This is a genomic window from Streptosporangium sandarakinum (assembly GCF_013409935.1).
GTDB classification, from domain to species: Bacteria; Actinomycetota; Actinomycetes; order Streptosporangiales; family Streptosporangiaceae; genus Streptosporangium; species Streptosporangium nondiastaticum.
Window position 1 is genome coordinate 682,146 of record NZ_JACCCO010000002.1, and the last position, 461,373, is coordinate 1,143,518.

385 protein-coding genes, 5 tRNA genes, 3 rRNA genes, 2 pseudogenes and 1 riboswitch (1 of these 396 cut by a window edge) are annotated in these 461,373 nt (G+C 72.4%); of the genes and pseudogenes, 167 read left to right on the top strand and 228 right to left on the bottom strand.

What is annotated here, in order from left to right; genetic code table 11:
- The 4 genes from HDA43_RS21625 to HDA43_RS21640 all read right to left on the bottom strand — a co-directional run.
- On the bottom strand, positions 1-2,040 hold the 5' portion of the coding sequence (locus HDA43_RS21625; protein WP_218912350.1) for a class I SAM-dependent DNA methyltransferase. The gene continues 2,349 nt to the left of window position 1, outside the view; 2,040 of the gene's 4,389 nt are visible here — the first part of the coding sequence; its start codon is at positions 2,038-2,040; its stop codon lies beyond the left edge, outside the window.
- Entirely contained in the window at positions 2,037-4,871 is a 2,835-nt protein-coding gene (locus HDA43_RS21630; protein ID WP_179824569.1) for a DEAD/DEAH box helicase, read from the bottom strand. The genes HDA43_RS21625 and HDA43_RS21630 overlap by 4 nt, the downstream gene beginning before the upstream one ends.
- 118 nt (positions 4,872-4,989) lie before the next feature.
- Positions 4,990-5,997 carry a serine/threonine-protein kinase gene (locus HDA43_RS35245; RefSeq protein ID WP_246424480.1) on the bottom strand — a complete coding sequence of 336 codons (1,008 nt, stop codon included), beginning with the start codon at positions 5,995-5,997 and terminating at the stop codon, positions 4,990-4,992.
- Positions 5,998-6,333: 336 nt separating this feature from the next.
- Positions 6,334-6,504, bottom strand: coding sequence for a hypothetical protein (locus HDA43_RS21640; protein WP_179824573.1), 171 nt, complete (start codon positions 6,502-6,504; stop codon positions 6,334-6,336).
- 592 nt (positions 6,505-7,096) lie between these two features.
- On the opposite strand from HDA43_RS21640, the gene HDA43_RS21645 reads away from it, so the two are divergent.
- The 3 genes from HDA43_RS21645 to HDA43_RS21655 are packed head-to-tail and all read left to right on the top strand — an operon-like array spanning position 7,097 to position 11,062.
- The gene (locus HDA43_RS21645; protein WP_179824575.1) at positions 7,097-7,861 is read left to right on the top strand and encodes a DUF4352 domain-containing protein; all 765 of its coding nucleotides are present in this window, start codon (positions 7,097-7,099) and stop codon (positions 7,859-7,861) included.
- A 52-nt stretch (positions 7,862-7,913) separates the two neighbouring features.
- On the top strand, positions 7,914-8,330 hold the full coding sequence (locus HDA43_RS21650; RefSeq protein ID WP_179824577.1) for a hypothetical protein: 417 nt from the start codon (positions 7,914-7,916) through the stop codon (positions 8,328-8,330).
- A gap of 2 nt (positions 8,331-8,332) precedes the next feature.
- Positions 8,333-11,062: a MinD/ParA family ATP-binding protein gene (locus tag HDA43_RS21655; protein WP_246424608.1), complete on the top strand. Its 2,730-nt coding sequence runs from the start codon at positions 8,333-8,335 to the stop codon at positions 11,060-11,062.
- 45 nt (positions 11,063-11,107) lie between these two features.
- On the opposite strand, the gene HDA43_RS21660 is transcribed toward HDA43_RS21655, so the two are convergent.
- The 7 genes from HDA43_RS21660 to HDA43_RS21695 all read right to left on the bottom strand — a co-directional run bounded on the left by HDA43_RS21660 (position 11,108) and on the right by HDA43_RS21695 (position 20,834).
- The gene (locus HDA43_RS21660; RefSeq protein ID WP_218912351.1) at positions 11,108-12,487 is read right to left on the bottom strand and encodes an FAD-dependent monooxygenase; all 1,380 of its coding nucleotides are present in this window, start codon (positions 12,485-12,487) and stop codon (positions 11,108-11,110) included.
- Positions 12,488-12,642: 155 nt separating this feature from the next.
- Positions 12,643-13,233 carry a TetR/AcrR family transcriptional regulator gene (locus HDA43_RS21670; RefSeq protein ID WP_179824581.1) on the bottom strand — a complete coding sequence of 197 codons (591 nt, stop codon included), beginning with the start codon at positions 13,231-13,233 and terminating at the stop codon, positions 12,643-12,645.
- Between the two features lie 261 nt (positions 13,234-13,494).
- Positions 13,495-13,905, bottom strand: coding sequence for a YybH family protein (locus HDA43_RS21675; RefSeq protein ID WP_179824583.1), 411 nt, complete (start codon positions 13,903-13,905; stop codon positions 13,495-13,497).
- A gap of 278 nt (positions 13,906-14,183) precedes the next feature.
- Entirely contained in the window at positions 14,184-15,389 is a 1,206-nt protein-coding gene (locus tag HDA43_RS21680) for an ARPP-2 domain-containing protein (RefSeq protein WP_179824585.1), read from the bottom strand.
- Entirely contained in the window at positions 15,386-16,996 is a 1,611-nt protein-coding gene (locus tag HDA43_RS21685; RefSeq protein WP_218912352.1) for a hypothetical protein, read from the bottom strand. Before HDA43_RS21685 ends, HDA43_RS21680 begins: the two co-directional genes overlap by 4 nt.
- A 331-nt stretch (positions 16,997-17,327) precedes the next feature.
- A complete protein-coding gene (locus tag HDA43_RS21690; RefSeq protein ID WP_312873481.1) occupies positions 17,328-19,463 on the bottom strand; it encodes a protein kinase domain-containing protein in 2,136 nt (711 codons plus the stop codon).
- A 225-nt stretch (positions 19,464-19,688) separates the two neighbouring features.
- Positions 19,689-20,834, bottom strand: coding sequence for an ROK family transcriptional regulator (locus HDA43_RS21695; RefSeq protein ID WP_179824594.1), 1,146 nt, complete (start codon positions 20,832-20,834; stop codon positions 19,689-19,691).
- 71 nt (positions 20,835-20,905) lie between these two features.
- On the opposite strand from HDA43_RS21695, the gene HDA43_RS21700 reads away from it, so the two are divergent.
- Both HDA43_RS21700 and HDA43_RS21705 read left to right on the top strand, forming a co-directional pair.
- Positions 20,906-22,072: an MFS transporter gene (locus HDA43_RS21700; RefSeq protein WP_179824596.1), complete on the top strand. Its 1,167-nt coding sequence runs from the start codon at positions 20,906-20,908 to the stop codon at positions 22,070-22,072.
- Between the two features lie 146 nt (positions 22,073-22,218).
- Entirely contained in the window at positions 22,219-23,331 is a 1,113-nt protein-coding gene (locus HDA43_RS21705; RefSeq protein ID WP_179824598.1) for a YncE family protein, read from the top strand.
- Between the two features lie 118 nt (positions 23,332-23,449).
- Here HDA43_RS21705 and HDA43_RS21710 read toward each other — a convergent pair whose 3' ends face one another.
- The 3 genes from HDA43_RS21710 to pdxR form a co-directional block, all read right to left on the bottom strand.
- Positions 23,450-24,082 carry a class I SAM-dependent methyltransferase gene (locus tag HDA43_RS21710; protein WP_179824600.1) on the bottom strand — a complete coding sequence of 211 codons (633 nt, stop codon included), beginning with the start codon at positions 24,080-24,082 and terminating at the stop codon, positions 23,450-23,452.
- Between the two features lie 68 nt (positions 24,083-24,150).
- Positions 24,151-24,363, bottom strand: coding sequence for a hypothetical protein (locus HDA43_RS21715; protein ID WP_179824602.1), 213 nt, complete (start codon positions 24,361-24,363; stop codon positions 24,151-24,153).
- 168 nt (positions 24,364-24,531) lie between these two features.
- A complete protein-coding gene (gene pdxR, locus HDA43_RS21720; protein ID WP_179824604.1) occupies positions 24,532-26,052 on the bottom strand; it encodes a MocR-like pyridoxine biosynthesis transcription factor PdxR in 1,521 nt (506 codons plus the stop codon).
- Between the two features lie 81 nt (positions 26,053-26,133).
- Between pdxR and HDA43_RS21725 the strand changes: the two genes are divergently transcribed.
- Both HDA43_RS21725 and HDA43_RS21730 read left to right on the top strand, forming a co-directional pair.
- Positions 26,134-26,745: a LysE family translocator gene (locus tag HDA43_RS21725; protein WP_179824606.1), complete on the top strand. Its 612-nt coding sequence runs from the start codon at positions 26,134-26,136 to the stop codon at positions 26,743-26,745.
- 26 nt (positions 26,746-26,771) lie between these two features.
- A complete protein-coding gene (locus HDA43_RS21730) occupies positions 26,772-27,470 on the top strand; it encodes a B3/B4 domain-containing protein (protein ID WP_179824608.1) in 699 nt (232 codons plus the stop codon).
- On the opposite strand, the gene HDA43_RS21735 is transcribed toward HDA43_RS21730, so the two are convergent.
- From HDA43_RS21735 to HDA43_RS21760, 6 genes are all read right to left on the bottom strand, one after another.
- Positions 27,467-29,416, bottom strand: coding sequence for a hypothetical protein (locus tag HDA43_RS21735; protein WP_179824617.1), 1,950 nt, complete (start codon positions 29,414-29,416; stop codon positions 27,467-27,469). The genes HDA43_RS21730 and HDA43_RS21735 overlap by 4 nt on opposite strands.
- Before the next feature lie 120 nt (positions 29,417-29,536).
- Complete coding sequence (locus tag HDA43_RS21740; RefSeq protein WP_179824619.1) at positions 29,537-30,706, bottom strand: Gfo/Idh/MocA family protein; 1,170 nt, start codon at positions 30,704-30,706, stop codon at positions 29,537-29,539.
- A 72-nt stretch (positions 30,707-30,778) separates the two neighbouring features.
- Complete coding sequence (locus HDA43_RS21745; protein ID WP_179824621.1) at positions 30,779-32,404, bottom strand: type 2 periplasmic-binding domain-containing protein; 1,626 nt, start codon at positions 32,402-32,404, stop codon at positions 30,779-30,781.
- A 23-nt stretch (positions 32,405-32,427) separates the two neighbouring features.
- Entirely contained in the window at positions 32,428-33,294 is an 867-nt protein-coding gene (locus HDA43_RS21750; protein WP_179824622.1) for a carbohydrate ABC transporter permease, read from the bottom strand.
- A gap of 11 nt (positions 33,295-33,305) precedes the next feature.
- Positions 33,306-34,268: an ABC transporter permease gene (locus HDA43_RS21755; RefSeq protein ID WP_179824624.1), complete on the bottom strand. Its 963-nt coding sequence runs from the start codon at positions 34,266-34,268 to the stop codon at positions 33,306-33,308.
- A 206-nt stretch (positions 34,269-34,474) separates the two neighbouring features.
- Positions 34,475-35,620 carry an ROK family protein gene (locus tag HDA43_RS21760; RefSeq protein ID WP_179824626.1) on the bottom strand — a complete coding sequence of 382 codons (1,146 nt, stop codon included), beginning with the start codon at positions 35,618-35,620 and terminating at the stop codon, positions 34,475-34,477.
- Between the two features lie 494 nt (positions 35,621-36,114).
- Between HDA43_RS21760 and HDA43_RS21765 the strand changes: the two genes are divergently transcribed.
- Both HDA43_RS21765 and HDA43_RS21770 read left to right on the top strand, forming a co-directional pair.
- Complete coding sequence (locus HDA43_RS21765) at positions 36,115-36,543, top strand: ATP-binding protein (protein ID WP_179824628.1); 429 nt, start codon at positions 36,115-36,117, stop codon at positions 36,541-36,543.
- 57 nt (positions 36,544-36,600) lie between these two features.
- Positions 36,601-37,575, top strand: coding sequence for a D-isomer specific 2-hydroxyacid dehydrogenase family protein (locus tag HDA43_RS21770; RefSeq protein WP_179824630.1), 975 nt, complete (start codon positions 36,601-36,603; stop codon positions 37,573-37,575).
- Positions 37,576-37,651: 76 nt separating this feature from the next.
- On the opposite strand, the gene HDA43_RS21775 is transcribed toward HDA43_RS21770, so the two are convergent.
- On the bottom strand, positions 37,652-38,506 hold the full coding sequence (locus HDA43_RS21775) for a PHP domain-containing protein (protein ID WP_179824632.1): 855 nt from the start codon (positions 38,504-38,506) through the stop codon (positions 37,652-37,654).
- 350 nt (positions 38,507-38,856) lie between these two features.
- On the opposite strand from HDA43_RS21775, the gene HDA43_RS21780 reads away from it, so the two are divergent.
- Positions 38,857-41,289, top strand: coding sequence for a serine/threonine-protein kinase (locus HDA43_RS21780; RefSeq protein ID WP_179824640.1), 2,433 nt, complete (start codon positions 38,857-38,859; stop codon positions 41,287-41,289).
- A gap of 163 nt (positions 41,290-41,452) precedes the next feature.
- On the opposite strand, the gene HDA43_RS21785 is transcribed toward HDA43_RS21780, so the two are convergent.
- The 3 genes from HDA43_RS21785 to HDA43_RS21795 form a co-directional block, all read right to left on the bottom strand.
- A complete protein-coding gene (locus HDA43_RS21785) occupies positions 41,453-42,634 on the bottom strand; it encodes a M20 metallopeptidase family protein (protein ID WP_312873482.1) in 1,182 nt (393 codons plus the stop codon).
- A 185-nt stretch (positions 42,635-42,819) separates the two neighbouring features.
- A complete protein-coding gene (locus HDA43_RS21790) occupies positions 42,820-44,010 on the bottom strand; it encodes an amidohydrolase family protein (RefSeq protein WP_179824642.1) in 1,191 nt (396 codons plus the stop codon).
- A 151-nt stretch (positions 44,011-44,161) separates the two neighbouring features.
- A complete protein-coding gene (locus HDA43_RS21795) occupies positions 44,162-45,343 on the bottom strand; it encodes an FAD-dependent oxidoreductase (RefSeq protein ID WP_179824643.1) in 1,182 nt (393 codons plus the stop codon).
- Between the two features lie 62 nt (positions 45,344-45,405).
- On the opposite strand from HDA43_RS21795, the gene HDA43_RS21800 reads away from it, so the two are divergent.
- A complete protein-coding gene (locus HDA43_RS21800; RefSeq protein ID WP_246424481.1) occupies positions 45,406-45,978 on the top strand; it encodes a PadR family transcriptional regulator in 573 nt (190 codons plus the stop codon).
- Between the two features lie 40 nt (positions 45,979-46,018).
- Here the strand turns inward: HDA43_RS21800 and HDA43_RS21805 are convergent, their stop codons facing one another.
- The 3 genes from HDA43_RS21805 to HDA43_RS21815 form a co-directional block, all read right to left on the bottom strand.
- A complete protein-coding gene (locus HDA43_RS21805) occupies positions 46,019-46,477 on the bottom strand; it encodes a DNA-binding protein (RefSeq protein WP_179824645.1) in 459 nt (152 codons plus the stop codon).
- A 322-nt stretch (positions 46,478-46,799) separates the two neighbouring features.
- Positions 46,800-47,387, bottom strand: coding sequence for an ATP-binding protein (locus HDA43_RS35250; protein WP_179824647.1), 588 nt, complete (start codon positions 47,385-47,387; stop codon positions 46,800-46,802).
- 134 nt (positions 47,388-47,521) lie between these two features.
- Positions 47,522-48,478: a TIGR03885 family FMN-dependent LLM class oxidoreductase gene (locus tag HDA43_RS21815; RefSeq protein WP_179824649.1), complete on the bottom strand. Its 957-nt coding sequence runs from the start codon at positions 48,476-48,478 to the stop codon at positions 47,522-47,524.
- A 110-nt stretch (positions 48,479-48,588) separates the two neighbouring features.
- Between HDA43_RS21815 and HDA43_RS21820 the strand changes: the two genes are divergently transcribed.
- Positions 48,589-49,578, top strand: a complete 990-nt coding sequence (locus HDA43_RS21820; RefSeq protein WP_312873483.1) for an SCO6745 family protein — start codon at positions 48,589-48,591, stop codon at positions 49,576-49,578.
- A 48-nt stretch (positions 49,579-49,626) separates the two neighbouring features.
- Here HDA43_RS21820 and HDA43_RS21825 read toward each other — a convergent pair whose 3' ends face one another.
- Both HDA43_RS21825 and HDA43_RS36470 read right to left on the bottom strand, forming a co-directional pair.
- Positions 49,627-49,995, bottom strand: a complete 369-nt coding sequence (locus HDA43_RS21825) for an STAS domain-containing protein (protein ID WP_179824651.1) — start codon at positions 49,993-49,995, stop codon at positions 49,627-49,629.
- 370 nt (positions 49,996-50,365) lie between these two features.
- Positions 50,366-53,242, bottom strand: a complete 2,877-nt coding sequence (locus HDA43_RS36470; protein WP_312873484.1) for a glycosyl hydrolase — start codon at positions 53,240-53,242, stop codon at positions 50,366-50,368.
- A 496-nt stretch (positions 53,243-53,738) separates the two neighbouring features.
- Here HDA43_RS36470 and HDA43_RS21835 point away from each other — a divergent pair, with 496 nt between their 5' ends.
- The gene (locus HDA43_RS21835) at positions 53,739-54,104 is read left to right on the top strand and encodes a hypothetical protein (protein WP_179824655.1); all 366 of its coding nucleotides are present in this window, start codon (positions 53,739-53,741) and stop codon (positions 54,102-54,104) included.
- 125 nt (positions 54,105-54,229) lie between these two features.
- On the opposite strand, the gene HDA43_RS21840 is transcribed toward HDA43_RS21835, so the two are convergent.
- From HDA43_RS21840 to HDA43_RS21850, 3 genes are all read right to left on the bottom strand, one after another.
- Complete coding sequence (locus HDA43_RS21840) at positions 54,230-54,679, bottom strand: DUF6098 family protein (protein ID WP_179824665.1); 450 nt, start codon at positions 54,677-54,679, stop codon at positions 54,230-54,232.
- A gap of 209 nt (positions 54,680-54,888) precedes the next feature.
- Entirely contained in the window at positions 54,889-55,902 is a 1,014-nt protein-coding gene (locus HDA43_RS21845; protein WP_312873485.1) for a cytochrome d ubiquinol oxidase subunit II, read from the bottom strand.
- A 4-nt stretch (positions 55,903-55,906) separates the two neighbouring features.
- Positions 55,907-57,370 carry a cytochrome ubiquinol oxidase subunit I gene (locus HDA43_RS21850; RefSeq protein ID WP_312873486.1) on the bottom strand — a complete coding sequence of 488 codons (1,464 nt, stop codon included), beginning with the start codon at positions 57,368-57,370 and terminating at the stop codon, positions 55,907-55,909.
- 268 nt (positions 57,371-57,638) lie between these two features.
- Between HDA43_RS21850 and HDA43_RS21855 the strand changes: the two genes are divergently transcribed.
- Complete coding sequence (locus tag HDA43_RS21855) at positions 57,639-58,196, top strand: dihydrofolate reductase family protein (protein ID WP_179824667.1); 558 nt, start codon at positions 57,639-57,641, stop codon at positions 58,194-58,196.
- 15 nt (positions 58,197-58,211) lie between these two features.
- On the opposite strand, the gene HDA43_RS21860 is transcribed toward HDA43_RS21855, so the two are convergent.
- The 7 genes from HDA43_RS21860 to HDA43_RS21890 all read right to left on the bottom strand — a co-directional run bounded on the left by HDA43_RS21860 (position 58,212) and on the right by HDA43_RS21890 (position 67,758).
- Entirely contained in the window at positions 58,212-59,822 is a 1,611-nt protein-coding gene (locus HDA43_RS21860) for a beta-N-acetylhexosaminidase (RefSeq protein ID WP_179824669.1), read from the bottom strand.
- A gap of 159 nt (positions 59,823-59,981) precedes the next feature.
- Positions 59,982-61,547: an NEW3 domain-containing protein gene (locus HDA43_RS21865; RefSeq protein ID WP_179824671.1), complete on the bottom strand. Its 1,566-nt coding sequence runs from the start codon at positions 61,545-61,547 to the stop codon at positions 59,982-59,984.
- Between the two features lie 13 nt (positions 61,548-61,560).
- Positions 61,561-63,102: an alkaline phosphatase D family protein gene (locus HDA43_RS21870; RefSeq protein ID WP_179824672.1), complete on the bottom strand. Its 1,542-nt coding sequence runs from the start codon at positions 63,100-63,102 to the stop codon at positions 61,561-61,563.
- A 58-nt stretch (positions 63,103-63,160) separates the two neighbouring features.
- The gene (locus tag HDA43_RS21875) at positions 63,161-64,495 is read right to left on the bottom strand and encodes an ABC transporter substrate-binding protein (RefSeq protein WP_179824674.1); all 1,335 of its coding nucleotides are present in this window, start codon (positions 64,493-64,495) and stop codon (positions 63,161-63,163) included.
- 18 nt (positions 64,496-64,513) lie between these two features.
- Positions 64,514-65,395 carry a carbohydrate ABC transporter permease gene (locus tag HDA43_RS21880; RefSeq protein WP_218912354.1) on the bottom strand — a complete coding sequence of 294 codons (882 nt, stop codon included), beginning with the start codon at positions 65,393-65,395 and terminating at the stop codon, positions 64,514-64,516.
- A gap of 9 nt (positions 65,396-65,404) precedes the next feature.
- A complete protein-coding gene (locus HDA43_RS21885) occupies positions 65,405-66,427 on the bottom strand; it encodes a carbohydrate ABC transporter permease (protein ID WP_218912355.1) in 1,023 nt (340 codons plus the stop codon).
- A complete protein-coding gene (locus HDA43_RS21890; RefSeq protein WP_179824676.1) occupies positions 66,424-67,758 on the bottom strand; it encodes a glycoside hydrolase family 36 protein in 1,335 nt (444 codons plus the stop codon). Before HDA43_RS21890 ends, HDA43_RS21885 begins: the two co-directional genes overlap by 4 nt.
- A gap of 171 nt (positions 67,759-67,929) precedes the next feature.
- Here HDA43_RS21890 and HDA43_RS21895 point away from each other — a divergent pair, with 171 nt between their 5' ends.
- Entirely contained in the window at positions 67,930-69,105 is a 1,176-nt protein-coding gene (locus HDA43_RS21895) for an ROK family transcriptional regulator (protein ID WP_179824678.1), read from the top strand.
- Positions 69,106-69,233: 128 nt separating this feature from the next.
- Positions 69,234-70,082: an NAD(P)H-binding protein gene (locus HDA43_RS21900; protein WP_179824679.1), complete on the top strand. Its 849-nt coding sequence runs from the start codon at positions 69,234-69,236 to the stop codon at positions 70,080-70,082.
- Positions 70,083-70,197: 115 nt separating this feature from the next.
- Here the strand turns inward: HDA43_RS21900 and HDA43_RS21905 are convergent, their stop codons facing one another.
- Positions 70,198-71,439, bottom strand: coding sequence for an MFS transporter (locus HDA43_RS21905; RefSeq protein WP_179824680.1), 1,242 nt, complete (start codon positions 71,437-71,439; stop codon positions 70,198-70,200).
- Between the two features lie 80 nt (positions 71,440-71,519).
- On the opposite strand from HDA43_RS21905, the gene HDA43_RS21910 reads away from it, so the two are divergent.
- The 3 genes from HDA43_RS21910 (at position 71,520) to HDA43_RS21920 (ending at position 76,551) form a co-directional block, all read left to right on the top strand.
- Positions 71,520-72,581, top strand: a complete 1,062-nt coding sequence (locus HDA43_RS21910) for an ArsR/SmtB family transcription factor (protein WP_179824681.1) — start codon at positions 71,520-71,522, stop codon at positions 72,579-72,581.
- 512 nt (positions 72,582-73,093) lie between these two features.
- Positions 73,094-73,507, top strand: coding sequence for a hypothetical protein (locus HDA43_RS21915; RefSeq protein WP_218912356.1), 414 nt, complete (start codon positions 73,094-73,096; stop codon positions 73,505-73,507).
- A 41-nt stretch (positions 73,508-73,548) separates the two neighbouring features.
- A complete protein-coding gene (locus tag HDA43_RS21920) occupies positions 73,549-76,551 on the top strand; it encodes a WD40 repeat domain-containing protein (protein ID WP_179824682.1) in 3,003 nt (1,000 codons plus the stop codon).
- Here HDA43_RS21920 and HDA43_RS21925 read toward each other — a convergent pair.
- Positions 76,493-77,382: pseudogene (locus tag HDA43_RS21925) on the bottom strand (IS5 family transposase). The gene HDA43_RS21920 and the pseudogene HDA43_RS21925 sit on opposite strands and share 59 nt — an antisense overlap.
- Here HDA43_RS21925 and HDA43_RS36755 point away from each other — a divergent pair.
- Together HDA43_RS36755 and HDA43_RS34455 are read left to right on the top strand one after the other, a co-directional pair.
- Positions 77,290-77,544, top strand: a pseudogene (locus HDA43_RS36755) (hypothetical protein); the annotation flags it as partial. The pseudogenes HDA43_RS21925 and HDA43_RS36755 sit on opposite strands and share 93 nt — an antisense overlap.
- An 81-nt stretch (positions 77,545-77,625) precedes the next feature.
- Complete coding sequence (locus HDA43_RS34455) at positions 77,626-78,108, top strand: WD40 repeat domain-containing protein (RefSeq protein WP_312873487.1); 483 nt, start codon at positions 77,626-77,628, stop codon at positions 78,106-78,108.
- A gap of 166 nt (positions 78,109-78,274) precedes the next feature.
- Here the strand turns inward: HDA43_RS34455 and HDA43_RS21935 are convergent.
- Positions 78,275-78,351 (bottom strand) — tRNA-Lys (locus tag HDA43_RS21935).
- Positions 78,352-78,779: 428 nt separating this feature from the next.
- Between HDA43_RS21935 and HDA43_RS21940 the strand changes: the two genes are divergently transcribed.
- Positions 78,780-79,148 carry a PRC-barrel domain containing protein gene (locus HDA43_RS21940; protein WP_179824683.1) on the top strand — a complete coding sequence of 123 codons (369 nt, stop codon included), beginning with the start codon at positions 78,780-78,782 and terminating at the stop codon, positions 79,146-79,148.
- A gap of 87 nt (positions 79,149-79,235) precedes the next feature.
- On the opposite strand, the gene HDA43_RS21945 is transcribed toward HDA43_RS21940, so the two are convergent.
- Entirely contained in the window at positions 79,236-79,832 is a 597-nt protein-coding gene (locus tag HDA43_RS21945) for a nucleotidyltransferase (protein ID WP_179824684.1), read from the bottom strand.
- 66 nt (positions 79,833-79,898) lie between these two features.
- Between HDA43_RS21945 and HDA43_RS21950 the strand changes: the two genes are divergently transcribed.
- Complete coding sequence (locus tag HDA43_RS21950) at positions 79,899-80,414, top strand: DUF6328 family protein (RefSeq protein WP_179824686.1); 516 nt, start codon at positions 79,899-79,901, stop codon at positions 80,412-80,414.
- 22 nt (positions 80,415-80,436) lie between these two features.
- On the top strand, positions 80,437-80,586 hold the full coding sequence (locus tag HDA43_RS21955) for a GPGG-motif small membrane protein (protein ID WP_175593845.1): 150 nt from the start codon (positions 80,437-80,439) through the stop codon (positions 80,584-80,586).
- A gap of 243 nt (positions 80,587-80,829) precedes the next feature.
- On the opposite strand, the gene HDA43_RS21960 is transcribed toward HDA43_RS21955, so the two are convergent.
- Both HDA43_RS21960 and HDA43_RS21965 read right to left on the bottom strand, forming a co-directional pair.
- Complete coding sequence (locus tag HDA43_RS21960; protein WP_312873488.1) at positions 80,830-81,543, bottom strand: metallophosphoesterase family protein; 714 nt, start codon at positions 81,541-81,543, stop codon at positions 80,830-80,832.
- Positions 81,540-81,785, bottom strand: coding sequence for a BON domain-containing protein (locus HDA43_RS21965; RefSeq protein WP_179824688.1), 246 nt, complete (start codon positions 81,783-81,785; stop codon positions 81,540-81,542). Before HDA43_RS21965 ends, HDA43_RS21960 begins: the two co-directional genes overlap by 4 nt.
- Before the next feature lie 152 nt (positions 81,786-81,937).
- On the opposite strand from HDA43_RS21965, the gene HDA43_RS21970 reads away from it, so the two are divergent.
- The gene (locus tag HDA43_RS21970) at positions 81,938-83,158 is read left to right on the top strand and encodes a glycosyltransferase (protein ID WP_179824690.1); all 1,221 of its coding nucleotides are present in this window, start codon (positions 81,938-81,940) and stop codon (positions 83,156-83,158) included.
- Between the two features lie 189 nt (positions 83,159-83,347).
- Here HDA43_RS21970 and HDA43_RS21975 read toward each other — a convergent pair whose 3' ends face one another.
- Positions 83,348-83,599, bottom strand: coding sequence for a DUF4235 domain-containing protein (locus HDA43_RS21975; RefSeq protein ID WP_179824692.1), 252 nt, complete (start codon positions 83,597-83,599; stop codon positions 83,348-83,350).
- Positions 83,600-83,724: 125 nt separating this feature from the next.
- A complete protein-coding gene (locus tag HDA43_RS21980; RefSeq protein WP_179824694.1) occupies positions 83,725-83,988 on the bottom strand; it encodes a DUF6458 family protein in 264 nt (87 codons plus the stop codon).
- A gap of 76 nt (positions 83,989-84,064) precedes the next feature.
- Here HDA43_RS21980 and HDA43_RS21985 point away from each other — a divergent pair, with 76 nt between their 5' ends.
- Positions 84,065-84,583: a shikimate kinase gene (locus HDA43_RS21985; protein ID WP_312873489.1), complete on the top strand. Its 519-nt coding sequence runs from the start codon at positions 84,065-84,067 to the stop codon at positions 84,581-84,583.
- Between the two features lie 77 nt (positions 84,584-84,660).
- Here HDA43_RS21985 and HDA43_RS21990 read toward each other — a convergent pair whose 3' ends face one another.
- From HDA43_RS21990 to HDA43_RS22015, 6 genes are all read right to left on the bottom strand, one after another.
- A complete protein-coding gene (locus tag HDA43_RS21990) occupies positions 84,661-85,293 on the bottom strand; it encodes a DUF305 domain-containing protein (protein ID WP_179824696.1) in 633 nt (210 codons plus the stop codon).
- Between the two features lie 65 nt (positions 85,294-85,358).
- Entirely contained in the window at positions 85,359-86,234 is an 876-nt protein-coding gene (locus tag HDA43_RS21995) for a lytic polysaccharide monooxygenase (protein ID WP_218912359.1), read from the bottom strand.
- Positions 86,235-86,493: 259 nt separating this feature from the next.
- A tRNA-Lys gene (locus HDA43_RS22000) sits at positions 86,494-86,567 on the bottom strand.
- Between the two features lie 680 nt (positions 86,568-87,247).
- On the bottom strand, positions 87,248-87,646 hold the full coding sequence (locus HDA43_RS22005; protein ID WP_179824698.1) for an OsmC family protein: 399 nt from the start codon (positions 87,644-87,646) through the stop codon (positions 87,248-87,250).
- A 144-nt stretch (positions 87,647-87,790) separates the two neighbouring features.
- On the bottom strand, positions 87,791-88,066 hold the full coding sequence (locus HDA43_RS22010) for a hypothetical protein (RefSeq protein WP_179824700.1): 276 nt from the start codon (positions 88,064-88,066) through the stop codon (positions 87,791-87,793).
- A gap of 45 nt (positions 88,067-88,111) precedes the next feature.
- Positions 88,112-89,170 (bottom strand): NADP-dependent oxidoreductase, encoded by a 1,059-nt coding sequence (locus HDA43_RS22015; protein WP_179824703.1) that lies wholly within the window; start codon positions 89,168-89,170, stop codon positions 88,112-88,114.
- A 364-nt stretch (positions 89,171-89,534) separates the two neighbouring features.
- Between HDA43_RS22015 and HDA43_RS22020 the strand changes: the two genes are divergently transcribed.
- Positions 89,535-89,903, top strand: a complete 369-nt coding sequence (locus HDA43_RS22020) for a phage holin family protein (protein ID WP_179824705.1) — start codon at positions 89,535-89,537, stop codon at positions 89,901-89,903.
- Positions 89,904-89,927: 24 nt separating this feature from the next.
- Here HDA43_RS22020 and HDA43_RS22025 read toward each other — a convergent pair whose 3' ends face one another.
- The gene (locus HDA43_RS22025) at positions 89,928-90,881 is read right to left on the bottom strand and encodes a LacI family DNA-binding transcriptional regulator (RefSeq protein ID WP_312873490.1); all 954 of its coding nucleotides are present in this window, start codon (positions 90,879-90,881) and stop codon (positions 89,928-89,930) included.
- 280 nt (positions 90,882-91,161) lie between these two features.
- On the opposite strand from HDA43_RS22025, the gene HDA43_RS22030 reads away from it, so the two are divergent.
- Both HDA43_RS22030 and HDA43_RS22035 read left to right on the top strand, forming a co-directional pair.
- Positions 91,162-92,139, top strand: coding sequence for an amidohydrolase family protein (locus tag HDA43_RS22030; RefSeq protein ID WP_179824708.1), 978 nt, complete (start codon positions 91,162-91,164; stop codon positions 92,137-92,139).
- The gene (locus HDA43_RS22035) at positions 92,136-92,753 is read left to right on the top strand and encodes a cysteine dioxygenase (RefSeq protein ID WP_179824710.1); all 618 of its coding nucleotides are present in this window, start codon (positions 92,136-92,138) and stop codon (positions 92,751-92,753) included. The genes HDA43_RS22030 and HDA43_RS22035 overlap by 4 nt, the downstream gene beginning before the upstream one ends.
- Positions 92,754-92,834: 81 nt before the next feature.
- Here the strand turns inward: HDA43_RS22035 and qcrB are convergent, their stop codons facing one another.
- Positions 92,835-94,535 carry a cytochrome bc1 complex cytochrome b subunit gene (gene qcrB / locus HDA43_RS22040; RefSeq protein WP_376770518.1) on the bottom strand — a complete coding sequence of 567 codons (1,701 nt, stop codon included), beginning with the start codon at positions 94,533-94,535 and terminating at the stop codon, positions 92,835-92,837.
- 342 nt (positions 94,536-94,877) lie between these two features.
- On the opposite strand from qcrB, the gene HDA43_RS22045 reads away from it, so the two are divergent.
- Positions 94,878-95,897, top strand: coding sequence for a LacI family DNA-binding transcriptional regulator (locus HDA43_RS22045; RefSeq protein WP_376770519.1), 1,020 nt, complete (start codon positions 94,878-94,880; stop codon positions 95,895-95,897).
- Positions 95,898-96,005: 108 nt separating this feature from the next.
- On the opposite strand, the gene HDA43_RS36055 is transcribed toward HDA43_RS22045, so the two are convergent.
- Positions 96,006-97,274, bottom strand: coding sequence for an MFS transporter (locus tag HDA43_RS36055; protein ID WP_179824714.1), 1,269 nt, complete (start codon positions 97,272-97,274; stop codon positions 96,006-96,008).
- Positions 97,275-97,374: 100 nt separating this feature from the next.
- On the opposite strand from HDA43_RS36055, the gene HDA43_RS22055 reads away from it, so the two are divergent.
- Entirely contained in the window at positions 97,375-98,361 is a 987-nt protein-coding gene (locus HDA43_RS22055) for a helix-turn-helix domain-containing protein (RefSeq protein ID WP_218912360.1), read from the top strand.
- Here the strand turns inward: HDA43_RS22055 and HDA43_RS22060 are convergent.
- The 7 genes from HDA43_RS22060 to HDA43_RS22090 form a co-directional block, all read right to left on the bottom strand.
- A complete protein-coding gene (locus tag HDA43_RS22060) occupies positions 98,336-99,271 on the bottom strand; it encodes a carbohydrate ABC transporter permease (RefSeq protein WP_246424482.1) in 936 nt (311 codons plus the stop codon). The genes HDA43_RS22055 and HDA43_RS22060 overlap by 26 nt on opposite strands.
- Positions 99,268-100,155 (bottom strand): carbohydrate ABC transporter permease, encoded by an 888-nt coding sequence (locus HDA43_RS22065; RefSeq protein WP_179824716.1) that lies wholly within the window; start codon positions 100,153-100,155, stop codon positions 99,268-99,270. Before HDA43_RS22065 ends, HDA43_RS22060 begins: the two co-directional genes overlap by 4 nt.
- A gap of 61 nt (positions 100,156-100,216) precedes the next feature.
- Positions 100,217-101,509 carry an ABC transporter substrate-binding protein gene (locus HDA43_RS22070; protein ID WP_179824718.1) on the bottom strand — a complete coding sequence of 431 codons (1,293 nt, stop codon included), beginning with the start codon at positions 101,507-101,509 and terminating at the stop codon, positions 100,217-100,219.
- 235 nt (positions 101,510-101,744) lie between these two features.
- On the bottom strand, positions 101,745-102,524 hold the full coding sequence (locus tag HDA43_RS22075) for an AMP-binding protein (protein WP_179824720.1): 780 nt from the start codon (positions 102,522-102,524) through the stop codon (positions 101,745-101,747).
- Between the two features lie 447 nt (positions 102,525-102,971).
- Entirely contained in the window at positions 102,972-105,458 is a 2,487-nt protein-coding gene (locus HDA43_RS22080; protein ID WP_179824721.1) for an ATP-binding protein, read from the bottom strand.
- Positions 105,459-105,814: 356 nt separating this feature from the next.
- Positions 105,815-107,314 (bottom strand): peptidoglycan D,D-transpeptidase FtsI family protein, encoded by a 1,500-nt coding sequence (locus tag HDA43_RS22085; RefSeq protein WP_218912361.1) that lies wholly within the window; start codon positions 107,312-107,314, stop codon positions 105,815-105,817.
- A 157-nt stretch (positions 107,315-107,471) separates the two neighbouring features.
- A complete protein-coding gene (locus tag HDA43_RS22090; RefSeq protein WP_312873491.1) occupies positions 107,472-107,834 on the bottom strand; it encodes a MerR family transcriptional regulator in 363 nt (120 codons plus the stop codon).
- 91 nt (positions 107,835-107,925) lie between these two features.
- Here HDA43_RS22090 and HDA43_RS22095 point away from each other — a divergent pair, with 91 nt between their 5' ends.
- Positions 107,926-108,864, top strand: coding sequence for an aldo/keto reductase (locus tag HDA43_RS22095; RefSeq protein WP_179824733.1), 939 nt, complete (start codon positions 107,926-107,928; stop codon positions 108,862-108,864).
- A 93-nt stretch (positions 108,865-108,957) separates the two neighbouring features.
- Here HDA43_RS22095 and HDA43_RS22100 read toward each other — a convergent pair whose 3' ends face one another.
- Positions 108,958-109,614: a TetR/AcrR family transcriptional regulator gene (locus HDA43_RS22100; protein WP_179824735.1), complete on the bottom strand. Its 657-nt coding sequence runs from the start codon at positions 109,612-109,614 to the stop codon at positions 108,958-108,960.
- 71 nt (positions 109,615-109,685) lie between these two features.
- Here HDA43_RS22100 and HDA43_RS22105 point away from each other — a divergent pair, with 71 nt between their 5' ends.
- The 3 genes from HDA43_RS22105 (at position 109,686) to HDA43_RS22115 (ending at position 113,123) form a co-directional block, all read left to right on the top strand.
- Positions 109,686-111,017: a GH1 family beta-glucosidase gene (locus HDA43_RS22105; RefSeq protein WP_179824737.1), complete on the top strand. Its 1,332-nt coding sequence runs from the start codon at positions 109,686-109,688 to the stop codon at positions 111,015-111,017.
- Positions 111,018-111,311: 294 nt separating this feature from the next.
- Positions 111,312-111,710, top strand: a complete 399-nt coding sequence (locus HDA43_RS22110; RefSeq protein WP_179824740.1) for a hypothetical protein — start codon at positions 111,312-111,314, stop codon at positions 111,708-111,710.
- 9 nt (positions 111,711-111,719) lie between these two features.
- A complete protein-coding gene (locus tag HDA43_RS22115) occupies positions 111,720-113,123 on the top strand; it encodes a hypothetical protein (RefSeq protein ID WP_179824741.1) in 1,404 nt (467 codons plus the stop codon).
- A gap of 45 nt (positions 113,124-113,168) precedes the next feature.
- On the opposite strand, the gene HDA43_RS22120 is transcribed toward HDA43_RS22115, so the two are convergent.
- Positions 113,169-114,086: a coiled-coil domain-containing protein gene (locus HDA43_RS22120; RefSeq protein ID WP_179824743.1), complete on the bottom strand. Its 918-nt coding sequence runs from the start codon at positions 114,084-114,086 to the stop codon at positions 113,169-113,171.
- A 186-nt stretch (positions 114,087-114,272) separates the two neighbouring features.
- Between HDA43_RS22120 and HDA43_RS22125 the strand changes: the two genes are divergently transcribed.
- The gene (locus tag HDA43_RS22125; RefSeq protein WP_179824745.1) at positions 114,273-115,706 is read left to right on the top strand and encodes an aldehyde dehydrogenase; all 1,434 of its coding nucleotides are present in this window, start codon (positions 114,273-114,275) and stop codon (positions 115,704-115,706) included.
- Between the two features lie 203 nt (positions 115,707-115,909).
- Here HDA43_RS22125 and HDA43_RS22130 read toward each other — a convergent pair whose 3' ends face one another.
- The gene (locus HDA43_RS22130) at positions 115,910-116,704 is read right to left on the bottom strand and encodes a GbsR/MarR family transcriptional regulator (RefSeq protein ID WP_179824747.1); all 795 of its coding nucleotides are present in this window, start codon (positions 116,702-116,704) and stop codon (positions 115,910-115,912) included.
- Between the two features lie 261 nt (positions 116,705-116,965).
- Between HDA43_RS22130 and HDA43_RS22135 the strand changes: the two genes are divergently transcribed.
- Positions 116,966-117,628: a DUF4097 family beta strand repeat-containing protein gene (locus tag HDA43_RS22135; RefSeq protein WP_179824749.1), complete on the top strand. Its 663-nt coding sequence runs from the start codon at positions 116,966-116,968 to the stop codon at positions 117,626-117,628.
- Between the two features lie 76 nt (positions 117,629-117,704).
- Positions 117,705-118,850: a serine hydrolase domain-containing protein gene (locus tag HDA43_RS22140; protein ID WP_179824750.1), complete on the top strand. Its 1,146-nt coding sequence runs from the start codon at positions 117,705-117,707 to the stop codon at positions 118,848-118,850.
- A 110-nt stretch (positions 118,851-118,960) separates the two neighbouring features.
- On the opposite strand, the gene HDA43_RS22145 is transcribed toward HDA43_RS22140, so the two are convergent.
- The 4 genes from HDA43_RS22145 to HDA43_RS22160 all read right to left on the bottom strand — a co-directional run bounded on the left by HDA43_RS22145 (position 118,961) and on the right by HDA43_RS22160 (position 124,484).
- Positions 118,961-120,091, bottom strand: coding sequence for an acetate/propionate family kinase (locus HDA43_RS22145; RefSeq protein ID WP_179824751.1), 1,131 nt, complete (start codon positions 120,089-120,091; stop codon positions 118,961-118,963).
- A gap of 113 nt (positions 120,092-120,204) precedes the next feature.
- Positions 120,205-122,280 (bottom strand): phosphate acetyltransferase, encoded by a 2,076-nt coding sequence (gene pta, locus HDA43_RS22150; protein WP_179824752.1) that lies wholly within the window; start codon positions 122,278-122,280, stop codon positions 120,205-120,207.
- 106 nt (positions 122,281-122,386) lie between these two features.
- Positions 122,387-123,337 carry an alpha/beta hydrolase gene (locus tag HDA43_RS22155; protein ID WP_246424483.1) on the bottom strand — a complete coding sequence of 317 codons (951 nt, stop codon included), beginning with the start codon at positions 123,335-123,337 and terminating at the stop codon, positions 122,387-122,389.
- A gap of 199 nt (positions 123,338-123,536) precedes the next feature.
- Positions 123,537-124,484 carry an AMP-binding protein gene (locus tag HDA43_RS22160; protein ID WP_179824753.1) on the bottom strand — a complete coding sequence of 316 codons (948 nt, stop codon included), beginning with the start codon at positions 124,482-124,484 and terminating at the stop codon, positions 123,537-123,539.
- Positions 124,485-124,790: 306 nt separating this feature from the next.
- On the opposite strand from HDA43_RS22160, the gene typA reads away from it, so the two are divergent.
- Positions 124,791-126,644 (top strand): translational GTPase TypA, encoded by a 1,854-nt coding sequence (typA, locus tag HDA43_RS22165; protein WP_179824756.1) that lies wholly within the window; start codon positions 124,791-124,793, stop codon positions 126,642-126,644.
- Positions 126,645-126,787: 143 nt separating this feature from the next.
- Positions 126,788-127,435 (top strand): superoxide dismutase family protein, encoded by a 648-nt coding sequence (locus tag HDA43_RS22170; RefSeq protein WP_179824757.1) that lies wholly within the window; start codon positions 126,788-126,790, stop codon positions 127,433-127,435.
- Positions 127,436-127,556: 121 nt separating this feature from the next.
- Here the strand turns inward: HDA43_RS22170 and HDA43_RS22175 are convergent, their stop codons facing one another.
- Positions 127,557-128,390, bottom strand: a complete 834-nt coding sequence (locus tag HDA43_RS22175) for a polysaccharide deacetylase family protein (RefSeq protein ID WP_179824758.1) — start codon at positions 128,388-128,390, stop codon at positions 127,557-127,559.
- A gap of 307 nt (positions 128,391-128,697) precedes the next feature.
- Positions 128,698-129,273 (bottom strand): type II toxin-antitoxin system RelB family anti-toxin, encoded by a 576-nt coding sequence (relB, locus tag HDA43_RS22180; protein ID WP_179824759.1) that lies wholly within the window; start codon positions 129,271-129,273, stop codon positions 128,698-128,700.
- 85 nt (positions 129,274-129,358) lie between these two features.
- On the opposite strand from relB (HDA43_RS22180), the gene HDA43_RS22185 reads away from it, so the two are divergent.
- A complete protein-coding gene (locus HDA43_RS22185) occupies positions 129,359-130,207 on the top strand; it encodes an EamA family transporter (RefSeq protein WP_179824760.1) in 849 nt (282 codons plus the stop codon).
- Between the two features lie 94 nt (positions 130,208-130,301).
- Here HDA43_RS22185 and HDA43_RS22190 read toward each other — a convergent pair whose 3' ends face one another.
- Positions 130,302-130,889, bottom strand: a complete 588-nt coding sequence (locus HDA43_RS22190; RefSeq protein WP_179826336.1) for a sigma-70 family RNA polymerase sigma factor — start codon at positions 130,887-130,889, stop codon at positions 130,302-130,304.
- Between the two features lie 276 nt (positions 130,890-131,165).
- Here HDA43_RS22190 and cds1 point away from each other — a divergent pair, with 276 nt between their 5' ends.
- Complete coding sequence (gene cds1 / locus HDA43_RS22195) at positions 131,166-132,254, top strand: L-cysteine desulfhydrase Cds1 (protein WP_246424484.1); 1,089 nt, start codon at positions 131,166-131,168, stop codon at positions 132,252-132,254.
- A gap of 87 nt (positions 132,255-132,341) precedes the next feature.
- Here cds1 and HDA43_RS22200 read toward each other — a convergent pair whose 3' ends face one another.
- On the bottom strand, positions 132,342-133,370 hold the full coding sequence (locus HDA43_RS22200) for an ABC transporter substrate-binding protein (RefSeq protein ID WP_179824761.1): 1,029 nt from the start codon (positions 133,368-133,370) through the stop codon (positions 132,342-132,344).
- A gap of 97 nt (positions 133,371-133,467) precedes the next feature.
- Between HDA43_RS22200 and HDA43_RS22205 the strand changes: the two genes are divergently transcribed.
- From HDA43_RS22205 to HDA43_RS22215, 3 genes are all read left to right on the top strand, one after another.
- Entirely contained in the window at positions 133,468-134,523 is a 1,056-nt protein-coding gene (locus HDA43_RS22205) for a FecCD family ABC transporter permease (protein ID WP_179824763.1), read from the top strand.
- Between the two features lie 44 nt (positions 134,524-134,567).
- Positions 134,568-135,644 carry a FecCD family ABC transporter permease gene (locus HDA43_RS22210; protein WP_312873492.1) on the top strand — a complete coding sequence of 359 codons (1,077 nt, stop codon included), beginning with the start codon at positions 134,568-134,570 and terminating at the stop codon, positions 135,642-135,644.
- Between the two features lie 80 nt (positions 135,645-135,724).
- Entirely contained in the window at positions 135,725-136,507 is a 783-nt protein-coding gene (locus HDA43_RS22215; protein WP_179824767.1) for an ABC transporter ATP-binding protein, read from the top strand.
- 78 nt (positions 136,508-136,585) lie between these two features.
- Here the strand turns inward: HDA43_RS22215 and HDA43_RS22220 are convergent, their stop codons facing one another.
- Entirely contained in the window at positions 136,586-137,500 is a 915-nt protein-coding gene (locus tag HDA43_RS22220; protein ID WP_179824768.1) for a LysR family transcriptional regulator, read from the bottom strand.
- 171 nt (positions 137,501-137,671) lie between these two features.
- Here HDA43_RS22220 and HDA43_RS22225 point away from each other — a divergent pair, with 171 nt between their 5' ends.
- From HDA43_RS22225 to HDA43_RS22235, 3 genes are all read left to right on the top strand, one after another.
- Entirely contained in the window at positions 137,672-138,160 is a 489-nt protein-coding gene (locus HDA43_RS22225) for an alcohol dehydrogenase catalytic domain-containing protein (protein WP_218912362.1), read from the top strand.
- Positions 138,157-139,146 (top strand): alpha/beta hydrolase family protein, encoded by a 990-nt coding sequence (locus HDA43_RS22230; protein ID WP_179824771.1) that lies wholly within the window; start codon positions 138,157-138,159, stop codon positions 139,144-139,146. Before HDA43_RS22225 ends, HDA43_RS22230 begins: the two co-directional genes overlap by 4 nt.
- Positions 139,147-139,237: 91 nt before the next feature.
- Positions 139,238-142,465, top strand: a complete 3,228-nt coding sequence (locus tag HDA43_RS22235) for a penicillin acylase family protein (RefSeq protein WP_179824779.1) — start codon at positions 139,238-139,240, stop codon at positions 142,463-142,465.
- 103 nt (positions 142,466-142,568) lie between these two features.
- On the opposite strand, the gene ftsY is transcribed toward HDA43_RS22235, so the two are convergent.
- The 12 genes from ftsY to fakA form a co-directional block, all read right to left on the bottom strand.
- Positions 142,569-143,687: a signal recognition particle-docking protein FtsY gene (gene ftsY / locus HDA43_RS22240; RefSeq protein WP_246424621.1), complete on the bottom strand. Its 1,119-nt coding sequence runs from the start codon at positions 143,685-143,687 to the stop codon at positions 142,569-142,571.
- A 210-nt stretch (positions 143,688-143,897) separates the two neighbouring features.
- The gene (gene smc, locus HDA43_RS22245) at positions 143,898-147,614 is read right to left on the bottom strand and encodes a chromosome segregation protein SMC (protein ID WP_179824783.1); all 3,717 of its coding nucleotides are present in this window, start codon (positions 147,612-147,614) and stop codon (positions 143,898-143,900) included.
- A 437-nt stretch (positions 147,615-148,051) separates the two neighbouring features.
- Positions 148,052-148,243 carry a hypothetical protein gene (locus tag HDA43_RS22250; protein ID WP_179824786.1) on the bottom strand — a complete coding sequence of 64 codons (192 nt, stop codon included), beginning with the start codon at positions 148,241-148,243 and terminating at the stop codon, positions 148,052-148,054.
- 188 nt (positions 148,244-148,431) lie between these two features.
- Positions 148,432-148,707 carry an acylphosphatase gene (locus tag HDA43_RS22255; RefSeq protein ID WP_179824788.1) on the bottom strand — a complete coding sequence of 92 codons (276 nt, stop codon included), beginning with the start codon at positions 148,705-148,707 and terminating at the stop codon, positions 148,432-148,434.
- Positions 148,704-149,570 (bottom strand): bifunctional DNA-formamidopyrimidine glycosylase/DNA-(apurinic or apyrimidinic site) lyase, encoded by an 867-nt coding sequence (gene mutM, locus HDA43_RS22260; RefSeq protein WP_179824790.1) that lies wholly within the window; start codon positions 149,568-149,570, stop codon positions 148,704-148,706. The genes HDA43_RS22255 and mutM overlap by 4 nt, the downstream gene beginning before the upstream one ends.
- Positions 149,571-149,709: 139 nt before the next feature.
- Positions 149,710-150,429, bottom strand: a complete 720-nt coding sequence (gene rnc / locus HDA43_RS22265) for a ribonuclease III (RefSeq protein WP_179826338.1) — start codon at positions 150,427-150,429, stop codon at positions 149,710-149,712.
- Positions 150,430-150,658: 229 nt separating this feature from the next.
- Positions 150,659-150,838 (bottom strand): 50S ribosomal protein L32, encoded by a 180-nt coding sequence (gene rpmF, locus HDA43_RS22270; protein WP_179824792.1) that lies wholly within the window; start codon positions 150,836-150,838, stop codon positions 150,659-150,661.
- A 1-nt stretch (position 150,839) separates the two neighbouring features.
- Positions 150,840-151,394 carry a YceD family protein gene (locus HDA43_RS22275; RefSeq protein WP_179824794.1) on the bottom strand — a complete coding sequence of 185 codons (555 nt, stop codon included), beginning with the start codon at positions 151,392-151,394 and terminating at the stop codon, positions 150,840-150,842.
- Between the two features lie 65 nt (positions 151,395-151,459).
- Positions 151,460-151,936, bottom strand: a complete 477-nt coding sequence (gene coaD / locus HDA43_RS22280; RefSeq protein WP_179824796.1) for a pantetheine-phosphate adenylyltransferase — start codon at positions 151,934-151,936, stop codon at positions 151,460-151,462.
- Between the two features lie 16 nt (positions 151,937-151,952).
- Complete coding sequence (rsmD, locus tag HDA43_RS22285; RefSeq protein ID WP_179824798.1) at positions 151,953-152,522, bottom strand: 16S rRNA (guanine(966)-N(2))-methyltransferase RsmD; 570 nt, start codon at positions 152,520-152,522, stop codon at positions 151,953-151,955.
- 563 nt (positions 152,523-153,085) lie between these two features.
- Complete coding sequence (recG, locus tag HDA43_RS22290) at positions 153,086-155,257, bottom strand: ATP-dependent DNA helicase RecG (protein WP_179824800.1); 2,172 nt, start codon at positions 155,255-155,257, stop codon at positions 153,086-153,088.
- Positions 155,258-155,357: 100 nt separating this feature from the next.
- Positions 155,358-156,935 carry a fatty acid kinase ATP-binding subunit FakA gene (fakA, locus tag HDA43_RS22295; protein ID WP_179824802.1) on the bottom strand — a complete coding sequence of 526 codons (1,578 nt, stop codon included), beginning with the start codon at positions 156,933-156,935 and terminating at the stop codon, positions 155,358-155,360.
- 250 nt (positions 156,936-157,185) lie between these two features.
- Between fakA and rpmB the strand changes: the two genes are divergently transcribed.
- Positions 157,186-157,371: a 50S ribosomal protein L28 gene (gene rpmB, locus HDA43_RS22300; RefSeq protein WP_179824804.1), complete on the top strand. Its 186-nt coding sequence runs from the start codon at positions 157,186-157,188 to the stop codon at positions 157,369-157,371.
- A gap of 137 nt (positions 157,372-157,508) precedes the next feature.
- Here rpmB and thiD read toward each other — a convergent pair whose 3' ends face one another.
- From thiD to HDA43_RS22315, 3 genes are all read right to left on the bottom strand, one after another.
- Positions 157,509-158,303, bottom strand: a complete 795-nt coding sequence (gene thiD / locus HDA43_RS22305) for a bifunctional hydroxymethylpyrimidine kinase/phosphomethylpyrimidine kinase (protein WP_179824806.1) — start codon at positions 158,301-158,303, stop codon at positions 157,509-157,511.
- A gap of 28 nt (positions 158,304-158,331) precedes the next feature.
- Positions 158,332-159,294 (bottom strand): hypothetical protein, encoded by a 963-nt coding sequence (locus HDA43_RS22310; RefSeq protein WP_179824808.1) that lies wholly within the window; start codon positions 159,292-159,294, stop codon positions 158,332-158,334.
- 231 nt (positions 159,295-159,525) lie between these two features.
- Entirely contained in the window at positions 159,526-160,491 is a 966-nt protein-coding gene (locus HDA43_RS22315) for a thiamine-phosphate kinase (RefSeq protein ID WP_179824810.1), read from the bottom strand.
- A 51-nt stretch (positions 160,492-160,542) separates the two neighbouring features.
- Between HDA43_RS22315 and HDA43_RS22320 the strand changes: the two genes are divergently transcribed.
- The 3 genes from HDA43_RS22320 to HDA43_RS22330 all read left to right on the top strand — a co-directional run bounded on the left by HDA43_RS22320 (position 160,543) and on the right by HDA43_RS22330 (position 161,983).
- A complete protein-coding gene (locus HDA43_RS22320) occupies positions 160,543-160,776 on the top strand; it encodes an Lrp/AsnC family transcriptional regulator (protein WP_179824812.1) in 234 nt (77 codons plus the stop codon).
- A 58-nt stretch (positions 160,777-160,834) separates the two neighbouring features.
- Positions 160,835-161,350: a DUF3515 domain-containing protein gene (locus HDA43_RS22325; RefSeq protein WP_312873494.1), complete on the top strand. Its 516-nt coding sequence runs from the start codon at positions 160,835-160,837 to the stop codon at positions 161,348-161,350.
- A 120-nt stretch (positions 161,351-161,470) separates the two neighbouring features.
- Complete coding sequence (locus tag HDA43_RS22330) at positions 161,471-161,983, top strand: hypothetical protein (RefSeq protein WP_218912364.1); 513 nt, start codon at positions 161,471-161,473, stop codon at positions 161,981-161,983.
- 116 nt (positions 161,984-162,099) lie between these two features.
- Here the strand turns inward: HDA43_RS22330 and HDA43_RS22335 are convergent, their stop codons facing one another.
- The 3 genes from HDA43_RS22335 to HDA43_RS22345 all read right to left on the bottom strand — a co-directional run bounded on the left by HDA43_RS22335 (position 162,100) and on the right by HDA43_RS22345 (position 165,099).
- Complete coding sequence (locus HDA43_RS22335; protein WP_179824816.1) at positions 162,100-163,209, bottom strand: D-alanine--D-alanine ligase family protein; 1,110 nt, start codon at positions 163,207-163,209, stop codon at positions 162,100-162,102.
- 148 nt (positions 163,210-163,357) lie between these two features.
- Positions 163,358-164,365 carry an NAD(P)H-dependent glycerol-3-phosphate dehydrogenase gene (locus tag HDA43_RS22340; RefSeq protein WP_179824818.1) on the bottom strand — a complete coding sequence of 336 codons (1,008 nt, stop codon included), beginning with the start codon at positions 164,363-164,365 and terminating at the stop codon, positions 163,358-163,360.
- Positions 164,366-164,385: 20 nt separating this feature from the next.
- On the bottom strand, positions 164,386-165,099 hold the full coding sequence (locus tag HDA43_RS22345) for a lysophospholipid acyltransferase family protein (RefSeq protein ID WP_179824820.1): 714 nt from the start codon (positions 165,097-165,099) through the stop codon (positions 164,386-164,388).
- 79 nt (positions 165,100-165,178) lie between these two features.
- Between HDA43_RS22345 and cofC the strand changes: the two genes are divergently transcribed.
- Positions 165,179-165,883, top strand: a complete 705-nt coding sequence (cofC, locus tag HDA43_RS22350) for a 2-phospho-L-lactate guanylyltransferase (RefSeq protein ID WP_179824822.1) — start codon at positions 165,179-165,181, stop codon at positions 165,881-165,883.
- Between the two features lie 19 nt (positions 165,884-165,902).
- On the opposite strand, the gene HDA43_RS22355 is transcribed toward cofC, so the two are convergent.
- Entirely contained in the window at positions 165,903-167,357 is a 1,455-nt protein-coding gene (locus HDA43_RS22355) for an MFS transporter (protein ID WP_179824824.1), read from the bottom strand.
- 210 nt (positions 167,358-167,567) lie between these two features.
- Between HDA43_RS22355 and HDA43_RS22360 the strand changes: the two genes are divergently transcribed.
- On the top strand, positions 167,568-168,356 hold the full coding sequence (locus HDA43_RS22360; RefSeq protein ID WP_179824826.1) for a TetR/AcrR family transcriptional regulator: 789 nt from the start codon (positions 167,568-167,570) through the stop codon (positions 168,354-168,356).
- Positions 168,357-168,478: 122 nt separating this feature from the next.
- Positions 168,479-168,688 carry a hypothetical protein gene (locus HDA43_RS22365; protein WP_179824828.1) on the top strand — a complete coding sequence of 70 codons (210 nt, stop codon included), beginning with the start codon at positions 168,479-168,481 and terminating at the stop codon, positions 168,686-168,688.
- Positions 168,689-168,835: 147 nt separating this feature from the next.
- On the opposite strand, the gene HDA43_RS22370 is transcribed toward HDA43_RS22365, so the two are convergent.
- The 4 genes from HDA43_RS22370 to leuC form a co-directional block, all read right to left on the bottom strand.
- Positions 168,836-169,135: an HU family DNA-binding protein gene (locus HDA43_RS22370; protein WP_179824830.1), complete on the bottom strand. Its 300-nt coding sequence runs from the start codon at positions 169,133-169,135 to the stop codon at positions 168,836-168,838.
- 144 nt (positions 169,136-169,279) lie between these two features.
- Positions 169,280-169,534, bottom strand: coding sequence for an SCO5555 family protein (locus HDA43_RS22375; protein WP_179824832.1), 255 nt, complete (start codon positions 169,532-169,534; stop codon positions 169,280-169,282).
- Entirely contained in the window at positions 169,513-170,100 is a 588-nt protein-coding gene (gene leuD / locus HDA43_RS22380; protein ID WP_179824834.1) for a 3-isopropylmalate dehydratase small subunit, read from the bottom strand. The genes HDA43_RS22375 and leuD overlap by 22 nt, the downstream gene beginning before the upstream one ends.
- A 5-nt stretch (positions 170,101-170,105) precedes the next feature.
- The gene (gene leuC / locus HDA43_RS22385; protein ID WP_179824837.1) at positions 170,106-171,494 is read right to left on the bottom strand and encodes a 3-isopropylmalate dehydratase large subunit; all 1,389 of its coding nucleotides are present in this window, start codon (positions 171,492-171,494) and stop codon (positions 170,106-170,108) included.
- Positions 171,495-171,565: 71 nt separating this feature from the next.
- On the opposite strand from leuC, the gene HDA43_RS22390 reads away from it, so the two are divergent.
- A complete protein-coding gene (locus HDA43_RS22390; RefSeq protein ID WP_179824839.1) occupies positions 171,566-172,282 on the top strand; it encodes an IclR family transcriptional regulator in 717 nt (238 codons plus the stop codon).
- 223 nt (positions 172,283-172,505) lie between these two features.
- Positions 172,506-174,251 carry a hypothetical protein gene (locus tag HDA43_RS22395; RefSeq protein ID WP_179824841.1) on the top strand — a complete coding sequence of 582 codons (1,746 nt, stop codon included), beginning with the start codon at positions 172,506-172,508 and terminating at the stop codon, positions 174,249-174,251.
- A 120-nt stretch (positions 174,252-174,371) separates the two neighbouring features.
- Here the strand turns inward: HDA43_RS22395 and HDA43_RS22400 are convergent, their stop codons facing one another.
- The 5 genes from HDA43_RS22400 to HDA43_RS22420 all read right to left on the bottom strand — a co-directional run bounded on the left by HDA43_RS22400 (position 174,372) and on the right by HDA43_RS22420 (position 176,588).
- Positions 174,372-175,190: an SGNH/GDSL hydrolase family protein gene (locus tag HDA43_RS22400; RefSeq protein ID WP_218912365.1), complete on the bottom strand. Its 819-nt coding sequence runs from the start codon at positions 175,188-175,190 to the stop codon at positions 174,372-174,374.
- Entirely contained in the window at positions 175,187-176,158 is a 972-nt protein-coding gene (locus HDA43_RS22405; protein ID WP_246424485.1) for a TlpA disulfide reductase family protein, read from the bottom strand. The genes HDA43_RS22400 and HDA43_RS22405 overlap by 4 nt, the downstream gene beginning before the upstream one ends.
- 130 nt (positions 176,159-176,288) lie before the next feature.
- Positions 176,289-176,361 (bottom strand) — tRNA-Glu (locus HDA43_RS22410).
- A 17-nt stretch (positions 176,362-176,378) separates the two neighbouring features.
- Positions 176,379-176,454 (bottom strand) — tRNA-Glu (locus tag HDA43_RS22415).
- Between the two features lie 62 nt (positions 176,455-176,516).
- Positions 176,517-176,588, bottom strand: a tRNA-Gln gene (locus tag HDA43_RS22420).
- Between the two features lie 187 nt (positions 176,589-176,775).
- Here HDA43_RS22420 and HDA43_RS22425 point away from each other — a divergent pair.
- The gene (locus HDA43_RS22425) at positions 176,776-178,752 is read left to right on the top strand and encodes a M3 family metallopeptidase (RefSeq protein WP_179824843.1); all 1,977 of its coding nucleotides are present in this window, start codon (positions 176,776-176,778) and stop codon (positions 178,750-178,752) included.
- A 90-nt stretch (positions 178,753-178,842) separates the two neighbouring features.
- Here the strand turns inward: HDA43_RS22425 and HDA43_RS22430 are convergent, their stop codons facing one another.
- Positions 178,843-179,403 (bottom strand): PadR family transcriptional regulator, encoded by a 561-nt coding sequence (locus HDA43_RS22430; RefSeq protein WP_179824845.1) that lies wholly within the window; start codon positions 179,401-179,403, stop codon positions 178,843-178,845.
- 53 nt (positions 179,404-179,456) lie between these two features.
- Here HDA43_RS22430 and HDA43_RS22435 point away from each other — a divergent pair, with 53 nt between their 5' ends.
- From HDA43_RS22435 to HDA43_RS22445, 3 genes are all read left to right on the top strand, one after another.
- Positions 179,457-180,779, top strand: a complete 1,323-nt coding sequence (locus tag HDA43_RS22435; RefSeq protein WP_179824847.1) for an MATE family efflux transporter — start codon at positions 179,457-179,459, stop codon at positions 180,777-180,779.
- Positions 180,780-181,072: 293 nt separating this feature from the next.
- Positions 181,073-181,798, top strand: coding sequence for an ErmE/ErmH/ErmO/ErmR family 23S rRNA (adenine(2058)-N(6))-methyltransferase (gene erm / locus HDA43_RS22440; RefSeq protein ID WP_218912523.1), 726 nt, complete (start codon positions 181,073-181,075; stop codon positions 181,796-181,798).
- A 141-nt stretch (positions 181,799-181,939) separates the two neighbouring features.
- Positions 181,940-182,761, top strand: a complete 822-nt coding sequence (locus HDA43_RS22445) for a MerR family transcriptional regulator (protein ID WP_179824851.1) — start codon at positions 181,940-181,942, stop codon at positions 182,759-182,761.
- A 131-nt stretch (positions 182,762-182,892) separates the two neighbouring features.
- Here the strand turns inward: HDA43_RS22445 and gltX are convergent, their stop codons facing one another.
- Positions 182,893-184,224: a glutamate--tRNA ligase gene (gene gltX, locus HDA43_RS22450; RefSeq protein ID WP_218912524.1), complete on the bottom strand. Its 1,332-nt coding sequence runs from the start codon at positions 184,222-184,224 to the stop codon at positions 182,893-182,895.
- A 28-nt stretch (positions 184,225-184,252) separates the two neighbouring features.
- Positions 184,253-185,029 carry a fumarylacetoacetate hydrolase family protein gene (locus tag HDA43_RS22455; RefSeq protein WP_179824855.1) on the bottom strand — a complete coding sequence of 259 codons (777 nt, stop codon included), beginning with the start codon at positions 185,027-185,029 and terminating at the stop codon, positions 184,253-184,255.
- Between the two features lie 294 nt (positions 185,030-185,323).
- Between HDA43_RS22455 and HDA43_RS22460 the strand changes: the two genes are divergently transcribed.
- The 7 genes from HDA43_RS22460 to HDA43_RS22490 all read left to right on the top strand — a co-directional run bounded on the left by HDA43_RS22460 (position 185,324) and on the right by HDA43_RS22490 (position 188,567).
- Positions 185,324-185,821, top strand: coding sequence for an Asp23/Gls24 family envelope stress response protein (locus HDA43_RS22460; RefSeq protein WP_179824857.1), 498 nt, complete (start codon positions 185,324-185,326; stop codon positions 185,819-185,821).
- A complete protein-coding gene (locus tag HDA43_RS22465; RefSeq protein WP_179824859.1) occupies positions 185,818-186,084 on the top strand; it encodes an Asp23/Gls24 family envelope stress response protein in 267 nt (88 codons plus the stop codon). Before HDA43_RS22460 ends, HDA43_RS22465 begins: the two co-directional genes overlap by 4 nt.
- Positions 186,081-186,269, top strand: coding sequence for a hypothetical protein (locus HDA43_RS22470; RefSeq protein WP_179823443.1), 189 nt, complete (start codon positions 186,081-186,083; stop codon positions 186,267-186,269). The genes HDA43_RS22465 and HDA43_RS22470 overlap by 4 nt, the downstream gene beginning before the upstream one ends.
- On the top strand, positions 186,266-186,703 hold the full coding sequence (locus tag HDA43_RS22475) for an Asp23/Gls24 family envelope stress response protein (RefSeq protein ID WP_179824861.1): 438 nt from the start codon (positions 186,266-186,268) through the stop codon (positions 186,701-186,703). Before HDA43_RS22470 ends, HDA43_RS22475 begins: the two co-directional genes overlap by 4 nt.
- Positions 186,704-187,041: 338 nt before the next feature.
- The gene (locus HDA43_RS22480) at positions 187,042-187,518 is read left to right on the top strand and encodes a DUF6286 domain-containing protein (RefSeq protein ID WP_179824864.1); all 477 of its coding nucleotides are present in this window, start codon (positions 187,042-187,044) and stop codon (positions 187,516-187,518) included.
- A gap of 7 nt (positions 187,519-187,525) precedes the next feature.
- Positions 187,526-188,113: a hypothetical protein gene (locus HDA43_RS22485; RefSeq protein ID WP_179824866.1), complete on the top strand. Its 588-nt coding sequence runs from the start codon at positions 187,526-187,528 to the stop codon at positions 188,111-188,113.
- Positions 188,114-188,171: 58 nt separating this feature from the next.
- Positions 188,172-188,567 carry an antibiotic biosynthesis monooxygenase family protein gene (locus HDA43_RS22490; RefSeq protein ID WP_179824868.1) on the top strand — a complete coding sequence of 132 codons (396 nt, stop codon included), beginning with the start codon at positions 188,172-188,174 and terminating at the stop codon, positions 188,565-188,567.
- 75 nt (positions 188,568-188,642) lie between these two features.
- Here HDA43_RS22490 and HDA43_RS22495 read toward each other — a convergent pair whose 3' ends face one another.
- A complete protein-coding gene (locus HDA43_RS22495) occupies positions 188,643-189,239 on the bottom strand; it encodes an HD domain-containing protein (RefSeq protein WP_179824870.1) in 597 nt (198 codons plus the stop codon).
- Positions 189,240-189,528: 289 nt separating this feature from the next.
- On the opposite strand from HDA43_RS22495, the gene HDA43_RS22500 reads away from it, so the two are divergent.
- Positions 189,529-191,208, top strand: a complete 1,680-nt coding sequence (locus HDA43_RS22500; RefSeq protein WP_179824872.1) for a heparinase II/III domain-containing protein — start codon at positions 189,529-189,531, stop codon at positions 191,206-191,208.
- A 45-nt stretch (positions 191,209-191,253) separates the two neighbouring features.
- On the opposite strand, the gene cimA is transcribed toward HDA43_RS22500, so the two are convergent.
- Positions 191,254-192,831, bottom strand: a complete 1,578-nt coding sequence (cimA, locus tag HDA43_RS22505) for a citramalate synthase (RefSeq protein ID WP_179824874.1) — start codon at positions 192,829-192,831, stop codon at positions 191,254-191,256.
- A 295-nt stretch (positions 192,832-193,126) separates the two neighbouring features.
- Here cimA and HDA43_RS22510 point away from each other — a divergent pair, with 295 nt between their 5' ends.
- Entirely contained in the window at positions 193,127-193,780 is a 654-nt protein-coding gene (locus tag HDA43_RS22510; RefSeq protein ID WP_179824876.1) for an O-methyltransferase, read from the top strand.
- A 193-nt stretch (positions 193,781-193,973) separates the two neighbouring features.
- On the opposite strand, the gene HDA43_RS22515 is transcribed toward HDA43_RS22510, so the two are convergent.
- Positions 193,974-195,068 (bottom strand): branched-chain amino acid aminotransferase, encoded by a 1,095-nt coding sequence (locus tag HDA43_RS22515; protein ID WP_179824878.1) that lies wholly within the window; start codon positions 195,066-195,068, stop codon positions 193,974-193,976.
- 179 nt (positions 195,069-195,247) lie between these two features.
- Positions 195,248-196,294, bottom strand: a complete 1,047-nt coding sequence (locus HDA43_RS22520) for a 3-isopropylmalate dehydrogenase (RefSeq protein ID WP_179824880.1) — start codon at positions 196,292-196,294, stop codon at positions 195,248-195,250.
- A 142-nt stretch (positions 196,295-196,436) separates the two neighbouring features.
- Positions 196,437-196,673: riboswitch (cyclic di-AMP (ydaO/yuaA leader) on the top strand.
- Between HDA43_RS22520 and HDA43_RS22525 the strand changes: the two genes are divergently transcribed.
- Positions 196,661-197,383: a C40 family peptidase gene (locus tag HDA43_RS22525; protein ID WP_179824882.1), complete on the top strand. Its 723-nt coding sequence runs from the start codon at positions 196,661-196,663 to the stop codon at positions 197,381-197,383. It overlaps the preceding riboswitch by 13 nt.
- Before the next feature lie 57 nt (positions 197,384-197,440).
- On the opposite strand, the gene HDA43_RS36060 is transcribed toward HDA43_RS22525, so the two are convergent.
- Both HDA43_RS36060 and serA read right to left on the bottom strand, forming a co-directional pair.
- Positions 197,441-197,572 (bottom strand): hypothetical protein, encoded by a 132-nt coding sequence (locus tag HDA43_RS36060; protein WP_281395456.1) that lies wholly within the window; start codon positions 197,570-197,572, stop codon positions 197,441-197,443.
- Positions 197,573-197,902: 330 nt separating this feature from the next.
- Positions 197,903-199,492 carry a phosphoglycerate dehydrogenase gene (gene serA, locus HDA43_RS22530; protein ID WP_179824884.1) on the bottom strand — a complete coding sequence of 530 codons (1,590 nt, stop codon included), beginning with the start codon at positions 199,490-199,492 and terminating at the stop codon, positions 197,903-197,905.
- 213 nt (positions 199,493-199,705) lie between these two features.
- Between serA and HDA43_RS22535 the strand changes: the two genes are divergently transcribed.
- Positions 199,706-200,563 carry a hypothetical protein gene (locus HDA43_RS22535; protein ID WP_179824886.1) on the top strand — a complete coding sequence of 286 codons (858 nt, stop codon included), beginning with the start codon at positions 199,706-199,708 and terminating at the stop codon, positions 200,561-200,563.
- Positions 200,564-201,004: 441 nt separating this feature from the next.
- Here the strand turns inward: HDA43_RS22535 and HDA43_RS22540 are convergent, their stop codons facing one another.
- The 3 genes from HDA43_RS22540 to HDA43_RS22550 are packed head-to-tail and all read right to left on the bottom strand — an operon-like array spanning position 201,005 to position 204,827.
- Entirely contained in the window at positions 201,005-203,599 is a 2,595-nt protein-coding gene (locus tag HDA43_RS22540; protein ID WP_246424486.1) for an FtsX-like permease family protein, read from the bottom strand.
- Positions 203,596-204,303 carry an ABC transporter ATP-binding protein gene (locus HDA43_RS22545; protein WP_179824888.1) on the bottom strand — a complete coding sequence of 236 codons (708 nt, stop codon included), beginning with the start codon at positions 204,301-204,303 and terminating at the stop codon, positions 203,596-203,598. The genes HDA43_RS22540 and HDA43_RS22545 overlap by 4 nt, the downstream gene beginning before the upstream one ends.
- Complete coding sequence (locus HDA43_RS22550) at positions 204,300-204,827, bottom strand: PadR family transcriptional regulator (protein ID WP_179824890.1); 528 nt, start codon at positions 204,825-204,827, stop codon at positions 204,300-204,302. The genes HDA43_RS22545 and HDA43_RS22550 overlap by 4 nt, the downstream gene beginning before the upstream one ends.
- Before the next feature lie 88 nt (positions 204,828-204,915).
- On the opposite strand from HDA43_RS22550, the gene HDA43_RS22555 reads away from it, so the two are divergent.
- Complete coding sequence (locus tag HDA43_RS22555; RefSeq protein ID WP_179824892.1) at positions 204,916-205,461, top strand: FHA domain-containing protein; 546 nt, start codon at positions 204,916-204,918, stop codon at positions 205,459-205,461.
- A gap of 6 nt (positions 205,462-205,467) precedes the next feature.
- On the opposite strand, the gene HDA43_RS22560 is transcribed toward HDA43_RS22555, so the two are convergent.
- Positions 205,468-206,946, bottom strand: coding sequence for an MFS transporter (locus HDA43_RS22560; protein WP_218912367.1), 1,479 nt, complete (start codon positions 206,944-206,946; stop codon positions 205,468-205,470).
- A gap of 121 nt (positions 206,947-207,067) precedes the next feature.
- Between HDA43_RS22560 and dacB the strand changes: the two genes are divergently transcribed.
- Both dacB and HDA43_RS36065 read left to right on the top strand, forming a co-directional pair.
- Complete coding sequence (dacB, locus tag HDA43_RS22565; protein WP_179824894.1) at positions 207,068-208,633, top strand: D-alanyl-D-alanine carboxypeptidase/D-alanyl-D-alanine endopeptidase; 1,566 nt, start codon at positions 207,068-207,070, stop codon at positions 208,631-208,633.
- A gap of 372 nt (positions 208,634-209,005) precedes the next feature.
- Entirely contained in the window at positions 209,006-209,989 is a 984-nt protein-coding gene (locus tag HDA43_RS36065; RefSeq protein WP_281395457.1) for a CAP domain-containing protein, read from the top strand.
- Between the two features lie 360 nt (positions 209,990-210,349).
- Here HDA43_RS36065 and ilvC read toward each other — a convergent pair whose 3' ends face one another.
- The 5 genes from ilvC to HDA43_RS22595 all read right to left on the bottom strand — a co-directional run bounded on the left by ilvC (position 210,350) and on the right by HDA43_RS22595 (position 217,836).
- Entirely contained in the window at positions 210,350-211,339 is a 990-nt protein-coding gene (gene ilvC / locus HDA43_RS22575) for a ketol-acid reductoisomerase (RefSeq protein ID WP_514132221.1), read from the bottom strand.
- Positions 211,340-211,369: 30 nt separating this feature from the next.
- On the bottom strand, positions 211,370-211,894 hold the full coding sequence (ilvN, locus tag HDA43_RS22580) for an acetolactate synthase small subunit (protein ID WP_179824903.1): 525 nt from the start codon (positions 211,892-211,894) through the stop codon (positions 211,370-211,372).
- 58 nt (positions 211,895-211,952) lie between these two features.
- Positions 211,953-213,710, bottom strand: a complete 1,758-nt coding sequence (locus HDA43_RS22585; protein WP_281395549.1) for an acetolactate synthase large subunit — start codon at positions 213,708-213,710, stop codon at positions 211,953-211,955.
- Positions 213,711-213,988: 278 nt separating this feature from the next.
- Positions 213,989-216,664 (bottom strand): putative bifunctional diguanylate cyclase/phosphodiesterase, encoded by a 2,676-nt coding sequence (locus HDA43_RS22590; protein ID WP_246424487.1) that lies wholly within the window; start codon positions 216,662-216,664, stop codon positions 213,989-213,991.
- A 263-nt stretch (positions 216,665-216,927) separates the two neighbouring features.
- Positions 216,928-217,836, bottom strand: a complete 909-nt coding sequence (locus HDA43_RS22595; protein WP_179824907.1) for a 2-hydroxyacid dehydrogenase — start codon at positions 217,834-217,836, stop codon at positions 216,928-216,930.
- 71 nt (positions 217,837-217,907) lie between these two features.
- On the opposite strand from HDA43_RS22595, the gene HDA43_RS22600 reads away from it, so the two are divergent.
- Positions 217,908-219,071, top strand: coding sequence for a PQQ-dependent sugar dehydrogenase (locus tag HDA43_RS22600; RefSeq protein WP_179824909.1), 1,164 nt, complete (start codon positions 217,908-217,910; stop codon positions 219,069-219,071).
- Positions 219,072-219,534: 463 nt separating this feature from the next.
- Complete coding sequence (locus HDA43_RS22605; RefSeq protein WP_218912368.1) at positions 219,535-219,786, top strand: hypothetical protein; 252 nt, start codon at positions 219,535-219,537, stop codon at positions 219,784-219,786.
- A 165-nt stretch (positions 219,787-219,951) separates the two neighbouring features.
- Here the strand turns inward: HDA43_RS22605 and HDA43_RS22610 are convergent, their stop codons facing one another.
- The 10 genes from HDA43_RS22610 to HDA43_RS22655 all read right to left on the bottom strand — a co-directional run bounded on the left by HDA43_RS22610 (position 219,952) and on the right by HDA43_RS22655 (position 234,928).
- A complete protein-coding gene (locus HDA43_RS22610) occupies positions 219,952-220,761 on the bottom strand; it encodes a glycerophosphodiester phosphodiesterase family protein (protein ID WP_312873495.1) in 810 nt (269 codons plus the stop codon).
- An 831-nt stretch (positions 220,762-221,592) separates the two neighbouring features.
- On the bottom strand, positions 221,593-223,662 hold the full coding sequence (locus HDA43_RS22615; protein ID WP_179824911.1) for a VanW family protein: 2,070 nt from the start codon (positions 223,660-223,662) through the stop codon (positions 221,593-221,595).
- Positions 223,663-223,847: 185 nt separating this feature from the next.
- The gene (gene gatB, locus HDA43_RS22620; protein ID WP_246424628.1) at positions 223,848-225,335 is read right to left on the bottom strand and encodes an Asp-tRNA(Asn)/Glu-tRNA(Gln) amidotransferase subunit GatB; all 1,488 of its coding nucleotides are present in this window, start codon (positions 225,333-225,335) and stop codon (positions 223,848-223,850) included.
- 146 nt (positions 225,336-225,481) lie between these two features.
- Positions 225,482-226,063: a hypothetical protein gene (locus HDA43_RS22625; RefSeq protein ID WP_179824913.1), complete on the bottom strand. Its 582-nt coding sequence runs from the start codon at positions 226,061-226,063 to the stop codon at positions 225,482-225,484.
- On the bottom strand, positions 226,060-227,148 hold the full coding sequence (locus HDA43_RS22630; protein ID WP_179824914.1) for an AAA family ATPase: 1,089 nt from the start codon (positions 227,146-227,148) through the stop codon (positions 226,060-226,062). The genes HDA43_RS22625 and HDA43_RS22630 overlap by 4 nt, the downstream gene beginning before the upstream one ends.
- A gap of 49 nt (positions 227,149-227,197) precedes the next feature.
- Positions 227,198-228,688: an Asp-tRNA(Asn)/Glu-tRNA(Gln) amidotransferase subunit GatA gene (gene gatA, locus HDA43_RS22635; RefSeq protein WP_179824915.1), complete on the bottom strand. Its 1,491-nt coding sequence runs from the start codon at positions 228,686-228,688 to the stop codon at positions 227,198-227,200.
- A complete protein-coding gene (gatC, locus tag HDA43_RS22640) occupies positions 228,685-228,984 on the bottom strand; it encodes an Asp-tRNA(Asn)/Glu-tRNA(Gln) amidotransferase subunit GatC (protein WP_179824916.1) in 300 nt (99 codons plus the stop codon). Before gatC ends, gatA begins: the two co-directional genes overlap by 4 nt.
- Before the next feature lie 157 nt (positions 228,985-229,141).
- Positions 229,142-231,223, bottom strand: a complete 2,082-nt coding sequence (locus HDA43_RS22645; protein ID WP_179824918.1) for a putative bifunctional diguanylate cyclase/phosphodiesterase — start codon at positions 231,221-231,223, stop codon at positions 229,142-229,144.
- A 365-nt stretch (positions 231,224-231,588) separates the two neighbouring features.
- The gene (gene ligA, locus HDA43_RS22650) at positions 231,589-233,787 is read right to left on the bottom strand and encodes an NAD-dependent DNA ligase LigA (protein WP_179824919.1); all 2,199 of its coding nucleotides are present in this window, start codon (positions 233,785-233,787) and stop codon (positions 231,589-231,591) included.
- A 136-nt stretch (positions 233,788-233,923) separates the two neighbouring features.
- Positions 233,924-234,928: a methionine synthase gene (locus HDA43_RS22655; protein ID WP_179824921.1), complete on the bottom strand. Its 1,005-nt coding sequence runs from the start codon at positions 234,926-234,928 to the stop codon at positions 233,924-233,926.
- A 361-nt stretch (positions 234,929-235,289) separates the two neighbouring features.
- Here HDA43_RS22655 and mycP point away from each other — a divergent pair, with 361 nt between their 5' ends.
- Positions 235,290-236,495 carry a type VII secretion-associated serine protease mycosin gene (gene mycP, locus HDA43_RS22660; protein ID WP_179824923.1) on the top strand — a complete coding sequence of 402 codons (1,206 nt, stop codon included), beginning with the start codon at positions 235,290-235,292 and terminating at the stop codon, positions 236,493-236,495.
- Positions 236,496-236,596: 101 nt separating this feature from the next.
- Positions 236,597-238,936: a serine/threonine protein kinase gene (locus HDA43_RS22665; protein WP_179824924.1), complete on the top strand. Its 2,340-nt coding sequence runs from the start codon at positions 236,597-236,599 to the stop codon at positions 238,934-238,936.
- 190 nt (positions 238,937-239,126) lie between these two features.
- Here HDA43_RS22665 and HDA43_RS22670 read toward each other — a convergent pair whose 3' ends face one another.
- Genes HDA43_RS22670 through HDA43_RS22680 form a run of 3 tightly spaced genes read right to left on the bottom strand, consistent with a single transcriptional unit; the run spans position 239,127 to position 241,058 of the window.
- Positions 239,127-239,549: a YbaB/EbfC family nucleoid-associated protein gene (locus HDA43_RS22670; protein ID WP_179824927.1), complete on the bottom strand. Its 423-nt coding sequence runs from the start codon at positions 239,547-239,549 to the stop codon at positions 239,127-239,129.
- Positions 239,546-240,718: a hypothetical protein gene (locus tag HDA43_RS22675; protein ID WP_179824928.1), complete on the bottom strand. Its 1,173-nt coding sequence runs from the start codon at positions 240,716-240,718 to the stop codon at positions 239,546-239,548. Before HDA43_RS22675 ends, HDA43_RS22670 begins: the two co-directional genes overlap by 4 nt.
- A 13-nt stretch (positions 240,719-240,731) precedes the next feature.
- Entirely contained in the window at positions 240,732-241,058 is a 327-nt protein-coding gene (locus HDA43_RS22680; RefSeq protein WP_179824930.1) for a hypothetical protein, read from the bottom strand.
- A gap of 205 nt (positions 241,059-241,263) precedes the next feature.
- Here HDA43_RS22680 and eccB point away from each other — a divergent pair, with 205 nt between their 5' ends.
- Positions 241,264-242,712, top strand: coding sequence for a type VII secretion protein EccB (gene eccB / locus HDA43_RS22685; RefSeq protein WP_179824932.1), 1,449 nt, complete (start codon positions 241,264-241,266; stop codon positions 242,710-242,712).
- A gap of 174 nt (positions 242,713-242,886) precedes the next feature.
- Here the strand turns inward: eccB and HDA43_RS22690 are convergent, their stop codons facing one another.
- From HDA43_RS22690 to HDA43_RS22715, 6 genes are all read right to left on the bottom strand, one after another.
- Positions 242,887-243,603, bottom strand: a complete 717-nt coding sequence (locus HDA43_RS22690) for a hypothetical protein (RefSeq protein WP_179824934.1) — start codon at positions 243,601-243,603, stop codon at positions 242,887-242,889.
- Positions 243,604-243,636: 33 nt separating this feature from the next.
- Positions 243,637-244,836, bottom strand: coding sequence for a hypothetical protein (locus HDA43_RS22695; RefSeq protein WP_179824936.1), 1,200 nt, complete (start codon positions 244,834-244,836; stop codon positions 243,637-243,639).
- 201 nt (positions 244,837-245,037) lie between these two features.
- Entirely contained in the window at positions 245,038-246,564 is a 1,527-nt protein-coding gene (locus HDA43_RS22700) for a WXG100 family type VII secretion target (protein ID WP_179824938.1), read from the bottom strand.
- A gap of 38 nt (positions 246,565-246,602) precedes the next feature.
- Positions 246,603-247,019: a hypothetical protein gene (locus tag HDA43_RS22705; RefSeq protein WP_179824939.1), complete on the bottom strand. Its 417-nt coding sequence runs from the start codon at positions 247,017-247,019 to the stop codon at positions 246,603-246,605.
- Between the two features lie 112 nt (positions 247,020-247,131).
- Positions 247,132-247,446 (bottom strand): WXG100 family type VII secretion target, encoded by a 315-nt coding sequence (locus HDA43_RS22710; protein ID WP_179824947.1) that lies wholly within the window; start codon positions 247,444-247,446, stop codon positions 247,132-247,134.
- Between the two features lie 37 nt (positions 247,447-247,483).
- Positions 247,484-247,807 (bottom strand): WXG100 family type VII secretion target, encoded by a 324-nt coding sequence (locus HDA43_RS22715; RefSeq protein ID WP_179824950.1) that lies wholly within the window; start codon positions 247,805-247,807, stop codon positions 247,484-247,486.
- Between the two features lie 355 nt (positions 247,808-248,162).
- Between HDA43_RS22715 and HDA43_RS22720 the strand changes: the two genes are divergently transcribed.
- Positions 248,163-249,833 carry a cell envelope integrity TolA family protein gene (locus HDA43_RS22720; protein WP_179824952.1) on the top strand — a complete coding sequence of 557 codons (1,671 nt, stop codon included), beginning with the start codon at positions 248,163-248,165 and terminating at the stop codon, positions 249,831-249,833.
- Positions 249,834-249,839: 6 nt separating this feature from the next.
- Complete coding sequence (locus HDA43_RS22725) at positions 249,840-250,592, top strand: hypothetical protein (protein ID WP_179824954.1); 753 nt, start codon at positions 249,840-249,842, stop codon at positions 250,590-250,592.
- A 32-nt stretch (positions 250,593-250,624) separates the two neighbouring features.
- Here HDA43_RS22725 and HDA43_RS22730 read toward each other — a convergent pair whose 3' ends face one another.
- Positions 250,625-251,071 carry a YbaB/EbfC family nucleoid-associated protein gene (locus HDA43_RS22730; RefSeq protein ID WP_179824957.1) on the bottom strand — a complete coding sequence of 149 codons (447 nt, stop codon included), beginning with the start codon at positions 251,069-251,071 and terminating at the stop codon, positions 250,625-250,627.
- A 130-nt stretch (positions 251,072-251,201) separates the two neighbouring features.
- Complete coding sequence (eccD, locus tag HDA43_RS22735) at positions 251,202-252,647, bottom strand: type VII secretion integral membrane protein EccD (protein ID WP_179824958.1); 1,446 nt, start codon at positions 252,645-252,647, stop codon at positions 251,202-251,204.
- A gap of 155 nt (positions 252,648-252,802) precedes the next feature.
- On the opposite strand from eccD, the gene eccCa reads away from it, so the two are divergent.
- Both eccCa and HDA43_RS22745 read left to right on the top strand, forming a co-directional pair.
- Positions 252,803-256,807 carry a type VII secretion protein EccCa gene (eccCa, locus tag HDA43_RS22740; RefSeq protein ID WP_179824961.1) on the top strand — a complete coding sequence of 1,335 codons (4,005 nt, stop codon included), beginning with the start codon at positions 252,803-252,805 and terminating at the stop codon, positions 256,805-256,807.
- Between the two features lie 187 nt (positions 256,808-256,994).
- Positions 256,995-257,246, top strand: coding sequence for a hypothetical protein (locus HDA43_RS22745; protein ID WP_179824963.1), 252 nt, complete (start codon positions 256,995-256,997; stop codon positions 257,244-257,246).
- Between the two features lie 55 nt (positions 257,247-257,301).
- On the opposite strand, the gene HDA43_RS22750 is transcribed toward HDA43_RS22745, so the two are convergent.
- The 4 genes from HDA43_RS22750 to HDA43_RS22765 form a co-directional block, all read right to left on the bottom strand.
- Positions 257,302-267,720, bottom strand: coding sequence for a DUF8616 domain-containing protein (locus HDA43_RS22750; RefSeq protein ID WP_179824965.1), 10,419 nt, complete (start codon positions 267,718-267,720; stop codon positions 257,302-257,304).
- Between the two features lie 6 nt (positions 267,721-267,726).
- The gene (locus HDA43_RS22755) at positions 267,727-268,050 is read right to left on the bottom strand and encodes a hypothetical protein (protein ID WP_179824966.1); all 324 of its coding nucleotides are present in this window, start codon (positions 268,048-268,050) and stop codon (positions 267,727-267,729) included.
- A complete protein-coding gene (locus HDA43_RS22760) occupies positions 268,047-268,451 on the bottom strand; it encodes a YbaB/EbfC family nucleoid-associated protein (RefSeq protein WP_179824968.1) in 405 nt (134 codons plus the stop codon). Before HDA43_RS22760 ends, HDA43_RS22755 begins: the two co-directional genes overlap by 4 nt.
- A 191-nt stretch (positions 268,452-268,642) precedes the next feature.
- A complete protein-coding gene (locus HDA43_RS22765) occupies positions 268,643-269,203 on the bottom strand; it encodes a hypothetical protein (protein WP_179824973.1) in 561 nt (186 codons plus the stop codon).
- Between the two features lie 175 nt (positions 269,204-269,378).
- Between HDA43_RS22765 and HDA43_RS22770 the strand changes: the two genes are divergently transcribed.
- From HDA43_RS22770 to HDA43_RS22780, 3 genes are all read left to right on the top strand, one after another.
- The gene (locus tag HDA43_RS22770) at positions 269,379-269,672 is read left to right on the top strand and encodes a hypothetical protein (RefSeq protein ID WP_179824975.1); all 294 of its coding nucleotides are present in this window, start codon (positions 269,379-269,381) and stop codon (positions 269,670-269,672) included.
- The gene (locus HDA43_RS22775) at positions 269,672-270,790 is read left to right on the top strand and encodes a WXG100 family type VII secretion target (protein WP_218912369.1); all 1,119 of its coding nucleotides are present in this window, start codon (positions 269,672-269,674) and stop codon (positions 270,788-270,790) included. Before HDA43_RS22770 ends, HDA43_RS22775 begins: the two co-directional genes overlap by 1 nt.
- Positions 270,791-270,915: 125 nt before the next feature.
- Positions 270,916-271,557 (top strand): MBL fold metallo-hydrolase, encoded by a 642-nt coding sequence (locus HDA43_RS22780; protein WP_179824977.1) that lies wholly within the window; start codon positions 270,916-270,918, stop codon positions 271,555-271,557.
- 94 nt (positions 271,558-271,651) lie between these two features.
- Here the strand turns inward: HDA43_RS22780 and mnmA are convergent, their stop codons facing one another.
- Both mnmA and HDA43_RS22790 read right to left on the bottom strand, forming a co-directional pair.
- Positions 271,652-272,722 (bottom strand): tRNA 2-thiouridine(34) synthase MnmA, encoded by a 1,071-nt coding sequence (gene mnmA, locus HDA43_RS22785; RefSeq protein ID WP_179824979.1) that lies wholly within the window; start codon positions 272,720-272,722, stop codon positions 271,652-271,654.
- A gap of 138 nt (positions 272,723-272,860) precedes the next feature.
- Positions 272,861-274,024 carry a cysteine desulfurase family protein gene (locus HDA43_RS22790; RefSeq protein WP_179824981.1) on the bottom strand — a complete coding sequence of 388 codons (1,164 nt, stop codon included), beginning with the start codon at positions 274,022-274,024 and terminating at the stop codon, positions 272,861-272,863.
- A gap of 185 nt (positions 274,025-274,209) precedes the next feature.
- Between HDA43_RS22790 and HDA43_RS22795 the strand changes: the two genes are divergently transcribed.
- The 5 genes from HDA43_RS22795 to relB (HDA43_RS22810) all read left to right on the top strand — a co-directional run bounded on the left by HDA43_RS22795 (position 274,210) and on the right by relB (HDA43_RS22810) (position 276,885).
- Positions 274,210-274,716 carry a TetR/AcrR family transcriptional regulator gene (locus tag HDA43_RS22795; protein WP_179824983.1) on the top strand — a complete coding sequence of 169 codons (507 nt, stop codon included), beginning with the start codon at positions 274,210-274,212 and terminating at the stop codon, positions 274,714-274,716.
- A gap of 136 nt (positions 274,717-274,852) precedes the next feature.
- On the top strand, positions 274,853-276,049 hold the full coding sequence (locus HDA43_RS22800; RefSeq protein ID WP_179824985.1) for an MFS transporter: 1,197 nt from the start codon (positions 274,853-274,855) through the stop codon (positions 276,047-276,049).
- Between the two features lie 138 nt (positions 276,050-276,187).
- Positions 276,188-276,406 carry a hypothetical protein gene (locus HDA43_RS36475; protein ID WP_312873497.1) on the top strand — a complete coding sequence of 73 codons (219 nt, stop codon included), beginning with the start codon at positions 276,188-276,190 and terminating at the stop codon, positions 276,404-276,406.
- A 9-nt stretch (positions 276,407-276,415) separates the two neighbouring features.
- Positions 276,416-276,559: a type II toxin-antitoxin system RelE/ParE family toxin gene (locus tag HDA43_RS36480; protein ID WP_312873554.1), complete on the top strand. Its 144-nt coding sequence runs from the start codon at positions 276,416-276,418 to the stop codon at positions 276,557-276,559.
- Positions 276,556-276,885 (top strand): type II toxin-antitoxin system RelB family anti-toxin, encoded by a 330-nt coding sequence (relB, locus tag HDA43_RS22810; protein ID WP_179824987.1) that lies wholly within the window; start codon positions 276,556-276,558, stop codon positions 276,883-276,885. Before HDA43_RS36480 ends, relB (HDA43_RS22810) begins: the two co-directional genes overlap by 4 nt.
- A gap of 84 nt (positions 276,886-276,969) precedes the next feature.
- On the opposite strand, the gene HDA43_RS22815 is transcribed toward relB (HDA43_RS22810), so the two are convergent.
- From HDA43_RS22815 to HDA43_RS22865, 11 genes are all read right to left on the bottom strand, one after another.
- On the bottom strand, positions 276,970-277,923 hold the full coding sequence (locus HDA43_RS22815; protein WP_179824989.1) for an electron transfer flavoprotein subunit alpha/FixB family protein: 954 nt from the start codon (positions 277,921-277,923) through the stop codon (positions 276,970-276,972).
- 18 nt (positions 277,924-277,941) lie between these two features.
- Positions 277,942-278,721, bottom strand: coding sequence for an electron transfer flavoprotein subunit beta/FixA family protein (locus HDA43_RS22820; RefSeq protein ID WP_179824991.1), 780 nt, complete (start codon positions 278,719-278,721; stop codon positions 277,942-277,944).
- 345 nt (positions 278,722-279,066) lie between these two features.
- Complete coding sequence (locus tag HDA43_RS22825) at positions 279,067-280,437, bottom strand: serine/threonine-protein kinase (protein ID WP_179824993.1); 1,371 nt, start codon at positions 280,435-280,437, stop codon at positions 279,067-279,069.
- Between the two features lie 49 nt (positions 280,438-280,486).
- Positions 280,487-282,427, bottom strand: a complete 1,941-nt coding sequence (locus tag HDA43_RS22830) for a serine/threonine-protein kinase (protein ID WP_179824995.1) — start codon at positions 282,425-282,427, stop codon at positions 280,487-280,489.
- Positions 282,424-284,862: a serine/threonine-protein kinase gene (locus tag HDA43_RS34460; RefSeq protein WP_218912370.1), complete on the bottom strand. Its 2,439-nt coding sequence runs from the start codon at positions 284,860-284,862 to the stop codon at positions 282,424-282,426. Before HDA43_RS34460 ends, HDA43_RS22830 begins: the two co-directional genes overlap by 4 nt.
- A gap of 313 nt (positions 284,863-285,175) precedes the next feature.
- The gene (locus HDA43_RS22840; protein WP_179824997.1) at positions 285,176-285,697 is read right to left on the bottom strand and encodes a YbaK/EbsC family protein; all 522 of its coding nucleotides are present in this window, start codon (positions 285,695-285,697) and stop codon (positions 285,176-285,178) included.
- 152 nt (positions 285,698-285,849) lie between these two features.
- Positions 285,850-287,409 carry a flavin monoamine oxidase family protein gene (locus tag HDA43_RS22845; RefSeq protein ID WP_312873498.1) on the bottom strand — a complete coding sequence of 520 codons (1,560 nt, stop codon included), beginning with the start codon at positions 287,407-287,409 and terminating at the stop codon, positions 285,850-285,852.
- 163 nt (positions 287,410-287,572) lie between these two features.
- Positions 287,573-288,427, bottom strand: a complete 855-nt coding sequence (locus HDA43_RS22850) for a M55 family metallopeptidase (protein ID WP_218912371.1) — start codon at positions 288,425-288,427, stop codon at positions 287,573-287,575.
- Positions 288,412-289,635, bottom strand: a complete 1,224-nt coding sequence (locus HDA43_RS22855) for a DUF6395 domain-containing protein (RefSeq protein ID WP_179824999.1) — start codon at positions 289,633-289,635, stop codon at positions 288,412-288,414. Before HDA43_RS22855 ends, HDA43_RS22850 begins: the two co-directional genes overlap by 16 nt.
- On the bottom strand, positions 289,632-290,096 hold the full coding sequence (locus tag HDA43_RS22860) for a hypothetical protein (RefSeq protein WP_218912372.1): 465 nt from the start codon (positions 290,094-290,096) through the stop codon (positions 289,632-289,634). Before HDA43_RS22860 ends, HDA43_RS22855 begins: the two co-directional genes overlap by 4 nt.
- Positions 290,097-290,262: 166 nt before the next feature.
- Positions 290,263-290,859, bottom strand: coding sequence for a TetR/AcrR family transcriptional regulator (locus HDA43_RS22865; protein ID WP_179825001.1), 597 nt, complete (start codon positions 290,857-290,859; stop codon positions 290,263-290,265).
- A 95-nt stretch (positions 290,860-290,954) separates the two neighbouring features.
- Between HDA43_RS22865 and HDA43_RS22870 the strand changes: the two genes are divergently transcribed.
- The gene (locus HDA43_RS22870) at positions 290,955-292,331 is read left to right on the top strand and encodes an MFS transporter (protein ID WP_179825003.1); all 1,377 of its coding nucleotides are present in this window, start codon (positions 290,955-290,957) and stop codon (positions 292,329-292,331) included.
- Between the two features lie 109 nt (positions 292,332-292,440).
- Here HDA43_RS22870 and HDA43_RS22875 read toward each other — a convergent pair whose 3' ends face one another.
- The 3 genes from HDA43_RS22875 to HDA43_RS22885 form a co-directional block, all read right to left on the bottom strand.
- On the bottom strand, positions 292,441-293,214 hold the full coding sequence (locus HDA43_RS22875) for an enoyl-CoA hydratase/isomerase family protein (RefSeq protein WP_179825005.1): 774 nt from the start codon (positions 293,212-293,214) through the stop codon (positions 292,441-292,443).
- Positions 293,215-293,350: 136 nt separating this feature from the next.
- Positions 293,351-294,007: a TetR/AcrR family transcriptional regulator gene (locus HDA43_RS22880; RefSeq protein WP_218912373.1), complete on the bottom strand. Its 657-nt coding sequence runs from the start codon at positions 294,005-294,007 to the stop codon at positions 293,351-293,353.
- Positions 294,008-294,231: 224 nt separating this feature from the next.
- The gene (locus tag HDA43_RS22885) at positions 294,232-295,158 is read right to left on the bottom strand and encodes an NADP-dependent oxidoreductase (protein ID WP_179825007.1); all 927 of its coding nucleotides are present in this window, start codon (positions 295,156-295,158) and stop codon (positions 294,232-294,234) included.
- Positions 295,159-295,411: 253 nt separating this feature from the next.
- Between HDA43_RS22885 and HDA43_RS22890 the strand changes: the two genes are divergently transcribed.
- A complete protein-coding gene (locus HDA43_RS22890) occupies positions 295,412-296,068 on the top strand; it encodes an HNH endonuclease family protein (protein ID WP_179825009.1) in 657 nt (218 codons plus the stop codon).
- A 264-nt stretch (positions 296,069-296,332) separates the two neighbouring features.
- Positions 296,333-296,749: a peptidase inhibitor family I36 protein gene (locus HDA43_RS22895; protein ID WP_218912374.1), complete on the top strand. Its 417-nt coding sequence runs from the start codon at positions 296,333-296,335 to the stop codon at positions 296,747-296,749.
- A gap of 221 nt (positions 296,750-296,970) precedes the next feature.
- On the opposite strand, the gene HDA43_RS22900 is transcribed toward HDA43_RS22895, so the two are convergent.
- Together HDA43_RS22900 and HDA43_RS22905 are read right to left on the bottom strand one after the other, a co-directional pair.
- A complete protein-coding gene (locus HDA43_RS22900; protein WP_179825011.1) occupies positions 296,971-298,086 on the bottom strand; it encodes a glycosyltransferase family 4 protein in 1,116 nt (371 codons plus the stop codon).
- Positions 298,076-300,286, bottom strand: coding sequence for an amylo-alpha-1,6-glucosidase (locus tag HDA43_RS22905; RefSeq protein ID WP_179825013.1), 2,211 nt, complete (start codon positions 300,284-300,286; stop codon positions 298,076-298,078). The genes HDA43_RS22900 and HDA43_RS22905 overlap by 11 nt, the downstream gene beginning before the upstream one ends.
- 327 nt (positions 300,287-300,613) lie before the next feature.
- Between HDA43_RS22905 and HDA43_RS22910 the strand changes: the two genes are divergently transcribed.
- Positions 300,614-302,548 carry a peptidoglycan recognition protein family protein gene (locus HDA43_RS22910; RefSeq protein ID WP_179825015.1) on the top strand — a complete coding sequence of 645 codons (1,935 nt, stop codon included), beginning with the start codon at positions 300,614-300,616 and terminating at the stop codon, positions 302,546-302,548.
- 159 nt (positions 302,549-302,707) lie between these two features.
- Here the strand turns inward: HDA43_RS22910 and glgP are convergent, their stop codons facing one another.
- The gene (glgP, locus tag HDA43_RS22915; RefSeq protein WP_179825017.1) at positions 302,708-305,290 is read right to left on the bottom strand and encodes an alpha-glucan family phosphorylase; all 2,583 of its coding nucleotides are present in this window, start codon (positions 305,288-305,290) and stop codon (positions 302,708-302,710) included.
- Between the two features lie 356 nt (positions 305,291-305,646).
- Here glgP and HDA43_RS22920 point away from each other — a divergent pair, with 356 nt between their 5' ends.
- From HDA43_RS22920 to HDA43_RS22935, 4 genes are all read left to right on the top strand, one after another.
- Positions 305,647-307,767, top strand: a complete 2,121-nt coding sequence (locus tag HDA43_RS22920; RefSeq protein ID WP_179825019.1) for an alpha-1,4-glucan--maltose-1-phosphate maltosyltransferase — start codon at positions 305,647-305,649, stop codon at positions 307,765-307,767.
- A gap of 47 nt (positions 307,768-307,814) precedes the next feature.
- Positions 307,815-309,518 (top strand): maltose alpha-D-glucosyltransferase, encoded by a 1,704-nt coding sequence (gene treS / locus HDA43_RS22925; protein WP_179825021.1) that lies wholly within the window; start codon positions 307,815-307,817, stop codon positions 309,516-309,518.
- Between the two features lie 4 nt (positions 309,519-309,522).
- A complete protein-coding gene (locus HDA43_RS22930; protein WP_179825023.1) occupies positions 309,523-310,836 on the top strand; it encodes a maltokinase N-terminal cap-like domain-containing protein in 1,314 nt (437 codons plus the stop codon).
- 154 nt (positions 310,837-310,990) lie between these two features.
- Positions 310,991-311,551 (top strand): RICIN domain-containing protein, encoded by a 561-nt coding sequence (locus HDA43_RS22935; RefSeq protein WP_179825025.1) that lies wholly within the window; start codon positions 310,991-310,993, stop codon positions 311,549-311,551.
- 233 nt (positions 311,552-311,784) lie between these two features.
- Here the strand turns inward: HDA43_RS22935 and HDA43_RS22940 are convergent, their stop codons facing one another.
- From HDA43_RS22940 to HDA43_RS22950, 3 genes are all read right to left on the bottom strand, one after another.
- Positions 311,785-312,690 (bottom strand): MerR family transcriptional regulator, encoded by a 906-nt coding sequence (locus HDA43_RS22940; protein ID WP_179825027.1) that lies wholly within the window; start codon positions 312,688-312,690, stop codon positions 311,785-311,787.
- A 206-nt stretch (positions 312,691-312,896) separates the two neighbouring features.
- Entirely contained in the window at positions 312,897-313,127 is a 231-nt protein-coding gene (locus tag HDA43_RS22945) for a DUF2992 family protein (protein WP_179825029.1), read from the bottom strand.
- Positions 313,128-313,370: 243 nt separating this feature from the next.
- On the bottom strand, positions 313,371-314,252 hold the full coding sequence (locus HDA43_RS22950) for an NAD-dependent epimerase/dehydratase family protein (RefSeq protein ID WP_179825030.1): 882 nt from the start codon (positions 314,250-314,252) through the stop codon (positions 313,371-313,373).
- Positions 314,253-314,495: 243 nt separating this feature from the next.
- Here HDA43_RS22950 and HDA43_RS22955 point away from each other — a divergent pair, with 243 nt between their 5' ends.
- The 6 genes from HDA43_RS22955 to HDA43_RS22980 all read left to right on the top strand — a co-directional run bounded on the left by HDA43_RS22955 (position 314,496) and on the right by HDA43_RS22980 (position 320,259).
- A complete protein-coding gene (locus tag HDA43_RS22955; protein WP_179825031.1) occupies positions 314,496-314,942 on the top strand; it encodes a MarR family winged helix-turn-helix transcriptional regulator in 447 nt (148 codons plus the stop codon).
- 206 nt (positions 314,943-315,148) lie between these two features.
- Positions 315,149-316,087, top strand: a complete 939-nt coding sequence (locus HDA43_RS36070) for a DUF11 domain-containing protein (protein ID WP_179825032.1) — start codon at positions 315,149-315,151, stop codon at positions 316,085-316,087.
- 138 nt (positions 316,088-316,225) lie between these two features.
- Positions 316,226-317,764, top strand: coding sequence for an amidohydrolase family protein (locus tag HDA43_RS22965; protein WP_179825033.1), 1,539 nt, complete (start codon positions 316,226-316,228; stop codon positions 317,762-317,764).
- A gap of 470 nt (positions 317,765-318,234) precedes the next feature.
- Positions 318,235-318,558 carry a type II toxin-antitoxin system RelE/ParE family toxin gene (locus HDA43_RS22970; RefSeq protein ID WP_246424489.1) on the top strand — a complete coding sequence of 108 codons (324 nt, stop codon included), beginning with the start codon at positions 318,235-318,237 and terminating at the stop codon, positions 318,556-318,558.
- Positions 318,555-318,893, top strand: coding sequence for a type II toxin-antitoxin system RelB family anti-toxin (gene relB / locus HDA43_RS22975; protein WP_179825034.1), 339 nt, complete (start codon positions 318,555-318,557; stop codon positions 318,891-318,893). Before HDA43_RS22970 ends, relB (HDA43_RS22975) begins: the two co-directional genes overlap by 4 nt.
- 238 nt (positions 318,894-319,131) lie before the next feature.
- A complete protein-coding gene (locus HDA43_RS22980) occupies positions 319,132-320,259 on the top strand; it encodes a hypothetical protein (RefSeq protein ID WP_179825035.1) in 1,128 nt (375 codons plus the stop codon).
- A 132-nt stretch (positions 320,260-320,391) separates the two neighbouring features.
- On the opposite strand, the gene HDA43_RS22985 is transcribed toward HDA43_RS22980, so the two are convergent.
- From HDA43_RS22985 to HDA43_RS23005, 5 genes are all read right to left on the bottom strand, one after another.
- Positions 320,392-321,528, bottom strand: a complete 1,137-nt coding sequence (locus tag HDA43_RS22985; protein ID WP_179825037.1) for a serine hydrolase domain-containing protein — start codon at positions 321,526-321,528, stop codon at positions 320,392-320,394.
- 230 nt (positions 321,529-321,758) lie between these two features.
- The gene (locus HDA43_RS22990) at positions 321,759-322,451 is read right to left on the bottom strand and encodes a chitobiase/beta-hexosaminidase C-terminal domain-containing protein (RefSeq protein WP_179825038.1); all 693 of its coding nucleotides are present in this window, start codon (positions 322,449-322,451) and stop codon (positions 321,759-321,761) included.
- 154 nt (positions 322,452-322,605) lie between these two features.
- On the bottom strand, positions 322,606-322,986 hold the full coding sequence (locus HDA43_RS22995; protein WP_179825040.1) for a hypothetical protein: 381 nt from the start codon (positions 322,984-322,986) through the stop codon (positions 322,606-322,608).
- Positions 322,987-323,251: 265 nt separating this feature from the next.
- The gene (locus HDA43_RS23000) at positions 323,252-324,130 is read right to left on the bottom strand and encodes a hypothetical protein (protein ID WP_179825042.1); all 879 of its coding nucleotides are present in this window, start codon (positions 324,128-324,130) and stop codon (positions 323,252-323,254) included.
- Between the two features lie 219 nt (positions 324,131-324,349).
- Positions 324,350-325,096, bottom strand: coding sequence for a class I SAM-dependent methyltransferase (locus tag HDA43_RS23005; protein ID WP_179825044.1), 747 nt, complete (start codon positions 325,094-325,096; stop codon positions 324,350-324,352).
- A 347-nt stretch (positions 325,097-325,443) separates the two neighbouring features.
- On the opposite strand from HDA43_RS23005, the gene HDA43_RS23010 reads away from it, so the two are divergent.
- Both HDA43_RS23010 and HDA43_RS23015 read left to right on the top strand, forming a co-directional pair.
- Positions 325,444-326,124, top strand: a complete 681-nt coding sequence (locus HDA43_RS23010) for a hypothetical protein (protein WP_179825046.1) — start codon at positions 325,444-325,446, stop codon at positions 326,122-326,124.
- A gap of 155 nt (positions 326,125-326,279) precedes the next feature.
- Entirely contained in the window at positions 326,280-327,434 is a 1,155-nt protein-coding gene (locus HDA43_RS23015) for a copper amine oxidase (RefSeq protein ID WP_312873499.1), read from the top strand.
- 18 nt (positions 327,435-327,452) lie between these two features.
- Here the strand turns inward: HDA43_RS23015 and HDA43_RS23020 are convergent, their stop codons facing one another.
- The 4 genes from HDA43_RS23020 to HDA43_RS23035 all read right to left on the bottom strand — a co-directional run bounded on the left by HDA43_RS23020 (position 327,453) and on the right by HDA43_RS23035 (position 330,475).
- Positions 327,453-328,442, bottom strand: coding sequence for a pirin family protein (locus HDA43_RS23020; protein ID WP_179825048.1), 990 nt, complete (start codon positions 328,440-328,442; stop codon positions 327,453-327,455).
- Position 328,443: 1 nt separating this feature from the next.
- Positions 328,444-328,800 carry a GNAT family N-acetyltransferase gene (locus HDA43_RS23025; RefSeq protein WP_179825049.1) on the bottom strand — a complete coding sequence of 119 codons (357 nt, stop codon included), beginning with the start codon at positions 328,798-328,800 and terminating at the stop codon, positions 328,444-328,446.
- 171 nt (positions 328,801-328,971) lie between these two features.
- Complete coding sequence (locus HDA43_RS23030) at positions 328,972-329,739, bottom strand: pirin family protein (protein ID WP_179825054.1); 768 nt, start codon at positions 329,737-329,739, stop codon at positions 328,972-328,974.
- A gap of 175 nt (positions 329,740-329,914) precedes the next feature.
- Positions 329,915-330,475 (bottom strand): YceI family protein, encoded by a 561-nt coding sequence (locus tag HDA43_RS23035; protein ID WP_179825056.1) that lies wholly within the window; start codon positions 330,473-330,475, stop codon positions 329,915-329,917.
- Positions 330,476-330,601: 126 nt separating this feature from the next.
- Between HDA43_RS23035 and HDA43_RS23040 the strand changes: the two genes are divergently transcribed.
- The 3 genes from HDA43_RS23040 (at position 330,602) to HDA43_RS23050 (ending at position 335,763) form a co-directional block, all read left to right on the top strand.
- Positions 330,602-331,084, top strand: a complete 483-nt coding sequence (locus HDA43_RS23040) for a MarR family winged helix-turn-helix transcriptional regulator (RefSeq protein WP_179825058.1) — start codon at positions 330,602-330,604, stop codon at positions 331,082-331,084.
- Between the two features lie 358 nt (positions 331,085-331,442).
- The gene (gene glgB, locus HDA43_RS23045; protein WP_179825060.1) at positions 331,443-333,914 is read left to right on the top strand and encodes a 1,4-alpha-glucan branching protein GlgB; all 2,472 of its coding nucleotides are present in this window, start codon (positions 331,443-331,445) and stop codon (positions 333,912-333,914) included.
- 247 nt (positions 333,915-334,161) lie between these two features.
- Positions 334,162-335,763 carry a glycosyl hydrolase family 18 protein gene (locus tag HDA43_RS23050; protein ID WP_218912376.1) on the top strand — a complete coding sequence of 534 codons (1,602 nt, stop codon included), beginning with the start codon at positions 334,162-334,164 and terminating at the stop codon, positions 335,761-335,763.
- Between the two features lie 174 nt (positions 335,764-335,937).
- Here HDA43_RS23050 and HDA43_RS23055 read toward each other — a convergent pair whose 3' ends face one another.
- Positions 335,938-336,501 carry a MarR family winged helix-turn-helix transcriptional regulator gene (locus tag HDA43_RS23055; protein WP_179825062.1) on the bottom strand — a complete coding sequence of 188 codons (564 nt, stop codon included), beginning with the start codon at positions 336,499-336,501 and terminating at the stop codon, positions 335,938-335,940.
- 321 nt (positions 336,502-336,822) lie between these two features.
- On the opposite strand from HDA43_RS23055, the gene HDA43_RS23060 reads away from it, so the two are divergent.
- The gene (locus HDA43_RS23060) at positions 336,823-338,934 is read left to right on the top strand and encodes a S8 family peptidase (RefSeq protein ID WP_179825064.1); all 2,112 of its coding nucleotides are present in this window, start codon (positions 336,823-336,825) and stop codon (positions 338,932-338,934) included.
- Between the two features lie 30 nt (positions 338,935-338,964).
- Positions 338,965-340,665: a signal peptide peptidase SppA gene (gene sppA, locus HDA43_RS23065; RefSeq protein ID WP_179825066.1), complete on the top strand. Its 1,701-nt coding sequence runs from the start codon at positions 338,965-338,967 to the stop codon at positions 340,663-340,665.
- 18 nt (positions 340,666-340,683) lie between these two features.
- On the opposite strand, the gene HDA43_RS23070 is transcribed toward sppA, so the two are convergent.
- From HDA43_RS23070 to HDA43_RS23090, 5 genes are read right to left on the bottom strand one after another with little or no spacing between them, the layout of a single operon-like run.
- On the bottom strand, positions 340,684-341,178 hold the full coding sequence (locus HDA43_RS23070) for a flavin reductase family protein (protein ID WP_179825068.1): 495 nt from the start codon (positions 341,176-341,178) through the stop codon (positions 340,684-340,686).
- 60 nt (positions 341,179-341,238) lie between these two features.
- Positions 341,239-342,168, bottom strand: coding sequence for an ABC transporter substrate-binding protein (locus HDA43_RS23075; protein WP_179825070.1), 930 nt, complete (start codon positions 342,166-342,168; stop codon positions 341,239-341,241).
- A gap of 37 nt (positions 342,169-342,205) precedes the next feature.
- The gene (locus HDA43_RS23080) at positions 342,206-342,877 is read right to left on the bottom strand and encodes an ABC transporter permease (protein ID WP_179825072.1); all 672 of its coding nucleotides are present in this window, start codon (positions 342,875-342,877) and stop codon (positions 342,206-342,208) included.
- Positions 342,874-343,548: an ABC transporter permease gene (locus HDA43_RS23085; RefSeq protein WP_179825074.1), complete on the bottom strand. Its 675-nt coding sequence runs from the start codon at positions 343,546-343,548 to the stop codon at positions 342,874-342,876. Before HDA43_RS23085 ends, HDA43_RS23080 begins: the two co-directional genes overlap by 4 nt.
- Complete coding sequence (locus HDA43_RS23090; RefSeq protein WP_179825075.1) at positions 343,538-344,713, bottom strand: ABC transporter ATP-binding protein; 1,176 nt, start codon at positions 344,711-344,713, stop codon at positions 343,538-343,540. Before HDA43_RS23090 ends, HDA43_RS23085 begins: the two co-directional genes overlap by 11 nt.
- A 331-nt stretch (positions 344,714-345,044) precedes the next feature.
- On the opposite strand from HDA43_RS23090, the gene HDA43_RS23095 reads away from it, so the two are divergent.
- Complete coding sequence (locus HDA43_RS23095; protein ID WP_179825076.1) at positions 345,045-347,309, top strand: hypothetical protein; 2,265 nt, start codon at positions 345,045-345,047, stop codon at positions 347,307-347,309.
- A 58-nt stretch (positions 347,310-347,367) separates the two neighbouring features.
- Here HDA43_RS23095 and HDA43_RS23100 read toward each other — a convergent pair whose 3' ends face one another.
- The 5 genes from HDA43_RS23100 to HDA43_RS23120 are packed head-to-tail and all read right to left on the bottom strand — an operon-like array spanning position 347,368 to position 352,255.
- Complete coding sequence (locus HDA43_RS23100; protein ID WP_179825077.1) at positions 347,368-348,540, bottom strand: lipid-transfer protein; 1,173 nt, start codon at positions 348,538-348,540, stop codon at positions 347,368-347,370.
- Between the two features lie 22 nt (positions 348,541-348,562).
- On the bottom strand, positions 348,563-348,973 hold the full coding sequence (locus tag HDA43_RS23105) for a MaoC/PaaZ C-terminal domain-containing protein (protein WP_179825078.1): 411 nt from the start codon (positions 348,971-348,973) through the stop codon (positions 348,563-348,565).
- Positions 348,973-349,959 carry an OB-fold domain-containing protein gene (locus HDA43_RS23110; protein ID WP_179825084.1) on the bottom strand — a complete coding sequence of 329 codons (987 nt, stop codon included), beginning with the start codon at positions 349,957-349,959 and terminating at the stop codon, positions 348,973-348,975. Before HDA43_RS23110 ends, HDA43_RS23105 begins: the two co-directional genes overlap by 1 nt.
- Positions 349,956-351,110, bottom strand: coding sequence for an acyl-CoA dehydrogenase family protein (locus HDA43_RS23115; protein WP_179825086.1), 1,155 nt, complete (start codon positions 351,108-351,110; stop codon positions 349,956-349,958). The genes HDA43_RS23110 and HDA43_RS23115 overlap by 4 nt, the downstream gene beginning before the upstream one ends.
- Entirely contained in the window at positions 351,107-352,255 is a 1,149-nt protein-coding gene (locus HDA43_RS23120; RefSeq protein WP_179825088.1) for an acyl-CoA dehydrogenase family protein, read from the bottom strand. The genes HDA43_RS23115 and HDA43_RS23120 overlap by 4 nt, the downstream gene beginning before the upstream one ends.
- A gap of 425 nt (positions 352,256-352,680) precedes the next feature.
- On the opposite strand from HDA43_RS23120, the gene HDA43_RS23125 reads away from it, so the two are divergent.
- The 4 genes from HDA43_RS23125 (at position 352,681) to HDA43_RS23140 (ending at position 357,063) form a co-directional block, all read left to right on the top strand.
- Positions 352,681-353,220, top strand: coding sequence for a TetR family transcriptional regulator (locus HDA43_RS23125; protein WP_179826366.1), 540 nt, complete (start codon positions 352,681-352,683; stop codon positions 353,218-353,220).
- Positions 353,221-353,402: 182 nt separating this feature from the next.
- On the top strand, positions 353,403-354,560 hold the full coding sequence (locus HDA43_RS23130; protein ID WP_179825096.1) for a steroid 3-ketoacyl-CoA thiolase: 1,158 nt from the start codon (positions 353,403-353,405) through the stop codon (positions 354,558-354,560).
- Positions 354,561-354,671: 111 nt separating this feature from the next.
- Positions 354,672-355,706 (top strand): Lrp/AsnC family transcriptional regulator, encoded by a 1,035-nt coding sequence (locus HDA43_RS23135; RefSeq protein ID WP_179825098.1) that lies wholly within the window; start codon positions 354,672-354,674, stop codon positions 355,704-355,706.
- A 154-nt stretch (positions 355,707-355,860) separates the two neighbouring features.
- Positions 355,861-357,063: a cytochrome P450 gene (locus HDA43_RS23140; RefSeq protein WP_179825099.1), complete on the top strand. Its 1,203-nt coding sequence runs from the start codon at positions 355,861-355,863 to the stop codon at positions 357,061-357,063.
- A gap of 57 nt (positions 357,064-357,120) precedes the next feature.
- Here HDA43_RS23140 and HDA43_RS23145 read toward each other — a convergent pair whose 3' ends face one another.
- Entirely contained in the window at positions 357,121-358,101 is a 981-nt protein-coding gene (locus HDA43_RS23145; protein ID WP_179825101.1) for a polyprenyl synthetase family protein, read from the bottom strand.
- Positions 358,102-358,187: 86 nt separating this feature from the next.
- Positions 358,188-359,069: an NAD(P)-dependent oxidoreductase gene (locus tag HDA43_RS23150; protein WP_179825103.1), complete on the bottom strand. Its 882-nt coding sequence runs from the start codon at positions 359,067-359,069 to the stop codon at positions 358,188-358,190.
- Positions 359,070-359,156: 87 nt separating this feature from the next.
- Between HDA43_RS23150 and HDA43_RS23155 the strand changes: the two genes are divergently transcribed.
- Positions 359,157-359,786, top strand: coding sequence for a TetR/AcrR family transcriptional regulator (locus HDA43_RS23155; RefSeq protein ID WP_179825105.1), 630 nt, complete (start codon positions 359,157-359,159; stop codon positions 359,784-359,786).
- Between the two features lie 132 nt (positions 359,787-359,918).
- Here HDA43_RS23155 and HDA43_RS23160 read toward each other — a convergent pair whose 3' ends face one another.
- Positions 359,919-360,947, bottom strand: a complete 1,029-nt coding sequence (locus HDA43_RS23160) for a GDP-mannose 4,6-dehydratase (RefSeq protein ID WP_179825107.1) — start codon at positions 360,945-360,947, stop codon at positions 359,919-359,921.
- A gap of 289 nt (positions 360,948-361,236) precedes the next feature.
- Here HDA43_RS23160 and HDA43_RS23165 point away from each other — a divergent pair, with 289 nt between their 5' ends.
- The 6 genes from HDA43_RS23165 to HDA43_RS23190 all read left to right on the top strand — a co-directional run bounded on the left by HDA43_RS23165 (position 361,237) and on the right by HDA43_RS23190 (position 368,067).
- On the top strand, positions 361,237-362,481 hold the full coding sequence (locus HDA43_RS23165) for a glycosyltransferase family 4 protein (RefSeq protein ID WP_179825108.1): 1,245 nt from the start codon (positions 361,237-361,239) through the stop codon (positions 362,479-362,481).
- A 132-nt stretch (positions 362,482-362,613) separates the two neighbouring features.
- A complete protein-coding gene (locus HDA43_RS23170) occupies positions 362,614-363,327 on the top strand; it encodes a class I SAM-dependent methyltransferase (RefSeq protein ID WP_179825110.1) in 714 nt (237 codons plus the stop codon).
- Between the two features lie 62 nt (positions 363,328-363,389).
- Positions 363,390-364,430: a prenyltransferase gene (locus HDA43_RS23175; RefSeq protein WP_179826368.1), complete on the top strand. Its 1,041-nt coding sequence runs from the start codon at positions 363,390-363,392 to the stop codon at positions 364,428-364,430.
- 156 nt (positions 364,431-364,586) lie between these two features.
- Positions 364,587-365,987, top strand: a complete 1,401-nt coding sequence (locus HDA43_RS23180) for a DUF1702 family protein (protein ID WP_179825113.1) — start codon at positions 364,587-364,589, stop codon at positions 365,985-365,987.
- On the top strand, positions 365,984-367,039 hold the full coding sequence (locus tag HDA43_RS23185) for an enediyne biosynthesis protein UnbU (protein ID WP_179825115.1): 1,056 nt from the start codon (positions 365,984-365,986) through the stop codon (positions 367,037-367,039). Before HDA43_RS23180 ends, HDA43_RS23185 begins: the two co-directional genes overlap by 4 nt.
- Entirely contained in the window at positions 367,036-368,067 is a 1,032-nt protein-coding gene (locus tag HDA43_RS23190) for a polyketide synthase dehydratase domain-containing protein (protein WP_179825117.1), read from the top strand. Before HDA43_RS23185 ends, HDA43_RS23190 begins: the two co-directional genes overlap by 4 nt.
- Here the strand turns inward: HDA43_RS23190 and HDA43_RS23195 are convergent.
- Positions 367,974-368,621, bottom strand: a complete 648-nt coding sequence (locus HDA43_RS23195) for a class I SAM-dependent methyltransferase (RefSeq protein WP_246424490.1) — start codon at positions 368,619-368,621, stop codon at positions 367,974-367,976. The two genes, HDA43_RS23190 and HDA43_RS23195, sit on opposite strands and share 94 nt — an antisense overlap.
- Before the next feature lie 127 nt (positions 368,622-368,748).
- Here HDA43_RS23195 and HDA43_RS23200 point away from each other — a divergent pair, with 127 nt between their 5' ends.
- The 3 genes from HDA43_RS23200 to HDA43_RS23210 are packed head-to-tail and all read left to right on the top strand — an operon-like array spanning position 368,749 to position 370,515.
- Positions 368,749-369,213: a pyridoxamine 5'-phosphate oxidase family protein gene (locus tag HDA43_RS23200; protein WP_179825119.1), complete on the top strand. Its 465-nt coding sequence runs from the start codon at positions 368,749-368,751 to the stop codon at positions 369,211-369,213.
- Between the two features lie 10 nt (positions 369,214-369,223).
- Complete coding sequence (locus HDA43_RS23205; protein ID WP_179825122.1) at positions 369,224-369,418, top strand: ferredoxin; 195 nt, start codon at positions 369,224-369,226, stop codon at positions 369,416-369,418.
- An 11-nt stretch (positions 369,419-369,429) separates the two neighbouring features.
- On the top strand, positions 369,430-370,515 hold the full coding sequence (locus HDA43_RS23210) for a Zn-dependent alcohol dehydrogenase (RefSeq protein ID WP_179825125.1): 1,086 nt from the start codon (positions 369,430-369,432) through the stop codon (positions 370,513-370,515).
- An 18-nt stretch (positions 370,516-370,533) separates the two neighbouring features.
- Here HDA43_RS23210 and HDA43_RS35280 read toward each other — a convergent pair whose 3' ends face one another.
- Positions 370,534-370,860: a hypothetical protein gene (locus tag HDA43_RS35280; protein ID WP_246424491.1), complete on the bottom strand. Its 327-nt coding sequence runs from the start codon at positions 370,858-370,860 to the stop codon at positions 370,534-370,536.
- On the opposite strand from HDA43_RS35280, the gene HDA43_RS35285 reads away from it, so the two are divergent.
- Positions 370,781-371,194, top strand: coding sequence for an MmyB family transcriptional regulator (locus tag HDA43_RS35285; RefSeq protein ID WP_281395461.1), 414 nt, complete (start codon positions 370,781-370,783; stop codon positions 371,192-371,194). The two genes, HDA43_RS35280 and HDA43_RS35285, sit on opposite strands and share 80 nt — an antisense overlap.
- A 6-nt stretch (positions 371,195-371,200) precedes the next feature.
- On the opposite strand, the gene HDA43_RS23225 is transcribed toward HDA43_RS35285, so the two are convergent.
- The 7 genes from HDA43_RS23225 to HDA43_RS23255 form a co-directional block, all read right to left on the bottom strand.
- Positions 371,201-372,748 carry an OmpA family protein gene (locus tag HDA43_RS23225; RefSeq protein ID WP_179825127.1) on the bottom strand — a complete coding sequence of 516 codons (1,548 nt, stop codon included), beginning with the start codon at positions 372,746-372,748 and terminating at the stop codon, positions 371,201-371,203.
- Positions 372,749-372,984: 236 nt separating this feature from the next.
- The gene (locus HDA43_RS23230; RefSeq protein ID WP_179825129.1) at positions 372,985-373,992 is read right to left on the bottom strand and encodes a sugar phosphate isomerase/epimerase family protein; all 1,008 of its coding nucleotides are present in this window, start codon (positions 373,990-373,992) and stop codon (positions 372,985-372,987) included.
- On the bottom strand, positions 373,989-375,233 hold the full coding sequence (locus HDA43_RS23235) for a Gfo/Idh/MocA family protein (RefSeq protein ID WP_179825131.1): 1,245 nt from the start codon (positions 375,231-375,233) through the stop codon (positions 373,989-373,991). Before HDA43_RS23235 ends, HDA43_RS23230 begins: the two co-directional genes overlap by 4 nt.
- The gene (locus tag HDA43_RS23240; protein ID WP_179825133.1) at positions 375,233-376,291 is read right to left on the bottom strand and encodes an ABC transporter substrate-binding protein; all 1,059 of its coding nucleotides are present in this window, start codon (positions 376,289-376,291) and stop codon (positions 375,233-375,235) included. Before HDA43_RS23240 ends, HDA43_RS23235 begins: the two co-directional genes overlap by 1 nt.
- 117 nt (positions 376,292-376,408) lie before the next feature.
- Entirely contained in the window at positions 376,409-377,479 is a 1,071-nt protein-coding gene (locus HDA43_RS23245; RefSeq protein WP_179825135.1) for an ABC transporter permease, read from the bottom strand.
- Positions 377,476-378,990, bottom strand: a complete 1,515-nt coding sequence (locus HDA43_RS23250; RefSeq protein WP_179825137.1) for a sugar ABC transporter ATP-binding protein — start codon at positions 378,988-378,990, stop codon at positions 377,476-377,478. The genes HDA43_RS23245 and HDA43_RS23250 overlap by 4 nt, the downstream gene beginning before the upstream one ends.
- Before the next feature lie 240 nt (positions 378,991-379,230).
- Positions 379,231-380,127, bottom strand: a complete 897-nt coding sequence (locus HDA43_RS23255; RefSeq protein WP_179825139.1) for an SDR family oxidoreductase — start codon at positions 380,125-380,127, stop codon at positions 379,231-379,233.
- A gap of 338 nt (positions 380,128-380,465) precedes the next feature.
- Here HDA43_RS23255 and HDA43_RS23260 point away from each other — a divergent pair, with 338 nt between their 5' ends.
- Positions 380,466-381,527 (top strand): NAD(P)H-dependent amine dehydrogenase family protein, encoded by a 1,062-nt coding sequence (locus tag HDA43_RS23260; RefSeq protein ID WP_179825140.1) that lies wholly within the window; start codon positions 380,466-380,468, stop codon positions 381,525-381,527.
- A 302-nt stretch (positions 381,528-381,829) separates the two neighbouring features.
- On the opposite strand, the gene HDA43_RS23265 is transcribed toward HDA43_RS23260, so the two are convergent.
- The 3 genes from HDA43_RS23265 to HDA43_RS23275 all read right to left on the bottom strand — a co-directional run bounded on the left by HDA43_RS23265 (position 381,830) and on the right by HDA43_RS23275 (position 384,828).
- Complete coding sequence (locus HDA43_RS23265) at positions 381,830-382,837, bottom strand: hypothetical protein (RefSeq protein WP_179825142.1); 1,008 nt, start codon at positions 382,835-382,837, stop codon at positions 381,830-381,832.
- 190 nt (positions 382,838-383,027) lie between these two features.
- Positions 383,028-383,534: a flavin reductase family protein gene (locus tag HDA43_RS23270; protein ID WP_179825143.1), complete on the bottom strand. Its 507-nt coding sequence runs from the start codon at positions 383,532-383,534 to the stop codon at positions 383,028-383,030.
- A gap of 250 nt (positions 383,535-383,784) precedes the next feature.
- Positions 383,785-384,828 (bottom strand): MBL fold metallo-hydrolase, encoded by a 1,044-nt coding sequence (locus HDA43_RS23275; protein WP_312873500.1) that lies wholly within the window; start codon positions 384,826-384,828, stop codon positions 383,785-383,787.
- A 117-nt stretch (positions 384,829-384,945) separates the two neighbouring features.
- Here HDA43_RS23275 and HDA43_RS23280 point away from each other — a divergent pair, with 117 nt between their 5' ends.
- Positions 384,946-385,839: a glutathione S-transferase family protein gene (locus HDA43_RS23280; RefSeq protein ID WP_179825145.1), complete on the top strand. Its 894-nt coding sequence runs from the start codon at positions 384,946-384,948 to the stop codon at positions 385,837-385,839.
- Between the two features lie 153 nt (positions 385,840-385,992).
- On the top strand, positions 385,993-386,835 hold the full coding sequence (locus HDA43_RS23285; protein ID WP_179825146.1) for a hypothetical protein: 843 nt from the start codon (positions 385,993-385,995) through the stop codon (positions 386,833-386,835).
- Positions 386,836-386,907: 72 nt separating this feature from the next.
- On the opposite strand, the gene HDA43_RS35290 is transcribed toward HDA43_RS23285, so the two are convergent.
- Entirely contained in the window at positions 386,908-393,051 is a 6,144-nt protein-coding gene (locus HDA43_RS35290) for a nucleotidyl transferase AbiEii/AbiGii toxin family protein (RefSeq protein WP_179825147.1), read from the bottom strand.
- A 6-nt stretch (positions 393,052-393,057) separates the two neighbouring features.
- On the bottom strand, positions 393,058-393,363 hold the full coding sequence (locus tag HDA43_RS23295) for a hypothetical protein (protein WP_179825148.1): 306 nt from the start codon (positions 393,361-393,363) through the stop codon (positions 393,058-393,060).
- A gap of 454 nt (positions 393,364-393,817) precedes the next feature.
- On the opposite strand from HDA43_RS23295, the gene HDA43_RS23300 reads away from it, so the two are divergent.
- From HDA43_RS23300 to HDA43_RS23325, 6 genes are all read left to right on the top strand, one after another.
- On the top strand, positions 393,818-396,352 hold the full coding sequence (locus HDA43_RS23300; RefSeq protein ID WP_179825149.1) for a glycoside hydrolase family 9 protein: 2,535 nt from the start codon (positions 393,818-393,820) through the stop codon (positions 396,350-396,352).
- A gap of 168 nt (positions 396,353-396,520) precedes the next feature.
- Complete coding sequence (locus HDA43_RS23305; RefSeq protein WP_179825150.1) at positions 396,521-397,195, top strand: B3/B4 domain-containing protein; 675 nt, start codon at positions 396,521-396,523, stop codon at positions 397,193-397,195.
- Between the two features lie 179 nt (positions 397,196-397,374).
- A complete protein-coding gene (locus HDA43_RS23310; RefSeq protein WP_179825151.1) occupies positions 397,375-401,061 on the top strand; it encodes a multifunctional oxoglutarate decarboxylase/oxoglutarate dehydrogenase thiamine pyrophosphate-binding subunit/dihydrolipoyllysine-residue succinyltransferase subunit in 3,687 nt (1,228 codons plus the stop codon).
- 158 nt (positions 401,062-401,219) lie between these two features.
- Entirely contained in the window at positions 401,220-401,396 is a 177-nt protein-coding gene (locus HDA43_RS23315; RefSeq protein ID WP_179825154.1) for a DUF6104 family protein, read from the top strand.
- Positions 401,397-401,579: 183 nt separating this feature from the next.
- Entirely contained in the window at positions 401,580-402,377 is a 798-nt protein-coding gene (locus HDA43_RS23320) for a DUF4097 family beta strand repeat-containing protein (protein ID WP_179825155.1), read from the top strand.
- Positions 402,374-403,162, top strand: a complete 789-nt coding sequence (locus HDA43_RS23325; protein ID WP_179825157.1) for a PadR family transcriptional regulator — start codon at positions 402,374-402,376, stop codon at positions 403,160-403,162. The genes HDA43_RS23320 and HDA43_RS23325 overlap by 4 nt, the downstream gene beginning before the upstream one ends.
- A 42-nt stretch (positions 403,163-403,204) precedes the next feature.
- Here HDA43_RS23325 and HDA43_RS23330 read toward each other — a convergent pair whose 3' ends face one another.
- Positions 403,205-404,167: a zinc-binding dehydrogenase gene (locus tag HDA43_RS23330; RefSeq protein ID WP_179825159.1), complete on the bottom strand. Its 963-nt coding sequence runs from the start codon at positions 404,165-404,167 to the stop codon at positions 403,205-403,207.
- Between the two features lie 387 nt (positions 404,168-404,554).
- Between HDA43_RS23330 and HDA43_RS23335 the strand changes: the two genes are divergently transcribed.
- Positions 404,555-405,676, top strand: coding sequence for a trypsin-like serine peptidase (locus tag HDA43_RS23335; RefSeq protein WP_179825160.1), 1,122 nt, complete (start codon positions 404,555-404,557; stop codon positions 405,674-405,676).
- 276 nt (positions 405,677-405,952) lie between these two features.
- On the opposite strand, the gene HDA43_RS23340 is transcribed toward HDA43_RS23335, so the two are convergent.
- Entirely contained in the window at positions 405,953-406,687 is a 735-nt protein-coding gene (locus HDA43_RS23340; protein ID WP_179825162.1) for an SSI family serine proteinase inhibitor, read from the bottom strand.
- 416 nt (positions 406,688-407,103) lie between these two features.
- Between HDA43_RS23340 and HDA43_RS23345 the strand changes: the two genes are divergently transcribed.
- The 4 genes from HDA43_RS23345 (at position 407,104) to HDA43_RS23360 (ending at position 413,515) form a co-directional block, all read left to right on the top strand.
- A complete protein-coding gene (locus HDA43_RS23345; protein WP_246424492.1) occupies positions 407,104-408,663 on the top strand; it encodes a trypsin-like serine peptidase in 1,560 nt (519 codons plus the stop codon).
- A gap of 220 nt (positions 408,664-408,883) precedes the next feature.
- On the top strand, positions 408,884-410,095 hold the full coding sequence (locus HDA43_RS23350; RefSeq protein WP_179825167.1) for a hypothetical protein: 1,212 nt from the start codon (positions 408,884-408,886) through the stop codon (positions 410,093-410,095).
- A gap of 122 nt (positions 410,096-410,217) precedes the next feature.
- Entirely contained in the window at positions 410,218-411,378 is a 1,161-nt protein-coding gene (locus HDA43_RS23355; protein WP_179825169.1) for a trypsin-like serine peptidase, read from the top strand.
- Positions 411,379-412,003: 625 nt separating this feature from the next.
- Entirely contained in the window at positions 412,004-413,515 is a 1,512-nt protein-coding gene (locus HDA43_RS23360) for a trypsin-like serine peptidase (RefSeq protein WP_179825171.1), read from the top strand.
- Positions 413,516-413,606: 91 nt separating this feature from the next.
- On the opposite strand, the gene HDA43_RS23365 is transcribed toward HDA43_RS23360, so the two are convergent.
- Together HDA43_RS23365 and HDA43_RS23370 are read right to left on the bottom strand one after the other, a co-directional pair.
- Entirely contained in the window at positions 413,607-414,779 is a 1,173-nt protein-coding gene (locus HDA43_RS23365; protein WP_246424493.1) for an NsdA family TPR-like regulatory protein, read from the bottom strand.
- A 389-nt stretch (positions 414,780-415,168) separates the two neighbouring features.
- Entirely contained in the window at positions 415,169-416,368 is a 1,200-nt protein-coding gene (locus tag HDA43_RS23370) for an NAD(P)-dependent malic enzyme (RefSeq protein WP_179825173.1), read from the bottom strand.
- Positions 416,369-416,635: 267 nt separating this feature from the next.
- On the opposite strand from HDA43_RS23370, the gene HDA43_RS23375 reads away from it, so the two are divergent.
- Entirely contained in the window at positions 416,636-417,169 is a 534-nt protein-coding gene (locus HDA43_RS23375) for a CGNR zinc finger domain-containing protein (RefSeq protein ID WP_179825175.1), read from the top strand.
- Here HDA43_RS23375 and HDA43_RS23380 read toward each other — a convergent pair.
- Entirely contained in the window at positions 417,136-417,444 is a 309-nt protein-coding gene (locus HDA43_RS23380) for a S24/S26 family peptidase (RefSeq protein ID WP_179825177.1), read from the bottom strand. The two genes, HDA43_RS23375 and HDA43_RS23380, sit on opposite strands and share 34 nt — an antisense overlap.
- Positions 417,445-417,535: 91 nt before the next feature.
- Between HDA43_RS23380 and sodN the strand changes: the two genes are divergently transcribed.
- From sodN to HDA43_RS23395, 3 genes are all read left to right on the top strand, one after another.
- Positions 417,536-417,937: a superoxide dismutase, Ni gene (gene sodN, locus HDA43_RS23385; RefSeq protein WP_179825179.1), complete on the top strand. Its 402-nt coding sequence runs from the start codon at positions 417,536-417,538 to the stop codon at positions 417,935-417,937.
- A gap of 190 nt (positions 417,938-418,127) precedes the next feature.
- Entirely contained in the window at positions 418,128-418,553 is a 426-nt protein-coding gene (locus HDA43_RS23390; RefSeq protein ID WP_376770520.1) for an anti-sigma factor, read from the top strand.
- Between the two features lie 17 nt (positions 418,554-418,570).
- Positions 418,571-419,350: an RNA polymerase sigma factor SigF gene (locus HDA43_RS23395; RefSeq protein ID WP_218912380.1), complete on the top strand. Its 780-nt coding sequence runs from the start codon at positions 418,571-418,573 to the stop codon at positions 419,348-419,350.
- Positions 419,351-419,370: 20 nt separating this feature from the next.
- Here HDA43_RS23395 and HDA43_RS23400 read toward each other — a convergent pair whose 3' ends face one another.
- Positions 419,371-419,760 (bottom strand): hypothetical protein, encoded by a 390-nt coding sequence (locus tag HDA43_RS23400; RefSeq protein WP_179825183.1) that lies wholly within the window; start codon positions 419,758-419,760, stop codon positions 419,371-419,373.
- A gap of 77 nt (positions 419,761-419,837) precedes the next feature.
- On the opposite strand from HDA43_RS23400, the gene HDA43_RS23405 reads away from it, so the two are divergent.
- Positions 419,838-420,803: a diacylglycerol/lipid kinase family protein gene (locus tag HDA43_RS23405; RefSeq protein ID WP_179825185.1), complete on the top strand. Its 966-nt coding sequence runs from the start codon at positions 419,838-419,840 to the stop codon at positions 420,801-420,803.
- Positions 420,804-421,084: 281 nt separating this feature from the next.
- Positions 421,085-421,339 (top strand): WhiB family transcriptional regulator, encoded by a 255-nt coding sequence (locus HDA43_RS23410; protein ID WP_179825187.1) that lies wholly within the window; start codon positions 421,085-421,087, stop codon positions 421,337-421,339.
- 114 nt (positions 421,340-421,453) lie between these two features.
- On the opposite strand, the gene HDA43_RS23415 is transcribed toward HDA43_RS23410, so the two are convergent.
- Positions 421,454-422,917 (bottom strand): PAS domain-containing sensor histidine kinase, encoded by a 1,464-nt coding sequence (locus tag HDA43_RS23415; protein WP_179825188.1) that lies wholly within the window; start codon positions 422,915-422,917, stop codon positions 421,454-421,456.
- A 67-nt stretch (positions 422,918-422,984) separates the two neighbouring features.
- Between HDA43_RS23415 and HDA43_RS23420 the strand changes: the two genes are divergently transcribed.
- The 5 genes from HDA43_RS23420 to HDA43_RS23440 all read left to right on the top strand — a co-directional run bounded on the left by HDA43_RS23420 (position 422,985) and on the right by HDA43_RS23440 (position 429,993).
- Positions 422,985-424,157, top strand: a complete 1,173-nt coding sequence (locus tag HDA43_RS23420) for an 8-amino-7-oxononanoate synthase (protein WP_179825190.1) — start codon at positions 422,985-422,987, stop codon at positions 424,155-424,157.
- 76 nt (positions 424,158-424,233) lie between these two features.
- Positions 424,234-424,953: a GntR family transcriptional regulator gene (locus HDA43_RS23425; RefSeq protein ID WP_179825192.1), complete on the top strand. Its 720-nt coding sequence runs from the start codon at positions 424,234-424,236 to the stop codon at positions 424,951-424,953.
- 129 nt (positions 424,954-425,082) lie between these two features.
- Positions 425,083-425,805 carry a dethiobiotin synthase gene (bioD, locus tag HDA43_RS23430; RefSeq protein WP_179825194.1) on the top strand — a complete coding sequence of 241 codons (723 nt, stop codon included), beginning with the start codon at positions 425,083-425,085 and terminating at the stop codon, positions 425,803-425,805.
- Positions 425,806-425,942: 137 nt separating this feature from the next.
- Complete coding sequence (locus HDA43_RS23435) at positions 425,943-428,150, top strand: transglycosylase domain-containing protein (RefSeq protein WP_312873501.1); 2,208 nt, start codon at positions 425,943-425,945, stop codon at positions 428,148-428,150.
- Between the two features lie 190 nt (positions 428,151-428,340).
- Entirely contained in the window at positions 428,341-429,993 is a 1,653-nt protein-coding gene (locus HDA43_RS23440; RefSeq protein WP_179825196.1) for an acetolactate synthase, read from the top strand.
- Positions 429,994-430,083: 90 nt separating this feature from the next.
- Here HDA43_RS23440 and HDA43_RS23445 read toward each other — a convergent pair whose 3' ends face one another.
- The gene (locus HDA43_RS23445) at positions 430,084-431,808 is read right to left on the bottom strand and encodes a serine/threonine protein kinase (RefSeq protein WP_179825198.1); all 1,725 of its coding nucleotides are present in this window, start codon (positions 431,806-431,808) and stop codon (positions 430,084-430,086) included.
- Between the two features lie 261 nt (positions 431,809-432,069).
- On the opposite strand from HDA43_RS23445, the gene HDA43_RS23450 reads away from it, so the two are divergent.
- Positions 432,070-432,453: a thioesterase family protein gene (locus HDA43_RS23450; RefSeq protein ID WP_179825200.1), complete on the top strand. Its 384-nt coding sequence runs from the start codon at positions 432,070-432,072 to the stop codon at positions 432,451-432,453.
- A 99-nt stretch (positions 432,454-432,552) separates the two neighbouring features.
- Here the strand turns inward: HDA43_RS23450 and HDA43_RS35295 are convergent, their stop codons facing one another.
- From HDA43_RS35295 to HDA43_RS23485, 7 genes are all read right to left on the bottom strand, one after another.
- Positions 432,553-432,765: a biotin/lipoyl-binding carrier protein gene (locus HDA43_RS35295; protein ID WP_179825202.1), complete on the bottom strand. Its 213-nt coding sequence runs from the start codon at positions 432,763-432,765 to the stop codon at positions 432,553-432,555.
- 48 nt (positions 432,766-432,813) lie between these two features.
- Positions 432,814-434,145, bottom strand: coding sequence for an acetyl-CoA carboxylase biotin carboxylase subunit (locus HDA43_RS23460; protein WP_179825204.1), 1,332 nt, complete (start codon positions 434,143-434,145; stop codon positions 432,814-432,816).
- A gap of 110 nt (positions 434,146-434,255) precedes the next feature.
- Positions 434,256-435,509, bottom strand: a complete 1,254-nt coding sequence (locus HDA43_RS23465; RefSeq protein ID WP_218912556.1) for an HD-GYP domain-containing protein — start codon at positions 435,507-435,509, stop codon at positions 434,256-434,258.
- Positions 435,510-435,616: 107 nt separating this feature from the next.
- Positions 435,617-436,966 (bottom strand): HD-GYP domain-containing protein, encoded by a 1,350-nt coding sequence (locus tag HDA43_RS23470; protein ID WP_179825205.1) that lies wholly within the window; start codon positions 436,964-436,966, stop codon positions 435,617-435,619.
- 208 nt (positions 436,967-437,174) lie between these two features.
- Positions 437,175-438,119: an NAD-dependent epimerase/dehydratase family protein gene (locus tag HDA43_RS23475; protein WP_179825207.1), complete on the bottom strand. Its 945-nt coding sequence runs from the start codon at positions 438,117-438,119 to the stop codon at positions 437,175-437,177.
- Between the two features lie 49 nt (positions 438,120-438,168).
- Complete coding sequence (rsrA, locus tag HDA43_RS23480; protein WP_179825209.1) at positions 438,169-438,435, bottom strand: mycothiol system anti-sigma-R factor; 267 nt, start codon at positions 438,433-438,435, stop codon at positions 438,169-438,171.
- A gap of 102 nt (positions 438,436-438,537) precedes the next feature.
- Positions 438,538-439,143 carry a sigma-70 family RNA polymerase sigma factor gene (locus HDA43_RS23485; RefSeq protein WP_179825211.1) on the bottom strand — a complete coding sequence of 202 codons (606 nt, stop codon included), beginning with the start codon at positions 439,141-439,143 and terminating at the stop codon, positions 438,538-438,540.
- Between the two features lie 279 nt (positions 439,144-439,422).
- Here HDA43_RS23485 and HDA43_RS23490 point away from each other — a divergent pair, with 279 nt between their 5' ends.
- The gene (locus tag HDA43_RS23490; protein WP_179825213.1) at positions 439,423-440,163 is read left to right on the top strand and encodes a methyltransferase domain-containing protein; all 741 of its coding nucleotides are present in this window, start codon (positions 439,423-439,425) and stop codon (positions 440,161-440,163) included.
- Positions 440,164-440,242: 79 nt separating this feature from the next.
- Here the strand turns inward: HDA43_RS23490 and HDA43_RS23495 are convergent, their stop codons facing one another.
- A complete protein-coding gene (locus HDA43_RS23495; RefSeq protein WP_179825214.1) occupies positions 440,243-440,575 on the bottom strand; it encodes a TraR/DksA family transcriptional regulator in 333 nt (110 codons plus the stop codon).
- Between the two features lie 211 nt (positions 440,576-440,786).
- Positions 440,787-441,548, bottom strand: coding sequence for an SOS response-associated peptidase (locus tag HDA43_RS23500; protein ID WP_179825216.1), 762 nt, complete (start codon positions 441,546-441,548; stop codon positions 440,787-440,789).
- Positions 441,549-441,607: 59 nt separating this feature from the next.
- Between HDA43_RS23500 and aroA the strand changes: the two genes are divergently transcribed.
- The 4 genes from aroA to HDA43_RS23520 all read left to right on the top strand — a co-directional run bounded on the left by aroA (position 441,608) and on the right by HDA43_RS23520 (position 446,330).
- Positions 441,608-442,888 (top strand): 3-phosphoshikimate 1-carboxyvinyltransferase, encoded by a 1,281-nt coding sequence (aroA, locus tag HDA43_RS23505; RefSeq protein ID WP_179825218.1) that lies wholly within the window; start codon positions 441,608-441,610, stop codon positions 442,886-442,888.
- Positions 442,889-442,970: 82 nt separating this feature from the next.
- On the top strand, positions 442,971-444,032 hold the full coding sequence (gene rsgA, locus HDA43_RS23510) for a ribosome small subunit-dependent GTPase A (protein ID WP_376770525.1): 1,062 nt from the start codon (positions 442,971-442,973) through the stop codon (positions 444,030-444,032).
- A 221-nt stretch (positions 444,033-444,253) separates the two neighbouring features.
- Positions 444,254-445,372: an alkaline phosphatase PhoX gene (locus tag HDA43_RS23515; RefSeq protein WP_179825220.1), complete on the top strand. Its 1,119-nt coding sequence runs from the start codon at positions 444,254-444,256 to the stop codon at positions 445,370-445,372.
- Between the two features lie 100 nt (positions 445,373-445,472).
- The gene (locus HDA43_RS23520) at positions 445,473-446,330 is read left to right on the top strand and encodes an SGNH/GDSL hydrolase family protein (protein WP_312873502.1); all 858 of its coding nucleotides are present in this window, start codon (positions 445,473-445,475) and stop codon (positions 446,328-446,330) included.
- Here the strand turns inward: HDA43_RS23520 and HDA43_RS36485 are convergent.
- Both HDA43_RS36485 and HDA43_RS23530 read right to left on the bottom strand, forming a co-directional pair.
- Positions 446,317-447,516 (bottom strand): PucR family transcriptional regulator, encoded by a 1,200-nt coding sequence (locus tag HDA43_RS36485; protein ID WP_218912382.1) that lies wholly within the window; start codon positions 447,514-447,516, stop codon positions 446,317-446,319. The two genes, HDA43_RS23520 and HDA43_RS36485, sit on opposite strands and share 14 nt — an antisense overlap.
- A 145-nt stretch (positions 447,517-447,661) precedes the next feature.
- Positions 447,662-448,105: a DUF4442 domain-containing protein gene (locus HDA43_RS23530; protein WP_179825222.1), complete on the bottom strand. Its 444-nt coding sequence runs from the start codon at positions 448,103-448,105 to the stop codon at positions 447,662-447,664.
- Between the two features lie 142 nt (positions 448,106-448,247).
- Here HDA43_RS23530 and hisN point away from each other — a divergent pair, with 142 nt between their 5' ends.
- From hisN to HDA43_RS23560, 6 genes are all read left to right on the top strand, one after another.
- Positions 448,248-449,051, top strand: a complete 804-nt coding sequence (gene hisN / locus HDA43_RS23535; protein ID WP_179826393.1) for a histidinol-phosphatase — start codon at positions 448,248-448,250, stop codon at positions 449,049-449,051.
- Positions 449,052-449,249: 198 nt separating this feature from the next.
- On the top strand, positions 449,250-450,359 hold the full coding sequence (gene pstS, locus HDA43_RS23540; RefSeq protein ID WP_179825224.1) for a phosphate ABC transporter substrate-binding protein PstS: 1,110 nt from the start codon (positions 449,250-449,252) through the stop codon (positions 450,357-450,359).
- 4 nt (positions 450,360-450,363) lie between these two features.
- Positions 450,364-451,344 (top strand): phosphate ABC transporter permease subunit PstC, encoded by a 981-nt coding sequence (gene pstC / locus HDA43_RS23545; RefSeq protein WP_179825226.1) that lies wholly within the window; start codon positions 450,364-450,366, stop codon positions 451,342-451,344.
- Positions 451,341-452,222, top strand: a complete 882-nt coding sequence (gene pstA, locus HDA43_RS23550; protein ID WP_179825228.1) for a phosphate ABC transporter permease PstA — start codon at positions 451,341-451,343, stop codon at positions 452,220-452,222. Before pstC ends, pstA begins: the two co-directional genes overlap by 4 nt.
- Before the next feature lie 14 nt (positions 452,223-452,236).
- Positions 452,237-453,013, top strand: a complete 777-nt coding sequence (gene pstB / locus HDA43_RS23555) for a phosphate ABC transporter ATP-binding protein PstB (RefSeq protein ID WP_179825229.1) — start codon at positions 452,237-452,239, stop codon at positions 453,011-453,013.
- A gap of 67 nt (positions 453,014-453,080) precedes the next feature.
- Positions 453,081-453,824 (top strand): response regulator transcription factor, encoded by a 744-nt coding sequence (locus HDA43_RS23560; protein WP_179825231.1) that lies wholly within the window; start codon positions 453,081-453,083, stop codon positions 453,822-453,824.
- Between the two features lie 161 nt (positions 453,825-453,985).
- Here the strand turns inward: HDA43_RS23560 and HDA43_RS23565 are convergent, their stop codons facing one another.
- Positions 453,986-454,873, bottom strand: a complete 888-nt coding sequence (locus HDA43_RS23565) for a phenylalanine 4-monooxygenase (protein WP_179825233.1) — start codon at positions 454,871-454,873, stop codon at positions 453,986-453,988.
- A gap of 120 nt (positions 454,874-454,993) precedes the next feature.
- Between HDA43_RS23565 and HDA43_RS23570 the strand changes: the two genes are divergently transcribed.
- Positions 454,994-455,482, top strand: a complete 489-nt coding sequence (locus tag HDA43_RS23570) for an Lrp/AsnC family transcriptional regulator (RefSeq protein WP_179825235.1) — start codon at positions 454,994-454,996, stop codon at positions 455,480-455,482.
- 102 nt (positions 455,483-455,584) lie between these two features.
- Here HDA43_RS23570 and rrf read toward each other — a convergent pair.
- The 3 genes from rrf to HDA43_RS23585 all read right to left on the bottom strand — a co-directional run bounded on the left by rrf (position 455,585) and on the right by HDA43_RS23585 (position 460,938).
- Positions 455,585-455,701: ribosomal RNA gene (rrf, locus tag HDA43_RS23575) — 5S ribosomal RNA — on the bottom strand.
- Positions 455,702-455,873: 172 nt separating this feature from the next.
- A 23S ribosomal RNA gene (locus tag HDA43_RS23580) occupies positions 455,874-458,997 on the bottom strand.
- Positions 458,998-459,419: 422 nt separating this feature from the next.
- Positions 459,420-460,938 (bottom strand): 16S ribosomal RNA (locus HDA43_RS23585).
- Together the 16S, 23S and 5S rRNA genes form the textbook arrangement of a ribosomal RNA operon.
- Between the last annotated feature and the right edge of the window lie 435 nt (positions 460,939-461,373).

The following is a 461,373-nucleotide window of genomic DNA, read 5'->3' on the forward strand; positions in this document are numbered from 1 at the left end:
GACGCCGTAGGAGTTGTGCAGCGCGACGTACGCCTTGACCTTCTGCAGCTCGTCCTCGTAGCGGTCCGGGTCGATCCGGACGTCGAGCTCCTTCTGGCGGCGGCGGAGATACTCGGCGGCCACCTGGTTGACGGCCTCGTTGAGGAACGCGCCCGACCCCAGGGCGGGCTCGCAGATCTTCCACTCCAGGATCTCGCGCGCCGGGGTGACCGTACCGTCCTGGTCGAGGCGGTGCTGCAGGGCGAGCTGGACGGTGACCTTCGTCAGCGACTCGGGCGTGTAGTAGGAGGCGCTGGTCTCCCGGTCGCGGCCGGCGAGGCGGTAGACGAACGCGCCCTCCCGGTAGCGGACGTACTCGCCGGTCCGGTTGCCGTCCTCGTCGACGGCGGGCACGAACACGCTCTCGGGGTAGTCGTCCACCTTGGACGCGGGGATCATCCACGAGCCGTCCTTGGGGTCGCCGTTCTTGGCGACCTCGTACAGCTCCTCGGCGGCGATGAACCCGGTGTAGGACATCAGGCCCTCGTAGACCGCGCCGAGCTGGTTGATGCCGAGCTGGGCGTAGGAGATGAAGCCACCGCGCTCCTTGCGCCGGCCCCGGGTGAGCATGAGCAGCCGCAGCACCCGGTGCAGGGTCGCGTTGCGCAGCCGGGTGTCGATCCTCGGCGCGTCCGGGTCGTCCTCGTCGTATCCGGGCACGACCAGCGCCTCGCGGCCGATGAGCCCGGTGTGCCGGGAGTCGAACAGGTCGGCGCGCAGCGGCTCGAACCGGAGCCCCTCACCGCGTGATCCGTCGCCCTCCTTCCCGGCCACGGTCTCCGGCGCGTCCGGCGCGTCCGCCGTCTCGTCCCCGTCGTCGTCGCCGGTGTCCAGATCGCCGCCGTTGACCAGGCGGAACAGCAGGTCGAGCGACTCGTACAGGTGGAAGCCGTCGCGGGACTCCTCCCCGGTCAGGTCGCGCACCACGAGGTCGCCGAGCCGGGCGAGGCTGTAGCCCCGGCCGTAGTCCTCGTCGTCGGTCGGCAGGATGCCCAGCTCCGGCCGGGCCTCGGCGTACAGCAGGAACAGGATGCGGTAGAGGTAACGCAGCGCCTCGCGGCCCAGCTCCTTGGCGAGGGCGCCCGGCTCCATGACGTCCTCGGGGCGGACCTGTCGGACGGTGCCGTCGTCCAGCGGCATCTCGGCCTGGCGGATCCGGTCGAGCACCTCGTTGGCGATGAGTTCGACGGACTGCTGCAGCCCCTTGCGGAGCTCGGTGGAGACGCCGACCGCGTGGTTGCGGGAGTTGGTGAGCAGCTCGGCCAACGGCTCGGAGCCGCCCTCCTCGGGGGGCAGCAGGGAGTCGGCGCCGAACAGCGCGGCGACGACCTCCAGCTCGGCGGGGTTGTTGCGGCCCAGCGCCACATCGAGGCTGACCGCGAGGTAGCGGCCCTCGCCCCAGGTGGCCCGGTCGGCCAGGATGACCACACCGCCGGCGAGGATCAGCACGTATCGCGGCGGCTCGTCGCCCGCGAACAGCCAGGACGCCAATCTGGCGCCGGAGGTGATCCGTTCGTTCCCGTCGAGCTGAACAGGCTCCAGCAGCCGCCCGGCCAGGTCCTCGTCGAGGGCGGCGTCCACGTCGGCGGCCCAGCCGCACTCGACGGCGACCAGGTGCTGGTCGGCGCGGGCCACCGGGACGGTGTACTCCCGGCCCGCCCGCTCCACGGTCAGCTCGCGCGGTGTCTCGGCGAACCCGAGGGCTTTCAGCGTCTCGCCGTGCAGCTCGGTCAGCTTCTTGCGCCACTCGGCGCGCTCGTCGGGGTCGGCGGGCTCGCCCGCGCGCAGCCGGGCGTCGAAGTCGGCGAAGAGCGGCCGGTCTGCGAAGTACGGCCTGCCCAGCGCCCGCAGGCCCCGGCGCGGGGTGACCTCTCCCGCCTTCTCCCGCTCGTTCCAGCGGGAGAGCAGGCCGCCGGACCTCTTCAGGTCCTTGGGCAACACCTCCGCCAGGTAGTGGGCCGAGAAGTAGTCGCCGCGGTTGACGATGGAGTCGAAGCTCACCGGTGCCCGTCCTGCTGGGTCGTGCCGGAGTCCGGCGTGGCGGGGATCAGCACGGCGAGGATCCGCAGCAGCGGCTCGCCGGTGGTCTTAAGGGATTCGAGGAGCCGCCGCTGCTCGTCGGCGGTCTCGCGCACGCCGGCCTTCTTCCGGCCGACCTGGGAGACGTGCAGGCCGTCGAGGGTAAGCTGCTCCCAGTCGGCCAGCCGCTCGCGGTACTTCTCCAGCGGCGCGGTGACCTCGGCGTCGTAGTGGGCGCGGCTCTCCTCCAGGTGGGCGCGGGCGACGGCGACGGCGGGCCGTACCATCCGCTGGAGCGGTTCGAGGTCCGGCTTCAGGCCGGTGTTGACCATGCCGGGGCCGACCCCGGCCGCCGCGAGCACCTCGACCATCGACCGGTCCTGTACGGCGAGCGCCCCGGGCGGGCCGCTGACCGCCATCCACTCCACGACCGTGGGCCGGCCGCGGCGGTTGGAGTAGATCCCCTGGATCAGGAAGGTCGGCTCGGTCACGCCGGCGATGACGACGGGGGCCCGCTGGCGACCGAGCTGCACGAGGACCTTGTCGGTCAGCCACTCGACGAGGGGGTGCAGGTCGGACAGGTAGGTGATGTCGGGCCACATGGTCTTGGTCCGGCGGGCCTCGTCGAGCTTGCGCCGGGCCAGGGCGCGGTCGAAGGTGACCTTCATCCGCCTGCGGACGTCGTGGGTGCGCAGGTACGAGGACGGAAGCGCCGACAGGCGGTGCACGAGGTCCTTCGGCGGGTCGAAGGCGAGCATCTCGCCGTCGTCCTCCAGGCCGGGCAGGAGGCCCAGCGTGTCGATCGCCTCGCGGGCGAACGCCTCGGTGCCGGTGAAGAGCCGCGGCACGTCCGCCCGGGGCGGCTCGGCGGCCTGGTGGCCCCCCTGCTGACCGCCGGTGGGGTTGTCGCCGAGCAGGTCGGCGAGGAAGGGGTCTCCCGCCTGTGATTCGAGCGACTCCTCCACCGTCCGGCCGGCGAGGAGGTCCTGTACGAGGCGGCGCTCCTCGCGTTCGGCGCGGTACTCCCCGGTGACGGCCTCGGCGGTGCCGAAGTGCCGGTGGGCCGTGTCCTCCTTGTCCAGGAGCTTCTCGGCGACCGTACGGTCGTCCTTGGCGCCCTCGACCTCGGAGGTGAGGATCAGCGCGGTGAATCGGGGCTCGTGCTGCTGGCCGTAGCGGTCGATGCGGCCGTTGCGCTGCTCGATACGGATCAGGCTCCACGGCACGTCGTAGTGGATGAGCTGGTGGCATTGGCGGTGCAGGTTGACGCCCTCGGAGGCGACGTCACCGGTGAACAGGATCCGGATCTTGCTGTCGGCGAGCGAGAAGCGCTCGACGATCTCCTGCTGCTGGATGTCGGACAGCCCGCCGTGCATGATCTCCACGGCGTCGCCGGACAATCCGAGCCGCGCGGGCACGGTCCGCTTCAGCCACTTCAGGGTGGGGACGCTCTCGGAGAACACCACCACCCGGGTGTCGCCGCGCGGGCCGACGCCGATCTCCCCGAGCCGGGCGACCAGAGCGCGGAGCTTGGCGGAGTCGTCGTCGCCGACCCGCGCCGCCAGGTCCGCGAGGACCTTCAATCCCTCGATCTCACGGCTCTCCGTGGCCTTCTTCAATCTGTTGCCGACCGTGGCGGCCAGGGCGACGTGCGAGGAGAGGAACGACTTGAGCAGCGTGTAGGGGAAGAGCCGGTTCTTGGCGTCGACCACCGGGCCGCCCTCCCGGGCGTCGCCGGCCAGCCAGACCCGGGTCAGCTCCTCGAAGATCCTCTCCTCGGCTTCGGTCGCGGCGCAGTGCAGCGGGACGGAGGGTCCGCGGTCGGGCCATTTGCTCCCCATCTGGTCGCGGACCTCGGGGTTGACCTTCGTGCGGCGGATGTAGAGGTGGGCGATGTCCTCGGCCGAGTATCTGGTGTCGTCGGCGATCGCGGCCGGGTCGAGCATGCGGATCAGCTCGGCGAAGGACTTGCTCTCGCCGTTGTGCGGGGTGGCACTGGCCAGCAGCAGCGCGTCGGTGTTGCGGGCCAGCAGCCTGGCGAGGCGGTTGCGGAAGCTCTTCTCGCCGATGAGGTTGTGCGACTCGTCGATGACGACCGCGTCCCAGTGGATCTTCTCCAGGTGCTGGCCGTACTTGCCGACGTTCTTGAGGGTGTCGATCGAGACGATGACCCGCTTGTAGTAGGTGAACGGGTTGCGGCCCGCCGGGATCTCCCGCTGGATCCGCTCGATGCCGACCGAGTCGAGGCGGACCAGCGGGATGGAGAAGCGGGTCCACAGCTCGTGCTGGAACTGCTCCAGTACCTGCTGCGGGGTGACCACGAGGATCCGGTCGCCGCGGCCGCGGCGGATCAGCTCGGCCAGGATGAGGCCGATCTCCAGTGTCTTGCCCAGGCCGACGACGTCGGCGAGCAGGATGCGCGGGCGCAGGCCGTCGAGCGCCAGCTGGGCCGGCCGCCGCTGGTAGGGCAGCGGGTCCAGCAGGAAGCGGTCGGCCAGGGCGAGCCCCTTCTCCGTCTGCGGCAGCGGTGTCCTGCGCAGCACCGCTTCGAGGAAGAGGCGACTTTTGGCGAACCGGGAGGTGTCGTCGTGCTCCAGGACGGTGTCCTCGGGGCGCATCAGCGTGACGCGCTCGATCGCGGTGAAGAAGACCGCGTCCTCGTCGCGGACGAACTCCGAGGCGCCGACCGCGGTGATGCGGGTCCCGCCCGGTCTCCCCGGTCTGATGGGTTCGGCGGGACCGCAGGTGCGGACGATCCACTCCGCGTCGCGGACCTCGATCCGGGCACCGGGGGGGTACGGCGTCTGGGGCACGGTTCTCCTTGGGCGGGGAGCGCTTCGGGGGCGGGCGGCCCTACAGGGGCACCGCCCGGGGGTCTCGGGTTCATCGCGGGGAACGGGGTCGGGGGTCGCGGGCGGTTCTCGGCGGTCCTCAGAAGCGGGCGTTGGCGGCGTAGGCGTCGCGCAGCCGTTCGGCGAGGAGGGCGACGACGGAACCCGGGACGACGACGTCGGTGAGGTCACGCCGTTTCGGCAGGGACGGCTCGGGCTCGGCAGGGTCGGACTCGCGTTCGACGTAGGTGGCCACCGCCAGTCGCCGGGTGGCCACCGGCAGGGTGAGCCCGCCCGCGGTGGCGGGCCCGGTCAGCCAGGAGGTCACCTGGGCGAGCCCGGGGCGGGCGGCCGGGTCGTGGGCGAGCATCGCGGTGACGAATGGAACGAAGTCCTCGGGGAGACCGGCGAGGTCGGGGGCCTTCTCCGAGTTGATGATGTTCATCAGCAGCGCCGCGAGATTCGCCCCCTGGTAGGGGTAGTGGCCGGTCAGGGCGAACAGGAGCGTCGCGCCCAGCGCGTACACGTCGGTGGCGGCCGTCACGCTCCTGGGAGTGTTGGCCTGCTCGGGGGACATACAGGCGGGCGTGCCCAGCGTCGACCCCGAGGTGGTGAGGTCCGTCGGCCCTTCGGCGAAGGCCACCAGCCCGAGATCGATGACCTTGGGGCCATCCCGGCCCAGGAGGATGTTCCCCGGCTTGAGGTCGCGGTGGAGCAGCCCGGCCCGGTGGACGTCCTTGAGCGCGGCGGCGAGCAGAACGCCGAGGGTGGCCGCGTCGGCGGGCGCGAGCGGTCCGCGCAGCTCGACGAACTCCTTCAGGCTCAGTCCCCGGACGTACTCGACGGCGAGCCACGGCGGCTCCTCGTCCTCCTCGGACGCGTCGACGAGCCCGGCGACATGCGGTCCCTGGACGGTGCGCAGCGCGTCGACCTCCCTGGCGAACCGCGCCCGCACCTCGGCCCGGTCGGCCATCTCCTCGCGGATGACCTTGACGGCGACCGGTTCGTAGTCGGCCGTCAGGCCGTAGAAAACCCGGCCCATACCGCCCGAGCCGAGCCGGCCCCACAAGGCGATGCCCCCGATGATCTGGGGGTCGGAACGGTCCAAGGGCTCCATCCGCACCTGCCTCAAGGTCGCCTCGTGCCCCCGGCCGGGCGGATCCCCTGCTCAACCGCTCATGGCCGGCGGCGAGACGGGAAAATCGGCAGAGGAGGTCCTTTTCTTTACGCGCGCTTGAACACAGTAGCGATCACCAATGCCACTTTTCAAGTGAATCTGGTTCACAATGGAGCCGCGTATCGACAACCGGCGAGGTCTACGGAAGCGACGATCGGGCGATATCCCTTGCCACTCCCCGTCCGGCGCTCAACACGGACAGGGCAACCTCCGATTTAGTCAGATACCAGACTTTCTGGACATATTGTCTATTTGCCGCTGTAAGAGTCAATCATTCCGATAGGCGGCTTTTCTGCCGCCCATCATGTACGTGAGGCCGGAGTGGAGCAGGCTCGATCCTTCGGCGCAGACATCGTCGTAGAGGCCGAACTCCCCGATGGCGTCGCCGTAGGAGCCGTCGGGGTCGCGCCACACGGAGCCGTCGGCCAGGCACGGCATCGAGCCCCCTACCATCCAGCAGAAATGGGGATCGTCGATGCCGCTTCCCGGCCGGCTCCCAGGCCCGGCACCGGTTTTGAGCACCATGGCGTCAGGGCGGCAGGAAAACTCCCCGCGCCCGTCGATTCGATGCGGGCGAGGTCCTACGAGCATGCAGCCACCACCCTTTCGGCGGCGTCAGCGCGATTCCACCGAATGAGACGGCCTCACCGCCGGAACGCGGGGCCACCCCGGTCTTCTCCAGAGCCTTCTCCGTCTTTTCCGGCACCGGTGCGGGGGCCGGCGCCATGGGGCCCGAGACGGGCGCGGACCCGGTCAACAGCAGTGGCGGCACGCGGCCTCCGTGGGGGTTCGTTCGGCTTGGGCGGAGATTGAAGCAGATGGCGGGGAGATCCACCAGAGTAAGACGACATGCACCATACGCCTGAAACCAGATTTATCCTTGTTGACTCAGTTCACAGTATGGTTAACTCGTGGGACCGGGCGGCGTGCGAGCGCCGCCCGGTCCACCCACTCGCGCTCCCCGAGAGTCCACCTACTCGTGTCTCCCGAGAGTCCACCCACTCGCGTCCCCCGAAAGCGAGCCCTCGTCATGCACGGAAACGAGCAGCCCCCGCAGCCCGGCCACCCGCGGCAGCCCGGCCGGCCCCCGCACGGCCCGCAGCCGCAGGGTCAGCCGCCGCAATACGGCCCGCCGCCGCAGTACAGCTCACCCCCGCAGTACGGCCCGCCGCCGGTACACCCCCAGTTCGTGGCCGCGCCGAAGAAGAAGGGCGGCTGCCTGCGGGTGTTCGTCGTCGGCGTGGTCGTGCTGACCGGGCTGGTCCTGGTGGGCGTCGGCGTGCTCCTCAGCGGCGGGGGCGATGACTCCCCCCGCTCGGACACCGGCGCCTCCCCCGGTTCGGACGCCGGCACCTCCGCCCCCGCCGGGAAGACCGGGAAGGCCGGCAAGCGGGCCGCGGCCGGCATCGGCGACACGGTCGAGGACGGCAAGTTCTCCTTCAGGGTGACCAAGGTGGAGAAGGGCGTCGAGCGCGTCGGCGACCAGTACATCGGGTCGGACGCCCAGGGCCAGTACGTCCTCGTGCACGTCACCGTGAAGAACATCGGCGACGAGGCGCAGATGTTCCACGACTCGGCGCAGAAGCTCCTCGACACGGCCGGCCGCGAGTACGACGCCGACTCCGGGGCCGCCGTGCTCGGCCTGAGGAACTCCAACGCCTTCCTCAACAACATCAACCCCGGCAACAGCGTCAGCGGCATCCTGCTCTTCGACGTCCCCGACGACTTCAGGATCAAGGCGATCGAGTTGCACGACTCGCTCTTCTCCGACGGCACGCGGGTGGCGCTGCGGTGATGGGCCATCCATCGACCTCCTTTGGAACGTTCCCAATCCCTCAGGAGAAGACATGCCGATAGAAGTCGGCAGGAACCAGCTCCGTGCGAGTTTCGCCGCGCACCGGGACGCCTGGCGCGCCGTGGACGAGGGCGCTCCGGCGGCGCTGCTCCTCTTCTACGGCGCCGAGTGCGGCCTGAAGGCGGCACTTCTCGACCGGCAGGGGCTCAGGTCGACGTCCCAGTTGCCCGAGCACCTGAGAAACCATCATGACCTGCACCGTCTCGCGAAGGAACTACGTCTTCCCCTGCATCTGTGCAACCGGATGCGTGCCTGCGCGAGCCAGAGGGAGCAGGGGGAGCAGGTCGCCTTCGCCGACCTCCACCAGGCGTGGAGGTACGGCCACGCCCTCAGGAAGGACCACGAGGCACGCGCTCTTACCGTGTTGCGCGAGCTTCTCGGCTGGTGTCAGCGAGAATTGAGAGCGTGATCATGCCCGATCAGGAGATCAGGACCCCCGAGCACATCTATACCTGGGTCGATGTGGACGCCCACCTCGCGGCTCTGGCCGCGGACGGGCGGTGGCCCGGCTGGCTTCACGAGTGCGACGCCTTCTGGGACGGCCTGGAGGTCACAATCGCCCCTCAGGCATCCGCGCATGACGCGCTGTCGTGGCTGGGTGAGGTGTTCGGCGTGGGGTCGACGACGTCGCAGGAGGGGGAGACCCTCCTGCGACTCGACGACGTCCCGGGACGTCCCTCGGCCCGGCTGCTGCCGATCTCGGTACGCCGCCAGGAGTTCGAAGCCGCCCGTCGTGAGCCCCGCTGGCGTGAGCGGCGCATCGTACGCGGCCTCGGTGACCCCCTCCCCCGGCCCAGCGCCCACTTCCGGGGGAACGTACGGATCACGGCCATGCACTCTTTCAAAGGAGGTGTGGGGCGGACCCTTCACGGGGTGGCTCTCGCGGACGCCGTCGCCCGGCGCGGCGACCGGGTGCTCCTGGTGGACGCCGATCTGGAGGCGCCCGGGATCACCTGGATGTTCAACGCACACGGCAGACGGGTCGACTTCGGCTATGAGGACTTCCTCTCGCTGCTCCACTCCTCCGAGGACGGCCGCCCCGACGACGCGGTACGGCTGGGCGCGGCCTACCTGCCGAACCAGATGATCGGAAACGTGGTCGTCATGCCCACCCGTCGCTCGCTGCGAGACATCGCCCCGCCGCGGCTCCAGCCCACGGACCTGCTGACTCCCGACCGATCGCTGTACTACCTGACCGAATCCCTCGCCGAACTCGCCGACAGACTCGGAGCGCGGGCCGTCCTCATCGACCTGCGGGCGGGAAGCAGCGAGCTGTCGGCTCCCGTACTGCTCGACCCGCGTGTTCAGCGGATCTTCGTCACCACGATCAGCGACCAGTCTCTGTACGGCACCGTCCGCACCATCCAGGAGCTCGGCCGCCGCGCGCCGACGCGCGCCGACGATCCGGCGAGCGTGGCCGTCATCACCCAGTTCCGCCAGGAAGGGCATCGGGAGCTGGCGGCCTCGGCCGCCACCCTGCTCCGCGACGCGATCTCCGGAACGCTCGAACCGGCCCCCTCGGAGGGAGAGGACCGTACGGTCGACCGTGACGTGATGCTGGAGCCCGTCTTCAGCGTTTTCCAGGACCGGCTCCTGGCGCTGCCCGCGTCCTGGGAGGCCGTGGTGGAACTGGTCAGGCGGCAGCAGCTCGCGGAGACGCTCACGCCCCTCGTCGAAGGACTCACGCCGCCGGAGGAGCCGGCGCCCGCCGAGGGGGCTCCCCGCGCCGACGCGTTCTCCGCGTCGGCACCGCCCGGCGACCTGGCCCTCAGGCGCGTGGCGCTGAGCGAGTTCGCCGGGCGGCTGGCCTACGCCGAGACGGCGGACGACGCCGACTTCCTGCCGACCGAGTCTCTGCGCAACATGCTCGTCTCCCACCGGACCGAACCGCCGCTGTGCGTGGTCACCGGGGCCAAAGGGTCGGGTAAGACCTTCACCCAGCTGCAGATGTGTTTCCGGAAGACGTGGCGGGACTACGCGAGGGACGTCGGCGTCGAAGGGGTGGCCCTGGACGCCCCGCTGGCGCCGGTACTCGTCTCCAAGAACCTCAGCGACTCCGCGCGCGACCGGATCAGCGTGATCCAGCGAGAGGTCGCCGTCTCCCGGGACGTCGAGCCCGCGACACAACTCGAACTGCGCGACCTCATCGACGGCGCTCTGCGCTCCGAGCTGACCAACGTGCAGTGGCGGCGGATCTGGCTGACCTGCATGGCCCGCGCTGTGGGGATCGACGCCACGCCCGAGGACGTCGAGCAGAAGCTCGTCGACTTCGGCTCGGCCGAAACCCGGATCTTCCTCTTCGACGGGCTGGAGGACCTCCTCCAGGACCTCCTCGACAGCGACGTCCAGCGGCAGGCGCTCCGCGTGCTGCTCGTCGACTGTCTCGACTGGCTGCGCAGCCTTCGGGGACGGCCTCTCGGACTAGTGATATTCGTCCGGCGCGATCTCGTCCAGTCGGCCATCCGGCAGAACTACGGGCAGTTCTTCGCCCGCTACCGCGACTACGAGCTCAAGTGGAACCACTCCGAGGCGCTCCGGCTCGCCCTGTGGGTCGGACAGCGTTCGGGAGCCATGCGAGAGTTGACCTCCGAGGAGGTCTCGGCGGCGAAGGCCCAGGACCTCAGTGCGATGCTCCACCCGCTCTGGGGAGAGAAGATGGGATCTCCCAAGTCCCGCGAGGCCCGGTCGGACGGCTGGTTCCTGGCCGCGCTCTCCGACTTCAACGAGCAGATCCAAGCACGGGACATCGTGATCTTCATCAGGGAGTCGGCCGCCTTCTCGGTGGAGGACGGCCGCTGGCCGGCCCGGCTGCTCGCGCCCGCCGCGATGCGGAAGGCGCTCGTCCAGTGCAGCCTGGTGAAGATCCGCGCCATCACGGAGGAGAGCCCTCAGGTGGGAGATCTGCTCAACCACCTCGACGGTCTCCCCTCGGACAAGAAGCGGATTCCCTTCAGTCCCGAGACCGTCGACCTGTCGAGCCAGGATCTGGAGATCCTGGCCGCCAACGGGGTCGTGTTCCGGGAGGAGGACCAGTACTGGATTCCCGAGATCTTCCGGCACGGCCTGTCGTTCAAGGCGACCGGCCGACCGAAGATCCTGGCGATCGCCAACCTTGTACGCCAGCAGAACAACCTCGATTGACGCGCGAGCGCCCGGGAGCGGGCGCCGTTCCCGGGGCACAGCCGGTCAGCGGGTCCCGCTGAGGGACTCCAGGGTGACGGCGGACTTGCCGATCAGGGCCGTGCCGAAGTACCTGTCGGGGCCGGGGAGGTTCATCAGCCTCAGGGCGAGCCGGCGCAGCCGCAGCCGCGCCGGGGACGACGGCAGGAACCACTCCACCCCGCTCCGCCCGGCTTTCTGCTTCTCGGTGACCACCGGGCGCCACTGCTCCTGGTAGCGCGCCAGCGCCGACTCCACGGAGCCGGGGGAGGCCGCGGAGCTCGCCGGGTCGGCGGTCGCGAGCCGTTCGCCGAGGAGGTACGCGCCGGCGACGGCGAGCGAGGCGCCCTGCCCGGCCAGCAGCGACACCGCGCCGCAGGCGTCGCCGAGCAGCGTCACCCGGCCACGGCTCCACCGCGGCATCCCGATCTGGGCGACCTGGTCGTAGTAGACCTCCGACGGCTCGGGGCAGCGCTCCAGCGCCCGGGGGACGAGCCAGCCGAGGGTCGAGCACGCCCGCCGTACGGCCGCCCGGGGGTCCTCCGGGAGGGCGGGGTCGGTGGCGCGGTGGACGGTGAAGACCGCCACCCGGCCGCCGCGCAGGCCGTACAGGCCCATCTGCCGGCCCGCCGTGTCGGTGAGGCAGAAGCGGCCGTTCACCGCCTTGTAGACCTCGGGGTCGTCGAACACGTAGGCGGCGGTGTGGAAGCCGAGGTAGCGGAAGAACCGCTCCTCCTCGCCGAAGACCAGCCGCCGCACGGTCGAATGGATGCCGTCGGCGCCGATCAGCAGGTCGGCGTCGAGCGTCGTGCCGTCGGTGAGCGTCACCCGGACGCCACCCTTGCCGTGCCCGTCATTCCCGTCACGTCCGCTGTGGCCGTCATTCCCGTCACATCCGCCGTGCCCGTCGCGCCCGCCGTCCCTGTCGCGTCCACCGCCCCCGTCGCCACCGTCGCGTCCGCCGTGGCCGCCGTCTCCGTCGCGCCCTCCGTCTCCGCCGCCTTCGAGGTTCTCGACTCCGGTGACGCCGCAGCCATAGCGCAGGTCGACGCGGTCCGCCACCCGCTCGCGGAGCGCCAGCTCCAGGTCGGGGCGCATGATGCTCAGCAGCCGGCCGTCCAGCACGCGGTCGAAGCGCTCGTAGTCCAGGCGGGCACGGAGGCGGCCCGACTCGTCGAGGTAACGCACCTCGTCGAGCCGGTAGCCGAGCTCCTTCAGACGGGGCAGGACCCCCATCTTCCGGGCCGCGTCGTAGCCGAGCCCGAAGAAGTCGATCATGTATCCCTGGCGGCGCGGGCCGGGGGCCTTCTCGACCAGGACGACGTCCCAGCCGTGGGCGTCCAGGCGCTGGGCGGCGGCCAGACCGGCGATGCCCGCCCCGCAGATCACGGCTCTTCTCATCTTCATCCTTCCGGTTCCTTCCGGTGTGGGGGCCCGCGTCCCGGACGCGAGGACCGGCCCGGCGCACCCGGGCTTCCGGTACGGAGATCCGGTTCGGTGTGCTTCCGGCGCGAGTGGACCGGTCAGTGCTTCAGCTCCGGGGAGAGGGACCAGCCGGCGCCTCAGCCTCCGGCGCGGCGGTCGTCACCTCCGGGGCGGGTGAGGAGGCGGCGCAGGACGGGTGCGACGGCCGCCGACGTCAGCTCCGGGTTCAGCGGCCGGTGCAGCATCATCCCGTCGAGGGCGGCGGCCAGCACCGAGGCGGTCTCCTCCGGCGCCTCCTGACCGCGGGCCCGGAGCCAGCCGGCCAGTTCCCGGCGGAACCGGGTGACCAGGGCGGTGAGCTCGCGACGCAGGTCCTCGTCGCGGGCGGCGGCGAGGTAGGTCTCGGTGAACAGCACCGACACCGGGTCGCTCCCGGTGAAGGCGTCGAGCGCGCCGAGCATCCCCTCCAGCCCGTCGTCCAGGGTCTCGGCGCGCTCCAGCAGCGGACCGGTCTCCGCGACGACGCGGCCGATGACGTCGAGGGCCGCCTCGTTCAGCAGTGCCTGCAGGGACGGGAAGTGGTAGTGGACCAGGCCGGGCGCGACGCCCGCCCGCTCGGCCAGGATCCGCGTGCTGACCGCGGTCCACCCCCGCTCGGGGATGAGGTCGGCCGCGGCGTCCAGCAGCTTCCGCCGTACTTCCCGGCCGCGCTCCGCCGACGTCTTCACCCGCGTGCCGCCTCTCTGATCGGACGATCGCCTTGGTCGATCGACTTGGTCAATCGTCCAAGTAATAGCACGACGCGTCCCCCGACGCCAGCCGGCGATCGGTCATGCCGCCGACACCAGCCGGCGATTGGTCATGCCGCCGACGCCGACCGGTGCCGATCATGTTCCGACGCCGGTCGGTGACCGGTGATGCCGTCAACGCCGGTCGGTGTCAGCGGCATGCCGCCGGTCGCGCGGCCGAGCCGTTCCGGAAGAACCCGGTTACGGCGCGGGCCTGATCTCCGTGCCCTGGGCGGAGACCAGCCGCCAGCCTCCGGCCGGGTCGGCGGCGAAGACGTGGGTGTAGCGGCTGCCGGCCGTGAAGGCCGTCCCGTCGTCGCCGGTGAAGCTCATCTCGGTCCGCCCGACGACGATGCCGACGTCCCCGACACGGCGGACGACGGCCTCCTCCGGGAAGGACCGCACGGCCGGGAACCGGAGTTCTCCGGAGGACACCGCGCCGAGCAGGTCGGCCGCGGTGGCGACGGCGCCGTCGTTGACGGCGACGATGACGAAGTCGTCGCGCAGCAGGCCACCCAGTGCCGCGGTGTCGGCGGCGACCAGCGCGTCGAAGAAACGCCGGTCGTGGTCCAGCAGGGACGCACGGTCGCCGGAGTCAGTGGTGATGGTCATCGGTGGTGTCCGTTCCCTCGGTGTCGGTTCCTGGGCTTCGAAGGATCGCGATGCTAGACCGTGACGCCGGTGACAAGGTCAAGGGCGGGCTCGCGACCGGTTTTCGGGGACCGGAGCCGAGCGCCCGGTACGGCTCACCCTTCGGGACGCACGCCCGGTACGACGCACCCGCCCGGAACCCGCCCCGGACGGTGCCTCCGCCCGGGGCGCACCCGGTACGGCTCCCCGCTCCGGGACTCACGCCTGATACGGCCCATCCGCCCGGGACGCGGCCCAGGTCAGCGGGTGCGGCCCGAGCGGCGGGCGTGGGCGCGGTAGCGGTCGAGGACGTCCTGGCGCAGGAGGTGCCCGAAACCCGCGCCCTCGATGCGCAGGCCCAGCTCGGGCTCGGTCACGCCGAGCGCGGCGGCGGTGGCGGCCAGGTTCCAGTCGCACGCGGCCAGTTCGGTCAGCAGGTGGCCGCGCCGTACCTGGTTCTCCGACAGCCGGAACGTCTTGAGGTACGCCAGCCGTCCGTTCTCGTCCGTGATGAGCTCGCCGATGTGGTTCTCCCGGCGCCGCTCGAAGGGCGGCAGGAAGCGGGACAGCCGGTAGCGGCCCATCGTGTACACGCGCTGGTAGGTGTACTCCGGGCCCAGCAGCCCGGCCGCCATGAACCGGTCGTGGAAGGCCGCCCACTCCTCCGTCTGATGGCGGGCCGCCGCGCGCAGGTCGGCGAGCGAGCGCACCTCCGCGTCCGCGATGCGGGCCCGGAAGTCGGGCACCGGCATGGTGAGCGTCGCGTAGTGGTGGATCAGCTCGCCGTACAGGTCGTGGACCAGGGTGGCGTGCAGAGCACGGTAGTCGGCGGGGTGCGGCACCACGAACGCGGCGGCGAGCGCGTCCGCCGCGTAGACGACGACGCCGCACTGGCCGGGGTGGATCTCGAAAACACGCAGCGCGTCCGCCAGTCCCCGGACCTGGGTGCCGGTGTACGCCTCCTCGACGCGGGGCGAGAGCCCGCGGCTGATCGCGCGGTGCGACCACTCCTTCCAGGCGATCTCGGGCCCGCCGAAGTGCAGCGCCAGGTAGCCCTCCATCGCCAGGTGCTGGGGCATGAAGCGCAGCCGGTTCCGGTCCTCGCGGCGGGCCATGCGGCGATGGAAGCGCAGCGGCATCCGGCGGGGCGCGGGACCGTCCTTCGCCGCGTCCCGGAGCTGGGTGCCGTACGCCGCGGCGGGCGTGCCGTCGGACGTCCAGGTCGCCACGAACGCGTGCGGGATGTAGGAGATGTAGTGGTCCCGGCGCCCGATCTCGACGACGTCGAGGCCGGGGCCGTCGTAGTGGCCGCGGGGGTCCTCGTCGAGGCCGGGGTCGTCGTGGAGGCGGGCGTCGAGCCGCAGGTCCTCGATCGGCTCGTCGCGGACCAGCGGCACGAGCCGCACGCCACCCCAGGTCTGCGCCGGACGGGTGGAGAGCCCGGTGAGGGTGAGCTTCTCCGTCATGTGCCCTCTCCCGGGGTCCGCCGGGCATCCTCTCTTGGTGTCCGCCGGACGTCCTCCCCCGCCGCTCCGGCCGCCGGGTCACCCTCGTCCGCCACCCGGCCCGCCGTCTCCGGGGGCTCCGCGTCCAGGAAGTCCGTGACGCGGTGCGCGAGGTGGGCGCGCAGCTCCGGCAGCCCGGTACGGCCCTCCGCGAACCGGGCCAGCTCCACGAGGGCGACCAGGTTCTCGGCGTCGCGGATCCCGGCGGACGGCACGCCGGGCACCAGCCGCCGCACGTCGAAGGAGGCCGCGTCGTACACCGGGTTGAGGTGCACGACACCGCACGCGCCGTCCGGGTCGAGCCGGGTGCGCCAGATCCGCAGCACCTCCCCCGCCAGGCCCGGCGGCGCGTTGTCCCAGCCGTCGGAGACGATGACTAGGCGTTCGGGTCCGAGCTCCAGGGCGTCGAGGACGCGCTCGCCGAGCGGTGTCGCGCCGTACGGGCGGACGAGCAGCGCGTCCGAGCGGCCCGACAGCCACAGCGGCGTGTACCGCGAGGCCAGCGCCTCCAGCAGGAAGTGGCAGGCCAGCGCGACGGCGAGCGGGCGGCGGCGCTTCTGCGCCGAGCCGTACGCCGAGAAGCTGTCGTCGAGCACGGCGGCCACCCTCCCCCAGCGCCCGGCCTGCTCGCCCGCGGTACGGCGGGCCGCCGCGCGCAGCGCCTCCGTCAGCTCGGCGCGGCGGCGCACGCGGTCGTCCGGCGGGAGGCCGAGCACGTAGGACGCCAGCCGGGTCAGCGGCATCGCGGTGAGGTCGGCGCGCACCGCGTCGGCCTTGAGGGCGCGGGCCGACTCCTGCAGGCGCAGCCGTTCCAGGCGGGTGAGCCGGGGCGCGATGCGCTCCAGGAAGGCGGCGCGGGGGATGCCGTGCTTCGCCGCGAACCCCTCCGCCACCGTGTAGGGCAGGTCGTAGATCGCCTCCTGCCGGTAGTGGGCCTGACGCCAGCTCTCCAGGATCGGCGTGGCGTAGGCCGCCTTCCGGCGCGGGGCGAACAGGAACGTCCCCAGCTCACCTCGCGGCTCCAGGTGGGCGTGGCGGAAGGCGGTCTTGACGGCGCCGCGGTACTTCACCGCGTCGAACGCGAGGTCGGGCCGGGCGGCCAGCCAGTCCCGCATGATCGCCCTGGTGCGGCGGTTGTTGATCCTGGCGCGGCGCAGCTCGCGGAACAGCCGGTAGACCCGGGGCGGCGGCAGCAGGGCCAGCCTCCGGGCGATCAGACGCCCCTCGGCGCGACGCCGCTCCGGGTCCGCCTCGCCGGCGGTGACCAGCAGGTTCCGGATGATCAGGGCGGCGTTGTGGTCGTTGACGTCCAGGGCGAGGGTGGCCGCGTACAGGTCGCGGTAGTTGCCGAGCAGGTACTCGTGGAGGAAGCCCAGGGACAGGCCCTGCTCGTCCTCGCCGGAGTGGAACTCGCGCTGCCCGGTGGAGGTGATCGCGGCGTTCACGAACAGCAGGACGTCCTCGGCGGCGACCAGGTCCGCGAAGGTCTCCGTGCTCTCGGCGGTCACGGCGGTCGCCCTGCTCTCGGTGGTCGCGGAGGTACGGCGCCGGCCGGGGTGTGAGGGCACGAACTGCGAATCATCGCTTCACAGGCGGGTTCCGGAAGTCGCGCCGGAGTCCCGCGGCCGGCCCTGGAACGATAACACCGGTTTGTCCGCCTTTTCCCGGGGTTTTCGCCATCGCATGATCACCCGCACCGGCCGTCCCCGCCCCGCACGGGCACGGCCCGCCCCCGCACGGACATGGAACCGTCAGTGGCCGCTCCCGCCCCAACACAGGTACGGAACCGTCAATGGCCACTCCCACCTCCGCACAGGCACGGGACCGCCAATGGCCGCGATGGACACGTCCCACCGGATGGATCTTCCGGAGTGGGGGCCGATTCTCATCGGCCCGGCGTCAGCGGTCGCCGAGGTTCTCCAGGATGGCGCGGACCTTCCTGGCGTTGGCGTGGTGCGGGCCGTACCTGCGTTCCAGGTCGGACAGCAGGCGGCCCAGCGTGCGTCCGGCCCGTGTCGTACGGCCCGAGCCGAGTTCCACCAGGCCGATCTGGCAGCGGAGTTCGAGGAGGCGGTCCTCGTCGGTGCCGAACCGTCTCTCTTCGTCGAGGAGCCGGCGGAGATCGGACAGCGCGAGGTCCGTCTCGCCCACGGCCGCGTGGCAGTTGGCCTCCATCAGCCGGCAACGCAGGGCGAGGTTGCTGCCGGGGCCTTCCACGGCGGCGACGTCGACGGCCAGCCGGCGGAACTCCGGCGCCGCCCTGCGGTAGTCCCCGCCGAGGAAGAGGAGCTCGGCGAGTTCGATCCGCAGGCCGATGACCTCGGAGCTGGTCGGGCCGAACGACCCGACCGCGGGGCCCACCATCTCCGCCAGCGCGTCGGCCGCCTGGCCGAAACGGGACGCCGCCTTGAGCGCCTCGGCCTCCCGGCGGGCCCGTTCGATGTCCTCGTGTTCGATCTGCACCAGCCCGGCGGCGAACCGGAACCGCGCCGGCCGCACCGGGTGGGCGGGGCCCCGCCCGTACTCCGGTTGCCGTTCGTGGCCGGGGCGCCGTTCACGGCCCGGATCCCCCTCGTGGCCGGGGTGACGCTCGTGACCCGGCCGTTCATGGCCCGAGTGCCGCTCGTAGCCCGGCCGCTCGTGATCCGAGTGCCGCTCGTAGCCCGGCCGCTCGTAACCCGGATGCCGCTCATGACCCGGATGCCGTTCGTGACCCGAGTGCCGTTCGTGGCCCGGCCGGTGCTCGCCGTACGGTGGCCATTCGCGGCGCGGCGTCCGTTCACCGTCCGGCCGCCGTTCGCGGTGCTGCGGCCGTTCGGCGTGGGGGGCCTGTTCGATGTATGACGTCCGCTCGGTGTGCGGCCGTTCGACGTGTGGCGGCCGTTCGGCGTGTGACGTCCGCTCGGTGTGCGGCCGTTCGGCGTGTGGCGGCCGTTCGGCAGACGGCGTCCGTTCGGTGGGCGGCGGGGCGGTGATGCGGCCCACGACCGTGGCGTACATCCGTGCCGGGTGGGGCGTGTCCAGGTCGACGTAACCGGGGAAGGGCGGCAGCTCGCGGCAGAAGTCCAGCAGCCGGTCGTAGACGACGTCCGCGCTGCCCGGCCGGTCCTCCGGTTTCTTGGCCAGCAGCCACAGGACGAGGCGTTCCAGGCCCTCGGGGACGTCCGGCCGCCTGGCGCGCAGCGGCCGGGGCGGGACGTCGGTGTGGTTGCGCATCGTGGCCAGCGCCGTGGGGGCGGTGAACTGGTTGTCCCCGGCGAGCATCTCGTCGAGGATCACGCCGAGGGAGTACAGGTCGCTGCGCGGGCCGACGGTCCCGGTCATGGCCTGCTCGGGCGCCATGTACGCCGGGGTGCCGAGCACCTCGCCCGTCCTGGTGAGGCGGATCTCCCCACCGGCGGCGTCCGCCCCGGCGGAGGCGAGGGCGGCGGCGATGCCGAAGTCGAGGACCTTGACCGTGCCGTCGGGGCAGAGCATCAGGTTCCCGGGTTTCAGGTCCCGGTGCACCAGCGCCCCGGCGTGGGCCACGGCCAGCACGGAGCACACCTGCGCGGCGATGGCCGCGGCCCAGGCCACGGGGATCTCGGTCTCGTCGAGCAGCGCCGAGACCGGGTGGCCCCTGACGAGCTGCATGACCATGTAGAGGTCGTCGCCGTGCGGGCCGCAGTCGTAAACGGTGGGCACGCCGGGGTGTTCCAGTCTGGCCGTAATTCGTGATTCGCGCACGAAACGCCTGGCCAATTCCTTGTCCGGACGGCCGTCGGGAAATCGGGCGGTTTTAATGAATTTGACGGCGATCCGCCGGTCCAGACGGTTGTCGTAACCGAACCAGACCTCCCCCATTCCACCGGAACGGCGGGATGCTGGATCCAGCTCGTAACGCCCGCCGATGACGGTTCCTCTGCCCAAAACCCCGCCCCCAGAAAAGGCGTCGACTCGTCGGATAAATCGGAGAACCTTACAACGAGAAAATACAGGTTCGCGTGCCGTGCCGCCGAGGCGTCCCACCGCTGAGACGATCACAGCGTCCGTCATCCCGCCGACGGCCGTCCTCCTGCGGGCCGATCACCACTCCCGCCACCTCCATCGGGGCCGTTCCCCACGAGCCGATCACGCCTCCCGCCTCTCCCGCCGGCGGCCGTTCCCCACAGGCCGATCACGGCTCTCACTCCCCGCCGACGGCCGTTTCCCACGAGCCGATCACCGCTCCCCTCGCCTCACCGACCAGCGTTCTCCGGATGGTCTCCGTGGACGGCGGGATCAGCCGAAGACCCTGTCGCGCGTGAGATCCAGAGCGGTCAGGACCGCGCCCTGCAGGACGGCGTTGCCCTCCACCGTGCTCGCGCGGACCTCCGTCGGGGCCGGGGACAGGTCGCGCAGCCGCCCCTCGACCAGTTCCGCGAGGTCGTCGCCGCCCTCGCGGCCGATGCTCCCGCCGAGGATGACCAGGCCGGGATCGAGGATGGCGACGAGGGCGAAGGCGCAGGCGGCGATCCGCCCGGCCGCGTCGTCCCGGCTGAGATCGCGCAGGACGTCGGCCACCACGAGGTCGCAGAGCGATCCACCGGCCGTCCGGAGTATGCCGATCTCGCCCGCGCCGCCCGACGCGCCGCGCCGTACCCGGCCGTCCAGCACGAGCGCGGAGCCCAGGCCATCGTCCAGCCAGAGCAGCACGAAGTCGTCGCGTCCGGTGGCGGCTCCCGTGCGGTGCTCGGTGACGGCGGCGAGGTTGACCTCGTTCTCCATCGTCACCGGGACGTCCAGGTCACGCCGTATCTCCTGGAGCAGGCCGGGCTCCCAGCCGGGCACGTCGTTGGGGGCCACCAGGTCGCCGTGCCGCGGGTCCACCAGGCCGGGGGCGCCGAGCACGACGGTGTCCAGGGCCCGGCCCGCGGCGGCCTCGGCGACGGCGCTCCCGATGAGCGCGGACAGGCCCGGCGTCCCGCCGGAGCCGGGGGGCGCGGGAACGGCGCCGGTCCCGCCCGGTTCCGCCGTACCGGAGGAGCCGGAGGGCCCGCCCGGTCCCGCGTCACCGCCGGAGCCGGGGGCGGAACCGCTGCCGGACCCGGGGAGGTCGCGTACGGCGGAGCCGACCGTCCGGCCGGTGATGTCCGCGACCGTCACGTTGACCGCCGTGCGCCGCACGTCCACCCCGGCCACGTGGGCGCGGCCGGCCACGATCCCGAACAGCCGGGCGTTCGGCCCCCGCCGGTTCTCGCCGCACTCTCCGGCCACTTCGATCAGGCCGCCGTCCCGCAGCCGTTCGATCAGGTCGGACACGGTGGGCCTGGACAGGCCGGTGAGCTCGCGGAGCTGCGGTGCGGTCAGCGGACCGCGTTCGAGCAGCAGGTCGAGGACGAGCCGATCGTTGATCGCCCGGGCCGTGGCCGGGGTCGCGGTCTTCATCCCGCCATATTAGTCAGGGTTCCTGCCTGTTCATCTTTTCATCAGGAAGCCTGCCTGTTAGATTCTCCGTCATGAGCCCCCACCGTGCCATCGCCGCCGTCTTCGCCCTCCACGGCGCCGTCGCGGGCAGCCTGGCCACCCGCATCCCCTGGATCCAGGACCACCTCGGCCTCAGCCCGGCCACCCTCGGTTTCGTCCTGTTCTGCCCGTCGATCGGGGCCTTCGTGGGGATGCCGATGGCCGCCCGCCTAGCCCACCGCCTCGGCGGGACCATCGCCACCCGCCTCCTGATCACCCTGTGGTGCGCGGCCCTCGCGCTGCCCGCCCTCATGCCCGCGCCCGCCTGGCTGTTCCCCACGTTCCTGCTGTACGGCGCCGCCGCCGGCATGAGCGACGTGGTGATGAACTCCCACGCCGTGCTGGTCGAGCGGCACCTCGGGCGGTCCATCATGTCCGGGCTGCACGGTTTGTGGAGCGTGGGCAGCCTGGTCGCCGCCGGAGCCGGAGCCCTGGCCGCCCAGGCGGAGATCGACGCCCGCCTGCACCTCGGGGTGATCGCGCTCGTGCTGGTCGCCCTCGCCGCCGTCGCGGGGCGCGGCCTGCTGGCCGACGCCACTTCCGCCGACGCGCCGCCGCCGCGCCGCTTCGCCCTGCCCTCGCGGGCCATCGCGGTCATCGGGCTCCTCGGGTTCTGCGCCACCTTCGCCGAGGGGTCGAGCTCGAACTGGTCCGCCCTCTACCTGACCGAGGTGACCGACGCCGGGCCCGGCGTCGCCGCCGCCGGCTACACGGTCTTCATGTTCTGCATGGCGGGCACCCGCCTCGCCGGGGACCGGTTCGTCCGGCGCTTCGGACCGGTGGCGACCGTCAAGGCCGGCGGCGTCGTGGCCGCGATCGGCGGAGCCGTCGTGGTCACCTCCCGCGTGCCCGCCCTGGGCATCGCCGGATTCGCCCTGCTCGGGCTCGGCATCGCGGTGATCGTGCCGCTGGTGTTCGTCACGGCCGGCAACGTCGGCCCGACGCCGGGGGACGGTGTGGCGGGCGTCGCGACCATCACGTACCTGTCGGGACTGCTCGCCCCCGCCGTCACCGGCTGGATCGCGGACGGCCTGTCCTACCCGGCGGCGTTCGGAGTGATCACCGGTGTGATCGTGCTGGTGCCGCTCCTGGCCGCGGCCCTGCGCCCGCGCACCGCGACCTCCACCCCGGAACCGGCGGTCCCGGCGAGCCACGGATAGCGGCGGTCCTCGCGGACCGCCGTTCCCGGCACAGGAGTACGGACAGTTCCGGCTGAACCAGGGCTGATCCCATCGAACTTCTCCCCGAATCCGGGGGTCCAACCGGGTGAAGTCCATACGGGGGACTCGTCGACTGGGGAGGTCCGATGAGGACGAAGATCACAGCGGTCGCGGCGATCCTGGCCGCCGCGGCATTCGGGGGAATCCAGGCCGCGAACGCCGCGCCGGCACCGCAGGCGGGCACGGCGCCGCACACCGGAACCGCGCTCCACACGGGGGCGGCGCCGTACGGCGAAGCGGGACCTCATGCCGGCGCGGCGCCGTACACCGCGACCGCGCACAACATGGGCACGGAGCGTCATGCGGACGGGATGTCGCACTCGGCGGCGATCCGGTACGCCTCGGTGCGGGGCTGTGCCGACAAGGAAGGGACGCAGTACCCCTGCGGGAAGTGGCGCCTCGTCACCCACATGGGAGAGGTGCGGAAACTGGCGGACGCCCGCATCACGCCGTTGAGCGCCAAGGGCAGGCCGGAGAAGTACTCCGTCGCGCCGATCGAGGTCAGCGGCGACGGCCTGCACGTCGCCTACTTCAGGAAGTCCGACGGCCGGCTGGTCGTCCGGGAGATCGGCGGGAAGGTCCGCGCCATGGCCGACGCGCTGCCCGCCCGCGTCGGGATGGACGACGTCACCCTGATCCTGTCCCAGGACGGCACCCGCCTGGCGGTCGTCCTCCCCGAGGACCGGAAGCTGCCCACCCGGGTGTACGACACCGCGAGCGGCGCGCCGCTCTGGACCGTGCCGTGGAACCGGGTGCTTCTCGGGTTCAGCGCCGACGACGACGAACTTCTCACGTACGGCGAGACCACCGAGACGACCCTGCGCGTCCTCGGACCGTCCGGAGAACGGCTGCGCGGCCGGACCTTGGACGAGGAGGGCGTCTACGCCCCCTACGGCCTCGCCGCGGACGGCGCGACCGTGGTGACGGCGCAGGAGAAGCGCGGCCGGTGGGACGTCGTCGTCCACGACCTCGCGTCGGGCAGGGTGCTGACCCGGGTGCCGGTCGGCAGGAGCGCGCCCGAAACCCTGGCCTGGACGAGGCCGGAGCAGGTCACCGCCCACTTCGTCACGTACGACGGAAGCTCCCGGCCGGCCCGGGTGCGCGTCCTGCGGATCGACACGGCCACGAAGAAGACCAGGGTCCGGGAGTCCTACAAGGTGCTGTCCGACACGTTCGCGGTCGCCACCTGCGGCGGCTGACCGTACCCGGCCCGCGGGGCGTTCCGGCCCCGCGGACGGCGGACTCGCGGACGCCATGACCCGGGCGATGAAGCGGGCGTTCCGGCTCGGGCGGTGGCGGGTTCTCGGGTCCCGCGATTCAGGCCGCGGCGGGCTTGCGGGCGGCGAACCGCTCGATGACGCCGAGCTTAAGGCGTTCGTGGCGCTCGATCCCGAACCCCATCGCGCGCACCCCCGGCAGCGGCCGGCGACGGTAGTGCTCGCCCTGCAGCGGCACGGAGACGGCGTCGGCCAGCGCCTGCAGCGTCCGGACCGGCCAGGAGGTCGAGACCACGTGGTCGGCCAGGAGCAGCAGACCGCCCGGCCGCAGGACCCGCGCCATCTCGGCGAGCGCCGCCCCGTCGTCGGGGATGGCGCACAGCGAGAACGTGCAGACGACCGTGTCGAAGCGCCCGTCGGGGAATTCCAGCGCCCGCGCGTCGCCCTGCCGCAGGTCGGCCGCCAGGCCGAGGTCGCGGGCCCGGCGGCGGGCGACCGCGAGCATGGGGTCGCTCCGCTCCACCCCGGTCAGCCGGATGCCGGACGGGTAGTGGGAAAGGTTCAGGCCGGTGCCGGCGGCCACCTCCAGAACGTCGCCGGCCGCCTGCCGGCACAGCCACCGGCGGGTGTCGCCGAAGAACCTGCGTTCCACGGACGCCATCCGCCGGTCGTAGGAGCCGGCCTGCCGGTCCCAGTACCGGCTCAGCCGCTTCTCCCGGTCGCTCTCTTCCATCGGTCCGTGTCCCGCCGAGGAGTCCGCCACCGCTTCAGCGTAACTCCTCCCGAACCGGGTGTTCCGGGTCACGGCGAAGGCCACGTCCCCCGGCGCCAGGCGCCGGGCGTGCATCCGTGGAGCGGGCCGTAACGCTTCTGCGCGATCCGCATCAACTCGACCATGTCCTTGACTCCGTCGCGGCCCTTGGCGAACCGGGCGAAGTACATGGAAAGAAGACGATCGCTTCCCCCGCGCCGGAACCTCGCCATCACCTCGTACGGCTGTCCGGCGTAAGGCATGGATTTTGTAATGTCGAATCGCCGTATCGATGTACCGAAAAAATATGCCGCCGAAATCGGTGCGCCACGGTCGCCCCGGCGTACCCCATGGGTGGACGGCGGTGAACGGCCGGCCTTTGGGCGGACGGAGGGAACGGCCGGCCCTTGCGTCGTGCGCCGAGGCCCGGGTCACGTCAGGTGGCGTAGGGCGGCGCCGAGGGCCGCCACGCCCGCCGCGATATCGGCCGGCGTGCTGACCGCGTAGCCCAGGACGAGCCCGGGGCGGGAGGGACGCTGGCGGTGCCACGACAGCGGCTGGACCTTCACCCCGCGGGCGAGCGCGGCCGCGGCCAGGTCGGTGTCGGCGAAGTCCGCGTCGAAGGTGACCGTCACGTGCAGACCCGCCGCGGCGCCGTGCACGACGGCCCCCGGGAGGCGGGCCGCTATCGCCTCGACCATCGCGTCCCGGCGGCGGCGGTGGCGCCGCCGCAGGAAACGCAGGTGCCGTTCCATCTCCCCGGACTCCATCAGCCGTGCCAGCACCAGCTGCGGCAGTACGGCGTTGCCGAGGTCGGCGTACCGCTTGGCGTCCACGAGGGCGTCCCGGTACCGGTGGGGCGCGAGGACCCATCCCGTCCGCAACGCGGGGGCCAGGAGCTTGGACACGCTGCCCGCGTAGCAGACCCGCCCGGGGAGCATCGCCCGCAGGGCCGGGACCGGGGGCCGGTCATAGCGGTGCTCGGCGTCGTAGTCGTCCTCGACGACGAGCCCGCCGTCGGCGGCCCAGCGGACCAGCTCGCGGCGGCGCCCGCCGCCGAGCACGACCCCGGTGGGGAACTGGTGCGCCGGGGTGACCAGTACGGCGGGGGCGCCCGACGCCCGCAGCTCCCCGACGCGGATCCCCTCGTCGTCGACGGGGACCGGCGGGGTGTCCATCCCCCAGTGGCGCAGGTGCAGGCGGGCGCCGAGCGATCCCGGGTCCTCCATCGCGACCCGCCGGATCCCGTCGTCCCGGAGCACCCGCGCGAGCAGCGCGAGGGTCTGGGAGGTGCCGGAGACGACGAGCACCTCGTCGGGGTCCGCCCTGATGCCGCGGTTGCGGGCCAGCCAGTTGACCACGGCGAGACGCAGCTCCGGGGTCCCGCGCGGGTCACCGTACCCGAGTCCGGTCGCCGGGAGGCGTCCGAGCACCGCGCGCTCGGCGCGTAACCATGCCGACCGCGGGAACGCCGCGAGGTCGGGCACGCCCGGTGACAGGTCGATCCGGGCGGGGGCCGCGCGCAGCACGTCGAAGACGTCGTCGCCCGGCGGGGCGGCGAACGGCCCGTCCGTCACGGGGGCGGCGGGTACGGCGGGCCGCACCGGGAACGCGGACGGAGGAGCGTCCGCCGACGTGGGCGACGGCGCGGTCACCGGGGTCGCGACGACGACCGTGCCGGCCCGGCCGCGCCCGGCGACGTGCCCGTCCTCCCTCAGCCGCTGGTACGCCTCGGTGACGACGCCACGCGACACCCCCAGCTCGCCGGCCAGAACCCGGGTGGCCGGCAGCCGGCTGCCCACCGGCAGGCTGCCGTCCGCCATGGCGAGCCGGAGCCGCCGGGCCAGCCAGTCGGCCAGCCCGCCCGCCGGGGCGTCGTCGACGTTCAACTGGAGGAAGTCCGAGCCGGACCTTATGGACCTGTCCCAAGCGTCGTCATTGGACCTTTCCATCGGACCATTGTGGCGGCAGGGTGAACTCGCGAGCCGGGCGGTCCCCGCCCGGCGGGGACCGGACGACCTCGGAGGCGGGTAGTGAGCGTCGCATTCCTGGTGACCGCGCTCATCGTGGTCGCCACCCCCGGCACCGGCGTCGTCTACACGCTGTCGGCCGCCCTGTCCCAGGGGCGCCGCGCGAGCGTCGTCGCCGCGTTCGGCTGCACGCTGGGCGTCGCGCCGCACCTGGTGGCCACGGTCACCGGCCTGGCGGCGCTGCTGCACGCGAGCGCCGTGGCGTTCCAGGTCCTGAAGTACCTGGGGGTCGCCTACCTCCTGTACCTGGCGTGGGCCACGTTCAGGGACGGGGGCGCGGTCGTCGTGAGCGAGGACGCCGCTCCCCGCCCGGCCTCCGGGGTGATCCTCTACGGCGTGCTGGTCAACTTCCTCAACCCGAAGCTGACCATGTTCTTCCTGGCGTTCCTGCCGCAGTTCGTGAACACCGGCGACCCGGGCTCCACGGCCCGGATGCTGGAGCTGAGCGCGGTCTTCATGCTGATCACCTTCGCCGTCTTCGCCGTTTACGGAATCTTCGCCGCCTCGGTGCGCGATCAGGTCGTCTCCCGGCCGCGGGTGACGGCGTGGCTGGCGAGGGTCTTCGCCGCCTCCTTCGTCGCGCTCGGCATCCGGCTCGCCCTCACCGACCGTTGACCCGACCCACGACAGAGGTCCATCCCATGCATCTGCAGCACTCGCCCGAGGTCTGGGCGGAATACCCGGAGCTCGTCGCCGGTGCCGTGTTCGCCACCGGGATCACCGCGGACGTCTCCGCCGAGTCCCGGATCGCGGTGTACACCGCGATCGCCGAGTCCCGGCTCGCGGACGGCCCGGAGACCGGGTTCCCCGAGATACAGGCCTGGCGGCGCGCGTTCTCCCGGATGGGGCTCAAGCCGACCCAGTACCGATGCGCCTCGGAGGCGCTGCTGCGGCGGTTCAGGAAGGAGGGGGTGCTCCCGCGGATCCACCCCCTGATCGACCTGTGCAACGCGATCTCACTGGCGTTCGCGATCCCGGTGGCGGCGATCGACCTCTCCCGGGTCTCCAAGGGGCTCGACGTACGGCACGCGGACGGCACCGAGGTGTACCAGACCTTCTCCGGGGAGACGGAGCACCCCGACGCGGGCGAGGTGATCTTCGCCGACGCCGCGGGACGGGCGCACGCCCGGCGGTGGACCAACCGGCAGAGCGGCTACTCGGCCATCCGGGACACGACGGCCACCGTGCTGATCGTCGCGGAGGCGATGCACGACACCGCGTCCACGAACGTCCCGGACCTGGTGGCCGCGGTCACCGGCGAGCTGGACCGCGTGTGGGGTTCCACCCCGCAGAGCGCGATACTCAGCCGCTCCACCCCCCGCTTCGAGTCCCCGGCTTAATCTCCAACCCAATCCAGGATGAGGTACCCGCGGTGCGGCACCTCCGCGTCGATCAGTACGCGGTCGCCGTCCCGCCGCGCCGTGACCTCCCGCGGCTCGGCGAGCGGCTCCAGCAGGGTGGCGCGGAGTCCGGTCCCGGCGGGGACGCCGGTGACGACGGGCGCGGCGGGGTCGGCCGAGCCGTTGGCGACGGCCAGCCGCCACCGGTCGCCCACCCGCGCGTACTGCGGCATCAGGTACGGCCCGCCCGAGACCAGCGGCAACCCGGGCAATCCGCTGTCCGGTCCGCCCGGGACCGGCGGTGGTCCGCCGAGCCAGCGGACCGCCGCCTGCGCCAGGAGCCGCCCGTCGTCGCACCGGCCCAGCAGCTCCGGCGCGCACGCCGCCATGGTGAGGACGCGTCCGCCGAGGGTGTTGACGTGCGCCACCCGTCCGGCGCCCCAGTGCTCGCCGCGCGGGGTGAGCACGTCCGTCCACACCTCGGCGTCGTCCGCGGCCGTCAGCCGGGCCACCGTCGCCTGCACGTTGACGCTGAGCAGCGCGCCGCCGTCCCGGACACGCTCCACGGCGTACGGCCGCGGCGACGTCGTCTCGCGGGCGACGACCTCGGTCACCGACACTCCGAGCAGCTCGCCGTACCCGCGTTCGGTGAGGATCGCCGCGGCGGCGCCGTCCAGCAGCACCCCGCCACGCAGCAGTTCCGCCGGGTCCGGCACCGCCCAGGCCGTCGCGCCGAACAGCGCGGTGACCGGTGCGACGCCCGCCCGGACCGGGATGCCGTACGGGAGCAGGAACTCCGCGGCCCGCAGCGGGTCCGCCACGAGGCCGCCGAGCGTCCCGTCGCCGTGGACGCGGGCGGCGGTGTCCTCCCACCAGGGGACGCCGACGCCGAAGGTCTCCAACGCGCCGGTGACCGCGGCGTCCAGCGCCGGGCGGGACCGGGTGAGCATCCGCCCGACCCGGGGGTAGCGGCCGGGGTCGCCGGTGACGAACGGGAACACGTCGAGCAGCAGGGCGTCCGCGCCCGACAGGTGGGCGGCCACCATCTCCGACCACGTCTGGGTGTCGGACTTGCTCCACTCGGTGTGGGTCCAGTTCTCCACCTCGGGTGCGACCTCGACGCCCGCGGGGCGCAGCGGCCGTTGCAGTTCCAGCATCGCGATGGAGTAGGCGAGTCGACGGCCGGGCGCGTCGCCGTACGGGGCGAAGTGCGGGCGGTGCGCCTCCACCAGGTCGAAGAGCGCGCCCCACGACCTTCCCTCGGCCGAGGCGACGCCGAGGCCCGAGCTCATCAGTCCGAGCCGCGCGCGGCCGGCGACGGCCCGTCGTACCAGGGTGACGACTTCGAGCTGCGCCTCGCGCCAGGTCCGCTGGAGCAGTGCCCGCCACGGGTGCGGCTCGCCGGGCGCGGTGATCGCGGCGACGAGTTCCTCGCGGGTGGGCTCCTCCGCGGCGAGGCGGTGGAAACGTGCCAGCATCCCGGGTTCGAACCCGCCGCCCCAGGTCAGCGGCGCGTGGTTGTGGAAGCGGAAGTCGTCCTCCAGCCACATGACGCGGAAGCCGAGCCCGGCGAAGCGTCCGTAGTGCGCCGCCAGCCAGTCGCGCCAGATCGGGCAGGCGAGCGACGCGGCGGCCGTGGAGGTCTCGCCCGCGGGCGAGACCAGCGGCGCGAAGCCGAGGTCCTGGACCCGCCCGCGGTCGGCGTGGCCGACGGTGACCCAGGGGTTGAGGCTGACCTGGACGCCACGGGCGGACAGGGCGTCCCGAGCCGCGCGGACCGTCTCGAACCACAGGTCCTCGCCGTCGCCGGCCGGGTGCCCGGCGTGCAGTTCCTCGGCACCGGTCATCAGCACGACCTCCTCCACCCCGTGCGCGGCGCAGAAGTCCGCCAGCGGGCCGGGGTCGCGTCCGGGGAGGACCTGGTAGCGCAGGTGGTAACGGGTCATCGCCGGCCCCGCTTGAAGTAGACGGCCGTCTCCGGGGCCAGACGCAGGTGACAGCGGGTCATCACCGGCCCCACTCGAAATAGGCGATCGGCTCCGGGTCCAAGCGCAGGTGGCGGCGGGTCATCGCTGGCCGCGCTCGAAGTAGGCGGCCAGCTCCGGGTCCAGCGGCGGCACGTCGTACGGCGTGCCGCCGTCGCGCAGCGACATCGTGGCCATGTATCCGGCGGCGACGCTCATCCGGGCCGACACGGGCGAGGTGTCGGTGGCACCGCCCTCGCGCACGAAGCGGTTGAACTCCGCGATGATCCCGGTGTCGGCGCCGCCGTGCGAGCCGGCCGCCGCGGGCACCCGGTAGGCGATGTCGCAGTCGTCGCGGTAGCCGCTCGGTCCGGTGTTCCAGACCTTGACCGTGTCGCCGGGGCCGTCGCCGAAGTTCTCCAGCCGCCCCTCGGTGCCGATGACGGTGTAGTTGCGCACGTAGTCGGGGCTGAAGTGGCACTGCTGGTAGGCGGCGATGACGCCGTTGTCCAGGCGCATGTTCATCACCGAGACGTCCTCGACGTCCACGACGTGGTTCAGGTCGCCGCGCCGGGCGGGCGGCCACTCGAACTCCTTGAGCCAGTTCTCCGGCCGGGGGGTGTCGGGCGCGCGGCGCGGCAGGTCGCCGTAGAGCATCAGGTCGCCGAAGGCGTTGACGCGCGTGGTGTAGCCGCCGGCCAGCCAGTGGACGACGTCGAGGTCGTGGGCGGCCTTCTGCAGGAGCAGGCCCGTGGTGCGGGTGCGGTCGGCGTGCCAGTCCTTGAAGTAGTAGTCGCCGCCGTAGGAGACGAAGTGACGCACCCAGACGGTCTTCGGCTCACCGATGACGCCCTTGCGGATGATGTCGCGCATGGTCCGCACCACGCCCATGTGCCGCATGTTGTGCCCCACGTAGAGGCGGGTGCCGGTCTCCTTGGCGGTGCGCAGGATGTTGTCGCAGCCCTCCACGGTGATGTGCAGGGGCTTCTCCAGGTAGACGGCCTTTCCGGCGCGCAGGCAGTCGGTCGCGACGCGCTCGTGGGTGTCGTCGGGGGTCATGACGATGATCGCGTCGAGGTCGGAGCGGTCGAGCAGCTCGCGGTAGTCCTCGGTGAGGATGTCGGCGTCGAACCGCTCGGACTGCCGTTTGAGCACCGCCGGGTCGGAGTCGCACAGCGCCGCGACCACCGAGCCGCGGCCCGGCCGGTGGGCCGAGAGCGCCAGGCTGGTCCGCAGGCCGAGGCCGATGACTCCGATGCGCAGGTCTTCCACTTCTCATCCCTTCTCAGGCCGTACGGCCTCTCAGGCCGTACGGCGAAGCGTCCAAGGTCGTACGGCGGGGCGTCAGCCCCTGGCGATGGACGCCTCGTACTCGGCCTTCATCGCGGCGCCGCCGCGGTCCATCCACTTCTTCACGAAGCCCTGCCACGCGGAGAGCGGTTTGCGGCCGGTCACGACGTCGACCACCATGTCCGAGCCCATGGTGGAGAGCTCGCCGCCCTTGGTGGTGAAGGTGTCGGAGAAGTGGCCGGTGGTGACGCGCTCCTGGAGCATGGGCGCGACCTTCGTCTCGAAGTCGTGGATGAGCCGGGTCCCTTCGGGTTTGCCGGGCAGGTAGATCGCGGAGGGCGAGCCGATGACGAACGAGATCGGCTGCTGGGTGGCCGGGACCTCGGCGGCGCCCCGGTCGGTGAAGGTCAGCTCGCCGTCCTTCCGGGTGAAGTGGACGCCCTCGACGCCGTAGTTGACGAGCTGGTTCTCCTCGGTGCCGAACGGCGCGGCCATGAAGTTCAGCACGTTGAGGAGCATCTCGACCCGCTTGGGGTCGGCCTTCTTGCTGATGGCGGTGAAACCGACCGAGCCGAGGCCCGCGTTGTAGACGGGCTTGGCGTCCGGGGTGGCGGCGAAGGGGACGATGGCCCCCAGCTCGTACTTCTGCGTCCGCGCGTCGTTGTAGAAGCCGGGGAAGGACTCGACGTAGGCGCCGAGCTGGCCGTTGGCCACCTTCTCCTTGGTGGTGGCGAGCGTGGCGTCGGGCCAGAAGAGGCCGGCCTTGAAGCATTTGACGGCGAACTCCAGGGCGGCCTGGTACTCGGGCGTCTCGTACTGGTGGACCAGCTTGCCCCCCGTCAGCCGCCAGGTGTTCGGCGCGCCGTACCACTGGCTGAACATGTGGACGTGGTTGACGTAGGCGGGTTCGAGCACGTACCTGTTGCGCTTGGCGTCCAGGAGCTGGACGGACTTCTGGAAGAAGTCGTCGGCGCCCGTGAAGCCGATGCCGCCGACCGGCCGCCAGAAGTCCTGGTTGACCAGGTAGACCTGGCCGAAGCGGCTGTAGGAGACGGCCACACCGAAGATCTTGCCATTGGTGACGGCCGACTTCCAGGCGACGTCGCCCAGGTTCGCCAGGTTCGGGTACTTCTTGATCGCGTCGCCGGCGAGGTGAGGGGTGAGGTCGTGGAACTTCGCCTCCAGCAGTTCGGGCACGCGCTGCAGGCCCTGGTTCGGCGGGAACCACACCAGGTCGGGCAGGTCGTCGCTGGCGATGATGGCGTTGAACTTGTCGGGGTAGCCTTCGCCGACCACGATGTTCATGTCCCATTGAGCGTTGAGGCGCTTGCCGAGTTCCTGCAGGTAGGCGCTCTTGTCGGCGCCGGGCGGCGCCACGTCCCAGGTCTGGGTGAGGGCGGTGATCCGGCTGCCGTCGCCGGGCGGCGCCGGGACCGACCTGACGAGCTGCTCGGGGTACTTCAGGTACGACGGGTCCTGACCGGCGTCGATCGGCAGGTCGGGGGTGGGGATCTTCGCGGGGGTGTAGGTGGGCAGCCGGAGCTTCCTGGACAGGTCGGCGCCGCCCTTCCCGGCTCCGGCGGCGCCGCCGCCCTCGCCTCCGCAGGCGGCGAGCCCGGCGGCCGTGGCGCCGGCGAGTGCGAGTCCGAGGAAACCGCGGCGGGACATGCTCATGGACATGGGTCTCTCCTGGGGGGTGGTTCTCAGCCCTTGATGGCGCCGGTGAGGACGCCCTTGGTGAAGTACTTCTGGAGGAAGGGGTAGGCGAGGAGGATCGGCACCAGGGCGATGACGAGCACGGCCATCTGGACCGAGGCCGTGGGCAGGTCGCGGACGATCGCCACGTCGGTGCCCTGCGCGGCTCCGCCGCGGAAGATGTACTGGCGCAGGACGAGCTGGATCGGGTGCTTGTCGTGGTCGTCGATGTAGAGGAGCGCGCTGAACCAGCTGTTCCAGTAGCCGACGGCGTAGAAGAGGCCGACCACCGCGATCACCGCCTTGGACAGCGGGATCGCGATCCGCCACATCATCCGCCACTCGCCGGCGCCGTCCATGCGGGCCGCCTCGAACAGCTCGTCGGGCAACCCCTGGAAGAAGGCGCGGACCACGACCACGTTGAAGGCGTTCACCAGGACCGGCACGATCACCGACTGGTAGGTGTTCAGCATGCCCAGTTCTTTGACCATCAGGTAGGTCGGGATCATGCCGGGGGTGAACAGGAAGGTGGCCAGCACCATCATGAGGATCGGCCTGCCGCCGAGCATGCCCCGGCGCGACAGCGCGTAGCCGAGGAAGACCGTGCACAGCAGGCTCAGCGCGGTGCCGCAGAGGGTGATGCCGACGCTGGTCAGCACAGCCCGGGTCACCGCACCGCCGGACAGGATCAGCCGGTACGCCTCCAGCGTCGGGTGGGCGGGGAGGAGCACGTAGCCGCCGCCGTTGGCGACGCTCTCCGCGCGCCCGGTGAGGCTGGTGCCCACGGCCAGACCGAACGGGTACAGCACGGCCAGCACGATCGCGGTCAGCACGGCGGTCTTCAGCGCGCGGCCCGCGACGGTCGGGCGCTCCATCCACGGCGGCCTCATCGGTAGATCCCCTGCTCTCCGAAGCGGTGGGCGAGCTTGTTCGCGGCGTAGATCAGGGCGGCGCCGATGAGGCCCTTCATCAGGCCGGCGGCGGTGCTCATCCCCCAGTCGCCGTTGATGACGCCGTGGTAGTAGATGTAGGTGTCGATCACCTCGGACGCCTCGGCCCCGACGGCGTCACGCTGGAGCACCATCTGCTCGAAGCCGACCGACAGGATGTCGCCCAGCCGCAGGATCAGCAGCATGATGATCACGGGTCGGATGCCGGGCAGCGTCACGTGCCACAGCCGGCGCTTCCAGTCGGCCCCGTCGATCGCGGCTGCCTCGTACTGGCTCACGTCGATCGCGGTGATGGCGGCCAGGAAGATGATGGTCCCCCAGCCGGTGTCCTTCCAGATCACCTGCGCGGTGGCCATGAGCTTGAACAACTCCGGGTCGGCCATCAGGTTGCCGATGGTGACGTCATGCGCGGCCAGGAACGTGGTGATCGTGCCGGCGCCGCCGATGACCTGCTGGAACATCGCGACCACGACCACCCACGACAGGAAGTGCGGCAGGTAGACGACGGTCTGGACGAGGCGCTTGACCCGGTTGCCGACCAGGGAGTTCAGCAACAGCGCCAGGGCGATCGGGGCGGGGAAGTAGAGCAGGAGCTGGAGCGCGGTGATCTGCAGGGTGTTGCCCACGGCGGTCCAGAACTCCGGCTCCTCCAGGAGCATCACGAAGTTCTCCAGCCCCACCCATGGGCTTCCGTCGATCCCCAGGAACGGTGCGTAGTCCTTGAACGCGATCACGTTCCCGAGCAGGGGGACGTAGAAGAAGACGACGAAGTACAGCACGCCCGGCAGGCACAGGAGCAGCAGTGTCCAGTCGCGTCTCAGCCGATCGCGGAGGGTCCGGCGCTGGGGGCGGGCGCCCACCTGGACCTCCGTCGCGGGGGCCGCCGTGGATACGACCACGTCTCACCTCCAGGTCAGAACGAATTTCCAGGAGGCTAGCGCCCATTTATGCAAGCAACTAGAGTAAATAGCGCAGGAACGAGCAATCGATGCGCGGCGGCGATCCGGCCGTGACCCAAGAGTTACGGCGGCCCGGCCGCTCTCAGGCATGCCTGACCTAGGGGAACGGCATCACAGCTGGAGCGTCCCGGCCCTGGGTGAAATATTCAAGCCGGGAGTGTAAACAGCAGCCGCTCGGCGTGGTCGAGTGCCAGCCGTACGGCGCCCACGGCGATGCACTCGCCGCCGAGCCCGGAGACGACGGCCCGCGGCGGGTACAGGCAGTGCTCGTCCAGCACCTCCTGGATCGGCTCCACCAGCAGGTCACCCACGGAGGAGAGGTCACCCCCGATGATCACCATCTCCGGGTCGAGCGGGTTGACCACGGTGATCAGGCCGGCCGCCAGGGCGCGCCCGAACTCCCTGACCGCCAGGCGGGCCTTCTCGTCGCCCGCGCGCGCCCGGCCGACGGCGAACTCCGCGCTCTGCCGGCCGCCCCGCAGCTCACCGGGCTCCACCGCCATCGAGTAGTCCATCACGTGGCGGAAGGCCGACCAGTTGTCGTTGGGCTGAGAGCCGATCTCGCCCGAGGCGGCGTGGGCGCCCCGGTGCACCCGGCCGCCGATGAGCAGACCCATGCCGATCCGGTCGGCGGCGAAGAGGTAGACCACGTCGTCGCAGCCCCGGGCGGCCCCGCGCCAGTGCTCGGCCGTGACGGCCAGGCGCATGTCGTTCTCGACGACCACCGGCGCCGGGAGCCGCGCGGACAGCTCGGCGTGCAGGTGCAGGCCGGTCCAGCCGGGCAGCACGATGCTCTTGACCACGCGGCCCTCGCCGTCGACCACGCCGGTGGTGCCCACGCCCACGACCGCCAGCTCGGCGACGGTGAGCCCGGCGTCGGCGGCGGCCAGCCGGACCAGCTCGGCGACGGCGGACAGCCGGTCGGGCACCGGGGTGTCGGCGGGCAGCGGCTGCCTGCGCACCGCCCTGACCTCCCCGACCAGGTCGCAGACCATGACCTGGAGGCTGGAGCTGTCGATGTGGACGCCGGCCACGTGGCCGGAGGAGGCGCGGAACCGGAAGCGCCGAGCCGGACGGCCGCGCTGGCGGTCGGCGCGCTCGTCCTCGGCGCACTCCTCGACCCAGCCGTCGGCCAGCAGCTCCTCGACGATCCCCTCGGCCGTGGGCCTGGACACACCGGCGGCGGCGGCCAGCTCCGTCAGGGTGGCGAGCTCCCGGCCGCGCAGGATGCGCAGGATCGCGTCGGAGTTGAGTCTCCTCAGGACGGACGCGTCACCGCTCACCTGTCTCATATGCTCGATCCTACTTTGACAAGATTCTTTAATAAAATGGAAAACCTCCGACCCGCGAGGGTGCGCCGGTGTCTGGACCGAGGAACGCAGCCACGGAGTGGCGGAGTGACGAGGGAAGACACCGGACTCAAGCCCCCGAGCCGCGACGCGCAGCGTCGCCATGAGCCTGTGAGGGGGCGCCGGTGTCTGGACTGAGGAACGAAGGAGCGAAGCGACGTAGTGACGAGGGAAGACACCGGACTCAAGCCCCCGAGCCGCGACGCGCAGCGTCGCCATGCACACAGCGTCGCCATGAGCCCGCGCGGGCCCTTTGGTCAAAGTTTGCCGGAGATCGCGGAGTCGGCCGGCGGACCATTCCCATCGCCGCCCGCACCCTCTCCGACCAGCGAGGACATCGTTTCGGCCCGGGTTTCCCCCGGGATTACGTGACCACGTTCACATGATGAGAGCCGTCTGGAAGACATGACCCGGCTCATTACGGGGACGGTGATTTCGTGAAGGGATCCGAGCTGCTGGGGCACATCGCACTTCCAGGAGACGCCGCGTCCGTTCCGCAGGCCCGGCGGTACGTCCGCGACCTCCTGGAGGCCGCGGGCCATCCCCGTACGGACGACGCGCTCCTCCTCGTCACCGAGCTGGTGACCAACGCGGTACGGCACTCCGACTCCGGCCGCCAGCCAGACGGGAAGGTCACTCTGATCATCATGTGCCGGGACGGGACGATCCTGATCGACGTGATCGACGAGGGATCGCCGGGCACCGCCCCCGAGCTCAGGACGGATGTCCAGGCCGACTGCGGCGGCGGCCGGGGGCTGTGGCTGGTGCGGGAGCTGTCCACCGCGTGGGGCTGGCGCGACGACCAGGCCGGGCGGGTGGTGTGGTTCCAGATAGCCGAGAACGACCGTGAACCGGCCCACGCGTGACCGCCTGACCGCCCCCGGAGGCCGCCCGGTGGACGGGGCGCGGGAGAATGTCCCCCCATGGAAGAAGCCCGCATCGCGATAGCGCCGCCGCCCGGTCCGGAGGCGGCCGGGGCAGGTGACCGCGCCAACTCCCCCGCCCTCGACCACCTGCGCGCCCGGGTCGCCGAGGCCGTGACCGCCGGAGGCGGTTCCAGCGTCCCGCCCGCCGAGGCCAACGGGCTCGTGTGGCTGGTGCCGGGTGACCCGGACGGGCTGGCGCGGATGCTGGACGACCATCCCGGGATCGGGTGGGTGCAGTTCCCCTGGGCGGGCGTGGAGAAGTTCGCCGAGGCCGGGATCCTCCGCCGGCCGCAGACCTTCACCTGCGCCAAGGGGTCGTTCGCCGGGCAGGTCGCCGAGCACGCGCTGCTGCTGACGCTGGCCTGTCTGCGCAGCGTCGTACGGCAGGCCCGCACGCCCCACTGGTGCTCGGCGGACCCGCGTTCCCTGCACGGCCGCCGGGTGACGATCCTCGGCGGCGGGGGCATCGCCACGGAGCTGGTCCGCCTGCTCGCGCCGTTCGGCTGCCGGGTCCGGGTGCTCCGCCGCCGGCCGGACAAGGTCGAGGGCGCCGAGGAGACGCTGCCGTCCTCGGCGCTGCACGACGTGCTCGGCGACACCGACGTCCTGGTGCTCGCCCTGGCCCTGACACCCGAGACGCGGTACGTCGTCGACGCCGCCGAGCTGGCGCTGCTGCCGCGGCACGCCGTCGTGGTCAACGTCGCCCGGGGCGAGCACATCCGGACCGGCGCGCTGGTCGAGGCCCTCCGCTCCGGGACGATCTCCGCCGCCGGGCTGGACGTGACGGACCCCGAGCCGCTGCCCGAGGGCCATCCGCTGTGGGACGACCCCCGGGTGCTCATCACCTCGCACAGCGCCGACTCCGCCGACTACACCACCCGGGTGCTCAGCGAGCGGGTCGAGCGCAACGTGCGCAACCTGCTGGCCGGCCGGCCCCTGGAAGGCGTGATCGACCCCGAAGCGGGCTACTGACCGTCGACGGGTCCGCCCGGGACCCTCGACGGGTCCACCCGGTCCCTCCCTCCCGGGCACCGCGTCCGCCGCCCCTTCAGACCCCGGTGACGGGGGTCGTGCCCGTGGCGGAGGAGACCAGGTCGCGGTAGACGAGCGGGTCGGTGACGCAGGCGCCGAGCCGTACGGTCTTGTTGGTGCCGTGGTAGTCGCTGGAGCCGGTGACCCGTAGGCCCAGATCGCGGGCGAGGGCGCGGACGTGCTCCCGATCGGCCTCGACGTGCTCGGTGTGGTCGGCCTCGACGCCCCACAGACCCGCCTCGGCGAGACCCGCGATGAGCGCGTCGGGCAGGGCGTGGCCCCGGACCTCCGCCTTCGGGTGCGCCAGCACCGGCACCCCGCCGGCCTCGCGCACCAGCCGGACCGCGGTGAACACGTCGATGTCGTCCTTGGGCAGGCGGTAGCGGCGGCCCAGCCATTCGGGCCGGAACGCCTCGTCCACGTTCCTGACCAGGCGGCGCCGGACGAGCGCCTGCGCCAGGTGGGGGCGGCCGACCGTGCCGCCCGCCGCGTACCGGCGCACCTCGGAGACGGTCACGTCGATGCCGTCGGCGTTCAGCAGCTCGACGGTCCTCTCGGCCCGCCGCTCCCGGGAGCGGCGCACCCCGGCCAGCTCCGCGATCAGCGGCTCGTACGCGGGGTCGAACAGATAGGCCAGCAGGTGCAGTCCCATCGTCGGCTCCGTGCCGTACCACCGTCCCGACAGCTCGGCGCCGCGCACCAGCGTCAGCCCGGCGGGCAGCGCGGCCACGGCGGCGTCCCACCCGGCCGTGGTGTCGTGGTCGGTGATCGCCACCACGTCCAGCCCGGCCGCGGCGGCCTCGGCCATCAGTTCCGCCGGGGAGTCGGTGCCGTCGCTGGCCGTGGAGTGGGTGTGCAGGTCGATGCGCATACCGCCAGCTTCCCAGCGATCCGCGGACGATGCGCCATGGACAATCGTGCGTCCCGGATAAGGGAGAAGACGTGTAGATCGGGCAGTGGACCGGGATGCGGATCGGACACGGCGAAACGAGCGGCCTCTCTCATGCGCCGGACGGCTCCCATGTGCCGACCGGCCCCGACATACCGACCGGCTCCCACGTGCCGACCGGCTCTCACATGCCGACCGGCTTCCATGTGCCGACCGGCTTCCATGTGCCGGACGGACCTCATATGCCGGACGCCACCGGCGCGCCGGACGGCCCTGAAGTGCCGGGCGGTCCCCAGCCGGGTGGTCTCCACGTGCCGGGGGAAGGTTCCCACGTGCCGGAGGGCGGTCCTCACGTCCCGGAGGGAGGTTCGCGTTCGCTGGCGGGCCGCTACCGGCTGCTGGCCCCGCTCGGCGCGGGCGGCATGGGCGTCGTCTGGCGGGCCCGGGACGAGCTGCTGCACCAGAGCGTGGCGGTCAAGGAGGTCTCGCTGCCCGCCCACCTGTCCGAGCGGGACCGCGAGGAGCGGCTGCGGCGCACCCTTCGGGAGGCCCGTACGGCCGCCGCGCTGCGTGACCACCCCGGCATCGTGACCGTCTACGACGTGGTCGAGGAGGACGGCCGCCCGTGGATCATCATGGCCCTGGTCGAGGGGTCGTCCCTGGCCGGGGCGATCCGGGCCCGGCGGCGGCTGCCCGAGGCCGAGGTCGCCGCGATCGGGCGGCAGGTGATCGCCGCGCTGGTCGCGGCCGAGGCGGCGGGGATCGTGCACCGTGACGTCAAGCCCGCCAACATCCTTCTGGGGAGCGGTCAGGCCGTGCTGACCGACTTCGGGATCTCGGCCGCCGACGACGACCACACCGACCTGACCGGCACCGGCCGGCTCCTCGGCACGATCCCCTACCTGGCTCCCGAGCGCTTCGCGGGCCGCCCGGCCTCCGCCGCCACCGACCTGTGGGCCGTGGGCGTGACGCTGTACGAGGCGGTGGAGGGCCGCAAGCCGTTCGCCCGGGGAAGCACGGCCGCCACGATCGCGGCGATCATCAACGGGCTCCCGGACCCGGCCGAGCACGCCGGCCGGCTGCGTCCGGTCATCGAGGGACTGCTCCGCAAGGAGCCTGCCGAGCGGCTGACCGCGGCCGAGGCGCTCGCCCTCCTCGCGCCGGTCGCCGGGACCGGTCCGGCCGTCCCGTCCCCGGTGACGGGCCCCGGTCCGGCCGTACGGCACGGCGCGGCGCAGGCCCCGGCCCGTACGGCGAGCCCGGCCCGTACGGTGGCCCCGGATCATACGGTGGCCCCGGATCATACGGCGGGTCCCGGCCGGAGCCCGGCGACGGACGACGTCCCGGCCACGCAGGCGGGCGGAGCCGACTCGTGGACGGGCACGCCGACCCCGCGGACGGGTGCGGCGGCCAGCGGGATGGCGGGAGCCCGGACGGGCGAACCGGCCGCGCGGGTGCCCTGCCGGGCGGCCGCCCGGCAGGGCACGGCGGCGAGCGAACCGAGATCGGCCACCCGGCCGGCCGCCGCGGAACCGCGGGACCGGCGCGACGCGGAGCCGCGGAGTCCGGACACCGGGAAACCGCGGGACCCGGGCATCGCGGGATCACGGGACCGGCGCGGCGCGGAGCCGCGGGACCGGGACCGGCGCGGCGCGGAGCCGCGGGACCGGGACCGGCGCGGCGCGGAGCCGCGGGACCGGGCCGCCGCCCCGGGGCCGCGTTCCTGGGCCACCGCCCCCGGCTCGCGTTCCCGGGCGACCACGGCGGGGTCGCGGACGCGGAGGACCGCGGCGGCGGGCGCGGGATACCTGCGGGCGCTGACGACGACGGCGCCGGAACGGCTGCGCGAGCCGCTGCCGGCGGTGGCGGCGTGGTCGCGCGCCCTGCTCGCCGGGGGTACGACGCTGCGGCACTCCCTGGTGTCGGCGGCGGCCGGGACCGCGCGGCTGCGCGCCCGGGTGTCCGTGGCGACGGGCGCCGTCCTGCTGGCGGCCATGGTGACGATCGCGGTGGTCGTGGTGACCCAGCGGAACTCCCCCGGTGCGGACACCGGCCGGACGTCCGCCGTCGCCGAGGGGTCGGTGATGTCCGCCGCCCCGACGTCCGGACCGGCCACCGGCCGGGCTTCGGAGGCCGCGGCGAGCCGTACACCCGGGCCGGACCCGGGTGGGACGGCCGGGCCCGCCGTGAGCCCCGCCCCGAACGGGACGGCCGGTCCGGCCGGGGACCCGGGTCCGAGTCCCACCGGGGACCGGACCTCTGCCGGGGAGCCCGCCGTCGCCTCCCCCGCCACGCCGCCGCCGGGTTTCCGCCTCTACCGGGACGGCAGGCATCGCTTCTCTCTGGCCGTTCCCGAGGGCTGGCACCGGGAGGTGCGAAAGGACCAGGTGGGCTGGGTGTCCGGCAGGGGCAAGAGCGCCTCCGTCCGCCTCCTGGGCGTCCTCGCCGACCCGGAGAAGAAGGAGAAACGCTCCCCGGAACGCATCCTCGCCGAGCTGCGCGACGGGCTGAAGCCGCTGCTGATGGCGCGCGGCTCCTACCGGGAGTTACGGAAGGGCCCGGTCGCCTTCCCCGGGGGGAAGGGCGCCGAGCTGGAGTTCCGTTTCGCGCGCAAGGGATCGCCGAAGCAGATCCACCGTTTCTACGCCCGGTGCGTGGTCCGCGACGGCGGCGGCAGCGGGATGTTCTGGTTCTCCACCCCCGCGGAGCGGTCCGGCGCCGCCTCGTACATCAACGCGTTCGCGAGCACCTTCAGGCTGGGCTGACGGCCGCCCCACGCCGTCTTCGGGCCCGGTGCGCCACCACCTAGCGGGCCATCACCCAGCGGTCCACCACCCGGTGCGCCACCACCCGGCAGGCCGGCTCCCACCGGCGACGGGCCGGGCGCGGGTGGACCCGCCGGGAAGGACCCGTCCCATCCCCCGGCGGTCACCTCCGGGCGGGCCGCTTCCCACCGGTGGCGACGACGCGGGCCGCGGCGAGGTAGGCGGCCAGCAGGCTCTCGGCCACCGCCTTGACCGTCTCGTCCCCCGGCAGGAACGTCGGGGTGTGCAGCCCCGACACCGTGTCGGTGCCCACGAAGAGCATCAGCGACGGCACGGCCGACGCGAAGTGGGCGAAGTCGTCGGCCCCGCAGGAGCGCAGGATGGCGGGCGTGTGCCAGGCTGTTTCGGTGAGCAGCCGGGCCGTCTCGTCGGCCAGGCGTTCGTCGTTGACCAGCGGCGGCTCGCCCAGCGCGATCCACACCTCCGCCTCGCAGCCGTGGGCGCGGGCCATCCCCTCGGCGATCTCACGGAACCGGTCCTGCAGCCGCCAGCGCCAGGTATCCGACATCGCGCGGAGCGTTCCCCTGGCGACGGCCCGGCCGGGGATGGCGTTGGGGGCGGTGCCGGCGCTCACCGTCCCGAAGGTGATGACGGTCGGCACCATGGGGTCGGCGTCCCGGCTGACGAGCTGCTGCGCGGCCACGACGATCTGGGACAGCGCCAGGACGGGGTCCCGGCCGAGCTGAGGGTAGGCGGCATGGGCGCCGCGGCCCCGCACGGTGAGGGTGAACTCGTCGGCGGAGGCGTTGACCGCACCGGGCGTGCAGGCGGTCTGGCCGACGGCGAGCACCGGCTGGACGTGCGCGGCGATCATCGCACCGATCCGGTGCCGTCCGAGCGCGCCGGACTTGACGATGTCGAGCGCCCCCGAGGGGTGGGTCTCCTCGCGCGGCTGCAGGACCGCGACCATCGGGGTCTCCGGCCGTACGCGGTCGACGGCCCTGGTCAGCGCGGCCAGCGCGGCGAGGTGGACGTCGTGGCCACAGGCGTGCATGGCACCGTTGCGCGAGGCCCAGGGAACGCCCGTCTCCTCGGTGATCGGCAGGGCGTCCAGCTCGCCGCGCACGCCGATGGCCGGGCCGTCCTCGCCGACGCGGAGCATCGCGCCGGTTCCGGCCACCCGCTCCAGGACGCCGTCCCCGGGCAGCGCGTCGAGCATCCGCTTGAGCGTCGGCTCCTCGGTGCCCGCGAGGTACGGCTCGGCGTGCAGTTCCCTCCGCAGCTCGTAGGCGGCGGGGAGTTCGTCGTGAAGCGCGGCGTACAGCCGCTCATGGACGTCCTTCACCTGGCCTCCCCGGCGCCGGGACGATGGGAGCCGGTCACCCCGCTTCCTACCGGGCTTCCCGTAGGCCGATGGGCGTGGGTGCCGTACATGCTTCCTCCCCGAGATAGACAGGCGATAAGTCCGTTAAATCCACTAATAGTTATTCCGCTTCCCCGCGAGACACGGATGATGCGGCCCGCCCTCGATCAGGCCGCTCCCCCGTCCGGCCCGTCCCCGGCCCCGTCCGATCCGCCGTCCCCCAGCCCGTAGACCCGGCGGGCGTTCTCCGCGCCGATCATCGTTGCCACCCGAACCGCCTGCTCCGCGCTCCACTCCCCCTCGGTCACGAAGCCGCCGAGAACCCGGGTCATCGCCCGCCGCCACAGCAGGGCGCCCAGATGGTGCAGCTCGGCGGGCCCGCAGGCGTCGGAGGAGAAGAGGATCTTGGCGAACGGCGCGAGCTCCAGGCTCTCGGCCACGACGGCCGCCGCCCGCGCCCCGGTGTGGTGCACGCCCAGCCCGACGTCGAAGAAGACGTGCGGGTACGCCTGCGCCAGGAAGCCGGCGCCGCGATGGAACGGGTAGCAGTGCAGCAGGAGCAGCGGGATCCCGCGCGGCTCGGCCAGTTCCACGAAGCCGCGCAGCAGCAGCGGGTCGGCGCGGCGGAGGTCGAGGTCGGGGTCACCGTACCCGGTGTGGAACTGCAGCGGCAGCCCGCGCCCGACGCCTGTCCAGATGAGGTGGCGCACCAGTACCGGGTCGTCCAGGCGGGTCCCGCCGGTCCGCTCGACCCGCCGCAGCCAGCGGCCGGCCGCCGCGGTCACCTCCCCCGGAGAGGGCGGGGCGGGGTCGAAGTCGAGGCCGCAGCGGTAGGCGGCGACGGTCTTCAGGCCGCGCGCCGTACGGCTGCGCTCCCACAGGGCCGCCTCGAAGGCGGCGGCGAAGGCCGCGGCGCCGACGCCCTCGGCGGCGACCCGCTCGGCGACCGCCTCCAGCCGGACGATCTCGTCGGCGGGCCGGCCGGTCAGGGCGGACATCCCGGACGGTCCCAGCAGTTCATCGGCCCGGTAGCCGGTCTCCACCAGGAAGCGGCCCACCCCGGCGGCGGCGAGCAGCCGCCGGCCGGTCTCCTCGGCGCCCAGTTCGGCGCGGCGGGCGAGGTAGGCGTCCGGTTCGGGATGCGGATCGAGGCCGAGCACGGGCGCGCAGTGACGGAGGACGGCGAAGCCGAGCTGTGAGTCGAACCGGGTCGTCCAGGCGGGCACCGGCCGGTCCGACTCGGTGAGCGCCTCCTCGAACTCCCACCGCGGCAGGTCGCGGACCAGCACCCCGTGGACGTGGTGGTCCACCAGCGGGATCTCCCCGATCGCCCGCCGCAGGTCCTCCAGGCCGGCCATCGGACCACCTCCGCCCGCCTCACGACCGCTCTCCCACCATTGTGGGCACCGGCCGGGCTCCCCGGTCGTACGGCCGCACCCGTGTCACGGCCGGGCCGGGCAGGCCGGATGGGCGGGTCCGACGGAGCCCCGGCACGGAACCGGCGGGCGCTCAGCGGGACGGCGCGGTCACCGGGTCGTCCCAGGAGAGGCGGTGGTCGTACATCCAGGCCAGCATGTCCTTCTTCTCCACCTGCCGCATGATCGTCGGCAGTACGAGGTCGCGGAGGAACGCGCCGACGGGTCCCGGGGCCTTGCCGCTGCCGTTGCGCCGCCCCTGGGCCACGACCTTCTCCACCCGCTCGCGCCGCAGCCGTTCGAAGGCGGCGAACGCCTCGCGCGTACCGGGCACGTCGCGCAGGCACCTGGCCAGCACCACCGCGTCCTCGATGGCCATGGACGCGCCCTGGCCCGAGGAGGGCGAGGTCGCGTGCGCGGCGTCGCCCAGGAGCACCATGCGGTCGTTGAACCACGTCGGCACGGTCGGGAAGTCGTAGGTGTTCCAGGGACCCAGGATGCGGCGGGTCGCGCCGATGACGTCGGCCATCGGCCCGGTGTCGCCCTCGAACAGCTCCAGCAACCTGGCCCGCCACCGCTCCGGGGTGATCGCGGCCAGCTCCTCCTGGGTCGGCTCCTCGGGGCTCGCCGGGTTGGCGAACCACCACACCTCTCCGTCCGGGTGGATCAGGTAGCCGAAGAAGCACCTCCTGCCGAAGATGAAGTAGCTCGTCCCGGGAACGCCCGGCACCGTGACGCCGCGGGCGAAGCCTCCGGCGTTCAGCAGGCCGACGTGCCGGGCCCGCGGCGCGCCGGGGTCGATGATCGTCCGGGTGCGCGAGCGCAGGCCGTCGGCACCGATCAGCAGGTCGCCCTCGGCGGTGCTCCCGTCCGCGAAGACCGCCCGCACGCCGTCCGGGGTGGCCGAGGCGTCGATGAGGCGCCTGCCGTAGTGGATCGGCACGCCGCGCCGTACGGCCTCGTCGCGCAGCGCCCGGTAGAGGTCGGCGCGCCGGATCGTCCGGGAGGGCTGGCGCTGGACGGCGAGCCGCCTGCCGCGCCGGTTGAGGATCTCCATCCGCGGCGAGTCCATGCCCAGGTCGCGGACGAGGTCGTGCAGGTCGAGCAGGCGCAGCGCCTCCATCCCGTTGGTCGCGAGCGTGAGGAAGGCGCCCACGCCTTCGGAGCCGCGGTCGTACGCCTCGAACACCTCGCCGTCGATGCCGGCGCGCCGCAGGGCCATGGCCGTGACCGGGCCGGCGATGCCCCCGCCGATGATCAGAGCTTTCTTGGTCATGGAATGAATATACATAAAATGACTATCAAGGACCAGGGATGGCCGCCGTTACGATGACAGGCATGTCGACGAGGCGATCTCCACTGGCCATGGCGCTGCTCTCCCTGGTCAGCGAGGCGCCGATGCACGCCTACCGGATGCAGCAGCTGATCAAGGAGCGGCACAAGGACGACGTGGTCAACGTCGCGCAGCGCAACAGCGTCTACCAGACGATCGACCGGCTGCTGCGCGCCGGGCTCATCGCGGTCCGGGAGACCTCGCGCGAGGAGAACCGCCCCGAGCGGACCGTCTACGAGCCGACCGGCGAGGGCCACGAGACGCTGCGGCGGTGGATGCGGGAGATGCTCTCCACCCCCGCCCGGGAGTTCCCCGAGTTCCCCGCGGCCCTGGCCTTCCTGCCGGTGCTGGAGCCCGACGAGGTCCGCGCGGCGCTGGAGGAGCGGGTCGCGTCCCTGGAGACCCGGCTGGCCTCGCTGGAGCAGGAGCTGGCGGAGGGGGCGGCCTTCCTGGAGCGCGTCTTCCTCGTGGAGAGCGAGTACCAGCGGACCGCGCTCACCGCGGAGCTCGGTTACGTCCGCGGCCTCGCCGAGGACCTCCGCTCGGGCCGCCTCGCCTGGGACTACCGGCTCCCCTAGCCGACCGGTACGGCCCGGCGGGCGGCCCCGCCGCCGAAGGTCAGCCGGAGCCGCCCGTCTCGGCGGCGATCCGGCCGGCCAGGCGCTCGTAGCGCTGCCGGGCCGCCTGGGAGGTGCCCAGTCCGAGCCCGAAGGCGATCTCCTGCCAGGTGAGACCGCGGCCCCGGGCCATCTGCAGGAGCCCCGCCTCAAGCTGGTCCATCTCCGCACGGGCCAGCGGGATGAGGGTCAGGGCGGCGGTGATGTCGGCGTTGTCCACCTCCGGCTCGCCCTCCTCCGGCAGGGCGGAGCCCGCGGCGAGGAAGGAGACGAGCCTGACGGCCTCGTGCGGGCCGAGCACCGACGGGTGGACCTGCCGGGAGCGCTGCTCCTCGGTGGCGGCGTGCCGGTCGGCGATGCGCGACAGCGCGGCGTACACGCGATGCGCCCGCGCCTGCCCCGGATCGGGGGGCGTGAAGGGGTCGAGTGACTGCGATGACTGGTCGGTATCAGAAGACATGCGACCAGCATGGCTCCGGCAACCACATGTTGTCAACGAATCGATTTAAACGAAATGTTCAAAAGAGGGTGACGGTTCGGCGCTCTCCACCACCGCGCCGCGCCGATCGCCCCCCGGTCCGGCCCGTCACGTGACATCCCCACCTGACGTCCCCCGTCACGTGACATCCCCACCTGACGTCCCCCGTCACGTGACATCCCCACCTGACGTGCCACCCGTCACGTGACACTCCGATCCGACGTGCCACCCGCCACGCCGCACGACTCCACCCGCCCTGGCACGCGTCCGTCACGCCGTACGGCCTCATCTCTCGGCCGGCCCGTCACGCCGTACGGTTCGGCCCGCTCCCGGCGGCCGGGGCGCCGGGGGTCCGCGGGTGCGGGACGGGCGCGCCGAAGACGAACCAGACGACCTTCCCTCCGGCGGCCGGCCAGGTGACGCCCCAGCCGTCGGTCAGGACGCCGACGATCTGCAGGCCACGCCCGCCGGTGGCCTCGTCGTCGGCCTCGCACACCCGGGGCGTCCCGGCCCCCGGGTCGAACAGCTCGCCGTACACGTGGCCGGCGCCGCAGCGCAGCCTGAGTGCGCACGCCGCGCCGCCGTGCCGGACGGCGTTGGTGACCAGCTCGCTGACGACGAGCACGCAGTCGTCCACCAGGTCCCCGGCCCCGGACAGGGCGAGCTCGTCGCGCACCAGGGAACGCGCGTCACGCACGCTGGCGGGGGTCGCGGGCAGCAGGCGCTCGGCCGTGCGGGTGAACGCCGTGCCGGCGGAGACCGCGGGCGCGGGCACGACAGTCGCGGGCACGGCATGCCCGGACGCCACGCGGACCGGCACGGCGTGGGCGGCGGGTCCGTGGGCGGACACCGGGCCGAGCGGCTCGGCGCACGAGCTGGGCTGGAGGGTCACCTGCTTCTCCTCTGTATGGGAGCGCTCCCACACCTCAATGTAGAGGAGATGACCGGGTTATGTGAACTGATTGCGACACAACTGTTTCGTCCGGATCCCCTTTCCTCACCCGACCTTCGGCGACACCCGCGGACTCAAGGAAGCTGCGGCAGGACCTTCGCCCCGAAGGCGTCGATGAACGCCTCCTGCTTCTGGCCCACGTGGTGCAGATAGATCTCGTCGAAGCCCAGCTCCACGTACTCGCCGATCCGGGCCGCGTGCCATCCCAGGTCCGTCGAGACGTTGACCGACTCGGTCACCTTCGACGGCGGCACGTCGGCGGTGACCATGTCGAACAGCTCGGCGCTGTCGATGTCCCAGCTCACCGGCGGGCCGAAGACGTTGCTCCGCCACTGGTCGTGGGCGGTCGCCAGCGCCTCGTCCTCGCTTTCGGCCCAGCTCAGGTGGACCTGCAGGACCGCCTTGCCCTTCCCCCCGGCGTCGCGGTAGGCGCCGAGGACCTCGCGCAGCGTCTCCACGGGGCCGTTCACGGTGATCAGCCCGTCGGCCCACTCCGCGCACCACTGGGCGGTCCGCGCGCTCACCGCCGCCCCGAACAGCTCCGGCGGGACCTCCGGCCTGGTCCACAGCCGGGCCCGGTCCACGGTGACCAGGCCGTCGTGGCTGACCTCCTCACCGGCCAGCAGCGCCCGGATGACGTCGACGCACTCCCGCAACCGCGCCGTACGGACGTCCTTGCGCGGCCAGCGGTCGCCGGTGATGTGCTCGTTGCTCGCCTCGCCGGTGCCCAGCGCCGCCCAGAACCGTCCGGGGAACATCGCCCCCAGGGTGCCGATCGCCTGGGCGATGATCGCCGGATGGTAACGCTGGCCGGGAGCGTTGACCACGCCGAACGGCAGGCTCGTGGCCTGCAGGGCGGCGCCCAGCCAGGACCAGGCGAAACCGGAGTGGCCCTGCCGCGCGCTCCAGGGCGAGAAATGGTCCGAGGACATCGCCGCCGCGAACCCGGCCTGCTCGGCCCGCGTCACCGCCTTCAGCAGCTCGGCCGGATGGATCTGCTCGTGTGATGAGTGGAAGCCATAGGTCGCCATGGCGCCCGGCTACCCGAACCGGGACGGTTCACGCGAAACCGCGCGTGACGGTCCCGCGCCGGTCGCGCATGCTGGTGGACGGAGGATCTTCGACGAGGAGGGAGCCGGAAGTGGGCTCGAACGCGCCCCGGATGATGTGGCAGTTGCTGGAACCCCTGCACGCCGTCACCTACTTCGCACCGGAGGCGCGGTCGGCGGCCGACGCGGCCGGCATGCGCGGGTTCTGGATGGGATACTTCGCGACCCGGGCGGCTCCGCTCGGCGCGGTGGGCCCGGAGGTGGTCACCGCCGCCTTCCACGGTTTCCCGCCCGCCAGGGTGGCCCGGGCGCTGCCGGACGCCTGGGGGTTCGCGCCCCCGGAGGCCGTGCTCCGGGCGCGTCTCGGCGGGGCCGGGGCCGCCCTGCGGCGGCTGCTCGCGGACGCGGCGGCACCGGGCTCCTCCGAGGGGGCCGGTTCGCTGCCGGACGCCCCGGAGAAGGCGGGTCCGCCGGCGGATGTCCCGGAAAAGGCGGATCCGCTGCCGGACGTCCTGGAGGAGGCCGGTTCGCTCGCCTGGGAGGCGGCCCGCCGCGCCGACACCGCCGGGCGGGTGCTCGCCGCGGCGAACCAGGCCCTTCCCGAGCCGGCAGAGCCTTACCTGCGGCTGTGGCAGGCGGCGACCACGCTGCGCGAGCACCGCGGTGACGGGCACGTCGCCGTCCTCGTCGCCTGTGGCGTCTCCCCGGTCGAGGCCCACCTGCTCAAGATCGCCGCCGCCGAGACCGGCGCGGACGGGCTCCGCCTGGCCCGGAAGTGGGACGAGGCCGAGTGGGACGCGGCGCTCGGCTCCCTGCGCGCGCGAAGATGGCTGGACGGCGCGGGCCGCCTGACCGGGGAGGGCGCGCGGGAGCGCGACCGGATCGAGCGACTGACCGACGAGGCCGCGGCCGGCCCCTGGCGGGCGCTGGGCGAGGAGGCCACCGTCAGGCTCGCCCGGCTTCTGTGGCCGCTGGCGAACGCGGTGATGGAGTCGGGCGTGTTCCCGGTGCCGAACCCGGTCGGCATGCCGTGGCCGCCCGAGCCGGTGGACGGCCTCACCGGCGGCCCCGTGACACCCTGATCCGTGACGCCGGGTGTGGCGTCCCTTCCCGGGCTGCGGCCGGGGCCGTCAGCCGCGGGTCCGCGCGCTCGCCAGGGAACCGGCGACGTCCGGGTCGATGATGAAGAAGGAATGGAGGTCGGTGATCTGCAACAACCGCTCCAGGTGGCCGCCCACCCCTGCCAGCCGCAGCCAGCCGCCCGCCTCGAAGGTCGCGTTCATCCCGCTCAGGAAGGTCCGCAGGCCGGTGGAGTCGCAGAAGGTGACGCCCTTGACGTCGATGACGATGCGCGCCTGCCCGCCGGAGACCAGGCGGTCCACGGCGCCCCTGAGCAGCGGGCTGGAGGTCCGGTCGATGTCGCCGGTGACGGTGACCACGGCGCAGCCCGCGTCATGATGGTGGGCGACGTCGACGAACAGCTCTCTACTCATCGTCATCCACTCATTCCACGCGGCTGAGGTGCCACCCGCGCCGGTAGCCGGCCAGTGATCAAGGTATACCCCTGGCGCCGGGTCGGCCGGGCGACGCTCAGGAGACATGTGCGTAACGGCCCCGCCCGCGCCGATCGGGTCGCCCTCCGCCCAATGGAAGCAGACCCGCGGCGGCTTGCCGGTCCCGTCGCGCGGAACGCCCATCCGCGCCGCACGAGGCGGCCGGGGCCGTCATGGCCTCGCCCGCCTCACGTTCCCCCCGGCCGCACCGCGCCGCCTCCCCGCCCCGGGGGTACGGCCGGCCGCCGCCATCACCGTCGCCGCCACCGCCGTCGCCGCGGCGGGCCGGCCGGACGGCGGCCGGTGTCGCGGTGGATCAGCCGAACGGCAGCCGTACCAGCGACGTGTCACCCGCGCCGAGGGTGGTGGCGCCGTTGCCGATGGCGTTCCAGACCTCGACCCGCACCGTGCCGCCGGCGAGGTTCCCGTACGCTCCGGACGCCGACTGCAGACCGGCCGCCTGGGTGTAGTGCTCCCACCCGGCCAGCGGGTCGGTGGCGAAGTAGCGGTAGGTCTCCACCCGGTCCCAGCTCCCGTTCCCGGTGAGGTCGTAGGAGATCCTGAGCTGGGTGCCGTTGCCGACCGTGGTCCCGGCGTCCAGGAACAGGTCGAAGGCGGTCGTGCCGCCGTTGTGGGCGGCGGTCAGGCCGGTCGCGGTGAAGACCCGCGCGTTCGTGGGCGTGCCGTCGTGGTTGACGCCGCCGGCCGAGGTGATCGTGACGGCGCCCGCCGTGCCCTTGGCACCCGGGAGCGTCCCGTCCGCCCGGAGGTACCGGGTCGCGGTGAAGGGGGCGGCGGTCACCGTCGGCGTCACGGTCGGGGTCGCCGTCGGCGTCGAGGTGGGGGTCGCCGTCGGGGTGGCGGTCGGGGGGAGGCCGCCGTCCGCGTCGCCGCCGCTCCAGTTCAGGGCGCCCGAGGCGACCGTCCTGCCCGCCGGCACGGTGAGCCGGGTGCCGTTGGAGAAGGTCACCGTCATGTCGGTGCCGGTGATGTTGGACGCCACGTAGGTGCGGGCGCCGTTCCTGCTGAACACCTTGGCCAGCGGGTGGTCGGCGACGACGGTGGTGTCCACGGTGCCGAGCGCCGCCAGGTTGCGGATCCAGTGGAAGGTGTGCGCCCGGCTCTCGCCCTCCTCGGGGGTGTAGCCGGGTGCCGCGCGCAGCTTGGCCAGCGCGGCGTCGCCGTCGCCGAGCGCGAGATACTCCCACAGGATGTCCTGCCACACCGTGGGCTCTCCCCCGTTGTTCCTGACCACCTCGGCGTAGTTGCGGCGCACGTAGCCGGGGTCGTCGCCGAGGTAGAGGTGGCCGCCGGTGATCGGGAGCATGTTGATGCCCTGGATCATCTCCGGTTCGGCGCTGAACCAGGTGGCGTAGGCGCCGCCGTCACCCCAGACCATGCCGACCGCGCCGTGACCGAACTCCCCGGGGAAGTTCCGGTCGCGGATGTCGAACCAGTACTCCTTGATCGCCTCGGCCTGGGTCGTGTACATGTAGACGCCCGCGTCGCGGACGGCGGTGTCGCCGGTGGCCTGGCCCCACTGGATGAGGGCGTTGGCGAAGTTCATGCCCTCGGACGAGGACTCCTGGTTGTTGCCCGCGGCGAACGCCCCGTGGCCCGACGCCCAGTCGTGGCCGGCGTAGATGTCGAAGTCACGCAGGTACGGGAAGCGCTCGTCGCCGCGGTCGTAGTTGTCGGCGTCGCGGATCAGCAGGTCCACCATGCCGCCGTACCGGCTCTTCGTCGCCCAGTCCGGCTGGAACTTGGCGAGCGTCGCCGCGGCGGCGATGTAGTAGCCGTAGTGGAAGTGGTGGTCATTGAGCTCCTGGTCGGAGCCGTAGGAGGCGGGGTAGCCGATCAGCGTGCCCCAGTTGCGGTCGTAGTAGAAGACGCGGGAGGTCTTGCCCGCGGCGGCGGTGAACCAGTCGGTGAGGCGGGTGCGGACGGCGGTCAGCGCCGCGTCGCGGACCGAGGTGAGGCCGAGCTGGTCGGCGATCTCCGCGATCCGGGCGGCGCGGCCCAGGCCCTTGCCGGTCCAGTAGGTGTCGTCGCCCCGGGCCGCCATCGGGTCGCCCAGCTCGGCGTTGAGGTGGCCGGTGATCGTGGCCAGGTCGGCGCCCGAGCCGTCGGCGACCGCGGGGACCTCGGGCAGCACGCCGGTGTAGGTCATCGTCGTCGTGAACCCCGTCCCGGTGATGATCTTCATCGGGCCGCGCGCGGAGGCGTACGTGGGGGCGAGGGGGGTCGCGCCCGTCAGGCGGTTCCACTGGTGGGGGTACAGGGCGATGACGGTGCCCCGCTCCGTGCCCTGCCTGGCCGCGGTGGTGAAGCCGTACGTCGTGGTGACCCTGCCGCTCGACGGGTCGTACGCGTAGGAGACGCGGGTCCCGGTGACGTGCGCGTGCGCGTATCTGGCGTAGGTGGCGGCGAGGGCCGCCCTGTCCTGGCCGCCGGGCAGCACCGCCACCGAGAAGAAGCCCTTGCCCGCGAGGGAGGAGGTGATCGTCGTCCCGCTGACGGTCCAGGTGGAGCCCGCCGGGGCGTAGGCGACGTAGTCGCTGCCGCCCGCGGTGAACCCGATGACGGGGCCGTCGTTCGACCAGACCGCGGGGGCGCCCGCGGTGCCGCTGATCCGCGCGTCACCGCCGGTGACCTGGAAGTAGGTGAACGGCAGGCCGTGGCCGATGGTCGCCTTCATGGTCCGGGCCCCGTCGCTCCAGTACGGCGTGACGGTCCAGTCGCTCCAGCCGTCCACCTTGACGTCGGGGGAGCTCATCCCGGTGACGCCGACCCGGATGTCCTCGCGGTACTCGTACTTGTACTCCCCGACGCCGGTCGCCGTGCCGGTGATCGACGTCGGCCCGGAGTTGTAGGAGAGGCCGATGCCGTCGGGGAAGGTGTCGTAGGAGGCGGGGTGGGCGTGCAGGATGTCGCTGTAGGCGCAGTCGTTCCGCTTGAAGAGGAGCGAGGACCACCAGTCGTTGGTGGGGACGGCGCCCTTGGGCGCGTTGCCGGTCACCCAGCGGCGCGGGTTGGTGGAGAGGTCGGCGCAGCCGGTCGGCAGGGAACGGCCGGCGGGCAGCGTGTCGGCGTAGCCGCCGGCGCCCACCGCGGCCGCCTCGGCGGGGCGCGCCGCGCCGAGGCCGGCGCCGGCGCCGAAGACGCCGGCCAGTAGCGTGACGGCCGCGAGCACGGCAAGGCCGCGCCGGCGGGCGGGGCTTCTTCCCGGGGGTCGTGGTGTGTCCGGCCTCGCGGCGTGGTTCGGGTGATCCATGGGGGTGCCTCCAGGGGAGGGATCGGATCTGGAGCGGAGCGGCTGAGAGAGCGCTCTCACAGCGGAACGTAGCCAGCCGTCCGGCCGCCGTCAATGCTTCGCCACGATTGCCGTCGGACGAATTTCCGCCGCCCGCTTTTCTCAATGGAACCGCTGGCAGTAGGGGTTGTCCTCGGGCTCTGGGAACCCGACGGGGAGCCTGACCGGAGGATCCAATCAGCGCCCGAGGACTAGAGAGCGCTCTCCACTGAATGTCAGAGGGTCCGGGCGGAGCCTCCCGGCCGCGCCTGTCCGGAGAGCGCCGGCCCGCGAGCCGCAACTGGCGGAACGGTCACAAAACCATGACTGGACACGCAGAGTGATTGTTCATTTACTTTCAGTGTTCACTCCGGCACCCCCTGCTTCAGGAGGAATCATGCGGCACGGAAAACTCATGGCCATCACGCTGGCGACCGTCGTCGGCTGCGCGGGCCTGGCAGCGGCGGCGGCCGCCCCCGCCACCGCCACCGTCGACGCCCCCACCAGCTCGGCGGCCGACTTCACCGGCTACCAGATCGTCAAGCTCCCCAACGCCAACGTCCCCAACTTCTCCCGCCGCGTGGTCCGGTGCCCCGCCGGTAAGCGGGCGGTCGGCGGCGGCGCCGAGGCGCAGGGCGCGGACGCGATCCTCGTCGGTTCCTTCCCGACCGACGACGGCACCGGCTGGATCGGCCTCGGCCGGCAGAACCGCTACGGCGACGTCGGCATCAGCGTCTACGCGGTCTGCGCCAACGTCGGCTGATCCGCCTTCCCCCCGCTCTGGCCAGACCTCCCCCGGGTCTGGCCAGAGCCTTTTCGGATCCAGGTCCGGGCCCGGATCCGGGGCCGGGGCCTGTCCCGGTCTCCCGCGGCGGCCCGGCCGCCCCGTCAGCGGGACCGCTTGCGGTCCAGCGTGCCCCAGGCGTGGCTGTTCTGGGCCGCGACGAGTTCCGCGGCCTCCCGCATCACCGACTCGTCCACGGTCGCGACGACCTCACCGCACCGGATGAGGGGCTCGTTGTCCGGGCCCCGGGACACCTCCTCCCCCGCGAGGATCCACGCCCTGACGCCCGGCCCCCGGTCGCGGCGGATGTGGGAGTAGTCGTACAGGCGCCGGGCGGCCCACAGCCTGGTCGAGCGATCCCCCCACCAGCTCTCGACGTCCAGCGGATTGGCGGACAGTCCGGGCAGCTCGGCGCCGGTCAGGGCGTCGCGGCTGCGGCCGGTCGTCTCGTCACGGCCCAGGTCCCGCGACCACCGGATGAAGAGCCCGTGCCGACCGTCCAGCAGCGTCGCGAGTTCCGACAGGCTGGTGATCACAGCCGGTGCCGACGCCATCGCCTCCACCTCGCTTCGACGCGCTTCCCCGATCGGGCCCGTCGGCCTCCCCGGGGGCCCGCCGGGCTCACCCGCGGGCCACCTCCGGCTTCCCGCCAGGCGACATTCCCACGGTTCCCACGTTCTCCCAGCTCACACCTGACCCGGGAATCCTCCCCGGCGGCAGCGCACGGGTCAGCCATGCGATCCGGTGCCGTACGGCGTGCGGGTCAGCCATGCGATCCGGTGTCGTACGGCGTGCGCCGCTGCAACAGCAGCAGCCACGCCATGGACGGCAGGACCAGCAACGCGCCCACGGCGAGCACGAGGAGCGTGGCGCCGAGCACCGACCGGGTGGCGGCGGCCTGGTAGACGGTCAGGCCGGGCGGCAGCATCGCCGGGTACTGGGCGACCGGCCACCCCCACAGCACCGCCGTGACGGCCAGCGCGGCGGTGACCCGGACGAGCAGGAAGCGCCTCAGCCACAGCAGGACCAGGGAGACCAGGCCGAGTACGGCGCTGCCCGCCACCAGCGGCAGCGCCCGGTGGATGAGCCCGTCGAACAGCCGGGGGGCGTCCCAGTGCAGCACGGCGATGCCGACCAGCGCGACGGCGCCCACGGCCAGGCCCGTCACCAGCGCCCGGCGCCGGAACCCCTCGGCCAGGTCCGGCAGCCCGGCCCGTCTCGCGTCGTCGCACAGGTACACGGCGGCGAGGTAGACGCAGACCCCGATCGCGAGGACCCCGCCCAGCATCGAGGTGGGGTTCACCCAGCTCGCCATGATGTCCCCGGCCCCCAGCCCCGGCGGGACGCGCCCGGAGGCGATCCCCCCGGCGACCGTGCCGAGGAAGAAGGGCGTCAGGACCGAGGAGAACGCGAAGGCCGCGCCGAACAGGCGCTGCTGCCACAGCTCGGTGCTGGCCTTGCGGAAGGCGAACGCGGCGCCCCTGGCGATGATGCCGAGCGCCACGAGCGTCAGCGGGATGTAGAGGGTGGACATCACCGCGGCGAACGTAGGCGGGAAGCCGGTCCAGAGCACGACGAGCACGAAGATCAGCCAGACGTGGTTGGCCTCCCACACCGGCCCGATCGTGTGCTCGATGAGCCGGCGCTGCGGCATGCCCGCCCTGGCGCGCCCGGCCAGCAGGTCGAGGACGCCGCCGCCGAAGTCGGCCCCGGCCAGCAGCGCGTACAGCGTCACGCCGACCCACAGCACCACCAGCATGGCCTGCACCAGGTCCACCGGGTCACCCCCGGTCCCCGGTCGCGGGCGTCGCCCCCTGGGCGGGTTCCTCCGGTTCCTGGGGCGCGTGCGTCTCCTCCCCGGCGGCCTCCGGCGTCCTGGACGCGCGCGCCATGCGCCGCAGCACGTAGACGGTGGCGACGGTGAGGACCGCGTAGACCAGCAGCACGACGACGAACCCCGCCCACAGGCCGGGCACCGGGTTGACGGCGTCGACGGTGCGGAGCCTGCCGTACACCGTCCAGGGCTGGCGGCCGACCTCGGTCACGATCCAGCCGGACTCCACCGCGGCCGCGGCGGCCACCCCGGAGATCGCGGCCAGGCGCAGGAACCACGGGGAACGCGGCAGGTCGCGGTGGCGCCACCAGGCCACCGCGAACCACGCCGACAGCAGGAGCAGGAAGAACCCGACGGCCACCATCGTGTCGAAGGCCAGGTGGACCGTGGTGACCGGGGGCCGGTCGGCCACCGGGACCGTGTCGAGACCGCGGACCACCGTGCTCGGGCTGTTGCCGACCAGCAGCGACAGGCCGCTGGGGATCTCGACCGCGTAGCGCATCTCTTCGTTGACCGCGACGCCGCCGAGGCTCAGCGGGGCGTGCGATCGGGTCCGGAAGACGCCCTCCATCGCGGCGAGCTTGACGGGCTGGTACTCGGCCAGGAACCGGGCCGCGTAGTCGCCCACCACGATCTGGATCGGGGCGAAGACGGCGCCCAGCGCGAAGGGGATGGCGAAGCCGAGGCGGTGGTAGCGGTCGCGCCGCCCGCGGAGCAGCGCCACGGCGTAGACGGAGGCGACCGTGAAGCCGGTCACCATGAACGCCGCGATGATCATGTGCAGCGTCTGCGGCGGTGTCGCCGGGTTCATCATCGCCCGCCAGGGGTCGACGTCGCGGATCCGGCCGCCCTCCAGGGTGAACCCGACCGGCTGGTTCATCCAGGCGTTGGCGGTCACCACGAAGAACGCCGAGGCCACCCCGGCGACCAGCACCGGCACTCCGGTCAGCAGGTGGAGCCGGGGCGACAGCCGGCCCCAGGCGTAGAGGTAGACGCCGATGAAGATGGCCTCCAGGAAGAAGGCGTTGCCCTCCAGTGCGAAGGGAAGCCCGATCACCTCCCCGTAGACGCCCATCAGGCCCGGCCACAGCAGGCCCATCTCGAAGCTGAGGATCGTCCCGGAGACCGCCCCGACGGCGAACAGCACGCCCACCGCCTTGGCCCAGCGGTGGACCAGCCGCAGGTACTCGTCGTCACCGGTTCGCAGGGCCCGCCACTCGGTGAACAGCAGCAGCGCGGGCATCCCCACCCCGAGACAGGCCAGCACGATGTGCCAGCCCAGCGAGAAGCCCATCTGCATGCGCGCCGCGAACATGTCGGCCGGGCTCGCCGGGCCGGCCGCCGCCGCCGACATCGGTACGGCGAGCCCGGTCAACCCGGTCAACCCGAACAGCCCGGACAGCCCGGACACGGCGCCCCTTCCCCCCGGACGGCGGTCCCGCCGGCCCTCGCGCGTTCCCCGGCCTCCATGACGTTCCCCCAGGTCACATGGGCCCCCATGGCCCCATGGGCCCCTCACCCATACGGCCTTCCCCCCGTCCGTTTCCCGGCAAACGGCGGAAAGCCGCGTTGGAGCCACCGGACTGCCATCACTTTCCGTAGTGTTTCCATGACTCGTCGTCACACCTCATCGGGTGTCACGGCCCCGCGCGGCACGCCCTTCGACGGAGGAGAGCAGCATGAGAAAGGTCATCGCGTCGGTCTACACGACGCTGGACGGCTTCATCGACGACCCGCACCTCTGGTCGCTCAAGTACTGGACGGACGAGGCCGCCGCGTACTCCCACGACCAGCTCTTCGCGAGCGACGCGCTCCTGATGGGCCGCGTGACCTACGAGGGGTTCGCACTGGCCTGGCCCGGCAGGACCGGGGAGTTCGCCGACCGGATGAACGGCATGCCCAAGTACGTGGTGTCCTCGACGCTGGACAAGGCCGACGAGTGGCACAACACCTCGGTCATCCCGGGCGGCGAGGTCGTCGGGACGGTGGCCGAGCTGAAGCGGCGGCCCGGACGGCAGATGCTGATCTACGGCTGCGGCCGGCTCACCGACACGCTGATGGAGCACGGTCTCCTCGACGAGTACCGGATCTGGGTCCACCCGCGGATCCTGGGCAGGGGCAGGCGCCTGTTCCGGGAGGGCACCGACGCCCGGCTGAGACTCCTCGACACGCTGAGGTTCAGCTCGGGCGTCGTCGTCCTCTCCTACGCCCCGCAGGACCCCTCCCCCACGACCTGACCCCTCCCCCGCCGCTCAGGTCAGCCGGATGTTGCTGGTCAGGGTGGCGATCCTGGCGGCCCAGGCGTCCCGCTCCTCGGGGCGCCCGAGGACGCCGGGGCGCCGCTGCCAGGGCAGCGGCCCGTCCTCGCGCCGGTACTCCACGCCGAGCGCGGCGAGGCGGTCCTCGTGGACGCGCATCCGGTCGCGGAAGCCGGCGAAGTCCCGGGCGCGCGGGCTCCACACCGTCTCGGCGAAGGCGCACATCCGGGGGAAGACCATGTAGTCGACGTGCCGGGGCGAGTCGATCAGTTCGGTCCACAGGCAGCACTGCGAGCCGAGGACGTGCCGGGCGGCGTCCTCGCCGTCCAGCTCGGCGGGCACCGGGTCGAAGGAGTAGACGTCCTCCAGGGTCAGCACGGTGCCGAACGGCACCGGCTCGTCGTCACCCGGCGCCTGCCGGTAGTCGAGATAGACGGAGGTGTTCGGGCAGGTGATGACGTCGTGCCCGGCCCGTGCCCCCAGCACCGCCCCCAGGGTGTCCCGCCAGGAGGCGACGACCGCGCCCGGGGCGAGCCCGCCCTCCAGGATCTCGTCCCAGCCGACGAGCCTGCGGCCGCGCGCGGTGAGGTGGTCGTCGAACTGCCGGATGAACCAGCTCTGCAGGTCGTCCTCGTCGCGCAGGCCCAGCTCGGCGATCCGGCGTCGCGCCGCGGGGCTGGCCCGCCACTGGTCCTTGCGGGCCTCGTCGCCGCCGATGCACACGTACGGGCTCGGGAACAGCTCCATGACCTCGTCCAGCACGTTCTTGAAGAACGCGATGGTCCCGTCCTCGACGTTGACGACGTTGGGGCCGACGCCCCAGGTGGTGCGGACCTCCAGCGGGACGTCGAGGTTGCCCAGCTCGGGATAGGCGGCGATGGCCGCCTGGGTGTGCCCGGGGATGTCGATCTCGGGCACGATCGTGACGTGCCGCCGCGCCGCGTAGGCGACGATCTCCCGGATATCGTCCTGGGTGTAGTAGCCGCCGTGCGGCCGGCCGTCCGCGGGGCCGTTCCAGCCGGTCGAGCTCTCGCGGCGCCACGCGCCGACCTCGGTGAGGCGGGGGTAGCGCCTGATCTCCAGCCGCCAGCCCTGGTCGTCGGTGAGGTGCAGGTGCAGGACGTTGAGCTTGTGCATCGCCATCAGGTCGACGAACCGCATCACCTCCCGCTTGGTCATGAAGTGCCGGGCGACGTCCAGCAGGCAGCCGCGCCAGGCGAACCGCGGCCGGTCCTCGATCCGCACGGCCGGCAGCGACCACTCCCGCGGGCCGTCCGCGGCCCTGCGGAACGCCTCGGCGGGCAGGAGCTGGCGGAGCGTCTGCGCGCCGTAGAACGCGCCGGCCGGCCCGCCGGCCTCGATGCGCACGCCGTCGTCGCCGACGGTCAGCGTGTACTCCTCCGGGTCCATCGCACCGACCGCGAGGACGATCGCCCCGGGACCGGGCTCGCCCGGGAGCAGCTCCCAGCCTCCGGCCGGGCCGAGCTCGCTCCGCAACCAGGCGGCCACCCCGGCCAGCGCCGGGTCGGGCGCGAGGACGGTGCCGGGGCCCAGCGTGAGACGGCCCGGTCGGGTCTCGAACCGGACGGGCTTGGGGATGATCATTTCTTCCTTTCGGTGGGGCTTCTCCCCGCGCGGCCCCCTGCGGGCCGCGCGGGTGCGACGCGGTTCTCCGTACGGCGCCGGCGCGGGTCCGGCGCGGGTGGGCCGCCGGTGCCCCGCGGGGGCGGGACTCCCCGGGGAAGGGGGCGCCGGCGGCCGGTCTCAGGGGGCCTGGGCGACCAGGACGGCGGCGGACGAGGTGGCCTCGGCGCGGCCGTCGAAGGACGCCTTCGCGCCGATCTCGTACCGCCCCGCCGCGGCGCCGGCCGGCGGGGTGACGGCCCAGGTGACGGTGAACGCCTCGCCCGCGGCGAGCTTCTCCGGCGACGCCGCCGGGGTCACCGGCCGGGCCCGCCAGCCGTCCGGCAGGGTCAGGGCGATCTCGGCGCCGGTGAGCTTCTCCGTCCCGCCGGTGTTGACCAGGCGGGTGACGATCTCGCCCTCCCGGCCCGCGGTGAGCGTGGTGAGGCGGTCCTCGCCGAGGGTGGCGGCGGGGTCGGTCTCCAGGGTCACGAGGGGCGCCGCCCGGTCGCCGCCCGCGTCGCGGGTGGCGACGCGGTACATGACCGCGCCGTGCGCGGGCACGTACGCCGCGAGGTCGCCCCGGGTCGCGGCGACCTCGCCGGTCCACAGGTCCTCGACCCGGTGGCGGGGGGCGCGGGGCGGCTTCAGCTTCGCGGCGGTGACCGCGATGGTGGCCGCCCGGTCGCTCTCGTTGAACAGCACCACCGCGCTGTCGCCGTTCTCCAGCGGCTTGACCAGCGCGTGGTACCAGCCGTCGGTGCGGGCGTAGCGGCTCTGCACGCCCAGCCGGTCCTGGTTCACCGCGACCACCTTGGGGTTGGCGACGATCGCGGCGGGCGCCTTGGCCGGGTCGGCCTGCAGGATCAGCGGGGAGGCGCCGATCGCCCACAGGCTGAACTGGGCGCGGTACTCCCGCTCGGTCATCTTGCCGAGCCCGGCCTGCAGCAGGTCGGGGTCGTTCCAGGAGCCGGGCCCGGCGTACTCGTGGCGGAGCATGTTCGTCTCCCACACGTCCACCATGTGCGCGTAGGAGTCGGTGAGCGGTTTCGTGACCACGTTGGTCCGCCAGGTCGTGGCGACCTGGCGGCCCCACAGCCAGGGGACGGTGCTGCCCTCCTCGTTGTTCATGGCGAACGCGATCCCGTCACCGAGGGCCTGCCGCATCGCCGGGTAGAGGATCTGCGCGATCTGCTGGACGTTCTTGCCGGGGAAGTCGGCGGCGGGGATCGAGCACCAGTCGTACTTGAGGTAGTCGACGCCCCAGCTCCGCAGCAGGGCGCCGTCGGCGTCCTCGTGCCGGTAGGCGCCGGCGCCGCCGCCGGCGCACGCCTTGGTCCCGGCCGACAGGCCGAGGCCCAGCTTCAGGCCCTTGCCGTGGATGTGGTCGGCCAGGGCCCGGATGCCGGAGGGGAACCGGGCGGGGTCGGCCACCAGGCCGCCGGAGGCGTCGCGCCCGGCGGCGGTCCAGCAGCCGTCCACGATGACGTACCGGTAGCCGGCGGCGGCGAGGGGGCCGTCGGCCAGGGCGTCGGCGGCCCACCGTACCGCGGTCTCGGAGACCGAGCAGCCCAGCGCGCGGCTGTTCCAGCCCATGGGCGGGGCGTCGATCCCGGGCGGCGCGGCGGAGGTGCGGGCCGTCGCCGCCGAGGGCACGGCGAGCGCGCCGAGGAGGGCCGCCGACAGGGCGGCCGTGCGTGTGCGCATGGAAGGACTCCCGTCAGGCAGGGTTGAGGGCCGGGTCGCCGGGCTCGATGACGAAGGACCCGGAGGTGTAGGCGCGGGCGTAGGGTTCGGTGACCCGGCCGACGGAGCGGAAGTCGACCCTCATCTCCCGTTCCGACACCACGGTGCGCACGTAGCCCCGGCGGCCGTTGAAGAACTTCACGTGCGGGTTCTCGGCGAGCAGGGTCTTGGTGTCGGGGTACTCGTCCAGGCCGTCGCCGGCGGAGGTCACCGAGGTGGTGACCAGCTCGACGCCGACCGGCTTCGACTCCGGGTCGCGGTGGTCGCGCTTGATCTGCCCGGCCCAGTGGGAGTGGACGTCGCCGGTGAGCACGACGCCGTTGCGCCGGTTGTCGGCGATGGCGGCGGCCAGCCGGTTCCGGCTGGCGACGTAGCCGTCCCAGCCCTCGTTGGAGTAGCCCTTGGCGGGGCCGTTCGTCCAGTCCATCTCCATCATGAACACCTGCTGGCCGATCAGGTCCCAGGTGGCCCGCGACTCGCGCAGCTCGCCGGTCAGCCACGCCTCCTGCTCGTCGCCCAGGATGGTGCGGTTCGGGTCGAGGCGCTCGGCGCAGTCCTCGCCGACCGTGCCGCTCCTACCGGTGCAGGCGTACAGGTCGCGGTACTGGCGGGTGTCGAGCAGGTGCAGGTTCGCCACCGAGCCCCAGCGCAGCGTCCGGTACAGCCTCAGCGACGGCCCGTCGGGCCGCTGCGCGCGCCGCAGCGGCATGTTCTCGTAGTACGCCTGGAACGCGGCGGCCCGGCGGGGCAGGAACGGCGGGTCGGGCTGCTCGGGCACGTCACCGGCCCAGCCGTTCTCGATGTCGTGGTCGTCCCAGACCACCACCCAGGGCGCGACGGCGTGGGCGAGCTGCAGCTCGGGGTCGGCCTTGTGCTGGGCGTGCCGGAGGCGGTACCCCGCCAGGTCGAGGCACTCGCCGCCGGCCTGGTCGCGCACGGGGTACTTGTAGTCGCCGTACTCGTAGATGTAGTCGCCGAGGAAGGCGATCAGGTCGGGCTCGTCCTCGGCCATCCGGCGGTAGGCGGTGAACCAGCCGGTCTGGTAGTCGGCGCAGGAGGTGAACGACAGGTTCAGGTCGCGGCCGCGGGTGCCGGGCTCCGGCGCGGTGCGGGTCCGCCCGGCCGGGGAGATCTCGCCCTCGACACGGAACCGGTAGAAGTACTCGGCGCCGGGGTCGAGGCCGTCCAGCTCGACGTGGACGCTGTGCGCCTCCTCGGGCCGGGCCGTCTCGGCGCCACGCCGGACGATCTTGGTGAACCTCTCGTCGGTGGCGAGCTGCCACTGGACGGGAACCGGCCGGTTCGGCATGCCGCCGAGGCCGTCGGGGGCGAGCGGGTCGGTCGCCAGGCGGGTCCAGAGCACGACGCCCTGGGCGTCGGGCTCGCCGGAGGCCACGCCGAGCTGGAAGGCGTCGGTCAGCGGGGTACGGCGGGCCGCCGCGCGCGCGGGTGAGCCGAGCGCCGCGGCGAGTCCGAGACCCGCGCCGCCGGCCAGGAGAGTACGCCGGTTGATCATGGGGGAACCGCTCCTCAGGGGGGTGCCTGCGGGGAAGGGGGGGACGGGGCCGGGCGGGTCAGCCGATGCTCGCGTTGCCCTCCTGGACCGCCTGGTCGGCGGCCTGCCTGGGGGTGATCCGGCCGAGGTACATCTCGTTGAAGATCTGCACCAGCTTCGACTCGTAGCCGGGGAAGCCGGTGACGACCGGCATGCCGTACGTGGTGCCCTTGGACTCCTCAAGGAAGGGCGAGACGTCGAGCTTCTTGCTGTTCTTCCAGTAGTCGACGTAGTTCTGGCCGAACTCCACCAGCGCCGGGAAGACGTAGCCGCCGTCGGCCATGATCTTCTGCGCCTCGGGCGAGCCGAGGAAGGCGGCCAGCTTGTTCGCCTCGGCCGGGTGCTCGGTCTTGGCGTAGACCGCCTCGGACAGGCCGTTGAGGTTCACCGAGCGCCCCTTGGGGCCCTCGGGCATCATCGCGATGCCGATCTCAAAGTTGATCTCCGGGGCGACGAACGGCAGGAGGGCGTTGTTCGCCGGGAACATGGCGACCTCGCCCCGCTCGAACATCTCGGTCATCTTGCCGGTCGGCAGGTTGGTCTGGGCGGCCGGCGGCGCGACGTGGTACTTGTTCACCAGGTCGACGCCGAACTGCAGTGCCTGGACGGAGGCGTCGTCGTTGAAGGTGTAGTGGCCGAAGTTCTTGTCCACGAGCTTGCCGCCGTTGGACTCCACCCAGTTCATCCACTGCGTCTGGTAGTGGTTCCAGGAGCCGAAGCCGTACTGCTCGACCTTGCCGGCGTCGAAACCGGGCTCGCCGGGGTGCTTGCCGGCCTCGTCCACGGTGAGCTTGCGGGCCGTCTCCAGGAGCGTGCCGGAGCCGTCGGGCGCCCAGGTCAGCTTCTCCGGCATCTCGACGCCCGCCTTCTTGAAGGCGTCCTTGTTGTACAGCAGGCCGACGATGCCCCAGTCCTTGGGCACGCCGTACAGCTTGCCCTGGTAGGTGTAGGCGTCCACGACGGTCTTGTGGTACTTGCTCGTGTCCAGCTTCAGCGGGCTGAGGTCGGCCAGCACGCCCTTGGTGACGAACTCGGGGAAGTAGGAGGTCTGCATCCAGAAGACGTCGGGCGCGGTGCCCGCCACCGCGTCGGCGGTGAGCTTGGTCCAGTACTGGTCCCAGGGCAGCATCTCGACGGTGACATCGATGTTCGGGTTGGCCTTCTCGAAGGCGGCCATCACCTTCTCGTAGCCGACCTTCTGCTGCTCGTCCCAGAGCCGGTAGGTGAGCGTGACCTTCTCGCCCGACCCCCCGGAGGAGGAGCCGGAGGAGTCGGAGGAGCCGCAGGCGGAGACGGCGGTGAGGAGCGCGGCGCCGGCGAGCGCCGCGGCCCAGCGGATGCGGGGGGTGTGCATGTTCTGGCCTCTCACTGTTCATTTCAGGCCGGTCAGGACCACCGACCGGACGATGTACCGCTGGAAGAAGATGAAGATCAGGAGCATGGGCAGCAGCGCGATCAGGCCGCCGGCCATGATCAGGTTCTGGTCGACGCCGATGCCGTTCCTCAGGCCGGCCAGCGCGACCGTGATGACCTTGGTGTCGTCACCGCTGGTGATGATCAGCGGCCACAGGAAGGAGTTCCACGAGGAGATCACCGTGATGATCGCCAGCGTGCCCAGGGCGGGCCGGCACAGCGGCAGCAGGACGCGCACCAGCACCGTCAGGGGCCCGGCGCCGTCGATCCGCGCGGCCTCCTCGATCCCGGCGGGCAGGCCGCGGAAGAACTGCCGCATCAGGAAGATCCCGTACGGCGTGCCCAGCAGGTGCGGGAGGAGCAGGCCCCACCAGGTGTTGATCAGCTCCAGCTCGCGCATGATGAGGAACAGCGGGATCACCGTGACGGCGCCCGGCACCATGAGCGTCGCCAGGTACAGCCAGAACAGCGCGTCCCGGCCGCGGAAGCGCAGCCGCGCGAAGGCGTAGGCGGCGAAGGTGGTGAAGACGAGCTGGCCCGCGGTGAGCGCGACGGTCATCAGCAGCGTGTTGCCGAGATAGCGGGGGAAGTCCGACGCGAGCAGCGTGGTCAGGTTGGCGGTGGTCGGCGGGAGACCCGGCAGCCACGGCTCGGTGGAGTTGAGCTGGCTCCTGCTCTTGAACGCGGTCAGCACGACCAGCAGGTAGGGGAAGACCGTGACGAAGGCTCCGGCGGCGAGCACCGCGTGCAGCAGGATCCGCCGGGCCCTCCTCCGGGGCTTCTTCCCGGCCGGCGGTCCGGGCAGCGCGCCGGTCGCCGTCTTGGTCGCCGTCATCGTCATCGTCGTCCCTCAGCTCAGGTCGTAGGTGGTGCGCTTGGCGAAGAACCGGACCTGGACCAGCGTCACGGCGAGGATGACCACGAAGAGCAGCATCGACAGCGCCGAGGCGTACCCGAAGTCGAACTCCCGGAACGCGGTGCCGTAGATCTTGAAGTTGATCACCTCGGTCCGGTGGCTCGGCCCGCCGTCGGTCATCACGAAGACGGTGTCGAAGACCTGGAAGGCGCCGATCAGGTTGGTCACCAGGACGAAGAACATCGTGGGGTTCAGCAGCGGCAGGGTGACCCGGAAGAACCGCTGGACCGGCGCGGCGCCGTCCACGGCGGCGGCGTCGTAGAGCTCGCGCGGGATGCCCTGCAGACCGGCGAGGAAGAACAGCATGTTGTAGCCGGCGTACTGCCAGACGTTGACCAGGGCGATCGCGGGCAGCGCCCAGGTGGGGTCCGACAGCCAGGCGGGCCCGGTGACGCCGAACAGGGCGAGGACGTTGTTGACCACGCCGTCGCGCGGATCGAAGATCCACTTCCAGGTCAGGCCCAGCACGATCGGGGTGGCCATCCACGGCACCACGTACAGCGCGCGGTAGAACCGCACGCCCGCGAGGCGCTGGTTCAGCAGCAGGGCGAGGACCATGGCGAGCACGGTCTGCAGCGGGATGCACAGCAGCACGTAGCCCACGGTCACCAGCAGCGAGCGCCACACGCCGCCGTCCCCGGCCATCCGCCGGTAGTTGTCCAGGCCGACGAACGTGGGATCGGACAGCAGCTCCCAGTCGAAGAAGCTCAGGACCAGGACGATCAGGACCGGCAGCAGCAGGAAGGCCAGCACGCCGAACAGGCTCGGCGCGATGAAGAGATAGGCGTGCAGGTCGCCGAGCCCGCGGAGTCCGCGGAGCCCTCGCCGGGGCCGCCGCGCGGGGCGGGAGTCCGCCGTGCCCGTCGGTCCGGCGGGGGCGGCGGGCCCCTCGACGTCCGGGGCGGGGGCGGGGCCGGGGTGCGCGCCGAGGCCGGCGCCGGAACGGGGGGCGGTCACGACGGCTCCGTGGCGGTGGGGACCATCAGCTCCCTGGTGGTCCGCAGCCCCCACTCGTCCAGCGCGGCGATGGGGTCGCTCGACCCGCGCAGGCCCCCGGTCGCGGCGATGTGGGCGGCCCACTCCTCGCGCGCCTCCACCTCCGGCCGCAGGATGACGCAGTCGGGGTCGTTGACCCACCAGCGGGCGTGCAGGAACTCGCGGGCCGCGCCGGTGAGCCGGGCGCCGAGCTGGGACGGCTGGCTGATGTCGCCCGAGCGGGGCATCAGGTTGGGCGCCATGTCAGGGCTGACCCGCATGATGTCCACCAGGCCGATGCTGGGCAGCAGCGGGGCGCCGCAGCCGTGCAGCGTGGCGTCCGGGCCGGCTCCGGCGCGGACCAGCTCCAGACCGCGCCGGTAGGCGGTGATCGGGTCCACGTCCTCGTGCCGCGCGCCGGCCAGCGCCCCGGCGTAGCAGTAGTCGAGCTTGAAGTGGGTCACGCCCAGGCGGGCCAGGCCCTCGAAGACGCCGATCAGGTGGGCGGCGGCGTCGGGGTGGGTGACGTCCAGCACGGCCAGTTCCTGGTCCCACATGCGCCCGGCGCTCACCGGCCCGTCCGGGCCGCCGACCAGCCAGTCGGGGTGCTCCCGGAAGAGGCGGCTGCCGTGGCCCACGAGGTACGGCGCGACCCAGATGCCGGCCCGGCGGCCCGTCCTGACGACGGCGTCCACCGCCCGTTCCAGCGAGCCGAACCCCGGCCGGATCTCCAGCCAGTCACCGATGCCCGCCTCGTAGCCGTCGTCGATGAGGAACATGTCCGCGTCGATGCCGTGCCGGGCGGCCAGGTCGAGGTTGTCGACGATGTCGTTCTCGGTGACCCGGTCGAAGTAGCCGTACCAGCTGCACCACATCGGCGGCACCGCCGGGAAGGCGGCGGGCGCGTGTCCCTCGGCCATGGTGCCGGCCCAGCCGCGCAGCGCGGCGTCCAGGCCGCCCTCGGCCAGCCAGTGCCGTACCGGGCCGTCCGCGGAGATCACCAGCCGTCCGCCCTCGGCGCGGGCCCTGATGGAGGGGACGGTCAGCGGGTCCGGCGCCGACCAGACGGCGACCGGGCCGCCGTCCCCGGGATCGACGGCGAGCAGTCCCTCGCCCTGGAACGTCCCGGCCGGGACGGGGGTCTCCGGGCGGTAGCAGATGAGGTGGATGTTGTCGTCGGCCGGCCGGGGAGGCGTGCCGTCGAGGGGGTGGGCGCCGGTGGGGCTCCAGGATTGCCAGCCGTGCTCGAAGACCCGCGCCCACCGGGGGTCGCACGTGGTCTCGCCCACGTCTGTGAAGCCGGTACGCGGCATCGAGCTTCCTCGCTCTCGCTCAGTTACGAAGGAGTCCATCATTATTAACACCGCAGCCATCAGCGGGCAATGGCCGTTTTCCAGGAAAAGTCCGGCCCGATTCCCTCTGCCCAGGGCGGGGATCACTGGCATACTTGGGCTTTAAACAGGAGACCTACATTAGGGATGGCGATGTCGAATCCCCCGCCGAGCGGCGGAGACCTCTCCCGGCTCCGGCAGCTCAACGCACTGTCGGCGATCAGGGCGCTGCGCGGGACCGAGCCGCTCCCCCTGTCGGCCATCGCCTCCCGCACCGGCCTGTCGAGGCCGTCCACCAAGGAGGTCGTGGACGAGCTGATGGGCCTGGGCTGGGTCGAGGAGGTCCCCCCGACGCCGGGGACGGTGGGCAGGCCCGCCCGCCGCTACCGGTTCCGCTCCGGCAGCGGCTACCTGGCCGGGGTCGACATCGGGGCGCACAACGTGCGCGCCGCGGTCGCCGACCTCGACGGCAACATCGTGGCCGAGACCCGGCAGGCGGTCCGGCCCGACACCCCCGTCGCCGACCGCCTGGCCGTGGTGGAACGGGCGGTCGCGGGCTGTCTGGCCATGAGCGGACTGACCGCGGGGAACCTGTGGACGGTCGTGATCGGCACCACCGGGCTCGTCGACCGCGACGGCCGGGTCATCTTCTCCGCGGCGATCCCCAACTGGAGCGGCCTCGACCTGGCCGGCCTGCTGGGCGGGAAGTTCCCCTGCGACGTGCTGGTCGAGAACGACAGCCGGCTCGCCGCGCTGGCCGAGACCCGCCGCGGGGTGGCCCGCGGCTCCCGGGAGGTCGTGTTCCTGCACATCGGGCGCAGGATGGGCACCGGTCTGATCATCGACGGCAGGCTGCACCGCGGGTTCGGGGCCGCGGCGGGCGAGATCGGCATGCTGCCGGAGACCCGCTGGAAGAGCGCGATCACGCACCTGCACGGCTGCGCGATCGTGCCGGAGGGCACGCCGCCGGAGGACGCCGCGGGCTACGTCCTGGCGGCGGCGCGCGCCGGCGACCCGGCCGCCGTGGCGGCCGTCGAGCGCTACGTCGACGAGCTGGCCGTCGGCGCCGCCGCGACCGTGCTCACCCTCGACCCGGAGCTCGTGGTGCTGGGCGGCGGCTTCTCCCGCTCCGCCGACGTGCTGCTGCCCCCGCTGCGCAGCAGACTGGAGGCGGTCTGCCTGCGCATGCCGGAGCTGCGGGCCTCCACGCTGGGCGACGAGTGCGTCGTCCTCGGCGCGATCGACTACGCCGCCGACCACCTCGACCGGCAGCTCTTCGCCGCCGACACGGGACCCGCCCTGCCGCTCCCGCTGTCCGTCACCCGCTGACCGTACGGCCACCGGCCCGCACGGCCGGCCGTACGGACCCCGGCCCCGGTCTCGCCCGGGTTGACCTCGACTTTGGTCGAGGTTGCAGGCTGATCTCAGCACTTCCACCGAGGAAAGAGATCAATCTCATGATTCTGGTCACCGGGGCGACCGGCAACGTCGGCGGGCACGTCGTCTCCCAGCTGCTGGACAGGGGCGTCGCCGTACGCGCGCTGACCCGCGACCCCGCCGCGGCGGCCCTGCCGGACGGCGTCGAGGCGGTGCGGGGCGACCTGGCCGACCCCGCCTCCCTGGACACCGCGCTGGACGGGGTGGAAGCGGTGTTCCTGCTCTGGCCCACGCTGGCGGCCGACCACGCCGCCGCGGCCGCCGTCGAGAGGATCGCCGGACGGGCGCGCCGCGTGGTCTACGTCTCCGCGCGCGGCGTGTCCGACGACCTGGAGCGGGCGCCGGGCTCGATCCTGGGCTCCCACGCCTACCTGGAGCGTCTGATCAGGGGGGCCGGCGTGGAATGGACGTTCCTGCGTCCCGGCGGGTTCGCGGTGAACACCCTGCTGTGGGCGCCGGAGATCCGCGCCACGGGCGTGGTCCGCAGGTCCCACGGGGCGGCGGGCCGGGCGCTGATCCACGAACGGGACATCGCGACCGTCGGGGTGCTCGCGCTGACCGGGGACGGCCACGCCGGGGCGGTCTACGAGCTGACCGGGCCGGAGACCCTGACCCAGGCCGAGCAGGCGGCCGCCATCGGCGAGGCGATCGGCCGCCCGGTGCGCTGGGAGGAGGTCCCCCCGGAGAACACGCTCAGGGACCTCGTGGCGGGCGGCATGCCGGCCGCCATGGCCGAGGGCATCGTCGCCGCCCACGACGCGATGGTGACGTCACCCGAGACGACCACCGCCACGTTCGAGAAGGTCACCGGGGTCCCGGCGACGCCGTTCCGGCAGTGGGCGATCGACCACGCCGGCGACTTCCGCTGACCACCGCCCTCCCGGACACCGTCCTCCCAGGCTCATGCCCACCGGGGGCGGGCACGAGCCTGGGAGGATGCCGGCCGCGCCGGGTCCGTACCCGTCTCCCGCGCCCCGGCCACCGTCAGGCGGTCACCGCGACGCCGACCGGTTTGGCGGGCCCGGCCGGCTCGGGGACGGCGGTACGGCGGGCCACGGCCGGCCCCATCGCCACGACCGCGATCCCGGTCGACACCCCCGCCACCAGGGCCGACCACCAGAGCACGGCCGGGTCGAAGCTCGTGTAGACCGCGGCGCCCACGGTCAGCGCGATGAACCGGGCCAGCCCCCACGTCCACTGGAAGGCGCCCTGGTAGCGGCCGCGGGCGTGGGCCGGCGCCAGGTTCGCGACGATCGCGGCGGCGATCCCGCCGACGCACGCCTCCCCGACCGACCACAGCAGCACGGTCAGCGCGTACTCGACCGGCCGCTCGGCCACTCCGGTCAGTGCGACGCCGACCGCGATCAGCACGCTCGCCGCGCCGAGCACCGGAAGCTGCGGAAGCCGGGTGAGCAGGCCCGTGGCGACCGGCTGGAGCACCACGACCACCACCGCGTTGACCATGGCCATGAAGCCGTAGACGGCCGGGGACAGCCCGTCGTCGCGAATGGCGAGGGGCAGGGCGACCTCAGTGAGCGAGTAGACCAGGAGTTGGACGCCGAACAGCGGCAGCAGGGCGAGCAGCAGCCGGTCGCGTAGCACCACCCCGTAGCCCGCGCCCTCGGTCTCCGGGGCCCGGCCCGAACGGTCGGCCGGCAGTAGGACCGCGATGACGAACGCGACGGCGAGCGAGGTGGCGGCGTCCACTCCGAACAGCAGCCAGTACCCGCGCTCGGCCAGGAACCCGCCGAGCACCCCGGCGACCGCGGTGCCGACGTTGATCCCCCAGCCGAACAGCGAGTACGCCGCCCGGCGCCGCTCCGGCATGACCGTGTCGGCCATCATCGCGTACACCGCCGGGGTGACCAGCGCCCCGGCCGCGCTGAGCAGCGCCGCGGCGAGCGCCAGCGTGACCAGTCCCGGCGCCGCGAACAGCGCTCCGGCGGCGGCGGCGTTGCCGGTCAGACCGATCAGCATCGTGGGCCGCCGGCCCAGCCGGTCGGCGAGCAGGCCGCCCAGCATCGGGCCGACGAGGTTCCCGGCGCCCAGCGCGCCCAGGACGTAGGGGGTCTGCTCGGCGGAGACGCCACGGGTGGCCAGGAAGAACACCAGGAACGGACCGACCAGGTAACCGAGCCGGCTGACGACGGTCCCAGTGAAGAGGACCCAGACGGGCCGCGGGAAGCCGCCGAACTGGACGGCCAGGGCGGAACGCAGAGAGGACATGGCGCAGATCCTGCGCGTTCCGCTCGAAGGAGACCATTGATTAAGCTGAGGCTGAATCATCGGCCACCGGAGGAGCGGGCATGCGGACCGAACTGGCCTTCTCGACGGGCGACCTGGCGCACACCCGTTTCGCCGTGTCCCCGATGTGGGAGGTCGTGACCAGCTTCCGCGTCCTGGCCGGGCCCTCCGTGCCGGAACCGCACCGGCCGTGGGCCGAACAGGTGCTGCCCCGGCTGCGGGCGGCGGGCCTGGACCGCGGCCGGCTCGCCCGCCTGGTCCCCGCCACCGGCTACCTCGCCGACTTCCTCACCCCCACCCCGGCCACGCCGTTCCCCACCCTGGAGGCCGAGCTGGCCGCGATCCGGGCGACCTCCGCCGAGCAGGCGCGCCGGGACCTCGCCGTCCTGGCGGCCGAGCGGACGCGCCAGGGACCCGGCCACCCGGCGGTGAAGCGGGACCCCGGCGACCCGGCGGCGGGACGGCCGCGGCGGGGTTCCGGCGGTCCGGCGGTCGTGCCGTCCCGGCGCGACCCGGCCGAGGACCTCGACCGGGTGACGGCCGAGATCGAGACCTATTGGGAGCTGGCCCTCGCCCCCTACTGGGCCCGCATCCGCGCGACGCTGGAGGCCGACGTCTTCCACCGGGCCCGGCAGGTGGCCGAGTACGGCGCCGCCCACCTGCTCAACGACCTGCACGCCTCGGTGAGCTGGGGCGACGACACCCTGCGGCTCGTCAGGCGGCACTGCACGGTCACCCGGGAGCATGCCAGCCCGGGGCTGGTCCTACTGCCCTCGGTGTTCTCCTGGCCGCACGTACTCACCAGGGTGGCCGCGTCCGAACCGCTGCAGATCGCCTACCCGGCCCGCGGGTTCGGGTCGGTCTGGGAGCGACGCGTGGGCGCGGACGCCGACGCCATGGCCGCCGTGCTCGGCCGGTCCCGCGCGCTGCTGCTGGCCGAGCTGGAGTCGCCGGCCTCCACCACCCAGCTCGCGCGGCGGTCCGGGCTGTCGGCGGCGGGGGTCTCCCAGCACCTGACCGTCCTGCGCGACGCGGGCCTGGTCACCGCCCACCGGGCCGGTCGCTCCGTGCTGTACGCCCGTACGGCGGTGGCCGACTCCCTCCTCGCCGCCGCCCCCGCCTGACCCGCCCGCGCAACCGAAGAAGGCCCAGATCGGCATGCCGACCCGGGTGTTCTTTCCGTGCACCGCCGGGGACTCGAACCCCGGACTCGCTGCTCAGGAGTCAGTGGTTCGTCCTCTCGTGCCACCATGCCTCGTCGATCGGTGCTGGACTGTACGACTTTCAGCCGGTTTACGTGCCACCCAAGGCCATGCCATGACACCCCATTCCGCGGCATCGGGCGACCCCCGAGCAGCCATGGGGCCACGAAACCTGTCACAAGAGGCCGGGGTGGCGGGCAAGGCATCCGCAGAAATCACCGATGATGTGCTTCGAACTGCGGAAACGCCCTCCGCAAAATGCGGCGACCAACAAGCCGGCGAAGAGCTTTTGATGGTCAGGGCACCAAGCGGTAACGTACGGGCAGGTAATAGTTCCCGAACAACCTTGTTCGAGCCCGGCTCACATATGTTCTGCCCGTAAATGACAATTTGAGGCTTAAATAACCTTCCAGCCGCTCTGCGAAGGAGATTAGGTGGACCCTCTTATCCTGACATTCGGGACGGCTCTGGTAACGGCGATGGCCACCGACGCCTGGCAGCAGGTCCGGTCAGGGGCCGTGGCGCTCTGGCAGAAGGCGCGTCCGGACCAAGCCGACGTCGTCGAGCAGGAGCTGACCGATGCCCGCACGCTCGTCCTCGCCGCCAGGGACGAGGGCGACACCGACACCGAGCGGGCGCTGGCAGGTTCCTGGCAGATCCGGTTGCAGCAACTCCTCCGTGACGACCCCGCGCTCGCTCAGGAGATACAGCGTGTCCTCGACGAGGTACTCAAGCCGGCGCTGGCCCCGGCGTCGCCGCAGGGCAGAACCGTCACGATGACGGCCACCGCCCAGGACCAAGGGCGCGTCTACCAGGCTGCGGGCGACCAGCACTTCACCGAGCATTAGGCGGACAGGAAGGGTCTTGGGCGGATGTGTCCGACCATCGCATGAGCCGCGCGCAACCGCCGCTTCCAGAGGAGGAGGCGGCCGGTTCGGGGATGGTGCGCGCCGGGGATGAAGTAATCCACTTCAACGTACGGGCCGACGGTAACAGCAGGGTCTACCAGGCCGAGGTCCAGCAGTTCTTCCTGACATCCGGGAAGGCGCCTCCGGGCGCCGTCTCCACGATCACCACCTGCCCGTATCCCGGCCTTTCTGGCTTTGACCGACGGTACGCCGACTGGTTCTTCGGCAGGGGTTCCCTGCTCTCCGAGCTCATAGCCCGCCTGGACCGCCGGCAGGTGTCCGGCGGCATCCAGGTGGTCGAAGGGAAATCGGGAGCGGGCAAGAGCTCACTGCTGCAGGCCGGTCTCCTGCGCGAGCTCGACCTGGATCGCGTCCCGGGGTCGAGCCGATGGCACAAGTGCGTGTTCACTCCGTCCAATCGGCCGGTAGAGGCGCTGACAGAACAGCTCGCGCAGGTCACAGGCACGGAGGATCCGGATGAGTGGACGTGCCGGCTCGCCGCCGCGGATGGTCCGCGCCTGGTGGTGGTCATCGATCAGTTCGAGGAGCTGTTCACGCTCTGCGACGACGAAGAGCAACGGCGGCGCTTCGTCCAATTGATCGTCGGCCTGTCCGGCTGCCGGGACGGCCGGCGGCCTGCCGCGCTCGTCGTGATCGGCGTGCGCGCCGACTTCTATCCCGCCCTCAGCGACCATCCCGAGCTGCGCTCCGCCTTCCACGATGGGTCGCTGCGCGTCGGGGCGATGTCGGAGGCCGAACTGCGCGAGGCCGTCCTCCGCCCGGCGGAGAAGGTGGGACTGAGCATCGAGCGCGGCCTCGTCGAGCTGCTCTTCGCCGATCTGGGAGTCACGTCGGGTGAGACGGGGCCCGGCTCATACGAGGAAGGGCGTCTCCCCCTGCTAGCGCACGCACTGCGTACGACCTGGCAGCAGAGGGACGGCGACACGCTCACCGTGGACGGCTACAAGCAGACCGGACGCATCTACGGAGCCCTGGCCAAAACCGCCGACCAGGTCTACGACCGACTGCCCCCGGAGGGAGGCCGACTGGCCGAGCGGCTGCTCGTCCGGCTGGTCAAGGTCGGGGAGCAGAGCGAGGACGCCCGCCGCCGCATCCTGTACGACGAACTGGTCGCAACCAGTGGTGATCCCCCGCTGGCCGCGGCGGTGGTGGACCAGTTCACCTCTGCCCGGCTGCTGACCCGCCACCGGGACACTGTCGAGATCACACACGAGGCACTCCTGCGCGACTGGCCCCGGCTGCATACGTGGCTCAACACCGACCGCATCGGCCGGCTGAGCCGGCAGAAGCTGGAAGAGGCCGCGAGCACCTGGGAGAAGCAGGATCGGGATCCGTCGTTCCTCTACCGTGGCGCGAACCTGGAACAGACGCGGGAAATCGACCCTGCCGAACTCAGCACCGCCGCGCGGGCATTCCTGACCGCCTCCCGAGAGAGCGATCTCCGGGAACGAAGGATCCGGTTCGCAGCCAAGATCACCATCGCTGTGCTCGTCCTGATCCTGCTCGCCACGACCGGTGTCGTCATCTGGCAAGGGCTGGAAGCAGCGCAGCAGCGAGACATGGCCAGAGCCAGCCGGATCATGGTTGAAGCGGATCGTCAGCGCGAGTCCGATGCGTCGCTTTCCGCGCAACTCGCCTTGGCTGCCCATCGTGTGAAGGCGGACGACGACACATTCACGCGGGTGATCAGCGAGGCGAACAGCGCGTTGCCCACACCGCTGCTCGGGCACGCGGATGTGGTCAACTCGATCACGTACAGACCCGACGGCCGCGTGCTCGCCAGCGCGGGCGACGACCTGACGATCCGGCTGTGGGACCTGTCCGACCCGGCCCGGCCCGTCCCGCTGGGCCGGCCGATCGGTGTGCCCGGCGCCGCACGCAGGGAGCGCTCCCCGCAGCCCATGGTGTTCAGTCCGGACGGGCATACCCTCATCGGCTCCGCTGGTGACGAGACGATCCGGGCGTGGGACGTTTCCGACCCGGCCCGGCCCGTCCCGCTGGGCCGGCCGATCACCGGTAATGGCCGCGGCGTCACCGCCATGGCCCTCAGCCCTGACGGCCGCACACTCGCCAGCGGAGACGACGTGGCGATCCGGCTGTGGGATGTCACCGACATGGCCCGTCCCCTTCCGCTGGGCCGGCCGCTGACCGGGCACGCCCACGTGATCGACGCCCTGACCTTCGTGGCGGACGGACATGCTCTGGCCGGCGCCGACGGCCAGACGATCCGGCTGTGGAACCTCGACCGCCCGGCCAGACCCACTCTGCTGGGAGTGATGAAGCACACCGGTGTCAAGGACCTGGCCTCGGTGGGAGAGACGCTGGCCAGCGCGGGCGAGGACGAAACCATCCGGCTGTGGAACATCTCCCGGCCGGAGCGTCAGCTGATCACCGAGGCGGGCCGGCTCACCGTCGAGGGGCCCGGCGGTCCCAGCGCGATCGCCTTGTCTCCCGACGGCCGCACACTCGCCGTTGCCGACAGCGGCAGCCGATCCATCGTGCTCTGGGACGTTTCGGACCCGGCACGTCCCACCCGCCTCAGTCCGTCGCTCACCGGCCATACGTCGGGCGCCTCGTCCCTGGCGTTCGGCCCGGACGGGCGGACGCTGGCCAGCGCGAGCTACGACCGATCGCTTCTGCTGTGGAACCTGCCCGGCTCGCGGCTCGCCATTGAGGGCAGCGCGATGGCGTTCGGCCCGGGCGGGCGGATGCTGGCAAGCCTGCATGACATAGGCTCCCTCCGGCTCTGGGATGTACCAGATCAGGGCAGCCCACGTCCTCGAGGCCGACCACTTCGGAGCCAGGCACGCGGTATCGATGCCGTGGCGATGAGCCCTGACGGACGGATGCTCGCCATCTGCGACAGCGACGGGCACACCGTGTTGTGGGACCTCTCCGACCCGGCTAAGGCGTGTCTGATAATTCGGCGTGGCGGAGCCAGAGCAGCAGGGAAGCGATGGTGACGCCCGCGAGGTAGCGGCCGGCGAGCTTGTCGTAGCGGGTGGCGACGGCTCGCCACTGCTTGAGCTTGGCAAAGCACCGCTCCACCACGTTACGCCCCTTGTAGGCCGCGGCATCGAAGGCGGGCGGGCGGCCTCCGCGGCTGCCCTTGCGCTTGCGGGCGGCGATCTGATCGGACCGCTCAGGGATGACCGCGCCGATGCCGCGCCGCCGCAGATGCAGGCGGATCTTCCGAAAGGAGTAGCCCTTATCCGCCACCAGCCGGTCCGGCCGGGTACGGGGACGGCCGATGCGACGGCGCAGCCGGAAGGTGCCCATCACCGCTTCGAAGGCGGTGCAGTCGTTGATGTTGCCGCCGGTCAGGTGCAGGGCAAGCGGCAGGCCACGGGCTTCGGTGATCAGATGGAGCTTGGTGGTCAGCCCGCCCCGGGATCGGCCGAGGGCTTGTCGTCTTTGGGAGGCTTTCGCGTCGATCGTCCCTCCGCCGTCCCCCTTTTTCGGGCGCCGGCAGCGTGCTGGTGGGCTCGGGCGATGGTGGAGTCGACGCTGACGACCAGCTCCACCGCACCGAGGGAGTCGTCTTTGACCTGCATCTCCTCCAGCAGGCGGGTCCAGGTGCCGTCTTCCTCCCAGCGTTTGAACCGCTCGTAGCAGGTCTGCCAGGGACCGTAGCGCTCCGGTACGTCGCGCCAGGGCGCTCCGGTCCGCAACCTCCACAAGATCCCGTTGATGACCGCGCGGTGATCCCGCCAGGGCCGTCCCCTGCCATCCTTGGCGGGCAGCAGGGGCTCGATCCGCTGCCAGGCCTTGTCAGTCAGCTCACCTCGTCGCACCACGAGGAATCATCTAACCGCACCACCGAGATCATTTATCAGACACGCCTTAGCCCCAGACCCTTGAGCTCACCGCTGCCCGCACCGGAAACAGGGGCACTCTCGGCGGCGTTCGGCCCAGACGGTCGAACCCTGGCCGTGGGGAGCGGCCAGGGAACGGTACGGCTGTGGGACGTCTCCGATCCGGCCCGCCCCGTGCCCCTAGGACAGCCCATCACCGCCCCCGCGCAGATGGTGTACGCCGTGGCGTTCAGCCCGGACGGCGCCACCCTGGCAGCCGCGGCCGACGAGCTGATGGGGACGAGCATCGATCAGTCCATAGCGCTCTGGCGGGTCTCCGATCCGGCCCACCCCACGCCCTGGGGCAGACCGCTTCCCGGCCACACCGGCTCCATCCTTACGTTGGCGTTCAGCCCGGACGGGCGAACGTTGGCCAGCGGCGGAGACGATGGAGCCATCCATCTGTGGGACGTCTCCGATCCGGCCACGGCCGCGCCCAAGGGCGAACCGATTCTCGGACACGTCGGCTCCATCACCGCGGTGACGTTCAGGCCAGACGGACACACCTTGGCCCTGACCAGCTCGCACCGGGAGACGTCACTGTGGTCTTTGGACGTGGATCTGGCCGCCCGACGCATCTGCGGCATCACAAAGGGGAGTCTCACGACCGCCAAATGGCGGGGGTACTTCGGCGACGACATTCCGTACACCGCAGCGTGCCCATGACGGTGATCGGAATCACGGACGCACATCGATCATGACGCTGACAAGATCACGAAAGACGGGCAGCCGACGAGCGACCATCGTGATCAACGCCGGGCGCGAGGCGCCGTCGAGGTGATCACCGAATGGAGAAACCCCAGGTCAGTGATACTGACCTGGGGTTCCTCGCTGGTGCGCCGCCAGGGACTCGAACCCCGGACCCGCTGATTAAGAGTCAGCTGCTCTAACCAACTGAGCTAGCGGCGCCCGACTTCGACAAGACTACCGGATTCGCGGCAGTGGTCCGTACCCGAAGTGCCCGCACTCGTCCGTCACCACCGGCCCGGGACCGCCGCGCGGCCCCTGACCCCACTGGCAAGCCATCCCAGCCCTCGTAGATTCGCCTAGACATGCGCATAACTGGCGAAATAAGTGCATATCTACACAAGCATCTCCCATGCTTTGAATTCCATCGGCAAGCAACGTCTCGCCCCGAGGTGACATTTCGCCGCCGGGCTCCGATCGGCAGCCCCGCACCGCCGTACGCCCATCCCCTGGTCGAGGTCGATGATCCTCTTCCTCGGGGAGGGAAAGCCGTTTCCCCGGTTCTCCCAGGCGCCGCCAGGTCTCGTTTAGGTCTCATTCCCCGGGTAGCAGGGTGGAGTCCGGAGAACCGACCAAGGGAGACAGACACCATGCAGCCTGATCTCTGGAACTACCGATCCGACATCTACGGTGACGACAAGACCCTGGATCTCGCGGGCTATCACGTCGAGGCGACCGACGGGAAGATCGGCTCCGTGGACGAGGCGACCTACGACGTCGGTGAGAGCTACATCGTCGTCGACACCGGCCCGTGGATCTTCGGCAAGAAGGTCATGCTGCCGGCCAGCACGGTGACCCGGATCGACCCGCAGGAGCGCAGGGTCTATCTGGCCCGTACCAAGGAAGAGATCAAGAACGCTCCGGAGTTCGATGAGGCGACCTTCAAGGAGCCGACCTACCGCAAGACGGTGGGCGACTACTACGGCCGCTTCCCCTACGACGGGCCCGGCACCTTCTGACCTGGCCGCGGCGAAACACATGAAAGGGGCCCCGCCTGATGGCGGGGCCCCTTCGCGTGGCGGACCGGCCGGTCCGCCACGGGGAGTTCAGGGCCACGAGGAGTCGCCCGTGGCGTCGACGGGGCCGGGGATCACCTCCAGGCGCTCCAGCAGGGTCAGGAAAGTGGAGGCGTACGGCGAGACCTGGGCGACCGACGCCACCCGGTCCCAGTCGACCTGCTCACGCAAAGCCCTGACCTGCGGAAGAAGCGAGCCGTAGTCGCAACTGTGCTCCGACAGCGGCAGGAGCCAGGAGATCACCAGGTCGGTCGCCTCCAAGACCGGCACGATGACGGCCGAGGCCTTCATCTGCTCGGACCGCTCAAGTAGCTCCGGGGTGACCGGGTTGCCGCAGATGTTGAAGATCAGATCTACCAGTCTGCCCTCGTCGTAGGCCTTGACCAGCCAGTCCTCCGGGGGCTTGGCCGTCTCGAAGCCCAGCTCGCGCAGCGCTTCCAGGGCCGTCGGCACGTCCTCCTGGGGCAGGACGAAGTCGACGTCGTGCAACGAGGGCGCGGCCCCGCGGGCGTAGGCGGCGCACCCGCCGGCGAGCGCGAACCTCACCTTCGCGTCCTTCAGGGCCGTACTCGCCCGCTTCAATGTCTCCAGGATCGAATCCGTTACCTCATGGCTGTGACTTCCCATGGGACTCGCTTACCCCGTGTCTCCGCAGGTAGGCATGGCAATCTTTTACCAGGGCATTGGAATGGCATGATTCAGCCGGAATTTGTCCAAAAAGAGTCGACCGAGGAGGATCCCCAGCCGAACGAGAGCCACAAGGAACGGGTGGACCGGGAGCTCGGAGAGCTGCTGCAGGGACTGCGGGTCGCCGTCACGGGCGTCCAGGTCCTGTTCGCGTTTCTGCTGACCCTGCCGTTCGCCAGCGGTTTCCACAAGGTGGACTCGTTGGGCCGCTGGCTGTTCTTCATCGCGTTGCTGAGCGCCGCCCTCGCCTCCGTCTGCTTCATCACCCCCGCCGCCCAGCACCGCCTGCTGTTCCGGAGCGGACTGAAGGAGAGGATGCTGCACCGGGCCAACGAGCTCGGCATCGCCGGGGCCATCGGGCTCGCGATCGCGATGACCACCTCGGTGGCGCTGGTCGCGGAGACGGTCATCAACGCCTGGCCGGCCGCGCTGTTCGGCGGCGCGATCGCCCTGTCCAGCGTCTGGCTGTGGATCCTCCAGCCCATCGTCGATCTCTACCGGAGCAAGGATGTTAAGCCGTGAAACGTGAGGGCAGTGCATTGTCATGGCTACCTTGCTCTGGATCATCGCAGTCGTTCTCGTCATCGCCGGGATCTACGTCATCCTGGCCCGCCGCGACCTCCTCTGGGGGATCGTCCTCATCGTCCTCGGTTTCCTGGTCGGCCCCGGAGGCGTGAGCATCTTCAATGTCTGATGCGGGCTTATGAGCCCGCGCACTGAACAACCGAACACGAAGTCGCCCCGAATTCCAAACAAAAGCATCGGCGGGCCGGGTTCACACCCGGCCCGCTTCTTCTTTCCCTGACGGCTTCTTACCGGTTCCTCTCCCCGGCGGGGGTTCTCTCAGAGGCGGAGCGGCCCACGGCCTCAGGGCGGGACAGCTCAGGGCCTCAGGGCGGGACAGCCCACGGCCTCGGGGCAGGACAAGCTCAGGGCCTCAGAGGCAGTACAGCCCGTAGGCGCGTTTCAGCACCGGCAGCGCCACGTTGCGCACCCGGACGCCGCCGGGCGTCTCCCCCTTCTCCGTGCCCGCGTGCGCGTGCCCGTGGATGATCAGGTCGGCGCCCTCGCCGTCCACCGCCTCGGCCAGCAGGTAGCTGCCGAGGAAGGGGTAGATCTCCAGGGGCTCGCCCTCAAGGGTGTCCTTGACCGGGGAGTAGTGCGACAGCACCACCTTGCGGTCGGCCTGGAGCTCCTTCAGCGCCACCCGCCAGCGCTCCGCGATCCGCTTGGTGTGCCCGACGAACGCCTTGATCTCGGGCTCGCCGAAGTCGCTGGCGCACTTGCCCGCGTACCCCCCGCCGAACCCCTTGCCGCCGACCACGCCGAGCCGTACCCCGTCGATGTCGAGCACGGTCGAGTCGTCGTGCAGCACGGCGATCCCGACGCTCTTCAGCAGGGCCGCGATCTCCCCGGGAACGTCGGAGTGGTAGTCGTGGTTGCCGAGCACGGCGATAACCGGGACCGGCAGGTCACGGAACTCGTCTGCCACCACCCGCGCCTCCTCGATCGTGCCGTGCCGGGTGAGGTCACCGGCCAGGAGCAGCACGTCGGCGTGGTCGGCGAGGTCCTCCAGCCGCTCGCGGTAACGGCCCCGCATGCTCTCGTCCAGGTGGACGTCCCCGACGGCCGCGATCCGCAGCTCTCTCACAGCTTCTCCCTCTCCCCGGGTTCCCTGACGTCCATGACGGCGATCTCGTTGCGAACCGTCAGTCCGGGAGCCGCCTCGCCGGCCACGTCGGCGATCAGCGAGCGTCGCTCGTCACAGGAGACCTGACCGTGCAGGAAGATCTGGTCGCCCCGGACGACCACGCGGATGCCCAGCTCGTTGGTCCTCTCGTCCTCCGCCAGCGCGCTCTGCACGCGCGCGGCGACGTACTGCGGAGCCTCCATCGCCTGAACTCCTTTCGTCCAAAACGCTCGCTTTCCCGAGAACGCCGAGGTCAAACGCGTTTAAAGAGCCCGTGGCCGGGGAATTACCTCCGATTGGATGCCTAGGACGCAGGCACGTTCCCTGTCGCATTTTCCGCCACGGAGCCGTGCCCATGAAGATCGCAATGGTGTCCGAACACGCCAGCCCTCTGGCGACCGTCGGCGGCGCCGACGCCGGGGGCCAGAATGTCCACGTCGCCGCCCTCTCCCGGGCACTCGCCGAGCGGGGGCACGACGTCACCGTCTACACCCGCCGGGAATGTCCCTTTCAGCCCTCTGAGGTGGCCTTCGCCCCTGGCGTCACCGTGGTCCACGTGCCGGCCGGCCCGGCCGTGACCCTGCCCAAGGACGACCTGCTGGCCTGGATGCCCGACTTCGGCCGGTGGCTGGCCCGGCGCTGGGAGGCGGCCCCTCCGGACGTCGCGCACAGCCACTTCTGGATGAGCGGGCTGGCCTCGCTGGCCGCCGCCCGGGACACCGCGGTGCCGATCGTGCACACCTTCCACGCCCTCGGCGCGGTCAAGCGGCGCCACCAGGGGAAGGCCGACACCAGCCCGCGCGAACGGGTGGGCGCCGAGACGCTCGTCGCCCGGCAGGCGGACGCGGTGATCGCCACCTGCGCCGACGAGGTCGCCGAGCTGGTCCGGATGCGGGCGCCCGAGCGGGCGGTACGGGTGATCCCCTGCGGTGTCGACCTGGCGGCGTTCACCCCGGACGGCCCCGCGGCGGACCTCGGCCCCCGGGACTCCGGACCGGTCCTGCTGGCCATCGGCCGGGCCGTGCCGCGCAAGGGGGTGGAGACCACGATCCGGGCACTGCGTCATGTTCCGGACGCCACCCTCGTCGTCGCGGGCGGCTCCCCCGGCGAACCGGAGCCGGCCCGACTGATGCGGATCGCCCGCATGTACGGCGTGGCGGACCGCGTCCGGTTCATCGGCCGGGTGACCCGCGAGGACGTCCCCGCGCTGATGCGCGCGGCGGACGCGGTGGTCACCGTCCCCTGGTACGAGCCCTTCGGGATCGTGCCGCTGGAGGCCATGGCCTGCGGGACGCCGGTGGTCGCCTCGGCGGTGGGCGGACATCTCGACACGGTCGTCCCCGGCGTCACCGGCCTGCTGGTCCCGCCGCGTGACGTTGCCGCACTCGGCCAGGCCCTGCGCGAACTGCTCGCCGACCCGGCACGGCTCGGCGCGTACGGCGCCGCCGCGGCCGCGCGGGCGAGGTCCGGCTACGGCTGGGACGAGGTGGCGGACCGTACCGCCGCGGTCTACGCCGAGGTGCTCGCCTCGCAGGGGTCGGCGGCGGGGGCCTTCCGGGGCACGGGAGCCGCCTGACGGCGACGGGAACGCGGGAGGCCCCCGCTGAGGACCGTGGAAAACGCGGGGGCCTCCCGACGACGGCGGGGACGCGGGAGCCCCCTGTTGAGGACCGTGGAGAACGCGGGGACCTCCCGACCACCTCGGAGACGCGGGAGCGCCCCGGCCGCACCGGTGGTCCGGTGCGGCCGGGGCGCTCCGCGAGGGTCAGCGGCCGGTGGCTCGATGGATCTTCCCCGTGGCGGTCCGGTCGATCACGGCCTTGACCACTCCGAAGATCGCACCCTGGATGGCCGCCGCGACCAGGATCTCCTTCCAGCCGTACTGGTCGGAGGTCGGGTCCGGGGTCTCGTCCTTGCCCGAGGCGAGCTTCCAGACCTGCTTGAAGATGGCTCCGGCGACGGCGCCGCCGACCAGGCCGGTCACGGCGCCGGTACCCTTGGATACGATCTTGCTCAACTTCGCGTCCTCCGTTCGCGTTCGATGGGGGCCGCGCCTACCCGGTACAAACCGCCGTTAACGGTGCATACCAGAGGAGCGGACGGCAGCGAGGGGCGACGTCCGCGCCCGGGAACCGCCTCGGATCACACGACCGGCGGGTCGTCGTAGTTGCGCTCCTCGTAGACGCGACGCTGGGTCACCGGGTCCTCGATCACCGTGGTGGTGGGAGGCTGCACGACCCGGCGTGCGACGCGGAGCCGGTAGAGCGCGAACAGCAGCCACACGAGGCCGCCGAGCATCAGGATCACACCGACGACGTTGATGTCGAACCCGGCGATGTCGAACTCGACCGCCCAGGTGAGAATCGCGCCGAGCATTATGAGGATGATGCCGCCTGCGATGGTCATGGGATTACCTCCTTCGAGCCAACGCCCCATCCCCTATCCCACCCACGGATCTCAAACGTCCCTCGCGGGAGGACACGTGAAATATGACCCCCCGATCGTCGTCACGGGCCTGATGGGGGCGGGCAAGTCGTCCGTCGCCCGGATCCTGGCCCGCGAACTAGGCCGGCCGCTGCGGGACAGCGATCCCGACCTGGCCGCCCGGTACGGCGGCGCGACGGCGGCCGAGACCGCCGCCCGGGAGGGCGTGGGCGTGCTCCACGAGCGGGAGGCCAGGCATCTGCGCGAGGCCCTCGCCGAGCGGCCCTCGGTGGTGACGGCCGCCGCGGCCAGCGTGGTGGAGAACCCCGCCTGCCGCCGGGCGCTGGCCCCGGCGCTGGTGGTCTGGCTGGACGCCCCGCCCGCCGTGCTCGCCGTGCGGATGCTGTCGAGCGGGCACCGCCCGCACTTCGAGCCGGACCTCGCGGCCATGCTCACCGAACAGCGCGCGGTACGGGGGCCGCTGTTCGCCGAGGTCGCGGACCTGACGTTCGACGTCTCGGCGCTGACCGCCGACGAGGTCGCCGCCCGGGTGCTCGCCTCGCTCGAAGGCCGCTGACCCGCCGGGCCGGACCGGCCGCCGGACACGCCGTCGAGTGCACCGCCGGACGCGCCGTCGGACGCACCGCCGGGCGGTCAGCGGCCGAGCAGTGCCAGCATCCGCTGGATCTGCGCCGTACGGGACGCCTCGATCCGCCCCGCCAGCGCCCGCACCTCGGGGTTCACCCCGTTCATCGCCTCCAGCCTGGCCAGCTGGATCGCGTCGTCCTGCTGGGCGATCACCATGTTGAGGAACCTGCGCTCGAACTCGGCGGGCGGCGCGTCCGCGACGGAGCCGATCTCCGCCTCGGTCAGGCCCGGCATGCCGCCGTGGGCGGCGTGCTCGCCGGGGTCGGCGGTCAGGGGCCGCCCCCACGCCCTCAGCCACCCGGCCATCGTCGCGGTCTCCGCCTCCTGGGTGGTGGCGATGGCCGCCGCCAGGATCCTGACCTCCGGGCGGGCCGGGCGGTCGCGGGCGAGCCGTGCCAGCCGTACGCCCTGGCCGTTGTGCGGGCCCATCATCTGCAGGAACATCACGTCGACGGCGTCGACGTCCCCGGGCGGGGTGGTCACCGGGACGACCGCCGGAGCGGACACGGCGGCGTTCCCCCCGCCGTGCGCCCCGTGGCCCGGGCCGGTGCCGTAGAACTCGTGGGCGTCGGTGCCGCACCCGGCGAGCAGGGCGGCGCACAGGGCGAGGCCCGGCACGGCCCAGGCGATGCGCTTCACGGGAGACCTCCTCGGCGAGGGCTGCGGCGGGCCGGGACGGCGTGGCGTCCCGGCCCGCCGGCGGATCAGGCGCGGGTCCAGAGCGAGGAGGCGTTCGGCGGCTCCCAGCCCGGCAGGGAGGTGTGCGCCTGCAGGCACCGGTAGGCCAGGCCACCGTAGGTGACGCGCGCGCCCACCGCGTAGGCGGTGTTCGCCTTCCACGCGTCACCGGGCTGCGGCGTGGTGGTCGCCGTCGGGGTGGCGGTGGGCGTCGCCGTGGGGGTCACGGTGGGGGTCACGGTCGGCGTGGGCGTCGGGGTGGGCGTGGTCCCCCCGCCGAAGTCCACGTCGGAGCAGGTGTAGAACGCCTCGGTGCTGCCGACCACCCGCTGCCAGATCGAGTAGATGAGCTGACGGCCGGTCCGCTGCGGGAGGTTGATGGTCCAGTTGGTGAACGTGGTCGGGTTCTGGTTGGTGAAGGTCTTGATGGGCTCCAGGTCCGACCAGCGCAGCGGCTGCGTCGGGTTCCAGCTCTGCTTGGTGATGTAGAACTCGAAGTTGCTGTTCGAGTGCGGCGCGGTCGCGTGGTAGGTGATCGTCAGCGGGCCCGGGGAGACTCGCGTGGCGGGCCAGTCGGCCCGGGCCAGGTCCAGGCCCCGGTACTTGTCGCGTCCGGCGCTGCACAGCTTGCCGTCCGGGATGATCGCGCGGTGGTTGCCCCCGGCCTCCAGCCGCGAGACCTCGTGCCAGTCGTAGAACGCCTGGGTGCCGCCGGCGGCGATGGCGGCCTTGCAGGCGTCCGACCTCGGCGTCTCCGGGCCCTCCAGGTGGCAGACGTAGGCGCGGCTGGGCGGGTTCGACATGGAGCCGTGGGCGGCCGCCGGGGTGGAGGGCAGCAGGACGACCAGGGACGTGACGATGAGCGCGGCGGCGCCGGCGGCCGCCTTGTGTCGCAGGAGCACGTGGACTCCTCCTTCGGGGAATGGAGGCGGGCATGTCCAACGGCCGACGGATAGCACGTTATTAAAAGTAAACCTTACTAACAATTAGTATCACCGCGCCAGACATTCCCACGTGTTCCCCGCGGCTCCCTCGGCTCCCGCCCGGCGGCATCGTCCCCGCTCGGCCGCGGCGCCGGTCCACGTGATGGCGCGCGCCGCCGGAACGCCCGTCGATGAGGAAAGCCCAGGCCGGATGATCCGGCCTGGGCTTTCCCGTCGGTGCGCCGCCAGGGACTCGAACCCCGGACCCGCTGATTAAGAGTCAGCTGCTCTAACCAACTGAGCTAGCGGCGCTTGCGACGGACGTAACTGTAGCAGCAGCCGCGGGGCCAACGCACATCAACCGGGCGGGGACGGGCGGTACGGCCCGCCGTACGGATGACCCCGCGAAAGAACCCTGGACCCGCCGCACAGAGCCGGACCTTCGGCGGACGGAGGACGGAGGACGGAGGACGGAGGACGGAGGACGGAGGACGGAGGACGGAGGACGGAGGACGGACGGTTCCCCGGCCCCCGAACGAGCGGCCCCGTGAAAGAGCCGGGGCCCGGCGGTCAGACGACCGCCGGGCCCCGGCAGAGCGGAGGCCGGACAGCCCCCCAACCGTCCGGCCTCCCATCGGCCAGGTGGGCAGTCCCCCAACTACCCGAACCCAGCCTCCTCGCGGGCCCTTCCTTCGTCTCCCCCAAGACTCGGGCGGCTCCGCTCGGGGACGCGATCCCCCTCGCGTCCTTATCCGGTGAAAAGTCTCTGCAACGCTCCCCCCGGGCTTCGCAGAACCCCTTGACCTGCTACAACAGTACAGAACCGAACGTAAGAAGCACGTCATACGCGGGTTGTTTTTGGACCTACATCCACGCTTGACCCGGTATAGCCGAACGGGTCCGTCCGCCCTCCGCAGCGGACTCGGTCAACCGCAGGAAAGCCCCCGCGGGCCCGGGGATCCCGGGTGCGGAGACGGCGCGGGAAGCGCCCGTCAGGCGGGCAGTTCGAGGACGACCTCGCTCTTCTCCCGCAGCGCCCGGCTCACCGTGCAGTATTTGTCCTCGACGCGCCGGGCCACCGCGCGGAAGACCTCGTCGGCCTTCTCGTCGCCCTCGGGCAGCTCCACGTCGTAGGTGATGGTGATCGGCCCGAGCAGCGTCGGCTCGACCTTCTCCGCCTGGACGGTCATGGCCAGCCGGACCAGGCGGTGTCCGCGCTGGGCGGTGAGCGGCTCCACGGTGACGATGTTGCAGCCGCCGAGGGCCGCGAGCAGCAGCTCGACCGGGGTGAAGACCCCCTGCTCGTCGGCGCCGCCCATGGCGACCTCCGCCCCGCGATCGTTGCGGGCCACGAACCCGTCGTCGGTCCGCTCCACTCTCACCTGCGCCATGGCGCACCTCCCCGGCTACGCCGCTCACCCTATCGAAACGGGCCGGGCTCCGGGCCCCGGACCGGGGCCCGGAACCCGGAGCCCCGGGCCCGGAGCCTGTTCTGCGGACCGTCCCGCCTGGCGCGGGGACCCGCGGAACGGAACCTATGCCTCGGGGTGCCTGGCCAGGTACTCGATGTAGAACGGGCGCAGCGCCTCCCCCAGCTCGCCCTCGCCGGCGGCCACCGCGTCGCTGAGCAGGGCCGAGACCCGGCTGAGCTCGTTGGCCGTCTCCTCCTCGTTGCCCGTGGACGCCTCCGCCGCGGGGATCATCTTGAGCAGCTCCCACAGGAACGCGAGGTCCCCGTGGTGAACCGCGTAGCGGACTGCGCGGTCGTGCAGTTCCTGGGCCGGCAGCGCCTCCAACTCGTCCGTTTCCAACCGTCCCACCTCCTCACCGCGCCTTCTGCCCTCCGATCACGCTGATCATGCGTGGTCGGCCGCCAACCGGACGATCATCTTGCCGACATTGGCGCCGCCCAGCATGTCGATGAAGGCCCGGGGCGCGTTCTCCAGGCCGTCGACGACCGTCTCCTGGAAGGTGATCCGGCCCTCGGCGAGCCACGGCGCCACCTCGGCGAGCATGTCGCCCATGCGGCCGGCGTGGTCGCCGGCGATGAACCCGCGCAGGGTGAGCCGCCTGCCCACGGCGAGGAAGAGGTTGCGCGGCCCCGGCGGCGGCTCGGGGGCGTTGTAGACGGAGATCGCCCCGCACATCGCGACCCTGCCGTACGTCCGGAGCGCGCCGATGGCGGCCTCCAGGTGGTCGCCGCCGACGTTGTCGAAGTAGACGTCGATGCCGTCGGGGGCCGCCCGCGCCAGCAGGTCGTGGACCCGGCCCTTCTTGTAGTTGAAGGCGTCGTCGAACCCGAGCTCCTCGATCAGGTAGGCGACCTTCTCGTCCGAGCCCGCGCTGCCCACCACCCGGGAGGCGCCCTTGAGACGGGCGATCTGCCCGACCAGGCTGCCCACGGCCCCCGCCGCGCCGGAGACGAACACCGCGTCGCCCTCCTTGAAGGAGGCGATGTCGAGGAGACCGGCGTAGGCGGTGAGACCCGGCATGCCGAGCACACCGAGGTAGGCCGACAGCGGTATCCCCCGCAGCCGGTCGATCCGGCGGGCCTGCCCGGCGTCGAGGACGGCGTGCTCGCGCCAGCCGTACCTGTGCAGGACGAGGTCGCCGGGCGCCAGGGCGGCGACCCGCGAGTCCACGACCTCGCCGACCGCGCCGCCCTCCAGGGCCTTGCCGAGCTCGAACGGCGGGACGTAGGACTCGCCCTCGTTCATCCGGCCCCGCATGTAAGGGTCGACGCTCATGAAGAGGTTGCGGACGAGGACCTGGCCGTCGCGGACGTCGGGCGGCCCGGCGTCGGCCATCTCGAAGTCGTCCTCGGTCGGCCACCCCGAGGGCCGCGAGGCGAGCCGGATCTCACGGAACATCGTGCCGCCCGCGAACCGCGGGCCGTCGGACGTCTGGTCTGCCATGTTGAAGCCCCCTCGGCCTTTGCTCCTTCGCCGGAGGCGTTCTGCGTCCGGCGCACGGGACCATCCCCACATCCGGGCGGATCTCTCATCTCTGTGACCGAACACACCGCCCCCGGCCTGCGGTGACGCCCGTACGGCGCGGCCCCGCGGGGCGCCGCCCCCTCCGGGGGACGCCCCGTCCCGGGAGGCCGCGCGACCTCCGTACGGCACCGCCGCCGCGGCCGGGCGCCGCCGGAGTCCCTCGGGGACCTCGTCGTGGTGACGGGGTCGTGACCGCCGTCGCGGGTGCGGAGTGGCTAGGGTCCGGGTAGGCCCGCGCGGCGGGCCTACCGTCCGTCCGACTCTCCTGCGAGGATGCCCAGGCGTGAGAATCATCATCAAGATCGTGGCCGTGGCGGCCGCCCTGTGGGTGGCCACCCAACTCGTGCACGGCATCACGGTGTCCGCGTCCACCACCGCCGGAGAGGTCGGCACGCTGCTCGCGGTCGCCCTGGTGTTCGGCGTCATCAACACGGTCCTCAAGCCGATCATCAAGACCGTCGGCTGTGCCTTCTACGTGCTCACCCTCGGGCTGTTCGCCCTGGTGGTGAACGCCGGCCTGCTGCTGCTCACGAGCTGGATCGCCAAGCAGTTCCACCTGGCCTTCCACGTGAGCGGGTTCTGGGCGGCGTTCTGGGGCGCGATCATCATCGGCCTGGTGAGCTGGCTGCTGGACCTGGTGTTCGGCGACTGAGCGACCCGCGCCGCCGGGCGGGGCTCAGCCGACCGAGCCCCGCTCGCGGAGCTGCGGGGACTGGACGATGCGCCGGTGACGGGTCTCGCCGTCCGCCGCGTCCACGACCGCGCCGACGGCCGCCCGGACGATGCGGTCGATGTCCCAGTCGACGGTGGTCAGCGGCGGGGTGAGCAGCCCCGACATCGGGTGGTCGTCGTAGCCCATCACCGAGACGTCGAGCGGGATGCGCAGGCCGCCCGCGACGGAGGCGGCGTAGACGCCGTAGGCGATCGAGTCGGAGAAGCAGAAGAACGCCCGGTGCCCGGCGGCGAGCGCGCCCCGGGCGACGCCGGTGGCGGCGGCCGGCGACTGGGGCGCGGTGATCACCTCGATGTCCAGCGCCAGCCGTTCGGCCTCGGCCAGGACGTGCACGTCGGCGGGGCGGTCGGGGGTGCTGGCCCGGGTGGGGGTGAGGACCGCCAGCCGCCGGTGTCCCCGGTCGCGCAGGTGCTCCAGCGCCAGGGTGACCCCCGCGCGGTTGTCGAAGACGACCTCACCCGCCGTACGGGCCCCGGCCAGCGCGTCGCCGATCGACACCACCGGCAGGCTCTCGCACAGCTCGGCCCAGAACGGCGCGGCCGGGTCGACCGGCTGCACGATCAGGGCGTCCACCCGCTGGTCCCGGAGCTGCCGGGCCAGTGTGCGTTCCCGCGCCGGGTCTCCCACGGCGTCGAGGATCAGCGCGTAGCGGTCGTTGTCCTTCAGCGCCCGGCCGATGCCTACGGCCAGGGCCTGCTGCCAGAGGTCCTCCAGGGATCCGCAGAGCAGGCCGATCATCCCGGTCCGGCCGCTGGCCAGCGCGCGGGCGATGGGATCGGCCTCGTAGCCGAGCTCGGCGGCGGCCCGCCGTACCCGCTCGATGGTCTCTCCGGACACCTGCATCCCGCGCAGCGCGTACGAGACCGAGGCCGGGGACAGTCCGGTGGCCTTCGCCACCTCACGTATCGTCGCTCGTTTCCGTGGCTGGGGCACCAGCCCAGGGTATGCCGCGGTCCGCCGCGGCAGGCGTCTCCCGCGCGGTATTCCGGAGTTTCACCGCGTCGCCGGGACCGGCCGGGCCCGATGGCGCCGCGCCGGAGCAGGTGATCGCCGCGGGTCGGCGGAAGCGGCCCGGCCGGGCGGTCCGGCGGCGGCCCGACACGCCATCGCAAGGTCGAGGATGCGGCCCACCCAATTACCTGTATTCTAGGTAGGAAATAACAGAAGGGAGGGCCTGATGGCCGTCGACGTGCACCAGCACCTCTGGACGCCCGCGTTCACCGACGCGCTCCGGCGCCGTACGGCCGCGCCGCGCCTCGACGGCTGGACCCTCCACCTGGACGGCGAGCCCCCCTACGAGGTGAATCCCGCCGACCACGACCCGGCCGCGCGCCTGGCCGCCGACCCCGGCCTCGACCTGGCGCTGGTGTCGCTGTCCAGCCCGCTCGGCGTGGAGTCGCTGCCGCCCGGGGACGCCTGGCCGATCATCGACGCGTACCACGAGGACGCCCTGGCCCTGCCCGCGCCCTTCGGCGCCTGGGCCGCGACCTGCCTGAGCGACATCGACCCCGGCGCGCTCGCCGGCGCCCTCGACCGGGGGCTGGCCGGGCTCCAGCTGCCCGCCACGGCCGTGGGGTGCGCCGCCGGCCTGGCGCGGGTCGCCCCGCTGCTCGACGTGCTCGCCGAGCGGGACCTGCCGCTCTTCGTGCACCCGGGCCCGGCCGCGCCCGCCGCACCCGGAGCCGGGCCCGGAGCACCCGCCGGGATCGCGACCGGCGCGGAGGCCCCCGCCCGGCCGGCGGCCGGCTCCGGGGTGCCCGCCGTACCCGGGTGGTGGCCGGCCGTCGTGCCGTACGTGCAGCAGATGCACGCCGCCTGGTTCGCCTTCGCCGCCTTCGGCCGTCCCCGCCATCCCGGCCTGCGCGTCTGCTTCGCGCTGCTGGCGGGCCTGGCGCCGCTCCACTCCGAGCGGCTGGCCCGCCGGGGCGGCGGCGGCCGGGGAGAGGTGGACCGCGACGTGTTCCTTGAGACCTCCTCCTACGGCCCGCGCGCCATCGACGCGATCGTGCGTGAGCTCGGCATCGACGTGGTGGTCAACGGCTCCGACCGTCCCTACGCCGAAGCCCCGGACCCCGCGCTCGGCGACGCCGCCCGGCACGCCGTCACGGTGGTCAATCCCAACCGCCTGCTGAACCGGAAGGAGCCCGGAAGATGAACCAGGTGATCACCCCGGCCCGGGAGCGGCACGCGCTCCCCGAGGGGCCGGACACGGGCGGCACGGGCTACGACAGTCTGCCCGCGCGCCCCCTCGACCGGCGCGAGCTGCGCGCCCTGGTCGAGGAGTTGGCCGCCGACCCGTCCCGGTGGGAGGGCGACGTGGACTTCCCCGCCGAGGGGGGCCGCCACTACGCCTCGCTGCACCGCGACTCGCACGTCGACGTCTGGCTGCTGTGCTGGCGGCCCGGGGACGACACCGGCTGGCACGACCACGACATCTCCTCCGGGGCCGTCCGGGTGGTGGCCGGGGCGCTGCGGGAGTCCAACCCCAGGATCGGCGGGGAGCACGTGGAGACGCTGGTCACCGCCGGGCAGTCGTTCTCGTTCGGCCCCGACCACATCCACCGGCTGAGCGGGGCGGCGGAGGGCAGCGTGTCGATCCACGCCTACTCCCCGCCGCTGTGGCGTCTCGGCCAGTACTCGATAGACGAGGGCGGGGTCATGCGCCGCGTCTCGGTCAGCTACGCCGACGAGCTGCGGCCCGTGGACCCGGCGGAGGACCTGCCGGAGGAACTGCCGGACGCGCCGGTCGGCGAGGCCGCCCTCGCCTGACGGGGCCGCCACCCCTCGGTCCGGGGCGGCCGTCCCCGGCCGGCGGGACGGCCGCCCGGAGCCCGGCGGAGCCGCCCTCGCCTAGTGGGGACCGCCGCTTCCGCCCGTCCCGCCTTTCCGGCCGCCCGCGGGGCGGGTGGCCATGACCGCGTGCTCCTCCTCCTCTTGCTCGCGGTACTCCTCGTGGCTCTCCTCCAGCGGCACCTTCTCGCCGCCGTAGGCCCGGCTCATCCTGGCGCGGAGCCTGCCGAACCGGCCGCGCAGCTCCTCGGGCGGGACTTCGCCGTCCCCGTCGCCATGGCCGTTCCCGTGGCCGTCGCCGAGTCCGGGCAGCATCGGGACCGGCGCCTTGCCGCGGATCCGGTCCTCGAGGTCCGGGGTCGGCGGGGCGTGCACCTCGATGTACTCGCCGTCGGGCAGCCGCTTGATGACGCCGGCCTCCACGCCGTGGGCGAGGACCTGGGCGTCCCTGCGCTGCAGGCCCAGGCAGATCCGGTAGGTGATGACGTACGCCAGGAACGGCCCCAGGAAGATCAGGACGCGGCCGACATAGATCAGCTCGTTCATCGAGAGATGGAAGTGCGCGGCGATCACGTCGTTGGCGGCGCTCAGCCACAGGACGCCGTAGAAGACGACCGCCGCCATGCCGATCGAGGTGCGGTGCGGGTTGTTGCGGGGCCGGTCGGCGACGTGGTGCTCGCTGCGGTCGCCGGTGACCCACTGCTCCATGAACGGGTAGAGGGCCAGGCCCAGCGTGATGAGCAGGATCGGGCCCAGTGCCGGGATCAGCACGCTCAGTGTCAGCGTGTAGCCGGCGAAGTCGACCTCCCAGCCGGGCATCAGCCGGAGCGCGCCGTCCAGGAACCCCATGTAGAAGTCGGGCTGGGTGCCGGCCGAGATGTTCGCCGGGCTGTAGGGGCCGAACAGCCAGATCGGGTTGATCTGCGCGAGGCCGCCCAGCAGCGCGACGGTCGCGAAGGTGAACATGAAGTACGCGCCCGACTTGATCATGAAGGCCGGCCAGAGCGGCGAGCCCACCACGTTCATGTTCGTGCGGCCCTTGCCCGGCATCTGGGTGTGCTTCTGCACCCACATCAGGAACAGGTGACCGGTGATCAGCGCCAGCAGCAGGGCCGGGATGAGCAGGATGTGCAGCGAGTAGAACCGGGCGATGATGTCGCTGCCCGGGAACTCCCCACCGAAGATCAGGAAGGTCATCCAGGTGCCCACGATCGGGATCATCTGGGCGATCCCCGCGGTGATCCGCAGGCCGGCGCCGGACAGCAGGTCGTCCGGCAGGGAGTAGCCGGTCAGGCCCTCGATGAGGGTGATCAGCAGCAGGGCGACGCCGATCAGCCAGTTCAGCTCGCGTGGCTTGCGGTAGGCGCCGGTGAAGAACACGCGGAGCATGTGGATCATCAGGCCGCCGATGAACAGCAGGGCGGCCCAGTGGTGGATCTGCCGCATCAGCAGGCCGCCGCGCACGTCGAAGCTGATGTCCAGCGTCGAGGAGTACGCCTCGGACATCATGACGCCCTTGAGCGGCGCGTAGGAGCCGGTGTAGGTGACCTCCTGCATGCTGGGTTTGAAGAAGAAGGTCAGGAACGTACCGGTCAGCAGCAGGATGACGAACGTGTAGAGGGCGATCTCCCCCAGAAGGAAAGACCAGTGGTCAGGAAAGATCTTCCGCATGTTCCGCCGGAGGAAGTTTCCCGCGCCCAGACGATCGTCCAGGAAACTGCTCGTGCTCGCTATGGGCTTCGGAACGGTTCCGCTGCTCACGCGTGGCCTCCGTTCTCAGGGCCCCGGCTCCGGCGCGGTCTGTCGCCCGATGGCCGGACCGGGATGTACGGCGAAGCACGCCGTCGCCGACCAGGTCCTTCCATCATCCACAGCGGGTTACAAGCGAATGTAAAGACAGAAGCCCACAAATAGGAATGAAAGCCCTGAAACTTATTCACCGGGCGGGCGGTGGCCACCGGCCGGACCATCCGCACGGCGAGCGGCGGCACGGCCTTTATCGCCCTTTTAACCTGCGCCGTTATCCTTTCGGGAGACGCGGCGACGAGCCGTCGCCCCGATGACAACGTTGTCGGCGAGGAGTTCCTGGGTGATGATCGGGCCGTGACAGACAGTGTGCGCGGGCGGCCCACCATGAAGGACGTCGCGACGGCGGCCGGGGTGGCGCTCAAGACCGTCTCCCGGGTCGTCAACGAGGAGCCGGGCGTCACCCCGGCCACCGCCCGGCGGGTCCTGGCCGCCATCGAACGGCTCGGTTACCGGCGCAACGAGAGCGCCCGGCTGCTCCGCCGGGGACGGACCGCGACCATCGGCCTGGTGATCGAGGACGTGGGCGACCCGTTCTACTCCGGGATGGGCCGCGCGGTGGAGCAGGTCGCGCTCGCGCACGGCTCGCTGATGTTCAGCGGCTCCTCCGGCGAGGACCCCCGGCGCGAGCGCGACCTCCTCCTCGCCTTCTGCGCCCGCCGGGTGGACGGGCTGGTCATCGTGCCCGCCGGTCCCGACCACGGCTATCTCCGCCCCGAGCTCGACGCGGGCGTCGCCGCCGTCTTCGCCGACCGGCCCGGCGGCCTCGACGCCGACACCGTGCTCTGCGCCAACGCCGCCGGCGCGTACGCCGGGGTGACCCACCTGCTCCGGCACGGCCACCGCCGCGTCGCGTTCCTCGGCGACGACCCGGCCATCTTCACCGCCGCCGAACGTCTCGCCGGCTACCGTCGCGCGCTCGCCGACGCGGGGCTCGGCGCCGACGCGTCGCTGGTCGCGATGGGGCCGCCGGAGCGGGCCGGGGCGGCGCTGTCGGCGATGCTCACGGGCGGCGACCCGCCCACGGCCGTGTTCACCGGCAACAGCCGGATCACCGTGGCCGTGCTGCGCGCCGGCCACCGGCCGCCCCTGGTCGCCTTCGACGACTTCGAGCTGGCCGACCTGCTGACGCCCGGCGTGACCGTGGTGGCCCAGGACCCGATGGGGCTGGGCCGTACCGCCGCGGAGTTGCTGTTCGAGCGGATCGCGGGCGGGCGGGGACCGGCCCGCCGGATCGAGCTGCCGACCCGGCTCGTCCCCCGCGGCTCCGGCGAGCTGCCGCCCGCGCCCGGTACGGCGGGCCCCGGGCGCAGGTGACCGACCCCGGCCGCCGGGCCGGAGCCGCGGCGGGGGGCGGGGGGACGAGCCGGGTTCGGAGCCGCGGGGGACGGTGACGGTCAGGCGGACCCCGGGCTCAGGTGACGGTCAGGCGGGTCCCGGGCTCAGGCGACGGCGGAGCGCGAGCGAGCAGCCGATGACCGCGAGCCCGGCCAGGGCGATCGCCAGGTGCGGGGCGGTCGCCTCGGCCACCGCGCCCGCCAGGGCGGCGGCCAGGGCCTGGCCGGTCATCACCCCCGCGCCCGCCAGGCCGAACGCCTGCCCGGCGACCGCTTCGGGCACCGCCGCCACGAACCGGCGTTGCAACCCGAGCGCGTAGGAGCCGCCGGCCATCGTGGCGAGGAGGATGAGGAGCGCGGTCGCCGCGAGCCCCGGCCGGAGGACGAAGCCGAGCAGCGGAACGCCCGCCAGGACCGCGAGCGGCAACGCCAGCCGCTCCCGGCCGGACGGGGAGGCCAGCCGCCCCACGGCGAGGTTGCCCGCCGCCAGCCCGGCCGAGGCGGCGGCGAGCGCCACGCCGGCCGTGCCGCCGAGGTAGGGGACGAGCACCGCCTCGGCCCCCGTCAGGAACGACACCGGCAGCCACTGGGCGAGCAGCAGCCCGCGCACCCGCGGGTCCGCCAGCAGCGCCCGGTTGACGCGCAGCGTCTCCCGCACGGTCCCGCCGCCCGCGCCCCGGGTCCGCGCGCCCGCCCCGCCCGCACCCGGGCCCCGGCCCCGCGCGCCGCCCCCGCCCTCGTCTTCGCCCGCGCCCCGGGCCGGTACGTCCGGCAGGCCGAGCCGGAGCAGCACGGCGGCCACGGCGGACAGTCCGGCGGTGGCGGCCAGCGCGCCCGCGGGACCGGTCACGGCCAGCACCCCGCCACCGGCCGCCAGCCCGGCGACCTGCCCGCCGGCGGCCGTCACCGACAGCACGGACCTGCCCAGCACGAACGCGTCCCCGGGCAGCAGCGCGGGCAGCAGGGCGTTGCGGGCCGCCATGAAGACCGGTGAGAACAGGCCGCCGGCCAGTACCAGCGCCAGCATCGCCCAGACGGAAAGCCCGGCGAAGGCCAGCAGCAGGCAGGTCACCGCCCGGACCAGCTCGCCGACGATCATCAGCGTGCGGGGCCGGACCCGGTCGGCCAGGGAGAGCAGGAACGTCCCGCCGACGATGTACGGCAGGAAGCCCAGCATGTAGGCCGCCGCCGACAGCCCGGGCGAACCGGTCCTCGCGTACACCAGCGCCGACAGGGCCAGCGCCTTGACCTGGTCCCCGGCGATCAGGAGTGCGAAGCTCGCGAACAGCGTCCGGAATTCGGCGACGGCGAAGAGCTCCTTGTAGGTGGCGGCCCTTTCCCGCGGGGTGATCGTCATGTCCGCCAGGGTGGGGCGTCCCGCCGCCGGGAGATAGGCTTTCGGAAATCGCCGAAAGATCGCCACCCGACCTGCCGTGCCGGGCGGCCGGGGAGACGTCATGGCCATCAGGATCGAGGTCAGCCCGGGAGACGTCGTGGCCACCAGGTTCGCCGTCTCCCCGCTCATCGTCACCAAGCTCGCCCTGTGGGTGCTGTCCGGTAAGAAGCAGGCCGGGGTGTGGCGGGCCTGGGCGGACCGGGCGCGGGAACCGTACGGGAGGCTGCTGGCCGAGCGGCCGGGGCTCGGGGCGATGGTGACGCTGTTCCGCGACCGGCGCTACAACGTCGACTTCGCCGCGCCGCCGCCGGCCGGGGTGGACACCCCGTTCGAGGTGGAGATCGCGGCGGTGCGCGCGACCTCCGCGGCCCAGGCGCACCGGGAGATCGCCAGGAACCTGGACGGCATGCCCCGGCCGCCGGCCGCCGTGCTGGACGTGCTGGCCTCACCCGACGTGGTGACGCTCTTCGCCGACGCGCTCCAGGCGCTCTGGGAGGAGATCGTCGCCCCCGCCTGGCCGCGTTTCCACGCGATCCTGGAACGCGACGTGATCCAGCGGGCCGGCCGCCTGGCGACGTACGGCTGGGCGGCGGCGCTCGCCGACCTCAGCCCCCGGGTGCGCTGGCACCCCGACGGGGTGATCGAGGTCCGGGCGGAGAGTCCGGGCGAGACCCGCCGGCTCGACGGGCGCGGCCTGCTGTTCGTGCCCTCCCCCTTCCCGTCCGGGGTGGGCTCCTACCTGGAGGACGCCTGGCCGTACGCGATCTCCTACCCGGCGCGCGGGGCCGGGATCCCGCACGAGGTGCCCGACGGCCTGACCGGGCTGATCGGCCGGACCAGGGCGCGGGTCCTGCTGGAGTTGGCCGTCCCGGCGACCACCAGCCATCTCGTCGCGCTGCTCGGCCTGGGGCTGGGCACCGTCGGCGACCATCTGGGCGCGCTGCGGCGCGCGGGCCTGGTGGCCCGGTGCCGCACCGGCCGCGCCGTGCTCTACCACCGCACGGCGCTCGGCGACGCGCTGGTCAGCCCTTCAGTGCCCCCGCCATGAGGCCCCGCATGAAGAACCGGCCCAGCAGGACGTAGACCACCATCGTGGGGATCGAGGCGAGCAGGGCCGCGGCCATCTGCTGGCTGTAGGGGACGGTCTGCGCTCCGGCGATGTTGTTGAGCATGACCGTGGTGGGCCAGCTCTGCGGCCCGGTGAGGAAGACGGCGAACAGGAAGTCGTTCCACATCGAGGTGAACTGCCAGATGACCACCACCGCGAACGCGGGCCCGGAGACCGGCAGCACCACCGACCGGTAGGTCCGCAGCATCCCGGCGCCGTCCACCCGGGCCGCCTCGATCAGCTCCTCGGGGATGGTGACGTAGTAGTTGCGGAAGATCAGCGTGCAGATCGGGATGCCGTAGACCACGTGCGCGAGCAGCAGCCCGGGGATCGCGCCGTAGAAGACCCCCTGCGCCCCGGTGACGGCCTCGGTGATCTCGTTGAGCTTCACCAGGAGCTGGACCAGGGGGATCATGACGCCCTGGTAGGGGATGAACATCCCGAACAGCAGCAGGGTGAACAGCACGTCGGCGCCGGGGAAGCGCCACCTGGCCAGCACGTAGCCGTTCATCGAGCCCAGCACCGCCGAGATCAGCGCCCCCGGTACGGCCAGCAGCACGCTGTTGACGATGCCGGGGGCGAGCTTCTCCCACGCCACCCGCCACGGCTCGAACGTCCAGACCTCGGGCAGCGCCCAGGCCCGGCTCGGGTCGGCCTCGGTGAGCGGCTTGAAGCTGGTGACCAGCAGCACGTAGATCGGGATCAGGAAGACGACGAGGAAGGCGAGCAGCAGCGCCAGGCGCACGCCGCGCGCCCACCCCGCCCGGGTGCGCGCCCGCCCGCCGTCCCGCGCGTCCCGCACCGGGGGGACCGGGGCGGCCGGGGCGGCGGGGGTGGTCGCGGCCGTCATGATCGCTTCTCCCTGCGCAGGGACCAGACGAGGTAGGGGACGACGAAGACGCTCACCGCGAGCACGATGTAGGACGCGATGGCGGCGCCCTTGGCCGGGTCGTGGGAGTCGAAGACCGCGACCCACATGGAGATCGCGGGCACGTAGGTGACGATCTGCTTGCCGGAGACCGCGACGATGAGGTCGAAGACCTTCAGCGAGATGTGCCCGAGGATGATCAGCGCGGACAGCGTCACCGGGCGCAGCAGCGGCAGCACGACGTGCCGGTACACCTGCCACTCGGCGCAGCCGTCCACCCGGGCGGCCTCGCGCAGCTCCTCGGGGACGCCCCGGAAACCCGCCAGGAACAGTGCCATGACATATCCGGATATCTGCCAGATGGCGGGGATGGCCATGGCGGCCATCCCCCAGTCCTGGTCACGGAACCATCCCCACTGCAGGGCGTCCAGTCCCAGCCCGTCGAACAGCCGGTTCAGCCCGACGGCCCGCTCGTCCCGCGCGGAGTTCATCAGCCAGCGCCAGACCACCCCGGTCGCCACGAACGACACCGCCATCGGGAACAGGTAGACCGCCCGGAAGGTGCCCTCTCCCCTGATCCCCTTCTCCATGAGGAACGCCAGCAGCCAGCCCAGCGCCAGCGCCCCGAGCACGAAGACGGCGGTGAAGACGATCGCGTGGTGGACCGAGATCACCCACGGCTTCTGGCTCCACAGCGAGAAGAAGTTGTCCAGGCCGACGAAGAACCCCTCGGACACCTCGTCGTGCCTGTCGGTCATGGCCAGCCGGAAGTTCCAGCCGAGCATGCCGTACACGAAGACCCCGATGGCGACGAGCGACGGCATGACCAGCAGCAGGCCGGGCAGCCACCTGCGCACCCGCGTCATCCGGCACCTCCCGCGCCCCTCGACGGCGGCTTCCCGACGGTCATCGGCGGCTTCCCGGCGGTCACTGGCCGGAGTTCTTGGCCGCCTCGGCCAGGGAGGACTGCAGGGCGGCCACGTCCTTGTCCTCGTGGAACAGGCCGACCGCCTCGTTGATCGCGGTCCGCCAGGCGTCGTTGACCACCACGCCGTGCTGGATGGACCCGGCGAGCTTGTTGCTCCCCCAGTCCTTCAGCGCGTCGGCGAGGTAGTCGGTGTAGAGGGAGGTGTCGGCGTCCTTACGGGCCGGGATGGAGCCCTTCTTGGGGTTGAAGGCGTCCTGGCCCTCCTTGCTCGCGGCCACCTTCAGCCAGGCCACCGCACCGTCGCGGTTCGGCGCGCCCTTGGGGAGGGTGAAGCTGTCCGACAGCCACATGAACGTGCCGGCCGTTCCGGGCGAGGGCGCCCAGTCGAAGTCGGTCTTGGACTTCTTGCCCAGGCCGCCGTCCGGCGGGTTGTGGAAGTAGCCGTAGGCCCAGTCGCCCATGACGGTGAACGCGGCCTGGCCGTCGGCCACCTGCTTGGCGGCGGGCTGCCAGTCGTCGGCCGGGTCCCCGGCGTAGGACAGGACGGTCTTGAAGTCGTTGAGCGCCTTGGTCATGGCCGGGCCCGACCAGTCGGCGTTCGCGGTCCACAGGGCGTTGTAGGCGTCGGTGCCGAGCGAGCCGAGCAGCACGCTCTCCAGCAGGTGGACCATCGTCCACTCCGAGCCGATCGCCAGCGGCACCTTGCCCGCCTTCTTGACCTTGTCCAGGGCGGTGACGAACTCCGGGATCGTCTTCGGCACCTCGGCGACCCCCGCCTCCTTGAGCACGCCGGGGTTGAACCACATGACGTTGGAGCGGTGGATGTTCACCGGGACGGAGTAGATGTCGCCCCGCACGCTGATCTGGTCGATGAGCTGCTGCGGGAAGACCTCCTTGAGCTTGAGCTCGTCGTAGAGGAAGTTGACCGGCTCCAGCTGCCCCGCCTTGATGTACCCCTGCAACTCGGCGCCGGCGTGGCCCTGGAAGGTGTCCGGCGGGTCCCCGGCCTGCAGCTTGGTGGTCAGCAGAGCGCGCGCCTTGTCGCCGGACCCGCCCGCCACGGCCGCGTCGAAGAACTCCAGACCGGCGTTGTTCTTCTGGAAGATCTCCCGCATGGCCTTCAGGCCGTCGGCCTCGCCGGGGCCGGTCCACCAGGAGAAGACCTCGACCTTCTTCTCTCCTCCGCCGCCCTGCGTGCCCTGCGCCGCGCCGCCGCCGTCACCGCCGCAGGCGGTCAGGGTGAGCAGGCCCGCCACGGTGGCCGCGACGGCCGCCATCAATCGTCGTCGCACAGTTTCCTGTCCCTTCGGAATCAATCCGACAGAATCACCGAGAGATATGACAACGTTGTCAGCAAGGCAATCAACCCCACCGGATCGCGTCAAGGCATGCGCGCACAACCCGCGGATAACGTCTGTGCATCCCCGCCCCGGAAAAGGGTGTGGGGGCCCCGCCCCGCCGCGGGACCCCCACCAGGCGCGCCTCAGAGGCCGCGCCGCCCGCCTGTGCCATCGGCGGGCCGCGCGCTCACCCCTGGACGCGCTGGATCGCGCCGTCGGGCAGCGCCATCACGGTGACGCCGAAGTCGTGGATGGTCGCCGCCAGTTCCCCGGAGGAGAGGCCGGGGGCCACCACGACCAGCGCGCCGCGCATGAGCGCCAGGCCGATCAGCGTGGTCGTGGCCAGGACGCAGGTCAGGGACCACGTCACCAGCAGAACGTCTGACTTCTCCAGGACCGCGAGCCGGTCGAGGACGTGCATCCGGCCGATGAGGTCCTCGTGGGTGAAGACCCCGGCGTCCTGGGTCAGCAGGGCGGGCTGGACCGACGGGTCGAGCAGCGGCAGCGGCCCGGGTTCCAGCAGCAGCAGGTCGGCGAAGTCGACGGTGTCCCGCGCCTGGCCGAACGTGATCACCTGCCGGACCCTGGACGCCTCGGCCGCCCGCAGCGACGCCTCCGCCAGCTCGGGGGTCGTGATGAGCAGCCGGGCGTCCCACCGGGCCAGCAGCGTGCCGACCTCCCCGCCTCCGGGGGCGACGGGGGCGGCCACGCCTCCCGCCGCGATGACGGTGTGCACCGCGAGGGTCTGCGCGGCGGCGTCGCCGACGTGGATCCCGGCCACCTGGCGTCTGCGGGCGCCCCGCCGGACCAGGCCGGAGGCGCCCAGCGTCACCTCGCCGGCGAGGCGGCGGTAGCCGTACACGACCCCGGCGCCGAGATCGATCAGCGCGGGCCGGTCACCCCGTTCGTACGCGCGACCGAACACCGCCTCGGTGACGGTTCCCCTGATGGAGGAGGTCGGTCTCATGGCGCCGACCGTAAGGCCGGTCTGACGGTCGGGGCATCGTTCGATGTATGTAGATGAGTGTGTATTCGAGATCACCCTTTCCGAGGGGGGCGGGCCCGAGCCCTGCGCGGCTCGGACCCGCTGTCGCGTGCCCCGTGGCCCCGAAGTCCCCACCCCTCCGAGGAGACCTCGGCCGACGGGCGGGACACGCGACGCCTCCGGTGTGCCCGGCCGTGACGCCGGGGATGGTGTGGGCCCGCCGCGCTCGTGCCCCTCGCCCCGGCGGGACGATGCGGAAGGCCGGCCTCACCGGCCGGACACGAGGGAACCGTACGGCGGGCATCCGGGGCCGCGCATGCGCCGAACTGCGTATCCCGAGGTGTAGCCGTACGGCCACCGGCGCCCGCCGGGGTGTGTAGACCGGACGACGGGCGCTCCCCGGCCGCCGGAGCGCCGCGGGCGGGTCCCTCAGGCGCGGTTGTGCTCGATGACCCAGGTGGCGACCTGGGTGCGTGAGGAGAACCCCAGCTTCGCCAGGATGTTGGCCACGTGCCGGGCCGCGGTCGCCGGGCTGATCACCAGCTCGTCGGCGATGGCCTTGTTGCTCAGGCCGCGGGCCACCAGCTCGGCGATCTCCCACTCGCGGCCGGTGAGGGTGGTCAGCGGGGCGGCCACCGGGCCGCGGGCGGCCGCCGGCGGCCCGGTGGCCTGCTCGCCGTCCGGCTCGTCGTCCTGGAGGGCGTAGCGGATCGCCTGCTCCTGCGTCATCTCCTGGCCGTGCGCCCAGAGCTGGGCGACGAGGGCGTCGCCGAGGCGGGTGCGGGCGGGCTGGAGCAGCTCCTCCATCCGGGCGCCGAACCCCGACGGCAGGAAGGCGCCGCACATCGAGCCGCGGATCGCGGCGGAGGCGCCCGCCAGCCGTACGGCCCGGCGGTCGTCCTCCTCGGCCAGCGCGAGCTGCGCGAGCGTCTCGATCCGCCGGGCGACGCCGAGCCGCTGGCCGGTGCCCAGGCACAGCCGCAGGCTCTCCACCAGCCGGACGCGGGCGGTCGCCAGGTCGCCCTGGGCGAGGGCTATCCGGCCCAGCCCCGACAGGCAGGTGATCGTCTGCCAGTGCGAGGTGATGTCCTGCAGCAGGTCGAGGGCCTGCTCGTAGTAGGCGCGGGCCTCGGCCAGGTCGCTGCGCAGCCAGGCGACCTGCGCCAGGCCGATGAGCGCGACCGGCTCGGCCCAGTGGTTGTCGAGCTCGTGGGCGATGGCCAGCGCCGCCTCGAACGACCGCTGCGACTCCTTGGCGCGGCCCTCCGACAGGGCGAGGGTCCCCTCCATGGAGCGGATCACCATCTCGTGCCAGGGGTCGTCCACCTTGCGCACGGCCTCCAGCGCCTCGTCGAGACAGGCCCTGGCCGCCTCCGGCCGCCGCTGGTAGATGGCCACCCAGGCCAGGATGGCGAGCGCCCCGCTCAGCGGCCCGTGCAGGCCCGTCGTCCGGCACAGCTCGGCGGCGGCGGCGCAGGCGACCTGCGCGGTGTCGGGGTCGCCCTGGCCGAAGGCCACCTGGCCGCGCAGCGCGAGGGCGTCGCCGCGCACCCGCGGGGACAGCAGCGCGGGCTCGGTCTCCAGCAGGCGGTCCAGCCACTCGTCGGCGGGGGTGAACCGGCCGCCGGCGATGGTCGGCCAGCGCAGCAGCACCAGCAGGCGCAGCGCGCTCTCGGGGTCACCGGTGTCGGCCGACCAGCGCACCGCCGCCCAGATGTTGGACTGCAGCTCGTCCAGCAGGACCAGTTGCGGGCAGATCTCCTCCCACGTGGGGCGGGGGTGGCGGACGATCAGCCGGTGGACCCGGTCGGCGATGCCGACCATGTGGTCGCGGTGCCGCTGCCGCAGCGGGCCCTCCTCGCCGGAGGCGTCGAGCTGCTCGGCGGCGTACTGGCGGATCGTCTCCAGCATCCGGTAGCGCGTCTCGCCCGCGGCCGCCGCGTCGGCCAGCACCAGGGACTTGTCGACCAGGCCGCACAGCACGCTGAGGATGTCCTCGGCGCACAGCCCGTTTCCCGAACAGACCTGCTCGGCCATGTCGAGCGTCCAGCCGCCGGTGAAGACCGCGAGCCGCCGCAGCAGGATCCGCTCGGGCTCCTTGAGCTGCTGGTAGCTCCAGTCGACGGTGGCCCGGAGCGTCTGGTGCCTGGCTGGGGCGGTGCGGTCGCCGGCCGACAGCAGCCGGAAGCGGTCGCGGATGCGGGCGTGGATCTGCTCCACGGTCAGCGCCCGGCACAGGGCGGCGGCCAGCTCGATGGCGAGCGGCATCCCGTCGAGCGCCTCGCACAGACTGGCGATCTCCGCGGTGTTCTGGTCGGTCACGGCGAAGCCACGCGAGGCGGCGCCGGCCCGGTCGATGAACAGCCGTACGGCCTCGCTGCCCGCCGGGTTCTGGGCGTCCGCCCCGGGCAGCGAGAGCGGCGGCACCCGCCACACCGTCTCCCCCGCCACCCGCAGCGGCTCACGGCTGGTGGTGAGCACCCGCACCTCGGGGCAGACGGTGAGCACCATGCGGCAGAACCGGGCGCACTCCTCGATGAGGGACTCGCAGTTGTCGACGATGAGCAGCAGCCGCCGGTCGGCGAGGGCGTCGATCAGCGTCTCGGCCAGCGGGCGCGACGGTTCGGCGCCGACGCCGAGCGCGGCGGCCACCCGGGGCACGATCTGGTCGCCGGGCACCGCCTCGGCCAGCTCCACCAGCCACACGCCCCCCGGGAAACCGTCGGCCACCTGGGTGGCCACCCGGACCGCCAGCCTGCTCTTGCCGATGCCGCCCGCCCCGCACAGCGTCACCACCCGGGCGACGCCGAGCAGATGGGTGAGCTCCTCCACGTCGGCCTCGCGGCCGATGAAGGCGTTGGGTTCGAGGGGCAGGTTGCCCGCGGTGAGGGAGGAGTGCGCGGTGTCCTGTGTCATCGGCTCTTGGTCGCGGTGTCCTGGTCTCGGCGGTCGGTGGCATCCGGTGGTGCGTCGCGGGGCGGCCGTCACAGAAAGTGTGACACCAATTACCGTGCCGTGCCCAGGCTTAACACCATTTCGGATCTCCGGATCGCCTGGCCGTATCCCCGCGCCGTCCCCGCGTGAGGCCCGCGCGGTCGCCGGGGGACGCGGCCGATGAGGGGGACACCCTGGGGCGGGCCCGTATAACGGTCATCGCTCATATCCCGGCGGCGCGCCCGCATAACGGTCATCGCCCGCGCTCCCCCGGCGGGCTCACACGACGGCCGCCGGCCGCGCCCGACGCGCGGGCGCGGGCCCGCGCACCGGGCGGTCTACTCCCCCGGCCCGTTCCGTTCCCCCCGGCCGGGGGACGGAAGGACCGCGCGCATGACGGCCCTGGCGATCGGGGCCGCCACCTCGCCGCCGAATCCGCCGTGCTCCACGACGACCCCCACCGCGACCCTGGGGGCGTCGGCCGGGGCGAACCCGGTGAAGATCGCGTGGTCCTCGCGGGAGGCGGCGTTCTCTGCGGTGCCGGTCTTGGCGGCGACGTCGATCCCCGGAATCGCCGCCGCCGTGCCCGTACCGCCGGGCCGGGTGACGGCGATCATCATCGCGGTCAGCCGGTCGGCCTCGTCGGCGCTGAGGACCCGTCGATACCTCGACGGCTGGGCGTTGCCGATCACCGTGCCGTCGGCGAGGCGCACCTCCTCCACCAGGTAGGGGCGCATCAGCTCGCCGTTGCCGGCGATCGCGGCCGAGAACATCGCGATCATCAGGGGGGTCGCCCGGGTGTCGAACTGCCCCAGCGCCGACATGGCGGTCTGCGCCCGGTTCATCCGCTCCGGGTAGACGCTCATGGCCACCGGCATGGGCACGGCGAGGTCGGCGGCGCCGAACCCGAACGCCTCGGCCTGCTCGCGCAGCGCGTTCTGGCCGAGATCCAGGCCGATCTTCGCGAACGGGGTGTTGCAGGAGACCTTGAAGGCGTAGGCCAGTGAGGGATGGCCGTCGCCGCAGGCCGCGCCGCCGGAGTTGCGCACGCGCACGCGGGTGCCGGGCAGGCGGAACGCGGCGGGCGCGCTGACGGCGGTGGCCGGGCCGTACCGCTCGGAGCTGAGCGCGGCGGCGGTCGTGACGACCTTGAAAGCCGAGCCGGGCGGGTAGGTCCGCTGGATCGCCCGGTTCAGCAGCGGCCGGCCGGGGGCCCTCTGCAGCCTCCGGTCGGCGGCGTCGAGCACGGCGGCGTCGAAGGTCGCGTACAGGTTCGGGTCGTAGGAGGGGTAGGAGGCCATGGCCAGGATCGCGCCGGTGTTCGGGTTGATCGCGACGACCGCCCCGGGCCGCCCGGTGGCGCGCAGCGCCCGGTAGGCCGCCCGCTGCGCGCGGTCGTCGAGGGTGAGCTTGAGGGTGGCCCCGCTGCGGATGCCGTCCATCAGCGAGCGCACCCTGACCTCGGGGTCGCTCCCGGACAGGGCGGGGTCCTCGGCCGCCTCGATGCCGGAGGAGCCGTAGAGCGAGAGGTAGCCGGTCACCGGCGCGTAGAGGGGGCCCCGGGGGTAGACGCGCCGGTACCGGTAGGTGCGGTCGCCGCTCCTGCGACTGGTGGCGATCACCGTCTCGTCGCGGAGCACGATGTCGCCCCGGGGACCGTCGAAACGCTCGATCATGCCGCGCCGGTTGCGGGGGTCCCCGGCGAGCCGGTCGGCCCGGAACGCCTGGATGTAGGTGGTGTTGACCAGCAGGGCGAGCAGCATCACCTCGCACGCCACGGCGACGCGCCCGAGCGGAGCGTTCATCCGCCGCGCGCGCTGCGTCGCCACGGCCCTCATGGCCCTCCCCCCGGTCCCCTTTCCGGTCTAACAGGCAGACCGGAAAGGGGCCGCCGCACAGGGGCAAAGCGGCCGTACGGCTTACGGCCCGCCGCCGGGACCCGCTCCGCGGCTCCTCACCGGCTCTCCGTCGGGGGCGGGAAACGGCGGGACGGGCTCAGTCCACCACGGACCGGTAGTAAGCGATCTTGGCGCGGATGGCCCGCTGCCGTTCCTGGAGGGTGGCGATCTGCGCCTCCACCCGCTCGTCGTGGGCCTCCAGCAGCGCGATGCGGTCGCGGACCGTGTGGTCGCCGGCCCTGGCCAGCTCCGCGAAACGGACCATCTCCGCGATCGGCATGCCGGTGTCGCGCAGGCAGCGCACCATGCCGAGCCAGCCGATGTCCTCCTCGGAGAACCTGCGCTGACCGGCCGCGTTGCGGCGGATCGACGACAGCAGCCCGATCCGCTCGTAGTAGCGCAGGGTGTCGAGGCTGAACCCGGTCTCCTCGACCACCTGACCCGGGGTGTACACGCTCACGTCCGGCAGCATCCCACCTGGAGCGCACTCCAGGTCAAGGCCGGGAGCCGGATTTGACCTGGAGCGCGCTCCAGGTCGCAGGGTTGGGCCCATGACACGGATCCCCTTCGCCCTGGGCACCATTCCCTTCGGCACCGCCCTGGACGACCGGGCGACCTTCGCGATCCTCGACCGGTTCGCCGAGGCCGGCGGCACGATCCTGGACACCGCGAACAACTACCCGTTCTGGGTCGAGGGCGCGACCGGTGACGAGAGCGAGCTGGCCATCGGCCGCTGGCTGGCCGCGCGGGGCAACCGCGACCGGATCACGCTGAGCACCAAGTGCGGCGCGCGTCCCACCGTTCCGGGCGACCGTACCCTCGACTCGATCGAGGGCCTGTCCGCGGCCGTGATCCGCCCGGCCGTCGAGGGCAGCCTGCGCCGGCTCGGCACCGACCACGTCGACGTCTACTGGGCGCACGTGGAGGACCGGTCCGTGCCGCTGGAGGAGACGCTGGGCGCGTTCGCCGAGCTGGTCGAGGCGGGCAAGGTGCGGGAGATCGGCGCGAGCAACCTGCCGGCCTGGCGGCTGGAGCGCGCCCGCGCCGTGTCGGCGGCGCACGGCCGGCCGGCCTACACCCACGTGCAGCTCCGTCACACCTACCTGCGGCCCCGTCCGGGGACGCGGGTGCCGGAGGGCGCGCACGTCCTGGTCCAGGACGACATGACGGACTACCTCCGCTCGGAGCCGGGCCTGACCCTGTGGGCCTACAACACGCTGATGGCCGGCGCCTACACCCGCCCCGACCGGCCGCTGCCGGAGGTCTACGACCACCCGGGCACCGCCCGGGGACTCGCCGTGCTGCGCGAGGCCGCCGACGAGCTGGGCGTGACCGTCAACCAGGTGGTGCTGGCCTGGCTGATCGGCGGGGACGTCCCGACGATCCCGATCGTCGGCGTGAGCTCCCTGTCCCAGCTCGACGAGGCGCTCGGCGCGGTGGACCTCAAGCTCGACGACGAGCTGCGCGCCCGCCTGGAGGCCGCACGCTGAACCGCCCGGACCCCGTACGGCACGCCGCCCGGTGAACGGGTGCGAGTCGGGCGGCCTCGGGGCCGGACGCGGCGGGCCGGGAGGGGCAGGCGGTCAGGTGCGGGGCAGGAGGCCCGCGAGATAGCGGCGGATCAGCAGTTTGCACTCGGCGACCAGGTCGGGGTCGCCGTCGGGCCGGGTGCGGAAGGCGAGCTTGAGGACGGCGTCGGCCGCCTCGACCGCGACGACGAGCGCGCGGTCGAGGCCCGGCCCGGCGGCGCCGCCCGCCTGCTCGACGACGAGGGCCCGGAGCCGGTCGGCCACGATGGCGTTGTTCTCCAGCGCCGCGTCGAGCATCCGCTCGGTCCCCCTGATCGCCGGGCCGCCGGGCGCGGACAGCACCTCGCCGAAGTCCACGATGCCGAACCCCGGCGTGGTGCGCTTCATGGCCACGAACTCGTCGACCGCCAGATCGGTCATCTCCGCCCAGTCCGACAGCGGGGCGGCCGACAGGCGGGCCACGATCCGGCCGAGGAAGGCGTCCAGGTTGCGCAGCGCGAGCGCGCGCACCAGCGCCTGCTTGTCGGAGAAGAACTGGTAGAAGGTCCCGATCGGCACCCCGGCCCGGCGCGCGACCTCCTTGGTGGTCAGTGCCTCGTACCCCACCTCGTCCAGCAGCCGCGCGCACTCGTCGAGCATCCGCTCGACGCGTTCCGCGCTGCGCCGCTGGGCGGGGCGGCGGCGCAGCGTTCCCCCGGCGACGTTCGTCATCGCTCCATCATCTCGCACACGGGGGGACCGACGGCTAACATGAGCCGGACTCATACCACTCGGAGGTCAGGATGTTCCTTTGGGGTACGGCCACCGCTTCCTACCAGATCGAGGGGGCCGTCTCCGAGGACGGCCGGGGCGTCTCGGTCTGGGACACCTTCGCCGGCGAGCCCGGCCGCGTCCGGGACGGGCACACCGGCGAGGTCGCCTGTGACCACTACCACCGCTGGCCCGAGGACGTCGAGCTGATGGCCGGGCTGGGGGTGAACTCCTACCGCTTCTCCGTCGCCTGGCCCCGCGTCCAGCCCACGGGCTCCGGGCCGGTCAACCAGGCCGGCCTGGACTTCTACGACCGGCTGGTGGACGCCCTGTGCGCGAGGGACATCGTCCCGGCGGTCACGCTGTTCCACTGGGACCTGCCTCAGGAGCTGGAGGACCGCGGCGGCTGGCTGGACCGCGACACCGCCCACCGGTTCGCCGAGTACGCCGCGGTCGTGGCCGACCGGCTGGCCGACCGGGTGCCGATGTGGATCACCCTGAACGAGCCGTTCGTGCACATGGTCTTCGGCTACGCCCTGGGGACCCACGCTCCCGGCAGGACCCTGCTCCTCGACGCGCTGCCGGTGGCCCACCACCAGCTCCTCGGGCACGGCCTGGCCACGGCGGCGCTGCGCGAGCGGGGCGCCGGCCGGGTGCTGATCACCAACAACTGCACCCCGGTCCGGGCGGCCTCCGCGGACCCGGCCGACGTGGCCGCCGCGCACGCCTACGACACGTTGCACAACCGCCTGTTCAACGATCCCGTACTTCTCGGGAAATATCCGGACATGTCGGCGTACGGCGTGCGCCTCGACTGCGTCCGGGACGGCGATCTCGACCTGATCTCCGCCCCGCTCGACGGCCTCGGGATCAACTACTACAACCCCACCCGGATCGCCGCCCCCTCCGGCGAGGGCCTGCCGTTCACCGACGCGGGGATCACCGGGTACCCCACCACCGCCTTCGGCTGGCCCGTCGTCCCCGACGGCCTGCGCGAGCTCCTGACCGGACTCAAGGCCCGGTACGGCGACGCCCTGCCGCCCGTCTACGTCACCGAGAACGGCTGCTCCCAGCACGACGAGCCGGGCCCGGACGGCACGGTCGACGACCGGGCCCGCATCGACTACCTCGACGGCCACATCGCGGCGCTGGACCGGGCGCGCGCCGAGGGCGTGGACGTGCGCGGCTACTACGTGTGGTCCCTGCTGGACAACTTCGAGTGGGCCGAGGGCTACCACCAGCGCTTCGGGCTGGTCCACGTCGACTTCGCCACCGGGCGGCGCACCCCGAAGGCGTCCTACCACTGGCTCCGGGAGCGGCTGGCGGAGCGGACCGGAGCGGACGCCGGCCCCCGGGAACCCTGACGGCGGTCCGCCGATCGGCCGTCCGGGCGCCCGGATGGCCGACCGGCGGACACGCGAAGGCCGGGCATCCGGGCACACGGACGCTCCAGAACCCGGACGCCCAGTTGTTTCAGGGTAAATATCCCTTTTTCTCTACCCGCAGGGGTGTTTTCTGTACGGCCCATGGCCGTTCGAGTAGGCTCCTTGATCACCGGTGCCGCGGGCGCGGGAGGCGTCCCGTGAAGGCCACCGGGAAGGGGGCCGGGCGAAACCGCGCCGCCGCGTACGCCCCGGACGGTCGTGTGGAGGTGCATCATGGCGGATCCAGACAAGCGTCTGGCCGAGGACCACAGCTGGCTGGAGTCCCAGTGGCCCGGGCTGGAGGTCAAGAAGGACCAGACCGAGCACAACCCCACAAAGATCAAGAATTGTGTGACGGAGCTCCAGGACATCCTGGAGCGCATGCAGGGCAGCGAGAAGGGCTCGTTCGGCACCGTTTCGGCCAAGACGAACGTCATGACGCTGAGCGCCCTGGCCAAGGACTGGCCGGCGGGCAAGGCCCTCGGTGAGACCCTGGAGAACGGCAACCGGGAGTTCACCCAGGTGTACCAGGAGGTCATCCAGAAGCTCCAGGCCGCCATCCTGCTGCTCCAGAGCGGGGCCGGCACCTATGACGGCGCCGGCCTCGCCAATGGCGGAACGAAGAGCGTCTAGGAGACCGGGATGGACATCTCCAAGAAGACCCACATGATCAAGACCAGCTGCTATGACTTCTCCGTCAGGGGCGACCAGCCGGTGGCCAGGGTCAAGCAGATCATCGAGACCCTGGACGGCGAGTCCATCAAAAACGCCGGGACCGCCTACCTGGACGCCTGCTCCCTGCTGGCGGAGTGCCAGCGCGCGGTCGAGAACGTCAGCAAGACCCTGGCCGAGTGCTGGAACGACAAGGCGTCGGTCGAGGCGCAGACCGCGCTGCGGTACATCCACGCGACGGCGCGCGAACTCTCCAACAAGGGCAACATGATGGGCCGCCCCCTGGAGTCGCTCGGCGACGCCCTTCCCGCCTACAAGGAGACCGGCGAGGGCGGGTTCGCGCCCTCGTGGAGCGAGAACACCTTCACCTTCAACGACGACATCTCGGACTTCTACGACACAAAAGACGGCGTCCAGTGGGGGTCGCAGAACCAGCTCGCCAAGGAGCACCTGGAGAAGCTCAACGCGGAGATCCAGAAGTGGCACACCCTGCTTCCCGACTCCCTGCGCAAGGAGCTGCCGAGGATCGAGCCGCCGACCGTGCCCACCCCGCCCTTCCCGACCGTGGACTACCCCGGCGGGTACCCGAGCGCGGGACCGTACGGCCCCGGCGGGACGGGACCGTACGGCGCGGGGCCCTACGGGAACGGCCCGGACGGGACGGGACCGTACGGCACCGACCCCTTCGCCACCGATCCCAACGGGACCGGCCCCAACGGGACCGGTCCCAACGGCACGGACCCCAACGGGAGCGGAGACCTGCCTCCGGGCGCCTACCCCGGTGACGGCGGCACCGGGCTTCCGGGGCAGAACGGGCCGGGTGCGGGGATGCCCGGGAGTGCGGGCGGGAACGGCACCGACCCCACCGGCGGCCTGACCGACCCGTCCAAGGGTCTGACGGACCCGTCCGGGAATCTGACGGACCCGTCCCGGAACCTGACCTACCCCGCCGGATACGACGCCGGCAACGCGCGGACCACCGACCTGTCGTCGTTCCAGCCCCCGCAGGGCTACGACGGCATCGGGAACCCGAACCCGAACCTGTCCGGCCCGAACACCTCCACCGGCAACTCCCCCTACTCCTCTCCCACGTACACGGGTTCGCCGACGAACACCGGCACGGGGACCGGCACCGGTGGGATCGGCTCGTCCGGGTCGTTCGGCACCGCCGGGGTGCGCGCCGCCGCGCTGAACGCCGCCGAGGGCGCGGCGGGCAGCGGCATGTTCATGCCGCCCATGGGCGCCATGGGCGGCGCCGGTGCGGGCGCGGGCGAGCAGGAGCAGGAGAGCGGCAGCAACCTGTGGGAGCACGACGACGTGTGGGGCGCCAACGACCACGAGGGCGCCGTCGACGGCCACATCGGCAGCGTCTGACGCCGTCACCGGGCCGCCCGCCGGACGGGCGGCCCGGCGGCGCGGTCAGAACACCGAGACGTGGACGTGGTCGTAGTGGTTGGCGGTGACGCCGCCCCGGTCCGACATCATCCGCCAGCCGCCGCCGGAGCGGACGTCGTAGTAGCGCTGCTGCCAGATGAGGTACATCACGCCGAGGCGCGGGCCGTTGTCGATGACCCACTGGGCCAGGCGGTCGCCGCGTTCCTTGTCCGCCGGGGACGGCATCCGGCCGCCGCCGCTCATCATGAAGTCGCAGGCCCGGCCGCTGCCGTGGTCACCGGGGTCGCCGGAGCGCAGGCAGCCGTAGCTGTAGGGCATCGGGAAGTTCCGGAGGACCTCGTTGCGCACGGTGACCATGCGGGGGGTGAGGCCGTCGCTGCCGGAGGGGGTCTCGAAGCCGTACTTGGCCAGCAGCCCCTCGATCCGGACCCGGTCCTTCTTCAGTTTGGCGATGTCGGCCTTCAGCGCGGCGACCTTCTCGTCGGCGGTCTTCTCCGCCTTCTCGGCCTTATCGATCAGGTCCTGGAACCGGCTGAGCTGGTTGGCGCGCAGGCCGGCGAGATAGGACATGGTGGCGGCGCCGCCCAGGGCGGCCGAGACGTCGCCCTGGAAGCTCAGCAGGTTGTCGCCGTCCAGCGGGACGCTCATGTAGGAGGTCTGGGCGAAGCGCACCACGTCGGCCCGGGCGGCGGCCAGTGACCTGCGCAGGCTCTTGACGCTCGTGGTCGCCTTGCCGGCCCGCACGCGGATGTCCTCCAGGCTCTGCACCTGACCGCGGTACGCCTTGTCGAGCCGGTCGGCCTCGCGGGTCAGCCTGCGCAGCTCGGCCTCGGGGTCGGGCTTGGCCGCGGCGGGAACGGCGGCGGCCCCGGCGGACAGGAAGGGCGTCAGGAGAAGGGCGGCGAGCAGGACGACGAGCGCGGCCGGGCGGCTCCGTCTCACGCTTCGCTCACCTCCAGAGCCGCACGGACGGAGCGAAACTATAGAAGGTGATCTTTTAAATCGCCACCGGAACGGTCGAACTCCGCCTCACCGGCGCATCGCCGCCCCGCCCCCCTTGCCATCAACGGCAGAACATGATTCCGTCTCACCACCGGGAGGGCCCTCGGTGACAGGAGGCAGGACGACATGCGCCAGCACGACACGCTGTTCATCGGGGGCGACTGGGTGGCCCCCGCCGGCACCGGGACCATCGACGTCGTCTCGCCGCACACCGAGGAGGTCGTCGGCCGCGTTCCCGACGGGACCGCCGCCGACATGGACCGCGCGGTGGCCGCCGCCCGGCAGGCGTTCGACCACGGCCCCTGGCCGCGCATGACGATGGCCGAGCGCGCCGCCGTCGTCGGCAGGCTCGCCGAGATCTACGCGTCCCGGCAGGAGGAGATGGCCGAGCTCATCACGATGGAGATGGGCTCGCCCATCACCTTCTCCCGGATGGCGCAGGCCCCGCAGCCGCTCGGCATGCTGCAGTACTACGCCGAGCTCGGCCGCACGTTCCCCGTGGAGGAGGAGCGCCCGGGGACCTTCGGCCCGGTGACCGTGCGCCGGGAGCCGGTCGGCGTGGTCGCCGCCGTGGTGCCGTGGAACGTCCCGCAGTTCGTCATCATGATCAAGCTCGCCCCCGCGCTCGTCGCGGGCTGCACGGTCGTGGTCAAGCCCGCCCCCGAGACGCCGCTCGACTCCTACCTGCTGGCCGAGATGGTCAAGGAGGCCGGCGTCCCCGACGGCGTCGTCAACATCGTCGCCGCCGGGCGCGAGGCCGGCGAGCACCTCGTCTCCCACCCCGGCGTGGACAAGGTCGCCTTCACCGGCTCCACCGCGGCGGGCCGGCGCATCGCCGCGATCTGCGGCGAGCAGCTCAAGCGGTGCACCCTGGAGCTCGGCGGCAAGTCGGCCGCGATCATCCTGGACGACTGCGACCTGCCCTCGGCGATGGGCTTCCTGTCCATCGCCACGCTGATGAACAACGGCCAGGCGTGCGTGGCCCAGACCCGCATCCTGGCCTCGCGCAACCGCTACGACGAGGTGGTGGAGGCGGTCGCCGGGATGGTCCGCGCCATGCCGGTCGGCGACCCCGCCGACCCGGCCACCGGCATCGGCCCGCTGGTCGCCGAACGGCAGCGGGAGCGGGTCGAGAACTACATCAGGATCGGCATCGACGAGGGCGCCAAGCCCGTCCTCGGCGGCCTGGAGCGGCCCCGCGACCGGGGCTGGTACGTCGCCCCCACGGTCTTCGCCGGGGCCACCAACGAGATGCGCATCGCCCGCGAGGAGATCTTCGGCCCGGTCCTGACGGTGATCCCGTACGAGAACGAGGACGACGCCGTCCGCATCGCCAACGACAGCGACTACGGCCTGCACGGCACGGTGTGGACCGCCGACCCCGGGCACGGCGTGGAGATCGCCCGCCGGGTGCGCACCGGCTCCTACGGCGTCAACCTCCTGATGATCGAGAACAGCTCGCCGTTCGGCGGGTACAAGAGCAGCGGCCTCGGCCGGGAGCTGGGCCCGGAGGGCCTCGCGGCCTACCTGGAGTACAAGTCCATCGCCCGCCTGGGCTGAGCCGCCGCCGACCCGGCCGTGCCGTACGGCTCTGCGGAAAACCGTACGGCGCGGCCGGAAGCGTGGATGGCCGGCCCAGCGCGCCCCCGCGTCGCTGGACCGCCGCCGCTGCGGTGGAGCATGCCCCACGTGCCCCGGCATGCGGGTCTACGTGCCCCTTGGACGTCTCCCGGCGGGTTCAACCCATCCGTTCTAGGTAGACGTCATTCATCCGAGATTGGTTCGTGAAATCCGGCAAAGTTTTTTCGGAGCTCCGAACCCGGCCCGGCGGTGTCGCCCGGGGCCGCCCCGGTTTTGGCGTGGAGGACCTCGCGAGCCTGCTCGGCGGCGCGGAGGAGGTTCTCGGTGATGAAGTCGTGGAACCGGGCGACGTTCTCCAGGCGGACGGCGGCCGGAGTGCCGGGGCCGAGGATGGCGACGCCCTGCCGCGCGGTCTCGATGAGCTGGTCGTTGGCCCGGGCGCTGCGGATCATCGACTGGTACCACAGGTCGTCGTCGACGACGTAGCGCTCGCGGCGCCGTTCGTCGCGTTCCCGGCGGACGAGGTCCAGGCCCTCCAGGAACGTGATCGCCTTGGAGACGGAGGCGGGGCTGACCTGGAGGCGCCGGGCGAGCTCGGAGGCGGTGAGGCTGCCGGCGTCGGTGGTGTAGAGGCAGCCCAGCACCCGGGCCATCATCTTGGGCAGGCCCGAGATCATGAAGACGGTGGTGAGGGCCTCCTGGTAGTCGCGCACGGCCTCGGCGTCGCGCCCGTAGGGCTGGGGGACCGACTCCGCCCCCCGGGGCGCGGCCTGCCCGCGCCGGTGGGTGCGCTGCTGGGTGGCGCGGTGGGCCAGGTCGGGGCGGTAGCCGGTGGGGCCGCCGTTGCGCATCACCTCACGGGTGACCGTCGAGGTCGGACGGTCGAGGCGGCGGGCGATCTCGGCGTAGGCGAGGCCGTCGGCCAGCCCCAGCGCGATCTGCTGGCGGTCCTGCTGGGTGAGCCTGCCTCCCGGCATCACGCCTCCTTTCCTGCCCCATGGGTGCTCCGTGGGGGTTCCCGGTGTTTCCCGACGCCTCCACCATAGCGTTCCTCTTCAGCCCATTGCAACGACAAGCCATCTCAGCGTTGCATTATCCGAGAGGACGTTGCAATGATTTCAATGCATCTACCTGCATGAATGTTGTTTTTAAGCAAAGATCTTGTTGCATGCATTCGGAAAGCAACGTAGCTTTCTCGTTGTCGGAAACAACGAGCCGCAAACACGAGGGAGCACACGATGCACACGTTCGACACCCCCGCCCCGATCTCCGCCGTCCTTCACATCCCCGCCGGACGCGTCCGGCTCATCGCCGCCGACCGCGCCGACACCGCGGTCGAGGTCCTGCCCGCCAGCGCCTCCAAGAGCCGCGACGTCAAGGCGGCCGAGCAGACCACGGTCGAATACGCCGACGGCGTCCTGCGGATCGAGACCGCGGTGAAGAACCAGTACCTCGGCCCGACCGGAGCCGTCGAGGTGACGGTCAAGCTGCCCGCCGGCTCCCGCGTCGAGGCCAGGACGGCCGCCGCCGAACTGCGGACCGTCGGCCGCCTCGGCGACGTCGCCTTCGAGGGCGCGTACCACCAGATCAAGCTGGACGAGACCGCGAGCCTTCGTCTCACCGCGACCGACGGCGACGTCGAGGTCGGCCGGCTGGGCGGCCCCGCGGAGATCAGCACCGCGAGGGGCGACATCACCATCGCCGAGGCCACGGGCGGCACGGTCGTGCTCCGCACCCAGTCCGGCGACATCTCGATCACCGCCGCCGCCGGCGTCTCGGCCGCCCTGGACGCCGGAACCACCCTCGGCCGCATCGCCAACGGTTTCAAGAACAACGGCACCGTCGAACTCGACGTCCACGCCACCACCACCAGCGGCGACATCACCGCCCGCAGCCTCTAGCCGTCCGGACCCGGCGGAGTCGCGTTCCGCCATCCGTCCGACGCGTTTCACATCACATTCGAAGGAGCACACCATCATGTCCGTCACCCCCACCGGCCAGGACGAGCTCACCGCCCGGACCGGGCAGGACCGCCCGGAGCTGCGCAAGATCATCCAGGAGATGGTCGACTCCGGTTTCGTCGGAGTCCGGCTGCGAGTACACGACGAGCGGGGCGAGTGGGCCGCCGGCGCCGGGGCGAGCGAACTGGGCGGAGCCGAGGAGCCGCCGGCCGACGGGCACGTCCGGATCGGCAGCAACACCAAGACGTTCACCGCCACCGTGGTGCTGCAACTGGTGGCCGAGGGTCGGATCGGACTGGACACCCCGGTGGACGACTACCTGCCCGAGTTCGGGATGGACCGGCGGATCACGGTGCGGATGCTGCTGCAGCACACCAGCGGGGTGTTCAACTTCACCGGCGAGTACTTCGAGGACGGCACGTTCGTGCCGGGGATCCCCGCCACCCCCGCGGGCAAGGAGTGGGTGGACAACCGGTTCCACAGCTACCGGCCGCAGGAGCTGGTACGGCTGGCGCTGTCCAAGCCGGCGAGGTTCGAGCCGGGCACCGACTGGAGCTACTCCAACACCAACTACGTGCTGGCCCGGCTGCTGATCGAGAAGGTCACCGGCCGCCCGGTCGCCGAGGAGATGCAGCGCCTCATCCTGGGGCCGCTCGGCCTGACGGGCACCGTCCAGCCGACCACCGAGCAGGACATCCCCGCACCGTACGCCCACGCCTACTACCGCTACGAGGAGGACGGCCAGACCCAGACGGTCGACGTCACCCGGCACAATCCCTCCTGGATCTCCAGCGGCGGTGACATGATCTCCACCGCCCGGGACCTGCAGACGTTCATCTCCGCGCTGGTGGGCGGCAGGCTGCTGCCGGCCGAGCTGCTGGCCGAGATGTTCACGCCGGAGTCCAAGGCCGGCTATGGGCTGGGGGTGTTCGTGCAGGAGGTGCCGGGCGGCGGCACCGTCATCACCCACAACGGCGGCATGGCCGGCCACGCGGCGCTGATGTACAGCACGCCCGACGGCGGCACGACCCTGACCGCCGCGCTGAACTACGTGGACGACACCGCCATGTCCGTGGGTGCGGCGTTCCAGCAGGCGACGCAGCGGCTCGTCGCCGAGGTGTTCGGCGGCGGACGGGCCGACGCGGCCGACCCGGCCCGGTAGAGGGGGCCGGGCACCGCGGGCTCGCCTCACGGACCCGCCGGCGGGCTACGGCGGGTACCGTCCGCCCCCTCACCGGTGCCGCGAGCCTCCGGCGGGCACCGGCCGGCTCCTCACCGGTGCCGCTCGACCACCTCAAGGGTCTGGTGGGCGATCTCCAGCTCCTCGTCCGTGGGGATCACCGCCACCCGCACCGGGGAGCCGTCGGCCGAGATGGTCCGCTCCCCGCGCGCGTTGCGGCCCGGGTCGAGCACGATGCCCAGCCGCTCCAGCCCGGTCAGGGTCCGTTCCCGGACCGGCGCGGAGTTCTCCCCCACGCCGCCGGTGAAGGCGATCACGTCCACCGAGCCGAGCACCGCGTAGTAGGCGCCGACGTACTTGCGCAGCCGGTGGCAGTAGACCGCCATGGCCAGCTCGGCGGCCGGGTCGCCGACGGCCAGCCGCTCCTGCACCGCGCGCATGTCGTTGTCGCCGCACAGGCCCAGCAGACCGGAGCGCCGGTTGAGCAGCGTGTCGATCTCCTCCGGGGACATGCCCGCGGTCCGGGCGAGGTAGAGGAGCGCCCCCGGGTCCACGTCGCCGCTCCGGGTGCCCATGACCAGGCCCTCCAGCGGGGTCATGCCCATCGAGGTGTCCACGCAGCGCCCGCCCGACACCGCCGAGGCGCTGGCCCCGTTGCCCAGGTGCAGCACGATCACGCCGGCCGACGGAGTCCCGGCCAGGCGGGCGGCCTCACGCGAGACGTAGGCGTGCGAGGTGCCGTGGAAGCCGTAGCGGCGGATCCTCCACCGCTCGGCCACCTCCCGGTCGATCGCGTAGGCCGCGGCGGCCGGGGGGATCGTGGCATGGAAGGCGGTGTCGAAGACCGCCACCTGCGGCAGGTCGGGCCGGAGCCGCCGCACGGCCTCGATGCCGGCGAGGCCGGCCGGATTGTGCAGCGGGGCGAGCGGGATCAGCTCCTCGATCTTCCCGACCACGTCGTCGGTGATCAGGGTGGGCTCGGTGAAGGTGACGCCGCCGTGCACCACCCGGTGCCCGACCGCGGTCAGCTCGGGCGAGTCGATCCCCAGGCCCCGCCCGGCCAGCTCGGCGCCGATCAGCTTCAGCGCCGCCTCATGGTCGGGCACCGGGGAGCCGGGCTCGCCGATCCGCTCCACCGTCCCGGACGCCAGCCGCTCGTCGCCCTCCAGCAGCCGGTACTTCACCGAGGAGGACCCGCTGTTGACCACCAGTACGCGCCCCACCGCTCCCTCTTCCCTCCCTGCTCCGCCCGCCGCCCCCGGCTCCTGCCGGAAGCCCCCGGAAGCCTCCGGGAACCGCCCGCCGGGTTCTCCCGCGCCACCGCGCGGCCCGGTGCTCACCTGCCCGCCGTACGGCCCGCCACGCCCTGTCCGGCACCTTCCTGGGCCTGGATGGCGGTGATGGCGACCGTGCTGACGATGTCGGCGACCAGCGCGCCCCGCGACAGGTCGTTCACCGGCTTGCGCAACCCCTGCAGGACCGGCCCGATCGCCACGGCCCCGGCGGAGCGCTGCACCGCCTTGTAGGTGTTGTTGCCGGTGTTGAGGTCGGGGAAGATCAGTACGGTGGCCCGCCCGGCGACCTCGGAGCCCGGCAGCTTGGCCGCGGCGACCCGGGGGTCCACGGCCGCGTCGTACTGGATCGGACCCTCCACCAGCAGGTCCGGCGCCCGCGAGGCCACCAGGGCGGTGGCCTCGCGGACCTTGTCCACGTCGGCGCCCCGGCCGGAGGCGCCGGTGGAGTAGGACAGCATCGCCACCCGCGGCTCGACGCCGAACCGCCTCGCCGTACGGGCCGAGGAGATCGCGATGTCGGCGAGCTGCCCGGCGTCCGGGGCGGGGTTGATCGCGCAGTCGCCGTAGACGAGCACCCGGTCGGCCAGGCACATGAAGAACACCGACGAGACGATCGAGGTGCCGGGGACCGTCCTGACGATCTGGAAGGGGGGCAGGATCGTGGCCGCGGTGGTGTGCGCGGCGCCGGAGACCATGCCGTCCACCATGCCGCGGTGCAGCATCATCGTGCCGAAGAAGTTGACGTCGCCGACCACGTCGCGGGCCCGCTCCAGGGTCATCCCCTTGTGCGCCCGCAGCGCCGCGTACTCCTCGGCGAACGGCTCGCGCAGCGGGGAGGTCAGCGGGTCGACGACGGTCACGCCGGACAGGTCGAGGCCGAGGGCGCCGATGCGCCTGCGGACCGCCTCCTCCCGTCCCAGCAGGGTGATGTCCACGATGCCGCGGCGCAGCAGGACGTCGGCGGCCTGCAGGACGCGGTCCTCCTCCCCCTCCGGGAGCACGATGTGCCGCCGGTCGGCGCGGGCCCGCTCCAGCAGGGTGTGCTCGAACATCATCGGCGTGATCCGCTCGGAGCGGGCCAGCTCGATCCGGTCGGCCAGGTCGGCGGTGTCCACGTGGGCCTCGAAGTGGCCGAGCGCCGTGTCGATCTTGCGGGGGTTGTCGGCGGTGAGCCGGCCCTCCAGCCCGGCCAGCGCGGTCGCGACGGTGAAGCTGTCCGCGGCGGCCGACAGCACCGGCAGCCCCGGCGCGAGGCCGGCGGTGAGGGCCTTGACCGCCTCGGTCGGCTTCTCCCCCAGGGTCAGCACCACGCCGGACGGCCTGGCCGTGCCCGCCGCCTCCGCCGCGGCCGAGGCGAGCAGCAGGTCGGCGCGGTCGCCCGGGGTGATCGTCAGCGCCCCGTCGGCCAGGTGTTCCAGGAACAGCGGGAGCATGGCGCCGCCGAAGACGAACCCGAACACGTCGCGGCGCAGCCCGTCCTCGTCGCCCTGGACGTACTCGGCGTCCACGGCCTGCATCACCTGGCCGACGGTCGGGGCCGACAGCGACGGGTGCTCGGGGATGGCGTAGCAGGGCACCGGCAGGCCGGGCCGTACGGTCACCCCCTCGGGCACCCGGTTGGCGACCACCGCGAGCACCGTGCCGCCCAGGTCGGTGAAGACCTGGTGGGCGGTGCGCATCTCCATCTCGGCCTCGTCGGCGCGCTCGCCGTGCGCGCCCACCACCACGATCACCGGCGCGCCGAACTCGGCGGCCAGGCGCGCGTTGAACGCCGTCACGGGAGGCAGGACCTCGGCGTCGAACGAGGCGCCCAGCACCAGGAGCGCGTCGCACTCCGGCTCCAGCGTGTGGAAGTGGCCGACCAGCCGGCTGACGAGCTCCTCGGCGCCGTGCCGGGTGTAGACCTCGGCGGCGGCCGCGGCCGTCATCCCGACCGCCGAGACCGCGGGGCGGTAGCGGGCGGTGAGCAGTTCGAGGGTGCGATCCTCCCCGTCCCGGGAGATCGGCCGGAACACCCCGGCCCGGCCCACCCGGCGGGTGAGCAGCTCCATCAGGCCGAGCTCGACGATCTGCCTGCCGTCTCCGCGGCCGAGACCGGCCACGTAGATGCTCCGCATGGGCGCCCGCCCCTCCCTTCGGCACGGTGCCTCGCGACGCCTCACGACGCCTCGCAAGACCCATAAGACTCATAAGACTCGCAAGAGGAGTAAACACCCTTGGTAATCAGGTCATGGCGCTGGCCCATGCGCCGATCCGCCGGATCAGTTCCGGCGTGGCCGCCGTCTCGGCGTGGCCGAACCCGGGTTCGAGCCACAGCTCCCTGGGGTCGCGGGCGGCGCCGTAGAGCTGCAGGGCGTGCTCGACGGGGAAGAAGGAGTCGGAGTCGCCGTGCACGACCAGCAGCGGCGTCGGCGCGACCGTCGCGGCGGCCTCGTAGGGCGCCAGCGGCACCGGGTCCCAGCCTCCCTTGCGGATCCGGGTGCCCCGGCCCACCCGCGTGGCCCAGCGGCCCAGCCGCCGCTCGATCGCCCAGTGCACCTGCCGCATCGGCTTGGTGCCGCGGTAGTACCACCGGGCCGGGGAGCTGATCGAGACCACGGCGTCGACCCGCCCGCGCCCGTCGCCGAGCGCGGTGTTCACCAGCTCCGAGCCCGGCCCGCCCCGGCCGGGGAGCGGCGCGCCGCCGTCCAGGCCCACCGGCCCGTCCATGACCGGGCTCAGCACGGCGGCTGCCTCCAGGCCGCCGCCGGCGCCGCTCAGCAGCCCGTCCCCGGCCGGGCCCACCATGGCCCCGCCGGAGCGCGTCGCGCCGCGCAGCCCCGCGTGCCGCACGACCACGGCGCCGCCCATGGAGAACCCGACGGTGGCCACGCGGGTGTATCCGATCATCCTCGTGTGCCGTACGGCGGCCTCCAGGTCGAGGACCTCCAGGTCGCCGACCGTCGACAGGCCCCCGGAACGGCCGTGCCCGCGGAAGTCGAAGGACACGACGCCGCCGAACTCGCTGAGCACATGGGTGATCCGCCGGGTGGTGAGCTCCCTGAGCGAGCCGGTGAACCCGTGCGCCACGACGATTCCCAGGTCCGCCGCGCCGCGCGAGGGCGTGTGCGCGGCGTCGATCCGGACGTCGTCCTCGGTCATGAACATCGCCGCGAAGGATGGCGCGAAAGACATGTTTCGAGCTTAGAACCTGAGGTCAGGACTCCTTCCCGCGGCCGAGGCCTCACGACGCGCGGGGCGCGGGACGCCCCGCGGCGCCGGGGATCCCGCCCCCGGGGATCCCGCCCCCGGGGATCTCCGGCCCCGGGGATCCCCGGGAGGCCGACGCGGGCACCGGCTCCGGGACGGAGCCATGAGGGTTTCCCGCCCCGGGTCAGCCCCTGGGGATGACGAGCTCCGTCGATCGTCCGTACGCCGACACGGTGACCCGCGGCCAGCGGCTCCCGGCCGGCCGCGCGACCGCCCACGGCGGCACCGCGGCGACGGTGATGCCGTACTCCTCGATGAGCGCCCGGCACTCGCCCGGCGTGGCGCCCGGGGCCGCGACGACGTGCGCCCCGCCCATCAGCGCCAGGTCGAACAGGGCGGCCTGGGCGCGCGGCTCGGTGGTGGCGACGAGCACGCGGTCACGCTCCCTGAGCATCGCCTCCGGGGCCAGCCGCCGCAGCTCCGCCACCACCCCGGCGTGGCTGATCACCCGGCTGCCGTCGAAGGTCAACGCGGGCGCCTCCGCGCCGCCGCGCGACCGGACGGCCGCGCCGCGCCGGGGCGGAACGCCCGGCCCGCGGCGCGGCGGTGCGCTCGGCCCCCGCTGGGGCGGCACGCTCGGCCCGCGCCGCGGCTGGGCGCCGGGGTCGCGCTGCGGCGGGACCACGGGTCCGCGGCGCGGCGGGGCCCCCGGGCCGTCGGGCCGCGGGGACGTCACCTCCTCCAGGGTGAGGATCTGCCGGACGCGGGAGTCGCCGGCGACCCGCATCGACCACTCGGCCTGCACCCGGTCGGTGATCATCATCCGCGCGCGGCTCGCCGCCAGGCACTCGTAGAAGACGTCGCGGTCCAGGTCGGCCGCGAGCGGCACCACCAGCGCCCCGGCCGCCGCGGCGGCGTGCACGGCGAGGGGGAAACCGGGCCCCGGGGGGAGGCGGACGACCACCCGGTCCCCGGGCGCGACGCCGCGGTCGCGCAGTTCCGCCGTCGCCGGGCCGATCCGCCCGGCGAGCGCGGCGTAGGAGAGGACGTCGCCGGTGGCGGCGTCGGTGACCGCGGGTCGCTCCCCGCGGTGCCCGGCGGCGCTCAGCACCACATCGGTCCAGGTCGGCATAAGATCACGATAGAAACTCAGGTCCTCCCGCGCATGGTCAGGAATATGCAGACGGCTGACCATTTCCCGGCGCCCGCATTGTCTCCCCGGCTGTCTCCCCGGCTGTCTCCCCGGCGGTCTCCCCGAGGTCCGTGGCGCGTCCGGCCGGGAATCCCCGCCGGTAGAAGCGGCCTTCCGGCCCCCGGACCGGATCCCTCCGCCCGCGAAGCACCGCGGTGAGCGTGAGAGGGATCGGCGGCATCACCTAAAATAGGTAGGCCGCACGTTCGGCGGCCAGCCTCCACGATCAAAGAGTGAGACTCCACCATGCCTCTGAACAGCCGCGACGACCTGCGGAACATCGCGATCATCGCGCACGTCGACCACGGCAAGACCACTCTCGTGGATGCCATGCTCTGGCAGTCCGGAGCCTTCCGGGCCAACCAGGACGTCGACGACCGCGTCATGGACTCCAACGACCTCGAACGCGAGAAGGGCATCACCATTCTCGCGAAGAACACCGCCGTACGGCACGGCGGCATGACCCTCAACATCATCGACACCCCCGGCCACGCCGACTTCGGCGGCGAGGTCGAGCGCGGCCTGTCGATGGTGGACGGCGTCGTGCTGCTGGTCGACGCCTCCGAGGGCCCGCTGCCGCAGACCAGGTTCGTGCTGCGCAAGGCGTTCGCCGCGAAGATGCCGGTCATCCTGTGCATCAACAAGGTCGACCGCCCCGACGCCCGCATCAAGGAGGTCGTGGACGAGGTCTACGAGCTCTTCATGGACCTCGACGCCACCGAGGATCAGATCGACTTCCCGATCGTCTACGCCTCGGCCAAGGCCGGCCGCGCCTCGCTGAACCGTCCCGAGGACGGCGGCCTGCCCGACTCCGAGGACCTGGAGCCGCTGTTCGAGGTCATCAAGGAGACGATCCCCGCCCCGACCTACGACCCCGACGCCCCGCTGCAGGCGCACGTCACCAACCTCGACGCCTCGTCCTACCTCGGCCGGATCGCGCTGTGCCGGGTCCACCAGGGCGTCATCAAGAAGGGCCAGCAGGTCGCCTGGTGCCGTACCGACGGCAGCATCCAGCGGGTGAAGATCACCGAGCTGCTGATGACCGAGGCGCTGGAGCGCAGGCCCGCCGAGGAGGCCGGGCCCGGCGACATCATCGCGATCGCCGGCATCCCGGACATCATGATCGGCGAGACCCTGGCCGACCCCGACGACCCGCGTCCGCTGCCGCTGATCACGGTGGACGAGCCCGCGATCTCGATGGTCATCGGCACCAACACCTCGCCGCTGGTCGGCAAGGTCAAGGGGGCCAAGGTCACCGCCCGCATGGTCAAGGACCGCCTGGACAAGGAACTGGTCGGCAACGTGTCGCTGCGCGTCCTGCCGACCGAGCGCCCGGACGCCTGGGAGGTGCAGGGCCGCGGCGAGCTGGCGCTGGCCATCCTCGTCGAGCAGATGCGCCGCGAGGGCTACGAGCTGACCGTCGGCAAGCCGCAGGTGGTCACCAAGACCATCGACGGCAAGGTGCACGAGCCGGTCGAGCGCCTGACCGTCGACTGCCCGGAGGACTACCTCGGGGCCGTCACCCAGCTCCTGGCCGTCCGCAAGGGCCGCATGGAGCACATGACCAACCACGGCACCGGCTGGATCCGGATGGAGTTCGTGGTCCCGGCCCGCGGCCTGATCGGCTTCCGGACCGAGTTCCTGACCGAGACCCGGGGCACCGGCCTGGTGCACCACGTCTTCGAGGCGTACGAGCCGTGGTTCGGCGAGCTGCGCACCCGCAACAACGGTTCGCTGGTCGCCGACCGCTCCGGCCCGGTGACCGCGTTCGCCATGCTGAACCTGCAGGAGCGCGGCGTGCTGTTCGTGTCGCCGGGCACCGAGGTCTACGAGGGCATGATCGTCGGTGAGAACTCGCGCTCCGACGACATGGACGTGAACATCACCAAGGAGAAGAAGCTCACCAACATGCGCTCCTCCACCGCGGACGAGACCGAGAAGGTCATCCCGCCGCGGCAGCTCTCCCTGGAGCAGGCGCTGGAGTTCATCCGCGAGGACGAGTGCGTGGAGATCACCCCCGAGGCGGTGCGCATCCGCAAGGTCGTCCTGGACGCCGCCACCCGGGGCCGTTCCGCCGCCCGCGCCAAGCGCAACGGCTGACCCCCTCGGCCCCCGCGGCTCCCGGGCGGGGCGCGTCCTTTCCCCTCCCTTTCCCGACGGCGTGATTGTCACCTGATCTTCGAGGTAGGAGACTCGCAGGGCGCTCCCCGCACGACGGGGAGCGGACGAATTCGGGGGAGATCATGCTTCGTGAAGTCCATTTGACGCTGGCCCTCGCGCTCGGGGCGGGCGCGGCGACCGTGGCCGCCGCTCCCGCGCCCGGCCCGTCGGGCACCGCGCCGCCGGCGCGCCCGTCGGGACCGGCCGGCGAGCCGTCGTCGGGCCCGTTCGGCGGCCAGGTCGGCGCCACCATCAAGAACGCCGACGGCCGGGCGGTCGGCATGCTGCGCATCGCGGGGGCCGACTCCGACAAGCCCAGGATCGTGGTCGTCGTCAGCGACCTGACCCCGGGGCAGCACGGCTTCCACATCCACGCCAAGGGCGTCTGCGACCCCAAGTCGACCGATCCGGCGACGGGCAGCCCGTTCTTCAGCGCGGGACCGCACTTCGACCTGGACTCCGAGGCCCACCCGTACCACTCCGGCGACCTGCCCGACCTCATGGTCGGTAAGGACGGCACCGGCCGGGCCGTCCTGGTGACGGACCGCTTCCGGGTGCAGCAGCTCTTCGACGCCGACGGCAGCTCCGTCGTCATCCACGCCCTGTCCGACAACCACGCCAACATCCCCGACCGCTACCACAGCGGGCAGGGCCAGGGCGGGCCCGACGCCGAGACGCTCAAGGCCGGCGACTCCGGCAGGCGCGTCGCCTGCGGCGTGATCGAGCGCTAGCGAAGCGACCGCCCGCCCGCGTGGCCCGGGAACGGGCGGACGGCCGCCACGCCGGTCCGCGGTCAGGCACCGGCGTGGCGGCCGTCCGCCCGTTCCGGTGGCGACGCGGACCGGCGAGCGGTCACTGGTCGCGTTCCCGCTCGCTGTAGCCCACGCCGGGGCGGAGCGGCTTGCCGTACAGCTCCGAGACCGTGACGAACACGAAGCCCCGGCGGGTGAGCTCCTTCAGGATCCGGGGGGCGGCGTCCACCGTGGTGCGGTGGATGTCGTGCATGAGCACGATCGACCCGGGCTTGATCGCGGTCGCGCGCCGCGCGACGACCGGGGTGACGCGGTCGCGCCAGTCCAGGGTGTCCACGTTCCACAGGATCTGGGCCAGCCCCATGCGCCGGGCCACGGCCGCGACCCTGCCGTCGGTGGCCCCGTACGGCGGGCGCATGAGGGTCGCCCGGACGCCGGTCCTGCGCTCGATGACGTTCTGGGTGCGGGCCAGCTCGGCCCGGACCGCGCTCTCGGACAGGGCGGTGAGCTGCGGGTGGCTCCAGGTGTGGTTGCCCAGCTCGTGCCCGTCGCGCACCATGCGGCGCAGCGCGCCGTCGGCGTTGGCCAGGACCATCCCCCCGACGAGGAAGAAGGTGGCCCTGGCGTGGTGCCGGGCGAGGATGTCGAGCAGCCTCGCGGTGTCGTGCCCGGGGCCGTCGTCGTAGGTCAGCGCCACGCACTTGGCCTTCCCGCAGTCGATCTTCTGCCTCGGGGGCGGGAGGGGGTAGCCGCGTCTGGGCCAGCCCGGCTGGATCCCGGCGAGCTTCAGGGCGAGTTCGGCGGGATCGACCGGCCGGCGGCTGGGGGCCGCGGACGGGGTGGGCGCGGGTGCCCGGGTCTGCGCGCGGTGGACGGGGACGGCGCACGCCCCGGCCGACAGGAGAAGCGCCACCGGGACGATCCATCGCCGCATGCCCGCCGCCCTCCGAAAATCGCCGCGGGGCGAGAGGTGATCCTGGACCGCGTCTCCCCGCACGATCTCGGCCAGTTCCTCCCACCAGGATGGGACATCGACCGGCAATTCAATGTATCGACGCGCCCTTAGGTCGCATGTCGGCGATGGGTGTACCCGGCCGGCGGCGGCGCCCCACCTGTCCTCCCGGCCACGGACGCCTACTGGCCGGGCGTTCCGGGGCCCCACCGAGGGCTCCTACCGGTCGGGCGTCCCCCGGGGCGCGGACGCCCGCCGGCCGGGCCTTCCGGGGCACGGCCGAGGACGCCTACTGGTCGGGCGTCCCCCGCGGCTCGGTCACGACCATCACGAATCGCAGCGGGGTGTCGCCGAGGTTGGCGTACCGGTGCGGCCGGTCGGCGCTGAACAGGACGGCCCCGTCGGTCGGGACGAGGTGGCTCCTGCCGTGGACCGACAGGGAGAGCTCCCCCTCCAGCACGCTCAGCATCTCGCGGGTGCCCGGCGGGTGGGCGTCGCCGTCGTGGTGCTCGCCCGGGGCCAGGCGCCAGTCCCACAGCTCCAGGATCGCGGGGGCGTCGCTGCCGACCAGCAGCCGGGCGGAGCTCTCCTCGCCGTGCGGGAAGGTGACGACGTCGGCGGGGGCGACGACCCGGACGACCGGCGTGTCCGCGACCTCGACCATCCGGGCGACCGTCACGCCGAGCGCGTCGGCGATGCGGGTCAGGGTGTTGATGCTCGGGTTGGTCCGCCCCTGCTCGACCTGGACGAGCATGCCCCGGCTGACGCCCGAACGCGCGGCGAGCTCGTCGAGCGTCATGTGCCGGTGCGCCCGCTGGGCACGGACGTTGTTGGCGATGGCGCCGGTGATGGTCTCAGGGTCCATCGGTTCATTCTAATGAACATGATTTACACCACAGTGCACCTTATTTAGTGTACAAATGGTGCAACCTATTGCACCGGGAGGAGACATGTCGGCGGTGGTCCTGGCGACGGCCTGCGCGGTGGTGTACGGCACCGCGGACTTCTTCGGCGGCCTGGCGACCCGGCGGTCGAAGGTCGTCATGGCGGTGGTCGTGCTGTCGCAGTCAGCGGGCCTGGTGACGGTCGGCGTCCTGCTGCCGTTCCTGCCGGGCCGCCCGTCGGCGGAGGCGCTGGGCTGGGGCATGGCGGCGGGCCTGTCGGGCACCGTCGGACTGGTGCTGTTCTACCGCGCGCTCGCCACCGGGACGATGTCCGTGGCGGCGCCGATCACCGCGGTCACCTCGGCGGCGCTACCGGTGATCTTCGGGGTGACCACCGGAGACCGCCCGGAGCCGGTGGCGCTGGGCGGCGTGGCGCTGGCGCTGGTCGCGGTGGTGCTGGTGAGCCGCGAGTCCCCCGCGGCGGAGTCCGGCCCGCGGCGCACCCCGGTCCTGGCCGCGCTCGTCGCCGGGGCGGGCTTCGGCGGCTTCTTCGTGCTGCTGGCCCAGAGCCCCGACGAAGGCGGTCTGTGGCCGCTGGCCGGGGCCAGGACGGTGTCGATCACCTTGATCGTTCTGCTGGCCGCGGTCACCGGCCGGACGCTGCGCCCGGGGCACGGGGTGCCGCGCATCGTGATCACGGCGGGAGTGCTGGACATGACGGCCAACGTGCTGTTCCTGCTCGCCCAGCAGCGCGGGATGCTGAGCCTCGTCGCCGTCCTGGTCTCGCTCTACCCGGTGAGCACGCTGCTGCTGGCCCGCCGGGTGCTGGGCGAGCGGCTGAACGCGGTGCAGGCCGCCGGGGTCGGCGTCACCCTGGTCGCGGTCACGCTGATCGCCGCGTCGCCGTCACCCTGAGCCTCCGTCCCCCCGGCGGAGCGGGCGACGAGGCCGGGAAAAGGCGGGCGCGGCGCCGTACCGGCGGGCCGGGCGGCGCCGCGTCCGGGGAGGGTCAGGCGGCGCGGCGCTGCTCGGGCAGCCGGACCGCGCCCTCCTCGCGGGCGTAGTCGGCCAGCATGGTCCGCAACTGGCGGCGGCCGCGGTGCAGGCGGGACATGACCGTGCCGATGGGGGTGCCCATCCGGTCGGCGATCTCCTTGTAGGCGAAGCCCTCGACGTCGGCGAGGTAGACCGCCACGCGGAACTCCTCGGGCAGGGCGCGCAGGGCGTTCATCACCGCGGTGTCGGGCAGCTGCTCCAGCGCCTCGGTCTCGGCGGACTTCAGCCCGGAGGACATGTGGGACTCGGCGGCGGCGAGCTGCCAGTCCTCGATCTCCTCGGTAGCCGAGAGCTTGGGCGAGCGCTGCTTCTTGCGGTACTCGTTGATGAAGTTGTTGGTGAGGATGCGGTGCAGCCACGCCTTGAGGTTGGTGCCCTCGCGGAACTGGTGGTAGGAGCTGAACGCCTTGGCCACGGTCTCCTGGACCAGGTCCTCGGCGTCCGCCGAGTTACGGGTGAGACGCATCGCGGACGCGTAGAGCTGGTTGGTCACCGGCACGACATCTCGCTCGAACCAGTCGTTGCGCTGCTCTTCGGTCATCGTGATCACGTGATCCCCCTCGGACCTTCCCCCAGTAACATCCGGCACATCGTGCGATGCCCCTTCCCCTGACGGGCCATCGCATGCTCCCAGGCATCCCGTAAAGGTGCCGTTAAGAGTCCTAGCTGGTCAGGGGGTCGGATTCTGGCTGCATCGGTGGCGGACGGACACACGCCCCATAGCCGGACAAGTATCGTTATCGTAACATCTTTCCCTTGGAACAGTCGTAAAGTGTGTCCACTCTCACATCCTCGCAGCTCACGCTACCTTTGGCCCATGCAATCCCCGATGGACCAGGTGGACCGGCACGATCCCCGTACCCGCTCCTGGGTGGCCGAGGCCATCCGGCGGGTCGAGGCCGACGCGCACCGGAGCTGCGACACCCACCTCCACGTCTTCCCCCTCCCCGCCCACTGGGGAGTGAACCTCTATCTGAAGGACGAGTCCGTCCACCCGACCGGTTCACTCAAGCACCGTCTCGCCCGCTCCCTGTTCCTGTACGGCCTGGCCAACGGATGGATCGGCCCGTCCACCACGGTCGTGGAGGCCTCCAGCGGGTCCACGGCGGTGAGCGAGGCGTACTTCGCCCGGCTCGTCGGCCTGCCGTTCATCGCGGTGATGCCCGCCTCGACCTCGCCGGAGAAGATCGCCCTGATCGAGTTCTACGGCGGCAAGTGCCACCTCGTGGACGACCCCAAGGCGATCTACTCGGAGTCGCGCAGGCTGGCCGCCAAGGCCGGCGGCCACTTCATGGACCAGTTCACCTACGCCGAGCGGGTCACCGACTGGCGCGGCAACAACAACATCGCCGAGAGCATCTTCCAGCAGATGGAGATGGAGCCCCACCCCGAGCCGGCCTGGATCGTGGTCGGCGCGGGCACCGGCGGCACGTCCTCGACGATCGGCCGCTACATCCGCTACCGACGCCACCTCACCCGCCTGGCCGTGGTCGACCCCGAGGGGTCGGCCTTCTACCCCTCCTGGGAGAGCGGCGACACCACGGTCACCGCCCCGGGCTCGCGCATCGAGGGCATCGGCCGCCCCCGGGTGGAGCCCTCCTTCATGCCCGAGGTCATCGACCGCATGATCCGCGTGCCGGACGCGCTGTCCATCGCGGCCATGCGCTGGGTCCGGGAGGTCACCGGCCGCGACGTCGGCGGCTCCACCGGCACCAACGTGGCGGCGGCGGTGCGGATCCTGCGCGAGATGCGCGCGGCGGGCGAGCGGGGCAGCGTCGTCACGCTGATCTGCGACGGCGGCGAGCGCTACCGCGGGACGTATGACAGCGACGACTGGCTGGCCGAGCAGGGCCTGGACATCACCCCGCACCTGCGCGACCTGCGGGCCTTTCTGTCGGAGGTGTGACGTGGGACCCCGCCCGCGTCCGGGCGGGACGGGGGCGGGCGCGTACAGCACGCCCGCACCGCCCGCCGGCCCGTCCGTCCGGCGCGCTCAGGCGGCCTTCGCCGGATCGACCTCGAAGATCTTCGCCAGGTCGTCGAGCATGGCGTGGGCGCCCTGGATGCCGACGGCGCTCATCCACGTGGTGTCGGAGACGTCGTGCTTGGCGCCCTTCAGCCGGTCCCACAGCGGGTTGGCCTCGAACTTCTTCCTGACCGGTTCGACCGACGGGTCGTCGTAGGCGGCGACGAAGATGTGGTCGGCGTCGAGCTGGGTGATGTTCTCCTGGCTGACGTCCACCATGATGGCGTCCGCGCTGGTCGGCTGGTCCTTCGGCCTCGGGAAGCCGACGTCCTTCAGCACCAGGCCGGAGTAGGAGTTCTCCACGTAGAGGCGGACGGTCGGCTCACCGGCGAAGCGGGCGACCGAGACGGTGGGCATCCCGCCCTCCTTCGCCTTGATCGACTCGCCGATCTTCGCGGCCCGGTCCTGGTAGGCGGTGATCCGCTGCTCGGCCAGGTCCTCCTTGCCCAGGGCCCGGCCCATGAGCCGGAGGTTCTCCTTCCAGATGGCGCCGGTGGTCTCACTGAACACCGTCGGCGCGATCTTCGACAGCTTGTCGTAGAGCGCCTCGTGGCGGACCTTCGCCGAGACGATCAGGTCGGGCTTGAGCGCGACGATCTTCTCCAGGCTGGGCTGCTCCAGCGTGCCGACCGACGTGGCGTCCCCGGCGTGCCCGAGGACCGGGGCGAGGTAGTCGGGCAGCCGCTCCTCGATCGACCGGTAGGTGGTGTAGCCGGCGACGTCGGTCTCCAGGGTCAGCACCGCGTCCACGAAGCTCTGGTCGAGTGCCACGACCCGCTTGGGCTGCGCCGGGATCTCGGTCTCGCCCATGGCGTGCTTGACCGTACGGGGGAACGCCGCGGCGCCGGCCGTACCGCTCGCCCGCGGGTTGGGCGCCTGGGCGTCCGAGCCGGGGCCGGCGGCCGTCCCGGTGGACGAACCCGACCCGCAGGCGGCGAGCCCGAGGGTCAGCACGGCCCCCGCGACGCCGGCGGCCAGGGTACGCAACACTCTCATCCGAATTCCTTTGCTGAAGCCACACCTAATTTAGATTAGGCATACCTAACCTGACATACTTGCCTGAAGCCCGGCAACCGACCCGAGAGGAGCGCGGGTGAGCACAGCGGTGACCCCCGTCCGGCCGCCGGCGTCCGGCAGGCCCCGGCCGGCCCGCCCGCGCCCGTCCCTCGTCCTGGCCGGGCTGCTCGGCGCCGTAGCGGTGGCGGCCGTGCTGAGCGTCATGGTCGGCGCCCGGCCGGTGCCGCCCGCCGACGTCTGGCACGCGCTGACCGGCCCGACCGGCACCGAGAACGACATCGTCGTCTCCTCGCTGCGCGTCCCCCGGACCGCCCTCGGCCTGCTGGCCGGGGTCGCGCTCGGCGTGGCGGGCGCGCTGATGCAGGGCCACACCCGCAACCCCCTGGCCGACCCCGGGCTGCTCGGCGTCACCCAGGGCGCGGCCTTCGCGATGGTGGCCGCCATCATGGTGTTCGGCGTGACGAGCCTGTACGGCTACATCTGGTTCGGCCTGGCCGGGGCGCTGGTGGCCAGCGTGGGCGTCTTCGCCCTCGGCATGGCCGGCGGCGGCCGGGGCGGTCCCACCCCGGTGACGCTGGCCCTGGCCGGCACCGCGGTCAGCGCCTTCCTCTACGCCCTCACCTCCGCCATGGTCCTGATGGACGAGCAGGCCATGGACGTCTTCCGGTTCTGGCAGGCCGGGTCGATCGCGGGCCGCGGCGCCGACGTCGCCTGGCAGGTCCTCCCGTTCGTCGCGGCCGGCCTGGTCCTGGCGCTGGTCAACGCCCCCGGCCTCAACACCCTCGCGCTCGGCGAGGACGTGGCCCGGGCCCTGGGCCAGAACGTCGCGCTGACCCGCACCGTCGGCGTCGCCGCGATCACGCTGCTCAGCGGCGCCGCCGTCGCGGCCTGCGGGGCGCTCGCCTTCCTCGGCCTGATGGTGCCGCACCTGGCGCGTCCCCTGTCGGGACCCGACCACCGGCTGCTGCTGCCGTACTCGGGGCTGCTCGGCGCCGCGGCCCTGCTGGGCGCCGACGTGGTGGGCCGGGTCGTGGCCCGGCCCGGCGAGCTGGAGGTCGGCGTCGTGCTCGCCCTGCTGGGGGCGCCGTTCTTCGTCGCGCTGGTCAGGCGCAGGAAGCCGTTGCGTCTGTGACCTCCCCGCCGATCCCCTCGCCCCATCCGGAAGGCGTCCCGCCCGTGTCCCCTGTCCCCGTACGGCTCGCGCACGAGCGGCCGCTGCGGCTCGGCCCGGCCTCCTGGCTGCTGCGCCTGCGCTCGGCCGCCGCCGCCCTGGTCCTGCTGGCCGCCGCGGTGCTGCTGATGGCGCTGAACATGCGTCTCGGCGACATCCCGATGAGCGTCGCCGAGGTGTTCCGGGCGGTCACCGGCGACGGGCCGGACCACTTCGTCGTGATGGAGCTGCGGCTCCCCCGCGCGCTGACCGGCGTCCTCGTCGGCGCGGCGCTGGCCCTGGCCGGCGCGATCACCCAGGCCATCGCCCGCAACCCGCTGGCCAGCCCCGACGTCCTCGGCGTCACCACCGGATCCAGCGTCGCCGTGGTCGGGGTCATCGTGACCGCCGGGAGCGCCGCGGGCGGCGCGGGCGGCGCCCTGGCGAGCGTGGGCGTCCCCCTGGTGGCCCTGGCCGGCGGGCTGGCCGGGGCGCTGGCCGTCTACCTGCTGGCCTGGCGCGGGGGCCTGGACGGCTACCGCCTCGTCCTGGTCGGCGTCGGCGTCTCGGCGGTGTTCACCAACGTCAAGTACTGGCTGCTGACCGTCGGGGACGTCACCGACAGCGGCCGGGCCATGGTGTGGATCAGCGGCTCGCTGAACGGCCGGGGCTGGGAGCACGTGGTCCCGGTCGCGATCGCGCTGGCCGTACTGGTCCCGGCGGCGCTGGCCGGCACCCGGTCGCTCGGCGTGCTGCGCTTCGGCGACGACACCGTGACCGGCCTGGGCGTGCGGACGAACCTCGCCAGGGGCCTGCTCATCCTGGCCGCCGTGCTGCTCGCGGCGGTGGCCACCGCCGCGGCCGGGCCGATCGCCTTCGTCGCCCTGGCCTCGCCGCAGATCGCGCTGCGCGTGGCCGGGGTCGCCCAGCCGCCGCTGGTCGTCTCGGCGCTGTGCGGGGCCGTCCTGGTCACCGCCGCCGACCTGGCCGCCCGTACGGTGGCCGCCCCCGCCGAGCTCCCGGTGGGCGTGGTCACCGCGGTCCTGGGCGCCCCCTACCTGATCTACCTGCTCATCCGCGCGCGCCGGGGGGCACGCGCGTGAACGGCGGGCACCGGCCGGACGACCGATCTCCGGAGCGGCGGGCTCCCGGAACGCACCGGGAACACGGAGAGGAAGAGAACGTGAGGCTGCAGGCGGTCGGCGTGAGGCTCGGCTACGGTGACCGCGTCATCGTCGACGGTCTCGACCTGGGGATCGAGGCCGGCACGGTCACCACGATCATCGGGCCCAACGGGTGCGGCAAGTCCACGCTGCTGCGCGCGCTGGGACGGCTGCTGCGGCCGTCCGGCGGCGAGGTGCTGCTGGACGGCAAGCGCATCGACCGGATGCCGACCAAGGAGGTCGCCCGGATCCTGGGCGTGCTGCCGCAGGCGCCGACGGCCCCCGAGGGGCTGACCGTGGCCGACCTGGTGGCCCGGGGACGGCACCCGCACCAGACCTGGTACCGGCAGTGGTCGTCCGGCGACGAGGCGGCGGTCGGCGAGGCGCTGGCCATGACGGGCCTGGACGGCCTGGGCGAGCGCCCGCTGGACGAGCTGTCGGGCGGGCAGCGGCAGCGGGCGTGGATCTCCATGGCCCTGGCCCAGGGCACCGACCTGCTGCTGCTCGACGAGCCGACGACCTTCCTCGACCTCGCCCACCAGGTCGATGTCCTGGAGCTGGTCCGCCGGCTGCACCGCGAGCACGGCCGGACCGTGGTGATGGTCCTGCACGACCTCAACCTCGCGGCCCGGTACGCCGACCGGCTGGTCGCCATGCGCGCCGGCCGGGTGATCGCGGCCGGGACGCCGCACGAGGTCCTCACCGAGCCGCTGCTGGCCGAGGTCTTCGACCTGGAAGCCAAGGTCATCGAGGACCCGGTGGCGGGCACGCCCCTGGTCGTCCCGGTCGGCGTCCGCCACTGACCCTCCCGGCCGGCGTCCGCCGCCGGCCCTCCCGCGCTTCCGCGCGGCGCCCCGGCGGCCCACGCCGTACGGCGCTCCTCAGGGCAGCCAGTCGCGCCGCGGGTCGTACTCCAGCCACCGGCTGCGGCCCGCCTCCTCCAGGAACGCCTCCACCAGCGGACCGGCCGGTGGAGGCTCTCCGGAGCTCCGCCACAGCAGTGACCAGGCGTACAGCGGGATCGGGTCCACCAGCGGTATCGACCGGACGCCGGGGACGTCCGGCAGGGGGCAGTCGGCGGGCAGCAGCGAGAAGCAGCCAGGATCCGCGGCGATGCGGCCGGCGAAGTGGTCGAGCCCGAGATTGGGGCCCTGTTCCCGGCTGGTGACGCCGAAGTGGTCGGCGAAGCGGCCGAGGAAGTCGAGCCGGTCCAGCGGTCCCGGCGTCCACAGCACGCTGGTGCGCAGTTGCTCGGGCCGCAGGGCCGGCTCGGCCGCCAGGGAGTGGTCCGCGCTGACCACCGCGTCGACGGGCTCCAGCCGCACCAGCCGGTGGGTGAGCCCCTCCGGCAGCGGCGGATGGACCCTGCCGAACCCGATGTCGGTCTCCCCACGCAGCAGTGCCGCCGCCACGAACGGCAGGTCACGGCCGTGCCCCAGTTCGAGTTCCAGTCCCTCGGCGCGCGCCGCGACGGGGGCGAGCGTGCGCATCGGCGCGTAGAGATGGCCCCACACGTCCACCCGCAGCGGCCGGCGCTCGTCGCGCACGGCGGCCACGGCGAGATCTCCGGCGGCGAGCGCCTGCCGGGCGGGCGCGAGGAAGCGTCGCCCGGCCTCGGTGAGCCGTACCCCCTGCCCGCCGCGGTCGAGCAGGCGCGCGCCGAGCCGGGCCTCCAGGGCGGCGATCCGCTTGGACAGGGCCTGCTGGGAGATCGACAGCTCCACCGCCGCCCGGCCGAAGTGCAGTTCCTCCGCGGTGAGCACGAACGCGCGGACCTGTGCCAGGTCGAGATCCACGGCCCACACCTTATGGCCTGTTTCGTTGGCCTTTCGCCCACTGTGTTCACCCGGACGGCCCCTCGCCGTGATGAAGGGCCGCGGAACGGGCCTCGGTTGACAACCGATGGTTGTCGCCCTCCCCCGCCGGTTGTTGGCCGGGGCGCCCGCGCCTCCGGTTCCATGACCGGCATGAAGAGACTGATCGCCACCGGCGAGCCGGAACGCCCGGTGGAGCTCGCCGAGGACGCTCAGCCCGTCCCGGCCGCGGACGAGGCCCTGGTCAGGGTGGAGGCGTTCTCCGTCAACCGGGGGGAGACCTTCCTGCTGGAGAACCCGCGCCCGGGGCTCGTCCCGGGCAAGGACGTCGCGGGCCTGGTCGTGCAGGCGGCGGCCGACGGCTCGGGCCCGGCGGCCGGCACCCGCGTCGTGGGGCACCCGCCGTACGGGGGCTGGGCCGAGTACGTCGCGGTCCCCACCCGCTCGCTCGCCGAGCTGCCCGGCTCCGTCGCCTCCGTCCGGGCCGCCGCCCTGCCCCTCGCCGGGATCACCGCGCTGCGCCTGCTCCGCGCGGCCGGCGCCGTGACGGGCCGGCGGATCCTGCTCACCGGCGGAGAACCTCTCACCGTCCGGGAGCTCCGCGCCGCCGGAGAGCCCCGCACCGCGGAGGAGTCGCGATGAGCGTCACCGAGTTCGCCGAGGCCAACTTCAGCCGCGCCACCGCCGCCGGCCTCGATGCGCACGAGTACCGCCGCGTCACGGCCGGGCTCGCGTCCCTCGACGACTGGCCGGACGCCTTCGTCCGGGCCGGGCGGCGCCACCTCGACCTGGCCCGGACGGCGGCGTCCGCGGTCTCGGCGGGCGAGCACCACCGGACGGCCGCCAGGTGGTTCCACTTCGCCGCCCTCGTGCCGCACCCGGACCGCGCGCTGGCCGCCCTGGCCGCCGCCGAGGCCGACGCCGCCATGGGCCGCGCCCTGGAGGTCCTGGAGCCGGAGGCGAGAAGGATCGAGGGCCCGGGCTTCACGGGCCGGCTCCGCGGCCCCGCCGACGCCGCGGCGACCGTCGTGATCGTGCCCGGCATGGACTCCGGCAAGGAGGAGTTCCACGCCGTCGCCGACACGTTCCTGCGCAGGGGCGCGGCGGTGTTCGCCATGGACGGCCCCGGGCAGGGGGCGCTCGCGGCCACCACCGTCGTCCGCCCCGACTACCACCGGGTGGTGGGCGATGTCATCGACGCCCTCGGCGTCGAGGGGATCGGCCTGGTGGGGCTCAGCCTGGGTGGCTACTACGCCGCCGAGAGCGCCGCCCTGGAACCCCGGGTCAGGGCCGCCGTGACCGTCAGCGGTCCCTTCCGCCTCGACTGGGACGCGCTGCCCGCGTTCGTGCACGACACGCTGACCCAGCGCGCCGGCGGCGCCGGCCCCGCCCGGGACTTCGCCCGCCACGTGGACCTGACGGACCTCGCCCCGCGCATCGCCGTACCGCTGCTGGTGGTGGACGGCGGCCGGGACGCCATCCCCGGCGTGGTCAACGGCGAGCCGCTGGCCCGCCTCGCGCCGCGCGGCGAGTACCTGCTCGTCCCGTACGCCGACCACCTGCTCGGCGAGGCCCACCCCGACTGGCTACCCGCCGCGGCCGACTGGCTGATGGCGCGGGCCGGGTGAGCGGGTGGAAGAGGCAGGCGCGGTTACCGGATGAACTGTTGCCCGGCCGGTAACCGGGGCGTATGTTCCTCCCAACATCCGAGTGCTCCTCATGTTCTGGGGGTCCCCCGTGCACTCACGTCTCCGGCGGATGATCGCCGCCGCCTCGGCGTTCGCGATCGTCGCGCTCACCCTCCCCCTCACCTCCCCCGCCCCGGCGTCGGCGGACACCTTCGTCCCCGACGACCACTGCCTCGGCCAGTGCGCGGACATCCTGCCACCCGGCGAGAACGGCAACGCCACGCTGGTCGAGATCCTCGCCAACCAGGCGGCGGGCACGATGCCCCGGCACAGCACCGACCAGCTCGGCCCGTACGCGAACCTCATCTCCGGCTACACCGGACTGACCGACGAGCAGATCTCGGCGTTCTTCAACGACGCCTCCTTCGGCGTACCGGACGGGCGGGTGGAGAGCACCGTCAGCCCGCGGTCCGACGTGAAGATCGTCCGTGACCGGGCCACCGGGGTCCCGCACATCACCGGCACGACCCGCGAGGGCACGATGTTCGGCGCCGGATACGCCGGCGCGCAGGACCGGCTGTGGGTCATGGACCTGATCCGGCACGTCGGCCGGGGCGAGCTGACGCCCTTCGCCGGCGGCGCGCCCGGCAACCGCGCGCTGGAGCAGAGCGTCTGGATCAACTCCCCCTACACCGAGGCGGACCTGCAGGCGCAGCTCACCCGCCTGCGCGACTCCGGCCCCCGGGGCGCGCAGCTCTACGCCGACGTGCGGGCCTACATCGACGGCATCAACGCCTACATCGACTACTGCATGGCCAACCGGAACTGCCCCGGCGAGTACGTCCTCACCGGCCACCTCGACGCGATCACCAACGCGGGCGGTCCCCAGGACTTCACCATGACCGACCTGATCGCGATCTCCGGCGTGGTCGGCGGCCTGTTCGGCGGGGGCGGCGGCGCGGAGATGCAGTCCGCGCTGGTGCGGGTCGCGGCCCGCGCCCGGTACGGCGTCACCGCCGGCGACCGCGCCTGGGAGGCGTTCCGGTCGCGCAACGACCCGGAGACCACCCTCACCCTGCACGCCGGCCAGAGCTTCCCCTCGGGGAACGCGCCCGGCGCCACGGGCGTCGTCCTGCCCGACGCCGCCACGACCGCGCCGGTGGACATCACCGAGAACGAGCGGGGGTCGGCCACCGGCCCGGCCCTCACCGCCCGCTCCGGCGAGGCCGCCAAGGGCGTGCTCGGCGGACTGACCGTGGACAACGCCAGACCCGGCATGTCCAACGCCGTCGTGGTGTCGGCCGCGGAGTCCGCCACCGGCCACCCGGTCGCGGTGTTCGGCCCGCAGACCGGCTACTTCGCCCCGCAGCTGCTCATGCTGGAGGAGCTGTCCGGGCCCGGCATCCGGGCGCGCGGCGCGGCGTTCGCCGGGCTCAACCTGTACGTGCTGCTCGGCCGGGGCACCGACTACGCCTGGAGCGCCACCTCCAGCGGCCAGGACATCACCGACACCTACGCCCTGCAGCTCTGCGAGCCCGGCGGCGGGACCCCGACCACGGCGTCGGACCACTACCTCTACCGCGGCGTCTGCACGGCGATGGAGACGCTGCGCAAGACCAACTCCTGGAAGCCCAACACCGCCGACACCACCGCGGCCGGCTCCTACGACCTGGTGATCAAGCGGACCAAGTACGGGCTGGTGACCTGGCGCGGCACCGTCGGCGGGCAGCCCACCGCCTTCGCCTCACTGCGCTCGACCTACGGGCACGAGGCCGACTCGGCGGTCGGGTTCCAGCGGTTCAACGACCCGGCGCAGATGGGCGACCCGGCGGGCTTCACCGACGCCGCCTCCGACATCGGGTTCGCGTTCAACTGGTTCTACGTCAACTCGACCCGCTCGGCGTACTTCATGTCGGGCGACACCCCGGTCAGGTCCGCGGTCTCCGACCCGAACCTGCCGATGACGGCCGACGCCGCCCACGAGTGGGCCGGCTTCGACCCCGACGCCCGCACCGCGACCTACACCGCCCCCTCGACCCACCCCCAGGCCGTCGACCAGGACTACTTCGTCAGCTGGAACAACAAGCAGGCCAAGGACTACGGCGCCGCCGACGGCAACTTCAGCTTCGGCCCGGTCCACCGGGTCGACCTGCTGGACGCCCCCGTCAAGGCGGCCCTGGCCGGCCCCGGCAAGCTCGACCGGGCCGGCACCGCGAAGATCATGGCCGAGGCCGCCGTCACCGACCTGCGCGGCAAGGAGGTCCTGCCCCACCTGCTCCGGGTGATCGGCGCCTCCCCCTCCGACCCGGCCCTCGCCTCGGCGGTCGCCGGACTGAAGGCGTGGGCTGACTCGGGGGCGAAACGGGTCGAGACCGCGGCGGGCAGCCGGACGTACGCGCACGCCGCGGCGATCCGCGCGTTCGACGCCTGGTGGCCCAGGCTCGTCCAGGCCGAGTTCCGGCCGGGGATGGGCGAGGACCTGTACCGGTCCCTGACCGGCGCCCTGCAGATCAACGAGTCCCCCTCCGGCCACCAGCGAGGCGACTCCTCCGGTCAGCCCGGCTCGGCCAACGAGGCCCAGGCCCACAAGGGCTCGTCGTTCCAGTACGGCTGGTGGGGCTACGTCAGCAAGGACCTCCGGGCGGTGCTCGGCGAGCCGGTCACCGGGCCGCTGCCCGCGAAGTACTGCGGCGACGGCACGGTGGCGGGCTGCCGGACGGTGCTGCTGGACAGCCTGGCGGCGGCCCTCGCCGAACCCGCGGCGACGACCTACCCCGCCGACGACGTCTGCTCCGCGGGCGACCAGTGGTGCGCCGACAGCGTCCGGCACTCCCCGCTCGGCGGGATCAAGCAGCCGCTGATCTCCTGGCAGAACCGGCCGACCTACCAGCAGGTCGTGTCGTTCCCCTCGCACCGGGGCGACCCGATCGGCAACCTCGCGGCCGGCCGTACGGCCAAGGCGTCCAGCTCCGAGCTGTTCCTGCTCTACCCGGCGAGCAAGGCGGTGGACGGCGACCCGGCGACCCGCTGGTCGAGCGCCCGCAGCGACGACGAGTACCTCCAGGTGGACCTGGGCTCGGCGAAGACCGTGGCCCGGGTGCTGCTGCGCTGGGAGTCGGCCTACGGCTCGGCGTACTCGATCCAGACGTCCGCCGACGGGTCGTCCTGGACGACCGTCTTCTCCACCACCGCCGGGAACGGCGGCGTGGACAACGTGACGTTCGCCCCGGTGAGCACGAGATACGTCCGGATGAAGGGCGAGAAGCGCGCCACCTCCTACGGCTACTCGCTCTACGAGATGGAGGTCTACTCCCGCTGACCCCGGCGGGGAACGCGCCGAAGGCCGCGAGAACACGAAGGCGGACGCCCCCGGGATGGTTCCCGGGGGCGTCCGCGTGACTCGGGTGGTTCGACGGGCGCTGTCAGTCTCCGAGGAGCGCGTCGACGAAGACCTCGGGATCGAACGGCGCCAGGTCGTCCGGGCCCTCGCCCAGGCCGACGAGCTTGACCGGGACACCCAGCTCCCGCTGGACGGAGATGATGATCCCGCCCTTGGCGGTGCCGTCCAGCTTGGTCAGGGCGATGCCGGTGACGTCCACGACCTCGGCGAACACCTGGGCCTGGCGCATGCCGTTCTGGCCGGTGGTGGCGTCGAGGACGAGCAGGACCTCGTCGACCGTGGCCTTCTTCTCGATGACCCGCTTGACCTTGCCCAGCTCGTCCATCAGGCCGGTCTTGGTGTGCAGCCGGCCGGCGGTGTCCACGATCACCACGTCGGCCTTGTCGGCCGTGCCCTTGGCCACGGCGTCGAAGGCGACCGAGGCGGGGTCGCCGCCCTCCGGGCCGCGCACGACCTCGGCCCCGACCCGGTCTCCCCAGGTCTGGAGCTGGTCGGCGGCGGCGGCGCGGAAGGTGTCGGCCGCGCCGAGCACGACCGAGCGGCCGTCTCCGACGAGGGAGCGGGCCAGCTTGCCGGTGGTGGTGGTCTTGCCGGTGCCGTTGACGCCGACCACGAGCACCACGGCCGGCCGCTCACCGTGCGGCTGGACGTGCAGGGTGCGGTCGAGGTCGGCGCCGATCTGGATGAGCAGCTCCTTGCGGAGCAGGGCGCGCACCTCGTCGGGCGTGCGGCTGCCCAGGACCTTCACCTGCGTCCGCAGGTCCTGCACCATCGCCTGGGTCGGGGCGATCCCGACGTCGGCGGTGATCAGGGTCTCCTCGATCTCGTCCCACGTGTCGTCGTCGAGACGGTCACGCGAGAGCAGGTCGAGCAGGCCCTTGCCGAGGGTGTTCTGTGAGCGGGCCAGCCGGGCGCGCAGCCGTACCATCCGGCCCGCGGACGGCGGCGGGATCTCCACCGCCGGGGGCGGGACGACCATCGGCTCGGCCGGCGTGGTCCGCGGAGGCGGGATGGTGGTCGTCGCCTCTTGGTCCTCCACCGCCCCCCTGGGCGGTGCCTGTGTCTCCTCCGGGATCCGCACCTCGGGCGGCTCGACCGGCGGAGGCGCCGCCTTGCCGCGCGGCCGGAGCAGCAGGAACATGCTGCCGGCCGCCAGCACCAGGATGGCGACAGCGATCGCGATTATGCCGATGGGTTCCACAAGACCACAGTTTTCCAGACGGCGGGTGATGCTCCGACCCCGAGGGGTCCGAGCCGCTTCCATGCCCCCTCATCCGGGGTTCAATCCCGCGTCCCGTGAACCGGCGCCCGTACGGCCGGGCCGGACGCGTCCGCGGCCGGGCGGGCCGGGTCAGTCCTCCTGCTCGCGCAGCCGCTGGCTGATGACGTGGGAGACGCCGTCTCCGCGCATCGACACGCCGTACAGCGCGTCGGCGATCTCCATCGTGCGCTTCTGGTGGGTGATCACGATGAGCTGGGAGGTCTGCCGCAGCTCCTCGAACAGGGTCAGCAGGCGCTGGGTGTTGGTGTCGTCCAGCGCCGCCTCGACCTCGTCCATCACGTAGAACGGCGAGGGCCTGGCCTTGAAGATCGCGACGAGGAAGGCCACCGCGGTCAGCGACCGCTCGCCGCCCGACAGCAGCGACAGCCGCTTGACCTTCTTGCCGGGCGGCCGGGCCTCGACCTCGACGCCGGTGGTCAGCATGTCGGAGGGGTCGGTCAGCAGCAGCCTGCCCTCACCTCCGGGGAAGACCCGGGTGAAGATCTGCTCGAACTCCCGCGCCACGTCCTCGTAGGCGGCGGCGAAGACCTGCTCGACCCGCTCGTCCACCTCCTTGACCACGAGCAGCAGGTCGCGGCGGGTCTTCTTCAGGTCCTCCAGCTGCGAGGTCAGGAACGCGTGCCGCTCCTCGAGCGCGGCGAACTCCTCCAGCGCCAGCGGGTTGACCTTGCCGAGCTGGGTCATCTGCCGTTCGGCCGTCTTCGCCCGTTTCTCCTGCTCCTCGCGGACGTAGGGCACGGGGTCGCCGTCGGCCGCCGGGACCGGCTGGTCGGGGCCGTACTCGGCGATCAGGACGTCGGTCTCGACGCCGAACTCCTCCGTCGCCCGCGTCTGGAGCTGCTCCAGGCGCAGCCGCCGCTCGGTCCGGGCCACCTCGCTGCCGTGGGCGCGGTTGACCAGCTTGTCCAGCTCCGCCGTCAGCTCGCGGACCCGGACGCGCACCGACTTCAGCGAGGCGTCGATCCGCCCGCGCGCCTGCTCGGCCTCGTCGCGCTCGGCGGCGGCGGCCGTCAGCGACACCTCCAGCGTGGCGAGCGCCCGCTCGGCGCCCCGGACGACCGCCTGGGCCGTGCGGGCCTGCCGGCGCCGCCGCTCCCGCAGCTCGGCCGCCCTGGCCCGCTCCTCGCGCTCCTGCTCGGCCGCCCGCTCCAGCTCCTCGGCCCGGCCCGCGATGCCCTTGACCCGCTCCTCGGCCGTCCGTACGGCCAGGCGGGCCTCCATCTCCTCCTGGCGGGCCTCGGCGCAGATCCCGGCCAGCTCGTCGCGCAGCTCGGTGGTGGGCTCCTCGGTGAGCTCCTCGGCGCTCTCGGCGGCGGCGAGCCGCTCCTCCAGCTCGGCCAGGCCCGCCGCGTCGCGGTCGCGGGCCTCGCGGGCCGCCGCCACGCCCCGGGCCAGCCGCTCGCACTCGCCGCGGGCGGCGGCGGCCGCGGCGTCGAGCTGGGCCAGGCGGCGGGCCGCGGCGGCGGCCCGCTGGTCGGCGTCGCGCTGGCGGGACCTCAGCTCGTCCAGTACGGCCTGCGCCGCGTTGACCCCCGCCTGGGCGGTCTGCACGCCCGACTGCGTCTCGGCCACCCGCGCCTGGGCGGCCTCGACGGCGAGCTGCGCCTCGCCCTCGGCCTCGGCCGCCTCCTCCAGCGCGACGGCGGCCCGCTCGGCCTGGTCCCGGGCCCGCTCCAGGTCGGCGGCGGCCTCGTCCAGCGCGGTCCTCATCTGCAACGCGGAGCCGCCGTCGGCCGAGCCGCCCCGGGCGACGTGCGCGCCCAGCAGGTCGCCGGCGCGGGTCACCGCGCGCAGCCCGGGCCACTGCTCGACCGCCTTGCGCGCGGTCTCGAGGTCGTCGACCACCAGCACGCCGCCCAGCAGGTGCTCGGCGGCGGCGCGCAGGCCGGCGGGGACCTCGACCAGGTCGAGCGCCCACTCGGTCCCGGCGACCGGCACCGGGCCGCGGGGGGAGCCGCCCCCGGGACCGTCTCCGGAGCCGTCGCCGTCCGCGGCGATGACCAGGTCCGCCCGGCCGCCGTCCCGGCCGCGCAGGAAGTCGATCGCGTCGGCCGCGCTCTGCAGCGACTCCACCGCGACGGCCTCGGCGGCGGCGCCCAGCACCGCGGCGACGGCCGCCTCCGCGCCCTGCCGTACGGCGAGCATCGCGGCGACCGGGCCGAGCACCCCGGCGAGGTCGGCGGCGAGCAGGGCCGCTCCGCCGTCCACCCCCCTGGCCAGGCTCAGCTCCAGCGCCTCGCGGCGGGCCTCCAGCGCGGCGACCTGCCGCTGCGCCTCCGCCTCGGCCTTGCGCGCCGCGGCGAGGGCGGCCCGGGCCGCGCCCAGGGCGGAGGTCGGGCCGGCGACGGCGGCCTTGGCGTCGTCCACCAGCTCCCTGGCCCGCTCGACGGCGTCCCGGGACTCCTCGACGGCCGCGAGCGCCATCTCCAGCTCCTCGGCGAGGGCGGCGAGGACCGGGTCGGCGGAGGCGGGGTCGGCGCCCTCCTGGCTGTCGTGCTCGGCCTGGGCGGTCTCGGCGCGCCGCAGCGCCTCCTCCAGGGAGCGCTCCAGCCGCCCGATCTCCGCCTCGGCGGCCTCGGCGCGGCTGCGCGCGGCGCCGGCCCGGCCCCGCAGGGCCGCCAGCCCCTCGCGCCGGTCGGCGGCGGCCCTGGCCTCGGCGGCCAGCCGGCGCTCCTCGACCGCCAGCGCCGACTCGGTCTCGGCGCGCCGGGCCACGGCCGCGGCGAGCGTCTCCTGCGCCTCGGCGAGCAGCTCCTCCAGCACCCGCTCCTGCTCGCGGACCTCCTCGGCCTCGCGCTCGTAGTCCTCCGGGTCGCGGCCGCGCCGCTCCACCGCGGTGTCGCTCGCGTGCCGGTGGCGCTCGGCGGCCAGCCCGGCCAGGCCGCGCAGCCGGTCGCGCAGCGAGGCGAGCCGGAAGTAGGTCTCCTGGGCGGCGGCCAGCCTCGGCTGGGCCTCGGTCTCGGCGGCCTCCAGCTCGGCCTCGGCCTGCTGGCCCTCGGCGAGCTCGGCCTCCACCGCCGTACGGCGGGCCAGCACGGCCGCCTCGTCGGCGACCTCCCGCTCCAGCGTGGCGCGCAGGGTGAGCACGTCGTCGGCGAGCAGCCGCAGCCGGGCGTCGCGCAGGTCCGCCTGGATGACGGCGGCCCGGCGGGCGATCTCGGCCTGCCGGCCCAGCGGCTTGAGCTGGCGGCGCAGCTCGGTGGTGAGGTCCTGGACCCGGGTGAGGTTGGCCTGCATCGCGTCCAGCTTCCGCAGCGCCTTCTCCTTGCGCTTGCGGTGCTTCAGGACGCCCGCGGCCTCCTCGATGAACGCCCGGCGGTCCTCCGGGCCGGCGTGCAGCACCTGGTCGAGCTGGCCCTGCCCGACGATGACGTGCATCTCCCGGCCGATGCCGGAGTCGGACAGCAGCTCCTGGATGTCGAGCAGGCGGCAGGTGTCGCCGTTGATGGCGTACTCGCTCTGGCCGGCCCGGAACATCAGGCGGCTGATCGTGACCTCGGTGTAGTCGATGGGCAGCGCGCCGTCGGTGTTGTCGATGGTGAGCGTGACCTCGGCCCGGCCCAGCGGGGCCCGGGAGGAGGTGCCGGCGAAGATGACGTCCTCCATCTTGCCGCCGCGCAGGGACTTGGCGCTGTGCTCGCCCATGACCCAGGCCAGGGCGTCGACCACGTTGGACTTGCCGGAGCCGTTGGGGCCGACGACGGCGGTGATGCCCGGCTCGAAGCGCAGGGTGGTGGCCGAGGCGAACGACTTGAAACCGCGCAGGGTGAGGGTCTTGAGGTACAACGAGATCCCCCGTCCTCCCGCGTGGTGGTCGGCCCCGGTGCCGCGCGTCGGCGCGGGTCACGGCACGGGCGCCGGTGCCCCGGTCGCGCGGGCGGCCCGGCTTCTCCGCCCGGGACGTCACCGCTCCCGCCTGGGCAGACTACCGTTCTTCGGCGGTGCCCGCCCGCGGGAGATCGGGCCGTTCCTCAGGGGAAGGGGCACGTCCGGCCGGAGACGAGGAACGCCACGACGGGCGCACGCCGGAGGCGGCTCGGAAAGGAGACGCCGTGGCGGGCCGTGCCGGGCGTGATCCGCGGCGGGGAACGCCGCGACGGGCCGCGTCGGACGCGGCCCGTAACAGGGGATGTCATGGCGGGCCGCTTCGTTCCGCGCGGCCCGCGACATGACAAGGGACGCCTCAAGAGGCGTCCCTGGACAATGTGTGTTCGCCCCGGCCTCTAGGTGAGAGCCGGCTCACGATCCTGCAGGCGGGTGAACTCCTCGTCACGGTTGCCCGTGAGTTCGGCGTTCTGGGCCTGGAGCCGGGTGAGCTCTGCCTCGAGATCACGGATGCGCTGCTGGAGACGGCGCATTTCCGAGACCATCCGAGGGTCAGGACCGCCGACGTGGCCGAGTAGAGCCTTCGCCATGTTAAGGGTCCTCCACGCTGAGTGACCAGACTGGTTCGCGCACTTCTTGCCGCGGGAGGGGTGCGCGTGGTTCTTATCAAGAGTCGCACCGGTGTGGGAGACGGTCAAGCTGAACGCTCCATGTGGATGCACCCGTGGGCACTCTCGACATTAGATTATACCCTAATTTGGCGAATCAGGGAAATGGTTTAACGTTCCGCGAAGCCGGCAGATGATCCTTTTGCCTCGCTCCAACGTTCTACCACCCCGTCAACCCGCCCCGGCGTGCGCCCGCCGCGCAGCAGGGCGAGCAGTTCCTCGCAGGGCTCCCGGGGGCCCTCGGCGACGACCTCCACCCGGCCGTCGGCGGTGTTCCTGGCCCAGCCGACCAGGCCGAGCTCCAGCGCCCGGGACCGCGTCCACCAGCGGAAACCCACGCCCTGGACGTATCCCCTGACCCAGGCGGTCAGCCGGACGGCGCTCACGCCGCGACCCCGCGCGGGCGCGGCTGGCAGCGGGGGCAGCTGTAGGAGGAGCGGTTCATGAACGACTCCCGGACGATCGGAGCGCCGCACCGCCCGCACGGCTCGTCGCGCCTGCCGTACACGTTCAGCGCCCGCTCGAAATAGCCGCTCTCGCCGTTGACGTTCACGTACAGGCTGTCGAAGGACGTGCCGCCCTCGGCCAGGGCCTCGGACATCACCCCGCGGGCCGCGTCCAGCAGCTCGGCGATCTTCGGCCGGGTCAGCGTCGCCGTGGGCCGCGACCCGTGCAGCCGGGCCCGCCACAGCGCCTCGTCGGCGTAGATGTTGCCGACCCCGCTGATCAGCGACTGGTCGAGCAGCGCCCGCTTGACCTCGGTCCGCCGGGCGCGCAGCCGGTGGGCGAAGCCGTCCTCGTCGAAGTGCTCCTCGAACGGGTCGGCCGCGATGTGGACGATCGGCTCGGGGACGTCCCGGCCCGCGGCGCGGGCCAGCGGGGTGACCAGCACGTGCCCGAAGGTCCGCTGGTCGACGAAACGCAGCTCGGGGCCGCCGTCGGCGAAGGCGATCCGGATCCGCAGGTGCTTCTCCAGGGGCGAGTCCGGCTCGACCACCAGCAGCTGGCCGCTCATCCCGAGGTGGGCCAGGACCGCGTCGGAGCCGTCCAGCGGCAGCCAGAGATACTTGCCCCGCCGCTGGGCCGTCCCGACCGTGCGGCCCGCCAGCCGGGAGGCGAACTCCTCGGCGCCGGGGACGTGGCGGCGGATCGCCCGGGGGTGCAGCACCTCGGCGTGGGCGACGACCCGGCCGGACACCCAGCGTTCCAGGCCGCGTCGTACGACCTCCACCTCCGGCAACTCGGGCATGCCGGTCCCCCCCTCTCTCAGGACGTCGTCCGCGGACGCCGTACCCGGGCCGTTCAGGGCGCCCACGGTACCCGCGGCGCCCGGCAGGCGCATCCGGGGACGCGGCGCCCGTCCGGGACGTCCGGTACGTCCGGGCCGCTCAGGACGCGGTGTCGGCCTCGCGCTTGTCGCGGTCGCTGCGGATGCGGTTCCAGGCGGCCTCGGCGGCCTGCTGCTCGGCCTCCTTCTTGGAACGCCCGGAGCCCGAGCCGTACTCCTCCCCGCCGAGGCGGACCACGGCGGTGAAGGACTTGGCGTGGTCGGGGCCGCTCTCCTCGACGTGGTAGTCCGGCACGCCGAGCGACTCGGAGGCGGTGAGCTCCTGCAGGGAGGTCTTCCAGTCGAGCCCGGCGCCCAGCGACGCCGAGCGCGTGATGAGCGGGTCGAACAGCAGGTGGACGACGCGGAACGCCTCGCCGAGGCCCTTGTCGACGTACACCGCGCCGATCAGCGCCTCCAGCGTGTCGGCGAGGATGGAGGACTTGTCACGCCCTCCGGTGCCCTCCTCGCCCCGGCCCAGGCGCAGGAACCTGCCGAGCTCCAGCGTGCGGGCCACGTCGGCGAGGGCGCGCATGTTGACCACCGCGGCCCGCAGTTTGGCCAGCTGCCCCTCGGGCAGGTCGGGGTGGTTGCGGTAGAGGGTGTCGGTGACCACCAGGCCCAGCACCGAGTCGCCCAGGAACTCCAGGCGCTCGTTGGTCGGCAGCCCGCCGTTCTCGTAGGCGTAGGAGCGGTGGGTCAGCGCCCGCTCCAGGAGCGCGGCCTCCAGCCGCACCCCGAGGACCCGCTCCAGCTCGTCACGGGCCAGTTCGACGGCCATCGGCTTGACGCTTGCACCCAACGTCTTCTCCTCGCTCTTCGACGGTGAACGCGCGATGGCGAGAGAGGACGGGAGTGCCCGAAGACGTGGTGGGCGCCGGGAGGGTGCACGTCGCCGTGACCCCGGCGTCCACCACAGCCGCGGGCGAGCCGCCATCGCGTCGGATGGAACGTAAGACGCCGGCCAGGCCCGAAAGGGACCCGGCCGGCATCCGTCAGTCAGAACGCGATCAGGCGGAGGGCTCGATCACCTGACGGCGGTTGTAGGTGCCGCAGGACGGGCACGCCACGTGCGGACGCTTCGGCGAGCGGCACTGGGGGCAGCTCACGAGCGAGACCGCGGCGGCCTTCCACTGCGACCTGCGGGAGCGAGTGTTGCTCCGCGACATCTTGCGCTTGGGGACAGCCACGTCAGCTCTCCTGATCGTTGTTATCTTCCGGAACCAGACCTTGCAGCTTGGCCCAGCGGGCGTCGATCACCTCGTGCTTGTGACCGGGCTCGGCGTCCGCCAGCCTGACCCCGCACTCCGAGCAGAGCCCCTCGCAGTCTTCACTGCAGACCGGGCTCAGCGGCAGTGTCAGCACCACCGCGTCACGGAAGACGGGTTCGAGATCGAGCAGTTCACCGTCGAGAAGCGAGTCGTCCTCGGCGGCATCCTCCGCCGAGTAGAAGAACAGCTCCTGGAAGCCCACTTCGGTCTCCGAAGTGATCTCTTCCAGGCACCGTGCGCACTCCCCCCGCAGCGGGGCCTGCGCCGTGCCCGTGACGAGCACGCCTTCCATGACCGCCTCAAGCCGGATGTCCAGCTCGACGTCGGCGCCCACAGGGATGCCGATCATCTCGACGCCGAGGTTCGCCGGTGCCGGAAGGGTGAGGGACATCTGCCGCATACTCCCCGGCCTCCGCCCCAGATCATGGGTGGAGATCACCCACGGGGCTCGGGGGTCGAGGGTCTGCAGAGTCATGTCGCTCTCATCAGGCATGGCGAATCACCGCCGTCGTGCAAGGCAAAACAAGAGAATACCAGGGCCTAACCCCTGAGCCGTTCCACCAGCCGCCGTTCGACCAGTTCCGGCACCAGGCCGTTGACGTCCCCGCCGTAGCGGACGATCTCCTTGATGCGGCTGGACGACAGGAACGACACCTCCGGGCCGGTCGCCATGAACAGCGTCTCCACCCCCGACATCCGGTAGTTGAGCTGGGCCTGCTGCAGCTCGTAGTCGAAGTCGCTGATCGCGCGCAGTCCCTTGACGATCGCCGGGATCTCCTGCTGCCTGCAGTAGTCGACCAGCAGGCCGTGGAACTTGTCCACCCGGACGTTGCCGTACTCCTTGGTGACGGACAGGAGCATCTCGATGCGCTCCTCGACCGTGAACAGGCTCTTCTTCTCGATGTTGATCAGGACGGCTACGACGACCTCGTCGTACTGCCGGGAGGCCCGGCCGATGATGTCCAGGTGGCCGTTGGTAACGGGATCGAACGATCCCGGGCATACAACGCGACGCAAGGTGAAACCCCCTGCTCTATGGATTCCCGGCGGCGCGACCGTACCAAACGGACGCTTCGCCGTAGCGACGGACCCTCTCCTCTTCGTACCCGGAAGGCCACTCAAGGGCCCCGCCCCGGCTCTCCCGCTCCACCGCCACCAGCGCGTCCCCGGCCAGCCAGCCGTGGTCGCGCAGCCGCTCCAGCACGGCCCGCACCTCCGCGTCGGTCACCGCGTACGGCGGGTCGGCGAACACCAGGTCGTACGGCTCCGCGGCACCTCTGGCCAGCACCCGCTCGACCCGGTCGGCCGCGAGCTCGGCGCCCGGCAGGCCCAGGCTCGCGATGTTCGTCCTGATCGTCCGGACCGCCTTGGCGTCGGACTCCACCAGCAGCGCGTGCGCCGCCCCGCGCGACAGCGCCTCCAGCCCGATCGCGCCGGACCCGGCGTACAGGTCGAGCACCCTGGCGCCGTCCAGCGGGCCGAGCAGCGAGCCCACGGTGGAGAAGATGCCCTCCCTGGCCCGGTCGCTCGTGGGGCGGGTGCCCCGCCCCGGCGGCACCGCCAGCCGCCGCCCCCCTGCGCTTCCCGCGATCACTCGGCTCACCCGCCCATTGTCCCAGCCGTTCCGGCGCGGCCGCCCGGGCGTTCCCCCGGCCCTCCCGCGGTCGCCCGCGACGGACCGGGCGCACCGGAGGCGGAACGGCCGGCGGAACGGTCGGCGACGGGCCGCCGACGGGAGGGCGGCGAAGGGCGGCGGCGCACCCCGGCGTGTCGCGGCGCATCACATAACCGCAGGTCAAAAGGGTTTCGCCAGGTGATCTAGGTCAAGAGTGGGCAAGGAGCGGCGACGAAACCGCAAGGGTCGTTCCCCCCGGCCCCCGCGCCTTGCATGATGAGTCCTGCGGCCTTCGACAGTCCCAGGGGAAGGCCGACCGGCGTGGTCGTGAGCCCTTCCGCACGCCGGTGCTCTCGGCACCTGACCCGAGAGTGGGCCCAGGCGGGGACGGCATTCGGGGGGAGGCCGTCCCCGCAGTTGGGCTTTTCTGATCTCCGCCGTACGGCGCCCCGCCCGCGCCGGCGTCCGCCGGTCCCGCGCCGCCGTCCGGAACGTCCCCTCCCCCGCCGCCATGGCCTCTCATGACCGGCCGCGCGGTCCCGCGCCCGCCGTCAGGCCTTCTCCAGGTACTCGGCGCGCTCGTCGGCCAGCAGCCGGTCGATCTCCGTACGGAGCACGGGGTGCCCGATCAGCTCGGGGTCGGCCGCCAGCATCTCCTCGGCGTCCGCGCGGGCGGCGAGGATGACCTCCTCGTCGCGCAGGAGCTGGAGCATCTTCAGCGACGACCGGCGCCCCGACTGGGCCACGCCGAGCACGTCGCCCTCGCGGCGCTGCTCCAGATCGACGCGCGACAGCTCGAAGCCGTCGAGGGTCGCCGCCACCGCGTCGAGCCGCTGCCGGGCGGGCGTGCCGCCCGGGGCGTCGCTCACCAGCAGGCACAGCCCCGGCAGCCCGCCCCGGCCGACCCGGCCGCGCAGCTGGTGGAGCTGGGAGACGCCGAACCGGTCGGCGTCCATGATCACCATGACCGAGGAGTTGGGGACGTCCACGCCCACCTCGATGACCGTGGTCGCCACCAGGACGTCGACCTCGCCGCGGGCGAAGGCCCGCATCACGGCGTCCTTCTCCTCCGGGGGCAGCTTGCCGTGCAGCACCGCCGTACGGAGCCCGGAGAGCGGCCCCTCCGAGAGCATCGCGGCCACGTCGAGCACGGCCAGCGGCGGCCGCCGCTCGTCGTCGCCCTTGGCCAGGTCTCCCTCGTCGCCCTCCAGGTCGCCGATGCGGGGGCAGACGATGTACGCCTGCCGGCCCAGCTCGACCTCCTCGCGCAGCCGCGTCCAGGCGCGGTCGAGGAAGTGCGGCTTCTCGGCCGCGGGCACCACGTGCGTGGTGATCGGCGCGCGGCCGGAGGGGAGCTGGGAGAGCGTGGAGACCGTGAGGTCGCCGAAGACCGTCATGGCGACCGTGCGCGGGATCGGGGTGGCGGTCATGACCAGCACGTGCGGGCGCCCCTCGCCGGCCTTCTCGCGCAGCGCGTCGCGCTGCTCGACGCCGAAGCGGTGCTGCTCGTCCACCACCACCAGGCCCAGATCGGCGAACTGCACCCGCTCCTGGAGCACCGCGTGGGTGCCGACCACGATGCCGGCCGCCCCCGAGGCCGCGTCGAGCATGGCCGAGCGGCGGGCCGCGGCGCCCAGTGAGCCGGTCAGCAGCGCGACGGAGGTGCCGCCGAACATGCCGCCCGTGGCCAGGTCGCCGAGCATGGCGGTGATCGAGCGGTGATGCTGCTGGGCGAGCACCTCGGTGGGGGCCAGCAGCACGGCCTGCCCGCCGGCGTCGACCACCTGGAGCATGGCGCGCAGCGCGACGACGGTCTTGCCCGCGCCGACCTCGCCCTGCAGCAGCCGGTGCATGGGATGGGGCCGGGCGAGGTCTTCGGCGATCTCCTCGCCGACGTCCCGCTGCCCCTCGGTGAGCTGGAACGGCAGGCGCGCGTCGAAGTCGGCCAGCAGCCCGTCGCCGCGCGGCGGCCGGGGCGTGGCCGGCCAGGAGCCTGCCGCCATCTTGCGCTGCACCAGCACGGCCTGCAGCGTGAACGCCTCGTCGAACTTCAGCCGCTTGCGCGCCCGGGACACGTCGGCGTGGTCGCGCGGCCGGTGGATCGCCAGCAGCGCCTCGGCCAGGCCGGGCAGCCGGTGCCGGGTGCGCAGCTCGGCCGGGAGCGGGTCGTCGAGCGGGCCGAGGGTGTCGAGGACGACCCCCAGCGCCCGGCGGATCGCCCACGGCGTCACGTCCTTGCCCGCGGGGTAGATCGGCACCAGCGCCGCGGCGAACTCCTCGGCGTCCGCCTCGGTCTCGTCGAACATCTCGAACTCGGGGTGGGAGAGCTGCCACCTGCGCTTGTCGCCCTGGCCGAACGCGCCGACCTTGCCGGCGAACATGCCGCGCCGCCCCGGCCGCAGCCGCGTCTCGGCGATGTGGGACGCCCGGCCGAAGAAGGAGAGGTAGATCTTGCTGCGGCGGCCGTCGACGACCTCGACCTCCAGCCAGGTGCCGCCCTTGTTGCGCATCGGCCTGCGCATGAGCCTGGTCACCTCGCCCACCACGGTGACGTGCTCGTCGACCTGCAGGTCGTCGAGGTCGGTCAGCTCGCCCCGCTCGGCGTAGCGGCGCGGGTAGTGCCGCAGGAGGTCGCCGACGGTGCGCAGGCCGAGAACGCTCTCCAGCAGCTTGGAGGTCTTGGGATCCAGCGCTTTCGTCAGCGGCTCGTCGAAGCTCGTCACCCCACGTTTCTACCGTGCCGGACGGACAGAACCGGCGCGTGCCGCCCCACCGGGTCCGCGGAACCGGACGGCACGCCGCCGGGCCGCACCCGGGCGCGGCTCACTCCACGCCGACGAGCAGCGGGTAGCCGCCCTGACCGCCCTCGTACACGACGACCTCCACGTCGGGCCTCTCCTCGGCCAGGTGGTCGCGTACGGCGCCGGCCAGACCGGGCGGCGCGCCGGCGCCCTCCAGCATGGTCACCAGCTCACTGGCGGGGGTCATCATGCGGCGGACGATCTCGATCGCGACGCCGGTGACGTCGGCGCCGACCACCGCCGCGTCGCCGTCGACCACGCCCAGGACGTCTCCCGGCGCGACCAGTCCGGCGCTCGTCATGACCTCCCGGTCGGCCACCCAGACGTGCCCGTGGCGGGTGTGCGCGGCGGCCTCGGTCATGGCGACCACGTCGTCGTCGAAGCGGCGCAGCGGGTCGTGGACCGCCAGCGCGGCCAGCCCCTGCACCGAGGCCCTGGTGGGCAGCACGGCCACGGTCAGGCCCTCCTCCCGGGCGATCTCGGCGGCGGCCGTCGCCACCTCTCGCGTGCCGTCGTCGTTGGGCAGCACCGCGACCTCCGAGCCCGCCTCGCGGATCGCGGCGAGGACCGCCGCCAGCGGCGGGCTGGACCCGGGCTCCCTTCGCACCACCACCGCTCCCGCCTGCCCGAACACCGCGCCCAGCGCGGGGCCCGCGGCCACCGCCACCACGCCCCGGCGGCGGGCGGGCGGATGGGTGTGCCCGGGTCCGCCGAGGTAGGTCACCCTGATCCGGTGGGGTCTGCCCGCCGCCATGCCCGCCTCGATCGCCGCCCCCGCGTCGTCCACGTGGACGTGGACGTTCCACAGGTCGTCGCCGCCCACGACCACCAGGGAGTCGCCGAGCGCGTCGAGCTCCCGGCGCAGCCGCCCGACCGCGTCCGCGCCGGCGTCCAGCAGGTACATGACCTCGTAGCAGGGCCCGCCCTGCGGCTCGGCGACAGGTCCGGGCATGGTCCCGCGGGCCGGCGCGGGGACGTCGGGCCGGCCGGGGTAGGAGCCGGTGACCACCGCGGCGAGGCTCTCCAGGATGAGGGCCAGCCCTGCCCCGCCCGCGTCCACGACCCCGCTCCTGGCCAGCACGTCGAGCTGGCCCGGCGTACGGCGCAGCGCCGCGCGCGCCTCCTCGGCGGCCTTCCCGGCCACCGCCGCCAGGTCCGCCGACAGCCCCCGCACGGCCCCGGCGGCGGCGGTGAGCACGCTGAGCACCGTGCCCTCCACCGGCCTGGCCACCGCCTCGCGGGCCAGTTCGGCGGCCCTGACCAGCCCGCGTCCGAGGTCGGCCCCCCGGCCCTCGGCGGTCCGCAGCACCTCGGCGAGGCCGCGCAGCGCCTGGCTGACGATGACGCCGGAGTTGCCGCGGGCCCCGAGCAGCGCGCCCCGGGCGAACGCCTGCCAGGTGGTCGCGGTGTCGGCGTCGGCGGGCAGCTCGTCGAGCGCCTCGGCCGCCGAGAGCATGGTCAGGTGCAGGTTGGTGCCGGTGTCACCGTCGGGGACGGGGAAGACGTTGAGCGCGTCGATCTCCCGCCGGGCCCGGCCCAGGGTCTCCGCGGCCAGCCGGGACCAGCGCCGCACCGCCGGCGCGTCGAGAACCTGCAGCATGCCCGCCCTCCTGCCCGTCGCCGCGGGGTCGCTCCGCCGCGCGTCCCACCGGACCACGGAAGCGACCCGCCGGGGATGCGCTACGGTTGTCCTGGAGATTATCTCCGTTCGACCAGGCGTGACGGCTCCTGTTGGCACGCACGGCCGGACATCGGATATCCTCGTGTGGCCAGCCGGTCGTCCCGGCGTGCCCGATGACCGCCCGCTAGCGAGGCGGATCGAGCCTCTCTACCGATCTAAGGAGCGAATCGTGGCTTCCGTCTGCGACGTCTGCGCTAAGAAGCCGACCTTCGGCAACAACATCTCCCATTCGCACCGCCGCACCCGCCGCCGCTGGAACCCCAACATCCAGACCGTGCGCGCGGTGGTGAACGGTACGCCGAAGCGGATGAACGTGTGCACCTCCTGCATCAAGGCCGGCAAGGTCGCCCGCTAGTCAGACCTCCCGCGCAGCCCGCCGTACCCGCTGAGGGAACGGCGGGCTGCCGCCTTTTCCGGGGCCGCACCCGCATGGTCCGCCCGGCCCGCCGCCGCGCCGCGCCCGAGGGCCGGGCGGAGGCGGGACCCCGGCCGTCAGCGCCAGAGCCAGCCGTGGTCGACGGGGCCGATGCCCGCGCCCAGCGGGAACCCCCGGGCGATCGCGCCCGTGACGTACTCCTTGGCCCTGCCCACCGCCCCCGGAACGTCCTCGCCGAGGGCGAGGTAGGAGGCGATGGCCGAGGCCAGCGTGCAGCCGGTGCCGTGGGTGTGCCGGTTGTCGTGCCGTTCGGCGGTGAAGCGGAACTCCCGGACGCCGTCGGTCAGCAGGTCGACCGGCGCGCCCGGCAGGTGGCCGCCCTTGACCAGCACCCAGGCGGGCCCCATCGTGAGGACCGCGTCGGCGGCCCGGCGCATGTCGCCCTCCTCCTCCACCTTCACCCCGGTGAGCTGGGCCACCTCCCAGAGGTTGGGGGTGACGACGGTGGCCGTCGGCAGCAGCCGGGTCCGCACCGTGTCCACGGCCTCGGGCGCCAGCAGCGCGTCGCCGTGCTTGGAGACCCCCACCGGGTCCACCACCACCGGCGCGTCCACCCCGGCGAGCACCTCCGCGACCGTCTCGACGAGCACGGGTGAGGCGAGCATCCCCGTCTTGACGGCCTGGACCCCGATGTCGCCCAGCACCGAGTCGAGCTGCGCGCGCACCGCCTCGGGGGGAAGCTCCCAGTACCCCTGCACGCCCAGCGAGTTCTGCGCCGTCACGGCGGAGATGACGCTCATGCCGTGCACGCCGAGGGCGAGCATGGTCTTCAGGTCGGCCTGGATGCCCGCGCCGCCGCCGGAGTCGGAACCGGCGACGGTCAGTACGCGGGGAGGGATCGAATCGGTCATACCGCCATCCAACCAGGTGCGGTCCCGCTCAGCCGACCGTGCACTTCCCCTGCGGGCTTCGGCAGGTCCGCGGGGTCTCGGCCCGGCCCTGCGCGGTCACGGTGAGGACCAGCCTCTCCCCCGCGTCCATGTCCTCGGCCGACTCGATCACCAGGGTGTCGCCGTCCTGCCGCCAGCCGGCGCCCTCGACCGAGGTGACCTCTCCGCCGACCGGCAGGCTCAGGTCCAGTCCGGGGAGGCGCTCGTCCGCGGCGACCACGAGCCGGGCGGTGTACGCCTGCTGCCTCTGCCGTACGACGCCGAACCCGACCCGCAGGGCCGCGCCCGGGACGGAGGCGGCGGCCGGCTCCGCCGTGGACGACTGCGTCTCGGGGGTCTGCTCGACCGGCGGCGGGGTGGTGGCCTGCGGGGTCTCCGCCGTGTCGTGCCGAGGGCCGGTGGTGGGGCCGACGACGTACGACTGGTCACCGGGGCCGGGGGCGGCGTCCTCGCCGGACCTGTCGACCGGCCGCGAGTGCTGGGCGCGGCGCGGGACACGGGTGTCCTCCGGACGCGGCGTCGCGGTGGGCGTGCGGCCGGAGCGGCGCTGCTGCGTCCGGGGCGTCACGGGAGCCGGGGTCGCGCTCTCCCCGGCGGCCGGGGACTCCCCGGCGGGCGGCTCGGTCTCGTCGCCGGGCGGGCTCTCCTCCTCCGGGGGGAGCGAGGCGGAGCCGTCCGGCTCGTCGAAGGCCGTCGCGTGGCAGCCGCGCGGCGGGCACGCCGCGTCCGGAGCCGTCTCCGAGCCGCTCAGCAGGCGGACGCCCCCGAAGGTCCCGCCCAGCACCACGGTCACCGCGGCGACGGCGAGCACGGTCTTCTTCCCCCGCCCGGCCCGCCGGCGGTCCTCCGGCCAGGCCGGCTCCGGCATCTCGGACGTGGCCGTCCAGCCCGAGCCCAGGAAGCCCGCACGGGTGACGGTCTCGGCCTCGCCGGTCCCGGTCGTGAGGGTCACGGTCTCCGCCGACTCCTCGGGCCGGAGACGCCGGCCGACCGGCGTGTCGAGACTGCGGGTCTCCTCGGGGAGCTCCGGGTCACGTTCCCGCTGTACACGGCGGGCGTTTTCCCTATGTCCACCATGGCGGCCCATGTCGCCCCTTCCACCAGGAATTCCGACAGCACATCTTCATACCAGTTCAGTAACCCTTGGGGGCAAATTTCACTGGGGTCACATCGGTGGCACGCGTCACTCGCGGAAGTGGTCCCAGCCGCCGTGCTCCACCGAGCGTCCCTCGACCCGCACTCCCCCGCCCTCGATGATCCGGCCGACCATGGTCCACTCCGAGGGCAACGCTACGCCGTTCGGGAAGGTCGCGGCGAGCGCGTGGTCGTCTCCGCCGGAAAGGACCCATTCCAGGGGGTCGGCGCCGAGCAGGTCCGCGGCCTCGCGCAGCGCGCCGGGCACGGGGAGGCGTACGGGGTCGAGCACGACGCCGACGCCACTGGCCCGCGCCACGTGGCCGAGGTCCTGCAGCAGGCCGTCGCTGACGTCGAGCATCGCCGTGGCGCCTAGCCCGGCCGCCTCCGGACCGCGGGCGTACGGCGGGAGAGGACGGCGGTGCGCCTCGACGAGCCCGGCCTGCTCCGCGGGAACGGTCACGCCCGCGCGGAGCAGCGCGAGGCCGGCGGCGGCGTGCCCGAGCCGTCCCGTCACCGCGACCACGTCTCCTGGGCGCGCCCCCGAGCGGGTGACCGGCGCGCGCCCGCCCAGGTCACCCAGGGCGGTGACCCCGATCACCACCGCGTCGCAGCGGGTGACGTCGCCGCCGACCACGCTGGCGCCGACCAGGTCGCACTCGTCGCGCAAGCCGTCGGTGAGGTCGTCCAGCCAGCCGGTGGACGCGTCGGCGGGCAGGCCGAGGCCGACCACGATGCCGGTGGGGCGGGCGCCCATCGCCGCGACGTCGGAGAGGTTCTGCGCGGCGGCCTTGCGGCCGATGTCGTAGCCGCTGGACCAATCGCGGCGGAAGTGCCTACCCTCGATCAGGAGGTCCGTCGTCACGACGACCCGCCCGTCGGGGGCCCGCAACAGCGCCGCGTCGTCGCCGGGACCGAGTAATACCGCCCCTTCCTGTGGCAGACGTCCGGAAATACGTGAGACAATCCCGAATTCGCCGAGATCTCCGACTGTGATGGCGCACCTCCTGTTCATCACAGGGTACGGTGGCCCTTCGGCACTGATCCAATCGCCCCGGAGGACGTTATGGTGCAGGCCTACATCCTTATCCAGACCGAGGTCGGCAAGGCCGCGAGCGTGGCCGGGCAGATCGCGGGAATCCCCGGTGTCACGCAGGCGGAGGACGTCACCGGGCCCTACGATGTGATCGTCCGCGCCGAGGCGCGGAACGTCGACGAGCTGGGCAAGCTCGTCGTGGCCAGGATCCAGGGGGTCGAGGGGATCACGCGCACGCTCACGTGCCCCATCGTCCACATCTGAGCGTCACGGAAAGCCGAGCGTCACGGAAAGCCCGAACATCACCGAAGGTCCGAGCGTCGTGGGAGACCCGAACACCACGGGGAGTCCGAGAGTCACGGAAGGTCCGAGCGCCACGGGGAGGCGCCGGACGCCGTCCCGGCCCGCCCGCTGGGCCGCCTGTGCCTGCGCCCTGCTGGCCCTGGCCGGGTGCGGCGGCCCGGTCCGGGTGGAGCCGCCCGCTCCGCAGGGACAGGCCGCCGCCGGATGCCGGGCGCTCGGCGGGCGGCTTCCGGCCGAGCTCGACGGCGCGGAGCGGACGGAGTCGGAGCCCGCGTCGCCGTACGTCGCGGTCTGGGGCGGCGGCGAGATCGCGCTGCGCTGCGGGGTGCCCAGGCCGCCGTCCATGTCGGCCACCGCCGAGGTGCCGGAGATCGACGGGGTGGCGTGGTTCTCGGACCCGGCCCGGCCCCTGCTGTTCACCGCGATCGGCCGGGAGGCGTACGTCGAGGTGACGGTCTCCCGCAAGCACGTGTCGGAGAGCGTCCTCGTCGACCTCGCGGCCCCGATCAAGGCGGCGCTGCCCCAGACGGGGTGACCCGTACCGGGACGGCGCGGGGAGGGATTCCCGCCCACGTCGGGACGCCTCCGCGGGCTGCTTAAGCCCAACCACAACGGGCATCCAGGACAAATGTGGAGAAAAGCAGTATTTGAAGGGTTGATAGCGGGGGCGGCCGGCGCGGTCGCCATGACGCTGGCGGAGAAGGTGGAGCAGCGCCTGACCGGGCGACCCGACTCCCGCGTGCCGGCCCGGGTGCTGGAGCGGCTGACCGGGCTGCCCGAGATGCCGGCCGGGCAGCCCGTGCCGCTCAACCTGGCGATGCACCTCGGACAGGGATGCCTGCTCGGCGTGCTGCGCGGCATGATGGCGACCGCCGGGCTGCGCGGCCCGTGGTCCTCGGCGATGTTCTGGGTGGTGCGGCTCACCAACGACCAGACGCTGGAGAACGCGACCGGCGTGGGCGCCCCGCCGTGGACCTGGCCCCGGCGCGAGCTCGTGGTGGACCTGCTGCACAAGGGCGTCTACGCCTTCACCACGGGGGTCGTCGCCGACCGGCTCGCCGAACGGCACGGCCTCGGCCCCGGGCAGGTGCACGCCAACATTGCGCCGGGCCGTGCCGCGGACGTGGCCCCGCCGCCCCGGGGACGCCGTACCCTCGCGCGGAGGTGACGGGACCGGTGCGGACGCCGTCACCCGCGCGGCACGGCCCGTAGTACGGCTCCGCCGGCCCGCACGGCGTGAGGCGAGCCGGGCACGGGCCGGGGAGCGGCGCCGGGCGAGCCGGGTCAGCGCAGGCCGGTGGCGCGGTGCAGGGCGAGCTGGATCAGCCGGTCGACCAGCTCGGGGTAGGGAAGCCCGCTGGCCGCCCACAGCCGCGGCGCGACCGACGTCGCGGTGAAGCCGGGCATCGTGTTGATCTCGTTGACGATCAGTCGGCCGTCCGGGGTGTAAAAGAAGTCGACCCTGGCCAGGCCCTCGCAGTCCAGTGCCTCGAAGGCGCGCACGGCCATCGCCCGAAGGCTCTCGGCGACGTCGTCGGGGATGTCGGCGGGCACCGCCACGGAGGTGGCGTCGCTGATGTACTTCGCCTCGAAGTCGTAGAAGTCTTGGCCGCCGGCGACCATGACCTCGCCCGCCAGGCTGGCCCGCGGCGCCTCGTCCCCGGGGGACTCCAGCACCGCGCACTCGATCTCGCGCCCGTCGATCGCCGCCTCCACCAGCACCTTGGGGTCGTGCTCGCGGGCGAACTCGACGGCCCGCTCCAGCTCGCCCAGGTCGGTGGCCCTGGAGATGCCCTGGCTGGAGCCGGCACGGGCGGGCTTGACGAAGACCGGCCAGCCGAGCTCCTCGACCTCCTTCAGGACCCGCTGGCGGTCGGTCCGCCAGTCGCGGTCGCGGATCACGACGTATGGGCCGACGGGCAGCCCGGCGGCGGCCAGCACCAGCTTCATGTAGCCCTTGTCCATGCCGACCGCGCTGGCCAGCACCCCGGAGCCGACGTAGCGGACCCCGGCCATCTCCAGCAGCCCCTGGAGGGTGCCGTCCTCGGCGAAGGGCCCGTGCATCACCGGGAAGACGACGTCCACCCGGCCGAGCTCCTCCGGGACCCGGCTCGGCTCGTAGGCGACCAGCGTGCCGCTGCCGGAGGGCAGCGCCAGAGCCGTGCCCTCCGCGTCGACGGACGGCAGCTCCCGGCCCTCGATCGCGTACCGCTGCCGGTCGGAGACGAGCACCCAGCGCCCGTCCTGGGCGATCCCCACGGGGATCACCTCGTACTTGGACCGGTCGATGACGTCGAGCACGCTCCCGGCTCCGAGGAGGGAGACGGAGTGCTCGGAGTTACGGCCGCCGAAGACGACCGCGACCCGGGGCCGGGTTTCGTGCTGCTCGCTCATGATGACCGAATGTACCGTCTCCAGCGGGTCGTCCCGGTTATCTGACGCGCTGACAGGCAGGCCGCAGGCCACCCGGGCCCGGCGGGCGGCCGTACGGGCACGGGACGCGCGCACCCGGGGCGGGCGCGGAACACGCGGACGCCCGGCCTCAGACGCCGTACCGCTCCGGCTTGGGGGTCCGGGACATCAGCAGGACCGCCGCCTCGTCCGGCGGCATGCCGTCGTGGACGATCGCCACGACCACCTCGGTGATCGGCATCTCCACGTCGTGTTTCCTGGCCAGCGCCAGGACCGACTCGCACGACTTGACGCCCTCGGCGGTCTGCTTCGTCGCGGCGATGACCTCGGCCATCTTCATGCCCCGGCCGAGGTTCTCGCCGAAGGTGCGGTTGCGGGAGAGCGGGGAGGTGCAGGTGGCCACCAGGTCGCCCATCCCGGCGAGTCCGGCGAAGGTGTGCGGGTCCGCGCCGAGCGCCGCGCCCAGGCGGGAGATCTCCGCCAGCCCGCGCGTCATCAGCATCGCGCCGACGTTGGCGCCGAGGCCCATGCCGGCCGCGACACCGACCCCGAGGGCGATGACGTTCTTCACCGCCCCGCCGAGCTCGACGCCCACCACGTCGGGGTTGGTGTAGGGGCGGAACCACGGCAGGTGGCACGCCTCCTGGAGGCGCTCCATGGCGCGCTCGTCGGTGCAGGCCACGACGGTCGCCGCGGGCTGGCCCCGGACGATCTCACCGACCAGGTTGGGGCCGGACACCACCGCGACCCGCTCCTCGGGCACTCCGGCGACCTCGCGGATCACCTCGCTCATCCGCTTGGTGGTGCCGAGTTCGACGCCCTTCATCAGGCTCACCAGCACCGCCTCCGGCGGCAGGTGCGGCGTCCAGCGGCTGAGGTTCTCGCGCAGCGTCTGGGAGGGCACCGCGAGGACCACGAAGTCGGCGCCTTCGAGGGCCTCGGCCGGGTCGGTCGTGGCGCGCAGCGACTCCGGAAGCGTCACCCCCGGGAGGTAGTCGGGGTTCTCGTGGCGGCGATCGATCGCCTCGACGATCTCGGGCCTGCGGCCCCAGAGCGTCGTCCGGGTGCCCGCCCTCGCCATGATCATCGCGAAGGTGGTTCCCCATGAGCCCGTACCGAATACAGCCGCCTTGGTCATTTCATCACCGTACGTCGAAGTCAGTGGTGCACAGGTTTCTTGAACGGCGTCTTGGGCGGCTCCTCCTCGCGCAGTTCGGCGAGGAGCGCCGTGATAGCCGCCATGATGTCGGCGGTCACCTCTCGAAGGACGTCGGCGTGCGGTGGCCGCCCCTCGTACTTCGACAGGTCCACCGGCGGCCCGGTCAACGTGCGGAACGTCTTGCGCGGCAGCAGCCTGGGCTTCTTGGAACCGTAGGGAAGGATCTCCTGGGCACCCCAGTGTGCCACCGGGATGACCGGCACGCCGGTGGCCAGGGCCAGCCGGGCCGCGCCCGTCTTGCCCTCCATCGGCCACAGGTCCGGGTCGCGGGTGCAGGTGCCCTCGGGGTAGAACAGCACGCACGCCCCCTCGGCGAGCCTGCGCTCGGCCTCGGCGAGCGAGAGGGCGGCCTCGGCGCTGCCCCGGTGCACCGGGACGGCCATCAGCGACCGCACCGCGTGCCCGAGCAGCGGCACCGAGAAGAGGCCCGACTTGGCCAGGATCGTCGGCCAGCGGCCGTTGTTGACGAGGAAGTGCGAGATCAGGACGGGGTCCACCCACGACAGGTGGTTGGCGACCAGGATGATCCCGCCGGTCCTGGGCAGCCGGTCGGCCCGGCGCCAGTCCTTCCTGACCAGGAGCCATGAGATGGGCTTGACGATCGTGACCGCCACTGCGACCCAGAACCGGGAAGGCCATCCAGGGCGTCTCATGAGCTCCTCCATATAGGTGCGGTGCAGCCCCAAGTGTCCCGGTTGGCCGTGGGAGGTGTCGAGGCGGGATGCTAAGGCTATGCCTCCTGCGGAGAATCCCGGCTGGACCCTGGTCGTGCCGGTCAAGACGCTCGTCGCGGCCAAGACCCGGCTGTCGGAGGCGGCCGGTCCGCACCGGGCGGCGCTGGCCGTGGCGATCGCCTGCGACACGGTCGAGGCCGCCCTGCGCTGCGCGGCCGTGGCCCGGGTGGTGGTCGTGACGGGTGACCCGGTGGCGGCCCCGGCGCTGGCGGAGGTGGGCGCCCATGTCACCGGCGATCCGGAGGCCGGGCTGAACGCGGCGCTGCGGCACGGCGGCCTGGAGGCGGTACGGCTGGCGCCCGGCGGTCCCGTCGGCGCGCTCCAGGCGGACCTGCCGGCGCTCCGCCCGGCGGAGCTGGCGCTCGTGCTGGCCGCCGCCGGGGAGTTCGACCAGTCCTTCCTCCCCGACGTCGCCGAGGTCGGCACGACCTTCTACGGCGTACGGCCCGGCGTGCCGTTCACCCCGGGGTTCGGCGGCCCGTCACGGGACCGGCACCTGCGGCGCGGCGCGAAGGAGCTGTGCCTGCACGGGGTCGACTCGGTCCGCCGGGACGTGGACACCCCCGACGACCTGCGGGTGGCCCTGTCCCTGGGCCTCGGCCCCCGTACGGCGGAGATCGCCGGGAGGCTGGCGGGGGCGGGGAGGCCGGAGGGCGCCGGGAGACCCGGAGGGGAGTCCCCGCCGGGGAACTCCCCTCGCTGAGATCCTGTCCGGGCCGGGCTCAGTGCCCGGCCGGCTCCGCCTCCTCGCGGGCCTGCTTCGGCAGTAGGAAGGAGGTGACGAGGGTCGCCACGAGCATGGCCGCGACCACCCACAGCACGGTCCGCATCGCGGAGTCCATGTCGGTGCCCGAGGTCAGCAGGTCGAAGAAGACCGTGCCGAGCAGCGCGACGCCGAAGGAGCCGCCGAGCTGCTGGACGGCCGTCAGCGTGCCGGAGGCCGAGCCGGTCTCGTGCTGCTCGACCCCGGCCAGCACGATGTCGAAGAACGGCGCCATCAGCAGGCCCATGCCGAACCCGGTGACCACCAGGGCGGGGACGAACTGCCAGGCGGTGACGGTCTCGCCCGCCAGCGCGATGGTGAGCAGCACGCCCAGCGTGCCGAGCACCATGATCACGACTCCGCCCTGCAGCGCCCGCCGCCCGAACCGCTGCACCGCCTGGGCGACGCCGAAGCCCGCGATCATGCCCAGCGACCACGGGATCATGACCAGGCCGGCCTTGAGCGTCGAGTAGCCGAGCCCGATCTGGGTGTAGAGGTTGAACACCAGCGTGAAGCCCGTCATGGACGAGAAGAAGACCATGCCGGTCAGCAGGCCGCCGGTGAAGGCCCGCTTGCGGAAGAGGCTGGGCACGACCAGCGGGTCGCCGCCGGCGCGGCTCCTGCGGGACTCGAACCAGCCGAAGGCGGCGAAGACGGCGAGCGAGACGGCCATCATGACGAAGGCCCAGACGGGCCAGCCGCTCTCCCGGCCCTGGACCAGCGGGTAGACCAGCAGCAGGCTCGCGACGGAGACCAGCAGCACGCCGGGCACGTCGAGCCGGAGCGGGTGCGGCGAGCGCGACTCGGGCAGGAAACGCAGGCCGGCGAGCACGGCGGCCAGGCCGAGCGGCAGGTTGATCAGGAAGATCATGCGCCAGCCCGTCCCGAAGAAGTCGGCCTCGATCAGCCATCCCGCCAGGGTGGGGCCGCCCACCGAGGACAGGCCCATGATGGGCCCGAAGAGGCCGAACGCGGTGGCCATCTCCTTCGGGGGGAACATCTCCTTGATCATGCCGAGCCCCTGCGGGAGCATGACCGCGCCGAACAGGCCCTGCACGACCCGTGCGGCGATGAGCAGCTCAGGGGACTGGGCGACGGCGCACAGCAGCGAGCCGGCGGTGAACCCGGCCGCGCCGATCAGGAACATCCGCCTGCGGCCGAAGATGTCGCCCAGCCGTCCCCCGGTGATCAGGCCGACGGCCATGGAGAGCGTGTAGGCGGCGCCGAGCCACTGGATCGTGGCGGCGGTGCCGCCGATCTCGGCGCGGATGGTGGGCGCGGCGATGTTGGTGACCATCGCGTCCAGAAGGTCCATCACCTCGGCGGCGAGGATCACGAACAGGGCGGCCCAGCGCCAGCGGTAGGCGGGCGCCTCCGCCTCGGGTGGAGCGGGGGTGGTCAGTTCCGCGGCCATGGGGGACTCCTCGGGGATCTGCGGGAATGGCGTCCATCATCGGTGAACAGCGTTCAGTTTAGCTGATCGATGTTCTCTTGATGAACAGCGTTCAGGAGACGATACGCTGTTCTTAAGATATGTCGCATCATGTCGAAGAACAAGATATGACTTGAAAGAGAGCGGCGTTCGTTACGGTGATCAGTGTTCACCTCGGCATACACTGAGGCCATGAGCGACGAGCTGCCCACCCTGCCCTGGGATCGCCCGCGCGGCCGGACGCGCCCGCCCCGGATCCCCCTCACCAGGGACCGGATCGTCGAGGCCGCGTACGTCGTCCTGGACCGGGAGGGCTACGACCGGCTGAGCATGCGCATGGTCGCGGCCGAGCTCGGCGTCGCGGTCTCGGCCCTCTACGCCCACGTGAGCAGCAAGGACGAGCTGCTGGAGCTGATGTACTCCCGCTTCTTCGCCGACATGGACCTGCCCGATCCCGACCCGGAGCGGTGGCGGGAGCAGCTCAGGGACTACGCCCGCGCCGCGCTGGCCAAGCTCCGCTCGCACCGCGACATGGCCAGGATCTCGATGGGCTCCGTCCCGTTCAAGCCGGAGATGCTCCCCCACATGGACGCGATCCTCGGGGTGTTCCGCGCCGCCGGCCTGCCCGACCGCGTCGCCGGGGCCGCCGGCGACGTGCTCTCCACCTTCGTGGACGGCTTCGCCCTGGAGGAGAGCATGTGGCAGGACAGGTACCGCGCCACCGACGAGCTGACGTGGCAGGGGATGCGCGAGGCACTGGAGCGCTACTTCGCCGAACTGCCGCCCGAGCGCTTCCCGCACCTGACGGCGCTGTCGCACTCCATGCTCGGCCGGTCCAACGACGAGCGCTTCGACCTCGGCGTCGAGATCATCATCCGGGGCCTGGCGTCGTTCGCCGCCGAGGCCGCGGCGACCGGCGAGACGGGGGGCGACAGGACGGGGACCGGCGAGACGGGCGCCACGGAGCGGCCGGCGGGGTGATCCCGCGTACGGCCGGCGCGGACGGACATCCGTACGGACAGGCGGGGTGATCCCGCGTACGGCCCGGCGGGCGCCGATGTCCGTACGGCCCGGTGCGGGCGGTCGCGGGCTACGCTGGTCGGGTGCAGGCGACGGTGCGGATCTTCGACGCGGCGACCCGGTCGGGGTCGGTGTTCCTCGACGACGGGACCGAGCTCCGGTTCGGCGCGGAGGCGTTCGACGCGGGGCCGCTGCGGCTGCTCCGGCCCGGCCAGCGGGTGAACATCCTCCTCGACGAGGGCCGGGTCACCTACGTCACGCTCTCCACCTTCCCGCTGCCCGGCCGGGCCTGACGGGCGCGGTGACCCGTCCGCCGCCCGTCCGCCGCCCGTCCGAACCCGGACGCGGCCCGCCGGACGGCCGAGCGCCCCGGCCGGCTCCCGGGCCCGGACAGCCGGACGCCCGGACCCCTCAGGGGCCCGGGCGTCCGGACGAAGGCCCTACTTTTTCTTCGCGGCCTTCTTTCCCTCCGTGTTGACGAGCTCCTTGAAGTCGGAGCCGGGACGGAACTTCGGCCCCCAGCTCTCGGCGACCTTGATCTCGGCGCCCGTGGAAGGGTTGCGGGCCGTGCGGGCGGGCTTGTTGACCATCTCGAACGCGCCGAACCCCGTGATGGAGACCTTGTCCCCACGGGCGACGGTCTTCTGGATGGTGTCGATCACCGCGTTCACGGCCTCGGTCGCCGTCTTCTTGTCACCGACCCGATCAGCGACCGCGTCGACGAGTTCCTTCTTGTTCATAGGTTTGCTCCCCCTGCTTACCGATGTCTGGGAGTGGGCCATGAGGCAGATCGCCCCGTCATCACCCGATTTGTCACGGCATGAGGTCTCAACAGAGCGAGAAACCCCTTGCCCGCTTGAAATTAGGGGACGGAGCCGTATGACTCAATCACCTTCCGCAATGTTTCCAGGACTCGGCGTGCCTGAAACCAGAACATCTAGGTCTAGAAGGAATAAATCCAGGCGTCGGGCGGCATGACCCACGTTGCGCTTGGCCATGTCGTTGATCGAAATCAGCCGCCGGGCCAGGCGCTCCCGCCGATCGGCGGGCAGGCTGAGCCCGCGGACGCGGCGGTGCGCCTCGCGCAGCCGCCGCGCCAGCTCCTCTTCGGGGTCCGTCAGACGGTCGTCGGCAACCATGGCTGCCGACCATTCTCGTACTCGGTCACCTCGTCGGCGTGGCGGAGGGTCAGGCCGATGTCGTCCAGCCCCTCCATCAGCCGCCAGCGGGTGTAGTCGTCGATCTCGAAGGCGGCGGTCTCGCCGGCCCAGCGCACCTGGCGTGCCGCCAGGTCGACGGTGACCTCCAGGGAGGGGTCGGCCTCCGTCGCCGCCTGGATCGCCTCGACCGTGGTGGCCGGCAGGACGACCGGGAGCAGCCCCATCTTGGTGGAGTTGTTGCGGAAGATGTCACCGAAGCGGGCGGCGATCACGACGCGGAAGCCGTACTGCTGCAGGGCCCACACGGCGTGCTCGCGCGAGGAGCCGGTGCCGAAGTCGGGGCCGGCCACCAGGATCGACGCGCCCTGGCGGGCGGGGTCGTTCAGGACGAAGCCGGGGTCCTCGCGCCAGGCCGAGAACAGTCCCCTGTCGAACCCGGTACGGCTGACCTGCTTGAGCCAGACGGCCGGGATGATCTGGTCGGTGTCGACGTTGCTGCGGCGCAGCGGCACGGCCCGGCCGGTGTGGGTGGTGAAGGCTTCCATGGTGATCAGACCTCCTGGTCCAGGTCGGCGGGGGCGGTCAGCCTGCCGGTGACGGCGGTCGCCGCGGCGACCTGGGGCGAGACGAGGTGGGTGCGGCCGCCCCGGCCCTGGCGTCCCTCGAAGTTGCGGTTGGAGGTGGAGGCGCTGCGCTCACCGGGGGCCAGGGTGTCGGGGTTCATGCCCAGGCACATCGAGCACCCGGCCTCCCGCCACTCGGCTCCGGCGGCCCTGAACACCTCGTGCAGCCCCTCCTGCTCGGCCTGGAGCTTGACCAGCATCGAGCCGGGGACGACCAGCGTGCGGGTGACGACCCTGCGGCCGCGCAGCACCTCGGCCGCGGCCCGCAGGTCCTCCAGGCGGCCGTTGGTGCACGAGCCCATGAAGACCGTGTCCACCTCGATCTCGCGGAGCGGGGTGCCCGCGGTCAGGCCCATGTACTCCAGGGCGCGCCGGGCGGCGGCGGGATCGGAGGTGTGCTCCGGGTCCGGCACCGACTCCCCGAGCGGGGCCCCCTGGCCCGGGTTGGTGCCCCAGGTGACGAACGGGGTCAGCGTCGAGGCGTCGATCTCCACGACCGTGTCGAAGACGGCGTCCTCGTCGGTCGTCAGGGAGCGCCAGTGCTCGACGGCGGTGTCCCAGGCGGCGCCGGTGGGCGCGTGGGGACGGCCCTTGAGATAGGCGAACGTGGTCTCGTCCGGGGCGATCAGGCCCGCACGGGCGCCGGCCTCGATGGACATGTTGCAGACCGTCATCCGGCCCTCCATCGACAGCCCGCGGATCGCCTCGCCGCGGTACTCGATGATGTGCCCCTGGCCGCCGCCGGTGCCGATCTTGGCGATGATGGCCAGGATGAGGTCCTTGGCGGTCACGCCGGGCGGCAGCTCGCCGGACACCTCGACGGCCATCGTCCTCGGCCGGTAGGCCGGCAGGGTCTGGGTGGCCAGGACGTGCTCCACCTCCGAGGTGCCGATGCCGAAGGCGATGGCCCCGAAGGCGCCGTGGGTCGAGGTGTGAGAATCGCCACAGACGATGGTCATGCCCGGCTGGGTCAGCCCGAACTGCGGGCCGATGATGTGCACGACGCCCTGGCCGGCGTCGCCCATCGGGTGCAGCCGGATGCCGAACTCGGCGCAGTTCTTGCGCAGCGTCTCGACCTGCGTGCGCGAGACGGGGTCCTCGATCGGGCCGAGGACGGTCGGGACGTTGTGGTCCTCGGTCGCGATGGTCAACTCGGGCCGCCGGACCGGACGGCCCGCCATGCGCAGACCGTCGAAGGCCTGCGGGCTGGTCACCTCGTGGATGAGGTGAAGGTCGATGTAGAGCAGATCGGGCTCCCCTTCGGCACGTCGTACGACGTGCTGCTCCCAGACCTTCTCCGCCAGCGTGCGGCCCATGTCGCCTCCTTGCGATCAGCCATTCCGCACCCGACTTGCTTTCTCATATGTCGAGACGGCAGTATCGGTGTATGGACAACTCTAGCGGAGTCGGCGTACTGGACAAGGCCGTGCTCGTGCTCAACGCCCTCGAAGCCGGTCCCGCCTCCCTCGCCCAGCTCGTCCAGGCCACCGGCCTGGCGCGTCCCACGGCCCACCGGCTCGCCGTCGCACTCGAGCACCACCGCATCGTCTCCCGTGACACGCAGGGCCGCTTCGTGCTCGGCCCGCGCCTCTCCGAGCTGTCCACGGCCGCGGGCGAGGACCGGCTCCTGGCCGTGGCCTCGCCGATCCTCGCCCAGCTGCGCGATCTGACCGGTGAGAGCGCCCAGCTCTACCGCCGCCAGGGCGACGAGCGCGTGTGCGTGGCCGCCGCCGAGCGCTCCAGCGGGCTGCGCGACACCGTGCCGGTCGGCTCGGCGCTGCCTATGATCGCCGGATCCGCCGCGCAGATCCTGCTGGCGTGGGAGGAGCCCGACCGGCTGCACCGGGGGCTGCGCGGCGCGAAGTTCACCGCGGCGACACTGGCGAGCGTGCGGCGCAGGGGCTGGTCCCACAGCGTCGGTGAGCGCGAGCAGGGCGTGGCCAGTGTGTCGGCGCCGATCCGCGGCACGGCCGGAAAGGTGATCGCCGCCATCTCGGTCTCCGGGCCGATCGAGCGTCTCACCCGCACTCCGGGCCGCCTGCACGCGGCGCCGGTGGTGAGCGCCGCCGAGCGGATCACCGAGGCGATGCGACGGGCCAACTGAGGCACCGGCCGAGAGACCGGCGGAGGGGTCTACTGAGGGGTCGGCCGAGGGACCGGCCGGGGGAGGCCGCCGGGGCGGGCGGGCCGGGGACGCGGCACGCCGCCGCCCGGGCCGGCCCGCGGTACGGCGGGCCGGCCGGAGCCGCCGATCGAAGGGGCGACGGGCCGGATGACGGGTGCGATATGAGGAGGCGAGCACCCTTGCGGACCCCTAGTCTGGGTGCGTGACAGATCGCATCGAGGCGGCCGCGGCGGAACTGCGTCCCCTGCTCCAGGACTTCATCCTCTGGGTGCGCGAGAACGCGCCCGGCACCGATTCCAACCTGGTCGGTCCCGTCGCCCTGTGGCACCGGCTGACCGCCTCCGACGACGTCAGCCGATGGAAGCGTGCCGATCTGCGCAAGGTGCTCCTCGAACGGATGCCCCAGGTCGTGGAGGACCCCGACGCCGCGGCGGACGGCATGGTGCCCGCGCTGCGGGCCTACCTGACGTTCCTGTCGGAGACCGGCCGGCTGGCCAAGGGCTCCTCCTCGCTCCGCGACCTGCTGTCCGAGCTCGACCGGCTGGAGGACGACTTCGTCGACGCGATGGAGGACCTCGTCGCCGAGCAGGACGACGAGGACTACGACGAGGAGGACGAGGAGGAGATCGAGGGGCTGGGCGACTTCGAGCCGTTCGCCGACGAGCTCGCCGAGCTGCCGACGATCCGCCTGCGGCCCGACGCGGAGCTGGCCGAGGCCGTACGGAAGGCGCCGCTGATCGGCAAGGCGCGCGACCTCGCGCTCTGGGTCGGCTCCGAGCGGCGGGTGGGCGAGACGAGCCTGCTCACCGACGCCGAGATCGCCGAGGCCATGGCCGCCCTGGGCCTGCCCCTCCCCCAGGATGACGGCCGCCCGCTGTCGGACCGCGTGCCCGCGCTCTGGAACATCTGGAACCTCGCCATCGACCTGGACTTCCTCCAGCCCGAGGGCGAGGACACCGTCGGCGCCGACCCCGACGCCGCCGACTGGCCGTTCGAGGACGACGACGACGCCCTGGACGTCTGGATGGCCGGCCTGCACTCGGTCGACTACGGCGACCCCGAGCTGGACGACGAGGACGCCACGATCGCCCTTTCCGGGCTGACCCGGGCGCTGCTGGTCCGGGTGCTCCTGGCGAGCGGTTCCAGGCCGCTCCCCGAGCTGCGCGCCGAGCTGACCGAGGCCGCCGCCGAGTACGACGAGCGCGGCGCCGAGGCGTGGGCCGCGGCCACCGCCAAGTACGGCGACCCGCTCAACCCCGTCCTCGACTGGCTCGCCGGGTACGGCATGACCGAGGTCGAGCACGACCAGGTACGGCTGACCCCGCTCGGCATGGAGGGCGTGGTCCACCTGGCCGACGACGCCGACATCGAGCTGGACGCCCGGCCCGCCATCGACGCGATGACCGCCTTCGACCTGCTGTCCTTCAGCGCGGAGCTGCCCGAGGAGGAGGCGGACGCCGAGTTCGCCGCCTGGATGGAGCTGCGCGAGCCCGCCAAGGCCGCCGGTGAGCTGCTGGAGGCCGCCGCCGAGGACGACGCCGACGCCCTGATCCGGGTGCAGGCGGCCAGCATGGTCGGCTCGCTCGGCGAGGTGGCGGTGCCCGCCTGGAGGGACGCCCTGGGCGAGCCGTCCCTGCACCCCTACGCGGCCACCCACCTGGCCCAGCTCGGCGTGGACGACGCGCCCCCGCCCACCCAGGCCGACACCCACTGGCTGATCCTCGACATGCTGACCATCTCCGCCGGTCTCGGCCGGCCGGAGTTCGTCAGCAGCCTCGACGACATCGGCACGGCGTCGAGCCTGGTCGGTCTCCTGGACGTCATCTGGAAGGTGCCGCACCCGCACCTGGAGGAGCTGCTGGAGGCGATCGAGCAGGCCCACCCGGACAAGCAGGTCGGCAAGGCCGCCAAGCGGGCCCTGTTCAAGGCCCGCTCGGCGCACAACTGAGCGTCTGAGCGCCATGACCGGCCGCCGGGAGTCCCGGCGGCCGGTCGGCCGTGCCGTACGGCGATGCGGCGGGTGGTGCGGAGGGCGGCGCGACAGGCGGCGCGGAGGGCGGTGCGCCCCTCAGCCCGCGGCCGGCGACCCCGGTGGATCCGGCAGAGCCTGGACCAGCGCCTCGGCCCAGTGCCGGTAGCCGGTCGCCGACGGATGGAAACCGTCGGAGGCGAAGAACCCGGCCGTCTCGACGGGCACCTCCGCGGTGGCGTGGACGACCCCCTCGGCGCCGCGCGCCACGTCGCGCATGACGTGGTCCAGTGCCCGCGCCCGCAGGCCCAGTACGGCGCGCAGCGGCTGGGGCAGCGCGGGGAACCTCCCGACCGGCGGCATGCCGGCCACCACGATCGGCACCCCGGGCAGTCTCCGGCGCACCGCCGCCACCAGCTCCCGCAGCTCGCCCCGGAACCTGCGCGGCCGGTTGAGCTCCAGCAGCTCGTTCACCCCCAGGGCGACCACCACGACGTCGGCGGGTTCCAGCAGCGGGACCAGCTCGGCGGTGGTGGTGCGGGTGTTGACGCCGCTCCTGGCGGCCACCTGCCAGCGCACCGGGCGGCCGGTGCGCGCGGCCGCCCCCCGGGCCAGGAAGCCGGCCAGGCTCTCGTCGTGGGTGGCGACGCCCACGCCCGCCGCGGTGGACTCCCCCAGCACGGCCAGCCGGAACACCGGCCCCGCCGCCCCGCCGGACGAGGTGCCCGCGGCTCCCTCGGCCCCCGGCGACTCGGAGACCCCCGCGGGCGGTACCACGACCGCCCCGCCGGCCACGCCGGTGCGCGGCCCCGCGGCCTCGGGGAGCCGGGGTATCCCGCGCCGGATCCGCATCCCCTGCACGGCGAGCATCGGCGCCAGCACGACGGTGGCCGGCGAGGCCAGCCATCCGACGCTCACACGTCCTCCCCCTGCCAGTCGGGCAGCGGCCGGTAGATCGCGATGCCCCTGCTCTCCAGCTCCTCGCGGAGCCGGAAGTACTCCTCTCCGAACGGGTCGACGCCGGCCAGCGGCATCAGGCCGCGGCGGACGGCGAGGTCGTGAGGGGCCAGGGCGGCGGCCTCGTCGAGGTGGCGCCGGGCGGCCTCCGCGCGCCCGCGGCGCAGCAGCCACGCCGCCAGGCGCCCGTGCAGCCGGGCCAGGCGCTCCTCGTCGGTGGGGGGACGCAGCCTCCGGGTCGTCGCCCCGGCGTCGCCGTCCACCACCCAGCGGCGCAGGGCCGCGACGGCGCGCTCGGACGACAGCCCGTTCATCGACCGGAAGGTGTCGGTGGCGGTCATGGTGTCCTGCGGCCGGGCGATCCGGCCCTCCTCGTCGACCCAGACCACGGTCGGCACGTTGATCACGTTGTACAGCTCGGCGATCCGGCCGTCGGCGTCGACCACCGCCGGGTGCGCGACGTCGGCGAGCCATTCGGCGGCGTCGGCGGGATCGCGGTCGAGGGAGACGCTGAGCAGGCTGAAGCCGTACCCGCCCAGCTCGCGGTGGAGGGCGTCCCAGGCGGGCAGGTCGTAGCGGCAGCCGCACCAGGAGGCCCAGAAGACCAGCGCGACCTTGGTGCCGCGCAGCGCGGTCAGCTCCGGGAAGTCCGGCGCCCGGTCCGGGGCGGTCTCGGCGGCCTCGCCGATCGCGACCACGCCCTCCTCCTCGTCGGCGACCGCCCGGCGGCCGAGCAGCTCGGCGAACCTCACCAGGTCCACACCGTCGCCGGTCTCGGCGGACGCGGCGCGGAAGGCGGGGACGCACGCCTCGCCCCTGCACCAGCCGTGCGGCTTGCGCTCCCAGCCGAGGATCGTCGTCCCGTGCGGCACGACGAGCCCGTCGGCCTTCTCCTCCCGGCCGTCCACCAGCAAGGTGATCATCTTCATCTCCAATTGGATAGTGGCACTCTCCAATTATTGGGGGGCCTCGACCTCCGGGCAAGGACACGATCGCGGGAGAGGGAGCCGGAACGCAGAAAACCCCCGGAAGCCATTGCTTCCGGGGGTTTCACCGATGTAGCCCCGACCGGATTCGAACCGGCGCTACCGCCTTGAGAGGGCGGCGTCCTAGGCCACTAGACGACGGAGCCTTGCAGGTTTGACAGTGTGGTAGTCCCGACCGGATTCGAACCGGCGTTACCGCCTTGAGAGGGCGGCGTCCTAGGCCACTAGACGACGGGACCGAGACACTGTCGCCGGATTTGGGGGGAACCAAATCCGCGGCGCCTTCGAGAGGAAGACGCAGCTGGGGTACCAGGACTCGAACCTAGAATAACTGAACCAGAATCAGTCGTGTTGCCAATTACACCATACCCCACCGCGGTTGAGCTCCTTGCGGTGCTCGCTTGCGACTCCGAAAGAATAGCCCAGGTTGGGCGCGGAGACCAAAACGATTGGCCCGCGCCTGATCGGGCACCCGATCGTGTGACACCGGCATGGCCTCCACCGGTCGGGTGTGTAACGCTGCTGGGGCAGAACAGAACCCCACATGAGGAGCCCGCGCCGTGGCTGAGAACCCCTTCTTCGCCCCAAGCACCCTGCCCTACAAGCTCCCGCCGTTCGCCGAGATCAAGGAGGAGCACTACCTGCCCGCCTTCGAGCACGGCATGGCCGAGCAGCTCCGCGAGGTGGACGCGATCGTCGCCGACCCCGCCGCGCCGACCTTCGCCAACACCGTCGAGGCCCTGGAGCGCTCCGGCCAGGTCCTGAAGCGGACGGCGATCGTCTTCTTCAGCGTCGCCTCCTCGCACGCGACGGACGCCGTCCGGGAGATCGAGAAGGAGATCGCCCCCCGGCTGACCAAGCACGGCGACGCCATCCACCTCAACCGCGCCCTGTACGCCCGGCTCAAGCAGGTCGTCACCGACGACCCGGAGGAGGCGTGGCTGCTGGAGAAGTACCGCGTGGACTTCGTCCGGGCCGGCGCCGACCTGTCGGAGGCCGAGCAGGAGCGGCTCAGCGAGCTGAACGAGGAGCTGTCCACGCTCGGCACCGCCTTCTCCCAGAACCTGCTGGCCGCCACCACCGCCTCGGCGCTGGTCGTCGAGGACGCCAAGGAGCTCGATGGCCTCTCCGAGACCGCGCTCAAGGCGATCGAGAAGGACGGGAAGTACGTCCTGCCGCTGCTCAACTTCACCAACCAGCCCGCGCTGGCCGAGCTGACCGACCGGGAGACCCGCCGCAGGCTGTACGAGCTGTCGACCGGCCGGGCCCCGGAGAACTTCGGGCTCGCGGCGAAGATGGCGGCGCTGCGCGCCGAGCGGGCCGCCCTGCTCGGCTACCCGAACCACGCCGCCTACAGCGTCGCCGACCAGACGGCCAAGACCACCGACGCCGTCGAGGAGATGCTCGGCAAGCTGGTCGGCCCGGCGGTGGCCAACGCCCGCCGCGAGGCCGAGGCGCTGAGCGAGCAGGCCGGCTTCCCGATCGAGCCGTGGGACTGGTCGTTCTACGCCGAGAAGGTGCGCAAGGCCCGCTACGACTTCGACGGCTCCGAGCTGCGCCCCTACTTCGAGCTGGACCGGGTGCTGCGCGACGGCGTCTTCCACGCCGCGGGCGAGCTGTACGGCCTGCGCTTCGCCGAGCGGGACGACCTGCGGGGCTACCACCCCGACGTCCGGGTGTTCGAGGTGTCCGACGCCGACGGCTCGGAGCTGGGCCTGTTCGTGTTCGACCCCTACGCCCGGCCCACCAAGCGCGGCGGCGCCTGGATGAACAACCTCGTGGACCAGTCGCATCTGTTCGGCGAGCTGCCCGTGGTGATGAACAACCTCAACATCACCAAGCCGGCCGAGGGCCCGACGCTGCTGACCTTCGACGAGGTCGTCACCGCCTTCCACGAGTTCGGGCACGCTCTGCACGGCCTGTTCTCCGACGTGCGCTTCCCCCGCGTCTCCGGCACCGAGGTGCCGCGCGACTTCGTGGAGTACCCCTCGCAGGTGAACGAGATGTGGGCGACCTGGCCGTCGATCCTCGCCAACTTCGCCAGGCACCACGAGACCGGCGAGCCGGTGCCGGCGGAGCTGGTGGAGAAGATGCAGGCCGCGGAGAAGTTCAACCAGGGCTTCGCCACCGTCGAGTACCTCGCCGCGACCCTGCTCGACTGGGCCTGGCACAAGCTCGCCCCGGGCGAGACCGTCGAGGACGCCGAGGCGTTCGAGGCCGCGGCCCTGGAGCGCGCCGGCATCGCCTTCGAGCTGGTCCTGCCGCGCTACCGGACCAACTACTTCGCGCACATCTTCTCCAGCGGCGCGGGCGGCTACAGCGCCGGCTACTACTCCTACATCTGGAGCGAGGTGCTGGACGCCGACAGCGTCGAGTGGTTCAAGGAGAACGGCGGCCTGGTGCGCGCCAACGGCGACCACTTCCGCTCCGCGCTGCTGTCGGTCGGCGGCGCCAAGGACGCGATGGAGGCCTTCCGCGCCTTCCGCGGCCGCGACCCGCGCATCGAGCCCCTGCTGGAGCGCCGCGGCCTGGCGTAGCGGCCCGTCCGCCCCGGTACGGCCCCGCGGCGCCTCCAGCCGGGCGGGGCCGTACCGGGGGCTCCAGGGCACGCTTCACGCCCGCCCGGGTCACTCCGGGCGGGCCCCGGCGGGCGCGGACTCCAGCTCCGCGACGGCCTCCCGGAGCCATTCCCTCTCCGCCGCGCTCATCGCACGGGCGACCACGAGCATGCCCCGGTGGAACGGGTCGCCGACCTCCTCGGCCCGCAGCGGCCTGCCGTCCTCGTAGAAGAAGCTGGCGGGCGTCTCCAGGAAGGCGAGGCGGCGGCGCAGCACCCGGGCCTGCGCCTCGCGGTCGCGGAGCTGGGACAGGAAGGCGAGCAGGCCGAAGAACCGTGCCTGGTCGCTGATGTCGAGGTCGGCGGGCTCGCGGAGCCGCCGCAGGAGCTCGCGGCGGCCGGCCTCGGTCAGCGTGAGGACCTGACGGCGGGCCGCGCCCGCCCCCTCCTCCTCGTGCCGCTCGACGAGCCCCTTCTTCTCCAGGCGGGCGATCGCCGGGTACAGCGCGCCGTCGCTGACCGGGCGGAGGTGGCCGCTCAGCCCGTGGATGCGGGCCTTGAGCTCGTAGCCGTGCATCGGTCCCCGCCCGAGCAGGCCGAGGATCGACAGGGTCAGATCACCGCTTGCCATGGGCGCATCGTAACGCTATACCTCTAAGCGAGATAGCTCGAAAAGAGGTAAAGATGAAGCTGCTCCGCCTCGCCCTGCCCGTCTACGTGGAGCTGCTGACCGCGGTGGTCGCGGTCGGTCTGATCGACCTGCTCTGGGTGTCCCCCCTGGGCGGTCCGGCCGTCGCGACGGTGACGATCGCGACGGCCGCCGAGAACCTCGCCCTCGGCGTCGTGCTCGCCGTCTCCACCGGGACCACCGTCGCGGTCGGCAGGCGCGACGGCCGGGAGCCGCTCGGGCCGGTCGTCCGTACGGCCTGGCTGCTGGGCGGGGCGGTGAGCCTGGCGGTGGCGGTCCCCGGCGTGCTGCTGCGCGAGCCGCTGGCCCGGCTGTTCACCGAGGACCCCGGGACGGCCCGGCTGACCGCCGGTTTCTTCCTGATCTCCCTGGGCGGCCTGCCGGTCTTCTACGCCCAGACGCTCACCGACGGGATCTTCAAGGGCCTCGGTGACACCGCCACCCCGATGCGCACCGCGCTGCTGTGCAACGCACTGGTGATCGCGCTGGACCCTTTGTTCGTCTACGGCCTCGGCATGGGCGTCCAGGGGGCCGCGGCGGCGACCGTCGCCGCCCGCGCCGTGGCCCTCGGCGTCGCGCTGACCCTCCTCTCCCGGCGTCTCTCCCGCCACGCGGCCTCCGGACCGCCGGCGCGGGCGCGCCGTCCGGACGACGTGGACACCGTGCGGGTCGTGAGGACGGGCGGGGCCGGGAACGCCGGGGAGATCGTCCGCACCGGCCTGCCCATGTCCGGGGACTTCCTGGCGCGGTCACTGGTCGGCATGCTCATGGTGGAACTGGTCGGCGGGTTCGGGGTCACACCGCTGGCCGCGTACGGCACCGGCACCAAGATCATGCTGGCCGGGGTGATGGCCTTCTACGCGCTCCGGCAGGCCGCGATGATCCAGACGGCCCGGTCCGGCCGGGCGGGTCCGGCGTCGTCCCTCGGCCTGGCCGCGGGCGGGGTCGTGGCGGCCGTGCTCAACACCGTCGCCGTGCCCGCGGCAGGGCTGTTCACCTCGGACGCGGCGGTGGCCGCCGGGACCGTGGACTTCCTGCGGTGGATGACGCTCCACCTCGTCCCGTTCGGCGCGCTGATCGCCGCGGGCGGGACGATGCAGGCGAGCGGGCGCGGGGGCCGGGTGCTGGCCGCCACCCTGGCGGGCTTCGCCGTACAGCTCGGCCTGGCCCACGCGCTGGGCGCGGCGCTCGGCGTCACCGGCGTCTGGCTGGCCATGGCGGCGGGCACCACCCTCGCCGCCGTCCTCGTCGCAGTGCTCGCCGCCGCCCGATTTCCCGCCGGAAAATCGGTTGCGGCCCTCCCTAACCTGGATTCATGAACCACGCACTGTGCTTCGCCCACCTCCGGGTGGGCCTGGTCAAGCGGCCTCGCGCCACCCGGGCCCTGGCCCGCTAGGACGCGCGCTCCGCATCTCACGACGACGCGCGTCCGCACGCGTGCGCCCAGGGCTTTCCGAGACCCGATCCATCTCTCGGACCCCGAAGGGGCGGAAACGCTGTGGCGCGTTCATTCGCACACGGAAACCATTCACACACCCAGAAGAAGGTCAGGGCCGACGGCGGCGGGCGAACCGGCCGCGACCAGGCCAGGCGCGTCCTCTCGCAGAACTTCATGATCGACCCGCGCGAGATCGACCGCGTCGTCGCCGCCGCCGCGCCGGAGCCCGGGGACCTCGTCCTCGAACCCGGCGCGGGAGAGGGCCCCCTCACCCGTGCCCTGGCCGACCGTTGCAGAAAGGTCATCGCCTACGAGATCGATCCGCTGCTGGCCGGGAGGCTGGCCGCACGCACCCGCGACGACGACCGCATCGAGGTCGTCCGAGGCGACTTCACCGCCGCCGGGGCGCCCGCCGAGCCGTTCGCCGTCGTGGGCAACATCCCCTACGCGGTGACCGCGCGCATCGTCGACTGGTGCCTGCGAGCCAGGAACCTCACCTCGGCCACGCTCGTCACCCAACTGGAGTACGCCCGCAAACGCACCGGCGACTACGGCAGGTGGAGCATGCTCACCGTGGCGAGCTGGCCCCGCCACACCTGGCACCTGCACGGCGTGATCGACCGCGCCGCGTTCCGCCCGGTCCCCGGGGTCGACTCGGCGATCCTGCGCATCCGGCGCAGGCCCGCCGGCCTGCTGCCGCCGGAGGCCATGGCCGCCTACCGCGACCTGGTCGAGCTCGGCTTCAGCGGGCTCGGCGGCACCCTGCGCGCCTCGCTGCGCCGCCGTCATCCCGCCGCCGAGGTCGACGCCGCCTTCGCCGAGGCCGGCCTCGACCCGGACAGCGTCGTCGCCCACGTCCACCCGGACCAGTGGGTCACCCTGTTCGGCCGTCTCCACTGACCCTCCGGCGGCGCCGGGCCCCGCGCCCGGCGCCGCCGGGGGGGCGGAACGGACGTCCCCTCCGGCACCGGGTCCGCTCCGGAGCCGGAGATCAGGGAGGCTTGACCCTGACACCATGTGAGGCCCTGGAGTGGGAGGACCATGTTCACCATCGGAGCCTTCGCCAGACACGGCCGCGTCTCGGTCCGCATGCTGCGCCACTACGACGCCGTCGGACTGCTGCGCCCTGCCCGCATCGACCCGTCCAGCGGCTACCGCTTCTACGAGGCCGGCCAGCTCGCCCGGCTCAACCGCGTCATCGCCCTGAAGGACCTCGGATTCACCCTCCAGCAGGTGCGGGCGATCGTGGACGAGCCGGTGAGCACCGAGGAGCTGCGCGGCATGCTGCGGTTGCGGCGGGCGGAGCTGGAGGCGGCCCTGGCGGCCACCGCGGCCCGGCTGGCCCAGATCGAGGCGAGGCTCCGGACGATCGAAAGCGAGGGACGCATGAACACCGACGACGTGGTGGTCAAGCGCATTCCGGCCGTACGGGTGGCCGAGCTGAGCGGCACCGCCGCGAGCTACCGGCCCGAGGACGTCGGCCCGGTGGTCGGGCCGCTCTTCGACGAGCTCTGCCGCAGGCTGGAGCGGGCGGGCGTGACCCCGGCGGGGCCGGGCATCGCCTACTACGAGGACGTCCCGGACGGCGAGGCGGTCCTCGTCCACGCCGCCATGCCGGTCGCGGCCGACCCCGCGGACGCTCACGGCCTGACGGTCGTGAACCTGCCCCCGATCGAGCGGGCCGCCACCATCGTGCACCGCGGCCCGATGGACGACATCATGCCCACGGCCCAGACGCTGACCCACTGGATCGAGACGAGCGGTCACCGCTCGGCCGGCTACGCCCGGGAGCTCTACCTCGAATGCCCCGATGATCCGCGGGGGTGGGTGACCGAACTCCAGGAGCCGATCGCCGCGGCGTGAGCCTCCCTCGCATACGGCGGGCGCCCGGACGCGGGGTCGCGTCCGGGCGCCGGCGTACTTCCCGGGAGCCCGGGAGAGGTCCTTTCCGGAAAGGCCCGGAAGGCGGCCCTCCCCCGGAGTCCGGGAGGGGTTCAGCCCTCCAGGCGGGTGAGGGCGGCGCGGAGGCGGGCGACGGAGCGCTCGCGGCCCAGCGCCTCGATCGACTCGAACAACGGCAGGCCGACGGTCCGGCCGGTGATCGCCACGCGGACCGGGGCCTGCGCCTTGCCGAGCTTGAGGCCGTGCTCGGCGCCGACCTCCTCCAGCGCGGTCTTGAGCGACTCCGGGTCGAAGTCGGACTTCTCCAGCCGGGCGAGATAACCGGTGAGGATCTCCCGCGCGGAGGTCTTCATCCCCTTGTCCCACGACGCCTGGTCGAAGACGGGCTCGTCCAGGAAGAGGAAGTCGACGTTCGCCGTGATCTCCGACAGCACCGCGAGGCGGGTCTGGGCGAGACCGGCGATCCCGGCGAAGACCTCACGGTCCCAGCCGGGCGCGAGCCACGGCTCGCAGCGGGCGATGAAGTCGTCGAGCGGCAGCGCCCGGATGTACTCGCCGTTGAAGGCGCGCAGCTTCTTCTCGTCGAAGAACGCCGAGGAGGGGTTGACGTCCTCCAGGCGGAACAGCGGCACCATCTCCGACCAGGGCATGATCTCCCGGTCGCCGCCGGGGCCCCAGCCGAGCAGCATGAGGTAGTTGACCATCGCCTCCGGCAGGTAGCCCTCGTCGCGGTAGGACTCCAGGGCGACCTTGTCTCGGCGCTTGGAGAGCTTCTGGCGCTTCTCGTTGACGATGACCGGCAGGTGCGCCCAGACGGGCGGGGTCACGCCGAGCGCCTCCCACAGCAGCTGCTGCTTGGGCGTGTTGGACAGGTGCTCCTCGGCGCGGACCACATGGCTGATCCGCATCTCGATGTCGTCGACCACGTTGGCCAGCGCGAACAGCGGTGAGCCGTCGGCGCGGGCGACGACGAAGTCCTCCATCGCGTCGTTGGGGAACTCGACCCTGCCGCGCACGAGGTCGTCGACGACCGTCACGCCCTCGTCGGGGGTGCGGAAGCGGACCGCGCCCTCGGTGAGGCCCCGCTCGCGGCAGAAGCCGTCGTAGCCGCGGTGCTCGGAGCCGGTGCGGGCCTTGACGTCGTCGCGGGTACAGGTGCAGCGGTAGGCGCGGCCGGCGGCGACGAGCTTGGCCACCGCCTCGCGGTGCTGCTCCTCGTAGGACGACTGGAAGTAGGGGCCCTCGAAGAACGGGCTGTCTTCGTGGATGCCGATCCAGGCCAGCGCCGAGATGATGCCCTCGGTCCACTCCGGCCGGTTGCGCGCGGCGTCGGTGTCCTCGATGCGCAGGACGAACCTGCCGCCGGACTGCTCGGCCAGCGCCCAGTTGAACAGCGCCGAGCGGGCGCCGCCGACATGGAACATGCCGGTGGGCGAGGGAGCGAAACGAACCCTAATCACGGGAGACCACCCGGTTGGTGAGAGTGCCGATTCCTTCGATGCCGACGCTGACCTCGTCGCCGACGTCCAGCGGTCCCACACCCTCGGGGGTCCCGGTGAGGATGACGTCGCCGGGGATCAGGGTCATGACCGCACTGACGTGAGCGATCAGCGCCGGGATGTCGTGCATGAGCTTGGAGGTGCGCGAGCTCTGCCGGAGCTCGCCGTTCACCGTCGTGGTGATGGCGAGGTCGTCCGGGTCGAGCACGGTCTGGATCCACGGGCCGAGCGGGCAGAACGTGTCGAAGCCCTTGGCCCGGGTGAACTGGACGTCCTTCTTCTGCAGGTCGCGAGCGGTGACGTCGTTGGCGCAGGTGTAGCCGAAGACGACCTCGCGGGCCCGCTCGGCGGGCACGTCCCGGCAGAGCCTGCCGATGACCACGGCCAGCTCGCCCTCGTAGTCGACCCGCCGGGACAGCCCGACGGGGTAGGCGATGGCCTCCCCATGGCCGATCACCGAGGTGGACGGCTTCAGGAAGATCAGCGGTTCCTCGGGGACCTCGCCGCCCATCTCGCGGGCGTGGTCGGCGTAGTTCCTGCCGATCGCCACGACCTTGCTGGGCAGCATCGGCGAGAGCAGCCGGACCTGCGAGAGCGGGTGGCGCTCGCCGGTGAACTGGATCGGACCGAACGGGTGCCCGGAGATCGCGGAGACGAACTCCTCGCCGGGGCCGCCCTCGACCACCCCGAATCCGACACCTTCACCTGTGGAGAACCTCGCGATACGCACAGGACAAGGCTAGTCGCGCCCGCGAGCCGCCCGGGACCGCCACCGCTCCCCGCCCCCCGGACGACCCCCGAACGGCCCCCGGACGGTCGCCGTCCGGCCGCCGGGACCTCGGCACGATCACCGGGAATCCCGCCCGGCATTTCCCCGGAAAGCCATGGCAATCAATGAATCACAAATTCCCATTATCCACCCAAGAATCATTATCTCCGGATTTCTATTGTTATGAGGGGTACCACCCTTTATGGGCAATAGTCGGGGAAGCAGGCGGTCTTCCCCTAGGGGGAGGGAGTCGACGTGACCGAAGCGAGCACGCCGAACAGGCCGAGAGGCGAAGGCGCCCCGCCGTCGCGGACGCGGACCGACAACCCGGGATCCGGCGGAGACCTGATCACGCCCAAGGGGACCACGAGCATCGACAGCGGCGTCGTCGCGAAGATCGCCGGCATGGCGGCCCGCGAACTGGAGGGCGTCCACGCCATGGGCGCCGGCGGCGCGCGCGCCCTCGGCGCGGTCCGGGGCATGGTCGGCGGCGGCGACCGGAACGTCACCCAGGGCGTGGCCGTGGAGGTGGGCGAGCGGCAGGCCGCCGTCGACATCGACCTCGTGGTCGAGTATGGCGTGGCCATCCCCGACCTGGCCGGCTCGGTGCGCCGCAACGTGATCTCGGCGGTCGAGCGCATGACCGGCCTGGAGGTCACCGAGGTCAACATCCGGGTCGACGACGTCCACCTGCCCGAGCCGGAACGGCAGGAGAGCGGGCAGGAGAGCGGGCAGGAGGCGCGCGTCCAGTGAGCGAGCTGGCCCACGAGGTCGCCGACGCCGTACGGCACTGCCCCGGCGTCGCGGGACTGTCCGGCGGCCCGTTCGGCGCGGTGGCGACCTACCTGCCGGGAGAGAAGGTGCCCGGCGTCGCCGTACGGGACGACCAGGTCGAGGTCTCCATCGTCGTCCAGCCGGGACGGCCGCTGCCGGAGATCGCCGAAGACGTGCGCGCCGCCCTCGCCCCGCTGGTGGGCGGCCGCCCGGTGAACGTCCACATCGGAGGTATACGTTGAACGGGTTTCCCATCTGGTCGTTCATCGGCCTGGTCGCCGGCGTGGCCCTGGGCTTCGCGGCGGCCTTCGGCGGACTGGGCGCGTTTCTGCTGGTGCTGGTCCTGGGCGCCGTCGGAGTGATCATCGGTCGCCTCGTCGACGGTGACGCGGTGGATCTGTCCAAGCTGTCCAAGAGGCACAGATGACCGCTCCGGCCGGGTCCGCGCCGCCCGCTCCGGCGGACGTCCCCCCGGAGCCGGGCGGCGTCCCCGCCCGGGAGCCGGCCCGTGCCGGGCCCGCCCCGGCGGCCGTGCCGCCCGAGCGGCGGGGCAGAACCGACATCCCCGAGCGGGTGGTGGCGCGCATCGCCGCCCAGGCCGCCGGGGAGGTGCCGCACGTGCACCGGGTCCGCGAGCGCGGCGCGCTGACCCCGGGCGGCACCCAGGCCGTCGTGCACGACGAGCTCGCCGTCCTGGAGCTGGACGTGTCGGTGGACTACCCCGTCCCGCTACGGCACGTCGCCGAGGAGATCCGGCGGCACGTCGCCCGCCGTGTCCACGACCTCACCGGTCTCTCCGTCGGCCACATCGACATCGGCGTGACCGACCTCGTGCCTTCCCGGGGAGATGACACGTCATGACCGCCCCCTCCGCCCCGGGGCCGCCCGACCCGGTCCCCGGGGGCACGCCCTCCGTCCCACCGGAGCCCTCCGGGGGAACGCCCACCGGGCCCCCTCCCCCGGGCACGCCGCCCGCGCCCGGCGCGGGAACCCCGGAACAGGCCCCGACGACCGCACCCGGCGCGGGAGTCCCGGAACAGGCCCCGACCGCCGCACCCGGCGCGGGAACTCCGGAACAGGCCCCGACGGCCGGCCCGTCCGCGGCCGGCCCGGTCCCGCGGAACCGGGCCGCCGACCGGGCGGCCGTCCGGGCCTTCCGCCCGCGCCGGGTGGTCCCCGCCGTCATAACGGCCGCCCTGATGCTCGCCGTCGGCGGCCTGGTCGCGACGGAGGTGATCTCCACGCTGCTCGGCAGCCCGGTGCGCGTCGTGCCGTACGACCGGATGTTCGCCTGGGCCGCCTCGACGCCGTGGCGGTCCCCGCAGGCGCTGGGGGCCGCGACCCTGCTCACCGCGCTGGGCCTGCTGCTCGTCCTGTCCGCGCTCATCCCCGGCCGGACCAGGACGGTCCCGGTCAGGACCGGCGACCCGGATCTGATCGTCGGCATGCGACCCCGCGGGTTCACCGGCGCCCTGGCCCACGCGGCGAACCGGGTGCCGGGCGTCGAGCACGCCCGGGTGCGGCTGGTCGGCAGGACCGCGCGGGTGACCGCCCGCACCACGCTGCGCGACACGTCCGGGCTTCCCGAGGCCGTACGGCAGGCCGTACACGCGCGGATCGAGGAGCTCTCCCCCGTGCACGACCATCCGGTGAGCGTGCGGCTGCGAGGGAGGTGAGCCGGAGGTGGACAGGAAGACCGCGCGGGGCAACCGGCTGGGACTGCTGATCATCGGGCTGCTGCTGACCGCCGCCGGCGTCTACGCGCTCGTCCGCGGCACCCGGCTGCTCCCGCAGAGCTGGGCGTCCGCCACGGAACCGCTGATCAGCCCCGCGACGCGCGCCGGGTTCGCCCGCACCGCCCCGTGGAGCTGGGCGGCGCTCTCCCTGGCCGCGGTGGTACTCGCCCTGTACGGCCTGCGCTGGCTGATCGTCCAGGGGCGCAGCGGCAGGCTGCGCGGCATCCGCCTGGAACACGGCCCGGGCGGCGTCACCGACGTCCGCGCGGACACGGTGACCGAGGCGATGGCGGCCGAGGTCGGCGCGCACCCGGCCATCCACGACGTCACCGCCGCCATGACGGGCACGAGCGCCCACCCCGCCGTACGGCTGCGCCTGACGGCCGACGAGACCACCCCGATGAGCGCGATCTGCGAGCAGATCGGCGGGGTGGCCGTCCCGCGCATGCGCCAGGTGCTGGAGACCGAGCACGTCCCGGCCGTGGCCAAGGTGAGCCTGGCCGAGCCGCCACGCCCCCGCCGGACCGTCGCCTGAGGGACGCCGGTCGTAGAGTGGCCGGCACAGCCAACACCTCGAACACCAGGGAGAAGATGTGTCGGTCGTGAAGATAAACGTCCTGACGGTGCCGGCCGAGATGCGCCAGGAGCTGGAACGCCGGTTCTCCTCGCGCGCCGGGATGGTCGAGTCGGCCGACGGGTTCGAGTGGTTCGAGCTGCTCCGCCCGGTCGAGGGCACCGACCGCTACATGGTCTACACCCGCTGGCGCTCCGAGGACGACTTCAGGCGCTGGACCGAGAGCCGGGCGTTCCAGGGGGGCCACGGGGAGGGCGGCGGCGCCGGTCACGGCCACGGGCAGGAGGCCGGTCAGGGTCACGGGCACGGGGAGGGCGCCGGCCACGGGCACGGGCAGTCGCCGGCCGCCACCGCGGCGGAGCTGTGGTCGTTCGAGGTCGTCCAGAGCGCCGGCCCGGGCGGCCAGGGGTCCTGAGCGTCCCGGTCCTTCCGGCCCGGCGGCCAGGGGTCCTGAGCGTCCCGGTCCTTCCGGGCCGGTGACCGGGTGTCCTCAGCGGTCCAGCGGGTTCGCCGCGATCCGCCCGGCGACGCCGTTGCGGACGAAGCCCGCGGCCAGGCTGTCCGGCTTGCGGGCGGCCTGGTCCTTTATGCAGGCGGTGAACTCCTCGCCGATGCCCAGCCGGGGATGACGGCCGAGCACCTCGGCGCGCAGCTCGGCGGGGAACGCCTCCGGCCGCCGCCCGGAGATGTCCAGGCCGGTCGACAGCTCCAGCAGGTGGCCCTCGGGATCGGCCTCGACGTCCACCTCGTCCCACATGTGGCGCACGATCACCTCTGCGGCGCGTCTCCGCCGCGCCACGGGCCACCCCGCCCCGGCGCCGAAGACCCAGGCGACGTGGCCGCCGGCCTCCTCGAACGGCACGGTGTGGCTGTCGAACTCCTGGACCAGGCCGATGTCGTGCAGCATCGCCGAGACGTACAGCAGCTCGGCGTCGAAGGCGATGCCGTTCATCGCCCCGTAGGCCGCCGCCCACAGGTAGGCGCGGACGGAGTGGTTCAGCAGGGCGGGCGAGCAGTACTCGGTGGCGACCTCCAGCGCGGCGCGGGCGGCGGGGGTCTCGGGGATCACGATGTCGGCGAGTCGCATGTGCCCAGCATGAACCAGGCGGCGACACGGTCCGCGGGCGGGGCGGCCGGTGAGCACGACGAGGCCGGACGGGCGAGGCGGGCGGGCGTGACGAGGCCGGCCGGAAAGGCGGCCGATGAGGCCGGGAGACCGGTCGGACGGGGCGGGCGCGACGCCGAAACCGCCGTCAAACCCGCGGCGCGCATCTAGTTGCTAACGATCTCCTGAAAGCCCTCCTTCCAACTTGACCGGTTTGGTGGGATTCGGACAGCATGATCCGCCCTCGTCGTCAGCCCCGGAAGGAACAGGCGTGCGCCGCCGCACCAGAGCACTCATCCTCTCCGCCGTCCTCCTCCTGAGCTACGGCACGGCGACCGGCCCGGCGCGGGCCGCGGTGGAACGCACCTCCGAGTGCCAGGGCGACTGGCTCCCGGCCACCCCGACCGCGCCGGACATCATGAACGGCGAGGTCGAGTTCCTGGACCTGCCGCCGGTCAAGGTCGGCAAGGACGTCAACTGGCGCACCGACCCCTACCGCAACCGCTCCTGGAGCATGGTCTTCCACTCGCTGCGCTGGATGGGGCGGCTGGTGGCCGAGTACGAGACCAGCGGGGACAGGTCCTACCTGACCCGCGCCACCGAGATCGCCAAGGACTGGGTGGCCGACAACCCGCGCCGCGGCGGCCCGAAGGCCAGCCCGTACGCCTGGCAGGAGCACCCCGTCGCGCTGCGCGCCCCCGCCCTGGTCTGCCTCAGCAAGCACGTCCAGGAGTCCTGGCTGTCGAAGAGCCTGGCCGAGCACGCCGCGGTGCTGTCCGACCCCCGCCTGTACGAGAAGGGCCACAACCACGGCATCGACCAGGACATCGCGCTGCTGGGCATCGGGTGCCGCTACAAGCGCTCCGAATGGTCCGGCCTCGCCCTGCGGCGCCTGATCGAGACGGTCAAGCTGGACGTCGACTCCCAGGGCGTGCTGCGCGAGCAGGCGCCGCGCTACGCGGTCTACGTCCACGAGCGGCTCAGGGTCGCGATGGACAACATCAAGGCGTGCGGCCTCAAGGTCCCCGCCGAGATCGCCAAGCGGTGGGAGGGGCTGGAGACCTTCATCGCCCACTCCACCCAGCCGAACGGGTTCATGGTCCCGATCGGCGACGGCGGCGCGGACGTCCGGCCGGTCGGCTACGACCACCCCAAGACGAAGGTCAAGGTGTTCGGCAACGGCTACGTCTACGGGCGCACCGAATGGGACAAGCCCGAGTCGGCGTTCTACTCCATCCGCTTCGGCCCCGGCCTGAAGTACCACGGGCACGAGGACCACCTGGGCGTGACCTACTACGCCCAGGGCCGCGACGTCCTGGTGGACGTGGGCTTCCACTCCTACGAGGAGAACACCTACCGCCGCTGGACGATGTCGCCGCAGGCGCACAACACCCCGGCCGTGGTGGGACGGCCGTTCCGCGGGAGGACGGCCACCGCCCTGAGCAGGTCGTCCATCGGCGGGGACCGGCAGAGCTACCGGCTGACCGACCGGGCCTACGGCGTGCCGAGGACCCGCTCGGTGCTGGTCAACCACGGACGCGACGTGATGGCCGTGCTGGACACGGCGCCCAAGGGCTCCAAGATCTCCACCACCTGGCATCTCGCCTCGGAGCTGTCCACCGTCTCCGCCTCCGGCGGCCGCGTCGTGGTCAAGGACAAGGCGGGCTGGAAGGCCACGCTGGCGCAGGTCTCGATGCCCTCGTGCAAGCCGGTGAGCGGGCTGAAGGTGATCCGCGGGCAGCGGAACCCCTACCAGGGCTGGGTCTCCACCGCCTACCTCAACAAGCAGCCCGCCCCGGCGGTCGTCTCCCCCGCGTCGGCGGACCCGGTGCTCACCGTCGTGGTGCCGGGCGCCGACAAGCCCTCGTTCTCCTGCTCCGGTTCCAAGGTGACCGTGGGGACCTCCGAGGGCGCGGTGAGCTTCAAGGTCTCCGGGTCCGACCTGCGCTGAGCCTCCGGCCGGGGTACGGCCCGCGGGACCGTGCCCCGGATCCGGTCAGCCGGCGGCGTGGCCCGCCCGGAACAGCCCGTAGGTGACGGCCTGCTCCAGTGCCTGCCAGGAGGCCTCGATGATGTTCTCGTCGACGCCCACGGTGGACCACTCGCCGTCCGCGTCGCTGGTGGTGATCAGCACGCGGGTGACCGCGCCGGTGCCGTACGTGCCCTCCAGGATGCGGACCTTGAAGTCGGTGAGCTCCAGCCGGGCCAGCTCGGGGTAGAGCCGCTCCAGCCCCAGCCGGACCGCCTTGTCCAGCGCGTTGACCGGGCCGTTGCCCTCGCCGGTGGAGACGATCCGCTCCCCCTTGGCGTGCAGCTTGACCGTGGCCTCGCTGACCAGCTCGGCCCCGCGGGTCCGCTCGACGATCACCCGCCAGGACTCGACCGTGAAGTGGCGCGTCCGGCGGCCCGCCACGGTGTCGCGGAGCAGCAGCTCGAAGGAGGCGTCGGCCGCCTCGAAGGTGTAGCCCTTCGACTCCAGGTCCTTGACGCGGTCCACCAGCTCGCGCGAGGTCTCCGCGGGCAGCTCGTAGCCCAGCTCGCGGCCCTTGAGCTCCACGGAGGCGCGGCCGGCCATGTCGGAGACGAGCATCCGCATGTCGTTGCCCACCTGGGCCGGGTCGATGTGCTGGTAGAGGTTGGGGTCCACCTTGATCGCGCTGGCGTGCAGCCCGGCCTTGTGCGCGAAGGCCGAGACGCCCACGTAGGGGGCGTGGGAGTTGGGGGTGACGTTGGTCACCTCGGTGATCGCGTGCGCGATCCTCGTCATCTCCGACAGCGACTCCGTCGGGACGAGGTCGAAGCCCCGCTTGAGCTGCAGGTTGGCCACGACGGTGAACAGGTTGGCGTTGCCGGAGCGCTCGCCGTACCCGTTGGCGCAGCCCTGCACGTGGGTGGCGCCCGCCTTGACCGCGGCGAGGGTGTTGGCCACCGCGCAGCCGGTGTCGTCGTGGCAGTGGATGCCGATCCGGGCGGAGGTCCCCACCGCCGCCTGCACGACCTCGGCCAGTTCGTCGGGCAGCATGCCGCCGTTGGTGTCGCACAGTGCGATCACCGAGGCGCCCGCCTCGGCCGCGGTGCGCACGACCTCCAGCGCGTAGGCCGGGTTGGACCGGTAGCCGTCGAAGAAGTGCTCGGCGTCGAGGAAGACCCTCTGGCCCTCCGCACGAAGGTGGGAGACCGTGTCGCGGATCATCGCGAGGTTCTCCTCAAGGGTCGTGCGGAGGGCCAGCTCCACGTGCCGGTCGTGACTCTTGGCGACAAGGGTCACGACCGGCGCGCCGGATTCGCGCAGCGCGGCCACCAACGGGTCGTCGGCCGCCTTCACGCCCGCCCGGCGGGTCGCGCCGAACGCGGCGAGCCGCGCGTGCTTCAGGTCCAGCTCTGTTCGAGCGCGCCTGAAGAATTCGGTGTCCTTGGGGTTGGCGCCGGGCCAGCCGCCCTCGATGAAACCGACGCCCAGGTCGTCCAGGTGACGAGCGATGGCCAGCTTGTCGGCCACCGTGAGGTTCAGGCCCTCCTGCTGGGCTCCGTCACGGAGCGTCGTGTCGTACACGTGGAACCGGTCGTCGGTCATTCGAGTCTCCTTGGGCGGGTTCGGGCGATCCGTCGCGTGCCGTCCGGCTCCCGAAGGTCCACGGAGCCCGGAAAACAAAAAGACCCCTCACGGACGTGAGAGGTCTGCGCGCCGGCGTTGTCCCTTTTCAGCCGGCGCGCCTGCCGATAATGAGCAGACCGTAGAACATGGTGCCTCGGAGTCTACCCGTACTCCACCACCATCTGACACATACATCTCACGATCCGGGACACGCGCCGCGCTGACATGGCATTTTCCCGGTGTCGGAACGCGGTGAGCGGCAAGAATGGCCCCCATGAAGGCGACTTACATCGACCCGGCGATCGGGCAGTACCTGCTGGCGCACACCACGCTCCCCGACGACGTCCTGGACGCGCTGGCCATGGAGACCCGCGAGCTGACCGGCGAGGGCGCGAACATGCTCGTCTCCCCGGACCAGGGGCGCTTCCTGACGATGATCACTCAGGTCAGCCGCGCCGCGAACGTGGTGGAGGTGGGCACCTTCACCGGCTACTCCTCCATCTGCATCGCCTGCGGGCTCGCCCCCGGCGGCAGGCTGACCTGCTTCGACGCCAGCGAGGAGTGGACGGACGTCGCCCGGCGCTACTGGGACAAGGCGGGGGTCGCCGACCGGGTGGAGCTGCGACTCGGCCCGGCCGCCGAACGACTCGCGGAGCTGCCGCCGTGGCAGGGGGTGGACCTCGCGTTCATCGACGCCGACAAGGCGGGCTATCCGGTCTACTACCGGCTGCTGATGGAGCGGCTCGTCCCCGGCGGGCTGATCCTGGCCGACAACACGCTGTGGGGCGGGCGGGTCGCCGACCCCACCGCCGACGACGCGGAGACCCGGGCGATGCGCGAGTTCAACGACCTGGTCACGGCGGACGACCGGGTCACCTCGATCATGCTGCCCATGGCCGACGGCCTCACCGTGATCAGGAAGAACTGATTCGCGAACACTGACGGGAGTCCCTCCGAATCCCGGGCGGGGGCGCGCCTTCAGAGCCCGCTTCCACGTCACGAACGTCCGGCGGTCCGGGCTCCTCACGGCTTTCCGCGCCGGCCCTCCCGTACCGGGTCGACTCCGGGACAAGGGGCGGGCGGCACGGGAATCGCCGCACCGCCCACCCCGGGACGCTTTCTCAGCAGATCTTGTGGACCCAGTGGTAGGGGTCGGGGCGGGTGCCGTACTGGATGCCGACCAGTTCCTCGCGGATGCGGGTGGTGACCGGGCCCTGGGTTCCGTCGCCGATCGTCCAGGCGCGGTCGGCGCCCTTGACCGCGCCGACCGGGGTCACGACCGCGGCGGTGCCGCAGGCGAAGACCTCGGTGAGCTCGCCGGACTCCGCGCCGGCCTGCCACTCCTCGATGGACAGGCGCCCCTCCTCGGCGGTCAGGCCGAGGTCGGAGGCCATGGTGAGGATCGAGTCGCGGGTGATGCCGGGCAGGAGGGTGCCGGTGAGGGCGGGGGTGAGGAGGCGGTCACCGTAGACGAAGAACAGGTTCATCCCGCCCATCTCCTCGACGTAGCGGTGCTCGTTCGCGTCGAGCCAGACCACCTGGTCACAGCCCTGCGCGACGGCCTGGCGCTGGGCCACGAAGGCGGCGGCGTAGTTGCCGCCGCACTTGGCGAACCCGGTGCCGCCGGGGGCGGCGCGGGTGTACTCGGTGGACAGCCAGACCGAGACGGGCCGGCTTCCGCCGAAGTAGGAGGCCGCCGGGGAGGCGATCACCATGTAGGAGTAGGTCGAGGACGGGTGGTTCACCCCGAGTGCCGGCTGCGTGGCGATCATGAAGGGGCGCAGGTAGAGGCTGTGGCCGGGGGTGGTGGGCACCCAGTCGCGGTCGGTCTGGACGAGCAGTTCCAGCGATTCGACGAACGTCTCCTCCGGCAGCTCGGGCATGGCCATCCGGCCCGCCGAGAGGTTGAACCGGGCGGCGTTGGCCTGCGGCCGGAACGACACGATCGACCCGCCCTCCTGGCGGTACGCCTTCAGCCCCTCGAAGAACTCCTGGGCGTAGTGGAAGACCGCGGTCGCCGGGTCGAGGGTCAGCGGGCCGTACGGCATGAGCCGCGCGTCGTGCCAGCCACGGCCCTCGGTGTAGTCGATCCGGACCATGTGGTCGGTGAAGACCTGGCCGAATCCGGGGTTCGCCAGTACCTGCTCGCGCTCGGCCGCGGTGCGAGCGTGGTCGGATAGCTGCACGTCGAAGCTGAGCTTCTGAGCGGTGGTCATGGCGGGGATCCTTCTCTTCGAGTCGAACTGCACCTCAGTCCATTCTGCGATGGACCGGATACCGGGAAACTACTGCATGTAGGACAAAGTCGGCAGTGGGCGTGTCACTGCGGGCAAAAAGCAGCGCCCGGCGGCTCGCGGAGCCGCCGGGCGCGTGGGTGAATCGGGTGGGCGGCCTCTCAGCCGGCTACTCGGGCGGCGATGTCGTCGCCGATCTCGTGGGTGGTCCGGGCCGTCCAGCCGGTCTGCCGCTCCAGGAGGTCGTCGGCCACGGCCTGCTCGACCCGGGCGGCCTCCTCGGCCAGGCCGAGGTGGTCGAGGAGCATGGCGACCGACAGGATCGTGGCCGTCGGGTCGGCCTTGCCCTGGCCCGCGATGTCGGGCGCGCTGCCGTGGACCGGCTCGAACATGCTCGGCGCGGTGCGGTCGGGGTTGACGTTGCCGCTGGCCGCCAGGCCGATGCCGCCGGCGACGGCGGCGCCGATGTCGGTGAGGATGTCGCCGAAGAGGTTGTCGGTGACGATCACGTCGAACCGCTCCGGCTGCGTGACGAAGAACATCGAGGCCGCGTCGACGTGGCAGTAGTCGGTCTGGACCTCGGGGTACTCCTGGCCGACCCGGTCGAACGTGCGGGACCAGAGGTCTCCGGCGTAGGTGAGCACGTTGGTCTTGTGGACCAGCGTGAGCTTCCTGCGGGGGCGGCTGCGCGCCTTGTCGAAGGCGTAGCGGACGACGCGCTCGACGCCGAACGCGGTGTTCAGCGACTCCTGCGTGGCGATCTCCTGCGGGGTGTCCCGGCGCATCACGCCCCCGGCCCCGGCGTACGGGCCCTCGGTGCCCTCGCGGACGACGATCATGTCGATGTCCTCGGGCCGGGCGCCGCCGAGCGGGGTCTCCACGCCGGGGAAGAGCTTGACCGGGCGGAGGTTGACGTAGTGGTCGAGCCGGAAGCGGAGCTTGAGCAGCAGGTCACGCTCCAGGACGCCCGGGGGCACGCTGGGGTCGCCGACCGCGCCGAGCAGGATCGCGTCGTATCCGCGCAGCTCGTCCAGGACCACGTCGGTGAGGACCTCGCCGGTCGCGTGGTAACGCTTGGCGCCGAGGTCGTAGGTGGTGGTCTCGGCCTTGGCGCCGACCGCTTGGAGGACCTTCAGCCCCTCGGCGACGACTTCCACTCCGATCCCGTCACCAGGGATGACTGCCAGGCGAATGTTGCGCGAATCCATGCACGCACCCTACCGGTTCGTCTCGGCTGCCGAACACCCATCTCACGGTACGGACGCAACGGCGTGTCATGCGCCGCTTGATCGATTTGTCCGACTTTGCGTGCTATTGACCGATTCATGAACTTTCGTTATGGTCCTCCCGTTCGTATCGACGCCTAATCCCCGTGGGCCACCCCCATGTCCGGCCCCGGGGAGCCGGGGACCCACCTTCCGGAAAACACCCGGGGCGCCGGAGACACGGCTCCGCTTCCAGTGAGCGTGCTTCCTGCTGCCCGCATACGGGGTCTTCCTTGGGGCGAATCAGCGCGTTCTCGCGCCGTAGGGCGGCCTCCACGCCCGAGTCCGACAGCTAACCCGGCAGGCCTTATGGAAGGAATCGCCCTGTCCGGCAAGCTTTTCCCCCGTGCCCTGTCCATCGTCGCCGTCGGCACCGCCGCACTCGCGGCCCCCGCCGCCGCCATGGCCGCCACACCGACCCCCTCCCCGGTGGTCGTCCCCTCCTCCACGCTCGCCACGGCGCTCCCGGCCGCCATCCCCACGCCGGCCCCCGCCCCCTCGGCCACCGCCGAGCCAGAGTCCACCGCCAAGCCCGGGTCCACGTCCAAGCCGGCGCAGGCCACCCCTGCCAAGGCTCCCGAGCCCGCCTGGAAGAAGGCCGTGGAGTGGGCGATGTCCAAGCGCGGCACCCCCTACGTCTGGGGCGGCACCGGCCACGGCGGCTTCGACTGCTCCGGCCTGATGCAGCGCGCCTACGGCGCCGCCGGCATCAAGCTCCCCCGGGTCACCTACGACCAGTACGCGGCCTTCGACAAGAAGATCTCCTGGAACAACCTCAAGCCCGGCGACCTCGTCTTCTTCAGCGGCCTCGGCCACGTCGGCATGATCAGCCGGCCCGGCTACATGGTCCACGCCCCGCGCACCGGCGACGTCGTCCGCGAGGAGAAGCTCAGCTCCTGGCGGCGCAGCGTCTTCGCCGGGGCCGTCCGCCCCGACCGCGAGGGCGTCAAGCTCGCGATCGAGAACGGCACCATGTCGACCGGCAAGGACGCCGCGAAGGACACGAAGAAGGACGGCGCGAATAGCGCCTGACGCGGCGGGAGACCGCCGGCCCCGATCCCCGGCCGGCGGTTCCTCCGTCGATCCGGATCAGCGGATGGGGACTCCGCCGTTGTCACGCCGGTCCAGCGCGGTCTGCAGCGCGTCGGCGGCCTCGTCCTTGTTCTCTTCCGGGCGGTTCCAGGGATACATGTCGTACATGACAAGCCTCGTCTCGTTCACGGGCGAGCGGGAAATGTGGCTGGGAACTCCGGTCACGAGTCCGACCGGGCCTGGTGCCACGGATCCGGGTCGCGGATCCGCGACGCGAAGGTGAAGCCGGCGAACGCCATCGCACCGCGGCGAGGTGCCGGCCTGCCCGTCAGGCCCCGCCGCGGCAGGTAAGGATTACGAGAACCTGGCGCATTTCCTGTCACAGTACCCGCCCACCGGAACGCCGTCTCGCCCGTTGTCCATATTTCTCACATGGCGAGACAAAGAACGGTCGCGACGAGGACCGGGAGGCGTCCCTTCGCGGGCCCCCGCCGTGCCGGGGACCCGCGGCGCGGCGGCCTAGTCGGCCAGGTCGACCGAGCGGCCGCTGTCGGCGCCGATCTCGGCGGCGATCTGGTCCACCACGTCGGCCGGGATCGTGGTGTCGACGGTCAGCGCGATGAGCGCCTTGCCGCCCTTGACGTCGCGGGACACCTGCATCGAGGCGATGTTGATGCCGTGGTCGCCGAGGATACGGCCGACGATGCCGACGACGCCGGGACGGTCGCTGTAGGCGAAGAACGACAGGTGGTCGGTCGGCTCGATCTCCATCTGGTAGCCGTTGACCTCGACGATCTTCGTGATCTGCCGCGGGCCGGACAGCGTGCCGGAGACCGAGACCGTACGGCCGTCGGCGAGGACGCCGCGCACGGTCACCACGTTGCGCCAGTCGGGGCTCTCCTGGCTGGTGACCAGCTCGACGGTCACCCCGCGGTCCTTGGCCAGCAGCGGGGCGTTGACGTAGGTGACGGAGTCCTCCACCACGTCGGCGAAGACGCCCTTGAGCGCGGCCAGCTCCAGCACCCGCACGTCGTGCGCGGCGATCTCGCCGCGGACCTCGACGTCCAGGCGGGTGGCGACCTCGCCGGCCAGCGCGGTGAAGACCCGGCCGAGCTTCTCGGCCAGCGGCAGGCCGGGCTTGACGTCCTCGGCGACGGCGCCGCCCTGGACGTTGACGGCGTCCGGCACGAACTCCCCGGCCAGGGCCAGCTTCACGCTGCGCGCGACCTGGGTGCCCGCCTTCTCCTGGGCCTCGTGGGTGGAGGCGCCCAGGTGCGGGGTGACGACGACCTGGTCCAGCTCGAACAGCGGGCTGTCGGTGACCGGCTCCTTGGGGAAGACGTCGATGCCGGCGCCGGCGACCCGGCCCTCCTTGATGGCCGAGTACAGGGCGTTCTCGTCGATGATGCCGCCGCGGGCGACGTTGATCAGGCGCACCGTCGGCTTGACGGCCCGCAGCTCCTTGTCGCCGATGAGCCCGATGGTCTCCTTGGACTTGGGCAGGTGCACGGTGATGAAGTCGGCCTCGGCGAGGGCCTCCTCCAGCGACACCAGGCGGACGCCCATCTGCGCGGCGCGGGCCGGCTGCAGGTAGGGGTCGTAGGCGATCAGCTCGACCCCGAACGGCTGCAGGCGCTGGGCGACGAGCTGGCCGATCTTGCCGAGGCCGAGGATGGCGACGACCTTCTCGTCGAGCTCCACGCCGGTGTACTTGGAGCGCTTCCACTCGCCGCCCTTGAGCGCGGAGTGCGCCTGGGCGACGTTGCGCGCGGAGGCGAGGATCAGCGCGACGGTGTGCTCGGCGGCGCTGGTGATGTTGGAGGTCGGGGCGTTGACGACCATGACACCGGCCTTGGTGGCGGCCTCGACGTCGACGTTGTCCAGTCCGACGCCGGCGCGGGCGACGACCCGGAGCTTCGGCGCGGCGGCGATCGCTTCGGCGTCCACCTGGGTGGCGCTGCGCACGATGAGGGCGTCGACCCCGGCGAGGGCGGGCAGGAACTGCGCGCGGTCGGCGCCGTCGACGTGGCGGACGTCGAAGTCCGCGCCCAGGACCGCGAGACCGGCCTCGGAGAGTTCCTCTGCGACCAGTACGACGGGCTTGTTCACAGGCGGGATCCTTAAGACGAGAGGCTGCTGCACGACCTCTCGAGTCTATCGGCGCTTGTGAACGTGTTCACGAGTGTCCCGGCATACGAGACAGGGTCTTGACGCTACCCATCCGAGACGATCTCATACCTACAAAATTCAACTTGGTATTGCTCACCACAAAAGTTCACGATTACCCTCATAAGCCGTGGTCCCCTACCTATCGTTCCTCATATGAGCATCGGGAACCCCGCTCTCGGCGACGTGCTCGCACAGCACGGCGGCCCGCACCGGCTACTGGCGGCGCTCGCCGAATGGGGACTCCTGGTCGCCGTGCGGCCGGACCGCTCCGTCGTGCTCGGCACGACGCAGACCGGTGAACGCGTGCTCCTCGGGTACACCTCGGCGAGCACCTACGCGCGGCACCGTGGCAGCCACTCCCTGTCGGCCTGCGACGCCGACACCATCCTCGACATCCAACGCGTCACCGGTGTGCGGGAAATCGTGATCGACGCGGCGGGACCGGCGGCCGCCGCCGTCCCCATCGAGGACCTCAGGCGATACCTCGACTCCACCCGCAGCGGTCCCACGCCCGCGCTGACGTCCACCTCCCCGACGGCGTACGCCACCGGGGCGATGGCCACGGTGTCGCGTCCCGCGCCGGTCCGCCCCCAGCAGCGGGCCGCCGTCCCCGCCGCACCCGCGCAGCCGTGGATCCCCGCCCCCCGGCCCCACCTGTCGGGGCCGATGCAGATGGTGGACCCGGGCTACAGCCGCTGCCGCCACCCCATCCTGCCCGCGCTGCGGGTGGCGATCGCGCAGGTCCTCGCCGACTACCCGCTCGTCCACCACGTGTGGATCTCCGAGGCCAAGACCTCCTCCGGCGCGCCCGGGATCATGCTGCACGTCAAGGTCCACATGACGGCGGCCGAGGACGTGGTCCGGGACATCCACCGCGGGGTGCGCGCCCGGCTGCCGCAACTCGCCGCGAGCGAGGCGCCCATCCTGATGGCGCGGGTCGCCGACGCGCGCACCGAGCGGCGGATGATCGAGCTCTGCGCCCACGTGGTCTGCGCCGACGTGACCGACTGAGGCCGCCTTCCGCGCGGGCGGGACGCCCCGCCCGCGCCGGAGGAGCCCCGGACCGTCACCGTCCACGCGCCGCCGTGCGTCGTTCCCCGCGCCTTCACGATGACCTCGTGCGGACCCGGTACGGCACGGCGCCGCCTTCCCGGTAAGCCGTGCCGTACCGGGTCCACCGGCACCGGCGGCGCCGAACCGGCCCTCGCCGCCCGGCGGGCCGTCCGGCGGGTCGCCGGGAACGCTGTCGGGCATCGTCTCGCTCGCCGCCGGGATCGGGTGATCGGAACGTCATCACCACACCTACCAGCCCGGACGCCCGGCGCGGCGTACCCTCGCCGCACCGGGCGGCGAAGCACCGGCACCCCGTCGCATCGGACGGCGAGACACCGGCGGTCCGCCGCCCCCGGCGGCCGGGAAGGTCAGTCGGTCAGGTGCCCCGGCGGGACACGGTCAGGTGATCCGGCGGGTCAGGGTGACCCTGGTCCGGGTGAAAACCCCCGCGACCAGCGCCGCCAGCAGCGGCAGGCCGACCACCAGCGCGGCGAGGAAGAGCCAGGGGAGCTCAACCGGCGGCAGCCGGTCGAGGAACGACGACGGGTCGGGCGCCCAGGCGCGGTAGCCGTACGGCATCGACGACCCGGCCACCACGATCCCGGCGGGGATCCCCGCGAGGGCGCCGGCCAGCGCGCCGAGACCGGCGATGAACCCCGCCTGGCCGGCGACGACCAGCCTCCGGGTGCCGGGTCTCGCGCCGACGGCGGCCATGGTGGCGAGGTCGGGACGCAGGTCGGCCGCGGCGAGGCCGGTGGCGGCGAGCGTGCCGCCCAGCGCCAGGACCGCCGCCGCCAGGAACAGCAGCGGCTTGACGAAGCCGTACGAGTCGAGGTCACGCACGAAGGTCACGCCGACCGGGCCGGCCATGATCGCCAGTTCCCGCCCCAGCCTGACCTCCTGCTCCTCGGTGAGCCGGACGGAGGAGGGGGCGGCGTACAGCACGCGCGCCTCGGGCTTCAGGCCGAGGGCGGGCAGGGCCGAGACGGGGAGCACCGCGACGGCGCGCCGGGGGTCGGCGGCCCGCGCCACGACCGCGGGAACGGTGAGATCCCTCGGAGCCTCGGATGAGTCGTGGCTGGCGAAGTGCACGGCGGACAACCGCAGCCGCCCGTCGCGCACCAGGCGCGGGTCGAACACCACGGCCCTGCCCGCGGCGAACGCCGCCGCCGCGACCGGGTCCCGCCGTCCCTGGACGAACTCCAGCAGCCGCCCGTCCCCCACCGGCAGGCTCACGCCGAAGGGGTTGCCGAGGTACATGCCGTCCGCAGCGTCGAGGTGTCCGACCGAGAGCTCCACGGCGGCTCCCCGGGTGTCGCGGAGCGCGACGGCCTCGATCAGCGGCGCGCCGGGCAGGGCGCGCTCGACGATCGTCCTGGCCCTGGCCCACCGGGCGTCGTCGAGGCGCGAGCCGTTGATCTCCACGGTCCCGGCCGGAACCGTCGGGTGGAAGGCGTCGCGCCGTTCGGCGAGGGCGCTGTCGAACGCGACGGCCGCCATCGTGAAGGCGGCGGCCGCCGTCAGGACCGCCGCGACGGCGGAAGCGGTGCGGCCCCGGTTGCGGGCCGCGTCGCGGGCGGCCAGCCGCAGCGGCAGCGGCAGCGCCCTGGCGGCCGCCGCCGCGAGCCGGACCATGGAAGGCGTCAGCGCGACCAGCCCCAGCAGGGCCAGGATCTCCGCGGCGAGGACCCAGACCCGGTCGGACCCGATGGCGCGCACGGCGGCCACGGCTCCCGCGACGACCAGGACCGCTCCGATGATCGGACGGCCCGCGCGGTCACGCGCCGTACTCCGGCGCCCGGCGAGCACCGCCGCGACGTCCTGCCGGGCCGCCCGTACGGCGGGCAGCACCGCCGCCGCCACCCCGCTGGCCGCCCCCAGCGCGGCGACGGCCAGCACCGGCACCCAGGGGACGTCCAGCGGACCCACTCCGCCGATCAGCCGGCCCGCCTCCAGCACGGCCGACAGCGCCCCGAGGCCGACGCCCAGCACCAGCCCGAACAGCGCCGCGCCGCCGCCCAGCACCACCCCGTCGGCCAGCAGCACCATCCGCACCTGCCCCGGTGAGCCGCCCTGCGCCGCGACCAGCGCCAGCTCCCGCCGACGCCGCCGCGCCCCCACCGCGAACGCCGGACCGGCCAGCAGCACCACCTCCAGCACCCCCATGATCACGGCCAGGCCGATGGCCACGACGTCCTTGGTGTCGTGGTAGCCGTACGCGTCGCGGGCCTCGACGGGGGCCTGGACGTCCAGGGACGCACGGCTCAGCCTGCGGACGTCGGCCATGGTCACCGGCTTCGGGGTGTCGGCCAGCCAGCCGGTGCCGCGCCCGTCGGCCCTGTCGAACAGCAGGGTGCCCGGAAGGCCGATGATCTCCGCGCTCTTCGTCTGGTGCGGGTGCTCGACGACCCCGACCACCCGCATCGGGGTCAGCTTGAAGGTCACGGCCGGTGTCGTGCCGAACCGCATCCCCCGCTCCTCCGCGCCGGGGGTCACCACGATCTCGCCGGGCGCGGCCGGGAGGCGGCCCCGCAGCAGGTGGTACATCCCCTTCGTCAGGGGGTCTCGCAGGTCCAGCTCGCGCGCGGACGCGTTGTCGTAGCCGCGCTCACCCCGGAAGTCGGCGCTTCCCTCGTTCGCCGGGATGATCCGGGCCCCGGGCCCGAGCAGCCTCATGACCTCGGCCGGCGAGGTGGGCGTCGATGCGCGGCCGTCGGTATCGGGCCGCCCGAGTGTCACGATCCGCAGGTCGGCGGTGCCGATCCGCGCGGTGAGCCCCTCCCTCCGGGTGATGTCCGCCGTCGCGGCGAAGATCAGGGCGAAGACGATGACCAGGACGGGCAGGCCGACCATCGTCACGATCAGCGCGCTGCGGCCCCGGGCCCGCAGCGCGTCCCGCCGGGAGATCCGCAGCGCCGCCAGGAAGGCGGCCGGCCGGGAACGCGCGGCTCCCGTCGTCCCGGTGCGCGTCATGACGGGTGCCGGGGCGCTCATCGGGCGCTCTCCAGCGGCGCGGTGGCGGTGTCGGCGACCCGGCCGTCGCGCAGGAAGACCACCCGGTCGGCCCAGGCCGCGTAGCGGGGCTCGTGGGTGACGAGCAGGACCGCCGCCCCGGCGTCGCAGCGGGCGCGCAGGAGCTGGAGGATCTCGTCGCCGGTCGGGGTGTCGAGGGCGCCGGTCGGCTCGTCGGCCAGGATCAGCCGCCGCTCCCCGGCCAGGGCGCGGGCGATCGCCACCCGCTGGCGCTGGCCACCGGAGATCTCGTCGGGGAAGCGGTCGGCGACCTCGGCGAGGCCGACCTCGGCGAGCACCTCCAGCGCCTGGCGGCGGGCGTCCCGGAAGCGGATCCCGTCCAGCTCGCGCGGCAGCGTCACGTTCTCCAGGGCGGTGAGCGAGGGGATCAGGTTGAGGTCCTGGAAGACGTAGCCGACGTGCCGGCGGCGCAGCGCGGCGAGCTCCCCGGCCGGGAGGCGCGACAGCGAGACGCCCTCCACGACCACGTCGCCCGAGGTGGGCCGGTCGAGGCCGCCCGCGACGTTGAGCAGGGTGGACTTGCCGGACCCGGACGGGCCCATCACCGCCACCAGCTCCCCGGCCTCGACCGCGAGGCTCACCTCCGAGAGGGCCGTCACGGCTCCCGGGCCGTCTCCGTGCAGGCGGCCGACGTCCGTGAGCCGGACGACCGGATCGAAACTCATGCTTGTCTCTCCTGCGTCTGGGGGGAGGCCGCGAGCACGGCCTCGCAGTGGTCGAGCCAGCGCTGCTCGGCCTCGGCCTGGAAGATCATGGAGTCGAGCACCAGCCGCTGGGCCGGGTCCTCCGCGCTCGCCCGCCTGGCGCGGGTGAGCCGCTGGAGGGTGCCCATGGTCGCGGTGCGCTGGGCCTGGATGATCGGGCGCACGTCCGCCCCGGCGGTGACCGCCATCGCGAGCTTGATGACCAGCTCGTCCCGGGGCCGGTCGGCCTGGGCGACGGGGGTGCCGAACCATCGCGCCATCTCGGCCCGACCGGCCTCGGTGATCGTGTAGACGACCCGGCCCTGATCGTCCTGCTCGCCGGGGGCCACCAGGCCGTCGCGTTCCAGGCGGGAGAGCGTCGTGTAGACCTGGCCGATGTTGAGCGGCCAGGTCGCCCCCGTCGACGCCTCGAACTCCGCCCGCAACTGGTAGCCGTAGCGGGGCCCCCGGCTGAGCAGGGCCAGCAGCCCTTGTCGGATCGCCATGGATACTGAGTATGCATACTCAGTATGGTCACGGCAAGAGATCCGCATATTCTGGACAGGTTCCGGCGCCGGGGCGGATACTCGGGGGATGAGCTCGCCGCCTCCCCCGTCCCGCGCGTCCGATGGGGACCGCGACCGCGCCATCAACGAGCTCCGCGACCGCGCCGTCGAGGGCCGCCTCTCGCATGAGACGTTCCTCGGCCGGGTCGACATGGCACTGCGCGCCCGCAGCCAGGGCGAGCTGGAGAACCTGGTCGCCGACCTGCCGCCGCGCGGCCGGCTGCGGCGGATGGTGACCGACGTCGTCGCCTCGGCGTCCGACTTCACCCGCCGGGTCGAGTCGGCCTGGCGACGCCCCCGGCTGCCCCGCCTCGCACTGCCCGGAGACGACCGCGTCCGCTACGTGGTGGGCCGGGGCTCGGCCTGCGACCTGGTGCTGGCCGACCTGACCGTCTCACGGGTGCACGCCGAGCTGCGCCGCGCCGAGGACGGCTGGATCGTCGTCGATCTCGGCTCGCTCAACGGCACCCGGCTGAACGACTGGCGGCTGGTCGGGCCGGCCCCGGTACGGCCGGGCGACGTGCTGTCCTTCGGTGACTGCGGTTTCCTCGTGATCACGCCTCAACTGGCCTGAACCGGGTCACGCCCCGGCCGGCTCCGGTCCCTCACCCGCGCGCGCCGTGACCCCGGGCTCCTCCCCCGCCCCGTCCCCGGCCTCGGAAGCCTCGGAGACCCCGGCGGCACCGGCGGCGTCGGCGGCACCGGCGGCGTCCACCGTCCGCATCGTCTCGGCGGTGATGGGGTAGCGCAGCGTGAGCAGCACGCTGACCCCGGCCGCGAGCGCGGGGATCAGCGCTCCGCCGTACAGGGCGGCGGCGATCGCCGAGTCCGGCTGGATCACCGCCTCCGAGGCGGAGGACTCCACGAATCCCGTCGCGCCGAGCAGCCAGCCCAGCACCAGCGCGCCGAGCGCGAAGACCACGGTCTCGCAGGCCGTCCACAGACCGGTGAACACCCCGGCGCGGCGCCTGCCGGTGACCGCCGCGTCATGGACGACCACGTCCGAGAGCATGGAGAACTGCAGGAGCTGGAACCCGGCGTAGCCGACGCCGACGACGAGCACGCAGGCGTGCGCGTAGCCCGTGCCGAACCGGTCGGAGAGCGCCATCGCGGCCGTGCCGGCGGTGAACAGCGCCGCCGACAGCACCATCGCGCCGCGCTTGTCGTAACGCCGCGACAGCCACATCCACAGCGGCATGGTGACCAGCAGCGGCCCGACCACGCACAGGAAGAGCGTGGTGGTCGCCCCGGGCGCGTCGAGGACGTAGGTGGCGAAGTACGGCGCGCCCGCCAGCAGGGTGCCCGCGGCGAACATCTGCGCGCAGCTCAGGGCGAGCAGGACCAGGAACGGCCGGCTGGAGCGGGCCGCGGCGAACTGCGCCCGCAGCGACGGCTCGGCCTCGGCCCGGCCGGCCAGCGGGGCGCGGGCCGTACCGGTGACGGAGGCGAGCATGGACACCAGCAGCACCGCGCCGATGACCAGGCCCATGAGCCGGTAGCCGGTCACCTCGGTCCCGGCGAGGGCCGGCGCGCCGGCCCCGGACAGCAGGATCGCCAGGCCCAGGAAGACCATCTTCCACTGCAGCAGCGACGACCGTTCGTGGTAGTCGTCGGTCATCTCGGTGGCCATCGCCTTGTAGGGCACCTCGTAGAAGGCGTAGGCGGTGGCGGTGAGGAAGTAGCAGACGGTGACGTACAGCGCGGCGGGCAGGCCGGTCAGGGGCGGCCCGGCGAACGTCAGCGCGAAGGTCACCGGCAGGGTGACCGCGCCCAGCAGCATCCAGGGGCGGCGCGGGCCGAGCCGGGAGACCGTGCGGTCGGAGCGCTGGCCCACCCAGGGGTTGATGACCATGTCCCAGAGCTTGGGCAGGAAGGCCACCGCGCCGGCGATCCAGGCGGGCACGGCCAGCACGTTGGTCATGTAGAACAGCAGCAGCAGGCCCGGGACCGTGGAGAACGTCGCGGTGCAGACCGATCCGACCCCGTAGCCGACGCGCACCCCGCGCGGCACGGTGACGGCGGCTCCGACTGGGCGGGGGGTGGGAGCCGGTGTGATCATTGCCACATTCAACCCCACTCACCGGTCACTTGATAGGGGTGAAAGATACGAACATTTCCGTATTGTCGGCCAGGCCGCCGGTGCCGATGATCTCCGCAGACGCCTAGCACCTGGAGACACCGTGCGGCCCTCGCGACGTACCACCCTCTCTCTTTCGGCCATCCTGCTCACCGGCCTCACCTGGGCCACGACCGGCTCGGCCGCCCCGGCCGGCGCCCTCGGACCGGCCCCCGGCGTGGCGGACCTGGTCAAGGACATCGACCAGATCCTCGGCGACGCCCGGCTCACTCCGGCGCGGGCGGGGGTGGTGGTCCGCAGCGCCGCCTCCGGCGAGGAGCTCTACGCCCTGGACTCCGGCAAGATCCTCACCCCCGCCTCCAACACCAAGCTGCTGACCTCCGCCGCCGCCGTGGAGAACCTCGGCCTGGACTTCCGCTTCACCACGAGCGTGCTGTCCACCGGCCGTCGGGCGGGCTCGGCCCTGGCCGGGGACCTCTACCTCAGGGGGACCGGCGACCCGACCATGCTCGCCGCCGACTACGACGCGCTGGCCGCCGAGGTCGCCGCCTCGGGCATCAAGGTGGTCACCGGCAGGCTCGTCGCCGACGACACCTGGTTCGACGACGTACGGCTCGGCACCGACTGGGCCTGGGACGACGAGCCCTACTACTACGCGGCGCAGATCTCGGCGCTGACCGCCTCCCCCAACACCGACTACGACGCCGGCACCGTCATCGTCTCGGTGGCCCCCGGGGACGCCGCGGGCAAGCGGCCCAAGGTCACCACCACGCCAGAGACGGACCACCTGAAGATCGAGAACCGCGCGGTGACCGGCGCCGAGACGGACGTCACCATCGAGCGCCGGCACGGCACGAACACCGTGGTGATCACCGGCACCGTCGCGGACGAGCAGCAGGAGTGGGTCACCGTCGACGACCCCACGGCCTACGCCACCTCGCTGTTCCGCGCGTCGCTGGCCCGGCACGGGGTGCGGGTGCTGGGCGGCGCGGCCCGCGCGGCGGTCCCGGAGGGCGCCGCCGCCGTGGCCTCGCACGAGTCGATGCCGCTCCGCGAGCTGCTGGTGCCGTTCATGAAGCTCAGCAACAACATGCACGCCGAGATCCTCACCAAGGCGATCGGGCGCAAGGTCTCGGGCGCCGGGACATGGAGCGCCGGGCTCGCCGCGATCACCTCCTTCGCCAAGGCGAACGGCATGACGACGCTGAACCTGCGGGACGGCTCCGGCCTGTCGCGGATGGACGGCCTGACCCCCGGCGGCCTGACGCGCTACCTCGCCGCGCTGCGCGCCAAGCCGTGGTTCGACGCCTGGTACGGCGCGCTGCCGATCGCGGGCCAGGCCGACCGCATGGTCGGCGGGACGCTGCGCAGCCGGATGCGCGGCACGCCCGCCGCCGGGAACGTCCACGCCAAGACCGGCTCGCTGACCGGCGTCACCTCACTGTCGGGCTACGTGACCAGCGCCGACAACGAGCCGCTGGTCTTCTCCGTCATGCTCAACCAGTACCTGTCCGCCGCTCCCCGGGACATCGAGGACAAGATCGCCGTCCGTCTCGCGCAGTTCCGCCGTGACGCGCCGGTGGACGCGGTCGTGCAGCTCAAGCAGGAGGCGCAGGCCGAGAACGCCTCGGAGCTGGAATGCTCCTGGCTGAAGCCCGCCCAGTGCTGACCCCCGGGTCCTGTCCGGAATCGATCCTCGATCCCATCCATCACCGACCCTCGACCCCACCCGGAACCGGCCCCCGATCTCACCCGGTGTGACCTGAGGGCCCACCCGGCGTGACCGATCGGCCCGCCCGGCGCCGATCGACCGGGCAAGATTTTTCCGTCAGCCGGGCCCTCTGCCGCCGCCGTGTCCGCACGGCGGCGGCAGACCAGTTCAGGGGACGATTTCCGGACAGACGGGAACGGTCCCAGACGCACCAGCGATCACTTTGGTTTACCGACAGCTCAAGATTTTGTCTGAAATTTCGTGACAGGGGCGTTGTGTCGCCGCCAGAATACGGGTTCGATCCGGCCTCAACCCTCTGGAGGACTCGATATGCGCAGACCGCTGGGGGCACTCGTGTGCCTTGGAACTCTGGCGGCCCTGAGCGCTCCCGTCGCCGCGAACGCGGCGGCCTCGCCGTCCGCGTGCGACGTCTACGCGGACCGGCCCCTCGTCACCGCCACCGGGAAGATCCACGCGTCCGCCACGCGGCTCGGCTGCCGCGACACCGCCCTGGTGCGGATCCAGATCAAGCGGGCCGTCGCCGGCGCCGACCCGGTCGTCAAGAGCGGCGCCTACAAGGGCCGCAACGGGCGGGCCCTCATGACCCTGCGGTGCGCGCCCGGTGTCTACTACACCGTCATCCGCGACAGCCGCGGCCACACCGCCACTTCCAGGGCGGCCAGGCTCTCGTGCGACCTCTCCTCCACGCCGACCGCCACCCCCTCGCCCACGGGTACGGCCGCCCCCACGGCGTCCCCCACCGCGACCGCCTCCCCCACCGCGACGGCGAAGCCCACCACGCCGCCCACGCCGCTGCCGACCCTGACCCCCACCGCGACCGCGAAGCCCACCGCGACCGCGACCGCGAAGCCCACCCCGACCTCGACCGCGAAGCCCAGCCCCACCTCCACCGCGGGCACGGTCGGCACGGCCGACGAGAACGAGGTGCTGCGCCTGGTCAACGTGGAGCGCGCGAAGGGCGGCTGCCAGCCGCTCAAGCACGACCCGCAGCTCCGCGCCGCCGCCTACGGCCACTCCGCCGACATGGCCGCCGAGGGCTACTTCAGCCACACCTCCCAGGACGGCCGCAGCTTCATGGACCGCATCCGCGCGGCGGGCTTCACCGGCGGAACCGGCTGGGCGGAGAACATCGCCATGGGCCAGCCGACCCCGGCCGCCGTGGTCACCTCCTGGATGAACAGCTCGGGTCACCGGGCCAACATCATGAACTGCAAGTACACCCTCATCGGCGTCGGCGCGGCCAAGAACTCCAAGGGCCAGATCTACTGGACCCAGGACTTCGCCGCCCGCTGAGACACCGCGGCACGCCGAAGGCGCCGCGAGGCGCTGACCGGCACTGAAAGGCCCTTAGAGCTGAAAGACACCGAAAGACGCGTCCGGCCCGCTCCCGCCCACGGCGGGGGCCGGCCCGGACGACCCCGGTGACCGCCGGGGTGGCCCCTCGCCGGGCCGCCCCGGCGGCCCGGTCCCCGCGGCCCAGGCCGCGGGGATCCCTTCCCCCCTCTCCTCCCACCTGGGCCGGGCCGGTTTCCGTACCTCCCCGCGGACGGCCCGGAAAGCGGAGGAGACGGCGACGCCCCCGCGGAATCGTCCGCGGGGGCGTCGCCGTACCGGGCGCCCCTCCCGGACAGCGGGTCCGGGAGGGGCGTGCCACTACTTCAGCCAGCTCATCATCGGGCGGAGCTTGGCGCCGGTGGCCTCGATCGGGTGCTGGGCCAGCTCCTCGCGGTAGGCGGTGAACTTCTTCTGGCCGCTGTCGAACTCGTCGACCAGCTCGCGGGCGAACTCGCCGGACCGGATCTCCGCGAGGATGCGCCCCATCTCCTTCTTGGTCTCCTCCGTCACGATGCGCGGGCCGCGGGAGTAGCCGCCGTACTCGGCGGTGTCGGAGACCGACCAGTACATCTTGTGGATGCCGCCCTCGTACATCAGGTCGACGATCAGCTTCATCTCGTGCAGGCACTCGAAGTAGGCGACCTCGGGCTGGTAACCGGCCTCGATGAGGGTCTCGAACCCGGCCTTGATCAGCTCGGAGACGCCGCCGCAGAGGACCGCCTGCTCGCCGAAGAGGTCGGTCTCGGTCTCCTCGGTGAAGGTCGTCTTCAGCGCGCCGGCGCGGGTGCCGCCGATGGCCTTGGCGTAGGACAGCGCGAGGTCCCAGGCGTTGCCGCTGGCGTCCTTCTCCACCGCGACGAGACACGGCACGCCGCGGCCCGCGCTGTACTGGCGGCGGACGAGGTGGCCGGGGCCCTTGGGGGCGACCATCGCGACGTCCACGCCCTCGGGCGCCTCGATGAGGCCGTAGCGGATGTTGAAGCCGTGGCCGAAGAAGAGCGCGTCGCCCTCGACGAGGTTCGGGGCCACGTGCTCGGCGTACAGGTGGCGCTGGATGTGGTCCGGCGCCAGGATCATGATCAGATCGGCTTCCTCGACGGCCTCGGCGGGCGTGAGCACGCGCAGGCCGTCGGCCTCGGCCCGCTCCCGGCTCTTGGACCCCTCCGGCAGGCCGACGCGGACGTCGACGCCGGAGTCGCGCAGGGACAGCGCGTGCGCGTGACCCTGGCTGCCGTACCCCAGGACGGCCACGTGCCGGCCCTGGATGATCGACAGGTCGGCCTGGTCGTCGTAGAAGATCTCAGTCACTTGCTTAACCTTTCGGGTTTCTCGTACGGCTTACGCGGTCCGGTCCAGGGCCCGCAGAGAGCGGTCGGTGATGGAGCGGGCACCGCGGCCGATGGCCACCATGCCCGACTGGACGAGCTCCTTGACGCCGAACGGCTCAAGGAGCCTGACGAACGCCTGCAGCTTGTCCGGGGTGCCGGTGACCTCGATGGTCACCGCGTCCGGGGCGACGTCCACGCAGCGCGCCCGGAAGAGGTTGACCAGTTCCAGCACGCTGGAGCGGGTCTCGGCGTCGGCCCGCACCTTGATCAGCGTGAGTTCGCGCTGCACGGCCTGCGCCGGGTCGAGCTCCACGATCTTCAGCACGTTGACCAGCTTGTTGAGCTGCTTGGTCACCTGCTCCAGCGGCAGCTCCTCGACGTTGACCACGATGGTCATCCGGGAGATGTCCTCGTGCTCGGTCGGGCCGACCGCCAGCGAGTCGATGTTGAACCCGCGGCGGCTGAACAGCGCGGCGACACGCGCCAGAACGCCGGGCTTGTTCTCCACCAGCACCGAGAGCGTGTGTCTGCTCATGCCTTCCTCCTCGCCGGGCGTCTCGCCGAGCCGCCGTGTCCGTCCGTCAGCCCGCCGCTCACACCTGGTCCTCGCCGTCCCAGACGGGCGCCATGTCGCGGGCGAACCTGATGTCGTCGTTGCTGGTCCCGGCGGCGACCATGGGCCAGACCATGGCGTCCTGGTGGACCACGAAGTCGATCACGACCGGGACGTCGTTGATCTCCATCGCCTTCCCGATGACCTCGTCCACGTCCTCGGGACGCTCGCACCGCAGGCCGACGCAGCCGTAGGCCTCGGCGAGCTTCACGAAGTCGGGGATCCGGCGGACCGTCTGCAGGTTGGTGTTGGAGTAGCGCTCGTTGTAGAAGAGCGTCTGCCACTGCCGGACCATGCCGAGGTTGCCGTTGTTGATGACCGCCACCTTGATCGGCACGCCCTCGATCGTGCAGGTCGCCAGCTCCTGGTTGGTCATCTGGAAGCAGCCGTCGCCGTCGATCGCCCAGACGACCGCGTCCGGGCGGCCCATCTTGGCGCCCATCGCCGCCGGGACCGAGAAGCCCATCGTGCCGGCGCCGCCGGAGTTGATGAAGGTGCCGGGGTTCTCGTAGCCGATGAACTGCGCCGCCCACATCTGGTGCTGGCCGACGCCCGCGGTGTAGATCGCGTCCGGGCCGACGAGCGCGCCCAGCCGCTCCATGACGTACTGCGGGGCCAGGGAGCCGTCCTCGAACGTCTCGTAACCCAGCGGGTACGTCTCCCGGTAGGCGTCGAGCTGGGTCCACCACTCGGCGTAGTCGCCCGTGCGCTCCTCCTTTCGCACCGCGGCGATCAGCTCGGCGATGACCTCCTTGCAGTCGCCCACGATCGGGACGTCCGCGTGCCGGTTCTTGGAGATCTCCGCCGGGTCGATGTCGGCGTGGACGATCCTGGCGTGCGGCGCGAAGGTGGACAGCTCGCCGGTGACGCGGTCGTCGAAGCGGACGCCCAGGCCGATGATCAGGTCGGAGCGCTGCAGCGCCCCGACGGCCGGCACCGAGCCGTGCATGCCCGGCATGCCCAGGTGCTGGCGGTGGCTGTCGGGGAAGGTGCCGCGCGCCATCAGCGTGGTGACCACCGGGATGCCGGTCATCTCGGCGAACTCCCGCAGCTCCGGCGCCGCGCCGGCCTTGTGGACGCCGCCGCCGACGTACAGCACCGGCCGCCTGGCCTCCACGATCAGCTTCGCCGCCTCGCGGATCTGCTTGGAGTGCGGCCGCGTCACCGGGCGGTAGCCGGGGAGCTGCATCACCGGCGGCCACTGGAACTCCGTCGTCGCCACGAGGGCGTCCTTGGAGATGTCCACCAGGACCGGCCCGGGGCGGCCGGTCGAGGCGATGTGGAACGCCTCGGCGATCGTCCGGGCGATGTCGGCCGGGTCGGTGACCAGGAAGTTGTGCTTCGTGATCGGCATGGTGATGCCGGAGATGTCGGCTTCCTGGAACGCGTCGGTGCCGATGGAGCCGCTGGCCACCTGGCCGGTGATCGCGACGATCGGGACCGAGTCCATGTAGGCGTCGGCGATCGGGGTGACCAGGTTGGTCGCGCCCGGACCGCTGGTGGCCATGCAGACCCCCACCTTGCCGGTGGCCTGCGCGTACCCCTGGGCGGCGTGCCCGGCGCCCTGCTCATGCCGTACGAGCACGTGACGGACCTTGGCGGAGTCGTATAGGGGATCGTAGGCGGGAAGGATCGCGCCGCCCGGGATCCCGAACACGGTGTCGACCCCGACGTGCTCCAGCGCCCTCACCAGCGCCTGGGCTCCTGTCATCTGCTCGGTCATCGGCTCGTTCCTCATGTGGCTGAGCGGGATGTATGGCATAAAAAAGGCCCCATCCCACCTTGCCAGGCGGGTCTGGGGCGGCGCGCAGGTCGAAGTGCTTCGCTTATCGGCCCGCGCGCCGGCGAAGTACTACGAGAATCCCACGGTGATGCATGGCTCCCACCATGGCCGACATTGCGGCCCCGCGTCAAATTGGTGGGACGGGTGTCTCACACTCCGAGATGAAATTCCGGGCAGGAGAGACCCATGGGACGGCCGTGCCGTACGGGACGCCTCCCCGTACGGCGCGGTCGTCAGACGGCGCTGTGCAGGCCCGCGGGCATGAGGTCGTCGATCCCCCGGGCGTCCATCGGCCGCGCCACCAGGAAACCCTGCCCCCGGGTGCAGCCCATCTCGCGCAGCAGGTCGAGTTGCTCGGGCCGCTCGATGCCCTCCGCCACCACGATCAGCCCCAGATCGTGGCCGAGCCGTACGATCGTGCGGGTCAGCAGGGTCAGCGTCTCGTCGGCGCCCAGCCCGGACACGAACGACGGATCGACCTTGATCATGTCCACTGGGAGCTGCCGCAGCAGCGCCAGCGAGGCGTAGCCCGTCCCGAAGTCGTCGATGGCCAGCCGCACCCCCAGCTCGCGCAGCTCCGACAGCCGGGTGAGGGTCTCCTCCGCGTCCTCGACCAGCATCTCCTCGATGACCTCCAGCGTCAGCGCGCTGGGCGGCAGGCCGCTCTCGGCGAGCGCCGACTCGACGGTCTCGACGAACCTCGGGGCCATGATCTGCCGGGCCGACAGGTTGAGCGAGAGCCCGATGTCCCAGGAGGACGCCCGCCACGCCGCCACCTCACGGCAGGCCCGGCGCAGGATCCACTCGCCCAGCGGGACGATCAGCCCGGTGTCCTCGGCCGGGCCGAGGAACCGCTCCGGCGGCACGAACGCGCCGTCCCGCCACCAGCGCACCAACGCCTCCACCGCGGTGACGCGCGAGGTCGCCAGATCCATCATCGGCTGGTACTCGATCGCGAACTGGTCCTCCAGCAGCGCCCGCTGCAGGTCGGCCGCCAACTCCAGGCGGCGCACCACGTCGGCGTGCATGTGCGCGGCGAACACCTCCACCCGCGGCCCGCCGATGTCCTTGGCCCGCGCCATCGCCACGTCCGCGTTGCGGATCAGGTCGGCCGAGGACACCTCCTCGTCGGCGAAGGCCACCCCGACGCTCGCGGTCATCGCGATGTCGCGGTCGGCCACCCGGAACGGCTCGGCGGAGACCGCCCGGACCAGCCGCTCGGCGAGGTCCACCGCCGTCTGGGCGTCGCCCGCCACCTCCAGCAGCACCGCGAACTCGTCACCGCCCCAGCGCGCCAGGGTGTCGTCGGCCCGTACGGCCGCGCGCAGTCTGCGGGCCGCCTGCCCCAGGAGGTAGTCGCCGCTGGCGTGGCCCACCGAGTCGTTGACCGCGGTGAACCCGTCCAGGTCCAGGAACACCACGGCGACGCTGTTCACCCCGGGACGGGCCAGCACCTCCCGGGTGCGCTCCTCGAAGTAGGCGCGGTTGGGCAGGCCGGTGACCCCGTCGTGGAACGTCAGGTGCGCCACCTGGTTGCGCAGCGCCTCCTGGCCGCTGACGTCGCGGGTCGTGACCAGCAGGAGGTTCTCGCCCCGGGAGTGCCGGGTGGCCACCGACTCGGTGGGCCGCCAGGTGCCGTCGGCCGCCCGCACCCGGCATCCGATCATGCAGGTGCCGCCGCCCTCGGCGTGCTCGTCCTCGAGGCTCATCGCGCGCAGCGCCATCTGGATGCCCGGGACGTCCTCGGGGTGGATGTAGTCGAAGATCGAACCGCCGACCATGTCCTCGGGGCGGTAGCCGTAGGTGACCTCCACCCCCTCCCCGATCTCCCGCACCACGCCCGCGTGGTCGCACAGCAGGACCACGTCACCGGTGCTCTCCGCGAGGTCCTGCAACTGCCGCTCGCCGAGGTCCATCAGGCGCCGCATCCGGCCGGCGTCGGCCAGCATCACGAACAGCCGCACCACCAGGACCGCGACGACCGACGTCGCCACCAGCGCCGGTACGGCGGGCGGCCCCGCCACGCCCCCGCCCAGCAGCCGCAGGACCAGGGCCACGGTCGCCACGAGTACCAGGATCAGCGGCACCGCCGCGATCAGCGAGGAGGCGGCCTGCCCACCCGCGCCCGATCCCGCGTCCGCGTTGTCACCCGGGTCCGAGGCGGCGGGCGTGCGCGCCGTACGGCGGCACCAGGGGACGGCGGCGAACAGCAGGAAGGCCACCGGCGCGAGCCAGAGCCCGAACGGCGAAGGATCGTCGCCCGTCATCCGGGTCAGCGCGCCCGCCGTCTCCGTGGCGGTGAGCACGGCCAGCAGCCCCAGCGCCGCCAGGCCGACCGGCCCCGCCGATCTGCGGGCGGGCAGCACCGCGGGCCCCACCGCGCAGGTGAAGGCCAGGCAGAGCACCGGCGAGGCCAGGGTCACCGCGAAGACGGCCGGCCCCCCGGAGTCGTGGTAGGCCGGTCCGAGCAGGGTGACCCAGCCGACCAGGAATATCGAGGCGGCGCTCACGTAGGCGTCGGAGGCGTCACGCAGCGACGCCCGCCCGTACGCCGGCCGGACCGCGCACAGCCCCGTGCCGATGGCGAGCATCGCCGTACCGGCCAGGACCATCAGATCGGCGAAGCTCACCGCGAACGGCGTGCCGTCCGCGATCGGCCGCACGCCCGCCCCGGCCAGCCAGGTGGCCGCGCCCCCCGCCAGCCAGCGCCAGGCCCGCGCCTCGCGCCGGTCGGCGATCCGGAGCACCGCCATGATCAGCGACACGACGGCGACCGCCGCCGCGGCGACACCCGCCACCGTCCCGGCGACCGCGGCCGAGGCGCCGTCGGCGAGCGCGGCGGCCAGTCCCGCCGCGCCGAACCCGGCGACCGCGGCCGGCGGCACCCGGGGGTCACGCCAGCGGATCAATGTCGTCTGCCCATCGGTGTCGTCTCGTCCTGCCTCCGCGGCGTTCCCTTGGCCGCCGCCCCAGCGTCGCCGCTGTCACCACGTCATCCTTCGTCCTCCGCCCGAACCGGGCGGCACACGACCAGTCTGTGCTTTCCGGTCGGCGCGGATGGTGACAACGCCGTAGTCGTCACCGATCTGATAACCATGTAACGATCGAGATCGCGCCATCCACGGTAGGCGGCGGAGGTCACGAGGCAGCCACGGCCGGATTCCTTTCCCGGTCAGTACGAGCCGGTGATCACGTTCTTCAGCGGCTCCCCCGCCAGATACCGCAGCAACTGCGAGCGGAGCAGCCGCAGCGTGCGCCGCCCGGAGGCCGGGGTGCTGCCCGCGACGTGCGGGGTGACGAACGCCCCGGGAGCCGTCCACAGCGGGTGCCCCGGGGGCAGCGGCTCGGGATCGGTGACGTCGAGCGCGGCCCGGATCCGGCCCCGGCGCAGCTCGGCGACGAGCGCGCCGGTGTCCACCACCCCGCCCCTGGCCGCGTTCACCAGCACGGCGCCGTCCTTCATCGCCGCCAGGAACGCCGCGTCCACCAGGCCCGCCGTCTCGGGCGTGGACGGCACCAGCAGCACCACCACGTCGGCCCGGGGCAGCAGCTCCGGCAGCTCGTCCTGGCCGTGCACGCCGTCCCGCGCGGTCCTCGCCACCCGGACCACGTCCACCTCGAACCCGTCGAGCCTGCGCTCCAGCGCCTCGCCGATCGATCCGTAGCCGACGATCAGCACCGTGGAGTCGGCGAGCACGCCCGTGTGACGGTAGGCCCACTCCCCCCGCCGCTGGGCGGCGGCGAACTCCGGGAAGTCCCGCAGCACCGCGATCATCGCGCCCACCGCCCACTCGGCCGTCCCGGCGTCGTGCACCCCCCGCGCGTTGCACAGCACCACGCCCTCGGGCAGGTGCGGCCGGTACCCTTCCACCCCGGCCGTGACGGTCTGCAGCAGGCGCAGCCCCGACATCCGGCCCAGCAGCCCGCCGACGTCCGGCACCGGCAGCAGCGGGGGGATCCAGACCTCCACCTCCTCCGCCCCGGCCGGGTGGGGACCGGTGCCGTCGTAGACGACGCACTCCACCTCGGGCAGATCACACAGGACATCGGCGGCGGCTCGGGAGGGGACCCAGATTTTCATGTCCCGCATTATCCAAGGGATCACCCCGGAACCTCTTCGGGTATGCAGCGGTATTGACGGAGGAGGTAAACATGATCCGCTTCGCACGCTCGGCCCTCGTCGTGGCCGTCACCTCGGGGGCCGCCCTGGCGGTCGGCTGCTCGGCGGCCCCGGCCGAACGCTCCTCCGGCCCGTCCGCCCCGGGCTCGCAGAGCGCCCGGAGCACCCCGGGCGGCCAGGACTCCCCGGGCACTCGGGACGCCCAGGGCTCCCCGGAACCGCCCGCCACCGGCGTCCCGGCGGGTGAGCCGCGCACCCTCGCCGAGAACCTCGCCGTCCCCTGGGGCATCGCGTTCCTGCCCGGCGGCGACGCCCTGGTGACCGAGCGCGACACCGCCCGGCTGCTGCGCGTCACCCCCGCGGGCAAGGTCACCGAGGTCGGCCGGATCGACGGCGTCAGTCCCTCCGGCGAGGGCGGCCTGCTGGGCGTCGCGGTCTCCCCGACCTTCGCCGACGACCACCGGATCTTCGTCTACTTCTCCTCCGCCCGCGACAACCGGATCGTGCGCTACCGCTACGACCGCGAGCTGGCCGACCCCACGGTGATCCTCGACGGCATCCCCCGGGGCGCCATCCACAACGGCGGCCGCCTGGCCTTCGGCCCGGACGGGTACCTGTACGCCAGTACCGGCGAGACCGGGAACCAGTCGCTGGCGCAGGCCCTCGGCTCCCTGGGCGGCAAGATCCTGCGCATGACCGAGGACGGCCGGCCCGCGCCCGGCAACCCGTTCCAGAACGTGATCTGGAGCTACGGCCACCGCAACGTCGAGGGCCTGACGTGGGACCGGTCCGGGCGGATGTACGCCAGCGAGTTCGGGTCCAGCTCGTTCGACGAGATCAACCTCATCAGGAAGGGCGCCAACTACGGCTGGCCCGAGGTCGAGGGCACCGGCGGCGGCCCCCGGTTCACGGACCCGATCGTCACCTGGCCCACCTCCGAGGCGTCCCCCTCCGGCCTGGCCTACGCCGACGGGTCCCTCTGGGTGGGAGCCCTGCGCGGCCAGCGGCTCTGGCGGGTCCCCCTGAACCCGGACGGCACCGCCGGCAGGCCCGTCCCGCTCTTCGAGAACCGGTACGGCAGGCTCCGGGCGGTCGCCACGGCACGGAACGGGTCGCTGTGGTTCGGCACCAGCAACAGGGACGGCCGCGGCTCTCCCCGCCGAGGCGACGACCGCCTCCTGACCCTGAAACCGTAGGGGTTTCTCTCGGGCGGGTCCCCTCGCTGGTTCCTTTTCTCAGGCCGGGATTTCCCGCTTTGGGGGTGTTTCCCTGGTTTGGGCTGATCGGTGGTTGTCGGGTTGGTGTTTGTGCGCGCTGCGGTGGGTGGGTGTTCCGGCCGGCGTTGTGGCTGGGCTCTGGTTCCGACCGGCCTTCGGCCTGGCCTCGGGCGCGGTGGTTTCCGGCGTTTTGAAGCCGGCCGGAACACCCACCCACCTCCGCGCCATGGCTTTCGGGACCGTACGGCCCGCTCGCCGTAGCTGCTCCCTTCCGGACCGCCCACGGTCCTCGCCGCCGCTGAAGCCATCTGTTGCTCCTGGCTCAGGGCGAGCCGCCGTAGCCGTTCCTCTTTCACCTCCTCGCCGGCCCCGCCGTAAAGGATCTTCCGACCCGCCACGCGGCGTCCCCTTCCTCGCCGCGGAACTCCGGGTCCGCGCGGCGGTGCTGGGCCTGCTCGGCGTACACGGGCTGGCCGAGACCGCCGCCCGGGTCACCGCCCCGGTGCGGTTCCTGCTCCAGTGGGACGACAACCTGGTGCCGCGGGCCCAGGGTTCGGCGCTGTTCGACGCTCTGGCGTCGGCTGACAAGACGCTGCACGCCAACCCTGGAAAGCCGGGGAGGTTCCCGAGTTCGAGACTGGCAGCTCGCTGCGATTCTTCACCCGGCACCTCGGTTAGGGTCGCCACCTCGTGATCCGCGACGCGCCGGTCGGGATTCGTTCCCGGCCGGCGCGTTCGCGTCAGGCGGCCCGACATGAGAGCGGCTGCGGGGCTCGGTCATGTCGAGGGTGCTCGTCTGGTGCGGACCGTGTACCGCAGGGGCCGGGATCGGGAGATCACCGACAGGGATGCGAGCCGATCAGGCGCACTTTCCCTTGAGCCACTTGTGGTAGGCGTCGGTGAAGGTGGTGGCCACGCGCTTCGGTCCCTGATCGAGGACGCTCTGCCACTTGGCGGTGTTCCCGGTCCAGGCGGGCGGCGGCTCCTCCCATTCGACGCTGTCCGTCCACACCGGCCTGTTACGGAGAACGTTCGAGAGGCCCTGGGCGTTGACGCGGCTCTGAAGCTCGGCCCAGATCGCGGAGTCGTGCGAGTAGACCATGATCTCCTGGGCGCCGTAGTTCTCCTTGATCGGTCCGAGGATCTCCGACCAGGCCCGGGACTTGATCGCCGCGTCCCCGTTGAACAGGGACTGCTTGGCCGCCGGCTTGATCTCGACGAGCGCGATCATGTTCCTGGAACGCATGGCGCTCAGCCACTCCCGGAACGTGTAGACGGTCTCCCCGACGTACACGCCCCGGTTGATGCGCCGCCCCTGGAGCTTGTCGTCGCCGGCGGCCCACCAGATCTGGTTGACGGGTTTCTTCACCCCGGTCAGGCCCCAGGTCGAGTCGTTGTGCCACATGACCGCCTTGGTGCCGTCCCTGGTGAGTTGCAGGTCGGCCTCCACCCCGGCGGCACCCCAGTTCTTCTGCTGTTGGATGCCGGTCGGGTGGTTGGGCTGGCGGACCTGGTCCCGGTTCCACGTGTCGGAGCCGTTCGCCCCGCTGGGATAGCCGCCGTGGCCGAAGATCAGAGGGCAGGCGGGCAGCGCCGCCGCGGCGGCGGGAGCGGCGGGAGCGGCGGGCAGGAGGGTCGCCGTGGTGCCGACGACGAGGGCCGCGAACACGCCGCGAACGGACGAGAGACGCAGCGGGGCATCGCCGGTCGGGAAGGTGCGGGAGTACGGAGATCTCAAGGGGACCTGCTTTCGGTTCAGGAGGCCGACTCCAGCCTCCCAGCGGCCCCAAAGATCCACAACCTCTCCGAGGCTCCTTCGGCAGCGGCAGGACGCTGGCACGAGCGGGTCGTACGACTCGGCGGATGGACGCCAGGGGCCGTGTCGAGGCCGTTCACCGGCGATCACCGCGATCCACGACCACCGACCCGCCATCGGCGGGAGCCAGGTTGTACGGCGGTGCGTCATGCATGCGGGCCCTGCGAGGATGCCCCAAGCCCATGCGGGCTCCCGCAGCCGACCCATCGAAGAAGGGCGGCTACGGCGGGGATCGTGGGCGGCCAGAAAGCGAGGGGCTACGGCGCCCGGCCCTGCGCTCTCCCCCGCCAGTGTGGCCGCAAGGCTACGGCGACCCGCCCTGAGCCAGGAGCAACAGATGGCTTCAGCATCGGCGAGGACCACGGGCCGGCGGAAAGGGAGAAGCTACGGCGAGCGGGCTGTACGAACCGGTCGGACATGGCGCGGAGGTGGGTGGGTGTTCCGGCCGGCTTCAAAACGCCGGAAACCACCGCGCCCGAGGCCAGGCCGAAGGCCGGAGACCACCGGATCCCAGCCACAACGCCGGCCGGAACACCCACCCGCCGCAGCGCGAACAAATGACCGGCCCGGCAAGCGTAAAACCGCCCAATCCCAGGAAAAACTCCCAAGCAGGAAAAGGCTCAGCCTGAACGGCCGGAACGCCCACCGCGGCGCGGAAAGCCCCGCCCCGGGGAAGGGACCCGCCTAGTCCGCCTGCTCCCGTTCCGAGTCGGAGGCGGGCGTGGAGTTGCAGGTCAGGTTGGTCTCGGGTTTGTAGACGACCTTCCTGGTCTCCCGCTTGACCTCCCGGTCGTCCTGCTTGAAGATCCGGGTCACGTCGATCGAGAACCCCTGCTGGCCGGTCATCGGGATGCAGTCGGGCCCGCTGCCGGTCGCGTTCTCGAAGGGCGTGAAGTCGTAGCGGTCGGAGGAGACCGACTCGACGTCGTATCGCCGGGTGCTCCAGAAGGAGACCGTGACCGAGGTGGTGGTCGTCGAGGTCTTCACCAGCACGCCGTACTTCGAGTCGTTCTTCCAGCGGAAGTCCGGCGCGGGCCAGGAGACCGTGGACTCCCGCCCCGCCGGGTAGCGCGAGATGTAGAACTCGTGCGGCACGTGCTGGACGTCCTCCAGGCCGCCGAAGAACACCGCGTTGTACATGGTGGTGACGAACTGGGAGATGCCACCGCCCACGGAGTCGATCAACCGGCCGTTCTGGATCATGGGAGCCGGGACGAAGCCCCGGGCCGTGTCGCGCTGGCCGATGACGCCGTTGAGGGAGAAGATCTCGCCGGGCTTGACGAGGTAGCCGTCCAGGAGCCGGGCGATCGTGCGGATGTTGGTCACCCGGGGCTGGCAGCAGGGGAAGTTCGTGGTGAACTCGCTGATCTTCTCCTTGATCCCGAGCCCCCGCGCCTCCGCCTCGGAGATCCGCGGCTGGACGGTCGTCAGCGTGACGGGGATCGTACGGCTGCCGCCCTCGGCGACCATCCGGGCGACCGACTGGGCGAGCCGGTGGTCGTCGACGCCCTTGCCCCGGCGGCCGGGGACCAGCCGGGGCTTGCCCCCGACGATCTCGAAGGTCGGCTCCCGGGGGGCCAGCGCCGGATCGACGAGCTTCTTCTCGACGGTCGCCACCGCGTTGGCGGCGTCGAACGCGGGGCGCATGCCGCCCGCGCCGTCGGGTTCGAAGGACAGGTGGGCGGCGAGGGTCTCGGCGTCGAGCCGGGCCTGCCTGCCGGAGTGGGTGAGGGTGACCGGGCCGGCCACGGCCTTGTCCGCGTCGGCCGCGACCCGCTTGACGATCGCGGCCGTGACCTCGGGCCTGACCGTCGAGACGGGCAGCTCGACCTCCCGGGCGGGGCCGAGGAACGCCTTCTCGATGGCGCGGGCGGCGGCCTCCCGGTCCAGCTTCCGGCCGGATGCCGGGGTGACGGCCACGGGCTTGAGGCCCTCGAAGGTGACGGCCCCCTCCCGCACCTCGACGTCGACCTTCCTGGCCAGGGCCTCGACGGTGGAGTCCAGGAGTTCGGGCTCGACGCTGACCTTGGGCTTCAGGTCGGTGGTGGCGGTCAGTGCCCGCCAGACCTGGGTCGGGCTGGGAAAGCCGCTGGACGCCTGGTCGATGGTCGAGACGACGTCGAACTCCAGCCCGGCCTTGCCGGGGTCGATCGCGTACTTCTTGCCCGCGGCCCGGACGACCACGTCCTTGGCCTCGTCGTCGGCCAGCTCGTCCCTGAGCCGGTCGGCGGCCTCGGTGGCGGTCAGCCCGCCGATGGGGACGCCGTGGACCCGGGTGCCGGGCAGCATCTTCCCGGACATGAAGATCGCAGCGGCGGCGTAGGCGGCGCCGACCAGCACCGCGAGGGCCAGGACCGCGGCGATGATCCGGCGGAGCCGCCGCGGGGGCGGGTTCTCCTCGCCGGAAGAGGACGGCTCGGGCCTCGCCGGGCCGCCTCCGGGAGCCAGGGACGGTTCGTCCCGCAGGGTCCGCTGCTGCAGGGAGCTCTCGGGCTGGGCGGCCACCCGCCAGGGCTGGGCGGCCGGGGTCACGGGCGGCAGGCCGCCCGGCCGGCCGGTCTGCCCGGCGGCGCCGGAGGGCTGTGCCGGGGCGGAAGGACCGAAGATGTCGGGTGAGACGCCCGGGGGCAGGCGCGAGCCGTTTCCGGAAACCGGGGCGATGCCGCGGGCTCCCGGGCGGACGGGCCGGGTGGGAAGGGGCACCGCCGCGAACGGGTCGGTCGGCGGGTCCGTCGGTGATCCGGCGTTCCCCACAGCCCCGGCTCCTCCTGCGTCCCGCGTCCGGCTCTTCCTGCCGCAACCCTAAACCAGAACCACCGGCGAAGCTCCGGAAAGACGTAACAATTGGTCTCTCACGTGCCTCTCAGGCTGTTTCCCACCGGAACGCCGCAGCCGGGCTCCGGGGCGCCGGGAAACACTCTCGGCGCCCCGGAGGGACGCTACTCGGAGACGCCGAGCTTCTCCAGGATGAGCTCGCGGGCGCGGGCCGCGTCGGCCTTGCCGCGGCTGGCCTTCATGACACCGCCGACCAGCGCGCCGACCGCGGCGATCTTGCCGCCCCGGACCTTGTCGGCCGCGTCGGCGTTGCCCGCCAGCACCTGGTCGATGATCGCCGACAGCTCACCCTCGTCGTTGACGATCTGCAGGCCGCGCGCGGCCACGACCTCGTCCGGGGTGCCCTCGCCGTTCAGCACGCCCTCCAGCACCTGGCGGGCCAGCTTGTCGTTCAGCGCGCCGCCGGCGACCATCGCGCACACCCGGGCGATCTCGTCGGGGGTGATGCGCAGCTCCCGCAGCGGCACCCCGGCCTCGTTGGCGCGGCGGGCCAGCTCGCCCATCCACCACTTGCGGGCGTCCGCGGGCGGGGCGCCGGCCGCGACCGTCGCCTCGACCAGGTCGATGGCGTCGGCGTTGTGCATGGACTGCATGTCGAGGTCGGACACGCCCCACTCCCGCTGCAGCCGCTTGCGCCGCGCGCCGGGCAGCTCCGGCAGAGACGCCTTGAGCTCGGCGACCCAGGCGGGGTCAGGGGCGATCGGCACCAGGTCGGGCTCGGGGAAGTAGCGGTAGTCCTGCGCCTCCTCCTTGGACCGTCCGGGCGTGGTGGAGCCGGTGTCCTCGTGGAAGTGGCGGGTCTCCTGGATGATCCGGCCGCCGCCGGCCAGGACGGCCGCCTGGCGCTCGATCTCGCCGCGGACGGCGCGCTCGACGCTGCGCAGCGAGTTGACGTTCTTGGTCTCGGTACGGGTGCCCCACTCCGAGGAGCCACGCGGCATGAGGGAGACGTTCACGTCGAACCGCATGGAGCCCTCCTCCATGCGCACGTCCGAGACGCCGAGGCCGCGGACGAGCTCGCGCAGCTCGGTGCCGTAGGCGCGGGCGACCTCGGGGGCGAGCCGGTCGGTGCCCGGGATCGGCTTGGTGACGATCTCCACCAGCGGGATGCCGGCCCGGTTGTAGTCGACGATCGAGTAGTCGGCGCCGTGGATGCGGCCGGTCGCGCCGCCCACGTGGGTGGACTTGCCGGTGTCCTCCTCCAGGTGGACCCGCTCGATCTCGACCCGCACGACCTCGCCGTTCACCTCGACGTCGAGGTAGCCGTCGAAGCACAGCGGCTCGTCGTACTGGCTGATCTGGTAGTTCTTCGGCATGTCCGGATAGAAGTAGTTCTTCCGGGCGAAGCGGCACCACTCGGCGATCGAGCAGTTGAGGGCCAGGCCGATGCGGATCGTCGCCTCGATGGCCGCGGCGTTGGCCGTCGGCAGCGCGCCGGGCAGGGCCAGGCAGACCGGGCAGACGTGCGTGTTCGGCGGGGCGCCGAACGTGGTCGGGCAACCGCAGAACATCTTCGACGCCGTGCCGAGCTCGACGTGCGTCTCCAGGCCGAGCACCGGCTCGAAGCGCTCCAGCGCCTCGTCGTACGGCATCAGCGTTTCCGTGTTCACTGGTCGCTCACCACTCCTCATTCGTTGCGCGGAGCGCTCGTGCCTCGCACTCCACTCCACTCACTGCGTCGGGTTCTCTCCCGCTCACTGGTCGCTCACCACTCCTCATTCGTTGCGAGCGTTGTCGCTCACAGGTAACCAAGTCCTTTTAGTGCGTTCCGCGTCTCGGCCACCCAGTCCGCGTAGGCGGGCACCTGGGCCAGCACGCCGAGATCGATGTTCCGTCCGATGTACTGGAAGTAGTCGCGCAGGGGCTTGCCCCGCCGGGGGACGGTCGCGGCCAGGACCTCGCCCGGGTCCGCGATCCTGGCGACGTCACGAGGCCGGGCGGGCAGCCGGCTGAGGTCGCTTCCCTCCAGTTTCGCCCATACCGCGGGGTCGGCGAGCAGCCACGCGTCGGTGTCGCCCAGGCTGACCACCGGAACCAGGTAGTGGGAGTGATACCGGACGCCGTCGGCCCGCCCGCCGATCTTGCCGCGCTCCCACTCGACGTTGTGCGTGAACAGCAGGTGGCAGTCGGCCGCGAGCTCCTGCATCGCGGCGACCACGCGGTCGCGGCCGCAGGTCACGACCTCCGTCGCCTCGACGTCGACCACGTGGGGCGACATCCAGGTCAGCTCCCGGAGCTGCCGGGTGATCACGATGCCGAGGAAGCTCTCGGCGGCCTCCCCCTCCGCGATCAGACCGGGGACCAGCGAGCGGGGCGTCATGCCGCCGCGCCGAGGTACTCGCGGACCTGCCGGGGCGAGACGAACGTGCCCGGCTCGCCGTACGGCTGGACCGACTTGGCCACGGTCACCCGCGACACCCGGTCGTTGTCGGGGTCGACGCGGACGGCGGTGTCGAGGAAGGTCAGCGCGTCCGGGTCGGCGCGGTAGGTCTCGGCCACCACCGCCGGGGAGTGGCTGGTGACGATCACCTGCCGGAACGGCTCGGCGCCCCCGGGCATGGCGACCCGCTGCCGGACGCGCCGGAGCAGCTCGCCGACGCGGGCGGGGTGCACGCCGCTCTCGATCTCCTCCACCAGGAGCGTGCAGGGGTGGTCGGGGTCGTGCAGGGCCGCCAGCAGGGCGAGGACCCGCAGGGTGCCGTCCGACAGCAGCGCGGCCGGCGCCGGCCCCTGGCCGTCGAAGACCAGGTCGAAGGAGCACTCTCCCCGCTCGACGTGGGGCACCAGACCGGCCACGCCGGGAACGACCCCGGCGAGGTCGGCCACCAGGTCGGCCATCGCCGCCGTCCCGGCCATCCGGGCGAGCACCGCGGCGAGGTTGGTGCCGTCGCCGGTGAGCGGCCCGGTGCCGGCCGGGACGCTCCTGCGGCGCATGGCCCGCGGCGAGGGCGCGTGCCTGCGCCACGCCCGCACCGTACGGTGGGGCGTGGTCTCCGGCTCCGGGTCCTCCACCACCAGCTCCAGCAGCTCCTCCGGGATCTGCCGGACCGCGTGGCTGACGACCGGGCCGCTGGCCCGGGGGATCCGCAGCACCATCTCGGCGCCCGCGTCGATCCGGATCGGCAGCAGCGCGCCGGGTTCCGGGGCGACCAGGGCCTCGACCGAGACGACGAAGCCCGGCACCGGGGTGCCGCGCGCCACCCGGTGGAACTGCTCGGCGGGCAGCCCGCGGGCCGCGCCCGTCAGCCCGCCGGACCCGGCGACCTCGTCGGCGACGAACCCCAGGGCGTCGAACAGGTTCGACTTGCCGCTGGCGTTGGGACCGACCAGCACCAGGAAGGGCGGCACGTCGAGGTCGAAGTTCAAGAATGACTTGAACCCGTCGATCTCGATCCGAGTGATCATGCCGCCGCTCCCCCCCTGTCGCGCCCGTCGCCGTTTTCCCCGAATGCCCTTACAGCGCCGGGGCCTTGGACAGCAGGGCGCCGCCCCAGCGCGACTCCAGGGCGTTCTCCACCGCGGCGGCGACCCGGTAGCAGCGGTCGTCGCCGAGCACCGGGGCCATGATCTGCAGGCCGACCGGCAGCCCGTCCTCGTCGGCCAGGCCGCACGGCACCGAGATCGCCGCGTTGCCGGCCATGTTGGCCGGGATGGTGCACAGGTCGGCGAGGTACATCGCCATCGGGTCGTCGGCGCGCTCACCGATCGGGAACGCCGTGGTCGGCGTGGTGGGCGAGACGAGCACGTCCACCTGACCGAAGGCCGCCTCGAAGTCGCGGGCGATCAGCGTGCGGACCTTCTGCGCCTGGCCGTAGTAGGCGTCGTAGTAGCCGCTGGACAGCGCGTAGGTGCCGAGGATGATGCGCCGCTTGACCTCGGGGCCGAACCCGGCGGCCCGGGTCAGCGCCATGACGTCCTCGGCGCTGCGCGTGCCGTCGTCGCCGACGCGCAGGCCGTACCGCATGGCGTCGAAGCGGGCGAGGTTGGACGAGCACTCCGACGGCGCGATGAGGTAGTACGCCGGCAGGGCGACGGTGAACGACGGGCAGGAGACCTCGACGACCTTGGCGCCGAGCGACTCCAGCAGCTCCACCGTCTCGTGGAAGCGGGCGAGCACGCCCGGCTGGTAGCCCTCGCCGCCGAACTCCTTGACCACGCCGATGCGCAGCCCCGCCACGTCGCCCTGGCGGGCGGCCTCGACGACGCTCGGCACCGGGGCGTCGATGGACGTCGAGTCGAGCGGGTCGTGTCCGGAGAACGCCTCCTGCAGCAGCGCGGCGTCCATGACGTTGCGGGCGAACGGGCCCGGGGTGTCCAGGGAGCTCGCGAAGGCGATCAGGCCGTAGCGGGAGGAGCCGCCGTAGGTCGGCTTCATGCCGACGATGCCGGTGACCGCGGCGGGCTGACGGATCGAGCCGCCGGTGTCGGTGCCGGTGGACAGCGGCGCCTCGTAGGCGGCGACCGCGGCCGACGAGCCGCCGGAGGAGCCGCCCGGGATGCGTGACAGGTCCCACGGGTTGCGGGTGGGGCCGTAGGCGGAGTTCTCGGTGGAGGAGCCCATCGCGAACTCGTCGAGGTTGGTCTTGCCGAGGATCACCAGCCCGGCCTCGCGCAGCCGCCGCGTCACCGTCGCGTCGTACGGCGGGCGCCAGCCTTCGAGGATCTTCGAGCCGGCGGTGGTCGGCATGTCGGCGGTGGTGAAGACGTCCTTGTGCGCGATCGGCACGCCCGCGAGCGGGCCGAGGCGCTCCCCGGCGGCCCGGCGGGCGTCGACGGTGCGGGCCTGCTCCAGGGTCGTCTCGGCGTCGACGTGGAGGAAGGCGTTGACCTGTGGCTCCACCGCGGCGATCCGGTCGAGGTGGGCCTGGGCGACCTCGACGGCCGAGACCTCGCCCGAGGCGATCAGCGCGCCGAGCTCGGCGGCGGTCTTGTGAGTGAGGCTCATGCTTCCTCCCCGAGGATGCGCGGAACGCGGAAGCGGTCGTCTTCGACCGCGGGGGCGCCGGCCAGCGCCTGCTCAGGCGTGAGGCCGGGCCGTACTTCGTCGGGGCGGTAGACGTTGGTGAGCGGGAGCGCGTGCGAGGACGGCGGGATGTCGTCGGCCGCCACCTCGGCGACGCGGGCGACCGCACCGATGATCACATCGAGCTGGGCGGCGAAGTGGTCGAGTTCCTCGTCGGCCAGCGCCAGCCGGGACAGCCGGGCGAGGTGAGCGACCTCGTCGCGGGTTATGGCGGACATGAGTCGTTGAACCCGTCTCGTGGAATGGCAATTGGACACTGTCATCTTAGGGCGCGTGACCCAACGTGCCTGACCCCTCGCCCCCCACGGCCCCACCCGGAGGCCGGCGCCGCGCCCGGCCCGCGGGCCGGCGCGGGAGGCGGACGGCGGGGCGGTGTCACGCCGTCCGGGCGTCGAGGACCTCTCCGGAGCGCAGCAGGGCCAGGCCGGGCAGGGCGCGGCCGCGGTGCTCGTGCAGCCAGGCGGTGGCCTCGGCGGCGGGCATCGGCCCGGCGAACAGCCGGCCCTGGGCGAGGTCGCATCCCATGCCGGTGAGCCGGTCGGCCACCTCGGCCGACTCGACGCCCTCGGCGACCGAGCGCAGGCCCAGGGAGCGGACCAGGTCGACGATGGACCGGACGATCCGCTCGTCGTCGGCGGACTGGACGATCCGGCGGACGAACGAGGAGTCGATCTTCACCTCGGAGACCGGCAGCCGCTGCAGGCGCACCAGCGAGGAGTAGCCGGTGCCGAAGTCGTCCAGCGCCAGCGGCACGCCCAGTGCGACCAGGGCGCGTACGGCGTCGGCGGTGTAGGACTGGTCGGTCATCAGGACGCGCTCGGTCACCTCCAGCTGGATCGCCTTGGGCGGCAGCCGGTGGTAGGCCAGGCCGGCCTCCAGGCGGTCGGGCAGCGCCGAGTCGAGCAGGTCTCGGGCGGAGACGTTGACGGAGATCTGCTCGTGCAGGCCGGCGTGCCACCAGTGCGCGGCCTGCTCCAGGGCCGCGTCCACGACGTACTGGGTGAGGTGCCGCATGAGGTAGGACTGCTCGGCCATGGGCACGAACTCGCGGGGCGAGATCATCCCGCGCTCCGGGTGGCGCCAGCGCAGCAGCGCCTCCACGCCCCGCACCTCGCCGACGGCCAGGTCCAGCTTGGGCTGGTAGTACAGCCGCAGCTCGGAGCGGTCGATGGCCCGGCGCAGGTCGCCCAGGAGGTTGAGCCGGTCGGGGCTGTTGCGGTCCTTCTCGGCGACGTAGGTCTCGACGCCCGTCCGCCCCTCCTTGGCGAGGTACATCGCCACGTCGGAGCGCTGCATCAGCAGCTCGAAGTCGGGGGCGTGGTCAGGATAGAGCGCGATGCCGACCGAGGCGTCGAGGTCGAAGGTCATCCCCTCCAGCCGGACCGGCTCGGTGAGGGCGACCCGCAGCCGCGCGGCGACCTCGCGGGCGGCGACGGCGTCGCGCACCGAGGGCAGCAGCACGGCGAACTCGTCGCCGCCGAGCCGGGCCACCACGTCGCCCGGCCGCACGCTGTGCGTCAGCCGGTGCGCCACGATCTGCAGCAGCCGGTCGCCCACCGGGTGGCCGAGGGTGTCGTTGACCTCCTTGAACCGGTCGAGGTCGAGCAGGAACAGGCCGACCCGCTCTCCCTGCCGGGCCTCGGCAAGCGCTTCCTCGGTGCGCAGCACGAGCAGCTTGCGGTTGGGCAGCCCGGTCAGCCCGTCGTGCATCGCCTGGTGGTCGCGGCGGAGCGACAGGGTCGCGGTGAAGTAGACGGCGGCCATCGGCGCGACGAACAGCGGGACCAGCGCCGGGGAGTGGTTCATCACCACCACGATCGGCGGCGCCAGCCCGATCAGCCCGGCGTAGACCAGGCTCTGGTGGCCGATCGCGGCCCGGACGACCCGGCGGACCGAGCGGCGCTCGTGCAGCGCCACCGCGCCGGAGACCAGCAGCCCCCGCACCGTGAAGTAGGCGAGTCCGGCCAGCGCGATCGCGAGCAGGACGGAGCCCTCGGGCGTCCGCCCGCCCGCCGTGACGGGCGGGTGGCCGAGCACCTCCAGCACCGCGCCGGCGGCGGCGCAGGCCAGCGTCGTCTGGGCGATGTTGAACATGACCCGGTGCCAGGCCCGGCGGGTGACGGCGGCGTTGACGACGATGCCGATCGCCTGGATCAGCACGGCGACCGGCATGCCGTAGTGCAGGAGCGCGGCGAAGATGAACATCGTCGAGGGGTAGGTGCCGCCCACGGACGTCGACGACGACAGCAGGACCGGCCGCAGTTCCCCGAGCACGACCAGGACCGTGAGCATCCAGAACATCGGGCTGCGGGCGAGGACGAGCATCTCGGCCGGGCCGAGCCACCACTGCGCCCCCGCGAGGATGGCGAACCCGACCGTGATCACGGCGGTGAGGTAGGTCCACAGTGGTGAGCCCACACGTGGCCCGGTGTCGCGAGTGTCGTTCGGGTCAGCCATGAATAACAAAACCCCCATTAGTTCCCTATGGGAGAGTACGACCTTTGGGCCACTTCGCGAAACCGGTTGGGCACGTTCCGTTACGAGTGGGTTTGAGTGGTTCCCCGTATTACCCGCCGTCTCTCCCCGTCTTCCCCGTCCTCCGGCCCGTCGTCCGTTTTCCCGCCCGCGCCGGCCGCCCTCCCGTTCCCCGGCCGCCCCACCGGCCGCTCGCTCGTTCCCCGGCCCGCGCCCCGCCGGTCGTTCGCTCGTTCCCCGGCCCGCGCCCCGTCGGCCCGTTCCCCGGCCCACCGTACGGCCCCGCGTCCCCGGCGGAGACCCGTGAGGCGGCCCCGCCCCGGCACGTCCGGGGCGGGGCCGCCCGGTCACGCCTCGGGGGTGACCGTCATGCCGGCCGCGGCCTCGGGCCCGTCCTCCAGGAGGACCTTCAGGCCCCCCTCGTCGAGGATCGGCACGCCCAGCTTGACCGCCTTGTCGAACTTGGACCCGGCGTTCTCCCCCACGATCACGAAGGAGGTCTTCTTGGAGACCGAGGACGCCACCTTGCCGCCCCGGCTCGCCAGGGCCGCGCCGGCCTCGTCGCGGGTGAAGCCGGCCAGCGTGCCGGTCACCACGAAGGTGAGCCCGGTGAGGGTCTGCGGGGGCAGGTCGGCGGGCGCCTCGTCCTCCATCCGCACCCCGGCGGCCCTCCACCGGTCGACGATCTCCCGGTGCCAGTCGACCTGGAACCAGTCGCGGATCGCGGCGGCCACCCGCGGGCCGACGCCCTCGACCGCGGCCAGCTCCTCCTCGGAGGCGGCGGCGATCGCGTCGATCGAGCGGAACTCGGCGGCGATGGCCTGGGCGGTGGGCGGGCCGACGTGCCGGATGGAGAGCGCGACCAGGACCCGCGCCACGGTCGTCTCCTCCTTCGTCTTGGCCCGCTCCAGCTCCTGGAGCATCTTCTCGGCATTCTTGCTCAGCCCGCCGTTCTGGTTGGCGAAGAAGGAGACGATCCTCGGCTCGCCGGTCTCCGGGTCGGTCTTGGGCAGTCCGGTGTCGGGGTCGCGGACCACCGAACGGATCGGCAGCAGCTGCTCGGCGGTCAGGTCGAACAGGTCGGCCTCGGTGCGGACCAGCGGCTGCTGCGGGGGCAGCGGCTGGGTCAGCGCGGTGGCCGCGACGTAGCCCAGACCCTCGACGTCGAAGGCCCGGCGACCGGCCGCGAAGAAGATCCGCTCACGGAGCTGGGCGGGGCAGGACCTGGTGTTGGGGCAGCGCAGGTCGGCGTCGCCCTCCTTCTCGTAGGCCAGCTCGGTGCCGCACTCCGGGCAGTGCGTCGGCATCACGAACTCCCGCTCGCTGCCGTCGCGCAGCTCCTCGACCGGCTTGACGATCTCCGGGATCACGTCGCCCGCCTTGCGCAGCACCACCGTGTCGCCGATCCGCACGCCCTTGCGCACGACCTCGGAGGCGTTGTGCAGGGTGGCGCGCTCGACCGTGGAACCGGACACGACGATCGGCTCCATGACGCCGAACGGGGTGACCCGGCCGGTGCGGCCGACGCCCACCTGGATGTCGAGGAGCCTGGTGTTGACCTCCTCCGGCGGGTACTTGTAGGCGATCGCCCAGCGCGGCGCCCGGCTGGTGGAGCCGAGCTCGCGCTGGAGGGTGAGGCCGTCGACCTTCACCACGACGCCGTCGATCTCGTAGGCGGGGTCGTGGCGGTGCTCGCGGTAGTACTCGATGTAGGCGTTGATCTCGTCGAGGTCGCCGACGACCCGGTAGAGGTCGCTCACCGGCAGCCCGAACTCCCGCAGCCGCTCGTAGATCTGCGACTGCGAGGCGGGCATCGGGGCGCCGCCCTCCCAGGGACCGACCCCGTGGACGATCATCCGCAGCGGCCGCCGCGCGGTCTCCCGCGGGTCCTTCATCCGCAGCGAGCCCGCGGCGGAGTTGCGCGGGTTGGCGAACGGCTGCCTACCGGCCTCGACCAGCTGCTCGTTGAGCCGCTCGAACCCCTCGACGGGCATGTAGACCTCGCCGCGGACCTCCAGCAGGTCGGGGACGCCGTCGCCGGACAGGCGCTGCGGCACGTCGGCGAGGGTCCGCACGTTGGCCGTCACGTCCTCGCCGACCCGGCCGTCGCCGCGGGTGGCCCCGCGCACCAGGCGGCCCTTCTCGTACACCAGCGCGATCGCCAGGCCGTCGATCTTCAGCTCGCACAGGTAGGGGGCCGGATCGCGCTCGGCCAGCCGCTCGGCCCGCGCCTGCCAGGCGGCGACCTCGTCGGCGTTGAACGCGTTGTCCAGGCTCTCCATCCGCCGCAGGTGGGCCACCGAGGCGAAGTCGCTGGTGATCGGCGCGCCGACCCGCTGGGTCGGGGAGTCGGGCGTGCGCAGGGCGGGGTTCTCCTCCTCCAGCCGCTGCAGCTCGCGCATCCACGCGTCGTACTGGGCGTCACTCACGGTGGGCGTGTCGAGCACGTAGTAGCGCCAGTTGGCCTCGTCGACCAGCTCGGCCAGCTCCGCGTGCCGTTTCCTCGCCGACGCCGGCGCGACCCCGGCCTCCGTCTCAGCGCCCATCACCCAAGATCTCCCCTCGTCACCGCGAACCGGCCGGTCAGGCGCCGCAGAAGCAGCGACTCCCAAGTGAAACGCTATCGCCGGGCACCGACAATGTGAGGACCGCCTCACCCGCCGGCGGGCGGTCCCGGCGGGGTCACTCGCCGGGGTCCTCCCGCAGCACCAGGGCCGCGCCGCGCACCTTCGCCAGGGCGGCACGGGCGTAGGCGGGCGAGGCCCCGGCCAGCCCGCATGACGGGGTCAGGACGACCTGCGAGGCGAGCGTCGCGGCGGGGAAGCCGAGGCGGCGCCAGAGCTCGACGGCGGGCCGGGCGACCACCCCCACATCGGGCAGCGGGCCGCCGGCGCCGGGCACCACGCCGAGGAACAGGGCCGTCCCTGCCTCGACCGCCTCGCCGATCGCGTCCTCGTCGCGCCGCCGGAGCAGGGCGGCGTCGAGCGAGATCCCCCGGGCGCCCGCCGTACGGAGGAGCGCGAAGGGCACGTCCGGGGCGCAGCAGTGCACGACCGGGAACGCCCCGGCGGGCAGCACCGCGCCCAGCCGTTCGGCGGCGACCTGGGGGTCCACGGCGGGCAGCCGCCCGAAGCCCGAGGCGGTCGGCACCGTGCCGGCCAGGACGCCCGGCAGTCCCGGCTCGTCGAGCTGCAGGACGATCTCCGTGGCCCCCGGCACCCTGCGCCGCACGTCGGCGAGGTGGGCGGCGAGCCCCTCGGCGAAGGAGGCGGTCAGGTCGCGCACCGCGCCGGGATCGGCGAGCGTCTTGTCGCCGTGCCGCAGCTCGATCGCCCCGGCCAGCGTCCACGGCCCGGCCGCCTGGATCTTCAGCGGGCCCTCGTACCCCTGCGCCGCCTCCTCCAGCGCGTCGAGGTCGCGCCGCAGGTGGTCGCGGGCCCGCTTCACATCGCGTCCCGGCCGGTCGGTGAAGCGCCACCCGGACGGCTGCACCTCCACCGGCAGCTCGACCAGCAGCGAGGCGGACCTGCCGACCATGTCGGCGCCGACGCCGCGCGCGGGCAGCTCCGGGAGGTACGGCAGGGCGGGCAGTTCGCCGAAGACGATCCTGATCGCCTCCACGTGGTCCTCCCCCGGGTGGGACCCGATCCCGGTGGCGGTCGCCTCGCCCCACGGATACTCGCTCATGCCGCTCCTCGCCGCGTTCCTCCGTGAACCGGACGGCCGCCGTCGCGTCCGGCGGCCCGTCCTCGCACGACAGCAGCTTAGGGCGGTCCGGTGGCGTCCACCGACCGCCCGGCGGTGCTCGCGGGCCGTACGGCGCCCTCCCCGACCGCCCGGCGGCGTCCCCCCGCGGGACGGTGGCCCTCCCGGGCCGCACGGCCGTGTCCCCGAGCCGTCCCCGAGCCGTCCCCGGGCCGTCCTCAGGTGGGATTCGGGCGGGGATTCGGCCGTCGGCATGACGTCCCTTGATCGGGTTGAGTAGTGTTTCGCCCGGTATTCACCCAGCCCGGGGGGACACATGGTGATCGGCCGGACACTAGCCGCCGTGTCGCTGCTGGCGACGGCCGCGGTGCCGGGACCGTCCGCCGCGCGAGCGGCCGCGGTGACCGTGGCGCCCCCGGGGCCGCCCGCCGCCGCGCGGGCGGTCCCGCTGCCCGAGGGGCCGCCCGCCGCGCGGGCGGCCGAGCCGAGGCAGTGCGCGCCGAAACCCGGCACGAAGAGCATCGTCGAGCCCTGGGCACAGCGGCGGCTCAGCCTGCGGGACGTGTGGCGGCTGACCAAGGGCGCCGGGATCACCGTCGCGGTCGTCGACAGCGGGCTGGACACCACGCACCCCCAGCTCAAGGGGGCCGCCGTGTACGACGTCACCGGCACCGGGACGCGCGACTGCGACGGTCACGGCACGGCGGTGGCGGGCATCGTCGCCGGGCGGCAGCGCAAGGAGTCCCCTTTCTCCGGGGTCGCGCCGCAGGCCAGGCTGATCTCCGTCAAGCACACGGACGGCAACGAGGGCGACGTGGGGAACCTGGCACGGGCCATCGCGCGGGCCGCCGACCTCGGCGCCGACGTGATCAACGTGTCGGTCCGGGCGAGCGACCAGCCCGACCTGCGCACCGCGGTCACCTACGCCCAGGCCAAGGGGGCGGTGGTCGTGGCCGCGGCGGGCAACTCCGAGCACAACGACTCCACGCCGGCCTACCCGGCCTCCTACCCCGGTGTGCTGTCGGTCGGCGCCGCCGGTCCCGACGGGCGCCGGACCGATTTCTCCAACACCGGTTCCCCGGTCAGCGTCCTGGCTCCCGGCGAGGGGGTCACGAGCACCTGGCCGTGGGTCACCTACCGGGAGGACCTGCGTGGCACCAGCTTCGCGGCGCCGTACGTGGCGGGGGTGGCGGCGCTGGTCCGGGCGTACCACCCGGAGCTGAGCGCCGAGGCGACGGTGCGGCGCATCGCGCTGACCGCCGACGGCGGCACCGGGGCGGGCGTCGGCGCGGGGGTGGTCAACCCGCTGCTGGCCGTCACGGCGGTGCTGCCCTCGGAGGCCGTCGCGCTCGCGCCGCCGCCGCCCGTCCCGCTGCCGCCCGACGCGATACGGCGGGCGCCGGCGAAGGACGTCCGGAGCATGTCGATCGCCGGGTGGGTCGCCCTCGGCTCGTTCGCCGCGGCGGGCATGGTCGTCGTGGCCGGCGTCGCGATCCCCGCGGGGCGCCGCCGGAGGTGGCGGGCGGGCGCGCTCGAGAACGGGGCGTGAAAGAGATGTGAATTATGTGAATTTCGTGACGCACGTTTGATTCGATAGGACTAGACCGCCAATCAGCGGTTTTGATGGCAAGTTGAGCCAGAAGGAGTGAAATGGGCGATTTAAACCCATTGCTGGCTGAAGACCCAGGACGTATAGGTCCATACGTCCTCGTCGGCCGTCTCGGCCGCCTTCAGCCCCCCGTTCATCTGGGTCACCTGCCGGACGAGGACACCCTGCGCGCGATCCGGATCCTGCCCCCGCGGCCCGGGATCGACCCCGGCGCGCGAGCGCAGATCACCGACGGCCTGGAGGCCGTCAGGCGGGTCTCCGGCGCGCACACCGCGAAGCTGATCGAGGTCGGCTGGGACGGCGACACCCCGTACGTCGTACGCGAACACGTCGAGGGACGCTCGCTGCGCGAGGCCGTGACCGCCGACGGTCCACTGACCGGCGACGCGCTGGAGCGGCTCGCCGTCGCCACCCTCACCGCGCTGACCGCCGTCCACCTCTCCGGCATCACCCACGGGGGCCTCAGCCCCGACACCGTGATCCTCGGCCCCGACGGGCCGCTCGTCTGCGACATCGGCCTCGGCGTCATCGGCCCCGAGCCCGACTACCGCGCCCCCGAGCACATCCAGGCCGAGCTGACCCCGGGGGCCGGCGTCGTCCCCGGCAGGCCCGCCGACATCTTCTCCTGGGCCGCGACCGTCCTGTACGCGGCCACCGGCCGCTCTCCGTTCGGCGGGCAGCTGGACAGGCTGATGGACGGCCCGGCCAACCTGGTCGGCCTGCCCGCCGACCTGGCCGGCCTCCTCGCCGTCTGCCTGAGCAAGCGCCCCCAGGAGCGGCCGGACACCAAGGCCGCCATGCTCCGCCTGCTCGGCGAGCAGCAGGTGCCGCAGATCACCGGGGACGACTGGCGGCCCGAGGCGCCGCAGGCCGCCGCGCCGGGCCACCCGGAGGCCACCCTCCCGCAGCCGGCGGTCCCCTCCGGCTGGGGCGCGCCGCCGCTCCCCACGGACGCGCCGCCGCCGGACCAGCAGGGACCGGTCGTGATGCAGCTGGCCCCCGAGCCCGAGAAGCGGCGCAGGAACGGCAAGCTCTCCGTGGCGCTGGCCGCCTGCGTGGGCGGGGCCGTCCTGCTGTCCGGCGCCGGGCTGTGGGCGGCGGGGCAGTACACCTCGCTCGGCAACACGGAGCAGGCCGCCGCCCTGGGCGGGAACGGCCACGCCGGCCTGTCCCGGGTCGCCCAGGGGAACGGCCAGGGGCAGGGCCAGGGTCAAGGCCAGGGCCAGGGCCAGGGGCAGGGCGACACCGGTGACGCCGGTGGGTACGGCGACCAGGGCGGGATCGGTGACCAGCCGACGGCCAGGGTGACCGTGCCGTGGAACGCCACGACCGACCCCGAGGTCCCGGACGTCTCGCCGATGAGGCTGGCCACGGAGACCCCGGTCCCCCCGCCGATCCCGTCGATCACGGCGTATCCCACCTCGCCGCCCGTCCCGGTGCCGGTGCCGACGAACCCCGCCACGGGCGCGCCGACGCCCCCGGCCCAGCCGACGGCCCAGCCGACGGCGCAGCCCACCAACGACAACGACAACGGCAACGGCAACGGCAACGGCAAGGGCAAGGGGAGGAACCCCAACAAGCCGGAGGTCGACCCGACACCGGCCCCGACGCCGCCGCCGAGCGGGCCCGCGACGCCCCAGCCGACCGACGGCGGCTCCCCGGCTCCGACGGAGCCGACGGCTCCGGCGACCCCCCAGCCGAGCGGACCCGCCACCCCGGTGCCGACGGCCCCGACGACGCCCCAGCCGAGCGGAAGCCCGACGTGGGTCCCCATGCCGACGCCCACGGTGACCGCCACGCAGGCGCCCCGGCCGACGCACCCGCCGAGGCCGACGCAGACGGCCGAGCCGAAGCCCACCAGGACCTGGTCACCGCCGCCGCCGGCGCCGACCCGAACTGTGAAGCCGACGCCGCCGCCGCCGGCGCCGACCCGGACGGTCAAGCCGACGCCGCCGCCCAGGCCGACGGTGGTCCCGACGGCCCCGACGGAGATTCCGCCGGCCCCGACGAGCCGGCCGTCGACGAGCGCCCCGGAGAAGCCGACGCAGCCGCCGGCCCGTAACCCGCACTCCCCCGAGCAGGCCTGCGGGCCGGGCTTCTACGTGCAGCGGTCGGTCCCGTTCTCCGGGGGAGCCGTCTACCAGCTCTACAACTCCTCCAGCGGCCTCAACTGCGCGGTCACGATGAAGACCGCCGACGTGGGCGTCGCCACCTCGGTCTGGGCGACCCTGGAGGTCCAGAACGGCGCGAGCAAGACCGAACGGGGAAGCTACGAGTTCTACGCCGGGCCGGTGATCCTGTCCGGCAAGGGGAAGTGCGTGCGCGTCAGCGGCGGCTCCTCCACCGGTAGCACGAGCTCGGGCTGGGCCAACTGCGGCTGACACCCGCGGACGCCGTGACCGCCGGCTCCCGGCGGTCACGGTGGAGCCTGCGTCCCGGCGCATGAGGAGGCCCGCCTCCCCTCCACCGCGGTTCGGTGGAGGGGAGGCGGGCCTCGCCGGTTCCGGCGGCGGAAGGCGCCCCTCCGGCCCCCCGCGACCGTGGCCGCCCGGCGTCACGGTGGAGCCGGCGTCACCACTTCTCCGTCAGGTCACGCAGGGTGCGGGCCAGGTCCGCGCCGATCTCCTCGAACTCCCGGCGGGCCCGCTCCATGTCCAGGGTGACCGGCGCGCCGCCCGTCGCCGCCCTGAGCAGCTCGTCGTTGCGGCGCGCCGCCTCCTCCTGCGCCGCCCGGACCGCCTCGGTGGCCGCCTCGGCCAGCGTCGCGGTGTCCATCCGCGCCGCACGCGGGTCGAAGGCGATCCGCCGGATCCGGCCGGCGCCGTCCACCTCCGCGCGGACCATGCCGTCGGCGGCGCTCCCCTCGCCCGTCACGGCCGCGAGTTCCCGCTGGGCCTCCGCCAGCCCGGCCATCACCCGCTCGCTGTGCCGTACGACCTCGTCGAGGTCCTCCATGCTCTCCACACGCGGGTCATCAGGGTCGAATCTCGTCATCTGGCCGGCTCCGGAATCTCTTGCCTGGGGGAAAGCCACTGGAAACCCGCGCTCGGCGGGAGGCCGGGCACGTTCCCGGGTACGGTCCCACCCGGCGGCGCGGGGAGACCGGGCACGCCCCCGGCCGACGGCGGGGGCTGGGGCGCGTTCCCGGAGGACGGCGGCGGCTTCCGGAAGGACGGCAGGTCGCCGATCCTGATCTCGGCCTGGGTGAAGTCGATCCGCGCCGCGCCGGTGGGTTCGAGGTTGTACATCTGGAAGATCGCCTTGCCGCCGAAGTAGACCGCGAAGCCGCCGGCCACCATCTCGATGAGCTTCCACAGCGCGCCGGTGGAGACGCTGATGATCTGGGTGGCCAGGGTGCCGAGCATCCGGAGGTTGAGCGCGGCGGACCCGGCCCAGGGCGTCAGGAGCATGGCGGCGGCGACCGTGGCGAGCAGCAGGAACGTCGCGGCCAGCCGGGCGATCGCCACCCAGTAGGCGCGGTAGGCGTCGCCGACCTCGTCGACGATGCCCGCGATCGTCTTGACGTAGCCGCGCATGCTCTCCAGGCCCTCCTGGAAGCGCCGTACGGCGTCCTCGTACGCGTCGCGGTCCTCCGCGATCCAGCCCCCGGCGCCCGCGGCGAGCAGGGCGGCCGAGTAGCTCTTGACGGCGGTGTCCAGCCGCGAGTGCAGGGACTCCCAGTTGTTGTAGACGTCTGCCATCCCGGGCACGTTCGCCGCCGCGGTCGCCGCGATCGCCACGCCCGCGTACAGGGTGGGCGCCAGCCGCGCCCCCTTCTGCAGGTTGCTGAGGATCTTCGAGGCGTCGGTCAGCACGCCCTTGGCGCTCCTGGCCGCCACGCCGGGGGACGGCCGGTGGGGCGACGGGGCACGGTGCCGCCCGCCCCCGGAGGACCACCGGTGGGCGCCTCCACCGGCCGCCCGGGACGGCTGCGACGGCTGGGAGCCTCCGCGTGCCTGGGACGCGTTGTGAGGCGCCTGTGGCGGCGTCCAGGTCGTCGGCGCGGGCTGCGGCGGCGCCCAGGCCGGCTGCGGCTGCGGCGGCGCCCAGGCCGGCTGCGGCTGCGGCGGCGCCCAGGCCGTCGGCGGCGGCGTGGCCGGCTGCCAGCCCGGCGGCAGCGGCGGGACGCCCGCGACGCGCGCCGGCGGTGTGAAGTCGTTCATCTCGCGGGCCCCGTCACCGGTAGACGACGACGCTGCGCGACTCGGCGGTCCGCCAGTTCCGCTCGGCCCTCTCCAGCAGTTCCAGCCACGTGTCCAGCACCTCCAGGGCGTCGTCGAACTTGTGGACGACGTCCCGCTGGATCTCCCGGTAGCGGATCCCGATGATCGGCTCCCCGGCGGCGCCCCACCCGAGGGGCCGCAGGAGATCCGGGCCGGTGTCCTCCAGGTCGGTGCTGCGCACCATGTCCCGCAGTTCCCTGATCTCGGGGATCAGGTCGTCGCCGATCTCGGTGCGGACGCTTCGGATCGCCGCCGATGTGACGTGTATCTCCTGCGCCATGACCCCTCCGTGATCAACACCTTTCCGGGACATCTCTACCATCCGCTCAGCGCCCCTCCCGGGGTCACGGTGGCCTGTTCAGGAGGCTTTCGACGCTCCGAAACCTCGTGGCCAAGGGCCGTTCACCGACCCTGCCGGTGATGCCGTCCCCTTGATCGCGCTTCTATGCTGTCGGCTACCGCTCACACCGCGACGCGGAGGTGGAATGCAGACCCGTCGGGATCTCTACCAGGCGTACCGGCTGATGACCCAGCGCCTGAGCATGGCGCTGCTCCAGGGCGAGCCGGACCTGCCGGAGTCGCCCACGCGCCGGCACAACGTGGCCATGTTCGGCTCCGCGCTGGTCGCGGTGGTCGTGGCGGCGATCTTCGGCATCCTGGGGATGCTCCGCCCCGGCAGCGCGACCGCGCTCACCGCTCCCGGGACGGTGCTCATAGAGGAGGAGTCGGGCGCGGTCTTCGTCTACAGCGCCCCCAAGGAGCGGCTGATCCCGGTCGACAACGTGACCTCCGCGCGGCTGCTGCTCGGCGAACAGCAGGTGAAGGTCCGCGCGGTCAGCGCGGCCTCGCTCGCGCAGTTCCGGCGCGACGCGATGGTGGGCATCGCCGGCGCCCCGAAGTCGCTGCCCGCCCCCGACCGCCTGGTCCGCACCCCCTGGACGGCGTGCGTGGTCGACGGCGTGGACACCGGCAACGAGCGCAGGCCGTACACCACGCTGCTCGGCGGCATCGACGTCGGCGGCGCCCCGATCGAGCAGGGCTCGGCCGTGGTCGTGGAGGAGGGGGGCCAGACCTGGATGCTCTGGTCGAACCGGCGGATGCGGGTCCCGGCCGAGGCGGTGCGGACGATGACCGCCGAGCGGCCCCGGCAGGTCCCGGCGGCCTGGCTCAACGCGCTGCCCGAGGGGCCCGCCTTCCGCGGCCCGGACATCCCCGGCCTCGGCCGCGCCGTGACCGGGCCCGACGGTGACCGCTACCGGGCCGGCACGGTGTTCACGGTGTCGCCGGTGGCCGGCATGCCCGCCCGCTGGTACGTCCTGCTCCCCGACGGCCTGGCGTCCCTCACCCCGGCGCAGGCCGCCCTGCTGCTGCAGAGCCCGGTCATCAAGCAGAAGGCGTACCGCGGCGCGTCCGCCCAGCCGGTCGAGCTGGACGCCGCGACGGTGAACGCGACGAAGGCGTCCGCCACCGACCTTGGCGCCCCCGACCTGCCGTCGGCCATGCCGAAGGTCATCACGGTGTCCGGCGCGACCCCGCTCTGCGCCGTCTACTCCGGCACCGAGCGGGGATCGGCCCGGGCGGTGCTGACGGTGGGCGCCGCCAAGCCCATCCCGCAGCCGCCGAAGGGCTGGTTCAACCAGGAGGTGGCCGACCAGGTGCTGCTCACCCCGGGCTCGGCCGCCCTGGTGGGCGTCCTGCCCGGGGAGGGGCGGCTCGACGCCGTCGGGCCGCTCTACCTCATCGGCGACCAGGGGCGTCGGCACGCGATCCCGTCCGCCGAGCTGCTGCCCGCCCTCGGCTACGGCGAGAAGAACGTCGCGCCGCTGCCGGCCCACCTGCTGCACCTCATCCCCGAGGGACCGGCGCTCGACCCGGAGGCGGCCAGGAACCCGATCCAGACCGCCCCGGCGGCGGTGACCCCGCCGCAGCAGTGAGCGTGGCGCCCGTCCGGGCGTCCAGGCGTGTGCCCCGGGGCTCCGAGGCGGGAACCCCGGGGTTCTCCGGGGCGGGCGTCCGGCGCGGGCGGGGGAAGGAGGGGGCCGGGAGGAACGGTCGGACGCCGACGCCGACGCCGGTCGGCGGTGAGGGCGTCCCGCCGGGAAGGCCCCCTACCTCGGCTTCGGGCTGATGCCCGTCCCCTTCTGGTACCGCAGGCCCGCCTGGGTGAAGTCCGGCGTCTGGCCCGGGAGGGTCTTCATGCCGAAGAACAGCGCCTGGTGGCCGATCTGCAGGGTGTTGACCGCGGCGAAGATGGTGGCGGCGGCGGCCACGAGCACCGTCTTCCGCTTGACGACGGCGTTGACCACGGCGTTGATCTTGTTGACGATCTGGAGGATCGCGACCTGCACGGGAACCCCCACGAGCGGCGGGAGGAGCCTGGCGGCCTGGAAGGCCGCCCCGAGCGTCAGCATCGTCGCGGCGACGTAACTGGCGAACACGGCCGCGGCGTGGTAGGCGTCCCCGGTCTGGCCGGCGCACTCGCCCGCGGCCTGGCGGTACCTCTTGTTGTCGCTCAGCGCCGCGAGGAAGGAGTCCGCGGCGGTGTTGAAGGTCTCCGCCGCCTCACCCTCCCAGTGCTTGTTCTCCTTGACCTGCTTCTTCAGGTTCTTGATGTCGGCCGTGATCCGGTCGAGGTTCTCCGGGGAGTTCTCCTTGCCCTGGTCGCACCACCCCTCGGCCGCCTTCTTCATGCTGGCGGGATTGGAGACCAGCAGGCCGAGCGCGACGGGGATCGCCAATGCCTGCTTGCTCCTGAGCAGCCCGGCGGCGACGACCGTCGCCGCCACGGACGCCGTGAACAACCGGACATCGTTCTCATACGCCACGAGGCGCTCCTTCCGCCCTGCCGTCTCTCACCGTCACACCTCGTGGCTGATGACCGAGGGGGCGATGTCCACGTCGTCCTCCCAGTCCTGCTCGCTTCCGCGCAGCAGCGCCGAGGGCTCCCTCTCCTCGTCCTTGCCGCCGGGGGCTCCGCCGCCGCCCATGGGAGGGACCATCGGCATGCCGCCCATACCCGGCACGCCGGTCGCGCCGGACGCGACGGGGCGTACCGCCTGCGAGGGGGAGCTCCCGCCGAAGCCGCCGCCGCTCTGGCTACCGCGGTTCTGGCTTCCCTGGTTGTTCTGGTTGCCCTGGTTGTTCTGGGGGTTGCCGGGGGGCTGGACCTGCCCCGCCGGGTCGCCCGGCCAGTTCGGCGGCGCCGCGTTCTGGAGCTGCTGGGCCTGGCGGGCCTGCTGGGCGAGCAGGTCGTCGGGGTCGTAGCCCGCCAGGTGCGTGGTGTTCGGGTTGTAGCGGGAGGGGTCGGGGAGCGCGCCGTTGAGATCCGGCGCGTTCGGCACGGACACGTTCGGGACGGCCGTGTTCGGGTCGGGCACGTTCGGGACGGGGATGTTCGGGCGGGGGACGTCGGTGCCGGGCACGTTCGGCCGGGGGACGTCGACCCCCGGGAGGCCGTTCCTGGACGGGTCCGTTCCGGGCGGCCCTCCGTTCAGGCCGGAGCCGAGGTTCGGCGGACCGCCGTTCAGGTTCGGCGCGGACGGCAGGTTGCCGCCCGGCGCCCCGCCGCCCGGTCCCAGGCCCGTCGGCCCGAGGCCGGCGGGACCGCCCCCCGCGGACGGGCCGTTCAGCAGGGAGTCGATGTCGGGTCCGCCGGAGGGCGACCCCGGGCCGGAGACGGGGATCTTCTTGTCGTCCCCACCGGAGTCCTTGACCTTGTCGTCCCCACCGGAGTCCTTGACCTTGCTGCGGTCGTCGGCGTCCTTGTAGAACTTGTCCGCGTCGGCCAGAGAGTGCTGCCACGACTCCAGCGCCGCCGCCGCGGCGTCGAGCGCCGCCGCGCCCTCGTCGCACGCCTGCGAGTGGGCGCTGTTGATGCCCATGCCCAGCACGCCGCAGTCGGGCCAGTCGAAGGCGAAGCCCTTGGTCCTGGTGGAGAGGTCCCTGAGGTGCGGGACGTGCTGTCCCATGGAGCCGCCCAGCCCCTTCACCTTGCCCTCGGTGAAGCCCACCTCCCGGGAGGCGCCGCTGTGCGCGGGCTTCTCTCCGTTATCGGACATGACCACCACACTCTTCCGTACGGCTTTCCGGATGGTCTCCCCGAAACCTCCGGGTAAGCGATCACCCTACCCGTATCGGATCTTCGGCGCCCTCCGTACGGCGCGCCGCCCACGGGGTCGCCGGGCGGACGCCGGAGGTGTCCGCGGCCACCGCCGGAGCGGCGGTCCCCGGAGGACCGGCCCCCGGCGGACGGCGGTCCCTCAGCAGAGCAGCGAGGGCCCCCCGCCTTCGGCGGAGCCCCAGACGTCGTCGACCTCGGAGACGGGGATGCCCGGGCTCCGCTCCTCCTGCTCCCCCTCCGCGGCCCCGCCTCCCATGAGGGGCGGGATCATCCCGGGGCCACCCGTCGTGCCCCGCGACAGCACGGCGGAGGTCACGCCGTTCGCGTTCGCCGAGCCCCAGCCGGAGCCGTTCCCGAAGCCGTACCCGTTCCCCGGGCCGTTCCCGGTGCCGGGACCGCCGAGGATCGGCGGGACGTTGGTCGTGACGTTGGGGAAGGCGGTCACGTTCGGGTTCGGGGTCACGGTGGTGTTGCCGATCACCGGGTTGGGGTGCCCGAGCGAGTTGTACGGCGAGACGGTGGTCGTGGGCGTCTGCGGGTTGAAGTTCGACATCTCGGTGGCGCGGGGGTCGTACCGGGAGCCCTCGTCTCCGCCGATCACGGGCGGTACGGTGCCGTCGCCGTTCCGGCCGGTGCCGTTCGATCCGGAACCGTCCGCGCCGGGACCGTTCGCACCGGGGTCGTTCGCCCCGGGCAGGCCCGTCCCCGTGTCGCCGGGCGCGTGGGAGCCCGGCCCGTTCGTGCCGGTGTCACCGGAGCCGGAGCCGGAGTCCGAGCCGTGCGAGCCCGAACCGCCGCCGGAGCCGTTCGCCCCGCCGCCACCCGAGCCCGAACCGCCCGAGCCGCCGGAACCCGAACCGGAGCCGTGGGAGCCGGAACCCGAACCGGAGCCGCCGCCGGACCCGTCCGGCCACGAGGAGCCGCCCGGGTTGTACGCGCCTCCCGAACCGTTCCCGGAGAAGATCGAGCCGTTGTTCGGCGAGCCGTCCGGGTAGCGGGTGTCCCGGTAGTCGCCGGGTCCGCCCGGCAGCGCCACGACCGGAAGCTCGTACGACACGTGCGGGGGGACGTACGAGGTGTAGAGCTCGACGATCTTCTCGTTGAGCTCCTTCAGCACCTCGCGCGCCGCCCGGTCGGCGTCCTCCGGCGTCAGGACCGTCTCCCCGGAGGACGTCGCGCCGGGGGTGGGCGTGGTCGTCGGGGTGGCGGTCGGCGACGGCGACGAGGTCGCCCGGGACGTCGCCCCCGGAGTCGGCGAGGGCCCCGGGGTGGGGGTCGGCACCTTCGGGTCGGGGATCTTCTCGATCTTCGCGATGGCCTGGGGGAGGTACTCGCCGCCGTAGAGCCGCAGGGTGGTGGACATCTGGTTCATCTTCGAGACCAGCTCGGAGCCCGTGGCGTGCAGCATCTGCAGCGCCTTCTGCACCTCCTTCGCCGCGTCGCCGCCCCACACCCGCGACAGCTCGGCCGCGTTGCGCTGCAACGCGCCGAGGACGAGGTCGATGGTCCCGGCGGCGTTGCCGTAGGCGAACCCCGCGTCGTTGACGGCGGCCGGAGAGGTGTCGCGCAGCAGCCTCTCGATCTCGCTCTTGCCGGCGGCGGGCGCGCCCGCCTCCGGAACCGCGCTATAGGACCGGATCAGCAGAACCTTGGCTTCGCTTCCCACAGCACCTTCCCCTGCCCGCTTCTGCCCTGCGCCCCGCCTCAGCCGCCGTTGGCTCGGCGGGCCCCGTCGTACTCGTCGGCGTTCGCCCTGATCGCCTTGACGGCCTCGTCCAGCCGCTGGGCGAAGAGGCCGTACACCTTCCACAGCGCCTGGGCGCCCTCGTCACCGCTGGACTGGCCGACAGTGTGGGCGAACGCCTGCGCCGCGCTCCAGGAGCCGATCTCCTTGGCGGTCAGTCCGCCGTTCTCGCTGACGCTCTCCACCGTCCCGGTGGTGTAGCCCTCGGAGTAGGCCGGGCCCTTGAGCATCCCGGCGTACTCCTCCAGCTCGCCGGCGATCGCCCGCATCTTGGAGGCGCTGAACTCGGCGCCGGGGGAGCCGTCCAGACCGGGCCAGTTGGGGTCGACCCAGAGCGCGCGGTCACCGGCGCCGTCGATGGCGTCCTTACTGGTCATGATCACCCCTTGTGGAGAGGCCGGGCCGCGGGCCATGGGCCCGCGACCTGAGACGGACTGTCCCGGTCACCGCCGCCGCGGTGACCGAACGGAGACCGGCGTGCCGGTCGCGTCAGGAGCTGGACCAGATCGCCTTGTTGCGCGCCTCGGCGGCCCGGTAGTTGTCGTTGGCGACGCCGAGGGCCACCGCGGCCTCGTGGAGCTGACGGCCCATCTCCTGCTCCGCCCGGTCCCACTTGGCCCGGTGCTCTTCGAAGAAGGTCGCCGCGCCACCGGCCCAGGCCTGCTCGCCCAGGGTCTGCCGGAGCTTGGTGACCAGGTCGTCGGTGGCCTTGTCCATGTCGGTGACGACCTTGAGGAGCTGTTCCTGGACGCGCTCCATGTGGCCGAAGTCGACCTTGGTGTAGTCACCTGCGGAGTTGGACATTCGACTCTCCTTACTCTGACCGTTTACGGGGGACGCGCTACCTGGGGGGAAGGTTGATGAGGGAGTCGACCCGGTTCATACCGGACTGCACGTCCTGATCGGCCCCGCTGTAGGTGACGGCGTTCTGACCCATCCGGTCGGCGATGTCCTCCAGGTCACGCCGGATGATGAGGGCCTGCTCGTCCCACTTGGTCATGGCCTGCTGGAACTTGACGGCCGCCGCGCCGAGCCAGCCCGAGGCCGTGAGCTCCTGGGTCGTGGTCGCGACGCCCCTGCGCAGACCCTCGACGAACTGCGCGGTGTCGACGACCTGGGTCGCACCCAAGGTGATCTTCTCTGGGCTCGCACCGTAAAACTCCACCGGTCACCTCCGTGACATGGGGCTGCCTCTTCGTCACGGCGCCACGTCCTCGCGCCCACCCCGTGACTTATATGTCACACAGAGCGACAAAAGGAACTACCCCCGCGAACATCATCGAATGGCATGTTAGCGATCTAGAGCCGCACAACTAACGCGCGCATATATTACGGCCTCATAACATTTCAACGACTTCACAACAAACGCCCAGGCCAGCGAGGCGTCATCCTTTTAATAACCGCCCGGCGGTCATGGCCGCCACCTGCGTGATAGTTGATACTTCATCCATTTCTGTACCGGCCAAACGTGGTTGAGCTACTGTTGGCGATCACTGCGCGACGTGACGGGGAGGGTGGAGTTGGCCGAGAGCCTCAACATCGAACGCCTGCTCAACTGGGGCGAGACTCAGACCCCACCCACCACCGGCCCGGTGGAGATCATCCGTCCCGCCGAAGACGGCGCGGAAGCGGCCTCCACGGCGCAGGCGTCCGCGGCGTCCGACTTCTCCGGCCTCACCGGCTACGAGGGTCCGATCGACCTGGCCACGTCGCCCGCGTCGTCCGCCCTCGGCGCCGACGCCTCCGCGACGGCCGTGGGAACGGGTGGCGCCGCGCCCGGAGGGTCTCCCGACGACGGCCCCAAGCAGGAGATCATCACGGACCCGTACGGCGAGGCCGGCCCCGCCGGGGGGGCGGCGAACGACGGCGGGGCGGCCGCGGACGGCCCGCGCGGCTCCGCTGACGGCTCCCCCTTCGACGACTCCCGGGACCCGGACGACGGCTCGCGCGGCTCCGGTGAGGACCCGGCCACCGACGTCTCCCGGGACCCGGACGACGGGTCCGGGGACCCGGACGGTGACGCGGGGGTTCCCGAGGGCGAGGCGCACGACCCGGGTGAGACCGGGGACGCCGATTCCGACGAGCCCGGATACATCGAGCCGAGCGGACCGGACGACGACGCCGGGTCCGGCGACGGCGACGCGACCGGGCCGGATGATGAGATCTACCCCGACGACCCGAACGGCGACGTGACCGAGGACCCCAATCCGCCGGGCACCGACGGCCCGGCGGACTCCGGCGACCCCGGCGACCAGGGGAACCCCGGGGACTCCGGGAATCCGGGTGACCAGGGGAACCCCGGCGGCTCCGACGGCTCCGGGACGGGTGACACGAGCGGTCCGGGAACCGGCGACACCGGCGGCCCGGGAACCGGCGACCCGACCGTCCCCGTCGAGCCCGGCGGTTCCGGTAACCCGACCGACCCCACGAACCCGTCCGATCCGAACGCCCCCGGAGGCGGCACCGACCCCACGTCGCCGGGCCAGCCGGAGACCCCGGGCGCGGAGACCCCGGGTGCGGAGATGCCGGGCACCGAGCTGCCCGGCACGGGCACCCCGGGCACCGGGACCCCCGGCACGGAGACCCCCGGCGCCGAGACGCCGGGCCTGGAGACTCCGGCGGTGCCGAGCGGGTCGCCCGGCGGCGGCGATACGGGCGGCGGCGGGATGCCCAGCGGCCTCGGCAACACCGGAGGCGGCGGCTCCGGACCGGGTGGGCTCGGAGGCGGAGCCGGCGCCCCGGACCTGGCGGAGCAGCAGAAGAAGGCCGCCGAGGAACAGAAGAAGGCGGCCGAGGAGCAGCGGAAAGCCGCCGAGGAACAGAAGAAGAAGCAGGCCGCCCAGCAGCGTGAGCAGTACCTCACCACGAAGGGCGTGGGCGACCACTGGCGCAAGGCCGACACCACCGCGCTGACCAAGCTCAGCGGCAAGATCAAGGCCATCGGTGACGAGGGCGGGGAGGCCGCCACCGCCCACTCCAACGCCTCCGGCATCGACCTGGGCGGCTTCCCCGGCCTGGGCGTGCTCGGCCTGATGGGGCTCAACTCCGCGCACAACGGGACCCGCGACAACATGGTCAGGTACCTGGAGTCGGCCAGGACGCACCTGAACACCACGATGAGCGGGCAGCTGAAAGAGGGATCGACGGTCATCAAGGCCGCCGAGGACGCCAACACACTCAAGGGAGTCTGAGCGGGCATGGACGTCTACAGCTCGGGGACGGGCCTCTACACGACCTCGCTCGCCATGTGCGTGGCCAGCGCCGCCATCCCCAACAGCCCGATGTTCTCCTACGCCTGCCGGATGGCCGCCGCGGCGATCGGCGTCCTGTACTCCAGCCCGAGCGACATCAAAGGGTGTGGAGACGGCTGGAAGGGCCTGAACCCCCACATCGAAAAAACGAAGACCGCCATCAAGGACGCGGCGAAGTCGGTGTCCGACGAGGAGTGGAAGAAGATGGGCCGCGAGGAGTTCGACGCGGCCTACAAGCAGTTCTGCGACGAGCTGGACAAGTGCAAGGGCATGAACGACGCCGTCGGGGGCTGCATGGACGGAGCCGCGAAGATGTCGTTCGCCGGCGCGCTCGTCTCGACGACCGGGTCCGGAATCCTGTTCGGGTTCGCCATGGCGGCGATGGCCAGCAAGGTCGTCCCCGGCATCGGCCAGGCCGCCTCCCTGGCCATCCAGAGCGCCGGGATCACGTACGCCAACATCTTCCAGACGGGCCTGAAGAACATGGCGACGAAGAACCTCAAGGTCCTGGGAGCCGCCGCCATGATCGCCGCGATGGCCGGCCAGTTCTTCTCCCAGTCCACCCAGCAGAAGCTGGCCACGGCGACGACCCCGGCCAACGGCGACATGCCCGCCTTCGAGCAGGTGATGATCGAGGGCCTGCCCGTGTCCACCAAGGGGCTGCCGGGTGCGTCGGGCACGAAGACGCCGGGGGGCTGACCCGCCACCCGCGCCCCGGCGCCCCGTGGCGGCTACAGGTCCAGACGGCGGCGGATGCGGTCGAGCTCGCCCATGACGTCCTCGAACGTCCGGTTGTAGGCCGCCTCGGCGCTCTTGAGCTGCTGCAGCGCCGCGTCCGGGTCCTGGACCAACCGCATCGGGTTGTCCTCCTCGCCGAACGCCTCGGCCATGGCGGCGTTGACCTGGTCCTGGAGGTCCTGCGTGGCGGCGTGCAGGACCTCCTTGATCCGCTCGGCCAGCTCGCCGGAGCTGAGCCGCATCGCCTTGGGGTGGAGCTGGAGTTCCCGCAGCCCCTCGGCGGCGTACTCCACGATGACCAGGCCGTCATCGTCCTGGGCGCGCCCGACCAGCGTCGCCAGGGACTTCTGGAGCTCTTCCATCTTGGCGAACTGACCATCGGCCCCGCTCAGGAGCTTGTCAACATCAATGTTCGCGAAATCCCCGAACTCCGCCGTCATCGGTCGCCCCCTCTTACCCAGCACTCACTCATCCCGGACCGCACAAAGGCCGGTTTCCGCGGAAAGCTAACCGCACCCGATCACACCTCCGCAATCCACTCGGTGACATTCCGTCGGACCCGGCCCCGGTTCAGCCGGCCAGGCCGCGCACCCAGGAGTAGACGTCCAGCACGCCGAGGGCCAGGGGGAAAAGCGTGATGATCAACAGGATCTCCAGGATGTCCCCGGCCCGGCCCCAGAACGGGGACGGCTTGCCGTGGCGCAGCCACAGCCCCATCCCCGCCGCGACCGCCGCCGCGCACATCAGCCCCATCACCGCGATGATCGCCGCCACCCCGCCCGCGCCCGCCACCCGGGCGAGCGCGAAGAGGACGAGCCCGGCGAGGCCCGCCGCGACCAGCCAGAGCCGCTGGCCGAACCCGCGGAAGACGCGCGAGCGCAGCAGCAGGGTCAGCGCCAGCGTCACCGTCGCCGCCATGGCGACCCAGTCGTCCTCCAGCGCCAGGTAGAGCTCCGTCCCCAGGGCGACCATCCCGAGCCCGGCGACCATGCCGGTGGCGTAGGCCTGCGCCCGGAGTGTGCGCTCCCGGACCGACGGCCCGTCGACCCGCTGGTTGTCGCCGCGCAGTTCCTCGGCGTTGGTGGGCATCGAGGGCATCGGCATCCCGGCGGCCCGGAACGACACCGTCGGGATCAGGGAACTGAACGCCAGCAGGACCGTGAGCGTGACCGCGGCGACCCCGGCCGGGGAGGCGCCGGACACCATCACGACGCCGGAGCTCACCGCCCCGGCCATCGCGGCGATCGCCGTGCCGAGGAACCCCTGCACGCCGTCGGCGATGGCGATCACGGCGACCGTCGCCACGAGGCCGACGGTGGCGAACGCGGCGAGCAGGTGCGCCGCCCCCAGTCCGGTCAGCCCGCCGTTCCCGGCGGGCGTCAGCAGCCCGGCGATGAAGCCGTACGGCAGGGCCGCGTGGCCGACCAGCGCGCCCGCGAAGGAGTCGCCCACCACCCGTGACACCAGGGCCCCGGCCACGACCAGCAGCAGGGCGATCACCCCGGCGACCACGGCGGAGGCCGTCCACGGCGGCCCGGCGAACACCAGCGTCACCGCCCCGGCGGCCAGCAGGGCCATGGCCGAGCCCATGCCGACCAGGCGGGTGTGCGAGGAGGTCCAGTTGCCGGCGCTCTCCCTGACGCCGGTGGCGACCACGTCGGCCACGTCGTCGAACATGGCGGGGGGCGCGGCGGCCTCGCGCGGCCGCAGGTAGAGCACCTCGCCGTCGAGCACGCCCAGCGCCCCCAGGCTCTGGGCGATGTCGAGGGGCGGTCCGCCGGGGCGCTGGAGCACCCACCCGGGGGCCGTCGCCGCCTCTCCCCCGATCTCGCCCATCGCCCGCAGCAGGCCGGGCAGCACGTGCGGGAGCGGGATGTCGGCGGGCAGCGCCAGGTCGGCCTTCTTGCGGGGTCCGACGATCGTGACGTGGCACAGGGCGGGCAGCGGCGCGGCGAACTGGGCGAGCGCGCCCTGCGGCGCCGGAACCGGGACGGGCGGCTGGGCCAGCGACCTCACGGTTGTCCTCCTTTTCCCATATCCATCACGGACATCAGGGATATGCCGGATACCGTAGCGGTGAGAAGAGGGATCATGTGCGATAGCCGTACCCGAACGGCGCCGGACGGACGGCGCCGCGGACGGCGAGGAACGACCAGGAAGGCAACCGCAGGGTGAGCATCGTCGTCGTACGGCGCCCCGAGCGCCGGCCCCCGCCCAAGCCGCCGCGTGGCGAGATCCTGCTCGAATCCCCGCCGGAGATCCCCGAGGTGCAGTCGCAGGGCATGACGGCCGTGCTGACCTACCTGCCGATGGTGGCGGGCGCGGCCGCGATGGGCCTGATGTTCACCGCGGGCGGCAACGCCAACCCGATCATGTACGTGGCCAGCGGCCTGTTCGGCGTCTCCATGCTCGGCATGACGCTGGGCCAGCTCGGCCGCCAGTCCGGGGAGCGCCGGCAGCGGCTGAACGGCCTGCGCCGCGACTACTTCCGCTACCTGTCGCAGATCCGCAAGCGGGCGCGGCGGGCGGCGATCCAGCAGCGCGAGGCGCTGGAGTGGAGCGGCCCCGCCCCCGACTCGCTGTGGTGGGTCGCGATGAGCCAGCGGCTGTGGGAGCGCCGCCCCCGCGACGACGACTTCGGCACCGTACGGCTCGGCACCGGCGTGCAGAAACTCGCCGTCCAGCTCGTCCCGCCGGACTCCCGGCCGGTCGAGGACCTGGACGCGCTGACCTCCGGCGCGCTGCGCAGGTTCGTCCGGGCGCACTCGACGGTCGCCGGGCTGCCCGTCGCGGTGGCCCTGCACTCCTTCGCCCGGATCAACCTCACCGGCGACCCGGTGGCCGTGCGGGAGCTGGTACGGGCGATGATCGCGCAGATCACCGTGTTCCACTCCCCCGACGACATGCGGATCATGGTGTGCGCCAGCAAGGAGTGGATGGCCCAGTGGGACTGGGTCAAGTGGCTGCCGCACGCCCTGCACCCGGAGGAGACCGACGCCGCCGGCCCGGTTCGGCTCATGGCCGAGAACCTCGCCGAGCTCGACCGGCTCGTCGGCGGGGAGCTGAAGGAACGGGCGCGGTTCCGGCCCGGCGCCTCCACCGACGCCCTGCCGTACCACGTGCTGATCCTGGACGGCGGGCACGTGCCGCACGACTCCCAGCTCGGCACCGACGCCATCCAGGGCGTCACCGTGATCGACCTGTCGGGGTCGGCGGGGGCGATCGAGGAGAAGAGCACGCTGCGGCTGGAGGTCCAGCCGGACGGCTTCCACATGGTCAAGGTGGACCACGCGGGCAAGCGCAGCTCGACCCGGCTCGGCGACCCCGACCGGCTGGACTTCCTGCGGACCGAGGGCCTGGCCCGGCAGCTCGCGCCGCTGCGCGCGTCCACCGCCACGGGGGGCGGCGAGGCCCAGGACGTCCTGTCGGTCAACACCTCGCTGACCGACCTGCTCGGCGTCGGCGACCCGACGCGCCTCGACGCGGGAGTGACCTGGCGCCCCAGGGCCGGGCGCAACCGGCTGCGGGTGCCGATCGGCCTCGGCGTGGACGGCCGGCTGGTCGAGCTGGACATCAAGGAGTCGGCGCAGGGCGGGATGGGGCCGCACGGCCTGGTCATCGGCGCCACCGGCTCGGGCAAGAGCGAGCTGCTGCGCACCCTGGTCCTCGGCCTGGCGATCACCCACTCCTCGGAGATCCTGAACTTCGTCCTGGTCGACTTCAAGGGCGGCGCGACCTTCCTGGGCCTGGAGACGCTCTCCCACGTCTCGGCGGTCATCACCAACCTGGAGGACGAGCTCCCCCTCGTCGACCGCATGTACGACGCCCTGCACGGCGAGATGATCCGCCGCCAGGAGCTGCTGCGCGCGGCCGGCAACTACGCCTCCCTGCGCGACTACGAGCGCGCCCGCGAGCAGGGCGCCGACCTGCGCCCGATGCCCACGCTGTTCGTCGTGATCGACGAGTTCAGCGAGCTGCTGACGGCCAAACCGGAGTTCATCGAGCTGTTCGTGATGATCGGCCGGCTCGGCCGCTCGCTCGGCGTGCACCTGCTGCTGGCCTCCCAGCGCCTGGAGGAGGGCCGGCTGCGCGGCCTGGACACCCACCTGTCCTACCGGGTGGGCCTGCGGACCTTCTCCGCGATGGAGAGCCGGGTCGTGCTGGGCGTCGCCGACGCCTACGAGCTGCCACCCGCGCCGGGCAACGGCTACCTGAAGTTCGACACCACCGGGATGACCCGGTTCAAGGCCGCCTACGTGTCGGGCGCCTACCAGGCCGACCCGCACCACGCGGCGGCCGCGGACGGCAGTGCGCCGGTGCGGGAGGTCGTGGAGTACGGGCCGGAGTTCGCGCCGGTGCCGGTCGTGGCCGAACCCCCCAGGAAGGAGCTGGCCCCGGCGGAGAGCACCCCCGCCAAGGGCAACTCCCTCAGCCTGCTGGACATCGTCGTCGACCGGCTGAAGGGCCAGGGGCCGCCCGCCCACCGGATCTGGCTCCCGCCGCTGGCCGACGCGCCGACCCTCGCCCACCTGCTGCCGCCGCTGTCGGTCACGCCCGAGCTGGGCCTGACCACCACCGGATGGGCGGGCCGGGGACGGCTGCACGCGGTCATCGGCATCATCGACAAGCCGTTCGAGCAGCGCAGCGACCCGTTCTGGCTGGACGTCTCCGGCGCGGCCGGGCACGTCGGCGTCGCCGGCGGCACCCAGAGCGGCAAGAGCACGATCCTGCGCACGCTCATCACCAGCATGGCGCTCACGCACACCCCCCGCGAGGTGCAGTTCTACTGCCTGGACTTCGGCGGCGGCTCGCTCGCCTCGCTGGAGGGCCTGCCCCACGTGGGCGGCGTCGCCACCCGCCTGGACACCGACCGGGTCCGCCGTACGGTGGCCGAGGTCTCCACCCTGCTGGAGCAGCGGGAACGCGACTTCGCCGAGCAGGGCATCGACTCGATCGCCGTCTACCGGCGGCAGGTGGCCGACGGCGCGATCGAGGGCGACCGGTTCGGCGACGTCTTCCTGGTGGTGGACGGCTGGCTGACCGTCCGGCAGGACTTCGAGTCGCTGGAGCCGGTCATCACCGACCTGGCCGCGCGCGGCCTCGGGTACGGCATCCACGTCGTGGCCGCCACCAACAAGTGGTCGGAGTTCCGGCCCGGCATCCGCGACCTGTTCGGCACCCGGGTGGAGCTGAAGCTGGGCGACGCCTACGAGTCGGAGGTCAACCGCAAGGCGTCGCTGGCCGTGCCCGAGGGGACCCCGGGACGCGGCCTCACCCGGGAGGGCCTGCACTTCCTGGGGGCGCTGCCGCGGATCGACGGCGTCCGCAAGGCCGACGACCTCACGGTGGGCGTGCGCGCCCTCGTCGACGCGGTCCGGGAGGCCTGGCAGGGGCCCCCGGCCCCCGGTGTGCGGCTCCTGCCGCCGGTGCTGCCGGCCGAGACCCTGCCCGGCATCGAGGAGACCGGCCCCGGCCGGATCCCGATCGGCATCGACGAGGCGACCCTGTCGCCCGTCATGCTCGACTTCGACACCGACCCGCACTTCATCGTGGTCGGCGACACCGAGAGCGGGAAGTCCAACCTGCTGCGCCTGATCACCGAGGGCCTGGTCGCCCGGCGCACGCCGCGCGAGGCCATGATGATCGTGATCGACTACCGGCGGACCCTGCTGGACTCGGCCGCCACCGAGCACCGCATCGGCTACGCCGCCTCCAGCGCGGCGGCGGCCGGCCTGATCGGCGACGCGCGCGCCGCCCTGCTCAAGCGGCTCCCCCCGGCCGACCTGACGCCCGAGCAGCTCCGCAGCAGGAGCTGGTGGCAGGGTTCGGACCTGTACATCGTCGTCGACGACTACGATCTCGTCGCGACCTCGTCCAACCCGCTGCAACCGCTGGCGGAGCTGCTGCCCCAGGCCCGCGACATCGGGTTGCACCTGGTCGTGTCCCGCGCGATGGGCGGCATGGGGCGGGCGATGTTCGACCCGGTCGTCCAGCGGCTCAAGGACATGGCCAGCCCCGCGGTCATCCTGTCGGGCAACAAGGACGAGGGCTTCCTGTTCGGCAACGTCCGGCCGCACCCGCTGCCGCCGGGCCGCGGCTACTACGTCGACCGCAAGTACGGCGCGCGGCTGGTCCAGACGGCGTTCCTGCCGCCGCAGGAGCCGGTGGAGGACTGACACCCGGCCGCCGGGCCGCCTTCCCGGGCCCGGGGAGGCGGCCCGGCGGGGACCGGCCGTCGCGGGACGGCGGCCTCCGGAGGCCCCGGCCGCGGTGGGACGGCGGCCGGGCCGGGGCAGGGGTGCCCCGATGGGTAGGGCTCAGGGAGGCGTCCCGTCCCGGCGAAGACGGCCCTGGAGGAGGAACGTGATACGAGATCCGAGCATCTGCGACGCGTGCGCGCGCCTGCGGATGAGACGCAACCCCGAGGCGGAGACCTCGGTCGACCGGTGGGTGCCCTACTGCGACGCCTTCCCGGAGAAGATCCCGGACGCCGTCTTCCTCGGTGGGTTCGACCACCGCGAGCCCTACCCCGGCGACGGGGGGATCCGCTTCCTCCTCAAGGAGGGGGAGGAGGAGATCCTGCGCCTGTACGAGGAGCGGGCCGGCGCCTCCTGAGGGCCGTCCCGCGTCCTCGCGGGGAACGGGCCGGCGTCTCCGGAGCGGGAGCCCGTCAGTTCCCCGCGTAGTGGGACTCCAGGAAGCGGCCGATCGCCAGGGCGAGCGGGCGGGGCCGGGGGGACGCCATGTACTCGGCGAACGCCTCGGCCACCATCTCGTCGGGGTCGGTGGCGCCGTACTTCGACAGCGCCGCCTTCACCTGCTCGGCCGTCACCGGGTGGAAGGGCATCGTGACGTCCACCCGCCGCCCGATCACCTCCCGTACCACCTGGTTGAGCTGCTGCTGGGCGCTGTGGGGCAGGCGTTCGAGCAGGTGGTGGCCGAACTCGTGGTAGAGGATCGCGGCGGCGGACCCCCAGCCGTGCGACAGCCAGCCCGCCCGCATGTTCGCCTCGAACCTCGCTCTCACCGCCTCCGGGTCGCCCAGTCGGCGCGCGTCCAGGTGGATGCCGGGCTCGGGCCCCCGTATGACGGAGTACGCTCCGACGTTCTCGGTCCCTTCGGCGCCGAACCTGTTCCGGGGGTCGCGCACGTCGATGGCGTTCAGCTCGGCCATCACCGCGGAGAACCGCCGGGCGAGTTGATCCAGGGCCCGGTTGAACTCCCCGGCGATCCCGGGGTGGATCGGCGTGGAGGTGTAGTCGATCGTGGGGGCGAGGTAGCCCAGCCGCTCGCTGAGCGACTGCTGCGCGCGGGCCTCGCTCTCGGCCAGGGCCCGCAGCTCGTCGGGAGAGAAGCGGGACCGCCCGGCCGCGTCGCCGTTCACGACGGCGTCCCGCGTGTCCGGGGCGCCGGTCTCGGGATGCTCCTCCGGCCGTCCCGACCCGACCCACGCCCGGACCTTCTCCCACGTGGTGAGGGGCACCGGGCCCTCGGGCAGGAAGATGCGGAGCCGGCCCCTCCCGAGGAGGGAGTGCGGGGCCTCCTGGATGGAGCCGACGAACCCGTCGCCGTACTTGGTGACGCCGTAGAACGCGTCCGGGGCGAGCACCACCCGGCCGGTGCGGTCGGCCACCTCCTGGGCGTAGGACGACGTCGCGTGCCCCACCTCGCAGTCGGCCAGCAGCAGCACGTCATCGGCGCGAAGGCCGGGCTCGTTCAGCAGCAGCGCCGCGAACTCCTCCGCCGGCAGCAGCCTGCCCCCGATGTACACGCCCTCCGGGCCGCCGTGGGCGAACACGGGGAAGGCCCCGTCGACCGGGAGCGCGCCGCGGGACGCCGCCGCGTTCGCCATGTCGTGCGGGCTGTCCGGGTCGCGGTACCACACCCCCGCCCGGGTCGCCTCACGATGCTCGGTGAAGTGCCGCAGCGCCTCCCCGGTCAGCTTCGGCCGCGGGACGCCGCCGGCCTGTGCCGCGGGCGCGTCCGCCGCCTCCCCGACCTGCGCCAGGAAGTAGTTCTTCGCCCCCGAGGAGGACTCCTGGACCGCGAGCACCTTGAACCGCGCGTTCGCGTCGAACATCGCGTGATGCGGCTTGCCGGAGATGTCGCCCACGTTCGCGTAGTGGCCCCGGATGGTCAGCCGTACGCTCCCGGGCGCGTCCGCCAGGAACCGCGGGTCGTCGACCCCCTCCAGGAGGCCGCGGAACGCGACCTCACGGCCGGGGGCGAGGTCCCCGGGGAGCCGGTCGGCCGGGACGCGCACCTCGACCTGCCCTGTGCGGTGCGGCAGCCCGGCCAGCTCCGCGTTCGCCAGGTCGAGGTAGGCGCCGGCCCGTGCGGCGTCGCCGGGGTCCCCGGTCCGGCCGGCCAGCGCGTCGTGCACCTCCGGCAGGTCGCCGTGCGTCAGCAGCTCGGAGAGCGCCGCGCGGGGGTCGCGCGAGCGCCAGTCCCCGGCCTCCGGGGCGTGCCCGCCGGTCCCCGCGTGGCCGTTCAGGCCGTTCAGACCGTCCAGACCGTCCAGCACGGGACGCTCGCCGTCCGCGTGCCGGGCGAGGTGCCCGAGCCGGTCCATGAGCCCGTCGTGCCAGTCGAGCCGGCCCCGGCGCGCGAACTCCGGCCGCAGCGCCTCCAGCCGCGCCGAGACGGCCGCGGCGTCCTCCGGGCTCAGCCTGTTCTGCCGGAACGTGACCCGGGGGGGCTCCGCCGCCTCCGGGGACCGGTGCGCGACGAGGAACTCCCGGGTGGCCGGACCGCCCCACCGCGCGGGCAGTTCCTCACCGACCCGCAGGTGGTGCACGCCGTGCGCGTCCACGGTCACCTCATGCCGGGCGAAGCCGTCCCCCATGGTCAGCACGGTGTACATGCCGCGCCTCGTCCGCTCGGCGGGGGACTCGTGCCAGGCGGCCCCCTCCGGCCTCGGATCCCCCGTGGAGACGCGGTGCTCGGAGTAGACGACCGTCTCGCCCGCCCGGAGGATCCCGCTGTCGGCGGCGCCGGTGAACCGGGGAGGCAGGCCGGTCAGCTCGTGGCCGTCCGCGTCGGCGGCGCGGATGTACTCGGTGCGGACGGCCTGCCGGCCGTCGTTGAAGGTGACCAGCTCCTCCATCCGGCCCTGGGCGTTCTCGAACAGCTCCGAGCGGAGGATCCCGGTCGCGAGGCTCCTGCGCAGGGCCTCGTTGCCGCAGTCCCGGTACACGACGTCACCGGCGCGGTGCGTCGCGGGGCCGTCCATCCCCATGGCGCCGCGGACCAGGGCCGCCATCTCCGCCGCGTCCGCGTCCCGGCCGGTGAGGCGGATCGCCTGCCTGCCGTCCTCGAAGGCGACGATCTCCACGCGGGTGCCGCCGCGCTCGACGACGCGGGTCTCGCGGACGCCGCCCGCCACACTCGCGGCCAGCCCGTCGTCCCGGACCGGTACGGCGGGCGCGTCCGGCGAGTGGGAAGGGTTCGGCGCGCCGGGCGCGGGCTCATCGGGCACGCGGGACGGACCCGGCGCGTCCGGCGAGTGGGACGGATCGGGCGTACCTGATGAGCCCGCGCCCGGCGTTTCCCGCGCTTCGTCCGGCCGGTGCCGCAGGGCGCCGTGCTCGTCGGCGGACCGGCTCAGCGGGCCGCCGTGCTCGCCGCCGGGTCCGGGTCGTGTGCCATCGAGCCCTCCTGGCCCGCCGGGACCGTCGGGGAAGGACGGCGGGGCTTCGGCCAGGGACCGGATCCCCTCCCACGCCGCCGGGGGAACCGGGCCTTCGGGCAGGAAGATCAGCAGCCGCCCGCGGCCCGCCATGGTGCCGGGCCAGTGATCCGGACGGAGGGCGACCATGTCACCCGACTTGTCGCTGACGTGCATCAGCGTTTCGGAGGCGACCACCACATGGCCGGTCCTGTTGGCCACCTCCTGGGCGTACCGCTCCGCCCCGACTTTGCACTCGCCGAGGTAGATGACGTCGTCCGGACGCAGGCCGGGCTCGTTGAGCAGCATGGCCGCGAGATCCGCGGCGGGGATGTGCTCACCGCCGATGAAAATTCCCCTGGAGTTCCCGTGGCCGTCCACGTAGAACACGCCGTCCATCTTGCGCACGGCGCGCACGCTGGCGGCGAAGTCCGTCTTCAGGACCTCCTCGGGTGTGCGGTACCACACTCCGGCATCGGTCACCTCACGGTTCGTCGTGATGTGCCGCTGGAGTCTGTCCGGCAACTCGGGGCGCTCCTTGGGCCGGACGTCCCGGTTCGGGACGGTCGTGCCGCCCTCCGTGCCCTCCGTGACCCGCGTCACGAAGTATTCCTTGACGCCGTAGGAGGTCTCGTGGACCCCCAGCACCTTGAACCGGGCGTCCCCCTCGATCATCACGTGGCCGGGCCTGCCGGACAGGTCCGCCACCCGCGTGTGGTCACCGTGAATGATCAGCCGCGCGCTGTGCGGCATGTCCGGCAGGAACCGGGGGTCGTCCACCCCCTCCAGGATCCCCCGCGCGGTGAACTCCCGACCGGCGGCCAGCCCCTCGGGAAGCCGGTCGACGGGCACCCGCACCTGTACGGTCCCCTGGCTGCGTGGCAGCTCCACCAGCCCCGCACCGACCAGTTCCGCGTACGCCCGTGCCCGGGCCACGTCGTCGGGATGAGCCGCCGGGTCGGCCAGCACCTCGTTCAGCCGCCGAAGATCACCCTCCCACAGCAGCTCGACCAGTGCCTGACGGGGCCGCATACCGGCCGGATCACGCGGCCACCCCGCGTCGGCCGGACGAACGACAGCGGCCGGGGCGGTGACCCCGTCATGCGCGGCCGGGGCACCGGCTCCGTCGTGCGGCGCCGTGTCGGGCAGGACCGGGCCGTGCGGAACCGCGTCCGGACCGGTCAGCAGCGCCTTCTCTCCCCCGGCGTGCCGCCCGAGAAGCTCCAGCCGCTCCACCATGTCGTCGTGCCAGCGCTGCCACCCGCGGCGCTCGAACTCCGGCCGCAGCTCCTCCAGCCGGGCGTGGACGGCCACGACGTCCGTCCAGTACAGGCCGTTGTGACGGAACACGAAGTCTCCGGGTCCCGCGGAAGTGGGCCGGCGGAGGAGGTCGTCGAGGGCCGACTTGCCCCACCTGCCGGCGAAGTCCCGATCGACGCCGATCAGGTGCTCCCCCGACGCGTTCGTTCCCGTCCGGTGCGGGTTGAAGGTCTCGCCCAGCGTCAGGACGTCGTACAGGCCCCGCTTGGCCGCGTGGCCGTGCGACTCGTCCCGCACCAGCGGCCGCAGCTCCGCGACGTCGGTCCGCGAAAGGTGGCTCCGGTAGATGACGGTCTCGCTCGCGCGGTGGACCCCCCCGTTCGGGTCGGCCACCGTCCGAGGCGGCAGGACACCCGCCTCCACCCGATCCGCCTTGGCGATGCTGCCGCAGTCCACCCGTCTCGCCTGCACCCCGTCGTTGAAGGTGACGAGCTCCAGGGACCGGCCGGGGCCGGTACGTATCACCTCGGTTCTGCGGATGCCCGTCTCGATGCTCCTGCGCAGCGCGTCGTCGCCGTACTCCCGGTAGACGACGTCACCGGAGCGGTGCACGGCAGGACCGTCCAGGCCCAGCGCGGCCCGGGTCAGCGCCGCGGCCTCGGCGGTCTCCGCGTCCCGGCCGGTCAGCCGCATCGCCGTACGCCCGTCACCGAACGTGACGATCTCCGCCCGCGTCTCACCGGCGTCCAGCAACCGGGAATGACGCACCCCGCCCGCCGCGCTCCTACCCAGCTCCCCACCGGGATCCATCAACCGCGCCGCGGCCTCGTCCGGTGACGGCGCGCCGCTCCGGAACGGCGCGTCGTCTGGCCCGTCCGCGGACGCCGCGTCCCGCGCCTCGTCCTCGGACGCCCTGTTGCGCATCTCGCCCTCGGACGCCCTGTCCCGTGCTTCGCCGGAGGGCGTCGCGTCCTCCCCTGCGCCCCGGACCGGCCGCGCCGTGTCCACGGGGTCCGGGCGGCCGGAAGACGGCTCCGTCCGGGCCGGCGGTGGCACGTCCGAAGACGCCGGACGCGATGGTTCCGCCCGGCCGACGGGCTCCGCAGAGGTCGCGGGCTCCGCACGAGGCACGGGCTCCACGCGGGTCACGGGCTCCGCACGGGTCGTGAACTCCGCAGAGGCCGCGGGCTCCGCACGGGGCGCGGACTCCGCGCGGGTCGCGGATTCCGCCGCCCTGATCCCGGCCTGCGGGTCCCCATGCGCTCCGGGACCGTCGGAGAAGAACAGCGGGCCGGTGAGGCCGGACTGGACCCGCTCCCATGCCACCGGGGGGACCGGAACGTCGGGCAGGAAGACCAGCAGCTGCCCGCGACCGGCCATGGTCGTGCGGGCCTTCCCATCGGTCACGGGGTTCATGTCGCCGAACTGGTTGACGGACATCATCGAGTCGGCGGCGATCACCACGTGGCCGGTCTCCCTGGCCAGCTCCTGGGCGAAGGCCCTCTGGCCGACCTCGCAGTTGCCGAGGTAGATGACGTCGTCCGGGCGCAGGCCGGGCTCGTTGAGCAGCAGCATCGCGAGCTCCCGGGCATTCAGCCCGTCCTCGCCGATGTAGATCCCGTCCGAGTCGCCGTGGGCGTCCACGTAGAACAGGCCGTCCATCCCCCGTACGGCGCGCGCGCTCTCCGCCAGGTCCCGGTCCTCGGGGTCGCTCAGGTCGCGGTACCACACGCCGGCGTCGGTCACCTCGCGGTGCTCGTCGAAATGCCGCTGGAGCCATGGGGGCAGCTCGGGCGGGGCCTTCGAAAGTCCGCCCGTCCGGGTGTCGGGAAGGACCCCCTCCACGTCGGAGACGCGGGCCACGAAATATTCCTTGACGCCGTAGGAGGTCTCGTGGACCCCCAGCACTTTGAACCGGCTGTTCCCCTCGAACATCACCTGATGGGGCTTGCCGGACAGGTCGCCCACCCGCGTGTGCTCGCCGTAGACGACCAGCCGCGCGCTGCGATCCATGTCCGGCAGGAACCTGGGATCGTCCACCCCCTCCAGGAACCCCCGCGCGGTGAACTCCTGACCGGCGGACAGCCCCTCGGGAAGCCGGTCGACGGGCACCCGCACCTGCACGGTCCCCCGGCTGCGCGGCAGCTCGGCCAGACCCTCGTCGACCAGCTCCGCGTACGCCCGCGCCCTGGTCGTGTCGTCGGGGTGGGCCGCCGGATCGGCCAGCGCCTCGTTCAGCCACCGGAGGTCACCGTCCCGCAGCACCCGCTCGAGCGCTTCGTCGGGCCGCGTGGTCGCGGGGTCGTACGGCCACTCCGCGTCCGCCGAGCGGACGACCGGGGACGCGGCGCCGTCGTGCGGCGTCGCGTCCGGCAGGACCGGGCCGTGCGGGACGGCGTCCGCGCCGGTCAGCAACGGCTGATCTCCCTGGGCCTGTCGCCCGAGGTGCTCGAACCGCTCCGTCATGTCGTCGTGCCAGCGCTGCCACCCGCGCCGCTCGAACTCCGGTCGCAGCGCCTCCAGCCGCGCCGCGACGGCCGCGGCGTCCTCCCCGGTGAGACCGTTGCGGCGGAACCCGAAATCGACGGCGCCGAGCTGGGAGACGACGCCCTCGTCGAGGAAGCCGTCGAGGAGCTTCTTGTCCCACGTGTCGGCGAAGCTCCGCTCGATGCGCAGCGAGGGCTCGCCGTGCGCGTTCGTCTCCATCGTGTGCGTGTTGAAGGTCTCGCCCAGCGTCAGGACGTCGTACAGGCCCCGCTTGGCCTCGTGGCCCGGCGACTCGCTCCACACCAGTGGCTTCACGTCCGGATCGTCGGCCGCCTTGACGCGGGTCTCGTAGACGACCGTCTCACTTGCGCGGTGGATCCCCCCGCTCGCGTCCGCCGTGGACAGGGGGGGCAGCGCCGCCCTCTCGATGGCGTCCGCGGCGTCGATCGTCCTGCGCTCTATGCGGAACGCCTGTCTCCCGTCGTTGAAGGTGACGAGCTCCCGGAACCTGTTCCCGTCGGGGATGAGCCGGGTTTCGCGGATGCCCGTCTCGATGCTCCTGCGCAGCGCGTCGTCACCGTACTCCCGGTAGACGACGTCACCGGAACGGTGAACCGCCGGACCGTCCAGCCCCAGCGCGACCCGGGTCAGCGCCGCCGCCTCCGCCGCCTCCGCGTCCCGGCCGGTCAGCCGCATCGCCGTACGCCCGTCACCGAACGTGACGATCTCCGCCCGCACATCACCGACGTCCAGAAGCCGGGTATGGCGCACCCCGCCCGCCGCGCTCCTGCCCAGCTCCCCACCGGGATCCATCAACCGCGCCGCGGCCTCGCCCGGTGACGGCGCCTCGTTCCGGGACGTCACGCCGCGCGCCTCACCCTCGGGCGTCCTGTCCCGCGCCTCACCCTCGGGCGTCCTGTCCCGCGCCCCGCCGGAGGACGCCGGTTCCTCGCTCCCCGGTAAGGCGTCCTGGCCGTCCGCGCGGCTCGGCGCCCGGCCGGGACCGGCGGGCTCCCGGGCGGCGTCGAGGAGCGGCGTCGTGCCCTCGGCGTGCTCGGCGATCCGGTCGAAGGCGAACTTGGCGTTGGCGTACCAGTCGTCCCGGCCCAGCGCCCGGAATTCGCCCTCCAGCGCGTCGATCCGCACGCGGAGGACCTCGATGTCGCTCCGGCTGAGCGGGTTCCCCGCCCACTCGACCTTCATCGGGGACGTCTCCCGGAAGAAGTGCCGGACGAAGGGGTTGCGGGTGTCGGGGAGGATGCCCTGGAACGCCTTCTCGTGGTCGAACGCCCTCAGCGCGCCGTTCTCCCCCACCCGCAGGTCGATGTCCGCCGCCCGTAGGTCGAGGTCGGCGTCGGGGAACCGGAAGCGGTCGTAATGGCTGGTGAGCGTGTCGAGGAGGCCCAGCAGGATGCCGTCCGCCGTGCCGTGGTGACCCGGCGCCTCCCAGCTCCCGTCGGGGTTCAGGCGGACCTCCGCCCGCTCCCCGCCGACCCAGTCGACGAGGACGCGCCGTTCTCCGGCGATGTGCACGGCGGCCACGTCGGCCCCGACGGCCTGCCCCAGGCGTGAGGTGAGGTACTCGCGGTCCCGGGCGTCCCGGCCGGCCAGCTCCTTGTCCACCGCCCGCGTTCCGTCGCCCAGGGTGACCCGGTCGGCCCGCAGGCTCTCCGCACCGGTCCTGAGCGGCTCCCGGGGGCCGGTGATCCCCGTGGCCACGCTCTGGGCGAAGCTCTCGTGGTCGCGCAGGGTGATAGGGCGCGGCGGCCGCACCGCTTCCGGGTCGGCGGCCGGGAACGGCTGCGGCGCGGGCGGACCCTGCTGCTCGGTGAGGACGGTGGCGGTTCCCTGCCCGTCCCCGTGGTTGATCAGCGAGTCGATGCTCTCCGCCCCCGGCCGCGCGGCCGGAGCGCTCTCCCCGGTGGCGATCGGGTCCCGCGGGGCGGGCACGGTGGGAACGGCGGCCTCGGGCCCGGGATGCGTGGCGCCCCCGGCGCCGGGATGCGTGGCCGTACCGGTCCCGGGATGCGTGGCGCCCCCGGCGCCGGGATGCGTGGCCGTACCGGTTCCGGGATGCGTGGCCGTACCGGTTCCGGAATGCGTGGCGCCGCCGGAGCCCGGCCCTGTCGCGTCGTCCGCCGCCACGTGCGCCTGGCCCGGCCGGCCCGTCGCGGTGGCCGGATGCGCCGGGCTCCCGCCTTCTCCTGGCGTGCCAGCGGACACCGGACCGGCGTTCTCCACCCGCCCGGCGGGCCCGCCCCCGGGTTTGGCGGCGAAGGCCGGGGCCGCCGCGGCCGGGAGGGGCGCCGGGGGCGCGGCGTGCGGCGGGGCCGTGCCGTCCGGACGGAGGGCGACCGGGGGAACGGCCTGCGGGGCGGTGTGCGGCGGGGTGTGCGGCGAGGCCGTGCCGTCCGCTCCGAGGACGGCCGGGGGAACGGCCTGCGCCAGGACGGTGGCCGAGTCCGCGGGACGGCCGGAACCGGCCTGGTGAGCGCCTACGGCGCCGAGATCACCGGCCGCACCCCGGCCGGACGGGCCTCCCGGGTCGCGCGGAACCGCACCGCCGGAACCCGGCGGGCCTCCCGGGTCGTGCGGGACCGTACCCCCGGGACCTGATGGGCCTCCCGGGTCGTGCGTAGCCGCACCGCCGGGGCCGGACGGGCCTCCCGGGTCGCGCGGGACCGTACCTCCGGCGGGAGATCCGCCCGCCGGGCCGGCGGCGGGCCCGCCGCCGTCGCCGCCGTGGGCGGGCCCTCCTCCGTCGCCGCCCGCGCCACGCACCGTCGGCTGCCCCGCCCAGTGCGCGTCCGCGCCGCCGATCACGCCGGCCGTGGTGCCCTTGAGCACCATCTCCCAGTCGAACTGGCCGCTCATCGCCAGGCTGATCGCGGTGGCCGCGCCGTTGGCCAGCCCGGACTGGGCCATCATGCCCCACATGGAGCTGGTGGAGGCCGCCAGGAACTTCTCGAAGGCCGTCATCTCGGCCCGGCGCAGTCCCGCCCGCAGCCTCGCGGTCGACAGTCCGGACAGCCCGGCCGGCAGGGCGGTGAGGAACAGACCGCTCAGCGCGCCCATCATTCCCGACGCCTTGACCGACTCCCAGTCGATGCCGTCGCGCCGCGACTGGGACAGCTGCACCCCCGCGTCCATGACGACGCCCAGCCCGCCGAACAGGGCGAGGTTGATCAGCAGCCGGTGGGCGATCTGCTGGATCGTCATCCGGGCGAGCTGCACCCGCGGGCCGATCAGCGCCAGTGACAGCGCGCCCCACGGGCCTGCCGAGGCCGCCAGCAGCCAGCCGATCTGGAAGATCAGGAACCAGACCGACACCTCGATCATCTTCTTGGTGTACTCGACCTGCACCCCGGCCTGGTTGAGCTCCAGCGCCGCCGAGACCAGGCGGTCGACCAGCTCGGCCTGCCTACCTCCGGAGACCTTCTTGACGTGCTCGGCGAAGAGTTTCAGGGCCTCGCCGTCCCATTTCACGCCGCCCGCGGCCCCCATCGAGCCCTGGGAGGACAGCGGCCCCTCCCCGGCGACGCTCCGGGCGGTGGCCGCGCAGGCGTCGGCGAGCCGGAAGCACCGTGACTCGTCCCCCTCCGGCCAGTCCATCCCGACGGCCCAGCCGACGTACGGCTTGGCCCAGTCGGGCACGAGGAAACCGTCGAACCCCACGGAGGATCACACGCTGCGCGAGGACGGGATCACTCCCGCTCCTTCGGCCCCCTCGTACGTCACGGCGTTCACCCTCAGCCGCTCCTGGACGCCTCCGACCTCGTCGATGTACGCGTCGAACGCCGCGAAGAGCGCGTCCCTGATGCCGGGCAGCCGCTTCTCCAGCTCCGCGCCGTACTGGTCGTTCCCCAGCGGGGGGCTCTCCCGCAGGAACGTCTGCCACAGCTCGTCGCGCCGCTCGCGCAGGAAGTCGCGCTCCTCGCCGTACTGCAGCGCTTCGCGGCGCAGGTCCGCCCACTCGGCGTAGTAGCCGTCACCGGACGCCGTCATCCACGGCCCTCCGGCTCCATCGGCGGCAGCGCCACCGGCTGGGGCAGGAACGACTCGAAGCTCGCGCCCTCGCCGAAGACCTCCTCGTACGGCAGGCCCTCCGGCAGGAACGGAGCCATCAGCTCCTTCGTCTGATCGGCCACCTCACCCGTCGCCGCGCCGATCTGCTCCATGATCGCCCGAGCCAGCTCGGAGGGGGAAAGCTTGCGGTAGACGCGGGGGTCGAGCGTGAGGTCCCGCACCTGGCCCCGCGGTCCGACCGTCACCGACACCATTCCGTCGTCGGACCGCGCGGTCACGTTCAGCTCGTTGAGCCTGCCGTACGTCTCGCGGAGCTGCTCCGCCTGCCGGTTGTACTCCTCGGCCAGCTCTTCCATGGTCCTGCGGAACTCGTCGCTCATCGTCTTCACCTCCCGGCGTCAGGGAAACCATACGTCACAAGAAACCCAACAGAACCAGACATACTATTCACAGTCTGGCGAGATCCAATGAATCTGGCATACCTCTGGTCCGACCTCCCGCGTGGACGGCGGGGACGCCGAGCGGGACCGGGGGGCAGGACCGGGGCGGGGCCGGGCGGGCCGTGGAGCGGTCAGGAGTCCCCGTCCCGCTCGGCGGTGGCCCGCCGCATCTCATCGAGGATGGCGAACTCCTCGGGGGTGATGTCGGGCGAGACGCTCAGGCTCCCCGCGGACGTCTCCAGCACGATGGACTCGGGCGCGCCGGCCCCGGCGTCGTCCGGGACGACCGTGAGCAGGGGCACCGAGGAAGGTCCCAGGGCACGCAGCGCGCGGTCCGCCTCGGCGTCGCCGACCTCGGGGCAGCGGTACCCGTGGGCGGCGGCGTGCCCGCACAGCCCGGGGTCGGGCAGCAGGCCGTGTTCCCGCAGGTAGTAGGTGACCGCGTCCGTCCAGACCCAGCGCCCGTCCGTGCGGACGTCGCGCGGCACCGTCTCCCCGCGCGAGGAGTCGACCCGGTCGGGGTCGCGGCCCGGCTCGTGTGCGATCACCCGGCCCCCGTCGAGGTAGGCCGCCAGCCGCTCCCGCTCGGCGGGATCCTCCGCCCGGGGGTGACCGGGGTCGAAGAACGGCCGCCCGCTGCCGGGCTCGACGCCGTCGAACACTCGCGCGATCGAGATCGCGTTCTCACTCATACGGGGTCCTCATCGACGAACCGGGAACGAAACCGTGACGGGATCCATCCTGCCGGAACCCGGGCGGCGGCGTCCGGCCGGGCAAGGCTTCCCGGGACACCGCCCCGCGAAGATCCATGTCCTTTATGATCGGCCTTCGGTGGCTTTGCGCCTACACGGGAGGAGGCCGGGCTCGGTGGCGGGTGTCGACATCCATTTCCAAGTACTCGATCAGTGCCGTACGACCGCGAAAACGCTGGCCGGGAAGTTCGAGGAGCTCGGCGGCCAGTATCCGGCCAAGGCGGCCGACTCCTCCGCCTTCGGCAGGCTGACCGACTCCTCCGGGCTCGCCACGGCCCTCGACACGGTCGAGAAGACGCTCGACGACCAGCTCGGCCGCGTCGCCAAGAAGCTCCGGCTCGTGGAGCGGGCCCTCGACCAGGTGCAGGACAACGTGCGCGGCGCGAACCGGGCCGGAGGCGGCGACTGATGGGCTCCGAGCAGATCCGCCAGCTCCCCGGCGGCGGCCCGCTGGCCGACTACCTGGACAAGGTCAGCGGCAACCCCGAGGCGATCCGCGCCGTGGCCAAGCGCTGGCGCGGCACCGCCGGAAAGGTGAACGAGCACCTCGGCGGCCTCGGCTCCGCCGTACAGAACGTGGACGACGCCTGGCAGGGCGGCTCCGCCGACGACTTCGCCGCCTACATGAGCAAGTACGGCAGGGCGGGAGAGGACCTGGAACTCGCCGTCTCGAACTGCGCGAACTCCCTGGACGACGCCGCCACGGCGCTGGAGGACGCGAAGGCGAAGATCGGCAGGATCGCCGACACGCTCCTGAACGACGTGGACACCTACCGCAGGACCAACCGCGGGGACACCTCCCAGGACACCTCGGCGGGCATCTCGCGGCTGGCCTCCTCGGCCGCCACCGCCGCGAAGCCCCACCTCGACGCGGCCGACGACGCCGTGACCAAGGCCATGAAGGATATCGGCAAGTATCTCGGCGAACGGGATCTCACCTTCACCGGGATCGGCGACCCCGGTGACCAGCCGTTCGTGCCCGGGGCCGGCCACACCGTGAACTGGGAGCGGACCATCGGCTACCAGCCCGCGGGAGGGCCGAACGGGGGCGGCGGCCCCGGAGGCGGCGCACCCGGCGGCAACGGATCCGGGGGCAACGGATCGGGAGGCGGTTTCGGCGGTTACGGGCCCAGCGGCCCGCCCCCGCCCGGCGGCGGCCCCGCCCCCAGCGGCAAGGTCAAGGAGTGGATCGAGCAGGCGATCGAGATCCTCAAGGAGCGGGGTGTCCCGGTCGAGAAGATGAACCCCAACGACATCTGGATGATCATCCAGCACGAGTCGGGCGGGAACCCGCACGCGATCAACAACTGGGACTCCAACGCGGCCGCGGGGCATCCCTCCAAGGGCCTGATGCAGACCATCGACCCGACCTTCAACGCCTACAAGCTGCCGGGCCACGGCGACATCTACAACCCGGTGGACAACATCATCGCCGGGGTCCGCTACGCCATCAGCCGGTACGGTTCGGTCTCCAACGTGCCCGGCGTGGTCGGCAGCAAGACCGGCAGCGGCTACGTCGGCTACTGACCCCGCCGCCTCCGGCGCGCCCGGACCGGCGCCCCGCCCGGCCCTCGGCACCCGGCGCGGACCCGGGAGCCGGTGGCCGCCGGGCGGGCCGGTCGTGTCCCGAACCCCGTGACTAGGCTGTGACGATGAAGCTGACGAAGTTCGGACACGCGTGCGTCCGCCTGGAGAAGGACGGCTCGACCCTGGTGATCGACCCGGGCGCCTTCAGCGAGGAGTCCGCGCTGGAGGGGGCGCGCACCGTGCTCATCACCCACGAGCACTTCGACCACGTCGACGTCGAACGGCTGCGCCGGGCCGCCGAGGCCGACCCGTCGCTGGAGATCTGGACGAACGAGGCGGTGGCCGCCACGCTGACCGGCCTCCCCGCCGAGATCCGGACCGTACGGCACGGCGACACGTTCGACACGGCCGGTTTCGGGGTGAAGGTGGTCGGCGAGTGGCACGCTCCCAACCACCCCGACATCCCGGCCGTGCGGAACACCGGGTTCCTGGTGGACGAGGAGGTCTTCTACCCGGGTGACGCGTTCACCCCGCCCGGGACGGAGGTCCCCACCCTCCTGGTGCCGACCAACGCGCCCTGGATGAAGATGGCGGAGATGGTGGAGTATCTGCGCCGGGTCCGCCCGGCCCGCGCCTTCTCCACCCATGACGGACTGCTCAACGACGCCGGGCTCGGCCTGATCGACGGCTGGCTCGAGCGGGAGGGCGAGCAGCAGAAGGCCGACATCCGCCGCCTCAAGCCGGGCGAGTCCGTCGACCTGCCGTAGACACGGGTCCGTCGCGCCGCCGGGCGCGGCCCCGCCCCGGGCGGCAGGGGCCGCCGGACACGGCCGACCTCCCAGGCGGCTGACCGGCGGACGGCTAGGCGGCGGTGACGATGGTGGCCGAGCCGATCACGGTGTCGTCCAGGTAGAGCACCGCGGCCTGGCCCGCCGCGACCCCGGTGGCCGGGGCGTCGAGCGTGATGTGCACCTCGTCGCCGGAGAGCTGGGCGCGGCAGCCGTACACCTCGCCGTGCGCGCGGAGCTGGACGGTGCAGGCCAGCGGCTCGCGCGGCTCGGCCACCGGGCCGTTCCACACCGGCCGGGCGGCCACGATGGTGGTGACCTCCAGGGCGGAGCGGGGACCGACCGTGACGGTGTTGGAGACCGGCTCGATGGACAGCACGTAGCGCGGCCGGCCGTCGGGGGCCGGGCGGTCGACGCGCAGGCCCTTGCGCTGGCCGACGGTGAAGCCGTACGCCCCCTCGTGGGTGCCGACGACCTCGCCGGAGACGTCGACGATCGGGCCGGGGGCCGCGCCGAGGCGGTCGGCGAGGAAGCGCCGGGTGTCGCCGTCGGCGATGAAGCAGATGTCGTGGCTGTCGGGCTTGTCGGCCACGGTGAGCCCGCGCCGGGCGGCCTCCTCGCGGACCTGCGCCTTGGTGGAGTCGCCCAGCGGGAAGATCGCGTGCCCGAGCTGCTCCCTGGTGAGCACCCCGAGGACGTAGGACTGGTCCTTGGCCGCGTCGGGGCTGCGGCTCAGCACACCGTCGACGAGCCGGGCGTGGTGGCCGGTGGCCACCGCGTCGAAGCCGAGGGCGAGGGCCCGGGTGAGGACCGCCTCGAACTTGATCTTCTCGTTGCACCGCAGGCACGGGTTGGGCGTGCGGCCGGCGGCGTACTCGCTGACGAAGTCCTCCACCACGTCGCGGTGGAAGCGTTCGGCCATGTCCCAGATGTAGAAGGGGATGCCGATGACGTCCGCGGCCCGGCGGGCGTCGCGGGAGTCCTCGATCGTGCAGCAGCCGCGGGCGCCGGTCCGGTAGGACTGCGGGTTGGCCGAGAGCGCCAGATGCACGCCGGTGACGTCATGGCCGGCCTCGGCGATGCGGGCGGCGGCCACGGCGGAGTCGACGCCGCCGGACATGGCGGCAAGCACGCGAAGTGTCATAACCCCTTGAGCGTACCCGCGCGGCGGGGCACGCCGTCAGTCCGGGCCGCGCCGTTCCCCGGCACACGGGTCCCCGGCACACGGGCGACCGCCGTACGGCCGCGCGGCGCCCCGCCCCCGGCCCGGCGGCGGCGCGGATCAGCTCAGGCCGGCCCGGCGGGCGCGTTCGACGACCGTGCCGATGACGGCCGCCACCCGGTCCACGTCGTCCCGGGTCGAGGTGTGGCCCAGGGAGAAACGGAGCGAGCCGCGCGCCCGGACCGCGTCGGCGCCCATGGCGAGCAGGACGTGGGAGGGCTGCGCCACCCCGGCCGAGCACGCCGAGCCGGTCGAGCACTCCACGCCCTTGGCGTCCAGGAGCATCAGCAGCGCGTCGCCCTCGCACCCGGGGAAGGAGAAGTGCGCGTTGCCGGGCAGCCGGTTCACCGGGTCGCCGTTGAGGATCACGTCGGGGACGGCCTCGCGGACCCGGCCGATCAGATCGTCGCGGAGCGCGGTCAGCCGGGCCGCGGTCTCGGCCTGACGGTCCACCGCGGTCCGCACGGCCGCGGCGAACCCGGCGATCGCCGGGGCGTCGAGCGTGCCGGAGCGCACGTCGCGCTCCTGGCCGCCGCCGTGCAGCACCGGCACCGGGTCGACGCCGCGGGCCAGCAGCAGCGCGCCGGCGCCGATCGGGCCGCCGACCTTGTGGCCGGAGACGGTCATGGCATCCACGCCGGAGGCGGCGAACGCGACCGGGAGCTGGCCGACGGCCTGCACCGCGTCGGTGTGGAAGGGGATGCCGTGGTCGTGGGCGATGGCGGCGAGCACGCGGACCGGCTGGATGGTGCCGACCTCGTTGTTGGCCCACATCACGCTCACCAGGGCGACGCTCTCCGGGTCGCGCTCGACGGCGTCGCGGAGGGTCTGCGGGTGCACCCGGCCGAGCTCGTCCACCTCCAGCAGCTCCACCTTCGCGTCCTGGTGGTCGCCCAGCCAGTGCGCGGGGTCGAGGGCGGCGTGGTGCTCGGCCGCGCTCATCAGGATCCGGGTCGCGCCCCTGGCGCGGCGAGCCCAGTAGAGGCCCTTGACGGCCAGGTTGTCGGCCTCGGTGCCGCCGGAGGTGAAGACCACCTCGCTCGGCCGGGCGTCCAGCGCGTCCGCGATGTTCTCCCGCGCCTCCTCCACGACCCGGCGGGCCCGGCGGCCCGCGGTGTGCAGTGACGAGGCGTTGCCGACCACACCGAGCTGGGCGGTCATCGCCTCGATCGCCTCGGGCAGCATCGGCGTGGTCGCCGCATGATCGAGATAGGCAGACTCCACGACCGTTCCCTTCCCCGGCCCCTTTTCTCCGGCCCTCCCAAGCGTATCCGCGCCCGGACGGGTGCCGTCGCCGCGGTCCCCGCTGCCCCGGCGGCCACCGTGGTCACCATGGCCGCCACGAATGTCACGCGCGTCACAACTGCCACGTTTGCCGACTGAACCGTCCGGACGGTACAGTAAGTGTCATGCGACGGGAAGAGCTACTGGACGCGGCGGAGGACCTCCTCGGCGACCAGGGCGCCGGGGCCCTGACCCTGGCCGCCGTCGCGGAGCGGGCCGGATGCAGCAAGGGCGGCCTGCTCTACCACTTCAACTCCAAAGAAGCCCTGATCAAAGGCATGGTAGAGCGCCTCATCGAGGACTTCGACCAGCTCGTCGCCGCCCAGGGCCACGACACCTACACCAAGAACTACCTGGCCGCCACGTTCGAGGCCGTGCGGACCGGCAGGCTGCGGCGCTGGGCCGTGGTCACCGGCGCGTCCGGCAACCTCCTCCTCCTCGCCCCGTTGCGCGAGGCGATGGCCAGATGGCACCGCGAAGGGCTGGACGACGAGCCCGACCCGGTCGCCGCGCAGATCGTACGGCTCGCCTGCGAGGGGCTGTGGGACGTGGTCAGCCACGACCCGGCCCTGTACGACGACGAGCGCTACGACGAGCTGAAACGGCGCCTGCTGGCGCTGCTGCCCGCCTGAGCGACCCGCTCCCGCGGCCCCTGCGCACACCCCACACACACCGATCGCGCCCGCGGTCGTCTCCGCCCGCGCGGAGGCGGCCCGCCCGCGCGTGCCGATCGACGACGTTCAACGACATTCATGTAAGGAGCCTGTGATGACCCGCGCCCTGAGGACGGCCCGTACCGGTGCCGTTCTCACCTTCGTGCTCGCCGGACTGATGTGCGGATCGATGACCGTGCGCATCCCCGCGCTGTCCGACAAACTCGGCCTGTCCGAGGCGTCGGTCGGCGTGACGCTGCTGGTGTGGGGGCTGGGCGCCCTCGTCACCATGCAGTCCATGCGCCGGGTGATGACCCGCTTCGGCAGCCGGAGCGTGCTGCGGATCGGCGCTCCCCTCTGCGCGGCGACCCTCGCCCTGCTGGCGTTCGCGCCGACGTACCCCCTGCTGCTGGTGACCGCCGGGCTCTTCGGCATGGCGTTCGGCTCCGTGGACGTCGCGATGAACGCGCAGGGCTCGGCCGTCGAGCGCGCCTACGGCCGTCCGCTGATGAACGGCATGCACGCCGGCTGGTGCGTGGGGGCGATCTCCGCGGGCCTGCTCGGCACCGCGGCCATCGCCGCGGGACTGTCGTCCACGGCGCACCTGGCCCTCATCGCCCTGGTCTCGCTGCCCCTGCTGGTCGCCATCAGCCGCACCTACCTGCCCGACCCGGTCACCGCCGAGGACGGCCAGGCCGGGACGCGTCACCGGATGCCGCCGGTGGTCTACCTGCTCGGCGCGATCGCGTTCTGCGCCTTCATGGTGGAGGGCACGGTCGCCGACTGGAACGGCCTGTACCTGCGCGACGTGGTCGGCGCCCCCGAGGCGCTCGCCGCGCTGGGCTACCCCGTGCTGGAGGCCGGCATGCTGCTCGGCCGCCTGGGCGGCGACCGGGTCCGGGTCCGCTTCGGCGCCCGCGGCATGATCATGGCCTCCGGGCTGGTGACCGCCGCGATGTTCGCAGTCGTCCTCACCGCCTCGACGGCCGTGGTCGCCATCGCCACCATGTTCCTCGTGGGCATCGGCGTGGCGACGATCTCCCCGGTGGCCCTGTCCCTGGCGGGCGGCGCCGTCGCCAACCCCGGCCCGGCCATCGCCCAGACCGGCGCGATGGGGTACGCGGGGCTGCTGCTCGGCCCGGTCGTCATCGGTTTCATCTCCGACGTCGCCACGCTGCGGACCGCGCTCGGCATCGCCGTGGTGCTGGGCCTGCTGATCGCCGTGGCCGCGCGGTTCCTGCCGCGCGCCGGCACGCGGGTCCCCGCCGCCCCGGCCGAGACCCCCGACCGCGAACTCTCCATGGCCGCCTGACCCGTCCACCGCGCCGGCCGCCGTCCCGCACGCCTCGCCGTACGGGACGGCGGCCCCAACCCTCAGGAAAGTCAGGCAGGGCCCTTCCATATCGCCGAAGCTTCGGACAAGATATGAGTTAAGCGTTATATTTCTGGCATGACCTGGGAGATCGTCCTACTGGAACCGGTGGAGTCGTGGTTCCTCAAGTTGTGTGAGAGCGATCCGGACTCGGCAGCCCTCGTCGAGAAGGTGATCGACCGGTTGGCAGAGATCGGCCCCACCCTCGGGCGGCCTTTGGTGGACACGTTGGTGGATGACGATCTGAACAGCCTCAAGGAGCTTCGCCCAGGCTCACGAGGGCGGTCGGAGATTTGAATCATCTTCATCTTCGATCCCGGCAGGAAGGCGATCTTCCTTGTCGCCGGGGACAAGGCGGGCAGGTGGTCGCGGTGGTACGACGAAGTGATCCCCCTGGCCAAGTCCCGGTATGTGGAGTACCGCGCGGAGAAGAGGGAGGAGACGCCATGAGCCCTGCACGCCGCTGGCAGGAGGTCAAGGCCGAGGCTCACCGGCTGCACCCCGAGCTGGCCGATGCGGAACGGCAGGCGACCGCCGAAGCCGCGCTGAACGCGTACGTGGCCGGTCATCGCCTGAAGGAGCTGCGCAAGGCGCTGGGCAAGACCCAGGTCGAGGTCGCCGCCGCCCTCGGCATCTCCCAGTCGCGGGTGTCCCAGATCGAGAACGGCGACATCGACACCATGGAGCTGGAGACCCTCCGGGCCTACGCGGCCGCGCTGGGCGGGCATGTCGACGTGACGATCAGCGTCGGCCCGCACACCGTCAGAGTCGCCTGAGGACGCGGCCCCGGGGACGCGAGAAGGCGCCGCACACGTGTGCGGCGCCTTCTCGGGTTCCGTGCCCGCCTCGCGGGCCGCGCGTCACTTGCGCTTGGCGATCTCCTCGGTCAGCTGCGGGACGACCTGGTGCAGGTCGCCCACGACACCGAAGTCGGCCAGCTCGAAGATCGGCGCCTCGGGGTCCTTGTTGATCGCGACGATCGTCTTGGCGGTCTGCATGCCGGCCCGGTGCTGGATGGCGCCGGAGATGCCCGCGGCGATGTAGAGCTGCGGCGAGACGGTCTTGCCGGTCTGGCCGACCTGGAACTGGTGGGGGTACCAGCCGGCGTCGGTGGCGGCGCGGGAGGCGCCGACCGCCGCGCCGAGGGAGTCGGCGAGCTTCTCGATGATCGAGAAGTTCTCGGCCGAGCCCACGCCGCGCCCGCCGGAGACCACGATCGCGGCCTCGGTGAGCTCCGGACGGGCCCCCTTCTCCTCCTTGACGCGCTCGACGACCCGGACGGCCTTGGCGGCGTCGGAGACGGCCACCGAGACCCGCTCCTCGGCGCCCGCGCCCGCGGCGGCCTCGACCGGCGTGGAGTTGGGGCGGACGGCGATGATCGGGAGGCCCTTGGTCACCCGGGCCCGGACGTTGACGCCGCCACCGAAGATCGAGTGCTCGGCGACCATGCCGTCCTGGATCCCGACGACGTCGGTGAGGATGCCGGCGTCGAGCTTGATCGCCAGGCGGGCCGCGATCTCCTTGGCCTCGGCCGTGGCGGCGACGAGCACCGCGGCGGCGGACTTCTCCGTGGCGAGCTGGGCCAGCAGCTCGGCCTTGGGCGCGACGACGTGGTCGGCGATGTCGGCCGAGTCGGCGACGTAGACCTTCTCGGCGCCGTGCTCGGCCAGCCGGGCCTGGGCCTCGGCGGTGTATCCGGGACCGGCCCAGACGGCCGACGGCGCGCCCAGCTTGCGGGCGAGCGTCAGCAGTTCGAGCGTGACCTTCTTGACCTGGCCCTCGACGTGCTCGACGAGAACGAGAATCTCAGACATTTCGGTTGACCCCCGTCCTCAGACGAACTTCTTCGACGCGAGGAAGTCGGCGGTCTTCACGCCGCCGTCGCCCTCGTCCTTGACGATGGTGCCGGCCGCGCGGGGCGGGGCGGCGGCGAAGTCGACGACCTCGCTCCAGGAGTTGGCCAGGCCCACCTGGGAGGCGTCGATCTCCGCGTCGGCGATGCCGAACGTGGTGACCGGCTTCTTCTTGGCGGCCATGATGCCCTTGAAAGAGGGGTAGCGCGGCTCGTTGATCTTCTCGACCACGGAGACGACGGCGGGCAGCGAGGCCTCGACCCGGTCGTAGCCGTAGTCGGTGACGCGCTGGGCGGTGATGGTCTCGCCGCTCACCTCGACCTTGTTGGAGAAGGTGAGCTGCGGCACGCCGAGGCGCTCGGCCAGCATGGCGGCGAGGACGCCGGTGCGGGCGTCGGTCGACTCCGAGCCGAGCACGACCAGGTCGAACCCGATCTTCTTGAGGGTCTGCGCCAGGGCGTAGGAGGTGCCCAGCGCGTCGGAGCCGTGCAGCGCGTCGTCCACCAGGTGGACCGCCTTGTCGGCGCCCATGGCCAGGGCCTTGCGGATGGTGTCGGTGGCCTTGCCGGGACCCATGGTGAGGACCGTCACCTCACCGCCGTGGGCCTCCTTCAGGCGCAGCGCCTCCTCGACCGCGTATTCACACAGCTCGTTGATGACGCCGTCGGCGGCGTCGCGGTCGAGCGTCTTGTCATCGGACCTCAGCTTGCGCTCGGTCGCCGTGTCGGGGACCTGCTTCACGCAGACGACGATGTTCATGGCCGGTGGCCGACCTCCCGTGTTCGCGTACGCCACCGCGTCCTTGCGGTTGGCGCCGGATGTGCGGTACGCACACGCGGGGCACGTGCACGTGATGCCAAGACTGCCAGGTGCCCGAGGGCGGTGTGACAGTGGGATGTCCGGTCCGGCGCGCGCCCGCCGGCTCCCGACATCATGTTACCCATCGGTAGCTTAGGTGCAAACCGCCAGGCAGTGTGCTGTTCACCCGACGATCGACCTTCCTTCCGACCGGTTTCCCACCACCCTAACCGAACTATGTTCCGCCGATGCGGGAGCCTCACCCGGGATTCGCCCGCGGCGAAAAGCTCCCCGGGCTCCGGGATGTCAGGAGCCCAGGAGGATCGCCCCCACGACGAGGACGACGGTGCCCAGGGCCAGCGCGAGGGTCAGGGTGCTGAAGAACGCGCCGAGCACGGCCCACAGCGCGAGGGTCCCGGCGATGCCGCCCAGGTCGAGGATCGCGCGCCCGCGGTTCTTCCGGGCGAACATCGCGACCCCCGCGTCGACGGTCACCGCCAGCGTGTACGCCGACAGCAGCAGCAGCGACACCTCGGGCAGCGGGTTCCGCGCCGTCGCCGCGGCCAGCGCGACCAGCAGCCCGGTGCCGATCACCCAGCGGCGGTGCAGTACGGCGCGGCGGCGCTCGCGCAGCTCCTCCGGCGAGGGCCGGCCGGGCGGCCGTCTCCGCCCGGGACGCCACTCGCGGGTGACCAGGCCGTGCAGCCCGCCCCCGGCCGCGCCGCCCCCCGGCTCGCGGAAGGCGGCGTCGGCGACGCCGGTCTCCGCCCCCCGCGTCCCGGTGGCCTGCGCCTCCGCCGCCTGCGCCTCGGAGGCCCCGGCGGCGGCGAGCACGGGGCGGACCCGCCGGGCGGGCGGTGCGGGCGGTACGGACAGTGCGGCCACCCGCGGCTCGGCCTCCAGGGCGGCCAGCAGCTCGGGCGCCGAGGGCCGGGCGGACGGGTCGCGCCGCAGGCACCCGGCGAGCAGCGGCGCGAGCCAGCCGGGCACGCCCTCCAGGTCGGGATCGTGGTGGACGACGCGGTAGCCGACCGCCGAGGGCGGGCCGACGCCGTACGGGGGGCGGCCGGTGGCGGCGTGGGCCAGCGTCGCGCCGAGCGAGAACAGGTCGGCCGCGGGACCGGCGTCGGTGCCCTCCAGCACCTCGGGCGCAAGGTAGCCGGGCGTGCCCAGGACCGCGCCGGACGCCGTGACCGAGACGGAGTCGAGCGCGCAGGCGATACCGAAGTCGATCACCACCGGCTCGCCGTCGGTCAGGATCACGTTGGCGGGCTTGAGGTCACGGTGGACGACGTCGGCGGCGTGGATCGCCACCAGCGCCTCGGCCAGGCCGTACGCCAGGCGCGCCAGGCCGTCCCCCTCGACGGCTCCGGCCGCGATGACCGCGCTGAGCGGGCGGCCCTGCACGTAACGGGTGACGAGGTAGGGGCGGGGGCCCGCCATGGAGGCGTCGAGCACCTCGGCGATGTGCGGCCCCTGGACGCGCCGCATGGTCTCGACCTCGCGGGCCAGCCGGGCCAGGGCCGTCGTGTCGGCCGCGACGTGCGGGTGCAGGATCTTGACCGCGACCGTGCGCCCCTCGGGGTCCAGCGCGAGGTGGACCTCCCCGAAGCCGCCCGCGCCGAGCGTGGACAGCAGGCGGTAGGGGCCCAGGCCCTCGCCGTCCGGTGTTCCCATGCGAACTCCCTCCGGCCCTGCGTCCCCCCATCGTGCCGCAGGGGGACGATCACTTCCAGAAGGTGATGAAACCCAGCCCCAGACTGCTCAGCAGGTCGTCGACGAGACCGCCGACCAGGTCGAGCACGCCCATCTTCCCGCGGTTCACCTGGTTCTGCCATTCCAGGGTGAGCTGGTCGATGACCTGGGTCGGCGGCTGCCAGGGCGCGAAGGACGGGTGCACGGTGAACGCGGCCATCACCGCGAAGAACGCCAGCGTGCCCAGGATGATCGCGGTCACCATCGCCGCCCCGGGGCTGCGGATGGAGGCGGTGAGCGTGCGGGCGACGGCCCGGCGCGGCTTGCCCCCGCCGGGCAGCACGAACAGCCCGGCCACGAACCCGCCGGCCGCGTAGGCGGCGGCCGTGTTGGGTCCCAGGTTCGCACCGAACCGCAGCGCGCCCCACACGCACATGCCGAACATCGCGGCCAGCGGGGCGGTGATCACGGTGGCGAGCACCGCCTTGACCAGCGCCCACGGCGTGCCCAGCACCGCCAGCAGCGGGTCGGCCGCGCTGCCGCCGCGCACCGAGCGGCGCTCGGCGAGGTCCCCGAAGAGGTACTCGCCCACCCGCAGGCACAGCACCGCGACCAGCGCGACGGCGCTCACCATGACCGGGCGCACGCAGGCCAGCCCGACGAGGATCGTCAGCAGCAGCGCCGCGGCCAGCGGATGCCCGGTGCGGTACGGAGCGCGCTCCTGCGGCCGGGGCCGGGCGTCCGGCGGGGTGTGCGGCCGGGCCTGGGTCGGCGGGGCGTACGGCCGGGGCTGCCCGGTCGGCGGGGGCGGCGGGTAGCCGGCGACCCGCTGGTCGGGATAGGGAGGCGGCGGATGCCCGCCCCGCCGCGTCGGAGCCGTGGCGTAAGGAGGCGGCGTGGCCGGAACGTACGGGGCGATCCCCTCCGGGGTCAGGCTCGGCTCGGGGCGGGACGGCCGGCTCCGCCGTTCGGGCCTGGAGTACTCCACCGGCGGCAGCAGGTCGGCGTAGTCGTCGCCGCGCGGCAGCGTGCGGGTGCCGTTCGGCGGGGACCCCGGCCCGCCGCCGGGCAGGGTCGAGGCGCCGTCGGCGTCCAGGACCCGGGTGCCGTCGGCGTCGAGGACGCGGGTGCCGCCGCCGTCGGGCGGCGTCTCGTGCAGGACCGTGGCCGTGGGGTCGAGCTCGCGGGCCATCCGGAGCAGCTCCTGGGCGCTCGGCCTGGCGTCGGGGTCGACGGCCAGCGCCCGGCGGAGCCAGCCGCGCAACCAGACGGGGGCCTGGTCGATGTTGGCCCGGCCCTCCATGATGTTGAAGCAGACGACCTCGAAGCTGCCGGTGCCGAACGGCGGCTTGCCGGTCGCGGCGAAGAACACCGTCGAGGCCAGCGCGTGCACGTCGGCCGCCTGGGTGATCTCGGAGTCACGGATGATCTCCGGGGCGAGATAGCCGGGCGTGCCGACGAACATGCCGGTCTGGGTCAGCCGGGTGGCGTTGACCAGGTGCGCGATGCCGAAGTCGATGACCAGCGGCTCGCCGTCGACGATCATCACGTTGGCGGGCTTGAGGTCGCGATGGACCACGTCGGCGGCGTGGATCGCCACCAGCGCCGCGCACAGGCCCCGGGCGAGCCTGATCACCCCGTCCGCGTCGAGCGGCCCGTCGGTGAGGACGATGTCCTCCAGCGTGTGGCCCGGCGCGAAGCGGGTGACGATGTAGGGCTGCCTGCCGGTCAGCTCGGCGTCGACGACCTCGGCGACCTGCGGGCTGCGCACCCGCCGCATGGTCTCGACCTCGCGGGTGAGGCGGTCGCGGGCCTTGAGGTCGGCGGCCACGTGTGGGTGGAGCACCTTGACCGCCACCTCGCGGCCGTCCTCGTCCAGCCCCAGGTGGACGACCCCCATCCCGCCCTCGCCGATCTGCCTGAGCAGCCGGTAAGGACCCAGCCGCTCGGGCGCCTGCGTCTCCCCCGTCATCGCCTCGCCCTCTCCCGTAGCTCGTCCAGTCTGCTCACCACCGTCTTGACACCGACCGGCGTCCACCTCGCCTCCCGTGCCCCGTCGCGCACGGTGCCGGCCGCCATGATGACCGCCAGCACCGCCGCCGCCCCCACCGCCGCGGCCGTGATCATGGCCGCGCCGCGCGAAGGCAGCAATGATGCCAGCGTACGTCGCATCTGGCGGCTGGGGCCCTCAACCCCCGGTCCCGCGCAGATCGCCCACAGCGCCACAGCCGCCCCCCAGCTCAGCGCGTTCACGGTCGGCATCCCGGTGACCAGCACGGTCAGCAGGAGCGTCACCGGCAGGCCGAGGATCAGCGCGTACGGCAGGAGCGCGATCGTGACTCCCACCGCCTTCAGCAGCGCGGCGGGGTTGCCGAGCACCCGCAGGACGTCGGCCGCCGCCGCGCCGGCCGGGCGGCGGGCGGCGAGACCGGGCTGGGCGATGTCGGCCGCGCGCAGCAGGATCACGACGGGCACGGCCACGACGGCGGCGAGGACCGGCACCAGGACGGCCACCGCCGCGACGGCGACCAGCGCCATCGTCCCGGCGACGCCGTGCGCCCGGGAGCGCTGCAGCAGGTGGCCCGCCTGCGCCCCGGGCGGCCGGGGATGGGGGTAGGGGTAGGGCGGCGGCGCCGACGACCGGTCGGGCCGCAGGTGCGGCGTGTGCTCGAACGGGTCCGCGGGCGCGGGCCACCGGTCGCGCGGCCCCTCGGAGGGCACCGGCGGCGGGTACGGCGCCGCCGGGCGGACGGCCCCGGGGCCGGAGCCGGGCCTGGCGGAGTGGTCGCGGGCGTACTCCTGCAGATCCTGGGGACGCACCCGCTGCGTCGGGATGTCGCCGTCCGGCACCCGCGGCGTGGGCCGCGACCGGTCGGAGACGCCGGGCCGGGCGCCGTCGCCGGACGGGCCGGACGTCTCCGGGCCGGTCCACGCGCCCGGGCCGCTCCACGGAGCCGGACCGGACCTGCCGGGACCGGAGGCACCCGGCCCCGATGCGCCCGGTCCGGACATTCCCGGTCCGGACATTCCCGGGACGCCGGACGGGCCGGTGGGCACGCGCCCGGTGGGGAGGTCCTCCGGCCCGAGCGCGCCGGTGGGCAGGTCGTGGGCGTCCTCGGCGGCGGCGCGACGCAGCTCCTCGGGCGTCACCCTGCGGGTGGGCCAGGGATCGGACCGATCGGCCGAAAGCTCGGCCGGCCGCCCGGCAGGCCACTGCCCGCCGGGCCGCTCCGCGGGCCACTGTTCGCCGGACCGCTCGCCGGGCCGTCGCTCGCCGGGCCGCTCATCGGGCCGCTGCTCGCCGAGCAGCGAGACGTACTCCTGCGCCGGGGAAGCGGAAGAGACCGGGGACGGCTGAGTCGGCCGGGCCGGCGGCCACGGCCCCGCTCCCGGGCGGGGCGTCGCCGGGGTCGGCACGTCGCCGAGGTCGCCGGGCCGGCCCGGAAACCCGTGACCGCCGGGGACCCCCCGGTCGCCGAAGCCGTCCGGCCCGCCGGGAAGGCTTCCGCCCGCCGGACCCGTGACGCCGGAGCCGCCCGCGCCGGGACCGCCGGGTCCCGCGTCGCCGAAGCGCGGGACCGTGACGATCTCCTCGTACGCCTGGGGCCGGCCGTTCCCAGCCATCAGACGCCCCACCTGCCCGGCCAGCTCGGCCGCCGCGGGACGCCTGGCCGGGTCGCGCTGGAGCGCGGCCCGCAGCAGCGGCCGCAGCGGCTCGGGGACGGAGTCGACGTCGGCCTTGCCCGCGGTGATGTTGTAGAAGATCATCTCCAGCGTGCCCTTGCCGAAGGGCGGGCGGCCGGTGGCCGCGAAGACCAGCGTGCCGCCCCAGGCGTGCACGTCCACCTCGGGCCCGGCCTCGTGCCCCTCGATGATCTCGGGGGCGAGGTAGCCGGGCGTGCCGATGAACATGCCGGTCTGGGTGAGCCGGGTGGCGTCCACGGCCTGCGCGATGCCGAAGTCGATGAGGACGGGGCGGCCGTCCAGGATGAGGACGTTGCCCGGCTTGAGGTCGCGGTGGATCACTCCGACGGAGTGCACGGCGGCCAGCGCCACCGCCACCCCGTGGGCGACCTGGAGGAGGGCGGGCAGCTCCAGCGGGCCGTCCTGCTTGACCAGTTCCTCCAGCGACCGGCCGGGGACGTATCGCGTCACGATGTAGGGGCGGTGGCCGGTCACGTCGGCGTCGACGACCTCGGCGATGTACTCGCTGCGCACCCGGCGCATGGTCTCGACCTCGCGGGAGAGCCTGCGGCGCGCCACGTCGTCTCCGGCGACCTCGCCGCGCAGGACCTTCACCGCCACCTGCTGACCGCGGGGATCGGTGGCGAGATGGACCACACCCATGCCGCCCTCGCCGAGCCGCCTGAGCAGCCGGTAAGGACCCAATCGGTCGTCCTGATTCATGGCATGTAGCACCATATCCGGTTAAACACCGCCCATGAGCTGAACCATCAGGCCATACTCCCCGAACAAGTAACGTCCGCGAGACTTCAACGGTTTCCCAAAGGCAGACAACACTCAATCTCTTTTCGGCGACGGTTCGCCCATTTTCCCCGGGTCCTCACCGGGCGTTCGGCTCACCGGCCGGAGCACCCCGGCATCCCGGTCCGGCTTCGATCCCCCGGCCGAGCGCCTCGGCGCTCCCGGCCCGGCCCCGGTCCCCCGGCCCCGGTCCCGGTTCCCCGGCCCGGCCTCCCCCGGCGCCTCCGGTCCGGCCTCAGCTCGCCAGCCGGAGCACCTCAGCGTTCTCCAACCCGGCCAGCAGCGAGCCGGCCACCGCCAGCTTGGAGCGGCGGACACCGCTGCCGATCACGACCTCCGGGTGCGCCGCCACGGCCTCGTCCACCAGCACCGGCCACCCCGCGGGCAGCCCCAGCGGGGTGATCCCGCCGTACTCCATCCCGGTCAGCCCGACCGCGTCGTCCTGCGGCGCGAACGAGATCTTCCGGGCGTCCAGGTGCCGCCGGACCACGCCGTTGACGTCCGCCCGCGTGGTGGCGAGCACCAGGCAGGCCGCGTAGCGGACCTCCCCGGCGCGCTTGGCCGCCACGATCACGCAGTTGGCCGACTCCGACAGGGCGACGCCGTACCGCTCGCAGAACGCCGCCGTGTCGGCCAGTTCCGGGTCGATCGGGGCCACGAACACCCCGTCGAGCCCCGCCGCCGCCCGCACCACGGGCTCCGCGAGCAGGTCGGGCCGCTCGCCGGCCTTGACCCATTCCAGCGTTCCGATCGCCATCGCCGTTCTTCCCCTCCGTCACGCGCCCCGCCGTCCCCGGGACCGCTCACCGTTTCGGGGACCGCTCGCGGTCCCCGGGACTCCTCGTGCCGCCGCCCCCCTGAGACTGTACGGCCGTGCCCGGCACGCCGGGACGGCGCCGCTCGACGTGCTCAGGACGTGCTCAGCACCCGCTCATGGATCGCGGTGACCGCCTTCCTCGCCGACTCCATGGCCCCGGCCTGCCAGGCGATCAGGTGGGTGAGCCAGTCGCCGGCGAAGTAGACCCGCCCGGCCGGGCGCTGCAGGAGGGTGAAGGCCCCCTCATAGGAGGGCCAGCGGACCCAGCCCCCCTCGATGTGCGGCTGGCGGTGCCAGGCGATCGAGACGCTGGAGCGCAGCTCGGCGCGGTACTTCTCGCCGTGGATCTTCTTGCCCTGGGTGAGCGCCCGGCTGCGGCGCTCGGCCGGGGAGAGCCGGCCGTACAGCTCGGCCTCCTTCTCGGTGTTGTAGTAGCCGACGAGCAGGCCGCTTTGGGCGTGGTAGCCGTAGGAGGGGTACCAGATGTGGGTGATGTCCAGGTCGGTCTCGGTGACGCCGCCGTAGATGCGGTCCTCGGTCTCCCACCAGCGCCTGCCGTACTCCAGGCCGATCTTGCCGGCGGCGACCGGCACGGGGGTGCGGAGCGCGGCGGTGACCTGGGCGCCGAGGTTGTGCGGCAGCCGGGCGAGCAGGTGCGGCGGCAGCGCGGCCACGCAGTAGTCGGCGCGGACCGCGCCGCCCGGGTGGGTCACCTCGACGCCGTCGGGCAGGTTCCTGATCCCGGTCACGGGCGTCCCCGTCCTGATCCGGTCGTGGCCGACCGCCCTGACCAGCGCGGTCACGATCGCGTCCATCCCGCCCACCGGCTGGAACATCGGCGCCGCCTGCTCGAAGCCGAAGTCCATGGTGATCGCCCGGCCGGTGCCCGCGGAGAGCACCTCGGCCAGCGAGGCGGGCGGGTCGAGCGGCACGCCGTCGCCGATCGCCGGGTAGGTCGCGAACCCGCGCCGGCCGGAGCCGCGGTAGGACAGGTCGGGCCCGAGGTCGCCGAACCGGCGCAGGAACTCCGAGAGCCGCTCGCGGTCCTCCGCGGTGAGGCGGCGGTTCAGCGCGCCCGCGTGGGATGCCTTGGCCAGCAGCTCCGCGATGTAGCCGTACAGGTCGGCGCGGGCCGTGCGGGCCCGGACCGGGGCCTTCATGCCGCGCGTGTAGACGTACGCCGAGGCGTTGTTGTTGACGAACACCTCAAGGGGAACGCCCAGCTCGCGGCAGTAGTCCATGGCGATCATCCACTGCGCGATCCGCCCGGGGCCGGCGTTGAAGTAGACGCCCTCGCCGAACCCGGCCGTCTGGTCCGGCCCGTCCTTCTCGGGCAGCCGGTCACCGCCGCGCAGCGTGAGGTTGCGCCCGCCGACCCGGTCGGCCGCCTCCAGGACGGTGCAGTCGTAGCCCGCCTTGCCCAGCTCGTAGGCGCAGGTCAGCCCGGCGACACCGGCCCCGATGATCACGACCTTGGCCGCGCCCTTCCCCTTGAGGGAGAAGTCGGAGGGCTGCGGCGGGACGTAGTCGGAGGGCTGGGAGTCGGGGGCCAGGCCCAGCGCCCCCATGGCCGCGAACATGGCTCCGGCGCCGCCGGCCGCGCCCACGCCCACCAACAGCGCCCTGCGCGTCATCGTCCTGCGTTCGGTCACTGTCTTCTCGGGTCTTCCGGGCTCGCGGGGGCGAGCCGCCTGCGGGCCGGCCGCCGGGAGCGGGGCCGGGCCGGAGCGGTCCGCGGGGGTCATCGGTGGTTCGGGGGTTGTCGGGGTGGTCGGGGGTCGTCGGTGGTTCGGGAGCCGGCGGCGGTCGTCGGGGTCAGCCGTACACGCCGCTGTCGCAGGCGATCTGGCCGCCGATGGTGGCCAGCAGGCCCATCATCCCCATGATCTGGGCGAAGTCGTCGGTGGTGAACTCGGTGTGCCGGGGCCCGACCGAGCGCACCCCGGGAATGATGGCGCACCCGGCGGCGATGGCGGTGGAGTTCCACTCGATGCCGAGGGTGAACGGCGGCTCCGCGGCGTAGGGGCGGAAGTCCGCGAGCCGGCCGAGCGCCCGGACGGTGGCCTCGCGGATGCGGGCCTGGGCCACCGAGGGCGGCAGCAGCTCGGCGGAGAACTTGTTGATGCCCTTCTTGACCGCGACGGTCTCGACGTCGCCGAGCAGTTCCCTGGCCTCCTCGCAGACCGCCTCGTCCCCGGTGACCAGGGCCACCGGGACGCCGAGCGACCCGGCGAACGACGCCACCAGGCGGGTCTCGCCGCAGACCTCGCCGTTGAGGTAGAGGTTCTGGATCTCCTTGCCCATCCAGGTGTGGTTGAGCACGCCGTGCTCGACCCCGGCCCGCGCGTGGTAGCCGACGAAGCAGGCGGCCCGGTGGCCCGGGTCGAGGCCCTGGCCCATCCGCAGCGGCTTGCCCGGTCCCCTGATCAGGGTGGCGCGCGGGTCGAGCAGGTCGATCCTGAGATTCTTCGTCGAGCTGTGGGCGTCGTTGACGCACACCGCCTCGGCCCCGGCGTCGAAGGCGCCCTGGACGGCGGCGTTGGCGTCGGCGGTCATCAGCTCGCAGCCGCGCTCGTAGCCGCGGCCCCCCGCCCGCATCTCCTCGGGGTCGGTCAGGCCGGTGACGCCCTCCATGTCCACCGAGACGTACACCCTCACGACAGCCCCCATGTCTCGACGCGGCGCGCCTCGTCGTCGTTCATGAACCCGATCTCGGCCGCGACGAAGTCGCGGACCGCCGCCCGCCACGGCTCGGGGATCTCCTCGATCGCGGGAGGGTAGCAGCGGTCCAGCCAGGCGGTCGAGGACTCGGTCGCGCCGAGGAACGCCGCGGCCTTGGCGAAGACCGTGTCCTCGATGCCGGGGATCCGGGCGCAGCCGTACTCGATCATCTCCTGCCCGCCGTACGGCGGGGGCTCCCGCCACTTGCGGGCGACCGGCCGGTCCGGGCCGATGGCGGTGCGCAGCGGGCGGCGTTCGACGGCGGCCTGGATGAGCTCCTTGTACAGGCACTTGCCGCAGGTGCCGCAGGGGCCGTCCTCGCCGCGCAGGCACCAGCGGACGTACTCCTTCAGCGGGGAGGAAAGGGCCAGCCGCATGGTGACGGCCTCGCTCACCCCGCCGACGGGCAGCACGATGTGCACGCCCGCCGCGGCGAAGGCGCGGCCCCAGGCGCCGTGCGGGGCCCACATCGGGTTGTCGGGGGTGTAGCGCAGCAGGTAGCGGTCGCCGCCCAGCCAGCGCGAGCCCAGCTCGTAGCCGAACGCCAGGCCGCCGAGGTCCAGTTCGTCGGCCATCAGCAGCGCCCCGGCGGCCACCGCGTGGTGCTCGGGGTAGCCGGGCCGGGGCTCGGCGAGCGTGAACTCCAGGTCGGAGCGGACGACGGTCAGCTCGCGGCCGGTGCGCGCGGCCAGCTTCGCCAGCACGTCGGAGCGGTAGTGGGTCCAGCGGTTGGGCACGCGCGGGTGGGACACCCGCTGGAAGTGGACGAACGGCGCGTCGGGCAGCATGGCCGCCGCGGCCACCGAGTCGGCGCCGCCGCTGTAGGAGATCGCCAGCCGGCGGCCGGAGCGCGGCGACGCGCCCACCGGGCCCGCCTCGATCCCCCAGCCGTCGTGGATCGCCCCGGCCAGCTCGGCGGAGATCGGCCGGTCGAAGGTGACCGCGCGGCGGGTCCACGGGGCGACGACGGTCCAGGCCGCCAGGGCCGCGAGGTCGGGGTGGATCTCGCGCGGCTCGCGCGGCAGCTCGACCCGGCAGGAGTTCGTGGCCATCTTCAGTGGCTGGCCGTCGGCGCAGTGCCCGGTGATGCCGTCCTCGGGGTCCAGCCGGAAGGTCAGGTGCCGGACGGCGTCGCCGGAGGTCCAGGAGACCCTCATCCGGCGCTCCCGGCGGCGCGGTCCAGGGCCGTCCCGGCGGCGCGACCGGTCCCGGGCGTGCGATCCTCCCCCGCGGGGCGGTCCGTCTCGGCGGTCTCAGGGGTACGGCCTGCGGCGGCGCGGTCCACGGCCTGCCAGAGCAGCACCTCGTTCTGCAGCACCCGCTCCATCGCGGCGGCCGTCTCGGTGGCCAGCCGGTGGGCGTCGTCCCAGCGCCGCGCCCGCGTCTCGTCCACGGTCCGCCCGGCGGGGGCGGCGGGGGCCTTGGCCGTGCGCGCCTGGAGCCTCTCGACCTCGGCGCGCAGCGTGGTGACCTCCCGGCGCAGCACCTGGACCTCCCACAGCGCGTCCTTGATGTCCTGGCGGTGCTCGGCCAGGGAGATGTACCGGGAGTCGAACCAGCCGCGCACCGCACTCCGCAGCCGGGCGGGCACCAGAGCCCGCTTCGCCAATCGCGCCATAGCCCGGCACGATACCGGCAAAGACCGAGATGTCCGGACGGTCTCAGGAATCGGCACAGCCCGGTGCGACCCTCGCATTCCGGCGCGGCCGGTCACCCGGCTCGGCCCGCCGCCGGTCCCGCCCCTCCCGGTTCCGGTCCTTCCCGGCCGGGGCCCCGGCGTCCGGTCATCCCCGCTCCGGCGTCCCGCCCGGCTTCGCCGTTCCGCCCGGCCCGAGAATCGTCTCGGCCATCACCCGAGCCGCCAGCGCGGGGTGCGCGCCGGGGCGGGTGACGGCGTGGGCCAGCACCCCGTCGACGAGCACCAGGATCTGGTCGGCGCCGAACTCCGGGTCCGGGTGGCCGTGCCGGGTCAGCTCGGCGGCGAAGATCCGGTGCAGCTCCTCCTTGTGGGCGCGGACCTCCGCGTGCGCCGGGTGATCCAGGTCGGAGAGGGCGAGCTCGGCGGCGGTGTAGCGGCAGCCGCGGAACGCGGGCCGCGTGGTGACCCGCTCCAGCTCGTCGAAGACGGCCAGGACGCGCTCGTGGGGGTCGTCGCCGGCCGCGTCCATGGTCTCCCGGTAGCGGTCGGCGGTGGCCTGGGTGCGCAGCATCTCGGCGATGAGCCCGTCCTTGCCGCCGAAGTGCTGGTAGAGCGAACGGCGGGCGACGTCGGCCCGGCTGAGGATGGCGTCCACGCCGACGTGAACGCCATGGGTGTAGGTGAGCTCGCGGGCGGCTTCCAGCAGCCGCTCACGCGGCCCCGGTCTCGTGGTCGTGGTCACGGCTCCGAATCCTCGCACGCGGTTGACAGTAGACCAACCATTCTATCTAATGAGGCGCCGTATACCGATCGTTCTATCTACCCATTGGAGCGGCCATGCCACGCCGGGGCACCCTGCCCACCGTCCTGACCGGTGTCTTCATCACGATGCTCGACTTCTTCATCGTCAACGTGGCCATCCCCACCACCCAGCGCGACCTGCACGCCGGGGCCGCGGCCGTCGAGTGGGTGGTCGCCGGATACGGCCTGGCCTACGGCTCCGGACTGGTCCTCGGCGGTCGGCTCGGTGACCTCTTCGGCCGCCGCCGCATGTTCGCCGTCGGGCTGACCCTCTTCACGCTGGCCTCGGTCGTCTGCGGCCTGGCCCCGGACATCGGCACGCTGATCGCCGCCCGCGTCGCGCAGGGCGCGTCGGCCGCGCTGCTCTCCCCTCAGGTGCTGGCCGTCCTGCGCACCGCCTACCACGGGACGGCCCAGGCCAGGGCGCTCAGTGCCTACGCGATGACCATGGGCCTGGCGGCGGTTTTCGGCCAGATCATCGGGGGCGTGCTCATCCAGGCCGACCTGTTCGGCCTCGGCTGGCGGGCCTGCTTCCTGATCAATCTGCCGATCGGCGTCGCCGCCCTGGTGATGACCGGCCGCGTGGTGCCCGAGAGCCGATCCGCCGACACCGTACGGCTCGACGTCGGCGGGGCCGCACTCGTCACGCTCGGTCTGGTCGCCACGCTGCTGCCGCTGATCGAAGGCCGTGAGCAGGGCTGGCCGCTGTGGACCTGGCTGTCCTTCGCCGTCGCCGCCGCCCTCCTCATCGCGTACGGCCGGCGGCGGCACGAGTCACCGCTGATCGACCTCACCCTGTTCCGCGAGCGGGCCTTCACCGCGGGGCTGCTCACCCAGCTCGCCTTCACCATGGGCATGGCCGCCTACTTCCTGATCTTCGCCCTGTACGTCCAGGAGGGCCGGGGCCTGGACGCGCTCCAGGCCGGCCTGATCTTCACCCCGATCGGCGCGGGCTACCTCGCGGCCTCGCTGCTCGCGCCCCGGCTGACGGCCCGCCTCGGCCGCCAGACGATCGCCCTGGGCGGGCTGACCAGGGCGGCCGGCCTGACCGCCCTGCTCGTCGCGGTCGCCTGGGACGCGCCGATCGGCTGGCTGGTGCCGATGCTGGTCGCCGACGGGGTCGGCATGGGCCTGGCGCTCGCCCCCATCATGGGCACCGTCCTGGCCAGGATCGCCCCGCGGCACGCCGGCGCCGCCGCCGGGATCCTCACCACGGCCCAGCAGGTCGGCTCGGCCATCGGCGTCGGCATCGTCGGCATCGTGTTCTACGGCGATCCGTCGGCCGGGGTCGCGGGGGCGTTCCGGCACGGGCTGGTCTACCTGATCGTGGTCACCCTGGCCGTCGCGGCGCTGGTCCAGGTCCTGCCGCGCACCGCCGCCCCGGCCCGGACCCCGGCCCCGGCCGCCACCTGACCGGCCCGGCACGGACCGCATCCGGGACGCGGCCCTCCCGGGCGGCGCCGTACGGCGCGAGCAGGCCGCCGACCCGGCCGCGTGGCCGGGTCGGCGGCCGGTGGGCCGGTCAGCGGCCGGTGAAGGTGGCCTTGGTCTTCTCGGCGAAGGCCCGCATGCCGTCGCGGGCGTCCTCGGTGGCGAACAGGCCGGAGAACTGCAGGCGCTCGATCTCCAGGCCGGTGGCCAGGTCGGTCTCCAGGCCGCGGTCCACGGCCTGCTTGGCCGCCCGGACGGCCAGCGCGGGACCGCCCTTGAACTGCGCGGCGTAGGCCAGCGCCTCGGTGTGGACGTCGGCGTCCGGGACGACCCGGTCGACCAGCCCGATCTGCAGGGCCTCGGCGGCGGAGACGTGGCGGCCGGTGAAGATGAGGTCCTTGGCCCGCGCCGGGCCGACCAGCCGCGGCAGGCGCTGGGTGCCCCCGGCGCCGGGGATGATGCCGAGCAGGATCTCCGGCTGGCCCAGCTTGGCCGACTCGCCCACGATCCGGATGTCCGCGCACAGCGCCAGCTCGCAGCCGCCGCCCAGGGCGTAGCCGGTCACCGCCGCGATGACCGGCTTGCCGATCTCGGCGACCGCGGTGAAGCAGTCCTGCAGGGTCGCGGAGTGGACGGCCATGTCGGCGTACGACATGCCGGCCATCTCCTTGACGTCGGCGCCCGCCGCGAAGACCTTCTCCCCGCCGTAGAGCACCACCGCGTACACCTCGGGGTCGGCGTCCACCTGGCGGGCGCAGTCGCGGATCTCCTCCTGGACCTGCCGGTTGAGCGCGTTCATCTTCGGCCGGTCGAGCCGGATCGTCGCGATCCCGTCGGCCGTCTCCACCCGCACGAACTCACCCATGGCCGTCCTCTCCTTCGAGCAACCCGTCACCCGCACCCTAGAGGAGCGCCACGCCGAAAGGACGATCGGCGTTCCATGACACCGCTCCGGGAGTCGGCCGGGATCCGACGCCCCGGCCGGGAGCCTCGTCGCCGTCCTACCGCGCCTGGACGCCGCTCCCCTGTCTCGTGTGCGCGCAGCCCGGAGCCGAACGGTGGGCGACGCCGGCGAGCACCAGGTCGAGTTCGGCCAGCGCGTCCTCCAGCGCGGCACGCTGGTCCGGGGCGCGTGCGATGTCCAGGGCGCTCTCGCAGATCCCCCCGTACAGCAGCGAGGTGGCGGGGTCCAGCGGCCGGTCCGGGATGCACCCGGCCTCGATCGCGATGGCCAGTCCGCTCCGCATCTGCTCCTTGCACCCGGCCTGGATGTCCCGCATGGCGGACCAGCCGAGCGCGCCCGGCGCCTCGACCAGCGTGATCTGGCGTACGGAGGGTTCGAGGGACGCCTCCAGCAGGCGCCGGCAGCCCGCCGAAACGCCGTCCCACGGATCCCGCTGGTCCTGGAACGCCCGCCGGACGACCAGCGCGAGCGCCTTCTGGTCGGCGGCGTAGACCTCGCGGAAGATGTGTTCCTTGTTGCTGAAGTGATGGTAGAACGCGCCACGTGTCACGCCGGCCCTGGCACAGATCTCGTCCACCGCGGTGGCGGAGAAACCGTCGCTGATGAAAAGCTCACGCGCCGCCGCGACCAGGGCGCCCGTGGTCGCCTTGGTGCGCTCGTGCTGGCTCCGTCGCGCACTCGTGTTCTCTGCCACCCGCGTATCTCCTCCCGTTCCGAACCCGAGGTTAGAAGAACATACGTGTAGGGAAGCCGGCCATCGGCCAGGCGTGCCACCCGCCGCAGTGCCGGCTCGCCGCTTCCCGTCGGCGTGCCGGGCATGGGCGATCATCAGGGCCGGATCCTCGTCGCCGCGTACGGCCTGATCGCGGGTCGGCAGCAGGTAGCCGATCTTCACTTCCGCCATGTGGCCGCCTCTCTTCATGGGTCCCGCGCCGAAGCGGCGGGGCACCGGTTCACCGGAGCGGGCTCGGCCGCCTCCGCCAGCGGGAACACCGCGTCGACGTGCGCCTTCAACCGCCCCTCGGCCACGAGACCGGCCAGCGCGGCGAGCCCGGCGCCGTCGGGATCGACGAGGTAGGCCACGGCGCGCACGCCGAGCTCGTCGGCACGCTCGTTCAATCCAGGGGTCCAGGCCGCCTGCCCGCTGACCAGGACGCCGCCCGGCCGCAGGCACTCCAGCGCCTTGAGGCCGGCCTCGCCGCCGAACATCTGGATGACGACGTCCATGTCACGCGCCACGGCGGACACCTCCGTCGCGGCGTGGTCGATCACTTCGTCCGCCCCCGGTTCGCGGACGAAGGCGTGCTTGGCGGCGCTCGCGGTGCCGGTCACGTGGGCGCCGTGGGCTTTGGCGATCTGGACCGCCAGGTGTCCCACGCCTCCGGCCGCGCCCGCCACGAGGACCCGCTGTCCCGGGGCGACGGCGGCGACCTCGGTGAGCATCTGCCACGCCGTCAACCCGGCGAGCGGCAGCGCCGCCGCCTCGGTGAAGCCCAGGCCCTCCGGCATGAGGGCGAAGTGGCGGGCGGGAGCGGTGACGTACTCGGCGTAACAACCCGCGGCCCGGGGGAACCACGGCATCCCGAACACCCGATCACCGGGCCGGAACCGGGTGGTGCCGTAGCCGGTCCCCACCACCGTCCCCGCGACGTCCCAGCCGTTGATGAACGGCAGGTCGAGCACCCGGTTGTACGCCTGCCCCCGGCGCGTGAAGACGTCCACCGGATTGACCCCGGCCGCCGCGACCCTGACCAGCACCTCGCCGAACACCGGCGTGGGCTCCTCCACCTCGGCCAACGCCATGGTCTCGACCTCCCCCCACGCCGACTGCCGTATCGCCCGCATGAACGTCCCTCCCGAAGTGATGATGACGCCAAGGATGATACATACATACATCATGTATGTATGTGCGGGGCGAACGGCCCGGGAGGGCGTGGTCCGCCCAGGACCCATGGCACGCGTCCGGAGGCGTACGGCCAGGTCAAAGGCTCAATCGAGGAGCCGGCCCAGGTGACCGGGGAGCACCGCGGAGAACCGGCCGTCGGGGTGGGTCCCTGTCGGCCGTCGCAGCGGGTTCTCGTTGGGTATGGGGGAGACCATGATTTTCCTGAGGCGGGCATCCCTCATCGCCGTACTGACTCTCGCGGCCGTCCCCATCACCCCCTTCGCCACCCCGCAGGCGGCGGCGGAACCACGCAAGCAATCACAGGCCGCGAGCGCGGCCCTCGCCCGGCACATGCTGGCCCGGCTCAAGGTCGCCAGGCCCTTGTCCATCCGCGGCTACAGCCGCGAGCGGTTCCAGCCCCGATGGGGGCACCGCAAGGGCAGGTGCGACACGCGGGAGATGGTGCTGGCCCGCGACGGGCGGGGCGTACGCCGCAACGCGGCCTGCCACCCGGTCAAGGGGCTCTGGTACAGCCCGTACGACGGCAAACGGCTCAGGAGCGAGAAGCAGGTGGACGTCGATCACGTGGTGCCGCTCGCCTACGCCTGGCGCTCGGGCGCCAAACGGTGGACCCAGGCCAAGCGGCGCGCGTTCGCCAACGACCTCACCCGTCCCGAACTGCTCACCGTCAGCCACTCCGCCAACATCGCCAAAGGCGGGCAGGGCCCACAGAACTGGCGTCCGCAACGCCGCGCCCACTGGTGCCGGTACGCGACCTCGTGGATCACCGTGAAGCACCACTACCGGCTCTTCGTGACCCGCGCGGAGAAGGTGGCCTTGCTCAACATGCTCCGCACCTGCCGGCGCTAGCCTTCCCGGCCGGCCGCAACGGACACGCCTCCGGCCGCGACCGGCCCAAGATCCTTTGACCGGCCCCACGCGCCCCGATTGCCGTTCCGTCCCGACCGGCCTCACCCCCGAGTCACGGCAGGTCATCGGGGCCGTGACGCCCGCCGTACGGCGGGAGGCGTCGGCCGGGTTTCGGATGGCCGGAAAATGACCCCTTCCTCTACAAGATCGCAACAGGTATGGTCGAGCCGGTCATCGAAAGAAAGTTTCACCAATGGAGGAACATTGGGCAAGAAGCTTCAGATGCTGGCACTCCCCGTCGCGGCCGTCGCGCTGACCGCGCTGGCGGGCGCCCCCGCCCAGGCCGCCACCGGCTACGACCGCTGCCATGCCGGGTCCTACTGCATGTTCTCCGGCCTCGACGGCACGGGCGACATGATCGAGATCAAGAGCGACACCCCGGACCTCGCCGCGCTCGGCATGGCGGGCCGGGCCAAGTCCGACTGGAACCGTACGGCCTCCTACATCCACCTGTACTCCGAGTCCGGCTACGGCGGCTGCTCCGCCGTGACCTCCCCCTGGGGGAAGGGCAACTTCTACACCCCGTTCCGCGACTTCTTCCACTCGGTCCGCTTCGACGGCGCCAACGGCCCGTCCTGCCTCACCACCTTCACCGGCTCCCCGGCCGACTCGCACGGCTGATCCGACTCCGGCGGGCCCTTTCCCGCCCGGCCGGGCGTCGCGCGGAAAGCCGCAGGCGGCGCCCGGCCGTCCCGCCCCGTGACGCCACGGCGGGCCGGCCCCACCGAACAGGCCGGTACGGCGGCGCGAACCCGGCGGCGTGGACGCGGCACCGGTTCAGCGGCGCCGGTTCAGTGGCGCCGGTTCAGTGGCGCCGGTTCAGTGGCGCCGGTTCAGTGGCGTCAGTTCAGCGGCATCAGGCCCCGGGTCCCGCCGGCGGGCTCGGCCCGCGCGGCGGCCTCGGCGATCACCTTTCGGTAGACGCGCTCGTAGCCCGCGGCCATCGCCTCGACGCCGAAGTGGTCCGCCACGTGGGACCGGCAGGCGTGCGGGTCGAGCTTCCCGGCCGCCTCGATCGCCTCCGGCAGCTCCTCGGGCCGGTCCAGGACGAAACCGGTCACCCCGTCGGCGACGACCTCGGGCACCGCTCCCCTGCCGAACGCCACCACCGGCGTGCCGCAGGCCATCGCCTCGATCATCACCATGCCGAACGGCTCCTCCCACAGGACCGGGAAGAGCAGGCAGTGGGCCGCCGCGAGCAGCTCGCGCTTGCCGACGGCGTCGGCCTCGCCGACGTACTCGGCGTCGGCGCCGAGCCTGGGCGCGACGTGCTCGGCGAAGTAGTCGCGCTCCACCGGCTCGGTGAGCTTGCCGGCCAGCATGATCCGCCGTCCGGCCGCGCGGGCGGCGTCGATGGCCAGGTGCGCGCCCTTGTCCTCGTTGAACCGGCCGAGCCACAGCACCCAGTCCTCCTTGTCCTCGCGGAAGGGGAAGGAGGCGATGTCCACGGCGTTGTGGACGACCCCGGCCCAGGGCAGCTCCGGGGCACTGCGCCGCTGCGCCCGGGAGATGCCGACCATCACCACGCCGGTGCCGAGCGAGCGGTAGTAGTCGCCGAACTCACCGTCCATCGTGAGGTGGCAGGTGATCACCGTCGGGACGGCCCGGCACCCGGCGTGCAACGGCCCGGCCAGCGAGTGGTCGTGGACGATGTCCGTCTCCAGGCCGGAGAGCATGCCGTGCGCCCTGGCCGCGTGCAGCACCTCCGGCATCGCCTCGCCGATCCGCTCCGACGGCGGCACGGCGTAGGTCGCCAGGAAGCGGGCCGACGTGCCGGGCTTGCCCGCGCCGATCAGGGTGACCTCGTGCCCGCGCCGCGACAGCCCCGCGACGAGGTCGGCCACCATCGACTCGATGCCGCCGTACGCCGCGGGCGGCACGTCGTACCAGGGGGGAGCGATCATCACGACGCGCAGCCCCCCGCCGCGCCACCCGGCCGGCTCCTCTTCAGCGATCATCCCCGCCCCCGCTCCCGGCCCCGCGGCCTGTCGATGTCCTCTCCCGGGTCCCCGAGTCCCGGGCCTGCCCGTCCCCGCGCCTTCTCCGGCCCCGGACGCTGAAGGCGCCGCCCGGGGCCGACATCGGCGGGCGCGGCTCGTCGTGCAGGATCATCCCCTCGGGCAGCCCGGCGACGGAGACCTTCCCGTCGCTGACCTCGATCGTCAGCCGGGACCCGGCGAGCGGCATCCCCTCGACCCGGATGTCCTCCATCGGCACGGGGTCCAGCCACACCTGCCCGTAGGGCACCCAAGGGTCGAGGCGGAGCATGTTGCGCAGCAGGTGGATGGGCGACGCGGCGGCCCACGCCTGCGGGGTGCAGGAGGTGGGGTAAGGCACCGGTGAGGAGAACTCGTCCCGGTCGAAGCCGCAGAACAGCTCGGGCAGCCGCCAGCCGAACGCCTCCGCCGCCTCCATCAGGCCGGAGGCGATCCGCCGCGCCTCCTCGGCGAAGCCGTACCGGATCAGCCCGGCCACGATGATGGAGTTGTCGTGCGGCCAGACCGAGCCGTTGTGGTAGCTCATCGGGTTGTAGGCGCCCATGTCGGAGGCCAGGGTGCGCACGCCGTACCCGGTGAACATGCGCGGCGAGAGCAGGTGCCCGGCGACGGACGCGGCGCGGTCCTCGTCGACGATGCCGGTCCACAGGCAGTGACCGGGGTTGGAGGCGACGGAGTCGATGCGGCGTCCCTCGCCGTCGAGGCCGATCGCGTAGTAGCCGCGCTCGGGCATCCAGAACCGGTCGTTGAACGCCTCCCGCAGGCGCGCCGCCCGCCCCTTCCACTCCTCCTCCACGGCGATGTCGCCGGCCTCGTGGGCGAAGTGGGCGCGCGCGTTGTAGGCGGCGTAGACGTAGCCCTGCACCTCGGCCAGCGCGATGGGCGGCCTGGCCAGCGTGCCGTCGGCGAAGGTGACGCCGTCGAAGGAGTCCTTCCAGCCCTGGTGGATCAGGCCGTGGTCGGTCTTGCGGCGGTAGGACAGGAACGGGTCGGCCGACCTGGTGATCCAGCCGAGCGCCTCGTCGGCGTACGGCAGGAGTCCCTCCACCTCCGTGCGGAGCAGGCCCCACCGGCGCAGCTCGCCCAGCAGCATCACGAACAGCGGGGTGGCGTCCACCGAGCCGTAGTAGGCGAGGCCGCTGGCCTGGGCTCCGAAGCGCAGCTCGTGCAGGATCTTGCCGGGCTCCTCCTCGGTGAGCGGGTCGCAGGTCTTGCCCTGCAGCCTGGCCAGGCGGCGCAGCGTGCCGAGCGCCAGCGACTGGTCCATCGGCAGCGCCATCCAGGAGGTCAGCAGCGAGTCGCGGCCGAACAGCGTCATGAACCACGGCGCGCCCGCGGCGATCGTCGGCGGCTCCTCGGGCCGGTCGGGGTCGAACAGCCGCAGCGCCCCCAGGTCCTCCCGGGAGCGGCGCAGCACCTGGGTGAGGGTGCGGTCGGAGGTGACGACGGCCGGACTGAGCCGGTCCCAGTCGGCCCGACGCCGGGCGGGCTCGGCGTGCTCCAGCGGATGGCGGGTGGAGAACCGGGTGGGCAGCTCCTCACCGTCCAGGATCGGGTTGACCTGGACGGTGGCGGTCCACTCCCCCCGGGCGGGCACGACGATCCGGAAGGCGAGGATCCCGGGCATGGAGATCGGCTGCGGCTCGGCCACCACCCGGGTCCCCCGGCACCGGCTCGCGGAGCAGATCATCAGGCCCGTCCGGTCGGGCGTCGTCTCCACGTCGAGCGCGTGCCGGATCCGCCCCGCCTTGACCTCGAACAGGTCGGCCAGGTCGCCGGCCAGGTGGATGTCGACCAGGCATCCGGCCGGCTCGTCGGACAGGTTGCGCAGCGTCAGGTCCTCGCGCAGGCCGCCGCCGACGTAGCGGTCCCTGACCACCAGCAGGGTGCTCTCCGCGCGCCCCGGCCGCGGCGCCGCCCGGCCGACGAACGTCGCGTGGTACGGCTCGGTCACGAACACGTTGAGCGGTTCCACCCCGACGTCGTCGATCCGCAGCTCCCAGCGCGACAGCAGCCGGGTGTCGGCGGTGTAGACCCCCTGCGCCCCGCCCGGCACGATGTCGCCGCCGCGCCCGGACACGCAGAAGGAACCGCTTTCCACCAGGGTCACCGCGCTGTCGCCCAGTGCGCCGGGCTGGCCCTCGAAAGTCCACCCGTTCACGTCTTCTCTCCAGTGCGTACGGCTCGCGGGCCTTCGCCTCCAACCCGTTGCCCTTCCCGCCCCGCACGGGAGGGGAACCGCCCACAGGATCCCAATGCGCAGGTTTTACCTGATCAGCGCCGTATCCTCCGCCCGCTCGACGTGACCGCCGCATCGTGAGCGGATCGATCCGTTCGGGTCACGGAGACGGCCGAGGCCGGAAGCCGCCGGGTTGACAGGGTGAAGAAATTCTTCGCTACGTGTCGGCAAAGTGAAGAATGTTATTGACATCGCGGGCCCGGCTTCGCAGGCTGTCTCGCATCGGATCCCCCCAGCCGAGGAGCGTTCGTGCGACGATCGTCCCCCCTCCGCCTGGCGGCCGCGGCCATCGTGGTCGCAGGCGGCCTCTCCCTAGCGCAACCGGCCTCCGCCACGCAGACGGCCGTTCCCGACAGCCGGCAGGCGGCCTTCACCGAGGCGGCCAAGGCGTACGGCGTGCCCGAGAGCGTCCTGCTCGGCGTGTCCTACCTGGAGTCCCGCTGGGACACCAACGCGGGCAAGCCGAGCAGTTCCGCCGGGTACGGCCCGATGCACCTCACCGACGCGGCCGAGCTGAGCGGCGGGAACCACCACGCCGAGGGCACCGAGGACGCCCGGGGCGACGAGGGCCGCCCGCTGCCGGCCCCCCAGGCGGCGCCGGCGCCCGCCGAGGTCCCCGCCTCGCTCAGGACGCTGGAGAAGGCGGCCCAGCTCACCGGCGCGAGCCGCGAGGAACTACGCGGCGACCCGGCCGCCAACATCCGCGGCGGCGCGGCCCTGCTGGCCGACTACCAGAAGGCGCTCGGCGCGCCGCTCAGCGACGACCCCGGCCAGTGGTACGGCGCGGTGGCCCGCTACTCCGGCGCCGAGGAGGCGGAGGCGGCGAAGTTCTTCGCCGACGAGGTCTACGCCACGATCGAGTCCGGCGCCGGGCGCGTCACCGACGACGGCCAGAAGGTCGAACTGCGGGCCGCCCCCGGCGTGCGGAAGATGGACGGCTGGCTGGACAAGCTGGGCCTGCGCCGGCCCGTCCGCGGCGAGGCCGAGTGCCCGCCCACCGTCTCGTGCGAGTGGGTCCCCGCGCCCTACCAGGCGCTGCCCGATGACGACTACGGCAACCACGACAAGTCGAACCGGCCGGTCAACCAGCAGATCGAGTACATCGTCATCCACGACATGGAGGGCTACTTCGCCCCCTCCGTGCGGCTGGTGCAGGACCCCGCGCGCCCGGCGAGCTGGCACTACTCGGTGCGTTCCGTGGACGGGCACATCGCCCAGCACGTGAAGACCAAGGACGTCGCCTGGCAGGCGGGCAACTGGTACGTCAACGCCAAGTCGATCGGCATCGAGCACGAGGGATTCCTCGCCGAGGGCGCCTACTGGTACACCGAGGCGATGTACCGCAGCTCGGCCCGGCTGGTGCGCTACCTCGCCCAGCGCTACCAGGTCCCGCTCGACCGGGCGCACATCATCGGCCACGACAACGTGCCCGGGACGATCGCCTCCACGGTGCGGGGCATGCACGAGGACCCGGGCCCCTTCTGGGACTGGGCGCGCTACTTCCAGCTCCTCGGCCGCCCGCTGCACGGCACCGGCGGCCCGCGGACCGAGTCGGTGATGATCCTCCCCGACTACGACAAGAACCAGCCGTACTACTACGGCTGCGACCGCAAGAACCCCGACGCCGACTGCGCCCCGCACGGCTCGGCGTCGGTCTGGCTGCGCACCGAGCCGCGTGAGGACGCCCCGCTGGTCAAGGACATCGGCAAGCACCCGACCGGCGACTCGCTCTACAGCGTCTACGACCACAGCGCCCGCGCCACCACCGGCCAGCGCTACGCCGTCGCCGACCGCCAGGGCGGCTGGACCGCGATCTGGTACCTCGGCCAGAAGGCGTGGTTCCACAACCCCGCGTCCCAGCCCACCGCGGTGCCGTCCAAGGGCCTGGTGGTGACGCCCAAGCCGGGCCTGGCGAGCGTGCCGGTGTACGGCAGGGCGTACCCGGAGGCGGAGGCGTACCCGGCGGGCGTGCCGTACCAGGCGATCAGCCCGCTGCAGTACACCCTCGCCGCGGGCCAGCGCTACACCGTCGGCCTGACCGCGGTCGGCGAGTACTACCGGGCGGTGACCTTGGACCCGTCGAACCACCAGGTGATCCGCGGGAAGCAGAAGTACTACCAGATCCAGTTCGGCCACCGCGTGATGTTCGTCAAGGCCGAGGACGTGGTGGTGTCCGCCACCTGACCCCCGGGACACCGGAGGACGCCTGACCCTCGGTGCGCCGGAGGACGTCCGGTCCCCGGTGCGCCGGAGGGCACGGAGAGGACATGAAAGGAGGAGGGGAGCCGGGCGTGTGCCCCGGCTCCCCTCCTCCTTCTCTCCGTCCCCGCCCGGCCGCCGGGGTCAGCGCAGGGTGCCGTTGGTCATCCCCGCCGGCTCCTCCGGCACGGTGACCAGCCCCAGCTCGGCGGGCGTGTCCATGAGCGGGTGGTCGGGGACGACCCGGACGCTGTAGCCGAACGAGCCGGTGCGGTCCAGCGGGACGGTCCCGGCGAAGACGGCCCTGCCGTCGTCGCCGTCGGACTCCAGGGCCAGGGTCGTGTACGCGGGCCGTACCAACTCGTCGTGGAGCCCGACCGGGCCGTAGGCGGCCTGGACGCGGACGTCCTCCGGGCGCAGCTCGCCCAGCGCGATGGTGGCGCGCACCTCCAGCGACGCGCCCACCTCGGGGGTGTCGCCGAGGTTGGAGGTCTCCACGTGCTCCACCCGCACCCCGGGCCACGCCTGGGCGAGGCGGAGCTTCCAGGCGGCGAAGCCCCTGGCCGGCTCGTAGCCGTCCTTGAGCAGCGCGCGGCCCGACTTGGCGGCCGGGGTGTAGAGGTCCACGACGTAGTCGCGGAGCATCCGCCCGGCCAGGACCTTGGGCCCGAGGGAGGTCAGCGTGTGGCGGACCATCTCCAGCCAGCGCAGCGGCAGGCCGTCGGCCGCCCGGTCGTAGAAGCGGTCGGCCACCTCGTACTCGACCAGGTCGTACAGCGCACCGGCCTCCAGCTCGTCGCGGCGGTCGGGGTCGCCGACGCCGTCGGCGGTGGGGATGGCCCAGCCGTTGGTGCCGTCGTACCACTCGTCCCACCAGCCGTCGCGGATGGACAGGTTGAGCCCGCCGTTCAGGGCGGCCTTCATCCCGGAGGTGCCGCACGCCTCCAGCGGGCGCAGCGGGTTGTTCATCCACACGTCGGCGCCCTGGACCATGAGCTGGCCGAGCGCCATGTCGTAGTCGGGCAGGAAGACGATGCGGTGCCGCACGTCCTCGGCGTCGGCGAACTTCACGATCTGCTGGATGAGCTTCTTGCCGCCCTCGTCGGCCGGGTGCGCCTTGCCGGCGATCACGATCTGGACCGGCTTGTCCGGGTCGAGGAGGAGCTGGCGGAGCCGGTCGGGGTCCTTCAGCATCAGGGTGAGCCGCTTGTAGGAGGGCACCCGGCGGGCGAAGCCGATGGTCAGCACGTCCGGGTCGAGGGCGTCGTCGATCCAGCCCAGCTCGGCGCGGGAGGCGCCCCGGGCGAGCCAGGAACGGCGCAGCCGCTCGCGGGCCCCCTCGACCAGCCGGGCGCGCAGCCGCCCGCGGATGGCCCAGACGTCGGCGTCGGAGATCTTGTTGACACCCTCCCAGCCCTGGGCCCGCTCGACGAGCGCGGGCAGCTCCCGGCCGGCCAGCTCCATGATCTCCCGGCCGACCCAGGTGGGCGCGTGCACGCCGTTGGTGATCGACCCGATCGGTACGTCGGAGGCGTCGAAGCCCGGCCACAGGTCCTGGAACATCTCCCGGCTGACCTCGCCGTGCAGCTCGGACACGCCGTTGACCCGCTGGGCCAGCCGCATGCCCATCGCGGCCATGTTGAACTTGCCGGGCTCCTTCTCCGCGCCGAGCGCGAGGATGCGGTCCACCGGGACGGTGGGCCAGGCGTTGTCGCCGCCGAACTGGCGGGCGATCATCTCGGCCGGGAAGCGGTCGATGCCGGCGGGGACGGGCGTGTGGGTGGTGAAGACCGTGCCGGCGCGGACCGCCTCCAGCGCCTCGTCGAAGGAGAGCCTGCTCTCGGTCAGCTCGCGGATGCGCTCCAGGCCGAGGAAGCCCGCGTGGCCCTCGTTGGTGTGGAACACCTCCGGCTCGGGGTGGCCGGTGACCCGGCAGTAGGCGCGGATGGCGCGGACGCCGCCGACGCCGAGCAGCAGCTCCTGCATCAGGCGGTGGTCGGTGCCGCCGCCGTAGAGGCGGTCGGTGACGTCGCGGGCGGCGACGTCGTTCTCGGCCACGTCGGAGTCGAGCAGCAGCAGCGGGACCCGGCCCACCTGGGCGATCCAGATCTGGGCGTGCAGGGCGCGGCCCTCGGGCAGGCCGATCGCGGTCCGCACCGGCGTGCCGTCCTCCTCCCGCAGCAGGGTCAGCGGCAGGCCGCCCGGGTCGAGGGAGGGGTAGTGCTCCAGCTGCCAGCCCTCCGGTGACAGCGACTGGGTGAAGTAGCCGTGCCGGTACAGCAGGCCGACCGCCAGGATCGGCACGCCCAGGTCGCTGGCGGCCTTGAGGTGGTCGCCGGCCAGGATGCCCAGGCCGCCGGAGTACTGCGGCAGCGCGGCGGCGATGCCGTACTCGGGGGAGAAGTAGGCGATGGCCCGGGGGGCGTCGGGGACCGTCTGGTACCAGCCGGGCGCGGTCTTGTACTCGTGGAGGTCGTCCGCGGCGTCGGCGACCCGCCGCAGGAAGCGGCGGTCGGCGGCGAGCTCGCGCAGCCGCGCCGGATCGACGGCGCCGAGCAGGGCGACCGGGTCGTGGCCGACCCTCTCCCACACCTCCGGATCGACCTCGGCGAAGAGGTCGAGCGTCTCGGGGTGCCATGACCAGCGCAGATTGCGCACAAGCTCGCCCAGCGAGGCCAGCTCCGGAGGAAGAACGGTGCGGACGGTGAACCTGCGGATTGCTCTCACGCTGCCAGACCCTAGTTACTCAGCGCCACGGATGGCGACCTCGACACTCACGCGTCTCCCCCTCACCGCTATCAATCGCCCCCAAACACATCAAAGAAGGGTCGATCGCGGGGTGGCCGTTCACCGGCCCAACTCGCCCGGGAAAGCGGGGGTTCCCCGGTCTTTCCCTCACAGGTATGAAGATGGACTATTGGGGCAGGCATCTAGGGGCCGACCGCTCCACCCCCTCGGGAACCGGTCCCCCGCGAGCGTGGTCACGCCCCCGGGTGCCGGTCACGGGGTTGTTTGAAAAAACGAAGATCTTTCCTTGCCGACTCTCCGGCGGCACCGGTGTGCCGTCGCTACCTTGAGACGCGATGATCGGACGAATTCCCATCCTTGACGTGCACCCGACGGTCGAGTGCGGGCGTTACCCCGCCAAGGCCGCCGCGGGCGAGACCTTCGAGATCTCCGCCACCGTGTTCCGCGAGGGACACGACGCGGTGGCGGCCGGCGTGGTGCTCACCGCCCCCGACGGCACCCGCGGCCGGTTGCTGCCCATGGCCGAGCCGGCCCCGGGCACCGACCGGTGGGGGGTGGAGGTGACCCTGCCCGACGAGGGCGAGTGGCACTTCCGCGTCGAGGCGTGGAGCGACCCGATCGCGACCTGGCTGCACGACGCGGGCATCAAGATCCCGCGCGACATGGACACCGAGCTGATGTGCGAGGAGGGCGCCCGGCTCTTCGAGCGCGCCGCCCGTGCCGTACGGTCCGCCGACTGCCCCTCCGTCCCCGCCCCCTCCGCGGCGAAGGGCACGAAGGGCGCCCGGAACGCGAAGGCCGCCGGCCGTACGGCGGGGCGGACCTCCTCCGGCGCGGCGGCCTGCGGGCACCGCGCCGCGCTGCTGGAGGTCGCCGCCCGGCTGCGCGACCAGGCGGTGGACCCGCGGGCCCGGTTCGCGGCGGCCCAGTCGGCGGAGACGGCCGCGCTGCTGCGCGCGCACCCGCTGCGCGACCTGGTGACCCGGACCGGCAAGCGGGTGGTCAGGGTCGAGCGGCGCCGGGCGCTGTTCGGGTCGTGGTACGAGTTCTTCCCGCGGTCGGAGGGCGCGATCGTCCAGGAGGGCGTCGCGCCCAAGTCCGGGACGTTCAAGACGGCGGCCCTGCGGCTGCCGGCCGTCGCCAAGATGGGCTTCGACGTCGTCTACCTGCCGCCGATCCATCCGATCGGGCACAGCTTCCGCAAGGGCCGCAACAACACGCTGACGCCGGAGCCGTACGACCCGGGCTCGCCGTGGGCGATCGGCTCGGAGGAGGGCGGCCACGACGCGATCCACCCCGACCTCGGCACGTTCGAGGACTTCGACGAGTTCGTGGCCAAGGCCCGCGAGCTGGGCATGGAGGTCGCGCTCGACCTGGCCCTGCAGTGCTCGCCGGACCATCCGTGGGTCAGGGAGCACCCGGAGTGGTTCAACGTCCGCGCCGACGGCACCATCGCCTACGCCGAGAACCCGCCGAAGAAGTACCAGGACATCTACCCGCTGAACTTCGACAACGACCCCGAGGGGATCTACGCCGAGGTGAAGCGGGTGGTGCGGCTGTGGATGGACCACGGGGTGCGGATCTTCCGGGTGGACAACCCGCACACCAAGCCGGTGTCGTTCTGGGAGCGGCTGATCGCCGACGTCAACTCCACCGACCCGGACGTGCTGTTCCTGGCCGAGGCGTTCACCCGGCCGGCGATGATGCGCACGCTGGGCAAGGTGGGCTTCCAGCAGTCCTACACCTACTTCACGTGGCGCAACTCGCGGGAGGAGGTCGAGAGCTACCTCACCGAGCTGTCCCACGAGACGTCGCACTACATGCGGCCCAACATCTTCGTCAACACTCCGGACATCCTTCACGAATACCTTCAGCACGGGGGTGTCCCGGCATTCCGCATCAGAGCGATCCTCGCGGCGATGTCGATGCCGACCTGGGGCGTCTACTCCGGTTACGAGCTTGCGGAGAACGTACCGGTTCGTCCGGGCAGTGAGGAATACCTCGATAGCGAGAAATATCAGTACAGACCTCGCGACTGGGCCGAGGCTGAGCGCGAGGGCCGTAGCCTCGCCCCCTTGATCACGCAACTCAATTTGTTGCGAAGAGCTCACCCGGCGCTCCAGGAACTGCGTAACCTACGGTTCCACAGCGTCGACCATCCGGACCTGGTCTGCTTCTCCAAGCGACTGCCCGGTGCCTACGACACGGCCACACGACGGCACGGCCTGGGCGACGTGGTGCTGACGGTTGTGAATCTCGACCCGTACCACACCCATGAGGCCACGGTGTCGCTGGACATGCCGGCCCTCGGTCTCGGCTGGAACGACGAACTCGTCGTCGACGACGAACTGTCGGGCGAGTCGTACCACTGGCGGCAGAACAACTACGTGCGTCTCGACCCTCATGTCCGACCAGCACACATCTTCACTCTGCGCGCCCCGGCGAACCAGCGGTGAGCAGGCCGGAGCACGCGGTACCGGTTGAAGAAGCGGGGAGTCCACTGGTGAGTCAGCCATCCGAGCCGATCCCGAACACCTTCGACGAGGAGAAGCCTCGAGACCCGTACTGGTTCAAACGCGCGGTCTTCTACGAGGTGCTCATCCGGGGCTTCGCCGACTCCAACGGCGACGGCACCGGAGACATCCGCGGCCTGATCGAGAAACTGGACTACCTCCAGTGGCTCGGCGTCGACTGCCTGTGGCTGCTGCCGCTGTACGAGTCGCCGTTGCGCGACGGCGGATACGACATCGCGGACTTCATGAAGATCCTGCCGGAGTTCGGCGACCTCGGTGACTTCGTGAAGCTGGTGGACGAGGCCCACAAGCGCGGCATGCGGGTCATCGCCGACCTGGTGATGAACCACACCAGCGACCAGCACCCGTGGTTCCAGGCGTCCCGCCACGACCCCAACGGCCCGTTCGGCGACTTCTACGTCTGGAGCGACACCGACGAGCGCTACCAGGACGCCCGGATCATCTTCATCGACACCGAGGCGTCCAACTGGACCTACGACCCGGTGCGCGGCCAGTACTACTGGCACCGCTTCTTCTCCCACCAGCCGGACCTGAACTACGAGAACCCCGACGTCCAGGAGGCCATGCTGGAGGTGCTGCGGTTCTGGCTGGACCTCGGCATCGACGGGTTCCGGATGGACGCGATCCCCTACCTGTTCGAGCAGGAGGGCACCAACTGCGAGAACCTGCCGAGGACGCACGCCTACCTCAAGCGGATCCGCGCCGAGGTGGACCGCCTCTACCCCGACCGGGTGCTGCTGGCCGAGGCCAACCAGTGGCCGGCCGACGTGGTGGAGTACTTCGGCGACCCGGCCACCGGCGGCGACGAGTGCCACATGGCGTTCCACTTCCCGCTGATGCCGCGCATCTTCATGGCCGTGCGGCGGGAGTCGCGCTACCCCATCTCGGAGATCATGGCCCAGACGCCGAAGATCCCCGAGCACTGCCAGTGGGGCATCTTCCTGCGCAACCACGACGAGCTGACGCTGGAGATGGTCGCCGACGACGAGCGCGACTACATGTACTCCGAGTACGCCAAGGACCCCCGGATGCGGGCCAACGTCGGCATCCGGCGGCGCCTGGCGCCGCTGCTGGAGAACGACCGCAACCAGATCGAGCTGTTCACCGCGCTGCTGCTGTCGCTGCCCGGCTCTCCCGTCCTGTACTACGGCGACGAGATCGGCATGGGCGACAACATCTGGCTCGGCGACCGCGACGGCGTCCGCACCCCGATGCAGTGGAGCCCCGACCGCAACGCCGGGTTCTCCAACTGCGACCCGGGCCGGCTGTACCTCCCGGTCATCATGGACCCGATCTACGGCTTCCAGGCGATCAACGTCGAGGCGCAGCAGAAGAGCGCCGGTTCGCTGCTGCACTGGACCAAACGCATGATCGACATCCGCAAGCGGCACCCGGTGTTCGGTCTCGGCGACTACACCGAGCTGAACTCCTCCAACCCCAGCGTCCTGGCCTACGTGCGGGAGCTGGGCGACGACCGGATGCTGTGCGTCAACAACCTCTCGCGGTTCCCGCAGCCGGTGGAGCTCGACCTGCGCCGGTTCGAGGGGTCGGTGCCCGTGGAGACGATGGGCGGAGTTCCTTTCCCTCCGATCGGCGAACTTCCGTATCTTTTGACGCTTCCTGGGCATGGGTTCTACTGGTTCACCCTGCCGCCCGCACCCCAGGAGGCGTAAGGCCGTGTTGACGGAGCTCCTTGCCGGATGGATAGCGCATCAGCGATGGTTCGCCGGTAAGGGGCGGCCGATAGACGAGCTCGACATCGAGTCCGACGTCGAGCTCGTCCCCCGCCTCCGTCACCTCATCCTCCGCGTCCGCCAGGGCGACGACCTCGACCGCTACCAGCTCCTGCTCGGCACCGGCGGCGACACCTCCGGCCGGTTCAGCCACGTCCGGATCGGCGAGGGTTACTACGACGCCGCCCACGACGCCGACCTCACCTGCGTCCTGCTGGACGGGATGGCCGAGGACCGCGATACCGGCCCGCTGCGCATGCGCCACATGCCGGGCGCCGACATCGACACCTCGCTGCGCAGCCTGGTGCTGGGCGCCGAGCAGTCCAACACCTCCCTGGTGTACGGCGAGACCTACATCTGCAAGCTGTTCCGCCGGCTGATCCCCGGCGTCAACCCCGAGCTGGAGATCGTCCGCGCCCTGGCCGCCCGCGACGCCCAGCACATCGCGCGGCCGTACGGCTGGATCGAGACCGACCTGGACGGCGTGCCGACCACGCTGGCGATCACGCAGGAGTTCCTGTCGACCGCCAACGACGGCTGGGCCCTGGCGCTGGCCAGCGTCCGCGACCTCTACGCCAGCCTCACCCCCTCGGCCTCGGAGGCGGGCGGCGACTTCAGCTCCGAGTCCTACCGCCTCGGCGTGGCCACCGCCGAGATCCACAGCGAACTGGCCGCGACCTTCCCGACCTCGGTGATGGAGGCCCACGAGGTCAAGCAGCTCATCGAGGACCAGCGCCGCCGCCTGATCCAGATGGTCGAGGAGGTGCCCGAGCTGGGCCGCCACGCCCACGTGGTCCAGGAGGCCTATCAGCGGGTCGCCGACACCGCCTACGAGATCCCGGTCCAGCGGGTCCACGGCGACTATCACCTGGGCCAGGTGATGCGCACCCCGACCGACTGGATCGTCCTCGACTTCGAGGGCGAGCCCGGCCAGCCCCTGGAGGAGCGCCGGGCCCTGTCCTCGCCGCTGCGGGACGTGGCGGGCATGCTGCGCTCGTTCGACTACGCCGCCCGCCACCTGCTGGCGGGGCACCCGCGGGCGGAGGAGCTCTATCCGCGGGCCGTGGAGTGGGCCGAGCTGAACCGCTCGTCGTTCCTCGCCGGGTACTCCGCGGGCGGCGGGCGCCTCCAGGCCCAGGACGCGGTCCTGCTGCGGGCGCTGGAGATGATGAAGGCGGTCTACGAGGTCGGTTACGAGGCGCGCAACCGCCCCACCTGGCTGCCCATCCCCATGGCCGCCTTCCAGGCCGAACGCTGAGGACATTCCCCCGGAAACCCGCGAGAAATTCGCGAATCAGCTCGAACTCGCCACCCCATGCGGTCGTCTCACGGTTGGAGACACCACGTGAGCCGGATCTTCCGCGGCTCACATGGCCAACGAGAATCGCTCAGGCGAGAACGGGGTGGCAAGGATGGGAAAGAACCGTGTGCTCGGCGTCGTCGCGGCCTCGACGGTCATCGCGTCGGGCATCGCGCTCATGTCCGTGCCCGCGCACGCGTCCGCCGCGCACACGTCCGCCGCGCGGGCGTCGGCCGGGCACGCGTCGACAGCGCAGGCGTCGGGTGCCAAGCGGATCCAGATAGCCGGGTACGACCTGTGCCTCGACGTCAAGGACTTCGGCCCCAAGAACGGCGCGAAGGTCCAGCTGTGGAGCTGCAACAACAACGCCAACCAGCTCTGGACCAAGCACAGCGACGGCACGATCCGCAGCGCGCTCAACGGCAAGTGCCTCGACCTCAAGGACTTCAACCCCAAGGTGCGCGCGGTGGTGCAGTTGTGGAGCTGCACCACCGCCTCGAACCAGCGCTGGTACTCGGGCCGCACGGACTACAGCAAGAACGGCTACCGGAGCATCCGTAGCAGCATGAACGGCAAGTGCCTCGACGCCAAGGGCAAGGGACACAAGCCGGGCACGCCCATCCACATGTGGCGCTGCACCTCGGACTGGAACCAGTCCTTCCGCTGGGTCTGACCGCGTCTCCGGCTCCTCCCGGTCGCCGGAGGCCCGCCCGTGGGACGCCACGTCATGACGCGGCGTCCCACGGGCGGGTCCCATACCGCCGCAGGCACGGGGCCCGCCGCGCGGCACGGACGAGACGTGGGTCTCCACGGTCCACGCCGCCGCGGGCGCGGGGTTCACTGCGCGGCACGGACGAGACGAGGGCCTCCGGTCCGCACCGCCGCGGGCGCGGGGTTCACCGGCGATCAGGCGTGGGCGCGGAGCGCCGCGGCGAACCACTCGAACGCCGCGACCCGGGGCGGGAACGGCGGACGGTCGTTGAGGACGCCCATCAGCTCCCAGTACCGCTCCACCCGCCGGTCGCTGAACAGCTCCACCGTCTCGGCCATCCGGACCCGCTCCGCCGCGGGCACGTCCGCGCCGACGATCCGCTCCAGCGCGGCCCGGCCCTCGGCCGAGGCGGGGTCCAGCCCCCCCTCCACGGCGGCGCCCGCGTGCTCCGTCACCAGCGCGAAGTCGTAGGACGGGGGCTGGCCGGCCGCCGCGCCCGCCATGGCCATCTCGCGGACGCGGCGCTGGAACGACTCGTCACCGACGAGTTCGGCGAGTTCCACCCAGGCGTCCACCTGCTCGTCGGTCGGGTCGTCCGGCAGCTCCGCCGGCAACCGCCGCATCCCCAGCGCAATGCCGGCGCCCGGCGCGTCGGCGGGGATGCCCTCGAAGGCGCGGTCGACGAATTCGTCGATGACCCGCTGCCGTTCCCCGGCTGACAGGCGTGCCATGTCGTGCATGAGTCTCATCTCCTCGATCGTGCTTCCTCTGCGTGCGACCGACCGGAGCACCGCGCGCCGCACGCACAGGATGCGGATCTCCGCGTCCAGCGCCTCCGCGTGCGCCCTGGCGACGTCGGCGACGCCGCCCTGCCGGGCCAGCACCGACCGGACCGTCTCCAGGTCCAGCCCCAGTTCGCGGAGCGTCCGCACCAGGTCCAGCCGGGCCGCCGCCTCGACGTCGTAGAGCCGGTATCCCCCGGCCGAGCGGCCGGTCGGCGGCACGACGTCGATGTCGGACCAGAACCGGATGGTGCGCACCGGCAGGCCGGTACGGCGGGCGAGCTGTCCGATGGTGAACAGCTCCTCGTGGTCGTTCACAGGTTCAGCCTGAACCTTCCAGTGACTGGAGACTCAAAGGGTTTCCAGCGGATATTCCACCACCGGAAGCCCCGCATCGCCGGAGCCCGTCTGGGTCTTCCCCGGCCCGATCCGCCTCCGCACCCTCGGAAGTCCCGGCCCGCTCTGGTCCGCCTTCGCCGCGCCCCGAAGCCCCCGCCCCGATCCGGCGAGGACCGCCCGCCCGGCTATCGGCCGCGGCGGCGTTCGGCGCGCTTCCGCCGGAGGACCTCGCGCCGGTGCTCCTCCCGCGCCCGCTCCAGCAGGGCGGTCCCGTGCCGCATCAGGAACTCGTACAGCTCGGCGTCCGTGGGCTCGCTCCCCAGGACGAACCTCGTCGCGCGGAGCCCGCCGTCCCGGACGATCTCCAGCACGCCGACCCAGAACGAGCCCTCGAAATACACCGACAGCGAGACCATGACGCCCTCCCATGAAGCATGCCGACGGGCGGCTCGGCTGAGCCGCCGTTCGGCACACCGGACATCCCTGGAGAGGGCGGATACGGAGAACCGCCGGCCGGAGCCGGCGGGTGTCCGGGCTACCAACCGGACCGCGTTTTCGTGTGCGCCGACATCGTACGCCACCGGTCCCGCCCTTGATCTCTCCGCCGTGACGGGTCGGCCTTCGCCTGGTGTGTCCGCCGATCGGGCCGGCGGCGCGGGTCAGAGCGCCCCGGCGTCCCGGGCGGTGTGGACGCTCGGGTGGATCGGCCGGAAACCCAGCTCGCGCCGGATCTTCGTGGTGTCGACGATGCCCTCCCATGGGTCGTCGAGCGCCCGGCCCGCCATCCCTTCCGGCACAGGTTCGCCGTTGAGCCGGTGAAGCTCCAGCGCGGTGACGGGCGCGTCGTCGGCCACGTTGAACGTCTCGCCGTCCACGCCGCGCGCCGAGAGCGCCAGCGTCAGCGCCTGGGCGACGTCGGCGTGGTGGACCATGTGCAGGCGCCTGTGGGCGGCCCAGCCGCGCGCCCAGTGGAGCGACTCGGCGAGGTGCGGATCGCCGTCGCCGTAGACGAAGGACAGGCGGAGGACGCGCAGCGGCAGTCCCTCCGCCCGGTGCATCTCGCCGAGCGCCTTCTCGGCCTCGGCCTTGCTGCGCGGGTAGGCACCCGCGGGGGTGAGGATCTCGTCGGTCTCGGCGGCGGGCCGGCCGCGGCCCGCGTCGCGGGCGGGACCCGAGCCGTGGATGAAGTCCGCGCCGTAGACGAGGTTGGTGCTGGTGTAGACGAACCGGCCGACACCGGCCCGGAGCGCGGCGGCGGCCAGCTCGACCGTGGCGGTGTGGTTGACCGCGGCGGCCTCCTCGTCGGAGACGCCGCGGAAGGCCGCGCCGAGGTGGACGACCGCCTCGGCGCCCTTGAGCGCGCCGTCCAGGACGCCGGTGTCGCGCAGGTCGCCGACGACCACCTCGGCGCCGAGCCTGGCGAGCGGCTCGGCCCGTACGGCGTCGCGGACCAGCACGCGGACGGTTCCGGTCCGCTGGAGCAGCCGGGGGACGAACCTGCTGCCGACCCGGCCGGTCGCTCCGGTGACGAGAACGGTCATGGGGACTCCTCGCTGTGGGGGTGGGTCGCGCTCCGCCGGTGTTCCGCCGCGCTGCCGGGATCGCCCCCGGCTGTCGGCGCCTCCGGTCGTTCCCCCCGCGCCAGGGCGCTTCGCCGGAGCGCGGGGACCGCCGGAGCACGGCGTGAAGCTCTGATGCTCCGAACGATAGCAGGTACTTTGATGTATCCAACATTATGATCCATCCAATATTTGGATGGATGCGACGGACGTACCATGGTCACCATGGAACGACGGGACCCTGAGCAGGACGAACGGCTCAGGTCGGAGATCTGGGAAGCCCTGTACGACTTCTTCATGGCCGAGCACGAGCGCAACCTGGAGGCCGTCGCCGAGCTGGGCGTCAGCCCGGGAGACCTCAAGGCCCTCATGCGGCTTGTCCCGGGCCGCGGCGAGCCGATGCGCGCGCTCGCCGACATGTGGCGGTGCGACGCCTCGACCGTGACCTGGATCGTCGACCGGCTGCAGAAGCAGGGCTACGTCGAACGCCGGCCCCACCCGACCGACCGGCGCGTCAAGGTCGTGGCCCTGAGCGCCGGGGGCGAGGAGCTGCGGGAACGGATGCTCCGGCGTCTCTACCGGCCGCCCGCCGTACTGTCGGAGCTCCCCCCCGGCGAACTGGCGGCGTTGCACCGGGTGGCGGCACGCCTGGCGCCGCCCGCGGATCAATAAGCACATAAGCGAAAAATCACCGCGATCTCGACTGATATCCGAAAACGGCCTCCTCTTTCACGAACATTCGTCACACTCTGGATGTCATCGCATACGGAGCGCTTCCGCTCCCCCGCCCGGCTTCCGCCGCGCCCGGGAGCGGCGGGCCGCCCGCGCGGTGGCCGCCGAGTCGTTCTTCGCCGCGCAGGCGGCACGAAGGAGGAGACATGTCCCCCCAGCCAGGCACCGCGCCGGGCCGTACCCGCCGAACACCCCTGGTGGCAGGCGTCCTGCTGACCCTGCTGGCCGCCACCGTCCTGACCGGCCCGCGGACCGCGGCAGCCGCCGTCGCCGCCACGACCACCATCGGGGAGCCGGGACACATCACGCTCACCGCCCCGAAGACGGTCGACGCCGGCGCCGAGGCCCTGCTGGACGTCAACTACGCCAACACCTCCGGCCGCCCGGTCGTCTCGGCCACGGTGACCGTCACCTTCGCCCCCGAGGCCGACGGCAGTCTCAGCGCTGACAGGTTCTCCTGGTGGTCGCCCGATCCCGAGCACCACACCGGCACGGTCATCGGCGACGCCGCGAACCGCACGATCACCGTCACCCTGCGCGACCTCGCGCCCGGCGCCGCGAACCGCACCGTGGTCTACGTCCCGTTCAAGGGCACGGCGTCCGGCCGGGCGCCCCTGAGCGCCGCTCTCGTCGAGACCTTCGCGGACGGGCCCGCCGCCACCGACCTCGGCGGCCTGACGATCGACGCCGTCTCCGCCACGAACCTCGCCGTCTCGCTGGACGCCTCCCCCAAGGGCCTGGGCGTCTCCCACGCCACCTTCACCGCGACCGTCACCAACCGGGGACCCGCCGCCACGACCGCGGCGCGGCTGCGTCTCACCTACCCCTCGGCGTTCACCGGGCCGAGCGCCCCGGGCTGCGCCGTGGACGGCGCGGCGCGCACCGTCACCTGCGACCTCGGCGTCATCCCCGCGGGCGGCTCGGTGACCAGGTCCCTGGGCCTCTACACCCGGCTCCTCGTCATCAGCGGCCGCCTCACCGTCACCGCCTCCCGCCTCGACAGCGCCCCCGCCGACCCCCAGCCGTCCGACGACACGGCGTCGGCCGGCTGCACCGCCATCACCGGCCTCCTCGTCCGCTGCTGACCCCGTCCCGGCCCGTCACTCCTTCGGCGCGCCCGCGGCATCCGGCTGGCGCGCCGTACCGGCCCCCTCCGCTCACATGGGGAAACATGGCCGTCACATTACGCAACCGATCGCGAAGATCATGATTGGCTGGCCGCCATGATATTGACCAAGGGTCTTGCCGCGATCGGAGTGGCGGTCGCGGTCGCCGGGGCACCGGCGTGGACGGGCGCGCAGGCCGCCGACGACGGACAGGACACGATCGCGCGGGTCGAGGCGTACCTCGACAGCGTCCGCCACGAGCCCGGCCGGCTCGGGGAGTTCGTCGCCGACCTGCCCAAGGGCACCGACCTGCACACCCACCTGTCCGGCGCCGTGCCCACCGGGTATCTGCTCAGCTCCGCCATGCGCGACGGCCTGTGCTTCGACACCGCCTCCCTCGCCGCGTCGGCGCCGCCGTGCGGCGACGGGCAGCGACCGGTGCGCGACGCGGCCACCGACCCGCGCCTCGCCGACGACATCGTGCGGGCCTGGTCCATGCGGGGCTTCACCCCCGGCAAGGAGTCGGGCCACGACCACTTCTTCTCGGCGTTCGGCAGGTTCGGGGCGGCGACCTCCCACAAGGGGGAGATGCTGGCGATCCTCGCCTCCCGGGCCGCCGCCCAGCGGGAGTTCACGCTGGAGGTCATGCTGTCCCGCCAGTCGGGGGCCGTCCAGGAGCTCGTCAAGAAGGTCGGCGGCGACACCTCCGACCTGGCGGGACTGCGCGACCGGCTGCTCGCCGACGGCGCGATGGCGGGCATCGTCAAGGCCGCCCGCGCCGACGCCGACACCGACATCGCCCAGATGCGCAAGGAGCTGCGCTGCGACGGCGAAGACGCCGACCCCGGCTGCACGCTGCCGCTGCGCTTTCTCCTCCAGGTCACCCGCACCGCCCCACCCGAGGTGGTCTTCGCCCAGATGCTGCTGGGCTTCGAGCTGGCCAAGGCCGACGAGCGCTACGTCGGCGTCAACCTCGTCGCCCCCGAGGACGACCCGGTCGCGCTGCGCGACTACCGGCTGCACATGCGCATGCTCGACCACCTGCGCGGCCTCTACCCGGAGGCGCACATCAGCCTGCACGCCGGCGAGCTGACCCCCGGCCTGGCACCGGACGCGGACCTGAAGTTCCACGTCCGCGAGGCCGTGAAGACCGGCCACGCCGAACGCGTCGGGCACGGCGCCGGCATCCGCGGCGAGGACGACCCGGCCGGGCTCATGGCCGACATGGCCCGCGAGCACGTCCTCGTCGAGATCGCCCTCACCAGCAACTGCCAGATCCTCCAGGTCTGCGGGGACGGCCATCCGTTCATGGAGTACCGCCGGGCGGGCGTGCCCGTCGCCCTCGTCACCGACGACGCCGGCATCGAGCACACCGACCTGGCCGGCGAGTACCTCCGGGCGATCACCCAGTACGGCCTGCGCTACGCCGACCTGAAGACCCTGGCCCGCACCGCCCTCGACCACAGCTTCCTGCAGGGCGGCAGCCTCTGGCGGGCGCCGGACGACCACACCCCGGTGCCGGAGTGCGCGGGCTCCCCGCTCGGCGGCGACCCGGCTCCGTCCTGCCTGGCCGTACTGAAGAAGAGCCCCAAGGCCTCGGCCGAGTGGCGGCAGGAGGCCGCCTTCACCGCCTTCGAGGACCGCTACGACGGCTGACCCGCCGTCCCGCCGTCACTGACGGACCGCCGTCGGCGACGGCGGGGCCTCCGCGACGAGGCCGGCCCGATCGACGGCGATGACGTTCCCCGAGTCCCACCCGGGCCGTCCGCCGGACATCCACGCGATGCCCGGCGGACGGCCCTTTCAGCGTGCGGGCCGTTGGGAAGGCTTCAGAGCGGGAGTCGCACGCGGCCGGAGCCGCTCCCGCCGGGATCGAAGCGGGCGCGAGGCATTTGCCGGCCGACGCCTAGAGAGCTTCCCCACACAGGTCTGCGGCCGGACCGTGCCTGGCCGACGACGCCCCCACCGCCTGAAGCTCCAGCCCACGGACGTCTTCAGGCCGGGAATTCGACACGGGTAACAAGAAAAGCGCTCCCTTGCTGCAAACTTAATGCCAGGGTTAAGCTATGAGCGGGGTTGGATGGCAGGTGGTGTTGATCGCCGAGGTCGCCGACTGATACGACCGGTTGTGCCAGGACGACTGGTATAGCGCCGGGCAGGTCGAAAACGCCATAGACATGCTGGTGCGGGTCGGGCCGACGCTGGGCCGGCCGCTGGTGGACCGCGTCAAGGGGGCTGATAACCATCACTTGAAAGAGCTGCGGCCTGGTTCCATGGGTAGGAGCGAGATTCGCATTCTGTTCGCCTTTGATCCCACCCGCCGAGCGGTGCTGCTGGTCGCCGGCGACAAGGCCGGAAACTGGGATCATTGGTATGAGGAAAATGTGCCGCTGGCGGAGAAACGGTACGCCGAGCACATAGCGGAATTGGCGACCAGGGAGCACGAATGAGCACGGTCGACTGGGATGAGGTGAAGCGGCGGGCACGGGAGCGGCGTCAGGCCGCCGGGCTACCCGTGCAGTCGGAGGCCGAGAAATCCGCCGCGATGGACCGGCTTGCCGCGGAGGTCAGGGCGTACAAGCTCGCGGAGATCAGACGTGAGCAGGATCTGACCCAGCGCGATGTGGCGGACACGATGGGGGTCTCCGGCCCACGAGTCTCAGCCATCGAGCATGGCGAGGTGGACCGCGTGGAAGTCGCGACCCTGCGATCATACGTCGAGGCCCTCGGCGGGCGGCTCCGCGTGGTGGCGGACTTCGGCGACGCCGAGTACATCGTCGCGTAGCCGGAACGGGAGGTTCCCAGCCCCGAACGCCGGGACGCGGCCGGAAGGAACGCTCGATCAGCGAGGGAGTCTCCTCTGAATGTGGCCGGCGCGTATCTCGGTGGATATCCCGGCGTCGGCGCGGCAGGATCCTCATTGTCCCCGGGAAACGAGCCTCGGGGACGGCCGGCCGGCCACCGCACGGCACGACCCCGGCGAGGACGGCGGAGCCTCACCCGGGACCCCCGAGGAGACCCCCATGGAAGCGATCCTGCGCGCCGCGAGCCAGGCTGCGGGCGTCGAGCTGTCCGAGCCCGTCGATCTGGGCGGCAACCCCCGCAGCACCGTGCTGCGCTGCCGTACCGCCGAGGGAGACAGCGTGGTCGTCAAGGCGTACGCCGCCGAGCCCGACGCGCTGCGCGGCTTCACCGCGGAGGCCGCCGCGCTCTCGCTGGGCCTGGCCGGCCCCGGGCTGCTGGGTGTGGACCCCGCCGTCCCGCTGCTGGTGATGGCCGACCTCGGGACCGCGCCGACCCTGGCCGACGTGCTCCTCGGGGACGACCCGGAAGCCGCCGTGGACGGGCTGCTGGCCTGGGCGGGCGGGCTCGGCCGGCTGGCCGCCGCATCGATGCCCCGGCGGGCCGACTTCGCCGAGCTGCGGGCCCGGTACGGCGGGCACCCGGCGGACCCGAACCGGGATGGCGAGCTCCCGGCGGGCCAGGTCCGGCACGGCACGCTCCCGGCGGAGGACGAGTCGTGGATCGCGGGACTCGCCCCCGGGCTGTCCGGGCTGCTCGACGAGGTCGGCGTCGCCGCGCCGCCGGGGCTGGCGGAGGACATGGCGCTGGTCGGGACGGTGGACCACGACGAGTACCCGGCCTTCACCCCGGGCGACACCTGCCCCGACAACAACCTGCTCACCCCGGACGGCCTGCGGCTGATCGACTTCGAGTCGGCGGCCTACGAGTCGGTCTTCCTGACCGCCGCGTACTGCCGGATGCCCTTCTCCTCCTGCTGGTGCGTCTTCACCCTGCCGGACGGCATGGCCGAGAAGATCGAGGAGGTGTACCGGGCGGAGGTCGTCACGATCTACCCGGCGCTGGCCGACGACGCGGTGTGGCACGCCGGGGTCCGCCGGGCCGTCGCCGTCTGGACGACGCACATGACGGTGTTCCTGCTGCCCCGGGTGGTGGAGGAGGACAGGTTCATGCACCGGACGCGGCGGCCGGTGTCGACGATGCGGCAGGTGCTCCGGCACCGCTGGGAGATGGCGAGCGCGCTGACGGAGTTCCCGGCGTTCGCCGAGACGATGCGCCTGCTGCTGCGCGAGGTGGCCGGCCCGTGGAAGGTGACCCCGCTGCCGGGCTACCCGGCGTTCGGCGGCTGAGCGAGCCCTCCGGGAGGCGGCGGCTTCCCGCCCTGACACGGCAGGACACGATCGCCGCGGCCGACGCCGTCCCGGTCGCACCGGCCGCGACCCGGCCGGTGCGGCCACACGGGGCGGGTCGCCGCCGTGGCGTCAGCGGGTCCTCGCCACCTCGGCGGCGACCGCGCGGAACGCCGTCAGGGTCTCACCCTGGTCCGCCGGGCCGGACAGCCCGCCGTCCCCGTCGCCCCGGGGGCCGGAGACGGACGACTTGACGATGACGACCCTCTTCCCGGGTGAGACGTAGATGTACTGCCCGCCGAAGCCCGCGGCCATGAAGTCGCCCTCGCCGCCCTCTCCGAGCCACCAGTGCAGGCCGTAGGCGGGGTTGAAGGGGGCGGAGGGCCTGGTCGACCCCCTGACCCAGGAGGCCGGCACCACCTGGCGTCCGTGCGCCCTGCCGTTGTTCAGGTAGAGCAGGCCGAACCGGGCGAAGTCGCGGTCGGTCGCGTGGTAGCAGCAGTAACCGAGGCTGTCCCCGTCGCCGTCATGGGTGATACGGGCCGTGGACGCCATGCCCGCGGGCTTCCAGATCATCTTCTCGACATAGCGGTGGTACGGCACGCCCGTCGCCCGGCTCACCAGCCTGGCGAGCACGAAGGAGTTCATGCTGGTGTACTCGAACCTGGTGCCGGGTTTCCAGCCGTTCACCCGGCGCGCCGCCAGTTCCCCGACCGACCGGCCGCGCAGGGCCGCCAGGTGCGTCCTCAACACGTCGGTCCTCTCGTCCCACTCGATCCCCGACGACATCCGCAGGAGATCGCGGATGGACACGCCGTCGTAGCCCGAGCCCCTCAGCTCGGGCAGATACCTGGTCACCGGGTCGCCGATCGAGTGGATGCGTCCCTCCCCCAGTGCGATGCCGACCGCGGCCGAGGTGAAGGACTTCCCGACCGACCACGACTGGAAGCGCGTGTCGCGGCCGGCGCCGTCGTAACGCTCGTACACGATCTTCTGGTCGTCGAGCACGACGAAACCGTTGGTCCTCGTGCGGGCGAGGAAGTCGTCGAGGGTGTGCGTCTTCCCGCCGAAGGTGTAGCGCACGGGGAGCGGCCGGGGCGCGCTCCGCAGCGTGACCGGGTTCCCCGACGGCCGCACGAGGTCGGACGAGGCCGGCTCGGCGGGGGCGTACCGGACGGACGCCGGAGGAGGAGCCGCCGCGGTGGTCGCCGGGAGGGCGAACGTCACGGCGGTCGTGGTCACGCAGGCGGCGAGGAGTCCCTTGGGCATCGAACGGCTCCGCGGAAACGATCGAGTCGGGGTACGGGGACGGGCGGGATCGGGCTCGGGCTCGGAACACTCGGCTCCGGCAGAGATGACGGCCGGTTTCCATGGTAGATCTCCGGTAAGCCCCGCGGGCGGGGATTTACCCCGGATCCGGCGAGGTCCTCCCCGCGGACGGAAACAGCCGCCGGTCGGTGGACCGGCGGCTGTCCGAGGCTCTCGGAAACCGGCGGGGGTCAGCGGGTCCCGCGGACCTCCACCTTCTCCTTGCGGTAATTGTTGCCGTTGCCCTCCGGCTTGTAGTTTTTCTCGACGTTGCCGGCGATGTCCACGGCGAACCAGCGCACCTCGGTGGTCTTCTCGACCGTGATCCGCTGGGCTCCCTCACGCATCCCCGCGGCGGCGAGCTTGGGCGAGCTCAGGGTCGGCCGGCTGCCGTCCAGCGTGTAGTACACGTTGGCGGGCTCGTCGACCTCGAACGTGAACGTGGTCGAGGTGCCGGTCCGGCCGGTCACCTTGAGGTCCGACCCGGGACGCTCCCTGTCGTCGGCGAAGGCCTTGGCGACCTCCAGGATGGCGATCTGGCCGCTGGCGAACTCCATCGCCTCCTGGTGCCCCTCGGCGAACTCCGGCTGGAAGCCGACCGCCTGGAACCGCTTGGTCGCCGGGTCGTAGACGTCCGCGCCGACCTCGAAGTCCCAGCCGATGATGCCCCGGTTGAACCAGTGCTCGTCGGCGCTGTTGCCGGCCGCGGAGTACAGCACGTCCGGCACCGGACCGGTACGGCCCGGCCAGATCCCCGTGCCGCGCCAGGACTGGACCGCGGAGAGGATGTGGTCGGAGGCGCTCCGGAAGAAGTTCTCCGTACCGAAGCCGACCCGCGGCAGCAGTTCGCGTCCGGCGGTCTTGTACGCGCCCGGAGGCCACATGAATTGACGTGCTCCCCGGCCTGAAGGCCGGGGATTCAGCCCGTGCCGCTCCGGCGAGCACACCATCGCCGAACGCAGGTGGGGCGGCCCTTCGCTGTCCTGGTGCCCCGCACCTGGTGGACCGAGCAGCACGAGCAAACCGGTCAGGGCATGCTCACGCCCTGGCGGGCACTCCCGCGCGGGCCTTCACCCCCGCATCTGAAGGCCGAAGCACCGGCCCGCACTTCGGTAGCTCCTCGGCCTCCTGCGGGCTCAGTACGGCGTGCACCTCGATGCCGTCGTCGAGGGGCTTCTCGTACTCCGCGAGGTCGACGCCCATGGAGTTGAGCCGGTCCACACCGGCCTGGTCCGGGACGATGACGCGCAGCAGCGCCACGCCGTTCTGCTCGGTGCCGGACCGCCGGTCGGGTGCGACCTCGCCGGCCGTGGGAGACGGGTCGGCGAGAACGGGGACCGCGGTGAAGCCGAGGACGAGGGGCAGGGCGAGTGCGACCGCGACACGACCGGCTCTCCTGCCGCCGAGAGAGCTCCTCATCAGAGCTTCCTCTAATTGGCACGCTTCCCCGGGTGGGGGGTCACCCCGGCATGAAGCGTGCAATTGGCAAGAATCTTCACCAGAAGGCGGATTTTCGTCAAGAACAAAAATCTGCCCACTCGGTGGCCGCGTCGCCGCGCGTGAACCTTCGCGGGAGAGCCCGGAGGTCACCGCCCACGGCCGCGCGTGAACCTTGACGGGAGAGCGCGGAGGTCACCGTCCACGGCCGCGGGTGACGGTGCGGCGCCGTACGGGGCCGGTGAGGTCAGTCGCCGGTGGAGCCGTTGACCGCGTAGTTGAGAGCGACGTCGCCGGGCGTCGTCACCTTCTCCTCCGGAGGGGACACGATGCGGGCCTGGGTGCCCCAGTCGGTCAGGCGGGTGTCGCTGACGTGGACGACGTCACCGGTGACCCCCTTGTAGCGGGGCTCGGTCCAGGAGCTCCACGCGCGGCGCACGAGCTGGTCCTGCCCGAGCCAGAGCCGCCACGAGAGCTTGGCCTTCAGGCGCGCGGCGTCGAGGGGCGCGCCGGACGCGAGGCGCAGGCCGGGGAACGCCTTGCGCAGCCCGGCGAAGGTGATCTTCCCCTGGTAGAGGGTGGTGCGGATGCCGTCGTGGGTCCCGCCGGAGCGCTTGGACGCGGCGGTGGCGAGCAGGGCCTTGATCACGGCCGGGTCGTCGAGCGCGAGGCTGCCGGACGTGAGGTCGGGACGGGCCGCGTCCTCGGAGACGACCCAGTCCTTGCCCGCGGGCAGGGTCGGGAAGAGCGCCCCGGTGCCGTAGGCGCGGTCGGCGAAGGAGATCCACCGCGTGGTGCCGTCCGTCGAGTCGGTGGCGACGACCCTCCCGTCGCCGAACTGGGCGACGCCCTCGGTCCGCGAGACGGTCCTGCGGCCGCGCTGCGACCCGGAGACGACCGTGTCGGTGATGGTCTCGGCGAACTCCACGCCGCGGCTGCCGCCGAGCTGACGCTTGAGCGCGTCGGCCGCACCGGAGGCGGTGGAAGCGGCGGAAACGGTGGGAGCGGTTGCGGCGGATCCGGTGGCGGCCTGGGCGTTCGCGACGCCACCGAGTCCGATGGCAACCGGGGCCGTCAGCGCGGCGGCCAGCACGGCGAGCCGCCGCCCCCTCGAAGTGGCCTTCATCGAAAGCGCCCTTTCCTGTCGTCACATGCCGCCGTCCGGCGGAAACCGGCGTTTGATCTTCGCAATTGAAGATCACAATACGGTTACGACAGGTTTAACCTTTCCATCACGTGACATCCCGTCGAAGCCCCGCCACACCCCTCGGCTTCGGACGGGCCCGCGCCATCACTCCGGACGCCTGAGTCGCTCCCCGGCCGACCGCGTGACCGCGTGGCGGATTCAGCCCCGGCGGGCGATGGTGACGATCACCTGGCTGGCGTCGGTGACGGGACCGCGGAACCAGTCGCCGTACTGCCCCTCGACGGCGAAGCCGGCCTCGGCCAGGAAGGCGTTCAGCGCGGGCACGTCCAGGAAGCGCAGGGTGGTCCGGTCGACGTACAGGACGGCGCCGTCCGGCTCGGCGGTCGTCTCGGTGAACGTCACGACGTCGCCCACGACCGACTCGACCTCGTGCCACACGCGCAGGGCCCGGCCGGAGGCGTCCACGACATCGGCGGCGTTGCCGTCATCGGAGCCGTCGGGGGTCCAAGTCTCCCACGCCCGCGCCTGCGGGTGACGCGTCTCGAACGCGAACCGGCCGCCGTCGCGCAGCGCCGTACGGATCGCGACCAGTGACGCGCGCAGCTCGTCGTCGCCCACGAGGCACTGGAACGCGTTGCTCGCCATCGTCGCGAGGTCGAACTCCCGGTCCCAGGAGACGTCGGCGGCGGTGCCCTCGTACCACTCGATGTCGGTCCGGCGGCGGGCCCGCTCCAGCGCGGCCCGGTTCGGGTCGATCCCGGCGAGCCGCCCGGAGTGCCCGCACTCCCGGGCGTGATGCAGCATCGAGCCCGTGCCGCAGCCGACGTCCAGTACGGCGTCGGCGGCCATCACGAGGTCGTGATGGAAGGCGTCGGAGGGAAATCGGGCGACGTCCCAGGGATACATCAGGTCGTACAGGGCGGCGGCGTCAGCGTCGGAGAACACCCGGGCAGTATTCACCGGCCATGGTCCGCCGCCAACCGGTTATCCGCCCACGGGGCCCGCCGCCGATCTATCGCGACCCGCTCCCCCGTGGCCCGTTCCTCCGGTGTCCGCCAGGGCGGGAGACGTAACGCGTCCGGTCATGGTCGCCGGGCGGGAAGCGGCGGACCATACGGAAGGGACCGGTGGGCGAAAGAGACCGGGGGCGAAAGAGCACCGAGGCAAAAGCCGCCAAACGCGCGAAACCAGCAATACCGATCAACAGGACAATGCGCCGTCCGGCCCGACCGGAAGCGCCGAATCGGTTACCCTCCGCAGTTACAGGTCAACAATCTGCAAAGAAGGCACTCATGGGACGACGACGGACCACCGTGGCGGTCGCCGCCGCGGGGGTGGTGTCCGCCGCGGTGGCGGCGGTGCTGTTCCTGCCCGGCGAGCAGGGGTCGCAGGCCGCGCGGACGGCGGTGCGGACACCCGCCCCCGGAGACCCACTGACCAGCCAGGAGGTCACGCTGGCGAGCGCGGTGGCGTCGGCCGGCTCGCGGGCGCACATGGCCGCCGGCCGGGTCGATCTGCTCTACGTCGAACGCGACGACGACAAGGACGCCGAGGAGCGACGCCAGGCCGACGCCTACCTGTACGACTACGGTTCCGACCGGCTCATCGTGCGGAAGGTGGACCTCGGCCTGCGGAAGGTCGTGGAGGAGACGGTGAAGCAGGGCGTGCAGCCGCCTCCCTCCAAGGTCGAGGAGTCACGGGCCGTCGGCCTGCTGCTGGCCGACCCCCGGTACGGCCCGGCCGTACGGCAGTCCTTCACCCGGGCGGGCGGCCGTGAGCTGCGGTCGCCGTCCGACCTGGGGGTGCGGGGGCTGATCTTCACCCCGGCTCAGGAGGAGGCCGGCGGGGCCGCGCAGTGCGGGACGCATCGGTGCGTGCGGCTGTTCGTCCGGCTTCCCGACGGCACCTGGCTGGACACCAGCCGGATCGTCGTCGACCTGTCCGCCAAGAAGATCTACACCCTGGAATGGTGATCGTGCCCCTCCCCCCGGCCCTCCCCCGTGTCCTCACCCGTTCGGCACCCCGGCTTCTCCCCCGCGCGGCGACCCGGTTTCTCACCCGTGCGGCGACCGGGTCACCACTCCGGTGGAAGCCGCGGGTCCCGTCCCGGCGGGCGTTCCGGTCCGGCGTGCTCGGGGCGCTCCTGCTCCCCCTCGCGCTGCTTCCCGGCGCCGGATGGCGGACCGGCGCGCAGGCGGCGGCCGCCCCGCAGGCGCCGGCCGCGCCGTGCGGCACGCCGTACCGGATCGATCAGGCCATGCCGAACGGCGCGCGCTGGCAGATGTGCTGGGAGATGCGCAACGTCGAGGGGCTGACGCTGACCAAGGTCGCCTACACCCCCAGGGGCAGCCGGGCGGTCAGCGTGCTGCGCACCGCCGCGCTGGCCCAGATCCACGTGCCCTACGACAGCGGCACCCCGCGCTACCACGACATCGGCGCCCTCGGCGCCACCGCCATCCCGTTGCAGGCCGTCGACTGCCCCGGCGGCGCGCGGCGCGGGCAGTTCGTCTGCGTGACGACCCGGCCGCGTGGCCACGCCTACCTGAAGGGCGGCGACGGCGAGCCGGCCAGGACGGCCCAGGGGCGCGAGCTGGTGGTGTTCTCCGCCTTCCAGGTCGGCTGGTACACCTACCTCGTCGAGTGGGGCTTCTCCGACGACGGCGCGATCACCCCCCGGGTGGGCGCGACCGGCTCGCTGTCGGGGTTCACCACCACCCCCGAGCACGGCTGGCCCATCGGGGTGGGCCGCGCGACGTTCGAGGAGAGCCACAGCCACAACATCTTCTGGCGCCTCGACTTCGACATCCAGGGCAAGCAGGACGACGTCGTCGAGCAGTACGACTTCTCCGGGTCCGGCACGGCCAAGCGGAAGATCTCCCACACCACGTTCACCCGGGAGGGCAAGGCCGTCAACAGCCCGATGCGCTGGTGGCGCGTGGTCGATCCCCGGGTCCGCAACGCCGACGGGCACCCCGTCTCCTGGGAGATCAACAACTCCGAGAGCTCCCAGTACCGCGGCCCGGCGAACGAGAAGTTCACCCAGGCCGACATCTACGTGACCCAGTACCGCGCCTGCGAGCGACTGGCGACCACCAACCCCTCGCCCGGCTGCGCCACGTCCGTGGACCGCTACGTCAACGGAGAGCGGATCACCGACCCGGTGGTCTGGGTCAACGTCGACTTCCACCACGTCGCCCGTGACGAGGACGGCGACACCATGCCGACCCACTGGCAGGGGTTCCGCATCACACCTCGCGACGTGACGGCCAAGAACCCCTACTGAACCCCATGGCCCGGGACGTCAGCCGACGGTGCGGCCGTGGCGGTCTCGGGCCTTGAGCCGGACGGTGGGCATCACGGGCGCCGGGAGCGGATCTTCGTCGCAGCCGTCCACCGTGCCGAAGCGGCGGTCGCCCCGCATCCACTCGTCGCGGGCCCGGACGATCTCCTCGTGGGTGCGTCCCACGAAGTTCCACCACATCACCAGCGGCTCCTCGAACGGCTCACCGCCGAGCAGGAACAGCCTGGTCTCCCCCGCGGTCTCGGCCGCCTCGATGGAGACCTCGGAGCGGCCCCGCCCGAGATAGAGCAGCGAGCCGGGCTCCAGGGCCGTGCCGGCGACGGTCGCGGCGCCGGACATGACCAGGACGGCGTTCTCGAACGCCGGGTCCAGCGGGAGCCGGTGCCGTCCGCCGGTGGGCAGCAGCACCTCCGCGCCGACCAGCGGGCTGTGCACCCGCGCGGGTGACCGTACACCGCCCAGTTCGCCCGCCACGACGGTGACGGTCGCGTCTCCGTCGCGCAGCGTCGGCAGGGCGGGGTGGTGCTCGAAGCGGGCCTCGCCGTGGCGGGCGTCCTCCGGCAGCGCGATCCACAACTGAAGCCCGTGCATGACCGGCGGGTGGTCCGGCGGCGACTGCTCGGAGTGGGCGATGCCGTGGCCCGCCGTCATCAGGTTGAGCTGTCCCGGTGTGATCGGCTGGGCGCTGCCGAGGCTGTCACGGTGCATGATCTCGCCCTCGACCAGCCAGGTGACGGTCTGCAGGCCGGTGTGCGGGTGCGGCGCGATCTGCATGCCGGGCCGGCCGGCGACGTCGTCCGGGCCGAAGTGGTCGACGAAGCACCAGGCGCCCACCATGCGGCGCGGACGCTGCGGCAGCAGCCGCCGCACCGTGGTGTAGCGGCCCAGCGGCACATCGTGCCCGGGGAGGAGGACGCTCTCCGGCTCGGGCACCTCGGCGACCGCGCAGCCGTACACCGCCTGGTCCGCGTCTCGACCGGGATCGCTCATCTCAGGCTCCGGTTCTTCCGGCTGTGGGGTCGGATTCGCCGGCGGGGAGGCCGAAACGGGCCCGCTGGTTTCCGGGCACGAGGTCCAGATAGTCCGGGTGGCGCTCGATGTAGCGGCGGACGAAGGGGCAGAACGGCAGCACCGACAGCCCGGCGGCGCGGGTGGCGTCGAGGGCGCCGCGCACCAGGATCGAGCCCAGGCCGCGCCCTTCGAAGCGCGGGTCCACCTCCGTGTGGGTGAAGGACCGCCTGTCCCCGGCCCGCCGGTACTCGGCGAACCCGGCGACCTCCCCGTCCACGACGACCTCGAAGCGGCTCGCCTCGGGGTTGTCGACGACACGTGGCTCTGTCTGCTCCATGTTCACGATGTTCACGGCTCTCCTGCTCGGTGTTCGCTCATCATCTCGCTCCGTCCCGCGCGCCGCGATCCGGGACCGGCCGGATCGGGGCCGGCGGCCCCGGGTCCGGTCGTTCCGGCGGCTCAGGCGCCCGGCGACTCAGGTGCCCGGCGGCTCGGGCACCCAGGAGGCTCAGGCGGCGAGGGCCGCGTGCATCTCCCACACCAGGATCTCCGCGGGCTCCACGGCCGTGACCCGCTGCCCGCCGGTCGCGGTGAAGCGGACGGCGTCGCCCTCGCCGAGGGTGCCGGCGCCCTCAAGGGTGACCGTGCCCCTGGGCACGAACAGGTGCAGGAACGGCGCCTCGGGGAGCTCCACGCTCCGGCCGGGCTCCAGGCGGGCGGCGTGCAGGGCGGCGTAGCGGTTCTTGATGCGGATGGCCGAGGCGCCGTCGTGCTCGGGCATGCCCGAGGCGACCGGCACCAGGCCGCCGGCCAGCAGCTCGCTCTCGATCTCCAGCTGCTCGTAGCCGGGGACGATGCCGGGCTCGTCGGGCACCACCCACATCTGCACGAAGTGCACCGGCTCGTCGTGGACGTCACCGGAGATCCGCCAGGAGTCGTTCTTCTCCGAGTGCAGGATGCCGGTGCCCGCGCTCATCCGCTGGGCCAGCCCCGGGTAGATGACGCCGTTGTGCCCCTCGGAGTCCTGGTGGACGAGGGAGCCGCGCAGCACCCAGGTGACGATCTCCATGTCGCGGTGCGGGTGGGTGTCGAACCCGGTGCCCGGGCGCACGATGTCGTCGTTGTTGACCAGCAGCACCCCGTGGTGGGTGTTGGCGTCGTCGTAGTGGCCGCCGAAGGAGAACGAGTGCTTGGAGTCCAGCCAGCCGATCTTGGTGGCGAACCGCTCATCGGCGCGGCGGATGTCCACGGCCGGGGTGGGCAGGGTGGTGGTCATGGTTTCCCCTTTCCGGGACGGAGTGTGCTGCTGATCTCGGACGATTCGGTGGGATACGGCGGGCGCCGTACGGTTCTCCGGGGCACCCGTACGCCGGGCGTCACGGAGTTCACCGGTCCCGGACGGCCTGCCGGGGTACGGCGGGCGGCGGGGGGTGCTCCGGGGCGCCGGGTCGTCAGGCGTTCTTGATCGCGGAGACCTCGAACTCCAGGACGATCTTCTCGCCGACCAGCACGCCGCCGGTCTCCAGGGCGGCGTTCCAGGTGACGCCGTAGTCCTTGCGGTTGATCGTCACGGAGCCCTCGAAGCCGACGCGCAGGTTGCCGAACGGGTCGGCCGCCGTGCCCTCGTAGGTGAAGGGGATCGTCACCTGGTTGGTGACGCCCTTGATGGTGAGGTCGCCGGTCAGGTCGAACTCGGTCTCGCCGGTCTGGCGGACGGCGGTGGAGACGAAGGTGATCTCCGGGTGGTCGTCCATGGCCAGGAAGTCGTTGCCGCGCAGGTGCTCGTCGCGCTGGGCGTTGCGGGTGTCGATGCTGGCGGCCTTGATGACGACCCTGGCGGACGAGGCGGCCGGGTCGTCGCCGTTGATGACGGCGGTGCCCTCGAACTCGTTGAACGCGCCGCGGACCTTCGTCACCATCGCGTGCCGGGCGACGAACCCGATGCGGGTGTGGGCCGGGTCGATGGTGTAGGTGCCGGTGAGCTTGGCGAACTCGGTGGCGGTGACGGTCATGACGCTCTCCTTCGCGATCTGCCATCCGGTTGGATGACGTGTCATTCACACGCCCACAACGTACATGACACGTCATTCATTCCGCAATTCCGATGACGTGTCATCCACTTGGGTAGGGTGGGAGGCATGGAAAGCCCCAGATGGCTCCGCGAGGAGGAGCAGCGCGCCTGGCGGGCGTACATACGGATGCACGGGCAGCTGACCGCCCTGCTCAACCGGCAGTTGCAGGCCGACTCCGGCCTCTCCCTGGCCGACTACGGAGTGCTCGTCGAGCTCACCGACACCCCGGACGGGCGGCTGCGTCCCTTCGAGCTCCAGCGCGAGCTGCAGTGGGAGCAGAGCCGCCTGTCGCACCACCTGACCCGGATGCAGCGCCGCGGCCTGATCAGCCGCGAGGAGTGCCCCGAGGACGGCCGGGGGGCGTTCGTCGTGCTCACCGACGCCGGCCGCGAGGCCATCACCGCCGCGGCCCCCGGGCACGTCGAGGCGGTCCGGAGCCTGTTCTTCGAAGGGCTCACCCCCGAGCAGGTCGCCGCGCTCGAACGGCTGTCGACCCAGGTGACGGCCAGGATCGAGACCGCGGCCGGTGACTGCTCCGACCCCGCCTGAGGGCGCCGGCCGTACCCCCCGGCGGCGCCGACCGTACCTCGGTGGCGTCGCCGGCCGTACCTTCCAGCGGCGGCCGTACCTCGGTGGCGTCGCCCTCCGGACGGCCGACATGGCGAAGTGCGCGGCGGAAAACCGGGAAGTACGCGGTGGACGTCGGGAAGGGCGCGGCGGGTTTTGCAGGTGGCGTCCGCCGGGTGGGACGCTACGACCAGGCAGTGGGCAGCCGGCAACGGACGAACGGATTTCCCCGCCTGCGTCTCCTACGTTTTCATGGCACGCATGGTGATAGCGGACACGGGCATGGGTTGAGGTGCCCGGGGAGGGCAGGGTAGGGGACACCGAGTTACGGGAGTGATCCATGAACGCGCACCTGGACCTGAACCGCCTGGCGGGAGGGGCACACCACGACCCGCATTCGATCCTCGGGGCGCATCCCGGGCCGAAAGGCGTGACGGTCCGGGCACTGCGTCCCCTGGCGCAGAAGGTCCAGCTCGTGCTGGACGACCAGGTCCACGACATGGAGCACGTGGCGTACGGGGTCTTCGAGGTGATGATCCCCGGGCTGGACAAGGTCCCGGACTACCGGTTCCGGGTCTCCTACGCCGGGGCCGAGCCGTACGAGATGTCCGATCCCTACCGGCACTGGCCCACGCTGGGCGAGGTGGATCTGCACCTGATCGGCGAGGGGCGCCACGAACGGCTGTGGGAGGTGCTCGGCGCCCGGGTGATGCGGCACGAGGACACCGACGGCGTGGCCTTCGCCGTGTGGGCGCCGAACGCGCGGGGCGTCCGGGTGATCGGCGACTTCAACCACTGGGACGGCTCGGGCCACCCGATGCGGTCGCTGGGCTCCTCGGGGGTGTGGGAGCTGTTCGTCCCGGGCCTGGAAGAGGGCGAGCGGTACAAGTTCTCCGTCCTGGGCGCCGACAGCGTCTGGCGGGCCAAGGCCGACCCGATGGCCCGGCGCACGGAGGTGCCGCCCGCGACGGCCTCGGTGGTCGACGCCTCGTGCCACGAGTGGCAGGACGCCGAGTGGATGCGCCGCCGGGCCGAGCGCGTCGCGGTGAAGGAGCCGATGAGCGTCTACGAGGTGCACCTCGGGTCGTGGCGGCCGGGCCTGTCCTACCGGGAGCTGGCCACCGAGCTGGTCGATTACGTGGTGGACATGGGCTTCACGCACGTGGAGTTCATGCCGGTGGCCGAGCACCCGTTCGGCGGCTCGTGGGGCTACCAGGTGACGTCCTACTACGCGCCGACCTCCCGGTTCGGCACGCCCGACGAGTTCCGCCACCTGGTCGACAGCCTGCACCGGGCGGGCATCGGGGTCCTGGTCGACTGGGTGCCCGCGCACTTCCCGAAGGACGAGTGGGCGCTGGCGCGGTTCGACGGGACGCCGCTGTACGAGCACGGCGACCCGCGCAGGGGCGAGCACCCCGACTGGGGCACCTACGTCTTCGACTTCGGCCGCCGGGAGGTGCGCAACTTCCTGGTCGCCAACGCGCTGTACTGGCTGCGCGAGTTCCACATCGACGGGCTGCGGGTGGACGCGGTCGCCTCCATGCTCTACCTCGACTACTCGCGACGCGAGGGCGAGTGGACGCCCAACCAGTACGGCGGGCGGGAGAACCTCGACGCGGTGGAGTTCCTCAAGGAGATGAACGCGGTCGTCTACCGCGACCAGCCGGGGATCGTCACCGTCGCCGAGGAGTCGACGGCCTGGCCCGGCGTCTCGCGGCCGGCGCACCTGGGCGGCCTCGGGTTCGGGTTCAAGTGGAACATGGGCTGGATGCACGACAGCCTCGCCTACCTGGCGCACGAGCCGGTCTTCCGGCAGTACCACCACCACCAGATGACGTTCTCCCTGATGTACGCCTACTCGGAGAACTTCGTGCTGCCGCTGTCGCACGACGAGGTGGTCCACGGCAAGGGATCGCTGCTCGGCAAGATGCCCGGCGACGAGTGGCAGCGGTTCGCCAACCTGCGCGCGCTGTTCGCCTACATGTGGGCCCACCCCGGCAAGCAGTTGCTGTTCATGGGCGGGGAGTTCGGCCAGGGCTCGGAGTGGTCGGAGACGCGCGGGCTCGACTGGTGGGTGCTCGACTTCGACCTGCACCGGGGCGTGCAGCGGCTGGTGCGCGACCTGAACCGCGTCTACCGGGAGACCCCGGCGCTGTGGACGCAGGACATCTCCCCGGACGGCTTCCGCTGGATCGACGCCGACGACGCGCAGGGCAACGTGCTGTCGTTCCTGCGCCTGGCGCCCGACGGCTCGGCCGTCGCCTGCGTGGTCAACTTCTCCGGCGCGCCGCACGAGGACTACCGCCTCGGCCTGCCGTGGGGAGGCGCGTGGGAGGAGGTGCTCAACACCGACGCCTACGACTACGCGGGCAGCGGCGTGGGGAACTTCGGCACGGTGGAGGCGGTCGAGGAGTCCTGGCACGGCCAGCCGCACTCCGCCCGGCTGCGCGTCCCGCCGCTGGGCGCCGTCTGGCTCCGGCACGCCGGGGAGCGCGTCGAGGACCCGGCCACCGAGGCCGCGGCCGCGCTGACCGCGGCGGCGGCCGTGGTGGAGGAGGTGGCCGAGGAGGTCCTGGCCGAGGAGGGCGCCGGCGACGTCCCGCCCCCGGACGCGGAGCCGATGGTGACGGAGACCGTCGTGGAGTCGGCGGCGCCGGAGACCGTTGTGGGGCCGGTGGCTTCGGCGACCGTCGTGGAGTCGGCGGCGTCGGAGACCGTGGCGGTCACCGGGGGCGGCGAGGGCATGGCCACCGAGCCGTCGGAAGGGGTCCCGGGCTCGGGCGGCTCCGGCCGCTCCGACAGCGGCCGGTAAGTTTTTCCGACTGTCTTTTCACCGCCCTACGGCGGCCCCGGCCGCCGCGCCGCGCCGCGAACGGGCCGGTCACACGCGTTGTGGCCGGCCCGTTCGCCGTTTCCGGGCCGCCCCGGCGGGCCGCAGCCGGTCACACGGCCGCGAACAAGGCATTGACCCCGGGACAACGGGAACCTACGCTCGGTTAATCAATAGGAAACTTTCCTATATTTACGGGGGCTAGGAACTCTCTGACCTGGAGTGACCCTTGCGAAGAATCACCATCGGCTCCTTCATCGCTGCGGCAGCGCTGTTAGTCCCCGTCGGGATCGGCACCGCGACGGCCGCCACCCCGGCCACCGCCACCTACGTGACCGCCTCGGACTGGGGCACCGGTTTCGAGGGCAAGGTCACCGTCAAGGCGGGTACGAGCCCCCTGACGAGCTGGAAGGTCGAGTTCGACCTGCCGGCCGCCAACTCGGTCTCCTCGGCGTGGGACGCCGACATGACCAAGAGCGGCAACCACTACACCTTCGCCAACAAGCCGTGGAACGGCGCCCTGGCCGCGGGCGCCTCGGTGAGCTTCGGCTTCAACGGCGCGCCGGGCGGGCTGTCCGGCGTGCTGAACTGCAAGCTCAACGGCGCCCCCTGCGGCGGCGGCCCCACGGAACCCTCCCCCACGCCGACCGTGACCCCCACGGTCACTCCGACCCCGACCCCCACGGTCACCCCGACCGACGACCCCGGCACCCCGGGCGGCAAGAAGCTCGTCGGCTACTTCACCGAATGGGGCGTCTACGGCCGCAACTACCACGTGAAGAACCTCGCCACCAGCGGCACCGCGGCGAAGCTGACCCACATCCTGTACGCCTTTGGCAACACCACGGGCGGCCGGTGCTCGATCGGCGACTCCTACGCCGACTACGACAAGGCCTACACCGCCGACCAGAGCGTGGACGGCGTCGCCGACACCTGGGACCAGCCGCTGCGCGGCAACTTCAACCAGCTCCGCAAGCTCAAGAAGGCCTACCCGAACCTCAAGGTGCTGTGGTCGTTCGGCGGCTGGACCTGGTCCGGCGGGTTCACCCAGGCCGCGGCCAACCCCGCGGCGTTCGCCGAGTCCTGCTACAACCTGGTGAAGGACCCGCGCTGGGCCGACGTCTTCGACGGCATCGACATCGACTGGGAGTACCCCAACGCCTGCGGCCTGACCTGTGACACCAGCGGGCCGAACGCCTTCAAGAACGTGGTCTCCGCGGTGCGCGCCAAGTTCGGCTCCAGCGCGCTGGTCACCGCGGCGATCACCGCCGACGGTTCCTCCGGCGGCAAGCTCGACGTCACCGACTACGCGGGCGCGGCGGCGAGCCTGAACTGGCTGATGCCGATGACCTACGACTTCTTCGGTGCCTGGGACGCCAAGGGCCCGACCGCCCCGCACTCGCCCCTCACCTCCTACACCGGCATCCCGAAGGAGGGCTTCAACTCCGACGCCGCGATCCAGAAGCTGAAGGCCAAGGGCGTCCCGGCGTCCAAGCTCCTGCTCGGCGTCGGCTTCTACGGCCGCGGCTGGACCGGTGTGACGCAGGCCGCACCCGGCGGCACCGCCACCGGGGCCGCCCCCGGCACCTACGAGGCGGGCATCGAGGACTACAAGGTCATCAAGACCAAGTGCCCGGTCACCGGCACCGTCGCCGGCACCGCCTACGGCTTCTGCGGCGGCCAGTGGTGGAGCTACGACACCCCGGCCACCATCGCCGGCAAGATGACCTACGCCAAGAACCAGGGTCTGGGCGGCGCGTTCTTCTGGGAGACCAGCGGCGACACCGCCAACGGTGAGCTCGTCAGCGCCATGGCAGGCGGACTCCGGTAAAGTTTCGCTCGCTCGGCCCTCCGTGCGCTCAAGGCCGCGGGGGGTCGAGCCATGTCCGGGCCCGGTCCGCCGCGCGCGTCGCCGCGGAAGCGCGCCTCGTGGTAGCCCCGCACGGCGTGACGGGTCCGCTCCGGGGTGTCGGTGGTCATTGCGCCGTCCGTTCCGGCCGGAGTGTCAGTGGTCATCGCGCTGTCCGTTCCGGCGGAGGTGGGCGGAGAGGCGGATCTGGTTGTCGGCCAGCCGCAGGCAGAGGTCGCGGAAGACGACCAGCTCCTCGGGCGTGAATCCGCGGAACATCGCCCGCATGGCCGCCTGCGTGGGCTTACGGAAGGCGTCCAGCCAGGCCCGTCCGGCGGGCGTGATCTCGGCGAGGACCGAACGCCGGTCCGCCTCGTCGGGGACCCGGCGGACCAGGCCGTCGCGTTCCAGCGTGTCCACCAGCCCGGTGACGTTGCGCGAGCTGACCCCGGCGGCTCGGGCGAGCTCGCCGATGCTGAGCCCTCGCTCCTCGCCGTCCAGGCGGATCAGCACGTCGAGCGCGCCCGCGCTGAGCCCCCGGCCCTCGGAGCCGTGGGAGCGCATCCGCTCGACGGCGCGGTGGGCGGTGCGGACGGCCGCGGCCGCCTCGAAGGTGAGCGGATCACCGCCGTCGGTGACGAACCGGGCCATGGTGGCCCTGACCCGGGGGTCGTAGTGGAAACCGGCTGGATCGACCTCGAAATTATGTACGTCATTCATAATGAAAAAATAGATTAGTACATGCTTCCATAAATGATCAACCGGACGCCCCGGGCTACCGCGCCGCCCCTTGCCCCGGCCGGTGCGCCATCCCACGCTCGGGGGCCCCGCGCCGTCTCACACTCGGGAATCCCGCGGCATCTCACGTCCGGAGACCCCGTGCCGTTCCCAACCCGGGCCTCCTCCCACGCCGCCCCACGCCCGGGACCGCCCGCTCCTGAACGCGACCTGAGAAGATCCGGAAATCCGCCGCGAAGGTATTCACCGGAGGCGAGACGCTCCCTAGACTCCGAATCGCCCGTTTCATCCCCCGGAGGACGTGTGCGACTTCGCGCTCTCGTGGCCATGGCGATCATGCTCACCATCACCCCGGCCGCGCCCGCGCTCGCCGCCGACTCCCCGCCCGTCCCGCCTCCGGCCGCCGTCACGGCCCCGGCTCCGGCCGCCACCGGTACGGTCCCGGCTCCGGCCGCCACCGGTACGGCCCCGCCCGAGGGGACGCCTGCCGCACAGGATCCGCCGGTCGCGCAGAGCCCGCCCGCCGTACAGGAGACGCCACCGGCGGAGCGGCCGAAGCTGGAGGCCGGGCTCGGCGGTGAGGACGGCGAAAACGGCGGCGGGGACGGTGGCCGGGTCATCGTCGAGGTGACCGCGCCCGCCGAGGCCGCGCCGGTGGCCGGCGAGGCGCGGACGCTGCCCGGCACCGAGGTCCTGCTGCAGCCGCCGGACACCTCCTTTCTGGTGGTCGAGGGCACGGGCGAGTCCCTGGAGGCGCTGGCCGCCGACCCCCGGGTGGTGTCGGTCCGGCGTGACCGCGCCTACTCCGCCGCCTCGTTGTCCTCCGGGCTGGCGCTGATCGGGGCCGACCGGGCCGTCGCCGAGGGCGCGACCGGCGAGGGCCGGACGATCGCGGTGGTGGACACCGGGATCGACGCCGGCCACCCCGCGCTGAACGGGAAGGTCGTGGACGAGGCGTGCTTCTCGGCGGCCGACGGCGGCGCGAAGTCCCTGTGCCCCAACGGGCAGGGCACGCAGACCGGCCCGGGCTCGGCCGACGCGAAGACGGCGGCGTGCGTGAGCGGCGCGGTCAACCTGTGCGACCACGGCACCCATGTCGCGGGCATCGCGCACGCCGTCGCGCCGGGCGCCGACGTCGTGGCGGTCCAGGTCTTCAGCCGGTTCGACGGCGTCGAGGAGTGCGTGACCGAGGACGCGTGCGTGGGCGCCTACGAGTCCACGATCCTGCTCGCCCTCGACCACCTCATCAGGCTGAAGGACACCTCCCGGCCCGGTCTGGTCGCGGTGAACCTCAGCCTCGGCGGCGGCTTCTACTCGGGGCCGTGCGACGGCGAGCCGGAGATCGGCCCGCTGAAGCAGCGGATCGACGCGCTGCGCGCCCGGGGCGTCGTCACCGTCGCCGCCGCGGGGAACGAGGGCGTGGCGGGCGGCGGCGCACCCGCGTGCGTCTCCAGCGCGGTGACCGTGGGCGCGGTGGGCGACGACGACCGGGTGCCCTCCTGGTCCAACCACGGCCCGACACTGGACCTCTTCGCGCCGGGCCTTGAGATCGACTCCGCGGTGCCCGGCGGCGGCACCGCGGTCTACAGCGGCACCTCGATGGCGACCCCGCACGTCACCGGCGCGCTGGCGGCGCTGGCGCAGAAGTCCGCCGACGCCTCCCCCGACGCGCTCGTCGGCAGGCTGACCGCGGCGGGCCGCCCGATCGTCTACGACGGGGTCACCACCCCGCGCCTCGACGTGTACGGCGCGCTGACCGGCCGGGCGCCCGGCCCGCCGGCCACCCAGGAGCCCGGCGACGGCTCCGGGGACGGTGCGGGGGACGGCCCGGACGACGCCCCCGTCCCGGACCCCAGCTCCGGCCCGGCCCCGAACCCGGAGGACACCCCGGCGCCCGCCGAGCCGGAGCCCGTCCCGCTGCCGACGGTGACGGTCACCGTCACGGTAACCGCCGCGCCTCCCGGTCCCCCGGCGCCCGCGCCCGTCGTCTGCACCCGGGGCAGGGGAGGAAAGCGCCTGACCGCGACGCAGTGGGCCGTCGAGATGACCCGGGGCAAGGGCGTGCTGAGCGACGGGACGCTCGGCTGCTATCTGCGGCTCGTCTCCAAGGCGAGCGCGGTCTTCCCCGAGGTCACCCGCGCCTCCACGCTCGGCACGGCCTACCGGGTGCTGCGCCCGGCCAAGCGGACGGCGCGGGCCGCGCTGGACGGCGAACTGCTGGCCGCCTGGCTGAACTGGGCGCACGGCGCGGCCGGCCTCACCGCGAAGGCCGGCCGTACGGGATCCGCGGGGAGCGCGAAGGCCACGGTCGGGAGCGTCATCGCCACGGCGGAGAAGCGGCGGCTCACCGGCGCCTCGCTCACCTCGTCCACCTCGATGCTGCGGAAAGGGGTGAATGTCCTCCGTATCGCATAAGTAGCTTTTTGGTCGCCTAGGGTGTTAGCCATGGACGCGACCAAGGTGATCATCGATTCCGTCGACCGGTTCCGGCAGCGGCGCACCGCCCCGCTGGTCCTTGAGCTCGACCTCACCGAGGGCCTGCTCGACGGCCCCCCGGCCGACCCGCTGAACGCGGTGCTGTCCATGCGCAGGCCGCGGCTGAGCGACGTGCTGTCCGGCCTCAAGCGCGCCCGGACGGACACGCGGGTCAAGGCCCTGGTCGTCAAGATCGGCACCCGCCCGCTGGGACTGGCGATGGTGCAGGAGCTGCGCCAGGCCGTGGCCCGGCTGCGCGAGGCGGGCAAGCTGACGGTCGCGTTCGCCGAGTCGTTCGGCGAGTTCGGCGCGGGCACCGTCCCCTACTACCTGGCCACCGCCTTCGAGCGGGTCTACCTGCAGCCGTCGGGCGACGTGGGGCTCACCGGCGTCGCGATCGAGCAGCGCTTCCTGAAGGGCGCGCTCGGCAAGCTCGGCGTGGACTACCAGATCGGCCAGCGGCACGAGTACAAGACCGCGGCCAACACCTACACCCAGGACCACATGACCGAGGCGCACCGCGAGTCGATGGGCCGGATCACCGAGTCGATCACCGAGCAGGTCGTCGCGGGCATCGCCGAGGGCCGCGGGATGGAGCCCGCCAAGGTCCGCGAGCTGGTGGATCAGGGACCGTTCATCGGCGCCGAGGCCGTCGAGGCGGGCCTGGTGGACCGGATGGCCTACCGCGACGAGGTCTACGACGAGGTCAAGAAGGCCGCCGGTGAGGACTCCCGGCTCCTCTACGTCGCCCGCTACGCCCGCGGCCCGATCGCGAAGAAGCTGCCCCGCCCCGGCGAGGACGTCGTCGCGCTGGTCCACGGCAACGGCGCGGTACGGCTCGGCCGCAGCGGCCGCAGCCCGCTGGGCGGCGGCGGGGCGATGGGCTCCGACACCGTCTGCGCGGCCCTGCGCGCGGCCCGCGACGACGACCACGTCAAGGCCGTCGTGTTCCGGGTGGACAGCCCCGGCGGCTCCTACGTCGCCTCCGACGCCATCTGGCGCGAGGTGGTGCTGACCCGTAAGGCGGGCAAGCCGGTCGTGGTCTCGATGGGCGACCTCGCGGCCTCCGGCGGCTACATGGTCTCGATGGCCGCCGACGCGATCGTGGCCCAGCCGGGCACGCTCACCGGCTCCATCGGCGTGTTCGGCGGCAAGGCCGTCATCGGCGGGCTGCTGGAGAAGATCGGCATCTCCTCCGAGACGGTCGGCGAGGGCGCCAACGCCGGGATGTTCTCCCCGACGAACGCCTTCTCCGAGGCCCAGTGGGCGCGGGTCAACGCCTGGCTGGACCGGGTCTACGACGACTTCGTGGCCAAGGCCGCCGAGGGCCGTGACCTGCCGCGCGAGCGCGTCCACGAGCTGGCCAGGGGCCGGGTCTGGACCGGCGCGGACGCCCACGCGCACGGGCTCGTCGACGAGCTCGGCGGCCTGGAGGACGCCCTCGCCCTGGCGCGGAAGAAGGCGGGTGTCGCCGCCGACGCCCCGGTGCGGGTCTACCCCAGGCTGAGCCCGCTGGAGCGGCTGCGCCCGGCGGAGTCGAGCGAGGACAAGGCCGCCGCGCTGTCCCGGGTCCGGCTGGAGTCGTGGGGTTCGATCTCCCACCTCGCCGCCGAGCTGGGCCTGCCGTCGTACGGCCCGCTCATGCTCCCCGGCTCCTGGACGATCCGCTAGCCGTCGGGTCCCGGCGCGTCAGCGGGTGTCCGGGCCGCCGGCGGGGCGGTAGCGGCCGCGGAGCCGTACGAGCGGGGCGAGCGACGGCTCGACGTAGCTCACGCCCAGCACCCGGGCGATGTAGAGCGTGTGGTCGCCGGCCGGGACGACGTGCGTCGTCTCGGCCTCCAGCGCGGCCACGCCGCCCTCCACGACGAGCGCCCCGCTCAGCTCGCCCCGGTGGTGCGGCGTCCCGGCGAGCAGCAGCCGCGCGCCGGGACGGCCCGGGGTGGCGAAGCGGCTGGCGATCGCCTTCTGCCCGGCCGACAGCACACTGGCCGCCCAGCGGTCGCGGCGCAGCAGCAGCTCGTTGAGGTATCCGGTGTTCGCGAGGCTCACCATCACCAGCTCGGGGTCGAGCGAGACGGACGTGAAGGTGCCGACCGTGCCGCCCACGTCGTCGCGTTCGTCGTTGACGGTGACCACCGTCACCGCGGTCGCCACCCCCGCCATGGCCTCGGTGAACTCGCTCATACCGTCATCATCCCGGACCTCCGGGCCCGGTGCCGCCACGCGACCGGGCCCGGATGGAGGTCAGGAGGCCAGGCCGTTCTTGGTCAGCCAGTCCTTGGCGACCACGGCGGCGTCGTCCTTGTCCACCGCGACGCGCTTCATCATGTCGACGAGGGTCTGGGTGTCGAGCTTGGCGGAGATCGCGTTCAGCGTGGTCCGCACCGTGTCGTTCGCGGCCGCCTTGTTGACCAGCGGGGTGACGTTCTGGGCGCTGAAGACGTTCTTGGGGTCCTCCAGCGGGACCAGGTCGTTGAGCACGATCTTCGGGTCGGTCGTGAAGACGTTGCCGGTCAGGACCGTGCCGCTCTTGACGGCGTCGGCGGTGGTCGCGCCGGTCGGCTTCCACTCCTTGAACTCCAGGCCGTAGACGTCCTTGAACTGGGCCTCGCGCCGCTTCTTGAACTCGGGCGGGCCGCCGACGGCGTTCTGCTTGGAGACCTTGGCGAGGTCCTCGATCGTGGTGAGCTTGTACTTGGTCGCGCTCTCCTTGGTGACCGTGAGGGAGTCCTTGTCCTCGGCGGCGGCCGAGTCGAGGATCTCCACCTCGGCCGGGAGCTTGGCCTTCAGCTCGTCGTTGACCTCGTCCTTGGACGCGGCCGTGGTCTTCGGGTCGATGAACGCCAGCAGCGCCCCGTTGTACTCGGGGAGCACGGTCAGGCCGCCGCTCTTGACCTGGTCGTAGACGATCTCACGGCTGCCGATGTTGGGCTTCTCCTCGACCGCGACGCCCTTGGCCTCCAGCGCCTGGGCGTAGATGGAGGCGAGCAGGACGCTCTCGGGGAAGTCGAAGGAGCCGACGACGGCCTTGCCGCCCCCGGAATCCGATCCCGAGCCGGAACCGGTGGTGGCCGGGCTCGCGGAGGCGCTGGTCAGGGGGTCTCCCCCGCCGCACGCGGTAAGTGTGAGCGCCGCGGACAGGATTACCGCCGCGGTGCCGAACAGACGCTTCATCGTGCATTTCCCTTTCAAACGGGGGGTTATTAGTAGATTAGCGGACGCGCTGTCTCCGGCTCACCCCCGGCGACACCGCCGTCCGCTGTGCCAACGTGAACAACAGCTGTACGGCGAGCGCGAACAGCACCACCAGCACGGCGCCGCCCGCGACGCTCGCGTAGTCCTTCGTCGCCAGGCCGTCGATGATGAAACGGCCCAGCCCGCCGAGCCCGGCGTAGGCCGCCACGGTCGTGGTCGCCACCACCTGGACGGCCGAGAGCCGCAGCCCGAGCAGGATCAACGGCAGCGCCACCGGCACCAGCACCCTGCCCAGGACCTGGCCGCCGCGCAGGCCCATGCCGTACGCGGCGTCCCTCAGGTCGGGGTCCACGCCCCGGACGCCCTCGTAGGTGTTGACCAGGATGGGCGGCGCCGCCAGCGCCACCAGCGGGATGAGCACCGGCCAGACCGTGGTGGTGCCGAGCAGCAGCACGAACAGCACGAGCAGGCCGAGGGTGGGTATCGCGCGGGCGACGTTGACCGTCGCCACGATGAAGTAGGCGCCCCGGCCGGTGTGGCCGATCCACAGCCCCAGCGGCAGCGCGATCAGCGCGGCCAGCAGCAGCGCCGCCGCGGAGAACGCCAGGTGCTCCAGCAGCCGGGCCGGGATGCCGTCGGGCCCCGACCAGTGGGCCGGGTCGCCGAAGAAGTCGGTCAGCCAGTTCACGCGCTCCCCCTCGCCCGCTGCCAGGGGGTTAGCAGCCGCTGCGCGGCGAGCAGGAGGCCGTCCACCAGCAGGGCCAGCGCCACGATGAGCACGATGCCCACGACCGCCGGGGTGGGGAAGTCCCGCTTGAACGCGTCGGTGAACAGGTTGCCCAGCCCGCCCTGGCCGATGAGGGCGCCCACGCTGACCAGGCTGATGCTGGAGACCGCGACCACGCGCAGGCCCGCCAGCACCACCGGGACGGCGATCGGCAGCTCGACCCGGAGCAGCCGGCGCAGCGGGGTGAAGCCCATCGCGACCGCCGACTGCCGCACGTGGTCGGGGACGGAGGCGATGCCGTCCACCACGGCGGGGATCAGCACGGCCACGCCGTAGAAGCTCAGCGGGATGATCACGGTCGCCGGCCCGAGGCCGGTCGCCGGGAGCAGGAGCATGAAGACCGGCAGGGACGGCAGCGCGTAGACGACGTTCATCAGCCCGGCCGTCGGCTGGTACAGCCAGCGCCAGCGCACGCAGGCCAGCCCGATCGGCAGCGCGACGACCAGCCCGAGCACGACCGGCAGCAGCGCCATCACCACGTGCTGCTGGAGCAGGGAGTCGATGCTGCCGGCCCTGCCGGTGCTCCAGTTGCGCCAGATCCAGTCCCAGCGGACCAGGGGCTCACCGTCCATCCGCGGCCTCCCGGGCTCCGCCGGCCTCCCCGGGTCCTTCGCCGGCCCGGGTCTCCCCCGCCACGCGGGACGCCTCCCGGGCGGCCAGGACCAGCGCCTCGTCCAGGACCTCGCGGGTGACCACGCCCTCGGCCCGCCCGGAGTCGTCCACCGCGATCGCGTTCCCCGAGGGCGACAGCAGCGCCGCGTCCAGCGCCGCGCGGAGCGAGTCCCGGCCCCTGACGAACGTCCCGTACGGCGCGAGCGGCACCGCCTCGAACGTCCCGCTCTTCGGAAGACCGGAGGTGGCGGCCCAGCCCAGGGGCCCGCCGTCCGGGCCGACCACGGCCAGCCAGGGCTCCGCCGTACCGCGGGCCGAGGCGACGTCGGCGGAGACCGGCACGGTCAGGTCGTCGCGCAGCCGCAGGCCCTCGCCGGGGACGAACGACAACCGCCGGATGCCCCGGTCGCGGCCTAGGAACTCCTGGACGAACCCGTCGGCGGGCCTGGCCAGCAGCGTCGCGGGGTCGTCGAGTTGCGCCAGGTGCCCGCCCACCTGCAGCACGGCGACCCGGTCGCCGAGCTTGACGGCCTCGTCGATGTCGTGGGTGACGAACACGATCGTCTTGTGCAGCTCGGCCTGGAGCCGCAGCAGCTCGTCCTGCAGGCTCGCGCGCACGATCGGGTCCACCGCGCTGAACGGCTCGTCCATCAGCAGCACCGGCGGGTCGGCCGCGAGCGCGCGGGCCACGCCGACGCGCTGCTGCTGGCCGCCGGAGAGCTGGAAGGGATAGCGGTTCGCGAGGCCGGTGTCCAGGCCCACCCGCTCCAGCAGCTCCATCGCGCGGTCCCGGGCCTTCCGCCGGTCCCACCCGAGGAGCTGGGGCACGGTCGCGACGTTGTCCACGATCTTCCGGTGCGGGAAGAGGCCCGCCTGCTGGATCACGTAGCCGATGCCCCGCCGCAGCGTGGGCGGATCGACGGTGGTGACGTCCACGCCGTCGAGGAGGACGCGGCCCTCACTCGGGTCGATCATCCTGTTGATCATCCGGAGGGACGTCGTCTTGCCGCATCCGGAGGGGCCGACGAACACGGTTATCCCGCCCGTGGGGACTTCGAGGCTGAGGTCGTCCACGGCGACGGTTCCGTCTGGATATCGCTTGGTGACACGGTCGAATGTGATCATGCGTAACCTTTTGCTCGCCGGCGGGGCGTGGGACCCCCTGCCCACAACCGCCCCATGGTCTAACGCGGGACCGACAAAGGTGAGGTATCCAACTCAACCCTCCCATGGCCCCCACCAGGGGGCCGCTCAGGCTAGCAAGCCCTCCGGAGAAAGGGCAGTCAATAGTGCGATTGGGCCCGCCGACCCGGCATGATTACCCATATCGTGGGGAGTGACTCATCTGACACACATGCATCAACAGCCACTTCGGCACCGTACGTATTCCGCTCGCCCGGGTTCATCGTCAGATGCCCCCGCCTGAACCATCCGAACCACCAGAGGAACCGGTCCCGTGACCCAACCGCTCCTCGGTCGGCGCTCGCGTGGTGACCTCGTCGCCGAGCTCTACGACCGTCACGCCGCCGGACTGTTCGCGTACTGTCACGACCAGCTCGGTGATCCCGGCGCCGCAGCCGCCGCGTTGACGGCCGTCTTCGCCGCCGGGGAGACCGCCGGGCCGTACGCCGCCGGGGAGGTCGCCGAGCCGCCGCGCGCCGCCCTCTACGCGCTGGCCCGCCGCGAGATCCAGCACCGCGACGTCGTCTACGCGCCGCCGGTCGCCGGAGCCGACCTGGTGGCCGCCTTCGTCGGGCGGGTGCTGCGCGACCTGCGACCCCACCAGCGCGAGGTGCTGTACCTGTCCGGCGTGTGCGAGATGGACGCCTTCGAGCTCTCCTGGGTGCTCGACGTGGCCGCCGACACCGCCGACGAGCTGACCGTGAGCGCCTGCCGGCGCTTCGCCCAGGCGCTGCGCCCGGCCCTGGCCTCGATGAGGGTGCCGGACCGCATGGCCGAGGTGTTCGGCGCCCTGGACGCCGCGCCCATCCGCGACGTCCTCGCCCGCGCCCCCTGGGCCGTCCCACCGCCGGGCCTGCGCGCCACCGTGCTGGGAGTCCGGCCGGGTACGGCCTCCGCTCCGCCGGGGGCCCGGCCGGGTGCGGCTCCCGCCACGCCGGGCATCCGGCCCCGTACGGCTTTCGCATCGCGCCCCTCCGGTCCCCCGCTCAGGAGGCTGTGGCCCGCGCCCCCGGTGTGGCCGCTCCCGCCCTCCGAGACCGACGCGCTGACCAGCACCGCCGTGTTCCCGCTGCCGATCGGGCCGGTGGGCGGACCGCGCGACGGCTCGCCCGGTTCCCCGGGCCCCTCGGGCTCCCCGGCCTTCCCCGGCTCCCCCGGATCGTCCGGGCCCTCGGGTCCCACCGGCTCCCGCGGATCTTCGGGTCACCCCGGCTCCTCCGCGCGGGACCGCGCGTCCGACCTCTTCTCGCCGCCGGACCCGGACGTGGTCTCCGCGCACGAGGCCACCACCGAGCCGATGCCCCGGCTCAAGGACGCGGTTCTGACCTCGCTCGACGACATGTCGCCCCGCGCCCGGCGGGCGAGGCTGCGCCGGCCCTCGCCGCGCGGCTCGGCGCCCCTGTCCGCCCCGGTCCCCGGGGACGTGCTCGAACCCGAGGCGTCGCCGCCGTCGTCATCGCCGTCACCGTCATCACCACCGTCGCCGGACGGGTTCCCCTCCGTGGGGAACCTGTTCCAGCCCCTCACCCGCGAGGCGCGGGCGGCCCTGATCCGGACCGACAGGCTGGTGGCCGCCGCACCGCGCGAGGAGCACGACCGCGACAGGCGGCGCACCGACCGCGGGCGGCACGAGCGGCGCGAAGAGCCCGATCAGCGGGGGGATCGCGGGCGGCGCGAGGAAGCCGGCCGGCGGGGGGAGCACGAGCGGCCGCTGCCCGGCTGGCCGCTGCGGGCCGACGAGCTGGAGGATCTGACCGTCCCCGGCTCCACGACGTCCCCGGCTCAGGATCCGACGTCCACGACGTCCCCGGTCCAGGACCGGACGGCGCGTACGGACGCCGTGGCGAACCCGTACCGGGACGCCGGGAGGGCCCCTCTCGCGGAGGACACCGGGGGCGTGCCGCACGCGGACGCCGGTCCGGCGACGGGCGACGGGCGGGCGGAGACCGTACGGGCTCCGCACGACGAGTGGCCGATCGTCGACTGGACCGCGCCGGAACGACCCGTCCGCGTGCACGGGATGGAACGACCCGCCGACACCGGGTGGCCCCTGAGCGGGCAGGAGCCCGAGGCCACCGCGGAGACGACCGGCCCCCGGACGGCCGCCGCGGCGACGCGGGACTCCGGGACGGCCGCCGCGGCGACGACCGACTTCCAGGAGGTCGCCGCCTGGCGGGCCGGGATGCTGGCGAACGCCGGGAACCTCGGGGACGCCGAGGCCGGGGCCACGGCCGTGACCGGGGCCGGGGCCACGGCCGTGACCGGGGCCGGGGCCACGGCCGTGACCGGGGCCGGAACCACGGCCGTGACCGGGGCCGGAACCACGGCCGTGACCGGGGTTCGGGCCGAGGTCCCGGAGACGAGCGCCCGGGCGTCCCGTACGGCACGGTCCGGCGGGCGGTCGCACCGCAGGCCCAGGCGCCGGCCGGGCAGGCACGCCGAGCGTCACCACGACTGGATCTGGGAGTTCGTGGGCTTCCTCGTCTGCGTGGCGATCGCGGTGATCGTCTTCCTCGCCGTGCCCGCCCTGGCGCCGTGACGCCGTGAGCGGTCCGGCGTCTGCCCTGGCGCCGTGACGCCGTGAGCGGTCCGGCGGCTCAGCCCGCCGACAGGACCAGCCCGCTGGTCGGCACGCCGGTGCCGGCGGTGACCAGGACGTTGCGGACGTCCGCCACCTGGTTGGCCGCCGTGCCCCGGACCTGCCGGACGGCCTCGGCGATGCCGTTCATGCCGTGGATGTACGCCTCGCCGAGCTGCCCGCCGTGCGGGTTGACCGGCAGCCGGCCGTCGATCTCGATGCCGCCGTCCGCCACGAGGTGGCGCGCCTCGCCCCGCCCGCAGAACCCCAGCTCCTCCAGCTGGACGAGCACGAACGGCGTGAAGTGGTCGTACAGGACGGCCGTCTGCACGTCCTCGGGGCCGAACCCCGCCTGCTCCCACAGCCGGCGGCCGACCACCCCCATCTCCGGCAGGCCGGTCATGTCGTCGCGGTAGTAGCTGGTCATCATCATCTGGCCGGCCCCCGATCCCTGGGCCGCGGCGGTGATCAGGGCCGGAGTCCGCCGCAGGTCGCGGGCGCGCTCGGCCGAGGTGACCACCAGCGCCACCGCGCCGTCGCTCTCCTGGCAGCAGTCGAGCAGGTGCAGCGGCTCGACGATCCACCGCGACGCCTGGTGCTCGGCGAGGGTGATCGGCCGGTCGTGGAACCACGCGGCGGGGTTGGTGGCCGCGTGCCGCCGCATGGCGACCGCCACCCTGCCGAAGTCCTCGGACGTCGCGCCGTGGACGTGCATGTACCGGCGGGCGAACATGGCGACCCACGCCGCCGGGGTCATCAGCCCGTGCGGCACGTGCCAGCTCATCTCCAGGCCCAGGGACGACGGCGCGCCGCCGAGCCCGGGGTCGGGCCGGCCGTACCTGCGGCCGGAGCGCTCGTTGAACGCCCGGTAGCAGACGACGGTCTCGGCGACGCCGGTCGCGACGGCCATCGCCGCGTGCATCACCGTGCCGCACGCCGCGCCGCCGCCGTAGTGGACCCGGGAGAAGAAGGTCAGGTCGCCGATGCCCACCTCGCGGGCCACGGCGATCTCGTCGTTGGCGTCCTGGGTGTAGGTCACCAGGCCGTCCACGTCCGACGGGCCGAGGCCGGCGTCGTCCAGCGCCGCGAACACCGCCTCGGCGGCGAGCCGGAGCTCCGACCTGCCCGACTGCTTGGAGAACTCGGTCGCGCCGATGCCGGCGACGGCCGTACTCCCCGAGAAGGAGACCACGATGGGGGGCCTTTCTGGTGGGTCAGCGGTCGGGGAGGGCGACGCGGACGGTGCCCGAGGCGTGGTCGCCCAGGCTGACCCTGCCCCGCACCTCGACGGTGAACTCGCCGTTCTCCCGCCCGACGACGGTGCCGGTGAAGGTCAGCCGGTCGCCGGCGTAGGCCGGGACGCCCAGCTTGACGTTGATGCCGCGGATCAGCGCCTCGGGGCCCGCCCAGTCGGTGACGTAACGCTCGACGAGGCCCATCGTGGTCAGGATGTTGAGGAAGACGTCCTTCGATCCCTGCGCTCTGGCGCTCGCCGGGTCGTGGTGGACGGGGGTGAAGTCCATCGTGGCCAGTGCCGTCGAGACGACCGTGGTGGGGGTCAGGTCGATCACGAGCTCGGGGAGCGCCACTCCGACCTGGACCTCGTCTTCGGTAAGCGTCCGCATCACGTCTCCCGGGGGACCCAGAGGGGCAGTATGAGGTTGTCGTCCTTCTGGCGATACGTCACACGCAACGGCATACCGATACCCACTTCCGCGGGAGCGCAGTCCACGACGGCGCCCACGATCCGCACGCCCTCCGGCAGCTGGACCACCGCCACCGCGAACGGCGTCTCCCATCCCGGGATCGGCGGGTTGTGGTGCACCACGTAGCTGTAGACCTCGCCCTCGCCGCTCGCCACGACGTACGTCCGGCCGGCCGAGCGGCACGAGGGGCAGACCGGACCGGGGGGATGCCGGAGCTCGCCGCAGTCGGCGCATCTCTGGATCCGCAACTCGCCTCGGGCCACACCCTCCCAGAAGAAGGCGGTGTCGTCGTTGACCGCCGGTCCCAGCGGGTACGGCTGCCGGGTATCGGGAGTGGTTTTGCGCTCCCCGGGATGAAATTTCAGCACCCGGAACAGCATCTCGGCCACCCGCTCGCCCTCCGAGTACCAGGTGACGTTCCAGGTGACGAAGTAGCCCTCGCCGAGGGCCGTCCGCTTCGGCCCGGACAGCCCGGTGAGCCGGGTGGCCGGGACCGGCCGCTCGCCGAGCCTCAGGTAGCGGTCGTAGGTCTGCTCGCAGTTCGTCGCGACCACCCCGGTGTAGCCGGCGGCGTCGAGGGCCGCGAGCACGTCGTCGATCGGGCTTCCCGCGCTCTCGGGCCGCCCGGCCGGTCCGGCGAGGCCCGGCATGGTCCAGACCTGGATCATCGCCGGGGGAGCCACGATCTCTCCGTGGACGCCCGCGGCGGCGGCCTCCGCGTCGGTGTGGAGGGGGTTGGCGTCGCCCATGGCGGCGGCCCAGTGCCGGATCATCGGGAGGTTGACCGGGTCGGCCGCGGCCTCGCCGTACACCTCGCCCGCCGCCATCCGCTTCTCGGCCAGCGCGGTGAGCCGTTCGTGGAAGTCCGGGTCCGGGACCCCGGCGGGAGGGTTCGCGGCGGTCATCGGGGCGGCCTCGGCAGGTTCAGGCCCAGCATGGCGATGAGCTCGCGCTGGATCTCGTTGACGCCGCCGCCGAAGGTCAGCACGATCGCGCCCTTGACGCCGCGGTCGAGGCGCTCGGTGAAGTCGGCCGTCTCCTCGTCGTCCGGGTCGCCGAACCGGGCCAGGACGTCCCCGACGATCCGGCCGACCTCCTGCATGCGCTCCGAGCCGTAGATCTTGGTGGCCGAGGCGTCGGGGGCGCCCAGCCAGCCCAGGTCCATGCCCGCCGCGACCTGCCAGTTCAGCAGCTCGTTGGTCCGCAGGCAGGCGTACACCCTGGCCAGCGCGCGCCGTACGGCGGGCTCGGCGATCAGGCCGGTGGCGCGCGCCCACCTCAGGAAGCGGTCGTGGACGTGCGCGATGTTGCCCGCCGGGCCGAGCGTGACCCGCTCGTGGTTGAGCTGCTCGACGATCAGGTCCCAGCCCCGGTTCTCCTCCCCCACCACCATGTCCACCGGCACCCGCACATCGGTGTAGTAGATGGAGTTGGTGTGGTGGCGGCCGTCCATGGTCGTGATCGGGGTCCACGAGAAGCCCGGGTCGGCGCAGTCGACGATCAGCATCGTGATGCCCCGGTGCTTCGCCGCGGCCGGGTCGGTGCGGGCGGCCAGCCAGATGTGGTCGGCGCGGTGGGCGCCCGAGGTGAAGATCTTCTGCCCGTTGACGACGTAGTGGTCGCCGTCGCGGACCGCGGTGGTGCGCAGGGCCGCGAGGTCGGTGCCCGCCTCGGGCTCGCTGTAGCCGATGGCGAAGTGGCACTCCCCGGCCAGGATGCGCGGCAGGAAGAACTCCTTTTGCGCGGTCGTGCCGTACCGCATGATGGTCGGGCCGACGGTCTGCACGGTGATGATCGGGTAGGGCACCTCGGCGCGGGCGATCTCGTTGGCGAAGATCTGCTGTTCCAGCGGGCCGTACCCGCCGCCGCCGTACTTCTCCGGCCAGCCCAGGCCGAGCTTGCCGTCGCGGCCGAGCCTGCGGCAGTGCCGCATGTAGGCCGGGCCGAACGGGTCGGCGGCGATCTCCCGGCGTTCCTCGGCGGACAGGCAGACGGTGAAGTACTCGTGCAGCTCGTGGCGGAGCCGCCGCTGCTCGGGGGTCAGGTCGATCATCATCGAAGGAGGGCTCCGATCGCGTCGAGCCGGGCTTCCACGCCGCCCAGCAGGTGGGCGTGGTGCTTGCCCCAGGCGAAGTGGCGGTGCAGCGGGTAGGCCACGTCCAGGCCGATCCCGCCGTGCAGGTGCTGGCAGGTGTGCAGCGCGGCGAGCGCCGCGTCCGTGACGGTGAGGGCCGCGACGGACAGGTCGGTGTCGGCCTCGGCGTCCATGCCCTCGGCCAGCCGCCACACCCCGGACCACATGGCGACGTCCAGGGTGCGGGCGGCGATGTAGACGTCGGCGATCTGCACGGTGACCGCCTGGAACTCGGCCAGCGCCCGGCCGAACTGCCTGCGGTTCCTGACGTGCTCGGTGGTCAGCGCGAGCGCCCCGGCCAGCACGCCGGAGGCGACGGCGACGATCCCGGCGAGCGCCAGCAGGCGCAGGCCCTCCGCGGCCCGGCCGTCCGGCGCGCCCACCGGCTCGCCCGGGGAGTCGCGGAGGGTGAGCGTGGCGGTGGGCTCGCCGGTGGAGACGCGCACCGGCCGCAGGTCCGCCGACTCGGGGGCGACCAGGAACAGGCCGACGCCCTCTTCGGTGGCGGCGGGGACGAGGATCGCCGACACCTGGGCGGCGTAGGGGACGATGCCGGCCCGCCCGGTCAGCACCCACCCGTCGCCGCCGGGGCGGGCGGTCACGGCGGGGGCGGCGCCGGGGTCCCCTGCGGGATCGGGCTCGCCCGCGAGGCGGGCCGTCACGGCGGGGGCGGCGCCGAGGTCGCGGCCGGGGCCGCGCAGCGCGGCGGTCAGCACCGCCCGCCCCTCGGCCAGCGGGGCCAGTGCCGCGCGCTGCTCCGGGGAGCCGTGCCGGGCGACGGTCAGCGCGGTGACCAGGCTCGCCAGGAGCGGCGCCGGGGCCACGTGCGCCCCGGCCTCCCGCAGTAGGACGGCCATCTCCACCGGTCCGAGCCCCGCGCCGCCCGCCTCCTCGGGAAGGCAGGCGCCCAGCAGCCCGGCCTGGGCGAGGGAGCGCCACAGCCCCACGTCGTACGGCGCGCCGCCCGCCTCGTGGGCCTCGATCCGTTCGGTGGCCGCCTCGCGGCCGAGGAGGTCTGCGGCGAGGGCGCGCAGCTCGCTCTGCGTCTCGTCAAGGGTGAAGTCCACGGGCGCTCCAGGGGGCTAAAACGCTCAAGCCAACCGATCCGGAAACTAGAACAGATTTCAATCCCCGTCCAGGGGGCACCGGCGCGGACGGGCGGCGCCGTACGGCGGGCGGGCGTCTTCCGTGGAAGGGCCGATGCCCCTCGCAACCGGCGGGTAACTCACCGGGACGACCGGAGATCAGATAACGTGTTCTCATGCGTGTCCCGCGTACGACCATCGGAGCATCCGCGGCCACCCGCGCCCCGCACGCTTCGGCCCCCGGGTCCTCCCGGCCGGGCGCGGCCAAGGGGTCCTCGGGTGCGGCCAAGAGATCCTCAGGCGCGGCCAAGGACGCCTCGGGCTCACAGGGTTCACAGGGTTCACAGGGCGAGCCGGCGGCGTCCGGCGGCGCCCGCTCCAGGAGCCAGCTTCAGCGCCGCAAGCGCATCGTCCAGGCCGCCGCCGCGCTCGCCTCCCGTGGCGGCGTCGAGGCCATGCAGATGCGCACGGTCGCCGAGCGCGCCGGGGTCGCCCTCGGCACCCTCTACCGCTACTTCCCGTCGAAGATGGACCTGGTCGTCGCGGTCGTCAGCGAGGAGCTCGACCTGCTCGAAGGCAGCATCGAGCGGCGTCCGCCGAGCGCCGCCACCGCCGCCGGCCGCGCCGTGGACGTGCTGATGCGCGCCACCCGCGGTCTGATGCGCGAGCCCGAGCTGGCCGACGCGCTCATCCGCTCGCTGATCATGGCCGAGGTCGACACCCCGTTCGGCGACCGGATGACCGGCCTGCTGCTGCGTGCCGCCGGAGACCGGCCGGGGGAACGGCTGACGCCGGAGACCGCCACCGAGGAGCAGGCCATCCTGGCCGGCTCGCTGGGCAGCGTCTGGGTGCAGGAGCTGCTGGAGATGCTCCGCGGCCGCCGCACGCACGAGCAGGTGCAGCGCCGCGTCGAGATAGCGGCCGACCGGCTGCTCGCCGGCTTCTGACCACCCATCCCGCTTCCCGCCCCGCCCTCCATCCCCTTCCGAAGACCTTCTCCCGGAGACCTTCTTCCGAAGATCACCCGTCCCGTCCTCCGTCCCCTTCCGGAGACCTCCCTCCTTCGCCTTCCGCCGAAAACTAGAACGGGTTACAGTAACAGGCGGATGCGGTCGGGCTGGGAGGTCGGATGGGCGCGGTGATCGTCGAGGCTGTCAGGACCCCGATCGGCAGGCGCGGCGGTGTGCTCGCGGGCCTGAAGCCGCAGGCGTTGCTCGCCGCGGCGCTGAACGGCCTGGTCGGCAGGTCCGGAATCGACCCGGCGGCCGTGGACCAGGTCTTCGCCGGATGCGTCACCCAGGCGGGTGAGCAGGGCGGGCACGTGGGCCGGTACGCCTGGCTCTACGCCGGCCTGCCGTACGGAACGGGGGTGACCACGGTCGACGCGCAGTGCGGCTCCTCGCAGCAGGCCGTGCACCTGGTCGCCGCCCTCATCGAGGCGGGCGTCATCGAGGTCGGGGTGGCCTGCGGCGTCGAGGTGATGAGCCGGGCCCCGCTGGGCAGCAACGTGCTCCCGGCCGACCCCCGGCCCGACGACTGGGCCATCGACCTGCCCGACCAGTTCACCGCCGCCGAGCGGATCGCGCGGCGGCGTGGGCTGACCCGCGAGCGGCTCGACGCCTTCGGCGTACGGTCCCAGCGCCTGGCCGCCCAGGCGTGGGCCGAGGACCGATTCGGCCGGGAGGTCGTCCCGGTGACGGCCCCGGTCCTGGGCGAGGACGGACGGCCGACCGGGGAGAGCCGCGTCGTGACCATCGACCAGGGGCTCCGCGAGACCACGGCCGAGGGGCTGGCGCGGCTGCGGCCGGTGATGGGAGAGGGCGGCCTGCACACCGCCGGGACCTCGTCGCAGATCTCCGACGGCGCGGCGGCGGTGCTGCTGACGAGCGAGGAGGCCGCCGCCCGGTACGGCCTGCGTCCCCGCGCCCGGATCCGCGCCCAGGCGCTCGTCGGCGCCGAGCCGTACTACCACCTGGACGGCCCGGTGGAGGCGACCGCCCGGGTGCTGTCCGCGGCGGGCATGCGGGTGGGGGGCATCGACCTGTTCGAGGTGAACGAGGCGTTCGCCTCGGTCGTGCTGTCCTGGGCGTCGGTTCACCGGCCGGACATGGACCGGGTCAACGTCTGCGGCGGGGCCATCGCGCTCGGTCACCCGGTCGGCGCGACCGGCGCCCGGCTGGTCACCACCGCCCTGCACGAGCTGGAGCGGTCGGATTCCTCGACCGCGCTGGTGACGATGTGCGCGGGCGGAGCGCTGGCCACCGCGACCGTCCTCGAACGGCTGTGACGCGGCGGCGACGCGTCCGCGGGCGTGCGCGTTCTCTCCGCGTTCCCCCGTCGGGAATGATCACGAGGCCGTACGCTTGCGGCGACCGGTTCCCGTCACGAGGATGACGCCATGCAGCCACTCGGTGAAGCCGACCTGCGGGTGGTCGCCGCCCTGCAGGTGAACGGGCGGGCCACCTGGGACCGCATCGGGCGCGTGCTGGGCGAGCCCACGCGCAACGTCGCCAGGAGGGCGGCCCGGCTGATCGAGTCGGGCGTGCTCTCGGTGGTCGGGTTGGTCGACGACCGGCGGCTGGGGTCGGCGGTGCTGCGGCTGCGCTGCCGTCCGGGGACGGTGATCGACGCGGGCGAGGCGCTCGCCGAGCTGCCCGAGACCCGGTTCGCCGCGCTGGTCTCCGGCTCGATCGACTGCACGGCCGAGCTGTCCGTGGCCGACGACGCCATGATCGACCTGCTGTTCCGGGGCATCCCGTCGATCGACGGGGTCGTGGAGAGCGTCGCCTATCCGGCGCTGCGTTACTTCAAGACCCCCCAGGAGTGGCACCTCGACGTGCTGACCCCGCAGGAGGTGGAGGGGCTGCGCGAGCAGTGGGCCCCGCTGCCGGGCCGCCTCCAGCGTCCTCGCGAGGCGCCGCCGGCCGAGGACGCGCGGATCATCGCGGCGGTCGTCACCGACGGCCGCGCCACCCACGCGGAGGTCGCGTCCGCCGCCGGGATCAGCGAGTCCACGGCCCGCCGCCGCCTGGACTCCCTGCTGCGCCGGGGGATCCTGCGCATCCGAGCCGAGATCGAGCCCGCCTATCTCGGGCTGCCGGTCGAGGCGGTGCTCTGGCTGCGGGTGGCCGAGTGCGAGGTGGAGGCCGCCGGGCACGCGCTGGCCGCGCTTCCGGAGGTGCGGTACCTGGTGGCGGTGGCCGGCGACCACCAGCTCGTGGCACACGTGGTCGTGCCGGGGCGGCCCGAGCTGTACGAGTTCCTGCGGGGCATCGGCGGCCTGCCCGGCATGCGGGCGATCGAGACCACGGTGGTGCTCCGGCCGCTCAAGCGCGGTTTCATGATCAAGCGTGACGGGCGGGTGGAGCGCTGGGTCGGCCCGATCGAGGCGTACCACGGAACGCCGGGAAGAGACGCGGAAGCCGTACCTTGACGCGTCCGGAGGTACATAATAGAACGCGTTACAGCAGTTGCCCCACCAAGCGCTTGATCGGTTAGGCGGCGGGCACGCCCGTCACCCGCGGCGCGGCGTACGCCGGCAGCACGACGCCCGCGAGGACGCGCGGGCGATTCCCCCGGGGAGGGCCATGGACATCAACCTCGTCGACCAGGATCTCTACGCGCGCGAAGGCGCGCCCCACGACCAGTTCGCCTGGCTGCGGGCCAACGATCCGGTCCACCGGCACCACGGCGGCGACCTCGGCTGGCCGGACTTCTGGGCGGTCACCAGGCACGCCGACGTCGTGCAGGTCTCCCGCCGTCCCGACCTGTTCTCCTCCAGCAGGAAACTCGCGCTCTTCGAGGAGATGCCGGAGGAGCAGCGCGAGTTCCAGCGGATGATGATGCTCAACCAGGACCCGCCGGAGCACACCCGGCGCCGCTCGCTGGTCAACCGGGGCTTCACCCCGCGCGTCATCGGCGCCCTGGAGCAGCACATCCGCGACATCTGCCACGACCTCGTGGACGAGGCCAGGGGCCGCTCCTCCGTCGACTTCGTCCGGGACATCGCAGCCCCGCTGCCGCTGTACGTGATCTGCGAGCTGCTCGGCGCCCCCGTCGAGGACCGCGACAAGCTCTTCACCTGGTCCAACCAGATGATCGGCGCGGAGGACCCCGACTACGCGGCCGACCCCACCGAGGGGCGCGACGCCGCCGCGGAGGTCTACGCCTACGCCAACCGGCTCGCCGCCGAGCGCCGCGAGGAGCCCCGCGACGACATCATCACCAGGCTCCTGCGTCCCGACGACAACGGCGAGGTCCTCGACGAGAACGAGTTCGACCTGTTCGTGCTGCTGCTGGTGGTGGCGGGCAACGAGACGACCCGCAACGCGGCCTCCGGCGGCATGCTCGGGCTCTTCGAGCATCCCGAGCAGTGGCGGCGCCTGATCGCCGACCGCGCGCTGGCCGGCACCGCCGCCGACGAGATCGTCCGCTGGGTCTCCCCGGTCAACCTCTTCCGCCGTACGGCGACCGCCGACACGGTGATCGGCGAGCAGGAGGTCAAGGAGGGCGACAAGGTCGTGGTGTTCTACACCTCCGCCAACCGCGACGAGGACGTCTTCGCCGACCCCGGGGTGTTCGACATCGGCCGCACCCCCAACCCCCACATCGGCTTCGGCGGCGGCGGCGCCCACTTCTGCCTCGGCAACCACCTGGCCAAGCTGGAGCTGCGGGTGCTCTTCGAGGTGCTGGCCGAGCGGCTGCCGAACCTCGCCCAGGCGGGCCCGGTCCGGCGGCTCCGCTCCAACTTCATCAACGGCATCAAGGAGCTCCCGGTCACGGTCTCCTGAACCCCGGCTCCGCCGTTCCCGCCCGCCGGCCCCCGGATCGGCGGGCGGGTCCCGCCCTCACCGCGCCAGCAGGGACTCCGCCCGGTCGATGTAGGCACCGGGCAGCGCGTACAGGACGGCGGCGACCTCCGGGTCGGCGACGGCGGGCAGCGCGGCCAGGGCGTCGGCGGCCAGGCCGCGGCAGTACTCCAGCGTGTCGCCGACCATGCGCCCCTCGCGCAGGCGGGTGAGCAGGAATGCGATCTCTTCCTCCGTCAACCGCCTGCCGAGGTGGGAGCGCAGCTCCCCGCGGTCGTGGCGGAGCGCCAGCAGCAGCGGCAGGGTGTAGACGCCCTGCCGCAGGTCGTTGCCGACCGGCTTGCCCAGCCGGTCGGCGGTGGAGGCCAGGTCGAGCAGGTCGTCCAGGATCTGAAAGATGACGCCGAACCGCTCACCGTACGCCGCCATGGTCCGCCCGGCCGGGTGGGCCACCACGCAGCTCGCCCGGAACAGGGAGGCGGTCTTGCCGGTGATGGACCGCAGGGCCGCCTCGGGGGTGCGGGCGGGGTCGAACAGCTCGGCCGTCTCCTGGAACTGCCCCTCGGCGAGCTCGACGACCACGGCGGCGAGTGTCTCGGCCACGTGCCTGGAGGCCGAGGTCAGCGCGGCGAGCCCGGCCCGGGCGAGCATGAAGTCGCCGACGACCAACGCCCTGGCGTCGCCCAGCTCGGCGTTGAGGGTTCGTACTCCCCGGCGCTGCGCGGCGCCGTCCATGAGGTCGTCGTGGACCAGCGACCCGGCGTGGATCAGCTCGACGCAGGCCGCCGCGGTGACCGTCCGGCCGTCGATCCGCCCGCCCAGGGCGAGCGCGGTCGCCAGCGTCAGCGCGGCGCGCAGCCGCTTGCCGCCCGCGCCGGTGATGTGACCGGCCGCCCGGTTGACGAGCGGCAGCCGGGAGGAGGCGCTCAGCCGCCGGATGCGCCTCTCCACCCGCGCCAGCCCCGCGGAGACGGCGGGAACGGCGAGGATCTCCTCCGGCCGCACGGCGTGGACGGGCATGGCGCCTCCTCGTGGCTCATCTCATCGACCGCCTCCACGGTGCCGGACGATCGCTGAGGCGACGCTGAGCGCCGCTGAGACCTCTCTCAGCCCACGTGCTCCGGGACCTTCCGCATCACCTCGAACAGGCTGGTGAAGCTGGAGTCGGCGTGCCCGGCCGCCGCGCCCCGCCGGAAGATCTCCAGGACCGCGCCCGGCAGCGCGACGTCGACGCCGGCCGCGTGGACGGTGTGCGTGACGTGCTCGACGCTGGCCACCCCCATGGCCAGCCGGTCCACGTCACCGGGGTGCTCCCCGGCGTCGATCCGCGGCGTGTAGAACTCCATGAACCCCGGGACCGACGCCGCGGTCCGCGCGGCGTACGGCAGGAACTCCGCGGCCGTGATGCCGTTGGCGTCGGCCGTCGCGAGCGCGTGCAGCCAGCTGAGCATCGAGGTCCAGAAGATGCCCATCTGGAGCTGGTAGTACAGCGCCGCCAGCCCCGGGTCCTCTCCCCGGTAGTCGGCGCCGGTCAGCACCTCCAGGGTCGGCCGGTGCCGCTCGAACACCTCCCGGGGGCCGCTGTAGAAGGTGGAGGAGGCCGGGTCCCCGATGCCGGACGGCGGCACCTGCACGCCGCCGGTCAGCTGCCGGGCGCCGTGCCCGGCCAGCCACTCCGCTCCCTCCCTGGCCCGGTCGGGGGTGTCGGAGCTCAGGTTGACGATCACCTTGCCGGACAGGCGCGCCGCGGCCGGCCCGAGGATCGCGTACATCGCGTCGTAGTCGGTCAGGCTGAGGACGGCCACCTCGCCGGCGGCCAGCGCGTCACCGGCCGTGGCGGCCCGGACCGCGCCCCTGGCCACCAGCCCGTCCGCCTTCTCCGGGGTCCGGTTCCACACGGTGACCTCGTAGCCCCGGTCGAGGAACGCCTCCGCCATCGCCCGGCCCATCGGCCCGAGTCCGATGACCGTCACTGCCCGCACGCTCATCGCGCATCCCTTCTAGAACGAACGCTCTATCCAGTGGGGACCGTAGCACACCTCTGTAACGAACGTTCTATTCGGTAGACTCGCCGGATGAAGACCAGCGCACGACAGCGCGGGGCGGCCGGCCCGCACGGTGCCCTCGGCACCCGCGACCGGATCGTCCGTACCGCCTCACGGCTGATGCAGCGGCAGGGCTACGACGGCACCGGGATCAAGCAGATCTCCCAGGAGGCCGAGGCCACGCTCGGCTCGGTCTACCACTTCTTCCCGGGCGGGAAGCAGGAGCTGGCCGTCGCCGCGATCCGGCACGGCGAGAAGGAGTTCGCCGACGAGCTGCGGGAGATCCTCGACGGCGAGGACGACCCGGCCGAGGCCGTCGTCGCCTGCACCCGCAGGCTCGCCGAGGGCCTGCGCGCCTCCGACTGGGTGGACGGCTGCCCGGTCACGGCCACCGCGCTGGGTACGGCTGGCCGGGTGCCCGACGTGCAACGGGCCGCCGCCGAGGCCTTCGCCCACTGGCGGCGGCTGGTCTTCGAGCGGCTCCGCCGGGCGGGCCTCGCCGAGGACGACGCCCACGACCTGGCCCACACGGTGATCAGCACGCTGGAGGGCGCCGAGCTGGCCGCCCAGGTGTCGCAGGACGACCGGCCGCTGCGCGCCGCCGGCCGGCACCTGGCCCGGCTGATCGACCTCCACCGGCCCGGCGCCGCGCGCTCCTGACCGGACGGCGACCGCGCCGGGCCGCCGGACGGCATGACGGCCCACCGGGCGGGCCGATCCCGGGCCCGCGCTGAAGCCCCTGGCCGATCCTGGGCCCGCGCCGGGGCCCCGGGCGTCCCGGTCTCCGCCGGGTCAGGGCCAGGAGGAGTCCTGGCCGGGGTCGCCGCCCTCGGACAGGAGCCTGATGTCGGACTCGACCATCATCGCGACGAGTTCCTCGAAGGAGACCGTGGGCTCCCAGCCGAGCTGGACGCGGGCCTTCTTCGGGTCGGCGCAGAGCAGGTCCACCTCGGCGGGGCGGTGCAGGGCCGCGTCGCACACCACGTACCGCTCCCAGTCGAGGCCGGCGGCGGCGAAGGCGGCGACCACCAGGTCGCGCACGGTCTGGGTGCGGCCGGTGCCGATGACGTAGTCCTCGGGCGTGTCCGCCCGGAGCATCAGGTGCATGGCGCGGACGTAGTCGCCGGCGTAGCCCCAGTCGCGGCGGGCCTCCATGTTGCCCAGGCGCAGCTCGTCGGCCAGGCCGAGCTTGATCCTGGCCACACCCAGGCTCACCTTGCGGGTGACGAACTCCGCGCCCCGGCGCGGGGACTCGTGGTTGAACAGGATCCCCGACACCGCGTACATGCCGTAGGACTCGCGGTAGTTCTGGGTGAGGAAGTGGCCGTACGCCTTGGCGACGCCGTACGGCGAGCGGGGGTGGAACGGGGTGGTCTCCGTCTGCGGGGTCTCGCGGACCTGGCCGAACATCTCCGAGGACGACGCCTGGTAGAAGCGGATCTGGCCGGAGCCGGCCGCCGAGCGGGAGGAGGAGACGCCGGAGCAGACCCGGATGGCCTCCAGCATGCGCAGCACGCCCATGCCGGTGACCTCGGCGGTCAGCTCGGCCTGCTCCCACGACATGGGGACGAACGAGATGGCGCCCAGGTTGTAGACCTCGTCGGGCTGGACCTTCTCCACGGCGGAGATCAGCGACCCCTGGTCGAGGAGGTCGCCCCGGACGAGGCGGACGTCCCGCAGCAGGCTGCGGACCCGCGAGACGCGCGGGTTGGCCTGGCCCCGTACCAGGCCCCAGACCTCGTAACCCTCGCCCAGCAGGTGCTCGGCCAGGTATGAACCGTCCTGCCCGGTGATGCCGGTGATCAGTGCGCGCCTGGCCAACGCGTCCTCCTTGCTGGTGGATGAGACTTTCGCCCCTCATATGGCGTGTGACGGCGAATGTACCGTCCTGTCGTTGGCATGGACATCATGCCGCCGCTGCCACAGCTAGAACGCGTTGCATAGAATAATGCTCTGTCACCCTGATGTCGCAGTTGGGACCGGGTACGGCGGGCTGTGGGAACGATTACACCTCGGGTCGGCGATACCTACTGAATGGTAGGGTCCGGAGGGAAAGGTCATCTTTCACGGTACCTGTCCCCTTCTGGACAGGGATGAGGAAGGGGTCGCCGTGCCAGGGGCGGATTCACTGCGCGTCGCGCTGCTGTCCTACCGCAGCAAGCCGACATGCGGTGGCCAGGGCGTCTACCTACGCCATCTCAGCAGGGAGCTGGTCGCCCTCGGGCACCACGTCGAGGTCTTCTCGGGCCAGCCCTACCCCGAGCTCGACGAGGGCGTCATCCTCAACAAGGTCCCCAGCCTGGACCTGTACCGCGACGAGGACCCCTTCCGCACCCCCGAGTTGCACGAGTACCGCGACTGGATCGACCTCCTGGAGGTCGGCACCATGTGGACCGCGGGCTTCCCCGAGCCGCTGACCTTCACCCTGCGGGCCCACCGCGAGCTGAAGAAGCGCGTCGGCGACTTCGACGTGGTGCAGGACAACCAGACGCTCGGCTACGGCCTGCTCGGCATCCAGAAGCTCTTCCCGGTGGTCGGCACCATCCACCACCCGATCAGCGTGGACCGGCGGATCGAGCTGAAAGCCGCGTCGGGGCGCAAGCGGCTGTCGCTGCGGCGGTGGTACGGCTTCGTCCGGATGCAGGCCAAGGTCGCCCCCCGGCTGAAGCCCATCCTGACCGTCAGCGAGTCGTCCCTGGCCGACATCCACCGCGACTTCAACGTGCCCCAGGCCAACATGCGGCTCATCCCGCTCGGCGTGGACACCCGCTACTTCCACCCCCGCCCGGACATGCCGAAGCGGCCCGGCTCGATCGTCGCGGTGGCCAGCGCCGACTCCCCCATGAAGGGCGTCGCGACGCTGCTGCGCGCGGTGGCGAAGCTGGCGACCGAGCGCGACGTGAACCTCACCGTGGTCAGCAAGCCGACCCCGGGCGGGCCGACCGAGAAACTGGTCGCCGAGCTGTCCCTGCGGGACCGGGTGCGGTTCGTGCACGGCATCTCCGACACCGAGCTGGGCGAGCTGATCGCCACCTCGGAGATCTCGGTCGTCCCCTCCCTCTACGAGGGCTTCTCGCTGCCCGCCGTCGAGCACATGGCCTGCGGCACCCCGCTGATCGCCAGCCGTACCGGCGCGCTGCCCGAGGTGGTGGGCGACGCGGCCGTCCAGGTGACGCCCGGCGACCCCGAGGAACTGGCCGCCGCGCTGCGCCGCCTGCACGACTCCCCCGAGGAGCGGGCGGCGGTCGGCAGGAAGGGCTACGACCGGGTCATGGAGCGCTACACCTGGAACGTCGTCGCCCAGCGGACCGTGGACGCCTACCGCGAGGCCATCCGGGCACGCCGCGGCCGGTGACGGCCACCCGGCTTCCTCCCGGACCCCCGGGCCCCGACCATCCCCGCCCCCGGAACCCCCGAACCCACCCGAACCGGAGCCTTCGGGCCCTGATCACCCCTCCACCCCCGACCATCTGAAGAGGAGCGGCGAGTGCTGACTGTCGACTTCGGCCGGCTGCCCGTCGGGCCCGGAACCCGGGTCCTGGACCTGGGCTGCGGCGCCGGACGGCACGCCTTCGAGGTGCTGCGCCGGGGCGCCGACGTGGTGGCCTTCGACATGGACGCCAAGGAGCTCGAAGGCGTCGCCACCATGTTCACCGCCATGGACAAGGCCGGAGAGGTGCCCCCCGGCGCGACGGCCCGGACCGTGACCGGCGACGCGCTCGACATGCCGTTCGAGGACGCGAGCTTCGACCGGGTGATCGCCGCCGAGGTGCTGGAGCACATCCCCGACGACATGGCCGCGATGCGGGAGATCCTCCGCGTGCTCAAGCCGGGCGGCCGGGCGGCCGTCACGGTGCCGAGCTTCCTGCCGGAGCGGATCTGCTGGGCCCTCGACGAGGCGTACCACACGGCCCCCGGCGGGCACGTCCGCATCTACACGCTGGCCGAACTGAGCGCCAAGCTCAAGTCCGTCGGCTTCGAGGTCGGCCCCCACCACCACGCCCACGGCCTGCACGCGCCGTACTGGTGGATCAAGTGCGCGGTCGGCGTGAACAACGACGACCACCCGCTGGCCAAGGCGTACCACGAGATCCTCGTCTGGGACATCATGAAGCGCCCGGCCGTCACCCGGATCGCGGAGGCCGTGCTCAACCCCCTCATCGGCAAGAGCGTGGTGCTCTACGTCCGCAAGCCCGCATGAGCGACCCGACGGGACAGGAGTCGCCGCCGGAGTGGGAGCGGACCCGGCGCGGTGAGCGATCGATGAGATGGGAGCAGGTCGTCCAGACCGCCCGGAGCATCGCGGCCCTGCAGGAGCCCGACGGCGGCGTGCCGTGGCCCGAGGGGCACGTGGACGCCTGGAACCACGTCGAGTGCCTGATGGCGATGAGCGTGGCGGGCCTCACCGAGCCGGTGCGCCGCGGCTACGACTGGCTGGCCCGCACCCAGCGGGCCGACGGTTCCTGGCCGATGAAGCTGGTCGGGGGCCGCGCCGCCGAGCACGGCGGCGAGTCCAACCACGCCGCCTACGCCGCGGTCGGCGTCTGGCACGAGCTGCTGGTCACCGGTGACGAGGACTTCGCCCGCGGGATGTGGCCGGTCGTCCGCGCCGCGCTGGACTTCGTCGTCGGCCTGCAGACCACCCGTGGCGAGATCGTCTGGGAGCGTACGGCGAGCGGCGAGCCCGCCGGGTACGCCCTGCTGACCGGGTGCGCCTCCATCCACCAGGGACTGCGCTGCGGCGTGCTGCTGGGCGAGCGCCTGGGCGACCCGCAGCCCGACTGGGAGCTCGCGGCCGACCGGCTCGGCCACGTCCTCTCCGCCCACCCCGAGGCGTTCGCCGACAAGAGCCGCTTCTCGATGGACTGGTACTACCCGATCCTCGGCGGCGCCGTACGCGACGAGGCCGCCCGGGCGCGGCTGGCCGAGGAGTGGGACACGTTCGTCGAGCCCGGCCTCGGCATCCGCTGCGTCTCCGACCAGCCGTGGGTGACCGGCGCCGAGTCGTGCGAGCTGGTGCTCACCCTGGACGCCGTGGGCGAGCGGGAGCGGGCGCTGCGGCTGTTCGCCGACATGCAGCACCTGCGGCACGAGGACGGCTCCTACTGGACCGGCTGGCAGTTCGTGAACGGCAGGCACTTCCCGCACGAGCGCTCCGCCTACACCGCCGCGGCCGTCGTGCTCGCCGCCGACGCGCTGGACGGTCACACACCCGCCGGGGGCGTCTTCCGGGACGCGGGCGGGTACGCGACGGACCGCCCCACGGCGGGCTGCGGGTGCAGCCACGCGGGCTCCCGGGCCTGACCCGCCCCGGCCCCGCAGGCTCTCGCACCGATCCGCACCCGTCCCGCGGGGCCCCGTACCCGATCCGTTTCCGACCCTCCGGTCTGGCGTTTTCTTTGCCAGGCACCCGAAACGCGGTACTTGAAGGCCCGGATGCGTGTTACTACGTTCGGGCCTGTGAGCGATGCGGAGGGTACCCGGATAGCGACTCAGAGCGACAGGGTCGGCATGTCCCGGGCGGAGACGTTCCCTGACGCGAAGAAGATCCCCGCGGACCCCGCCCCCGGGACGGGACGCGTCCCGGTCCCGCGCACGACCCCCGGCCGGCACCGGGGGCCTCTTTCGAGGAAGGAACGGGAGGCGGCGGCGGAGGCGGACACCGGCGCCATCCCGATCCTCGACCTCTTCGAGGACGCCGACGACGACCCGCCCTCCGACGGCCGCCCGCCCTCCGGCTCCCGTCCGGACCGCGACCCCGGGCCCCAGGCCGGACCCCCGGCCGGCGTCCGTACGGCGCAGGCGTCCGTCGCCGAGCGGGTCCACGCCTTCCTGCCGGAGTCGCTCGGCCCGGACACATGGGATTCCACCGCGCCGCCGACCGGCTCCGCCGCTTCGGCCGACCCCGCCGCGCCGGCACCGGCCAGGCCGCGGAGCCCGGCCGGGCTGCTGCTGTGGCAGGACCCCGCCCAGGCGGACTTCGGGCCGCGCAGGTTCCGGCTGGGTCCGGCCCGCGAGCGCCTGGAGACCGTCGTGCGGGCGGTCCTGACCGGGTTCGACGCGGTGGTCGCGGGCGAGCCGGAGCGGATCGACGACCTTCCCGAGGAACTGCGCGGCTTCGGCCACGAGGGCGCGGGCATGGCCTGCACCACCCTCGACCTGCTCACGCTCAGCGGCGGGCGGCGGCTGCGCGGCCTGCTCCGCGGGCCGGGGGCACGCCACCCGCACCTGGTCCACCTGGGCGCCGGATGGGCCTACGCCCGGCTGCGCCTGCGGCCCATGTGGGGCGTCCGCTCGGCGCACCCGCTGCTGCGCTGGCTGGCGTTCGACGGTTTCGGTTTCCACGAGGGTTTCTTCGCCGCCGACCGGACGATCGGGCGGCAGCGTACGGCGGGGCTGCTGGACCGCACCCGCCGGGCGATCTTCGACCAGGGCGTGGGCCGGATGATCTGGTTCCACGAGTGCGCGGACGCCGACGGCGTCGTCTCGCGCGTCGCCGAGTTCCCGCCGGGCCGCCGTGCCGACCTGTGGAGCGGCGTGGGCATGGCCGCCGCCCACGTCGGCGGCGCGGACGCCTCGGGGCTGGCGCGGCTGGACGCCGCCTCGGCCGGGGACGGCTTCCGCGCCCACCTCGCCCAGGGCGGCGCCCTGGCCTGCGCGATCCGCCTGCTCTCGGGAAGCGTCCCCGACCACACCGCCGCCGCCGCGCCCGTGCTGTGCGGGGTGGAGGTGGACGAGGCGGCGAGCTGGACCGACGCGGCACTCCTCGCCCTCGGCGACGGCGCGCACGGCGGTGACCACTACCAGGCGTGGCGGGCGGGCGTCCGGAAGTCCTGGACGCGGCGGAACCGGGACTCATGACCGCCTCCGGTAACGAGCGCGACGCCATCCGCGTCCACGGCGCCGGAGCCACCGGAACCACCGAAGTCGCCGGAGCCGCCGGACTCACGCCCGCCCGGGCGCGGCGGACGGCGCTGCGCTGCCTCGCCGGCTCGCTCACCCTGGTGACCGTGCTCGGGCACCTCGTCCCCGGCTTCGAGCAGCCCTGTCTCGCGCCGGTCGCGGGCGCGGCCACCGGGGTCGCCGCCGAACTCGTGCTGGAGAGCCTGGACGCGTGGGCGTGCCTGCGCCGGCCCCGCTACCTGAGCCCCCGGAGCGGGCGGACCGGCGGGACGCTCGACTTCTTCCTGCCGTCGTACGTCACCGGCCTGGTCTGCGCGATGTTCCTGTACGGCGGCGGCCGCCTGTCCCCCGTGGTGCTGGCCACGCTGGTCGGTGTCAGCGGCAGGTACGTCTTCCGGTTCCGCGGGACGGGCGGGCCCGTCCTGAACCCCGCGGCCCTCGGCACGGCCACGGTGCTGCTGCTGTCGTGGACCGGTGGGGCGTCGCCGTACCGGTTCACCGCGGGGGTGCCGGAGCCGTTCGACGTGGTGGCGCCGCCGGTCGTGCTGGGCCTGGGGGTGGCGCTGCACGCGGGGCTGACCGGCAGGTTGCCGGTGCTGGCGGGCTGGGCGGGCGGGTTCGCCGCGCAGGCCGTCGTGCGGGGCCTGCTGTCCGGCGTCTCGGTGATGGACGCCCTGCTGCCGGTGACCGGCGCGGCCTTCGCGCTCTACACCGTCTACGTGGTCGCCGACCCCGAAACGACTCCCGCCGGCCGGCGCGCCCAGGTCGTGTTCGGCGCGGCCACCGCCGCGGTCCACGGCCTGCTGGTCGTGCTGGGCGTCGCCCACGGGCTGTTCCTCGCCCTCGTGGCCGTCTGCGCCTGCCGCGGCGCGGCCCTGGCCGTGCGGGCGCGGGGGAGGCGCCGCGCGGCAAGGGCCCTCACCGCCTCCTCCGCGGCCCGCTCGGCGGTCTCCCCCGGGACCGCTCCCGCGGCTCCCACGGCTACGGCGGCTGCGGCGGACCCGCGATGAGCCACGGGGCCACCGGGACGGACGGGGACGGCCGGGGGCGGTTCCTGGCCGGGGCGCGCACCCACGTGCCCGGGGTGGAGCTCGTCGCCGACAGCCGCCTGTCCCTCGCCGACGACCCCTACCTGGACGACTACCGCGTCGACGGCCGCGCGACGCTCCCCGCCGTGGTGGCCCTGGAGGCCATGGCGCAGGCCGCGGGCGCGCTGGCCGGGCGGCCGCCGGACGAGATCACGCGGATGGCGTTCGACCGGCCGGTGGTCGTGCCCGACGACGGCGGCACCCTGATCCGGGTGCGCGCCCTGCGGTGCGGGCCGCTGATCGAGACGGTGCTCTGCTGCGGGGAGACGGCCTTCCACGTCGACCACTTCCGCGCCGCCTTCCCGGCGGAGCCGACCGACGGGACGCTGGAGGTCCCCCGGCTCGGCCCGGACGGCCCCCCGCTTTCGGCCGCCGACCTGTACGGCGCGGCCGGTTCCCCCGACGGCCCGGCGCGCTTCCCCACCGGCCGGTTCCGCCGGATCGTCCGGCTCACCCTCGTCGGGCCGCGGGGCTGCCGGGGCGAGCTGCGGGGCGACGACTCCCTGGGCTGGTTCGGCCCCGGGTACGACAGGCCGGTGCTGGGCAGCCCCGGGCTGAACGACGCGGTGATCCACGCGTTGCAGGCGTGCGTGCCGCACCACCGGCTGCTGCCCTCGGGCGGCGAGCGGCTGCTGGTGCGGCCCTCGCAGGGGGACGTGCGGCTGCACGCCGTCGGGCGCGACCGCCGAGGGGACGAGCACGTCTGGGACGTCACGGCGACCGACGTGCGGGGCCGGTTGGTGGTGGCGTGGACCGGCCTGCGGCTGCGGGAGGCGGACCCGGCGGGGTGGACGCCCCCGGAGACGGCCGCGGAACCGGCGGAGCGGGAGGACGCCGCCGAGGCGGAGGGGGACCGTCAGCCGATGCCGGGGCCGACCCTCTCCAGCACCCGCAGCGAACCGGTGTGCCGGACCTCCTTGAACGCCCCGGAGGCGAGTACCCGTTGGTAGACCCGGTACGGCGCCTGCCCGCCGTCGGCCGGGTCGGGGTAGATGTCGTGGAAGACGAGCGCGCCGCCCGGCGTGACGTGCGGGGCCCATCCCTCGTAGTCCTTGGTCACCGGCTCCTCGGAGTGCCCGCCGTCGATGAAGAGCATCCCCAGCGGGGTGTTCCACAGCGCCGCGACCCGGTCGGAGGCGCCGACGACCGCGATGACCTCCTCCTCCAGGCCGGCCGCGGCGATCGTCTGACGGAAGGCGGGCAGCGAGTCCATCTTGCCGAAGCGGTGGTCCATCAGCGAGGGGTCGTGGTACGGCCAGCCGGGCTGGATCTCCTCCGAGCCGCGGTGGTGGTCGACGGTGACGACGACGGAGCCCGCCTGCCGCGCCCCCGCGCCGAGGTAGATCGCGGACTTGCCGCAGTAGGTGCCGATCTCGCAGATCGGGCCGCGCGCGCCGTACTCGGCGGCGGTCTCGAAGAGGGCGAGGCCCTCGTCGTCGGGCATGAAACCCTTGGCGCGCCGGGCCGCGTTCCGCAGCTCGGCCGGCATGGTCGGGATGCTCATCGGGGCAGCCTACCCAGAAGCGGCATCATCCCGGCGAAAACCCCGGCACACCGCGACGACCCCGGAAACCGAACAACATTCCAAACAACCCTTGCCCGCCCCTGTGCCCCATGTTCTACTTTCCAGCGTGAACCAGCGCGCCCGCATCGCGATGGCGGAGGACGAGGTCACGGCCTTCGTCGCCGCGTCGCGGAAACTCCAGCTCGGCACGATCAACCCGGACGGGACGCCGCACCTGGTGACCATGTTCTACGGGCTGACCGGCGGCAGGATCTCCTTCTGGACGTACGGCAAGGCCCAGAAGGCGCGCAACATCGAGCGGGACGCGCGGGTGACCTGCCTCATCGAGGCCGGCGAGGACTACTTCGACCTGCGCGGCGTCCTGCTGTACGGCACCGCCCGGCGGATCGGCGATCCCGAGGGCGTCCTCGGCGTCGGCATGGACGTGACCCGGCGGATGGCCGGGATGCCCTCCGACGAGGAGGCCCTGCGGGGGTACGTCGCGGAGACCGGCCGCAAGAGGGTCGCCTTCGTCGTCGAGCCCGTCCGGGTGGTTTCCTGGGATCACCGTAAGCTCGCCTCACCGGCATAGGAGGCCCCCTGTGAGAATCACCGTCGACTACCTGGTCTGCGAGGCCAACGCCGTCTGCACCGGCCTCGCCCCCGAGGTCTTCGAGCTCGACGACGACGACCAGTTGCACGTGCTGCTGCCCGAGCCGCCCGCGGAGCTGTCGGACCGGGTCCGGCACGCCGCGCGGTCCTGTCCCAAAGCCGCCATCTCCTTGAAGGAGAGCTAGGAGGATCCCCCATGCGTGGTGCGCTTCTGCACGCCGTCGGCGACGACAAGCTGGACATCCGCGATGACTTCACCCTCACCCCGGTGGGCCCGACGGATGTCCGGATCAAGATCAGGGCGACCGGCGTGTGTCACTCCGACCTCTCGGTGATCAGCGGCGTGCTGCCCATGCCGCTCCCGATCATCCCGGGGCACGAGGGTGCCGGAGAGGTGGTGGAGATCGGCGACCACGTGACCTCGGTCCAGCCGGGTGACCGCGTCATCGTCAACTGGACCCCGGCCTGCGGCCACTGCGCCAACTGCCTGGTCGGCCAGCCGTACCTGTGCATGACCTACATGATGGAGAGCTTCGTCAACGCCCGGTTCCGCTACGGCGGCGACACCCCGGCGTTCGGGATGGCCGGGTGCGGCACCTGGTGCGAGGAGATCGTCGTGCCCTGGCAGGGGGCGGTCAAGGTCGATCCGGAGATCCCCTACGAGATCGCGGCGCTGATCGGCTGCGGCGTCACGACCGGCGTCGGCGCGGCGCTCAACACCGCCAAGGTACGGCCCGGCTCGACGGTCGCGGTGGTCGGCGCCGGCGGCATCGGCCTGTCGATCATCCAGGGGGCGCGGATCTCCGGCGCGGCCACCATCCTGGCGATCGACCCGCTCGAGTCCAAGCACGAGCTGGCGAAGAAGGTCGGCGCCACGCACGCCATCACCCCCGACCAGCTCCAGGACGCCGTCGCCACGCTAACCGGCGGCCACGGGTTCGACTACGGCTTCGAGGCGGTCGGCAAGTCCGCCGCCATCATGACCGCCTGGCAGGCGACCCGGCGCGGCGGCGACATGATCGTGGTGGGCGCGGGCGCCGTCGACGACATGGTCCCGCTGAGCGCCTTCAACCTCCTGTTCGAGGGCAAGAACATCCTCAGCTCGATGTACGGCGAGTCCGACGTCCGGCACGACTTCCCCTTCTTCGCCAAGCTGTACAAGGCCGGCAAGCTCGACCTGGAGAGCATGATCAGCTCCCGGATCAGACTCGCCGACCTCAACGACGCCGTGGCCGCCCTGCGCGGCGGCGAGGTCCTGCGCCAAGTGGTCGTCCTGGACTGACGCCCTGGACCGACCGCCTCACCGGGACACCGGCAGCATGAGGGCCGCGGCCGTGGTGACCACCAGCATCACGGCCGCGACGCACAGGGCGACCCGCAGATCCACGACGAACCCGCCCCGGTCCGCGACCGAGGCTCCGAGGACGGCCACGGCGAGCGCGCCGCCCGTCTGCCGGAAGGAGTTCAGGATCCCGGCGGCCGTTCCGGCCCGGTCCGCGGCGATGTCGTTCAGCAGGACGGCCGTCAGGGAAGGCACGACGAGGCCCATGCCGAGGCCGATCGGGACGAGCATCACCGCGACCACCGCCCCGCCGGTCCCCTCGTCCATCCAGAGCAGTCCGGACATCGCCGGAACCGATCCAGACGCCCCGGATCTCGCCTCACTCGTGGGTGAGCTGATCGTCAAGAGCCCCGACTTCAACCGGCTCTGGGAGCGGTACGAGGTGCGCGCGATCGGCGACGGCACCAAGACGCTCCGGCACCCGGAGGTCGGCACGATGACGCTCTCGCACGAGGGGCTGCCCCTGAACCGCGCGCAGGGCCGGCGCCTCATCGTCCACATGGCGCCGCCCGGCAGCCCGGACCACGACGCGATGACGCTTCTCGACCTCGCCGCCTCCGGCTCGTCCGGCGGTCCCGGCGGGACGGCGCCCGTCTCACCCTCCCGGGGACAGGGCTAGCCGGAGCTACCGAACCGGCACCCGCAGGTCGCCGAAGCTCGCGATCGTCACCTTCATCGTGGCGGCGGTGTCGGGAAGCTCGAACAGGCTCCAGAATTCGCGCTGCCGGCCGGGGGCGAACTTCTCGGTGCTCAGTCGTACGCCGGAGACGTCGGTGCAGGCGCAGTAGAGGTCCACGTTCCCGCCGCGGGCCACCTGGAGGCGGGCGGGCAGGTAGCGGCGACGGGTTTCCACGTCGGTCAGCGTGACGTTGGAGGCGGCCTGGTACTTGAACGACATCCAGTCCTGTGCCCGGTGGAGCTCGTTGAACCAGGCCTCGCCGTCGCCCCGGTTCGTGATCCGGTACGTCAGCAGCCCGAGGCCGCCCGTCAGCCGTCGCAGGCCGGTGATCTCCATGGAGATCGGCTGGCCGTCCGCCGTGCCGGTTCCCGTCAGGCCCGTCGCGCCGGGAGCGGGGGCTGTGGGCGGGGTGGTGGCCGTGGCCGGCTCGGGCCTGGCGAACGTCACCGTGACGCGTCGGTTGCGGCCCCTGCCCTCGGCGGTGTCGTTGCCGTACAGCGGGCGGCGCGAGCCGTACCCCCTGGCCTGGAAGGTCACGCCCTGCCTCGTGACCAGCGTGGACAGCGCCCGGAGCGCGGATCGAGCGCGGCGGGTGGACAGGGGGTCGTTGATGGCGTCGGTGCCGGAGGAGTCCGCGTGCCCCTCCACCCGCACCGTCGTGCCGGGAGAGGCGTCGATGAGTTTCGCGGTGCGGGCCAGGACCGCCTTCGCCCTGGGCGTGAGCGTGGCCTTGTCGACCGCGAACAGCACGTCGGAGGAGAGGTTCACGTGGAGGTCGGTGCCGTCGTCGGCTGTCTCCTCCGATTCGTCGGGCGATTCGGAGGGGGTCACGAGGCGGCGGGTGACGATGGTGACCGGCTCGGCGTCCGGATCGGGGATCGTCGTCCCGGGCGGGATGACCGGTGGGTCGTCGCTGATCGGGACGTCCACCATCGGCGGTCCCAGAGGGGTGACGACCGTGGTGGTGGAGGGGTTGCCCGAGGGCGCGGGCATGACGGCGTACAGGCTGACGGACGCGCCAGGGTCGATGAAGTAGCCGAGGCCGTCACGGTCCTGGTCGCTGCACAGGCACGGGGAGCCGGCGGGCTGGTACGGCAGGATCCAGGTGCGCGCCCGGGCGTCCAGGACCCCGATGCCGGAGGCCCATCGGATCTCTCCGAGCGGGCGGGTGTTGTCGCCCATCTCGCCGGTCCACGGCTGCTTCTTCTCGCTGTCGGTGTTCGTCAGCCTGACCTGGGCGATCAGATGTTCGCCCCTGACCCGGTTCAACCCGACCACCTCGACTTCGAGGTTCGGGGTCATCGTGCCGGTCGTCCGGGCCAGCGCCGGGCGGGTGTCCTGTGCGGCGCCGCTCGCGGTGGACGAGGGCGGCGGGGTGGCGGGGGGAGACGTCACCGCCGGTGGCGCGGAGGTGGGTGGCGCGGCCTCCGGGGACAGGGCACAGGCCGAGGCGGTGAGCAGAGCGACCAACGGGATGACGATCCGGGAACCCATTTGGGAGATACTGCCGCATTCCTCGGAAGATGCCCTAAGGGAAGATCGAGCGAGACCGACGCGCGGTACCGGCCGGGCGGCACGCCGAAGGTTCGGGCGAACGCGCGGGAGACGGGCGGCGCGGGCCGTACCGGGCGGCCGCCGCCGTACGGTGCGGCGGCGGCCGGTGCGGCGGTCGCCGTGCTGTGCGGCGGCCGGCACGGGCTGAATCCCCGACCCTCAGGCCGGGGAGCGCGTCAATCCGTGGCGAAGGCGGCGTCGAAGGCCGCGGCCGGCGGGGTGATCGCGTTGAGGGCCCGGATGAAGGCCAGCGCGTCGGGCGCGCCGGCCAGCCGGTCCATGCCCGCGTCCTCCCACTCGATGGAGATCGGCCCGTCGTAGCCGATCGCGTTCAGCGCGCGGAAGCAGTCCTCCCAGGGCACGTCGCCGCGGCCGGTGGAGACGAAGTCCCAGCCGCGCCGCAGGTCGGCCCAGGCCAGGTGCGAGGCCAGCCGGCCGCGCCGGCCGTCCCCGGTGCGGACCTTGGCGTCCTTGCAGTCGACGTGGTAGATCCGGTCGGCGAAGTCCAGGATGAACCCGACCGGGTCGATCTCCTGCCAGACCATGTGGGAGGGGTCCCAGTTCAGCCCGAAGGCCGGGCGGCGGCCGATCGCCTCCAGCGTCCGCACGGTCGTGTGGTAGTCGTAGGCGATCTCGCTGGGGTGCACCTCGTGGGCGAAGCGCACCCCTGCCTCGTCGAAGACGTCCAGGATCGGGTTCCACCGGGCGGCGAAGTCGGCGTAGCCGTCCTCGATCATCGACGGCGGCACCGGCGGGAACATCGCCACGGTGTGCCAGATGGACGAGCCGGTGAACCCGACCACCGTGTCCACGCCCAGCTTCGCGGCGGCGCGGGCGGTGTCCTTCATCTCCTCGGCGGCGCGCCGCCGCACACCCTCGGGTTCGCCGTCGCCCCAGATCCGCGCGGGCAGGATGCCCCGGTGCCGCTCGTCGATGGGACTGTCGCAGACCGCCTGGCCGACCAGGTGGTTGGAGATCGTCCACACCTTCAGGTCGTACTTGGCCAGCGTCTCCTTCTTCCGCTCGACGTAGGAGTCGTCGGCCAGGGCCTTGTCCACCTCGAAGTGGTCACCCCAGCAGGCGATCTCCAGACCGTCGTAGCCCCACTGGGCGGCCAGCCGGCACACCTCCTCGAAGGGCAGGTCGGCCCACTGCCCGGTGAACAGCGTGACGGGTCGGGTCATGATTCCTCCTCGGGGGTCTGGTAGACGGCGTCCGGTACGGCGGCGCCCGCGCGCGGGGCGTCCTCCACCGCGGTGAACCGGCTGCCGTCCGCCGCGCTCGCCTCGACCGCGGCCAGCACCCGCTGCACCCGCAGGCCATCGGCGAACGACGGCGACGGCGCCCGGCCGGCGGCGACCGCCTCGACGAAGTCCTTCACCTCGTGGGTGAAGGTGTGCTCGTAGCCGAGGCCGTGGCCGGGCGGCCACCACGCCCCCGCGTAGGGGTGGTCGGCCTCGGTCACGATGACCCGGCGGAAGCCCGCCTCGGCCGCGGGCAGCGTGTGGTCGTGGAACCACAGCTCGTTCATGGCCTCGAAGTCGAAGGCCAGGCTGCCGGCCGAGCCGTTGATCTCCAGGCGCAGCGCGTTCTTGCGGCCGGCGGCGAACCGGGTCGCCTCGAACGACCCCAGCGCCCCGCCCTCGAAGCGGCCGATGAACAGCGCGGCGTCGTCCACGGTGACCTCGCCGGTCTCCCGCGCGGCGCCGCCCGCGGACAGCCCGGCGGAGCCCTCGGCCAGCGGGCGGTGCTTGACGAACGTCTCGGTCAGCGCCGACACGCCGGTCAGGCGGCGGCCGGTGACGAACTGGGCCGTGTCGATGATGTGCGCGCCGATGTCACCCAGCGCGCCGGACCCGGCCCTGTCCCGCTGGAGCCGCCACACCAGCGGGAAGTACGGGTCGACGATCCAGTCCTGGAGGTACTGGGCCCGCACGTGGCGCAGCTCCCCCAGGCGGCCCTCGGCCACCCACCGGCGGGCCAGCGCGACGGCCGGGACCCTGCGGTAGTTGAAGGCGACCATGGCGTGCACGCCGCGGGCCGCGGCGCGCTTCGCCGCCTCGGCCATCGCCTCGGCCTCCGCCACCGTGTTGGCCAGCGGTTTCTCGCAGATGACGTGCTTGCCGGCCTCCAGGGCGGCGATCGCGATCTCGGCGTGCGAGTCGCCCGGGGTGCAGATGTCCACCACCTGCACGTCGTCGCGGGCGACGAGGTCCCGCCAGTCGGTCTCGGCCGCCGCCCAGCCCAGGTCGTGGGCGGCGGCGGCCACGGACTCCTTCGACCTGCCGGCCAGCGCCGCCATCACGGGCCTGGCCGGCAGGTCGAAGAACGCGCCCGCGCTGCGCCACGCCTGGGAGTGGGCCCTTCCCATGAACGCGTACCCGACCATGCCGATCCCCAGCGTCGGCCTGTTGTCGGCGGCCATCAGGACTCGAACCCCAGCGGCAGGTACTTGTCGACGTTGTCCTTGGTGACGGTCTCCGACGCCAGCGTGATCGACTGCGGCACCCCGTTCTCCACCAGGTCGCTCATCCCCTTGCCCTGCGCGATCAGGCGGGCCAGCTTGATCGCCGAGGACGCCATCGTGGGGCTGTAGGTCACCGTCGCCTGCAGCACGCCGGAGCCGGACTGGATCTCGCGCATCGCGTTGGCCGATCCGGCGCCGCCCACCATGAAGAACTCGTTCCGCCCGGCCTCCTTGATCGCGGCCAGCACCCCCACCCCCTGGTCGTCGTCGTGGTTCCAGATCGCGTCGACCTTCTTGTGGGCCTGCAGCAGGTTGCTCGCGACCTTCGTGCCGGACTCCACCGTGAACTGCGCGTCCTGCTTGGCCGTCACGGAGAAGCCGTACGTCTTCAGCGCGTCCTCGAAGCCCTTGCTGCGGTCCTGGGTCAGCGGCAGCGTCGCGATGCCCTGGATCTCCAGGATCACCGGGTTCGACACGCCCTTGTCCTTGAGCGTCTTGCCGATGTAGTGGCCGGCCGCGACGCCCATGCCGTAGTTGTCGCCGCCGATCCAGGTCCGGTACGACAGCTTGTCGGGGAACACCCGGTCCAGGTTGATCACCGGGATGCCGGCGTCGGCGGCCTGCCGGGCGACCTGGTTGAGCTGCTGGCCGTCGTTGGGCAGGATCACCAGCGCGTTCACCTTCGCCGCGATCAGCGACTCCACCGCCGAGATCTGCGCGTTGATGTCGTTGGTCGGCTCGACCGGCTTGAACTCCACGTCGGAGTACTGCTTGGCGGCGCTCTCGGCGTTCTTGGCGATCGCGGCGATCCAGCCGTGGTCGGCGGCCGGCGCGGAGAAGCCGATCACGACCTTCTCTCCGGGCTTGTCGTTGTCACCGGCGGGCGCGGGCGCTGCCGGCGGCGAGGTGGCCGCCGTGCCGGCCGGGGTGTTGCCGGTGCAGGCCGTGACCAGCGCCCCGGCGCCGATCGCCGCGCCGCCGAAGAGGATCCCCCGGCGGCCGACTGGTGTGGACATGATTGTTCTCCTTGCTCCCGTGGGGGGTGGGGGGTGTCGCGGACGGGGGACGGCACGGCGGGCCGTACGGCGCCGCGGACCGGATGGCGCCGCGGGCCGTACGGCCGGCGGCGCCGGTCAGGTCGGTGAGCGCAGGCTGCGCCGCTGCAGCAGCACGGCCACCACGATGATCAGTCCCTTGGCGATGAGCTGGTCGCTGGTGTTGAGGCCGTTGAGGATGAACAGGTTGGTGATCACCGTGAAGATCAGCAGGCCGAGGATCGAGCCGACGATCGAGCCCCGGCCGCCGGTCAGCAGCGTGCCGCCGATGATCACCGCGGCGATCGCGTCCAGCTCGTACAGGTCGCCGTGGGTGGAGGAGCCGGTGGTGGTCCGCGCCATGATCAGCACGGCGGCGATGCCGCAGCACAGCCCGGACAGCGCGTACAGCCACATGGTGTGGCGGCGCACGTCGATGCCGGCCAGCCGGGCGGCCTCGGGATTGCCGCCGACCGCGTAGGTGCGGCGGCCGAACGTGGTGCGGTTCAGCAGGACCCAGCCCGCCGCCACCACGACCGCGAAGATGTAGACCAGCACCGGGACGCCGAGCACCCGCGTGGTCGACAGGTCCACGATGGCCTGGTTGCCCTGCTGGACGAGCTGGGTCCTGCGGTCCGACATCCGCTGGGCCAGGCCGCGGGCGGCCACCAGCATGGCGAGCGTCGCGATGAACGGCACCAGCCGCCCGTAGGCGATCAGCAGGCCGTTGACCAGTCCGGCGCCGGCGCCGACCAGCACCGCGCACACGATCATGATCAGTGGGCCGTAGGACTGGGTGGCCAGCGTGGTCGCCCACACCGACGCCAGCGCCATGACGGCCCCCACCGACAGGTCGATCCCGCCGCCGATGATGACGAACGTCGCGCCGACCGTGATCACGCCGATCGTCGCCGCCAGCGACAGGATGCCGACCAGGTTGGAGGCGCTGGCGAAGGTGTCGGGGACGGTGACCAGGCCCACCACGGCGAGCAGCGCCAGGGCGGCGACCAGTCCCAGGTGCGGCACCTCCCCCAGCCGGGACAGCCGGGTCGCCGGTGGGGGCGCGGGCCGGGGGGCGGCGGCGCCGGGGGCGTCCGGTCCGGCCGGTGACCCGGCGACGTCCACGGGACTCGCGGGGCTCGCGGGGGCCCGGCCCTGCGGCTCGGTCAAAGCGCACCGCCTTCCATGATCATGTCAAGCACTCGATGTTCGTCCAGGTCGCGGGCGTCACCCTGGTGGATGACCGTTCCCTCGCGGATGACCAGCACCCGGTCGGCCAGGCCCAGCACCTCGGGCACCTCGCTGGAGACCAGCAGCACCCCGATGCCGGAGTCGGCCAGCTCCCGGATGACGGCGTACAGCTCGGCCCGCGCGCCCACGTCCACGCCCCGGGTGGGCTCGTCCAGCAGGAGCAGCCTGCGTTCGTTGAGCAGCCAGCGGGCCAGCACGACCTTCTGCTGGTTGCCGCCGGACAGCGTCTTGACCGGCCGGTCCGGGTCGCCCGGCCGGACGTCCAGCCGTTCGACGAGGGAGCGGGCGTCGGCGGCCTCGCGGCGCCGGTCGAGCCAGCCGAGCCGGGAGTAGCGGCCCAGGCCGGCCAGCGAGATGTTGCGGGTCACGCTCTGGTCCAGCAGCAGCGCCTGGGACTTGCGCTCCTCGGGGGCGAGGCCCATGCCGAGCCGTACGGTGCGCCCGGTGCCGCCCCGGCCCACCGGCCGCCCCTCCAGCAGGACGTTCCCGGTGAAGCGGCGCGCGCCGTAGACGGCCTCGATGATCTCCGAGCGGCCGGAGCCGACCAGCCCCGCCAGGCCGACGATCTCCCCGGCCCGCACCGAGAAGGAGACGCCGGAGAGGACGCCGGGGACGGCGAGGTCCTCGACGCGCAGCACCTCCGGACGACCCTCGTGGCTCCCGGGGGCCGGCCGGGGCGGGAAGACGTGCTCCACGGACCGGCCGGTCATCAGCGAGACGATCTCACCGGTCGGGGTGGTCTTGGCGGGCAGGCCGACGGCCACCGTGCGGCCGTCCTTGAGCACCGTCACCCGGTCGCCGATCTCGCGGATCTCCTCCAGCCGGTGGGAGATGTAGATCACCGCGACCCCCTGGGCGGTCAGCTCCCGGATGATCCGGAACAGGTTCGCCACCTCGTCGTGGGCCAGCGCCGCCGACGGCTCGTCCATGACGATCAGGCGGGTGTCGCGGGACAGCGCCCGCGCCATGCTCACCACCTGCTTGGCCGCCGGGGACAGCCGGCCGACCTCGGTGCCGGGGCGGATCTCGCCGTGTCCCAGCCGGGTCAGCAGCCCGCGCGTGGCGCGGCCCACCTCGGACCGCCCGACGAACCCCAGGCGGGACGGCTCATGGCCGAGGAAGACGTTCTGCGCCACGGTCAGCCCGTCGACCAGGTCGAGCTCCTGGTAGATCGTGGAGATGCCCAGCCGGATCGCGTCGATCGGGCTCGCCGGGCGCACCTCCTCGCCGCCGAGGGTGACGACGCCCTCGTCGGGCCGGTGCGCGCCGGCCAGGACCTTGATCAGGGTGGACTTCCCGGCGCCGTTCTGGCCGAGCAGGCAGTGCACCTCGCCGGGCAGGACCTCCAGGTCGACGCCGTCGAGCGCGCGCACGCCGGGGAACCGCTTGACGATGCCCTTCATCTGCAGCAGGGGGGTGACGGCGGACATGGAACCTCGCTGGGGGTCGGGGGTCTGACCGCATCCGGAGCCGGTGCAGCAGAAGGTAACTCCCTTCTTCCCGACTTGTGAAGACCTTTCGCCGAAAGTCACCGAACTTTTGCAGAAATCCGCAAAAGTCCGCCGGGCCGTACGGCAGGCATCAGGGGCGGGGCCGCGCGAGCCCTTGGAAACCACCCCGGAACAGCGAAAAGGGCGCCCCGGTGGGGGCGCCCTACCGGCGGGCGGACGTCAGAGCATGGCCCGCAGCGACGCTCCGGCCTGCTCGCCGAGGGTGGTCGGGGTGAGGTACGGCTGCTCGGCCATGATCGCCTGCCAGTTGTCCCGGATGTCCTCGACGGTGTGGTCCTCCTGCCGCCAGCCGGGCCCCTCGGCCACGAACACCCGGGCGATCCGGCCCGCGCCGACGCTGAAGACCTCGCCGCTGGTCTCGCAGGACTCGTGCGCCAGGTAGGCGACCAGGGCGCTGACCCGGCCCGGCGTGAACCTCTCCTCGAACTCGGCCGGCAGCAGCGACTCGGTCATCCGGGTCCAGGCGATGGGCGCGATCGCGTTGGCCCTGATCCCCGCCCTGGCGCCCTCGATGCCGAGCGTCTTGGTGAGGCCGACCAGCCCCATCTTGGCGGTGGAGTAGTTGGCCTGACCGAAGTTGCCGAACAGCCCGGCCGGCGAGGAGGTGTTGACGATCCGTCCGTAGCCCTGCTCCTTGAGGTGGGGGAAGGCGGCCCGGGTGACCAGGAACGAGCCGCGCACATGGACGGCGAGGACCTGGTCGAACTCCTCGACGCTCATCTTGCCGAAGGACTTGTCACGCAGGATGCCCGCGTTGTTGACGACGATGTCCACCTTCCCGAAGGCGTCGATCGCGGTCTGCACGATCGCGGCGGCGCCCTCCGGGGTCGCGACGTCGTGGGTGCTGACGACGGCCTCCCCACCGTTCTTGGTGATCAGCTCGGCCACCTCGGCGGCCGGACCGGCGGATGAGCCCGTGCCGTCCAGCGTGCCGCCGAGGTCGTTGACGACCACCTTCGCGCCGCGCTCGGCCAGCGTCAGCGCGTGCGAGCGGCCGAGACCGTGCCCGGCACCGGTGATGATCGCCACCCTGTCGTCGAACCGCAGCTCCGTCATCCGGACTCCCTGGAGAATATAGTTCTGTTTTTCGCACAATATCCGTCAAAGTCGCCGAATGCCATCTTTCACCCGCCGGATCGCATCTCCGGAAGCCCGTCCGTCGCATCTCCGGAAGCCCGCCCGATGCCTCTCCCACACGATCCTCCGGCCCTCTCCCGACGCCCGGAGAAGACCCCGCCGGGTGCCCGGAAAACGCGCCCGAAGTGAAACCATCGTGGATAGTGAGCGGACATGTGAATTTCTGCTAAAGTTTCTGCCCCCGCACAGGGCGAGGGTCATTGATGGCGCTCCTCCGAACCGCACCCCCGCCCAGAGAACCGGGCTGGAGGCATGGCATGGCCACACAGCCGCCCCTCCGCGTGGTCCAGTGGGCCACCGGCGCCGTCGGCCGCTACTCACTGCGCAGTCTGATCACCCGCCCCGAGTTCGAGCTGGCCGGGGTGCTCGTCTACGACCCCGACAAGGCCGGGCAGGACGCCGGGACGCTCGTCGGTCTCTCCGAGACCGGCGTCATCTGCACCGACGACGTCGACCGCGTCCTCGCTCTGGACGCCGACTGCGTGCTGCACATGCCGCTGCCCGCCGCCTTCTTCGGCGAGGGGAGCGCCGTCGACGACATCGAGACGATCTGCGCCCTCCTCGCCTCGGGCAAGAACGTCATCACCACCACCGGCTTCGTCCACCCCGCCTGCCACGGCCGCGGCCTGGTCGACCGCCTGGAGGCCGCCTGCCGCCGGGGCGGCGCCTCACTGCACGGCACCGGCATCAACCCGGGCTTCATGAGCGACATGCTGCCCCTGGCGCTGAGCGGCCTGTCCAGCCGGATCGACCACATCTACGTCCGCGAGTCGTCCGACTTCCGGGGCCACCCGTCCCGCCAGATCGTGGTGGACCTGTACGGCTTCACCCGCTCGGCCAAGGACTACGCCGTGGCGGTGCGCCCGTTCCGCGTCCTCCAGCGCTCGCTGTTCGCCGAGAGCGTCCAGCTCGTCGCGGGCCACCTCGGCGTGACCCTCGACGAGGTGGAGGAGAGCGACGAGTTCGAGATCGCCACCGAGGAGTTCGAGATCGCCGCGGGCCCGGTACGGGCCGGCACGGTGTGCGCGTCCCGCTGGACCTTCAGCGGGCTGGTCCGCGGCCGTCCCTTCATGACCGTGGAGTGCGTCTACAAGGCCGACTCCACCAGGGTGAGCCGCTGGTCCGACCCGGGGTTCACCGTGCACATCGAGGGCGTCCCGCAGATGACGCTCGCCGTGCAGGAGATGTCCCACGGCCTGGCCGGGGCCGCGGCGCACGCCGTCAACGCGGTGGCCGCGGTCTGCGCGGCCCCGCCGGGCATCCGCACCATCCTGGACCTGCCCCTCACCACCGGCCGGGGCACCGTACGGCTCGCCTGACGGCACCGTACGGTCCGCCCGACGGGTTCGGGCGGACCGCTCGCGGAACACGCGGCGGAAGCCGTTCCCACACCGTTCATAAATGAAATGAAATAGGCGATATTTGGGGATAATCACCTTTTATCGACAGACCGATGGCGAAACGGTCGCACCCGCGGCGCGCCGGCCCGGTACGGCGGTCGTCCAATTCCGGAACCGGCGCGCTTATCCCCGGGGAGCCGCTCCCGCCGCGTTCGGCTCCCGCCGCCGATGTCCTTTCCGGCGTCCGTTCCCCGCCCCGGGGACGCGGCCCGGGGCGGGGCTCAGAACAGCCAGTCGAGCAGGCCGCCGTGCCGCCCCCTCTCGGGCGGCGGGTTCTGGGCCGGCACGGTGGTCTCGGCCGGTCCGGAGGGCTGCGCGGGCTGGGAGGTCCGCTCGGGCGCGGTGCTCTGCCGGGAGTCGGGCGTCTCGGCCGACGGGGCGGAGGTGACACGCGGCCGGTGGTCGATGTCGCGCTGTTCCTCGCGTTCCCGGGTGGGCTTCGGGGTGTGCCGCGCCGTCGGCGTGGCGCGCGCCGGTTCCGGGCGGGGCGCCCTGGTCCGGGGCGCGACGGGGCGGGAGGTCTCCGGCGCGGCGGTGGCCCGCTCCTCGGCGGGGGACGGCGTGGTCTCCGCGGGCCGCGCCCGCTCCTTCGCCGCCTTCGTCGGCGCGTCGGCGGGCGCCCCGGGCAGCTCGGCCTTCACGCACCGGCCGTTCGCGGAGCACCCGGCCTCGGGCATCGAGTCGCCCACGGACGACAGGAACCAGCCCCCGGCGAGACCCACCGCCACGACACCCGTGACGGCCGCCAGCAGGAGCCTGCCCCGGCGCCGGGGGCCGCCGTCGCCGTCGGGGCCCCACATCGCGACGGCCACGTCACGGTCGGAGTCCCGGTCCGCCGTGGCCGCCGCGCCGCGGCCGGTCGTCCACTCGGCCGTGGACGATCTGTCCGTTCCGGCCGTTCCGGCAGCCCTGACGGCATCGGGCTCCGCGAGCCCGTCACACCGGTCGTCGTCATCGGGCATCTGATCCGGGGAACCGGTGCGACAGGCCGCCTCGGGCTCCGGGAGCCCCGTGGGCGCCATGGGCTCCGTGGGCTCCGGGGACCCGCCCCGGCCGCCGTCCGTGCCGTCCGCGTCGTCCGCTCCCCGCTCCTCCACCAGGACCCATCCGTCAGACAGCACGTCCCCCGCCGGGGGCGCCGCCTCCTGCGGCCGCGCGACCGGTTCGATGGGACCGGTCCGCTCGCGGGCGTCCTCGCCGTACGGCTCCTGATCGGGGTGGTGCCGCATGACATACGGTCTGGATAGGTTCTCCGGTGCCACAACGTCCCTCTCCGGGATGAATTTCGGTCCTGGGATTTCCTAGCAGACTTCACAGGGATCTGTCCGAAAAATCCACCCGTATAGGTGATCGCCGCCAATGGCGCCGCGTCATCGCCGGGAGACGTCGCGCCCCGGTCCGGGGACGCCCGCCCGCGGCTCAGGAATGCGGGACGAAGTGGCCGAAGCGGCCGCGATGGTAGAGGAGGGGCAGTCCCCCGGGATCGATGTGGGCCTCGGCGACCAGGCCCACGACCAGCACGTGGTCACCGATGTCCATGGTCGAGTGGAGCGCGCACACCAGGTGGGCCGACACCCCGGCCAGCAGCGGCACCCCCGGCGGGGCGAGTTCCCAGACGGTGGGGGCGGCGAAGCGGTCGACGCCCCGGCTCGCGAAGCGGGCGGCCAGCTCCGCCTGGTCGCCGGCCAGGACGTTCACCGCGAAGCAGCCCGCCTCGCGGAGCCTGGGCCAGGTCTTCGACTCCCGGCCGACGTAGAAGGAGACCAGCGGCGGCTCAAGGCTGACCGAGGAGAACGAGGTGGCCGTCAGCCCGACGGGGCCCTCCTCGCACTGCGCGGTGATCACGACGACCCCCGCCGCGTGCAGGGCCAGCGCCCGCCGGAATCGCTGGGCGTCGATCGCCCGGCCTGAGATGGCCTCGGTCACCGTTCCTCCTCGTCTTCTCCGACGTCACGCCCGCCCGCCCATAACCCGGTACCAGCGCCATATCTTCCCGAAGTGCCGTAAATCTCCCCCGAATCGGATGTCCGAGAGTGGACCCGGACCGACCACTCCGGGCATCGGCGGTGCGGGCGGGCGGCCGTCACCCGGGCGGGGGCCGCACCGGGAAGGCCGTCACCACACCGCGCCCCGGACTCGGGCGCCGCCCGGCCGGGGACGGCGTCCGGCGGGGTACTCAGGCGGGGAACCAGAGATCGGGCTCGCCGGCGACCCGGCGCAGCCGCCCGGCGACCTCCAGCCACACCAGGTGCGCCAGCGTCTCGTTGTTGGCCCCCCGCCGCATGTACGACGGGATGCTCTCCCACGGCCGCGACCACGTCAGCCGGGTCGCCGTCTCCCAGCAGGAGATCCCGTCCGCCGCGCCGACCACCGCCTCGATCTCGGCCAGCCGCTCGTGGTGGTGGGCGATCACGTCGCCGACCCGGCCGGCCAGCTCCAGGAAGCGGTACTCGTGCGCGGGCAGCACCTCCTCCACGTCGAGCCGGCCCACCGCCGCCAGCGCCTCCAGGTAGTCGGCGAGCGGGTTGGGCCCGGACTGCGGGTGGACGGCGACGATCGGCGTGATCCGGGGCAGCACGTGGTCGCCGGAGAACAGCAGCCGCCGTTCCGGCTCGGCGAAGCACAGGTGGCCCGGCGAGTGGCCGGGCGTCCACACCGCCCGCAGGTCCCAGCCGGGCAGATCGAGGCGTTCGCCGTCCTCGATCAGCCGGTCGGGCTTGGCCATGCTCACGAAGCGCCGGATCATCATGGAGGCCCCGGCCAGCTCGTCCAGGGACGGCTCCGGCACCCCGGACCGCGCCAGCAGGCCGCGCTCGCGCCGTACGAGGTCGCCGACCATGCTCTCGTCGTAGCGGCCGGCCAGCAGCCGGGCGTCCGCCGGGTGCAGGCCGATCCACGCGCCCGACGCCTCGCGGACCCGCCCCGCCAGCCCGTAGTGGTCGGGGTGCATGTGGGTCACCAGGACCGCCCGGACGTCGGTGATCTCGTATCCGGCGACCCCCAGCCCGGCGACCAGCGCGCCGTACGCCTCGTCGGTGTCCCACCCGGCGTCCACGATCGCCACCCCGCCGGGGAGTTCGAGGGCGTAGACCAGCACGTAGCGCAGGGGGTTGATCGGGATCGGCACCGGGATCGACCACACCCCCGGCCGCACCCGCTCCACCTCGGGGAAACCCCCGCTCCGCCACGCCTCGCGCTGGGCCTCGCTCGCCGGGGTCACCGTCTCTCTCCTCATGTTCCGCCGCATCTCCCGCCTCTCCCTTCGTCACCCCGCCTCTCCCGTGATTCTGCCGGGTTACCGAACGATGTTCTACTGCGGTGCCGTACGGTCGGAGGCATGGACCTGGCACGCGAGACCTCCGACACCGGGCGCTTCGTCCGGCAGCCGAACTGGTTCACCACGCGGATCGAGGAGGGCGGGGAGCACCCGCCCGAGCCCGGCCGCTACCGGATCTACGCCTCCTACGCCTGCCCGTGGGCGCACCGCTCGCTCATCGTGCGCGAGCTGCTCGGCCTCCAGGACGTCGTCGGCGTGACGATCGTCGACCCGATCCGCGACGAGCGGGGCTGGCGGATCCCCGGCGGCGACCCCGTCACCGGCGCGGAGTTCCTCTCCGAGCTCTACCTCGCGACCGACCCCGGCTTCGAGGGCCGCTACACCGTGCCCTGCGTCTGGGACGCCAAGGCCGGGGTCCTGGTCACCAACGACTACCCGCAGATCACGCTGACCCTGGAGACCGCCTTCGCGCCCTGGCACGCCGAGGGCGCCCCCGACCTGTACCCGGTCGCGCTGCGCGCGGAGATCGACGAGCTGAACGACCGGATCTTCCACGGCCTCAACAACGGCGTCTACCGCGCCGGGTTCGCCACCTCGCAGGAGGCGTACGAGGAGGCGGTCACCGACGTGTTCGACACGCTCGGCGCGCTGGAGCGGCGGCTCGCCGACCGCCCCTACCTGCATGGCGACGCCCTCACCGAGAGCGACGTACGGCTCTACCCGACGCTCGCCCGGTTCGACGCGGTCTACCACTCGCACTTCAAGTGCTCGGTGCGGCGGCTGACCGACCATCCGGCGCTGTGGGCCTACGCCCGCCGCCTGTACGCGATCCCGGCCTTCCGCGACACGACGGACTTCGACCACATCAAGCGGCACTACTTCGTGACGCAGCGGAACATCAACCCCACCGGCATCGTCCCCCGCGGCCCCGAGATCGACTGGACGGCACCCTGACCGCCGGGCGGGCCGTTCTCCGACGCGCCGGAGCGCCGGTGGGACCGGCGCTCCGGCCGCGCTCCGCGCCTCCCCGGGCATCCGGGGAAGTGATCGCCCGGCCGCTATACTTCTCGGGGTTCCGGCCCCCGTCACGGCCGCGCGGGAGAGCACATGTGGGAAGAGGGTTTCTGCGAGCTGTCCGTCCTGGCCGCCCGCCAGGAGGGGATGATCACAGCCGCTCAGGCCGCCAGATCGGGGATCGACGCCGAGATCCTTGAGCATTTCAAGCAGACGGGGCTGGTCTTCGAGCTGGACCGGGACGTCTACCAGCTCGTCAGCAGCCCGCTCGGGCCGCGGTACGCCTATCCGCTCGCCGCCTGGCTGAGCCTCCGCCCCGAGATGTTCCGCTGGGAGCGGCTCGCGGGGGCGCCGGACGCGGTCCTCTCGCACGAGTCGGCGTGCGCCCTGCACGGCATGGGATCGGTGTCCGCGCCGGTGACGGTCTTCACCGCGCCTGAGAAGCTGGAGGCCTCCGGAGCCGTGAAGATCCACGTCTCGCCGTTGCCGGAGGCGGACGTCATGGTCTCCACGGGCGTTCCCGTCACCACCCCCCGCCGGACGATCTCCGATCTCGTGCGCGACTGGGCCGAGCACGCCGAGATCAGCTCCGTCCTCGGCGACGCGGTCCGCCGGGACCTCGTGGACCTGCGGGCCGTTCACCGCGACCTGGCGCCGCTCGCCGCCGAACACGAGTTCCCGGCCGGCGGCCGGGAGTTCGTCGAGTACTTCGTCCCGGATCTCTCCCCCGGCTCCGGCCTGTCCCCGCGGAACATCCGGGCCTATGCCGCGCTGGTCTTCCCGGAAAGGGTGGCCGAAACGCAGCGGGAAACGATCCGCGTTCTGCGGAAGGCCCGCGACCCGCGCGGATCCGGTCCCGAAGTGGACGACATCCGCGACCACGACCTGAGCTGGGAGCTCGCCGCCGAGATGGTGGGGAGGACGGCGCAGGCGTAGGCCGCCGCCGCTCTCCGGGGAACATCCGCGCGGTCCCCGCCCGGCCGCCTTCGGACGGGGACCCGCGACGGCTCACCCCCGTCCGATCGCCCCCGGTGCGGGGTCGACGAACATGGTGGCGATCTCGTAACCGTTCCGCTCGGCGTTCACCTGGAAGAAGAACTCCACGGTTCCCCCCTCGAAGGTCCCCATGGGCCGGGCGCGGGGCTCGGCCACGTCCGGCACCCGCCCGGAGCGCCGGGCCTCCACCCACGCCGCCCGGTTCTCCACGGCCGCCTCCGGGCTGCCTCCGATCGACTCGATCCGGTAGCCGGAGCAGTGGAGGTGACCGTCAGGGCCGAGGAGGTCCGCGATCGGCACCGACACCCGGCCCGGACGGTTCTCGGGATCGAACTCCGTCCGCAGGGCAGCCAGCACCCTCGGGTCCTCGACGGCCCGCGCGAAGGCGGTGGCGAAGGCGTCCACGTCCCGGATCGCGGTGGCGGTGTCCGGGCTCCGGTGCACGCGGTCCCCCGGGGCGTAGGCGTCCGTCCCCATCACGCGCTTGCCGGCGTCCGTCTGGGCGGGGTCCTCCAGCCGGGCGACGCGCCCTTCGAGCATCCCGTCGTCGACGTAGGGCCCGTGCCGTTCCAGGATGTGCGCCTGCCCCAGGTCGAGGGCCGCGATGACGCGCTGGACGGCGGGGTCGCCGCCCAGCGCGGGCGCGAGCCACGGACGCCGCTCGGCGTTCCGGGCGATGTGGTCGGCCGCCTCCCGGGCGGTCAGCTCCGGCAGGCCGGCGACGGCCGGATCGAAGCGTTCCAGCACCTCGCGCGGCGTCGGCCCGTCCGGGACGATGGGCACGTCGAGCCGATCGCCGTACGGCACGTGCGGGGGCTCGGCGGGCGAGCCGGTCCGCTCCGGCGTCCCGTCCGGCAGGCCGTGCGAGCCGTCGTGGCCGTCCGCCGCCTCCGGGTGATCGCCGGTCACCTGGTCGATCGCCGCGCGAAGGTCCCGGATCTCGGACGGCTCGAAACGGAACAGCCGCATGTCCTCCACGGCCTGGTGGCGGAAGTCGGGGCCGCCCAGCAGGTCCTTCAGCACCTCGGTGACGGCCGCTCCGCGTTCGCCGGGCTCGGCGGCGTACGCCCGGTCCATGCGTCCCGCCTCGTCGGCGGGCGGAACGTGGTCGGTGTGCAGCATGTAGTACGGGTGCACGATCGAGGCGCCCTCGTAGGTCTGGTCGACGGTGAACCGCGGATCGATCACCCCCGTGAGGCCGAGGCGGATGCCGTCCCACTTCCGGCCGGCCTCCTCGGGCGTGGTGGCCTCCGTCCGCAGCCACCGGTGCAGCTGACCGGCGTAGTACCTGCTCTGCTCCCAGTCCTCGGCGGTCCAGGAGGGCAGCGACCTGTCGAGCGCGGAGCCGTCGCCGATCCGCTGGTGCCAGCGGTCCAGCTCACCGCTGTCGACGAGGCGGATGATCCGGTCGGCGGTGACGGAGACCTTCGCGGGGAGGTAGACGGCGACGGCCTGCCCGCGCCGGTTCGTCGGGTCCGGCAGGTCGGGGCCGTAGAGAACCCGCTCGATCGTCGACAGCGGCGCCGGACGCGGTTCATCGCCGTGGAAGGTCGTGAGGGGCTGCAGCGCGTCGTCGAAGCGCTGCCTGCCCTCCGCGTCGAGTACCGGCTCGGTCCGCCCGTGCACCCAGTCCTGCCAGTAGAGGGCCCAGCGGTTGCCCTTGTTCCCGTCGTGCTCGCGGGCCTCCAGGTAGACGGTGGGCGTGCCGAGCACGATCGGCGTCTCCAGCGCGCCGCTCTCCATGCCGATCTGGACGATGTCGCGGTTCACCGTCAGGTGGTGGAAGAACAGCGCCTGTTCCCCGTGGCTGAGGGCCCGTCCGCCGTTGTGTTCCGGAGCCCAGAAGCCGACCAGGGTCTCGGCGTCGACGCCGTCCAGCACGCCTTCGCGTTCCCACCCCTCGCGCAGTTCGGGACGCCGCGCGAACAGGTCATCGCCCAGCAGGACGATCCGCCGGTCCGGGTGCGACTCGCGCAGCGCCTCGATCGTCTGGCGCACCATCTCCGGCCGGGTGTCCAGGTGCGGGCCGTGCCTGCCGCCCACCGGCTGGTCCCGGGAGTCGCGGATCCACAGCAGGGCGTACTTCCGCCGCGACGGGGGCCGCGGGTCCCCCGGGGACTCGTTGGCCGCGAAGAGGCGGTCGGCCGCGGCCCTGGCCCGGGCCTCGCGGATCCTTCCCTCCTCGCCCGGTCCCCGTATCGCGTCGAGCATGGCCCGGCGCGCCTCCACCGGGTTCTCGCGGATGGCGTCGAGGGCGAACAGGTGCGCCCTGACCCAGCGGGTGTTCGAGTAGTGGACGTCCTGCGAGCCGTCGGCGTACGCCAGCCGGATCCGCTCCGGCGCGACACCGTAGTCCTCGATCAGGCGGCTCCGCATCTTCAGCGCGTCCCGGAACGGCTCGGCGTGCAGGTCGAGCAGGTCCTCGGCGAGCCTGGTGGGGTCGCCATCGTGGACCGGCCTCCCTTCCCGCATCCGCCGGTACGCCACGGCGTTGGCCTCCTCCACGCCAATGCCCTCCGGCAGCGGGCCGAGGTAGGCGGTGTATGCCTCGCGCGCCTCCCAGGCGTAGGTCTGGAAGGTGCGATCGGGCTTGTAGGCGATCTCGATCGTCGTACCCGGGTCGGTCATCAGCGCGGCGCTGTGGATGTACAGCTCGCCGCGCTGGTGGACGTACACCCGCAGGTTCTTGCTGTCCAGGCCGGTGACCTCCGTCGGCTTGTACCCGGCCGGGCCCATGATCTCGTCCTGCAGGTGCTTGACCTTCTCGGGCAGCGAGAGGTCCGTCCTGCCCTTGAGGTCGGCGACGAGGGCCTCGAAGCTGCCCGGGTCGTCCCGGCGGCCCGACAGCGTCTCCCACCGCCGGATCATCCCGGGGTCGGCGAGGGCGTCCGAGGGCGGTGCGTGCCCGGTGCCCTCCATCTGCTGCACCGGCGTGTGATGCGCGGCATCGGCCGCGTGGGACGGCGCCTCCGCCGCCGGCCGCGGCACACCCGCGTCCTGCGGCGCGTCGTCCACCCAGCGCCGCTGCGACGGGTCCCAGTGGCCCCTGGGCGGCTCCTCCGCCAGCAGCGGATCGAGGAAGGCGCGGGCCAGCGGGGTGGCCTCCCTGAGGGTCGTGTACGGCAGGCCGGGGGTGGTGGTCGCGTACTTCGCGAATGACTTGTGCCAGTTCGGGTTGGGAACCTCGAAGTGGTCGGGGATTATGAGGTTCTCGCCCTGCTCGATCCGCCAGGTGAACTCCTCGCGCAGCATCGCGTGGGTCGCCGGGCCGTCCCACGAGGTGTGCATGGCGATCGTGAGGACGTCGACCAGGTCCTGCGCCCGGTACGGCAGGTCCCCGGACTTGCACATGAACCGGCCCTTGCCCAGGGCCGTGCACTCGTGGCACTTGGTCTCGATCGTCCGCCTGCCGTGGGTGAACATGCCGGACACCTTGTGGGCCAGAGTGTCGTGCAGTGAGATGACCCGCAGGTTCGGGCGTTCCCCGGGCGCCCCGGTCCCGATGGCGTGCTCCGGGAACGGGATGACCTCCGCTTCCTTCCAGACCGGGCGGGTGCGGGGCGGTGCGAGGTCGACGCTGACCCGCATCAGTTCCCGGCCGCCGAAGTAGGCGACGTGGGAGAGCCGGACCCCGGCTCCGTGCAGAAGGGGGAACCTCGACTCCTGGACGAAGGTGAGGTGGTCGCCGAGGTCGCGCGCCAGCGCCCTCTCGTAGTCGCGGACCATCGACTCCGGGTCGCCCGGGGTGACCCTGGTGAAGTCGAGGTCGGTGCTCGCCCGGCCGTCCGCGCGGCGCGCGAGCATCGACTGGCCGCCCTTGAGCACCCAGTCGTGGGGGTTCTCGGAGAAGAACCGCGCGAGCACCCGCTGGATCGTGAACTGCTGGAGTTCGTCGAGCGGTGTGGTCCCCCGGCGTTCCGCCTCGATCCTCACGCGCTCGCTCAGCTCCCGCCAGAACTGCGGGAACGAGGCGGTGGCGGTCAGGTCGGGCGGCCGTTCGCCCGTCCGATCGGCGTGGTGCGTCCTCCCCGACGGACCCGAGGTGTCCGAGGAGTCGGGGGAGTCCGAACGGTCCGAACGGCCCGGGTGGTCCGGACGGTGCTCGCCCGTCTCGCGGGCCGCGGGCTCGCGGGCACTCCGCGGTACCCGGTCCGTGTCCCGCGGAGGGCCCCACCCCGCCTCCTCCTCGGAGGACCTGCGGCGGCCGGGGCGGTCCTGCCCGGGCGTGTGGGACGGGACGGCCTGCGACGCCTCCGCCGTGCCCCGGCCGGGACGGGCGCCTGCCGGGTCCTGGGCAGTGGAAGGCGTGACCGCGTCGTGGACCGGACCCGGCGCGGCGCCCGGGGCGGGGTCGGCCGCGGCGGCCGACCCGGTCCGCTGCGCGGGAGGCGTCCGGTCCGCGCCGCCGGGCGCGAGGGCGTCACGGACGTTGTTGAACGAGGGGTCGTGCGCCTCACGCGGGACGGCCGGCTGTGTCGCCTGCCCTGCCGCCGGATGGTCGGCGGCGGGATTCGGCCGCGCGGTGGAGGGCCGTCCCGCTCCGGCCGGCGGGGCCTCCTCCCCGGCCGGCTCACGGCGAGCCGCCGACGGCTCGTCGGCGTGCCGCGGCGCCTCCTCGGCCCGGCGGGGGGCACCGGTCTCCTTCGGGCCCTCCGCCGACCGCGCGCCGTCCCGGACGGTCCCCTCCGCGGATCGCTCGGCGCTCCGGACGGTCCCGTCCATGGACCGCTCGGCGCTCCGGACGGTCCCCTCCGCGGGCCGCGAGGGATCCCGGGACGTCCGCTCCCCGGGCCGCGCCGGATCCTTCGCGAGCTCTCCCGCGGTCCGCGAGGTCCCCGAGCCGTCGGTACGGCCGTGCTCCCCCTGCCGGGGTTCTCCCGCTCGCGCCGGCGGTTCCGGAGAGACGCCGCGTCTCGGGGAGTCGGTCCCGCCGCCGGCGGGCCGCCCGTCCAAGGGGGCGGGCGCGCCGTACCGGGCGGGCGACTCCGCCAGATCGCTCCGCCCCCCGGAGTGATGCTCCGAACCGGGTTGCGGAGCGGGGGCGTGGCGCACCGCCGCGGAGGCGGTGTCGGGAATCGGCATGGTGTCGGCGACGTGGCTCAGCGTGGTGTCACGGGTGGCGCCGGCGACCGGATGGCGCGGGTCCGGGCCGCCGGGCCCGGACCCGGCGCCGCTTCCTGGCGGACCACCGGGAGGGGGCGGGCCGTCCGGCGGGGAGCCCGGTCCCGAGGGCCCGGAGGGCGGCGGGCCGCCGTTCGGGTGGAGGGCCGTGGTCAGGTGCTGGCCGTCGGCGCCCAGCGCGCTGGAGGTGACCCCCTTCCAGAACATGTCCCAGTCGAAGTTCCCCTCGGCGAGCATGCTGCCGGCGGTGGTGATCCCCCCGGTCAGGGCGTACTGGCCTGCCTGGCCGTAGATGGAGTGGGTGGCGGCGGCCAGCAGTTTCTCGGCGAGGGACATCTCGGCCTTCGACAGGCCGGACCGCAGGGCGGAGGTGGCCAGGTGGGTCAGCCCGCCCTGCAGCCCACCCATGAGGGCGCCCATCGCACCGCCGCTCAGCGCGGAGATCGCCAGCTGCCTGCCGTCGAGGTCGTCCCGGCGTCCCTGCGCGATCTGCAGGAGCTGGATGCCGCCGTCCATGCCGGCGACGATGCCGGCGAACATCGCCATGTTGATCAGCGCTCGCCGGGCGATCAGCGCGACGGCCATGCGGGCGATGGCCAGGCGGGAGGGGATGAGGGCCAGGCTCGCGCCGCCATTGGCGATCGCCGTGGCCAGCAGGTACCCCACCTGCACGATCATCAGCCACACCGTGGCCTCGATCATGTACTTGGTGTACTGGATCTGCACCCCGATGTTGTTGAGCGCGATGGCGGTGTTGATCAGCCGCTCGACCAGCTCGGCCACCCGCCCGCCGACCACCTCGGTGACGTGCTCGGTGAAGGCCTTGTGCGCCTCGCCGTCCCACTCCGAACCGATCTTTCCCGCGCTCCAGGGCTGGTCGGCGACGGTGCCGGCGACGAGCCGGTGGGCGGCGGTCACACAGGCGTCGGCCAGCCGGAAACAGCCGGTCTCGTCCCCCTCCGGCCAGTCCATCCCGACCACCCAGCCGACGTACGGCTTCGCCCAGTCAGGCGTCAGGAACCCGTCGAATCCCACGGGCGGTCACCCTCCGACGGCACTGGCCTGCTCGGCCTGTCCGTATCCCCTGGCGTTCAGATGGAGCCCTGTGACGATGCGGTCCAGCTCGTCGAGATGACTCTGGAGGGAGCCGAAGATCGCCGCTTCGATCCGCGGCATCTCCCTCTCCATCTCCGCCCCGTACTGGTCGGCCCCCAGCGTGCGCCGATCGCGTTCGAACGCCTCCCACAGCGTGTCCCGCACCCGGGACACCGCGCGGTGCCGCTCCGCGACGGCCCTCGCCCGCAGGTCGAGCGACGACCAGGCCACCTCGAATCCAGGCTCTCTCATGCCGGACGTCCCGATACCGGGGCGAACGAGACGATCACCCTGAAACCCTCTCCCCCCATACACAACGCCGTTCACGCCACGTAACCGGCATTCGTCCCATGATTATTTCACATGATGATCATTCCTTCGGCCCGACTTCCGCCTTCCACCCCCGGCGGGACAGCCGCCCGAACGCCGCGCCCTCCCCACCGACTCGGCGGCCCGGCGCGCCGTTCCTCTGTCCCGCCCCGGGCCGTGTACGGCCGTCACCATGAAAGTTTCACCGGGCGGACCGCCGCCGGGCCGGTCAGCGGGCGCGCCGGGGCCGGGCCGTTGACGCCCCGGGAAACGCGCTGGAACCATCGGCGCGTCCCATCCGTGGGAACGCTCCCACGACCCTCCCGGGTCGTCCCGTCAGGGAGGCCGTCCCCGGTTCCCGAGCACCCGCTGACCGCGCGCCCCCGAAGGACACCACGTGATCAGACCCTCCGCCTGGCTCGCCCTCGCCGTGGCCGCCGCCGCGGTGACCCTCTCCGCGGTGCCCGCCACCGCCGCCGAGGAGGGTCCGGAGCAGATCCCCAACGGCACCTTCGACACCGGCTCGGCCCCCTGGTGGAGCACCGCCAACACCGCGCTGGAGGTCGAGGGCGGCCGGCTCTGCGCGGACGTCCCCGGCGGCACCGTCAACCCCTGGGACGTCATCGTCGGGATCAACGACATCCCGCTGGTCAAGGACGAGACCTACGCGTTCTCGTTCTTCGCCGCCGCCGACCCCGGGCACGTCGCCAAGGCCATCGTCCAGATGCCCTCCGACCCCTACACCGCCTACCTCTCGGCCAACCCCGAGCTGAGCGTGTCGGGCAACGGCTACGCCTACACCTTCATCTCCCCCGTCGACCAGCCGAAGGCCCAGGTGGTCTTCCAGCTCGGCGGCGGCGCCGCGCCCTGGCGCTTCTGCCTGGACGACGTCTCCCTCAAGGGCGGCGCCGAGCCCGACGTCTACAAGCCCGACACCGGCCCGCGGGTCCGGGTGAACATGGTCGGCCACCTCCCCTCCGGGCCGAAGAACGCCACCCTGGTCACCGAGCGGACCGAGCCGGTGACCTGGCGCCTGAGGAAGGGCGACGAGGTCGTCGCGACCGGCGAGACCACCCCGCGCGGGACGGACGCCACTTCCGGCCAGAACGTCCACTCCATCGACTTCGGCTCCTTCACCGCCGCCGGGACCGGCTACACGCTGGAGGCCGACGGCGAGACCAGCCGCCCCTTCGACATCGGCCGCGACCTGTACGACCGGCTGCGCGACGACGCGCTGAAGTTCTACTACCCCCAGCGCAGCGGCGTCGAGATCCGCGACGACCTCCGCCCCGGGTACGGCAGGCCCGCCGGCCACCTGGGCGTCGCGCCGAACCAGGGCGATGTGAAGGTGCCCTGCCAGCCGGGCGTCTGCGACTACTCCCTCGACGTCAGCGGCGGCTGGTACGACGCCGGAGACCACGGCAAGTACGTCGTCAACGGCGGCATCTCGGTCCACCAGCTCATGTCGGCCTTCGAGCGGGCCGCGGCGACGGGCGTCTTCTCCGACGGGCAGCTGGACATCCCCGAGAGCGGCAACGGGGTGCCCGACATCCTCGACGAGACCCGCTGGGAGCAGGAGTTCCTGCTCAGCATGCAGATCCCGGATGGAAAGCCGCACGCCGGGATGGCCCACCACAAGATCCACGACGCCAACTGGACCGGCCTGCCGCTGCTCCCGCACCGCGACCCGCAGAAGCGCGAGCTGCACCCGCCGTCCACCGCCGCCACCCTCAACCTGGCCGCCACCGCCGCCCAGGCCGCCCGGCTGTTCGCGCCGTACGACGCCGCGTTCGCCGAGCGCAACCTCAGGGCCGCCCGCAGGGCGTGGGCCGCGGCCAAGGCCGAGCCCGGCCTCTACGCCAGCCCCTCCGACGGCGTGGGCGGCGGCGCCTACGAGGACGCCGACGTGACCGACGAGTTCTACTGGGCGGCGGCCGAGCTGTACATCACCACCGGCGAGAAGGAGTTCGCCGACCACGTCCTCGCCTCCCCACTGCACAAGGCCGACATATTCCATCCCGAGGGCTTCAACTGGGGCAGCGTCGCCCAGCTCGGCCGTCTGGACCTGGCCGCCGTGCCGAACGGCCTGCCGGACCGCGACGCCGTCCGGGCGTCGGTCCTGGCGGGCGCGGACAAGTACCTCGCCATCCAGAAGGCGCAGCCGTACGGCATGCCGTACGGCCCGGCGCACTTCGAGTGGGGCTCCAACAGCCAGGTGCTGAACAACGCGGTCGTGCTGGCCGTCGCCCACGATCTGAGCGGCGAGGCGAAGTACCGCGACGGGGCGGTGGAGACGATGGACTACATCCTCGGCCGCAACGCGCTCAACCAGTCGTACGTCACCGGCTACGGCGAGGTCTCCTCGCACAACCAGCACAGCCGCTGGTACTCCCACCAGCTCGACCCGTCCCTGCCCAACCCGCCGCGCGGCACCCTGGCCGGCGGTCCCAACTCCGGCCTCCAGGACCCGGTGGCCCAGGCCAAACTGCGCGGCTGCGCCCCGCAGTTCTGCTACATCGACGACATCGAGTCGTGGTCGACCAACGAGCTGACCATCAACTGGAACGCCCCGCTGGCCTGGGTGGCGTCCTTCGTCGCCGACGACGCCCCCGCGGCCTCCTGCGAGGTCGCCTACACCCGGCACGGCGCCTGGCCCGACGGCTTCACCGCCCAGGTCACCCTCCGCAACACCGGCGTGAAGGCGATCGACGGCTGGACGCTGAAGTGGTCCTTCCTCGGCGGCCGGAAGATCACCGGCGCCTGGAGCGCGGCGGTCGACCAGAAGGGCTCGGCGGTCACCGCGCGGAACCTCGACTGGAACAGGAGGATCACTCCTGGCGCGTCGGTCACCTTCGGGTTCAACGGCAGGTCCGCCCCGGGCGCCGACCCGGCCCCCGAGCGGTTCCTCCTCAACGGCGCGCCCTGCCGCTGAGCGTCCCCTCCCTGTCCCTCCCGGTCCTTCCCGGTCCCTCCCCGGTGCGCCCGCCGGGGAGGGACGGAGGGACCCCCGGGCCGTTTCCACGGCTCCGGGCCGGCCCCGCCGCCGCGGACCGGTTTCCCCGGCCCCGAGGTGACGGAACGCCCCGCCTAAACTGGGCATGTGATCGACGACATCCGGGTGGACCCCTCCGTCACCTCCCTGCGGCCCGACTTCGCGGTCCTGGTCATGGGCGTGTACGGCCTGCGCAACGGCCCGACCGACGACCGGTCGCGGGCCTGGCTGGCCGAGGCCGCCCGCGACGCCGTACCGGCCGCGGACCCGAGGATCGAGGCGTGGCGGGAGGCCTACCGCGCCTTCGGGGCCAAGCCGCAGCGCACCCGGCCGTCGGTGGACGCGCTGGTCCGGCGGATGCCGCTGCCGGAGATCAACCTCGTGGTCGACGCCTACAACGCGGTCAGCGTCCGGCACGGCCTGCCGATCGGCGGGGAGGACCTCGGCCGCTACGAGGGGCCGGCCGGGCTGGTCCGCGCCACGGGCGACGAGCCGTTCGAGACGGCCGACCGGGGCGAGCCGTCCGTCGACCACCCCGAGATCGGCGAGGTGGTCTGGCGCGACGACCGCGGCGTCACCTGCCGCCGCTGGAACTGGCGCCAGTGCGTGCGGACCCGGATCACCGAGGAGACGACCGACGCGCTGTTCCTGCTGGAGCGGCTCGAACCCATGACGATCGGGGAGCTGACCGCCGCCGGCGAGGAGCTGACCGGGCTCCTGCGGGCCGTCAGCCCCGGCGCGCGCGTCGAGATGAGGATCATCGGACCCGCCGACGGCGAGTGACGAGGATCGCATCTCCCTGACAACGCCCTCCAGCGTGACCGTTTTCGACTACCCTGGGAAGATCGGACGGCGACCTGCCGTCGGAATGGCGCAGGTCCGGGTCCAGGCGAGTAGCCTTGGACCGGTTCTCCATCCTCAACATCATCAACGCCGATCTGCGGAAGAGGGCGATTTCCGCCGTGTCGTCTGAGTCGTCGCGGACAAACCCGCTGGCAGCCTTTGGTCAGAACGAATGGCTGGTCGACGAGCTGTACCAGAAGTACCTCCAGGATCCCGAGTCCGTCGACCGGGCCTGGTGGAACTTCTTCGCCGACTACACCCCAGACTCCGGGGCCGGCCGTGCCGCGCCCCAGGGCACGGCACCCGCCGCGCCCACCACCCCCACCCCGGCTGCGGCCCCGGCGACCCCGGCCCCCGCACCGGCAGCCCCCGCGCCGAAGGCGGCGGCCCCCGCGGCCGCCACGACCACCCCGGCGGCCAAGACCAAGCAGGAGACGAGCGTGCCCGCCGCCGGCGCCGAGGAAGTCCGACTCCGAGGGGCCGCCGCCCGTACGGCGGCCAACATGGAGGCCAGCCTCCATGTGCCCACGGCGACCAGCGTCCGCGCGGTCCCGGCGAAGCTGCTCATCGACAACCGCATCGTGATCAACAACCATCTGTCGCGCGGTCGCGGCGGCAAGGTGTCGTTCACGCACCTGATCGGCTTCGCGGTCGTCAAGGCCCTCGCGGCCCTGCCGGAGATGAACCACTCCTACTCCGAGGTCGACGGCAAGCCGGTGCTGGTCAAGCCCGAGCACGTCAACCTCGGCCTGGCGATCGACATCCAGAAGGGTGACACCCGCCAGCTCCTCGTGCCGTCCATCAAGGGCGCCGAGACCATGGACTTCCGCCAGTTCTGGGTCGCCTACGAGGAGATCGTCCGCAAGGCCCGCGGCGGCAAGCTCGCCGTCGAGGACTTCGCGGGCACCACGATCTCCCTGACCAACCCGGGCACGATCGGCACCGTCCACTCGGTGCCGCGCCTGATGCCGGGCCAGGGCACCATCATCGGCGTCGGCGCGATGGAGTACCCCGCCGAGTACCAGGGCGCCTCCCCCGAGACGCTCTCCCGGCTCGCGGTGAGCAAGGTCATGACGCTCACCAGCACCTACGACCACCGGATCATCCAGGGCGCCCAGTCGGGTGACTTCCTGCGCCAGATCCACCGCCTGCTCCTGGGTGAGGAGGGCTTCTACGACGAGATCTTCGAGGCCCTGCGCATCCCCTACGAGCCGGTCCGCTGGGTCCAGGACATCTCGACCACCCACGACGACGACGTGGCCAAGTCCGCCCGGGTCCTGGAGCTGATCCACGCCTTCCGGGTCCGCGGCCACCTCATGGCCGACACCGACCCGCTGGAGTACAAGCAGCGCAAGCACCCCGACCTCGACATCAAGTCGCACGGGCTGACCCTGTGGGACCTTGAGCGCGAGTTCGCCACCGGCGGTTTCGGCGGCCGCCCGCTGATGCGGCTGCGCGAGATCCTCGGCGTGCTGCGCGACTCCTACTGCCGCACCATCGGCGTGGAGTACATGCACATCCAGAACCCCGAGGAGCGGGCCTGGATCCAGGCCCAGGTGGAGCGACCGCACGCCAAGCCCGACCGGGCCGAGCAACTGCGCGTCCTGGAGCGCCTGAACACCGCCGAGGCGTTCGAGACGTTCCTGCAGACCAAGTACGTCGGCCAGAAGCGGTTCTCGCTGGAGGGCGGCGAGTCGCTGATCCCGCTGCTCGACTCGGTGCTGAGCGCCGCCGCCGACGACAGGCTCGACGAGGCCGTCATCGGCATGGCCCACCGCGGCCGCCTGAACGTCCTGGCCAACATCGTGGGCAAGTCCTACGGCCAGATCTTCGGCGAGTTCGAGGGCAACATCGACCCGCGCACCGCCCACGGCTCCGGCGACGTGAAGTACCACCTGGGCGCCACCGGCGACTTCGTCTCGGCCGACGGCTCCAAGCTGAAGACCTCGGTCGTGGCCAACCCCTCCCACCTGGAGACGGTCGACCCGGTCCTGGAGGGCGTGGTCCGCGCCAAGCAGGACCTGCTGGAGCGCGGCGAGGAGGGCTTCACCGTCCTGCCGGTGCTGGTCCACGGCGACGCGGCCTTCGCCGGCCAGGGCGTGGTGGCCGAGACGCTGAACCTGTCGCAGCTGCGCGGCTACCGCACCGGCGGCACCGTGCACATCGTGGTCAACAACCAGGTCGGCTTCACCACCTCCCCGGCCTCGTCCCGGTCGTCGGTCTACGCCACCGACGTCGCCCGGATGGTCCAGGCGCCGATCTTCCACGTCAACGGCGACGACCCCGAGGCCGTGGTCCGGGTCGGGCGGCTGGCGTTCGAGTACCGCCAGGCGTTCCGCAAGGACGTCGTCATCGACCTGATCTGCTACCGCCGCCGCGGCCACAACGAGAGCGACAACCCGAGCTTCACCCAGCCGCTGATGTACGACCTGATCGACGCCAAGCGGTCGGTGCGCAAGCTCTACACCGAGGCGCTGATCGGCCGGGGCGACATCACGGTGGAGGAGGCCGAGGGCGCGCTGCGCGACTACCAGGCCAAGCTGGAGAACGCCTTCGCCGAGACCCGCTCCGCCGGCGAGACCACGGGCGAGTTCACCCGCCCGGTCGACGTCGACGGCGCCATCGAGTGGTCCCACGACGACGTCCCGACGGCCGTCACCGAGGAGACCGTCAAGCGGATCGTCGACACCCAGCTCAACCTCCCCGAGGGCTTCACCATCCATCCGCGCCTGCTGCCGGTCATCCAGCGCCGCGGCCAGATGGTCGCCGAGGACCGCATCGACTGGGGCATGGGCGAGACCCTGGCCTTCGGCTCGCTGCTGATCGACGGCCACCCGGTCCGCCTGGTCGGCCAGGACTCCCGGCGCGGCACCTTCGTCCAGCGGCACGCCGTGCTGGTCGACCGCCTCACCGGCGAGGAGCACACCCCGCTCAAGACGTTCAACAACGGAACGACGAAGTTCTACGTCTACGACTCGCTGCTCAGCGAGTACGCCGCCCTCGGCTTCGAGTACGGCTACAGCGTGGAGCGCCCCGACGCGCTGGTGTGCTGGGAGGCCCAGTTCGGTGACTTCGTCAACGGCGCGCAGTCCGTCATCGACGAGTACATCACCGCGGGTGAGCAGAAGTGGGGCCAGCGCTCCGGCGTGACCCTGCTGCTGCCGCACGGCTACGAGGGCCAGGGTCCCGACCACTCGTCGGCCCGCATCGAGCGCTTCCTGCAGATGTGCGCCTACGACAACATGACCGTGGCCCAGCCGACCCTGCCGGCCAACTACTTCCACCTGCTGCGCTGGCAGGCGAAGTCGAACCGGCACCGCCCGCTGGTGGTGTTCACGCCCAAGTCGCTGCTGCGGCACAAGGCCGCGACCTCGGCGGTCTCCGACTTCACCTCCGGGTCGTTCCGGCCGGTGGTGGGCGACGCCACGGTGCAGCCGGGCGACGTCCGCAAGGTCGTGCTCTGCTCCGGCAAGATCTACTACGACCTGGCGGCGGAGCGCGACTCGAAGGGCCGTACCGACGTGGCGATCGTCCGTCTGGAGCGGCTCTACCCGTTCCCGTCGAATCCGCTCGCGGCGGAGCTGGCGCGCTACGGCGACGGTGTCGAGCTGATCTGGGCGCAGGACGAGCCGCTCAACATGGGGCCGTGGCCGTTCCTGACGCTGAAGATGGCGGAGAAGCCCGACGTGTTCGGCGGGCGCCCGGTCAAGCGGGTCTCCCGCAGGGCCAACTCCTCCCCGGCGACCGGCTCGCACTCGGCGCACGAGCGGGAGCTGCGGCAGATCCTGGCGCAGGTCTTCGACTGATCGCCGTCCCGGCACAGGCCACAGGCCGGCCGTCCCCCGCTCCCGCCGGATGTTCGGGGGACGGGGCCGGACCTGGGCACAGCTTCCCGGAAGTCCCCCGCATGTTCCGTGCGGGGGACTTCCCCGTTACCGCGCCCCTTTCACATCCGAGGAGAACGATGTACTTCACCGATCGCGGCATCGAGGAGCTCGCCGACCGCCGTGGCGAGGAGGAGGTCAGCCTCGCCTGGCTGGCCGACCGGCTGCGCGAGTTCGTCGACCTGAACCCGGAGTTCGAGACCCCGGTGGAGCGGCTGGCCACCTGGCTCGCCCGCCTGGACGACGAGGACGACTGACCCGGCCGGCCGACCGGCCGTGACCCGGGCGGACGCCGAGCACGACTGCGGCGGACGGCGGGCCCGCCCCGGCGGATGATGGACGTGCCGGGCGCGGACGGCGGGAATGACCGGTTTCAACGCGACATATCTTGACCTTCACCAAGAACGCGACATATCGTGTTCCTCAAGGAGGTCACCGACATGCGGCAGTGGACCATCGAGAAACCCGGACAGCTCACCTTCGACGCGGTCAGCGGGCTCAACGTCCGGATCGTCGCGGGCAGGCTGGCGGTGCTGGCCAGTGACGGCCCCGCCACCCTGGACGTCACCGACATCGACAGCCCGCCGTTGGTCGTCACCCACGACGACGACGGCACGCTCACCGTCACCTACCGCGACCTTACCTGGGAAAGCCTGCTGAGCCGGCTGTGGTCCAGGCGCCCGGAGGCCACGCTGACGCTGACCGTGCCCAGGGAGTGCCCGGTCGCCGTGGGGGTCGTCTCCGCCTCCGCGGTCGTCACCGGCTTCGAGAAGCGCACCTCGGTCAGGAGCGTCTCCGGGGAGATCGTGCTCGACGGTGTGAGCGGCGAGACCCACGCCGACACCGTCTCCGGCTCCGTCGAGAGCCGCGGCCTGGTCGGCGACCTGTCGGTCAAGAGCGTCTCCGGCGAACTGACCGTGGCCAAGGGCACGCCCCGCCGGCTGCGCGCCAACACCGTCTCCGGCCGGATCACCGCCGATCTGGAGCTCCCGCCGACCGGCCACGTGACGCTGCACAGCGTCTCCGGCGACATCGTGCTCCGTCTGCCGCACGACGTCGCGGCCGACGTCACGATCCGTTCCACCTCCGGCAGGCTGGCCAGCGCCTTCACCGAGCTCGCCCAGTCCGGCCAGCCCGGGATCAGGACGCTCGGCGGCAGGCTCGGCGGCGGCATGGCGTCCCTGTCGGCGGCCACCGTCACCGCGGACGTCACGCTTCTGAAGGGAGAACAGGCATGAGCCCGGTCTTCGGCCACGGACGGCTCCGGCTGTACCTGCTGAAACTGCTCCAGGAGAGCCCCCGCCACGGTTACGAGGTGATCCGGCTGCTGCAGGATCGCTTCCTCGGCGTGTACTCCCCCTCCCCCGGCACGATCTACCCGCGCCTGGCCCGGCTGGAGGAGGAGGGCCTGGTCACCCACGAGGTGGTGAACGGCAAGAAGATCTTCACGATCACCGACCGGGGCCGCGAGGAGCTGAACGCCCGGATGGACGAGCTCGCCGACCTGGAGCAGGAGATCTCCGACTCCGTCCGCGACATCGCCCGCGAGGTCAAGGAGGACGTGCGCGACACGGTCCGGTCGCTGCGCGAGGAGCTCACCCAGATGGCGCGTGACATGCGGCAGGGCACCGGGCAGCAGGGCGGCGCCCGCCGGGAGGACCGCGACGACCGCGACGACCGGCGCAACCAGCGCGAGGCCTGGCGGGAGCAGAAGGCCGAGTGGCAGCGCCAGAAGCAGGAATGGCAGCGTCAGAAGCAGGAGTGGCAACGGCAGAAGCAGGAGTGGCAGCAGCACGTCGGTGAGCTGAAGCAGGAATGGAAGCAGGAGTGGAAGCGCCTGTGGGCCGAGGGCTTCGCCGGTCATGAGCCGTCCGGTGACCCCCGGCTCGGGCAGATGCTGGCCGAGTTCGTCGAGGAGGTCCGCGCCGACGCGGCCGGCCGCCGGGTGACCGAGGAGACCCTGGCCACCGCGCAGGACGCGCTCTACGACGCCGCCCGCCGCATCCGCGGCGCCCTGCGCTGACCTGCCGGTACGGCCGGCCGTCGCCGGCCGTACCGGAGCGGCTCAGCCCCCGGCGGTGAAGACGACCTTCCCGAAGAGGTCGCCCTTCTCCATGGCCGCGAACCCCTCGCGGGCCTCGGCCAGCGGGAGCGTCCGGTCGATCATCGGGCGTGCGCCGGTCTGCTCCAGGAACCGGGCGAGCCTGGCGAGCTGATCGCGGGTGCCCATGGTCGAGCCGACCACGGACAGCTGGAGGAAGAACACCCGGTTCAGGTCGGCCGGCGGCACCGCGCCGCTGGTCGCGCCGGAGACCACGATCCGCCCGCCGGGCCGCAGCGACTTCAGCGAGTGGGCCCAGGTGGCCTGGCCGACGGTCTCCATCACCGCGTCCACCCGCTCGGGCAGCCGGGCCCCGCTCTCGAAGACCTGGTCGGCGCCCAGGTCGAGGGCGCGCGCCCGCTTCTCCTCCGAGCGGCTGGTGGCCCACACCCGGTAGCCGCCCGCGCGGCCCAGCGCGATCAGCGCGGTCGCCACGCCGCCGCCCGCGCCCTGGACGAGCACGGTGGAGCCGGGCTCCAGACCGGCCTTGTCGAACAGCATCCGGTAGGCGGTCAGCCACGCGGTCGGCAGGCAGGCCGCCTCCTCGAACCCGAGCGCGGCGGGCTTGGGAACCAGGTTGCGCCGCGGCACGGCCACCCGCTCGGCGAAGGTGCCGTCGTACGTCTCCGACAGCAGCGACCGCCTCGGGTCGAGCGTCTCGTCGGGGCCGTCTCCGATCACCGCGTGGACGATGACCTCGTTGCCGTCCTCGTCGACTCCGGCGGCGTCGCAGCCCAGGACGATCGGCAGCCGGTCCTGGCGGATACCCACGCCCCGCAACGTCCACAGGTCGTGGTGGTTGAGCGCGGCGGCCCGGACCGTGACGGTGGTCCAGCCGTCGGGAACCTCGGGTTCGGGTCGCTCGCCGAGCGTCAGCCCGGCGAGGGGGTTGTCGGGGTCGGTCTGTGTGGCGGTTACGGCGAACATGGCCGCACCCTACGCCCCCGGACCGCGTCTCCCGCCGCACCCCCGCCCGGCGGGTCCGGCGAGTTCGGCGGATCGGCCATGCCCGGAACCGCGTCACCCGAACGGTCTCACGTGTTCCCGGTTACCCGGGAAACGAATTCGAGCCAATGGTGAAGGTGGTGCGGCGGATATTTCGATCCAGCCCGGACAAGTGCCCCCACCAGGGGAAATACCTTTTCGCTAAATCATAACGAGTCGCTATTCAAATAACGTCTTCGCATCGGATGGAACCGTTCCAAACTTTTTCGCGTCATTTCATCGCCGAAGCCTTGATCAATTCAGTAGCGTTCCGAACGTTTTCCTGGCGAGCGGAAGTCCCGACCCTCGCCGAGAACGAAAGGAGCTCCATTGAATTCCCGAGCACGGCGCCTCACGATCCCCCTCACCGGTGCCCTCCTGGTCACCGGCGTGATCGGCGCCACCTCCGGCGCGCAGGCAAGCGCGTCATCCCCCGGCGACGTGGTGAGTTCCTCCGCCTCGGAGACCCCCGTCGAGGCCACCTCGTTCTGGTCACCGGAGCGGATGCGCCGGGCCACCGACGCCTCCCGCGACCTCGACCTGAGCGTCAAGGGCGGCACGGCCTCCAAGGCCGCCGGCCGGCCCGACGGCAAGGCCGGATCGGTCCCGCCGATCGGGCAGGAGGGCGGCAAGACCGCCAAGAGCAAGAGCGTCAACCTGCCCAACACCGTCGGCCGGGTCTTCTTCACCCTGCCCGGCGCCAACCCGGCGGACCCCAAGAGCTGGAAGTACTGCTCCGGCAGCTCGATCCAGGGCAAGTACCACAACCTGGTCGCCACCTCGGCGCACTGCGTCTACGACGTGAAGACCGACAAGTTCTACGACAACTGGGTCTTCATCCCCTCCTACTGGGACGGGGACCAGGCGTGGAACGGCAAGAACCCGTACGGCATCTACGCCGCCAAGTGGTTCAACGCGCACGACGACTTCGTGGTCAAGGAGGACTACGACTTCGACTACGCGTTCGTCAACGTCAGCTCCGGCTACAAGGTCAGCTGGGAGAAGGGCTCCGACGGCAAGTGGAAGCCGACCATCAAGAACGTCGGCCGGCTCGGTGACAACGTCGGCGGCCAGGGCTTCGCCTGGAACCAGAAGGTGAAGAACGACATCTTCTCCTTCGGCTACCCGGCCGGCCTGCACCCCGACGGCGACAAGCCCTTCAGCGGGCGCACCATGAAGTGGTGCTACGGCACCGCGGCGGCCATGCCCGCCGCCCCGCAGTACAACATCCAGGAGCACCTCGGCTTCAAGTGCGCCTTCACCGCGGGCGCCAGTGGCGGTCCCTGGCTGCTGAAGTACAAGAACTCCACGCGGACCGGCTACATCAACGGCGTCAACAGCGTCGCGTGGGACACCGACAAGAACGACCGCTACGACAGGATCTCCTCGCCGTACTTCAACACCGACACCTACAAGGTCTACAAGGCCGCGGCCAACCGCTGGACCAAGTGACGCGAAACCCCGCCGGGCGGCCGCAAGGCCATTCGGCCGCCCGCCGTGACGAGGGGCCCGGTCTCCGTGGAGACCGGGCCCCTTCGCGGTCCGGGGGTCCGCGGCTTCGGGATTCCGCGGCCCTCACCCGGGGCTTGCGGTGCGCTGCGGCACCGGGGGTTCACGACGCCCTCGGGCATCGGCGCCTCGCGACGCGGGGCGCCGCGAGGACACTCACGGGAACGGGACCCCCTTCTCCGGGGCCCGTACTCCCTCAGGTTCCGGTCGGGACGACTCCTAGAAGGCGAAGACCGAGCCGGTGGTGGACCGCATCACACAGGAGTTGCCGAAGGTGTGCTGGTACCTGACGGTACGGCCGTCCCAGATGCCGCTCGCGGTCACGGTGACGGGGTCGTACTGCATCGTGCACGCCACCCCCGGCAGCGGCCGGAGCGCGGTGAACTCGCCGTTGACCACGCTGAGCTGCCCGCATGCCTGGGCCCCCTGCGGGTGCGAGCCACGCGTCGGGTCGCAGACGAGCAGGGCGGACCGCGACGCGGCGGCCGAGAACTGTTCCCCCGGCGTGGCGGTCAGCACGAGCACCCGCATGTTCTCCGGTGACAGCAGGGGCGCCGGCCGGCGCGGATCGGCCATGGACTGCGGGGCGACGGCGGGCCGCTGCTGCGCCACGGGAGCGGCGGGCGGCCGCTGGTCGGTGGCCGTTGGCCGGTGGTCGGTGGCCGGCGGTCGCTGCCGGCTCGCGGGCGGTCGCTGGTCGGTGGCGCTGGGCGCGGCCGGTTCGATGCGGATGGTCTTCCAGGGCCGCCTGCGCCGGGGCGGTGCGGCGTTGCGCTGCCGCGTCCGCTGGACCCGCGGCGGAACGGGTTTCAGCGAGGCGGCTTCGGGCGTACTGGAGACTCCGGTCTCCCGGGGCCCGGCGGTGGCGGTGGCGGCGGTCGCCGTCGCGGTGGTGAGCGCGGCGCTGGAGAGCAGGACGAGACCGGCGGCGGCCAGGCAGCGGAGACGTGACATGGAACCCCCCGATGGACGGCGTTGCGTGGGCGGGCCGGAACGAGGTGACCGGCCTGACCGGGGGGATGGATCAAGGCTCTGAACTGCGGGAATGCTATAACGCCCGGCCGCTTCCTGTCTCGCGGCGACGCACCTTCCGGGAAAAGATCGTGGATCGTTCCCGCTTCGCGGCGGCGGCGTGACACCCCAGCTCAGCACGGTGCACGGCGGCCGCCGAGGCAGTCGATCAAGACGAAGCAGATCAGACGCCGGTTCGCGGCTTTCGGTTCCCCGGTTTTGGTAACGACCCCGTAACGGTCCCCCTTGACTGTCCGGTTTCTGTCTCTTTAAACCAACTTTGCCGAGTACGGTCTCCTCTTGTCTCTTTACGCATGCGTGAGTCAACCCGAGCGACTCATGACAAAGAAGGAGCTACTTTGAACTCCCGAGCCAAGCGCCTCGCCCTCCCCGCCGGTGGCGCCCTCGTCGCCGCCGCCGTGATCGCCGCGCCCCTCGCGGGCACCGCCCAGGCCGCGCCGAAGCCGGACGTCAAGTCGGCCGCGCTCACCCCGTCCGGTAACGCGAAGGCCATCGCGGCGTACTGGACCTCCTCCAAGCTGAAGTCGGCGAAGACCTTCACCGCCGACTCCACCATCTCCGCCAAGCTGACGAAGACCGGCGCCGCCAAGGCCGCCGCCGACGGCAAGGCCGGCCTGGTGGCCCCGACCGGCCCGGGCGGTAGCAAGTCCGCCGGCAGCTCGAAGAACGTGAACCTGCCCATCACCGTCGGCAAGGTCTTCTTCGTCGACGACAAGGGCCAGGAGCGCTGGTGCTCCGGCACCTCGATCCAGTCGAAGTACCGCAACCTGGTGGCCACCGCCGGCCACTGCGTGTACGACACCGACACCAACAAGCCGTACGACAACTTCGTCTTCATCCCCGGCTACTACCAGGGCAAGGCCCCCTGGGGCATCTACGTCGGCGCCAAGGTCAACACCCACGACGACTTCACGATCTTCGAGGACTACGACTACGACTACGCCTTCGTCAACGTCTACAACGGCATCAAGCAGCAGCCCGAGAAGGAGGTCGACTACAAGACCTACAAGGCGCACGTCGACAAGGGCGGCGCGGGCCGCGAGGACGCCAGGACCGTCGACCGCCAGACCTACGAGGAGTGGACCAAGAAGGGCGGCCTCGGCAAGGTCGACGGAGTCGACAAGGAAGACCAGGTCGGTCCGCAGTACAAGGGCGCCATCGGCGTCGCGGTCGAGACCGACAAGGCCACCTGGGGCAAGGCCGCCAGCCGGGTCTTCGGCCTGCACGACGGCAAGGTGACCCTGCACGGCCAGGAGCTGGACCAGGACAAGTGGCCCAAGACCGGCGCCCGCCTGGAGCCTCGCGTCGAGCAGCTCACCAAGAACGAGTACGAGGCGTACAAGGGCCCGGGCGTCAAGCAGATCGACCGGCGGGGCAACTACACGGTCACCCACTACTACGTGATCAAGTACATCGCGAAGACCTCGTCCGCGAAGTACACCATCTTCCGGTACTACACCACGTACGTGACCGACGCCGGCCGCCTGGGTGACAACGTCGGCGGCCAGGGCGTGGCCTGGAACCAGAAGCTGGGCAAGAAGGTCTTCACCTTCGGCTACCCGACCCAGGGCCACCCCGACGGCAGCCGCCCCTACAGCGGCCAGACCATGAAGTGGTGCTACGGCACGACCGTCGCCGCCCCCGTGGTGTCGAAGTACAAGGCCCAGGAGCAGCAGGCCATCAAGTGCGCCTTCACCCCCGGTGCCAGCGGCGGCCCCTTCCTGCTGCAGTACAAGAACAGCAAGCGGACCGGCTACCTCAACGGCGTCGTGAGCCTGACGGTCGACAGCGACAACAACGACCGCTACGACCGGACGACCACGCCGTACTTCAACGGTGAGACCGCCGCCATCTACAAGCACGCCGCCAACCTCTGGACCGGGAAGCTCCCGTCCTAGTCCTCGCGGTGTGGAGCAGCGGAAGGGCCGGGTGCGCACACCCCGGCCCTTCCGGGTCTTGACGGGGCGCTTATGCGCCCGGCGGCAGGCTGGCAGGACGGCGGGCCAGAGCGAATCGGTCGGCCGACCTGCCCAAAACTGAATTGATCTGGAAAAATAGCTTTTCACAGCCTCCCCCGCCCCTCCGCCCCCAGCTCCGTCCCCCGAAAGGAAGCCCCTCATGTCCCCCCGCGTCCGGCGGCTCACGGCCACGCTCGGCGCGCTGTTCGCCGCCTGCGTGACGCTGGCGTCCGCGTTCGCCGGGAGCGCCGGGGCGGACGCGGTGGCCGCCCCCTGGTCGGGCACTCCCAACGGCATCACCTCCGTCACACTGACCAAGACCGACGCGGACATGAAGCGGATCGTGGAGTACTGGAGCCCGGCCCGGCTCAAGGCGGCCCAGAACAACACGCCCGCCGCCCCCGAGGTCAAGCCCAGCAGCGGCGCCACCTCCAGCGCGCCGGTGTCCCCCACGTCCAGCGCGAAGCCGAGCGCCACCGCGACGGCCGCGGGCGGGAGGCCCATCCCCGCCGGGGGCGCCGCCGTCCCGGCGGCCGGCACGAGCTCGGGGAACGCGAAGACTGCCAGGGCCGCCTCGTCCCCGGTCGTCAGCCCCACCTTCCCGAAGAAGAAGGCGCAGACCGGCGGCAACCCGGTCACCGTCGGCAAGGTCTTCTTCCGGATCGGCGACAAGGACTACTGGTGCTCCGCCTCGTCGGTGGCCGCCGCCAACCACCGGCTGGTCGCGACGGCCGCGCACTGCACCTACGACGCCAAGCAGGACAGGTTCGCCGAGTACTGGATCTTCATCCCCGGTTACGCCGACGGCGGCACACCGTACGGCATCTACGTCGGTCACACGCTCAACCTGCACTCCAGCTTCATCGCCCAGGGTGACTACGACTACGACTACGCGTTCATCACCGTGCACGACGGGTTCCGCTGGAAGCCCGGCAGGACCGCCGGCAGCTACGTGATGGAGGACGTCGGCGCGCTGGAGGACAACGTCGGCGGCCAGGGCCTGATGGTCAACCGCGGCATCAATCTGTCCACCTTCGCCTTCGGCTACCCCGCGGCCCCGCAGATCGACGGCAGCAGGCCGTACGACGGCCGGACGATGAAGCGGTGCGACGGCCGCACCTACCGGGCCAACGCCCCGGCCCGCCTCGTGGACCGCGGCATCGCGCTCCGGTGCGGGTTCACCGCCGGGGCCAGCGGCGGCCCGTGGCTGATCTACTACGACCCCGCCAACGGCGTCGGCTACCTCAACGGCGTCAACAGTTTCGCCTGGGACACCGACACCGACAAGAAGTACGACCGCATCTCCTCGCCGTACTTCATGGCCTCGACATACGTCGTCTACCGCTGGGCCGCGCAGCAGACCGCGAGCTGAGATCCGGAGACGGACGAAGGGGACCGAACCCCCCTCGGTTGCCAGATCTTGGTAGGTTGCCTCCTTGTCTTCCCGCAGTTTCCGGATCATCCGGAAAACGGTGCAGAACAAGGAGCATGTCTGTGAAGCGTTCCCTCCTCCCCCTCGGCGGCGCCGCGCTCGTCCTCGGCCTGCTGGCCGGTGGTACGGCCGGCACCGCCCAGGCAGCCCCCGACTGGGCCACCGACTCCATGGCGACCAACAGCGCCTCGGCCGTTTCGGTCATCAACTTCTGGGCCGCCTCGAACTTCGCCGCCCTCAAGAGGGCCACGGCCTACAACCCCGATCCCGGCGGTGTGAAGATGAAGGCCGGCGGCGGCTTCTCCGCCGACGGGCGGCCCGGCAGCGTCGGCCCGACCGGCTCGGAGAGGCCGGCCCAGACCACCGTCAAGAACGTCAACCTGCCCCGCACGGTCGGCAAGGTGTTCTTCGTCGTCAACGGCCAGTACCGCTGGTGCACGGCCACCTCGATCCAGTCGAAGTACCGCAACCTCGTCGCCACCGCCGGTCACTGCGTCTACGACCCGGAGACCAACAGCGACACGATGGACAAGTGGGTCTTCGTCCCGGGTTACTACCAGGGCAAGGTGCCGTGGGGCATCTACGTCGGCAAGACCGCCTACACCCACTACGACTTCGCCAACTACGAGGACTACGACAAGGACTACGCCTTCGTCACCGTCTTCAACGGCGTGGCCTTCGACGGCATCAAGCAGGTCAGCCGGAGCGACTTCCAGAAGTTCACCGGCCCCAAGTGGGGCGGTGGCGGCCGCTACTACATCCTGCGGTCCAAGGATGTCGGCGCGCTGGGCGACAACGTCGGCGGCCAGGGCGTCACCTGGAACCAGCCGACCGGCAAGCCCGTCTACGCCTTCGGCTACCCCGCGGCCCCGCACCCCGACGGTGACAAGCCCTTCAGCGGCGTGACGCCCAAGTACGTCTACGGCAAGCCGTCCGGCAAGGTCTACGTCTCCCCCGAGCACAAGGTCGAGGAGCACATGGGCCTCAAGGGCACCTTCACCCCGGGCGCCGACGGCGGCCCGTGGCTGACGCAGTACAGCAGCGGCCGGCGTCTCGGCTACGTCAACGGCGTCACCAGCCTCTTCGGCGACCAGGACAAGAACGACCGCTACGACCTGATCACCTCGCCGTACTTCGACGGCGAGACGGCCGACATCTACCGCCAGGCCGCCTCCGTGTGGTCCGGCAAGATCGTCGGCCCGAACGGCGAGCTGTACCGGTAGGCCGTCCGTCCCTCGGAGCCCCTGGCGGGCGCTGAGGACCCTTCTCCACCCCATACGACGGGGCCCGGCAGAGATCTCTCTGCCGGGCCCCGTCGGCGTTTCCGGGGATCGCGTGACGGGTTTCCCGGGTTCCGAGCGGATTCCTGGGATTTGCACGGCGGCGTCCGGGAGGCGCGAAACCGAGCCGCCGAGCGCCGAAAACGGACTCTGAGCGAGGCTGGGGACGAACCGGACGGGCCCGAAAGGCGCACTCCCGGAGGTTGGAGACCCCACGGAGGCGGGGATCGGGCGCGTTAGACGTGGTTCGGCCAGATTCGGTGCCATCGGTTCCATGTGATCTGCGTCACATTGATCCGATCACTGATCGCGACCGGACGCTCACCCCACTTAGGGCGCACCCGTTACGAGATCATGACTATCTGCGGAAACGACTCCGACAAACCCCAACCGTCACAACGGTTTCATCACACGCCGAAGGTAACGGAACGGTCTCGGCCCCGCCTATGCCCTTCTTACCCACCAAAGCGGCTTCCGATTCACAAGATCCGCCCTGTATGTTTCTGGCTATCCCTTTACTGACGCATGGGACGCAAGAAGCGTTCCACATCAGACCAAGGAGTTTCCCTTGAAGCGCATCCTCCTCCCCGCCGGTGGCGTCGTCCTCGCCTCCGGTCTGCTGGCCGCCGGCCTGGCCGGCACCGCCAACGCCGCTCCCGACTGGGCCTCCGACACGATGGCCAAGGACGCTCCCTCCGCGCAGGAGGTGGCGAACTTCTGGCTCGCGAAGAACGGCGAGTCCAACAACCTCGCCAAGGCGACCGCCTACAACGTCGAGACCAAGGCCACCACCCAGCTGAAGGCCGGCGGCGGCTACACCGCCGACGGCAAGCCGGGCCTCGCCGCCCCCATCGGCGAGGAGAAGAAGACCGCGGCCAAGGTCAAGAACATCAACCTGCCGAAGACCATCGGCAAGGTGTTCTTCGAGGCCCCCGACGGCAGCCTGAAGTGGTGCTCCGCCACCTCGGTCCAGTCGAAGTACCACAACCTCGTCGCCACCGCCGGCCACTGCGTCTACGACGACAAGGCCAACGGCAGCGTCATGGGCAAGTGGGTCTTCGTCCCGGCTTACTACCAGGGCAAGGCTCCCTACGGCGTCTACGTCGGTAAGACCGCCTTCACCCACTACGACTACTCCGTGTTCAACGACCGCGACCGCGACTACGCGTTCGTGACCGTGTACAACGGTGTCCAGATCGGTGGCGGCACGGCCAAGGAAGTCTCCAAGGCCGAGTACGAGAAGTACAACGGCGCCAAGAACACCAAGGTCGAGGAGATCACCTACGACCAGTTCAAGGCTTGCCTGACCAACCTCACGGGTGACTGCTGGGCGGACGACAAGACCGCCGACAACCCTGCCGACAAGGTCGGCCCGGACTACCCCGGCGCCGTTCTTGAGCGCAAGGAAGTCTCCAAGGGCGAGTACGAGCGGGCCGGCATCGGTCGCGGCAACGGCAACAAGCTGGGCGACCCGGTCGTCGAGAACGTGACCCGGACCGAGTTCCTCAAGTACGAGGGCCCGGGCGAGAAGGCCAAGGACAGCAACGGCAACTTCACCATCACCCACTACTTCGTCCAGAAGTGGGTGAAGCCGGCCACCTCGAAGAAGTACTACAAGACCACGTACTTCATCATCGACGGCTTCATCAAGGACGCCGGCAAGCTCGGTGACAACGTCGGTGGCCAGGGTGTGGCCTGGAACCAGAAGACCGGCCAGGCTGTGTGGGTCTTCGGCTACCCGGCGCTCCCGCACCCCGACGGCAACAAGGCCTACACCGGTGTCACGCCGAAGTGGTGCTACGGCAAGACCTCCGGCAAGGTGTACGTCTCCGCCGCCGAGAAGGTCGAGGAGCACATTGGCCTGAAGTGCGCGATGACCGAGGGCGCCGACGGTGCTCCGTGGCTCATCAAGTACAGCAACGCCAAGCGTCTCGGCTACGTCAACGGCGTGACCAGCCTGTTCGGCGACCAGGACAAGAACGGCCGCTTCGACCTGAGCACCTCGCCGTACTTCGACGGTGAGACCGCGACGGTCTACAACCAGGCCGCCGCCGTGTGGTCCGGCTCGATCGTCAAGTAGTTCTGACGGTCACCTGAGCTAGGGGGTCCAAACCTCAAGCTCACCTGCTCCACCTGAGGGGCCCGGCTCTTGCCGGGCCCCTCAGTCTTTTTCAGACGGCCGCGCTCCCGGCCCGCTCCCCCAGTTCCTTCACCGCGGCCTCCCCCGCGAACGGCGCGAACCTCCGCCGCAGGTCGTCCGCGTACGACCGGCTGCGGGCCGACTGGAGGTCGCGTGACAGCTCCAGCGCCTCCCCCGCCGCCGAGCACGCCTGCTCCAGGTCGCCGCTGCGCAGCCACCCCGCCGCGAGCAGGGACAGGTTGAACATCCGCCCCCGCACGTAGCGCCCGTCCATGTCGAGCGACCGCGTGGCGTGCCGTACGGTGGCCGGGCCGTCGCCCAGGTCGCGGAAGCAGTGGGCGAACTTGGCCGCGAGGTACGCCTCGTCGAAGTAGGAGATCCAGCCGGGCTCGTCGCCGCCCCGGCGCCGGTCGAAGGCCAGCTCGGCCTCGTGCAGCGACGCGGCGCACGCCGTACGGTCGCCCTTGACGGCGTGCGCGTGCGCCTCCATCACGTGCGCCTCGGCGAGCAGGGTGAAGATCCCGGCGCGGCGGGCCGAGAGCTGGGCGGCCCGCGCGAGGTCGAGGGCGTGCGCCGGCTGCCCGACGTACACCGCCTGGTGGCTCATCCCGGCGAGGATCTCCCCGCCGAGGCCGTGGTCGCCGGCCTCCCTGGCCAGCCGGAGCGCCTGGATGAGGTAGCGCTGGGCCAGGCCGTGCCGCTCCAGGTCGTAGGCCATCCACCCGGCCAGCCGGGTCAGCTCGGCCGCGGCGGACGCCAGGGCCCGGCCGGTGGCCTCGCCGTAGGAGCCGTCCGACAGCAGCGGGGCGACCGCGGTGTCGAGGTACTTCACGACGGCGGGGCGGATCCGGCCGCCGCCGAACCTGTTGTCCAGCTCGCCGAAGGAGCGGGTCACCTCCCGGATGGCCGCGATGTCGGCCGTGCCCACCCGTCGGTGGCCGCCCGCGACGGGGGCGGACTCCTGCGGGAGGGTCAGCCAGCGCAGCGCGCCGGTCGAGCCCGCCCCGACCGCGAAGGCCGAGTCGAGCAGGAACCTGCGTCTCTCCACGTCTCCGTGCCACAGTTCCGTCACGGTCGTGATCGCCTCCTGCCAGGTATGGGGGAACTCCTGCCCGGGGGCGTCGGCCCCGCGGGACGGCCTCGGGCGGATGAGTCCCGCCTCGGCCATGAGCCGCCGAAGTGAGTGGTCGGGCCGGTGTGTCATCGTGTCTCTCCTCACCGTGGGCACCGCGTGCGCGCCGCGGGGGCGTAGCGGGGGCACGACGCGGGTGCCGGACGAGCACGGCGTGGGCACCGCGCGGGTGCCGGGAGGGATTCGCACCCCGTGCCGGACTCCGCCCCTCCCTGACGCACTTGCCGGAACGATGACGGAGCGCTCCGTTTATAGCACGTTCAGTTACCGTCTTTTGAAGATTCCCTGGAACACCAGGTGTGACGGTGCAACGCGAGACGCCCCCCGCCGGTCAGGCGGAGGGCGTCGTGGAGGGCGTCGTGGGCGCTGAGGATCCCAGGTGAGGATTTCCGGGCGAGGGTCCCCGGCGAGAACGGCCCGAGGCGGGTCCCGGCGGCCCGCCGGGACCCGCCTCGGGCGCTCTACCGGCGGGCGACCCCGTCGAGCCGGGCCTGCGCGGCGACCGCGGCGGTGACCGCGGGGGCGACGCGCTCGTCGAACGGGCTGGGGATGACGTAGTCGGCCGCGAGGTCGTCGCCGACCACCCCGGCCAGTGCCTCGGCCGCGGCGACCTTCATGTTCTCGGTGATGGCGGTGGCGCGGACGTCGATCGCCCCGCGGAAGACGCCGGGGAAGGCCAGCACGTTGTTGATCTGGTTGGGGAAGTCGGAGCGGCCGGTCGCCACCACCCGGGCGTACCTGGCGGCGATCTCCGGGTAGATCTCGGGCGTCGGGTTGGAAAGCGCGAAGACGATCGAGCCTGGCGCCATGGAGGCGACGGCCTCCTCGGAGACGGTCGAGCCGGACAGGCCCACGAACACGTCGGCGCCGGCCAGGGCGTCCTCGGTGGAGCCGCGCAGGCCCGCGCGGTTGGTGTCGCGGGCCAGGGCCTCCTTGGCCGGGTTCAGCCGGTCGCGCCCGTCGTGGATCAGGCCGGCGGAGTCGGCCACCGCGAGGTCGCCGATGCCGGCGTCGAGCAGCATGCGGCTGACCGCGATGCCGGAGGCGCCGGCGCCGGCGACGACGGCCCGCAGCTCGCCCAGGGAGCGGCCGGTGAGCCGGGCGGCGTTGCGCAGCGCGGCGAGCACGACGATGGCGGTGCCGTGCTGGTCGTCGTGGAAGACGGGGATGTCGAGCAGCTCGCGCAGCCGGGCCTCGACCTCGAAGCAGCGGGGCGCGCTGATGTCCTCCAGGTTGACGCCGCCGAAGGAGGGCGCCAGCCGCGCGACGGTCTGGACCAGCGCGTCGACGTCGGTGCAGTCGAGGCAGATCGGCACCGCGTCGACCCCGGCGAACTGCTTGAACAGCAGGGCCTTGCCCTCCATGACGGGCATCGCGGCGGCCGGGCCGATGTCGCCGAGGCCGAGCACGGCGGTGCCGTCGGAGACGACGGCGACGACGTTGGGCACCCAGGTGTAGTCGTCGGCGAGCTCGGGCCGCTCGGCGATCGCGCTGCAGACCCGGGCAACGCCGGGGGTGTAGGCGAGCGCCAGGTCGGCGGCGTCGCGGACCGGGACGGTGGAGCGGACCTCCAGCTTGCCGCCGCGGTGCAGGGCGAACGCCGGGTCGAGATCGAGGCGGTCGGAGGGTTCGACGGAGACTGAGGACGGCGTGACGGCCAAAGCGACCCCTGTGGTTCAGTCGGACGGAAGGACTTGTTCCTGCGTGGACGGCGCGGGAAGCCCGGCCCGGCTTCGGTTGCAGCCCGGGGCCTGCTTGCCGGAAACGGTCGTCCGGAGGGTTCGGGGGTCACCCGTCGCTCGATTCTGCCACATGACCGGGCCACGAATGGTGACAGATAGCGCTTAGTTTGTTTCGGATGGTGGCGGCCGTGACAGCGTGTAATACTCGAACCCCTGCACATCGCTTACAGCAAAGACGGACCACCGGTGGATCTGACCTCCTACGCCGAGCTGGCTGTGCTGCTCATCAACAGCCCCGACCGACTGACCGGGATGGACGGGCTGCGGTCCATCCTCGAAGAGGGCAACCGCTACCGCCCCGGTTGCCGCATCATGCGAAGTGACCTCGACGCCCTGCGCGACCTGCGTGAGGAGCTCGTGGCCGTGTTCGAGACCGCCGCGCTCGGCGACGAGCAGGCGGTGGTCGACCGGCTCAACTCGCTGCTCATCCAGCATCCCGTCCAGCCGCAGATCTCCGGCCACGACGGCGAGCGCTGGCACCTGCACCTCACCGAGGGCGGGCGGATGGCCGACCAGTACGCCGTGGGCGCGGTGATGGGGCTGGCCACCATCGTCACCGATCTCGGGGTGGACCGGTTGGGCCTGTGCCAGGCCGCGCCGTGCCGCCGCGCCTACCTCGACACCTCCTCCAACCGCTCGCGCCGCTACTGCTCGGAGCGGTGCGCCAGCCGGGCCAACGTGGCGGCCTACCGGGCGCGCAAGAAGGTCAGCGGCCAGTAGCGCAGCACCACCCTGCCGACCAGCGACGCGGGCGGCAGGGCTCCGAAGTCCCAGCTGTCGCGGCGGCCGGTGGCGCGCTGGTTGTCGCTCTCCAGCCACCACCGCCCGTCGGCTTCCCGCCAGGCGGCCCGTTTGACGATCAGCCGCTCCGGGTCGGACGGCAGCCGGGCGACGACGAGGTCGCCCTCCCGTACGGCGGCGCCCCGCCGTACCCAGAGCCAGTCTCCCGGGCGCAGGGCGGGCAGCATCGAGTCGCCCTCGACACGCACTCTCATCCGTCTCCTCCCCCTGCCACGGCGGGAATTCCAAGGCGAGTAAGGTCTGTTGTGGACCATGCTGAACCCAGCATCAAGGAAGGATTTTCCGATGCTTGCACGACTTCTGCGACCCAAGCACGTGGCGTCGGCGCACTGCGACCTGCCGTGCGGTGTCTACGACCCGGCCCAGGCTCGCATCGAGGCCGAGTCGGTCAAGGCGATCATGGAGAAGTACGCCGCGAACGACGACCCGGTCTTCCGTACCCGCGCGCTCATCATCAAGGAGCAGCGGGCCGAGCTCGTCAAGCACCACCTGTGGGTCCTGTGGACCGACTACTTCAAGCCGCCGCACCTGGAGACCTACCCGCAGCTTCACCAGCTGTTCTGGGAGGCCACCAAGCTGGCCGGCGCGGCCGGCGGCAAGGGCACGGTCGACCCGGCGCAGGCCGACGAGCTGCTCGGCAAGATCGACGAGATCTCCAAGATCTTCTGGGCGACCAAGGCCGCCTGAGCGGGTCTCCGCTGATCGGACCCCAGGCCCCGTGCGACGCGTGTTCGCACGGGGCCTGACCTGTTGGGATGTCCCATTCAGGTGTCTTAGGGTGTTCTTGAGGTGCTAATTCGCCCCGATCGCGAGTCCAAACGGACCGCTCACCCCGGCGGGGCTGTAGGTTGCAGTCAGCGACTCTGCGAGGAGGAACGTGACCGAACACACCGAGACACCTGCGGTCGGCATGGGCGGGATTCGTGACGTGGTGAGCGTCCGGTTGCCGGCGGCGAGTGCCTATCTGTCCGTGCTGCGTACGGCCACCGCCGGGCTGGCCGCACGGCTGGACTTCACGCTGGACGAGATCGAGGATCTGCGGATCGCGGTCGACGAGGCGTGCGCGATGCTGCTGGGCGAGGCCGTGCCGGGCACGGACCTGACCGCCGAGTTCGAGCTCACCGGTCAGGTGATGCAGGTCCGGGTCGAGGTCAGCACGGTCGGCGGTTCCACGCCGAAACGCGATGACTTCGCCTGGATGGTGCTCACCGCCCTGACCGACGACGTCGATGCCGTAACCGACTCCCCCGACCGCATGGCGATCGTGCTACGCAAGCGCCGAGGCGCGGCGAGGCCGGCGTGACGGAAAGGACTCGTGCCATGGCCGCCAGCGATCACGCGGTACCCGACCGGGTACGCGCGCGCCTGCTCTTCGCGGAACTGGCGGAGTTGACCCCCGACGACTCGCGGCGCCAGCGTATCCGCGACGAGCTCGTGGAGCTCCACCTTCCCCTGGTGGAGTACCTCGCCCGCCGGTTCCGCAACCGGGGCGAATGGCTCGACGACCTGACCCAGGTCGCCACCATCGGCCTGATCAAGTCGATCGACCGTTTCGACCTCGACCGGGGGGTGGAGTTCTCCACCTACGCCACCCCGACGATCGTGGGCGAGATCAAGCGGCACTTCCGCGACAAGGGCTGGGCGGTGCGCGTGCCGCGGCGGCTGCAGGAGCTGAAGCTGTCGCTGACCAAGGCGATAAGCGAGCTGTCGCAGCGGGAGGGCCGCGCGCCCACGGTGAGCGAGCTCGCGGCCTACCTGAAGATGTCGGAGGAGGAGGTGCTCGAGGGGCTGGAGTCGGCCAACGCCTACTCCACGGTCTCGCTCGACGCCCCCGACTCCGGTGACGACGACGCGCCCGCGGTGGCCGACTCGCTCGGCATCGTCGACGACTCCCTGGAGGGCGTCGAGTACCGCGAGTCGCTCAAGCCGCTGCTCGAACGGCTGCCGCCGCGCGAGAAGCGGATCCTGCTGCTGCGGTTCTTCGGCAACATGACCCAGTCGCAGATCGCCACCGAGCTCGGCATCTCCCAGATGCACGTCTCGCGGCTGCTGGCCAGGACCCTGGCGCAGCTCCGCGAGGGCCTGACCGCCGAGGACTAGGACCGGACCGGCAGGGGGGATCAGTCCGGCCGCTCGTCCCCGTAGAGGGCGTGGGTCGTCGGCGGGGACAGCAGCGTGACCAGTCCGGCCAGGGTCGCGGCGATGAGCGGGACGCCCATCGCGCCCTGGCCGGACTGGATCAGCGTGATCGCGACGATCGCGGTGAAGATCTGCGCCACCACCCCGGGGCCGCGTGCCCACCGCTGCGCCTGCAGCAGGCCCCACGCCACCCACAGCAGGGCCGCGCCGACGGCGATCCCGAACCCGGCGACGAAGAGGGAGCTGATCGGGTCGGACGGCTTGCCGATCACCGTCTCGACGCCGACGTAGCCGCCGAGGAGCAGGGCGAGGATTCCTTCGAGCGCCAGGACGACGGCGGCGACGGTGAGGGTGACGGGGCGGTTGGACACGCCCCAACCCTATCGCCGGGCCGTTCCGGTCCCCCTTCCCCCGGCATAACCCCCGTATCGACCGATACGCTGGCGTTATGCGCGCCCTCCTCCTGGTGAATCCAAAAGCGACGACGACCAATCAGCGGACGCGCGATGTGATCATCAGGGCTCTCGGCGCGAGCGTGGACCTGACCGTCGAGGAGACCGGTTACCGCGGCCACGCCGCCCTGCTCTCCCGCAAGGCCCGCGAGTCGGGGTACGACGCGGTGGCCGTCCTGGGCGGCGACGGAACGATCAACGAGGCGGTGAACGGCCTGCTGGACGACGCCGGCGATTCCCCGGAGCCGCGGGACCCCCGTACCTCGGCCGACCGGCCGGCGCTGCTGGTGATCCCCGGCGGGAGCGCCAACGTCTTCGCGCGGGCGCTCGGCCTGCCCAACAGCCCGGTCGAGGCGGCCGGCGCGGTGCTGGAGGCGCTGCGCGAGGGGCGGCGGCGGACCGTCGGCCTCGGGCGGGCCTCCTGGAACGGCGAGAGCCGCCACTTCACCTTCTGCGGCGGCATGGGGTACGACGCCGAGGTGATCCGGGCGGTCGAGGGGCTGCGCGGCACGGGATACCGGGCCACCCCGGCGCGCTACGTGAACACCGCGCTGCGGCACTACCTGTCGACCGACCGGCGGCGGCCCGCCATGTCGCTGGAGGGCCCCGAGGTGCCGTCCGCCGAGGGCATCTTCCTGGCGATCGTCTCCAACACCTCGCCCTGGAGCTACGTCGGGTCCCGGCCGGTCTGCCCGACCCCGTGGGCGAGCTTCGAAACCGGCCTCGACATGCTGGGGCTGCGCCGGCTGGGCCTGCCGACGATGCTCGACCTGGTGCCGCAGATCCTCGGCCGCCGCGAGACCCTGCCCATCGGCCGCCACCTGGTGCAGCTCCACGACGAGGGCGAGTTCACGCTCACCGCGGAGCGGCCGGTGGCCTTCCAGCTCGACGGCGACTACCTGGGTGAGACGGAGCGGGTGACCTTCCGTTCCATCCCGGACGCGTTACAAGTTCTGGTCTAGTCAGTTACATAGCGTCATTGTGTGATGCATCCGACATGCACGGACGGCAAAACATTCGGGCAAACCTCTTGCGTGCACTGAGCGTGGCTGACAATCTCAACAGTGACGTCGGAACGTAGGACCTTTGAGCGGACACCTCGCTCCCAGGCCACCGGCGATCAAGCGGACACGCCTCGAACCGAACAGGGTTCGGGTCATCGTTCGCCATGGTTAGTGAAACTCTTCACAAAGTGAGCCGACGGAGCCTGCGGCAAGGGCTCCTCTTACGAAGGAGTGGACGCATGGACTGGCGCCACCGCGCTGCCTGCCGTGACGTGGACCCCGAGCTGTTCTTCCCCATCGGCAACACGGGCCCCGCTCTCATGCAGATCGAAGAGGCCAAGCAGGTGTGCAACACCTGCTCGGTGAGCGAGGCCTGCCTGAAGTGGGCCCTTTCGTCCGGCCAGGACGCCGGCGTCTGGGGCGGCCTGAGCGAGGACGAGCGCCGCGCCCTCAAGCGCCGCACCGCCCGCGCCCGCGTCCGCAGCGGCGCCTGACCGCCACCCGCCGACCGGCGCCCCACCCCGCCCGGGAACCCCGGGATCCGGGCGCCTGACCTCCCGCGAACCGGGCCCGCCCGGCCCCGCGGCAGGAACGCCCGAACGACCCGCTCAGGCCGCGGGCAGGGGGATGTCGAGGGTCACCTCCGTCCCCCCGCCCGGCCTGGGACCGATCGCCAGCCGACCGGCCAGCTCCCCGACCACCAGCGTGCGGACGATCTGCAGACCCAGGCTGGTGGTCGACTCCGGGTCGAACCCCTCGGGCAGCCCGCGGCCGTCGTCCGAGACGACCACCCGCAGCCGTTCGTCCCCCCGCGACACGATCACCTGCAGCCGGCCCGGCCGGTTCGCGAACCCGTGCTGGACGGCGTTCTGCAGCAGCTCGGTGAGGACCATCGCCAGCGGCGTGGCCACCTCCGAGGGCAGCACCCCGAACGTCCCGACCCGGCGCGGCGTCACCTTCGCCTCCGGGGCGGCCACCTCCCCCGTCATCGCGATCACGCGGTCGGCGATGTCGTCGAAGTCGACCTGCTCCTCGGGCGTGTGGGACAGCGTCTCGTGCACGATCGCGATCGACCCGACCCGGCGCACCGCCTCCTCCAGCGCCTCCCGGCCCTCCGGCACCCGCAGCCGCCTGGCCTGGAGCCGCAGCAGCGCGGCGACCGTCTGCAGGTTGTTCTTCACCCGGTGGTGGATCTCCCGGATCGTGGCGTCCTTGGTCATCAGCTCCCGCTCGCGCCGCCGCAGCTCGGTGACGTCGCGGATGAGCACCAGCGCGCCGATCCTGCCGCCGCCGACGACCAGCGGGATCGCCCGGAGCTGCACGACCGTGCCGCCCGACTCGACCTCGGTCTCGCGGGGCTCGCGGCCGCTGGCCACGATCATCAGGTTCTCGTTGATCGGCTCGTCGGAGTAGCACAGCGCGGCGGTCGTCCGGCCCAGCTCGGCCCCGACCAGGTCGGCGTTGAGGCCCAGCCGCCGGTAGGCCGACAGCGCGTTCGGCGAGGCGTAGGTGACCCGGCCGGCGCGGTCGAGCCGGAGCAGCCCGTCGCCCACCCGGGGCGAGCGCACCAGGATGGGCTCGGCCCCGGAGAACGGGAACCGCCCCTCGGCCACCATCTGGGCCAGGTCGGAGGCGCTCTGCAGGTAGGTCAGCTCCAGCCGGGACGGGGTGCGCGCCGACGACAGGTTCGTCGAGCGCTGGATCACGCCCAGGAAGTGGTCGGCCCGCCGTACCGGGATGGTCTCCTCCCGGACCGGGACGCCGCTCGACCAGTCGGGGTCGCCCTCCCGGCAGATCCGCCGCTCGTCCCACGCCGTGTCGATGAGCGGGCGCTCGCCCTTGCTCACCGTCACCCCGACGATGTCGTCGTGGTAGACGGTGGGCCCCGTGGTGGGGCGCATCTGGGCGATCGCGATCCACCCGGAGGCGTCCCGCAGCGGGATCCACAGGATGAGGTCCGCGAACGACAGGTCGGCCAGGAGCTGCCAGTCGGAGACCAGCGAGTGCATCCACTCGATGTCCGCTTCGTTGAGCGCGGTGTGGCGAACCGCCAGGTCGCTTAGAGTCGGCACTCGTGCATCATGCGTTCTTTGCCGGTCCGAATGCGAATCGGGCGGGTCCGGCTGGAAGGATTTCCCCATGGAGCAGAGTCCCCGGCACGTCCCGGACCCGCTCGCACGGTTCCGCTCGGCGGCGGCGGACCGCGAGGCGGCCGGGCTGAGGCGGGCCCTGCGCCCCCGCACCCCGGACGACGACGGCATGATCGACCTGGCCTCCAACGACTATCTCGGCCTGGCCAGGGACGCCCGCCTCGCCGAGGCCGCCGCGGCGGCCGTCCGCGCCTGGGGCACCGGCTCCACCGGCTCCCGCCTGGTCACCGGCTCCACCGCGCTGCACGCCGAACTGGAGGCCGATCTGTGCGCCTTCACCGGCTCCCCCGCCGCGCTGGTGTTCTCCTCCGGCTATCTCGCCAACCTCGCCGCGGTCGCGGCCCTGGGCCGGGACGCGCTGGTGGTCTCCGACGCCGGCAACCACGCCTCCATCGTCGACGCCTGCCGGCTGTCGCGTTCGCGCGTGGTCGTCACCCCGCACGGCGACGTCGGGGCGGTGGAGAAGGCCCTCGCGGGGCGGGCGGAGGAGCACGCGGTCGTGGTCACCGACGCGCTCTTCTCCGTCGACGGCGATCTCGCCCCCCTCGCGGAGCTCCACGAGGTCACCGTACGGCACGGCGCGCTGCTCGTCGTCGACGAGGCCCACTCGCTCGGCGTGCTGGGCCCCGGCGGCCGGGGCGCGGTGTACGAGGCGGGTCTGGCCGGTGAACGCGGTGTTGTGAAAACGATCACACTCTCCAAGTCCCTGGGCTCCCAGGGAGGGGCCGTGCTCGGGGCTCCCGAGGTGATCCAGACCCTGCTCGACACGGGTCGCCCGTTCATCTTCGACACCGGCCTGGCGCCCGCCTGCGTTGCGGCTGCACTCGCCGCTCTGGATATCCTTCGGAACCAGCCCGAACTGCCCGGACGCGTGCGAGCCAGGGCGAGGGAGCTGGCCTCGACGGCCCGCGAACTCGGCCTGGAGACGAACGACCCGGCGGGTGCGGTCGTCCCGATCGTGCTCGGCCATCCCGAGACGGCGCTTCGGGCCGCCCTCATCTTCGCGGAGCACGGAGTGCGCGCCGGATGCTTCCGGCCGCCCTCGGTGCCGGTCGGCCGCTCTTGCCTGCGGCTTACCGCGCGGGCCAATCTGACTTCCGATGAACTTGCGGTGACCGGGGACGCACTCACCGCCGTGGCCGAGATGAAGGTGACCATGTGAGTGAGCGAAGCGGACGGGTCCGGCGGGCCCGGTACTTCGGGCACGCCCGTTCCAAGCCGTCCGGTGAGGTGCTGCCGTGACGGACGAGTCCCCCCGGATCCCGAAATACTACGACGTCAAGCGCAACCTGCTCACGCTCACCAAGAGCCTGCCCGCGGGCAGTGCGCTTCCCCCCGAGCGGACGCTCGCCGTGCGCTTCGAGACCTCCCGCACCACCGTGCGCCAGGCCCTGTCGGAGCTGGTGGTCGAAGGCCGTCTGGTGCGCATCCAGGGCAAGGGGACGTTCGTCGCGCAGCCCAAGGTCGCCCAGGTCCTCCAGCTCACCTCCTACACCGGTGACCTGCGGACCGTCGGACTGGAGCCGGACACCAAGATCCTCGACATCAGCTACGTCACCGCCGACGAGCCGCTGGCCCGCCGCCTGGCGATCAACCCCGGCGGGCGGGTGCTGCGCATCCACCGGCTGCGCCTGGCCAACGGCGAGCCGATGTCGATCGACACCACCCACCTGTCGGCCCGGCGCTTCCCCAGGCTCCGGCGCGAGCTGGAGGTGCACTCCTCGCTGTACGAGACGCTGCACAACGCCTACAACGTGCGGCTGACCGACGCCGAGGAGATCATCGAGACCGTGCTGGCCACGCCGTACGACGCTCAGGTGCTGGGGGTGGACGTCGGCCTGCCGATGCTCCTGCTCACCCGGCACGCCTTCGACGCCGAGGGCGACCCGGTGGAGTGGGCGCAGTCCCTCTACCGGGGCGACCGCTACAAGTTCGTCACCCGGCTGCGCCGCCCCTGACCGCCGCCCGCGCGGGCGCCGCCCCGCCCGGTCACACCGTACGGCGGGGCGGCGGGGCCGCGCCCTGGCACTCCCGGAAACGTTCCGTGGCCGGGGCGGGGGAGGCCGGGGCCTCCTAAGGTGAGGGGGGTGAGCATTCTCGTGGTCACCGGTACCGACACCGGAGTGGGCAAGACGGTCGTCACCGCGGCCGTGGCGTCGCTCGCCAGGGAGCGGGGCTCCTCGATCGCCGTGGTGAAGCCCGCGCAGACCGGGGTGGGCGAGAACGAGCCCGGGGACCTCGACGACGTCATCCGGCTGTCCGGGGTGACGACCACGTTCGAGTTCGCCCGGTTCCCCGACCCGCTGTCCCCGGCGGCGGCCGCCCGCGTGTCGGGCCTGCCGCAGGTCTCCCTGGCCCGCGCGGCGCTGCGGATCAGGGAGCTGGCCGAGTCGCACCGGCTGGTGGTCGTCGAGGGGGCGGGCGGGCTGCTCGTCCGCTTCGACGAGGAGGGCGCCACCCTGGCCGACCTGGCCCGGGCCCTGTCCGCGCCGGTGCTCCTGGTGTGCCGGGCCTCCCTGGGCACGCTCAACCACACCGCGCTGACGCTGGAGGCGATGGCCCACCGGGGGCTCGACCTGGCCGGGGTGGTGATCGGGTCCTGGCCCGCCGAACCCGGCCTGGCCGAGCGGTGCAACGTGGCCGACCTGGAGATGCTGGCCGCCCGGCCGCTCGCGGGCGCGCTCCCGGAGGGCTCCGGCGCGCTCGACCGCGACTCCTTCGCCCGTACGGCCCGCGCGGGCCTGAGCCCGGCGCTGGGCGGCGCGTTCGACCCGGCGGTCTTCCGGAGCGGCCTGGGACGCCTGTCGTAGCGCCGGGACCGCTGCCTGTGGTGATATCCGTACCGGTATGGATCCGGCCTTAACCGGAATATTGGACAAGGTCAGCCGGATCTGGTGTCCTCATCCTCTCAGTGATCTCCGTGACGATCCAGATGAGGAGCCTCGCCGTGCGGCACCCCCTTGTCCCCTTCCGACCGGCGCCGGACGCCGCTCCCCGCGGCGGGGGCGTCTCGCGCGCCGCGCGCCTCCTGGCCGCGGCGGCCGTCGCGGGCGCGCTGGTGGCGGGCCTCGCGCTGCCGGCGGTCGGCGGCGCGGGGCTGGCCGTCATCTCGGCGTCCGACGAGCTGAACCTCGCCCCGGCGGACCTCGTCGAGCCGCCTCTCGCGGAGAAGTCGACGGTGCTGGACGCCCGGGGCAACGTGATCGCCCAGTTCTACGAGGAGTACCGCGAGGTCGTCCCGCTCGACCAGGTGGCCGACGTGATGAGGACGGCGATCGTCTCGATCGAGGACGACCGCTTCTACGAGCACGGCGCGATCGACCTCGAAGGAACGGTCCGGGCGCTGGCCAGGAACCTGTCCTCCGGCGGGGTGAGCCAGGGCGGGTCCAGCATCACCCAGCAGTACGTCAAGCAGGTGCTGCTCAACTCCGCCAAGACCGAGCAGGGCAAGGCCAAGGCCCTGGAGGCCAGCTACGCGCGCAAGCTCAACGAGCTTCGCCACGCGATGGCGGTGGAGAAGAAGTACACCAAGGACCAGATCCTGGAGAAGTACCTCAACATCGCCTACTTCGGCGCGGGAGCCAACGGCGTGCAGGCCGCGGCCAAGCGCTTCTTCGGCCGGTCCGCGGCCAGGCTGACCCTGTGGCAGGCCGCCACGCTGGCGGCGGCCGTGCAGTCGCCCAACGACACCGACCCGAGCCGGGGCGCGGCGTACCAGAAGCGGCTGCTGGAGCGGCGCGACGTGGTGCTGGACCGGATGGCGGAGCTGGGGAAGATCACCCCGGCCGAGGCCGCCGCGGCGAAGAAGCGGAAGCTCGGCTACCGCGGTACCTCGCTGCCGGGCGGCTGCGAGGCGAGCCCGTACCCCTACTTCTGCCTCTACGTGCGCAACGAGATCCTCACCGACCCCGCCTTCGGCAAGACCCCGCAGGCCCGCAGCCGGTTCCTCAACCGCGGCGGCCTGACCATCCACACGACGCTGGACCCGAAGATGCAGGCCGCCGCCGATCGGGCGATCCGGCGGCGGGTGCACGCCTCCGACAACCCGATGGCCGCCGAGGCCCTGGTGCAGCCGGGCACCGGCGCGATCAAGGCGATGGCGGCCAGCCGCCGCTACGCCTCTCCCGCGCGCCGCAACGAGATCTCCTACAACGCGGTCGCCGACATGGCGCACGGCGGCCTGACCGGATTCCAGGCCGGCTCGACGTTCAAGACCTTCACGCTGATCACCGCGCTGAAGAAGGGCATGAAGCCCGACCAGGGCCTGACGGCGGGCGCGGGCTACCGCGCGCCGGGCTACTCGGCGTTCAAGGACTGCGCGGGCGGCAACGTCGGCGACCCGACCTGGACCGTCACCAACGACGAGGGCTCGCCCGGGTTCAAGACGCTGCGCACCGGCACCTGGGCGTCGGTCAACACCTTCTTCCTGGAGCTGGAGCAGCGCGTGGGGCTGTGCGACACCGTGCGGACCGCCCAGTCGCTGGGCATCAAGCGGGCCGACGGCAAGCCGCTGCGGGAGGTCGAGACCTTCACGCTCGGGGTCAACGAGATGGACCCGGTGACGGTGGCGAGCGCCTACGCGGCGATCGGGGCGCGCGGGAAGTACTGCCGGCCGATGGCCATCACCCGGATCACCGACCGCGGCGGCAAGGACAGCGTCTGGCGGCCTCAGTGCCGGCAGGCGCTGGAACCCGAGATCGCCGACGCCACCGCCGACATCCTGTCGGGGGTGTTCACCAGGGGCACCATGCGCAACGTGGGCGGCATCGGCCGCGACGCCGCGGGCAAGACCGGCACCACCGACGCCTACGCCACCGCCTGGTTCGCCGGGTTCACCCCGGACCTCGCGGGCGCGGTGAGCATCGGCGACCCGCGCGGCTCGCAGCGGTACAAGCTCACCGGCGTCACCATCGGCGGCCGGTACTACGGCTCCGTCGTCGGCGCCGACCTCCCCGGCCCGATCTGGAAGGACACCATGCTGGCCGCGCTGAAGGGCGTCCCCGCCACGTCCTTCCACCCGATCGACCGGGCCCGGTTCAGCGGCTGCGGCGACGGCTGCGCCCCGCGCAGGCCCACCGGGGAGCGGGACGGCGACCGCGGCGGTGACCGGGGCGGAAACGGGGACGGGAACGGTCAGGTGGAGGTGCTGGGGTGAGCGAGGGCGCGCACCGCCTCCCGCGTGAGCGCCGGCGTGCCCGCCATGGAGTACCGCACGCGCGGAGCCGGCGGGGTGAACCCGCCGCCGGACCTGCGGACGACCGCCCCCGGCGGCGTTAGGCGGGACGAATCTGGGCAGGGTGAACAAGCCCTGTCCGGCTAAGTGACTGACTGGTAGGTTGCGCGTTATGGAGTCTCCAAAGCACGCGGGTGACATCGCCGTCGCCGTCTCCAAGGCATACGGCATCGAGACCATGTTCACCCTTTCCGGCGGACACGTCTTCCCGCTCTACGACGGAGCGGTCCACGAGGGACTGCCCATCGTCGACGTGAGGCACGAGCAGAGCGCGGTCTTCGCCGCCGAGGCGACCGCCCGGCTGACCCGCAGACCGGGCCTGGCCGTGCTCACCGCCGGTCCCGGTGTCACCAACGGCGTCAGCGGAGTCGCCACCGCGCACTTCAACGGCTCCCCCGTGGTCGTCATGGGCGGCCGGGCGCCGCAGTCGCGCTGGGGGGCCGGCGCGCTGCAGGAGATCGACCATCCGCCGCTGTTCGCGCCGATCACCAAGCTGGCCTTCACCGGCTCGGGCCCCGACTCCGTGGCCGAGGACGTGGAGATGGCCTTCCGCACCGCCCTCGCCCCGCACCGCGGCCCCGTCTTCCTCGACTTCCACATGGACCACCTGTTCGCCGCGGCGCCCCCGCCGGACCACGCCATCGAGACGCTGACCCCCTCGCCGCTGGAGCCCGACTCCGACGCGCTCGCCGAGGTCGCCCGGCTGCTCGCCGAGGCCGAGCGCCCGGTGCTGGTCCTGGGCTCCGACGTGTGGATGGACCGCGCCGAGGAGGTCGCCCTGGCCTTCGCCGAGGAGCTCCGCCTGCCGGTCATCCTGAACGGCCAGGGCCGCGGCATCCTGCCCGCCGGGCACGAGCTGCTGGTCACCCGGGCCCGCGGCATGGCGTTCTCCCAGGCCGACCTGGTGATCGTGGCCGGCGCCCCGCTCGACTTCCGTCTCGGCTACGGCTGGTTCGGCGGCAAGGACGGCGCCCCGCTCGCCCGGGTCGTCCACCTGGCCGACGCGCCGTCGCAGCTCGCGACGCACATGCAGCCCGCCGCGACCGCCGCGGGCGACATGTCGCTGCTCTTCTGGGGTCTCGGTACGGCCTGCGCCGACGCCGGCGTGTCCCCCAAGACCTACCAGCCGTGGCTGGCGCGGCTGGCCGAGGCCGCCGCCGCGGCCGTCGCCGGGGACGCCGAGCTGCTGGCGTCCGCCTCCGACCCGATCCACCCGATGCGGATCTACGGCGAGCTGAACAAGGTCCTCGCCGACGACGCCGTGGTCATCGGCGACGGGGGCGACTTCGTCTCCTACGCCGGCAAGTACGTCGAGCCCAGGCGGCCGGGCAACTGGCTCGACCCGGGCCCGTACGGCTGCCTGGGCACCGGCCTGGGATACTCCATCGCCGCCCGGCTGGCCCGCCCCTCCTCACAGGTGGTGCTGCTGCTCGGCGACGGCGCGGCGGGCTTCTCGCTGATGGACGTCGACACGCTCGTGCGCCACGGCCTGCCGGTGGTGATGATCTGCGGCAACAACGGCATCTGGGGCCTGGAGAAGCACCCCATGCAGATGCTGTACGGCTACGACGTGGCCGCCGAGCTGCAGCCGCAGTGCCGCTACGACCAGGTGGTCACCGCGCTCGGCGGCGGCGGCGAGCTCGTCACCGACCCGTCGGAGATCGGCCCGGCGCTGCGCCGCGCGTTCGACTCCGGCGTGCCGTACATGGTGAACATCGCCACCGACCCGTCCATCGCCTACCCGCGCAACACCACGGGCGTCTGACCCGCCGGTTCCGGGCGCCATCGGCGCCCGGAACGCCGGGGCATGGGCGTCGCGGGACCCCGGAACGTCAGGGCCCGGACGCCCGGCCCGTCAGGGCTTGGGCGTCGCGGCCGGGGAGGCCGGCGGCGAGCTCTCCGGGCACTTGGGGTTGGCCAGCACGATCTCCACCGGCTTGCGGGGATCCCACTCGGTCCCGGGGGCGGGATCCTGCTCGACCACCCGCACGCACATCTCGTAGTTGATGTCGCCGCTCGCGGTCACCTTCACCTTCAGGCCGACCTGCCCGAGCCGGCCCTTGGCGGGCTCCGGCTCCAGGCCCCGCACGTCCGGCACCTGCACCTTCTGCACGGTCGGGGTCGGCTTGGGCGACTTCCTGGGCGTCGGCGTGGTGGACGGCTTCTCGGACGGATCCGGTGTGGGCTCCGTCGTGGGCTCCGGCTCCGTTTCCTCGGTCTCCTCCGGCTCCGCGCTCGGCCTCGCCGGCTGGCGGTCGACGGTCGGGGTGGGGGACGGCGACTTCGTGCGCCTAGACGTCCTGGGGGGCTTCGAGGGTTGCTCGGAGGGAGTCGCCGTGGCCTCCGCGGCCAGGTCGGTGTGCGACACCTCGTCGCTGGACGCCATCGCGTTGATGCCCACCGCGCCCAGGCCGCCACAGAGCACGACCGCCGCGGCGACCGCGGCGAGCATCCCGCCCCGGCGGCGCGGTCTGCGCCCGGCGCGGCGGCCCCGTCCCCCGGAGGCCGCCTCGACGGCCGCGCCGGACGCCGCCGTCGTCGCCGCGGCCGACGCGGCCCCCTGGTGGGCCGTCTGCTGGCCGCCCTGCCAGCCCGCCTGCGGCGCGGACCCCTGCCAACCGGCCTGCTGCCCGCCCTGGCCCTGCCAGCCCGTCTGCTGGCCGCTCTGGCCCTGCCAGCCGCCCTGTGTGGCGTTCCACCCGGTCTCCGACGGGCCGGGCTGACCGAACATCATCGGGCCGGTCTCCGGCCCGAGCTGCCCGGCCTGCCGCGCGGCGGCGCTCATCGCCGCGGCGCTGGGGAAACGCCGGGCCGGGTCCTTCGACAGCGCCTGCTCCACCAGGGCGCGGATCGCGGGCGGGATGTGCGGGGGCAGCGGCGGCGGGGCCTCCCGGATGTGCTTGAGCGCGATCGTGACGGGCGTGTCGCCGTCGAACGGCCGCTGCCCGGCGAGGCACTCGTAGGCCACTACGCCCAGCGCGTAGATGTCCACCGCCGGGGTGACCGGCGCGCCCTCGGCCTGCTCGGGCGCGCAGTAGGCGGCGGTGCCGAGCACCATGCCGGCGTCGGTCAGCCTGCTGGCGGCGTCCGACCTGGCGATGCCGAAGTCGGTGAGCACGAGCATGCCGTCGGGCCGCACCAGCAGGTTGCCGGGCTTGATGTCGCGGTGGACGATCCCCTGGTCGTGTACGGCCTGCAACGCCGAGGCCGCCTGGGAGATGAGCTCCATCGCCGGACCCGGGGCGATGCTCCCCAGCCGGCTCAACAGCCGGTCCAGCGGCTCGCCGTCCACGAACTTCATCACGAGGTAGGCCGTCGCCCCCGCGCCGGGCACCTCGTGAACACCGTAGTCGTAGACGTCGACGACCCCCGGGTGGTTGATCGTCGCCATGGCCCGGGCCTCGCCCTGGAAGCGCACGAGGAAGCCGGGGTCGTCGGTACGGCCCGGGAGCAGCACCTTGACGGCGACGGTCCGGGCCAGAACCGTGTCCTCGCCGCGCCAGACCTCGCCCATGCCACCGGCGCCGATGCGGGTATCCAGGCGATACCGCCCCGCCAGCGTCGTGCCTTGGGCCACCATTACTCCCCCGTAACCCTTCCCGCTCCCACCCCAGGATTCTCCAAGAAAGCGGATCCGTATCGCGTCACCGTAACGCCACGGTAACGAAACCCTGCATGCCGGATACCTCACAAACAAGACGCGTGCCGTAGCATCGCACAAAACTCACAGCTTTTGCGGAGACTTGTACACCTTGCCCGACTCGTGAGGATAAGGGGAAATCTTCGGTGGTCCCCCAACCGGACGTGATGATCACGGGGGACGGACCCTAAGCTGGCGCGCATGACGCTCGCTCCCGGCCTGCGCGCCCGGATTCTCACCATGGTCGAAACATCGGACACCGCGGCGAAGGTCGGCAGCGGGGACGTCCCGGTGCTGGCCACCCCCCGGCTGCTGGCCCTCGCCGAGCGGGCCACCGTCCAGGCGGTCGCCGACGCCCTCGGCCCCGGACAGACCTCCGTGGGCACCAAGGTCGCCCTGGAGCACCTGGCGGCCAGCCCGGTCGGCGCCCACGTCGAGATCGCCGCGGAGCTCACCGAGGTGGACGGCCGCCGCCTGGTCTTCGCCTTCACCGCCCGCGACCGGCACGACACCGTCGTCGCCACCGGCACGATCGAACGGGCGGTCGTCGACCGCGAGCGCTTCCTCTCCCGGGCCGCCCGCTGACCGGTCGCGGACCGCTCCGCCGGACCCGGCCCAGACCCCGCCGAACCCGGCCGAACCCGCCCGCCGGACGGCGAGCGGGTGAGGACGGGGCGCGACCCGCTACTCGATCACCGCGATGAGGTCGCCCTCCTGGATGACGTCCCCCTCGGCCACCTTGAGCTGGACGACGACGCCGTCGTCCTCCGCGATGACCGGGATCTCCATCTTCATCGACTCCAGGATGACCAGGGTGTCGCCGTCCTCGACGGTGTCACCCTCGGCCACGAGGACCTTCCAAACGTTCGCCACCATCTCCGCGCGCACTTCAGCCACCGGAAACTCCCATCACTCACATAGTCCAACCGTGTCAGAGCGGCCCGTTCAGGCCCTCATGCGGGCCACCAGCCCGGTGTCGTAACCGCCGCCGACGAACTCGGGACGCGCCAGCAGCTCGGCGCAGAACGGCAGGTTGTTCTTGGGGCCCTCGACGAGGAAGGCCGCCACCGCCTTGCCCGCGCGCTCCAGCGCCTCGTCGCGGGTCTCGCCGTACACGCACAGCTTGGCCATGAGCGGATCGTAGAACGGCGTCACCGTGTTGCCGCCGGTGTAGCCGGAGTCCACCCGGACGCCCTCGCCGGACGGCTCCTCCCACACGTCGATCTTCCCGGGGCCGGGGAAGAACCGCTTGGGGTCCTCGGCGTACACCCGGAACTCGATCGCGTGGCCGCGCGGCGCCGGCGGCGGCTCGACCGCCTCGCCCGCGGCGATCCGCAGCTGCAGCTCCACCAGGTCCACCCCGGTGACGAGCTCGGTCACCGGGTGCTCGACCTGCAGGCGGGTGTTCATCTCCAGGAACACGAAGTCCTGCCGGTCCGCGTCGACCAGGCACTCCACGGTGCCGGCGCCCAGATATCCGACCGCCTCGCCCGCCCGGACCGCCGCCGCCAGCATCCGCTCGCGCAGCTCCGGGGTGACACCGGGAGACGGCGTCTCCTCCACGACCTTCTGGTGCCGGCGCTGCACCGAGCAGTCGCGCTCGCCCAGCGCGAGGACGGTGCCGTCGGCGAGACCGAGGATCTGCACCTCGACGTGACGGGCGCGCTCGATGTAGCGCTCCAGCAGGATCGCCGGCGGCCCACCGAACCGGGCGGCGGCCCGGGACGCCTGCTCGAACGCCTTGGCCAGGCCCGCCTCGTCGTGGGCGACGCCCATGCCGATGCCGCCGCCCCCGCCCGCGGCCTTAACCATGACCGGGTAGCCGATCCCGGCGGCGGCCGCCACGGCCTGCTCAAGCTCGGTGACCGGCTCGCGGGTCCCGGCGGCGACCGGCACGCCCGCGGCCTCCATGAGGTTCCGCGCGTTGATCTTGTCGCCCATCCGCTCGATCGCCTCGGGCGAGGGGCCGATCCAGGTCAGGCCCGCGTCGACGACGGCCCGGGCGAAACCGGCGTTCTCCGAGAAGAACCCGTAGCCGGGGTGGACGGCCTGGGCACCCGACGCGCGGGCCGCCTCGAGCACCTTGCCGGCGTCGAGGTAGCTCTGCGCGGGGTTGGCCGGGCCGAGCAGGATCGCCTCGTCGGCCTCCCGTACGAACGGCAGGTCGGCATCGGCCTCGGAATACACCGCGATGGCCCGCAGGCCCATGCGCCGCACCGTACGGATGATCCGCCGCGCGATTTCGCCGCGGTTTGCGACCAGAACGGACTCGAACACGTTGGTGGACCCCTTTCGACCGCTCCACCCTATGACCGTGGGCTCCGCACAACCCTTCGCCCGAAACCACCGATCACGGCGAGGCGATCTGTAGGAATTCCACAAATCCCTCAGCCGCGCCGCGCCGGGACGAGCCTGCCGATGACCCGGGTCATCGCCTCGACGATCTCCGGGTCGTACTCGTCGCCCGCGCCCAGACGGATCCGGTCGAGGGCCGCCGCGGCCCGGACCCGGTCGGTGGAACCCCCCACCAGGTCGTCGTAGGCGTTGGCCGCCTTGATGATCCGGCTGGCCTGCGGCGGGTCCTCCGCGCAGGAGTCGCACTGGCGGCGGACGGCCTCGGCCACCCGGTCCAGCACCCCGGTCTGCCGGATCACCTCCGCCCCCAGCTCGGCGATGCGCCGCGCCTGCCCGCGGTCGGTGAGCACGGTGGCCCCGCCGGGAATCGGGTCGCGCAGCGAGAGCTGGCCGATGTCGTGCATGAGCGCGGCGTACTCCAGCTCCAGCAGCTCGGGCTCGGCCATGCCCAGCTCCCGGCCGATCGCCACCGCCATCCGGCTCACCCGGTGAGAGTGACCCGGCTCGACGTACCCGCCGACCTCGGTCACCCGCGCCAGCGCCCGGACCGTCTGCAGGTACGTCGCGCGGATCCCGGCGTACTTGCGGAAGGCGACCTGGGTGACCAGCAGCGGCGCGGCGAAGACCAGCAGCGCGGCCATGCCCATGCTGTGCGAGGCCAGCGCGAGCAGGATGCCGGAGGCGGACACCGCCGACCACAGCGGGGCGGCCGACCGCAGCTCGTCACGGAGGACCACCCGGAAGGCCGCCCGGACCCGCTCGGCCCGCAGCACGGCGGCCAGCACCACGTCCGCCAGCACCATCAGCGCGATGAGCAGGGCCATCACCCCCAGCGGCGGCCACCAGCCCTCTCCCCGCCCCCTCGTCAGGCCGAACAGCCCGTCGGCCAGCGGCCGGTAGGCCAGCGCCAGCAACCCGCCGGTGAACAGCCTGCGCGCCATGGCGTCCAGCTTCGGCGGGCGGCCCACCGCCAGGTGCGGCAGCGCCCCGGCCGTCATCCCGACCGTCAGCACCGCGACGACCTGCAACGCCGAGTGCCGCGCCGGGACGTCGCCCATGTCCAGCAGCAGCGTGTAGCCGAGCGCCGCCGCCGCGCCGATCGGCGCCACCTCCCGGTTGCCCGGCATGGTGAGCCGCGCCAGCTCCCCCACCGCGATCAGCGCGCCGAACCCGATGGCGATCTCCGGATCGACCAGCCCCGCGGCGGCTGTGTGCGCCACACCCACCGCGGCCAGCACCCCGGCCGCGCAGACCAACAGGAACCGGACCGAGTCGAACCTGCCCAGGGCCCGGGCCGCCGCACCGGCGGCGGGGTGGCCCGCCGCCCGGCGGCCCACCGTCCCGTGCTCGATGGTCGCGTTCACCTTCTCGTTCGCTGCGCTCACCCGGCGGCTCACCGCTCCGACACCACCTGGATCGGGGCCGTGGGGTCGTCGTGGTCCTTGGTGGTGGTCTGGGACGCGTCCGCCGGGAGCGGGACGACCTTGCGCGGCGGCTCCCAGCCGTCGCGGTCCACCGCCCTGACGAACGCCGCGACCATCACCGGGTCGAACTGGGTGCCCGCGCCCTTGCGCAGCTCGGCCACGGCCTCCTCCACCGGGCGGGCGCCGCGGTAGGAGCGGTCGGAGGTCATCGAGTCGAAGGCGTCGGCCACCGCGATGATCCGGGCGAACTCCGGGATCTCGTCCCCGGCCAGCCCCATGGGATAACCCTTGCCGTCCTGCCGTTCGTGGTGGTGCATGATCCCGGCGAACGCCTCGTCCAGGAAGTCGATGCCCCGCACGATCTCCAGCCCGCGCATGGGGTGGAGCTGGATGGCGGCGTACTCCTCCTCGGTGAGCGGCCCATCCTTCTGCAGCACCTTGGTCGGCACGCCGAGCTTGCCGACGTCGTGCAGCATCCCGGCGTAGCGGATCGCCCGGAGCCGCTCGGGACCCATGCCGATCTCCTCGGCGATCATCCCCGAGGCGAGCGAGACGCGGGTGCAGTGGCCGCGGGTGTAGTAGTCCTTGGTCTCCACCGCCTGGCAGAGCGCGGCGATGGTGGCGTCGTAGGCGCGCTGCTGGGCGAGGTACTGGCCGAAGGCCCACCGGGCGACGAACAGCGGCAGCAGCACCAGCACCGCGGAGATCGAGTTCACCGTCGTCCACAGACCGGCGATCAGCAGCCCGAAGGTCGCGTAGCCGAGATAGGAGACCAGGAACTGCGCCAGGCCGCGCAGCGGCACCTGGTGGGCCTGGCCGGTCGTCACGAGCACGACCGCGATCAGGACGAAGTTGAGCGGCACGAACACCGCGGCGGCGCCCGCGAACGGCACGATCAGGTCGTCGAACCCGGCGATGGACGGGATGACGGGGTGACCGCCCAGCAGCCGCTTGTAGACCCAGCCGGCGACGAACCCGCAGATCGCGAACTGGGCGCCGTTGAACAGCCGCTTGACCAGCGGCAGCCCCGGCCGGACGCTGAAGACCGCCGTCATGCCGACGAGCGCGGCGCCCTCGGGGCCGACCAGCACCACCGCGGCGAGCGCGGCCGAGAAGCTGACCGAGACCGCGGCCTGCCGGACGTTCAGGAGCGTGGGGACCGACTCGCACACCAGGAACAGCAGGGCCAGCACCAGCAGGGTGGACCAGTCGAGAGGTGCGAGCCGGGCGCTCACCAGCACGCTGTGACCGATCAGTGCCCACGCGGTTCCGATGACCGCGCCAAGGTAGACCTTGGCAAACCACGGCAGTCCACGCAAAGCAGCCACCCTCGGTTCTACGGGCGCGTGCTCAGGTCCAGGAGATCCCCGGATACACCGGGCCGACCGTTTCCTTCAACATGCGCTGCCTCCACGTTGGTATCCGCGACTCAGGCTACAGAAGCGCGTCAGGCGCCGAGGGGAGGAGCGGGAATCGCAAGCAAAGCGTAACCAATTCATCACCACGAGCCACGGACATGAGTCGCGCTCAGAGCGTCGCCTGACGAGCCCTTGCCCAGGCCACGGTGGCCTTCAGGCCGGTCGCGAGGTCGGTGTGGGGCCGCCAGCCCAGCCCCTCGAAGGCGGGCGCCGGGTCGACGGCCATCGCCGGGAGGTCTCCCTGCCGCGCCTCGGCGAGCCCCGGCTCGTCGGGGGCCCCCGCGGCCGCGGCCACCAGGGCGTGCAGCTCGCGGTCGGTGGTCTGCAGGCCGGTGCCGAGGTTGAACCGGCGGCCGCCCCCGGCCTCGCCGCAGGCGCGGACGAAGCCGTCCACCACGTCGTCGACGAAGACGTAGTCGCGGGTCTGCCCGCCGTCGCCGTACAGCACCGTGGGGCGGCCGGACAGCAGCGCGTCGGTGAAGATGGCGACCACCCCGGCCTCGCCGTCGGGCGACTGGCGGGGGCCGTAGACGTTGGAGAGCACCAGCGTGGTGTAGTCGATGCCGTGCAGCGCCCGGAACGCCGCGAGGTACACCTCGGCGCTGAGCTTGGAGGCCGCGTACGGCGAACGCGGATCGGTCCGCGCGTCACCCGGGACCGGGATGGCCTCCGGGACGCCGTAGACGGCGACCGAGGAGGCGAAGACGACCTTGCGGGTGCCGCCGTGGTGCGCGGCGGTCAGGACCGAGGCGGTGCCCTCGACGTTGAGGCGGGCGTCGTGCACCGGGTCGGCCACGCTCTTGCGCACGCTGATCTGCGCGGCGAGGTGGCAGACGACCTCCGGCCGCCACTCGGCGGCCAGCCCGGTCAGCGCGGGGTCGCGGATGTCCATCTCATGGAGGGCGAACCGCGGGCTGCGCGCCGCCTCGGCGAGGTTGGCGCGGTCTCCCCCGGACAGGTCGTCGACGGCCGCGACCTCATGACCGTCGGCCAGCAGCCGGTCTACCAGGTTGGACCCGATGAAACCCGCTCCACCGGTGACGAGAATCCGCATGCCGCCCCCACGATCGTATGGCCATGGCCGTAGGAGAGATCTTAGGAGGTCATCCGGCCAACTCGGAGCGGACCTGGTCGATCCGCCGCAGAACCTTGGCCCTCAGGTCCTCGGGCGCCCGGTCGCAGCCGCAGTGCTTGGCGACCAGCTGCTTGACGACCTGCTCCAGGCCGTACTCCTCCAGGCAGGGGCCGCACTCGTCGAGGTGCTCGCGGATGTCGACGCACTTGCCGTCGTCGAGCTCGCCGTCGAGGTAGCTGTAGACCTTGTCCAGGACCTCGCGACAGTCCGTGCTGTGGGGCTTCCCGCAGCTCATGCGATCACCTCGCCCTGCTCGTCAGGGCTCGCGGGCGCACCCCGCGAAACCCGCTCGTCACGGCTCGCGGACATGCCCCGCGGAATCCGCCGGCCGACCCGCTCACTTCGCGCCCTCCGCCGAGATCAGCCCGCGGTCGCGGGCGTAGTCCTCAAGCTGCGTCCGCAACTGGCGGCGGCCACGATGGAGCCTCGACATGACGGTCCCGATCGGGGTGCCCATGATGTCGGCGATCTCCTTGTACGGGAACCCCTCGACGTCGGCGAGGTAGACCGCGATGCGGAACTCCTCGGGCAGCGCGGCGAGCGCCTGCTTGACGTCGCTGTCGGGCAGGTGCTCGAGCGCCTCGATCTCCGCCGACTTCAGCCCGGCGGAGGTGTGCGACTCGGCCCTGGCGAGCTGCCAGTCCTCGATCTCCTCGGCGCCCGACTGCTTGGGCTCCCGCTGCTTCTTGCGGTAGCTGTTGATGAAGGTGTTGGTGAGGATGCGGTAGAGCCACGCCTTGAGGTTCGTGCCCTCCTGGAACTGGTGGAAGGACGCGAACGCCTTGGCGAACGTCTCCTGAAGAAGGTCCTCGGCGTCCGCCGGGTTCCTCGTCATCCTGAGCGCGGCGGAGTAGAGCTGGTCGAGATACGGCATGACATCCCGCTCGAACCGCGTGCTCCTCTGCTCCAGCGTCTCCTGGCCTGTCGCAGGGACCGGACCCACCCCCTTAAGATCGCCGGAGCCCTGCTGACGCGGGACTCCGTACTGAGCGGAGAATACCCGCTCGCCGGGAAAGGACCGGTAACCGGGGCGGGCCATGGGGTCGCTCAACGCGAGCATCGGTTTGCCAACCTCCGAAAGGATCGTGTGCTGTCCGCTGCAACACCCCCGATCGGTCACTTGTTCCCACAAGATGGAAGGTGACGATCAACCCGGTACGGGGAAAAAAATACGTACCGGCAGGTAGCCAAACCACCGGAACCCCGACGCCAGGAGCCGCTCGTGCTGCCCATCCCGGCCGAAGAGCTGAACGGCACAGGAACGCTTGGACCGTACTGGACCTTCTACCGTGCGGTCGCCTCCGAACAGCTGTCCCGCTGGCTGCCGGAGAGCCCCTCGACGGTCCTCGACCTGTCCGGCGGCCGGGGCCGCTGGTCCGCGCAGGCGGCCAAGGCCGGGCACCGGGTGCTGGAGGTGGTCGACTTCCGCCGCACGGTGGAGGGCCCGGCGCCGCTGCACGACGCCTCCCGGGTCGGCCAGGTCCGCGCCGACGACCTGCGTTTCCTGCCCGACGGCAGCGTGGACGCCGTGCTGGCCGAGGAGCGCGCGCTGTCGATCGAGCTCATGGCCGAGTCGGCGATCGCCGACGTCGCGCGGGTGCTGCGGCCGGGCGGGCGGGCACTGGTCAGCGTCGACTCCCTCGTGCTGGGCATGGCGATCCTCGCCGAGCAGAACTTCTGGGCCCACCTGCGCCAGACCGGCGAGGTCATGCTCGTGCCCTGGCCCGACGGCAGCATCACCCGCTGCTTCAGCAGCGGCCAGCTCCGCGAGCTGCTGACCGGCGCGGGCCTGGAGGTGGAGTGGATACGGCCGCGCACGGTGCTGTCCCCCTCGACGGTGGACCACGTGCTCGCCTCCGACCCGCGTGCCCTGACCTGGCTGGTCAACACCGAGCTGGAGGCGCACGCCGGCGACGACGACACCGTGGGCATCCACCTGGTCGCCAGCGCCCGCCGCCCCTGAGCCGCCCTTCCCCGGACCGCCCCGAGCCGCCGTGCGGCGATGTCCCGCCCGGCCCCGTACCGCCCGCGCCGCGTCCGGGTCAGCGCCTGCGCTCGCGCCTGGACTGGCACGGCACGCAGCGCTCGGCCTCTGGCCGCGCCTGAAGCCGGCCCTCGGGGACGGCCGCGCCGCAGTCCACGCACAGGCCGTAGCGCCCGCCGTCCAGCCGCGCGATCGCCTCGACGACCGCGCGGCGGTGCTGGACGGCCGCCTCCAGCAGGGCGCGGTCTCGGTCGGTGTCGGTCATGACCGATCCGGCGTCGGAGCCGGGCAGGTCGCCCCGGGCCGAGGGGTCCCCGCGCAGGACCACGATGGACCGGTCGATCTCGGTGAGTGTGCTCTCCAGGCGCATACGCGCGGTCGAGGCGTCCACGGATCCGCACCTCCGCAAAGGGCAGGCGGCCTGTGAGGGGGACCCCGACTTCTCCCGGCAGGCACGAAAGGGGGACGAGTCACCGCGGCGGAGTCCGGGGGCCGGAAGGCCCGGCGGAGCCGGGGAACCGGAGGACCCCGCCGCGAAGCTCGCTTTCCTCAGCGGATGCCCGCTTGACGTGGTTTTTACACGTGTTCGCTACGGAGGGTTCTCAGAAGAGCACCCGAGAGTCACCCTCTCCCTCGCCGAGCGGTTCGATCAGCTCGGGGCCGTTGTTGCGCACCGAGTTGACCGCGGTGGAGACCGGATACGCCGAAAGGCCGGCCGATCGGGCGGGCACCAGGAACTCCCGCGCGTCGGCCGTCCCGGGGTCGAGCCAGTCGGCCCAGCGGTCCCGCTGGATCAGCATCGGCATCCGGTCGTGGATGGCGCCCAGCTCGTCCTCGGCGGTGGTGGTGATGACCGCGCAGGTCACCATCCACGCGAGCGGGTCGTCCTCGGGCCGGCCGCGGTCCCGCCAGAACTCGTACAGGCCCGCCATCGCCATGACCCCGCCGTCGGCCGGCCGGATGAAGTAGGGCTGCTTCTTCGGCTTCTTCGCGGTCCCGGCGCCCTCGACCACGCCCCACTCGTAGTAGCCGTCCGCCGGCAGCAGGCACCGCCGCTCGGCGAACGCCTTGCGGAACGACGGCTTCTCGGCGACCGTCTCCACCCGCGCGTTGATCATCCGCGCGCCGATCGACGGGTCCTTGGCCCAGGAGGGGACGAGTCCCCACCGCATCACCCTGAGCTGCCGGACCGGATGCCCCTCGGGGTCGTCCTTGGGCACCCGGCTCAGCACCGTGTAGACCGGTTTCGTGGGCGCTATGTTGTAGTCGGGCCGGAGCTCCTCGTCGGCCGCCCCGTCGACCTCGACCTGGAACTCCTCAAGAAGCTGCTGCTTGGCCCGCGCAGACGCGTATCTCCCGCACATATCCTCACCTTGCCACGCGTTCCGGTACGGGGTGGCGACGCCCCGGTAGGCTTTGCACCATGTCCGCTCCGCTGTGGCCCGCGCCGACCGCGGCCGACCCCGTCCGCGCGACCGTTCCGCTGCCCGGCTCGAAGTCGGTGACCAACCGCGCGCTGCCCCTCGCCGCGCTGGCCGACGGCCCCGGCACCGTACGGCTGGCGCTGCGCAGCCGTGACGCCGACCTGATGGCCGCCGCGCTGCGCGCCCTCGGCGCCACGCTGACCCCTTCGGGGGAGACCGCGTCGAGCGTCGACTGGGAGGTCGTCCCCGGGCCGGTCACCGGCGGGGCGCGGATCGACGTGGGGCTCGCCGGCACGGTCATGCGGTTCGTGCCGCCGATCGCCGCGCTGGCCGCCGAGGAGGTCTTCTTCGACGGCGACCCGCACGCGCGCAGGCGCCCGATGGGCGCGATCCTGGACGCGCTGCGCGCCCTCGGCGCCGACGTGCGGGGCGACGCGCTGCCGTTCACCGTCCGGGGGCCGCTGGCCGGCGGGGAGGTCACGCTCGACGCCTCCGGCTCCTCCCAGTTCCTGTCGGGTCTGCTGCTGGCCGCGGCCCGGTTCGACAAGGGCGTGACCGTACGGCACGCCGGCCCGCCCATCCCGTCGCAGCCGCACATCCGGATGACCGTCCGGATGCTGCGCGAGTTCGGCGTCCGGGTCGACGACTCCGAGCCGGACGTCTGGCGCGTCGAGCCCGGCCCGATCCGCGCCCGGGAGTTCACCGTCGAGCCCGACCTGTCCAACGCCGCGCCGTTCCTGGCCGCCGCGATGGTCACCGGCGGGTCGGTCACCGTCCCGGGCTGGCCCGCGGAGACGACCCAGCCCGGCGACCAGCTCCGCGAGCTGCTCACCGGCATGGGCGCCTCGGTCGAGCGCACGCCCGCCGGCCTGACGGTCACCGGCACCGGCCGCGTCACCGGCGTCGAGGCCGACCTGCGCGACGTGGCCGAGCTGACCCCGACGATCGCCGCGCTGGCGGCCCTGGCCGACTCCCCCAGCCGGATCAGCGGCGTCGCGCACATCCGCGGGCACGAGACCGACCGGCTGGCCGCGCTGGTCGCCGAGATCAACCGGCTCGGCGGCGACGCGGCCGAGACCGAGGACGGCCTGGTGATCCGGCCGCGCCCGCTCACCGGCGGGGTGTTCCACTCCTACGCCGACCACCGGATGGCCACCGCCGGAGCGGTGATCGGCCTGGTCGTGCCGGGTGTGGAGGTGGAGGACATCGCCACCACGGGTAAGACCCTCCCCGAGTTCGTCTCCATGTGGGAGGCGATGCTGGGCGGCGGCGCCCCGTGACGGGTGGGAAGACCAAGGCAGCCGAGGGTAGATCGAGGCGGGAAAGCTGAGAAAGCGGCAGTACGACGAGGACGACGTCAGGATCAGGCCGGGAAAGGGGTCCCGGCCCCGCACCCGTATCCGTCCGGCCCACGAGGACGCGGTCGAGGGGATGGTGGTGGCGGTCGACCGCGGCCGCTACACCTGCCTGGTCGAGGCCGGCGACGGCAAGGGCCGCCGCCGCGGCAAAGGCGGGAAGGGCGGAAAGGGCGGCGGGGACGCCGCGGCGACCGGCCGGATCGTGGTCGCCATGAAGGCGCGCGAGCTGGGCCGCAAGGGGATCGTGGTGGGCGACCGGGTGGCCCTGGTCGGCGACGTCTCCGGCGCCCCCGACACCCTGGCCCGGGTCGTCCGCGTCGAGTCCCGCAGCTCTATCCTGCGCCGCTCGGCCGACGACACCGACGACACCGACGGCGTCGAGCGCCCCGTGGTGGCCAACGCCGACCAGCTCGTGATCGTGACGGCCCTGGCCGACCCGCCGCCGCGCCCCCGCATGATCGACCGGATGCTGGTGGCCGCGTTCGACGCCGACATCGAGCCGCTGCTCTGCCTCACCAAGTCCGACCTGGCGCCGCCCGAGGAGCTGGTCTCCCTCTACGCCCCGCTGGGCGTCCCGTACGTGGTGCTGCGCAAGGGCGGCTCGCTGGAGGAGATCCGCGAGCACCTGCGCGACCGGGTCAGCGTCCTGGTCGGCCACTCGGGGGTGGGCAAGTCCACCCTGGTGAACGCCCTGGTGCCGGACGCCAACCGGGCCGTCTCCCACGTCAACGCGGTGACCGGCCGGGGCCGGCACACCTCGACCTCGGCCGTGGCGCTGGAGCTGCCCGACGGCGGCTGGATCATCGACACCCCGGGCGTGCGGAGCTTCGGGCTGGCCCACGTGTCGGTGGAGACCGTCCTCGCCGGCTTCCCCGACCTCGTCGAGGGCACGGTCCACTGTCCCAAGGGCTGCACGCACCTCGGCGACGACTGCGCGCTGGACGCCTGGGTGTCCGCCGGGCACGCCGACCCGGCCCGGTTGCTGTCCCTGCGCCGCCTGCTCGCCAGCCGCGAGGGCGCGGCCGACGACGACCAGCCGAGCGGCCCCGACGACCGCCGCCGCTGAGCGTCCCGGACGACCGACGCCGCTGAGCGTCCCCGCCGGTCCCGTGGCCGCGGCGGCTCCGGTGATCCTCCGTGTTCTCCGCGCCGCGGCCGGGGCGCCCTGAGGGGTTTGTGATCCGTCACAGGTTTGACCGCTGAGATTTACCCCCCTCCACAGTTCCCATAAGACCGCCGTCAGCTCATGGTTTGAGAGAGATGTAGGCGATCACTGGAGTCCCCCTTATGCAGCGCCGCACCTTCATCACATCCCTCTCCGCCGTCGCCCTTTCCGGCACTCTGTGGCAGAACGCCGCGCGCGCCTCGTCCACGCTCGCCGGTGAGAGCCCGTACGGCCCGCTCGGCGCACCGGACGCCAACGGCGTCGCGTTGCCCGCCGGGTTCAGCAGCAGGGTGGTCGCCCGGACGGGCCACCTCGTCGGCGGCATCCTCTGGCACCCGGCCCCGGACGGCGGCGCCTGCTTCGCCGACGGCACCGGCTGGATCTACGTGTCCAACTCCGAGGTACCGCTGATCGGCGGCGTCTCGGCGATCAGGTTCAGGGCCGACGGCTCGATCGACCGGGCCTACCGGATCCTGTCGGAGACCAACCTCAACTGCGCGGGCGGGCGCACTCCGTGGAACACCTGGCTGTCGTGCGAGGAGATCTTCCGCGGCAGGGTCTACGAGACCGACCCGTACGGCGTCCGCGGCGCGCAGCAGCGTCCCGCGATGGGCCGGTTCAAGCACGAGGCCGCCGCCTGCGACCCCGACAACCGGGTCGTCTACCTGACCGAGGACGAGGACGACGGCTGCTTCTACCGCTTCGTCCCGGACGTCTGGGGCGACCTGTCCAGCGGTCGCCTGGAGGTCTTCTGCGTCGACGACGTCTGGCGGCCGGTGCCCGATCCCACGCCCGCCGTCCTCGAACGGCAGACCAGGCACCAGGTGAGCACGGCCAGGCACTTCAGCGGCGGCGAGGGCTGCCACTACGCGGACGGCGTCTGCTACTTCACCGCCAAGGGCGACCGTAGGGTGTGGGCCTACGACGCCACCCGCCGGACGGTGAGCGCGATCTACGACGGCACCGGCACGCTCAACGGCGTCGACAACATCACCGGCACCCGGGGCGGTGATCTCTACGTCGCCGAGGACGGCGGCAACATGGAGATCAACATCATCACTCCGGACCGGGTGGTCGCGCCGATCATGCGGCTCGACGGCCAGGGCGAGTCCGAGATCACCGGCCCCGCCTTCTCCCCCGACGGCACCCGCCTGTACTTCTCCTCCCAGCGCGGCACCAGCGGCGAGCGGGCGGGGACGGGCGGCATCACCTACGAGATCAGCGGCCCCTTCCGCCGCTGATCCACCCCCTCCCCCGGGACACCCCTCCTCGCGCCCCGGGACATCGCATTCCCTCCTCCCACCTCGGCAGAGAGCCGACACCCCCCGAAGGGAGTCCAGCGTGATCCGATCAGTGATCACCGCGATCGTCATGGTGGCCGCCACGGCGGTCGCCCTCGTCTCACCCGCCCGTGCCGCGGCCGGTGAGGTCTATGTGGCCTTGGGCGACTCGGCCGCCTCCGGGCCGCTGGTGCCCAACCAGGTGCTGCCCGACCTCGGATGCTGGCGCTCCGACCGCAACTACGCCCACCTCACCGCGCGGGCCATCGGGGCCTCGGTGTTCCGCGACGTCACGTGCTCGGGCGCCGACACCCGGGACATGTACGCCCCGCAGGGCACCGACCTCGGCTCCGTGCCGCCGCAGCTCGACGCGCTCAGCGCGGACACCACCCTGGTCACCGTGCAGATCGGCGCCAACGACGTCGGCCTGACCGGGTTCATCGAGGACTGCCTGAACCTGCTGCCGCCGCCCGTCGGCGACGCCTGCAACGACGACTACGTGGTGAACGGGCAGGACAGCTGGCGGGTCAAGACCGACGCGCTGCGCCCGAAGCTGACCACCCTGGCCGCCGACATCCGGGCCCGCGCGCCGCGCGCCAGGATCTTCATGGTCGGCTACGGGACCTACGCCCCGCCGAACGGCTGCTACCCGCGGGTCCCGATCATCCCCTCCGACGCCAACTACGTCCGCGCCACCCTGCAGTACTTCAACCGGATGCTGGCCGAGCAGGCCGCGGCGGCGGGCATCGGGTTCATCGACCTGCAGACGCCGAGCGTGGGCCACGACCCGTGCGCCGCGGCGAACACCCGGTGGATCGAGCCCTACGTCCCCGCCTCGCCGGCGGCGCCCTTCCACCCCAACGAGCGCGGCATGCGCGGCTTCGCGGACGTGGTGATCCCCGCGGTCAGCGGGGCGTGAGCCGCCTGGCCGCCAGCGCGGCTCCGATCCGCTGGAGCTGCGCCGGATCGGCCGGGTCGAGCCCGGTCAGGCTCACCGCCCGCCGCAGGCGGTAGTCGACCGTATTCGGGTGCACATGCAGCAGCTCGGCCGCGCGGCGGCGGTCGAGCCCGGTCTCCAGATAGACCTTGAGCGTCCGGAGCAGGTCCGGGTTGTCCAGCAGCGGGTCGAGCAGGCCCGCCAACTCGGCGGTGGCCGGGCTGGGCCGGGTGAGCTGGTACTCCAGCAGCACGTCGGCCAGCCGGTAGGCGCCCGGCGGATGCCCGAAGACCCGCGCCACCTCCAGGACCTCCTCGGCCACCTTCGCGGCGGCCGGGACCTCGGCGGGCACGGCCCGCTCGGCCGCCGCCCAGACGGGCACCCCGGCCGCCCGGGACACCTCCTCGACGACCCCGGTCGCCTCCGGCGCCTCACCGGAGGCGACCGGGAGCAACACGAGCCCGCCCGCCGCGTCGAGCACGAAGAGGACCTGCTCGGTGGCGTGCCGCTGAACGGCCGCCCTGATCCTGGCCAGCTTGCGCCGCGCGGCGATGGCCCCGCCGGGCTCGTCCTGCTTCTCGTCGGGGTGCTCGGCCACGAAGATCGCCATGACGAGGTAGGCGGGTGCCGGCCGTACCGCCGCCAGGGCCGCGGGGTCGCCGCCGAGCAGCGCGGAGACGGCGGCGTGCATGGCGTGCTGCTCCTGGCTGAGCATGCCCTCGCGTTCCTTGAGGTAGGCGGTGCACACGGCGGAGGTCACCGCCTCGGTGTAGGCGAAGATGAGGCGGTTCATGTCGAGCACCGCGGCGAAGTCGGCCGGTGTGGCGAGGGTGATCAGGTGGTCCCAGACCCAGCGGGCCCCCAGGTTGTAGGCGGCCAGCAGGGCTTCGAGCGGTACCCGCTCCTGGGCCCGGCGCGCGGCCGAGGCGCGGATCGGGGTCAGCTCGGCGGGGAGGGGCGGGCGCCCGTGGCGGAACACCCCGCAGATCATCCGCAGGTTGTGCTCGGTGATCCAGGTGATGTCGCCGTCGAGCTCCTCCCTGGGCAGCCGCCGGTAGATGGGGATCTCTTCGACGAAGACGCGCACGAGCTGCCTGGCCAGGCCGGTCGCCTGGCGTTCCAGCAGCTCGTGCACGGGACATCCGGCCAGGACGAGCACATCTGTCACTGTCTCACACCGGGTTGTGATATCCACCCTTTCGGAGCATTCCGTACTGAACGGCCTGAGCCGGTGATCGGCCGCCGGGGGCCGGGAGTCACCGTGTCCCGTGCCGGACGACCGGTCCGTCCCCCGCCGGGTGGCGCCCCTGCCGTCAGCGGTTGGGGCGCAGGGTCCAGGTGACGGTCATCTCCGCCACCGGGGTGCCGTCGGCGGTGCCGATCCCGACGGTGACCTCGAACTCCGGGCGCCGCCCGGCGTCCAGCTCGGCCAGGACCTCCTCGCGGGAGGCGCCGAGGCGGGCCTCGGCGACGACCTCGCCCATCGCGAGCTTCACGTAGCGGATCGTCGCGCCGGTGGCCAGCGGGGTGGCCCGTGACAGCTGGTCGCCGAACGCCGAGAGCATCGCGGCGCCGGAGGCGGACTCGGCGAGCGTGAACAGGGCTCCGGCGTGCGGGCCGCCCACGTGGTTGTGCAGGTCGGCGCGGTCGGGCATGCGGGCCGTCGCCCGGCCCGGCTCCACCGTGTCGAAGGAGATGCCCAGCGTCCGCGCGAACGGCACGCTCTCCAGCATGAAGGCGCCCACGTCAAAGGTCATGCCCGGAATGCTACTTGCTGGTAACCGCGGATTCGACGGGGGATTTACGCGGTATCCGGCCGACTGGCGACCCGCGACACAATTCCCCGCCTTGTTCCCCGGTCTCCTGTACCCGGCCGCCGACGCGATAGCGTTGCTCTCCGTGACGGGTTACAACGACGACCTGCGCCTCGCGCACGTGATGGCCGACGCCGCCGACGACCTGACCCTCCGCCGGTTCAGGGCCGTGGACCTGCGGGTGGAGACCAAACCGGACCTCACCCCGGTGAGCGACGCCGACCAGGCGGCCGAGGAGTCCATCCGGAGCACGCTGCGCCGCGCCCGGCCGCGCGACGCGGTGATCGGCGAGGAGTTCGGCAAGACGGGGTACGGCGCGCGGTCGTGGGTGATCGACCCGATCGACGGCACCAAGAACTACGTGCGGGGCGTCCCCGTGTGGGCCACGCTCATCGCCCTCATGGACGAGGGCAGGGTCGTCGTGGGCCTGGTGTCCGCCCCCGCGCTCGGCCGCCGCTGGTGGGCCGCCAGGGACAGCGGCGCGTGGACCGGCCGGAGCCTCAGCAGGGCCACCCGCTGCCAGGTCTCCTCCGTCTCCCGCCTGGAGGACGCCTCGTTCTCCTACTCCAGCCTCGGCGGCTGGGAGGAGGCCGGCCGGCTCCAGGAGTTCCTCGACCTCAACCGCTCCGTCTGGCGCAGCCGCGCCTACGGCGACTTCTGGTCGCACATGATGGTCGCCGAGGGGTCGGTGGACGTGTCCGCCGAGCCGGAGCTGTCCTCCTGGGACATCGCGGCGCTGACCGTGATCGTCGAGGAGGCCGGCGGCACCTGGACCGACCTGTCGGGGGTCCCCGACCTGGACGGCGGCAGCCTGGTGTGCAGCAACGGCCCGCTGCACGGGGAGGTCCTCAAGCGCCTCGGCGGAGGACCGCTCACCCTGCCCGTCTGATCCGCCCGCCCGAAGACGCCACGACGCCGGACATGACCTGACGAATCAGGTCATGTCCGTTTTTGTGAACCAGACCACGCCTCCACCACGACGGTGACCGTAGAGGTTCATTCTCCGTTCACCTTCACACGGGTTTCGAGTCATCTTGCCTCCCTACCTTCCTTGAGTGTTGAAGGACTTAGTGGGAGGAACCCAACCGTGAAGTATGCAGGCCGGCTCGCCGCGGTCACCCTCGTCGGCGCGCTCTCGCTCGCTGCGTGCGGCACCGATGACAACAGCACCGGCAGCGGCACCTCCAGCGCCGCGGCTCCCTCCGCCGGGTCGGACGCCGGTCTCAGCGGCACGATCAACGCCGCGGGCTCGTCGGCGCAGGCCAACGCCATCGACGAGTGGAAGAAGAACTTCCAGCAGGCCAACTCCGGCGTCAGCCTCAACTACCAGCCGAGCGGCTCCGGCGCCGGCGTGCAGGCGTTCATCCAGGGCACGGTCGCCTTCGCCGGCTCCGACTCCGCCCTCAAGGACGACAAGGGCGAGCCCGCCCAGGCCGACGCCCGCTGCAAGACCGGCAAGGCCATCAACCTGCCGATGGTGACCGGCCCGGTGGCCGTCGTCTACAACCTTCCGGGCGTCGAGGGCCTCCAGCTCTCCCCCAAGACCCTCGCGGGGATCTTCAACAGCAAGATCACCAAGTGGGACGACGCCGCGATCAAGGCCGACAACCCGGACGCCAAGCTCCCCTCGACCCCGATCCAGGCGTTCCACCGCTCGGACGAGTCGGGCACCAGCGACAACTTCACCAAGTTCCTCGCCAAGACGGCCGGCTGGCCGTACGAGCCCGCCAAGGCGTGGCCGGCCGAGGCCAAGGGGCAGGGCGCCAACGGCTCCGACGGCATCGCGCAGGCCGTCAAGGGCGCCGAGGGCGCGATCAGCTACGTCGAACTCTCCTTCGCGGAGAACTCCAGCCTGGCCAAGGCCAAGGTCGCCAACGGCTCCGGCGAGTTCGTCGAGCTGACCCCCGAGAGCGCCGCCAAGACGGTCGAGGCCGCCGAGGTCGTCGGCCAGGGCAACGACCTCAAGCTGGACATCGACTACGCCACCAAGGCCGCCGGCGCCTACCCGATCGTCCTGGTGACCTACGAGATCACCTGCGAGAAGGGCCTGCCCGCCGAGGACGCCAAGCTCGTCAAGTCCTTCCTGACCTACACCGCCAGCGACGAGGGCCAGCAGGCCCTGACCGGCCTGGGCTACGCCCCGCTGCCCGCGTCGCTGCTCACCAAGGTCCGGACCGCCGTCGAGGCGATCTCCTAGGCTCATGGCGGCTACAGTCCACACCCGCGACGGCGGATCGGCCCTGGGCCGGTCCGCCTCGCGGCGCAGCCGGGGTGAGACCCCCTTCCGCTATGCCTCCACAGGCGCCGGAATCCTCCTGCTGGCGATCATGGCGGCCATCGCCGTCTTCCTCGTCGTCGAGGCGATTCCCGCCCTGCGGGCCAACACCGGCGGCTTCTTCACCACCCAGACGTGGGAGCCGAACGCGACCCGGCCCAGCTTCGGCATCGCCGCCCTGGCCTTCGGCACCGTCTTCAGCGCGCTCCTCGCGCTGATCATGGCGGTGCCGGTGGCCGTGGGCGTGGCGCTCTTCATCTCCCACTACGCCCCCCGCCGCCTGGCCGGCGTCCTGGGATACGTCGTCGACCTGCTCGCCGCCGTCCCCAGCGTCGTCTACGGCCTGTGGGGCATCACGTTCCTCGCCCCCTTCATGGTCGGCCCCTCGAACTTCCTCCACGACCACCTGGGCTTCATCCCGCTGTTCGGCGGCGACATCGTCGCGGGCCGCTCGGTGCTGACCGCGTCGCTCGTGCTCGCCGTCATGATCCTGCCGATCATCGCGGCGATCTCCCGCGAGGTGTTCCTCCAGGTCCCCCGGGCGCACGAGGAGGCGGCCCTGGCCCTCGGCGCGACCCGCTGGGAAGTGATCAGGATGGCGGTCCTGCCGTACGGACGTCCCGGCGTCATCAGCGCGGCCATGCTCGGCCTCGGCCGGGCCATGGGCGAGACGATCGCGGTCGCGCTCATCTTCCAGGCGACGTTCGACATCAGCCTCCGGATCCTCACCCCCCAGGGGAACAGCATCGCCGCCAACATCGCCAACAGGTTCGGCGAGGCCACCCAGACCGGCCGCGGCGCGCTGATCGCCTCGGGCCTGGTGCTGTTCGTCATCACCCTGCTGGTGAACATGGGCGCCCGCCTCATCGTCGCCCGCCGCAAGGAGTTCTCCGGAGCCGCCGCGTGACCACGCACACCATCCGGCGCGTCTCGGCCGCCCGGCGCCTCAAGGACCGGCTGGTGCAGACCCTGGTCTACCTGGCGTTCGCCGTCGCCGTCATCCCGCTGATCTCCGTCCTCTGGCTGGTGATCAAGAACGGCCTCGCCCGGTTCGACCTCGACTTCCTGACCCACTCGATGCGCGGCATCGGCGCCCGGGACGTCGGGGGCGGCGCCTACCACGCCATCCTCGGCACCCTGGAGCAGGTTCTCCTCGCCTCGCTGATCTCCGTCCCCATCGGCCTGCTCACCGCTATCTACCTGGTGGAGTACGGCCGCGGCGGCCGGCTGAGCCGGGCGATCAGCTTCTTCGTGGACGTCATGACCGGCATCCCCTCGGTGGTCGCCGGCCTGTTCGTCCTGGCCTTCTGGGTCCTGGCCCTGGGCATGCCGTTCTCCGGCTTCGCCGGCGCGCTCGCCCTGTCGATCCTGATGATGCCGACCGTGGTCCGCTCCACCGAGGAGATGCTCCTGCTGGTCCCCAATGACCTGCGCGAGGCCTCCTACGCGCTGGGCGTGCCCAAGTGGCGGACCATCGTCAAGGTCGTCCTGCCGACCGCCTTCACCGGCATCGTGACCGGCGTCATGCTCGCCATCGCCCGCGTGGCGGGAGAGACGGCCCCGCTCATGCTGACGGTCTTCTTCACCGACTCCATCAACTCCGACCCGTTCAGCGGGCCGCAGATGGGCCTGCCGCTCTATGTCTTCGACCAGGCGAGACGTCCGACGGACATCGCCATCGACCGCGCGTGGACCGGAGCTCTCACGCTCATCCTGATCGTCATGCTGCTCAACCTGGTGGCGCGCCTCATCGCCTGGTGGCGTTCGCCGGCCAGGGGCCGATAGGAGGTAACCCGTAAATGAGCCAGCAGATCCAGGTCTCCGGCCTCGACGCCTACTACGGCAGGCACAAGGCCATCGAGGACATCTCGATGACCATCGAGCCCAACACGATCACCGCGTTCATCGGCCCCTCGGGCTGCGGGAAGTCGACCTTCCTGCGCACGCTGAACCGCATGCACGAGGTCATCCCCGGCGCGCGCGTGGAGGGCAAGGTCCTGCTCGACGGCGAGGACCTCTACGGCCCCGGCGTCGAGCCGGTCTCGGTGCGCCGGATGATCGGCATGGTCTTCCAGCGCCCCAACCCGTTCCCCACGATGTCCATCTACGAGAACGTGGCGGCCGGCCTCCGGCTCAACGGGAGGCGCTCCAAGTCCGAGGTCGACGGCATCGTCGAGACCTCCCTCAAGGGCGCCAACCTCTGGAACGAGGTCAAGGACCGCCTCGGCAAGCCCGGCGCCGGCCTGTCCGGCGGCCAGCAGCAGCGCCTGTGCATCGCCAGGGCCATCGCCGTACGGCCCGAGGTCCTGCTGATGGACGAGCCCTGCTCCGCCCTGGACCCGATCTCCACCCTGGCGATCGAGGACCTGATGGCCGAGCTGAAGAGCAAGTTCACGATCATCATCGTGACGCACAACATGCAGCAGGCCGCCCGGGTGAGCGACCGCACCGCCTTCTTCAACCTCGCCGGGCAGGGGCAGCCGGGCCGCGTCATCGAGATGGACGATACCTCCCGCATCTTCACCAACCCCTCCCAGAAGGCGACCGAGGACTACATCACCGGCCGCTTCGGGTGAACCGACCGCACCACCCGGGCGAGCCGGCCACGCCGTCCGGGTGAACCGACCGCATTGGAGGGACCGGGTGACCCAGCCGCAGACGACACCCGAGGTGAACGGGGGCTCCCGGACCGCGCCACTGCTGCTGGTGGCCGACCCGGAGACATCTCTGGTCCAGGGGCTGGCCGACGCCCTCGAACGCGAGGGCGTCGAGGTCGCGGGAGTGACCGACGGCGCCCAGGCCCTGCTGCAGGCCGGCGCCCTCCAACCCGACGTCGTGCTCGTCAGCGCCTCGCTGCCGGTCATCGGGGCGGTGGAGTTCGTCCGTGCCGTACGGCTGGCACGGGCCGTCCCGGTACTGCTCGGCGTAGGCGAGGGACACGCCGAGCAGGCCGTACAGGCGCTCGCCGCCGGAGCCACCGCGTGCGTGGCCCGGCCGTACCGGGTGCCGGAGCTCCTGCCCCTGGTGCAGGGCGCGTTCTCCGGCGAACCGGGAGGCCGCCGGACGCTCGTGGTCGGCCGGGTGGAGCTCGACGTGCACGCCTACCTGGTCAGGGTGGACGGCCGCGCCGTCCACCTGCCGCTGCGCGAGTTCGAGCTGCTGCACTACCTGATGCGCAACACTCACCGTACGGTGACCCGCGAGCAGATCATGCGCCACGTCTGGAACTCCACCGAGACCACCTCGACCAACACGATCGCGGTCCACGTCAAGCGCCTGCGGGCCCGGCTCGGCGACACCGACGACCGGCTGATCCAGACGGTACGCGGGGTTGGCTACCGGCTCGTCGACAGAGCCGCCCAGGACCGGTCCGTCGGAACACCGTAGCGGGCGGGCCGCGAACGGCCCCGGCCCGGCGCAGGACCGTCGAGAGCGGCTCCCAGGCGGTCCCGAGCCTTGCCGGAGCGAGCAGAGGTGCGAATACGAACGGCCGGACCGACCGGCGGGACCGGCCGCCGGCCGATCCGGCCGAATCGTGAGGTGACCGCTCAGCGGGCGCCGGCGATCAGCTTCGCGATGGAATCGTCGTCGCAGTCCGCCCAGAACCCGCCGACCACGTCCTCCAGGTGCTCCAGCGAGTCGGCCCGGAACAGCACATCCTGATATTTCGTGATGTCGTACTTGGTCGTGCCCATGGCGGCCAGGTCCAGCGGCCGGACGTCCATACCGCGGAACTCCTCGATCTCCCCGTAGGAGGACAGGATGCCCGCGCCGTACGCCCGCAGCTCGCCCTGGTCGGTCATGACACCGAACTCCAGCGTGAACCAGAAGACCTTGGAGACGAACTCCAGGGCCTCCTCGCTCTCGACCCGCCGCGCCGCGCCACCGGCCAGCCGGTAGAGCCGCGCGTACCGGTCGGAGGCCAGCGCGTTGGCGTGCCCGATCACCTCGTGGATCACGTCCGGCTCCGGTGTGTAGAGCGGCGTGGAGTGGTGCCGGATGTACTGCGTCGAATGGAAGAACCCGTCCGCCAGCACACCGTAGAAGTCCCGGAGCGGCACCAGCCCGGCCGCCGGGAGGTACCGGAACCCGGTCAGCGGCTCCAGCAGCTCACCGACCTCCTGCAACTGCGGAATGCGGTCGGTGGGCAGCCGGAGCCGCTCGACCGCGTCCAGATACTCCGCGGTCGCGTATTTGCGGTGCTTGACCGCCAACTCCCTGCTCACCAGCGCCCACACCTCGTGCTCCTGCTCGGTGTAGCCGGCCGTCGGGATCGGCGCGCCGGGCACGTGGTTCACGGCGAGCGCGGCGATGGCGTTACGGCGGGCCCGGTAGACCGGGTCGGAGAAGCCGGGGTGGCTCTTGGCGAGCTCGACCTCGACCGTGCCGTCGTCACGGGTCGCCACCGGTGCGAAGTACTGTGCTTCCTCGAACATGTCTGGAATGACAGCAATTACGCGAATCGTTGGCAAGAGCGAGCAGTTCCGGTGGGCGTTTCGCGCACGAATGCGGGTTCAAGCCTGGTTTCGACTGTTCATATCGCCTAGCCTGAGGCGGTGCCGATCGACAGGCTGGACAGCCGCCTTCTGGTGACCATGCGCGCCCACCCCCGCGTCGGCCTCACCGAGCTCGCCCGTCTGCTCGGCGTGGCCCGCGGCACCGTCCAGGCCCGCCTCGACAAGCTCATCGCGCGGGGCGTCATCGCCGACTTCGGGCCCACGGTCACCCCCGAGGGCGCCGGCTACCCGATCCTCGCCTTCGTCTCCCTTCAGATCGCCCAGGGCCGTCTGGCGGAAGCCGTGCGGGCGCTCGAAGCGGTCCCCGAGATCCTGGAGGTGTACGGCACCAGCGGCCAGGCGGACCTGCTCTGCCGGGTGGTCGCTCGCAGTACGCCGGACCTACAGGAGATCATCGCCCGCATCCTGACCTCGCCGACGATCCAGCGGTCGGACACCACGATCGCCCTGTCCGTCCAGGTCCCGTACCGGATCGAGCCGTTGCTCGACGCGGCACCCGAGACGCCGAGCAGGCCGGGGCCCGAATAGGGGCAGCGCGGGAGGCTGACACGGAACGCGGGCACGGAAAGCGGGCACGCAAAAAAGCGGGGCCCCGGACGACGAACGTCCAGAGCCCCGCTTCGAAAGATTGTCCGGCGGCGACCTACTCTCCCACACCGTCCCCGGTGCAGTACCATCGGCGCTGAAGAGCTTAACTTCCGGGTTCGGAATGTAACCGGGTGTTTCCCCTTCGCCATAACCGCCGTAACACTATGAAACACACAAACACACGCACCCGACCCGGAACCGACATCCCGGGGGTGCAGACGGTGCCTGCTGCCTCAGAATCACACAGTGGACGCGAGCAAAACCAGTGATCACGCGCTGCTCCGGACCCGGCGAAGAGTACAGAGCGCTGCAGAAACCACACGAATGCTTTATGGTCAAGTCCTCGGCCTATTAGTACCGGTCAGCTCCACACATTACTGCGCTTCCACCTCCGGCCTATCAACCCAATCGTCTATTGGGAGCCTTACCCCCTCACGGGGTGGGAGACCTCATCTCAAGGCAAGCTTCCCGCTTAGATGCTTTCAGCGGTTATCCCTCCCGAACGTAGCCAACCAGCCGTGCTCCTGGCGGAACAACTGGCACACCAGAGGTTCGTCCGTCCCGGTCCTCTCGTACTAGGGACAGCCCCTTTCAAGTCTCCTGCGCGCGCAGCGGATAGGGACCGAACTGTCTCGCGACGTTCTAAACCCAGCTCGCGTACCGCTTTAATGGGCGAACAGCCCAACCCTTGGGACCTACTCCAGCCCCAGGATGCGACGAGCCGACATCGAGGTGCCAAACCATCCCGTCGATATGGACTCTTGGGGAAGATCAGCCTGTTATCCCCGGGGTACCTTTTAGCCGTTGAGCGACGGCGCTTCCACATGCCACCGCCGGATCACTAGTCCCAGCTTTCGCTCCTGCTCGACCCGCCGGTCTCACAGTCAAGCTCCCTTGTGCACTTACACTCGACACCTGATTGCCAACCAGGCTGAGGGAACCTTTGGGCGCCTCCGTTACCCTTTAGGAGGCAACCGCCCCAGTTAAACTACCCACCAGACACTGTCCCTGATCCGGATCACGGACCCAAGTTAGACGTCCAAAACGACCAGAGTGGTATTTCACCAATGACTCCACCGGAACTAGCGTCCCAGCTTCACCGTCTCCCACCTATCCTACACAAACCGTTCCAAACGCCAATGTCAAGCTGTAGTGAAGGTCCCGGGGTCTTTCCGTCCTGCTGCGCGTAACGAGCATCTTTACTCGTAGTGCAATTTCGCCGGGTCTGCGGTTGAGACAGCGGGGAAGTCGTTACGCCATTCGTGCAGGTCGGAACTTACCCGACAAGGAATTTCGCTACCTTAGGATGGTTATAGTTACCACCGCCGTTTACTGGCGCTTAAGTTCTCACCTTCGCCGCGTTGCCGCGGCTAAGCGGTCCCCTTAACGTTCCAGCACCGGGCAGGCGTCAGTCCGTATACATCGTCTTACGACTTCGCACGGACCTGTGTTTTTAGTAAACAGTCGCTTCCCCCTGGCCTCTGCGGCCCCCACCAGCTCCGAGTGCAAGACTCATCACCAGCGAAGGCCCCCCTTCTCCCGAAGTTACGGGGGCAATTTGCCGAGTTCCTTAACCGCAGTTCACCCGATCGCCTTGGTATTCTCTACCTGACCACCTGAGTCGGTTTCGGGTACGGGCCGCCATGACACTCACTAGAGGCTTTTCTCGGCAGCATAGGATCACCCACTTCGCCACAATCGGCTCGGCATCACGTCTCAGACCCATGAGAGGCGGATTTGCCTACCCCTCGTCCTACACGCTTACCCCAGGAACAACCATCGCCTGGGATGGGCTACCTTCCTGCGTCACCCCATCGCTTACCTACTACCAGATCAGGTCAGGCGTTCAGCCTCACCCCAGACCCGAAGGCCCGGAGGGCTTAAGGACCCTTAGTATCACTGGGTTCAGTATGGGCGCATCACAGCGGGTACGGGAATATCAACCCGTTGTCCATCGACTACGCCTGTCGGCCTCGCCTTAGGTCCCGACTTACCCTGGGCGGATTAGCCTGGCCCAGGAACCCTTGGTCATCCGGCGCAGAAGTTTCTCACTTCTGATTCGCTACTCATGCCTGCATTCTCACTCGCACGGCCTCCACAACTGGATCACTCCGCTGCTTCGCCGGCCGCACGACGCTCCCCTACCCATCCACACCCCTCGACAAAAGCCAGGGTTAATGCGTGAATGCCACGACTTCGGCGGTGTACTTGAGCCCCGCTACATTGTCGGCGCAGAATCACTTGACCAGTGAGCTATTACGCACTCTTTCAAGGGTGGCTGCTTCTAAGCCAACCTCCTGGTTGTCACTGCGACTCCACATCCTTTCCCACTTAGCACACGCTTAGGGGCCTTAGTCGGTGGTCTGGGCTGTTTCCCTCTCGACTACGGAGCTTATCCCCCGCAGTCTCACTGCCACGCTCTCACTTACCGGCATTCGGAGTTTGGCTGACGTCAGTAACCTTGTCGGGCCCATCGGCCATCCAGTGCTCTACCTCCGGCAAGAAACACGCGACGCTGCACCTAAATGCATTTCGGGGAGAACCAGCTATCACGGAGTTTGATTGGCCTTTCACCCCTAAACACAGGTCATCCCCCAGGTTTTCAACCCTGGTGGGTTCGGTCCTCCACGCGGTCTTACCCGCGCTTCAACCTGCCCATGCCTAGATCACTCCGCTTCGGGTCTGCAGCATGCGACTCAAACGCCCTATTCAGACTCGCTTTCGCTACGGCTACCCCACACGGGTTAACCTCGCCACACACCGCAACTCGCAGGCTCATTCTTCAAAAGGCACGCAGTCACATCACGAGCAGGGCGAACCCCGCTCACGCTCCTACGGCTTGTAGGCACACGGTTTCAGGTACTCTTTCACGACCCCTCACCGGGGCACTTTTCACCTTTCCCTCACGGTACTAGTGCACTATCGGTCATCAGGGAGTATTTAGGCTTACCAGGTGGTCCTGGCAGATTCACACAGGATTTCTCGGGCCCCGTGCTACTTGGGATCCCCTCCAGCAGTCGACAGGATTTCGCCTACCCGGCTCTCACGGTCTCCGGCGCCCCTTCCCAGAAGCTTCGGCTACCCCATCGATTTCTCACTGCTTGTGGCTCCGGCAGAAACCACAAGAGGGTCCCACAACCCCGAACACGCAACGCCCGCCGGCTTTAACACGCGCCCGGTTTAGCCTCTTCCGCTTTCGCTCACCACTACTCACGGAATCACTATTTGTTTTCTCTTCCTACGGGTACTGAGATGTTTCACTTCCCCGCGTTACCACCAACCGCCCTATACATTCAGGCGGAGGCAACACCACATGACTGGTGCTAGGTTTCCCCATTCGGACATCCCCGGATCAACGTCTGGTTGGCGACTCCCCGGGGCTTAACGCAGCCTCCCACGTCCTTCATCGGCTCCTGATGCCAAGGCATCCACCGTGTGCCCTAAAAAACTTGGCCACAAAGATGCTCGCGTCCACTATGCAAATCTCAAACAACACGCAGCGACCACCACGACCCCACCACCAGACACCCACACGAGCCGGAAGCCAACAGCTTCCACCTCATCCGAGCCGGTATGACAGGCGGACGGTCCCGCAGAGGGAAAACCAAACCAGCGAGCCCGCCCGAACAGCGGGCCCGCCTGGTCCGTTTCCTCAGGACCCAACAGTGTGTCCGGACCAGCGAAACCCCTCGCAACCGCCGTTCCCACTCCCCCAGAGCGAACCCCGGAGGCGGTACTAGCCGGCCAGCGACTCCGCTGAACCGAATAGCCAGTGCTCCACTAATGAGCGCACCGTGCGCGAGACGTTCGCTCGCGGCCACGGCATGGACCGATCAGGCCACCCAGCGGGTGAACCGGATCAGCCGGTGCTCCTTAGAAAGGAGGTGATCCAGCCGCACCTTCCGGTACGGCTACCTTGTTACGACTTCGTCCCAATCGCCAGCCCCACCTTCGACCGCTCCCCCCCAAAGGGTTGGGCCACGGGCTTCGGGTGTTGCCGACTTTCGTGACGTGACGGGCGGTGTGTACAAGGCCCGGGAACGTATTCACCGCAGCGTTGCTGATCTGCGATTACTAGCGACTCCGACTTCATGGGGTCGAGTTGCAGACCCCAATCCGAACTGAGACCGGCTTTTAGGGATTCGCTCCACCTTGCGGTATCGCAACCCTCTGTACCGGCCATTGTAGCATGTTTGCAGCCCAAGACATAAGGGGCATGATGACTTGACGTCATCCCCACCTTCCTCCGAGTTGACCCCGGCAGTCCCCCATGAGTCCCCACCACCCCGAAGGGCGTGCTGGCAACATGGAGCAAGGGTTGCGCTCGTTGCGGGACTTAACCCAACATCTCACGACACGAGCTGACGACAGCCATGCACCACCTGTCACCCAGTCCGAAGAGGGCTCTGTCTCCAGAGCTTTCCGGGCGATGTCAAGCCTTGGTAAGGTTCTTCGCGTTGCGTCGAATTAAGCAACATGCTCCGCCGCTTGTGCGGGCCCCCGTCAATTCCTTTGAGTTTTAGCCTTGCGGCCGTACTCCCCAGGCGGGGCGCTTAATGCGTTAGCTACGGCGCGGAAACCGTGGAAGGTCCCCACACCTAGCGCCCAACGTTTACGGCGTGGACTACCAGGGTATCTAATCCTGTTCGCTCCCCACGCTTTCGCTCCTCAGCGTCAGGTAAGGCCCAGAGAACCGCCTTCGCCACCGGTGTTCCTCCTGATATCTGCGCATTTCACCGCTACACCAGGAATTCCGTTCTCCCCTGCCTACCTCTAGCCAGCCCGTATCGAATGCAGACCTGGAGTTAAGCCCCAAGCTTTCACATCCGACGCGACAAGCCACCTACGAGCTCTTTACGCCCAATAATTCCGGACAACGCTTGCGCCCTACGTATTACCGCGGCTGCTGGCACGTAGTTAGCCGGCGCTTCTTCTGCAGGTACACGTCAACTTCGTCCCTGCTGAAAGAGGTTTACAACCCGAAGGCCGTCATCCCCCACGCGGCGTCGCTGCGTCAGGCTTCCGCCCATTGCGCAATATTCCCCACTGCTGCCTCCCGTAGGAGTCTGGGCCGTGTCTCAGTCCCAGTGTGGCCGGTCGCCCTCTCAGGCCGGCTACCCGTCGTCGCCTTGGTAGGCCGTTACCCCACCAACAAGCTGATAGGCCGCGAGTCCATCCCCAACCGAAAAGACTTTCCACACGCATCCCATGCGGAAGCGTGTCGTATCCGGTATTAGACCCAGTTTCCCGGGCTTATCCCAGAGTCAGGGGCAGGTTACTCACGTGTTACTCACCCGTTCGCCGCTCGAGTACCCCGAAGGGCCTTTCCGCTCGACTTGCATGTGTTAAGCACGCCGCCAGCGTTCGTCCTGAGCCAGGATCAAACTCTCCAAACAATGTCTACAGAGTTTCTCCCGGCTGAAAGCATCCCCATCCCCAGCGAAGGAGACGAGGTGCATCAACCAAAGGAATCCGTCCTCCCACCGAGGCGGGTGGGACGGGGTTGTGCATCATGCACTGGCTTTTAACACACTGTTGAGTTCTCAAGAAACGGACGCGTTCACCGTCGGTCCGGATCGTCGATCCGCCCTCCGGGGCATTCGTTTCGCGTCTCAATCCTAGCAGTTCCGCCTGGTTTGTGTCAAACTGTCGCTTTCGCGTCAGCCGACCCGCACCCGCCGGATCCACAGCGGATCTCGACCGCCCCGTCTCCAGGGCAACCCCTCTAACTTACTCCAACATCCGGTTTGTGTCCAATCGTGCGGACACGGCCGAAAGTCGGTTTCAGTGTGAGGGAGGTGCCGGGCATCTTGCTCACCCGGGACCTTGCG

Bases quoted from the DNA above. Each gene is read 5' to 3' on its own strand.
- HDA43_RS21955 (WP_175593845.1), top strand. From the start codon at position 80,437: ATGGCTACCTTGCTCTGGATCATCGCAGTCGTTCTCGTCATCGCCGGG.
- HDA43_RS23295 (WP_179825148.1), bottom strand. From the start codon at position 393,363: ATGAGAGAGCCTGGATTCGAGGTGGCCTGGTCGTCGCTCGACCTGCGG.
- HDA43_RS35285 (WP_281395461.1), top strand. From the start codon at position 370,781: ATGCCGAGGCCGATCGGGACGAGCATCACCGCGACCACCGCCCCGCCG.
- HDA43_RS23105 (WP_179825078.1), bottom strand. From the start codon at position 348,973: ATGCGGACGCTTACCGAAGACGAGGTCCAGGTCGGAGTGGCGCTCCCC.
- HDA43_RS21945 (WP_179824684.1), bottom strand. From the start codon at position 79,832: ATGGGAAGTCACAGCCATGAGGTAACGGATTCGATCCTGGAGACATTG.
- HDA43_RS21770 (WP_179824630.1), top strand. From the start codon at position 36,601: ATGGAAGAAGCCCGCATCGCGATAGCGCCGCCGCCCGGTCCGGAGGCG.
- HDA43_RS22355 (WP_179824824.1), bottom strand. From the start codon at position 167,357: ATGGCCGCGGAACTGACCACCCCCGCTCCACCCGAGGCGGAGGCGCCC.
- HDA43_RS23230 (WP_179825129.1), bottom strand. From the start codon at position 373,992: ATGACCCGACCCGTCACGCTGTTCACCGGGCAGTGGGCCGACCTGCCC.
- HDA43_RS21700 (WP_179824596.1), top strand. From the start codon at position 20,906: ATGAGCCCCCACCGTGCCATCGCCGCCGTCTTCGCCCTCCACGGCGCC.
- HDA43_RS22100 (WP_179824735.1), bottom strand. From the start codon at position 109,614: ATGACGAACGTCGCCGGGGGAACGCTGCGCCGCCGCCCCGCCCAGCGG.
- gatC (WP_179824916.1), bottom strand. From the start codon at position 228,984: ATGTCCGCCATAACCCGCGACGAGGTCGCTCACCTCGCCCGGCTGTCC.
- HDA43_RS22125 (WP_179824745.1), top strand. From the start codon at position 114,273: ATGCGCCAGCACGACACGCTGTTCATCGGGGGCGACTGGGTGGCCCCC.
- HDA43_RS23090 (WP_179825075.1), bottom strand. From the start codon at position 344,713: ATGATCACATTCGACCGTGTCACCAAGCGATATCCAGACGGAACCGTC.
- HDA43_RS22980 (WP_179825035.1), top strand. From the start codon at position 319,132: ATGGAAGCGATCCTGCGCGCCGCGAGCCAGGCTGCGGGCGTCGAGCTG.
- HDA43_RS23515 (WP_179825220.1), top strand. From the start codon at position 444,254: ATGCAGCGCCGCACCTTCATCACATCCCTCTCCGCCGTCGCCCTTTCC.
- HDA43_RS23055 (WP_179825062.1), bottom strand. From the start codon at position 336,501: ATGAATGACGTACATAATTTCGAGGTCGATCCAGCCGGTTTCCACTAC.
- HDA43_RS21905 (WP_179824680.1), bottom strand. From the start codon at position 71,439: ATGTCCTCTCTGCGTTCCGCCCTGGCCGTCCAGTTCGGCGGCTTCCCG.
- HDA43_RS21940 (WP_179824683.1), top strand. From the start codon at position 78,780: ATGCAGCCTGATCTCTGGAACTACCGATCCGACATCTACGGTGACGAC.
- HDA43_RS22315 (WP_179824810.1), bottom strand. From the start codon at position 160,491: ATGAACAGGAGGTGCGCCATCACAGTCGGAGATCTCGGCGAATTCGGG.
- HDA43_RS21805 (WP_179824645.1), bottom strand. From the start codon at position 46,477: ATGTCTTCTGATACCGACCAGTCATCGCAGTCACTCGACCCCTTCACG.
- HDA43_RS21920 (WP_179824682.1), top strand. From the start codon at position 73,549: ATGAGCCGCGCGCAACCGCCGCTTCCAGAGGAGGAGGCGGCCGGTTCG.
- HDA43_RS23350 (WP_179825167.1), top strand. From the start codon at position 408,884: ATGTCCCCCCGCGTCCGGCGGCTCACGGCCACGCTCGGCGCGCTGTTC.
- HDA43_RS22430 (WP_179824845.1), bottom strand. From the start codon at position 179,403: ATGGCAAGCGGTGATCTGACCCTGTCGATCCTCGGCCTGCTCGGGCGG.
- HDA43_RS23070 (WP_179825068.1), bottom strand. From the start codon at position 341,178: ATGAGCGAGTTCACCGAGGCCATGGCGGGGGTGGCGACCGCGGTGACG.
- HDA43_RS22520 (WP_179824880.1), bottom strand. From the start codon at position 196,294: ATGGATTCGCGCAACATTCGCCTGGCAGTCATCCCTGGTGACGGGATC.
- HDA43_RS23150 (WP_179825103.1), bottom strand. From the start codon at position 359,069: ATGAGCGTGCGGGCAGTGACGGTCATCGGACTCGGGCCGATGGGCCGG.
- HDA43_RS23185 (WP_179825115.1), top strand. From the start codon at position 365,984: ATGACCGCCTCCGGTAACGAGCGCGACGCCATCCGCGTCCACGGCGCC.
- HDA43_RS21980 (WP_179824694.1), bottom strand. From the start codon at position 83,988: ATGACCATCGCAGGCGGCATCATCCTCATAATGCTCGGCGCGATTCTC.
- HDA43_RS22515 (WP_179824878.1), bottom strand. From the start codon at position 195,068: ATGACCACCGCTCAGAAGCTCAGCTTCGACGTGCAGCTATCCGACCAC.
- HDA43_RS36055 (WP_179824714.1), bottom strand. From the start codon at position 97,274: ATGACGATCACCCCGCGGGAAAGGGCCGCCACCTACAAGGAGCTCTTC.
- HDA43_RS23145 (WP_179825101.1), bottom strand. From the start codon at position 358,101: ATGCCCGTCCACGCCGTGCGGCCGGAGGAGATCCTCGCCGTTCCCGCC.
- gatA (WP_179824915.1), bottom strand. From the start codon at position 228,688: ATGAGCCTCACTCACAAGACCGCCGCCGAGCTCGGCGCGCTGATCGCC.
- HDA43_RS23265 (WP_179825142.1), bottom strand. From the start codon at position 382,837: ATGCGGCACCACCCCGATCAGGAGCCGTACGGCGAGGACGCCCGCGAG.
- HDA43_RS21705 (WP_179824598.1), top strand. From the start codon at position 22,219: ATGAGGACGAAGATCACAGCGGTCGCGGCGATCCTGGCCGCCGCGGCA.
- HDA43_RS21750 (WP_179824622.1), bottom strand. From the start codon at position 33,294: ATGGAGCGCCCGACCGTCGCGGGCCGCGCGCTGAAGACCGCCGTGCTG.
- HDA43_RS23025 (WP_179825049.1), bottom strand. From the start codon at position 328,800: ATGGAGCAGACAGAGCCACGTGTCGTCGACAACCCCGAGGCGAGCCGC.
- HDA43_RS23030 (WP_179825054.1), bottom strand. From the start codon at position 329,739: ATGACCACCACCCTGCCCACCCCGGCCGTGGACATCCGCCGCGCCGAT.
- HDA43_RS23195 (WP_246424490.1), bottom strand. From the start codon at position 368,621: ATGAGCATCCCGACCATGCCGGCCGAGCTGCGGAACGCGGCCCGGCGC.
- HDA43_RS22595 (WP_179824907.1), bottom strand. From the start codon at position 217,836: ATGAAAATCTGGGTCCCCTCCCGAGCCGCCGCCGATGTCCTGTGTGAT.
- HDA43_RS22525 (WP_179824882.1), top strand. From the start codon at position 196,661: ATGGAAGGAATCGCCCTGTCCGGCAAGCTTTTCCCCCGTGCCCTGTCC.
- HDA43_RS21760 (WP_179824626.1), bottom strand. From the start codon at position 35,620: ATGAGACAGGTGAGCGGTGACGCGTCCGTCCTGAGGAGACTCAACTCC.
- HDA43_RS22995 (WP_179825040.1), bottom strand. From the start codon at position 322,986: ATGAGGAGCTCTCTCGGCGGCAGGAGAGCCGGTCGTGTCGCGGTCGCA.
- HDA43_RS22885 (WP_179825007.1), bottom strand. From the start codon at position 295,158: ATGCGGGCGATACGGCAGTCGGCGTGGGGGGAGGTCGAGACCATGGCG.
- HDA43_RS21835 (WP_179824655.1), top strand. From the start codon at position 53,739: ATGCGGCACGGAAAACTCATGGCCATCACGCTGGCGACCGTCGTCGGC.
- HDA43_RS23475 (WP_179825207.1), bottom strand. From the start codon at position 438,119: ATGCGGATTCTCGTCACCGGTGGAGCGGGTTTCATCGGGTCCAACCTG.
- HDA43_RS21840 (WP_179824665.1), bottom strand. From the start codon at position 54,679: ATGGCGTCGGCACCGGCTGTGATCACCAGCCTGTCGGAACTCGCGACG.
- pstC (WP_179825226.1), top strand. From the start codon at position 450,364: ATGGCGGCTACAGTCCACACCCGCGACGGCGGATCGGCCCTGGGCCGG.
- HDA43_RS23040 (WP_179825058.1), top strand. From the start codon at position 330,602: ATGGAAAGCCCCAGATGGCTCCGCGAGGAGGAGCAGCGCGCCTGGCGG.
- HDA43_RS22005 (WP_179824698.1), bottom strand. From the start codon at position 87,646: ATGGCGCAGGTGAGAGTGGAGCGGACCGACGACGGGTTCGTGGCCCGC.
- HDA43_RS22675 (WP_179824928.1), bottom strand. From the start codon at position 240,718: ATGAACGACTTCACACCGCCGGCGCGCGTCGCGGGCGTCCCGCCGCTG.
- pstB (WP_179825229.1), top strand. From the start codon at position 452,237: ATGAGCCAGCAGATCCAGGTCTCCGGCCTCGACGCCTACTACGGCAGG.
- HDA43_RS23075 (WP_179825070.1), bottom strand. From the start codon at position 342,168: ATGAAGCGTCTGTTCGGCACCGCGGCGGTAATCCTGTCCGCGGCGCTC.
- HDA43_RS22670 (WP_179824927.1), bottom strand. From the start codon at position 239,549: ATGACGAGATTCGACCCTGATGACCCGCGTGTGGAGAGCATGGAGGAC.
- thiD (WP_179824806.1), bottom strand. From the start codon at position 158,303: ATGACCGATTCGATCCCTCCCCGCGTACTGACCGTCGCCGGTTCCGAC.
- HDA43_RS21865 (WP_179824671.1), bottom strand. From the start codon at position 61,547: ATGCGCACACGCACGGCCGCCCTGTCGGCGGCCCTCCTCGGCGCGCTC.
- cimA (WP_179824874.1), bottom strand. From the start codon at position 192,831: ATGACCGACGACCGGTTCCACGTGTACGACACGACGCTCCGTGACGGA.
- HDA43_RS21965 (WP_179824688.1), bottom strand. From the start codon at position 81,785: ATGGAGGCTCCGCAGTACGTCGCCGCGCGCGTGCAGAGCGCGCTGGCG.
- HDA43_RS21710 (WP_179824600.1), bottom strand. From the start codon at position 24,082: ATGGAAGAGAGCGACCGGGAGAAGCGGCTGAGCCGGTACTGGGACCGG.
- HDA43_RS22540 (WP_246424486.1), bottom strand. From the start codon at position 203,599: ATGAGCGCCCCGGCACCCGTCATGACGCGCACCGGGACGACGGGAGCC.
- HDA43_RS23140 (WP_179825099.1), top strand. From the start codon at position 355,861: ATGGACATCAACCTCGTCGACCAGGATCTCTACGCGCGCGAAGGCGCG.
- HDA43_RS21825 (WP_179824651.1), bottom strand. From the start codon at position 49,995: ATGACGATGAGTAGAGAGCTGTTCGTCGACGTCGCCCACCATCATGAC.
- HDA43_RS22875 (WP_179825005.1), bottom strand. From the start codon at position 293,214: ATGGGTGAGTTCGTGCGGGTGGAGACGGCCGACGGGATCGCGACGATC.
- HDA43_RS22390 (WP_179824839.1), top strand. From the start codon at position 171,566: ATGGACAACTCTAGCGGAGTCGGCGTACTGGACAAGGCCGTGCTCGTG.
- HDA43_RS22405 (WP_246424485.1), bottom strand. From the start codon at position 176,158: ATGAAGATGATCACCTTGCTGGTGGACGGCCGGGAGGAGAAGGCCGAC.
- HDA43_RS22680 (WP_179824930.1), bottom strand. From the start codon at position 241,058: ATGGCGCAGGAGATACACGTCACATCGGCGGCGATCCGAAGCGTCCGC.
- HDA43_RS21970 (WP_179824690.1), top strand. From the start codon at position 81,938: ATGAAGATCGCAATGGTGTCCGAACACGCCAGCCCTCTGGCGACCGTC.
- HDA43_RS22200 (WP_179824761.1), bottom strand. From the start codon at position 133,370: ATGAGAGTGTTGCGTACCCTGGCCGCCGGCGTCGCGGGGGCCGTGCTG.
- HDA43_RS23340 (WP_179825162.1), bottom strand. From the start codon at position 406,687: ATGTCACGTCTCCGCTGCCTGGCCGCCGCCGGTCTCGTCCTGCTCTCC.
- HDA43_RS22710 (WP_179824947.1), bottom strand. From the start codon at position 247,446: ATGTCCAACTCCGCAGGTGACTACACCAAGGTCGACTTCGGCCACATG.
- HDA43_RS21900 (WP_179824679.1), top strand. From the start codon at position 69,234: ATGATTCTGGTCACCGGGGCGACCGGCAACGTCGGCGGGCACGTCGTC.
- HDA43_RS23320 (WP_179825155.1), top strand. From the start codon at position 401,580: ATGCGGCAGTGGACCATCGAGAAACCCGGACAGCTCACCTTCGACGCG.
- HDA43_RS22860 (WP_218912372.1), bottom strand. From the start codon at position 290,096: ATGGCGCGATTGGCGAAGCGGGCTCTGGTGCCCGCCCGGCTGCGGAGT.
- HDA43_RS22175 (WP_179824758.1), bottom strand. From the start codon at position 128,390: ATGCGGCGATGGATCGTCCCGGTGGCGCTTCTCCTGTCGGCCGGGGCG.
- HDA43_RS22870 (WP_179825003.1), top strand. From the start codon at position 290,955: ATGCCACGCCGGGGCACCCTGCCCACCGTCCTGACCGGTGTCTTCATC.
- HDA43_RS21815 (WP_179824649.1), bottom strand. From the start codon at position 48,478: ATGGCGACCTATGGCTTCCACTCATCACACGAGCAGATCCATCCGGCC.
- HDA43_RS22130 (WP_179824747.1), bottom strand. From the start codon at position 116,704: ATGCCGGGAGGCAGGCTCACCCAGCAGGACCGCCAGCAGATCGCGCTG.
- HDA43_RS23365 (WP_246424493.1), bottom strand. From the start codon at position 414,779: ATGACACACCGGCCCGACCACTCACTTCGGCGGCTCATGGCCGAGGCG.
- HDA43_RS22840 (WP_179824997.1), bottom strand. From the start codon at position 285,697: ATGGCGATCGGAACGCTGGAATGGGTCAAGGCCGGCGAGCGGCCCGAC.
- HDA43_RS22705 (WP_179824939.1), bottom strand. From the start codon at position 247,019: ATGACCAGTAAGGACGCCATCGACGGCGCCGGTGACCGCGCGCTCTGG.
- HDA43_RS22665 (WP_179824924.1), top strand. From the start codon at position 236,597: ATGGGCGATTTAAACCCATTGCTGGCTGAAGACCCAGGACGTATAGGT.
- HDA43_RS22955 (WP_179825031.1), top strand. From the start codon at position 314,496: ATGGAACGACGGGACCCTGAGCAGGACGAACGGCTCAGGTCGGAGATC.
- HDA43_RS23280 (WP_179825145.1), top strand. From the start codon at position 384,946: ATGGACCTGGCACGCGAGACCTCCGACACCGGGCGCTTCGTCCGGCAG.
- HDA43_RS22225 (WP_218912362.1), top strand. From the start codon at position 137,672: ATGAAGAGACTGATCGCCACCGGCGAGCCGGAACGCCCGGTGGAGCTC.
- HDA43_RS22695 (WP_179824936.1), bottom strand. From the start codon at position 244,836: ATGTCCGATAACGGAGAGAAGCCCGCGCACAGCGGCGCCTCCCGGGAG.
- HDA43_RS21890 (WP_179824676.1), bottom strand. From the start codon at position 67,758: ATGCCGCGTACCGGCTTCACAGACGTGGGCGAGACCACGTGCGACCCC.
- HDA43_RS22370 (WP_179824830.1), bottom strand. From the start codon at position 169,135: ATGAACAAGAAGGAACTCGTCGACGCGGTCGCTGATCGGGTCGGTGAC.
- HDA43_RS22765 (WP_179824973.1), bottom strand. From the start codon at position 269,203: ATGAGTGAGAACGCGATCTCGATCGCGCGAGTGTTCGACGGCGTCGAG.
- HDA43_RS22035 (WP_179824710.1), top strand. From the start codon at position 92,136: ATGAACCAGGTGATCACCCCGGCCCGGGAGCGGCACGCGCTCCCCGAG.
- HDA43_RS21870 (WP_179824672.1), bottom strand. From the start codon at position 63,102: ATGATCAACCGGCGTACTCTCCTGGCCGGCGGCGCGGGTCTCGGACTC.
- rnc (WP_179826338.1), bottom strand. From the start codon at position 150,429: ATGGCCGTCGAACTGGCCCGTGACGAGCTGGAGCGGGTCCTCGGGGTG.
- HDA43_RS22190 (WP_179826336.1), bottom strand. From the start codon at position 130,889: ATGACCGAAGAGCAGCGCAACGACTGGTTCGAGCGAGATGTCGTGCCG.
- HDA43_RS21800 (WP_246424481.1), top strand. From the start codon at position 45,406: ATGTCGACGAGGCGATCTCCACTGGCCATGGCGCTGCTCTCCCTGGTC.
- HDA43_RS23190 (WP_179825117.1), top strand. From the start codon at position 367,036: ATGAGCCACGGGGCCACCGGGACGGACGGGGACGGCCGGGGGCGGTTC.
- HDA43_RS23380 (WP_179825177.1), bottom strand. From the start codon at position 417,444: ATGAGAGTGCGTGTCGAGGGCGACTCGATGCTGCCCGCCCTGCGCCCG.
- HDA43_RS22900 (WP_179825011.1), bottom strand. From the start codon at position 298,086: ATGATCGCTGAAGAGGAGCCGGCCGGGTGGCGCGGCGGGGGGCTGCGC.
- HDA43_RS21880 (WP_218912354.1), bottom strand. From the start codon at position 65,395: ATGACGATGACGGCGACCAAGACGGCGACCGGCGCGCTGCCCGGACCG.
- HDA43_RS21690 (WP_312873481.1), bottom strand. From the start codon at position 19,463: ATGACGGACGCTGTGATCGTCTCAGCGGTGGGACGCCTCGGCGGCACG.
- leuD (WP_179824834.1), bottom strand. From the start codon at position 170,100: ATGGAAGCCTTCACCACCCACACCGGCCGGGCCGTGCCGCTGCGCCGC.
- HDA43_RS22105 (WP_179824737.1), top strand. From the start codon at position 109,686: ATGTTCCTTTGGGGTACGGCCACCGCTTCCTACCAGATCGAGGGGGCC.
- HDA43_RS23155 (WP_179825105.1), top strand. From the start codon at position 359,157: ATGAAGACCAGCGCACGACAGCGCGGGGCGGCCGGCCCGCACGGTGCC.
- HDA43_RS22495 (WP_179824870.1), bottom strand. From the start codon at position 189,239: ATGCGACTCGCCGACATCGTGATCCCCGAGACCCCCGCCGCCCGCGCC.
- HDA43_RS22535 (WP_179824886.1), top strand. From the start codon at position 199,706: ATGAGCATCGGGAACCCCGCTCTCGGCGACGTGCTCGCACAGCACGGC.
- HDA43_RS22800 (WP_179824985.1), top strand. From the start codon at position 274,853: ATGACCCGCGCCCTGAGGACGGCCCGTACCGGTGCCGTTCTCACCTTC.
- HDA43_RS23225 (WP_179825127.1), bottom strand. From the start codon at position 372,748: ATGGGTTCCCGGATCGTCATCCCGTTGGTCGCTCTGCTCACCGCCTCG.
- sppA (WP_179825066.1), top strand. From the start codon at position 338,965: ATGGACGCGACCAAGGTGATCATCGATTCCGTCGACCGGTTCCGGCAG.
- HDA43_RS22920 (WP_179825019.1), top strand. From the start codon at position 305,647: ATGATCGGACGAATTCCCATCCTTGACGTGCACCCGACGGTCGAGTGC.
- glgB (WP_179825060.1), top strand. From the start codon at position 331,443: ATGAACGCGCACCTGGACCTGAACCGCCTGGCGGGAGGGGCACACCAC.
- HDA43_RS22375 (WP_179824832.1), bottom strand. From the start codon at position 169,534: ATGGTTGCCGACGACCGTCTGACGGACCCCGAAGAGGAGCTGGCGCGG.
- pta (WP_179824752.1), bottom strand. From the start codon at position 122,280: ATGCGGAGCATCTACGTGGCCGGTCTCGGCCGCGGAGACGGCAGGCAG.
- HDA43_RS22725 (WP_179824954.1), top strand. From the start codon at position 249,840: ATGGACGTCTACAGCTCGGGGACGGGCCTCTACACGACCTCGCTCGCC.
- HDA43_RS22335 (WP_179824816.1), bottom strand. From the start codon at position 163,209: ATGAGCGAGCAGCACGAAACCCGGCCCCGGGTCGCGGTCGTCTTCGGC.
- gatB (WP_246424628.1), bottom strand. From the start codon at position 225,335: ATGCCGTACGACGAGGCGCTGGAGCGCTTCGAGCCGGTGCTCGGCCTG.
- HDA43_RS22815 (WP_179824989.1), bottom strand. From the start codon at position 277,923: ATGTCTGAGATTCTCGTTCTCGTCGAGCACGTCGAGGGCCAGGTCAAG.
- HDA43_RS22855 (WP_179824999.1), bottom strand. From the start codon at position 289,635: ATGAGGGTCTCCTGGACCTCCGGCGACGCCGTCCGGCACCTGACCTTC.
- HDA43_RS22320 (WP_179824812.1), top strand. From the start codon at position 160,543: ATGGTGCAGGCCTACATCCTTATCCAGACCGAGGTCGGCAAGGCCGCG.
- HDA43_RS21695 (WP_179824594.1), bottom strand. From the start codon at position 20,834: ATGAAGACCGCGACCCCGGCCACGGCCCGGGCGATCAACGATCGGCTC.
- HDA43_RS22555 (WP_179824892.1), top strand. From the start codon at position 204,916: ATGAGCTCGCCGCCTCCCCCGTCCCGCGCGTCCGATGGGGACCGCGAC.
- HDA43_RS23260 (WP_179825140.1), top strand. From the start codon at position 380,466: ATGGCCACACAGCCGCCCCTCCGCGTGGTCCAGTGGGCCACCGGCGCC.
- HDA43_RS23255 (WP_179825139.1), bottom strand. From the start codon at position 380,127: ATGACGGAGCTGCGGTTCGACGACAGGGTGGCGATCATCACCGGTGCC.
- mutM (WP_179824790.1), bottom strand. From the start codon at position 149,570: ATGCCCGAGTTGCCGGAGGTGGAGGTCGTACGACGCGGCCTGGAACGC.
- pdxR (WP_179824604.1), bottom strand. From the start codon at position 26,052: ATGGAAAGGTCCAATGACGACGCTTGGGACAGGTCCATAAGGTCCGGC.
- HDA43_RS22140 (WP_179824750.1), top strand. From the start codon at position 117,705: ATGTCCGTCACCCCCACCGGCCAGGACGAGCTCACCGCCCGGACCGGG.
- typA (WP_179824756.1), top strand. From the start codon at position 124,791: ATGCCTCTGAACAGCCGCGACGACCTGCGGAACATCGCGATCATCGCG.
- HDA43_RS22445 (WP_179824851.1), top strand. From the start codon at position 181,940: ATGTTCACCATCGGAGCCTTCGCCAGACACGGCCGCGTCTCGGTCCGC.
- HDA43_RS23135 (WP_179825098.1), top strand. From the start codon at position 354,672: ATGCAGCCACTCGGTGAAGCCGACCTGCGGGTGGTCGCCGCCCTGCAG.
- HDA43_RS21795 (WP_179824643.1), bottom strand. From the start codon at position 45,343: ATGACCAAGAAAGCTCTGATCATCGGCGGGGGCATCGCCGGCCCGGTC.
- HDA43_RS23175 (WP_179826368.1), top strand. From the start codon at position 363,390: ATGAGATGGGAGCAGGTCGTCCAGACCGCCCGGAGCATCGCGGCCCTG.
- HDA43_RS23285 (WP_179825146.1), top strand. From the start codon at position 385,993: ATGTGGGAAGAGGGTTTCTGCGAGCTGTCCGTCCTGGCCGCCCGCCAG.
- HDA43_RS22345 (WP_179824820.1), bottom strand. From the start codon at position 165,099: ATGAGACGCCCTGGATGGCCTTCCCGGTTCTGGGTCGCAGTGGCGGTC.
- HDA43_RS23115 (WP_179825086.1), bottom strand. From the start codon at position 351,110: ATGATGATCGACCTGACCCCCGAGCAGCGGCGGCTCCGCCACGAGCTG.
- HDA43_RS21875 (WP_179824674.1), bottom strand. From the start codon at position 64,495: ATGCACACCCCCCGCATCCGCTGGGCCGCGGCGCTCGCCGGCGCCGCG.
- HDA43_RS22950 (WP_179825030.1), bottom strand. From the start codon at position 314,252: ATGACCGTTCTCGTCACCGGAGCGACCGGCCGGGTCGGCAGCAGGTTC.
- fakA (WP_179824802.1), bottom strand. From the start codon at position 156,935: ATGCTGCAGGTTCTCGACGCGCCGGCGGTGCGGCGCTGGTCCCGGCTG.
- HDA43_RS22065 (WP_179824716.1), bottom strand. From the start codon at position 100,155: ATGACGCGGGTGCGCAGGTGGCTGCCCGGCCTGCTGCTGGTCATGCCG.
- HDA43_RS34460 (WP_218912370.1), bottom strand. From the start codon at position 284,862: ATGAATCAGGACGACCGATTGGGTCCTTACCGGCTGCTCAGGCGGCTC.
- HDA43_RS22645 (WP_179824918.1), bottom strand. From the start codon at position 231,223: ATGGCTGACCCGAACGACACTCGCGACACCGGGCCACGTGTGGGCTCA.
- HDA43_RS21910 (WP_179824681.1), top strand. From the start codon at position 71,520: ATGCGGACCGAACTGGCCTTCTCGACGGGCGACCTGGCGCACACCCGT.
- HDA43_RS21640 (WP_179824573.1), bottom strand. From the start codon at position 6,504: ATGCCGTGCCTGGCCGACGGCTCCGTGTGGCGCGACCCCGACGGCTCC.
- HDA43_RS22060 (WP_246424482.1), bottom strand. From the start codon at position 99,271: ATGACGGCCGCGACCACCCCCGCCGCCCCGGCCGCCCCGGTCCCCCCG.
- HDA43_RS21650 (WP_179824577.1), top strand. From the start codon at position 7,914: ATGCCGATAGAAGTCGGCAGGAACCAGCTCCGTGCGAGTTTCGCCGCG.
- HDA43_RS22015 (WP_179824703.1), bottom strand. From the start codon at position 89,170: ATGGCAGACCAGACGTCCGACGGCCCGCGGTTCGCGGGCGGCACGATG.
- HDA43_RS22795 (WP_179824983.1), top strand. From the start codon at position 274,210: ATGCGACGGGAAGAGCTACTGGACGCGGCGGAGGACCTCCTCGGCGAC.
- HDA43_RS22545 (WP_179824888.1), bottom strand. From the start codon at position 204,303: ATGAGTTTCGATCCGGTCGTCCGGCTCACGGACGTCGGCCGCCTGCAC.
- HDA43_RS23440 (WP_179825196.1), top strand. From the start codon at position 428,341: ATGGAGTCTCCAAAGCACGCGGGTGACATCGCCGTCGCCGTCTCCAAG.
- HDA43_RS22085 (WP_218912361.1), bottom strand. From the start codon at position 107,314: ATGAGGGCCGTGGCGACGCAGCGCGCGCGGCGGATGAACGCTCCGCTC.
- HDA43_RS21645 (WP_179824575.1), top strand. From the start codon at position 7,097: ATGCACGGAAACGAGCAGCCCCCGCAGCCCGGCCACCCGCGGCAGCCC.
- HDA43_RS22030 (WP_179824708.1), top strand. From the start codon at position 91,162: ATGGCCGTCGACGTGCACCAGCACCTCTGGACGCCCGCGTTCACCGAC.
- HDA43_RS22560 (WP_218912367.1), bottom strand. From the start codon at position 206,946: ATGATCACACCGGCTCCCACCCCCCGCCCAGTCGGAGCCGCCGTCACC.
- HDA43_RS36070 (WP_179825032.1), top strand. From the start codon at position 315,149: ATGTCCCCCCAGCCAGGCACCGCGCCGGGCCGTACCCGCCGAACACCC.
- HDA43_RS23210 (WP_179825125.1), top strand. From the start codon at position 369,430: ATGCGTGGTGCGCTTCTGCACGCCGTCGGCGACGACAAGCTGGACATC.
- HDA43_RS22250 (WP_179824786.1), bottom strand. From the start codon at position 148,243: ATGGCGAAGGCTCTACTCGGCCACGTCGGCGGTCCTGACCCTCGGATG.
- HDA43_RS22850 (WP_218912371.1), bottom strand. From the start codon at position 288,427: ATGGGGGCTGTCGTGAGGGTGTACGTCTCGGTGGACATGGAGGGCGTC.
- HDA43_RS22055 (WP_218912360.1), top strand. From the start codon at position 97,375: ATGGCCATCAGGATCGAGGTCAGCCCGGGAGACGTCGTGGCCACCAGG.
- HDA43_RS23110 (WP_179825084.1), bottom strand. From the start codon at position 349,959: ATGACCGCCGCGAACCCTCCCGCCGGGGTCCCGGACCCGGACTTCCAC.
- HDA43_RS23500 (WP_179825216.1), bottom strand. From the start codon at position 441,548: ATGTGCGGGAGATACGCGTCTGCGCGGGCCAAGCAGCAGCTTCTTGAG.
- HDA43_RS23235 (WP_179825131.1), bottom strand. From the start codon at position 375,233: ATGGCCGCCGACAACAGGCCGACGCTGGGGATCGGCATGGTCGGGTAC.
- HDA43_RS22830 (WP_179824995.1), bottom strand. From the start codon at position 282,427: ATGACGGGGGAGACGCAGGCGCCCGAGCGGCTGGGTCCTTACCGGCTG.
- HDA43_RS36475 (WP_312873497.1), top strand. From the start codon at position 276,188: ATGACCTGGGAGATCGTCCTACTGGAACCGGTGGAGTCGTGGTTCCTC.
- HDA43_RS22475 (WP_179824861.1), top strand. From the start codon at position 186,266: ATGACCGCTCCGGCCGGGTCCGCGCCGCCCGCTCCGGCGGACGTCCCC.
- HDA43_RS23130 (WP_179825096.1), top strand. From the start codon at position 353,403: ATGGGCGCGGTGATCGTCGAGGCTGTCAGGACCCCGATCGGCAGGCGC.
- HDA43_RS23250 (WP_179825137.1), bottom strand. From the start codon at position 378,990: ATGTCCGCCGTCACCCCCCTGCTGCAGATGAAGGGCATCGTCAAGCGG.
- HDA43_RS36065 (WP_281395457.1), top strand. From the start codon at position 209,006: ATGCGCAGACCGCTGGGGGCACTCGTGTGCCTTGGAACTCTGGCGGCC.
- HDA43_RS22510 (WP_179824876.1), top strand. From the start codon at position 193,127: ATGAAGGCGACTTACATCGACCCGGCGATCGGGCAGTACCTGCTGGCG.
- HDA43_RS21680 (WP_179824585.1), bottom strand. From the start codon at position 15,389: ATGACGGAGAAGCTCACCCTCACCGGGCTCTCCACCCGTCCGGCGCAG.
- HDA43_RS22135 (WP_179824749.1), top strand. From the start codon at position 116,966: ATGCACACGTTCGACACCCCCGCCCCGATCTCCGCCGTCCTTCACATC.
- HDA43_RS22990 (WP_179825038.1), bottom strand. From the start codon at position 322,451: ATGTGGCCTCCGGGCGCGTACAAGACCGCCGGACGCGAACTGCTGCCG.
- HDA43_RS23315 (WP_179825154.1), top strand. From the start codon at position 401,220: ATGTACTTCACCGATCGCGGCATCGAGGAGCTCGCCGACCGCCGTGGC.
- ilvN (WP_179824903.1), bottom strand. From the start codon at position 211,894: ATGAGCAGACACACGCTCTCGGTGCTGGTGGAGAACAAGCCCGGCGTT.
- HDA43_RS23530 (WP_179825222.1), bottom strand. From the start codon at position 448,105: ATGACCTTTGACGTGGGCGCCTTCATGCTGGAGAGCGTGCCGTTCGCG.
- HDA43_RS22935 (WP_179825025.1), top strand. From the start codon at position 310,991: ATGGGAAAGAACCGTGTGCTCGGCGTCGTCGCGGCCTCGACGGTCATC.
- HDA43_RS23405 (WP_179825185.1), top strand. From the start codon at position 419,838: ATGCGCGCCCTCCTCCTGGTGAATCCAAAAGCGACGACGACCAATCAG.
- HDA43_RS22550 (WP_179824890.1), bottom strand. From the start codon at position 204,827: ATGGCGATCCGACAAGGGCTGCTGGCCCTGCTCAGCCGGGGGCCCCGC.
- HDA43_RS23240 (WP_179825133.1), bottom strand. From the start codon at position 376,291: ATGTCCACACCAGTCGGCCGCCGGGGGATCCTCTTCGGCGGCGCGGCG.
- cofC (WP_179824822.1), top strand. From the start codon at position 165,179: ATGCCTCCTGCGGAGAATCCCGGCTGGACCCTGGTCGTGCCGGTCAAG.
- HDA43_RS22625 (WP_179824913.1), bottom strand. From the start codon at position 226,063: ATGACGCCCCGCTCGCTGGTCCCCGGTCTGATCGCGGAGGGGGAGGCC.
- HDA43_RS21745 (WP_179824621.1), bottom strand. From the start codon at position 32,404: ATGTCCATGAGCATGTCCCGCCGCGGTTTCCTCGGACTCGCACTCGCC.
- ligA (WP_179824919.1), bottom strand. From the start codon at position 233,787: ATGGGCGCTGAGACGGAGGCCGGGGTCGCGCCGGCGTCGGCGAGGAAA.
- HDA43_RS22820 (WP_179824991.1), bottom strand. From the start codon at position 278,721: ATGAACATCGTCGTCTGCGTGAAGCAGGTCCCCGACACGGCGACCGAG.
- HDA43_RS22825 (WP_179824993.1), bottom strand. From the start codon at position 280,437: ATGGGAACACCGGACGGCGAGGGCCTGGGCCCCTACCGCCTGCTGTCC.
- HDA43_RS22760 (WP_179824968.1), bottom strand. From the start codon at position 268,451: ATGAGCGACGAGTTCCGCAGGACCATGGAAGAGCTGGCCGAGGAGTAC.
- HDA43_RS21855 (WP_179824667.1), top strand. From the start codon at position 57,639: ATGAGAAAGGTCATCGCGTCGGTCTACACGACGCTGGACGGCTTCATC.
- HDA43_RS23450 (WP_179825200.1), top strand. From the start codon at position 432,070: ATGACGCTCGCTCCCGGCCTGCGCGCCCGGATTCTCACCATGGTCGAA.
- cds1 (WP_246424484.1), top strand. From the start codon at position 131,166: ATGCAATCCCCGATGGACCAGGTGGACCGGCACGATCCCCGTACCCGC.
- HDA43_RS22780 (WP_179824977.1), top strand. From the start codon at position 270,916: ATGAAGCTGACGAAGTTCGGACACGCGTGCGTCCGCCTGGAGAAGGAC.
- HDA43_RS23410 (WP_179825187.1), top strand. From the start codon at position 421,085: ATGGACTGGCGCCACCGCGCTGCCTGCCGTGACGTGGACCCCGAGCTG.
- eccB (WP_179824932.1), top strand. From the start codon at position 241,264: ATGCAGACCCGTCGGGATCTCTACCAGGCGTACCGGCTGATGACCCAG.
- HDA43_RS21675 (WP_179824583.1), bottom strand. From the start codon at position 13,905: ATGACCATCACCACTGACTCCGGCGACCGTGCGTCCCTGCTGGACCAC.
- HDA43_RS21660 (WP_218912351.1), bottom strand. From the start codon at position 12,487: ATGAAGATGAGAAGAGCCGTGATCTGCGGGGCGGGCATCGCCGGTCTG.
- mnmA (WP_179824979.1), bottom strand. From the start codon at position 272,722: ATGACACTTCGCGTGCTTGCCGCCATGTCCGGCGGCGTCGACTCCGCC.
- HDA43_RS23395 (WP_218912380.1), top strand. From the start codon at position 418,571: ATGGCCGCCAGCGATCACGCGGTACCCGACCGGGTACGCGCGCGCCTG.
- HDA43_RS22600 (WP_179824909.1), top strand. From the start codon at position 217,908: ATGATCCGCTTCGCACGCTCGGCCCTCGTCGTGGCCGTCACCTCGGGG.
- HDA43_RS23330 (WP_179825159.1), bottom strand. From the start codon at position 404,167: ATGTTCGCCGTAACCGCCACACAGACCGACCCCGACAACCCCCTCGCC.
- HDA43_RS21730 (WP_179824608.1), top strand. From the start codon at position 26,772: ATGCATCTGCAGCACTCGCCCGAGGTCTGGGCGGAATACCCGGAGCTC.
- erm (WP_218912523.1), top strand. From the start codon at position 181,073: ATGATCGACCCGCGCGAGATCGACCGCGTCGTCGCCGCCGCCGCGCCG.
- HDA43_RS22095 (WP_179824733.1), top strand. From the start codon at position 107,926: ATGACACGGATCCCCTTCGCCCTGGGCACCATTCCCTTCGGCACCGCC.
- HDA43_RS23085 (WP_179825074.1), bottom strand. From the start codon at position 343,548: ATGGACGGTGAGCCCCTGGTCCGCTGGGACTGGATCTGGCGCAACTGG.
- HDA43_RS22360 (WP_179824826.1), top strand. From the start codon at position 167,568: ATGAGCGACGAGCTGCCCACCCTGCCCTGGGATCGCCCGCGCGGCCGG.
- HDA43_RS22435 (WP_179824847.1), top strand. From the start codon at position 179,457: ATGAAGCTGCTCCGCCTCGCCCTGCCCGTCTACGTGGAGCTGCTGACC.
- relB (WP_179824759.1), bottom strand. From the start codon at position 129,273: ATGGACCCTGAGACCATCACCGGCGCCATCGCCAACAACGTCCGTGCC.
- HDA43_RS22185 (WP_179824760.1), top strand. From the start codon at position 129,359: ATGTCGGCGGTGGTCCTGGCGACGGCCTGCGCGGTGGTGTACGGCACC.
- HDA43_RS23000 (WP_179825042.1), bottom strand. From the start codon at position 324,130: ATGAAGGCCACTTCGAGGGGGCGGCGGCTCGCCGTGCTGGCCGCCGCG.
- sodN (WP_179825179.1), top strand. From the start codon at position 417,536: ATGCTTGCACGACTTCTGCGACCCAAGCACGTGGCGTCGGCGCACTGC.
- HDA43_RS22155 (WP_246424483.1), bottom strand. From the start codon at position 123,337: ATGTCTTTCGCGCCATCCTTCGCGGCGATGTTCATGACCGAGGACGAC.
- HDA43_RS21860 (WP_179824669.1), bottom strand. From the start codon at position 59,822: ATGATCATCCCCAAGCCCGTCCGGTTCGAGACCCGACCGGGCCGTCTC.
- HDA43_RS21655 (WP_246424608.1), top strand. From the start codon at position 8,333: ATGCCCGATCAGGAGATCAGGACCCCCGAGCACATCTATACCTGGGTC.
- HDA43_RS23325 (WP_179825157.1), top strand. From the start codon at position 402,374: ATGAGCCCGGTCTTCGGCCACGGACGGCTCCGGCTGTACCTGCTGAAA.
- HDA43_RS22655 (WP_179824921.1), bottom strand. From the start codon at position 234,928: ATGAGCGAGTATCCGTGGGGCGAGGCGACCGCCACCGGGATCGGGTCC.
- HDA43_RS21895 (WP_179824678.1), top strand. From the start codon at position 67,930: ATGTCGAATCCCCCGCCGAGCGGCGGAGACCTCTCCCGGCTCCGGCAG.
- HDA43_RS22775 (WP_218912369.1), top strand. From the start codon at position 269,672: ATGGGCTCCGAGCAGATCCGCCAGCTCCCCGGCGGCGGCCCGCTGGCC.
- relB (WP_179824987.1), top strand. From the start codon at position 276,556: ATGAGCCCTGCACGCCGCTGGCAGGAGGTCAAGGCCGAGGCTCACCGG.
- gltX (WP_218912524.1), bottom strand. From the start codon at position 184,224: ATGTTCCATGTCGGCGGCGCCCGCTCGGCGCTGTTCAACTGGGCGCTG.
- HDA43_RS23565 (WP_179825233.1), bottom strand. From the start codon at position 454,873: ATGTTCGAGGAAGCACAGTACTTCGCACCGGTGGCGACCCGTGACGAC.
- HDA43_RS22945 (WP_179825029.1), bottom strand. From the start codon at position 313,127: ATGGTCTCGCTGTCGGTGTATTTCGAGGGCTCGTTCTGGGTCGGCGTG.
- HDA43_RS22585 (WP_281395549.1), bottom strand. From the start codon at position 213,710: ATGAGGAACGAGCCGATGACCGAGCAGATGACAGGAGCCCAGGCGCTG.
- HDA43_RS22170 (WP_179824757.1), top strand. From the start codon at position 126,788: ATGCTTCGTGAAGTCCATTTGACGCTGGCCCTCGCGCTCGGGGCGGGC.
- HDA43_RS22235 (WP_179824779.1), top strand. From the start codon at position 139,238: ATGTTCTGGGGGTCCCCCGTGCACTCACGTCTCCGGCGGATGATCGCC.
- HDA43_RS22890 (WP_179825009.1), top strand. From the start codon at position 295,412: ATGATTTTCCTGAGGCGGGCATCCCTCATCGCCGTACTGACTCTCGCG.
- HDA43_RS21715 (WP_179824602.1), bottom strand. From the start codon at position 24,363: ATGCCTTACGCCGGACAGCCGTACGAGGTGATGGCGAGGTTCCGGCGC.
- ftsY (WP_246424621.1), bottom strand. From the start codon at position 143,687: ATGTTCCTGCTGCTCCGGCCGCGCGGCAAGGCGGCGCCTCCGCCGGTC.
- HDA43_RS23035 (WP_179825056.1), bottom strand. From the start codon at position 330,475: ATGACCGTCACCGCCACCGAGTTCGCCAAGCTCACCGGCACCTACACC.
- rsrA (WP_179825209.1), bottom strand. From the start codon at position 438,435: ATGAGCTGCGGGAAGCCCCACAGCACGGACTGTCGCGAGGTCCTGGAC.
- HDA43_RS22630 (WP_179824914.1), bottom strand. From the start codon at position 227,148: ATGATCACTCGGATCGAGATCGACGGGTTCAAGTCATTCTTGAACTTC.
- relB (WP_179825034.1), top strand. From the start codon at position 318,555: ATGAGCACGGTCGACTGGGATGAGGTGAAGCGGCGGGCACGGGAGCGG.
- HDA43_RS23010 (WP_179825046.1), top strand. From the start codon at position 325,444: ATGGGACGACGACGGACCACCGTGGCGGTCGCCGCCGCGGGGGTGGTG.
- HDA43_RS22275 (WP_179824794.1), bottom strand. From the start codon at position 151,394: ATGACTCTGCAGACCCTCGACCCCCGAGCCCCGTGGGTGATCTCCACC.
- HDA43_RS21775 (WP_179824632.1), bottom strand. From the start codon at position 38,506: ATGCGCATCGACCTGCACACCCACTCCACGGCCAGCGACGGCACCGAC.
- HDA43_RS35280 (WP_246424491.1), bottom strand. From the start codon at position 370,860: ATGTCCGGACTGCTCTGGATGGACGAGGGGACCGGCGGGGCGGTGGTC.
- HDA43_RS22115 (WP_179824741.1), top strand. From the start codon at position 111,720: ATGGACATCTCCAAGAAGACCCACATGATCAAGACCAGCTGCTATGAC.
- HDA43_RS23445 (WP_179825198.1), bottom strand. From the start codon at position 431,808: ATGGTGGCCCAAGGCACGACGCTGGCGGGGCGGTATCGCCTGGATACC.
- HDA43_RS22480 (WP_179824864.1), top strand. From the start codon at position 187,042: ATGCTCGCCGTCGGCGGCCTGGTCGCGACGGAGGTGATCTCCACGCTG.
- aroA (WP_179825218.1), top strand. From the start codon at position 441,608: ATGTCCGCTCCGCTGTGGCCCGCGCCGACCGCGGCCGACCCCGTCCGC.
- HDA43_RS22755 (WP_179824966.1), bottom strand. From the start codon at position 268,050: ATGACGGCGTCCGGTGACGGCTACTACGCCGAGTGGGCGGACCTGCGC.
- HDA43_RS21790 (WP_179824642.1), bottom strand. From the start codon at position 44,010: ATGGCCGGCCTGGAGGACCTGCGGCGGGCGATCGGGGAGATCCCGCTG.
- HDA43_RS22075 (WP_179824720.1), bottom strand. From the start codon at position 102,524: ATGAGACCGACCTCCTCCATCAGGGGAACCGTCACCGAGGCGGTGTTC.
- HDA43_RS21950 (WP_179824686.1), top strand. From the start codon at position 79,899: ATGATTCAGCCGGAATTTGTCCAAAAAGAGTCGACCGAGGAGGATCCC.
- HDA43_RS22230 (WP_179824771.1), top strand. From the start codon at position 138,157: ATGAGCGTCACCGAGTTCGCCGAGGCCAACTTCAGCCGCGCCACCGCC.
- leuC (WP_179824837.1), bottom strand. From the start codon at position 171,494: ATGGGCCGCACGCTGGCGGAGAAGGTCTGGGAGCAGCACGTCGTACGA.
- HDA43_RS22965 (WP_179825033.1), top strand. From the start codon at position 316,226: ATGATATTGACCAAGGGTCTTGCCGCGATCGGAGTGGCGGTCGCGGTC.
- HDA43_RS22160 (WP_179824753.1), bottom strand. From the start codon at position 124,484: ATGCCGACCTGGACCGATGTGGTGCTGAGCGCCGCCGGGCACCGCGGG.
- HDA43_RS22080 (WP_179824721.1), bottom strand. From the start codon at position 105,458: ATGACACAGGACACCGCGCACTCCTCCCTCACCGCGGGCAACCTGCCC.
- HDA43_RS22110 (WP_179824740.1), top strand. From the start codon at position 111,312: ATGGCGGATCCAGACAAGCGTCTGGCCGAGGACCACAGCTGGCTGGAG.
- HDA43_RS21735 (WP_179824617.1), bottom strand. From the start codon at position 29,416: ATGACCCGTTACCACCTGCGCTACCAGGTCCTCCCCGGACGCGACCCC.
- HDA43_RS22985 (WP_179825037.1), bottom strand. From the start codon at position 321,528: ATGCCCAAGGGACTCCTCGCCGCCTGCGTGACCACGACCGCCGTGACG.
- HDA43_RS23420 (WP_179825190.1), top strand. From the start codon at position 422,985: ATGGAGCAGAGTCCCCGGCACGTCCCGGACCCGCTCGCACGGTTCCGC.
- HDA43_RS22730 (WP_179824957.1), bottom strand. From the start codon at position 251,071: ATGACGGCGGAGTTCGGGGATTTCGCGAACATTGATGTTGACAAGCTC.
- HDA43_RS23020 (WP_179825048.1), bottom strand. From the start codon at position 328,442: ATGAGCGATCCCGGTCGAGACGCGGACCAGGCGGTGTACGGCTGCGCG.
- HDA43_RS22340 (WP_179824818.1), bottom strand. From the start codon at position 164,365: ATGACCAAGGCGGCTGTATTCGGTACGGGCTCATGGGGAACCACCTTC.